Origin of the sequence: Parvibaculum indicum, from assembly GCF_011762095.1 — a bacterium.
Classification (GTDB): domain Bacteria; phylum Pseudomonadota; class Alphaproteobacteria; order Parvibaculales; family Parvibaculaceae; genus Parvibaculum; species Parvibaculum indicum.
This window is the reverse complement of the sequence record NZ_JAASQO010000002.1, coordinates 1-365,358: the sequence shown is the minus strand read 5'-3', so window position 1 is coordinate 365,358 and position 365,358 is coordinate 1. Positions and strand designations below refer to the sequence as shown.

Genomic DNA, 365,358 nt, shown 5'->3' with positions numbered 1-365,358 from the left:
CCATCGCATCCGCAATCCAAGCCTTCACCCCCACCGAGTGTAAAAACTATTTCGCTGCCGCAGGATATGATCAGGAATAATTTGAATCCGCTCTAGTTGGAATAGGTGAGGCCGCAAAGGCCCTGGGCGTAACGCCCCTCACCCTGCGCAGATGGGACGAGAGCGGCAAACTCAAGCCCGCCCGCGTGACCGAGGGCGGCCGGCGCCGCTATGACCTCGCCAAGCTTCAGCCGGAGCTTCATCGGCAGCAGGATGATACCGCCCGACGCACAGTCGCATATGCCCGGGTCTCCTCCCATGACCAGAAGCCGGCCCTGGAGCGCCAGGCGCATCTGCTCGAGGCCTATTGCGCCGGGCAGGGCTGGACCTACGAGGTCGTCACTGATCTCGGCTCCGGCATGAATTATCGCAAGAAAGGCCTCAAGCGACTGCTCGAAGACATCGTCGAGGATCGCGTCGGTCGCCTGGTCATCACCCACAAGGATCGACTGCTGCGTTTCGGCGCCGAGCTCGTCTTCGCGATCTGCGAGGCGAAGGGGGTCGAGGTCGTGATCCTGAACCAAGGCGAAGACACCAGCTTCGAAGAGGATCTCGCGCGCGATGTCCTCGAAATCATCACGGTCTTTAGCGCCCGCCTTTACGGCGCACGCTCCCGAAAGAATGCCAAGCCGATCGCCGAAATCAAGGCCGCGGCCGAAGGAGTCGATGGTGGCGCTTGACGGAGCAATGGTATCTACCCGGATCATGACGGTTCATCGCGTCGCTCTTGATGTGAACAAGACGCAAGACGAGCTGTTCTCCCAATGCGCCGGTATCGCCCGGTTCAGCTGGAACTGGGCCCTCGATCGCTGGAAATCGCAATATTCCGCGCACCGCGCGGACAACGCCCTGCCAAAGCCCAACGAGGCGGCGTTGCGCCGTGAACTCAACGCAATCAAGGGGACCGAATACCCCTGGATGCTGCAAGCGCCCAAGGCAGTTCCGCAACAGGCGATCAAGAATCTTGGGGCAGCATTCAAGGGCTTCTTTGCCGGGCGCGCCCGCTACCCCAACTTCAAAGCCAAGGATCGATGCCGGGAGAGCTTCCGGCCTGACAACGGCCCTGGAACATTCCGTATCGAGGGTCGACGTTTGAAACTGCCGCGCATTGGATGGGTGCGCATGCGTGAAGATCTGCGTTTTGGTCCGGATAGGGAACCAGCCCTGAAATCCGTGACTATCTCTCGAGAGGCTGGGCGGTGGTTCGCGGCTATTGCGGTCGAGATCAATCACAGCTTTACGCCGCGTCCCGACGAGGAGGTTCTCGGGGTCGATCTCGGTGTTACCGACCTGGCAACCCTGAGCGATGGCCGCAAGTTCGCCGGTCCGAAATCTCTGGGCAGAAACCTGAAGCGGCTCGCCAGGCTCCAGAGGTCCCATGCGCGAAAGGCAAAAGGCGGGAAGAACCGCGCGCGTTCTCGCGCCAAGATCGCGAAGCTCCATGCGCGCATCCGCAATATCCGGCAGGATGGGCTGCACAAGCTCACGACCGGGCTGGCCCGCAAGGCCAGCGCTGTGGTCATTGAGGATCTCAATGTTCGCGGCATGATGGCGAACAGGCATCTATCCCGCGCCATCTCGGACATGGGCTTTTACGAATTTCGCCGCCAGCTGAGCTATAAGCTCGAGCGTCTCGGTGGTGCCCTTATGGTCGCCGACAGATTCTATGCTTCCAGCAAGATCTGCTCGGCATGCAATACTAAAGCGGAAACTCTTCCGCTCTCGGTCCGCTCATGGACCTGCGCCAATTGCGGCGCGCAGCATGATCGCGATGTGAATGCAGCGATCAACCTCAAGAATTTGGCCGGTAGCGAGGACTTCGCGGTCCGTCCGGTGACAGCTTGTGGAGCGGAAGGCTCTGGTGACGGAAATGATCCCGTTACGAAACCGGCCGCGTCGAAGCAGGAATTGGGCTCTGATCAGAAAAGATCAAGTCCATGAAAGCGGTGAACCCTCCCACGCTGAGCGGGTGTCGATTTTTTCGCTACCGGCAGGCGTTCATAAAGCCAGCACAAATAAATTTGGGAGCCATTTTTAGACCGTTTTTCTGAATCAGTATTGAAATCGACGAAAAACCAAATGATTTCAATGCCGCCCAAGTCGGGCTGGTATTTTGTGCGGATTTCAGAATTACCGGACAGCGATTCCGCTAAATCCCGGACAGCCGTTTCAGTAATTCCCGGACAGTCCGGGCACGGCTGATTATCTTCCTGCAGTCATGTTTCGGTATGCATCGTTTCGGTGTTTTCAGGGGGGGGTCAAGTTCGTGTTTTGATCTGGCCGCCGCATGCTGTCTCCCTTGAGGTCGACGCGGTGAGCATTGTGGACGATCCGGTCGAGGATGGCGTCCGCGATTGTGGGTTCACCGATCATGTCATGCCAGGCTGAGACGGGGAGCTGAGCGGTGATGATGGTGGATCGCCGCTGATAGCGTTCCTCAAAGAGTTCGAGGAGGTCGAGGCGCTGTTGATTGGTCAGCCCATGGGTCCCCCAGTCGTCGAGAATGAGGAGCTGGACGCGGGCCAGCTTGTCGACCAGCTTGGGGAATCGCCCGTCGAGGCGGGCCATGGCCATGTCCTCGAAGAGCCGCGGCATTCGGACATAGAGGACGGAGTGGTCGAGCCGGGCGGCTTGATGGCCGAAGGCGCAGGCCAGCCAGGTTTTACCCGTTCCGGTCTGGCCGGTGAGGATGATCTGCTCCTTTGCCTTGATCCACTCGCCCTGTGCCAGCGCGAGGATCTGACGGCGGTCGAGGCCGCGGCTTGCGGCGAAGTTGACGTCTTCGATACAGGCGTCGGGGAAGCGCAGCCTGGCGTTGCGCAGCCTGTTGGCGAAGCGTTTGTCGGCCCTTGTCGAGACTTCCCGGTCGAGCATGAGGCCGAGCCATTCATTGCGATCGAGAGCCTGGCCCGGGTCCTGTCCGGCGAGAGCCTTCCAGGCGTCGGCCATGCCTGTCAGGCCAAGCGCGGCCATCTGGTCGAGGGTGGGATGTGTCAGCATGTGTTGATCCTTCTGTGCTGAGGGTTACTGGTAGTAGCCGGCGCCACGGATGTTGTCGTGGACCGGTGTCGCGGTGATCGGCTCTGGCGGTTCCGGGGCCTGGTCGAGCCCGGTGACGAGGATGGAGCGCACCGAGGCATAGGAGATGGTTCCGACCGTCAGGGCGCGATTACAGGCAGCTTCCAATCTGTCTGCCCCGAACTGCCGTTGCAGGCCGAGGACGCCGAGGGCCGATCGATATCCCTGTTCGGGATGCGGCCTGTCGCGCATCAGACGTTCAACGAGCGCGGCCGTGTGATAGCCGGTCCGGGCTGCCCTGCGAATGAGGCTTTCCGGCGTCATGCCACCATGGCGCTGATGGGCCTTGGGCATGTGCTCCTTGATGGTGGTGTGGCCGCCACGCGGCCCGCGGCGGTGATGCAAGGCCACCTGCTGGTTGTTGTGGAAGATCTCGATCATGCGATGTGTCAGGCGCACATCGACCTGCCGGCCGATCAGGCGGTGCGGCACGGAATAGAAGCTGTGGAGCACCTCGATATGATAGTCGGGATGCACCTTGGCCTGCTTCCATTCCGCGTACTCGAACGGTGTGTCGGGCAAGGGTCTCAGCGCGGCGCGTTCGATCTCTTCGAAGAGCTCCTGCCGGGAGCGGCCCACCCGCCGCATGGTCCGGGCATTGAGATCCTCGAGCAACTCGGCAATGGCCACGTTGAGTGCCTCGATGGAAAAGAATTGCCGGTTGCGCAGCCGGGCCAGGATCCAGCGCTCCACGATCAGCACCGCGCCCTCGACCTTGCCCTTGTCGCGGGGCTTGCGCGGCCGCGTGGGCAGCACGGTCGTGTCGTAATGTGTCGCCATGTCGGAGAAGGTCCTGGTCACCGACGGCTCGAACCAGAGCGGCTTGACCACGGCGGCCTTGAGATTATCGCACACGATCGCTTTGGGCGCGCCGCGGAAGAACTGCAACGCCCGAACCTGGGCGTCAATCCAGTCGGGCAGCTTCTGGCTGAGGCTGGCCCAGGCGAAGGTGTAGTTGGATGCGCCAAGCACCGCGACAAAGATCTGGGCGCGGCGCGCCTGACCTGTCGCGGGGTCGATTACCGGGATCGTATGGCCGGCATAGTCGGTCTGCATCACCGCGCCCGCTTCGTGGCGGTTGCGATACCGAGGGCTGATCCGGTTCTCGAACTCCCTGTAGCGTTCGCAGAACCAGGTGTAGCCATAGCCGTCGGGGTGGGCCGCGCGATACTCCTCCCAGAGCAGCAGCAAGGTCACGCCCTTGCGCTTCATCTCGGCCGCCATCTTCGGCCAATCAGGTTCGCTCAGATCCCGGGGCGGCCGCCCGACACGCTGGAACAGAACTTGCCTCAGCGTCGCATCGTCATCTCGACCAGCAGGAAGAGGCCAGCAGTCCAGCCCGGCTTCCCGGGCCCGGTTCAGGTAGGTTGCCACGGTCGTCTTGCTCAGCTTCAGGCGTGCGGCAACCTCGCGCGCCGAAAGCCCCTGGTCATGCGTCAGTCGCAGTATCGTTCGAATGTCTTGCACACTCGTGCGCCTCGCTTGCTTCCGTCTCGGCATGCTCCCTCCCGGCCTTGTTCAAGACCGGCAGAATGCCGTGGCGGCGCAGGCGATGACCAACCCTGCCCAACCCCTCCCGGAACTGTCCGGGAATTAGCGAAATCACTGTCCGGGATTTACCGAAACGCGTGTCCGGGAATTACTGAAATGCTTGTCCGGGAATTACCGAAACCCGCAATTTTGAACCGCCACAGGCCGGATCCCCGGTGAGGAGCGCAGCAGCGGCGCGACCTTCGTGTTGAAAATGTCGGCAAGCGGATCCGGACGACGTTGACCGCGAGGGGCCTTCTTCTGAGATGGCAAAGACGGGTCGGCCTGCAGCCGATAGCCCGTTGCTTGGCTGATCCCGGTCTTCGCTGCGGCCACGGGAGTGGAATGAGTCTGTCTGAGCGTCATGAAAAGCCTCGTTTGTTGGTCGGTGACATGAAGGCCTGGCATGAACGATCTCCTTGCGCAGAAAATCATTCCCTATCCGAGCCGGCCACGACCGTCAGACACACACCCTTTCCGGGCGCAACGCGGGGGTGGAGCCTCTCCAGTGGGGCTACACCCTCCCTGCGAGACCCCACCCCCACGTTCTCATCCTGATTGTCGCCAGCATCTCACCCAGATTGTCGCGCTATAGGAGCTAGGGACGAAGGAAGGCGGCTATCAGAGATCGCAAGTCGGCCTGTGAGCCCAGTCCTCGAGAAACCCAACGACGGAGTCGATGGCGGCGGCGGTCATGTATTTGCGGCCCGTCTTTGTGGCATTGATCTCGCCCAGAACTCTTCTTTCGTAGGCTGGCTGATGTGATTTGACACGGTCCAGCACATTGGGAAGGCGATCTTCGACCTCCGGAAGGCATTCTCTGAGCTCGTCTCCGTGGTGATCGATGACGGCCGCTATGTCGAAGATATCGCGGATCTTCAGGGACGAGGCGCGAAAGAACATCTTCTTGGTCGCGGTCTCCCATGGCGTTTCGATGTCGATCACGCGCCCTGCAAACTCCCATGCTTGGGAAGGTGTGTCCGTCCGGCGCCCGCCCGTGATGAAGGCGATCTCTCCGTACGGGAACCTTAGCTTGAGATAGTTGCCCGGAAGGTTGGTCTTGTTTTCTCCGAGAACGGATTTTGTAATCGCATTGCGTTGCGGAGCAAGGTCTCGCAACGCATCCTGGCTGGGCACAAAGATATCGACGTCATAACTCACCCGGTGCTTGTAGTGGACGGCAAGTGCGGTTCCGCCGCCAAAAAGCCAGGGCGTCGGGGTAGCGCTCGCATCAAGAATCCGGATCGCATCACGGAGCAGGGCCTTCCATTTTGAGGTCGGCCATTTCCTTGATCCAGGGGGCAGCGTTTCCATCCAGCGCCCTCCAAGTGCGTGCTGCGCGATAGAGCGTTTCGAAATCCACGACGCCGGCGAGAACGATGTCATGAATTGCGCCGATAGATATTTCGTCGAAGAAAGCCCTCATATGAGGGATCCATCGCGGATCAGCTTGCTCTGCGTACAAGCAAGAAACCAGGGTTTCCGCATCGATCCACTCCGGCCGCGGCGCATTGAGGGTTCCAAGGATCAGATCGATGTCGGCCCGTGCGGCATCGGCGTGCTCGCGCGCGGAACGCAACCTGGCGGCGCGCGCCTTCACGGCATGAACGCCCCAAGCCGGCAACTGCACCTCGACCCTGCGGATCCCGCGCTCCCGACTTTGGGCGTTCCGATATCGCCGCACTCGTTCGCCTGCTGTTCGATCTTTCGACATGCGGTCACCTCTTGCCTTGGCAAGGCGTAACCGGATTACGGCGGCGTGACAACAGGTATCAACGCAAAAAAGGACGACTTGTTCAAAGCTTGAACCTCAAGGGGGCGCGCACCGTGCGCAAGATAACAGGAACCGTTGGAGTTAACTTAAGAGGTCATATATAACCTTTTTCGATTGAAATTGTAATTAAGGGGACAAAAAATACTCTTATAAGATTCTCATTGAAAAAATACGTAGTGGTCCATATGTTACCCATATAAGCAAAAATCATAGTTTAAGGGGTAACATATGACACACTACGTCATCGGCGAGGCTGTGACTCTGGAAGAGCGTCTCGCGGAGATCGGCGATCGCGTTGCCAAGCTTAGGCTGAGCCGGAATATCACGCAGGCGGACCTGGCAGCCGAGGCTGGGCTTGCCGAGAAAACTGTAAAGCGACTGGAGGCCGGTCGGAACGTGTCGCTTGAAACGATCCTGCGCGTGTTGGAGGTGTTCAATCTGGGAGGCGCCTTGGTGCAGGCGTTGCCGGATCCCGAGGTCCGTCCGGTAGAGCGCGTACGCTTGGGCGGGAGGGAGCGACGTCGCGCGAGCGGCTCGACGCAACCATCTTCCAAGGAAGACTGGGAATGGGGTGACGAATGAGCACCGACGCACAGGTGCGCCTCTGGGGGCGGAATATTGGAGCTGTGAGTTGGGTTGCGGATCGCGGCCTTGGCGTTTTTCAGTATGAGCCCGACTTCACCCAAAGCAATATCCAGCTCTCTCCGATCGTGATGCCGCTACGCGAGTCTCCTTACGAGTTTCCCGGGCTCCCTCGCGATGCGTTTAGAGGGCTACCCGGCTTACTCGCGGACTCGTTGCCGGACAAATTTGGCAACGCCCTGATCAACGCCTGGTTGGCGGCTCGTGGACGCAGCGCTTCCAGTTTCAATCCGGTAGAGCGTCTCTGCTACATCGGCACCCGTGGGATGGGTGCGCTCGAGTTCCACCCGACGATACCGGCCGGTGTGCGCAAATCGCGACGGTTGGATATCGAGGCCTTGGTCTCTCTGGCAAACCAGGTCCTGAACCAACGGGAGGACCTGTCAGGGGTGCTGACAGGAGGCGATGACCACGAGCAGCTGGAAGAGATCCTCCGCGTCGGCACCTCCGCCGGTGGAGCCCGGGCGAAGGCCATTCTTGCCTGGAACGAAGAGACCGGTGAATTCAGATCCGGACAGGTCGAAGCCGGGGAGGGGTTCACCTACTGGCTGATGAAGTTTGACGGAATATCCAACAATCGGGACAGGGAATTCGCGGATCCACAGGGCTTCGGCCGCATCGAATACGGATTTTATATGATGGCTTGTGCTGCCGGTATCGAAATGACCCAGTGTCGCCTGCATGAGGAAGGCGGACGAGCGCACTTCATGACCCGGCGCTTCGATCGCACCGAGAGCGGCGGAAAGCTGCACATGCAGTCCCTGGCAGCGTTGCGTCACTTCGATTTCAACCTTGCCGGCGCGAATTCATATGAGCAGGCCGTAGAGACGATCCGTCTACTGCGCCTGCCCATCAGCGCAATTGAGCAACAGTACCGCCGAGCTGTTCTCAACCTTCTCGCGCGAAACCAGGACGATCACGTCAAGAACGTTGCGTTTCTCATGGATCGAAAGGGGGTATGGAGCCTCTCTCCGGCTTTTGACGTGAGCTATTCCTACAACCCGAATGGGGACTGGACGCATCAGCATCAAATGAGCCTAAACGGCAAACGTGATCACTTCACATATGACGACCTGATCGCCTTCGGAGCGTATTGCGGGTTTAAGGAAAGGAAAGCAGCCGAGATCGTGCGCGAGGTTCGGGAAAGTGTGATGAGGTGGCCTGAGTTTGCATCGCAAGCGGGCGTGGCGAAGCCTGACGCGGACCGGATTTTCAATGTCATGCGAACCGAGGTGGCGCCCCTCTAAAGGGAGGCCCTGTTCCTTGGAAAGTGCGAAGTAAAGCGTTCAACTTTGCCGCGCGACAAACAAGGTGAGAATCCAGCGTCTACCAGGATGAGAACGCGGGGGTGGGCCTTTCAAGTCGGGCTACGCCTCCCTGCGACGCCCCACCCTCGCGTTGCGCCCCAAATGGGTCGGTCTGACGGTCGTGACCGGCTCGGCTAGGGAATGATTTTCTGCGTAAGGAGATCGTTCATGCCGGGCCGTCATGTCACTGACCAAAAAGTGAGGCTCTTCATGACGCTCAGGCAGACCCGCACCGTTTCTGTGGCCGCGGCCAAGGCGGGGATCAGCCAGGCAACTGGCTATCGGTTGCAAGCCGACCCAACCTTACCATCACAGAAGAAGACCTTTTTGAACCCGACACCAGGGCGACTTCATCGAGCGGATTCGCGCATGCCATCGAAAGCATCTTGATAAATGCGTTCGATGCGCTGTGTTTCCTCATTGGTCAGCGCTTCGAACTCACGATCGCGGGCGCGTTTCGAGAACTGCCCTTCATTCTGTTGCAAGAAACGGAACAGAAGGTTGATCAACCGATCCGGCATGTCGATGAAGTCCGTCACCTGCTGCCGGAACTGATCGTAGCGGCGCAGAAAGTCCGTCTCGTATGGTAGGTCTTCTTCGATAGTCTTGCGCACGCAGGTATAGAGAAACTCGGCGTGGGGCGTCGCATCGAAGAACCGGTAAAAATCGCCGGTATCGTTCAAAACATGCACATTGAAATCTTCGGTCGGCTCCCAATCGATCAAAGGCAACAGCCGCGTCGAGTAACTTTCCAGGACACGCCGGTACTCATCGATCTGCTCCAGAATAGCCGCAGAAACTGGGAACACGACACCGGGCGGATTAAATTCGCGCTGCGCCAGCACGTGATGAATAAGGTAGCGGTGAATACGGCCGTTGCCGTCAACAAAGGGGTGGATATAGACAAAACCGAAGGCGAGAATGGTCGCCGCAATCACGGGATCAAGATCGCGCGCAGGTCCCCTATCGAAAGAGACCATGCCGTCGATCAGACTCGGCAGGTCCTCCGGTCTGGCGCTGATATGATCTGGCAAGGGCATGCGCATATCACGCTCATGCTCTCCGATGAATCTCCCCTCGTCACGCAGACCAAGCTTGATAAAGCGAGCATCGCCAATGACGATCCGCTGCAAGCGCAATAGCTCTTCCAGGTCCAATTCGTGCTGACCTGCTTCGCCAATAGCGCGTCCCCATCGCTGGATGCGATCCTGCGGTGCGCGCTCCCCCTCAATCGCATAGCTCGATTTAGAATCTTTGAGCAAGAGAAAGGTGGCGGTACGCGCCAGCAGATCGCGTGAAACATTCGCGACAATTTCTTGCGCGCGCGCCGATAGGTTTGACACAACGAAACGCTCCAGCGTTTCAGTGCGAAAAACCAATGGGCAAAAGTCCGGCGTGCCAGGCAGGTTGTTCTTCACGCGATGCCGAGGCGAAGTCTCCCCGGCCACCGCCCATTGCTGCGCCGGATCGACGACCGGGGCATAACGGCCCGCTTGGGCATCGGGCAAATCGAGCCTTTGACCGATCAACCATTCATAGAGAAACCAGAGGCGGCGCGCGTATGTGCCAGTGGGCGTGTCGCGCACCAAAGCCTCAATGGGAACGGCACCGACTGTCAGGAAAATTCGTTTCAGGACTGCAAGATCGAGCCCCTCATATTTGAGAGCGAAAGTGAGATGGCCCTCCAAAGTCGGATGCGGCGCATGTCGCGGTGTGAGAATGCGCCAGCCGCCTTCCTCCAACACGCGATGGCGCTCGCCAATGGCGGAGAGCGTTCGCGGTAGAGGCACTGCCAGTCCGCAAGCCTCGATCAACGCGCTGTACCCGGCAGGGGTCGCCCGTTCCGGAAGACGCCTCTCCTGAAAAACAGTCACCGGCCCTGCAAAATGAAATTCTGCCCCATTACCCATGAAAAACGATTCTCACTTATGAATTTTGATACCAAAAATACAAATTATATGAAAAATAAGCATGCCTGGCGAAAATAGCTTCACCAAAAGCACATTTCATGAAATATCGTTCCCAAAATAGCGGTTCATGAAAAATCATTCGATGCCTGCCAATCGTTCTTAAAGGATGCGCAGTGGCATTTCCTTCACCGTATCCGCGGTCGATTGTTAACGATTGAGCGACATCGTGGCGGACCGCAAGAGCCCTCAAAAGCATGTCTGGCGAGCGCGAATTGTCGTTCTGAGCGAGCTGGGGGGTGGCACCTGCGGATTTCAGAACTATCGGACAGCGATTACGCTAAATCCCGGAGAGCCACGTCAGTAATTGCCGGACAGGACGGGCGCGGCTGATCGTCTGCCTGCAGTCATGTTTCAGCAGGAGCAAGGCGCTAACGACATCGTCTTCGGCTGTATCGAGGCCCTTTTTCCATCCGACGAACAAAAGACGGCGCTGGTCTCAGTTCTATGGGCGTTTGCGAACGTAAATGTGGGGGTGCGATATCGGAGTAGTATTCGTCGGTGGCCGCGCGCGACGAAAGTTTGGGCTCGACCGGTGCGGGCATCAAGCTCGCCGCGGCGCTCTCTTCAAGCACGCTTTGCGCAGAGAGTAACGAACTGTCGAAACTCTATGCAGCAAGCGCATCCGGAGGCGACATGCCGCCGGCGGTCTCCTGCCACATCCGTACGCCGACCCGCCGCTCTGGGGAACCGGGCATGGATTTCGATCCGCCATGCGGGTCGGTATCGTAGTGCAGAAGTTGATCAACCGACCGCATCCGTATAGGTCGGAAGATCAAAATAATCACGCCAAGCAGAAATTTTACCGTCCCGAACCTCGAAGACGCCGCAGACGGGCAGAGCAACGAGCTTCCCGTCCACCTTCATGCGGTCCACGCGCTCGGTGAAGACGACATGGCCATTGACGGCGATGTTGAGGAGTTCCCAGTCCGGTTCGGTCCAGTTGCCTGCGAACCCCTTGATGAATTCGCGGATGTTGTCGCGACCCTTTACGGGGTCGAGCATCATGTTGTGGTAGATGCCATCCTGGGTGAAAAAATCCGTGAGGTCGTCGACGTCGAGGCGCGACCATGCGGAAACGAAGTTGCGGACGATCTGTTCGTTGGTGCTCACGGCTTTTCCTCCTGCTTCTTGTTCCATGTCGTTTGCCGGAACTTTGCCGCGTCGCGCGGCGGGTCGCAAGAGAGGCGTGAAAAAGGGCGGGTACCGCTAAGTAACCCGCCCTTGCGATGTGAGGTCGTTATCGGGGATCAGAGATCCTTGAAGCCCTTGCCTTCGGCGACGAGCTTTTCGAGCAGGGCGGAGGGCTTGAAGTCGTCACCCATCTGCGACTGGAACTCCTTCATCTTGCCGAGCACCTTGTCGAGGCCGACGGTGTCGCCATAGAACATCGGGCCGCCGCGATAGCGCGGGAAGCCATAGCCGTAGATCCAGACGATATCGATGTCGGAGGCACGGATGGCCTTGCCTTCCTCGAGGATCTTGGCGCCTTCATTGATCATCGGATAGATGCAACGCTCGAGGATTTCATCGTCGGAAATCTGGCGGCGGTTGATGCCCTTCTCGGCGGCATAGTCGAGGATCATCTTCTCGACGACCGGCGAGGGGGTCGCGTTGCGCTCCTCGTCATAGTCGTAATAGCCCGCACCGGTCTTCTGGCCGCGGCGATCCATTTCGCAAAGGCGGTCGCGGAGCGTTTCGCCCTTCGACTTTTCCTTGTTCCAGCCGATATCGAGCCCGGCAAGGTCGGACATGGCGAAGGGCCCCATGGGCAGACCGAAATCATAGAGCACGCGGTCCACATCCCAGGGCATGGCGCCTTCCATGATGAGCTTCTGCGCTTCGCGCTGACGCTGGGCAAGAAGGCGGTTGCCGACAAAGCCCGGGCAGACACCGACCAGGGCTGCGACTTTGCCGATCTTCTTGGCGACCTGCATCGAGGTCGCGATGACCGACTTAGAGGTCTTGTCGGCGCGGACGACTTCCAGGAGCTTCATCACATTGGCGGGTGAGAAGAAGTGGAGGCCGATCACGGCTTCCGGGCGCTTCACCGCCGTCGCAATCTCGTCGATGTTGAGCGCCGAGGTGTTGGTGGCGAGGATGGCGCCGTTCTTGGCGATCTTGTCGAGCTTGCCGAAAACGTCCTTCTTCACATCCATGTTCTCGAAGACGGCTTCGATGATGAGGTCGGCGGTGCCGAGGTCTTCCATCTTCAGCGTGGGCGTGAGCAGCCCCATGCGCTTTTCCACTTCTTCCATGGAGAAGCGGCCCTTCTTCGCGCTGTTCTCATAGTTCTTGCGGATGGTGGCGACGCCCCGGTCCAGCGCTTCCTGCTTCGTCTCCACGATGGTGACGGGGATGCCGGAGTTCAGGAAGTTCATGGCGATGCCGCCGCCCATGGTGCCTGCGCCGATGATGCCGACGCTTTCCACCGGGATGATGGGCGTGTCTTTCGGCACATCCGGAATCTTCCAGACCTGACGTTCGGCGAAGAAGACGTGACGCTGTGCGGCGGACTGGGTGCCCGTCACAAGCTCCCGGAAGAGCTTCTGTTCGACCTTGATGCCTTCTTCGAAGGGCAGGTTTACCGCCGCCTCGATGCACTGGATGTTGTATTCCGGCGCCAGGAAGCCGCGGAACTTGCGAGCATTGGCCTTGCGGAAATTCTCGAATATTTCCGGATGGCCGCGATCGGCTTCGACCTTGTCGTTCTGCTCGCGGATCTTCACCAGCGGGCGGTTTTCGGCCAGCACCTTCTTGGCAAAGGCAATGGCGCCTTCGCGCAGCTTGCCTTCCTCGACGAGTTCGTCGACAAGGCCCATTTCGAGGCACTGCTTCGCGCCGACATGCGTGCCCGCGGTCATCATCTCAAGCGCCTTCTGGGCTCCGACGATGCGCGGCAGACGCTGCGTCCCGCCGGCGCCGGGCAGCAGGCCGAGATTGACTTCCGGCAGGCCGCATTTGGCGGACGGAACGGCAACCCGGTAATGGCAGGTGAGCGCGACCTCGAGGCCGCCGCCGAGCGCGGTGCCGTGGATGGCCGCGATGACGGGCTTGGGCGCATTCTCGATCATGTCCTGCGCGTCGAAGAGGCTGGGCCCCGAAGGCGCCTTGCCGAACTCGGTGATGTCCGCGCCCGCGATGAAGGTGCGACCGTCGCAGATGAGCACGATCGCCTTTACCTTGTCGTCGGCGATGGCCTGCTTGATGCCCTCGTGAATTGCCTCGCGCACGGGCGCGGACAGGGCGTTGACCGGCGGCGAATTGAGGGTCAGGACCCCGATATCGCCTTCTACTGTCAGATCTCCGACGTCATTGATGGCCGTCATCTCGTTTCTCCCTGATATCGCTTCTTTTGAAGTTTGGCGGGGATTATAGCCCTGACAGTCGGGGTGGCCAGTGGTGTGACCGTTCAAAATCAGACGGGGTACCGTGCAACAGTGGTCAGCGAGAGGCCGATGGGGCGTTAGGCGCGGTCCTTTGCCCATGATAATGTGCCGCCAACAAGAAACCGGACTATCGGGAGCAGGGCGTTGAGTTCTTCGGCAAATGATATCGACGAAATCAGATCGGGCTTTGAAAAGAGCGGCTATATCTGCTCCAGCCAGATCGCGACTTCGATCTTCCTGGCACAGCGGCTGCAAAAACCGCTGCTAATCGAAGGCCCGCCCGGCGTGGGCAAGACCGAGCTTGCCAAGGCGACGGCGGAACTCGTCGGCAAGCCGCTCATCCGGCTGCAATGCTATGAGGGGCTCGACGAGGCCAAGGCGCTTTACGAGTGGAAATACGGCAAGCAGCTTCTCTATACGCAGGTGCTGAAGGAGAAGCTCGGCGATCTGATGACCGGCGCGCATGGGCTGAAAGAATCCATGTCGCGTCTGCACGATTTCGACGACACGTTTTTCAGCGAGGAGTTTCTGGAGCCGCGTCCGCTGCTGAAAGCGCTGTGGCAGCCGGGCGGCGCGGTGCTGCTGATCGACGAGATCGACAAGTCGGATGATGAGTTCGAGGCCTTCCTGCTGGAGCTGCTGGCCGACTACCAGATTTCCGTGCCGGAACTCGGCACGATCAAGGCGCGTACGACACCCATCGTGTTCCTGACCTCGAACAATACGCGCGAAATCGGCGATGCGCTGAAGCGGCGCTGCCTGCACCTCTATATTCCGTTCCCGGAAGCCGCGCTCGAAAAGAAGATCATTGCGGCGCGTGTGCCGGAGGCGTCGGAAAAGCTGCGCGAACAGCTCGTTGCGTTCGTGCAGGGGCTTCGCGAGCTCGACCTGAAAAAGAAACCTGCCGTGAGCGAGACCATCGACTGGGCGCGCACGCTTGTGCTTCTCCATGCGCAGGATCTCGATCCTGCCATGGTACGCGAGACGCTCAACGTGCTGCTGAAATTCCAGGACGATATCGACAATGTCGAAGGGGAAGTGAACGCGCTGACGTCGAAGGCGCAGGCCGCGGCGGAGTAAGCGGTCATGAGCGACGTTCTCGGCGATTTCATTCGGGCGCTGCGGGCGGCGGACGTTCGCGTCTCGACGTCGGAAACCATCGATGCGGGCGATGTCATTCAGCTTGTCGGATATGACGACCGGCATGTGCTGAAGGACGCGCTGGGACAGGTGCTGGCCAAGTCGGAGGAGGAGAAGACTTCCTTCGACGAGGTGTTCGACCGCTATTTCTCTTTCGACCAGTTCAAGAACCAGAAAGCGGCCAACGGAAACGCGGAGGCGGAAGCCGAGGGCGGCGAGGGCGATGGCGACGCGGAGAACGGCCAGCAGGCGGACGACCAGCAGGGACAGGGCGGCCAGAGTGGCGAGGGCCAGCAGGGCGAAGGCGGGCCGTCATCCGGCGGCGGCAGCGGCGGCGCGACCGAAGCGGGCGAGGGGGCCGCGGCGGAGCGCGATCTCGTGGCGCTTCTCGAACGCGGCGACCAGACCGAATTGCAGATGGCGCTTGCCGAAGGCGCGCGGGACGCGCAGCTCAACAATATCCGGCTCTTCACGCAGCGTGGGCTCTACACGCGGCGGATCATGGAGGCGATGGGTCTCGACGGGCTGAACGAGGAAATCGACCGTCGACAGGCCTCCGGCAACGAAGAGGGGGCGGAAAATCTGCGCGAGGCGCGCGACGGGCTGCGCGAGCAGGTGCGCGACTATGTCGAGAAGCAGCTCGAAATCTTTACCGCCAATGCGGGCCGCCAGCTTCGCGAGGAAGTGTTGTCCCAGGTGCGTCTCACCAATGTGGACCGCTCCGACATCAAGATCATCCGCCAGCTCGTGCGCAAGATGGCGAAGAAGCTCGTTGCACTGCATTCGCGCCGCCGCAAGGTCACGCAACGTGGCGTCCTCGATGTGCGCCGGACGATCCGAGCCAATATCGAGTTCGACGGTCTGCTCTTCCACACGATCTGGAAGAAGAAGAAAGTGGACCGGCCCAAGGTGATGGCGATTTGCGATGTCTCCGGCTCGGTCGCGCAGGTGTCGCGCTTCCTGCTGATGTTTCTCTATTCCATCCAGGAAGTGTTGCCGGATGTGCGCAGCTTCGCGTTCTCCGGCCGGCTGGGCGAAGTGACGGATCTCTTCAAGACGGAAGACATCGAAATGGCGATGGCCACCGCGCTGCAGGAGCATGGCGGCGGGTCGACCGATTACGGCAAGGCGTTCGAGGATTTCACCGATCTCGCGCTGGACGATATCGATCACCGCACCACGATCCTCATCCTCGGCGATGCGCGCTCCAACTATGGCGATCCGCGCAGTGACCTGCTGCACAAGGTGCATGAGCGCGCGCGCCGGGTGATCTGGCTCAATCCCGAAGGCCGCTCCATGTGGAACAGCGGCGACAGCGAAATGCGGCGCCTCCAGCCCTATTGCGACAAGGCCGTGACATGCGCCTCGCTGAAGGAGCTGGAGCGTGTTGTATCGGAGATACTCCGGCACGCGAGCTGACCCAATCCGGGCTCCTTCCCCCTTCCATCCTTCGTTGCATCGCTCTATGACGCCCTTAGACTGTGTCCCGATACGGGACATCGGCAGGGTTCTCGTTGGGCATGAGCGCTGCATTGATTGAGAGAAAAGCAGGCGTTCGGGCGCGAAAACGTGCCATTGCGGCGCTATGCCGATGGTTTGGTGGTCCCAGGGGGTTGAGTTGAAGCTGGAATTGTCGATGGCTGGCAGGAGGGCGGCGGCGGCATTGCTGTTGGCGGCCATGGCGCTTTTCGCAGTGCCTTTCCCGGCCCATGCCGATCCCATGGCCATAACGCCGAGCCAGCGTCTGTCAGACGCGGCGGTTTCTGCCGGTGGCGGCGTCAGCGAGGCGGCGCTTACCGAAGAGGGGGCCGTGCCCGCGAAGCCGGCGGCGCCCGCGGCGAAACCCGAGCCTGTGGCGCATAAAGGCCCGTACAACCTCGTGGTGCTGGGGGACTCGCTGGGCGACGGGCTCTGGGCGGGTCTCTACCACGTGCTGCGCAAGGACAAGCGGTTCAAGGTCATCAAGAAATCGAAAGTTGCGACGGGGCTCGTCCGGCACGACTATTACAACTGGAACAAGGTCGTTGAGGAGATAGCCGCGGATACGCCTATCGACATTGCCGTCGTGGTGATGGGGACGAATGACCGTCAGGCCATGATCGTGAACGGCAAACGGCATGCACGCTTTTCTCCCGAGTGGAAGAAAATCTATGCCGAGCGGGTGGATGAATTCATCGATACGCTCAAGGCGACCGGCGCACAGATCTACTGGATGGAGCTTCCCGTGATGCGGTCGTCGAGATTCGATGCGGATATGCAGAAGTTCAATCGCATCTTCAGGGAAGAGACGCGCAAGGAAGGCATTCAATTCGTGCGGACGCGGGATCTCGGTACCGATGAGAACGGGGCCTATGAGGCCTATGGTGCGGACAGGTTCGGGCGCAAGCGGCTTTTGCGCGCGGAGGACGGCATCCATTTTTCCATGGCGGGTTATGAGCTTCTGGGAAAGCGCATGGCCGACCGCGTGAAACAGGGCCTCAAGGGAGGCGCGCCGACCTCCATCGCCATGGATAAAGCGACACCGGAACCGCAAACCCGACCGACGAAGGCGGCGCAGGTCGCAGAAAATGCGGCGCCGATGCCCGTTTTGCGTCCAGGGCGAAGCGACGACTGGCGCTGGCTCGGCAGGACCAATTGAGCCTATGGGCCGTTTGCGCATATGGGCGCGGATGGCGGGCTTCGCCACGACAATCCTGTTTATGACGAGCGGTTGCGCTGCGGGTAATGAGGGCGGGTCCGTGCCGGGTCTTGAGAAATTTCATGCTGCCCTTGCCGGTATCGAACACGGCACGCGCGCTCGGCCCGTTTCCATTCTGCATCTGGGCGACAGCCATATCTCGCTCGACCATCTGACGGGCGAAATGCGCAGGCTGTGGAACCGGCGTTACGGCAATGCGGGACGGGGCCTGCAACCGGGTGTGCCCTACCAGTATTACTCGGTTCAGGACTATCGGATTTCGATGAGCGGGGCGTGGGAGGTGAAATCGAGCCTGCCCGCCGATGCGCATGGGGCGTTCGGTATTCAGGGCTTCGTGGCAAGCGCCGCGCGGGCCGATGCGGAAATGGTACTCGATGCGGACGAGCCGTTCGACGGCGTGGAAGTGGAGGTCGCCGGGGCACCCGACACGGGCTATCTCTCTCTCACCATCGACAATGCCGCGCCTTTACGCCTTTCCACCTATCGGGAAACGCCGGGGCTGGTGACGCTCTACGTGCCTGCCGCCGGTGCACACCATCTGCGATTGTCGCCGGTGGGCAATGGCGGGCCGGTGCGGGTGCTGGGCTGGGGTGTCCGGCGCGACGGCGGCGTCCGGTATGATAGTTACGGCGTGGTGGCGGCGCGGCTCGGGATCGTTTCGCACTGGCGGGACGATATCGCCGATGCGCAAATCGAGCGGCGGCGGCCCGATCTCGTCATTCTGGGATACGGCACCAATGAAGGTTTCGATGACGAGCTCGACCTCTCAGCCTACCGGAAACGGCTTGCTGCCTTGATCGAGCGTCTGGAAACGATTGCGCCGCAGGCATCCATTGCCCTGCTCGGCGCCTTTGACGGCGCGCGCGACAGCGGAGCGGGAGAGACGTGCGGCGATGGCTGGGTGACGCCGCCCAAACTTGGCAGGCTGCGCGAGATCCAGCGGGAAGTCGCAGCGGAAAAAGGGGCCTGGTTCTGGGACGGCGAGGCGGCAATGGGCGGACGTTGCACGATCCATCGCTGGGCCACACAGGACCCGCCCCGGGCCTGGCCCGATCATGTGCATTTGCGCCCCGCCGGTGCGCGCGAGATGGGCGAAAAACTCTGGCACGCGCTGATGGCGGGTACGCGTTAGCCCGTGGCCTGCGGCGCCTTGCCTTTCGGATACCGGATACGGAAGAAGAGCGAATAGAGCACCGGCACCGCGGCGAGGGTCAGTATCGTCGCAAAGGCGAGCCCGCCCATGATCGTGACCGCCATATTGGCGAAGAAGGCATCCGTCAGCAGCGGAATCATACCCAGAATGGTCGTGACCGAGGCGAGGAAAACCGGCCTCAGGCGGCTGATGCTCGCATCGATCAGTGCGGCATGCTTCTCCTTGCCGCTGTCGATCTGCTGGTCGATCTCGTCGATCAGAACGATCGCATTCTTCATCAACATGCCCCACAGGCTGATAAAGCCCAGCAGCGCCACGAAGCTGAACGACAGGCCGCTGACAAGCAGGCCGAGCGTGACGCCGCAGATCGACATCGGGATCAGCAGCCAGATGATGAGCGGCTGGCGGATCTTGCCGAACATCAGGATCGATATGATCAGCATGGCGGTAAGGCCGATGGGAAGCTGCGCGGCGAAAGATCCTTGTGCCTCTTTCGAGTTTTCGTATTCGCCGCCCCAGCTAACCGAATAGCCGGGCGGTAGCTCGATGGCCTCGATCTGCTTCAGGACGGCATTCCGGGCTTCGCTGGCCGTTATCTCGCCGCGCGGCTGGGCCTGCACGGTGAGGGTGCGGATACGGTCGCGCCGGCGGATGACCGTGTCCTGCGGCACGAACTCGAAGCGGTCCACGATCTGCGTGACCGGCACATAGGTCGCTTCGCCGGAGCCGGAAACGAGGCGGTCTTCAAGCCGCGAGACATCGAGGCGCTCCTTGCTCGGAGGGCGAACCACGATGGGGATCTGGCGCTCGCCTTCGCGGTAGGTGCCGGCCTTGATGCCATCGGTTGCAAAACGCATGGCGCGCGCAAGGTCGGTGCGCGTAATACCGGCGATCCGTGCGCGCTCCTCGTTGAAGACGGGGCGGATGGTGAGTTCCTTGTTCCGCCAGTTCTGCCGGATGTCGATGATATCGCCGTTCTCTTGAAGGACGGCGATGGCCTTGTCGCCCAGGGCGCGCAGCGTGTCGGGCGAATGGCCGGAGAAACGAATTTCGATCCGGGCGTCCGAGGGCGGTCCGAAGACAATGCGCTTGGTCCGGATTTGCGCATCCGGATAGCGCTCGCCCAGCGTTTTGCGCAGGCTTTGCGCGAGCGCGGGGATGTCGTCCCGATCATCCATACGGACCATGAGCTGGCCGTAGGAGGGATCCGGCTGATGCGGGTCGTAGGTCAGCATGAAGCGCGTGGCGCCACGGCCTGCCAGCGTGGTGACCTGTGCGACGCCCGGCTGCTCTCGGACATAGGATTCGATCTCTAGCAGGTCATGCGCCGTGGTCCGGATGTCGGTGCCTTCGGGCAGCTGGTAGTCGAGATAGAAGATCGGCGTGTTCGCGGCGGCGAAGAAGGATTGCGGTACAAAGCCGAAGAGGCCGATACAGCCGAGCGTAATGCCGATGAAGCCCGCCACGCAGAGCCATCGAGCGCGCACCATGCGGTTCAGCAGGCCGCGATAGGCGTGGGCGGCGGCGTTGTCATAGGGATCGGCTTCGGCATTGCCGCTGCCGGCCTGCAGAAGCATGTAGCCGAACAGGGGCGTGACGGTGACGGCGAGTACCCAGCTCAATGTGAGCGATACCGCAATCACGAAGAAGAGCGAGAACATGAACTCGCCGGTCACATCGTTGGACAGGCCGATGCCGGAAAAGGCGGCGACACCGATGATTGTAGCGCCCAGCAAGGGCCACTGGGTGCGCGTCACGGCCTGCTGGGCGGCAGGCCGTGCCTGCATGCCGCGCTGCATGTTCACCAGCATGCCCTCGGCCACCACGATGGCATTGTCGACCAGCATGCCCATGGCGATGACGAGAGCGCCGAGTGAAATGCGTTCCACCTCGATGCCGAAAAGCCGCATGAAGAGAAAGGTGCCCAGTACGCTGAGAAGCAGCGTGATGCCGACCACAATCCCGACGCGCCAGCCCATGAAAACGCAGAGCACGCCGATCACGATCGAGACGGAGAGAATGAGGTTCAGGATAAAGTTATCGATCGCCTCGTTGACGACCTTGTGCTGTTCGTAGATGGGGTGGAGTTCGACGCCGAGCGGCAACTGCGCCTTGAGATCCTCCAGGCGGTTTTCCACCGCCTCGCCGACATCCACGATGTTGGCGTGTTTCACGCCGGCGATAGCCAGGGTGAAGGCGCGCTGGCCATCGATCCAGATCATGTGATCCGGGATTTCCACCGGCTCGCGGTTGACCCTCGCGACATCGAGCAGACTGATCTGTTCGGTCGACCCTGGCCGGCCAAGCCGCAATGCCTCGATCTGCGAAACCGTATCGAAGCCGGGGTCGGCGGAGACGCGCACACGCCGCCCATCTACCGTGATGGCGCCAGAGGGCACGATACTGTTCTCGGCCTGAAGAGTGCGGATTACCTGATCCAGGGGAATGCCGAGCGAGGCGAGCCGTTCGTTCGTCACTTCGACATAGATCGCCTCGGACGGTTCGCCCGCGGTCTCGACCTTGGCCACATCCGGCACGGTGAGGAGTTCGCGCCGCAGGAAAGTCGCCATGTTGCGGATTTCCCGGTCGCTGAAATCGGGTGCGGTCACGGCATAGAAAAGACCGAATACGTCTCCGAAATCGTCATTCACCTGCGACGGGCCGGCGCTTTGAGGAAGTCCCGACTGGACATCGCGAACCTTGCGGCGCAGTTCGTCCCAGACCTGCGGGATGCTCCGGGCATCGTAGGTGTCCTTCATCTCCACCTTCACCTCGGACATGCCGGGCGTGGATTTGGACGTAACCTCCTTGAGCTGGGGAAGCTGCTGGACCGCCGACTCGATATGTTCGGTAACTTCTTCCTCGACCTCGGCGGCGGTGGCGCCGGGATAGGGCGTGAAGATGATCGCGTTCTTGATGGTGAAGTTGGGGTCTTCCAGACGGGGCACCGTCATCAGGCCCCAAAGCCCGCCGATCACGCAGATGGCGACGATGAGCCATGTGTTGACCGGCTTGTCGATCGAAGCGCCTGCAATATCCATAATCGTCCCCTTTGGCGCGTTCAGAACCGTTCGACGGCGTGGACCCGGGCGCCCTCGCGGAGAAGCCGGGTGCCGGCGGTGACGATGGTTTCGCCCTTTTTCAGCCCCTCGAGGACGACGATACGCTTGGAGCGCACGGGCCCGAGCGTGACGGGCTGCGGGGAAACGGTAGAGTTTTCTTTATCCACCACCCAGACGCGGGGGGCGCCTTTGCTATCCGTATCGACGGCGGATAGCGGTACGGAAACCGCATTGGGCTTGTTCTCGGCAAGCTGGATGCGGACGGAACAGGTCATACCGGGAAGAATGGTCTTTTTCTCCGGGGACGGGGCATTTTCGGGCACCGGTGCACCGAATGTGACCTTATAGGTCTGGGTCACGGCGTCGGGTTCCGTCTCGTGCTCGCGATATTCGAGCGGCAGCTCGAAATCATCGGCAAAGGGAAATGTCGCCACGGCGTTTATGGCGCTTACATTGTCGGTCAGATGGATGAGCTGTTCGGGCACATGGATAGCGACACGGATTTCGGTGACGTTCTGTATCCGGACAATATTCTGCTTGGGCTGGACCGCGCTGAAATTGTCGATCAGGCGGCGCGTCACCAGCGCGCGAAACGGCGCCTTGATCGTCGCATAGTCGAGATTGCGCCGCGCCTGATCCAGCGCGACGTCGCGCAGGCTGAAATCCGCCTGGGCCCGGTCGAAAGCCTGTTGGGAGACATTGTCCCGCTTCAGCAGTTTCCGGTAACGGGCAAGCTCCTTGAGGGCGAGGGAGCGCTGCACCTCGGCCTGACGGACGGCGAGTTCGAAATCGGTCGGGTCGAGAGCGGCGACGAGGTCGCCCTTCGATACGACCTGGCCTTCGCGGACCGGCAGTTGCGCCAGCCTGCCGCCCACCTCGAAAGAAAGGTCGACGGTGCTCACGGCTTCCAGGCGGCCGACGAAATGGCGCGTCGCGGTTCCCGATGCCTCGCCGACGGTCTCGACGCGGACGGGCAGGCCGTCTTCGGGCGCTTCGCCCTCCTCGGGATGGGCGCCGGCGGCGGGCAGAAGGAGGGCGATGACGCAGAGAAGGCTCGTCAGGCGCGAAGTCCTGTGCCGTCGTCCGGCCGGATTCTTCGCAGATTTTCGCTCATCAGCGTGAAATGCCGTCAACGCCGCGCTCCTTTTTCCCACATGGCCTCCCGGCGCGGTTTGCCGCGCGTTATTTTTGACCGTACAGTATGGTACGATACTGAAAACATAGCTTTCTGCGAAGTCATTTATCAATCGGGAAAGCGACAATTCCCTTGAGAATCGGGAACATGGAAACCGGGAAGCCGCAGCAGGCCGACAGTGGCGAGGCGAGGCGAGAACGCAAGCGCCGTCAGATCCTCGATATTGCGAGGGACGTCTTCCTGCGCGACGGTTTTTCGGGTACCTCCATGTCGGAGATTTCGGCGAAAGTAGGCGGGTCCAAGGGGACGCTCTATGCCTATTTCGCGTCCAAGAACGAGCTCTTCCAGGCCGTGCTCGAGGACTTTCTGGCCAGGCATGAGGCAGAGATTTCCGGCACGATCACGGCCGGGGGGCCGCCGGGAGAGGTGCTGCTCGCGTTCAGCGAGCGTTTTCTGGAGGTCTTGCTGAGGCCGGAAAACCTTGCCCTGTTGCGGTTGGTTTATGCCGAGGCCGGGCGCTTTCCCGAGGTGGGGCAGGCGTTCTATGACAGCGGGCCTGCCAATGCCGAACAGCATCTGGCCGAATATATCCGTGGCGCCGTCGAGGGAGGGTTTCTGAAACAGGACACGGAGCCGTATCTCGCCGCCCGGCAGATGATCCTGTTGAGCCAGGGCTGGATCCACAACCGGCGTCTCTGGAACGTGACGCCGGCGCCCAGCGAGGCCGAGATCAAGGAAAACGCTCATGCCGCGGTGCGTACATTTCTGGCCGCTTTCGGCGCCTGACGTCCGCATTTCGGCATTAACCAACAATTAACTCTGTCATTGAGCTTTGCCGCCACGCATTGGATTATGCACCCGATCGTCATGCCCCCCTGATGGTTAACGGTGGCGTAGTGCGCGCGGACGGTGGACCGCGCGTTTGGTTGAGCTGCTTTCGGACGGAAAACCGCCCTCCTGTCTGCGGGAGGCACCTTTCCTGAAAGCAGTCGTGTCAGGGCGGCGGCATGCTTTTTCCGACTCTTGAGTTCGGCATCTTCTTCCTGATCGTTTTTACGGTCAGCTGGTCGCTGCGCTGGACGCCGGGCTTTCGCAAGCTGGCGCTGCTTGCCGCCTCATACGTGTTTTACGGGTGGTGGGACTGGCGTTTCACCGGGCTGCTGTTCGCCGCGACCATGATCGCCTATCTGGCAGGGCTGGGGCTTGAACGTGCCGAGCGTCCGGCGCTTCGCAAATGGATCGTCGGCGTTGCGGTCGCGGGCTCGCTCGTCATTCTCGGCTTCTTCAAATATTACGGCTTCTTCCTGACGTCGCTTGCGACGCTACTCGACGGTTTCGGTCTGGCGCGCGATCTGCCGTTCATGCAAATCATCCTGCCGGTGGGGATTTCCTTCTTCACCTTCCAGGGTATTTCCTATGTGGTCGACGTCTATCGCGGTCATGTACGGGCAGAGCGCTCGCTTGCCGATGTGATGCTCTATATCTCGTTTTTCCCGCAGCTCGTTGCCGGCCCCATCGTGCGCGCGGCGGATTTCCTGCCGCAATTACACGAGACGCCACGCCTCACGCGGGAGCATCTGGGCGTCGGGACGGTGCTGATCCTTTCCGGCCTCTTCAAGAAGATGGTGATCGCGAACTATCTCGCGACGGGGATCGCCGATCCCGTGTTCTTCGATCCGAGCGTGGTGGGAGCGGGCGATCTCCTGATCGGCGTCTATGCCTATGCGGTGCAGATCTATTGCGATTTTTCGGGCTATAGCGACATTGCCATCGGCGTCGCGGCGCTGTTGGGTTATCGCTTTCTCGAAAACTTCAACCAGCCTTACCGCGCGGCGAGCCTGCAGGATTTCTGGCGGCGCTGGCATATCTCACTGTCGAGCTGGCTGCGCGACTATCTCTACATTCCGCTGGGCGGCAGCCGTCATGGCGAGAAGGCGACCTATCGCAATCTCTTTCTGACCATGTTTCTGGGCGGGCTGTGGCACGGCGCGGCCTGGACTTTCGTTTTCTGGGGCACCGCGCATGGTTTGATGCTGGGGCTGGAGCGTTTCGTCAAATCGCGGATCGAGCGTTATGCGCCCGCGCAGGCGGGGCCGCGCGGCGTCGCCGGCATGCTGGGCGACGGAGCGCAGCATATCGTCGGCGTGATGTGGACGTTTCATTTCGTCTGCTTCACCTGGATCTTTTTCAGGGCGGATACCTTCGGCACGGCGTGGACCTATCTCGCGGGCTTCGGCCATTGGGGCGAGCCGCTGCAATATGCGACGCCGTTCCTGACGGGGCTCATCGTGCTGGCGATGATCTTTCAGTTCACGCCGGGCAATCTGGGCCGCTGGCTGGCGCAGGGGATCAAGCATCTGCCGTCGCCGCTGCTGGCATTGCTGCTGGGCGGCGGCATATGGATCATCTGGGCCATCGCGCCGGCAGGTGTGGCGCCGTTCATCTATTTCCAGTTCTAGGACGTGCCGATGCTCGATCTGCTGCAGGATTTCGAAACGGAAGTGGAAGGCGGCTGGGAGGCGGCCTCGAAGGCCGAACTCCATCAGGCGGAGGAAACGCGGCGCGCCGTGGCGCGCTTTACCCGCGTCATGTGGCTGTCGGCCTTTCTTTTGCTGTTTTTCAACAGCGCGCAGCTCGTCACCTATGTGAACGGTTTCGAGGTGGGGCCCGTGCAGGACACTGTGGTGGCGCTCGGGCACACATGGGACGGGCAGATGCGGAAGAACGGCCTGACGGAACCTGTCGCCGCCATCCGTGCTGAGATGGACGAATTGCGGGCGATGGGGTGGGAAGAGCTACGGGCCGAATTCCCTGCAATGGAACGCGCGATCGCCGCTTTTCGCGGGCAGCCGCGTGTCGATGACGATCCGCTGCGGAGCGGGTTGCGCGACACGCAGGGCTAGAGCAACCACCCCAGCAGCCAGAAAAGCGCCATGCCGCCCAGAATGGTGACAAGCGCATTCCGTGTGGCCCATGCGATCAACGTGGCGCCGATGGCGGCCAGCAGGCGCGGATTGTCGAGTGCATAACTCATGGTGCCGTCGGGCAGGCGCAGCACGGCGGGCAGGATGATCGCGGAGAGCACGGCGGCGGGCACGAAACGCAGCGCGCGTATGAAGGGTCGCGGCAGGGCGATCCGGTCGGCGATCTGGATGAAGGACAGCCTGAGCGCGAAGGTGCCGAGCCCGGCTGCCAGCACGATGAGCCAGAGGGTCGAGGTACTCATGCGTTGTCCTCCTCATGCGGGGCGAGCATGACGCTTTCCCAGACATAGCCGGTGGCGATGCCGCACAGCGCGGCGAGGAAGAGCCCGATATTGTTGGGCAGCGGCGCGGCAATGACGGCCATGCCGCCGCTCACACAGGCGGCTGCGACGGTGGCGCTGTCGCGCAGGCCCGGCACCATCAGGGCGATGAAAGCGATGGGCACGCCGAATTCGAGGCCCCATGAGGGCGGAAGACCCGCGCCGAGATAATAGCCAAGCGCCGCCGACGCCATCCAGACCACCCAGAGGGTTATCGCGGTGCCGAGGTAGAAACGGAACTTCTTGTCCAGCGGCCAGTCGGGGTGGAGCGTGAACCGGGCCAGCGCCAGCGCATAGGCCTGATCGGTCAGCAGATAGGCGGCGAGGCTTTTCTTCGCAGCGGACAGGCCGCGCAGATGCAGCGAGAGCGAGGCGCTGTACATGGCAAAGCGAAGGTTGATGAGCAGCACCGTCAGGACGGCCATCACCGGCAGGGCCTTCTCGCCGATGAGCTGGGTCATGGCGATCTGCGATGCGCCGGCAAAGATGATCGCCGACTGGCCGATACCGAGCAGGGCGTCGAAATCGACCTTGGCGGCTGCAAGGCCTGCCATCATGCCGAAAGGCAGCGCGGCGGGCAGCAGCGGAGCAATCGCCCGGATGCCCTCCAGCCAGTCCTGCCATTCCTCATTCTTCCTGTTCCGCATGGACCGATCCTTCTCGTTTGCGGCAGGACATGACACGGGAGGGCTCCCATGTCTTGCCATATCCGGAACTCCTATCTGGCGTGGCCGGAAAAGATTGCAAAGAAAAACCCCGCAGGATCGCTCCCGCGGGGTTTTCGATGTTTCGTATGGAGGGCCGCTAGCGGGGCAGGAGCGACTCTCCCATCAGGTAAAGATCTACTTCGCGGGCGGCCTGGCGGCCTTCGCGAATGGCCCATACCACGAGCGACTGGCCGCGGCGCATGTCGCCGGCGGCGAAGAATTTGCCCTTGCTGGCTTTGTAGGTCGCCGTATCGGCGGCCACGTTGCCGCGCTGGTCCAGCTCTACGCCGATCTCTTCCAGCATGCCTTCATGCACCGGATGCACGAAGCCCATGGCGAGCAGAACGAGATCCGCCTTGATCTCGAATTCGCTGCCTTCGATAGGCTGCATCTTCTCGTCGACGCGGATGCATTCCAGCGCCGTCACATGACCGTTCTCGCCGACAAAACGGCGGGTCATCACGGCGAAATCGCGCGCTGCACCTTCCGCCTGGCTGGAGGAGGTCCGCATCTTCATCGGCCAGTCGGGCCAGGTGAGGAGCTTGTTCTCCTTCTCCGGCGGGGCGGGCATGATTTCGATCTGCGTGACCGACAGCGCACCCTGACGGAAAGACGTGCCGATGCAGTCGGAGCCGGTGTCGCCGCCGCCGATCACCACCACATGCTTGCCATTGGCAAGGATGGGTTCGACCTGGCCGATGGGCTCGTCCGATACGCGGCGGTTCTGCTGGGGCAGGAATTCCATCGCGAAATGCACGCCCGAGAGATCGCGGCCCTCGACAGGCAGGTCGCGGGGCGTTTCGGAGCCGCCGGTCAGCAACACCGCGTCGAATTCGGATTCGAGTTCCGTCGCGGATTTGTCGACGCCGATATTGACGCCGTAATGGAAGGTCACGCCCTCGGCTTCCATCTGTTCGACGCGGCGGTCGATCAGCGTCTTTTCCATCTTGAAGTCGGGAATGCCGTAGCGGAGCAGGCCGCCGGCCTTCGCGTTCTTCTCGAAGAGATGGACGTCATGACCACGGCGGGCAAGCTGCTGCGCGGCGGCGAGCCCGGCAGGGCCGGAGCCGACGACCGCGATCTTCTTGCCGGTCTTTTGCGTCGGCACCTGCGGCACGATCCAGCCTTCCTGCCAGCCGCGGTCGACGATAGAACACTCGATCGTCTTGATGGTCACGGGCTGCTCGGTCAGGTTCAGCGTGCAGCTCGCCTCGCAGGGGGCGGGGCAGATGCGGCCGGTGAACTCCGGGAAGTTGTTCGTCGAATGCAGGTTGCGGCAGGCTTCTTCCCACTCGGCGTGATAGACGAGGTCGTTCCAGTCCGGGATCTGGTTATTCACCGGACAGCCGGTATGGCAGTAGGGAATGCCGCAATCCATGCAGCGCGCAGCCTGGTCGCGGGTTGCGTCCTCGCTCAGCGGAATCACGAATTCCTTGTAGTTGCGGACACGATCCGCCGCGGGCAGGTACTTGCGGTCCTGACGGTCGATTTCCAGAAAGCCGGTAATCTTACCCATGGTTGCTTACTCTCCTGCTGCGGCCATGGCCTGGGCCGCTTCCTGAGATTCCTTCAGTTCGCGCAGGGCGCGGCGGTATTCGACCGGCATCACCTTGCGGAACTTCGGCAGGAAGCTCTCCCAATTTTCAAGGATTTCACGCGCGCGCGCCGAATTGGTGTAGCGCGCATGATTTTCGATCAGCTGATGCAGACGTTCGGCATCGAAGCGGGTCATGTCGGACATGACGTCCACACGGCCATGCGCCTCCAGGTCGGTGGACTGATGACGGAGCTTCTCCATCAGCTCGTGTTCTTCCTTCACGGGCTCCAGATCCACCATGGCGAGGTTGCAGCGACGCTCGAACATGCCGTCCTCGTCCAGCACATAGGCGATACCGCCCGACATGCCGGCCGCGAAGTTGCGGCCCGTTTCGCCGAGGACGACGACAACGCCGCCCGTCATGTATTCGCAGCCATGATCGCCCGTGCCTTCGACGACGGCCACGGCACCGGAGTTGCGGACGGCGAAACGCTCACCGGCCACGCCGCGGAAATAGCATTCGCCGCCGATGGCGCCGTAAAGCACGGTATTGCCGACGATGATGCTCTTTTCCGGCACGATGCCGCTGACGGCAGGCGGATAGACGATCAGGCGCCCGCCCGAAAGACCCTTGCCGACATAGTCGTTGGCTTCGCCTTCAAGCTCCAGCGTGACGCCGGTGGCGACCCAGGCGCCGAAGCTCTGGCCCGCCGTGCCCTTGAACTTCACATGGATCGTTTCGTCGGGCAGGCCGGTATGGCCGTAGCGCCGGGCGATCTCGCCCGACAGCATGGCGCCGGTGGTGCGATCGGTATTGTGGATCGGAAGCTCGATCTGCACCGGCTTCTTCTCTTCGATCGCATCCTTGGAGGCTTCGATGAGCTTGCGGTCGAGGATGTCGTGGATCTTGTGATCCTGCTCCTCGCATTTGAAGATGTTCACGCCCGCCGGTGCGTCCGGCTTGTGGAAGAGCTTGCCGAAATCGAGGCCCTTTGCCTTCCAGTGGTCGACGACCTTGCGCTTGTCGAGCATCTGCATCTGCCCGATCATTTCGTTCACCGTGCGGTAGCCCATTTCAGCCATCAGCTCGCGAACTTCCTCGGCGACGAAGAAGAAGTAGTTGATGACATGCTCGGGCGCACCGACGAAGCGCTTGCGCAGTTCCGGGTCCTGCGTGGCGACGCCGACAGGGCAGGTGTTCAGATGACATTTGCGCATCATGATGCAGCCCGCCGCGATGAGCGGCGCGGTGGCGAAGCCGAACTCGTCCGCGCCCAGCAGCGCGCCGATGACGACATCGCGGCCGGTACGCAGGCCGCCATCGACCTGAACGGTGATGCGGCCGCGCAGGCGGTTCAGCACCAGCGTCTGATGGGTTTCGGCAAGGCCGATTTCCCAGGGGCTGCCCGCATGCTTGATGGAGGTGAGTGGCGAGGCGCCCGTGCCGCCGTCATAGCCGGAGATTGTCACATGGTCGGCACGCGCCTTGGAGACGCCCGCGGCCACCGTGCCGACACCGACCTCGGAGACGAGCTTCACGGAGATGAGCGCCTTGGAGTTGGTGTTCTTCAGGTCGTAGATCAGCTGGGCCAGATCTTCGATCGAATAAATGTCATGGTGCGGGGGCGGAGAGATGAGGCCCACGCCCGGCGTCGAATGGCGCACCTTGGCGATGACCGCGTCGACCTTGTGGCCGGGCAGCTGGCCGCCTTCGCCGGGCTTTGCGCCCTGCGCCATCTTGATCTGGATCATGTCGGAGTTGACGAGATATTCCGTCGTCACGCCGAAACGGCCCGATGCGACCTGCTTGATCGAGGAACGCATGCTGTCGCCATTCGCCATCGGCTTGAAGCGATCCGGCTCCTCGCCGCCTTCGCCCGTGTTGGACCGGCCGCCAAGCCGGTTCATGGCGACCGCCAGCGTCGTATGCGCCTCGCGGCTGATCGAGCCAAAGGACATGGCGCCGGTGGCAAAACGCTTCACGATCTCGGAAGCGGGCTCGACTTCTTCTAGTGGAACAGGCTTGCGGCCCACATCCTCGGCCTTCTTGATGTCGAAGAGGCCGCGCATGGTCAGCAGGCGTTCGTTCTGCTCGTTGATGCTTCTGGCAAAGGCCTTGTACTGGTCCTGGCTGTTGCCGCGCACCGCATGCTGCAGGTCGCGAACGGATTCCGACGTCCATGCATGGTCTTCGCCTCGAATGCGCTGGGCATATTCGCCGCCCACATCGAGCGCATTCTTCAGCACAGGCGCGTCGGAATAGGCGAGGCGGTGCCGCGCGAACGTCTCGCGGGCAATCTCGTCGATGCCGACGCCTTCGATCATGGAGACGGTGCCGGTGAAGTATTTGTCGCAGAACGAGGTGGCGAGGCCGACCGCGTCGAAAATCTGCGCGCCGCAATAGGACTGGTAGGTCGAGATGCCCATCTTGGACATGACCTTCAGGATGCCCTTGTCGACCGCCTTGATGTAGCGCTTCTCGGCTTCCTTCTGCGAGAGGCCCTCATCGAGGTTCGGCAGCAATTCATGCAGCGTCTCGAAGGCGAGATAGGGGTTGATCGCCTCGGCGCCATAGCCGGCCAGGCAGCAGAAGTGATGCACTTCGCGCGCCTCGCCCGTTTCGACGACGATGCCGACCTTGGTGCGCAGGCCCTTGCGGATCAAATGGTGATGCACGGCGGAGGTGGCGAGCAGCGCCGGAATGGCGATGCGCTCCGCCGAGATCAGGCGATCCGACAGGATGATGATGTTGTAGCCCTGATCGACGGCTTCTTCTGCGCGCTGGCAGAGCCGGTCGACCATTTCGGCCATGGCTTCCTCGTTGCGATCGACGGCGAAAGTCATGTCGAGCGTCTGGGTACGGAAATGATTGTCCGCGACCTCGCCGATCATGCGGATCTTTTCCAGATCCTCATTGGTGAGGATGGGCTGGCGCACTTCCAGGCGCTTCACCGAGGACATGCCTTCCAGATCGAGCAGGTTCGGGCGCGGGCCGATGAAGGAGACCAGCGACATGACCAGTTCCTCGCGGATCGGGTCGATGGGCGGGTTCGTCACCTGCGCGAAGTTCTGCTTGAAATAGGTGTAGAGCAGCTTCGACTTGGAAGAGAGCGCGGAGATGGGCGTGTCTGTACCCATCGAGCCGATCGCTTCCTGTCCGTCGGTCGCCATGGGCGACATCAGGAACTTCAGGTCTTCCTGCGTGTAGCCGAAGGCCTGCTGCGTATCGAGCACCGAGCCGTAGCGCGGCGTCTGCATGCGCGCGGACGGGGCGTGCATGTCCTCGAGCTGGATCTGCGTCTCGTTCAGCCACTTCTGATAGGGGTGAAGCGTCGCGAGGTCCGCCTTGATCTCGGCATCGGAAATGATGCGGCCCTGTTCGAGGTCGATCAGCAGCATCTTGCCGGGCTGCAGCCGCCACTTTTCGACGATCTTGTCTTCCGGTGCGGGGAGCACGCCCATTTCGGAGGCCATCATCACATCGCCATCGTCGGTGACGTAATAGCGGGCCGGACGCAGGCCGTTACGGTCCAGCGTCGCGCCGATCTGGCGGCCATCGGTAAAGGCGACCGCGGCGGGGCCGTCCCAGGGCTCCATGAGAGCTGCGTGATATTCGTAGAAGGCGCGGCGTTCTTCATCCATGAGCGGGTTGCCCGCCCAGGCTTCGGGGATGAGCATCATCATCGCATGGGCCAGCGAGTAGCCGCCCATGATGAGAAGTTCGAGCGCATTGTCGAAGCAGGCCGTATCCGACTGTTCCTGAACGGCAATCGGCCAGATCTTCTTGATGTCGTCGCCCAGCAGCTCCGATTCCATGGTGGCATAGCGTGCCGCCATCCAGTTCACATTGCCGCGCTTCGTGTTGATCTCGCCATTGTGGCAGACCATGCGGAAGGGGTGGGCAAGGCTCCAGGTCGGGAAGGTGTTGGTGGAGAAGCGCTGATGCACGAGGGCGAGCGCCGTCACCATGTCCGGATCGGTCAGGTCCTTGTAGTACTGTCCGACCTGGGCTGCGAGCAGCATGCCCTTGTAGACGATGGTCTGCGAGGAAAAGGAGGGAATATAGAGTTCCTCCGGCACATGGCCTTCCTGCTCCAGCAGCGTGTTGAAAATGCGCTTGCGGATGACGAAGAGCTTGCGCTCAAACGCGGCCTGATCGGCGCAGCTGTCGGCGCGCTTCACGAAAACCTGCATGTGGCGGGGCTCGGTCGGGATGACCGACTCGCCGAGATCGGAATTGTCCACCGGCACGTCGCGCCAGCCGAGAAGGGTCTGGCCTTCCTCGGCAACGATCCTGTTCACCAGTTCGACGATCTTCGCGCGCGCGTCGTCCGCCTTGGGCATGAAGAGCATGCCGACGCCGTAATGGCCTTCTTCCGGCAGCTCGATACCAAGCTTGCCGGCTTCCTTGCGGAAAAAGGCGTCCGGCATCTGAATGAGAATGCCCGCGCCGTCGCCCGCCTTGGGGTCGGCGCCGACTGCGCCGCGATGCTCGAGATTTTCGAGGATACGCAGGCCGTCTTCGATGATTTTGTGCGATTTCCGGTTGTGGATGTTCGCGATGAAGCCGATGCCGCAGGCATCATGCTCGTTCCGGGGGTCATAGAGGCCCTGCGCCGCCGGAAGGCCCGCAGCGTAAGCCATGGGCGCAGTGGCGGCGGAAGCTTTCAGCTTCGCCGTGCTTGTCCGCGTCTGGCCGATGTCTGCCCGCATTTCCGTCATTTCTTTCCATCCCTAACCTAGGCCCGGGCCGTGCCGATCCGGACGGAATGTCTTTCCGCTGCCGGACCCCGAACCGGGTCGTCACCTACGCCACTTTCGTCTCTCGCCTCGTCCTTCCGGTTCTGACCGGAGGGCCGGGCATTCCGGCACACCGGACGCCCGAGGGCGGGGGACGCCAGCGGATTACGCCTGATCGCAAGATCCCCGCGCGGTGGGCCCGCAAGCCCGTCATCTAGCACGCTCCACGACCCGGGCCAGCAGCCCGGGGGACATTTCAAGGTCCCGTTTCCTGGCGCGTGCCCCGGCTGCAGTGCCGCGTAGCCGCTCAGCTTTCTGCAGGGTGCTCCTTTTGCCCGGAGCGGGGCCACCTGACAAGTCTTCCGAAGGCCCAAATTACGCTTGACCGGCCGTCCGGAAAGACCCCGGGAAGCGGGGCTTCTCCGGGAGCGCGATACTGCCAGAACGGGGTCTTTTTAGCAAGAAAATATGACAGGACTACTGACCTATAAAATGACTCTTTGAATCAGGCGCTTAGCAGCTCCGGCCCCGGTGGCCGGCGATTGCGGCCGGGCGGCGGGCTTTCGGTCGCCCGCCTTCTCTTTCGCGGGGGAGCCCGTTACGATCCGCCCGGTCAAGCAATGCGGGCGGCGGGACCGGAGAAGGCGGCAATGGACTTTACCAGTGACAATGCGTGGGGCGTGGCGCCTGAAATCATGGCGGCGCTGGCGGAAGCCAATCGGGGCAGTGCCGCTTCCTACGGTGCCGACGATGCCACCGCCCGGCTTCAGGCCGTCATGGCGGATCTGTTCGAGCACGAGGTCGAGGTCTTCCCCGTTGCGACCGGCACGGCCGCCAATGCGCTGGCGCTGGCCTGTCTTACGCCGCCATGGGGCGCGGTCTTCTGCCACGAACTCGCGCATGCCCATATCGACGAATGCGGCGCGCCTGAATTTTTTGCCGACGGCGCCAAATTCGTTCCGATCGCGGGTGAAAACGGAAAGCTCGAACCGGATTCGTTCAAGAGCGCGTTTCGTCTGCTGCCGCTCGGTAATGTCCATAACGTGCAGCCTTCGACGCTGACGCTGACGCAATCCACCGAATGCGGCACGCTTTATTCCCTCGACGAGATCCGGGCGCTTACCGATATCGCCCATTCGCGCGATATCGCAGTTCACATGGATGGCGCGCGTTTTGCCAATGCGGTCGCCGCGCTCGATGTTTCGCCGGCGGAGATCACATGGAAGTCGGGGATCGACGTCATGTCGTTCGGCGCGACCAAGAACGGTGCCATGGCGGCCGAGGCGGTGATCTTTTTCGACAAGCATCTGGCGCGCGATTTCGCCTTCCGGCGAAAACGCGGCGGACACCTCTTTTCGAAGATGCGGTTTCTTTCCGCCCAGCTCGAAGCCTATCTGAAAGACGGATTGTGGCTGCGTCTGGCAGCCCACGCCAATGCGATGGCGCGCGAGCTTGCCGAAGGTCTCGGTGCAATGCCGGGCGTGGATATTCATTTCCCCGTACAGGCGAACGAGATTTTCGTCCGTATGCCGGTCTCCATGTCGAAAGGACTCAAAGAGGCGGGCGCGCGCTTCCATCCCTGGCCGATGGTCGGCGATAACGATCAGGCGCGAACGGTGAGACTGGTTACGTCATTCCAGACGGAAGCCGAAGCCGTGGCGGAATTCCTGGCTCATGCGCGGGCGGCGGCAGGGTGAAGGTCAATCCGATACACGCTGTTTTAAGCTTTAATTAACGCTGATCCGCATAAGGTCTGGATTGTCCGTATTGTATGCCGCTTTTCCTTCAGGTGCTCGAAAACGGAACCATGGCCTCATTCGACGAAAACGGTTCGAGCGAGTATGCGCGCCTGATCGCCAAGGCGGAGGCGGCCGTGGACGCCTTGCGCGACAGCTACAAGGACCAGCTTCGCCAGGATATCGATCAGATGTTTGCTGTGTGGGGAAAGCTGGAAGACGGAGCGGATCGCCGGCAGGTGATGGATGAGATCTACGCCATCGCCCATAATGTGAAGGGGCAGGGCGGTTCTTTCGGTTACGATTTTGTGACCGCGCTTGGCTCGTCGCTATGCCGATTTCTGCGTGCGGCTCCCATCTGCTCCGATGAAGATCTGAACATCGTTCATGCGCATATGGAGGCGCTGGCGCTTGCCGTTTCGGAAGATATGTCCGGCGATGGCGGGGCGAAGGGCCGCAAGATCCTGCACGACCTTTCTGCGATGACGGGATATCCCATCGACGGCAGTGCGATTGAAGGCTGAATTTCCTTTAGCCATTCTTCCTTTGCGTCAGATCAAACCCATGCGGTTTTTCATGTGAAGAAGTGCGCCGCGGCCACTTGTCCGCTCGCGATAAGCGCCGTTCTGTGTTTCCATCCCCTTATGTTCGAGCGCCCCTCTCCTGCTTGAATTCCGCTCCCATATCCGTCGAGGTTCCCATGAGCATCCGAAACCTCCATCAAATGTTTGCGCCGAAATCGGTGGCACTGATCGGTGCCAGCAATCGCGATGGCAGTATCGGCAAGGTTGTTCTGCGGAACTTGCGAAGCGCCGGGTTCGACGGTCCGATATGGGCCGTCAATCCGCAGGGTGGTGTGATTGGCGGGGAGGAGGCCTATAAGGACGTCGCCTCGCTGCCCGAGGCGCCCGACCTTGCCGTGATCGCGACGCCGCCCCACACCGTGCCGGGCATTATCGGCGAACTTGGCGAAAAGGGAACGCGTGCCGCGGTGGTCATCACGGCGGGTTTCGGCGAACTCGGCGAAGAAGGACGGGCGCTCCAGCGCAAGATGCTGGATGCGGCAAAACCCTATCTCCTGCGTATCGTCGGTCCCAATTGCCTCGGCATTCTGGCGCCGGGCAACGGCCTCAATGCCTCTTTCACCCATTTGCCGCCGGTCGACGGCAATGTCGCTTTCGTGTCGCAGTCCGGTGCCATCGTGACGGCCATTCTGGACTGGGCGACGAGCCGCAAGATCGGCTTTTCCCATATCGTCTCGCTGGGCGGGATGTCGGATGTCGATTTCGGCGACATGCTGGATTTCCTCGCGCATGATCCGAAGACGAAAAGCATTCTGCTCTATGTCGAGTCGGTGACCGATGCGCGCAAGTTCATGTCGGCCGGCCGGCAGGCGGCGCGGCTGAAGCCGGTCATGGTCATCAAGGCGGGCCGCCATGAAGAAGGCGCCAAGGCGGCGCGATCGCATACCGGTGCGCTTGCCGGGTCGGATGCGGTCTATCACGCCGCTTTCCGCCGCGCGGGCATGTTGCGTGTGCAGGGCGTGGAAGATCTGTTCGATGCGGTGGAGACGCTTGCCATGCGTTCGGAGCGCAAACCGCTTCTTGGCGACAGGCTGGCCATCCTCACCAATGGCGGCGGCGTCGGCGTTCTGGCAACCGACGATCTGATCGACGAGAGCGGGCATCTTGCCTCGCTGGCGCCGGAAACGATCGAAAGCCTCAACAAGGTGCTGCCTCCGACCTGGAGCCGCGGCAATCCGGTGGACATTATCGGCGATGCCGGCGCGCAGCGCTATGCGGACGCGATCGAAGGTTTGATGGGCGATCCGAATACGGATGCGCTTCTCGTGCTCAACTGCCCCACTGCCGTGGTGGACAATGTCGAGGCCGCGCGGGCGGTCGTCGATGCCGCGGCGAAGAGCCGGAAGCCGCTCTACACGAGCTGGCTCGGCGATCAGGGCGCGCGGGCGGCGCGGCAGGTTTTTCTCGACAACAAGATCGCGACCTATGACACGCCGGGCCAGGCGGTTCATTCCTTCATGCTTCAGGTTCGGTACGATCGGAATCAGCGGTTGCTGATGGAAATACCCCCGGCGGGGCCCGCATGGCCCGAGCGTGATCTGGATGCGGCGCGTGCAATTATCGACAAGGCCGCGGGCGCAGGCCGCGAATGGCTGACCGAACCCGAAGCGAAAGCACTGCTGAAGGCCTATGGCATTCCGGTCGTGGAAACGCGCACGGTGAGTTCCGTCGATGAAGCGGCGGCCTGCGCGGAGGAAATCGGTTATCCGGTGGCGCTGAAAATTCTCTCGGCCGAAATCACCCACAAGACCGATGTCGGCGGTGTCGCGCTCGATCTTGAAGACAAGGATGCCGTGCTGCGGGCGGCGCGGCGTATGCTCGACCGTGTCGCGGAAGCAAAACCCGACGCGAAGATCGACGGGTTTACCGTTCAGCGCATGGCGAGCCGTCCGAGTGCCTTCGAGCTCATTCTCGGCATGATCGACGATGCCACTTTCGGCCCGGTGCTTCTTTTCGGGCAGGGCGGCACGGCGGTGGAAGTCGTGCGCGACCAGGCGATGGCCCTGCCGCCGCTCAATCGGGTGCTGGCCGAAGATCTGATCCGGCGTACGCGCGTCTCGCGGCTTCTCGACGGGTATCGCGGACGCCCCGGCGCCGATTTCGATGCGATTGCGGGGACTCTGATGGCGATCGGGGATCTCTCGGCGGACAATCCGGATATCGCGGAACTCGACATCAATCCCCTCTGGGCGGATGAAGAAGGCGTGCTGGCGCTCGATGCGCGTGTGCGCCTCAAGGCGCCGAAGGGCAGGGGCTCTTCGCGGTTTGCGATCCGGCCCTATCCCGGCTCACTGGAAAGTGCGATTGCCGGACGCGACGGCAAGATTTATCCGATGCGGCCTATCCGGCCCGAAGACGCGCCGCTGACGGACGACCTTCTGGCGCATACCGATCCGGAAGACATCCGGCTGCGCTTCCTGTCGCCGCTCAGAAAGCTGCCGCGTCAGCTCGCCGCGCGCCTGACGCAGATCGACTATGACCGGGAGATGGCCTTTGTCGTGTTCACCGACGAGACGCGCCAGCATCTCGCGGCGGTGGGTCGTCTTTCCGACGACCCGGACCGGGAGCGCACGGAATATGCGATCCTGGTGCGGACCGATTTCCATGGACATGGCCTCGGTTACGGGCTGATGAACAAACTCATCGACTATGCGCGTGCGCGGGGCGTGAAGCAGGTCTTCGGTCACGTGTTGCGCGAGAACAAGCCAATGCTCGATCTGTGTGCCGAACTCGGCTTCACCCGCCATCAATTGCCGGGCGAACCGAGCGTCTTCGAAATGCAGCTCGATCTCTGAACAAAACAGAAAGGCGGGCCGTTTCCGGCCCGCCTCGGTTCATCCGTATAGCGCGGGAAACTCGTCGTTCAGGGCGGGGAGGAAAGCGCCCATCGATAATTTGCATTTGCGCGGCCTGTGTCCATATCGACGCCATGAAGGTTTTTCGGGCCTATAGATTCCGGCTGAAACCGACCGAGGAGCAAGCCGCGCACATGTGGCAGTTCTCCGGCGTGGTGCGGCTTGTCTATAATCTCGCGCTGGAGCAGCGCCGGGACTGGTGGCGCCAATACACGGCCAACACGGGCAAATCTCTTACCTATGTCGCACAGGCCCGCGAGCTCACCGAACTGCGCCAAAGTTTCGACTGGATCGCTGTGGTCTCCCAGACGAGCCAGCAGCAGGCGCTGCGCGACCTCGATCGCGCTTATGCGAATTTCTTCGCCGGACGCGCCGGGTATCCCACACCGCGGCGCCGGGGCGTGAACGATGCGTTCCGTTTTCTGGGGCGCGAATGCCGGATCCGCCGCCTCAATCGGAACTGGGGGATGATCCATCTCCCGAAAATCGGTGAGGTCCGCTTCCGCTGGACCCGGGATATCGCCGGCACCGTGAAGAATGTAACCGTGTCACGTGCCGCGCTTGGCTGGCATGTCAGCATTTCTTGTGAAGTCGAGATCGATAAGACGAAGAAGCTCAACGCTGAGGCTGTCGGAGTCGATCGCGGAGTCGTGCATACATTGGCCTATTCAGACGGTGAATTCGCCGACCTGCCGCTGGAGCGGTTGCGTGTTCTCGATCGCCGGGCGCGCAAGCAGGCACAGGCGCTCGCCCGCTGCCGCCACGGCTCGAAACGCCGGAAGAAGGCAAAAGCGCGTCTGGCCCGGACCAGGGCGAAGGCGGCGCGTATCCGCAAGCACTGGATCCATGAACGGACCGCCCATTTGTCACGCCGTTTCGGCACCGTCGTGATCGAGGATCTGAACCCCTTGGCGACGCAATCCCCTTCGTTCAGGAAGGGGTCAAGGAGCCTTTGGCTTTCGTTGATCCTGGATATATTGCTTCACGACTTCCAGAGGCGCCCCGCCGCATGAAACCGCACAATAGCTGGGAGACCAGAACGCATCGCCCCAGAGCGACCGCGTGACCTCCGGATAGTCCATCTGGCGGATGACACGTGAGCTGGCGCCTTTCAGGCTATTCACCAGTTTGGACAGCTGCACCTTCGGCGGATATTTCACCAGTAGGTGGACGTGATCATCTTCGCCGTCGAACTCGAGGAGATCTGCCTCGAAGTCGCAGCAGATTTTTTCCATGCGGGAGCGAAGGCTTTCCCTAACCCTGGCGGTGATAACGGCGCGGCGGTACTTGGTGACAAAGACCAAGTGCACGTAGAGTTCAAATACAACGTGCCGGCCGGTATTTAGATCTCTTGTTTTTGTCATAGACCAACATATATTTCATCTATGCACGTTAACAAGGCATACCGGTTCCGGATTTATCCGAACAAAGAGCAAGAAGTTTTTTTCGCTCGCGTCGCCGGGTGCTGCCGATTCGTCTATAACCTCGGCCTTGAGCAACGGCGGGTCTTTGGGCGACCGGGACGGGGGTTTACTTACATCACTCAGCAGAACCAGTTACCGGCCCTCAAGAAAGAGGCGGAGTGGTTGGCTGAGGTGCCGTCGCATACGTTGCAGATGGCGCTTCGCGCTCTCGATCGGGCCTTCGTCAACTTCTTTGAGGGGCGAGCCGCCTATCCGCAGCCACGGCGGAAGTTCGAGAATGACAGCTTTACCTTCCCGGACCCCAATCAGATCCGGATCGACTTCGGTCGGTCTCTCCTCATCCTTCCAAAGCTAGGGCGAACCAAACGGGACAATGGCCCCGTCGCTATTCGTCAGCATCGCCGCCTAAAGGGTACTCTGCGATCGGTAACGATCGCGCGGGAGGGTGAGCATTGGTATGCCTCGATCCTCATGCGCGTGCGCGTGAAGGCGCCAACACAGAGAAGGGACAATCCTGTCGGTGTTGATCGTGGCGTCGACGTGCCATTCATGACCTCCGATGCGCTCGCGCTCGGCCAGGAGACCGAGACGAACCGGATGCGGGAGCGCGAGTGCCGGTTGGCCCGTACGGTCAGTCGTCGTAAGAAAGGATCCAGAAACCGGGCGAAGGCCCTCAACGCACTACGCCGGCACAAGTCGAAAATGGTGCGACGCCGCCGGAACGCGACACACAAGGCGACAGCGGCACTTGCCAAGAACCACGGCATCATTGTTGTCGAAGACCTGAAGGTCGCGAACATGACCGCATCTGCAAAAGGATCGGTCGAAACACCTGGTCGCAACGTCAGGCAGAAAGCAGGCCTCAACCGGTCCATCCTGGACAAGGGATGGGGCGAGTTCGTGCGCCAGCTTGAGTACAAGCTTGGCTGGACAGCAGGCGTGCTGATCAAGGTCGATCCGGCCTATACCAGTCAGACCTGCCCTGCTTGTGGCGTTGTCGATCCAGCGAGCCGCATCACGCGAGACTGCTTTGTCTGCCGCTCCTGCGGACATGCAGATCATGCCGACGTGGTCGGTGCCAAGGAAATACTGCGGAGAGGACTGGAGAAGCTCGCCGCACAAGGTATCATTCTCCCCGGCGGAGGACATCCGCTGGCAGCCTGTGGAGAGCTCGGGGTTACCCGCTCGATGAAGCAGGAAGAAACGGCCAATAGGCTGGAAATTCTGGAAGTCGCGGTATGATGCAAAAGCAGAATGCTGCCAATCAGAAGCCCCTTCTTTCAAGGAGGGGAGAAGTCACGCGATGCATCCTTCGGGCCTTCCATCCGCCTTGCGGCCGGCTGGTTTCTGGCCCGTTCCGGACCCGTTTTGGCGTCCGGTCCCCAATAGATGGGGGGTGTTTCGGGCGCTTCAAGTGAGGATATCCGCCACCGTCGTCGCGGCCTGCACGGGTGAACCCGGGCTGAACGGAAGGTCCACGATAGGTTCAGCGAGGTCCCGTCATTCTGCGCCTCAGCAATTGGTTTTCCAGCCGACAGGAGGCAGACATGACGAACACTTTTTTCAAGGCCGCGGCGGCGGCCGGTATTCTGGGCGCAATGGCGATGGCCGCTCCGGCCCAGGCCGGCGCCGGGAATTTCGTGCTGACATTCGGTACCCATCATGCCGGGCCGCAAACGACCGCTCAGACCATCGACTATCGCCGCGGGGCCCCCGCCTGGCGGGCGCATAACGGACGGGTGATGCCGCTCAACCGCGTCGTCCGCCTCGTCGAGAACCGCTCCGGCGGCACGGTGACCGATATTCGTCTTGCCAAGAACCAGCGCGTCTATCGTCTGGAAGGCGTCACGCGCCTCGGCATGATCGTGGACGCGAAGGTGGATGCGCGCACGGGGCGGATCCAGTCGATCGATTTCAAGAAGTTCCGCCCGCGCTACGACCCCAAGGGCATGGACATCAACCGCTTGCTCGCCAAGCTCAAGCGCAAGGGCTTTCACGGGTTCGACGTCGTCAGCCTGAAAGAGGAGCGCGGCGTCTATCGTGTGCGGGCGCTCAACAAGCGCGGTCGCCCGGTGGTCGTGCGGACCAGAGCGCATAACGGTCATATTCTCAATGTCCGCAATGCCGCCAACTATAACGGCCCGGCCTATAAGCGCGGCGGTCGCCACGGGTTCAATCATTGGCGCAAGGGCGTCACCGCGCATGGCTACAACCATTTCGGCAAGCCGACCGATTATGGCGATTACTATGAAGTGAGTGCGCGCAACCGGCATGGCAAGCAGGTGCGGCTCGACATCTGCCCCTATACGGGCAAGGTCCTGCGCGTTCTGTGAAAGATGACCGGCCTGCCGGTTCGCACCGGCAGGCCGGCTCCCCTCCCTTTTCCCGAATTTCCCGGAAATCCGCGTCTGAAGCTGAACGCCGGATGAACGGCCATGCCAGCGCCCGTTCAGCGCGGATGGCCGATCATCGTTTCAGCATCAGGGGGACGATCGAATGACGGAAGGAGCAGGAACGATGAGAAAGGCATTCATTGTTGCCGGTCTTGCGGCCGGCATGGCGTTTTCGGCGCCCCTGGCGGCGCAGGCATCGGCAGGTGTCCTGGGCGTGAACGCGAAGACGACGGCGGCCGCGAAGGTGGAAACGGTCGACTATCGGCGCGGCCCCAAACAGGGCGGTCGCCATGACCGCAACTATCGCGATCATCGACGGCACGACAGATATCACCGGCGTCACGAGCGCCGCCACGACCGGTATGAGCGCCGGAGCCACAGGCGCGGCGGCTATTACCGTCCGGCGCCGAGGCGCCACTACCGGCCTTTCGCCCATTGGCGTCCGCGCTATGAGCGCCGGTACCGCCGCTGGGGCAAGCCGGTCTATTACGCGCATCATCGGCGCTGGGGGGCTGCCTATCGCGTTCGTGCCTATGATGATGCGCGCGACCGGGCCGTGATCCTGTGGATCAGTGCGATCACGGGCGCAATTCTGCTCTCGCAGTACTAACGCGCGGTTTGGGGCACGGAGGGACGAGTTGCGTGAGTGGGGACGACTGGGCTCCGGTGCGTATCGCCGGAGCCCTTTTTATGGACGCATCGTCGCGAGATAAGGCCCCTTCGCGGTTTCGCGGCGGGGCGCGGCCCAGTCCAGCCACTCGCAAAGGCGGGGGCGGGTTTCGCGCGGGTCGATCAGCTCGTGGACGGAAAAACCCTCCGCGCGGGGAAAGGGCGATTGTCCGGCGGCGAGTTTTTCTTCCAGTTCCTGGCGCAGCGCTTCGGGGTCTTCGGCTTCGGCGATCTGGCGGGCGAAGGCGACGGCGACCCCGCCTTCCACGGGAAGCGCGCCCGTTGCCGCGCTCGGCCATGAGAGAACGAAACCGTCCGGTCCGAAATGCGCCGCACCGGCGACCCCGAACACCTTGTGCACGATGACGCTCGCCCAGGGCACGCGGCTTTGCATGACGGCGGCGATGGCCGCTGTGCCGTGGCGGATGGTGGCGGACTGTTCCGATGCCGAGCCGATCATGAAGCCCGGCTCGTCCACGAAGGACAGGACGGGCAGGTTGAAGGTGTTGCACATGTCGACGAAACGGCGGAGCTTCTGTGTCGCCTGCGCCGTCATGGCGCCAGCGTAGAATTTGCAGTCATTGGCGATCACGCCGACGCTTTTGCCGTCGAGGCGTGCCAGCCCGGTGATGAGAGAAGGGCCGTATTTCTTCGTCATCTCGAAGAAGCTGCCCTTGTCCACCACGGCCTTGACGATCTTGCGCATGGCAAACGGCTTGCGCCGCTCCCGCGGGACGATGTCGATCAGGCTTTCCTCCATGCGGCCGGGGTCGTCTTCCGGGGCGATGTCGGGCGGCAATTGCCAGACATTGTCCGGCAGATAGGAGAGGAATTGCGCGATCTGCTTCAGCGCATCCTCTTCGTCGCTTGCCACATTGTCGATGACGCCCGAGCGCGCATGGACTTCGGCGCCGCCGAGTTCTTCCTTGGTGAGGTCTTCGCCGAGCGCGCGGGCGACGACTTTGGGCCCGGCGATCAGAACTTGCGCATTCTCCGCCATGACGGAGAAATGCGACGCGACAAGGCGCGCGGCGGGCATGCCCGCCACGGGGCCGAGCGCGGCGGTGGCGACGGGCACCTCGCCGAGCACCTGGGTGATGGAGCGGAAACGCGGCGTGGAGAAAACGGGATCGCCCATGGGACGACCGCCCTTCTTCGCCGATCCGGCGACGCTGCCGCCGCCCCCTTCATGCAGGCGGATGAGCGGAACCTTGTAGGTGAGGGCCAGCTCCTCGGCATAGACGCTCTTGCGCAGGCCCGCCGGGTTGGGCGAGCCGCCCTTCATGGTGAAATCCTCGCCGCCGACGGCAACGAGCCGGCCGTTCACCTTGGCAAAGCCCAGAATATAGTTGCCGGGCTCGAAGCCGATGAGATTTCCCTCGTCGTCGAAATGCGGCACGCCGGCGCCTTCGCCCAATTCGCGGAAACTCTCACGGTCGGTCAGTTTCTCGATCCGCTCACGGATGGTCAGGCGGCCTTTCTCGTGCTGGCGCCCGACGGCTTCCTCGCCGCCCTGCTCGCGGGCGAGGCTGCGGCGTTTCCTGATTTCCTCGGCTTCCTTTTCCCAGCTCATGGCCTGCTGTATCCTCCGGAAAATTCTCAAGTGCCGCAGACCCTAAAGGAATTCAGGCCTTGAGTTGAGTGTTTCCGGTCCCGTTCAGGGGGCTGCCGGAGGAGAAGGGGGGATTTTCGTGAACAAGCTGGCGGCTGCGCCGCTTATCGAGATCGAGGGCTTTACGGCGCCCGGGGGTGCCGAGGCGTGCTGGCTGGAGGCGACGGACGGGGCGCGGCTGCGCGCCGTCACATGGACGCCGGAAGCGGCGCATATCGAGAATTGCCGGGGAACGGTCTTCCTGTTCGGCGGGCGCACGGAATTCGCCGAGAAATATTTCGAGGTGATCGGCGAACTCATTGCCCGCGGTTTTGCCGTCGCCACGATGGACTGGCGCGGGCAGGGGCTTTCCGCGCGCATGCTGGACGATCCGCGAAAAGGCCATATCGACGACTTCGCGACCTTCGATCGCGATCTCGGGCTCTTCATGGCGGAGATTGCACCCGCTTTCCCCAAGCCGTGGATTGCGATGTCGCACAGCATGGGCGGCAACATCCTGCTGCGCGCCTGTCACGATCATGCCGACTGGTTCAGCGGGGCGGTTTTCTCCGCGCCCATGCTGGGCTTGCGGCTCGGCAATGCGGTCAACGCTTTCGGCGCGGCCATGCTGGCATATGGCGGCAGCGCGCTGGGTTTTGTCGGGCGCTACATTCCCGGCGGCGGGCCCGCGGCGGCGGATGAAGAGGCTTTCGAGGACAATATCGTGACCTCGGACGAGTGGCACCACGCCGTTCATCAGGCGCTGGTGCGCGCCGATCCGGCGCTCGGGCTTGGCGCGGCGACCTTCGGCTGGGTGCGCGCGGCGATCCGGTCCATCTGGATGACGGAGAAAGAGGATTATCTGCGGGAGATACGCCTCCCGGTTCTCATTGCCCAGGCGACAAAAGACCGGCTGATCGATGGCGGTGCCCTTGAGCATGCGGCACAGCACATTCCCGATGCGGAACTCCTTCGGGTGGAGGGCGCCGAGCATGAAATCCTGATGGAGCGGGATGCGTTGCGAGCCGTGTTCTGGCAGGCGTTCGACCGCTTTGCGGCGAAGCTGGCGCCGCGCGGTTCGCTTGACTAGTCGGCCGCCGCGGGCGTCAATATCTCCAGCGCAGCCGCATGCAGTTCCGGCGTGGCGGCGGCGACCACCTGACCGCCCTGTTGCGGGTCCTTGCCGCTCCAGGTCGTGACGATGCCGCCGGCATTCTCGACCACGGGAATGAGGGCCTGAATGTCATAGGGCTGGAGCGAGGATTCGACCACGAGGTCGAGTGTGCCCGCCGCCAGCAGGCAGTAGAAATAACAGTCGCCGCCGAAGCGGCGCAGGCGGACCTTCGAGGAAATCTCGCGGAAGGCCGCTTTCTCGGCATCGACGGTGAACATGCCGGGATCGGTGTTGCCCAGCAATGCGTCCTCCAGCTTCTTGCACCCGCTCACCTTGAGCGGAAGCGCCTTGCCGCCGCGAATGAGTTCCGTGCCGCCGGGCCGGCCGATGAAACGCTCGCCGATATAGGGCTGATCCATCAGGCCGATGACGGGCTTCGTGCCGTCATTGAGACCGATCAGCGTGCCCCAGAGCGGTACGCCGGAGATGAAGGAGCGGGTGCCGTCCACCGGATCGAGGATCCAGGTGAGGTCGCTTGCGCCATCATGATTGCCATGCTCCTCGCCGAGAATGGAATGGTCCGGATAGCGCTCGAGGATGAGTTTGCGGATCGCCGTTTCGCCGTCGCGATCCGCCGCCGTGACGGGGTCGAAGTCGAAATTGCCGCGCTTGTTGTCCACGGCGAGGCCGGAGCGGAAATGCGGCAGGGTGACGGCGGCCGCGGTATCGGCAAGCTCAAGTGCGAAGCTTGCCAGTTCATCGATTTTTTGGGGATCGAGCATTCGGACCTCTCAGCGTTTGGCGCATATTGGTCGCCGTCGCCTGACTAGTCCAGCCGGTAGACCCGTTTTGCGGTGTCGTGGAAAAGCGCGGTCTTTTCGTCCTCGGAGAAATCCTTCGCCATCTTCTTGAAGGTATTCCAGAGCACGCCATAGGAACAGGAGAGCTTGTCCACGGGGAAATTGCTCTCGAACATGCAGCGCATGGGTCCGAAGGCGTCGATGGTGTGGAGATACCAGTCGCGCGTCGCCTCCACGAGTTCGTCGGAGGTCGGCGGCGTGGGGCGCTTGTGCCAGCCGAAGCCGTTCACCGCCATGTTGATGCCGCCGAGCTTCGCCGCGACATTGGGGCAGGAGGCCAGCTCATGGATGTCCTTCTTCCACTGCTCGAAGATCTCCGTGCGTTTCCCCTCATAGGGACCGACGCCGAGCGGCCCGCCGAAATGATCGAGAATGATGGTGGTATTCGGGAAGGCGCGGGCGAGATCGGTGAGTTCCGGAATTTGCGGGTGAAACAGCCAGGCGTCGAAGGTCATTTCCTTCTGTTCCAGCCGGGCGAAGCCTTTGCGGAAGTTGTCATGGCCCAGAAGCCCCTTGGGCGGGCGGGTGTGCGACTCGCGAATGTCGGGGCTGTCGTCATGGGCGTTGGCGTGGCGAATGCCGCGAAAGCGCTCCGGCGCGCGCAGCATGTGCCATTCCAGCACCTCGTCTACCGCATCGCCGAGCGTCAGGTCCGCAAAGCCGACAATGCCGGCTGCGATCCGGGTTTCGCCGAAGCCGCCGCTCGCGGATTTCGCGGCAATGCCGTTCACATATTCGGTTTCGCCGAGCGGGGCCATGGCGGCGGTCGCGCCGGCCTCGTACATGGAGCCGCATTCGACGAAGACGGTGGCGCGGATGTTGTGCCCGCTCCCCGTATCGGCAAGCAGCTCATCCAGCTCGTAGCGTGAGCCGGGATGATCCCAGAGGTGATGATGCGGATCGACGATGGGGCGTTCCGGCTCCAGCGCCTCTTCCGTTACCTGTGCGAGCCATTCCGCATTGCCTGCCATGGGGGTCTCCTCCGTTGCGAGCGGAAAAGACTGGCACCCGGAAGGTTGAGAGGCAATGACTCACTCCGCGTTCCGTGTGAGCGAAGGTTAGCCCGCCCTTGCGTGTTTCTTGCGCTCGTTGGGATCGAGATAGCGCTTCCGCAGCCGAATCGACTCCGGCGTCACCTCCACCAGCTCGTCATCCTCGATATAGGCGATGGCCTGTTCGAGGGTGAGCGGGCGGGGCGGGGTGAGGCGCACGGCCTCGTCCTTCGAGGTGGTGCGGATATTGGTGAGCTGCTTGGCCTTCAAGGGGTTCACGATCAGGTCGTCGGACCGCGAATTCTCGCCGATGACCATGCCCTCATAAACCTTGGCGCCCGGGGCGATGAAGAGCACGCCGCGCTCCTCCAGATACCAGAGCGCGTAAGGCACGGCCTCGCCCGCGCCATTGGCGACGAGGACGCCGTTGCGGCGGCCTTCGACTTCGCCGCGATAGGGACCGTATTCCTGGAAGACGCGGTTCATCACGCCGGTGCCGCGCGTATCGGTCAGGAATTCGCCGTGATAGCCGATGAGGCCGCGCGAGGGGCAGTGGAAGATGATGCGTGTCTTGCCCGCGCCGGTGGGGCGCATGTCGATCATCTCGCCCTTGCGGAGAGAGACCTTCTCGATGACCGTGCCGGTGAATTCGTCATCCACATCGACGGTCACTTCCTCGATGGGTTCGAGGCGGTTGCCGCTGTCGTCCTGGCGATAGAGCACGCGGGGACGGGAGATGCCGAGTTCGAAGCCTTCGCGGCGCATGTTTTCGATGAGCACGCCGAGCTGCAATTCGCCGCGGCCCGCGACCTCGAAGGAATCCTTGGTTTCGCTGTCGGTGACGCGGATGGCGACGTTGCTTTCGGCTTCCTTCATCAGCCGCTCGCGGATGACGCGGGACTGCACCTTCTTGCCTTCGCGCCCGGCGAGCGGCGAGTCGTTGATGGAAACGGTGATGGAAAGCGTCGGCGGGTCGATGGGCAGCGCGTGAATGGCGTCGTCGACCGCCGGATCGCCGATGGTATCGGCCACGGTCGCTTCCTCAAGGCCCGCCACGGCGACGATATCGCCGGCCTTCGCCTCGTCCACCGGCACGCGCTGAATGCCGCGGAAGGCGAGAATGCGCGTCAGGCGGCCCTTTTCGACCTCGGAGACATTGCCTTGCTTGTCGCGGCGCAGTGCATGAACAGGCATGTTCGGCTTCGCCGTGCCCTTTTCGATGCGACCCGTCAGGATGCGGCCCAGATAGGGGTCGGATTCGATGGTCGTCACCAGCATGGCGAAGGGCTCGTCCGCCGAGCCGTCCGTCAGCGCGCCGGGCGCGGGGAAATGGTCGACGATCTTCTCGAAGAGCGGCTGGAGGCCCTGCTCCTGCGCATCGGATGCGGTGAGGTCTTCGCATGCCCAGCCTTCCTTGGCGGAAGCGAAGATGGTGGGGAAGTCGAGCTGCTCGTCATCGGCGCCCAGCGAGGCGAAGAGGTCGAAGGCCTCGACATGCACTTCGTCGGGGCGTGCGTCGCCGCGGTCCACCTTGTTGACGACCACGATGGGCTTCAGCCCCAGCGAGAGCGCCTTGGAGGTCACGAATTTGGTCTGGGGCAGCGGACCTTCGGCCGCGTCCACCAGCAGCACCACGCCGTCCACCATGGAAAGGATGCGCTCCACCTCGCCGCCGAAATCGGCATGGCCGGGCGTGTCGATGATGTTGATGCGGATTTCCTCGCCGGCATGGGGGCCGGTTTCCGGCTTCCAGGCGACGCTGGTGCATTTCGCCAGGATGGTGATGCCGCGCTCGCGTTCGAGGTCGTTGGAATCCATCACCCGTTCCGCAACCTGCTGGTTATCGCGGAAGGTGCCGGACTGGCGGAGCAATTGGTCAACAAGCGTCGTCTTCCCATGGTCGACATGGGCGATGATCGCGATATTCCGGAGCGACATGAGTTCCTGCTGGTCTCTGGGGCATGATCCCGGAAAGAAATAATGGCTTTCGGAGACGATCATGCGACTGAAAAACCGGAGCAGGCTTATCCGCTCCGGGGCGCGCGGGGACCGATGCCGCCAGCGCGCCTTTTTGGGTTGCCGCCTTATATATCGGGGGGGCGCTCTGCTACAAGCGCATAGCGGACATATGAGGGAGAATCGACCGTGAAAGCGATGATTGCCCGGGAACTGGGCGGGCCGGAGGTGCTGAAAGCGCAGGAAATCGCCTCTCCGACACCGGGGCCGGGGCAGATTCTGGTGCGTGTGAAGGCCTGCGGGGTCAATTTCGCCGACAGTCTCGTCCTCAAGGGCAAATATCAGGTCCAGCCGGAGTTGCCCTTTTCGCCCGGGGCGGAGGTGGCGGGCACGGTTCTCGCGCTGGGCGAGGGGGTGAGCGGGCTTGAGATCGGCCAGCGGGTGGCCGGCATGTGCGGCAATGGCGGTTATGCGGAAGAGGCCCTGATGCCCGCGAGCGGCGTCGTGCCGCTGCCCGACGATATGCCGGATGAAGTGGCCGCCGCCTTTCCCATCGCCTATGGCACCAGCCATATCGCGCTGAAGCATCGCGGGCGGCTGAAAGAAGGCGAGACGCTGGTCGTGCATGGCGCGGCGGGGGGCGTGGGGCTCACCGCGGTCGAGATCGGCAAGGCGCTTGGCGCGCGGGTGATCGCGACGGCTTCCACGCCCGAAAAGCTCGAGATCGCGCATGAGCATGGCGCGGACGAGCTGATTAACTCATCGACCGAGGATTTGCGGGAACGGATCAAGGCGCTGACCGACGGCAAGGGCGCCGATGTGATTTACGATCCGGTCGGCGGCGATGTCTTCGACGCCTCGCTTCGCGCCATCGCCTTCGAGGGACGGCTTATCGTGATCGGGTTCGCAGGCGGGCGCATACCGCAGATCCCGGCCAATCATCTGATGGTCAAGAATGTCGATGCGATCGGGTTCAATTTCGGCGCCTATCTGGAAAAGGCCCCGGCGGTGACGCGCGAGGCCTTTTCGGAACTGGCGAACTGGTATGTGGAAGGCCGTATCCGGCCCTACGTTTCCGACCGCTTCACGCTGGAAGAGACGCCCGCCGCAATCACCCATGTGATGGAACGCCGGGCGCGCGGCAAGGCGGTCGTTCTCGTGCCCTGAATGCTACTGCTTGCGGAGCTCGGTGGAGATGGTGATTTCCACCTCATCGCCGATCATGGGCACATAGGTGGTCATGCCGAAATCGGAGCGCTTGATGGTCGTCGTGGCGTTGAAGCCCGCCGCCGTCACGCTCTTGTCCATCGGATAGGCGCCCGCGGCCAGCAAGGTCGTATCGAGCGTTACCGGCTTCGTCACGCCCAGCATGGTGAGGTCGCCCGTCACCTTCGCCGTCTTTTCGCCGGTGCGCTCCACCTTGGTGGATTTGAACGTCATGTCGGGGAATTTCTCGACATTGAAGAAATCGGGCCCGCGCAGATGTTCGTCGCGCTTTTCGTGATTGGTGTCGAGGCTGGCGGTCTTGATGTCCACCTCGACGCTGCTCTTTTCCGGATTGTCCGGGTCGAGGTCGAAGGTGCCGGCGACATTGTTGAAGGTGCCATAGGTGTCGGAGAAGCCGAGATGGCTCACCTTGAAGCCGACATGGGTATGGCCGGTATCGATCGTGTAGGGATCGGACAGGGCCGGGCTTGCCGTGGCGGCGGCGGTGAGGAGGAAGGCGGCAAAGGCCGCGGCGAACCATTTCATGGGGGAGCCTCTTCGTTAGGGGTCGACCCCAGAAAGATAGGGACGCGAGGCTGATTGCGAAAGTGTCGCAGTTGAAACAGTGTGTCCCAGGGTGGGCCCCGGTGGGTTTTCAGGCCATTTCCCCGCGCGCGGTTTCGCAGTCTTCCGCAATCGCCTCTTCCAGCGCCAGATTGGTGATGAACTGGCGGGCGCAGGCTTCCCAGGAAAAGCCGAGCGCGTAGTCGCGGCAGCGCTCGCGCGGGGTGCCGAGCGCGGCGCGGCAGGCCACGGCAAGGTCCTGGTCGAGGCAGCCGACGGGGCTGTCGCCGATCACGTCGGCGGGCCCCTGTACCGGATAGGCCGCAACCGGGGTGCCGGAGGCCAGCGCCTCGATCAGTACGAGGCCGAACGTGTCGGTGCGGCTGGGGAAGACGAAACAATCCGCCGCGGCATAGGCCCTGGCGAGATCGTCGCCGAAAAGCGCCCCGGTAAAGTTTGCTTCCGGATGACGGCGTTTCAGCGTTTCGAGAAGCGGTCCGTCGCCCACCACCATTTTGGTGCCGGGCAGGTCGAGCGCGAGGAAGGCCTCGATATTCTTTTCCACCGCCACGCGGCCGACATTGAGCCAGACCGGCCGTTCGAGCCCCAGATAGTGGTCGCCATGGAGGTCGGGCCTTACCTGGTAGCGGTCGAGATCGACGCCGCGCGACCAGATGACGGGCGTGCCGAAGCCACGTTCTTCCAGCTCGCGCTGGAGGGAGGGGGTTGCCACCATGAGGCCGGTGGCCGGGCGGTGGAACCAGCGCAGGAAACGGTAGCCCCATGAGAGCGGCAGGCCGGTGCGCGCGGTCAGATATTCGGCAAAGCGGGTATGGAAGGAGGTCGAGAAGGGAATGCCCCGATTGACGCAGAAGCTGCGGGCGGCAAGTCCCAGCGGTCCCTCGGTCGCGATATGGATCGCATTGGGGTTCGCGTCCTTGATGAGACGCGCCACCTTGCGCCAGGGAAACACCGCCAGCCGGATTTCCGGGTAGGTCGGCATGGGGATGGTGACGAAATCGTTGGGCGTAATCATCACCACGTCATGGCCCATGCCGGTCAGGCTTTCGCGCAATTGCTGGAGCGTGCGCACGACGCCGTTGACCTGTGGCGGGGCCGCGTCGCTGACGATGACGATCTTCAGTTTTTCGGAAAAGCGCCCGACATCGCGGGGAAGCGGGCGTCCGCGCAGCCGGTTCAGGAGTTTGCGGGCGCGGCGCATTCTTTTGGGGCGCTGCGTAACGGCGTTGACTGACGCCATCAGGCCGCCGTCAGAACCGGGCGCGCGCCGTCTTCGCCGCCGGCTTCGTCGCGTTCCCAGGAAAAGAGCGTCCAGGTGATGAGCCGGAGCTGGCCTTCATCGTCCTCGGCGAGCGCGGTGCAGCTTTCCACCCAGTCGCCGTCATTGCAGTAGAGCACGCCGTCCATCTCGCGGATTTCGGCATGGTGGATATGGCCGCAGATCACACCGTCCACGCCGCGTTCGCGCGCGGAGCGGGCCACCGCTTCCTCGTAGTTCGAGATGTATTCGACGGCGTTCTTGACCTTGTTCTTCAGATAGGAAGAAAGCGACCAATAGGGCATGCCGAAGACGCGGCGGACTTCATGCAGCCAATTGTTGAGTTGCAGCGCGATGTTGTAGGCATAGTCGCCGAGATGGGCGAGCCATTTGGCGTAGCGCACCACGCTGTCGAACTGGTCGCCATGCAGGACGAGGAATTGCCGGCCGTCGGCGGTTTCGTGAATGGCTTCGCCCGTCACGTCGACGCCGCCCAGATTGACGCCCGCATAGTCGCGCAGGGCCTCGTCATGGTTGCCGGGGACGTAAACGACATTGGTGCCCTTGCGGGCCATGCGCAGGATTTCCTGGACGACGGCATTGTGGCCCGCCGACCAGTACCAGGAGCGCTTCAGGCGCCATCCGTCGATGATGTCGCCGACGAGGTAAACGGTCTCGGCTTCGTTGTGGCGCAGAAAGTCCAGCAGAAGATCCGCCTTGCAGCCCGGCGTGCCGAGATGGGTGTCGGAAATGAAAAGCGTGCGGTGGCGCTTCGGGTTCTTCGGGCGCGGACCTGTCAGCCTTTCGTCGAGATTGTTGCGGCGGGAGCGGGAACGTCCGGACCGTGGCGCCGCCGAGGGCGCGTCTTCTTCCGTGCCAGTGCGGGCATTGGCGACAGGGAGCGGTTCGTTCGACTTGCGGGTGGCCAGGGTGCCGAGGCTGTTGAAAGCCGTGTCCAGCAGGGTCATGTAACCATCTGTCTCACAGTTGCGCGACGTCGGCGGACTGTCGGCCTCGATTCGATTTTCGGCCTTGGTTCGCCTACGGATCAATCCGCTCGCTTATCGACTCGTTACGCGATATAAGCGATTCGCCGGATCCGATTGGCGGGATAATCCGTGTACGCGGATACGGTTAGATGACGGGTTTATGACGTTTTTGCGACTTCGGTTTCGTTAGCTGGGGAGGTCCGGTTTGGCGCTACGCCGCTCGGCTCACATCATTTTCAATCCAATGGCGGGCGCCCGGAAAAGGGACCTTCTGGAACGTGTCATCAAACGCCTCAACCAGGCGGGCGTCGAGATCACGCTGGACGAGACCAGGGGGCCGGGCCATGCGACCGAACTTGCAGCCGCCGCGTCGCGCCACGGCATCGCCGATGTGGTCGTGGCCGCGGGCGGCGATGGCACGATCAACGAAGTCGCGCGCGGTCTTCTCGGGCAGAGTACGCCGCTCGGTATCATTCCGCTCGGGACGGCAAATGTCCTGGCCATCGAACTGGGGCTCAAAACCAGCGAGGGGGACATCGCGGACATGCTTCTTTCGGGGCCGGCGCAACTCATCGGCACCGGGCTCGTGGACGACCGCATTTTCCTGCTCATGGTCGGGATCGGTTTCGACGGCGAAGTCGTGCATGACATCGATGCGCGGATGAAGCGCGTCTTCGGCAAGGCGGCATTCGTCTGGTCGGGATTGAAGCTCTGGTTTGCCGGGCCGGCCCGCGACATCGTGCTGCGCGTGGACGGGCAGGAAAAGCGTTGCGCCTGGGCGGTGGTCAGCAATGCGCGGCATTTCGCCGGGCCATACGTACTGGCGCCCGATGCGCATATCGAAGACCCCGGGCTCACGCTGACGCTGTTCAAATCCGGCGGAAGGATGGCCTTTGCGCGCTATTTCGCGGCGCTGGGTCTTGGCCGCGTGGCCCGGCTCAAGGATGTCGAGATCATGCACCCGCGGCGCATCGAAGCCCTCTCGCCGGAGGGGCTGGCGGTCGAAGTGGACGGGGATGCGCGCGGCGCGCTTCCCCAGACCATCGCCATGGGCGCGCATTTCCTCAGGCTCGTTGTGCCTACGCGGTGAAAAACTGCGCGCTGAGCCTCAATCGGCCGCCGTTCCGGCCCGTATGTTCGCATGGTCGAATGTCGGGCGCTCGATGCCGTTCAGCGAATGGACGGAATGGGGTGCGGACCAGCGCTCGTAATATTCCGCAAGCGACACGGACACGCCGCTCGGGCCCATGATGCGGGCCTGCTCGCGGGTGAGTTTGCGCGGTTCGTCGCAACCGCAGCTATGGGCGATCATGCAGACCTCATGCGAGACGCGCTCGGCATAGCGGCGCACCCGCTCCGACTTGTCGGTGACGTCGAGGCCCCGTTGCAGCTTTTTCTTGTGGGTCGCGATGCCCGTGGGGCAGGTGTTCTTGTTGCACTGGAGAGACTGGATGCATCCCAGTGCGAACATGAAACCGCGCGCGGAGGTGACGAAGTCGGCGCCGACGCAAAGCGCCCAGGCGACTTCGGCCGGATTGATGAGCTTGCCGCTGGCAATCACGCGAATGCGTTTCTTCAGGTCGTGGCGGGCGAGAATGTCGCAGAGCATGGGCAGGCTTTCCCAGATGGGCAGGCCCACATAGTCGATGAGCGGCATGGGGGCGGCGCCCGTGCCGCCATCGGCGCTGTCCACGGTGATGAAATCGGGCGCGCGCTCCACGCCGCGGCGCCGGATTTCCTCGCAGAATTCGTCCAGCCAGCCATAGGCGCCGATCACCATCTTGAAGCCGGTCGGTTTGCCGGTCACCTCGCGCACATGCTCCACCATGTCCAGCAGGTCGGCGATGGTGGAGATTTCCGGGTGACGATTGGGGCTGATCGAATCTTCGCCGAGGGGAATGCCGCGTATCGCCGAGACCTCGCGGGAGATCTTTTCCTTGGGCAGCATGCCGCCCTTGCCGGGTTTGGCGCCCTGGCTGAGCTTGATCTCGAACATCTTTACCTGATCGTGCGCGGCGATTTCCGCAAGCCGCGCATCGTTGAGCGCGCCTGTTTCATCGCGGCAGCCATATTTGGCCGTGCCGATCTGGAAAACGATGTCGGCGCCGCCCTCCAGATGATAGGGCGACAGGCCGCCTTCGCCGGTGTTCATCCAGATACCCGCCTTTTTCGCACCCCTGGAGAGCGCGCGGATGGCCGGTTTGGAGATCGCGCCGAAGCTCATGCCGGAGATGTTGAAGATGGACGCGGTGCGATAGGGCGTCCGGCAGAAGGGGCCGACTTCGGCAAAGGCCGTGTCGGCGGCGTTCTGGTCGAGTGTGGGGAAGGGCGTGTTGACGAAATTGATCGTCCCGGCGGGCCGGATGTCGCGGCTGGAGCCGAAGGCGACGGTGGTGTCGACGCCCTTTGCGGCGCGGTAGACCCAGCTTCTCTGCGCCCGGTTGAAAGGCAGTTCCTCGCGGTCCATCGCGAAAAAATATTGCCGGAAATATTCCCCCAGCGCCTCGAAGACATAGCGCAGGCGGCCGATGACCGGATAGTTGCGGCGGATCGCGTGGGTCGTCTGCGTGCGGTCGATGACATAGACCGCGATGACGGCCAGAAAAGCGATCCCGACCGCGACCACGAAAAGCGCGGAGAGAAGATCGACCGTCTTCCAGATGAAATTGTCGTTGTCGGCAAGCGACAGAAAGCCGTTTGCCAGATCGCCCAGTATCTGTCCCGGAACCTGCATTGCCCGTTTCCCCTCCACGCTTCCCATCATCATGGGATGGCGTCCTTTCCCGCGGCCGGTGCGCGCCCGTGCGCACCGCGCCTTCCGGACCCGAGCAGATCATGCCCGGATCACCGTTTCTTCACGGCCGCGACGGAAAAGGCGGATACTGAACCGATTATTGAAGAATGCCTGCGTCTGCGAGCCGTGTAGGTGCCTCCTTGCCCTTGTCGTTCAGGATGGCGGGCGGAGGCGCTTCGGCCATCCGGTCATGCGCAAAGAGGTTCGCGGGCAAAGAAAGCCGCAGAACCGTCGATGCGGGTGCGGAGAGTTCGACCCGGTCGTCGATATCCAGCACCGCGGGGGCGGCGCCGTCCTTCGTTGTCGTTTTCGCCATGGCCGTGTCGGCGGGCGCGGCGATGGCGTCCTTCGCGACAGCGTCCTTGGTGAGGGCGGCCTTCTGCACGGTGGCGACGTCATGGGTCGACGAGGTGTAGAGCGCATCGGCGAGGCGTGCGCGCTCCTTTTTCCAGATGCCGATCACCCGGCGGAAATAGGGACGATGGCGGCTGGGCTCACCGGAATGATAATGCGAAACGGCGTCCGGCCAGGTGCCGAGCCTGCGATGCAGGCGGAGCAGGAATTCGGCCGCATAGGCGATGTTGGTGGCCGGGTCGAAGGCGTCCCGCAAATCCTCGAAGGCATCGGGGTGGTAGCGCAGGTTCACCTGCATGCAGCCCACATCGATGGAGCGGATACCGCTGTTCAGCAGGTTCCGGGTAAAGCGAACGGCCTCGGCCTTGGTGTCGAAATAATAGGGCCGCCCCTGCGCATTGATCGTCCAGGGCCAGGCGCGGCGGGTGCGGGAGGCGCGGTTGTAGCGGCCGGATTCCGCCATGGCGACGGCGGCGACGATGGCACGGGGCAGGCCGTCGGCCAGTTCCCGGCGAATGGCCTCGCGTTCGCAGATATTCCATGGATCGCTGATGGCGCTGGTGGAAATCGGGACGGAAACGCCGCGCAGGCCCAGGGTCTGCCGGTTGTCGGGGTCGGCGGCGGCGCCTTTCGGCATGAGCAGGACGATCAGGCAGGCGGCGATGGCCGCGCCCGTCTTGCCCCTGCTGCGCCATGCCGTTGCTCTGGCGGCCCCGCTCGTTTTCATGCCTGAACCCTTATGGAGGCGCGCCGGATCCGGAAGATCTCCGGGAGCGCGCTGTCGTCAGCCCTTCAAGCCGACAGAATGACCGGGCAGGGTTAAGGAAGCTTTGAGGGGGAATCGTCGGGAAATCCGGGAATGGGGGAAAATAATCTTTTTGCACCGCACCTATTTTCCGGCACCGGGAGCAAAACCCTTTTAAAACAATTGGTTATTTCCCACGGGCCATATGTCGCAGGGCCAAATTTTCTGCAAATCGGGCTTGCTTTGTGTGCAGTGCAATGTCATATTGTGCATCGCGGCATTGGTTGAGCGTAGCTCCCAGGGCCGCAGCCCTTCCTGGGCGTTTCCTCCCTAGACTTGGGCCCTGCTTCGGCAGGGCCCCTTTTTTTGTGTCGAGTGTTTCGGAGAAGGGCTTTCCCGGCCGTTTCCAGGCCGGTCAGACCGGGCCGGCGCGGAAGCGCGGGCCGAGGCCGTTCAGGTCGAGCGTGGCCATTTCCGTGGCGAAGCTCTTCATGTCGCGGCGCAGGCGCTGCAACCCCGGGGCGCGTTCCAGCTTTTCCTCGTTCATATAAAGCGCCCGGTTGATTTCGATCTGGAGCGCATGGAGGCCGTGCTGGGGCTGGCCGTAATGCTCGGTGTTGAAGCCCCCGGCATAAGGATTGTTCCTCGCCACCGAATAGCCGAGCCGGGAGAGGGTCCGTTCCGCCGCCATGGTGATTTCGCGCGCGCAGGAGGTGCCGTAGCGGTCGCCCAACACGATATCGGGCCGGTCGGCGCCCGTGTCGTCGTCGCCGGGGCCGCCCACGGACGGCATGGAATGGCAGTCGATCAGCACCGCGCAGCCGAAGCGCCGCAGCGCGTCGTCCAGATGCTGCCGCAAGGCGTCGTGGAACGGCATGTAGAGCCCACGGATACGCTGTTCGGCTTCCGCGTAGCTTAAGGGCGCCCGATAGATTTCCGCCGTGTCGGAGACGACCCGCGCAATGGTGCCGAGCCCGCCGGCGACGCGGATCGAGCGGGTATTCACATGCGGCGGCAGGGGGCCGTCGAACATGGCCGGATCGAGTTCGTAGGGCTCGCGATTCGCATCCAGATAGGCGCGGGGAAAGCGGGCATGGATAAGCGGGGCGCCCAGACCGGGCACGTCGCCGAATATTTCTTCCACGAAGCTGTCTTCGGAGCGGCGCAGCGCGAGCGGGTCGAGCTGCGAGGCGGCGATGAATTCGCGTGGATAGAGCCGCCCGCTATGGGGCGAGGAAAAGACGAAGGGTAGCGTCAGGTGCGCAGGCCGCTCCACGGCGAAGGGGCGGGCATAGAGTTCGTCGCGCAGTTCGTCATCGCTTGCGACACGGCCTTCGCTCAGCTCTTCCGCCGGAACTTCGTCCGGATTTTTGGAGGATTTGTCGGTTGCGAGATCCATGAGCGGGGTGTTGCGAGGTCGATTGACTGTGACTGCGAAGCGGGGTCGGCAGCCCTTCGGCCCGTCGGCTCGCCTTGCGCCTGCCCGCGAAAGCCGACCATAGCATGTGCGCCGCAGGATGCGACCTTTAGAGAAGCTATGTTCACAGGCTGTTTACCGGGGGCTTCCTATTGTAGGCTGATACCGGGCAAGGCTTTCCATTGGGCAAATGGACAGGCCGAAAGTCGGGATGGGGCCCCGTAGGCAGATTGGCCCCTTGAAAAAGGTGGGTTGGGCTGATGGCACGCATTCTCCTTGCGGAAGACGATGAATCCATGCGCCGCTTTCTGGCGCGGGCGCTGGAAAATGCCGGTCACGAAGTGGCCGCCTATGGCATGGGCGGCGAAGCGCATGACCGGCTCAAGGGCGATATCTTCGATATTCTGCTGACCGATATCGTGATGCCGGAAATGGACGGGATCGAGCTTGCCCGTCATGCCGCCGAACTCGATCCGACGCTCAAGATCATGTTTATCACCGGGTTTGCCGCCGTGGCGCTCAGCCCCGACCAGCCCGCGCCCGACGAGGCGAAAGTCCTCTCCAAGCCGTTCCATCTGCGCGAACTCGTGGCGGAAGTGGACCGGATGATGGCCGCGGCCTGAGACTTCTCTTCCGGAGACTTGTCAGGGCCTCAATTCCTAGATATACGATGCGCCTCTCGACGGATCGGCGCAGAGACAGCCGAAAACCCGTCCCGCCAATGGCAATGGGCGTGTAGCTCAGCGGGAGAGCACTTCGTTGACATCGAAGGGGTCACTGGTTCAATCCCAGTCACGCCCACCATTGCCGCCCGAACCCATCCGAAAACTCAGAAATAGCGCGCCAGGCGAATCTGCAGGAAATCGTCGTCCTTCAGCGTGTAATAGGGATCGCTCGCGGGCTGCCCGGCGAACAGGCGCGCTTCCACGCTGAGCCTGTAGTTCTGGCCGAGGCGCTTTTCGAATTCCGCCGAGAAAAACGTCGCCTGTGTGTCCATATCCACCACGGCGCCCGTCAGCAGGCTGGTATCGGCAATGTCGTTGGCGGTCCAGCGCACGCCTGCGAAGACGTCGTTGGCGAAGGGGTTTTGCGGATTGGCGCCGCGTTCGTCCCAGATATATTCGGCGACGATACCGAGATCGGAGGGCGTGTCGAACAGGCCGTAAAGCGTGTATTCGATGCCGCCCGTACCTTGCAGATAGCGGTCGTTCAGCTCCTTGCGCCATAGCCCCTCGAATTTGTAGAGCCAGGCGCCTTTGGTGGCCTGAATGTCGGTGGAGAGCTGGTCGATCTGGGCGTAGTAGGGAATGAGCACGGGCGATCCGCCGCTGCTCAGCCCCGGTATCAGGATCGGCTTGCGGCCGGTGCCCCGGAAATAGCCGAACCCGACATCCCAGATATCGAAGGTGTTGGCGTAGCGCGCGGCGAAATCGACATGGCGCCGTTTCCGGCCGCTTTCGAATTTCGTCTGGCTCGTGTCGATGGGAATATCCGTCGCGGGTCGCCCATTGGCGCCGGGAAAGAGACGTTCGCGAAACCAGGGGAGCACGTAAAGATCGACGGTGCCCCATCGCTGATAGGTGGACAGCGAGACAAGAGGCTGGCCGAGCTTTTCGCGCTCGCGCACATCTTCCACCATGTCGGTCTGGTTGATGATGTCGACCAGATGAACCGCCTCGGTGACGCCCCAGAAGATCTTGTCGACGCCGGCGCGGAATTCCCAGGCGCCGTCGATATAGGCATATTTGAAGGCGCGCAGATCGACATGGGTCCGTTTGTCGTCATGCATGTCGAGGCGCATGAAGGGGGTGGCGACGAATGACTGGTCGCCATCGTCCCAGAAATATTTCGCGCTGACCTCGCCGGCGAGCGACATGTTGGCGCGAGGTTGTTCGGGCCTCGATGCCTTTTGCAGGAAGAGCTGCAGTTCGGGCTCCACATAGCCGGTGAACTCGAACTCGCCCGCCTGTGCCGGTCCGGCCGCGCATGCAAGCGCGATCGCCGCCCATCCGGCCCAACTCTTTCTCATCTCAATCCCCCCGTCTCGGATGATGGTGGCGGCCCGGCGACACCCTGAGCCGCCGGGCCGCTTTTTTGCCGGTTTAGCGCGCGCGTTTCAGCGCCGTGGTGGAGAAGTCCGCTTCCGTCAGTCCTTCATGGAACTTGTAGTTCTTCCAGGTGAGACGGGTGGCCTTCTTGTTGTTGTGGTTGACCATGTAGAGGTCGTGGGCGCGCCAGAAGTTGTCCTCGTAAAGACGGTAGTCGGAGAGGGTCAGCGTTTTCAGCAGCGCGTCCTTGCGGTCGTAATAATCGATCTTGCGCGGCTGATAGTCGGTCGTGTCGGTCCAGACGACCTGGCGGGTATAGCCGGAATGCTCATAGAGCGGTTTGCGTTCCACGACATGGCAGGTGAGCTCGCCGCAGGGCTCGTCGCGCAGCCATTTGTAGGAATATTTGCCGACTTCGGTGGAGGAGAAATCCTCGAAGGCGAATTCGGAGCCGACAAAGGGACCGGACTTGTTGACCGAGGAAATGCGCTTCACGCGCTTCACCGCCGGGAGATAGAGCCACTGGTCGTCGGGCTCGAGAATCTTCGCATGGGTGAGCAGCGCCGTGCCGTCCACGTCGCGCGGCTTGTTGAAGACGATCAGGCTCCAGTCGCCTTCCTCGGGCGCGGTCCGCTCCAGCGAATAGGAGCGCAGTTCCCGCGTGCTGGTGTCGCCATGCGCATTGGTGAGGACCATCTCCATATCCGCTTCGGCGTCGCCCCATCCCTTGTCGCGATTGTCGGTTTCCTTCGCAATGGCGAGGCCGCGCGCCTCGGGCCGGTCGGTGCCCGGCAGGTCGTCCGCCTGCGCCTGGACGGCGGCGAGCCCCATAAGCGGCAGCGCGACAAGGACTGCATGCGCGGCTCGGCGCAAAGCGGAACTGACGAATGACATTTCTCTCTCCCTGATTTGTGTTCGGTACCGCGGATCGTTCCGATCCCGGCGGGCGATGCGGCTTTTGCTCCCGAGCCCCCGCATATGCGCCCGGCTCCCTCCAGCCCGTTCGCAGAGGCAGGTCGGCGGCAAAACATGCCGTCTCTGTCGCGATTGCCACCTCGTTGCCCAACGCGGCGCGAGCGCCGCATGCGGACGCAGAATGCCAAATCCGGCGGCAAGTAGAAATCGATAAGGCGGAAATTTTGCCGATTGCGCGATTGCAGGCGGCGGGAGGGCGCCGGATCTAGCCGCCGACGGGCTTTTCGGGCCGGGGATAGAGCGGGCTGTCGCCTTTTCGCAGGATGAGGGGGGCGAGCAGGAGGACGAAGAAGGCGCCGAGCCAGGAGCCGATCAGGATGTCGCTCGGAAAGTGGTTGAGCAGCACGACGCGGGAAATGGCGGTAAAGGCGCCGACCGCCAGAAAGAGCTTCCAGTGGCGCGGGAAGGCGATCATCAGCGTCGCCATGAAGACGAAAATGGTCTGCGAATGACCGGAGGGGAAGCTGTCCAGGCGTTCCGCGACGGTGAAGGGGAAGAAGCCCGCCACGCCGTCACGGAAAAAATCGCTCGGGCGGTGACGGCTTGCCGCGAATTTCACCAGATGCAGGACGATGGCCGAGCTGGCCATCGCGGCGAGCATCAGCGCGCAGAAACGCCAGAGCTTTTCGAGATTCCGGCGCGTCGCCCGATAGGCGGCAAGGCGCTTGCCTTTGGGGATGACGAGAAAGGCGAGCGCGGCGGCGGCGATGTAGACCGTGCCGTCGCCCAGATCGGTCACGGCCTGCCAGAAATAATGCATGTTGGGCGTGACGGCGCGTTCCATCAGCCGCGAGACGACGAGGTCGATATGGGGCATCAGGCCGATGGCGAAAGCGAGCAATGGCGACAGTCCCGACCACATCATGCGCCTGATGCGATGGAGCGGCGTCGGTGCCTCCGTCGCCGCCCTCGCGATGGCCGCCAGTTCGGCGGGCGTGCATTGGCGGATCTCGGTTTCTGCCGCCTCGGCCATGTCTGACTTGGTCATGTCGCTTATTCGGCGGCTTTGTAGAGGATCAGGGTCAGGGGATCGCCATTGGTATAGTCGAAGCCGTCCCATTGGCGGATCCGTTCAAGGCGCAGGTTACGTGCCTTTGCCCGGTCGAGAAATGCTTCCGTCTGCTCTCCGGCGACGAGCGCATAGGCGCGGGGCGTGTCGGCTAGATAGTCGGCGGCGGTGGCGCCGGGAACCAGCAGGGTGCCGGTGCCGTTCATGAAGATGAGGCTCGGCTCGGTGAAGCCCGCCGAGGCGAGCGGCGGGCGCTCGTCATGGGGCGGAATTGCCGAGGCGACTTCGCGGGCGATCCACAGTTTGTCGAGGGCGGGGGCGACCGCCGAGCCCAGCCATGGCACGAAAAGCGCCATCATCAGGACGAGTACGGCGATGGCGGGCTCGAAGCGCCGCCGGAAGGCGAGCCAGGCGGCGGGCAGGATGCCGGCGAGCACGATGAGCGCCAGGACGATGCCGCGCCAGTCCACGCCCGGTCCGTATTGCGTGAGCGCGAAGAGCGCCCCGCCTGCGAGAGCAAATCCGACGACAAGCCAGAAGGCCAGATGCAGCCAGAACAGCGCCCGGCCCCAGCCCGGCAGGCGCGGCGGCAGGCCGTTCACCGCGAAAAAGCCGCCGAGCAGCGCCAGCGCCGGATAGGTCGGCAGCACGTAATGCGGCAGCTTGGTCGGCACCGCCTCGAACATGATCCAGGAGGGCAGCGCCCAGCAGACGAGGAATTGCACCGCCGGTTCGCGGCGATAGTGCCAGGCGGTGACAATGCCGGGAATGACGATGAGCGACATCGGCCAGAAGGCGGCGAAGAGGCTCACCAGATAGGTGCCGGGCGGCGCGCCATGGCTTTCCTGCCCGCCCATCAGCTTGGGGATCAGATCTTCCTGCGCGGCGTTGGCGATGAAGGAAAAGGCGCCGGAATGCCACAGCGCGAGCGGCCAGGGGGCGACGATGAGGATGAGGAGCGGGATGCCCCAAAGCGGTTTCAGCCGCCGGAACCAGCTTGCATCCTTGCGCAAGACGCCCCAGGCGATGGCGGTGAAGCCCAGCACGGCCGGACCGATCGGCCCCTTGGTGAGGATGGAAAGGCCGAGCCCGCCCCAGAAGAAGAGGCCGGGGGCGGGGCCCATCTCCGAGGATTCGCCCTTTTGCGGCCCGAGGCCCGCGAGCGTCAGGCCGTACATGCCGGCGAGGATGGTTGCGAGCAATACCGCGTCGGTCTGGGCGATATGCGATTGCCCGACCATGAGCATGGCGCCGCCTAGGAGCAGCCCGCCCATCAGCCCGGTTCGCCGGTCGAAGAGACGGGCGCCGATCAGGAAGGTCAGCAGGACCGAGGCCATGCCGCCCAGAACGGAGGGCAGGCGGTAGGGCCAGATTTCATTGGCGCCCGCGTCCGACAGGGCCGACACGGAGGCGGCCTGTACCCAGTAGATGAAGACGGGTTTCTTGGTGCGCGGCTGGTCCTGGAAATAGGGGACGACGTAATCCCCGGTTTCCAGCATCTGCTTGGTGGCCTGGGCAAAGCGCGACTCGTCGCGGTCCATCGGCGGCAGGCCCGCAAGGCCCGGCAGGAAGACGAGGGCGCAAAAGGCGATCAGGATCGCATAGGGGCGCCAGCCCGCTACCGCCTCTTCCGGAATCGACCGGAGCAGGGGGCCGGCCTTGTGCGCGGCCGGGCTGTGGGATCGGTCGGTCATGCGGTTAACCCTGCTTTCGGAAAATCATGGCGGCGCTTCTTTTCCCCCGGCAGTGTTCGGGGCCGTGGCTTTGGGGGCACTGTCTCGCGCGGGAGCGCATTTTTGACAAGAGAGTTTTGGATTATCTTGCAATCTGCCATATGACAGGCTCGCCTTGCAGGAAAGCGGGGCGGGATGCGCGATGGACCATCAGGGGCCCTTCGAATTGTGGACGGACTATAGCGGAATTTCCCGGCCAGGGGCGGCCCAAAGGCGTCCGGGCCGGGGCGATGGAAGCGAGGGGCTCGCATGACGGGCGAAAATTTCGAGTTGAGCGTCGTTGTGCCGGTGCTCAACGAGGAGGGCAATATCGACCCTCTTCTGGCCGAACTGGAGGCGGTGAGGGCCTCTCTCGATGTGCCGTGTGAATATGTGTTCGTAAATGACGGGAGCACGGACGCGACGCTGGACAAGCTTCGCGACGCGATGCGGGCCATGCCCCATCTCCGGGTGTTCAGTCACGCAAAGCCCTGCGGCAAGTCCGAAGCGCTGCTGACATGCGTTCGGAATGCGCGGGGCCGGCTGATCGTGATGATCGACGGCGACCTGCAAAACGATCCGGCGGATATCCCCCGGCTCTATCAGGTCTATGTCGAGGCGGAAAAGCGCGGCGTGAATATCGGCATCGTCGAGGGGCAACGCACCAAGCGGAAGGATCCTTTCCCGCGCAATCTGGTGTCGCGCATCGCCAACAAGGTTCGCGGCGCGATCCTCAACGATGAGACGAAGGATGCCGGATGCGGTTTCAAGCTGCTGAGCCGGGAGCTGTTTCTGGCACTGCCCTTTTTCACCGGCCTGCACCGTTTTATGCCTGCGTTGGTGAAACGCGAGGGCTTCGAGATCGCGCTGGCGCCGGTCAATCACCGCCCGCGCGTGTCGGGCGTGGCCAAATATAACACCTGGAACCGTCTCTGGGTCGGCATCGGCGATCTGGCGGCGGTCTGGTGGCTGCTGAAACGGCGTCACGACCCTCACGGGGTGACCCATAACCTGCCGGACGGGAAGGACGAGCCATGTTCACCTCTGTAATGACCTGGCTTTCCCAGGCGAGCATCTGGGTCTTTATCGGTTTTCTGGGGCAGGCGCTGTTTTCCGCCCGCTTCCTGCTGCAATGGCTGGCCAGCGAAAAGGCCAAGCGCTCCATCGTGCCGGTGGCCTTCTGGTATTTCTCGATCTGCGGCGGCGCGACATTGTTCGCCTATGCGCTGTGGCGCGAGGACCCGGTCTTCATCATGGGGCAGGGCGCGGGCCTTCTGATCTATGGGCGCAACCTCTACCTCATCTACAAGGAGAGGGCCGCCGGGCGGCATGCGTCCATCGATCCGGAGCAGAACGGCGACGACGTGGCCGCCTGACACCCCTTCCCGCAGGGGAAACGTACAATAAAACGGCAAATTGCCATTTTCCTCATCACCGAAATGACCTATGTCAAGGCAGAGGGGAGAGGGCTCTTACTGTGCGCCCATCCGTACGCAGGGACGAATGGGAGGCGGGTGACCGACCTCCGGGAACAGAGGCCGGAATATGACTTCCTCCAGCGACACACCGCGCGAGAAAGCGGCTGCGCGTATGCCCAGCCGCCCGATGCTGATTGCCATTGCGATCGCCGTTATTCTGCTGGCGGGGTTTGCCTGGATGGCGTTTCAGCGTATGGGCGGGCAGAATCAGGGATGGGCGTCCCCGCCGCCCGCCGTGGAAACGGTGATCGCCGAGGTGCGGCCGGTGCAGGCGGAAGTTTCGGCCATCGGTACGCTTGAGGCCGACCAGTCCATCGTGGTGACGCCGGAAATCTCCGGCATCGTGACCAGCATCGATTTCCAGGACGGGCAACGTCTCGAACAGGACGATCTCATCGTCACGCTGAACGATGAAGATCTGAAAGCGCGCGTCCAGCAGGCCGAAGCGCAACTGACCCTTACAAGGGCGAATTTCGACCGCGCCCGCAAGCTGGTGAGCCGCGGCTCCGGCACGGAGCGGGCACGGGACGAGGCGCTCAATGAGCTGAAATCCGCCGAGGCGCAGCTCGCGCTTGCCAGGGCGGCGCTCGACAAGGGCACGATCAAGGCGGCGTTCTCCGGCATTGTCGGCCTGAGGCAGGTCAGCCTGGGCCAGTATGTGACGCCCGGCCAGCCGATTGCGACGCTTGCGGATGTGGACAATCTACGCATCGATTTCCGCGTGTCCGAAATCTATCTGACCGAGATCGAGAAGGGGCAGACCGTCGGCATCACATTCGACGCGCTGCCCGGCGAGACCTTCAGCGGCACCGTCAGTGCCATCGATCCGGTGATCGATGTCGACGGCCGCGCCATCAAGGTGCGCGCGGTGATCGCCAACAAGGAAGGGCGTTTGCGCCCGGGCCTGTTCGGGCGTGTGAAGATCGTGACGCAGACGCGGGATTCCGTCGTCGTGCCGGAGCAGGCCATCATCTCGACGGCGGGTTCGGATGCGACGGGCGCCAAGGCGGTCTTCGTGGTGGATGAAGAAGGCAACGCCCATATGCGCCCCGTGGAACTCGGCGTGCGCCAGCCGGGCCAGGTGGAGATCCGCTCCGGCGTGGAAGAGGGCGAACGGGTGATCACGGCGGGTCAGATGAAGGTTCGCGACGGGTCGCAGGTGCAGCCCGTCGAGGTGGAAAAGCAGGCGCCCGAGAGCGGGGCCGCGCCGGACGAGGCCGCGCGGTAGGGGGCGCTAATGCATATTTCAGAACTCTTCATCCGCCGCCCTGTCTTTGCGACAGTGGTTGCGCTCATCCTTATCCTTGTCGGGCTCGTTTCCTATGAGCGGCTGACGGTGCGCGAATATCCGGCGATCGACGAGCCGGTGGTGACCGTGACGACGGCCTATCGCGGTGCCAGCGCCTCGGTGATCGAACGCGAGGTGACGCAGCCGCTCGAAGAGGCGATGGCGGGGATCGAGGGCATCGAGATCCTGACCTCGTCCAGCCGTCCGGAAAGCAGCCAGGTGACGGCGCGCTTCACGCTGTCGACGGATCCCGACGTCGCCGCAAGCGATGTGCGCGACCGGGTGGGACGTGCGCGCGGACAGCTTCCCGACGATGTGGACGAGCCGATCATCGCAAAGGTCGAGGCCGATGCGAGCCCGATCATGTATATCGCCTTTGCCTCGTCGCGCATGTCGGGCATGGACATTACCGACTATCTCGACCGTATCGTGAAGAACCAGCTTCAGAACCAGCCGGGCGTCGCGCAGGTGTCGATCTTCGGCGAGCGGCTTTACTCGATGCGGGTCTGGGTGGACCGGCAGCGTCTCGCCGCCTATGGGCTGACGGTGCAGGATGTGGAAAACGCGATCCGCAACCAGAACGCGGAAATTCCCTCCGGTCGTATCGAGAGTACCAAGCGCGAATTCACGGTGCTTTCCAAGACCGCGCTCGAAACGCCGGAAGAATTCTCGAAAATCGTGGTGAAGGATAGCGGCGGTTTCCAGGTGACGCTCGGCCAGGTGGCCAATGTCGAGATCGCGCCGGCCGACGAACGCCGGGCTGCGACCTATAACGGCCAGACCTCGATTTCGGTGGGTATCGTGAAGCAGGCGACGGCCAACCCGCTGGAAGTGGCGGCCGCGGTCCGCGCCAAGCTGAAGCAGATGGAGCCGACGCTGCCGGTCGGGATGGAATATTCCATCGGTTACGACACCTCCATCTTCATCGAGGAATCGATCAAGTCGGTTTACGAGACGATTGTCGAGGCGGTGATCCTCGTCGTGCTGGTGATTTTCGTCTTCCTGCGGACGGTGCGCGCCTCGTTCATCCCGGTGGTGACGATCCCGATTTCGCTGATCGGTACATTCGGCATGATGCTGTTGCTCGGCTTCAGCATCAACACGCTGACGCTGCTTGCCATGGTGCTTGCCATCGGCCTTGTGGTGGACGATGCAATCGTGGTGCTGGAAAACATCTTCCGGCATATCGAGGAAGGTCTGTCGCCCGTTCAGGCGGCGATCAAGGGCTCGCGCGAAATCGCCTTTGCGATCGTGGCCATGACGCTGACGCTCGCCGCCGTCTATGCGCCGGTAGCCTTTGCCGAGGGGCGGACGGGGCGTCTCTTCCTCGAATTCGCGCTGACGCTGGCGGGCGCGGTCGTCGTGTCGGGCGCGATGGCGCTGACGCTGACGCCGATGATGTGCTCGAAACTTTTGCGGCACGATACGGGCGGCGGACGGTTCGACAAACTGCTGGGCGGCTGGCTCGACCGTCTCGACGCCGCCTACAAGAATGCGCTGGACAAGGCGCTGGGCCGCAAGGCGCTGATCGTGGTCGCGGCCGTTATCGTCGGGCTTTCCTGCGTGGGGCTTTTCAAGATGCTCAACCAGGAGCTCGCGCCGACGGAGGATCGTGGCATCCTGCTCATCGCGGGCCGCGCCCCGGAAGGCGCGACGCTCGACTACACGCTGCATTATACCAAGCAGATCGAGCAGATCGTCGCCCGGGTGTCCGAAGTTCAGGGCTATCTGGTGGTCGCCGGTTTTCCGGAAATCACCAATCTCATTTCCTTCTCGCGCCTGAAGCACTGGAGCGAGCGGGACCGCTCGCAGCAGGAGATCGTCAATTCCGTCCAGCCCGCTCTGATGGACATTCCGGGCATTCTCGCTTTCGGTATCAATCCGCCCTCGCTCGGGCAGAGCGGGCGGTCGCAGCCCATTCAGTTCGTGCTCCAGACCTCCGGCACTTACGACGACCTGGCCAATGACATGGACGTGTTCATGGAGAGGCTGCGGGCCAATCCCGGTTTCATCAATGCCGATACGGATCTGAAGCTCGACAAGCCGCAGCTCGACATCCAGGTGAACCGCGAAAAGGTCGTGGATGCGGGGATCGACGTGTCGACCGTGGGGCGCACGCTGGAAACGCTTCTGGGCGGGCGCAAGGTCACGCGCTTCGAGCGTAACGGCAAGCAGTTCGACGTCATCGTGCAGGTGGCCGACGAGGACCGGCGCACGCCGCAGGACATCTCCGACATTTATGTGCGCGGCAAGGACAGCGAGATGGTGCAGCTGTCGAACCTGATCGACGTGAAGGAGACGGTGGCGCCCGCCTCTCTCAACCGCTTCAACCAGCTTCGCGCGGCAACGATCTCGTCCAATCTCGCGCCGGGCTATTCCATGGGCGAGGCGCTGGCCTTCCTGGAACAGACGGCGGCGGAAGTCCTGCCCAAGAACGCGCAGACCGATCTCAACGGCCCCTTGCGCGAGTTCACGAAATCCTCCGGCACGCTGGCCGTTACCTTCGTGCTGGCGCTGATGTTCATTTATCTGGTGCTGGCCGCGCAGTTCGAAAGTTTCATCGAGCCGACGATCATTCTGGTCTCGGTGCCGCTGTCGCTGGCGGGGGCGCTGCTTTTGATGTTCCTCACCAATCTGGTGACGGGCGCGAATATCACGCTCAATATCTACAGCCAGGTGGGTCTTATCACGCTGATCGGCCTTATTACCAAGCACGGCATTCTGATCGTGGAGTTCTCCAACCAGTTGCGCGAACAGGGACGGAATGTCCGCGAGGCGGTGGTGGAGGCGGCGGGGCTCCGGCTGCGTCCGATCCTGATGACGACGGGTGCGATGGTGCTGGGGGCGATGCCGCTGGCGCTGGCCGGCGGGGCGGGCGCGGAAAGCCGCCAGGCCATCGGCATCGTGATCGTCGGCGGCATGAGCTTCGGGACGCTGCTGACGCTCTTCGTGGTTCCGACGGTCTATCTCATCGTCGTGTCGTGGCGGGAGAAGGGCCGCGACACGGAAGGTGGTCAGGCCATCGAGGCCTGACGACGCCTTTCGCGGATGTCGCGAATGACGGGGCCCAGCATTTCCTCATGGAAGCGGTCGCAGCCGATGCAGGGATTCGCGTAAGGCACGCCCTGCGGCGTGGCGGTGCGGGATTCCGCGCGCATGCGGGTTTCGTTCCAGCCCATGCTTTCGCCCATATTCAGCGGATCGCCCTTGTTGAGCGCCTCGAAGACGGGATGACCCTTGAGGCTGTCCAGAATGTCGGTGAGGGGCTCTTCGGTGAGATTGCCGAGCGGCAGTTTCGTCTTCAGGCAGCAGGGATAGACGTCGCCATTGGGTTCGATGGCGACTTCCGAACCGGCAAATCCGTGGTTCAGGAAATTCCTGGCGCCGGACCATCGCGCACAGAAATTGGTTTCCATGCCGGCGGTGGAAAGCCCGTTCTCCCAGGCGCGGCCGCGCGGCCATAATTCCTCGATCCATTGGCCGGGCTGGGCGCCGAAGAACAGGAAGCTGGGGCCTTTCGCTTCGCCGTCTTTCGGGGCGGGCTCGAAGCCGGCGGCGAGGAACATCCCGGTCAGCTTTTCCTGAAAGGCGTCGCGCTTGGCGCCCTCCATGCCGACATGGAAGTCGTCCATGCTGGCGATGGCGACGGTCCCGATATTGTGCTCGCGTAATTCGTCCAGCATTTTCGGCGTCAGGATATCGCCCGTGGTCTGCATGGAAAGACGGACGCCGTCTTTCCCGTATTTCTCCGTCAGCGCGTCGAGCGCGGGATAGAAAAGCGTTTCGCGGACGGGGTCGATCATCACCTCGCCGCCGGAAATGATGATCCGGCCCACCCGTTCCGACGGATTACCTTTGGCATCCGGCCGGGCGGGGTCCTTGTAGATCATGCTGTCGGGCAGGTTGGCGACGATCTTGCGGAAGCTCGTTTCGCCCTCGGCCATGACCGAGGCGAGAGCATCGCGCACATAGGGGCGGAACCGCGTGTCGTAGCAGTGCCTGCAACGGCGATGGCAGGCCCATGTCAGGACATAGTAGATCGATTCCACGGCGCGCCTTCCTTTCGTTTCCCGGAAGAGAATAACGAACCGTCGGGCATGCGCGGATCACATGAGCGTGAGAACGGGCCGGTCTCTCAGACCGGCCGGTCGCCGTTCACGGTCACGCGCTCCATTTCGCGGCGATGGCCATGATAGTCGTTGAGCGCGAAATGCTGCGTGCAGCGATTGTCCCAGAAGGCGAGCGCGCCTTTCGTCCAGCGGAAGCGGCAGGTGAAGGGCTCCTGCGTGCAATGCTCGTAGAGAAACTGCAGCAGCGGCTGGCTCTCGCGCCGCGTCCAGCCGACGAAGCGCTCGGTGAAGGCCGGGTTCACATAGAGGCCCTTGCGGCCCGTTTCCGGATGGGTGCGCACCACCGGGTGCTCATAGCCCGGCACGTCGCCCTCGGCCCGGTTCACCTCCATGCCCTTGCGCTTATGCGCGGAATGGCCTTCGCGGCCATATTCCGCCTTGGCGGTGTGCACGGCCTTCAGGCCTGCAAGCGTCGTCTTCATGCCGTCCGACAGCGTTTCATAGGCGAGATACTGGTTCGCCCAGAGCGTGTCGCCGCCATAGGGCGGCACGTCCTTGGCATAAAGGATGGACCCGAGCGCGGGTTCTTCCAGGAAGGACATGTCGGAATGCCAGCCGCCGCCGAAATTCAGCTTGTCTTCCGGCTCCTTCACGATGCGCATGATTTCCGGATGTCCGTCCATGCCCTTCACGTAAGGGTGGATGTTGAGCGTACCGAAGCGGCGGCCGAATTCCTTGTGCTTTTCGGGCGTGAGGTTCTGTTCGCGAAAGAAGATCACCAGATGATCCAGAAAAGCCTGGTGGATGTCGTCGAACTGCTCGTTGGACAGCGCCGCCGACAGGTCCACGCCCTCGATCTCCGCGCCGAGCGCACCGGCGATGGGTTTCACCTCGATGGTCTTGTAGCTTCTGGCGCTCATGATTTCCTCCTCGCCTCGCCGGTCTTGTGCCGGGGTTTGAGAAGAACAGTCTAGCCGATATGCGTTTTCAGTCGAGGGAGCCGGTGAGGGAGGCGCGCTGGGACATCTCGATCCAGTTGCCGTCGGGATCGCGGATGAAGGAAATGCGCGCCGTTTCGCCCAGCGTGCGCGGCGCCATGCCCTCCGCGCCGCCGCGCGCGAGGATGGCGGCATGTTCCTCGTCGACCTTGAAGACCTGGACCGTGACATAGCGCCAGCCCGGGCCGTCCATGGCGGCGTCGGCGGGGGCGTCCGGGTCTTCTTCCGCCAGGATCATGCTGTCGCCGCAGCGAAAGGCGATGCCGGTTTCGGCGGGAATTTCCTCAAGTTCCAGCACCCGGCCATAGAAATCGCGATGGGCCGCGAGGTCGCGCACGCCGAGGCGAATGCCGATGCGCGTCATGCCGAGCCAGCCTTCCGGCACAAGCGTGACGCGGTTGCCGTCCGGATCGGTCAGCGCTTCCGGTTCGGTGACGCCTTCCCGTGCGATCAGCAATTCGCGATAGCCCGAGGCGCGTGCGTCAGGCAGCGGGTCTCGGGCATGGTTGATCTTGAGAACGGAGCCCGCCAGGTCGTGGCGGTGCTGGCGTTTGCCGCCGCCCAGCGGCAGGACATGATCGAGTTTCAGGCCGACCTTGTTTTGCCAGAAGGCGAGCATGGGTTCGAGATCGTTGGTGAAGAGCCCGACATCGATGCGGGGTTTCGCGAGATGCATGGAGCGCCTCCGTTCCTTTGTTCGTCATTGCGAGCGAAGCGAAGCAATCCAGAGGCGGCAAATGCTGCGCTGGATTGCTTCGTCGCGTTGCTCCTCGCAATGACGCGCGGGTCTTACGGCGCTTCGTTGGAGAAGACGATCGTACCCGACGAGGCGAACATGCCGCCAACGCCATGTGCGATCGAGATTTTCGCATCCGGCACTTGCGCAGGCGCAATGCCGCGCATCTGCCGCACGCTTTCCTGAAGCGCATACATGCCGTACATGCCCGAATGCATGTAGGAGAGGCCGCCGCCATTGGTGTTGAGCGGCAGCTTGCCGCCGGGCGCCGTGTTGCGTTCGCGAATGAAGGCCGCGCCTTCGCCACGCTCGCAGAAGCCGAGATCTTCCAGCCCGTAGATCGGCAGATGCGCGAAGGCATCGTAGATCATCAGGTGATCGACATCGGAATGCGCGATGCCCGCTTCGTCGAACGCCTTCTTGCCGGAAACGCGGAAGGCCTTGGAGGTGGTGAAGTCTTCCATCTGGCTGACCATCGGCGTTTCCACGCTTTCGCCCGTGCCGAGAATGTAGACGGGCTTTTGCGGGAAATCCTTTGCACGCTCGGCACTGGTGAGAATGAGCGCGCCGCCGCCATCGGTGACGAGGCAGCACATCAGCAGGCGGAACGGCCAGGAGATCATGCGCGAGTTCAGCACATCGTCCACGGTGATGAGGTCGCGGAAGCTGGCGCGCGGGTTTTTAGCGGCCCATTCGCGCTGGATCACGGCGACCATGGCCACATCTTCTTCCGTCACGCCATAGGTCTTCATGTAGCGCAGCGCCGGAATGGTGAACATGCTCGGCGGATTGGTGATGCCGTAGGGCACCTCGAACTGGCCCTGCTGGCTCTGCGGATCGCGGCTGAAGCGGCGCGCGCCGACGCGCGAGCGGCCCGATTCCGCATGGGTGATGAGCACCGTGTTGCACAGGCCTTCATTGATGGCCGCCGCGGCGTGGCGGACATGCAGCATGAAGGAGCAACCGCCCACCGAGGTGCCGTCGACCCATGTGGGCGTGATGCCGAGATAATGCGCGGTCTCGACGGGGCTGTCGCCCGCCGTCGCCACGCCGTCGATATCCTTTGCGGTGAGGCCTGCATCGGCCATGGCATTGAGCGCGGCATCGGCATGGAGCGCGAGCTGCGACTGGTTCGGGATCTTGCCCATCTGTGTGGTTTCGGCGGCGCCGACCACGGCGACTGATTTCTGTTTCATCTCTCGTCCCCTTACTTCGCCGGCCGGAATTTGGGCAGGCTGATCTCGTCCGTCGCCTTTTCGAAGGTGACTTCGAGGGGCATGTCGAGTTCGAGCGCTTCAGGCGTTTGCGGGCAGCCCACGATGTTGGTCATCATGCGCGGGCCTTCTTCCAGCTGCACGACGGCGATGGAATGGGGCTCTTCGCCGAAATCGGGACGCGGGCGGTGATTGATGATGTAGCTGTAAAGCGTTGCCTTGCCGCTCGCCTTCACCACTTCCACCTCGCGCGCCGAGCAGGCCGGGCAGAAATCGCGGGGCGGGAAATAGGTGTGATCGCAGCTCTTGCAGCGTTGCAGCCGGATTTCCCCGTCCCGGCACCCGTCCCAGAAATGTTGCGTTTCCGGCGTGGGTTGGGGCAAGGGGCGTTTGTAGTCCGCCATGAGGACCTCCCTGACATATGTGATTCCGGTTCTTTGAATGCCGGAAATTCGAGTGCGGGGAGGATAGCCGCACCGGACGGATTGGCAAGCTGGGGGATCGCACCGGAGTGCGATCCCTCGAATCGATTTTGAACAGGTGACCTTTAGGGAAGGAGCACGGTGTCGATCACATGGATGACGCCGTTCTTCTGGTGGACGTCGGCGATGGTGACCATGGCCTTGTCGCCCTTGGCGTCGATAATTTCGATGCCGCCTTCCGCTTTCTTTGCCGTCAGTTTTTCGCCTGCGACGGTGGGCAGCGTCGCCGTGCCGCCTCCCTGCTCGATGAGCTGCATCAGCTCGGAGGCTGTGATGTCGCCGGGAACAACGTGATAGGTCAGGACTTTCGTCAGCTGGTCCTTGTTCTCCGGCTTCAGCAGCGTGGAGACGGTGCCGTCGGGCAATTTGTCGAAGGCTTCGTTGGTGGGGGCGAAGACGGTGAAGGGACCGGGGCCCTTGAGCGTTTCCACCAGGCCTGCCGCCTTGACCGCGGCGACGAGAGTGGTGTGGTCTTTCGAGTTTACAGCGTTCTCGATGATGTCCTTCGACGGGTACATGGGCGCACCGCCCACCTCGACGGTTTTCTCGTCCGACATTTGGTTATGGGACATGCCGCCATCGTGCATCTCGGCTTGTGCCATCATCTTGCCGGGCATCTCGATGCCGTTCTTGCTTTCCATCGCATTGGCGCTGGTGAGCGCCGTCGTGCCGAGCAATAGAAGGCTGTACGCCGCGGCGCGGGCCGCAGTGTGGAGGGGGGTCATGGCGTTTCTCCTGTTTACGCTTTCATGTCGCATCAGAGCAAAGCTGCTCATGCTTGCGATGTTCTGGGTACGGTAGAAAACAGGGGATGGATTGCCGCAAGGATCGGTCCCGCTCTCACGAATCCGTGAAGAATGGAGCCTGGTTTGTGGGGAAATGTCGACTGGATGGTCGTTTTAGACGTCGCTCACGCAAGGAAACGGCGCAGGGCGGGCGCGTGCCGCCATGCGCGTCCGGTTGGCGGGCCGCTTGATTGCCTGTTTCAGGGACATATATTCAGGTCATGAAAACAATTGTTCCTGTCCTGAGCCTGTCTCTCGCCGTCGCCCTTCTCGGAAGCGTATCGGCGCGGGCTGGCGATGCGATGGCCGCCATCGGTGGTTCATCGATGATCGATCTCGGCGGTCATGTGGTGACGTCGGGCGTGGCGGGCGGTATGGCCGATCCTGTCCCGCTTTTTGCCGGCGCCAACGGCCCTGCGATTTTCGTCCTGAACGTCCCGTCTCTCGACCGGACGGGAAATGGCGGCGCGATGGGAGGCACTCTCGGCTCGAAAGCGATGAAGCCCGCAAACAAGGGCATTTCGCATTCGCCGGGTCGCACTATCGAAGATCTGAAGCGCTGATCAGTCGAAACCGTGAAATGTCGCGAAACTGTCGAGCGGTTCGCGCTCCGCGACGAGCGTGTTCACGGGCTGGCTTTCGTCGGCATAGCCAAGCGACATGCCGGCGATGATGTATTCGTCGTCCGGTACATCCAACACACGGCGGGTGACCGACCAGAAATTGTTCCACGCGCCCTGCGAGCAGGTGTCGAGGCCGCGTGCCTTCGCCGCCAGCATCAGCGTCTGCATGAAGATGCCGATGTCGAGAAAGCTCATCGCATCGAGATCCTTGTCGATGGTGAAGATGAGCCCCACCGGCGCGTCGAAGAATTCATAGTTGCGGCCCCATTGGCGCCAGTTCGCCGCCTTGTCGCCTTTCGGGATACCGAGAAGCCCGTACATCTCCTTGCCGAGCGTGCGCATGCGGCCGGTATAGGGTTCCTTGCGCTTGGAGGTGCGCGGAAATTCCGCCTTGGCGTCATGGGGGTCGTTTTCGCGATGGGCCATCACCTCGGCGACGAGACGATCGCGAACATCGCCGGCCACGACATGCACCTTCCAGGGCTGGATGTTCGTGCCGGAGGGCGCGCGGGAAGCAAGCTCGAGAATTTCCTCCATCAGTTCGCGCGGCACGGGATCGGGCTTGAAGGCACGCACGGATTTGCGCGACCGGATGGTGTCGTCGATATGCATGAAACTGCCTCACTGGATACGGGATTTCGTTTGGCGCAAGTGTAGCGAGGCGGCATAGTCGGTCAAATGGACGGGCTGTTTCGAGGGAGGCCGGGATTTTCAGCAGCACTGCGCCTGAGCGCATCGAACGTAGGATTGTCGGTACATGGGATCAGTGGATTGTCTGGCGGCTGGGCGGACGGCCCGAGGTGGCGGCGGCGACGGTTCCCCTGATCCTGATGGCGAGTTTTTTTCTGCCGGCCTGGCTTCTGGGCAATTTCGAGAGGATGGAACGGGATGTCTGGTCGGAGAGCGTCTTCGGTCTCGATCCTTTTTCCTGGGCGGCCTTCGTCGTGTCCCTGCTCGGCGGATACATGGTCTCGGTTGCGTCCTTTTCGATCCTGAGAGACTGGAAAGACATGGTGCGCCTTCTGCCCATGCTGGACGAAAAGGCCAAAGGCCTTCTCGCCACCTGGCGCTCTTCCGACCGGCCGCAGCTCCAGTATGGTCGTATGGCGGGCTATGCGGGCATGGCGCTGGGTATCTTCGTCATGCTGGTCACGGTGCCGGGGCTCGTCGACGTTCTTCACCTCCGCTTCCTCCTGCCCATGGGACCGGCTCCCATTGAGGGAGCGATAGCGTTCGCGCCGCTCTGGTTTCTCGTCACGGGGCCGGCGCTTTTCTACATTCTCGGTCAGGGGCTTTTCTTCAGCATCTCCGAAGGCGTGTTTCTGCGGCGTTTGCAGCGGCGCTATCTGTGGATCGACCTGCTGGACATAGACAGGCTGGCACCGCTGACGCGGATCGCCATGCGGCGGTCGGTGGTGTGGATTGTCGGCGCGACGCTGGGTTCGCTGTTTTTTCTGAGCGCGGGGATCGAGCGCACGGCGCTCGAGCCGCTTTTCATCGGCATCTGCGTCATTGCGGTCGGTGTGCTGATGCCGCCGCTGATACGGGTTCATCAGCATATCGTTCGTACCAAGAAGGAAGAACTCGATACGCTTCGGACGGCGATCCGGGAGGAGCGCGAGCTGGCATTCAGCCGGGACGAGCGTGGTGCGCAGGCTCTCGCCCGGCTTCCCGGCCTCATCGCCCTGGAGAAGCGTATCGATCAGGTGCGCGAATGGCCGGTCGATTTCGGCACGGCGAGCCGTTTCACACTTTATCTCGGTATCCCGGTTTTCTCATGGGTCGGCGGCGCATTGGTGGAAAGGCTGGTGGATGCGTTTCTATAGTGCGCCGCGCGGGGGGCTCATAATCCGAGCACGGCTTTCGACATGATGTTGCGCTGGATCTCGTTGGAGCCTGCATAGATGGAGCCCGCCCGGTCGTTCAGATATTTGGACGTCACGGGCAGGGCATAATCGGGACCGGCATGCGCCTGGCTTCCTTCCGGCGCTTCATAGCCCGGTACGGGCCCGCCGGGGCAGGTTGCATGGGGCTGGAAGGGAACGGCGTAATGGGCGACCGCCTCCAGCGCGATCTCCGTCAGGCGCTGGCTCAGCTCCGTCCCGCGCGTTTTCAGCATGGAGCTTTCCGCGCCCGGCGCCTCGCCATGGCTAAGTTTCGACATGATGCGGTGCTCGGTGAATTCGAGCGCGGTGATTTCCGACCAGGCCTCGGCGAGCTTTGCCGCGAAGCCCCGATCGTCGATCAGCCTTTCGCCCGTGCCCGACAGTTCCTCGCCTGCGATCATGCGGATGCGTTCGAGCCGCGTATGCAGCCCCGGCGCATAGGCGTGGCCGCCGCGCTCGAACTGCAGAAGGTATTTCGCGACCGTCCAGCCGTCGCCGACCCTGCCGACGACGTTCCGTTTCGGAGCGCGGGCATTGGTGAAGAAGATTTCGTTCTGTACATGCTCGCCCGTCAGCATGATGAGCGGTTTCACCTCGATGCCGGGCGTGTCCATATCCATGAGCAGGAAAGTGATGCCGCGTTGGGGGATGTCCTCCTTCGAGGTCCGCACGAGGCAGAAAATGCGGTTGGCATACTGGCCATGCGTGGTCCAGATCTTCTGGCCGTTGCAGACATAGTCGTCGCCATCCTCCACCGCGCTCATCTGCAGGCTCGCAAGGTCGGAGCCCGAGCCCGGTTCCGAATAGCCCTGACACCAGAAATCCTCGCCGCTCAGAATGCGCGGCAGGTAGAAATCCTTCTGCTCCTGCGTGCCATAGCCGATGAGCACGGGCCCGCACATGCCCACGCCCATGGGCGAAAGCGGCGGCGCGCCGGCGGCGGCGAACTCGCTGGCGAAGATGTAGTGCTGGACGACGGACCAGTCGCAGCCGCCATGCTCCACCGGCCAGGCCGGGGCGACCCAGCCCTTGTCGAACAGCGTTCCATGCCATTCCATTGTGGTTTCGTGGTCGGCGTAAACGCTCGTCATGAGCTTGCCCCGGCGGCGCAGCTCCGGCGTCAGCTTGTCGTCGAGAAAGCTGCGCACCTCGTCGCGGAATTGCGCATCCTCTTTTGCGTAAGCGAGTTCCATCGCCCGATCCTCCCCAAATCCAATGGCGTTTGCGCGAGAGTAGGCGACGGGCCTGGCCATGTGTCAAACGACGCCGGACGAGCGCAGCGCGCCGCTGCGGCAGTTCGGGGAACGAAGATCAACGCCTGTGAAATGTGGAAAGCGCCGCGCCATTGGCGAGGGACGCAAAAAGGCGTAAATGGATGACAAGCGCCCATGTCAAAGAGGCGCTTTGTTGATTCAGAACGGTTGGAAATGTCCGAACTAGAGGAAACGCCGAAGGAGCGGGAAGCCCGGGCTGCGCAGGAAGATGCTGCGCCGGTGGGGCTTGCGGAACGGGCCAAGCAGGCGGCGGGCGCCATTGTCGGCAAGACGACGCCGGAAGAGCGTAAGCGTGCCTTTGTCATCCTTTTCATGTGTCTGCTGGCCGTCGGCATGGGGCAGACGCTCGTCTTTGCCGTGCTGCCGCCGATCACGCGCAAGCTCGGCATGGGCGAGTTCGAGACCACGATGATCTATTCGCTCTCGGCTCTGCTCTGGGTGATGACGAGCGCCTTCTGGGGGCGGCGCAGCGACGTGATGGGCCGCAAGCCCGTCATCCTGATCGGCCTTCTGGGCTTTGCCGTGTCGACCACGCTGTTCGCCTTCGCCGTGCTTTTCGGCCTTTGGGGCATGGTGCCGCTGGCCTTTCTGTTTCCGATGCTGATGGGAACGCGCGCGATCTTCGGCACCTTCGGTTCGGGCACCATGCCCGCCGCCCAGGCCTATGTCGCCGACCGCACGACGCGGGCCGAGCGCGCCTCGGGCGTAGCGGGCATCGGCGCGGCTTTCGGCATTGGCACGGTTGTGGGGCCGGGCGTGGCGGCGGGGTTTTCGGAAATCCACATTCTCGCGCCGTTCTTCGCCGTGGCGGTGCTGGCCTTCCTGTCGGCGCTGATGATCTGGTTCCTGCTGCCGGAGCGCACGGCCCCCAAAAAGACGGTTGCCGAAAAGCGCGCCGGGGTGAAGCTCAACCTGATGGCGCCCAATGTGTTGCCATGGGTCGTCGTGGGCGTGTTGCTGAGCCTTTGCCAGTCCACGACGATGCAGCTTGCCGCGTTCTATTTCATGGATGTGCTGAACCTGGAGGCCGAAGCGGCGACGCAGGCGATTTCGATCGGCCTTCTCGTCATGGCGCTGTCGACCATCATGGCGCAGATCGGCCTTATCCAGCGGTTCAACCTGTCGGTGCAGTTCCTGCTGCGCTGGGGCGCGGTGACAATGATCCTTGCCGCGGCGATGCTCGTCGTCGCCAATTCCCTCGGCGTTCTCGTGATCGGGATGGGGCTGGCGGGTCTTGCCTTCGGGCTCTTGCGGCCGGGGCTTCAGGCGGGCGGGTCGCTCTCCGTCTCACCCAGGGAGCAGGGCGCCATTGCCGGCATTATCGGATCCACCGCTGCGACGGGCCATGTCATCAACCCGTTTGTCGGCATCCCGCTTTATCACTGGCACCATTTCGCGCCCTTTGTCATGTGCGGTGTGCTGATGGTCGTCATTCTCGGCTTTGCCGTCTTCCACCCGCTGATGAAGGGGCTCGATCAGCGGGCGGAAGATTTCGAGGATGAAGAAGAAGGCATCGGCTACCACTAGGGCCGCCGCTTCGCCCTAGCTCAGGGCGCCGTCCGCTTCCCACTGGCCCATCAGGGACGCCACGGCGGCGGCGAAGGCGTGGGGCTGGTCCAGCATGATGTGGTGCTGGGCGCCTGCGATGGTGAAGACGGGGCTGCCGGGACGCAGGCCCCGAATGAAATCCAGCCGGTCCGGCTCGTAATCCTTGCTGTATTGCCCGAAGAAGGACGCTGCCTTGCAGGGCAGGTTGGCGTAAATCTCGGCGTGGTCGTCGCCCATTTCAAGGCCGTTGAAGGCGGGGCCGTCGAACTTCCAGGTCCAGCCCGCCTCGTCGGACGGTGCACGGCCGGGATTGTCGCCCTTCTTCACCTCGCGCAGGCTCAAGGGCGCGATGTAGTCGATGACGAACTGGTTGGCGCAGACCTGAAGCGGCGCGAGGCGGAAGCGGGCGACCGCGCTCTCTAAATCAGGATAGATGCGGGTCGGGCGACGCTTGGGCTGGTCGGGCCGGGTGAACCATTCATGCGCATCCTCTTTCGGGCGCACGGTGAAGTCGGCCAGGATCAGGCCGCCCAGCCTGTCGCCGTAATGCTTGCCCGCGATAAGGGTGACGAAACCGCCGAAGGAATGACCGCAGATGACGGGCTTCGGGCCGAGATTGGCGGCCAGCGCCACCTGCCCGATTTCATGCGCGAAGCTGTCGCGGGAATAGCTCTTGCGCCATTCGCTGTCGCCCATGCCGCCCAGATCCATCGAGGCCACATTGTAACGGTCGGAGATCAGCGGCGCGATGAAGTGGAACCAGTTGGCGTGGGCGCCATTGCCATGGACGAAGAGGACGCCCGGGCGGTTCGGATCGTCATTGCCCCAGCGATAGTAATGGATCTTCGCGCCGTCCACCTCCAGCCAGTGCTCGGTGCGCGGGGCGTCGAGCGCTTCCTTGAACCATTGGGGACGATGGCGAATGATGTCTTCGTCCGGAATATGGGGCGGCTGTGGCCCGCGATTTTCCCATTCTTCCTGAAGCTGCTCTCTGGTTTTCTGCGCTTCTTCCGCCGCGCGCGCCTCTTTGACGGCGCGTTCCGGGGCGGAGCATTCCGCTTCGTCGTAAGCCATGATACCGATCCAATACTGATTTCGCCGCGCAGGGTCCGGAAAGTGACGCCAGCGCCATTTTCGAGTTGGCTCCGGTTTAGCCTGAATCCGCGATGGTGAAAAGGCAGGGCGGGCAGATCGTCCCGAAAGCGGCCGTGAGCCCCGGAAATGCAGGAGGAATAGGGGATTCTTCCGGTTGACAGAGCGGGTCCGCCCCTCTAGTTTCCGCGCCAATTCATCGACAAGGCGGTCCGTGAGCGGGCCATGGGCGGCAGCGGCATAGAGCCAGCGCGGCCCGGGCACCGGCAGACGGCCCCATTTTGAGGTTGAGACATGAAGATTCGCAATTCGCTGCGTTCGCTGCGCAACCGGCACCGCGACAACCGTCTGGTCCGCCGCAAGGGCCGCGTGTACATCATCAACAAGACCAACCGCCGTTTCAAAGCCCGTCAGGGCTGAACTGGGCCGGATGGCCGGGCATGTCGCACGCATGCCGACAACGAGTTACAAGGCCGCGTTTTCGGACGCGGCCTTTTTGTTTGCCCTTTCGGCCTGAAGAGGGAAAGGCGTCATGAGTTCTGTCGATACGGTCGTCTTCGATCTCGGCAATGTGGTTTTCTGCTGGAACCCGCGCCATCTCTACCGGAAGGTTTTCGACGACGAGACGGAGATGGAGACCTTCCTCCATACCGTGTGCACCATGGCGTGGCATCTGGCGCATGACCGGGGGACGAGCTTCCGGGACAATGCGGCGGCGCTGAAAAAGGAATTTCCCGAGCATGGCCCCCTGATCGACATGTGGGGCGAACGCTTTCAGGAAATGATTCCGGGGCGTCTGCCGGGGACGCGGGAGATCATGGAAAGCCTGAAGGCGGGCGGCGTCACGCTCCACGGCATCACCAATATGCCCGCGGAAGTCTATCCGGTGCTTCGGGAGCGTTTCCCGGAATTGCAGCTTCTCGAGGTGACCGTGGTTTCTGGCGATGAGGGCGTCATCAAGCCTCATCGGCGTATTTTCGACATTCTGGCCGAGCGGACGGGACTCGTTCCCGCGCGCACATTGTTCGTCGACGATTCCCGGCTCAATATCGACGCGGCCGAGGAACTCGGTTTCCGGACGCATCATTTCACCGGGGCGGCGGGGCTCGCCGACCATCTCGAAGCCCTCGGGCTTGCGAAGGGAAAGACATGACGCGTCGCGCCGTCATATTCGATATGGGCAATGTGCTGATCGACTGGGATCCGCAGGAAGCCTACCGGCCGCATCTGCCGGATGCGGGCGATCGTGTTGCCTTTCTCAGCCGCTTCTTCCCCAGGATGTACAACGCGGTCCATGACGACCCGCGGTCGATGAGCCTGTGCCTGGCGCCGCTCAAGGACGCGCATCCGGAGATGCGGCATCTGATCGAGGTCTATGAGCTGGAATGGCACCGTTTTCTCGGCGGGCCGATGCCGGATAGCATCGAGATCCTGGATGCGTTGCATGAGAAAGGGGTGCCGCTTTACGGCCTCACCAACTGGCCGCATCAGGTCTGGCCGCCACATGAGATCGAGGGGGTGGAAAACCGCGATGCCTATGGTTTTCTCGGCAAGTTCGAGGACATCGTGGTCTCCGGGCAGGTGCGGCTGCGCAAGCCCGATGCCGCGATCTACCGGTATGCGCTGGAAACATTCGGGCTCAGGGGCGAGGAGGCTGTGTTCGTCGACGATCTGCCGGAAAATGTGGACGCGGCCCGCGAGCTGGGGCTCCACGGTATCCGGTTTACCGATGCCGGTGCCTTGCGAGAGGAACTCACACAGCTCGGCCTTCTTTGACCGGCGGGGTCTGACGGTATAGTGGGAAGAGGCAGTGGCAGGCTGCCGGCACACAGGACGGGACAGGGGAATCCAGATGGCCAAACGCTTCATGATCTATGGCGCCACGGGCTACACGGGGAAGCTTGTCTCCAAGGCCGCGAAACAGGCGGGCATGAACCCCCTGCTGGCGGGCCGCAACGAGGCGCGGCTGAAGGGGATCGCCGCGCAGCACTCTTTCGAGTATCAGGCGATTTCGCTCGACGAGCCCGAAGCGCTGGAAGCCGGGCTGTCGCAGGTGGATGCCGTGCTCAACATCGCCGGGCCGTTCTCCCAGACCTGCCAGCCGATGCTCGATGCCTGTCTCAGGACGGGCACGCATTATTTCGACATTACCGGCGAGATCGACGTTTTCGAATATTGCGCCTCGATGGACGACAAGGCGAAGGAAGCGGGCATCATGGTCATGCCCGGCACCGGTTTCGATGTCGTGCCGTCCGATTGCCTTGCCGCGCACATGAAGGCGCGGATGCCCGATGCGACCGATCTCGTGCTCGGGATTTCCGGTTTCGGCGGCATGTCGCGCGGCACGGCCAAGACCGGCATCGAGAGCATCGGCGAGGGAACGCGCATCCGCAAGGACGGGCGCATCGTGCGGGCCCGGGGCGCGCTCGCCCGCGAGATCGATTTCGGCAAGGGGCTGGTCGAATCGGTTGCCGTGGGCTGGGGCGATGTCGCGACCGCCTATCACTCGACCGGCATTCCCAATATCTCCGTCTATTTCGAGGCCAATGCGCAGATGAAGCAGATGGCCAATATGGGCGGGCTGATGCGCTGGGTTCTCAGCCTCGGGCCGATGCAGCGCATGCTCAAGCGCCGGATCGACCAGGAGCCGGAAGGGCCCGACGAGGAGGCGCGCGAGACGGGGCGCATGGAGCTTTACGGCGAGGCGTCGAACGAAAAAGGTGAGACGGTGTCTTCGCGGCTGACGACGCCGGAAGGCTATCGGCTGACCGCCATGACCTCGCTCGAAATCGTCGCGCGCGTGCTGAACGATGAGGGGGCTGCCGGGTTCCAGACGCCGTCGGAGGTTTTCGGGCCCGATTTCATCCTCGAATTTCCCGATACCTCGCGCCAGGACCTCTGATCGCCGCGCGATCTTCCGATTGGCGGGCAGATGCAAGGCTGCCTATCATGCGGCATGGCCTCATCGCGCAACTCCATTTCCGGTCTTCTGGCCTGCCTTTTCGTTGCGGGCCTCGCTTCGGCGCCGCCTTCTGCCGGGCAAGCGGCCGAGGGCGGGCCTCCAGCCGTCGAACGGCCGGCCGAGCGCCAGTCGCGCGAGCAGGTGCTGGATATGCTTTTCGCACAGTTGAAAGCCGCCAGGAGCCGGGCGGCTGCGGAGGGTCTGGAAGACGCCATCCGGAAAGTGTGGATGGCGTCGGGCAGCGCCAGCATCGGGCTTCTCATGTCGCATGGCCTGGAGGCTCTGGCAGCCAAGGACTACGACGACGCGCTCTATTATTTCGACGAAGTGGTCTCGCTTGCGCCCGGCTATTCGGAAGGCTGGAACAAGCGCTCGGCGGTGCATTTCATCCTTAACGATTATTCCGCCGCGCTGGCCGATCTGGAGCATGTGCTCCGGCTGGAGCCGCGCCATTTCGAGGCGCTGGCGGGGCTCGCCGCCATCCTCGAAGATCTGGGCGACAAGAAAGGCGCGCTTGATGCCTATCGCCGGGCGCTCGAACTCGACCCCTGGCTGAAAGGCGTACCAGCGCGCATCAAGCATCTGGAGCCGGAGGTGGAAGGCCGGGGGATATGAGAAGGAGCCGGAGCCCCGGTGCCGGGCCGATCCGGAACTGGCAGTCGGGCGTATCGTTTTCATGGTGATAGAGATGTTCTTCTATGTGGCGGGGGGCTTCCTCCTTCTCCTTGTCGGTCTTTGGGCCTATTCGGTCTGGACGAGCCGGCGGATCGAGCGGCGCTATCCGCCGGTCGGCGATTTTGTGGAGGTGGCGGGCGTCCGGCTTCACTATCAAAGGCGGGGTGCGTTGCGCGATGGCGTGGCGCCTGTGGTGCTCATCCATGGCGCGAGCGGCAATCTGCGAGACATGATGAATGCGCTGGGCGATAGGCTCGGCCGCGAAACAAGCGTCATCGCCTTCGACCGGCCGGGACATGGTTGGAGCGAACGGGGCTGGAGCGGGCGCGGGGCGGATATGGCAAGCCCTGCCGCTCAGGCGCGGCTCATCCGGCAGGCCGTGCGCGATCTCGGGATCGAGCGGCCCGTCATTCTCGGCCATAGCTGGGGCGGGGCCGTGGCGGCCGCCTATGCGATAGAGTTCGGCGACGAGATTTCCGGTATCGTGCCGCTATCCGGCGCGCTCTATCCATGGCCGGGCGGCAATGCCTGGTATCACGACGTGATAGCGATGCCGGTGATCGGAAGCCTGTTTCTGCGCATCCTGATGACGCCCGCCGCGCAACTGCTTGCGCCCGCCGGTGTCATGGCGACGTTCAGACCCAATGACGCGCCGGCGGGATATGCGGAGGCGATCGGCCTGCCGATGATTTTCCGGGCCGGGGAATTCGGGGCGAACAGCGAGGATGTCCGAAACCTGAAGGAAAATCTCGCGGCGCAGAGTGAACGCTATGACGAGATTTTGGCGCCGGTCATCGTCGTGACCGGCAATGCCGATTTCACGGTGTCGCCGAAAATCCATTCCTATGCCTTTCACAACGCGGTGACAGGCTCCGAACTCGTCAAGCTCAAGGGGGTGGGGCACATGCCTCATTACGAGCGGTGCGAAGTCGTCGCGGACGCGGTGCTGAGGCTTGCGCGCGGGCAGGCGCCGCGCCCCGGCGAGGTGACGGTCTGGCCGGACGACAGCGTCGAAATCCGCGAGGCGGCGGACTGACGGAAACGCCCCGGTCCGGAAGAATTTCAGTTTCAGGCGGAAACAATCAGGGTCATTGCGAGCGATAGCGAAGCAATCCAGAAGCGGCAAGTTCAGTGCTGGATTGCTTCGTCGGCGGTGCCTCCTCGCAATGACGATCGATCGAACGTGAAATGCTCTAGCGATCGACGAAGGCGATCCGCAGCATGTTCGTCGCGCCCGGCGTGCCGAGCGGGACGCCGGCCGTGATGACGATGCGCTCGCCGGGCTGGGCGAGGCTTTCCTCATGCGCGATACCGCAGGCGCGCTCCACCATGTCGTCGAGATCTTTTGCATCCTCGGTCAGCACGCAGTGAAGGCCCCAGACAAGGGTGAGGCGGCGCGCGGTGGCCTGGATGGGGGTCAGGACGAGAATCGGGATCAGGGGCCGTTCGCGCGCCGCGCGCAGGCCCGTGGAGCCTGAATTGGTCCAGCAGGCAATGGCGGCGGCGTTGAGCGTGTCGGCCACGGAGTGCGCGGCGGCGCTGATGGCGTCCGCGCCGGTCGCCTCGGGTTCGGTGCGCTGGGCGTAGATGATGCCGGGATAGGTCGGATCGGCTTCGACGGATTCCGACACGCGGCTCATCATGTGAACGGCCTCGACGGGAAACTGGCCCGCCGCCGATTCCGCCGAGAGCATGATCGCATCCGCGCCCTCGAAGACCGCGGTCGCCACGTCCGACACTTCGGCGCGTGTGGGGGTGGGCGAGGAAATCATCGATTCCAGCATCTGGGTTGCCACCACCACGGGCTTGCCGGCGCGGCGGGCGGCGCGGGTCAGGCGTTTCTGCCAGCCGGGCACCTGCTCCAGCGGCAGTTCCACGCCGAGGTCGCCGCGCGCCACCATGATGGCGTCGGAGATTTCGAGGATTTCTTCCAGATGGTTCAGCGCCTGCGGCTTCTCGATCTTGCCGAGAATGGCCGCGCGTCCCTGAGCGATCTTGCGCGCTTCGGCAATGTCGTCCGGGCGCTGGATGAAGGAAAGCGCGATCCAGTCCACGCCGAGATCCAGCGCGGCGTCGAAATCGCGGCGGTCCTTTTCGGTGAGGGCCTTCAGCGGCAGGACGGTGTCGGGGCAGCTCACGCCCTTGCGGTTGGTGAGGCGGCCGCCGACCAGCACTTCCGTATCGACGAACTCCTTGCTCTTCTTCGTGACGCGCAGCCGGATCTTGCCGTCATCGAGCAGCAGCGCGTCGCCTTCCATCAGCGCATCGAATATTTCGGGATGGGGCATGGGCGCGCGCTCTTGCGTGCCGGGTTCCTCTTTCATGTCGAGGCGGAAGGCGGCGCCGGTTTCCAGCATGGCCGCGCCGTCATGCATTTCGCCGATGCGCAGTTTCGGGCCCTGCAAATCGGCGAGAATGCCGATGGGGCGGCCCACTTCCGCTTCGACCTGCCGGATGGCGCCATGCAGGCGCTTGAGGCCGGGATGATCGAGATGGCTCATATTCAGCCGGAAGACATCCGCGCCGGCTTCCCAGAGCGCCTTGATCATGTCCGGGCTGTCGGAAGAAGGGCCGAGCGTTGCGATGATTTTGACGTTGCGCCTGCGTGTCACTGGGGGCTCCAAGGGTCTTTCATTCCCGAGACGGGAGGGATTCGTCCGGTTCGACAAGGATGACCCGAAAGTCATTCACATTCGTGAACGAAGGGCCGGTTTTCAGGAGGTCGCCTATTCTGGCGAAGAATGTGCCGGAGTCATGCCGGGCGAGGCGATTTTCCGCGTCGAGGCCGGTTTGGGCGGCGCGCGAGAGCGTATCCGGCAGCACAAAGGCGCCTGCCGGGTCGTTTTCATCGCCCGAGCCGCCGTCGATCCCGTCGGTGTCGGCGGCGAGCGCGGCGATGCCCGGTTCGCCCTTGAGGGCGATGGCAAGCGCCAGGGCATATTCCTGGCCGGGGCCGCCCCGGGCTTCCGGTTCGGGGCGCGTGTCGAAGGTGACCGAGACTTCCCCGCCCGACAGGATGGCCGTGCGCACGCTCTCGTGCCGGAGTTTCAGGGCGAGGGCGGCGTGCCTGGCGGCCACCTCGCGCGCCTCGCCTTCCACGGCGTCGCCCAGCAGCAGGGGTTCGTAGCCCCGTTCGCGGGCGAGCTTCGCCGCCGCCTTCAGGGCGGCGTTGCCGCTGGCGACGATGCGGTAGCTGTCTTCCGCGAAGGCGGGGTCGCCGGGCGTGGGCGTTTCGCCGGCCTGCTCCAGCGCGCGAGACAGGCGGGCCATCGTCTCGCCGTCCATGTGCTTTTCGAGGCGGGCGAGGATGGCGCGGGCGTCGTCGAGCGTTGTCGGGTCGGTAACGGTGGGACCGGAGGCGATGGTGCTGGGGTCGTCGCCCGCCACATCGGAAATGGCGAGCGTGACGCAGGGCGCGGGATGGATGGCGGCGGCCAGCCGCCCGCCCTTGATGCGCGAGAGATGCTTGCGCAGGCCATTCATGGCGGTAATGGGCAGGCCCGCTGCGAAGAGGGCGCGGGTGACGGCCTGTTTGTCGGCGAGCGTCAGCCCGTCCGCGGGCAGGGTCGCCAGTGCCGAGCCGCCGCCGGAAAGCAGCACCAGCGCCTGGTCCCGCGGCGTGAGGCTTTCCGCGAGCGCCAGCAATCGGGCGCTGCCCTCCAGCCCCGCTTCGTCGGGAACGGGGTGGGCGGCTTCGATCGCCTCCACATGGTGCGTGGGGCGGGTGTGGCCATAGCGGGTGAGTGCGAGCCCGTGAATATCGGTGCCCGGCCAGTATTCCTCGTACCAGTCTTCCGCAGCGGCAGCCATGGATGCGGCGGCCTTGCCGATGGCGAAAATGACGAGGCGTCCCGGTCGTTCGGGCGGGGCGGGCAGGCAGGGCGGCAGGCACTGCGCAGGCAGCGCCTCGCGCAGACCCGCCTCGTAAAGGGCGGTCAGCTGCTTGCGCCATTCCTCGTTTTGCGCGCGCATCAAGTCTCCTGTATTCGCTGCCGATGCGTTTACGGGCCGATCCGGTATTATGCGCCGCGCCCCGGTTTGTCACGCCAGAGATCGTTTCGAGAGAGGATTTCCGATTGTCCCCGGTTACATCCGACCGCCAGAAAGCGGTGCGTTTCGCGCTCGCCTATCCCTTCGAGAAGCCGCAAGGCTCCTTTGTCTGGGCCGATGGGCGGGTGTTGCCGCTCGACACGCTCGATCTCGGCAATCTGGGCGATACGCGGATTCGCTCGGCGGCGGGAGACGGCGTGCTGGGCGATCTCCTGACCGCGCTTTATCCCGATGAGCGGGCCGGGCGGGAGGAATGGCTGGAAGAGCGCGTGATCGTGCTGGCGCATGGCTCCAACTCCGCGCCGGAGCGGTTGTTGCAGAAATTCCCCGGCGGGGACGGCCTGCCGGAGATCGTGCCCGTACTCAAGGCGCGGATCGACGACTGGGCGGTGGTCTATGCGGCGGCGCTTTCCGGCTATGCCTCCATTCCGGCGACGCTCGAACCCATCGACGGGGCATCGGCGGAGGTGCATGTGACGCTGCTCACGCGGCGGCAGCTCGAGATCATGAATGCGACGGAAGACCTCGGCGTCGAGTACAATCTGCATCGTATCGACTCGTCGCTCCTCTATCTTCAGGACCTGCATGCCTCTTCCGGTCTTGAAGTGGATGCCTATATCTCGTGTCATGGGGCGATGCGGGTGGAAGAAAGCCCGGTGGCGCTTGCCGCCGTGCCCCAGTCCGGCCATGGGTTCCGGGCATTGACCCAGCCCGACATGCAGAAGCGTCTCCACGATATGGCCGCGCCGGAGCTGCCTTTCGAGGATTTCGTGGCGGGCAATATCAAAGGCGAGACAGGCCGTGCGCGCACGCTGGAGGCGATCGCGCGGCATTGTCGGCGCGCATGAAGAACACGCGAAGGAGAAGCGAAATGGACAAGCAGACGGAAACGGAACTCGAAGCCGCGGCCTTTCGCAGGCTGCTTCGGCATCTGCGCGAGCGCCATGACGTGCAGAATATCGACCTGATGATCCAGGCGGGGTTCTGCCGCAACTGTCTGGCGAACTGGTACCAGGACGCGGCGGCGGAAAAGGGCATCGAGCTTTCCAAGGACGAGGCCCGCGAGATTGTTTATGGAGAACCTTTCGCCGACTGGAAGGCGAAATATCAGAAGGAAGCGACGCCGGAACAGCAGGCGGCTTTCGAGGCGGCGAGCAAGGCCCATGGCTGACCGGGCGTGGATCGCGGAGCGCGCATATCGCGGCGCATCCGATATCCACAGTTTTTTGAAATGCATTTCTTGCCGTATGGCAGCGCCGTCCTATATCGTCGCGCCCCTTGATCATCGAAATCGCAAGAAGGCGGGACGGCGCACATGGCGGACGGAAACACACCTGTGGAGACCGATGTGAATACGGGCGTGAATACGGGCGGCGTGGCGCAGGACCAGCTTCGCTCCGTCGTGGAGCGCATCGAGCGGCTGGAAGAAGAAAAGGCCGCCATTGCCAACGACATCAAGGAAGTCTATGCCGAGGCCAAGGCCAACGGCTTCGACACCAAGACGCTGCGCCAGGTCGTGCGCCTGCGCAAGCAGGACAAGGCCGAGCGCCAGGAGCAGGAAGCGGTGCTGGAACTTTACATGCACGCGCTCGGCATGGTCTGAGCCGGTTTTCGGCTGTTTTTGGCTGCGACTGACCATCCGTTTGCGGATTATTACGGATAGGGGTGGCGGCAGCCGCTATGGCCACCGGTTTTCATGGCTCTTTCCTCCATCCTCTAAACTTGGCAATCTGGCGGTGACTGGCGTTTCCGTCAGGGGCAAGTGCCGGGCGTTCGGGGGTGATTGTGGTCGGCAAGGGTGTCGGGAACCGCGACAGCGGGGACGATCCGTTGAAAAATAGGAACGGCGAGGATATGCAGGCGGAGGACATGACGTTCTCCGCGGCGGTCGATGCCGTCTATACCTATGCCTCCGACCCCTATCACTGGGAGGAGATGACGCGCTTCCTCACGCAGATCGAGCTGGGCGAGGAACAGCCGGATGTCGCTGCGTCGGTGGAGAATATCCGGTCGCATCTGGAACGTGCGCAGGAGATCGCAGGGCGGCTTCATAGCGCGCAGTCGGAAGAGGATGCTTCCCGGTCCTATGCCTATCTCGTTTTCGGGCGAAACAGGCGGGTGCTTGCCCGGTCGCGCGGCGCCGAGGCGTTGCTGGCGCCCTATGCGGCGCAGGGGGTGCCGCTTGGCGGGCGGCTTTCCTTTGCATTGCCGGAAAACGAGGCGCGGCTGGACGAGGTGATCGGGCAGCTCAAATCCGCGGCGGATGGATTGCCGCTGCTGTTCCGGCTCTATGACGAGGCGGGAGACGAGGCGGTCGTCGGCTATGCGGTGCCGGAAGCCCATCTCCCGCGCGGCCTGCGCGATACGATTTCCCTGCCGATGGAAGAGCGCGAGGGGGCGATCGCCCTGATTGCGCCCGAACCCGACCCGCCCGCCCGGCGCAATCATGTCTTCCGGCGGGCGCTGGGGCTCAGCCATGCCGAGGCAAGGCTGGCCGCGCATCTTCAGGAAGGGCTGTCGATGAAGGAGGCGGCGGAAGCGCTCGGCGTTACCGTCAATACCGCGCGCAACCAGCTCAAAAGCATCTTCGAGAAGCTCGGCATCAACCGGCAGAGCGATCTCATCCGGCACCTCACGCAGCTTAGCCAGCTTTCCGCCTATATCCGTTTCGGCGCGGAGGAAGAGACGACTGCCGCCGGCGGCGGAACGGCCATTCACGATGTGCCGCACCGCTTCGTCGAGCTGGATGACGGGCGGCGAATTGCCTACCGCGTCTATGGCCGTCTCAACGGAACGCCGGTGGTGCTGATGCAGAGTTCGCTCAGAAGCAGCCTGGTCTGGCACAGGGAGGCGCAATCGGCGGCGGAACTCGGTGTCAGGCTGATCGTGGTGGAGCGGCCGGGCACCGGCTATTCGACCGCCGATCCCGATATGACCTTCGAAAGCGCGGCGCGCGATTTCGAGGCATGGGCGGACAGGATGGGGCTTGAAGCGTTTCCCCTGCTGACGCGGTCGTCCTCGGCGCCGTTCGGGCTCGCGGTCGCCGCGCGCATGGGGCCGCGCATCGAGAAATACATGATGGTGGCGCCGCGTTTCGGGGCGCCCGAGGGCGAGCCCGGACGGCGCGGCATGCTCGGCTATTTCTTCAGCAATCTGCGGCGCTATCCCTGGGTGCTGGATTCCACGCTTTTCATTCTGCGGGCCAAGATGTCCCGGCGGTTCATGCGGCCGCTCGTCTTCAGCTTTTTCGAACAGTCGCCACGCGACATCGCCTATCTGGAGGCCGAGCCGGACCTGGTGGAAGACATGATAGATGCGGCGATGGAGGCGGTGGCGCTGACTTATGGCGGCCTTTTGCGGGAGTCGGCGCTCTTTCTGGAGGGCGTGAAACTCGATCTCACCGGGCTTACCGCGCCGCTTCACATCTGGCATGGCGAGGAAGACCGGATCGTGACGCTGGAGGAGCTCCGGCGGCGGATCGACGAGATGAAGCTCGACCTTGCCGAGTTCCGGACGATCGCGGGCGAGGGCCATGCCGTGGTGTCGCGGTTCCACCGGGAGGTTCTGGAGGCGCTTGTCGGACGGGGAGCCGGTTAGTCGGCCCGGCGGCGCGTCGCGATCCGGCCGGGAAACCGCACCGATTTATGGCCCATTTGCACTATTAAACCGTGTGTCTCAGTCACCTACCAATTGTTCCATGCCGGCGGACGGACATGGGGTGCCGTCCGGGCAATGGAGACGATTGGTCATGAAAAAGATCGCGATTGCAGGATTTGCGGCGGGGCTGGCGGCAATGCTGGCGGGCTGCCAGACAACGGGTCTCGGCGGGGCGAGCACGGCGGCTTCCTATATGGGCGCGGCCAATGCGGCCAGCTCGGCCTATATGGGGGGCGGCAATGCGCCCGCGGGCGCCACCATGGCGGCGTCCCAGGTCGATGACGGCAAGAAGAGCTGCGAGCAGCTCAAGGCCGAAATCGAGGAGACGCAGGCCATCGAACAGGCGGCGAGCTCGGATGCGTCGAGCGCCGGCATGACGTCGACCGTGTCGAATGTGGCGACGTCCTTCGTCGGGTATTTCGGGGGCGTGGGCGCCATGCAGGCCACGAACGCGGCCGGGCAGCTCACCGCGCAGCAGAAAGCCGAGGCCGAGCAGCGCGCGCGCGACGCGGGCGTTCGCCGTCAGGTGCTGATGGGCATTTATCAGGGAAAGAATTGCTGAACGCCGGGACGGCGTCGACGGGATCCGCGGGCTGCCGTCCGGCGTGACACCCGAACGCCCACCCCTGGCGGCATGCGGATGGGAGGGGAAGCAGGGACGCTTCCCCTCTTTCCGTATCAGCGTTCGCGAACCTCGAGCCCGAGATCGCGGACCTTGCGGTAGAGCGTGGAGCGGCCGATGCCCAGACGGCGGGCGACTTCGGTCATGTGGCCGCGGTATTTCTCGATGGCGAGGCGGATCATTTCCGCCTCGATATCCTCGAGCTTGCGCACATTGCCCGCATCGTCGGTGACGGAAATGCCGTCGGCGAAGTTGGAACGGGCGAAATCGGCCAGCGTATGCGTCTGCGGCGCGGGCTGCGGGCGATAGGCCGGCTGTTCGGCGGCGACAGGCGCGGCCATGGGCGCTTCGCTGGCGTAGTCGGGTTGTCTGGCGGGCGTCTGCGGGGCGGACGCCTCGGCATAGCCGCCGACTATGTTGGCGATCTGCGGGAAGTCGTCCACGTTCAGGCTTTCGCCGTCCGCCAGCACGATGGCGCGGAAGACCGTGTTTTCGATCTGGCGCACATTGCCCGGCCAGTCATAGGCACGCAGCATGGCCAGCGCCTGATCGGAGATGCCGATCACCTGTTTGTTTTCTTCCGCGGCGAGGCGCCGGACGAAATGCGCGACGAGTTCGGCAATGTCCTCCTTGCGCTCGCGCAGCGGCGGCACATGGATCGGGAAGACGTTCAGCCGGTAATAGAGATCCTCGCGGAAGCGGCCTTCCTTGACCATTTCCAGCAGGTCGCGGTTCGTCGCGGAGATGAGACGGATATCGACCTTGACCGGCTTCTTGGAGCCGACGGGATCGACTTCGCCCTGTTGCAGGGCGCGCAGCAGTTTTACCTGCATGTCGAGCGGTAGCTCGCCGATTTCGTCGAGGAACAGCGTGCCGCCATTGGCTTCCTGGAATTTGCCGGCATGTTTGTCGGCGGCGCCGGTGAAGGCGCCTTTCTCATGGCCGAACAGAATGCTTTCGACGAGGTTTTCGGGAATGGCGCCGCAGTTCACGGTGACGAAAGGTTTGCCGGCGCGCTCGCTCTCGCCCTGAATGGCTGAGGCGATCAGCTCCTTGCCGACGCCGGATTCGCCCTCGATGAGGATCGGAATATTGGACTGCGCGGCGCGCTTGCCCAGGCGGATGACGTTTTCCATCGCCTGGCTGGAGGCGATGAGATCGTCGAATGTGAGTTTGCCCTGCTGCTTCTTCTGCAGGCGGGAGATTTCGCCCGTCAGCGCGTTGACCTTGAGCGCGTTGCGGATCGACACATGCAGGCGTTCGGGGCTGACGGGTTTCACCACGAAATCCGTCGCGCCGGCGCGCATGACGTTCACCACCGTCTCGATGCCGCCATGCGCGGTCAGCACGATGACCGGCAGGTTGGGCTTCTGGGGGGTAACGCGCTCCAGCACCTCGAGGCCGCCCACGCCCGGCATGACCAGGTCGAGCACCATGAGCGATATTTCCGAGCCCGACGGTCCCTGAAGATAGTCGAGGGCAGCCTCGCCGCTCTCGACGGGAACCGCGCGATAGCCGTCGCGCTTCACCACTTCTTCCAGAATGCGGCGCTGAGCGGGATCGTCATCCACGATCAGAATCGATTGTGTCATTCTCGTCCTCGATTATGGGCAGTCCCGCTATTCGGTTCGGGAAAGGGCCTTGGCTCTGCCTCCATACTGGGTTGCATTGGTAAAAGGCCGCTTAACCCCGGGACAGTAAGTGTCAAAAAGGGGCGATTCCGGCGGCAGGACAGCAATACTGACCTAAAATGGCGCTAATTTAGGCTGAGGTTATGGGATTTGAGCATTGGTTAACCCCTTACTGTGGCCGCCACGGCACGACTGACGCAGAAATGTCATATCAAACGCGATAGCTGTTGAAGGGTCTGGGGATTCCTGCAACGAATTGTCCGAGCGCTTTCCAGAATGGGCCGGTCCTAGGACGGCCTATGCGGGGGCATGTGCGAAATAGTGACGGAGATGGGGATGAAAATCTTTTCCCGGCTGACAGCGTTGGCCTCCCTCCTTGTGTTGGCAGGCTGCGGCACCTGGACGGCCGAATCCTACCTGCATGAGGACATTCAGGGAGATACGTTCAACGCGTGCCTCGCGCGCGAATATCAGGATCGCGCCACGTCCGAGGCTTATGTGGATTGCAACTGGGTGGACACTGCCCAGATCGTGAAGAAGGGCCGCGCCGCCGCGGCCGGCGAGACGGTGATGCCGTACGATCCGGCCACCATGGGCGTCCTGCCGGGCGATCTGCCGGAACTTCAGGATGCGCGTCAGAAGCTGCTCGCAGCTCTCGACGACGGTGGGCGCACGAGCGAACGCGCCTGCGCCTGCGCCAAGGCGCAGCGTTATTATGATGGCTGGGTGGAACAGGCGAGCGACAACAAGCTCGGCGAAAACGGTTCCTGGCTCGGCGGTGAAGGCGGTCCGGTGCAGCCGGGTCGCGTGGAAGCCGAGAAGGCCGCTTTCTGGGAAGCTCTGACCGAGTGCCAGAAGAAGGCCGCCGGCCCCTGGACCATCTATTTCGGTTTCGACAAGTACAACCTGACGCCGGAAGCCCAGGCCGTGATCGACCAGATCGTGTCCGAGACTTCCACGCCGCTGGCTGTGGTGGGTCACACCGATACGTCCGGTTCCAACGCCTACAACCAGGCTCTCGGCCAGCGTCGTGCCGACTCGGTTGCCGGCGCGCTGACCGCTCAGGGCAAGGACCTGTGCGAGAAGGCCTCGAAGGGCGAAACGGACCTCGCCGTGCAGACCGGTGACGGTGTGCGTGAGCCGCTCAACCGCCGCGCGGTTGTGACGACCTGCGAATAATTCCGCGGGTTGTTCCAAAGATCGGGCCCCGGCAGCGATGCCGGGGCCTTTTTTTGTGCGGGGTTCGCTCCTTGGCGCCAGGGCCCGGCGGGGCGCCGTCATTAAATTACCGCGCTTTCGTTGAAGGCTTGTGCCGGGCGCTCAATATAGGATTGAGTGCCCTTGAGGCCTCGCCCGCCGCTGGTGCCTGTCCTGTCCCGCTACCCGGAGCCGCCCGATCATGAGTAATCCCTCCCCCCATGAAGCCGCCGGTCTGCCCAATCCGGCCAATGACGACCTGTCGCTCGGTAAATTGCCGGTCTGGAACCTTGCCGATCTTTATGCCGCGCCCGACGCCCCGGAGGTGTCGCGCGATTTCAGGCGGGCGGAAGAGGCGGCGAAAACCTTCGCCGCCAGTTTCCGCGGTCGGGTGGAGGAGATCGCGTCCGCCCCGGATGGCGGGGATGTGCTGGCCTCGATGATCGAGACCTATGAGACGATCGAGGATCTGCTCGGGCGCCTCATCTCCTATGCGGGGCTCCTCTATGCGGGCAACAATGTCGATCCGGTCAGGGCGAAATTCTATGGCGACACGCAGGAGCGCGTGACCGCGATCTCCACCGAGCTTCTTTTCTTCACGCTGGAACTCAACCGGATCGAGGACAGCGTGATGGCGCGGGCGCTGGAGAGCCCGGCGCTGGCGCATTACGAGCCCTGGCTGCGCGATCTCAGGGCCATGCGCCCCTATCAGCTTTCCGACGAGATCGAGACCTTGCTGCACGAAAAAAGCGTCTCCGGGCATGGCGCATGGAGCCGCCTTTTCGACGAGACGATGGCGCGCATCGGTTTCGAGATCGACGGCGAGAGGCTTCCGCTCGAAGGCGCGTTGCACCGGCTCTCCGACAGGGATCCCGCCATGCGCAAAAGGGCCGCTCATGCGCTGTCGGCCGTCTTCGCAGAGAATGCGAGCCTGTTCACGCTCATCACCAATACGCTGGCCAAGGACAAGGAAATCGAGGACCGCAAGCGCGGCTTCACCGATATCGCCCAGTCCCGCCATATCGCGAATCGGGTTGAGCCCGAGGTGGTGGACGCGCTCACCACTGCCGTGCGCGAAGCGCATCCGCGCCTGTCGCATCGCTATTATGCGATGAAGGCGAAGTGGCTCGGCGTCGAGAAGCTCGAATATTGGGATCGCAATGCGCCGCTGCCGGAAACGGATGACGAGGTCGTTTCATGGGACCGCGCGCGCGACACCGTGCTGGAGGCCTATGGCGGTTTCACGCCGGAGATGGCGCGAATCGCCTCGACCTTTTTCGAGAAGGGCTGGATCGACGCGCCGCTCAGGCCCGGCAAGGCGTCGGGCGCCTTTGCCCATCCGACCGTGCCGAGCGCGCACCCTTACGTGCTGCTCAACTATCAGGGCAAGACGCGCGATGTGATGACACTTGCCCATGAACTCGGCCACGGGGTGCATCAGGTGCTGGCGGCGAAACAGGGCGCGCTGATGGCCGACACGCCGCTGACGCTTGCCGAAACCGCCAGCGTCTTCGGCGAGATGCTGACCTTCCGCAAGCTGCTGGCAGGCGCGAGCGATCCGGCGCGGCGCAAGGCGATGCTGGCGGGCAAGGTCGAGGACATGCTCAACACCGTGGTCCGGCAGATCGCCTTTTATACGTTCGAGCGGCGCGTCCACGAAGCGCGGCGTGCAGGCGAACTCACTTCCGAGGACATCGGTCGTATCTGGATGGACGTGCAGGGCGAAAGCCTGGGCCCCGCCATCCATCTGGGCGAGGGCTATGAGCATTACTGGTGCTACATCTCCCATTTCATTCATTCGCCTTTCTACGTCTATGCCTATGCGTTCGGCGATTGCCTGGTGAACTCGCTCTATGCCGTCTATGAGCGCGCGCCGGAAGGGTTTGCGGAGCGTTACATGCAGATGCTGGCGGCGGGGGGCACGCTGCGCCACAAGGAACTGCTGGCGCCTTTCGGCCTCGATGCGAGCGACCCCGCCTTCTGGCAGCGCGGGCTTTCGGTGATCGAACGCTTCATCGACGAGCTGGAGACGCTTTAATGGCGGATCGCGCGTCCGGCGACGGAGAGGCAGATCGCCCGGCACGGGATGCGGAGGGCAATCGCTTCGGGCGGCGGCTGCAGCGCTATGCGCAGGTCGGCGGCGGCATGAGCGGCGTTGCCGCGCGGCTCGTCGGCAACAGGCTTTTCGGCAACAAGCTCAATGAGAGCACCGCGCGCGAGCTGCGCGAGGCGCTGGGCGGCATGAAGGGGCCGATCATGAAGATCGCCCAGCTTCTGTCCTCCATCCCCGAAGCCGTGCCGAAGGAATTCGCCGAGGAATTGTCGCAGCTTCAGTCGTCCGCCCCGCCCATGGGCTGGCCCTTCGTGAAGCGGCGCATGCGCGCGGAACTCGGGGCCGACTGGCAATCGCATTTCAAATCCTTCGAGCGCGACGCGGCCTTCGCGGCGTCGCTCGGCCAGGTGCATCGCGCCGTCGCGCCGGACGGGCGCGCGGTCGTGTCCAAACTTCAATATCCGGACATGCAGTCCGCGGTGGAGGCCGATCTCAGGCAGCTTCGTATCCTGCTGCAGATCTTCCGCCGCGTGGACAGCGCGATCGACACCAGCGAAATCTATCAGGAGCTGTCCGAAAGACTGCGCGAGGAACTCGACTATGAGCGCGAGGCCGCGCATATGCGGCTTTACGACCGCATCTTCGCGGACGATCCGCGCATCATCGTGCCCGAACCCGTGCCGGCGTTGAGCACGAAGCGGCTGCTGACCATGACGCGGCTCGACGGCGAGCCGATCCTGTCGTTCCGCGATCACCCGCTGGAAGACCGCAACGAGATCGCGCGCTCCATGTTCGCGGCCTGGTGGCATCCCTTTGCGCGTTACGGCGTCATTCATGGCGATCCGCATCTGGGCAATTACACGGTGCGCATGCATGACGACGTGCCGGAAAAGGGCGGGGCCAACAAAAGCGGCGGTTGGGCGATCAACCTGCTCGACTATGGATGCATCCGGATCTTTCCACCGGTCTTCGTGGCGGGCGTGATCGAGCTCTACCACGCCATCGCGACGGAGGATCGCGACCGGGCGGCGGCGGCCTATGAGCGATGGGGCTTTACCGGGCTCAACAATGAGATGATCGACACGCTCAACATCTGGGCGAAATTCATCTACGGGCCGCTGCTGGACGACCGGGTGCGCTCGATTGCCGACGGGGTGAGCCCGGCCGAATACGGCCGCCAGGAAGCCCATCGCGTGCATCAGGCGCTGAAGGAACTCGGGCCGGTAACGCCGCCGCGCGAATTCGTCTTCATGGACCGCGCCGCCATCGGGCTTGGCGCGGTGTTCCTGCACCTCGACGCGGAGCTGAACTTCCACGAAATGTTCATGGAGGCGATCGAGGGCTTCGACGCGGCGGCGCTCGAGGCGCGCCAGCGCGAGGCGCTCGACGCGGCGGGCGTACCGGCCTGACCGCGCGGAGGATGCGTGAACGAAATTGCACAACAGGTTGAAGGGGTTTGGTGAAGCGCAGCCGGTCGATTCGCTTGCCGAGCGGAACACCTTTGCTATAGTCCGCACGCTCTGAAACCGGTACGAGCAGCAATACAGAGGGGCGTTACGCAGATGGAAAACAAGGCTCAAGAGGGCTGGGGCGAGGAAATGGATGCGCAGGAGCATCTCGCCACTTATGAGAGCTTCATTACGTTCTCGAAATACGGCACCGTTGCCGTGGCTCTTTTCGTAATCTTGCTGGCGGTCGTCACGCTCTGACAGCCGAAGATTGTGGGCGGGGACTTGACGTTCGCGCTCATCTGTATATTTACGAATAATTCTAATTCGCGACTGGTTGCCCGCCGGGGAGCCGGTCCCGCTTTGCGGACTCTCGAGTTCGGGTCCGCGTTCCCAGATGGCGGAATGACCCCAAGAGGCGGAAATTCATGAAGCTAGCAATTCCGAAAGAACGGCCCGATGGCGAGACCCGCGTCGCAGCGTCGCCGGAGACCGTGAAGAAGTTTGTCGGCCTCGGCGTCGATGTGGTGATCGAAACGGGCGCGGGCGACGCCGCGGCGCTGCCCGATACGGTTTTCACCGAGGCCGGCGCGAAGATCGGCGCGAGCCTCGAGGAGACGCTCAAGGACGCGGACCTTGTCTTCAAGGTTCGCGGCCCGTCCGACGAAGAGCTGGGGCTGATGAAGCAGGGCGCCGTGCTGGCGGCCACGCTCAACCCCTATGACAACAAGGACCGGCTGAAGACCTACGCGGACAAGGGCATCACGACCTTTGCGATGGAGCTGATGCCGCGCATCACGCGCGCCCAGTCCATGGACATCCTGTCCTCGCAGTCGAACCTGGCGGGCTACAAGGCCGTCGTGAACGCGGCGGCGCATTACAGCCGCGCCTTCCCGATGATGATGACGGCGGCCGGCACGATTGCCGCGGCCCGCTGCTTCGTGATGGGCGTCGGCGTCGCGGGCCTGCAGGCGATTGCGACCGCGCGGCGTCTCGGCGCCGTGGTGAGCGCGACGGATGTGCGCTCGGCGACCAAGGAGCAGGTGGAAAGCCTCGGCGCGTCCTTCGTCATGGTCGAATCGGAAGAATCCGGCGACGCGGCCGGCGGCTATGCCAAGGAAATGAGCGAGGATTATCAGCGCCGTCAGGCCGAACTCGTCGCTTCGCATATCAAGAAGCAGGACGTGGTTATCACCACGGCGCTCATTCCGGGTCGTCCGGCGCCGCGTCTTCTCACCGAAGAGATGGTGAAGACGATGAAGCCCGGCTCCATCATCGTGGATCTCGCCGCCGAGCGCGGCGGCAACTGCGAACTGACGGAGCCCGGCCAGATCGTCCGGAAGCATGGCGTGACCATTATCGGCGAGCTGAACCTCGCCGGTCAGCTCGCGACCGATGCCTCGGCGCTTTACGCCAAGAACCTTTTCAACTTCATCGCCCCCCATCTCGACAAGGAGAGCGGCCAGCTCACCATCGATTGGGAAGATGAGACCGTCACCGGCACGGCGCTGACGCGCGAGGGCCGAGTGATCCATCCCTCATTCACCGAAGGAGGCAACTGATGGAAGCGGCCGTTATCGATCCTTTTGTTTTCCGTCTGGCGATTTTCGTTCTTGCGATTTTCGTCGGCTATTACGTGGTCTGGAGCGTGACCCCGGCATTGCATACGCCGCTCATGTCCGTGACCAATGCCGTCTCTTCGGTGGTGATCGTCGGCGCGTTGATCGCCGTCGGTCTCGACGCGACACAGGCCGGCGATTCCGGCCTCGTCTCCAAGGGCTTCGGCTTCGTCGCCGTCATCCTTGCCGCGGTGAACATCTTCGGTGGCTTCCTCGTCACCGCGCGGATGCTCGCCATGTACAAAAAGAAACAGCGGTAAAGGGGCCTTATAGACATGTCAGCCAATCTCGCGGCACTGCTCTATCTCGCATCGGGCGTGCTCTTCATTCTCGCGCTGCGCGGACTCTCCTCGCCGGAAACGTCCCGGCAGGGCAACATTTACGGCATGGTGGGCATGGCAATCGCCATCGGCACCACGCTGTTCCTGCTTCAGGCGCAGAACACGCTCACCTGGACGCTCATCGTGGTCGGTCTGGCCATCGGCGGCGGCATCGGCGCCATCATCGCGCGGCGTATCGCCATGACGGCGATGCCGCAGCTCGTGGCGGCGTTCCATTCGCTGGTCGGTCTGGCGGCGGTGTTCATCGCCTGGTCGGCCTATCTGGCGCCCGAGGCCTATGGCATCGGCACGCTGGGGGCGATCCATGCCTCCAACCTGATCGAAATGTCGATCGGCGCGGCCATCGGTGCGATCACCTTTTCCGGTTCGCTCATCGCCTTTGCCAAGCTCAACGGTAACATGTCGGGTGCGCCGATCATGCTGCCCGGGCGTCACCTCATCAATATCGTGATCGCGGCGGCCATCGTCGCAGGCGTGATCTGGATCGTGCTGGATCCGGCCAACCAGTCGGTCGAGCTTTTCCTCTTCATCACGCTGGCGGCCTTCCTGATCGGCTTCCTGCTGATCATCCCGATCGGCGGCGCGGACATGCCGGTGGTGGTCTCCATGCTCAACTCCTATTCGGGTTGGGCGGCGGCCGGTATCGGCTTCACGCTCGGCAATCTTGCGCTCATCATCACGGGCGCGCTGGTCGGCTCGTCGGGTGCGATCCTGTCCTACATCATGTGCAAGGGCATGAACCGCTCCTTCATCAGCGTGATCCTGGGCGGCTTCGGTGCGGACGCAGGCGCTGCGGCCGGTGGCGGCCAGCAGGAAACGCGGCCCGTGAAGCAGGGGTCGGCGGACGATGCCGCCTTCATCATGAAGAATGCCAGCTCCGTCATCATCGTGCCCGGTTACGGCATGGCGGTGGCGCAGGCCCAGCATGTGCTGCGTGAAATGTGCGACCTGCTGAAGGCCGAAGGCGTGAAGGTGTCCTATGCCATTCATCCGGTGGCGGGCCGCATGCCCGGCCATATGAATGTGCTGCTGGCCGAAGCGAACGTGCCTTACGACGAAGTGTTCGAGCTGGAAGACATCAACAGCCAGTTCGGCCAGACGGACGTTGCCTTCGTCATCGGCGCGAACGACGTGACCAACCCCTCGGCGAAGTCCGATCCGCAGAGCCCGATCTACGGCATGCCGGTTCTGGACGTCGAAAAGGCGGGCACGGTGCTCTTCGTCAAGCGCGGCATGGGCTCCGGCTATGCGGGCGTGGAAAACGAACTCTTCTTCCGCGACAACACGATGATGCTGTTCGGCGATGCGAAGAAGATGGTCGAAGGCATCATCAAGCAGCTCGACTGATCCGTCGCCTGACGGAATACTGGACGAAAAAGGCGGGCGGTGTTCACATGAGCACCGCCCGTTTTCTATGCGGATATCCAATATCAAGGGGGGAATGACACATGGTCTGGATCGCGCGAATCGCTATTGCGCTGGTGGGGCTCTTTTCGTTGGGAATGGGGCTGATGGCGCTTGCCTCGCCCGTTCAGCTCGGCAACACGCTGGGGATCGACGCGCTGACGCCGCTGGGCCTCAATGCGCTCAGGGCCGATCTCGGGTCCTTCTTCCTGGCCAGCGCCATTGCGAGCGCGCTGGCGCTTTTCGCCGGCCGGGCCAACTGGATGTGGGGCGTGGCGTGTCTCTATGGCCTCGCAGTAGCCGGACGTTTTCTCGGTATCGTCGTCGACGGCGCGCCGGAGGGGATCGCGCAGCCCGTCACGGTGGAACTGGTGCTCGTCGCCCTGTCGGTATTCGGCGCGCGGACGCTGGGGCGGAGCTGACATCCCTTGAAGGAGTGAGCGCATGGACATCTATCATATCTGGTGCGGGCTGAAGCCGGACGTCCGCGACCATGAATTCGTCGACGCTTTTTCAAGCTATATGGAGCTGCTGGAGCGCGAAGGCGTGATCGCGGGCTGGCGGCTCACCCGCAAGAAACTCGGCCTCGCGCCCGCCCATCTCGGCGAATTCCACATCATGATCGAGGTGCAGGACCTGACCCAGCTCGATACCGCCTTCAACTGGGTGGCAAGCCGCGCCGAACCCGTGGAGGGCGAGCATTACGGGCTGAACTCGCTGGTCGAGAATGTCAGCTTCGCCCTCTACCGCGATTTCCCCGATCCCGTCCGGGAATATGGCGAAGAGAGGTTCTGAGGCTTTGAGCGACATCCTTATCCGCAACGCTGTCTTTCCGGCGGACGAGCGGGCGGCGATCGGCCTTCTCGGCGAATTGAACGATGCCGAAGCGCTGATCGAGACCAACCGGGCCGATGCGGGCGCGGCGGCGGCGCATTTCGGTTGGTTGCGGGGCCATGTCGAGCGCCATGATGGTGAATGGCTGGTAGCGGAGCGACAGGGCCGGATCGCGGGGTTCGGCTGCTATATCATTGAGGAAGCGAACGGCGCCTATATCCGCCCGGAATGCCGGCGATATGCCATGATCCTCGATGTGAGCGTGACGCCGGATGCGCGCGGGCAGGGGATCGGACGGCAGCTCATACAGGAAATCGAGGAGCGGGCACGGGAGCGCGGCCTGGGCGAGGTTCGGCTGGGCGTACTCGGCAGCAACTCGAACGCGATCCGCCTCTATGAAAAGCTCGGCTATGGCGATTACGAGCGCGTGATGCGGAAGGCGCTCTAGGGGTTACTCGCTGGCCACGAAATCGAGCGCCTGCCGTGCCGAGCGCAGGGCATGACGGCGCTTCAATGGCGAATGCAGGAACCGGTTCACCGCGGCAAGCATGAGCGGTATATGCGCGCCTTCCGGATCGGCCAGCCATTCGTCTCGCGCCGCCATGAGCGTTTTCAGCAGATGGGCGGCGACGAGTGGATCGCGCTGTCCGTGATCCAGCATGCCCGTCAATTCGCTCTCGAAGAACGCCGCCGGGTTTTCGACGGACCAGCCGGAAACGTCTTGCGTGCCATCGGTGTAAGTTGCGTTCCGGCCGATGAAGCAGGCCATTTGCAATAACCCTTGCGGCCAGAGATCGGGCTGAGCGCCGCATAGCTCGCGCACGGCATGGGCGAAGGTGAGCATGTGGGTGAAGTCCAGCCAGCCGACATTGTCTGTGACGGATTTCTCGGTCTGCTCCTGCCAGTAATTGTCGAAATGCAGGAACTGCCACATGGCGGCTTGGAGCAGAAGCGTATGAAGACGTTGAGGTGGCAGGGCGGATGCCCGCACGGTCAGGTCGAGCGCGCGCCGTATGGACGCTCTCCGGAGGTCTCCGGGGGCGGGGCTTTCTTCGCCCGCGCCGTTCCATCGCGCGAGTGCATTGCCATAGAAGCGGAATTCGGGAATAAGGTCTTCCCGTGTCGCCATAGTCAGCGAACGAATGAGGGGATAGAGGATGGCGGGAGCTGATCTTTCGCCCAACCGTTCGATCAGCGTTCCCGCTTTCTGCACATAGATCGCTGAATGGCCGAAATCGGCATAATGGGCGAGGGCGGCGCGCGCCAGTGCAGGCTGAACGGTCCTGAAGCTCACGGCCGACCTCAGCGCATCGCGGATAAGGGCGATGGCCCCTTCTTCGTCCTCATCCTCTATGGCGGCGACAAGTTCTTCAGCGTCGAAGGGGACGCTGCCGTCCGGGTAGGGAAATTCGTTCTCCCGCAACGTGTCCCAGCTCAGATGCGCCAGGATCTCGAGGAACGGAACGAAAAGATCGGCGTCATCATGCCCGGAACCGGAGAGTGTTTCGCGCAGCCGAAGCCAGTCCGCCGCAGCGGGATGGGCATGCGTCATGCCGAACTCGAAGCGCGGCGCCGCTTCCTCCATCGCAGCCCGGATCGCGTCCATCGGATCGCCGCCCAGCTTGATGAAGCGGGCGAGTTCGCGCGCCATGCGGTCGTACTCGAAACGGTGCGACGCCGCCATGAGGCGCGTCAAAGCTTGCGCCCTGCCATGCTCTGCGGGGGGATCGGATATATCGACCCAGATTTCCTCGCCGCGCAGTTCGGTGGGGTAGATACGAAGATTGTCGCCGCCAAGAAGTGTTCGGCCTGTGGCGAGGTCGAATTTCCAGTTGTGCCAGTTACAGGTGAGCGTGCAGCCGGAAGAGGTCTCCGACAGGCTGCCTTCCGCAAGCGGATAGCCTTCATGCGGGCAGCGATTGTTGCAGGCGAAGATTTTCTCGCCCGACCGGAAGAGCGCGATCTGTTTGCCGTCGTGGCGGAAGATCTTCCGTCCTGTGGTTGCGAGGTCTTCAAGGCGACCCGCCAGAACCATGAGGGGTTTCGTCTCGCTCATAGCCTCCTCCCGGCTATTGTCGGGAGGAGTCTGGGGCGGCAAGCGGGAGGAGGCAAACGAAAATGCGACGGCCTTTCCGCAACAGGGCTTGGCGTTTATGCAGCCCGTTTCGCGATTGCCAGCGCGGCGGCGGCGATTTCCTGCATCAGCGGTTCGGGGTTTTCGGCATGGGGGCGGCCGGGGCCGATCATCAGTCCACTGCCTTCCAGCATGCCGACGATGATTTCGGCGCGGTGGCGAGTTTTCGGCGCGGGCAGGGCGGGGTTCAGCCGGGTGACGGCTTCCGCCAGCAGGTCGAGTTCGGTCCGGTAGAGTTCGGCCATGGCGGTCTTCGCATGCTCGTCATGCGCGGCCAGCGCCCAGAACTCCCAATAGAGGATGGAGCCTTCCGGCTTCCTGATGTCTTCCAGCACATAGCGGATAAGGGCCTCGAATGCGGCTTCGGGGTCTGCGTCCTTTTCCGGCCATGTCTCGACCGCCTGACGGTGGCGCGCGCAGATATGGTCTACAAGCGCCGCCACCAGCGCCGTTTTCGACGGGAAATAATACTGGAGATTGCCGAGCGCGATGCCGCAGCGCTCCGCCAGCCTGCGCATGGTCAGGCCCGCATAGCCTTCCTCGATCATCATCCGCTCCGCCTCGACGAGCAAGTTTTCCATGCGTTCGCGGCCGCGATTCTGGCCGCGATGTTGGGGAGGCAGGGCGTCGGGAGAGGCTGGATCGGTCATGGCGCGAGCATAGCCCGTCTTGACAATTAGGTCGATCAACCTATTTTAGGTCATATGACTTAATATTAGGATCGGTGCGATGTCGGGAACGAGTGTCTATGCGGGCGTGTCGGACAGGATGGAGACGGCAATGTCCCTGCCGCCCACGGCCTTTCTGGACAAGGCGGTGTTCGAGGCGGAGACCGACCGGATTTTCCGGCGGCAATGGATGCCGGTGGCGCGGGTCGAACAGCTCGCCGAAGCGGGCGATTTCCTGACGGTCGATCTCGCAGGCGTGCCGCTTGTCGTGTCGCGCGACGAAGAGGACGCTCTCCATGCGCTGTCGCGCGTCTGCCGCCATCGCGCCATGCCGGTGGCGCAGGGCGAGGGGAACGCGAAGGCCTTTACCTGCCCCTGTCATCTCTGGCGCTACGGGCTCGACGGGCGGCTTCTCTCCGCGCCCGCCATGGAGCAGTCGGACGCCTTCGACAGGGGCAAATGCGGCCTGCCGTCCTTTCCGGTCGATGTCTGGCAGGGCTTCGTCTTCGTCAATCTGGACGAGGGCGCAGCGCCGCTGGCGGAACATATGGCGGGGCTGGATGCGCTGGTGGCGCGGGACGGGCTTGGCGATATGCGCATCGTCAGCTCGCTGACATTTCCCTCGCCCTGGAACTGGAAGGTGCTGGTGGAAAACTTCATCGAGTCCTACCACCATATCGGCCCGCATGCGGAAAGCCTGCAGCACAGCAATCCGGCCTTCGGTACCTATGTGCCGGAGCTGCCCGACGGCACGTCTTTCACGGCGCTCGAAAACCCGCCGGTCGAAGGGGCGGACCCCTTTTCCGTTTATGTGGGCTTTCCCGCCTTCCTGCTGGTCGTGCTGCGCGGCGAAACGGTTTCGGCCGTCTGGTATCGGCTCGATATCCGCGACGAGGCCTCTTTCGACCTCACCATCCATATTCTGATGAAGGAGCCGAAGGCGTCGGACGCGGACCTCGTCACAGGCACCGCGGAGGTGTTGCGCCATATTCATCTGGAAGACATTGCCGTTTGCGACGGGGTGCAGGCGGGGCTTTCGAGCCCGGCGGCGGCGCCCGGACCGCTCAGCCATCTGGAGCGCGGCCTCTGGCATTTCCACCGCTATCTGAAGCGCATGACGGGCGACGGATAAACAAAAACGCCCCCGGAAATCCGGGGGCGTTTTCGACTGACCTTGCGGTCGAATTACTTGCGGCCGATGCCGGCTTCGCGCTGGGCGCGCTTGCGAGCGAGCTTGCGGGCGCGGCGAATGGCTTCCGCCTTTTCACGGGCGCGCTTCTCGGAGGGCTTCTCGTAGAAGTTCCGCAGCTTCATTTCGCGGAAAACACCCTCGCGCTGAAGCTTCTTCTTCAGGGCCTTCATGGCCTGATCGACATTGTTGTCGCGGACGAGTACCTGCACGAGAAAATCCTGCTTATGGTTCAATAAGTTAGTCGCGGACCCGTATTCGGCGCCCGCGACAGGAGGCTTAAGTATCAAAAGAATCGGACTTTGTCCACACTGGCCCGCAAGGCATCGCCGAAAAGCGTCGAAATGCCCGACTTGCCGGAACCGGACGCAGCTTACATATTCGCCCTATGGCCATTCGCAAGATCGCCCGCATGGGCCATCCGGTGCTTGCCCGGACCGCCGAAAAGGTTCCCGATCCGACCTCGGACGAGGTGCGGGCCCTGGTACGCGACATGATCGAGACCATGATCGACGCCAATGGCGCCGGTCTTGCCGCCCCGCAGGTGCATGAGCCCTGGCGGATCGTCGTCTTTCAGGCGCCGCCGGAGCGCGCGCCGGAAGGGGTGGACGAGGCGGAAGAATTCGACCACACAGCGCCGCTGACCGTGCTGGTGAACCCGGAAATAGAGATCATGAGCCCCGGCACCGAGGAAGGCTGGGAGGGATGCCTGTCGGTTCCCGGCCTTCGCGGCCTGGTGCCGCGCGCCGCCCATATCGCCTATCGCGGGGTGACCCCCAAGGGCGAGACGATCGAGCGCGAGGCGCGCGGGTTCCATGCCCGTGTCGTGCAGCATGAATGCGATCATCTGGACGGTATTCTCTATCCTCAGCGGATGGAGGATCTGTCGAAGCTGATCTTCGAAAGCGAGGCGAAGCACTGGCTGGGCCCGGTGCATGAGCGGGAGCCGGACGAGCGGGATGCCTGACAAGATGACCAAAAAAGACAAGAACCGCGCCGCCATATTGAAGGCGGCCCTGCCGCATGTGGCCTTTGACGGGTGGACGCCCGCCGTCATGCGCCATGCGGCGGCGGAGGCCGGGATCGGCCATGAGGCGATGCGCGTGGCCTTTCCCGGCGGCGTGAACGACCTCATCGACTATTTCCTGGCCGATGGCGACCGCCGCATGGCGGAGATGCTGGCCGGGCGCGGCCTCGACAATATGAAGATACGCGAGAAGATTACGCTCGCCGTCAGAACCCGTATCGAGGCGGATGCGGCGTATCGCGAGGCGCTTCGCCGCGCCGTGACCTATGCCGCGCTGCCGGTCGCGGGCACGCTGGGGCCGCGCTCGCTTTATCGCACCGTCGATGCCATCTGGCGGGCGACGGGCGACAGTTCCACGGACTTCAATTTCTATACGAAGCGCGCGACGCTGGCCGCCGTCTATTCGGCAGTGACGTTGCACTGGCTGGGCGACGAAACGGACGGCTTTACCGGCACATGGGCGTTTCTCGACCGCCGCATCGAGGATGTCATGCGGATCGAAAAGGCCAAGGCGGGCCTGCGTGGCCTTGCGGAGAAGCTGCCCGATCCCGTCGGGCTGATGGGGCGCTTGCGCTATCCCGGCCCGCGCGGATGATCCGCCGGGCGGGCCCTAACAGGGCGCGCCGAAACCAAGATCGATCCAGGTGAAATCCGTGATCGCGGTGGCGATGGACGCGCTTTCCGCCGGGCTGCCATAGTCGATCATCTCGCCGGGCGCATGCATGCCGATGATCTTCGGCGTGCCGTCCGGCAGGGGCTTCAGCGGCAGGTAGAGGCTCTGGATCGCGCTGCGCCGCCCGGCGGTGTTCACGTTTTCATAGCGTCCGTAAAAGCCGCAGGGGCGCGTCACCATTTCGGCGAAACTTCGGGCGATGGTGTCGCGGATGGACGGGTCCATCATGTCGTAGAGATTCTGCCCGGTCGGGTCCATGCCCAGACGTTCGCAGGCGCGTGTGCCGACCAGCCGGTAGCGGATATTGAAGGGCCCTTCCACCGTCAGCTTGCTCATATCCGGCATCCAGGGGGCCAGTTTGGAAAGCGGGAGCCGGCTTCCGTCGGGGAGAATGTCTTCCCCGGCGCTCTCGCGCCAGCACTCCATCAGGGTTTGAAAGGCCGGCGTATCGAAGACGGGCGCGGCGGTGCTGCCAGCTTCATAGGGCGCATATTCCGCCATGAAGGCGTTGAAGTCGGCGTCCCTTTTTCCCTTCAAATGGGCATATACCACCGCCCGTCACCCCGCCATTCCTGCGAAACTCGCGCAGGTTGTGCGTGTTTATTGGCATCCCGATCCGGGACCGAAAAACTACATTGGAAAAGCGAGGTTAATTCCGGGTTACCGGAAGTTCCCCGATCGGGAACAGGCGGGTGACGTGGCCCATTTTCCGGCCCGTGCGGATTTCCGTCTTTCCATAAAGGTGGATGGCGCAGCCGGGCTCGGCGGCAAGCGTCGTCCAGTCGGCGGCATCCTCGCCGATGAGGTTCGTCATCACCGCGTCGCTATGGCGCGCGGCGCTGCCCAGCGGCCAGCCGCAAATCGCCCGGACATGCTGCTCGAACTGGCTCACAAGACAGGCATCCATGGTCCAGTGGCCGGAATTATGGACGCGGGGCGCGATCTCGTTGACCAGCAGCCGGTTCTCATTGCCGGCGCTTTCGGGGAGGAGGAAAAGCTCCACGCCCATCACGCCCACATAGTCCAGCTCGCGTACGATGGTCGAGGCGATCTCGATGGCCTCGGCGGCGATCCCGGGCGTCAGCGCGGCCGGGGCAAAGCTCCGGTCCAGAATATGGTTCTTGTGGATGTTCTCCACCGGGTCGTAGGCGGCGATGGCGCCGTCCTGCCCGCGGGCGACGATGACGGAGATTTCCCGCTCGAAGGGCACGAAGCCTTCCAGAATGGCCGGGGCGTTGCCAATCTCGTCGAGGGCGGCTTGCGGCGCGGTATCGGCTTCGATCCGGGTCTGGCCCTTGCCGTCATAGCCGAAACGGCGCGTCTTCAGGATGGCGGGCGTACCGAGATCGGCGATGGCCTGCGCAAGGCCCGCCGCATCGTCCACGGCCCGGAAGGGCGCGGTGCGGATGCCCTGTTCGGCGATGAAGGTCTTTTCCGCCAGCCGGTCCTGCGCGGTCGCCAGCGCCTGCGCGCCGGGGCGCACGGGCGCGTGTTCGGTCAGGATACGGACCGTTTCGGCGGGCACGTTCTCGAACTCGTAGGTCACCGCATCGACATTGTCGGCAAAGCGGGCAAGCGCGTCCGCATCGTCATAGGCGGCGACGGTCTTTTCAGCGGCCACGTCGAAGGCGGGAGAGTTCTCGTCCGGGCAATAGACATGCGCGGTCAGGCCCAGTTCGGCGGCGGCGGTGGCGAGCATGCGGCCGAGCTGGCCGCCGCCCAGAATGCCGATGCAGCCGCCCGGGGCGACCGGTTCTCCTGCCGAAGCGTTGACGGTGCGGTTCATGGCTCAGGCCGGTGCGTCGCCGATGGATGCCGACTGTTTGGCCCGGTAGGCGTCGAGGCGGGCCGCCAGGGCGTCGTCGTTCAGCGCCAGCACGGCGGCGGCCAGCAGGGCGGCGTTCTTCGCGCCCGCATCGCCGATGGCCAGCGTGCCGACGGGAATGCCGCCTGGCATCTGCACGATGGACAGGAGGCTGTCCTGGCCCGACAGCGCGCGGCTTTGCACCGGCACGCCGAAAACGGGCAGCGGCGTGAGTGAGGCCGTCATGCCAGGCAGGTGGGCAGCGCCGCCCGCGCCCGCTATGATGACCTTGAGACCGCGGTCCCGCGCCGTGCGGGCATAGTCGTACATGCGGTCGGGGGTCCGGTGCGCGGAGACGATCCGGGCCTCGTGGGAGATGCCGAGCGCCTCCAGAATGTCGGCGGCGTGTTTCATGGTCGGCCAGTCGGACTGGCTGCCCATGATGATCCCGACAAGGGGGCTTTCGGCCGGATCTTTGTCTGTGGAGCCCGATGCAGCCATTTTCTGTCCGTTGCGCTGGCGGCCGCCGATTGGCCGCGCGGAAAGGCGGGGAGTATAGGCATGGAGACGCCTTTGACAAGATTCGGACCGGGCTGGAGGTTTCACCCCACTGGAATTATGGAAATGTGCGATCAGAAGTGGCATTTTCAGGAGATTGCAGGCCATCATAGGGGCTCGGAGGCACGGCGATGAAACTGGGCGGCATAGGGTCAATCCGGCCGACAACGTCACGCGCGCGCAGCGCCGCTTCGGTCGGAGCGGGCGGCGATGGGCTGGCGGCTTCCGTGCGCCATGTGGAAGACAGCGCCCGGGTGCTGGGCATTCCCGAGGAAGAGCTCACCCCCAATGTGCGCGATGCCCTGATGGGCCTCATGCAGGAAGTCGATCAGCTTCGCCGCAACGTGAAGGAAATCCAGAAGCGCTTGCGCGAGGCGGAACATCTGGCCGATCACGATCCGCTGATCCCGGTGCTGAACCGCCGGGCCTTCGTCCGGGAGATCGGCCGCGTCGTGGCCATGGGCAGGCGCTATGGCGAGACGGCGGGGATCGTCTATCTCGACATCGACCGTTTCAAGGAAATCAACGACATCCATGGCCATGCGGCCGGAGACGGCGTGCTGAAATTCGTGGCCTCGCGGACGGCGGCCCATATCAGGGACACCGACATCATGGGGCGGCTGGGGGGCGACGAGATCGCCGTTCTTCTTGTGCATACGGATGAAAAAAGCACGCAGGCCAAGGCGCGCGAGCTGAAGGAGCTGATCGGCGCGGAGCCCTTCGAATATGAGGGCGTCGCCATTCCGGTATCGGTGTCCGTCGGCGCAACGGCGTTCGGCGGCGAGGACAGTCCGGATACGGCGCTTTCCCGGGCGGACGCGCAGATGTATCGCGACAAGAAGCGGCTGGACGAAACCGGCGAGGGCCGCTGATCCGCCCGTTCGCCGAAGATTTCAGGCGATGATGTCGGGGAAGAGAATGTCGTCGATTTCCTGAATGCGGTCGCGCAGGACGAGTTTGCGCTTTTTCAGCCGCTTGACCTGAAGCTGGTCGGGAAGCGGCAGCGTTTCGAGCGCCAGGATCGCATCGTCGAGGTCGCGATGTTCCATCTTCAGTTGCGCCAGTTCGTTGCGCAGATTTTCTTCATCCTGTTCGGTCATCCGGCCGGCCATGCGAGAGGGGCGACGATTGCAACACGTTTCATACCCCTACATGGTATGAGGGAACAAGCGCGCTTCGCGGGAAGGCCGGACGGAAAACGGAGCATGACGTCATGAACGAGGCAGACCGGTTCCGGCATTTTTCATCGGCCTTTTACGGCCGCCCCGGCGTGGAACATGCCCTTTTGACGCTGCAGGACGAGCACGGGCTGGAGGTCAATCTCGTCCTGTTCTGCCTGTTCGCGGCCGCGCAGGGCTATCCGGCCTTCGACGAGGAGGCGTTCGGGGTCTTCGGGCGCATTGCCGGGCGCTGGTCGCAGGAGGCGGTGTCGCCGCTGCGCCGGGCGCGGCGCGGGCTCAAGACCATGTTGCCGGACGAGGCGGTGGCCGATCTTCGCGAAAAGGTGAAGGCGCTGGAGCTCGAGGCGGAATTCGCCATGCAGGACGCTCTGGAGGCGGCCTTGCGCGAGCAGGGTGCGCCGGCGGGCGGCGCGGCGGGCGGCGCGGCGGGCGCGCGCGGGACGGCGCTGCGCAATCTTCAGGCCTATCTGGCGGATAAGGGCATGGCGCTGGGCGCAACGCGGGAGAGGCTGTTTCAGCTCCTGCTGGATGCCGCCTTCGCGCCGAGGTGAGCGGTCAGGACGGCTTCCTGCCGCGGGATACGGGACGGCGCCTGCCGCCTGTCAGATCCTCGCCCCAGCGTTTGGTCTCGTCGGCTTCCAGGCCGAAAAGATCCAGCACCCGGGCGGCGGACTGGGTAACGATGTCGTCCACCGTTTCGGGATTGGCGTAGAAGGCCGGCACGGGCGGGGCGATGATGGCGCCCATTTCCGAAAGCTGCGTCATGGAGCGCAGATGGCCGGTATGAAGCGGCGTCTCGCGCACCATCAGCACGAGCTTCCGCCGCTCCTTCAGCACCACATCCGCCGAGCGGGTCAGGAGGGAGGAGGTCACGCCCGTTGCGATTTCGGACATGGAGCGGATCGAGCAGGGCGCGACGACCATGCCCATGGTCTTGAAGGAGCCGGAGGAAATGGCCGCGCCCACATCGTCCTGCCGGTAGACAGTATGAGCGAGCTTTTCGACATCCTTCGGGGCGAGGTTCGTTTCATAGCCGATGGTCATTTCGGCCGCCTTCGACATGACGAGATGCGGCTCGACATCGAGCGCGTTCAGCATCTGGAGAAGGCGGATGCCGTAGGCCACGCCGGACGCGCCCGAGATGCCGACGATGAGGCGCCGGGGCGGGCCTTGCGGCGCGGGGCCCGATGTTATGGAGCCCGTTTCTCCGGATTTCGGCTTTCTGCTCATATTTCAAATACTTACGTTAAATCGGCCGGAATAATCCACAGCTTTTTTGCGGCACCGTTCGACAGGGGCGGCAAAAGGAGTCAGAATTTTTGCCCCTCCAGCGTAACGAAAGGTAGGTCGCAATATGGCACTGGATTCTCACATTGCCGAACTTCGTGATCGACACAAGGCCCTGGAAGAGGAGATCAACAGCGAGCTGATGCATTCCAGCAGCGACGATCTCCATATCGCTGAACTCAAGAAGAAAAAGCTCAAACTCAAAGAGGAAATCGAACGATTAGGCACCGAAACGGCCGCCTGATCGTCGGCGCAAACGGATCGATGGGAGCGCCGGGCATGTTGCCCGGCGCTTTTGTATTTCGGGGGTGGCGGATCAGGCCAGAAACGCCGAGGCGCCGTCCCAGAGCAGCTTCAGCCCCACCAGAAACACCAGGATATAGGCCAGCCGGTAGAACGGCTTTTCCGGGATCACATGCAGCGCCTTGATGCCGAGCAGCATGCCGATGGGCGCGAGCGGCAGCAGCACGGCGGAGGTGGCCAGATTGCCGAGCGACAGTTCGCCCAGATAGGCATAGGGCGGCAGTTTGAAGAGGTTCACCAGCCAGAAAAAGAAGACGCTGGTGCCGACATAGATTTTCTTGTCGGGCTTCTGCGGCAGCATATAGATCTGATAGGGCGGGCCGCCCGCATGGGCGATGAAGCTCGTAAAGCCCACCACGCTGCCCCAGAAAGAGCCCTTCAGCGTGTGCCTCGGCTTGGGCGCCTGCAAGGCGCGCCGCCCGATCCAGTGGTCGAGCGTGAAGACGACGGCGATGCCGCCCACCAGCAGCAGGATCACGGCTTCCGACAGATAGCGCGCGGTAAAGGCGGCAATGAGAATGCCCGCGATTGCGCCGGGTACGAGGATCTTCAGATTGTGCCGGTCGAAGCTGTGCCGATAGGCCCAGATGCCGATCACGTCCATCGCACAGAGGATGGGCAGCATGATGCCCGCCGCCTGAAGCGGCGGCACGGCAAGCGCCATGAGCGGCACGCCGAGAATGCCGAGCCCGCCCGCGAACCCTCCCTTGGAGAGACCGACGATCAGGATGGCGGGAATGGCGGCGGCATAGAACCAGGGATCGGTAATCATGGCCGCTGTTCTAGCGGGAATTGGCGGTCGGCGCAGCCGTCCGGCACACTTTTGATTGCCGCCGGGCCGGTATAGGCTCCTTCCAAACGTAACGAGCGCCGTAAAGGCCCATTTTGCCGGGAGTGTCCTCATGAGCAGCTATGCCGAAACCTATCGTAACTGGCAGACCGATCCGGAGGGCTTCTGGCGCGATGCCGCGGGCGAGATCGACTGGTTCACGCCGGTCGGGAAGGTCCGCGAAATGCGCGAGGGCGGGCTTGCGGACTGGTATGCGGGGGCAAGCTGCAACACTTGCTGGAATGCGCTCGATCGGCATGTGGAAGCCGGCCATGGCGACCGTCTCGCGCTCATCTACGATTCCGCGATGATGGGCAAGGTGAAGAAATTCACCTATGCGGAACTGACGGAGAAGGTCGCGACCTTCGCCGGCGTTCTCCAGAGCAAGGGCGTCGGCAAGGGCGACCGCGTCATCGTCTATATGCCCATGGTGCCGCAGGCCGCAGTGGCGATGCTCGCCTGTGCCCGTCTCGGGGCCGTCCATTCCGTGGTGTTCGGCGGCTTCGCGGCGAAGGAGCTGGCGACGCGCATCGACGATGCCAAGCCCAAACTCATCGTCTCCGCCTCCTGCGGGCTCGAGCCGGGCCGCGTCATCGCCTACAAGCCGCTGCTCGACCGCGCCATCGACATGGCGTCGCACAAGCCCGAGGCCTGCATCGTCTTCCAGCGCGAGATGGAAGAGGCCTCCATGGTCGAGGGGCGCGATTTCGACTGGAAGGCGGAGATGGAGAAGGCCGCGGCGGCGGGCAACAAGCCCGATTGCGTGCCGCTCGATGCGACCGATCCGCTCTACGTGCTCTACACCTCGGGCACGACCGGCAAGCCGAAAGGCGTGGTGCGCGACAATGGCGGGCACATGGTCGCGCTCAAATGGACGATGAAAAACGTCTATGGCGTCGATCCGGGCGATGTGTTCTGGGCGGCGTCGGACGTCGGCTGGGTGGTCGGCCATTCCTATATCGTCTATGCGCCGCTGTTGCATGGCGCCACCACCATTCTCTTCGAGGGCAAGCCCGTCGGCACGCCCGATGCGGGCACCTTCTGGCGCGTCATCGCGGATCATGGCGTGAAAGCGCTCTTCACCGCGCCGACCGCCTTCCGCGCGATCAAGAAGGAAGACCCGAAGGGCGAGTTCATCGGCAAATACGATCTTTCCTCGCTCGATACGCTGTTCCTGGCGGGCGAGCGCGCCGATCCCGACACCATTCAGTGGGCGGAGCGTATGCTCAATGTGCCGGTGATCGACCATTGGTGGCAGACGGAAACGGGCTGGCCCATCGCGGCCAATCCCGTCGGGCTCGAAAGGCTGCCCGTCAAATACGGTTCGCCTTCCGTCGCCATGCCGGGCTATGAAATCCATGTGGTGGACGAGGCGAACAAGCAGGTCGCGCCGAACGCGACGGGCGCCATCGTGGTGAAGCTGCCTTTGCCACCTGGATGCCTGCCGACCTTGTGGGAAAACGACGACGGCTTCCGCGAGGCCTATCTCGCAGACTATCCGGGCTACTACAAGACGGCGGATGCGGGCTATCTGGATGAGGACGGCTATCTCTTCGTGATGAGCCGCACCGACGACATCATCAACGTGGCGGGGCACAGGCTTTCCACCGGCGGCATGGAGGAAGTGCTGGCGGAGCTGCCCGATGTCGCCGAATGTGCCGTGATCGGTATTGCCGACGCCACCAAGGGCCAGGTGCCGGTGGGCTTCCTCGTGCTGAATTCGGGGGTAAACCGGCCCGCAGAGGAGGTGGAGAAAGAAGCCGTCGCCATCATTCGCGACCGGATCGGCGCGGTGGCCTCCTTCAAGAAGGCGATGGTGGTGCAGCGCCTGCCCAAGACGCGCTCGGGCAAGGTGCTGCGCGGCACGATGCGCAAGATCGCGGACGGGCAGGACTGGGCCATGCCCGCCACCATCGACGATCCGGCGATTCTGGACGAGATCGCCATGGTGCTTGGCGATGCCGGGTTGAAACAGACCGGCTGAGTTGGCGAAACAATCGGGCGGGAACAGGCCATGACGGCGACCGATATTCTTCTGGACAAGGTTGCGATCGTGACGGGCGGTGCGCGCGGGATCGGCAAGGCCGTCGCGCGGGCATTCGCCGATCAGGGCGCGAAGGTGATGATCGCCGATATCGAGGAAGAAGACGGCGAAGCGGCGGCGGAAGAAATCGTCGGCCGCGGCGGCGAGGCGGCGTTTGCCTATTGCGATGTCGGCGAGCGGCTCGATGTGCGCAACATGGTCTATGCGACGACGGACAGATGGGGCCGCGTCGACATTCTCGTCAACAATGCCGGCATTGCGCTGGGCGGGGACTTCCTGACGCTGGAAGAAGAGAGCTTCGACAAGGTCGTCCGGACCAATCTCAAGGGTGCGTTTCTGGTCGGCCAGACGGTGGCGCAGCAAATGGTGGCGCAGGTGGAAGAGGGCGGCGAGCCCGGCACCATCATCAATATGTCTTCGGTGAACGCGGTCGTCGCCATTCCAAGCCAGGCGGCCTATGCCGCGTCGAAGGGCGGGATCAGGCAACTCACCGAAACCATGGCGATCTCGCTTGCGCCGCACGGCATCCGCGTCAACGCCATCGGGCCGGGCAGTATCCAGACCGACATGCTGGCCAGCGTCAACGACGACAAGCGGGCGAAAGACGTCATCCTGTCGCGTACCCCGCTGGGCCGCATCGGGCAGCCGGACGAGGTGGCGTCGGTCGCCGTTTTCCTCGCCTCGGCGGCGTCGAGCTATGTGACGGGGCAGACGATCTACGCCGATGGCGGGCGTCTGGCTCTCAATTACACGATGGAAGGCACGTCGAAGGCCGACGCGCTGACAGGCAAGAAAAATCCGGGTCCGGAATAGAACGTCGAGTTGGGAAGAGTTGTCTTTCCTCTACCTCCCCCTTGAGGGGAGGTCGGAAATTCGCTGGCGAATTTCCGGGTGGGGGGGAGGCCACGAAAGCCTGACGCAGACGTTCAACGATGTCGCTCCACCCCCTCCCAACCCTCCCCCTTCAAGGGGGAGGAATTCAGATGGACGGGCCGAGGATTATTCTTTGCTCTCGTCTTCGTCCTCGTCGGTCTTCACATCCTTGAGCTTGGCGAAGACGCTGTCGGGGTCGTATTCCCTTTCCTTCTCTTCGTCCTGCTGGGCGGGAACGGGCGGCTCGCCGGCTTCCGCTTCCAGTTCGGCCGGATAGGGATCGGCCGGCCGGCCGGCGGTCTCGCTGGTCGGCAGCAGCGTGGTGTCGTCTTCGCTGAGGCCGAGCTTCTTGCGCTCGCGCTCCAGCTTCTTCGCCGCTTTCTGCACCGCTTCGTCGAGTTCGATCTGCGAGCACAGGCCCAGCGTCACCGGATCGACCGGCTTGATGTTGGCGGAGTTCCAGTGGCTGCGGTCGCGCACGCTCTGAATGGTCGGCTTGGTGGTGCCGACGAGCTTGCCGACCTGCGCATCGGAAAGTTCCGGATGGTAGCGCAGTAGCCAGGCGATCGCGTCCGGGCGGTCCTGACGGCGGGAGACGGGCGTGTAGCGCGGGCCCTTGCGGGCGACGACCGGCGGCAGCTTGTGCTTGCTCTCCGCCGCCTTGAGGCGGGCGTCGGTGTCGTTCTGGCAGCGCTCGATTTCCGCGCGGGTGAGCTGGCCGGCGGCCACGGGGTCCATGCCCTTGATGCCCGCGGCGACGTCGCCATCGGCGATGCCCTTCACTTCGAGCACGTGGAGGCCGCAACATTCCGCGATCTGGTCGAAGGTCAGCGCGGTGTTTTCGACGAGCCAGACGGCGGTCGCCTTCGGCATAAGCGGCTGGGTCATATCATCTCCTCTGGTTCACCCGGGTTTCAGCCGGATGACCCCTTTTCTCCTGATCGAGAATTGAGTGGGTATGCCGCTTATATAATTTCAAACGGCTTCCAATGAAAGCCCGATCCGGGCCTTGCTCACTCCAATGTGAGCATGAGCTTGCCGATATGGGCGCTGGATTCCATGCGTTCATGGGCCTTTGCGGCGTCCCGGAGGGGGAAAGTCGCGTCGATGACGGGTTTTGCCCGGCCCGCCTCCAGCAGCGGCCAGACCTTTTCCCGCAGCGCGGCGGCGATGGCCGCTTTTTCCTCGATGCCCCGGGCGCGCAGCGTGGAGCCCGTCAGCGTCAGCCGTTTCAGCATGATCGGCATGAAGTTCACTTCCGCCGTGGAGCCGTTCAGGAAGGCGATGGAGACGATCCGGCCGTCCTGGGCCGCGGATTTGATATTACGGGGAATATAGTCCCCGCCCACCATGTCGAGGATCACATCGACGCCGCGCCCTCCGGTGAGGGACTTCGTTTCTGCCACGAAATCCTGGGTCTTGTAGTCGATGGCGGCTTCCGCGCCGAGTTTCAGGCAGGCCTCGCATTTTTCGGGCGAGCCCGCCGTGGCGAAGACGCGGGCGCCCATCAGCGAGGCGAGCTGGATGGCGGTGGTGCCGATGCCGCTGGTGCCGCCATGGACGAGGAAGGTTTCGCCCGCCTTCAGCGCACCGCGCTCGAAGACATTGGTCCAGACGGTGAAGAAGGTTTCCGGCAGGGCCGCCGCCTCGGTCAGGCCGAACCCGGCGGGTACGGGCAGGGCGTGGCTTTCATGGGCCAGGCAATATTCGGCATAGCCGCCGCCGCCTACCAGCGCGCAGACGCGATCGCCCGTCTTCCAGGCGGTGACGCCGGGGCCCGTCGCCACCACTTCGCCGGCGACTTCCAGGCCGGGGGTTTCCGGCGCGCCGGGCGGGGCGGGGTAGAAGCCCTGACGCTGGATGACGTCGGGCCGGTTCACGCCGGCCGCGCCGACCCGGATCAGGATTTCGCCATGGCCCGGCTCCGGGCGGTCGATCTCGGCGGGCACCAGCATGTCGGGGCCGCCGGGCTCCTTGATGGCGATGGCGGTCATCCGGGCGGGAAGGGCGTCTGGCATGGGGGGCTCCTGAAGGGGAATGGGTCGGATACCGGACAATCCGCGCGCCCCGCTTGCAGGTCAAGACCGCCGCTTTCACACTGGGCGTGAGACGAGAGATGTCCGGAAATGAGAGGACGAGAACGATGGATGACGACAACGAACCTCGCCGTCAGCGGGCCGCGTCGCTGAGCGCATTTCTGAAAGAGGATCTGAGCCTTCTCGGCATCGAGGAGCTTCAGGAACGAATCACGGCGCTGGAAGGTGAAATCGAGCGTGTGCGCAATTTTCTGGATAGCAAGCGGGGAAGCCGGTCGGAGGCGGAAGCGCTGTTCAAAAAGTAGGCAATGACGTAACTCATTGGAATAAAACGATTTATTTGTCCGTTATCGGGTAAAAATCCGGCTTCCGCCCTTGCGGCAAATTGCCACAAGGGTAAGCTTCTGTTAGTAAGAGGTTGCTAGGGTGACCTTGCGTAAATCCAGCCATCTGGATTTTGAGTGGCTCCTATCCACTCTGTTTGACGCCTCCCTGTTTTAACTTGAGCCGCGGTTCGCCGCGGCTCTTTTTTGTCCAGGCGTCTTTGTCCGGGCGCCTTTTCCGGGTAGGTTTCGGCCTCATCCCCCTGTTTATGGCCCGTTGCGGCACAGCCTGCGCTGGCATGGCTCTTGATGCCTGTCCGTCAGGTTGTTTCGAGATGGACCACCCGACAGGGTGGGAGATGGCAATGACAAGAAATGAAAATCCCGACGAAATCGTTTTCGCAGAGCCCGGCACCGGGCTGGCGGCGACCATGCAGCGCGAGCTCTTCGAGCGGACCTATGAAGAGGGAATGTTGCTGGTGGAACAGACCTCGGCCTATCTGGACGGGGATGGACGGGAGGCGGCGCGCTATCTGAACCGTCATGCCTCGCTTGCCTATGCGACGGAGAGCATGCGCCTGACCACCAGGCTGATGCAGGTGGCCGCCTGGCTCCTGATCCGCAAGGCCGTGGTGAGCGCCGAAGTGTCGCCGGAAGAGGCCGAGGACGAGCGTTACCGGCTCTCGGCCAGGGAACTGGCCGATACGGCCTCCATGAAGGAGACGCCGGGCCTGCCGGAGGCTTTCCTCGAACTCGTCGAGCGGTCCGAGCGGCTTTACGAGCGGGTGGAAAGGCTGGACGATCAGTTGAGGCGGGGCGTGCAGACGCGGTCGCGCGCGGCCAATCCCGTGGCCGATCAGATCCGCCGGGCCGAAGATTTCTTCCAGGAGAACGTGCTGCGCTTTCCGGTTCCCGAATAGGCGCCGCATTCTTCCATCGGACAAAACGAAAGCCCCGCCTTCCATATGGAAAGCGGGGCTTTTTCGCGTCGTTCGGGCGATATCGCCTTACTTGATGAAGTCGAACTTCTTCTTGAAGCGGCTCACACGACCGCCACGGTCGACGAGCTGCGCCGAGCCGCCCGTCCAGGCCGGATGGGTGGTCGGGTCGATATCGAGGGTCATCGTGTCGCCTTCCGCGCCCCAGGTGCTGCGGGTCTGGAAGGTGGTCCCGTCGGTCATGGCCACGTTGATGACGTGGTACTCGGGATGAATGTCTTTCTTCATGGCTCGCGCCTTCCTGAAGGGCTTGAATGTCGCGGATGCCGGCGCGCGACGGCTCATCGCCCGCGCTGCCGGAATGGGGGCTTATAACGAAGAGCCCCGCCCCGTGCAAGGGGTTTGGCACGCCTTTCCGGCGGTTTCCTTACGCATTTGTAATTGCCGGGGGCGGGACATATCGGCGCGGGCGGGCCGCCTCAGATTGTTGGCTGTCCAACGGGTTGATATACAACCTCACCGGAACATGCCGCGGGCCCGCTTTCGGCAGGAAGCCCTTTGCCCGGACCGGCCCTTTTTGCCAACAGTTTCCAGGTCCATCGATGAGCAGGTCAGCCAATACCGTCGCCGAAGCCATTGAGGAAGAGGCCCTGCGCCGCGCGCCGGCGCGCGGTGTGGGACCCATCGGCAAGCTCAGGCCGTTTCTGGGGCGCTACAAGGGCATGCTGCTGATGGCGCTGATCTCCCTGATGGGCGCGACGCTGGCCACGCTCGCCTTTCCGCTGGCCACGGGCCGCATCATCGATCACGGCTTCAATGCCGAGGATGCCTCGCTGATCGACCAGTATTTTCTGGCGCTGATCGGGGTCGCGGCGGTACTGGGGGTGTCGTCGGCCTCGCGTTTCTTCTTCGTGAGCTGGCTCGGCGAGCGCGTGGTGGCCGATATCCGCAGCGCGGTCTATGCGCATGTGCTGCGCCTGTCGCCCGCCTTTTTCGAGATGACGCGGACGGGCGAGGTGCTGTCGCGTCTCACCGCCGACACCACGCTCATCAAGCAGGTGGTGGGATCGTCGGCCTCGGTGGCGCTGCGCAATCTCTTCCTCTTTATCGGCGCAGTGTCGATGATGGTCTATACGAGCCCGCGCCTGTCGCTTTACGTGCTTTTCGCCATCCCCGCGATCATGTTGCCCCTCATCCTGCTGGGGCGCTGGGTCCGGCGGCTTTCGCGCGACAGCCAGGACCGGCTGGCGGATTCGAGCGCCTTCGGCACCGAAAGCCTCAACGCGGTGCAGACCGTGCAGGCCTTCACGCATGAAAAGATCGAGATCGAGCGGTTCTCCGAGACGGTGGAGCGGACCTTCAATGCCGCGCGCGGGCGCATCACGGCGCGGGCCGTGCTGACGGCGCTGATCTTTTTCCTCGGCATGTCGAGCGTGGTGGTGGTGCTCTGGCTCGGCGCCAAGGCCGTGCTGGAAGGCACGATGACGGGCGGCAATCTCGCCGAATTCATCCTCTATGCGCTGTTCGCGGCGACCTCGCTCGCCTCGCTCTCCGAGGTATGGGGCGACATGCAGATGGCGGCGGGCGCGACGGAGCGTCTGGTGGAACTGCTGCATGTGGAGCCTGAAATTCAGGCTCCGGCGAACCCCAGGGCGCTGCCGAGCCGCGTGGCGGGTGCCATCGGCTTCGACAAGGTGACCTTCTCCTATCCGACGCGGCCCGATTTCTCCGCGCTGCACGAATTCTCGTTGGATATAACGCCCGGCGAGACGGTGGCGCTGGTGGGCCCGTCCGGCGCGGGCAAGAGTACCGTCTTCCAGCTCCTCCTGCGTTTCTACGACCCGCAATCGGGCAGGGTGATGCTGGACGGCATCGATCTGGCGGAAGCAGATCCGGAAGAAGTGCGCAAGCATCTGGCCGTGGTGCCGCAGGACACGGTGATGTTCGGCACGACGGTCGCCGAGAACATCCGTTACGGCCGCCCGGAAGCGAGCGACGCGGAAGTGCGCGCGGCGGCGCAGGCGGCCCGGATCGCCGAATTCGCCGAAGCGCTGCCCAAGGGCTACGACACCCATGTGGGCGAGCGGGGCGTGACGCTGTCCGGCGGGCAGCGCCAGCGTATCGCCATTGCGCGCGCCATCCTGCGCGACGCGCCGGTGCTGCTGCTCGACGAGGCGACGAGCGCGCTCGACAGCGAGAGCGAGCATCTCGTGCAGGCCGCCCTTGAAGAGCTGATGCAGAACCGCACGACGCTGGTCATCGCGCACCGGCTCGCCACCGTGCTCAAGGCCGACCGGATTATCGTCATGGAAAACGGCCGGGTGGTCGAAACGGGCACCCACAAGGAACTCGTTTCCAATGGCGGGCTTTACGGGAGGCTCGCCAGGCTGCAATTTGCAGGGGGATCCGTCGAGGCGCTGCAGGCCGCAGCGATCGCGCAATAGAGACCAAACGGACAATGAGACCAACAGGGGAGGGGCGGATGCCCAGATGGCTGGTGTATTCGGGTCTGGCCGTATTCGCGGTGGTGTTTATCGGCAGTGTGCTGACCTGGCGCTTTCTGTCGGCCGCGGGCTATTTCACCGAGATCAAGACGGAAGTCGCCGCCGATTGCCATGAAATCCGCTCCGTGCCGGGGCCGGAAGACATCGCGGTGGATACCGAACGCGGCGTGGCTTTCGTGTCCGCCTATGACCGGCGGGCCGTCATGGCGGGCGGCGAGGGCAGCGATGCCGTGCGCGGCGGGATCTATCTCATCGACCTGAAGGGGCCGCGCGAGGATTGGGGCCTTCGTCCCGCGACGCCTCGCGCGCCGGAGAGTTTCCGTCCTCACGGCATATCGCTCTATGAAGACGCGGCCGGAATACGGCGGCTCTTCGTCGTCAATCATCCGGCCAGCGCGGCCAGCGAAATCCTCATCTACGACATCGGCGACGACAACCAGCTCACGCTTGCGCAGACCGTGCGCAGCTCGCTTCTCGTCTCTCCCAACGATGTGGTCGCGGTCGGCCCCGACAGCTTCTATGCGACCAACGATCACGGGACGTCTTCGCCCACCGGCAAGATGGTGGACGACTTCCTGCTGCTGCGGAACGGCAATGTCGTCTATTACGACGGCAGCGAGATGCGGGTCGCCGCCGGAACGCTGGGCTATCCCAACGGCATCAATGTGAGCCCGGACGGGATGCGGATCTATGTGACGACGACCATGGAGGCGGCGTTGCATGTCTACAAGCGCGAGCCTCAAAGCGGGTCGCTGGAGGCGTTCGATTTCGCCCGGCTCGGAACGGGCACGGACAATATCGACGTCTTGCCGGACGGTACGCTGCTCATCGGCGCGCATCCCGATCTCGTCATGTTCATGGAACATGCCGGCGATCCCGAGGCGCCGTCGCCGGGCCAGGTGGTGCGCGTCGAACCTGCAATGGAAGGCGGCGGCAAGGCCGGAACGATCTATCTCGACAAGGGCGAGCAGATTTCCGGTCTTTCGGTCGCGGCGGGCTACAAGGATCAAATGCTCATCGGCGCGGTATTCGAGCCGAAGATCCTCGCCTGCAAGCAGAACACTGAGATGAAGGCCTATTGAGGTGTTTTATGCTCGTCATTGCGAGCGAAGCGAAGCAATCCAGAGGCGATAGGGTGAAGCGCTGGATTGCGTCGTCGCTTTGCTCCTCGCAATGACACGAGAAGGGTGCCCCGGGCCGCTCACCGTTCCGTCAGCTTGAACTCGATGCGGCGGTTGCGCCGGTCGGCGTCGGGCGAGGTGCCCGTCACCAGCGGCTGGTATTCGCCGAAGCCGGCGGCGACGAGCCGCTTGGGCGGAACGCCTTCGTTTTCCAGCAGGTGGACCACTTCCAGCGCGCGCGCGGCGGAGAGTTCCCAGTTGGAGGGAAATTCCGGCGTGTTGATCGGGTTGGCGTCGGTGTGGCCGTCCACGCGCAGCACCCAGGGGATGTCGGCGGGGATTTCCCTTGCGATCTGCTTCACCGCGTCGGCGATCTGCGTCAGTTCGCGGTTTCCTTCCGGGCTCAGATCGGCCGAACCTGAATCGAAGAAGATTTCCGACTGGATGACGAAGCGGTCGCCCACCACTTCGATGTCTTTCCTGTCGCCGAGAATTTCCCGCAGGCGGCCGAAGAAGTCGGAGCGGTAGCGGGCCAGTTCCTGCACCTTCTGGGCGAGCGCGGCATTGAGGCGTTTGCCGAGATTGGCGATCTGCGCCTGGGATTCCTCGTCCTTTTTCTCCGCTGCGTCGAGCGCGGCCTGAAGCTGGGCCAGCTGGTGGCGCATGGCGGCGATCTGTTCGTTGAGCAGGGCGACCTGCCGGAGCGCGTCGTCGGAGATTTCCTTCTCGGCGTCGAGCCTGTCCTGCAGCGCCGATACCTTGTCGCCGGACCCTTCCGCCTCGGCGAGCCTGCCGGACAGGCGGTCCTTCTCTTCATTGGCGGCGGAGAGAGAGGCCTGCAGCGAGGCGATGGTCGACTGCAAATCGGCCTTTTCGCGTTTCGACACGGCGAGCTGGCTGGTCAGTTCGGCGATCTGGTTCTTCAGATAGTCGAGCGCGGAATCCTTGTTGGAGACGATCTGCGTCAGGAAGAACTGCGTGATCATGAAGATCGTCAGCAGGAAGATGAGGACGAGCAGCAGGCTCGACATGGCGTCGACGAAGCCGGGCCAGTAGTCGGTGCTCGGGGCGCGTCCCCTGATCTTTCTGGAGCCGATGGCCATGCGCTCAGTCCGTCTTGCCGAGTTTCTTCGTCAGCTCTTCGAGAAGGGCCTGTTCCTTGCGCATCTGGTCGGTGAGCGCGGTGACCTGCCCGGCGAGCGCCATCAGCGCCTGCGCGGACGGAGAGCCGTCCTGTTCCAGAAGCTTTTCGATGGCCTCGAGGCGCTCGGCGGCCCCGGCACCGGCCAGCTCGCCGGCATGGGCGATATCGGTGACCGTGGAAAGCCATTCCTCCAGTTCGTTGTAGAACCGGTTCTGCGCCTGGCCCGCCTGCAGGTCGAGAAAGCCCAGCACCAGCGATCCGGACAGGCCGAAAAGCGAGGACGAAAACGCCGTCCCCATGCCCTTCAGCGGGCCTTCCAGACCGGCCTTCAGATTGGTGAAGACGGCGGCGGGGTCGGCGGATTCGACGCTCAGGCTGCCGATGGTGCCCGCCACGGAGGTCACCGTGGTCAGCAGGCCCCAGAAGGTGCCCAAGAGGCCCAGAAAGACGAGCAGGCCGATCATGTAGCGCGAAATCTCGCGCTGCTCTTCCAGGCGCGAGCCCAGCGAATCCAGAATGGAGCGCATGGAGGAGGTGTTGAGCGTCATGCGGCCCTTGCGCTCGCCCAGCATGGTCGCCATCGGGGCGAGGAGCTTCGGCGCGGAGGAAATCGCAAGACCGGGATCGCTGCGGCGGAACTCGTTTACCCATCGTACTTCGTCGGTGAGGCTCATCACCTGCCGGAACGCATAGAGGATGCCGATGACGAGAACGCCGAGGATCAGGCCGTTCAGGCCCGGATTGGACATGAAGGCCGTCTCGATCTGCGGCGCCAGAATGACGACGAGAAAGCCCGCCAGCACGAGAAAGAGCAACATTCGTGTCAGGTAGGGGCCGGGTTTGGACAGTTCGAAACCGCCGCCATCTCTTTTCGCCATGTCCGTTCCTGCTATCTGCCTGCGTAGTTGATGTCGACGCGCTCGGTCGGGCCGTTATCCTCCACGCCTGCGAGCGCGCGCACAAGGATGCGTTCCTTCACGATGCCTTCGCGGATGAGTATGCCGCGCACCTTGCGCGCGCGCTTGAGCGAGATGCGGCGCGCATCGAGGCCCTGGCCGCGCGGCGGACCCGCATGGGCGACGATCATGAGGCGGCCGCTCTTCTTCCGGAAGTCATGCGCGAAAGCGACGATCTGCGTTTCCGCATTTCTGGAAACGGTCGCGTCGCCTTCCGTAAAGGGGATGCGGGCGAGTACCGGCGCGGGCGGCGGAAGGGGCTTTTCGTGCGGCTCGGAAACGGCGGTCATGTCGACCGAGGCGGCCTGCGCGGTCATCGCGCCCGGGGCGAGGCACAACCCCGCCATGAGGCAAAGCACCGCCTTGCTGCTCCGTCCGCCATATCCGAAGGCATTCGATACCACCCGTCCCATGCGCGAAGTCTAGCGCGACGGGGCGGAGGCGAACAGGGGAGATGAGGGCGCGCGCTCAGTATCCATCAAGGCGGATTTCCACATAGTCGCCCGTCCGGCCCTCGGTCGCCGCGGCTTCCGTCACGCGCAGGCGGGAGGGGCCGAGGCCGTTTTGCCGGAGAACGGTTTCCACGGCCAGGGCGCGCTCCAGCCCGAGCTGATCGGTTTCAGGCATATCGCCGGGCGTTTTCTGCGTGGCGCCGACAAGAACCAGATCGCCGATGCGGCGGCTGTAGAGACGGGCGAAATTTGCCAGATCCTGCTTGCCGCTTTCATCGAGCGTGGCGCTGTTCCGCATGAAGTAGACACGCTGCAGCAGGCGTCCGGGGAGAACGGCCTCAAGCGAGGTGTCGGGTGTGCGGCACGGGGCGGTGTCGTCCGCGCGGTCGCAGGGGCGTGGCTGCGCGCTTGTGCGCGGCGGCGTGGATGGAGCGGGCGAGGCGGATCGGCTGGCGCTCGCAGGCGATGACGGCACAGAATTGCGGTCGAGCACCCGGTCGATCGGGCTTTCGCGAACCGTCGGGATTGCGGGCACGCCTTGCCGTGTCGCGCTTTCTCCGTCGCCGGGCGTTCTTGCGAGCGTGCCGTCCAGAACGCCCTCTACCGTGTCGAGCGGCGTCGCCCATAAAGGCGCCGCCGGCGCGATGAGGAGGGCGCTCGCCAGAACGAAGGGGATTTTGTGTGTGACAGATAAAAAGCGTGCGCGCATGGCCGGTATTTCCTCCCGGCAACCATCTCCGCCCAGCTCTATGGCGAGAATAGGGCGGGGCCGGGCGCTGCTTGGCGGCGCGGGCACAAGGCGGGGTCAGCCTTCGCGGCGTGCCTTTTTCAGCAGTTTTTCGAGCTGGCTGCGGAGCTGGTCGTTGCCTGCGATGATGTTGCCCGTGGTCAGCATGCGGTCGGACCCGTCGATGTCGCTGACGAAACCGCCCGCTTCGCGCACCAGCAGAATACCCGCTGCGATGTCCCAGGCGGAAAGGGCGGCCTCCCAATAGGCGTCGAAACGGCCGGCGGCGACGTAAGCCAGGTCCAGCGCCGCGGAGCCGGTGCGGCGAACGCCCGACACTTCGTTCATCACGGCGGAGAGTTCGGTCAGGAAACCTCGATGGCCGGGGCGCCCCAGATGGGGAATGCCGCAGCAGACAACCGACTGTGCAAGATCGCGGCGCGAGGCAACGCGGATACGGCGGTCGTTCAGGAAGGCGCCGCCACCCTTTTCGGCGACGAACATTTCATCCGTGACCGGATTATAGACGAGCGCGGCCACGATCTGTCCGTCGCGCTCCAGCCCGATGGAGATGGCGAACATCGGGATGCCGTGCAGGAAGTTCGTCGTCCCGTCCAGCGGATCGATGATCCAGCGATGCGACTTATCGGGCCCTTCGACGGTGCCGCTTTCCTCCATCAGGAAGCCGTAGCCCGGGCGGGCCTTGGACAGTTCCTCGAACAGGATCTTTTCCGCCTTGCGGTCGGCATTGGAAACGAAATCCCCGGGGCCTTTCAGCGACACCTGAAGATTTTCGACTTCGCCGAAATCGCGCTGGAGACCGCGCGCGGCCTTGCGCGCGGCGGCGATCATGACGGTGAGGGCGGGGCTGTGACGCGACATGTGATTTTCTTTTGCGGGAAATGAAATCAGTCGGCGCGGCGCAGATAGGTGATTTCGTTCGTGTCCACGACGATCTTTTCGCCGGTGGTGACGAAAGGCGGCACCATGCAGCGCACGCCGTTTTCCAGCATGGCAGGCTTGTAGGAGCTGGCCGCCGTCTGGCCCTTCACCGTGGGTTCGGTTTCCACCACTTCCAGCGTCACCTGGTCGGGCAGGGAAATGCCGAGCGGTTTGCCTTCATGGCTTTCCACCGTGACCTTCATGCCGTCCTGCAGGAAGGCGGCGCGTTCGCCGACCCATTCCTTCTGGAGCTCGATCTGCTCGTAGCTCTCGTCGTCCATGAAGGTCAGCATCCCGTCGCTCTCATAGAGATAGGTGTAGTCCTTCTGTTCGAGGCGGACACGCTCGACCGTTTCGGCGGAGCGGAAGCGTTCGTTGAGCTTGCGGCCGTCGACGAGGTTTTTCAGTTCCACCTGCGCAAAGGCGCCGCCCTTGCCGGGCTTCACATGCTGGACCTTCACAGCCGCCCAGAGGCCGCCATCATGCTCGATCACATTGCCGGGACGGATTTCGTTGCCGTTGATCTTCATCGCGATTGAACTTCTCGGTTCTGCGGCCTCCGGGAGGCCGGGGTCTTCAGAATATGAATGCGCGGCGGGCGGGCCGGGGAGGCAGATCATGGTCGCCGCCGGGTCGTCTCGGGCGGCGCCTGCATGACCGGCCTCGCGCTCCAAAGCCGCAATGCGCGCTCTGATAACATCAGGCGGCCTCAAATGACAGGGATATTGCGCGGCCGATTCCCCGAAAAGGAGGGCAGCCGGCGCTTTTCGGGGGCTTTCCGGAGCGGCTTTGCCCGCTATCGGGCCGGTTATCGAGAGGGCACGACCGCGTCGCGGGCGGCCTTCATGTTCTTGTCGAGCTTGTCGATCTGCTCTTTCACCTGCGCCTTGATCTCAGGGGTGATGTCGGGGGCCATGGCGGCACGCAGCGTCTCGTCTTTCTGGCCGTTGCGCTCGGCCAGCGTGAGCCAGAGAAGGGCGGAGACCAGATCGCGTTTCACGCCCTGACCCAGAAAATAGAGCCGGGCCAGCCTGTCCTGCGCCAGCGCATTGCCGCGAATGGCCGCCTCGGTGAACCACTGGGCGGCCTTGGTCTCGTCCTTGGCGATGCCTTCGCCGCTGTAATAGGCGAAGGCCAGCGCCGTCTGGGCCTTGGGCAGGCCGCGCTTGGCGGCCGCGCCGAAGCGCTGCACGGCTTCCGTCTTGTCTTTTTGCGGCACGCCGACGCCGTCCTGCAGCATCAGGCCGTATTGGTAGCTGGCTTCGGGATGTCCCTTGTCGGAAGCCGCCTGGAAATTCGCCGCCGCCATGGCGAGGTCTTTCGTCACGCCTTTGCCCGTCGCATAGAGCACACCGAGATTGTAGTGGCCGGCGGGATCGCCGTTTTTTCCGGCCTCGCGGAATAGCGCCGCCGCGCCCGCCAGATCCTGCGGGCCGCCCGTGCCGGACAGTTTCATCAGGCCGAGTTCGGTCTGGGCAAGGGCGAGGCCGCCCCTGGCCGCGGCGTCGAATTCGGTTCGTGCGCGGGCGAGATCGACCTTGCCGTCGATGCCGCCCATTTCCAGCAGACCGAGCGCGTAATGGGCGCTCGCATTGCCCTGCGCGGCGGCCATGCCGAACCAGCGCTCCGCCTGTTTCGGATCGCGGTCCACGCCCTGACCGTTGTTGTAGATCGCGCCCATCATGAGCTGGGCGTTGACGTTTCCGCCTTCCGCGAGGGGCGCGGCCAGACGGCGCGCCTTTTCGAAATCGGCGGCATTGTAAGCGGCGACGGCCGCGCTCATGGCGCCTCCGGCCTCGGCCTCGGCCGGCTGGGCCGCGCCCTTCGTTTCGGGCCGAAGCGGGGAGAGGTCGGCATGGGCGGCGATGGACGCGCCGAAGACGATGGCCGAAGCGCTCAGCAGCAGGACGGGGAACCGGATCATGAACTCACGCTCTCTTCGCTCATCAAATGGTTGAAGGCGCGCACGGCTGCCGCCGGTCCTTCGGGATGGGTCCAGACGCCTGAGGAGACGGCAAGGAAGTCGGCGCCCGCCCGCACCAGCGGCGCGGCGTTGTCGATCTTGATGCCGCCGATGGCCACGCAGGGGACTTCGAACACTTCCGACCACCAGGCCAGGATTTCAGGGTCGGCGACACTCTTGGCGTTTTTTGTGTCAGTTGGATAAAAGGCGCCGAAAGCCACGTAATCCGCGCCCGCCTCGGCCAGTTCCATGGCCAGGTGGCGGTTGTCATGGCAGGTCACACCGACAATATGGTCCGGGCCCAGCAGCTTGCGGGCCTCGGCATAAGGCATGTCGTCCTGACCGATATGCGTGCCGTCGGCCCCCATCTCGGCGGCGATATCCGGCCGGTCGTTGACCAGAAAGGCGACATCGCGTTCCTGCGCCACGGGCATCAGCGCCTCGACCGCGCGGCGGATCGTGTCGTCGCTTTCCGGCGTTTCGTCCTCGCGCTTCAGGCGAAGTTGCAGGCAGGCGACGTCGCCGCCGTCCAGCGCCATGCGCAGCGTATCGGCAAAGGCGCGCGGCTCAAGCCGGGGCGGCGTGATGAGGTAGAGGCGGCAGCGGTAATTATCTTCTGTGGAGCTCATGCCGCCGGTTTTAACGCGAAGCGGCGGCCCTTGCATCCGTTTTGAGGGCGGGTCAGCCTTTCACGATATCCAGAAGATCGAGCAGGCCATAGACCGCGAAACCCCAGAACACGAGACCGAGAACCATGCCCGGCGCGATATACCAGCCCTCGGGCATTCGACGAGAGACCGGCTTCTTCCGGCCGCGGCCGTTCATTGTGCGGCTCACGCCGCGTATCCATATCCATTGAAGCCCAACCCGATACAAGACAAGTACCCACCAATCTGGATGATGCCAAAGAATCCGGAATATTTGAAGCACTAGACTGCCCATAATGGGTAGCTGGCTATTGGCGACGGTCCGGCGGTCCGTGCCTTTATCTGTCGCAGGCGTAGAAAAGGCGTGTTTTGATATTATGAAGAAGCCCGTGAATTATGAGCCCTATTCCCGATTGATCGCTCACTCCATTGCCGAATTCGTTCTGCGGTGTGCCGAGACGATGGAGGGCAGTTTCAATAACGACTATGAAATGACTCTCCTGTTCCTCGCGATCTCGACGCGCAATGAGCATCATGTGATGAACGATCCGGAACTTCGCGCGCGCTATGCGAGTTTCGACGAGGTGATCCCTTCCTCCCTCTACACGCCGATCAGCCGGCTGGCGCTGTCACGCTCCACCGGCCTGCCGCGCGAGACGGTGCGCCGTAAGGTCGCCGCCATGATCGAGATGGGCGTGGTGGTCGAGGACAAGCGCGGCGGGCTCTGCATCAGGCAGACGATCATCGAGGATTTCGATCCCGACGCGGTTCTGGAGCCGCAATTGAGGAATTTGAGGCGGCTCTTTTCCGTCCTGTCGGAAACCGGCGCGCTGGAATAGGCCGGTCGAGGCCGAAACGGAAAACGCCCCGCTCTCGGTGAGGGCGGGGCGTTTCGTATTCGGCAGGCGAGGCCGGATCAGGCGGCCTTTTCAAGGTCCTTTTTCCAGCCGGCCTGCGTGGCAAGGCCGTTCATCTTGGCGCGGTGCGCGAAGGCGGCCTGGGCCGCGGCCACGTTTTCCGCCTTGCCGCCCCAGGTGGTGAGCGGGGCGTGCTGGAGCGCGCGGCCATAGGAGAAGGACATCTTCCAGGGGAAGCCGCCGATGGCGTTCATCGCGTTCAGATGCGCCGTCGCGTCTTCGTCGGACTGGCCGCCGGAGAGGTAGACGATGCCGGGGATCGCGGCCGGCACGACCTTCTTGAAGCAGGCGATGGTGCGCGCGGCGACTTCCTCGACGGAGGCCTGTTTTGTGCATTTCTTGCCGGAGATCACCATGTTCGGCTTCAGGATGGTGCCTTCGAGGTTTACGCGGTGGGCGGCAAGGCGGGCGAAAACGGTGCGCAGCGCGGCTTCCGTCACTTCATCGCAGCGGTCGATATCGTGGCCGCCATCCATCAGCACTTCCGGCTCGACGATCGGCACGATCTTCTGCTCCTGGCAGAGCGCGGCATAGCGCGCCAGCGCCTCGGCATTGGCTTCGATGCAGCCTTGCGTCGGGATGCCGTCGGCAATGTCGATCACGGCGCGCCATTTCGCGAAGCGGGCGCCGAGGTCATAATATTCGGCCAGGCGCTCGCGCAGGCCGTCGAGGCCTTCGGTGATCTTCTCGCCGGGGAAGCCGGCCATTTCCTTGGCGCCCATATCGACCTTGATGCCGGGAATGGAGCCCGCGGCCTTGATGAGGTCCACGAGCGGCGTGCCGTCCTTGGCCTTCTGGCGGATGGTCTCGTCATAAAGGATGACGCCGGAAATGTTGTTCTTCATCGCCTCTTCGGTGCGGAACAGCATTTCGCGGTAGTCGCGGCGATTGTCTTCGGTCGACTCGAGATTGATCGAGTCGAAACGCTTCTTGATCGTGCCGGAGCTTTCGTCGGCGGCAAGGATGCCCTTGCCCGGCGCGACCATGGCTTCTGCGATGGATTCAAGCGTTTCAGTCATTTTTTCCATTCTCCAGATCGGATACTGCCGCTCAGGCGGCGTTTTCAAGCGCTGCCACGCCGGGCAGTTCCACACCTTCCATCCATTCCAGGAAGGCCCCGCCCGCGGCGGACACATAGGTAAACTCGTCGGCGGCCCCGGCTTCGTTGAGGGCGGCCACCGTGTCGCCGCCGCCCGCGACGGAGATCAGGTTCCCCATCCTGGTGAGCATGGCGGCCTGGCGCGCGGCGGTCATGGTTCCCTCGTCGAAGGGCGGTATCTCGAAGGCGCCGAGAGGGCCATTCCACACCACTGTCTGCGCGGTTTCAAACCGTCCCGACAGATGCGCCAGCGTATCCGGGCCGACATCGAGGATCATCATGTCCTCGGGGACCTCGTTCACGTTGACCGTGCGGGTTTCCACGTTCTTCTTGAGTTCCTTGGCCACCACGGCGTCGGTGGGCAGGAGAATTTCGCAATTGGCGGCGCGCGCATTCGCCATGATGTGGCGGGCGGTATCGAGGAGGTCGAGTTCGCAAAGCGATTTGCCGACCTGTTTGCCCTGCGCGGCCAGGAAGGTATTGGCCATGCCGCCGCCGATGACGAGGCAGTCCACCTTCTTCACCAGATTGCCCAGCAGCGCGATCTTGGTGGACACTTTCGCGCCGCCGACAATGGCGACCACGGGGCGCGCCGGATTGCCGAGCGCGGCGTCGAGCGCCTTCAGCTCCGCTTCCATCGCCCGGCCCGCATAGGAGGGCAGGTGATGCACGATGCCTTCGGTGGAGGCATGGGCGCGATGGGCGCAGGAAAAGGCGTCGTTCACATAGACGTCGCCGATTTCAGCAAGCTGACGGGCGAAATTCGCGTCGTTGTTTTCCTCGCCGGGATGGAAGCGGGTGTTTTCCAGCACGAGGATGCCGCCGTCTTCCATTGCAGCGATCGCACCCGCGGCTTCGCCGCCGATGCAGTCCTGCGCGAAGCCGACCGGCTGGCCCACCCATTCATGCATCGCATCCGCGACGGGCTTGAGGCTCATCTCGGCTATGCGTTTGCCCTTGGGGCGGTCGAAATGCGACAGCACGAGGACTTTCGCCCCATGGGACGCGAGTTCCTTCAGCGTCGGCGCCACGCGCTCCACGCGGGTGGCGTCGGCGATGCGTCCCTCGGCCATCGGCACGTTCAGGTCCGCGCGCACAAGAACGCGCCGGCCCTTGAGGGGGCCGGCGGCAATCAGATCGTCGAGAGTCTTGTAGGACCCCATATCGCTTTCTCCGTATTCGTCAGAGCAGTTTGCCCATGGCGACGGCGGTGTCGCCCATACGGTTGGAGAAGCCCCATTCATTGTCGTACCAGCTCATCACGCGGATGAGATTGCCGTCGACGATCTGGGTCTGGGTCAGATCGAAGGTGGATGAGGCCTTGTTGTGGTTGAAGTCGCTGGAAACGAGCGGCTCCTTGTTGACGCCGAGTACGCCCTTCAGGGCCCCGCGGGAGGCGGCGATCATCGCCTCGTTGATCTCTTCCACCGTAACCTTCTTCTTCGGCGTGAAGACGAGGTCGATCAGCGACACGTTCGGGGTCGGCACGCGGATGGAGGTGCCGTCGAGCTTGCCCTTCAGTTCCGGCAGCACGAGGCCGATGGCCTTGGCGGCGCCGGTGGAGGTCGGGATCATGTTGACGGCGGCGGCGCGGGCGCGGCGCGGATCCTTGTGCAGCGTGTCCACGGTCTGCTGGTCGCCCGTATAGGCGTGGATCGTCGTCATGTAGCCCTGTTTCAGGCCGCACAGATCGTTCAGGACCTTGGCGACGGGCGCCAGGCAGTTCGTCGTGCAGGAGGCGTTGGAGACGACCTTGTGGCTCTTGCGCAGATCCTTGGTGTTCACGCCATAGACGATGGTGGCGTCGGCGTTCTCGGCGGGTGCGGAGACCAGCACCTTCTTGGCGCCGGCGGTCAGATGCGCGGAGGCCTTTTCCTTGGAGGCGAAGATGCCCGTGCATTCCAGCGCGATGTCGACGCCGAGTTCGTCCCAGGGAAGCTGCGCCGGATCGCGCTCGGCCAGCACCTGGATCTTGCCGCGGCCGAGATCCATGGTCGATTTGGTGGTCTTCACCTTACCGGGAAAGGGACCGTGCACGCTGTCGAAACGCAGCAACTGGGCATTGGCCTCGACCGAGCCCAGGTCGTTGATGGCGACCACTTCAATGTCCTTGCGGCCCGATTCTGCGATGGCGCGCAGAACCAGACGCCCGATGCGACCGAAACCGTTAATCGCGACGCGAACAGCCATTCTTTTCTTTCTCCAAATTGCGGTGTCAGGACCGTGCGGCGAGGCACTTTCTCGCGGCTTCCGCCGTGGCCTCAGGGGTAATGTTGAAATGCTTGTACAGGTCCCCGGCAGGGGCGCTGGCGCCAAAACCGTTCATTCCGACGAAATCTCCGTCAGGCGCCACATAGCGGTCCCAACCGTAGCGGATCGCGGCCTCGACCGCGACACGCACCGTGCCGGGGCCGAGAATTTCTTTCTGGTACTGAGCCGGCTGGGCGTCGAAAAGCTCCGCGCAGGGCATGGAGACGACGCGCGTACCGATATTTTCCTTTTCGAGAATGCGCTTTGCGTTCATCGCGATCTCGACTTCCGAGCCGGTGGCGATCAGCGTCACCTTGGCCTCGAGCGCGGTGCCGGACAGCTCATAGGCGCCGCGGGCACAGAGATTGTCGTCCGTGTGCTCGGTGCGCAGCGTCGGCAGGCCCTGGCGCGACAGCGCGAGAATCGACGGCGTGTCCGCCGCTTCCAGCGCGAGCTGCCAGCATTCGGCCGTTTCCACCACGTCGGCGGGGCGGAACACGTTGAGGTTGGGCATGGCGCGCAGGCTGGCCAGATGTTCCACCGGCTGGTGGGTGGGGCCGTCTTCGCCAAGGCCGATGGAATCATGCGTCATCACATAGACGACGCGCTGGCCCATCAGCGCAGAGAGCCGGATCGCCGGGCGGCAATAGTCGGTGAAAACGAGGAAGGTGCCGGAATAGGGGATCAGCCCCTTGTGCAGCGCCATGCCGTTCATGGCCGCGGCCATGCCGTGCTCGCGCACACCGTAATGGATGAAACTGCCGGAGAAATCGTCCGGCGTGACCGCCTTCTGGTCCTTCGAGCGGGTGTTGTTGGAGCCGGTCAGGTCGGCGGAGCCGCCCACGGTTTCCGGCAGCACCGCGTTGATGACGTTGAGCGTCTCCTCGGAGGATTTGCGCGTCGCCCATTTCGGCTTTTCTTCCGAGACCTTGCGCTTGAAGGCGGCGATGGCCTTGGCGAGTTCGGGTTTCAGCTCGCCTTTCAGGCGGCGGTCGAATTCGGCGCGGGTTTCCTTGTCGAGCCCGTTCAGCCGGTCTTCCCAGGCCTTGCGGGCCTTGGCGTTGCGGCAGCCGGCAATGCGCCAGGCGTCCAGCACGTCGCTGGGGATGGAGAAGGGCTCCGCGTCCCAGCCGAGTTCCTGGCGGGTCAGGGCGATTTCCTCTTCGCCGAGGGCGGCGCCATGCGAGGAGGATTTGCCCTGCTTGTTGGGCGAGCCGAAGCCGATCACGGTCCGGCAGGCGATCAGGCTCGGCTTGTCGCTGTTGCGGGCCGCCTCGATCGCGGCTTCGATCTCGGCCGGATTGTGGCCGTCGATTCTCGACGCTTCCCAGCCCGCGGCCTCGAATCGCTTCAGCGCGTCGCCGGTTTCCGACAGGCTCAGCGGTCCGTCGATGGAAATTTCGTTGTCGTCGTAAAGCACGATGAGCTTGGAGAGCTTCAGATGGCCCGCCAGGCTGATCGCCTCATGGCTGATGCCTTCCATGAGATCGCCGTCGGAGGCGATGACATAGGTGTAGTGATTGACGGCGTCGTCGCCGAACTGCGCATTCAGCATCCGTTCGGCAAGCGCCATGCCCACCGAGGTGGCGATGCCCTGGCCGAGCGGGCCGGTGGTCGTTTCCACGCCCGCGGCATGGCCGTATTCGGGATGGCCGGCCGTGATGGAGCCGAGCTGGCGGAAATTCTCGATCTGCTCGATCGTCATGTCCTCATAGCCGAGCAGGTAGTTCAGCGCATAAAGCAGCATGGAACCATGGCCGGCGGAGAGCACGAAGCGGTCGCGGTCGGGCCAATTCGGCGTACGCGGATCGATCTTCAGGAACTTGGTGAAGAGCACGGTCGCGATGTCGGCGGTGCCCATCGGCATGCCGGGATGGCCGGAATTGGCCTTCTGGACGGCGTCCATCGCCAGCGCGCGAATGGCATTGGCCATGCGGTCATGGCTTGCGGTCGCGTTCTCGGAAGACGTCTTTTCGGCGGCGGCGGATTTTTCGGTTGTCGTCATCTGTCACTCGATAGCCGGGCGAACCGGAATACGGTCCGGGCGGCGACATTGGGTTCGCAGAGGGGGATCCCCACCGGAACCCGGCTACATGGCCTGTAAACGGCCGGCAATAACGGCCTTTACGTAGCTCCGGAAATCGACTGAGCAGGCCTGATCGTGTGCTCGGATCGGCCCTTGCCGAGAGCGGCGCCACAATGACCATGGCCTCCCTAGGAGTCAATGCCGGATCGGGCCGAAAGGCGCATTATCGTGCGGTTTCGCGGCGCGAGCGGAATCGCGGGCGAAAAAGCGCGAAGGGGCATTTGTTTTTTCCGCATGGAGACGGCGCGGAGAGGCCCGGCGGTGCGTCAGATTGACCTCGGGAAGCTGGCAAGCCACTCTAAATGCGGTTATGGCTTTGCGCCCGACATGTCGTTGTGGCTGGGCGCCGCCGGCGACGCGGCGTCTTCCCCCTTCCCGGATCTTGAAAAAGATGAGCAAACTTGACGATGCCATTCAGCGTTTCAACGGCTCCCTGGACCGTCTGGAAGCGGCCATCAACAGGCAGAGCCAGCGGCTGGAAGCCGCCCGGAAGCTTCAGGGCGAGATCGACACGCTGCAGGACGACCGCTCGGCAATGGCCGAGGAACTCGACGAACTCAAGTCCGAGGCCAGGCGGCTCAATGAATTGAACGAACGCGCGTCGGAAACGCTTTCCAATGCGATAGAGGGCATTCGCGAGGTTCTGGCGGAAGCCTGAGAACCGATTAGAGGCATCCGGAGGAATTCTGATGGGACAGGTCAAGGTATCGATCAACGACCGCTCTTACGCCGTTTCCTGCGGCGATGGCGAGGAAGACCATGTTCGCGAGCTGGCGGCCTATGTGAACCGGCATGTGGCGGCGCTGGCCGATGAAGTGGGGCAGGTGGGCGAGGCGCGCCTGCTGCTGATGGCCAGCCTGCTGATCGCCGACGAATTGTCCGACTCGATGCAGAAAAACCGGATGCTGGAAGAGGAAATCGAAAAGTTGACCGGCGCCCGCGCCTCGGCGGAGGAGCGCAGTTCCCAGTCGGAAAATGCCATTGCCGAGGTGCTGGACGGCGCGGCGCGGCGCATCGAGGAGCTGTCCAAGCGTATCGAGGCTGCGTGAAAGCGTCTCTCCCTCCTTGCCTTTGCTTGACGCGGAACCCATCTGGGCAGATTAGAATGGATGCGGGTGCTGCCTGGTTCGTGAGAACGAAATTGTCTCGGGGCCTTACGCTTCTGAAGGGAGCTGTCCCTGGGGAGGATTGTGGTCCTCTTCACACGGCGCCCACCTACTTATGTAGGTCTCCGAGGAAGCACAGTTCCACGGCCGAGGCGGCCCCGCTCTTTCTTCTTTTCCCCTGCCGTACCGGCGAGGCCCTGCCATGAGCGGTGCGGAGGATCCGGCCCGTGCCAAGGAGGCCGCCCGGGTGGCCGCGCGCGCCCGGCGCGAGCAGGCGCATCGCGATCTCGGCGCGGCGGCGCCGGGGCTTTTCGCCGAACATTTCTTTCATTCCCTTCCCCTGCCGCGTCATGGCGTGATCGCGGGCTATGTGCCGCTCAATCATGAGGCCGATCCGGGCGAACTGCTGGCGCAGGCCGTGAAACGGGGCTATCGCACCTGTCTGCCGCGCGTGGCGGAAAAGGCCAGCCCGCTCCAGTTCCTGCAATGGGCGCCGGGCGATCCGCTGGCCGGGGGCGCGCATGGCACGAAAGAGCCGATGACGGGGCGGCCCGTGCTCCGGCCCGACATCGTTATCGTGCCGATGCTCGCTTTCGAGCCGGGCGGGATCCGGCTCGGCTATGGCGGCGGGTATTACGACCGGACGCTGGCGGCCTTGCGCGCGGCGGGGCAACAGGTTCTGGCGGTGGGGCTTGCCTATGCCGAGCAGGGCACGGACCATTTGCCGGCAGACCCGCACGATCAGCGTCTCGACTGGCTCGTGACCGAGCGACGTGCAATCTCCTTCGCCAGCCCCTAAAAAGGCGGCAAGACCGAAATCCGAATGCGTAGCCGGGCGGCTTCCGAAGTCCGGCGCGGGAGTTTTCATATGAGACTGTTATTTCTGGGGGATCTGGTCGGCCGGTCGGCGCGCGATGCCGTGGTGTCGCATTTGCCGTCGCTGCGCGAGCGGCTGGCAGCCGATTGCGTCGTGGTGAACGGCGAGAACGCCGCGGGCGGTTTCGGCATTACCGGCACGATCTGCAACGAGCTTTTCGACGCGGGCGCGGATGCGATCACGCTGGGCAATCATGCCTGGGACCAGAAAGAGGCGCTCGTTCACATCGAGCGCGAGGGGCGGCTGATCCGCCCCGCCAATTTCCCGCCGGGCACGCCGGGGCGCGGCGCGGCGTTGATCGAGACGCGCTCGGGCGCGCAGGTGCTGGTGGTCAATGCCATGGGCCGCATCTTCATGGATGCGCTGGACGATCCTTTCGCCGCCGTGGAACGCGAGCTGGGGGCCTGTCCTCTCGGCGTGGCGGCGGATGCCATCCTGGTGGATTTTCACGGCGAGGCGACGTCGGAGAAGATGGCGATGGGCCATTTCTGCGATGGGCGGGCGAGCCTTGTGGTCGGGACGCACAGTCATGTTCCCACGGCGGATGCGCAGATTCTGCCCGGCGGCACAGCCTATCAGACCGATGCGGGCATGTGCGGCGATTACGACTCGGTGATCGGCATGGAAAAGGAAGAGCCGCTCAACCGTTTCACGACGAAAATCCCGAGCGGGCGGTTCCAGCCCGCGCTGGGCCCGGCCACGATCTGCGGCGTGTTGGTGGAGACGGACGGGTCGACCGGGCTTGCCCGACGGGTCGAGCCGGTGCGCCTGGGCGGGCGGCTTCATGCCGCCATGCCGCAATGGGGCGAGGCATGAGGATCGCGCCCATGAAAATCGTCATCGTCGGCAACTACAACGAAAAGAAGGCCGGGGCGAATTTCTATGCGACGGTGCGCAAGCTCACCAACGGTTTCACGCGCAACGGGCATCACGTCATGCCGTTCAGCGACCGCGATGTGGCGCGCGAGGAAAGCGGCTGGGGGATCGGGCGTGCCGGCGGGCGGGGCGCCAACCGGCGTCTCGTCGAACTTGTCGGAAATTTCAAACCCGATCTGCTGATCCTGTTCCATGCCGACAAGATCGCCAATGACACGATCCGCGAGATCCGCGCCGCGCGGCCGGACATGCCGGTGGCGGTGGTCAATCTCGATCCGCTGTTCCTGCCGGAAAATCCGCCGCGCATCCGCCGCTTCGCGGAAGTGGCCGATGTGACCTTCATCACCACGGCGGGCGCCCGGCTTCAGGAATTCGCCACACCGACGCATCGCGTGGCCTTCATTCCCAATCCGGTCGACCCTTCCGTCGAAAGTCTGGAATGTTTCGCGCGGGAGGATCAGGCCAGCGATCTCATCTGCACCATCGGCAGCGAGCAGGGAACGCCCTGGCGGGGCGAGTTCATGCGCGCCCTGCGCGACAAGGTGCCGGGGTGCCGCTATGCCTACTACGGGCTGGACGAGCGGCCGTCGGTTTTCGGCAGCGCCTATTTCGATGCGATCGGCGATGCGCGGATGGGGCTCAATCTCAGCCGGGCCGACGATCATTACCTCTATTCGTCGGACCGTTTCGCGCAATATGCGGGGAACGGGCTTCTGACCTTCCTCGCCCGCGAGACCGGCTATGATGACATCTTCACGGATGAGGAGTTCGTCTTCTATCGGGATATGGAGGATCTGGCGGACCGCCTGCGCTTCTTCCTCGCCCATGACGGGGACCGGCAGCGCGTGGCGCGCAACGGCCATGCCCGCTATCACGCGCTCTTCAATGAAAGGCTCGTCGCCCGCTTCATCGAGCAGGTGGCTGTGAGCGGCGAGGCCGGGGACGGCTTCGCCTGGCCGACGACGGTGCATAAGGGGTAGGGCGCCCGCTTCCCGCATCCGGGAAGGAACAACCCCGCCGCGAGCATCCGAGGTGGGTGGAGGATGCAGGCGACGGGGCGTTTCCATGCCTGTGCGTTCTGCGCAGGCAATGCCGGTTTACGGATTGGGCGGGTCGTAAACCGGACTTTATGTGCCGCCGGGTGTTGGAGTGGTTGGGCATGCACCCCTGGGTGGCAGCGGCAACGATCGGAAGGTAAGTCATCAATTGTTAACTGCACGTTAAAGGGGTGTGCCAAAAAGAAAAGCAACCTATGCGTGTTTTAACTTAATCATTTTCCGTGTGATTTTGTGGCCTATGGATTTCGCCGCCGCTGGCACATATAAAGGCGCCTCGGGCCCGGAACGAAGCGGGGCATCCCCGAAATTTCCAGTCGGATCAGGGTTTTGGAGGCGGCATGGCCGGCCATTCGCAATTCAAGAACATCATGTATCGCAAGGGCGCGCAGGATAAGAAACGCGCCAAATTGTTCGCCAAACTGGCGAAAGAAATCACCGTCGCGGCCAAAATGGGAATGCCCGAGCCGGAGCACAATCCGCGATTGAGGGCGGCGATACAGGCCGCGCGCGCGGAGAACATGCCCAAGGACAATATCGAGCGCGCGATCAAGAAGAGTACCGATCAGGGCGGCGAGAACTATGAAGAGATGCGCTATGAGGGCTTCGGCCCCGGCGGCGTGGGGGTCATCGTCGAGGCGCTGACCGACAATCGCAACCGCACGGCGAGCGCCGTGCGCGCGATCTTCTCCAAGCATGGCGGAAATCTGGGCGAAACCGGCGCCGTTTCCTTCATGTTCGACCAGGTGGGCCAGATCCTCTATCCCGCCGACAAGGGCGAGGCGGAGGCCATGCTGGAAGCCGCTATCGAGGCCGGCGCGGAGGATTGCGTCTCCGGCGAGGACGGCCATGAGTTCGTTTGCGCGCCCGACGACCTGCATGAAGTGGCGCAGGCGCTGGAGGCGACGCTGGGCGAGGCCAATTCCACCCGTATCGTCTGGAAGCCGCAGAACACCATCGAGCTGGACGACGACAAGTCCGAAACCATGATGAAGCTGCTCGATGCTCTGGACGACGATGACGATGTGCAGCAGGTTTATGCGAACTTCGAAATGTCCGATTCGTTCATGGAGAAGCTCTCCGCCTGATCGCGCATGAAGCTGCCACAAGCGGCGCGGGACGGCGTCGCTCAAGCAGCAGAAAGGCTCGTTCCTCCTCATGCCCGCCGCGGTCAGATATCTGGGAATCGATCCGGGACTGCGGTTCACCGGCTGGGGCGTGATCGAGCAATCGGGCTCGGCCCTTCGCCATATCGCCGACGGCACGATCGCCTCCACTTCGTCGCTCAGCCTGGCCGAGCGCCTCGTCGAGATCGAGGCGGGGCTTCAGGCGGTGCTGGCCGCGCACGATCCGGCGCATGTGGCGGTGGAACAGGCTTTCGTCGCGCGCGACGCCTCCGCCGCGCTGAAGCTCGGCCAGGCGCGCGGGATCGCGTTGCTCGTTCCCTCGCGCGCAGGCCTGCCCGTCGCCGAATATGCCCCCAATCACATCAAGAAGGCCGTGGTCGGCGCCGGCCATGCCGACAAGGCGCAGATCCGCCTCATGGTCGGCATGCTGCTGCCGGGCGCGCGGATGAAGAGCGAACATGCCGCCGACGCGCTGGCCATCGCGATCTGCCATGCGCATTCGGGCGCGGGCAATGATCGCCTCGCCGCGGCGCTGCAAAAGGCGGGCGCATGATCGGCAAGCTGAAGGGGCTGGTGGACAGCACGGGCGAGGACTGGGTCGTCATCGACGTCAACGGCGTCGGCTATCACGTCCATTGTTCGTCGCGCACGCTGGCGCATCTGCCCGCGCCGGGCGAGCCGGTGACGCTTTCCATCGAAACCAAGGTGAGCGACGACGCGATCCGGCTGATCGGGTTCGAGAGCGACCGCGAGCGCGACTGGTTCCGCCTGCTTCTGTCGGTGCAGGGCGTGGGCATGCGCGTGGCGCTTGCCATTCTCGGCACGCTGGCGCCTGCCGATCTCGCCCGCGCCATCTCGCTCGACGACAAGAAGGCCATTTCCGCCGCGCCGGGCGTCGGGCCGAAAGTGGCGGGCCGCATCGTTTCCGAACTGAAGGACAAGGCGCCCGCTTCGGAAGATCTCAATGCCGTACTCGATGTCGGGGTTGCCTTGCAGGCCTCCGAAGCGGGGGCGGGCGACCGGGCGATCCGCGATGCGGTGTCGGCGCTCGTCAATCTGGGCTATCAACAGGCGCAAGCCGCGGGCGCGGTGGCGGCCGCGGCAAAGAAGCTCGATGAGGATGCGAGTACCGAGCAACTCATCCGGGTGGGCCTGAAGGAGCTGGCGCGATGAGCGAACGCATTGTGAGCGCGGGCCTTCGCGAAGAGGACGAGCTGGAGCGCGGCCTCCGCCCGCAGGTGCTTGCCGATTTCACCGGCCAGGCGCGGGCGCGCGAGAACCTGTCCGTTTTCATCGAGGCGGCGCGATCGCGCGGCGAGGCGCTCGACCATGTGCTGCTGGCGGGTCCGCCCGGCCTCGGCAAGACGACGCTGGCGCAAATCGTGGCGCGCGAACTCGGCGTGAATTTCAAGGCCACCTCCGGCCCCGTCATTTCCAAGGCGGGCGATCTCGCCGCGCTGCTCACAAATCTGGAAGCCAACGACGTTCTCTTCATCGACGAGATCCATCGGCTGTCGCCGGCGGTGGAGGAAATCCTTTATCCGGCGATGGAGGATTTCCAGCTCGACCTCATCATCGGCGAGGGGCCGGGCGCGCGCTCGGTGCGGATCGAGCTGGCGCCCTTCACGCTGGTGGGCGCGACGACGCGCACGGGCCTTCTCACCACGCCCTTGCGCGACCGCTTCGGTATTCCGGTCCGGCTCAATTTCTATGAGGTCGCCGAACTCGAACTCATCGTCCGGCGCGGCGCGCGCGTGCTGGGGGTGGAGATGACGCAGGACGGCGCGCATGAGATTGCCCGGCGCGCGCGCGGGACGCCGCGTGTCGCGGGACGGCTGTTGCGCCGCGTGCGCGATTTCGCCGCCGTGGAAGGCGCAAGCCCCATCGACGCGGCGGTGGCCGACCGGGCGCTTCAAAAGCTCGAAGTGGACGAACTCGGGCTCGATGCGCTCGATCACCGCTATCTCAGGGCCATCGCGCTCAATTTCGGCGGCGGGCCCGTCGGGATCGAAACCATCGCCGCCTCGCTGTCGGAGCCGCGCGACGCGATCGAGGAAATCATCGAGCCCTATCTGATCCAGCAGGGGCTTGTCGCGCGCACGCCGCGCGGCCGCCTGCTGACGGCGGCGGCCTTTACCCATCTCGGGCTGCCCGCGCCGGTCGCGGATCCGGGGCAGGCACGGCTTTTCGACGAAGGGGGCGAGGATCTATGAGCGACGGCGCGCAGGATCCGGCAGGTCATGGCTGGCCCGACGCATCGGGCCGTCTCGACGGTAATCTCCATCGCCTGGCGATCCGGGTCTATTACGAGGACACGGATTTTTCCGGCGTCGTCTATCACGCGAACTATCTGAAATTCGCCGAGAGGAGCCGGTCCGATTTCCTGCGCCTCATCGGCGTGCATCACACCGATCTCTTCGACGGCGACGATCCGCTGGCCTTTGCGATCCATCGCATGGAGATGGATTTCGTGAAACCGGCGCGAATCGACGATCTGCTCGAGGTCCGCACGCGCTATGTGAAGGCGAGCGGGGCGCGAATCGAGGCGACGCAGGAGATCGTGTGTCTGGTCTCGGCCGGCGGCGCGATGCCGGAGGGCGAGGTGCTGTGGCGGGCGCAGGTCTATGCGGCCTGTATCGACCAGGCGGGCCGTCCCAGGCGTCTTCCGGCGGCTGTCCGCGAGGCCATGGCGCCGCTTGTCGCCAGTTAATCGCTGACATTATGTTGTCTCTTGGCAACATTAGAGGTGTTCCGCCGCGCCGCATCCGCCGCGGCGCGCGTTGCGCCACGCTGTTGACATAATTGGAAGAACAAATCAGCCGCATTTGGGGGGCTTCACAGGTGCCGCTTGGCGCTATGGACAGCTCGTTGCACTCACAACCCCTCAACAGGCTCGAGTACGAGGAGAGGCTGCTGAATGGATCCCGCTACCGCTACCAATGTCATCGCCAATGCCGGTGTAGACGCCGTGCCTGTGGACTTCTCGGTCTGGGGCCTTTTCATGCGCGCCGACGTCATCGTGAAAATCGTGATGCTCGGTCTTCTTTTCGCGTCGGTCTGGTCATGGGCCATCATTTTCGACAAATGGTGGCGCTTCGGCCGGGTGGAACGGCGCGCCGACCAGTTCGAACGGATTTTCTGGTCCGGCCGCTCGCTGGACGATCTCTATCAGGAGATGGGGCACCGTCCCGAACATCCGCTTTCGACGCTTTTCATCGCCGCGATGCGCGAATGGCGCCGCTCCAAGGACATCGCCACCGACAGCTTCGTCGGGCTGAAGGAGCGCGTGGACAAGGTGATGCAGGTCACCATCAACCGGGAGGTTTCCGCGCTTGAAAGCCGGTTGCTGTTCCTGGCGACGGTCGGTTCGGTGGCGCCCTTTGTCGGCCTGTTCGGCACGGTCTGGGGCATCATGAATTCCTTCCAGTCCATCGCGATCAGCCGCGACACGAACCTTGCGGTGGTGGCGCCGGGCATTGCCGAGGCGCTGTTTGCGACCGCGCTGGGCCTTCTGGCCGCGATCCCGGCGGTGGTGGCCTATAACCGCTTTTCCAATCAGGTGGGGCGCATCGCCGGCCGTATGGAGACCTTTGCCGACGAGTTTTCCGCCATCCTGTCCCGACAGCTCGACGAGCGGGGGTAAGGCATGGCTTTCAACGCCCAGAACACGAGAAGGGGATCGCAACGCGGGCGTTATACCCGCGCGCCGATGAGCGAGATCAACGTGACGCCCATGGTGGACGTCATGCTGGTGCTGCTGATCGTCTTCATGGTGGCGGCGCCGCTTCTGACGGTGGGCGTGCCGGTGGATCTGCCCAAGACGCAGGCCGAGCCGCTGACCGGCGACACCGAGCCGCTGACCATCACCATCGGCAAGGATGGAAAGGTGTTCGTGCAGGAGACGGAGGTCGATCCGGACAAGCTGGTCGATCAGCTCCTGGCCATCGGGGAGAACGGATACAAGCAGCGGATCTTCGTGCGGGCGGACAAGGCCGTCACGCATGGCAAGGTCATGGAAATCATGGGACGGATCAGCGCGGCCGGTTTTTCCAAGGTCGGGCTCGTCACGGATACGGATACAAGCCCGCCTTCCGGGGCAGGTAAACGGTAACTCAGGGAATGCGCAGTTCGCTTCTCTATTCCGTCGGGATGCATGTCGCCATCCTCGGCCTGGCAATCGTGGTTCTTCCTTCGCCGGACGAACTGCCGTCCGTGGAGACGCGCGCCTTGCCGGTGGATCTCGTCACGATCGACGAGTTCACCAATATGAAGCGCCAGACGAAGACGGAAAAGAAGGTGGAAAAGCCGAAGGAGACGCCGAAGCCGCCGGCGCCCGAAAGGCCTGAAACCAAGAGCGAACCGAAGCCGGAGCCGACCCCGGCGCCGCCCGCGCCCAAAGCGACGCAGCAGGCGAAAGCCGAGGCCAAGCCGGAACCCAGGGCCGAGCCCTTGCCGACCAAGGAAGCGAAGAAGGAACCGAAGCCCGCGCCGAAGGAGAAACCCAAGCCGAAGCCGAAACCGGAAAAGAAGGCTCAGAAATCCGCCCCGGCGGAAAAGAAGAAGAGCTTCGATCCGAACCGGCTGGCGGCCCTGTTGAACAAGATGCCCGAGGACAATGCACCCAAGCAGCCGCAACAGCAGTCCGAGGCGCAGGTGGATGCGCCCCGGACGGACGATCCGGACCTGCCGCTGACCATGTCGGAACTCGACGCCTTCAAGGTGCAGATGGCCAAATGCTGGACGGTGCCGGCGGGCGCGGCGGGCGCGGAGAAGCTGGTGGTGAAGATCAAGGTCTATCTCAGCCCGGACGGGTCGCTGGCGCAGCCGCCGGAACTGATGGACCGGACGAAACTGATTACGGGCGGGACGACCTATCGCGCGGCTGCGGATGCCGCCTTGCGCGCGATCAGGCTCTGCCAGCCCTTCAAGATGCCGGCGGACAAATACAATAGCTGGCGCGAAATCGATCTGACATTCGATCCAAGACAGATGCTAGGCGGGTAGCAGCATGGGTAAAGGAAGCGTGATGACGATGAAATCGAAGGCTTCGGTCGCGGCGGCAGCCGGGGGGCTCGGCAGGATGCTTGCCGTCTGTCTGGTCGTCCTGTGTGCCGCGATGGCGGCGGCGCCCGCGCGGGCCGCGCTGCAGATCGACATCACGCAGGGCAATGTCGATCCGCTGCCCATCGCCATCACGAATTTCATGGGCGAGACCGAGAACGACAAGTCGGTCGGATCGGATATCGCCTCCGTCGTGTCCAACGATCTGGAGCGGTCGGGCCTTTTCCGGCCTCTGCCGCAGCGCTCCTTCATCCAGCAGATCGGCGCGATCAACGTCCAGCCGCGTTTCGGCGACTGGCGCATCATCAATGCGCAGGCGCTGGTGACCGGCAAGGCGACGACGGAAACGGACGGGCGGCTGCGGGTCGAGTTCCGGCTCTGGGACGTTCTGGGCGAGCAGCAGCTCACCGGGCTTCAGTTCTTCACCAGCCCCGACAATTGGCGGCGCGTGGCGCATCTCATTTCCGATGCGATCTACAAGCGGCTGACGGGCGAGGAAGGCTATTTCGATACGCGGATCGTCTATGTCGCGGAGTCGGGGCCGAAGAACAAGCGCGTGAAGCGGCTCGCCATCATGGACCAGGACGGTCACAATCCGCGGATGCTGACCAATGGCAGCTATATGGTGCTGACGCCGCGCTTCAGCCCGAACTCGCAGGAAATCACCTATCTGTCCTATCGGAACAACAATCCCCGCGTCTTCATCCTCGATATCGAGACCGGCCAGCAGGAGGCGGTGGGCGATTTTCCGGGCATGACCTATGCGCCGCGCTTCTCGCCGGACGGGCAGCGGATCATCATGAGCCTGCAGCGCGGCGGCAATGCCGACATCTACACGATGGATCTGCGCAGCCGACGGGTGACGAAGCTCACCGATACCGCGGCGATCGACACCTCGCCCAGCTATTCGCCGGACGGTAATCAGGTCGTCTTCGAATCCGACCGCGGCGGGTCGCAACAGCTCTACGTGATGAATTCGGACGGTACGAACCAGCGCCGCATCAGCTTCGGCACGGGGCGCTACGCCACGCCGGTCTGGTCGCCGCGCGGCGATCTCATCGCCTTCACCAAAATGGCGTCCGGCCGTTTCGTGATCGGCGTGATGAAGCCCGACGGCTCCGGCGAGCGCGTGCTGACGGAGGGCTATCACAACGAGGCGCCGACATGGTCGCCGAACGGCCGCGTCATCATGTTCTTCCGCGAGACGCGCGGGGCGCAGGGCGGACCCAATCTGTGGTCGGTCGATGTGACCGGCTACAATGAGAGGCCGGTACCGACGACGGGTTTCGGGTCCGACCCGGCCTGGTCGCCCCGGCTTCAATAGCGGGGCGGGAAACGGAATTCGAAATTCATCGCCGCCTTTCCGGCGGGATGAAGGGTTGGTGTAAAAATGTCACTAGGCGGTACCCCGAAGCGACAATCTGAAGGATGTTCCTTGCGGATTAGTCAGGGTGCGGATAATGTTATGTGGCGGTACAGCAACCCACAGCGCCGGTCTCGGGCAAACGGCAGGCCTTGCGGTCCTGCGGCGGGAGCCATAAGAGACGGGCGGATGTCAGAGAAATGTTGCCGGCGAATATTACGGGCCACCGGCAACGGATCGTTCATCGAGGCGCCCGCGAATTCGAGCGCTGAGGCGCCATGGCCGCCAGAGATCACAAGGAGATTACCTCAATGAAGTCCCCCAAAGTTGGCCTGCGGTTCGCTGTTGCGGCCGCCGCTATGCTTATCGTGGCTGCTTGCAGCTCCACGGACGAAGAAGCTGCCCCCGCTCCCTCCACCTCTATCGACAGCGGCGCGGCGAGCACCGTTACGCCCGGCAGCCAGGAAGATCTGGTGACCAATGTCGGCGATCGCGTGTTCTTCGACACCGACAAGTCCACGCTGGATAGCGAAGCCCGTGCGACCCTGCAGCGTCAGGCCGCATGGATGAAGACCTATCCGAACCTGGCCTTCACGGTCGAAGGCCATGCCGACGAACGCGGTACGCGCGACTACAATCTCGGTCTGGGGTCGCGCCGCGCCAATGCGGTGAAAGACTATCTCGTCAGCCTGGGCGTTCCGGCGTCCCGCCTCAGCACCATCTCGTATGGCAAGGAACGTCCGGTCTGCCTCGACAGCACCGAGACCTGCTGGGCGCAGAACCGCCGGTCGGTCACCGTCGTGACGAGCGGCGCCACGAGCTGACCGTTTTTTCGGTCTCGCGACATGCGTGCCCCCTTGCGATCTCTCGCATGGGGGCACGCTGCTTTTCGGACAAGCGGTTTGCACTTGCCGTGAAAACCGCCCAAATTTCGTCTTGTTTGGCGCTAGGATGGCGCTGATCGGATTCGATACCGGTATTGAGGACAATATGCTCAAAGGCACCAAGGCCCCGACCCGGAAAAGGCTCGCGGGGGGCCTTGCAGCAGGCGTTCTTCTGGCCGCGGCGATCGGCGTCGGCGGATTGCATGCGCAGGAAAACAATCCCGACTGGCTGGACTGGCAGAATCAGGGCGGCAACGGGTCCGGCGCAACGGATGGCAGGCCGGGCGGTACGAGCGCGCCGGGCGCGGTGACGACGAGCGATATTGGCGGGTCGAGTGCCGATACCCAGTCCCGCCTCCTGCAGCTCGAAGATCAGGTGCGCCGGCTGACCGGACAGCTCGACGAGATGAGCCACCGCTTGCAGCAGAGCGACCAGCGGCTTCAGCAGCTTCAGCAGAATATGGATCTTCGCCTCAGCAAGCTCGAGGGCGGGGCCGGTTCGGGTGCGTCGGGCGGGGCGGCGGCGCCGATGTCCACGAGCCCCCAAAGTTCCTCGTCCGGAAGCGCCTCCTCCGGGAATTCCTCACCTGGTAATTCCTCTGGCGTCCTGGGCACGATGCCCGCCGGGAACGCTGCCTCGGGCGGCGGGTCTTCGGCATCGGCTTCCGTGTCGCTGCCGGAAGGTACGCCCGAAGTGCAGTATGAATATGCGCGCGGCCTGCTGAAGCAGGGCCGTTACGGCGAAGCGCGTTCCGCCTTCGAGCAATTCCTGAAGGTGCATCCCAACGACACGCTGTCGGGCAATGCGCAATACTGGCTGGGCGAGACCTATTATGCGCAAGGCCAGTACAAGAACGCGGCGGACGCCTTTCTCAACGGCTACACCACCTACAAGGCCAGCCAGAAGGCGCCGGACAGCCTGTTGAAGCTCGGCATGACCATGATCGTGCTCGGGCAGAAGGACGCGGCCTGTTCCGTCTTCGGCGAACTCGGCAACAAGTTCCCCAACGCCTCTCCGGCCATTGTGGCTCGCGCCCAGCGGGAGCGGCAAAAGGCCGGGTGCTGACCGGCGGCATGGCCTCGTCCGGCGAAGGCGCATTGCGCCAGAGCGAATTCGACAAAAGGCTGAATGCGCTCTCGCCGGGCCGGAACATTGCCGTGGCGCTGTCGGGCGGGCCCGACTCGCTGGCGCTTCTCCTTCACGCCGCGCGCTGGGCGAAGCGGCGCAAGGGCGCTTCGGTGCTGGCGCTGACCGTCGATCACGGGCTCCGCGCCGAAGCCGCGAAGGAAGCCGCCCGCGCCGGTGCGCAGGCCCGCGCGCTCGGCGTTTCCCACCGCATTCTGAAATGGCAGGGCAAGAAGCCGTCGCACGGCATTCAGGCGGCGGCGCGCGAGGCGCGCTACGCGCTGATGGCGGCGGCCTGCCGCAAGGCGGGCATCGGCGATCTGCTGCTTGCGCATCATCTGGAAGATCAGGCGGAGACGTTTCTGCTGCGTCTGGCGCGCGGCAGCGGGGTGGACGGGCTCTCGGCCATGGCCGCCGCGCGCGATTATGACGGGCAGGCGCCGCGATTGCGGCTACTCAGGCCGCTGCTCGACGTACCGCGCGCACGGCTTGCCGCCGGCGTGGCGAAGGCGGGGCTCACGCCCGCGCAGGACCCCAGCAATGAGGACGAGCGTTATGAGCGGGTCCGGCTGCGGCGCGCGCTGCCGCAATTGGCCGAGATCGGGCTCGATGCCGCCACGCTTGCCCGCTCCGCCGAGCGCATGGCCCGGGCGCGCGAGGCGCTGGACGGGGAGGCGGCGCGGTTCATGTCGCTCCATGGCCTCCAGACCGACTGGGGCAGCGCGCTGATCGAGCGCGAGGCGTTGGCGGCGGCGCCCGACGAAATCGCACTCAGGGTGCTGGCGCGGCTGGGCCGGACGGTCGGCGGCGGAGCCTTTCCGCCGCGCGACGAGGCGCTGCGGGCGATCCTGGACGCCGTCCGGGCCGGCGGGCTCGGGCGGGGGCGGACGCTGTCGGGCTGCAAATTCGCCGACAAGGGCCGCCATGTCGCGGTGACGCGGGAGCTGGCGGCGGCGCGGGGCGCGGCCCCGCTCGCGCTTTCGCCGGGCGACGAGGGTGTCTGGGACGGGCGTTTCCGCGTTTTTCTGGGCGAGGCGCCGGCCCGGCGCGGCGGATACCGGGTGGATCTGCTGGGGCCCGAAGGGCTCAAAACCCTGCGGGCGGCGGGGGTGGCGCTGCCGGATGTCCCCTCGCAGGTGCTTGCCGCAATGCCGGCACTTTTCGCCGGTAAGCGTCTCATTGCCGCGCCTTTCGGCGAGGCGGCGGTGGGAATTGGCCGGGGGAAGGTGAAATTTCGCGCGATTCCGGTTCGTTAAGCCTGTCTCATAACGTCTTGTTACCGGCTGCGCTGATAGCATTTCACGAGACAATCGACGGTGACGGCTCTTGGTAAACCCTTTCGGGTTCACTATCTTGTCACTAGATTAGAAAAGGTCGAAAAGCCGCCGGCCCGCGCGTTTCGCGCATGGCATGGTGCCTGCACACAGGCTGACATCGTATGCGTTCAGCCGAGGGAAGGTCCGAGAGTTGTCCAATTTCAGGAATTTCGCTCTGTGGGTGATTATTGCGCTGCTTCTGGTGGCGCTGTTCAACCTGTTCCAGAGCCCTGTTCAGCAAACATCCACATCCGAGATCAATTTCTCGCGTCTGCTTTCCGAAGTGGATGCGGGCAATGTGCAGGATGTGACGATTTCAGGCGAAAAGATCACCGGCCATTACACGAACGGGCAGAGTTTCAGCACCTATGCGCCGCAGGATCCGAGCCTGATCGACCGTCTCTACGACAAGGGCGTGCAGATCACCGCCAAGCCGACCGAAGACGATGTGCCGACCATCCTGAGCGTGCTGATCTCCTGGTTCCCGATGCTGCTGCTCATCGCCGTCTGGATTTACGTCATGCGGCAGATGCAGGGCGGCGGCGGCAAGGCGATGGGCTTTGGCAAGTCCAAGGCCAAGCTGCTGACCGAGCGCCATGGCCGCGTCATGTTCGACGATGTGGCCGGTATCGACGAGGCCAAGGAAGACCTGACCGAGATCGTGGATTTCCTGCGCGATCCGCAGAAGTTCCAGCGTCTCGGCGGCCGTATCCCCAAGGGCGTGCTGCTTGTCGGTCCGCCCGGCACGGGTAAGACGCTTCTGGCGCGCGCCATCGCGGGCGAGGCCAATGTGCCCTTCTTCACCATTTCCGGTTCCGACTTCGTCGAAATGTTCGTCGGCGTCGGCGCGAGCCGCGTGCGCGACATGTTCGAGCAGGCGAAAAAGAATGCGCCCTGCATCATCTTCATCGACGAAATCGATGCGGTGGGCCGTCATCGCGGCGCCGGTCTCGGCGGCGGCAATGACGAGCGCGAACAGACGCTCAACCAGTTGCTGGTGGAGATGGACGGCTTCGAGCCCAATGAGGGCATCATCCTGATCGCCGCGACCAACCGTCCCGACGTGCTGGACCCGGCGCTCCTGCGTCCCGGCCGTTTCGACCGCCAGGTCGTGGTGCCGAACCCGGATGTGATGGGCCGCGAAAAGATCCTGAAGGTTCACATGAAGAAGGTGCCGCTGGCGCCGGATGTGGACCCGCGCACGATCGCGCGCGGCACGCCGGGCTTCTCGGGCGCCGATCTGGCCAACCTCGTCAACGAGGCCGCGCTGATGGCCGCGCGCCGCGGCAAGCGCCTCGTCACCATGGCGGAGTTCGAGGATGCCAAGGACAAGGTGATGATGGGCGCGGAACGCCGCTCCATGGTCATGACCGAGGAAGAGAAGAAGCTGACCGCCTATCACGAAGGCGGGCATGCGCTGGTGGCGCTGCATCAGCCGGCTTCCGATCCGATCCACAAGGCGACGATCATCCCGCGCGGTCGCGCGCTGGGTATGGTGATGCGCCTGCCGGAGCGCGATCAGATTTCGATCACGCGCGAAAAGCTCAAGGCCGACCTCGCGGTCGCCATGGGCGGTCGCATCGCCGAGGAAATCATCTTCGGCCATGAAAAGGTGACGTCCGGCGCAAGCTCCGACATCCAGATGGCGACGAACATGGCCAAGTCCATGGTCACGCGCTGGGGCATGAGCGACAAGCTCGGCCCGCTGGCCTATCACGAGAATGAAGACGAGGTGTTCCTCGGCCATTCCGTCGCGCGCCAGCAGAACATGTCGGAAGAGACGCAGCGCATGATCGACTCGGAAGTGCGCCGCATCGTCGATGACGGCTACAACACGGCCAAGCAGATCCTCACCGATCACATCGACGAGCTGCACACCATCGCCAAGGGCCTGCTCGAATATGAAACCCTTTCGGGCGACGAGATCAGCAATCTGCTGAAGGGCGAGCTGCCGATCCGCGACAGCGGCGAGCCGATGCCGCCGACCGACAGCGGGCCTTCGTCCTCCGTGCCGACCACGGGCGGCAAGAAGGGCGACGAGGGCGGCCCGGTGGGCGTGCCCCCGGCACCCCAGGGGACCTGAGCCCTGACGAATTGGAATGATTGAGGGAGGCTCCGGCCTCCCTTTTTCGTGGGCGGGCGGAGCGTCAGCGCCGGAACGGATTCACGATTTCCAGCTCCTTTTCGATCCGCATGCCGTCATGCATGTCTTCCGAATAGAGCGTGTCGCAATCCGTTTCCAGCGCCGCGGCGATAATCAGCGCATCGTAGAAATGGAACTTGTGTCGTTCCGCCACGCCGAGCGCGCGTTCATGCATCCCTATTGTGAGATCTTCGATACGGCAATGGGATCGAATGACGTTTATCGCGTCGCTGATCTTCGGCCAGCCAAGGCCGAATTTCGGCGAGCTGCACAGCGATGCGAATTCGTTGAGCACCTGAACGCTGACCGTGGCGCCGCTTGCCAGAAGTTCAATGGCCCGGTCGCTGCGCGGCTCGTCCTGCGCGAGCGCATAAACGATGATATTGGTGTCGAGAAAGATGCCGCTCATTGAGCTTTTCGGTTGCGCTCGTGAAGGGCGGCCCGGTCGAAACGATGGTTGCGGGGCAATTTCAGGCCGATCCGGCCCCGCAGCGCTTTCAGCTCTTTGAGGGCCGTCTCCCGGCTCATGTCGCGCCGGATCAGGAACCCCTCGCCGTCGCCGACGCGGACTTCCACCTCGTCGCCTTCCTTCAGGTCGAGCGCTGCGACGATGCTGGCGGGCAGGCGTATGGCCAGGCTGTTGCCCCATTTTGCGAGTTTCATGGCTCCGAACTCCATGGATATACAAATTAAATGTATATCCATTCCGCAAGCCGTCAAGTTGGGGCGGACGATTTCGCCGGGCGCTCATGCCCGGCCGATTGGCGTCGGCCGGGACTGTGCTAGAAACCGGGCATGATCAGACGCCCCAAAATTCTCGGCATTCTCAACGTCACGCCGGATTCCTTTTCCGACGGCGGCAGGTATTTCGAGCCCGACGCGGCCATCGCGCATGGGCGGGAGCTGCTTTCGGCGGGGGCGGACCTGCTCGATATCGGGCCGGCCTCGTCCAATCCGGATGCAAAGCCGGTGAGCGCGGAAGAGGAAATCCGCCGGATCGCGCCGGTGCTCGATGCGCTGGGCGAGGCGGGGGCGGAAATCTCCGTCGACAGTTTCCAGCCCGAAACGCAGGTCTACGCGCTGGAGCGCGGCGTGGCCTGGCTCAACGACATTCAGGGCTTTCCCGATGAAAGCCTCTATCCCCGGCTGGCGGATGCCTCTTGCGGCCTCATCGTCATGCATTCGGTGCAGGGGCGGGGAACCGCCGACCGCCGCGCGGCGCCGGAAGGCGACATGATCGAGCATATCTGCCGCTTTTTCGAGGCACGGCTGGAGGCGTTCTCCCGCGCCGGGATCGCGCCCGAGCGCGTGGTGCTCGACCCCGGCATGGGCTTCTTTCTGGGGTCCGCGCCCGAGACCTCCTTTTCGGTGCTGGCGCGGTTCGGAGAGATCAGGGCCCGTTTCGGCCTGCCGGTGCTGATTTCGGTGTCGCGCAAGAGCTTCCTGCGCAAGGTGACGGGCCGGGTGCCGGGCGAGGCGGCGGCGGCGACGCTGGCGGCGGAAGTGCTGGCCGCGCAGGGCGGGGCGGACATGATCCGCACGCATGAGCCCGCGCCGCTGCTGGATGCGCTGAAGGTGCTGGCCGCGCATGAGGCCGGAAAGCCTCCACACTGAAAGAAACGGCAAGAAATCGTTAACTGCGTTGCAGGCCGGCGGCCCTATATTTGCTACGAGAGCGGATGCCGGTCGGGGAATCCTGTTTCGGGATTTCGGCCGACCGGGAAATCCGTTCTCCGCCTTTCGGTCGATCCGTCCGGAGGGGACAGCCCGGGGAGCGGCTTTCAATCGGGACGCCGCCGATTTGTCGCAATGGGCGTGTAACGCAGCCGCATCGAGACGCATCGAGGACCTTCATGTCGCGCAAATATTTCGGAACCGACGGCATCCGCGGAACCGCCAACAGGGGAACGATGACCGCCGAGACCGCGCTGCGCGTGGGCATGGCGGCGGGGCGCGTGTTCCGGCGCGGCGATCACCGCCACCGCGTGGTGATCGGCAAGGATACGCGGCTGTCGGGCTATATGCTGGAGCCGGCGCTGACGGCAGGCTTCACGTCCATGGGCATGGACGTCTTCCTGTTCGGCCCGCTGCCGACGCCCGCCATCGCGATGATGACGCGCTCCCTGCGCGCCGATCTCGGCGTGATGATTTCCGCCTCGCACAATTCCTTCGAGGATAACGGCATCAAGCTTTTCGGACCGGACGGCTTCAAGCTGTCCGACGAGGTGGAACTCGAGATCGAGTACCACATGGATAACGGCCTGAAGGACAATCTGGCCGATGCGCGCGAGCTGGGCCGGGCCAAGCGCATCGACGATGCGCAAGCGCGCTATATCGAGCATGTGAAGCACACCTTCCCGAAGGATCTCACGCTCGAAGGCCTGCGCATCGTGATCGACTGCGCCAATGGCGCCGCCTACAAGGTCGCGCCCGCCGCGCTGTGGGAACTCGGCGCCGAAGTGGTGACGGTCGGGACCGAGCCCAACGGCTTCAACATCAATGACGAATGCGGCTCCACCGCGACCGAGCGCATGTGCGAGGTGGTGCGCGAGCGCCGCGCCGATATCGGCATTGCGCTCGACGGCGATGCGGACCGCGTCATCATCGCCGACGAGACCGGCCGGGTGATCGACGGCGACCAGATCATGGGGCTCGTCGCGCGCCACTGGAAGGAAATGGGCACGCTCTCCGCGCCGGGCGTGGTGGCGACGGTGATGTCCAATCTGGGGCTTGAGCGATTCCTGAAATCCATCGACCTGTCGCTCCATCGCACGCAGGTGGGCGACCGCTATGTGGTCGAATATATGCGCCAGCACGGCTTCAATGTGGGCGGCGAGCAGTCCGGCCATATCGTGCTCAAGGATTTCTCCACCACGGGCGACGGCCTGATTGCCGCGCTGCAGGTGCTGTCCGTGCTGAAGGCGACGGGCAGGCCGCTGAGCGAACTCGCCCATGTCTTCGACCCGGTGCCGCAAATCCTCAGGAATGTGCGCTTCCGGCAGGGCGAACCGCTGAACAAGGCGGAAGTGAAGGAGGCGATCCGGGAAGGCGAGACGCGGCTGGCGAAGAACGGACGGCTGGTGATCCGTAAATCCGGGACGGAGCCGCTCATTCGCGTAATGGGCGAATGCGATGACGAGGGATTGGTGAACGCCGTCGTCAACGATATTGTGTCGGCTATCGAAGCCAACGCCGCTTGAGGGCCGCCTGAGGCCCGAATACGGGCGGTAAACGCCGGAACAGCGATATGACCAATGACGCCAGTGGCGAGCCGAAGGGCCGCGTATTGATCGTGGCCGGTTCGGATTCGGGCGGCGGCGCCGGAATCCAGGCCGACATCAAGGCCGTGACCATGATGGGCGGCTTTGCCATGACGGCGATCACCGCCGTCACCGTGCAGAACACGTTGGGCGTGACCGGCATTCACGAAGTTCCGCCGCAGATCGTGCGCGACCAGATGAAGGCGGTGCTTTCCGACATCGGCGCGGATGCGGTGAAGACCGGCATGTTGCACGGCGTGGAGATCATCGAGGGCACGGCCGCCGAGATCGAGGCGGGCGCGGCGGAGGCGTCGCTGGTGGTGGACCCGGTGATGATCGCCAAGGGCGGGGCGCGTCTGCTGGCGGAAAACGCCGTCGACGCCATGCGCCAGGTCCTCATTCCCATGGCCACGCTGCTTACGCCCAACGTGCCGGAAGCCGAAGTGCTGACGGGCCGCGAGATCAAGACGCTGGACGGCCAGAAGGCGGCGGCCGATGCGCTGCTCGGTCTCGGCGCGGATGCGGTCCTCATCAAGGGCGGCCATCTGGAAGGGGCGATCGTCACCGATGTGCTGGCGACGCAGGAGGCGATCCATACGATGACGAGCCCGCGCATCGACACGCGCCACACCCATGGCACGGGCTGCGCGCTCGCCTCCGCCATCGCGGCGCTGCTGTCGCAGGGCGTGGAAATCGTGCTGGCGGTGGAGGCGGCGCGCGACTATGTGCATGAGGCGATCCGCACCGCGCCGGGCTTCGGCCAGGGGCATGGGCCGCTCAATTTTCTCGCCCTGCCGGATGAGGACGAGACGCCCGAAATGGGCTCGATGCTACGCCACTAGCGGGGTGGAGAGCGGGCCGGTTTCGAGCAGCTCGCGCAGGATGGCGAGACCTTTCGACAATTGATCGCGCGATGCGGGCTGGCCGATTGCCAGCCGGATATGGCGCGAGGTGCGGTCCGTCCGCCCCACCATGAAATCGTCGCCCGCGGCGATGGCGAGGCCCTTGGCGCGGGCCGCTTCCACGAAATGATGCGCGCGCCATATCTCCGGCAGTTCCACCCAGACATAAAGCGAGGCGTCGTGCTGGCGGAGCGTGTAGCCCGCCAGCGCGTCTTTCGTCAGCCGGTGGCGTTCGGCCACTTCCGCGCGCATCGCCCCGCACAGCGTGCGGGCTTCGCCGCTTTCGATGAGCGTCGCGGCGAGGTCCGCCATCAGGGGCGGGACGGTCTGGCCGAAGCCGAATTGAATGGCGCGGGCGCGGTCGAGCATCTGTCGGGGCGGCACCAGAAAGCCGATGCGCAGGCCCGAGCCCAGCGTCTTGGCGAGGCTGGTGCCGAAAAAGCTGATCTCCGGCGCGAAACAGGCGATGGGCAAGGGCCTCTCGGGCAGCAGCGCGCCATAGACATCGTCTTCGATGATGGCGATCTCATGCGCGCGGGCGATCTCCGCTATTTCCCGGCGCCGTGCTTCGCCCATCACCGCGCTGGTCGGGTTTTGCAGATTGGGCACGATGAAGAGCGCGGCGGGGGCGTGTTCCTTCGCGGCGCGGGCCAGCGCCTCCGGCACGATCCCTTCCGCGTCGATTTCCACGCCGACGATGCGCCGTCCCATCAGCGCGGCCTGCTGCGTGATCGCCTGATAGGTCATCTCTTCGGCGAGAATGACATCGCCCGGCGCGGTGGTGGCGAGGATGGCGGTGAGGATGCCCTGCGAGGCGCCGGAACAGACCACGATGTCGTCGGCCTCCGGCGCGAAGTCGCCATGGGCGAGCCATTGCGCCGCCGCCGCGCGATGGCGCGGGCTGCCGCCGGGCGCGAGATAGACGTTGAAGGGTTCTTCCGCCGGGCGCGGTTCGGCCATGGTGGCGGCGAGTGCGCGGGACACGATGTCGGTCTGGCCCACGGTGGGCGCGAAGGCCGCCTTCATGGCGATCTCGGTTCCCTCCGGCAGGGTGACGAAGGCCGCCGAGCCGACGCCCCTGTTGCCGCGCGATTGCGTTTCCGCGCCGGCGATGAAGGTGCCGCGCCCGACCTCGCCCGTCACCTCGCCCCGATTCGCCGCCAGCGCATAGGCGCGCGTCACCGTGCCCACCGTCACGCCGAGCGCATAGGCGAGCCGGCGCATGGGCGGCAGTTGCGCGCCCGGCTCGGCATGGCCCCCGGCGATGGCGTCGCGCAGCGAATCGGCGATGGCGCGGTAGCGCGGACCGGGGCGGGCGGTGATATCGTCGAGGTCGAAACTGTAAATTGTCATGGGTACAATAAATACATTGTCTGCGGATATTGTCCCCATCATATTACTCGAACGGCGCAATTGCACCGAAAATAGCTCTGAAAAAGCCATATATCGCCGGATTGTATCGATACAATCCGGTCAAGGAGTGAGAGATGACGACGCCCCTCTATCAGGTGGATGCCTTTGCCGATCGCGTTTTCGAGGGCAATCCCGCCGCCGTGGTGCCGCTTAAGGAATGGCTGCCCGACGAGGCGATGCAGTCGCTCGCCGCGGAGAACAATCTGGCCGAGACCGCTTTCTTCGTGCCGGAGGGCGAGGGGTTCCATCTGCGCTGGTTCACGCCGACCGTGGAGGCCGAGCTTTGCGGCCATGCGACGCTGGCCACCTCGCATGTGCTCTACACGCATCTGGGCTACGACGCCCCGCGGATTTCCTTCCGGACGCGCAGCGGCGAACTGATCGTGACGCGCGAGGGCGACAAATATGCGATGGATTTTCCGGCGGCGACGCCCAGGCCCATGCCGGAGCCGGCGGGGCTCGCCGATGCGCTGGGCATCAAGCCGCGCATCTATGTCCGCACGCCCAATGTCATGGCGGTTTTCGACAGCGCGGATGAAGTGCGCGCGCTGAAGCCGGATTTCGCGGCGCTGAAACGGATCCTGACGCCCTTCAACGCGGTGCTGATCGTCAGCGCGGAAGCGGAGGAGGGATCGGAGTTCGATTTCGTCTCGCGCGTCTTCGCCCCGGCCCATGGCATCGACGAAGACCCGGTCACCGGCTCGTCCTACTGCACCAGCGTTCCCTACTGGGCGAAGAAACTCGGTAAGCCCGATCTCGTCGCGCGCCAGGTGTCGGCGCGGGGCGGCACGGTCTGGTGCACGGATGCGGGCGAGCGCGTCATCATTCGCGGTCGCTGCGTGGATTATCTCAAGGGCGAATTCTCGCTCTGAGTTTTACGTCGCTTCTCAATCGAAGGCAGGTGTGGTCATGCATGGCGACGCCCTGGCGCTTGCTGCGCTTTTCATCTGTACAATGAGCTTCACGCCGGGCCCGGCCAATCTCAGCATGCTGTCGGTCGGCGCCTCGGTGGGGCTTTCGCGGGCCTTGCCCTATCTCCTCGGCGTCTGGCTCGGCGGGCTTGCCGTCGTCGCGGCGGGCGCGGCGGGGCTCGGGGCGCTTTTCGTGGCCGCGCCGAAGCTCTTTCTGGCGATGAAGATCGTCGGCTTCGTCTATATCTGCTGGCTGGCGTGGAAACTCGCCCGGGCGGGCTTTGGCGGGAGTGCGCATGAGATCGCGCCGTCCTTCTGGGCGGGCGCAGGCCTTCACCCGGTCAATCCGAAAGCCTATGTCCAGGTCGGCATGGTGTTTTCCAGCTTCGTCACGCCGGGCACGGCCTATCTGCCCCAGGCCGCATTGCTCGGCACGCTCTGCTTTGGGACGATGGTGGCGGCTACCTCGCTTTGGGGCATGGGCGGCGACGCCATCCGCCGGTTCACGCATAACGAACGTGCGATGCGCCTTGTCGCGGTCACGGCGTCCCTTCTCATGGTGGTCAGCGTCGGTGCGGCCATCCTGCTCTAGGCGCGACGGCGGCGCCATTCGCTGACCGCGATGCCGACGAGAATGAGCGCAAGCCCGATCAGTGTGCGGAGCGTCAGTTCCTCGTCGAACAGCGCATAGCCCGCCAGCGCGGCGAAGGCGGGCACCAGATAGTTCGACAGCGCCACGAAGGTCGCGCCCGCCCGGTCGACGATCCGGAAAAACACCAGCGCGGCGAGCCCCGTCGACAGAAAGCCGAGCCCCGCCGCGCTCAGCAGCGGCACCGCGCCCGCCTCCATCAGCCGGGCCGGCGGCGTGACGGTGCTTGCGACCAGAAGCCCCGCGACCGCGCCCGCGGTGAGGACGCCGGTCGATTTCGCGATGATCGGCATGTCGGGCGCGCGCCGGGCCAGCACATTGTTGCAGGCAAAGCAGAACGCCCCGGCGAGCACGGCCAGTTCGCCCATCAGTATCGCTCCGTCGCCTGCCAGGCTGGTGAGGGCGCCGGGGCCGATCACGATGACGAGCCCGGCGAACCCGATCGAAAATCCTGCGAATCGGGGCAGCGTGATCCGTTCTTCCGGCACGAAGAAATGCGCCAGCGCGAGCGTGGCCAGCGGCACGAACCCGATCAGGATGCCCGCCAGCGCGGAAGGAACCTGCTGCTGCCCCCAGCTGATGGCGAAAAAGGGGAGGATATTGCCGACAAGGCCGAGCGCGACGAACCATCGCCAGTCCCGCCAGCGGGCGGTCAGCCTGTTATTGCTGAACAGCAGCAGCGCCAGGAGGAGCAGGCCGCCGAACCCGAGGCGCAGCGCCATCACCCATTCGGGCGTCATGCCTCTGAGCGCCAGCTTGGTGAAGGCGAAGGCCGAGCCCCAGCAGAAGACGAGCAGGGCGAGCAGGATCCAGTGAGATAGGGGGCGTGAGGTCATGAAAATTTCGTCGCAGGGGGGAGGGGCGGCTTTTTGGCAGCCTAATGCGGTTTTTTCAGGGAGGCGACCGGGCGGGCGGGATGTTTCACATTTTCGCGGCCCTGTTTCACGCGACATCCATTTGACTTCCTCCGGGCGCAAGCATAGCTATTGCGGCGGGACACCCCTCCCCAACGAGGGGCAAACTATCTGAGAGGATAGCTATATGACCGCTCAAGAGCGTCCGGCCGTGCGTCCGGCTAATCCGCACTTTTCTTCCGGCCCCTGCGCGAAGCGCCCCGGCTGGGCCCTCGAAAATCTCAAATCCGCCGTTCTCGGCCGCAGCCATCGCTCGAAGCCCGGCAAGGCCCGTCTTGCCGACGCCATCGAGAAGACGCGCGCGGTGCTGAACGTGCCCGCCGACTACAAGATCGGCATCGTTCCCGCGTCCGACACGGGCGCCGTCGAGATGGCGCTCTGGTCGCTTCTCGGTGCGCGCGGTGTGGACATGCTCGCCTGGGAAAGTTTCGGGCAGGGCTGGGTCACCGATGTCGCCAAGCAGCTCAAGCTCGAAAACGCCCGCACGCTGAAGGCCGAATACGGTCAGCTTCCCGATCTCGGCGCGGTCGATTTCAAGAACGACGTCGTCTTCACCTGGAACGGCACCACCTCCGGCGTGCGCGTGCCGAACGGCGAGTGGATCGCCGACGACCGCGAAGGCCTGACGATCTGCGATGCGACGTCGGCCGCCTTCGCGCAGGATCTCGCCTGGCCGAAGCTCGATGTCGTCACCTTCTCCTGGCAGAAAGTGCTGGGCGGCGAGGCCGCGCATGGCGTGCTGATCCTCAGCCCTCGCGCGGTGGAACGGCTGGAAAGCTACACGCCCGCATGGCCGCTGCCGAAGATCTTCCGTCTCACCAAGGGTGGCAAGCTCATCGAAGGCATCTTCAAGGGCGAGACGATCAACACGCCCTCCATGCTCTGCGTGGAAGACTATATCGACGCGCTGGACTGGGCCGATTCCATCGGCGGGCTGAAGGCGCTCATCGCGCGCGCCGACGCCAATACCGCGGTGATAGCGGAATGGGTCGAGCGGACGCCGTGGGTCGACTTCCTCGCCGAGAAGGTGGAGACGCGCTCCAACACCTCCGTCTGCCTCAAGGTCGTGGACCCCAAGGTCGCCTCGCTCTCCGAGGACGATCAGGCGGCGTTTGCCAAGAAGATGTCCTCGCTGCTCGAAAGCGAAGGCGTGGCGATGGATGTGAACGGCTATCGCGACGCACCGGCCGGTCTTCGCATCTGGGCGGGCGCCACCATCGAGGTGTCCGACATGCAAGCGCTGATGCCCTGGCTCGACTGGGCCTTCGCCGAAGCGCTCGCCTCGCTCGAAGCGGCCTGAGTTTTCCAGACACAGTTCCCGTCATTGCGAGGTGCTTCGAGACGCGGCTTCGCCGCTCCTCAGCATGAGGAGGCGGAAAAACAGCCCTCATCCTGAGGAGGCCCGAAGGGCCGTCTCGAAGGATGATTGCTCCCGCTCGATGCAGCCGCGCAATGACGATCACTGAATTCAATTGAACCCAGAAGTTCCAGGGAGGCATGAATGCCCAAGGTTCTGATTTCCGACAAGCTTTCCCCCGCCGCCGCGCAGATCTTCAAGGATCGCGGTATCGAGGTCGACGTGAAGCCCGGCCTCGACAAGGAAGAGCTCATCAAGATCATCGGCGAGTATGACGGTCTCGCCATCCGCTCCGCGACCAAGGTGACGCCGCCCGTCATCGAAGCCGCGAAGAAGCTGAAGGTCGTCGGCCGCGCCGGTATCGGCGTCGACAATGTCGATCTTCCCGCCGCGACGGCGGCCGGCGTCATCGTGATGAACACGCCTTTCGGCAATTCCATCACCACCGCCGAGCATGCCATCGCGATGATGCTCTCGCTTGCCCGCCAGATCCCGGATGCCAACGCTTCCACCCATGCGGGCAAGTGGGAAAAGTCGAAATTCATGGGCGTCGAAGTCACCGGCAAGACGCTCGGTGTCATCGGTGCGGGCAATATCGGCTCCATCGTCATCGACCGCGCCAAGGGCCTGCGCATGAAGGTCGTCGCCTTCGACCCCTTCCTGACGCCGGAGCGCGCGGGCGATATGGGGATCGAGAAGGTCGAGCTCGACGAGCTGCTGGGCCGCGCGGACTTCATCACGCTGCACACGCCGCTTACCGACAAGACGCGCAACATCATCGACGGCGCGGCGCTGGCGAAGTGCAAGAAGGGCGTGCGCATCATCAACTGCGCGCGCGGCGGTCTCATCGTCGAGGCCGATCTCAAGGCGGCGCTGGAAAGCGGTCAGGTCGCGGGCGCGGCGCTCGACGTGTTCGAGGAAGAGCCGGCCAAGGACAATGCGCTGTTCGGCATGGAAAACGTCGTCTGCACGCCGCATCTGGGCGCTTCCACTTCCGAAGCGCAGGAAAACGTGGCGCTTCAGGTGGCCGAACAGATTTCGGACTATCTGCTGACGGGCGCGATCGTGAACTCGATCAACGTGCCGGCGGTCTCCGCCGACGAAGCGCCGAAGCTCTCGCCCTTCATCAAGCTTGCCGAACAGCTCGGCTCCTTCGCCGGCCAGGCGACGGAGACCGGCATTTCCGGCGTCAAGATCGAGTATGAAGGCGATGTCGCGGAGATGAACACGCGCGTGCTGACGAACGCGCTGCTTTGCGGTCTGCTGAAGCCGCTGCTGTCGGACGTCAACATGATCTCCGCCCCGGTGATCGCGAAGGAACGCGACATCAAGGTGGAAGAGGTGAAGCGCGAGCAGCAGGGCGCGTATGAAACCTATATCCGCCTCACCGTGAAGACGGAGCGTCAGGAGCGTTCGGTTGCCGGGACGGTCTTCACGGGCGGACTGCCGCGTCTCATTCAGGTGAAGGGCGTGGATATGGAAGCAGCCCTCGGCGAGCACATGCTCTATGTCACCAACAATGACAAGCCGGGCTTCATCGGTTCCATCGGCTCCACGCTGGGCGAAGCGGGCATCAATATCGCCAACTTCAATCTCGGCCGCGAAAAGGAAGGTGGCGGCGCCATCTGCCTCATCGAGGTGGACAGCGAAGTCAAACAGGACGTGCTCGACAAGATCGAGGCCCTGCCGAATGTTGTTTCGGCCAAGAGCATGAACTTCTGAGCCGAATCGGCGTTACGGAATGCGGAAAGGGCGGTCCTCGGGCCGCCCTTTTCCTTTGTCACTGCGAGCGCCCGTCGGGGCGCGCGGCAATCCAGGGCGGCAAATCCCGTGCTGGATTGCGTCGTCGGCCTGGCCTCCCCGCAATGACGGAAGAGGGCGAATCGGCAGGGGATCCGCCGTTTGCAAAGTGCGCTGGCCTTTCATCCCCCCATGCGCTAGAACCTCGAAAAGCCCCGGCCGGCAAGGCGCGGGGCTTTTGGCGTGTCTGGCGATCCGGTTTTTCGGGAATCCGGGCTGCGGAGCGCCGGCCACTGAATTTCAAAGGCTGAGAAGCGATGGCGAATGTAGCGGTTGTCGGCTCCCAATGGGGCGACGAGGGCAAGGGCAAGATTGTGGACTGGCTGTCGGAGCGCGCCGATGTGGTGGTGCGTTTTCAGGGCGGGCACAATGCGGGCCATACGCTGGTGATCGACGGCGTGACCTACAAGCTGTCGCTGCTGCCGTCGGGCGTGGTGCGCGAAGGCAAGCTCTCCGTCATCGGTAATGGCGTCGTGGTCGATCCCTGGGCGCTGCTGGACGAGATCGGCCGGCTGCGGGAGCAGGGCGTGAAGATCGGTCCCGAGCGGCTGCGGATCGCGGAGAATGCGACGCTCATCCTGCCGCTCCACCGCGAACTCGACGAGATCCGCGAAAACTCCAACAGCGGCACCAAGATCGGCACCACCAAGCGCGGCATCGGCCCGGCCTATGAAGACAAGGTGGGCCGCCGCGCGCTGCGCGTGATGGACCTGATGGACCTCGACGCGCTGGCCGACAAGGTGGAAAAGATGCTGGCGCATCACAATGCGCTGCGCCGCGGCCTCGGTCAGGAGCCGGTCGACGGGGAAAAGCTCACCGCGCAGCTCAAGGAGATCGCGCCGGAAATCCTGCCCTACATGGATTCGGTCTGGCGTCTGCTGGACGGGGAGCGCCGCAAGGGTAGCCGCATCCTGTTCGAGGGTGCGCAGGGCACGCTGCTCGACATCGACCACGGCACCTATCCTTACGTGACCTCTTCCAACACGGTCTCCGCGCAGGCGGCGACCGGCTCCGGCATGGGGCCGGCGGCCATCGATACGGTGCTCGGCATCACCAAGGCCTATACGACGCGCGTGGGCGAGGGGCCGTTCCCGACCGAACTCGACGACGAGGTCGGCCAGCGTCTCGGCGAGCGGGGCCGCGAATTCGGCGTGGTGACGGGGCGCAAGCGCCGTTGCGGCTGGTTCGACGCGGTGCTGGTGCGCCAGGCGATCAAGACGAGCGGCATCACCGACGTCGCGCTCACCAAGCTCGACGTGCTGGACGGATTCGACGAGGTGAAGATCTGCACCGGCTACAGGCTCGACGGGCAGGTGCTGGACTATCTGCCCGGCGGCGCGGCGTTGCAGGCGCGCGTGGAACCCGTCTACGAGACGCTGGAAGGCTGGCAGGAAACCACTTTCGGCGCACGCACATGGGGTGAGCTGCCCGCGCAGGCGATCAAATATGTGCGCCATATCGAAGAGCTGATCGAATGCCCGGTCACGCTTCTGTCCACTTCGCCGGAGCGCGAGGACACGATCCTGATGAAGGATCCCTTCGAGGACTGACGGAAGGACGACAGGATGGTGTGGGGTCCCGACAGCACGAGGGCGGCCGTGCCGCCCGCCGAGGCGGCGCTGCCGCCGGACGCCGACGGGGCGCCGGAGGGCGCAGAAGAGGGCGTGCACGGGTTCCGGCTGCGCGATGCGTTCATCATCATCGCCGCCACGCTGGTCGGACAGTTCCTCGGCGTGATCGGCTATGGCGCCGTGCTCTATCTCACGGGGGACGGCACGGTTCAGGACCTTCTCTGGAAGATTCAGCACGATCCCTTCCGCAATCATATGGTCGTGGTGAGCGGCTTCTGCGGCTATCTGGCGATGCTGCTCTGGATCGTCCATCTGCTGCGCGGGCGGCGGATCACGCCGTCGGGGATCGGTCTCGTCCGGGCGGGCGGGGGCTGGTTCGCGCTGGTCCTGCTGCTTTTCTTCGCGCTCAAGGGCCTCAGCGTCTGGCTCATGACCTTTCTCGACGAGGCGACGATCGAGGCAAGCTACCGGACGATGGACGGCCTTGTCGGCAAGGAAACGCTCTGGGCGGCGGGCTCGGCCCTGCTGGTCGTTGCGATTGCGCCCTTTCTGGAGGAAGTGGCCTTTCGCGGCGCGCTTTATCAGGGACTTTCGCGTCACATGCCGCGACTGGTCGCGGCGGGGATCGCCACGCTCGGTTTCGCGGCGATCCATCTACAATATGCGCTGGCCGGCGGCGTCGTTGCCGTGGTGACCACCGCGCAGGTGCTGTTGCTCGGGGCGGCGCTCATGTTCCTCTACATGAAGAGCCGGTCGCTCTGGCCGGGCATTGCGCTTCATGCGCTCAATAACGGCGTGTCGCTCATCTTCCTTTTCGCCGTCGCGCAGCCATGAAAAAGGGCGCCGCGACAAACGCGGCGCCCCCTGGAAGCGATCCGGGCCTTCCCGTCAGAAGGTCACGATTTCATAGAAGATGATCAGATAGCCGATCACCGCGACCGCCCAGGCGATGGTGCGGATGCCGAGAAAGGTGAGCCCGGTCGTGTAGACCAGCGCATGGGCGATGCGCCCGATCAGGAACAGTTCCGCGCCCAGCACGGTCAGGTTCGTATGGATGCCCGTCAGATGCGCCGGAATGACGAGGCAGGCATAGATCAGCAAATTCTCGATCAGGTTCGACGCGGCCCGTTTCGCGCGGGGGCCCGCGCCGGCGGCGGTGGATCCTTCGTCGCGATTGCCGATGCCCCATTGCATGCCCATGGCGGACACATTGGCATTGGCGTAGATCACGATGAGAATGAACAGAAGCGCCGCGCTCCAGACGAGTACGGACAGTTCGAACGGCATTGATGACATCATTCGGCTCTCTCCCCAGCCTTGGTTCATGAAAAGGCTCTGCCACAAGCCCGCCATCCGCCCTTCGGCAGGCGAACGACTCACGGGAGTCTAGGCCGCATCCGTGCAGGGCGCATCCATGATTATGTGTTGTCATGTCGCCCCTTTACCTTGCGCCTTGCCAGAGTCACACTGCGCCTATCACCGAGGGGGGCCGGCGGCAGCCGGCTGAGATGAACCTGATACCGGTTCACCACCCTTACCACCTGATCCGGGTCATGCCGGCGAAGGGACGGGACCTGCCGGGTATCGTGTGGACAGACGTCCGGTCAGCCGCTTTCGCGCCATTTTTCCCGGATTTCCAGGGGCATACGCCCAAGGGAGTCCTGCGATGAACGTCAAGCCGACTATCGAGCATATGGAAGTGACCGCCGGGCCGCTTCCCGCCAGCACCAAAACCCATACCGCGCCGGAGGGCTTTCCCGACATCCGGGTGCCGTTCCGCGAGATCGCGCTGCATCCGAGCGCGGAAGAGCCGCCCTTGCGCGTCTACGACACCTCCGGCCCCTATACGGACCCGCAGGCGATCATCGACGTCGAAGCGGGCCTTCAACGTCCGCGCACGGATTGGGTGACGGCGCGCGGCGGCGTGGAGGCTTATGACGGCCGCGAAGTGAAGCCGGAAGACAATGGCAATGTCGGCGCGTCGCATCTCGCCCGCGAATTTCCTCTGCGCCACCGGCCCCTTCGCGGCAAGCCGGGCGAGATGGTGACGCAGCTCGAATATGCGCGCGCCGGCATCGTCACCGCCGAGATGGCCTATATTGCCGAGCGCGAAAATCTCGGCCGCAAGCAGGCGCTCGCCAATGCCGGGCACAAGATCGCCGAGGGCGAGAGCTTCGGCGCGGACATTCCGGAGTTCATCACGCCGGAATTCGTGCGCAAGGAAGTCGCCGAGGGCCGCGCCATCATCCCGGCCAACATCAACCATCCGGAACTGGAGCCGATGATCATCGGCCGCAACTTCCTGGTGAAGATCAACGCCAATATCGGCAATTCCGCCGTCGCCTCCTCCGTGGCGGAAGAGGTCGACAAGATGGTCTGGGCCATCCGCTGGGGCGCGGACACGGTGATGGACCTCTCCACGGGCCGCAACATTCACAACACGCGCGAATGGATCATCCGCAATTCGCCGGTGCCCATCGGCACGGTGCCGATCTATCAGGCGCTCGAAAAGGTGGACGGCGTCGCCGAGGACCTCACCTGGGAGGTTTTCCGCGACACGCTGATCGAGCAGGCGGAGCAGGGGGTGGACTATTTCACCATCCATGCGGGCGTGCGTCTGGCTTACGTGCCGCTTAGCGCCAAGCGCGTGACGGGCATCGTCTCGCGCGGCGGTTCCATCATGGCGAAATGGTGCCTCGCGCATCACAAGGAGAGTTTCCTCTACGAACACTTCGAGGATATTTGCGACATCATGCGCGCTTACGATGTCTCCTTCTCGCTGGGCGACGGGCTTCGCCCCGGTTCCATCGCGGATGCGAACGACGAGGCGCAGTTCGCCGAGCTCGAAACGCTGGGCGAGCTGACGCAGATCGCCTGGAAGAAGGGCTGTCAGGTGATGATCGAGGGGCCGGGTCATGTGCCGATGCACAAGATCAAGGTCAATATGGACAAGCAGCTGAAACACTGCGGCGGCGCGCCCTTCTACACGCTGGGCCCGCTCACCACGGACATTGCGCCGGGCTACGACCACATCACGAGCGGCATCGGCGCGGCGATGATCGGCTGGTTCGGTTGCGCCATGCTCTGCTATGTGACGCCCAAGGAGCATCTCGGCCTGCCGGACCGGCAGGACGTGAAGGAAGGCGTCATCACCTACAAGATCGCGGCCCATGCCGCCGACCTCGCCAAGGGCCATCCGGCGGCGCAGATCCGCGACGATGCGCTCAGCCGCGCGCGCTTCGAGTTCCGCTGGGAAGACCAGTTCAACATCGCCCTCGACCCGGAACGCGCCAAGGAGTTCCACGACCAGACGCTGCCCAAGGAAGCGCACAAGGTCGCGCATTTCTGTTCCATGTGCGGGCCGAAATTCTGCTCCATGAAGATCACGCAGGAAGTGCGCGACTATGCCGAAAGCGGCATGGCAGAAAAGGCGGGCGAGTTCCGCAATTCCGGTGGCGAGATCTATCTGGAAGAGGCGGACGCCGCGAACAAGCAGGCCAACAAGGCGCTGGGCGGCTCCTGATAAAACGAAGTGTCGCCCCGGGTTTATCCCCGGGGCCTACTCGCCTGTCGGTTTAGCAGGTCGTCGCGATTGCCCCCTTCGACGGCTCCTCTTTCGCGTTTTGTCGCCTGCGAGGAGATGAACAAAGCAGCTTTGCTCCTGCCGATCCGTGATTGGGTCCCGGCAACAAGTGCCGGGACGACACCTGCATTTTAACCTCCTATGTCGCCCCGGGACTTGTTCCCGGGGCCTACTCGCCTATCGGTTCAGCAGGTCGTAGAGATCGTCCCACTCGGGATTGTCCTTCTCGATCTGCCTTATCTTCCACGCGCGCGGCCATTCCTTCATTGTCTTTTCACGCTGGATCGCCCGTTCGATTGCCTCGAAGGGTTCGACATAGACGAGGCGGTGAACCTTGTGCTTCGCGGTAAAGTGCGAACCTTTTCCCTCCCGATGTTCCCAAACACGCCGGGCAAGGTCGTTCGTCACGCCGATGTAAAGCGTACCGTGCTTGCGGCTCGCGAGGATGTAGACGAAATAGCTCATCGCCTGCGGGTCCGAGAGTGGGTCCCGGCAACAAGTGCCGGGACGACATGATATGTTAGATTATAGATGCCGTCCCGCATCTGCTCCCGAAACCCACTCGCTTCAAATCCACGGAACGCCATGACCGATTACGCCCGCGCCATTCCCGTTCTCGCCTCGCTCGACCTCGATCAGTCGCAACGCTTCTATACGGAGAAGCTCGGCTTCGCGGCGGAGCGCTATGGCGATTATCTCATCGTGAAGCGCGACGACATGGAGCTTCATTTCTGGCTCGCCGACGACCGCATCCATCCCGAAAACACCTCCTGCTACATCAGGGGCGGGCAGGTGCCGGCGCTGTATGCGGAATATGCGAAAGCGGGCATCGGGACCGACCCCATCGGCGGCGAGCGCATTTCCGATTTCGAGGTCCGGCCCTGGAACATGAAGGAATTCTATGTCTGGGACCCGCACGGCAACCTCCTGAAATTCGGCTGCGCGCCGGAAGAGATCTGATCCGGCCATGCCGCCGAAACCCGTTCTCCCCGACATGCTGAAGCCGGGCCTCAGGCTCGTCTTCATCGGCACCGCGCCCAGCACGCGTTCGGCGGCGGAGGGCGCCTACTATGCGCATCCACAAAACCGCTTCTGGCGCACGCTGCATGAGGTCGGCCTCACGCCTCGCCGTTTCGCCCCGCAGGAGTTCCGGGAACTGACGAAACTCGGTATCGGCTTTACCGATGTCTCCAAAACCGGCTCCGGCATGGATCATGAAATCGCAGCGCATGATTTCGACGCAGCGGGTCTGCATGAGCGGCTGGCAAAGGCGAGGCCGCAAGCCATCGCCTTCACCAGCAAGAAGGCGGCGAGCTTTTATCTCGGCAAGCCGACGGGCAGGATCGCCTATGGCCGCCAGCCGGACATACCGGGGGAGCCCGTCACTTTCGTGCTCACCTCGCCCTCGGGCGCCGCGACGCGCTACTGGTCGCTAGGGCCGTGGGAGGAGCTGGCGGACTGGTTCGGGTAGAATGAGAATTGACGGGACGTCGTGAAATCCGAAGCGCGGGCAACGAATTCAGTCACGGAAGGGAGAAACAATATTGTCAGAGTACGGTGCAGAAAAACTGAAATGGGCTGCGGCCATTTTCGCGCTGGGCGTTTTCTTCATGCTGGCGAGTGTGCAACTCCATCTGTCGTCGTCGCGCGCCGTGATCGGTATTTGGTTCGTGTTTCCGTTTACCCAACTCGTGATCGTCTATATTGCTTTCTTCGGCGGTCGGGCGATTGTCGAGCCAGGGACGCGTGCCGGAATATTCTGGATGGCGGTGTTCACGCTGATCGTCGGCTTTCCGGTTGCCTTTCTGTGGACGATCATGGGATTCGCGATGAGCGAAGTCCCGATACTTGGCTATGTTCTGACCGGGATTGCGCTCACGGTCGTCGCCATTCCTGCGGCGGTGTTCGCCTATATGTCCTCAAAGGAAACGACTGCGCTTCGGCGAAATATGCTGGTGGTGGCGTATCTGATAACTCCGCCACTCTATGGCTTGCTCGTGATGATACCCTGCAAGGCGGCGGTAAGTCTGGTCGGTTTTTTTGGCTTGTATGCGGCTTTGGCGGCCTTCACCTTCGAGGCGAAATTTCCCAGATCCGCATTCGTGTTCTACGTGGCGGTAGCCGCTACTGTCTGGGGGATTGTCGCCATACGACTTTTCATTGCCGATGAAGCACTTTTTGAAGCTGTGACATGGCCCTTCCGGGCACAGGTTTGGGATCCTGCTGCCTGGACCACCAGCCCGCATCTGCTCAAGATTCGATTCAACCCCTGATCGCTTCCACCAGCGTCACCACGGCGATGATCGTCAGCAGGCTCAGCGCGATGCGGCGGTAGAGCGTTTCATGCGCCTTGCCGAAGAGCCAGTGGCCCGCGACATTGCCGAGGATGAGCGCCGGGCTCAGCATGATGGCGAGCAGGACGATCTTCAGTCCCACAATGCCTGAGACAAGCCCCGTCGCAATCGATCCCACATCGGTGAAGAAGAAGAACATCAGCAGCGAGGAGCGGTTGACCGCCGCCGTCACGGGGCGGGCGAGGAAATAGACCATGACGGGCGGTCCGGGCATGGCCATGCCGCCCGACAGCGCGCCCGCAAGTCCGCCCACGCCCAGCACGGCGGGGACGGGGAGGTGTTCCGGCAGGCGTGCGCCCGTCGCCATCAGCGCCACCGTCGCGAGCAGGATCGCGGCAATGGCGATCCTGAGACTGTCGCCGGGCACCACGCTCAGCGCATAGATGCCGAAGGGGATGCAGACGAAGGCGGCGGGCACGAGCAGTTTCAGCGATTTCCAGTCGGCCTTTTTGCGCGCCATGGGCACGAGCTGCGAGGAGCCGATGAGGTCGAGCATCAGCGCCATGGGCACGGCTTGAGCCGGATGCATGATGAGCGACAGCAGCGGCACCACGGAAAGGCCGAAGCCGAAACCGGCAAAGGCTTTCAGCGTGGTGGAAAACAGCACAGCCGCGAAGGCGAGCGCCAGGTCGGGGCCGGACGGCAGCGCGTCGGCGAAGACGGAAATCAGGAAATCCATGAAACGATATACTCAGGAAGAACGCGGGCCCGAAGGCCCGCGTCCGGAAGGGGTGTTGTTGTTACGTCTTACGCGGTGGCCATCCTTCGAGACGGGCCTTGCGGCCCTCCTCAGGATGAGGGTTTTTTTATGTATGCCTCATGCTGAGGAGCGGCGAAGCCGCGTCTCGAAGCATCGTCCTCTGCTTACGCGGCGGGCGCCGGCTGTTCGCCGCGAATGAGGTGGCCGGGCAGGTTGCCGGTCGGTTCGTCGTTTTCCGACACCGTCACGCCCGACAGGATCGTCGCGCGATAGCCCTTCGCGCCCTGCCAGAGGCGGCGGCCGCCGGCGGGCAGGTCGAAGCGCATCTCCGGGTGGGTGAAAGTGAGGTTCTCGAAGTCGATCACATTCACATCCGCCTTCATGCCGGGCTTCAGCACGCCCCGGTCGAAAAGACCGTATTGCTCCGCCGTGTCCTTCGTCTGGATACGGATGATGTCCTGGATCGGCAGCTTCGCGCCGCGCGAACGGTCGCGCGCCCAATGCGTCAGCATGAAGGTGGGCGTGCCGCCGTCGCAGATCGCGCCGACATGCGCGCCGCCATCGGCGAGGCTGAGGCCCGTCTGCGGGTGGCGCAGCGTTGCCTCGATCGCGGTGTAGTCGTTGGTCGAATAGCCGAAGAGCGGGAAATAGAGCATCGCCTGGCCGTCATTCAGCATCATCGCGTCATAGGCGACTTCCGCCGGCGTCTTGCCCTCGCGTTCCGCGATGGCGGCGATGGAATCTTCCGGCGCGGGCTCGTAGTTTTCCTGCTCGCCCATCGGATACATCTTGTGGAAGCTCGTGGTGATGAAGGTGCCGAAATCGCCGAGCTTGTCGACATTCTTGCCGCCGGTGATTTCCGCGCGCACCGCCGGATCCTTCAGTTTCTCAAGCCGCTCCTTGAAGGGCATCTGCGCATAGGGCCGGTATTCCGGGAAGCCGATGAAGGGATGCACCGAGGTCTGCCAGCCCATCAGCAGGCCGACGGGCCGTCCGGAATGCTGGCCGCGAATATTGGTGACGCCCTGCGCACGCGCCTCGTCCAGATGGTCGAGCATCTTCTTGTAGAGGTCCGGCGCTTCGTCGATCTGCTGGATCTGGAAGGTCACCATGCGGCCGGTGTCCTTCGCCATTTTCAGCATCCAGTCGAATTCCTTTTCCATCTCGCGATGCGTCGCCGCGATCTGGAAGACGCCGCCGCCATAGGCTTTCAGCGCGTCCGCGATGCCGAAGAGTTCGTCGGTCGCCGCCAGCGTGCCGGGCACGGGATCGCCCTGCAGCGTGTTGTGGAGGTCGGTGCGCGAGGTGGAAAAGCCGAGCGCGCCCGCCTTCAGGCTTTCATAGGTGAGGTCGCGCATCTTCGCGATGTCGTCGGGCGTCGCCGGCTCATTGTCGATGCCGCGCTTGCCCATCACATAGACGCGGAGCGAGCAATGCGGCATCTGCGCGCCGATATCGACGGCATAGCTGCGCTTGTCGAGCGCGTCCATATATTCGGGAAAGCTTTCCCATTCCCATTTGATGCCCTCATGCATCGCCGCGCCGGGGATATCTTCCACCGCTTCCATGAGGTCGATGAGTTCGTCGCGCGATTCCGGCTTCACCGGCGCGAAGCCGACGCCGCAATTGCCCATCACCACCGTCGTCACGCCATGCTGCGAGGAGGGGGTGAGATAGGGGTCCCAGGTCGCCTGCGCGTCGTAATGGGTGTGGATATCCACAAAGCCCGGCGTGACCATCAGGCCGGTCGCGTCGATCTCGCGCTTGCTCTTGCCGGTCACTTCGCCGACTTCGCTGATCTTGTCGCCGTCGATGGCGATATCCCCGGTAAAGGGGTCGCCGCCCGTGCCGTCCACGATCGTCCCGCCGCGGATGACCAGATCATGTTCCGTCATTTTATCCTCCCTGGGGATTAGTCCGCCGCTTTCGGCGTCGATGTTTTTTCGGGTGTCAGGAGATCGCGCACCTGTCTTGTCGGGGCTGCGAGAGCCTCTCGCTCAATCTCGCTCGAAACTATGTTCAATCTCGCTTTTGAGGCTCCCCAACCTTGCAGCAGCGCATGCAGTGTGGCGTCGGGCAGCGTCTCCGCCTCGCCCCAGGCCGCGCCGCGCCGCGTCACCTTCAGAAGCTGGATCGTGCCCTGCAGGGCCCCCCAGATCATCAGCGTCCGCTCGCGCGCATCGCCCGGTCCGATGGCGCCCTTATCCTGCGCGTCGGCGATGAATTCGGCCAGCCGCTTCAGGTTTTCGCGCGTCACGTCGAAGACCATGCGCACATCCTGCTCCGGCAGAACGTCCGCCGGATTGCCGAGATAGTGCGTCACGAGGCCGAACTCGGCGGGCGAGGCGAGGGCGAAAAGTTCGTAGGTCTTGGCCGAGCCGATCACCTGCGCCAGTGCAAGGTCCTGTTTCGACAGGTCTTTTTCGCGTGCCCAGTCGTCGATCCGCTCGGCGGTGTCCGCGTTCAGCACGCCGATATGGGTGGCGACCAGCCGTTGCAGCTCACGCACCACCGCCTCCTTGGACGGGTAGTAGCGATAGACGGCGGCGACGGAGCGGCCCATGCGGTCGGCCAGCCCGTGCAGCGTCAGATTGTCGAGCCCGCCTTCCACCGCGAGATCCAGCGCCACGGACAGGATTTCGCGCATCTTGCGCGCCCTGTTCTGCGCCACCGCGGGCGAGAATTCGCCGCTATCGGGAAAAATGTAAATCATGTTCACGGTTTTAGTGGGGCGCGGGCCGCCGTGCAAGCCTTTTGAGTTGGCTCAAGGCGCACTATCTTGCGGGATAAGACGACATCAACACCGTGCGCCCCACAAACGGGCGAGGGAGGTTTTCATGTTCTCCATGCGCAAATCCGCAGAGATGCCCGCCCGCGACGAGGCCCTTCCGGGCCGCGGCGAGGCCATCCCGACCGCCGAAACGCATTTCCTCAATGGCGCGGCCCTCAAGGGGCCTTACCCGGCCGGGGCCGAGAAGGCCATGTTCGGCCTTGGCTGTTTCTGGGGCGCGGAAAAGCGTTTCTGGGATATTCCCGGCGTTTACGTCACTGCCGTCGGTTATGCGGCGGGCTACACGCCCAACCCGACCTACCGGGAAGTCTGCACCGGGCAGACCGGGCACAATGAGGTCGTGCTCGTCGTCTACGACCCGAAAAAGGTGAGTTACGAGCAGCTTTTGAAGGTGTTCTGGGAGAGCCACAACCCGACACAGGGCATGCGTCAGGGGAACGATGTCGGCACGCAATACCGCTCGGGCATCTATGTCTTTTCCGATGCGCAGCGCGACGCGGCGGAAGCGGCGCGGGCGGCCTATCAGGCGGAGCTTTCAAAGCGCGGGATCGGCGAGATCACGACGGAAATCCTCGATGCGCCCGAATTCTATTTCGCCGAGGATTATCACCAGCAATATCTGGCCAAGAATCCCGACGGCTATTGCGGGCTGGGCGGCACCGGCGTGAGCTGTCCGGTCGGCACGGGCGTCGTCGCGGATTGACGCGCGGCCTCACTCCGGCAGCGGCGTATGCGGCCGGGGCGACCCGTCGATGAAATAGCTGATCGGTTTCAGATGCTCCACATGGGCGCAGATGGCATTGGCGATGACGAGGATCGGGACGGCGAGCACCGCGCCGATCACGCCCCATAACCAGCCCCAGAAGACGATCGACACGAACACGATGGCTGCGTTCAGCGTGTGGCGCTTGCCGAGGATGGTCGGCGTCACGATCTGCGACTCGATGGCGTTCCAGAAGAAGTAGATGAGCGGGGCGTAAAAGGCATCGGCGAGATTGCCGAAGGCGATATAGGAGGCAAAGCCGGTGAGCGCCATGCCGGCGATGACGCCCGCATAAGGCACGAAATTGAATAGCGCGGCGAGGGCGCCCCAGAGCAGCGGATCGGGAAGCCCCAGCGCCCACATGCTCAAACCGATGACGGCGCCCAGGCCGATATTGATGAGCGTGATCGACGCCAGATAGTGCGATATTTCGCGCTCGATGGTTCGCAGAATGCGCCGCGCCTTCTCCTTTTCGCCCGCTTTCTCAACCGAGCTCACGATCCGCGAATAGAGAACTTCGATCGACGTGAGCAGAAAATAGAGCAGCACGAAGAAGACGAGGATCGAGGCGCCTTTCTGGCCGGCGACGGCCATCAATTGCTGCAGAAGGCCGGGCTCGCGCACGATGACGGTTTGCGCGGGCTGTTTGCTCCCCATGGAGCGCGCAACCTCTTCCACCGTTTCGGAGGCCTCCTGCATCTGCTGGACCGGTTCGCTGAAGGCGGCCGTGTCGTGGCGCAGCCGGTTCAGAGCCTCGGGGATTTTCTGCGCCCACTCGGAAACCGGGCCGTAGAGGAGGAAGACGCCGAGGCAGAATGTGGCGATCAGTGTGATGACCAGAACGGCTGAAACGAGGGCCGCCGGAAGACGCCGAAAAAGGCGCATACGCAGGATCGGGCTCAGGATGAAGCTTGCCACGACCGATGCCGTAATGGGGGCGATCAGGTTCTGCGCGGCATAAGCCGTATAGAAAATTGCCAGGACGGCGAGGATGGCAAGCGCCGTCTCCGATTTCATGATTCCGCGGAAGGCACGGCCGGTATGACCTTCGCTGTCGGACTGTCCCAAATGCAGGATCTCCCTGTTGCGGGAAGGAGGCGGAAATGAATGACGGCCTGCCCGATGCACAGGCAGGCCGTCATGTTCGGCGTTCCGTTACTGGGTTTCCAGCGCTTCCTTGCGGGCGTCGGCCTGCTCGCGCATGGCGTTCTTCATCGCCTTTTGCAGCTTTTCGAAGGCGCGCACCTCGATCTGGCGCACGCGCTCGCGGCTGATGCCGTATTCCTGGCTCAGCTCTTCCAGCGTGGCCGGCTCGTCCTTCAGGCGGCGCTCGGTGAGGATGTGCATCTCGCGCTCGTTCAGCGACTGCATGGCGGTGGCCAGCATTTCGCGGCGCAGATTCATTTCCTCGCTGTCGCCGAGTTCCGATTCTTGGTCGGGTGCCTCGTCCACCAGCCAGTCCTGCCACTCGCCGCTTTCGCTGTCCTGGCGCAGCGGTGCGTTGAGCGAGTTGTCGGGGCCCGCCATGCGGCGGTTCATGGAGATGACCTCGTCCTCGGTCACGCCGAGGCGGTCGGCGATCTCCGCGACCTGCTCGTGCCGCAGATCGCCATCCTCGATGGCCTGGATCTGGCCCTTCACCTTGCGCAGGTTGAAGAAGAGCTTCTTCTGCGCAGCCGTGGTGCCCATCTTCACGAGCGACCAGGAGCGCAGGATGTATTCCTGAATGGAGGCGCGGATCCACCACATGGCATAGGTGGCGAGCCGGAAGCCTTTTTCCGGCTCGAAGCGCTTCACCGCCTGCATCAGGCCGACATTGCCTTCGGAAATGACTTCGCCGATGGGCAGGCCATAGCCGCGATAGCCCATAGCGATCTTCGCCACGAGGCGCAGATGGCTCGTCACCATCTTGTGGGCGGCTTCCGAATCTTCATGCTCCTTCCAGCGCTTGGCGAGCATGTACTCTTCCTGCGGCTCCAACATCGGAAATTTGCGGATTTCCTGCAGGTAGCGCGACAGGCTGCCTTCCGGGTTAGGCGCCGGGGCGAGTTTCGTAGCCATGAGAACCCCTCAATCTGGATCGCCGGCAGAAGCGCCGGTATCCGCTGACGTTCAAACAAGTCGGTCCGCTTCCCTTGAAAAGGGGCCCTTCGGGCCGCGGCCGGTCTGACAGCCTCCCCAATATGGGGAGGAAACCCGGCGAGAAAAGGACCTTTGTTAGTAATTATACTTGTTCTAATTTACCTATCAAGTCATTAATATCATTAGGTGTAGAGGCTTCAAAACGCATTTTCTCGTGACTGGCGGGGTGCTCGAAGGCGAGCAAATGGGCGTGGAGGGCCTGACGGTCGAGGCGTTCCAGCGCCTTCTGTGCTTCGGGCGGTAGCTTCACTTTCCGGGTCTTCTGGCTGCCGCCGTAAAGCGGATCCCCCAGCAGCGGGTGGCCGATGGAGGTCATGTGAACGCGGATCTGGTGCGTGCGCCCGGTTTCCAGGTGACAGGTCACCAGCGACACGAGCGGCGGTTCGCCCCAGCTTTTCAATGTCTTGTAATGGGTGATCGCCTCCCGAGCGCCGCCGGCGGCCGTGGAGCGCACGGTCGCCATCTTGCGCCGGTTCTGGGGGGAGCGGGCGATGGGGGCGTCCACCGTGCCCGATGCGGGTTCGGGGCGGCCCCAGACAAGCGCGGTATAGGCGCGTTCCAGCTTGCCGTCCCGGCCATGCGCTGCGAATTGCGCGGCAAGGCCCTGATGCGCCCGGTCGCTTTTGGCGACCACCATGACGCCGCTCGTCTCCTTGTCGAGACGGTGGACGATGCCGGGGCGCTTTTCCCCGCCGATCCCCGACAATTGCTCGCCGCAATGCGCGATCAGCGCATTGACGAGCGTCATGTCCGGATTGCCGGGCGCGGGATGCACCACCAGCCCGGCGGGTTTCACGATCACGATGAGATCGTCGTCCTCATAAAGGATATCGAGCGGGATTTCCTGCCCGACGGGCTCGGCAGGGCGGGGCGCGGGCACGGTCACGACGATATGTTCGCCCTCGCGCACCTTGTAGGCCGGATCGGAGACCGGTCGGGCGGCATCGCCGGGCTTCGCGGTCAGCAGAACCTGCCCCGTTTCGAGGAGCTGGCGGATACGCGCGCGCGAAAGCGGCGCGTCGGGCGCCTTCGCCTTGCCTGCGAGGCTCGTGGTAAGATATTTGTCGAGCCGGGTGCCGGTCTCTTCGCCGGTCACGGTGAAACCGTAGCGCGCGCCCGTTTCGTCCGATGCCGTTACCTTGCCGTCCCGAGTGGTATGCTGAGCCGCATCGCTATGAGGCATTTCATTCGAATCTCTGGAGATGTTCATGACCGACGATAACGCCCGGCCGCAAGGTATGGAAACGGCCCGGCAGGGCGATGAGGCACCGGAAGGCCATTCGCCGGACGGCGCAGGCCCGCCGCCCCAGGACATGCGCCTTCTGATGCTGGTCGTCGTCGGTATGGGCGTGGTTCTCGTGATCGGTTTTGCCTTCGTGGTCGGCGTTCTGATCTACCGTTCCTCCGGCGATACGAAGACGGTCGAGCATCCCAAGGGATATTTCGGGACGCATGAGGTGGATATCGCCCGCGGACAGAAGGTTCGGGCGATGAACATGACCGACGACCGGATGGCCGTGCTCGTCGGGTCGGACAGCGCGGAAGAAATCGTCGTCATGTCCACCAAGACCGGCGAAGAGCTTGGTCGTTTCCGTCTCAATCCCGTTTCCGGTCTGGCATCCAGGTAAGGCCGGTTTCCGCCGCCTTCGGCGCAGCTTTCAAACACGTCCCCATGGCAAATCGGGCGTCCGGCGCATGAATGGCGTCGGGCGTGACGGCGCTTTTGCGCGCTCGATCAGATTTTGGGGAAGGGAGGGAGCCGCCAGCGCCGGGGAGGAGGGAGGAGAGGCGCTGGCGGCTTCAAGAAACACGATCGGGGAGGAGGTCGATCACTGTGTTTCGTGAGTTATATATCCCGCACTCGTGACAATCTGTCAACACTCATTCTTGTGCGCCGCAAAATAATTTTGCGGGGTGGAATGAGTTATATGTGCACTTTAACATATTGGAAATAAATAGATTATCTTCTCCGTACGTGAACATCACTACGCAAGCCGGGAGCTGTATGCGGTGGTTTGACGCAGTGCGGAGGAATTGTTTTAGGGTGCAGCCCTAGCTGACGAAGCGGGCAGAGCGAAAATCTTGGTGCAAGGAGGCTCTTCAAGCCGATTGCACTTGATCCGGGACGTCAAACCGTCATATACGAGGCGCCCGTACCGGACCGCGTCCCCTTCGTCTAGTGGTCCAGGACGCCGCCCTCTCACGGCGGAAACAGGGGTTCGAGTCCCCTAGGGGATGCCAGTCTGACGCACACAAAACCCGCCGGTTTCCGGCGGGTTTTTGTTTTCCGGCGGTGCCATTTCGGGGCCGGTTTCGTGGCCCGCGTATCCGCTTTCTTAACTCTGTTCCTGCTTAATTTCCCCTTATCCGTGCGCCACTGTCCCGTGCCGCCGTCAAGGGCTGGAAATGAGCAGATCCTCTCCCGTATCCACCGGTCTTTCCCTGATGCCGAAGGGCGATCAGTCGGCCTTGCATATCAAGGTCGGACAGCGCCTTCTGGCCAAGGGCCTGCTGACGCCGGATACGCTTGCGGCGGCCATGGATGTGCAGGACCGATGGGGCTCCCATCTCGGCCATGTGTTGCTGGGCAAGGGGATGGTCCGGCCCATCGACTATTTCCGTACGCTGGCGGAAGTGCTGCGTCTCCCTTTCGTCAATCTGCAGGTTCACCCGGTCGATCCCAGCCTGTGTTTCTACGGAGACCGGAACGATTATGCGTCCGTGGGGCTCATCCCGTGGCAGCGGGAAAGCGGTCGCGTCATTCTCGCGACGACGGCGGTCACGCCCCGGCAACATGACTGGGCGAGGATGCGTTTCGGGCGCAACGGCTATGCATTCGTCGTTACCTCGCCCTATGACATTTTCTGGCAGACCCAGCTTCTCTTCCGGGACGAGGACAGCGCCCAGGCGCTCGATGCGCTTTACAGCCGGATGCCGGAGCATTCCGCGAAGGTCACTATGACCGTTCCCCAGCGCAACGGCCTGATCGCGCTGGGCATTCTCTATCTGGCGCTCTGCGTGGTGCGCCCCGGCGATATGTTCGTGGGGACGATGGCGGTCCTCACCGTCTTTTATCTCGTGACATTCCTTTTCAAGTTTCTGCTCACCTGGGTGGGAGCGAACCGGAATGTGGACGTGCAGATCGCGGATGGCGATGTCCGCGCGATCCGCGACCAGGACCTGCCCGTCTATACGGTGCTGGTGCCGATGTATCGCGAAGCGAGTGTGTTGCCGCTGCTGGTCAATTCGCTGAAGGGGCTCGACTATCCCGCCTCCAAGCTCGATGTGAAGTTCATCCTCGAGGAGGATGACGAGGAGACGATTGCCGCCGCCAAGGAACTCGGCATGCCGGCCAGTTTCGAAATCGTTCGGGTGCCGCATTCCGAGCCGAAAACGAAACCCAAAGCCTGCAATTATGCGCTCACCTTCGCGCGCGGCGAATTCGCCACCATCTACGACGCGGAGGACATGCCGGAGCCGGACCAGCTGAAAAAGGCGGTTATCGCTTTCCGGCGGTCGGCGGACAGCGTGGCCTGCCTGCAGGCGCGGCTGAATTATTTCAACCGCCAGGACAATTGGCTGACGCGGATGTTCACGCTGGAATATTCGCAATGGTTCGATTTTCTTCTGCCCGGGCTCGACTGGTTGCAGGTTCCCATTCCGCTGGGCGGGACCTCCAATCATTTTCGCGTCTCGGTGTTGCGTCAGGTCGGGGCCTGGGATCCGTACAATGTGACGGAAGATGCCGATCTCGGCGTCCGCTTCGCGCAGGAAGGCTATACGGTCGGCGTGATCAACTCGACGACCTATGAAGAAGCCAATGGCGTTCTGCCGAGCTGGATCAAGCAGCGATCGCGATGGGTGAAAGGCTATATGCAGACATGGCTGGTGCATATGCGCCATCCCTATCATCTGTGGCAGTCCATCGGCCCCAAGGGGTTCTTGAGTTTCCAGCTCTTTGTGGGCGGGCCGCCGCTCGTCATGCTCATCAATCCGTTTTTCTGGCTGGTGACGATCATCGGCCTGACGACGCATTCGGTCCGGCTGGGCGATTTTCTGCCCGAGCCCGTCGCCTTCATTGCCGCGTTCAATCTGATCGTCGGCAATCTCTTCCTCGTCTATTTCGGCATCATCGCCGCCCTCAAGCGACGCTATTACGATCTGGTGCTTCAGGGCATCCTGCAGCCCTTCTATTGGGTTCTGCATTCGGTCGCAGCCTACAAGGCGCTGTGGCAGCTCATTACGATGCCGCACTACTGGGAAAAGACCGAACACGGCACCAGCCTCCAGACCAAGCATGCGCTTGCGCAATTGGGGGAGGTCGCGAATGGCAAATAACCCGGCGCTCCCGGCGCCGCGCAAGGCGACAACGGCATTCATCGTCATCGTGCCGGCGCTGGCTTTCTTCGTTTTCGCGGCCGCGCAATTGCCCACGTTGCATCATCTGGTGCCATCCCTGCAGGGGTTCTGGAGCGACCGGCCGGGCCAGATGGAGGTGGCGCCTCACGCCTGGATATCCCTCTTTGTCGTCGCGGTGCTGCATGCGCTGCCGGGCATGTGGAATTTGCAGGCTTCGCTCGTCATGGTTTCCTCGCTTGGCGCTGCCTTTTCTCTGGGATTGCTTTTCAGGGCGATGCAGAGCGACCGCTGGGCGGTATGGGAATCTGTTTTACTGCTCGCCCTCGTCGCCCTGCAGCCGCTTGTCGTCTATCTGACGGTGAATGCGAATGAATCGATCCCCTTTGCGCTCGCCTTCGGTACGCTCGTCTACGCCGCCAACAGGCTCGACGTGAACGGGGATGTGCAGAGCCAGATGACGTTCGGGCTGTTTCTGCCGTTGCTGGCGCTGGTTCGGCCGGAGGTAGCCGTCTTCATTCCGGTGCTTGCTTTTCTGGTCCCGCTAAGGGATCCGGGGGCGCGGCGCGACATCCGGGCGTTCGCGGCGCTTTTCCTCGTTTCGATCCTGCCGACCTTTCTGGTCCTGTTCAGTCTTTACTGTCTGGTATCGAGCCTCGAGGCGAGCCCGGTCGAGTTCCTGCGGCTCTATCTGGAGCCCGTTTCTTCGCTGGTTGCTGCCCCCGGGGATATGTTCGAGGCGCAGCTTTATCCGATGCTCTATCTGACGCCGCTGGTCGGTTTCATGCTCGGATATGTTCTGTTCGTCGGGCAGGGCAGGCGTCATATGGGCGGTGCGTTCATTGCGCTCGCGCTTCCCGTCATGCTGTGCGGTGCGAATGCCCTGTTCGGCTGGGGTGTGGATTTCCGAATGCCGGCCGCTGTGCTGGTGGCGACGGGGGTGTCCTGGATCGCATCGACCGAACTTCAGGCGAAGGGGCGCAAGGGAGCCATCATTGCGTTGTGCCTCTGCGCGGTGCTGGGCTGGGGCGCGCCCTTGATGCATGGCGCGGATGGGCTCGTCGCGCCCGTCACGCAGCAGCATGAGGTCGAACGGCCGGAAACGGACGGTCTTCTCCGCCTCGCTCCTCAATACTGAATGAAAATCGCGATCAGAAATTGACCCAGATCGCCGCGATGACGGCGCGTTCGGCGGGGGTGCGACTGCCCGCGACCGTCGCGAACCCGCCGAACTGGAAAGAGACCGAATCCGTCAGGCGCCGGACGGCGGAAAGCTGCAGCTTATGCTGCCGTCCCTGATAGGCGAGGTTGGAGCCGTCGCCCGACGAAAAGACATTCAGCGACTGGAGGAGCAGGAGCCAGTTCCTGCTGGCGTGAACGCCCAGCGTCAGATCCGGGCGGATCTCGTCCTTGTAGCCGTTCGTCCGCAGCCGATAGGCCAGTTCGGCGTCGATATAGGAGGGATAGCCGAAAAGCGGAAAGGTATGGCCGTAAAGGGCCCGAATTTCTGCATCCGTGCCTTCCGAGGTCAGAAGGGAACGGCCGGGCAGCAAGGCCGACGCCTGCAGCGAAAAGACCTGATCCTCGTCGCGCCAGATTTCCCGCCGGACACCGATCTCCGTATTGCCGAAGCCGCTCGCGCTCTGGGCTGGCGGCTCGGGGTGGAGGTTGGATACCTCGATTTTCGTGATCAGCGTCGTTTCGTCATCGATACCGAACTCGCCATAGAGTTCGACGCTCTCCTTGCGGAAGCGCGACGTGCCGCGGCTGCTGCCATTGTCGTCGAACTCGTCGGTGGCGCGGCTCACCGTGACGGTGGTGATGGTCTGCGTCTTTCCGGCTTCCTGCGGCCATGCGCCGGCAAGCGCGTGGCCGGTCATGAGGCCCGTGACACAGGAGGCGGCGAAGATGAGGCGCGTCAGACCCGGCATAGAAGCTTCCGCAGGCATTTGGTGGCATCGGTCGTTGCGGGGGCATCCCGCGGGACCGATGACCTTCCGATTCCGGAGGAAGAATAGATAAGGAAGCTCTACGCAAGGTTAACGAGGGGTAACGCTCCCGGGGATATATCCGTGTGATCCGACATGAATGCCAAAAGGCGCGCCCCGGTTTTCGAGGCACGCCTTGGCGTGTTGTCCGATCGCCTTCGGGGCGGGGTTTGGCTTTATATGGCGATACCGGCGAGTGTCATCGCAAGGCCGATCAGTGCGCCGATGATCAGGACCACCGTCGAAAGAATGCCGATGGTGAAGCCGGTGGAGCGTTTCAGCGCTTCCCTGTAATAGCCGCGGGCATAGACGATGCGGCCGAGCGGGTAGAAGAGGCCGACCAGCGCGGCCCATTGGTCGCCGATGGTCAGCGCGAAGAGCCAGAGCGCGGGCAGGAAGAGCGCGAGCCCTTCCGTGGTGTTCCCCTGAACGCGCAGTACCCGGAGAAACTCTTCCGGGCCCTCCATATGCGGGGCGGGGACCTCGAAACGCTGGCGGGCCCTGCCGACCTGCAAGGCCATCCAGAAATACACGACAAGAACGAAAATCGTAACCAGTCCGGTCAATGGGTAGGCGAAAGCCATGGTTTTCCCCTCTGATGGCGTTCATCCGTGTGAGGAGAGCAGGAGGCCGTGCCCCGCGCAATGATTCTTAGCGGGATCAGTGGGGCAGGCCCGCCTCAAGCGCGCGGATACGCTCATCCAGCGGAGAACCCCCCGGTTTTCCGGCGGGTTCGTCGGATGCACGGGGCTCGTCTTCGAGCCCTTCGTCATCCTCACCCTCATCCTTGGTCTCGCCGGCGGAGGCGGGAATGGAGGCGGCCGCGGACGGTCCCCCGGACGCCGGGCCATAGGCGGCCTGTACCCGGTCGGTCAGTTCTTCCAGCGTGTCGGCGACATCCTCGTCGCCGGTTTCGTCCGGCTGTCCGTCCCCGGGCTTTTCCCCGGACCTTTCCGGGGAGTCTTGCCGGTGTTCCTCTCGCGCTTCAGAGCGCGGGGCGATTTCCTCGATGATGTTGTTGAGGTCGTAGGCGAGGCGGGCCGCTCTTTCGCCGATGCTCCGCAGGCTGGCGCGGGATTGCTCCTGGCGGTGGGCATCTTCCGTCAGTGCCGCCTCGAAATCCGCGATGCGCCGGTTCAGGGCAGCGAGCTGGCCGTCCTGCGCCTGCCGCCGCTCGGCCCGGGAGCGGGCAAGCTCCGTCTCCATTTCCGAGAGGCGGGTGCGCAGGCGTTCCGCTTCCCTGGCCGCATCGGCGGCTTCCGCTTCCGCCCGATGCTGTCGTTCGTCCGTCTCGTCCGCGTTGGGCGCGGAGACTTCACTGGCTTCCAGCTTTTCAAGCCGGGTACTCAACTCGCTCAGGCGGGCGTTCCGGTCGTCCAGCAACTCGCGCAGCGCATCATGCTCCTCTCCAGCCGGGTCGATTCCGGCCAGATTGCGGGTAGTGACGGTGACGGCACGCCGCCATATGAACTGACTTGCGATGATGGCGAACAGCGTCGCTATCAGAAAGCCAAGCGCGAAAAGCATCAGGCTTTCGATCATGGACACCTCTTACCGGCAGGCGGACGACAAGCGGCGCCAAACTGCCAGAAAAGAGGGGTCCGTTCCAGTCGATGTGTCCCCAAACAGGACAGTTTCATCGCGGGTGTGTCAGAAGGGCAGCCATTCGCGCTCGCGGCTGTAGTTCAGGTAGCCCACCGAAGCGCCCAGCCGGATCCCGATGCCCGAGCGCATGGGCGCCAGCACGATGTCGCCCCGCTGCTGGTAGTTCACGCCGACACCGCCCACGAGATAGGCGCTGCCTTCCACGCCGGGGAAGCGCTGATAGATTGCGTCGGTATTCGGTAGGTCATAGACGAGGGTGAATACCTTCACCGCGTCGCCGCCGAAATCCCAGCCCGCGCTCGGTCCCTGCCAATAGACCTTGGACCGACCGCCCTGCTTCATCACGAGATCGCCCTGGCCGTAGCGCAGGCCGATGACGAAGGCGCCGCTGGCTTCCTCGCCCTTGATGAAGGCATTGGGCTGGCCATATTGCTCGAACACCCGGTGCACGGCCTTGGCCAGACCTTCCGATACGCCGCCGAAGAAATCGCCTGCCGCGTCAACGACTTCCTGCTCGCTATAGGTCTTTTGAGATTTGCTCTCGACCTTCGGGGCCTGATTGGCGTCGTTCGGTCCGGCCATGGCCGGCAATGAGACGGTCGTGGAGGCGGCTGCAACCAGTCCCGCCATGCAGACACCCTTCAACAAGGTGCGAACCTTGTGCGAGGTCTCGGGGGAACGTGTCGTGATGGCCATTCGGATTTCTCCCATTTTCTAAAGACGTCCGGCGAACCAGGGCGGTTCCCGCTCGGGAATCACTGTCTCTTTCAGGCACTCTAACGCAGGTTTTACAAAGTCGGCGCGACGGAGCGTCGGCTTTCTGCGCCTGATGTCGAGGATAGTGGGTAGCCGGGCCAAATGGTCGCGAGGTGAAGAAAGCTGGTCTTTTTCAAGGCAATTACGGAATTTCGGCCAGTTCGGGGCGGCGCCATGTGCGTTTCATAACGGCACAAATAATCATTGGCACGCGCGTTGCTCTACCAAGGGCAACGGTTTCCCGCCTGGGCCCTTCTGTATTGCGTACTGGCCTGGCGGGGCCGGCGCGAGCCTCCGGCGGTCGGGGGGCCAGTTCCGGGCTCGCGCCGGCCGCAATCTTTCCGTCGAATTGGGGCAGCCTCGACAGCACCGCTCCGGACGAAAAGGGCCCGCCTCGGAAAACGAGGCGGGCCCTGATTTCGTGAGTATAGGGCAGCGGTCAGGCCTGGGCGCCTCTGGCGACGAAAAAGGGATTGTCGAGGCCGCGTTCGGTCTTGCCATAGAGAAGGGGGGTGCCGTCGAGCTGGGTGACGGAGCCGCCCGCGGCTGCCAGCACCGCATGGCCGGCCGCCGTGTCCCATTCCATGGTCCGGCCGTGACGGGGATAGATATCGGCCTCGCCTGCCGCCACCAGGCAGAATTTCAGGGACGAGCCGGCCGCCAGAAATTCCTTTACCTTGTAGAGGCTCAGATATTCGTCCGTCTTCTGGTCGCGATGGGTGCGGCTGGCGACGACGATCATGCCTTCTTCGGAGGGGCGTCGCACCGAAATGCGCCTGGGATCGGCGGCGCCCTCGATCAGCCCTTCCGTATGGGGGGCGAGTTCCTGCTCATAGGCCTGGCCGGGGCCATAGCCGAGAAAAAGCCTGTTCTTGGCGGGCGCATAGACGACGCCCGCGACCGGTACGCGATCCTCGATGAGCGCTATATTGACCGTGAATTCGCCGTTCTTGTTCACGAATTCCTTGGTGCCGTCCAGCGGGTCCACCAGGAAGAAGCGGTGGGAAAATTCCGGGATGTGGCCGGCCGCGGCCTTTTCTTCCGACACGACCGGAATCTCGGGCACGATCTTCGCCAGCTCGTGCAGGATGATATCCTCCGCCTCCTGATCGGCGGCTGTGACCGGACTGTTGTCGTCCTTCTGCTTCACCTCGAAGTCGGTGGCGTAGTGGCGCATGATGGCGGCGCCCGCGATCAGGGCGATACGACGCAATTCCAGAGCGAGGGTTCCTCGGTCTGTTGCGGGAGCAGGGCTGGACGCGGTCACGAAGCGGAATCCTCCGGCTGGCTGTTCGAAGATGCCGGAGAACAGCACCGGACCGATGCAGGGTCAAGCGATGATAGCTCCGCGAAACGAAAGGGCGTCGGGCTGGTTTTGTATGCGTGGCGATGCTATCAGGTTTTGAAGGCTTGGAGCCGATCCGGCTCGACATCGATGAGACGGAACCGTTTTTCATGCAGGCGAATGCGTCCTGAAAAACGGTTCGGGGCTAAACGGGTATTCCACACTTCTCGCGGGGCAAAATGAGTGAAATGACCGAAGTGCCGGCGCTGGAACTGGCAGCGCTGATGTGCAGCCGGGTTTGTCATGACGTCATCAGCCCGGTAGGGGCCATCGTCAACGGGCTCGAAGTCCTGGCCGAGGACGATGATGAGGAGATGCGCGACCACGCGATCAAGCTCATCACCGACAGCGCCGCGCAGGCTTCCGCCAAGCTGCAATTCGCGCGTCTGGCTTTCGGGGCGGCGGGTTCCGCTGGCGCCGAGATCGATCTGGCCGATGCGCGCGCCGTGATCGAGGCGATGACGGCCGGCGAACGCGTCAGGATCGCGTGGGAAGCGCCGGCGGCCAATATGGGCAAGGACTATGTGAAGCTGTTGCTCAACATGGTGCTGATCGGCATGGCCGCGGTACCGCGCGGGGGCGAGGTGGTCGTGAAGGTCGAAGGCGAGATTTCGGCGCCGACCATTCTGGTGCGCTCGAGCGGGAAGACGGCCCGCATCCCCGACGAGACCTCCCGTTTCCTGCACGGTCCCGACACGGAGCGCTTTCTCGACGCCCGCGCCGCGCAGCCCTATTTCACCGGGGCGGTGGCCCGTTCGCTTGGCCTCGATATCGAGGCGCGTATGGAAGGCGAGGATTTCGCGATCGAGGCGAAGCCCGGGGGCTGATCCCCGTTATTTCCGCAAAGCCGGGACGATAGAAAAGGGCGCCTCCCTTAAGGAGACGCCCTTTCTTACTCAAACCTGCGTGACGGGAGATCTCCCCCGGTCTCCCATCAGGCGCTTGCGGTCGCTTTGGCGGGAACGCTGTTCTCCGCCGGGTCCCGCAGCACATAGCCCCGTCCCCACACGGTCTCGATATAGTGGTCGCCGCCGGTAGAGGCCGCGAGCTTCTTGCGCAGCTTGCAGATGAAGACGTCTATGATCTTCAGCTCCGGCTCGTCCATGCCGCCATAGAGATGGTTCAGGAACATCTCCTTGGTGAGCGTGGTGCCCTTGCGCAGCGAAAGGAGTTCCAGCATCTGGTATTCCTTGCCGGTGAGGTGCACGCGATTGCCTTCCACCTCGACCGTCTTGGTGTCCAGATTGACGGTCAGCTTGCCCGTATTGATGACCGACTGCGAATGACCCTTGGAGCGGCGCACCACGGCGTGAATCCGCGCGATCAGCTCGTCCTTGTGGAACGGCTTGGTCATGTAGTCGTCGGCGCCGAAGCCCAGGCCGCGAACCTTGTTTTCGATCCCGGCGAGGCCGGAAAGGATCAGGATCGGGGTGGTGATCTTGCCGACGCGAAGCTGCTTCAGGACCTCGTAACCGCTCATATCGGGCAGGTTCAGGTCGAGAAGAATAATGTCGTAGTCATAGAGTTTGCCGAGATCGACGCCCTCTTCCCCCAGATCGGTCGTATACACATTGAAGCCGTCAGACTTCAGCATCAACTCAATGCTCTGCGCTGTCGCGCTATCGTCTTCTATGAGCAGAACTCGCATGAGTGCCCCCTTTGAGACAAGGCCGGCCATCCACCCGGCACCATCGGCCCAGTTAATCGATGTTAGGGAAGGTAAGTCGATTTGGTTAATAAAGGTTAATCGCGAGCAAAAAAATTCTGCAAATTTTATCTAGTTGGGCCTCTGGCCACCGAAAAACCGTGATTATGCCTTGGGTTTGCCATGAACCGTGAGGTTATGGAACATGGATTTTCAGTTTGGCTCACATCGGGCTTTTTCAAGGTTTACGCCGTCTTAAAGTCTTGCAGTCGATAATGCGCTCCAAACCGGCCGGAGGGGCTTTCCGCCTCGTCGGCAGCTCTCTGCAGGAGCAGGCAAGGTGCGGGCACTGACGGCTGAAATCTCAACGATCCCCGGTATCCGGCATTATGGCCGGGTGGCGAGTATTCAGGGCCTCATGGTGGAGGTGGCCGGGCCGCTGCATGCTATGGGCGTCGGCAGCCGCCTCGGCGTTGCCACGCGCTCGGGCGAGGAGGTCGTCTGCGAGGTGGTGGGCTTTCGCGACGATCATGCGCTTTGCCTTCCCTTTGGCCCCCTGACGGGGATCGGCGTCGGCTGCAAGGCGGAGCTGTGTGCCGAGGAACCGCATGTCTATCCCTCCAGCGCCTGGCTTGGCCGCGTCGTCAATGCCATGGGCGAGCCGATCGACGGCAAGGGACCCATCGCCCAGGGGGCGGAACCGTGCCCGCTCCGTAACGCGCCGCCGCCGGCCCATCTGCGCCAGCGTGTGCGGGGCAAGGTCGATCTCGGCGTGAAGGCGCTCAATACCTTCACCACATGCTGCCGCGGGCAGCGCATGGGGATTTTCGCAGGTTCGGGCGTCGGCAAATCGGTGCTGATGTCGATGCTGGCGCGCAATACCGATTGCGACGTCTCCGTTATCGGCCTCATCGGCGAGCGCGGCCGCGAAGTGCAGGAATTCATCGAGGACGATCTGGGACCGGAAGGCCTTGCGCGATCCGTCGTGGTCGTTGCGACCTCCGACGAGCCGGCGCTGATGCGCCGCCAGGCGGCGCTCATGACGCTGACGCTGGCGGAGTATTTTCGCGACCGGGATCAGGACGTGCTCTGCATGATGGACAGCGTGACCCGTTTCGCCATCGCGCAGCGCGAAATCGGGCTTGCGACCGGCGAGCCGCCGACCAGCAAGGGCTATACGCCGACCGTGTTCGCGGAACTGCCGAAACTTCTGGAGCGCGCGGGACCCGGGACGGGCAAGGGGTCGATCACGGGCCTTTTCACCGTGCTGGTGGATGGCGACGACCATAATGAGCCGGTGGCCGATGCGGTGCGTTCCATTCTCGACGGGCATATCGTGATGGAGCGCTCGATTGCCGAGCGCGGCCGCTATCCGGCGGTCAATGTGCTGAAATCCGTGTCGCGCACCATGCCGGGCTGCAACAGCGAGGAGGAGAATGTCCTCATTCGCCGCGCCCGTAACCTGCTTGCCACATATGACGACATGGAAGAGCTGATCCGGCTTGGCGCCTACCGGCCCGGGGCCGATCCGCAGGTGGACGAGGCCATACATTTCCAGCCGGCGCTCGATCAATTCCTGTCGCAGCGCAAGGACGAGGCCATGACGTTGGAGCAAGGCTATGGGCGTCTTGCGGAAATTCTTGCGGATCATCCGGCGGCGCCGGAGGAGGATGAGTAATGCGAAACCGCGAATCTCTGATCCGGCTCCACAAGTTTCAGGTCGATGAACGCCGCCGCAAGGTCGCGGAGATCGAACTCCTGCTCACCGAGTTCCGAAACAAGGAGCGCGAGCTGGAAGCGCAGGTGCTGGACGAACAGGAAAAAGCGGGTATTTCCGACGAGGCGCATTTCGCCTATCCGATGTTCGCCAAATCGGTGCAGAAGCGCCGGGCGAACATTCTGCAGTCGATTACCGATCTGGAAGTCCAGCTCGGCGCGGCCCAGGACGAACTGACCGCCGCCTTCCGCGAGCTCAAGAAGTATGAGCTCATGGAAGAAAGCCGCAAACGCAAGATCCAGAAGCAGACCCAGCGGATGGAGCAGGCGGAGCTCGACGAAATCGCGCTGCAGATCCACCGCCGCAGCTGAGGGATCCGCCTTTCGGCGGTGAATTTCCATCGGAAGCCAAGAGCGCTAGACTGTCCGCTTCACGAATAACGAGATGCGGACCCAACCTCATGCCTTCTTTCGATATCGTCTCGAAGACCGACCTCGCCGAATTCGACAATGCCGTTTCCAATGTGGAGCGCGAAATTTCGCAGCGCTACGATTTCAAGGGATCGCATTGTACGCTGGAGCGGAACGAGCACGAACTCACCATCAATGCCGATGACGATCTGAAGCTCAAGCAGATGCATGAAATCCTTCAGGGGCATCTGTCCAAGCGCGGAATCGAAACGGGCGTGCTCGACTACAAGACGCCGGAAAAGGCCGCGGGCCAGGCGGTCCGCCAGAAGGTTGTTATCCGCGAGGGGATCGACCGCGACCTGTCGAAAAAGATCGCCAAGGAGATCAAATCCTCAGGGGTCAAGGTGCAGGTTGCCATCCAGGGCGACGAGCTGCGTGTGACGGGCAAGAAGCGCGACGACCTTCAGGCCGCGATCCAGCATGTGAAGGGCCTGAAGCTCGAACAGCCGCTTCAATATGTGAATTTCCGCGACTGATCGTCTTTTGCGGACGTGAAAAGGCCCGGCATCGGGAGATGCCGGGCCTTTGTCGTTCCGTGGACGCGCCGCTCAGCGCTTGAAGAAGAGCCGGCGGACCAGATAGATCAGGCTGATGGCGATGAGATATCCGACGAACCGGATCGCCACGAGTTTCAGGACATCCGGGTTGAGATAGTCCGGCAGCGGGCTCGGCGCATCGGCCAGCACGCGACGGGCGATGTTGATCGCCTCATGGACCAGCGTGGCGCCGATCGCGAAAACGAAAATGCGCTTGTATTGCGTCATCAGGATCGCCGCGATGAGCGCGATGATGAGACCCTGAATGGAATTGACGTTGTCGAAGCCCTGTTGCGCCCAGGCCAGCGCGGTGTTCAGTACGTTCTGTACCGTATCCATGGAATACCCCCTCTTGATGCACTGCCGGGAAACCCCGCCCGGCGAACCGGGTGCCGCCGACGCCACCTGGCAGCGCGCACCTCTCTGACGGGGGCAAGCCTATCCAAAAATGGGACAGCGTCCAGCGCAAAGCTCGTCGCCGGACCGTCCGCATGCGTTGCAAAAACGTCATTGCGCCGGAAAACCGGGGCTTTCCGGCGCAACAGCGTTAATCATAACGCGGGTTAGATCGTGCCGACGGTCCGCAATTTGGCGCGGGGGTGGATTTCGCTCTGCGACATAACGAAGGTCTGCGGGCGAAATCTCTCCACGATGGAGCGTACATAGGGACGAATGCCGGGGCTTGTCAGCAGGACCGGAATCTCGCCGCCCTGCGCGGCATCCTCGAAGCTCGTGCGCATGTTCTGGATGAATTCCTGGAGAAGCGACGGCTGCATGGCGAGCTGCTTTTCCTCGCCCTGGCCGACAAGGGCGTCCGCGAAAGCCTGTTCCCAGTTTGCCGACAGGGTGATGAGCGGCAGGAAACCCTTGTCGTCCATATGGGCGGCGCAGATCTGCCGTCCGAGCCGGGCACGCACATGCTCGGTGATGAGCGTCAGGTTCTGCGTATGGCCGACCGCTTCGGCGATGCCTTCCAGGATCGCAGGCAGGTCGCGAATGGAAATGCGCTCGGTGAGCAGTGTCTGGAGCACACGCTGGATACCGGTGACGGTGATCTGGGACGGCACGAGATCGTCCACCAGCTTCTTGTGCTCTTTCGGCAGTTCGTCGATCAGCTTCTGCACCTCGCCATAGGAGAGGAGGTCGGCCATGTTGTCCTTGATGATCTCGGTCAGATGCGTGGTCAGCACCGTGGGCGGATCGACAACCGTGTAGCCGCGGAAGGAGGCTTCCTCGCGCAGGCCCTCGTCCACCCAGGTCGCGGGCAGGCCGAACGCGGGCTCGGTCGTGTGGAGGCCGGGTAGCTGGATCTGACTGCCCTGCGGGTCCATGACGAGAAGCTGGCCGGCATAGACTTCGCCGCTGCCGGCTTCGACTTCCTTCACACGGAAGACGTAGTCGTTCGAGCCGAGCTGCACGTCGTCGAGAATACGGACCGAGGGCATGACGAAGCCCATATCCTGTGCGATCTGGCGGCGCAGCGCCTTGATCTGGTCGGTAAGTTTGCGGCTGTCCTTGCCGTTGATGAGGGGCAGCAGCGCATAGCCGATTTCGAGACGCAGCTCGTCCATGCGGAGCGCGGAGGTGATCGGCTCTTCGGGGACGGGCTTGTTTTCCTCTTCCTGCTGGGCGGCGAGTTCCTCGGCGGCGGCCGTTTCCTTTCGCGTTTTGGCGAGATACCAGGCCAGTCCGCCGGATGCGCCGGCAAGCAGCAGGAAGGGGAAGGTCGGCATGCCGGGCAGGATCGACATGGTCGCCATCACGAAGGAGGACATGCCAAGCGCTTGCGGATAGCCGGAAAGCTGGTCGAACAGCGCCTCGTCCGCTGCGCCCTCGACACCCGCCTTGGAGACGAGAAGGCCCGCGGCCGTGGAGACGATGAGTGCCGGGATCTGGCTGACGAGGCCGTCGCCGACCGTCAGCAATGTATAGGTATGGGCGGCTTCGCCCATGGTCAGGTCGTTCTGTGCGACGCCGACGATGATGCCGCCGACCACATTGATGAAGGTGATGAGCAGGCCGGCCACGGCATCGCCGCGAACGAATTTCGAGGCGCCGTCCATGGCGCCGAAGAAGGAGCTTTCGTTTTCGAGATCGGTGCGGCGGCGGCGCGCTTCCTTTTCGTCGATCAGTCCGGCGGACAGGTCGGCGTCGATCGCCATCTGCTTGCCCGGCATCGCATCCAGGGTGAAGCGGGCGGCCACTTCCGCGATGCGGCCCGAGCCCTTGGTGATGACGACGAAGTTCACGATGACGAGGATCGAGAAGACGATCACGCCGATCACGAAATTGCCCTGCATCACGAAACTGCCGAAGGCCTGAATGACATGGCCGGCGGCCGAGGTGCCTTCATGGCCATGGCCGAGAATGAGCCGCGTGGAGGCGAGGTTGAGCGCGAGCCGCAGCATGGTCGCGATCAGGAGAACGGTCGGAAAGGCGCTGAATTCCAGCGGCTTCTGGATGAAAAGCGCCGTCATCATCACCAGCACGGAGAAGGTGATGGAGATGGCGAGCGAGAAATCCAGCAGGAAAGCCGGCATCGGCAGGATGAGCACGACGATAATGGTCATCACGCCCAGGGCGAGCGCGAGGTCGCCGCGCTTGGCCATGGCCGTCATGATGCCCATCGGCGTTATGCCGCGCAGGTTGAAGGCCGCTCCCAGCCCGCCTCCCGTTTTCGCCTCGGCCGCACTCGCTTCGCTCATTGCCGGTCTTTCTTCAGAAAGGGGTTTCGTAAATCAGGACTGGATATCCCGGCCGGCCGTATCAGCCGGCATGGGCGCGGAGTTCGCCGGGCTGGGGCACGTGAACGCCTTGCTCGGAATATTCCTTGAGCTTGTTGCGCAGGGTGCGGATGGAAATGCCGAGAATATTCGCGGCATGGGTCCGGTTGCCCAGGCAATGGTCGAGCGTGTCGAGAATGAGGTTCTGTTCCACTTCGGCGACCGTCTTGCCGACGAAGGAGCGTGCCGTTGCGTCCGCCACTTCGGCGGCGCGCTGGGCGACTTCCTGTTGCGGGCTGGCGTCGAGGCGCGAGCCGTCCGGCAGGCGAATGGCGTCGATGCCGATCTCGTCGTCGGTGGCGAGAAGCACGGCCCGGTGCATGGTGTTTTCCAGCTCGCGCACATTGCCCGACCAGTGGTGGCGGGTGAGGAAGCTTTCGGCTTCCGCGCTGAAGGGGCGCTCGGCAACGCCATTGGCCCGGGCGAAATGTGCGATGAAGTGCTGCGACAGCGCCAGAATGTCGGCCGGGCGCTCGCGCAGCGGCGGGAGCTGGAGGTTTACGACATTCAGACGATAGAAGAGGTCTTCGCGGAAATTGCCGTTGCGCGCTTCCGCGGCGAGATCGCGGTTCGATGTCGCAACGATACGGATATTCACCTTGACCGGCGTCTTGCCGCCGACGCGGTCGATTTCGCGTTCCTGGATCGCACGCAGGAGCTTGGCCTGCAGGCGGACATCCATTTCCGAGATTTCGTCGAGCAGCAGCGTGCCGCCGTCGGCTTCCTCGAATTTACCGATCCGGCGGGCCACCGCGCCGGTGAAGGCGCCTTTTTCGTGGCCGAAGAGTTCCGATTCCAGAAGGTTTTCCGGTATGGCCGCGCAGTTAACGGAGATGAAGGGCTTGTCCTTGCGGCTCGAGTGGGCATGGATGTAGCGCGCCATCACTTCCTTGCCGGTTCCGCTTTCGCCCGTGATCAGGATGCTGGCATCCGAGCCCGCCACCTGGTCGGCAAGCTTCACCACCCGGCCCATGCGTTCATCCTTGTAGATGAGCGCGTGCCCGTCATCGGACACGGCGGCCAGCACGGCGGCGATGAGATCGGCGTCGGGCGGCAGAGGGATGTATTCCTTGGCGCCGGCGCGGATGGCACTCACCGCGGCGCGCGCATCGTTCTCGATGCCGCAGGCGACGACCGGCACGCAGATATGTTCTTCGGCGAGCCGTGCGATGAGATTTTCGATATCGAGTTTGACGTCGACCATGACGAGGTCGGCGCCACGGCCGGCGCGTAGCGTTTCGAGCGCCTGGTCGATCGTATCGGTATGCGTCACCTTGGCGCCCTTCGACATGGCGATCTTGGTCGCTGTCGAGAGCTGGCCGTTGAGGGTTCCTGCAATCAGAAGGCGCATCTTGATGTACTCCGGCGTTCCAGAAATCTTGTGTTTGCGGTCAGTTCATGCGGCCGTCAGGCGAGGCCGCCCTTGATGATCTCGGTCATGGTGACGCCCAGCCGGTCCTCGACGAGGACGACCTCGCCGCGCGCGACGAGGCGATCGTTGACATAGATGTCGATGGCTTCGCCGACCTTGCGGTCGAGTTCGACCACCGAGCCGCGGTCCAGCTTCAGCAATTTCGAAACCTCGATATCCGTCTTGCCGAGCACGGCGGAGACGTTGACCGGCACGTCGAAGACGGCCTCGAGGTCGTGGGCCGTGCGGTGTTCCGGCGCGCCGTCCTCTTCCTCTTTGCCGGGCGCGACAGCGGGAAGCTCGTCGGCATGGGTGAGGTCGGGGAGGGACATTTCATCATCCTGGTCGGCCATGGTTTTCTCTCCTCAAAAATCTCGTCAGGCGCCCGGGGCATCGCCATGCGGCGTGCTTCGGGGCGTGTCATCGGGTGCGTCCGGCTCGGGCATTTCGAGCGCATTCGGTTCGGCGGGTGCCGGGGCGATCGTTTCGATGTAGCGGGCAACGGTCGTGTCGATACGGGCGAGCATCGCGTCGTAGTCGCGGGTGACGCCGCCATCGGCCCATTCGACCGTACAGTTGCCTTCCGCCATGCCGGGTTCGCCCAGCAGAATGATGCGTCCGCTCATGCCGCGTTCCATTGCCATGCGGTCGACGGTTTCCTTCAACCGATCCACCATGGAAGGCGCGACACGGAGCAGAATGTGCGGTTCGCGGTTGAGGTGCGACAAGCATTCGCGCAGCACCGCCTCGATTTCGGTTTCCGGGCGGGCGGCGATGGACGCGCCGGCGAGGCGTTTTGCCGTTTCGTGAGCAAGATTGACGGCCTCGGCCTCAAGGCCGGCGGTCTTCGCTTCAAGGGCAGACAGGAGCGACGCAGCACTTGCGGCGAGATTTTGCAGCGTGGCCGCGATCTCTCCGTCGGTACGGGCGGCGGCTTCCTTCTCGCCATCGGCATGGCCTTGCGCGTATCCTTCCGCGCGCGCGGCGGCGATATCCGCCTCGCCATAGGAGGGCAGGGGCGCTTCCGCCGGGGCGGCCTCGGCAGGCTGGCGAACGTCGGCCGGAGCCTCGCCGAATTGCCTGTCGAAGGTGAATTTGACCGCTTGTTTCATTTGCGCGTGCTGCTCTGTGCGTGTTTCCGGTTTGCCGATCAGTAGATCAGCTCGTTTTCTTCGCTGTCGGTGGCCAGCATGATTTCGCCCTTGCTGGCGAGGTCCTTGGCGATGTTGACCATGGTGGTCTGCGCTTCATCGACATCCTTGAGGCGGACGGGCCCCATCAGGTTCATGTCTTCGCGCAGGATCTTGGCGGCACGCTCGGACATGTTGGCGAAGAAGAGATCGCGCAGCGTGTCGGACGAGCCCTTGAGCGCGATGCCGAGCTTGTTCTTGTCCACGGCGCGAAGGAGCGTCTGAATGCCGCCCGGATCGAGCTTGCCGAGGTCCTCGAAGGTGAACATCAGCGCCTTGATCTTTTCGGCGCTGGGCGCGGCGCGCTCTTCGAGCATGGCCAGGAATCGGGTTTCGGTCTGACGGTCGAAATTGTTGAAGATCTCGGCCATCAGCTCATGCGAGTCGCGGCGATTGGTGCGCGACAGGTTCGACATGAACTCCGAACGCAGCGTCTTTTCGACCTTGTCGAGAATTTCCTTCTGCACCGATTCCATGCGCAGCATGCGGGTCACGACTTCGAGCGCGAAGTCTTCCGGCAGGCAGGTCAGCACGCGCGCGGCATGCTCGGTGCGGATTTTCGAGAGGACGACGGCGACGGTTTGCGGGTATTCGTTCTTCAGGTAGCTGGCGAGCACAGTCTCATGCACATTGCCGAGCTTCTCCCACATGGTCCGCCCGGCCGGACCGCGGATTTCGTCCATGACGTTGGTGACGCGATCTTCCGGCAGGAATTTCAGCAACAGGCGTTCGGTCGATTCATACGAGCCCACCAGCGCGCCCGTGCCGGAAATCTTGGAAGCGAATTCGACAAGCAGTTTCTCGACATTGGTGGCCTGGATCGTGCCCAGCGTAGCCATGGTCGTGGAGAGTTCGCGAATTTCATCGTCGTCGAACATCTCCCACAATGAGGCTGCGTCTTCAGCGCCCAGGGCAAGCATGAAGATCGCCGCCTTCTGGGGGCCGGTCAGCTGCTTGTCTTCCTTTATCTTTGCGACGGTCGTGGCCATTCAGCCTACTCCTCAAGCGGGTTCGTGCAGCCAGGTGCGCAGGATCGAGAGCGATTCATCGGGGTGGCTGTTCACCAGCTCGCCGATCTTGCGCACGGAGGATTGCTTGACCTTGCCCGCGACCTGGGCAATGTCGATCATCATGTCTTCGGTCAGGTGTTCGCTGCTCTCGAGCGCGGCGCTCGCGTCTTCGTCGTCCGGGCCCGCAATGGCGGCGACCGGCGCTTCCGTGCCGTCGGCCAGCGCAAGCTGTGCGTCGGCGGAGGAGGGTGCGGCCTTCACAAATCCCAGGCGCGCGATCAGCGGACGCAGTACGAAGAACATGGCGACCAGGGCCAGCAATGCGATCATTGCCATCTCGCCGATACGCATGAAGTCGCCTTTGCCCAGTCCCAGCATGCCGCTTTCGGGTGCCGCCTCGGTGGTGGACGCGGTGCCGGACGTTTCCGGTGCAGCGAATTGCAGGTTCACGACCTCGACCTTGTCGCCGCGCTTCTCGTCGAAGCCGATGGCGGATTTCACCAGCGCGGCGATTTTCGTCAGCTCTTCCTGGGAACGCGGCTGATAGGTCTTCGAGCCGTCGGCGGCGGTCGTATAGATGCCGTCGACCAGGACGGCGACGGAGACGCGCTCCACGCGACCGGGCTCTTTCGTTTCGGTGCGTTGGGTCCGTGAAATCTCGTAATTGACGGTTTCCTCGGTGCGGTTCGCGGCGTCGCGCGAGGTGGTGCCGTTGCCGGCACCCGCCTGGTTGGCGTTCGGCAGGTTGTTGCCCACTGTGACGCCGTCATTCTGCTTGCCGTTCTGGCTGGAGGAGCTGTCTTCCACCGTCTGGGTGGAGCGAATGACCTGGCCCTCGGGGTCGTAGAGGTCGGATGTCTTGACCACGCGCGTCATGTCCATCTGCGCGGCGACTTCCACACGGGCGCCGCCGGCGCCGACCACGCGGCCGACAATGTTTTCGACATGGCCGCGCAACCGGCGTTCATAGGCGATGCGGCGCTCTTCCGCAGTGGCGGTGATCATGGCCTGCCCGTCATCGCCCATCCCGGTCGCGAGCAGGGCGCCGCGCTCATCGACGATGGAGACATGACCGGGTGTCAGACCTTCCACGGCGGAGGAAACCAGATACTGGATCGACTTCACCTGCTGGGAGGAGAGGGCGCGGGTCGCGAGTTTCAGGACGATGGAGGCGGTCGGATCGCGCTTGTCGCGGGAAAAGAGTTCGCGTTCCGGCAGCACGAGATGAACGCGCGCGCTGGAAATACCGTCGATCGAGGCGATGGTGCGCGCCAGCTCGCCTTCGAGCGCGCGCAGGTGATTGATGTTCTGAATGAAGCTGGTGGTACCGAGCGCGTCGGCATTGTCGAAGATTTCATAACCGACCGTGCCGCCCGCGGGCAGGCCCTTTTCGGCCAGTTGCATGCGCAGGCGAAGTACCTGGCTTTCCGGGACATAGATCTTCGTGCCGTCGCCCTTCAGCGTGTAGTCGACCTTCATCTGGTCGAGGGCTTCGACCATCTTGGAGGCGTCGGCGACATTGACGTCGGAAAAGAGAAGCGCTTTGGGTTCGCCGGAATAGTTGAGGGCAATCACGGCGAAGAAGCCGAGCAGAATTGCGCCTACCAAACCGAGGGCGGCAAGACGCGCCGGTCCCAGGGACTTCACGAGATTCTGGAGATTGCTCAAAACCCACCCCATTTGTCAGCATCCGGAACTCTTCCACAATTCTCGGGAAGCCCTCCTTCGCCAGACACAAGACGGACCGCAATTCCTTTGCGCCCTTCAGTCCGCACCCCCGAGTTGCCCAACTCGTTGCCCAGGCGCGGTCTGCCCTTGTCGGTAGGCAATTTTTACCGGGCGCCCTCTAAACAGATGCTTAACGCACACGGCAAAATTTGCCGGGCGGGGAACAAACGCACGAAAAAAGCGCCGGCGGATGATCGCCGGCGCTTCGCAGCAGCAAGTACGCTGTACGGAAAGCTTACTGCCTGTATTGCTGAATGCGGGTTGCGCGCAGGCCGGCGAGACCGTGTCGCTCGATGGAGCGCTGCCAGCTCAGAAATTCCTCGACCGTCAGCGTATAGCGCCGGCAGGCCTCGTCGAGACTGATGAGGCCGCCACGTACCGCCGCCACGACTTCGGCCTTGCGTCGAATGACCCAGCGCTTGGTGTCCGGGGGCGGCAGATCGGCGATCGTGAGCGGGCTCCCGTCGGGGCCGATCACGTAATTCACCTTGGTTGCGTGCTGTTCACTCATTGTCACCCGGATCTCCATGCTCGAAACGTGAACACAGAATAGCGACGCGGCTTTAAAAAACGCCTAAACCCGAGAGAGAAAAATCCTCAAAATCAAGGAGTTAGTTGTTTCAAGGCGGGACAGGATGCAAGTGAATTCTTAACTTCCGCTCGCTTCCGGCTCGGCAATGCCGGTGATCTCGGAATATCTGATCTGGGCGCCGTTGATCGTCAGCAGCGGATCGGTGGTGCTCATGTCGATCGCGGTGACGATGCCCTTGGTCCGCGTATCGGCCGCCACGGCATTGCCCTCGGAATCCTTGGCCGTCACTTTCAGGAAATAGGAGCCGTCCGGATAGGCAGAGCCGTCGCTTCCCGTGCCGTCCCATGCGAAGGTGTTGGACCCCTCCTCACCCTCCATATCCTCGCTATAGACGGTGGCACCTTCCGAGTTCACCACCGAAACGGTGGTGCTCGGCGCATCGGCGGCGAGATCGAAGGTCCAGTCCGCCTGGCCATTCTTCAGCAGCGACGCCGTGCCGGATCCTTCCACCTGCTTGCCGAGCAACGACACGGCGGTATTCGCATTCGCGATCGAGTTGGTGGTGATGAGGGTTTCCAGGTTCCTGTTGGTCTGGATCTGCTGTTCCACGCTCGACATCTGCACCAGTTGCTGGGTGAACTGGTTGCTGTCCATCGGATTGGTGGGGTCCTGGTTTTTCATCTGCGTGATCAGCATCTGCAGAAATGCGTCGAAATTCGCGTTAAGCGCCGCCGAGGCGGAACTCGACTGCGCATTGGTCGAGGACTGAAGCGAGCTGAGCGTTGCGATATCCATGGGAACGGATCCTTAGATGCGGATGTCCACGCCGCCATTGGCGGCGATATTGACGTTGTAGACGGACGCCTGGGCGAGGTCCGCGGCGTCGGCGTCGTCGTCGATGCCGCCGGCGGTTCCGCCATTGCCGTTATTGTCGGCAAAGGCGCCGCCGCTATCAGGGTTCTGGTCGCGCAGGGAGAAGCTCAGGGAGCTGTTGTCGGTGTCGAGACCGGCATTTTGCAACGCCTGCTGGAGCGCGCGCTGATCGCGCTGCAGGAGATCGAGAGTGTCCTGCTTGTCGGCCATCATGTGGGCCGAGACGTGGCCGTCCTTATGGACTTCCATCTTCACGTCGATCCGGCCCATTTCGGGCGGGTCGAGGCGGATTTCAAAGCGGTCCACGCCTTTGTTGAGGTTGCGGGCCATCTGGATGGCGAGCGCGGAGGCGGGAAGCTGCGTCGGCTGGGTCTGGCCGGGCAGGGTGCCGATGCGCATGGTGGGCGAGGAACCGTTGCCGCGCGCCGCCTGCGCGGGGACGCCTGTAACGAGGTCGTTGTTCGCCGGAGCGCCGTTGGAGGGCGTTCCCTGCGCCGGCTGCGGCGCGGCAGCGGCAGGCTGGCCCTTGGCGGAAGCCGCCGCTTTGGCATGGTCGGGACCGGCCTGTCCGGGCGCGGCGGCATTGGCCGTCGGCTGGTTCCTGGCGGCGTCGCCCTTGGTCGCGTCGCTCTTGGCGTCGGCAAGTTTCTGGGCCGCCTCGTGGCCGAGACCCTTTTTGTCCTTTGCCGACACGGCCGGTTCGTCCCCGCTGTCGCCCGCCGCGGATTTGGCGTTTGCCTGCGTTTCGGCATTGGCGAGGGGCTGAGCGGCGGTTTTGTCGGCGGGCTTGCTGTCCGCCGTCTTGTCGTCTGCCGGAGCACTGGCGGCCTTGTCGCCCGCGGTATCGCCCTTTTGCGGCGTTGCATCGGCGGAACCCGCCTTGCCGGCGGCCTGCAAGGCGGCTTTCTTTTCTTCCGGGGTCAGGGGCGCGGCAGCTTTGCCGTCGCCGGCCACGGCTTTCTCCGCCGTGTCGCCCTTTGTCGCCTTCGTCTTCTCAAGCGGGGCCTTGGTTTCGACGGCGGCGGCCTGCGCGGCGCTATCGTCCTGTTTGCCGTTTTCGTCCTCGGCCTTCTGAGCGTTGTCGCGGGATTGGGTTTCGGTCTGTTCGGCAGACGCCGCCTTATCGCCGTCGCCATCCGATTGGGTCGCGTCGGCGGTATCGGCCCTGGTGTCCGCGACACCGCCATCGGCGGGCGCGGAGGCGTCCCGAGGACCGGCCTCGGGATCGCCGGGGCCCGCGGGCTTATCGGTGCGGTCGCTGTCCTTCTTGTGGCTTGCCTGTTGGGCGCGGTTTTCCTCGGCTTCCTCCCGGCGGGCCCGGGCGGTGTCGTGCTCCCTGCGCTGGCCGGGCGTCATGGCATGGGCATCGTCGGCGCGTGCGCGGTCCTTTGCGACGCGGGCCAGATGTTCGGCGAAGATTTCCGCGCCGCTCGGCGGCTTTGCCGCCACGCGCAGGGCACCGGGGCGCAGGGAAAGCGCCTCGCCGGTCGCGCCGCTACGGTTCGCGGAGGAGTTCGCGGAAGAAGATGAATAATCCATGGCCTGCCGGTCCCGTCATATTACCGATTACGGAGCGGAGACGGCATGAGAGCCCTCCGCGCCGGTTAGGTAGCAAGGGCCGGGCCAGCGCCATTTGTCGCGGCGGTTCAGAAAATATGTTGAATTTACAAAGGCTTCGACATCGGCGTGCAGTCTGGCCTGTTGACGGGAGAGGCCGCTGCACCGATATTTCTGCCGGGTGGCGGCAGTTTTTGCCGCCTTTTGATTTGGACGGCCGCGCATGGTGCGCGAGCTGGATAGTGCGATGCGCGCGAGTTTCGACGAAAACACGGGTTTGAACAGCCTCGATCTCCCCGGGCGGCCGGAGGAGACGCGGGTGGTCGTTGCCATGTCGGGCGGGGTGGACAGCTCCGTCACGGCTGCGTTGCTCGCCGAGCAGGGCTATGACGTGGTGGGCATCACCATGCAGCTCTACGATCATGGGCAGGCGGTGCAGAAGAAGGGCGCCTGCTGCGCAGGGCAGGACATTCACGATGCCCGCCGTGTGGCCGAGCAGATCGGCATTCCGCACTATGTGCTCGACTATGAAGACCGGTTCCGCGAGGCGGTGATCGAGGATTTCGCCGATTCCTACGCGGCGGGCGAGACCCCGATCCCCTGCATCCGTTGCAATGAGCGGGTGAAGTTTCGCGATCTGCTGGAAACGGCGCGCGATCTGGGCGCGGCGGCGCTGGCTACTGGACATTATATTGCGACGAAGCCGGGTGCGAACGGACATCGCGAGCTGCACCGGCCCCGCGACGACGATCGCGACCAGAGCTATTTCCTTTTCACCACCACACAGGACCAGCTCGATTATCTGCGGTTTCCGCTGGGCGACCTGACCAAGCCGGAGGCACGGGCGATTGCCGAGCGCATGGGACTGCATGTGGCGGCGAAGCCGGACAGCCAGGACATCTGCTTCGTGCCCACGGGGCGCTATACGACCATCGTCGACCGGCTTCGCCCGAACGCTGCCATGGCAGGCGAGATCGTCCATCTGGACGGGCGCGTACTGGGCCGTCATGAAGGGATTACGCGGTTTACCGTCGGGCAGCGCCGGGGGCTCGGCATCGGTGCGGCGGAGCCCAATACGGAGCCGCTTTTCGTGGTCGGGCTCGACCCGGCCCGCAGCCGCGTCATTGTCGGCCCGCGCGAGGCATTGCTGACGCGCCGGCTGACCCTGCGCGAGGTGAACTGGCTGGGCGATCTGCCGCTGGCCGACCTGCCGGCGGCGGGCCTGGATGTGCTCGCCAAGGTGCGGTCCACCCGGCCGCCCGTGCCGGCGCGCTTCTTTCTCAAGGGCGGCGCGGTAGAGGTCGAGCTCGCAGAGGGCGAAGAGGGCGTGTCGCCCGGTCAGGCTTGCGTTTTCTATGGCATGGAAGATGAAGGCAGCCGGGTGTTGGGCGGCGGGTGGATTGCGAAAGCGGTCAATCCGGTACTCGAAACATTGCAGGTTGCGGAAAACATGGCGCAAACCGCGGCCGCAAGGTAGATTGCCATTGAGACAATAGTGTCATATTGGCTCAATTCCGCCGTAATCGGGTCCTAAATGATGGACGCCGAACGACCGGCAGGTATCAAGGAGAAAGTAAAGTGAACGGAGCCGCCCGCATCGACGAGCAATCGGTTATCAAGGCCTATGCGCGGTGGGCGCCTGTCTATGACTTCTCTTTCGCGCATATCGCGGCTGCCGGACGCAAATCGGCCATCGACATCATCAATCGTCGCGAGGGCACGCTGCTGGAAGTGGGCGTGGGGACGGGCGTGGCGCTGCCGCGCTATGCACCGCATCTGCGTGTGACCGGCATCGACCTGTCGCCGGACATGCTCAAAAAGGCGCGCGAGCGGGTGAAGGACAAGGGCCTTGCCAATGTCCTCGGCCTTTACGAAATGGATGCGAGCGATCTCCGTTTCGAGGACGGTTCTTATGAAACGGTCGTCGCCATGTATGTGATGACGGTCGTGCCCGATCCGGTCAAGGTGATGAAAGAGCTCGAGCGCGTTTGCGCGCCGGGCGGCGAAGTCGTCATCGTCAATCACTTCGCACAGGATCACGGCGTGCGCGGACGGGTGGAACGCTGGATGGCGCCGGCGGCGCGGGCGCTGGGCTGGCATCCTGATTTCCGGATCGAGACCATCGACAGCATCACCGATCTGGAACTGGTGGAGACGCGGGCGATCAATCCGATGAAGCTCTTCACCATGCTCCGTTTCCGCAAGCCGGAATAAGAGGCGGATCAGTCCGCCGCGCGGACGGCTATCTTCCCGCTCTATTGTTTTCGTTCTTCATCGCGGCGTTTCAGTTCGTCCGATGTCATGCGGCTGCCGTCATGCGACCAGCCGGGTGGCGCGACGAAATAGGATAGGCGCTGGCGCAGCGTAAGGCCGCGCTGTGCGATGTCTTTCAGAATACCGACATATTCATGCGTGGCGACGCGCAAGGGGTTGAACGTGCCAAGGTTTTTCACCAGGCCGTATTCGGCGGGCTCTGCGTCGTCTTCCGGGACGAAGCTGCCGAACAGCCTGTCCCAGACGATCAGCGTGCCCGCATAATTCGCATCGAGATATTTCGGGTTGCGCGCATGGTGAACGCGATGATGCGACGGCGTGTTGAATACCGCCTCGAACCAGCGCGGGAAGCGGCCCACGGCTTCGGTATGGATCCAGAACTGATAGACGAGGTTCAGCGCGCCGACAAAAGCCAGCGCACCGGGGTGAAAGCCGATCAGGGCGAGAGGCGTCTGCAACAGGAACATGCCGCTGATACCGCTGAGCCAGGGCTGACGCAGCGCGGTGGAGAGATTGTAGTGCTGGCTGGAATGATGGATCACATGATCGGCCCAGAACCAGCGAATGCGGTGGCTGAAGCGATGCCCCCAGTAAAAGCGCATATCGTCCAGCAGAAAGAGCAGGAAAAGGCTGAGTGGCGTCGTCGGGATGGTCGCAAGACGCATGTCATAGGCACCGAGGAGGCAGAGATAGCCGAGCCCGCCCAGCAACACGCCACCCAATACGCTACCCGTGCCCATAATGAGACTGGTCAACGTATCGCGCGTCTCGTAGTCGCCTTTCAGGCGCCGTCGGTGCACCAGAGTGAGTTCGATCAGTACAAGGACGATGAAGAGAGGGGTTGCCACCTGTGTGGGGTCCGGCAGCGTCGCGGGGTCGAGAAGCGGGCCGAGGAAGTTCATGCTCTTGCCTCCCGCCCCGTCGCCGCGTGTTCGGGCGGGCAGGTGGTGCTTTCCATCGCCTCGATCCAGCGCTCGCATTCACTTTCATTGGCGAGCGCGACGGTGAGCCGGGGCATGGTGTAGTCGGCCAGGATCAGGCGCAGGCGGTTGTCGGAAAGGCGCTTCAGCGTCTTCACGCTGCCCGCCGGCAGGTCGCGCGCTATCCATTTGCTGCCCATTGCATAAAGAAGCCCCGCATCGCCGTTTTCGAGCGTGACGAGGGCGGCGTGCCGGTCAGTGGCCAGGCGGGCCTCGCGCGCCGGCAGGTCCGGGCAGGCGGCCTGAAAGAGACGCAGCGCTTCGCTTTCATCGACGAGGCTCCGGCGGGCGGAGCGGCCGAGCCAATGCGCATAGGCGGCGATACCCGCGCAGGCCGTCAGGCCGACGGCGATGAAGACGGGAAGCGGCATGGGCGTTCCATTTTCCGTTTGCTTTTCTAGCGGGTGATAATAATTCAGTAAAATGACATAATAAGTGAATTATAAGACCTAATTGGTGAGCAGCCCGCCCGCCGGAAGGCCGATTTTCATGGATATACGCCAGATTCGCCATTTCGATGCGCTTTACAGGCTGCGCTCTTTCCGGCTTGCCGCGGAAGAGCAGGGGCTTACCCATTCGGCGCTGACCAAGAGCCTGCAAAGGCTGGAGGCCGATACGGGGCTTAGCCTTTTCGACCGGACGACGCGGCAGGTGGTGCCCACCTCAGCGGGAGAACGCCTGGCCGCGCGGGCCCGCGAGCTACTGCGCGGGATGGGGGATTTCGAGGCCGAGGCCCGCGCTCTCAAGGGCGGCATCGAGGGCGATCTGCGCATCGGCGCCTCGCCCCAGCCGGCGGAGTCGCTGGTTATCGATGCGCTGGCCCGGTTTGCGCCGGCCAATCCGACCGTGCGCGTGGCGATGGAGAGCGCGCTTCAGCCGGACCTGATCGGGGCGCTGATGGCGCGCGAGATCGATTTTGCCGTGCTGGGCTGGATCGCCTTCGAGCCGGTGCATTTCGAGGAGGATGTACTGATCGAACAGCTCGGCGCGGAGCCGTCCGTCATCGTGGCACGGGAGGGGCACCCGCTGGTGCAGGCCGGTGCGCCTTCGGAAGCCTATCTCGACTATCCCTGGGCGGCGGCGCATTTCGCCGAAGACGATTACCGGCACTTTCCGGGCGATTTCGCGGTGGAGATGAAGCGTAGGGGAATTCCGCAGCTGCGGCTCGAAAGCGTTTCGGCCTGTCTGGAGCTTTCGCGCCGAACCGACATTCTGACCGGGGCCGCGCGGTCCATCGGCGAGCGCGCAGTGGAGCGGGGCGGGGTGACGCTGGTGGAATATCCCTTCGAGGTCGAAACCCGTTACGCCATCCTGCGCCGGCGGGACCGGAGCCTTCTGCCCGCGGCAGGCCGTCTGCGCGCGGAAATCGTGGAGATCGCGCGCGAAAGAGGCTGGCGCGGCCGCTAGCTCTCCGCGCGGCACGGCGCTTGCTCCTTTTCTACCCAAATCGCAGCTTTCCCTGCGAACGGCGCCTCGATGATCCAAAATGGGACATGGGGCGGTCTGTCATTGTTGCGGAGTTGAACAGATGAAACAGCTTTTCCTGAAACTGGTCCTGCCGGCGTTTCGCTGGTTCAGCAGCCTGACGCGCTTCGATCGCTGGCTGGCGGCCGGGACGGCCGGCACGGCGGTTACCGGCAGCGCGGCCTTCGTGCTTTCCGCCTTTCTGATGGCCAGCCCGGCGGCGGCCTGCGACAGCGGTGGCGGTGGCTGGTATGGAGGCGACAACTGGAACTGGAATTGGAACGACAACGGCAATTGGAACGAGAATTTCAACTGGAATTCCAATTCCAACGGGAACTGGAACTCCAACTCGAATTCGAACACCAATTCCAACTCGAACGGCGGTAGCTGACGGCTTCGGGCATGGTTGGGCGGGACGCCCCTGCGACATCGCGAAAAAGGCGGTGGCGCGGGGCGTTTTCCCGTGAACGGGTGCGGTTGAGAAGAGTTTTTGCCTCCGCGGCGCGGTCAATGCGCCGAAGGCCGCCGTCCTGCTTGACAGGGCAAGCCGACGCCCCTTATATCCCGGAACTCTCGCGCGACAGGGCCCTTTGCGGCACCCCGAAGCGCCGGATCAGGCCCTCCCCGGGCCACGCCGCGACGGCGCATGGGGCGGAGTAGCTCAGCTGGTTAGAGCAGCGGAATCATAATCCGCGTGTCGGGGGTTCGAGTCCCTCCTCCGCTACCACCGCAAACCCACTATGGCGGGCCTGCGGGAACACCGGGGCCTCCATGAGCGCGGCGAGCTTTCCTTTTACTTCCACGTCGAACGGGCCTTTCGGACCGTCCGGATGCACGGTGACGGTGTGGATGAGGCTTCGCATATCGGCGATCAGCGGGCCTCTGTCTTCCTTCGCAGTGGCGTGATCGGTCAGCGTTTCCGCCAGCCGGTCCACGGTGGCGAGGTACTGGTCGATGGTCGCGGGATGAATCGAGACCACCTTCGGTGCGGCCTCCATGCCCCCCAGCTGCTCTTCCAGTTCCTGCTTTTCCGCATCGAGCTTCGCCGTCATCGGCCCTGCCACGGCGCCCGGCATTTCGCCTTTCGCGATCGCTGTCACAAGCCGGTCGATCTCGCGGGCGATTTCTCCCAGCCGGACCTCCATCTTCATCCTGCGCTGGGCGCGGCCCGATGCGAGGCGGCGGCGCTCTTCATTGTATTTCCGCACATAAATCTCGATCAGGCGCGGATCGCGAAGCTGGGCGCGCATGCCGTCCAGCACCGCAGCTTCCACGTCGCGCAGATAGAGGATGCGCCGGTTGGAGCAGGCCCCACTCTCCCTGACGGCTGAACATCGCACACGGGCCTTGCCTGTCTTGTCATAGTCGTGGATAGAAAGCCCGCTGCCACAGCATCCGCATTTCAGCAGGCCGGAAAGGAGATAGCTTCCCCGTCGCCCCCTTTTGACATGCTCGCCGCCACGCCCGCTTTTGAGTTCGTGGACCTTCGCCCAGGTTTCATCATCGACGATGCGAAGATGCGGCGCGGCGGCCGACTCCCACTGATCTTTCGGGTTGGGGCGGGAAATCTTCCGGCCCGTATCCGGGTGGCGGACCATGCGGACCTTGTTCCAGACGATGCGGCCGACATAAAGCTCGTTGAAGACGATGCCGCTGCCGCGCCTGGCATTGCCGTTGATGGTGGAGGCGTTCCATTGCCGCCCGCGCGGCGGGGCGATGCCCTCGCGGTTCAAATCGCCTGCGATCTCGCGCGGAACGCGGCCCGCGGCATATTCGGCAAAGATGCGCCGCACGATGGCGGCTTCGGCTTCGTCGATTTCCAGTTCTCCGGGCGCGCCTGCCACGGCGCGATAGCCATAGGCGCGCCCGCCTGCGTGGCGGCCGCCGCGCACGACGCCGGACATGCCGCGCCTGATTTTCTTGGCGTTGTCTTCCCGGTAGAGCTGCCCCACAAGCCCGCGCAGGCCGATGGTGACCGTATTGGCCACGCCTTCATGCACGGCGGAAATATCGATCCCCATGAAGCCCAGGCGCTTGTAGAGCCCGGCCAGATCCTCCATGTCGCGGGAGAGGCGGTCCAGCGATTCCACGACGAGGACATCGAACCGTCCGGCCTTGGCCGCCTCCATCATGTCCATCAACCCGTCGCGGCCGAACATGGACCCGCCGGAGCGCGCGCGATCGCTGTAGACGGCAACGACGTCATGCCCGTCGCGCCGGGCATGGGCGCGGCAGAGGGATACCTGATCCTCGATGGAGGATTCCTGCTGCATCTCGGTGGAGAAGCGGGCATAGATGACGGCGCGGGTCATGGGTCAGGCCTAGCCTCGACCTGTATTCCGAGTAGCGGGTCGAACGGCGCATCGTTTGGTCTGTAGACCCAAGAGCACTCGTCAGGAGAAAAGAACATAAGGGCGACCGCAGCGCGGCGTTCCAGCCGCATTAGCCGCACATTTTTTTCGCGTGCTACGATTTCGTCGATCCGTTTATCCAGCCGATCGTTCATTCGGTCGCTCTTTCTCCTCGATTTCCACAGCCCTATGATCGCGCCTGGCCGCCGCGACCGCAAGCGCCTCCACGATCCGGATAAGATCCGGGTCGAGAGGGGGCATGTCGGCCTTGGCGGGGCGGGCGCTGGGCATGGTCAGTGAAGCGCCATCCACGCGACGGCCATGCCAAAAATGACGAAGCCGAGCAGGACGCCGGGCAATATCCACCAGCCGGACGGCGCCTCATGGGGGTCGGGATAGTTGCAGAACGGAACCCGACGATCGATGTGCGCAAGATCGTCGTCGATGAACTGGAACTCGCCGGCCTTGTCCGGCCGCTCGGTGCGGATCTTCTCTGTCATGCCTGTATCCTCCGGATGATTTCCTCGATTTCGCGAGGCACGTCGAAAAAGCCGAGGGCGCCCTTGGCGGCGATGAAGGGGAAGGGGCGCGGGTTCTCGATGACGAGGCCGTAGCGGCCCGTGAACCACTCGCTCGGATGCTCCTCCACGACATCGGTCATGTCGGCGATGCCGATAAAGCCGCCGGTCGGGAAGTCGTCGGGTAGGGGCAGGTCGTGCGGCTTTTCCGTCACCGGGTGGATGCCGCGCCAAAGGCGGCGCATGGCGATCTTGTCCACCTTCTTGCCGGTATGGATGACGAACGCGCCGCGCTGTCGCAGCCCGGCATTCGTCGGCCGCCAGTCGCGGTTTTCGACGGGCTTGATGCCGGCGACGATCAGCCACGCCCAGGGCTGCATGATGGAGAGGGCTTTCATGCGGTGGGCTCTCCCTGTCCATCAGGACTTGTTTGCATTTTTTGCAAAGAAGTCTTCTCCCCCGCGCTCGCGGTGGCGAGCATGGCGGACCAGACTTCTTTCGCGTCCGCAATCACATGCTTGGATGCGGCGTGCGCCTCGAAATAGGCGTCCTCCATCGCGCCACTCACTTCTTCCGGCACCAGCACATATCCGGGGGGAGGGGTACTGGATTTCGCCGGGCGCAGGTTCGATGGCCCGTAGATGTGAAGCATCCCGCCAGCATGTTCCACGACATAGCGCGTTTTCCCTGCCGTTGTTGTCAGCACACCCCGAACTTCTCCTTCAAGCTGATAATCTCCTGTGAATTTCTCCACGAGGTCGCCGATTGAAAAGCACGGCTCAAGCTCTCTCCGCTCATCGGTCATTGGGAACCTTTCGGCATCAACTGCACTGATCTGGACAGGCATTCGTCGAGAAAGCGAAGCTCGTCATCCGATAGAGGGCGGTTGAAGTAGAACACCAGAGACGCAGCGCATTCAGCATCCCTCCCGCAGCCTGTCTTTTCGAGTGGTGGCGATTTGAACTCATGAACATCACCCATCGGCGCTCTCTCCCTGTGCTGCGCGGAGGATGGCGTCGGCTGTGTCACATGACTGCGCGATATTGTCGGCTGCGTCTCGATGCAATTCAGCACGCAAGTGCTTGCCCCACTTTCCCGCAGACGTGCCAGATCTTCCACCGGCACAGTCACCAGCCCGGCAGAGGCGGCGGAGGACGGGTAGTCCCACCATCTTTCGAGCCGCCATTTCCTATTTTCATCCACCTCCACGAATGTGAATGCGCATGTTTCGAGCCGCGCCACCTTCAATTCGGCACCGTCGAAATCCTGGCCTTTCTCGAACCAGTCCTTGATTGCCTCTTCGACCGCGGCTCGCGGGCTGTCGGTATGTGTGATGAAGGGTGGTGCCTCGCCTGTGTCCCACTGCCAGCTACCGTCTGTCACGGCATACCAGCTATGCTGCCGCTCACCCTGTTCAGGTGTTTCCATCACATAGACCCTTCATCAAAAATCAGGCTGGCCTTATAGGGCGCAATAATTTTCGTCACCTTTGCTGCAAACGATTTTCGTTGTTCGATTGTCATGGCCATAAACATGGACACGCATTGCTCGTCCACGGGGCGAGATTTGGCGCGCCGGTCACGCGCTGCCTCTGCTCGACATTCTCGCTCGCTCATGACCCGTCTCCCTGACGGGCGGCAGGGCGGCGAATGTCGAGATCTCGCATCACTTCATCGATTGCACCTCGGCATGAGGGCAGGCCATTTGCTTCCGAGTCATGGAGATCGACGACAAGCCTGCCGAGCATCAGCCTGATGACGTCGTGGTTGACGATCAGCTTCCAGCGGTATGTGGTTCCGTATTTCTTGTTGAGGGCCGCATTCATGCTGTCGAGGAAATCGAGGCGCTTGCCGTCTTTCAGCTCGTTCAATATTGAATCGATGCTGGCAGGGCCGAACAGGGAGCGCAGATAAAGCTGCCCTTTCCGCGTGAGCGTCGATTTGTAGCTTCCGATCTGTGGCTTCCGCACGAGTCCGTGTTTGACGAGGATGCACAGCTGGGTGTGTCCGCTGGTGTATCCAAGGGCATATTTCAGGACGCCTTCATCCACGACGCGCCGCTTGGTCATGTCACCGAAGTTCGCGTAGCCGTGTACGCGTTCGATTTCCTCGTCCGAGACGATCTCTTCGGGCGTTTCAACCATAGTACGGCCTCCAATGCGTCGGGGCGCCTTTGGCGTCCGCCTCGGTCCAGGTGAAGACGATCTTCCCGGCGGCGTCGGTCATCACCCATATGCCCGCGCCGTCCTGCACCAGCGGATTTCGCGACGTGTCGCTCCAGTGCATGGGGCCGTATTCGAAATATTTCATGATCGGGTTCGGCATTCCGGTCTCCCTAATCGTTCCAGTTGGAGAGTTCTTCATCGACCGCGCCTTCGGGGTCGTCCGCGTAGTCACGGATAAAGTCCCCATCCTCGACAAGCGTTCGGACGAGATCGTCGCAACTGCCTTCGGCCAGGTTGAGGCGCTTGCAGTAGTGAGCGGCCGCGCGGCGATGCCATTCTTCATCCGTCAGGGCGGTCGGGCCCGGGAGCGGGGAGTGGTCCGGCTTCGCGGCCTGCTTTGTGCGGATCTTCTTTATGGTCTCCGGGTGGGAGATGCGGGCGAGTTCGGCTTCGCCGGTATTCCGCATGTCGAGCCCGGCGGCGGTGCAGAGGGCGGCGAAGGTGACATTGACGCCGCCCGCTTCCTGATCCGGCTCCCCGACAGGCCGCCCGAAGACGTAATCGACGAGTTGATGCGCTTCGGAGGCCGTGCAGTCGAGGGACTGGACCAGTTCCAGCGCTTCTTCGAGGAAGCGGTGATTGCGCTCGGTCCGGTCGGCGGCGATCTCGCTGCCGAAGCATTTGAGCATCCATTCGTTCACGCGGTGTTGAAACGAACGATGACCGCCACTCGTGTCGCGAAGCGGCGTGGCCGTTGCAACTAGAGCCGAATAAATGGCACGGAGGGTATGTTTAAGAATGCTAGGCCTTTCGCTGTTCATCAGGAATGCCTCACCCATGTCATGTAGTACCTGCTCCTTCGGATCGACAGGTATGACAACGGAGTCTGAGATAGCGTCTTCACTTCTGATCATCTCGACGATCTGTCGAGCTGTCGTATTGATATCGCCCTCTGGGGCATTCACCCCCGCAAGCATTATTTCGGCTGTTTTAAGGACGAGATCGTCATCCCCAATTTTCTGATGAGTGCCGAGTTTCTCCCCGCCATGCTTTTCCACATATTCCGGGGTCGGCATGATACCGGCCTCGGTATAGGCCCGATCCCATTCGCGATCGTCGGTCATGACGCGCCTCCCTCATTTTCGTAGCGGATGAAATTGCGGGCGTCGTTGCGCAGCTCTGGCGGCAGCAGGTTCCAGTTGTTCTTCAGGAAAGACAGGGCCTCGCGGGCGCGGAGGTCCCGTTCTTCCTGGCGGGCGCGGACCAGTCGCGTCCGGCCCATGGCGTATAACGCGCTGTCGAGTGCTTCGACGCGCGCGAGGCGCATCCTATCCTTGGTTTTCATACCCGCGGCGATCTCGCGGGCTTCCAGATCGTCGAGAACCATGACTGTCGGGAAGGCGCGAACGCGCAGGGCTCGCCGGCGCAGCTCCTCGCCCAGATCCTCGTTTTCCTGTTCCAGCCGCGCGACATGGCGCTCCGCCTCGCGTCGGCGCTCCAGCTCGCGATTATTGGCTTCGAGAAGGTCGCGGATGCGGCGCTCCATGGCGCGCAGGAATATCCGCAGGCGCCGGGCGATGCCGTCCTCGACGGTGTCGCTCGCGCGGCGCCTTGGGGCGAGCAGGGGCGGGATCAGGCGGTGGGCTTCCCCGATATCCGCCGTCTGCCCCTCGCGATGCTGGCCGACGCTGAAAAGCAATTCGTCGATGGGTGACGCGCTGGGCGCGGTGACGGATTTATCGGCCGCGCTTCGCCGCCCGGCATCCAGCGCCGCGACGGCGCGTGTCCGGGCTTCCTGGCTGGAATAGGGGATGTCATGGCCGTTGGCGGTTGCCGTATTCATCAGCAAAACTCCCACCTGCGGCGGATGGGAGCGACCTGCCGTTCGGACCATCCCCTGGAAAGCATGATGGCGGCGAGGCGTTTGCCTCCCGCTTCCGTCAGGCAATAGCCCGCGCCGCGCATGCCTTCCTCGTTCCACAGCGTTTGCGCGTAGACGACCATTCCCTTGCGCGCCAGCGCACGAACGACGCGGCGCACTCTGTCGGGGCGGACCGTGGTCCGGCTTGCGACAGCCTTGAACGATATCCCCATATCGACGCCGCCGTTGCGCCATGCGGTAAGGGCCTCCGTTTCGAGATCGGACAGGCGAACCTCGTCTGTGGGGGGATTAGAGTGTCCCAACGGCCCGGTCCTCCAGCTTCCCGCCGTCGGCGAGATGGCGCTCGACGCGCGCCATCATCGCTCCGGCATGTTCCCTGTCCTCGTCGGACGAATCCTTGTCGGCGAGCATGGTTTCGGCCTGACCCTTCAGCTCCGCATAGGTGAAGGCGCATTGCTCGCAGAGCCATTCCCCGTCCCGGCAGACATGCCCGGGATCGCCGGGCAAAAGCGGATCGTTGCATTCGAGGCAGGACCCGAGATGACCCGTCAGTTCGGCCTCCTCCCTCAATGTTTCGACGGCGGTATGGATCGCCGAAAGCGCGGCATTGAAGGGCTTCATCGCCTCGATGATCTGCGCTTCGGCTTCGGCCAGCTCGCGGAAGGCCTTGCGGAATTCGTCGATGCGTTCCTGTGCGCTCATATCGTCGCCATCCTTCCGATCAGGCAGTTGCGCCAGGCGCGGGCCTCGCGGAGCTTGCGGGCATAGGCGCGGAGGATATTGCGGGCGGCGGCCTTCGCCGGGCCGTTGCGGTGATACCAGGCGGTGCCGATCATCTCGACATAGACGCGGATATTCGCGTCCAGCGCGTCCAGCATGGCGCTGGGCGCAACGCCTTCCTCGAGCGCGGCGGCATAGGCGACGTCGAATGTGCGGACATGCTCGGTCATCAGATCCTCATCGGCATGATGACATTGCGGCGGCCTTCATCGCCCGGAACGTCCACGCGGGAAGGGCCGCCCGGGTCCGTGAAACTCATCGTGAGTTCCTTCGCGCCCATGCCGGTGAGGGTGTCGAGTACGTAGCGGTAGTTGAAGCCGATCTCGAAGGGGTCTCCCTCCCACTCGACATCGAGCGTGTCGTTCGCCTCGTATCCGTCCCGGCTGCGGAAGGAAAGCGTCATGATCTCGCCTTCGAGGCGAACTTTCATCGCGTTGCCCTTGTCGTCCTTGGCGACGAGGCAGCGCCTGATTGCCGCCGCGAAAAGGTTGGCATCGACCGTCACCGACCGACCGCCGGGCGGCGGAAGGGCGCGGGTATAGGCCGGATATTTGTTCTCGTTGCGCAGCTTCGAGGCGAACCGGATGAGCGTGGAACCGCGCTCTATCTCGATCTCCACCTTGTTGTCGTCGATGTCGAACGCCACCCGGTCGTCGGAAATGAGAGACTGCATGACTTTCACGGCAGGCAGGGGAATGTTGACGCCCGCATGTTCGACGCCACCCTCCGCCGTCTCGCCTTCTGCCAGCGCCGCCGCGCCGTCCGGCAGGGGAATTTCGGCATAGGCAAAGACGTGCCCGTTCGTCGCCACGGCTGCCAGCGCGCCGTTTTCGATATGGAGGAAAACCCCGTCCAGATAGGCGCGACCATCCGTTTCTCCGGCCGCATAGGAGACCGACAGAAGCCGTTCCGCTTCCACGCCGTGCAGGGAAAACGCCACGGCGCGGCGCGGGCCCTCGAACACGGGAAAGTCGGCCGCCGGCAGCGTCAGCACGTTGAAGCGCGCCCGGGCCGCGCGGACCTGCATGCGGTCGCCGTCCCCCGTCGAACAGCTTATTTCCGCGCCCTCCGGGGCCGTGTCGGCGATGCTTTTCATCTTCGCCGCGGGCGCCGTCACCTCGCCCGGCTCTTCCACGCGGGCCGGCACGGTGACCGACATGCACATATCCATGTTGGAGGCGGTAACCGTCAGGCGGCCATGCTCGCCGCCCTGGTCACCGCCATGCTCCGCGACGAGCTTCAGATTGGAGAGAATGAGCACGTCCGAACGGCCCTTGACGATGCCGGACACATGGTGGCAGGCGCGCAGCAAATTCGCGCGGTCAATCGAGAAGCGCATCGGGGGTCTCCAGCAATTCGGTAATGAGGTCGTAGGCAAGCTGCGAGTCATAGGCTTCGGTGCCGCCCGCCAGCTTTTTCAGGCGAATATCCGCCGCAGTACGCAGCGCCTCGTTGACGGGCCACGGATAGAGCCCGCAAATCAGGTGGACTTTCCGGGTGAGGTATTTTGCGTTGGTCCCGCCGCGCGGCGGGAAGTCCCGCATGCGCCGGGCGGTATCGATGAACTCGTCCTTCTCCGACGCCGGGATCTTCCGCGCCCATGCCCGTGCCTGCCGCCTGAGGGCGTCGCGGCGGGATTCCGGCGCCTGCGCGGCGGCGATGGCGCTGGGCGCGGCGCTCATGAGAAATTCTCCCGGGCGGCCTTCATGTCGATCGGCACCCAGGCGATGGGATGGAGCGGCGTTCCGGTCTCGGCACACACCCAGCCGGCCATGCGGTTGACGCGGCCGTCATCCCATTTCGCCGGGACGGGGTATTCGCAATCGGTAATGACCATGACGACGCGCCCGTCGCGCGGCGCCGTGCCGAGAATGCGCGGCTGGTAGCTCAGCAGGTTTTCGCCGGGGATCTGTGCGAGGTCGAAGCTCAGATCGCGCAACAGGCTGTCGGAATAGACGACCCGGTGAAACCGGGCCTTTTCCACGACCTTTTCGACGATCCGGCGATACATGTTGGCCAGCGCGAAAAGCTCGATATTCGGCCGGTCGCAGAGCGCCCGGTACTGTTCGAGGGTCAGGTCTTTCAGCGCCATCGGTTCGGCGGCGGGCTTGGCGTCGTCGCTCATGACAGCCACCTGTCCCAGGCGAGAGAGCCGAGAAAGACGAGGGCGAAGCCGAGCGTGAAGGCCGCCGCGCGGGACCGGCGCAGATGGGCGGCGATCCGCCGCCGCGCATGGCGGCGCTTGCGCTGGAGATAGAAGCGGCGGCCGTAATCGGCCGGGAGAGGTGCGTGCGGAACGCGCCCTTGCGGCATGTCGGTCATCGATAGAGTACTCCCAGCAGGTCGAGGATGCGCGCGAGCGCGAAGCTCGCGACGATGAGGGCGAGAAACACCCCGATGGCGAAGGTGAAGAAGGAGCGGGGTTCGGCGAGGGGAGAGCGATTCATGACGGCGTCTCCATCCGCTCCAGAAGCGACCGGATTCGCGTTTCTGTCTCGGTCGCCCGGAAGAACACCCGCGCGCTGTCCGCCTCCGTATGTCGTGCCGGATCGATCAGCAGCGACAGGATGTCCTGCGCGGCCTTGAGCTGGGTTTTTGCTTCGGCGAGTACGTCCCCGGCCGTCGATCCGTCATCGGCCGGTTCGGGCGGCCCGCTGCGTTCCCGCGAAAGCTCGGCCAGTATTTTTATGGCTTCGGCATGCGCTTCGCGGATGGTTGGAGGCGTCGTCGGCCCGACAAAAGGGGCGAGAGCATCCTTCAGGCCCAAAAGGGCGCGGACCACATCGGGCAGCATCGCGACCTGATTGAGCATTTGCATGATTTTGTCGCCGCTCTCGTTGCCGTAAACGCCGGCGACGGTGAGCGACACGCTTTCCGGCGCCTGCCGTTCGATGCACAGGCGGGCGCTGTCGTCGTCGCGTTCGACGGTCCATTCCTCGGCTGCGAGCTGGTGGAGATATTCGCTCATCACCGGCACCTCTCGCAGGGGCATTCGTCGCCCATCCGGGCCTGCGTGGCGCGGGGTTGCGCCGCGCGGAGCGCCGCCGCCCGTTTCGCGGCCAGATCGCGCCGGCCCTGTTCTTCGCTGCGGCGGGGCCTGTCGAGCGTGTCGGCGACATGCATGGGGTCAGGCCTCCAGTCCAAGCCGGCGACGACGACGGGCGCGTTCGCGGGTGCCCTGGTGCGGCATGGGGTTGCGCTTGCGGCGGCTTACCGGAACGGGCACGCCACCGACGGAGGAATCGGTAATCCGTGCCGCGACGACGGCCCACATCTGCATTGCGCCTTCGACCGAGTTGCCGTTTTCCAGCCGATGGCGGCTCGTCTCGCGGAAGCCCTTGGTGGGGTGGATCTGGCACATATGGGAGGCGGGTGGAACATCCAGATGGAATTCTTCACTCAGACGGTCGTTCGTCGCCTCGAGCGCCCGGCCCTTGCCGAGGCGGTAAGAGCGAGGGTTGTGGCCGTCTTCATCGACGCGGGCTTGAGTGGACACCGCTTCCTCCTTCGCGCTGGGCGCTTCTTACTGAATGATTTCGCAATTGATGGCGGAGACGCGGCGGATGCCCGCGCGGATGAAATCGACTTCGAGGCGGCCGTCGTTCCGCCCCGGCGCCGGCAGGATCGCCTTCACCTCGCCCTCGCCGAACTGCCGGTGCGAGACGCAGTCGCCTTCGCAGAAGGCGGCGTTGTCCGTGATGACGAAGCCCTGGTCGGGCTCGCCGCCGGCGGGCATCGGGATTTCGGTAGCGTTCAGGAAGCCGGTTTTCATCGTTCTCTCCTTTGGGTGGCATTCCCCGGCGGCTGGGGGGCTTGGGGCAGAGAGCCGCCGGGATTGCCGTTCGGCGGGTGGGGTCACCGCCGATGGAGAGATGAAAGCATGTCTTTCATTGTTTGGCAAGCGAAAGAAAGAATAGCTTTCAATTTTACGGGTGGAATAGGGAACCAGGCGCGGAAAGCCGGGAATTATTCATTCCGGCTTATATCCGTGCGGTGCGTGAAAAATAGCGGTGGGGCCTATTTATCGAAGCTGATTGTATCGATGTTCGCCTGAACAAAACGAGTAAAATCAATAGCTTCCTTCAATCCGACTATTTCTGCGGTCTGGTCGCGATGATAGTCATAGGGCCATTCGTAGCGCCTAGTGGTGACTTCCCGTCCTTTCAGGAGCTGCTCGAAAACGTGGCGGTCAGAAGTGCAGCCGTCAGCACTCGTTGTGAATGGTTTATCTTTATCAATTCTAATTTTAGCTTTCCGATTTGGAAAATCGTGCCCCATCACGCAAGCGTAGGAAAATTTTCCCTTGATATTCAGTCCGATAAAGATGCGTGTTTGATAGTTGTAAAGAGTGCACTTTCGCGTGTCGTCCATTGCATCTGCTTTGCAGTCAACGCGCCATTGTTCCTTACCGCCATTTCTTGGCCTTCCAAAGCTTCCAGAACCATCGGTGTAGTAGTGATAGGGTGCACCGGTTTCCGTCCGGCCCTCTCTCGATCTCAAAATTCCATCTTCGCTGATTGCTCTGGATACATCATCGATTTGATGCACGACTCGCTCGTTCGCCATCCACCCATCACCGGCGAATGATAGCGTTGAAAAAAACGTGCACAGAACTGTTGCGACAATAACTCTGGACATTGCTTCCTCCCGAAACATCTCGGCTTCAGAGTCTACGTGCGAACCAGACGACACGACCGATAATACCCGCTTCGTCTGCCGTAAGCATGTAGGGCTCGTGAAGAGGGTTGTCCGAAATCAGCCTTATGGCGGGCGGATCGCTCTGGGGAACCCGTTCGATGCGCTTCACAACAACGCCGAAGCCGTCCCAGACGGCAAATATGCCGGGTGGGGTAGGGTTGTGATCCGAAATATCGATCATCACTCTGTCACCCGAATGCAGGCCGCCCCCATCCGGCGTTTCCATGCTGTCTCCCTGCACCTCAATGATTCTCATGCGCCCGGCGCGAACCCGAACTTCGGCGAGGTATTCGTCGGGAAAGTGCCACTGGCCCTTGAGCGAATCGGTTTTGATCGTATGGCCGTTTTCCATGGTGAATTGATCGGGTGGGTTATCGCCCCCGAAACCCATGCCGCCCCTCACATCAACCTCGGGTATGGCAGATGAAAGATGATCGGTCGTCGGATCAGGATTGCCGGATCGAGTTGTTCGGCTCTTTTCCCCAGGCCCCTTGCCATTTCCAGTGAGGAGCCACGTTTCGTCGACATTCAGAATTTTGGCGAGCGCATTAAGGTTCCGAGTTGTGAGGCCATATCCGCGCTCCCAGTTGCCCACAGCACCCCTGGAAATCTTGGTTTCCCGACCGGAAGACAAAACTTTTGCCAGCCCTTCCTGAGTGAACCGCTTGGCTTTTCTTGCCTGAGCGATGCGATCTCCGCGAGCCGTATCTGTGCCGAGTTCTTTCATATCGCCGACAATGCCGAAAGGCTCACTTTCCTTCACCGAAAGAAATGCTTGCTTTCAATTGAAAGATTTGCTTTCAATACCGCATGGAGCAGGCTCTGAAAGATGCAAAGGAAAAGGTTGGCGGCGCCGCTGGGTTGGCGGCGGCCATCAATAACAGCACGGGTGAGCGCATAAGTCCGCAGGCGGTAAGCCAATGGAAGGTTGTGCCCGCCACGCGGGTTCTTGCTGTGGAACAGGTAACTGGCATCAGTCGGTACAAGCTTCGCCCTGACATCTATGGGAGCGAGCCTCAGCTGGAGCCCGCCCATGGCTGACCTCGCGCCGCTGGGCGTTTCCATCGGGTCGAAATACGCGGCGGGCTATCGGCTCGACCGCTTTCCCGGTTCCGGCACTCACCTTCCGCCGGTCAGACAGGGTGAGCCGCCGGTGGGCGAGGGGGACGGCACCGCCCCCTCGCCCTTGCTTTCGCATGCGAATTCCCTTTCCACGCCGCGCGAAGATTGCCCAGGGGACCGCGGGCCTCTCGGTCGCGCAAACACAAGTCCGGATGCCGCGCTGGGCGCGGATGTGGATGAGGCATCGACCGGCCAATCCGGACGACCCGCGGGTGAATTCAGGAATGCACAGGGGGTCTCTAACCGTGATGTAAGCACGGATGGAAAGCCATACGCCCCGGACGCTCCGCAGGGCAATCCGGGACCGGCACAGGCCATCGCTGAGCCGGTGACCGTTGAAACCATGGCGCGTGGGCCTGCGGTCCATGAGACCCAATTCACTCGAACCGAAAACACGCCTGCCGAAGCGGGCGATCGTCCTCCTCCCGTGGAGGGGAGGGCGGCGTCCGCGCCGCGCGGGGTTCGTCCCTGCGCGCCGGGCGCCTGCCATCGGACGGGAGAACCCGCCGATGAATGAAATCCACAGAGGTGACGTTATCGCCGGAGCGCGCCCCGTCTGCCAGGACCCTGGCCCGCTCCACATATCCGATGATGGTTTCGATATCCGTCATGGTCTCTCCGATCTCGTTCCCGAAGGACACCCTCTCTGTACGGAAGAAGGTACAGAGCAAGGAGTCCGGGATGCGGGAAAAGTTGTCCGGGGATCGGGAAAATCAGGACGCGAACGAGGAATCGCAAGCGGTGTCTGAAGTTACGGCTGACGATGTGCTGCGGGAAATGCGGCAAATGGTGCGCAACGCCGCCGGTTCGCCGGAAGGCTGGGGCGACAACGTGAAGAGCGCCATCGGGCGCGCGGCGAGCGCGCTGGGGCTTTCATGGAGAGAGGCGAAGGGCTGGTGGTACGGCGAGCGGCGGGAACCGACCGTCGCCTATTACCTGACCGTGAGGAAGCGATACGAGGCGTGGTGCGCGCGCGAGGCCCGCATGAATGCCGCCCGAAAGGAACTACTCGATGCGCGGATCGACGCCGCGCGAGGGATCAAGGCGAACGATGCGGATCATCTTTCTTTATCTGGCGCGGCTCTGCCGGGCGATCGGCAACAGGCACGTTGACCGGGCCGAAATCTGGCGGCGGCGCGCGGATCGGTTCGACCGCCGCGCCAAGCTGCGTGTCCGGTCCGACAACATCGCGACCATAGAGCCCTACGACCCGGAAAGGCATGGCGAGGTGCGGAAATGATTGGCTGGCCCTGGAACGCCCATGTCGGGCAGCGCGTGACGCCGATAAATGCCCGGCGCTGGGCGGAGACGAAATCGGGCGCCGTTATCGACGGGCCCCAGTTCGGCGTCGTCTATGTCATCGCGCAGGTCTCCATCGATGAAGGCACCGGGGAAGTCTATATCGGATTCGACGAGTTCCCCCCTGAACACGGCTTCTTCGCGGAGAGCTTCAGGCCCGTCAAGGACACCTCCGCCCAGGTCGAAGAGCTGAAACGCCTCTGCCTCCCACAGCATAAACCGGAGCCGGTGGCATGAAGCGGGAAGAGCAGAACACCCAGATACAGGTCGTGCGGTTTCTCGACCGGCCGCTGGTGCCGCCGGCCTTCGTGTTCCATGTGCCCAATGGCGGCAAGCGGACGCCCGCGGAGGCTCGAATCCTCAAGGCGATGGGCGTGAAAAGCGGCGTCCCGGATCTCTTCGTCGTCGCGCCGGACCGAACCTTCGTCGCCATCGAGATGAAGGCCAAGGCCGGGAGCGCGGAGAAGGCGCAGAAGGAACGCATGGCCGCGCTGCGGGAATGCGGGGTCTGCACGGCCATCTGCCGGACGCTGGAAGAAGTGGAAGCGGCCGTGCTGGGCGCCGGGGTGCGCCTGCGGGCGAGGGTGGCGGCATGAAGTACATCGCGCCGAAGAAGAAATATCTGACCATCCTCTCGGCTCTGGCGACGGGCTGGCTTCCATGGGGCGTCCAGCGGCGCACGACGGAGCTTGTGCTTCTCGACGGGTCGGATGGCTGGATCGATCCGTTCAGCGCGCGGCGCGTGGGCCGCCGCCCGGCGAGCTTCGGTCTTTGCTGCGGGCACGACCTCTCCCTGAAAGAGGCGGAAGCGTTTGTGGAGGCCGGCCTTCTCGAGCGGTTCGTCCGCGAGGTCGATGGGCGCGAGTGCCTTCGGATCACCGAGAGCGGCAAGCGATGGCTCGCCGACAACTGGATAAGCTGAGGAACCCCGGACATGAACATCGCCGATCTCATCATCGACAGGGTCAGCCGGCGCGCGCCGGATTTCGTCATCGGCAAGCCGGGGTCGGACTACCTTCGGCGCTGGTACGTCATCCCGCGCAATCGCTTCTTCAACATCTATCTGCATGAAGTGCTGCGCGACGACGACGATCGCGCGCTTCATGACCATCCCTGGGTGAACTGCTCCATCGTGCTACGGGGGGGGTATTACGATGTGACCCCGGCGGGCCGTTTCTGGCGCAAGCCCGGTTCCGTCACCTTCCGCCGCGCGACGGCCACGCATCGGCTGGAGCTGCCGAGGGTGAAACCCTCTTCCGTCGGAAAGACGGAGTTCGTCGTGCAGGGCTTCCGCTCGAGCGGCTGCTGGTCGCTTTTTCTCACAGGCCCGAAGATCCGCACATGGGGCTTTCACTGCCCGAAGGGCTTCGTGCCCTGGTACGACTTCGTCGCCCGGGACAATGCCGGGGAAGTCGGCCCCGGATGCGGGGAGTGACGGCATGACCAAGTCTCCCCGGGAAGCGGATAGCGAATTCTACTTTGCGCTGGGCGCGGCGCTGGCCGTGCGCGACGCGGAAGGCGGAAGGCTGACCACGGAGCAACGCATCGATCTCCTCTGCGGGGCGATCCACGCGCTCTCCAGCAACCTTCCCCAGCCGATGAGATCGGCTTTGGTGGTCTATGCCCAGAACCGCCTGAACATGATGGAGCTGGCGAAGCAGATGGACGAGGCCGGTCTGCTCAAGGCCGACCCTCCCGCCGCGCCGAACTTCCCCAACAATGTGACGCCTTTTCCGGGCGGTAAGCCGAACGGAGGTCCAGATGTCTAGAGCGAAGGTCTGGACGGAAGCGCACATCGATGCGCTGCGCAAGATGTGGGCCGACGGCTATAGCTGCTCCCAGATCGCCAAGGCGCTGGGCGACGGGATCACGCGCAATGCGGTCATCGGCAAGGTGCACCGTTTGGGCCTGTCGCGGCGCGGCGAAGGCAAGTGGATGTCGAAATCCGCGCATCCCCGCGCTGCCCGGTGCAAGCCACCCGCCGCGCCGCGCGGACGGGCTGCGCCCCGGAAGGAGGCGAAGGGTCCGAAAATGCCCGGGCGCCGCAAGGCGGCGGAAGAGCCTGTCATTCCTCCGGAGGGGGTGCCGACAGGCGCGCCCGAGGCCGTCATGGCGCTGCGGGGCGATCCGCGCGGCGGCGGGCCAGCGCAATGCCGTTTCCCCATGGGGGAGCCGTCGCATCCCGATTTCCATTTCTGTCCGAACGACCGCGTAGGGGACGGGCCCTATTGCAGCTTCCACAGGGTCAGGACGCTGGAAGCGAACGGGACGCGCATGCGCCGGGCGGCACGGCGGAAGGAAGCCGAAGCGGCCAGGCGGCCCGTATCGAAAGGACCTCAGGAGTTCGTGTGGTGAAGATACTCGTCGGATGTGAGCAATCTGGCATTGTGCGTCGTGCGTTCGCGGCGCTGGGTCACGACGTTTGGTCGGTAGACCTGCTGCCCTCGGAGGATATGAGCAATCGGCACATCATCGGCGATGTGCGCGACTATCTCGACGATGGCTGGGATCTGCTCGCTGTCTTTCATCCTCCGTGTTTTGTCGCCGGTACCCTCGTGTTGACGAAACGGGGGCATATTCCGATTGAGGATGTTGTTGTTGGAGACCTTGTTCTTACGCATCGCGGCCGGTGGCGCCGTGTCACAGAGACGATGAACAAAAGCACCAATGATCTTCTGGCCCTCAAGGCGACTAATGCGCTCCCCATTACGACCACGCCAGAACATCCGTTCTATGCCCGCTTCCGAGCGCCATGCGCGCATGGTTTCCGCTCCCTGAAGGAGCGAGACGGGCCGGCAGAGTTCATTCAAGCTGGAGCCCTTTCGACGCGCCACTTCGTCGGATCGGTCCTGCCACCCACTACGGCCGTTAACATCAGCGACGACGACCTATGGCTGATGGGGCGATACGTGGCTGACGGCCACATGCGTCGCAGCCGCTGGACTGACGGCAAGTGGGAGGAGATGAACCTTGCGGTGGGAGCACATGAGTTTGAGGAATTCAAGCGGGTCTGCCCTCGCAAATGTAGCATTAGGTGGAACGGCACAGCCTACCGAGCGACTTTCTACGGCCATGACGCAATCAAGGATTTTGCGCAATTCGGGCTATACGCACACAAAAAGACTCTTCCTGTATGGGTCATGGAGCTGCCCAAACAGCAGGCCATAGCGTTTCTTCAGGGTTACCTGAGCGGGGATGGCTATATCCGCGAACGGGATACATCCGCAGCGACCGTTTCGCCGCGGTTGGCGCTTGGCATCGCTATTCTCATGCAGCGTGTCTACGACAAATGCCCAAGGTTGGGCATCTTCGAAAGGAATCCTACCGTCGAAATCCAAGGGCGCACGGTACGCCAAAGGCCTTCAATCAGCATCAGCATAGGAAACGCGAATGAGCGTCTAAGAAATTACGTAGATGGAGATTACGCGTGGGGGCACGTCCGATCCGTCATCCATAAGCTTCAGCAGGCCGTCGTTTTTAACCTCTCGGTCGAAGAGGATGAGACCTACACCGCGAACGGCGTGATCGTCCACAACTGTACGAGGCTTTGCAATTCAGGGGTGCGATGGCTGCACGAGCCACCCAAGCGTCTGACGGCCGGGCACTACGGGGCCGACAAGATCGCCGCTTACGCAGCCATGGATCGGGACGAGCGGCTGGCGTTCATGTGGAGCGAGCTTCGGGATGGCGCGGACCTTTTCTCGAAGTGCTGGAACGCTGACATCCCCCGCAAGGGGGTAGAAAACCCGGTCATGCACCGGCACGCAAAGGCGCTGATCGACAACTACTCTGATGATGCGCGACAGACGGTTCAGCCATGGTGGTTCGGGGAACCGGCCTTCAAGGCGACGAACTTCTATCTGGAAGGACTCCCGCGTCTTGTCCCGACGAACAAACTGGAGCCGCCTGCGTCTGGCACGAAGGAACATGCGCAGTGGTCGGGTGTGCACCGCGCCTCGCCGAGCCCGGATCGCTGGAAGGAGCGGAGCAAGACATATCCCGGCATGGCCGCGGCGATTGCATCTCAGTGGGGTGGATATGCCCTGCGGGAGGCCGTGGCATGACCGATATCACCTACGCCAAAGCGGGTGGACCGCCGGAGGATTGGACCAACATCGAGGTTGTGGATATCCAGACCGGAAACGTCATCGACTATGTGGTCGAGGTGGACACAATCGCCGGTTGGCTCCGGAAGTACAAAACCGATGAAAACGGCAAGCTCGCTCTGCTGCCCGACGGAAAAACGCCCCAGATAGAAGCGCTCTGCGGCCGCTTCGCGATCCGGAGGCGCACATGACCCCGGAATATGCCGAATTCCTCGCCTCCAAGGCCCCTGTGGCGCCCATGACGGGCATCGAACCGCCGCCGCTGTCGTCACACCTCATGACGCAGCAGGCCGTCACGGTGGATTTCGCGTTGCGGGCCGGGCGGGCGGGGGCGTTCCTCGATACCGGCCTCGGCAAGACGGGTGTGGAGCTCGAATTCTGCCGGCATGCGGGCGAGGCGACGAACGGGCGATCGCTCATCTGCGCTCCGCTGGCGGTGGCCCCGCAGATCGCGCGGGAGGGCAAGCGGTTCGGCTATGACGCACGGGTCATCCGGAGCGAGGACGATGCGCGCGAGGGCATCAACATCGTCAATTACGACCGCTTGCACCTGATCGATGCGGGGGCCTATGGCGGCACCGCGCTCGACGAGAGCGGCATCATCAAGAATTTCACGGGCAAGACGACGCGGACGCTGATCGACCTATTCGCCCAGACGCGCTTCAAGCTCTCCGCCACCGCGACGCCCGCGCCGAACGACCATATGGAGCTGGGCCAGCATGCCGAGTTCCTGAGTGTGATGCAGTCCAGCGAAATGCTGATGCGCTGGTTCACGGCCGACCAGACGGCGATGGGGCGGTATCGCCTCAAGACGCATGGCGAAAAGCATTTCTGGGACTGGATGGCGTCCTGGAGCCGCATGGCGATGATGCCGTCCGATCTGGGCGGCTCGGATGAGGGCTTCGTCCTGCCGCCGCTGGAGGTCGTGCCGCATTTCGTGGACGATCCCGACGCATCGGCGGCGGGGCTTCTGGGGCTCGAAAAGCTGTCGGCCACCGAGATCCACGCCACCAAACGCCGCACGGCGGCTCTACGCGCCGCGCTGGGCGTCGAACTCGCCATGTCGGATGCCGAGCCCTGCGTCATCTGGGTCGATACGGACTATGAAGCCGACGCGGTGAAGGCGCTCTGCCCGGAAATCGTGGAGGTGCGGGGCAGCCAGCCCGCCGCGGTGAAGGAGCGCAATCTGGAGGCCTTTGCCGACGGCACGGTGACGAAGCTGCTCACCAAGCCCAGCATCGCCGGTTTCGGGCTCAACTGGCAGCACTGCAATCACCCCGTCTATGTCGGCCGCAGCTTCTCCTATGAGGCCTGGTATCAGACCGTGCGGCGCTTCTGGCGCTTCGGGCAGACACGGCCTGTGCGGGCCGACCTCGTCGTCGCCGACGGCGAACGCTCCATCGGGCGGGTTATCGATCGCAAGGCGGGCGATCACCGGCACATGCAGGAAGCCATGGTCGCCGCCATGAAGCGCGCGCTGGGCCGCGCCGCCAGTCTCAAGGTTGCATATGAGCCGCGCCACAGGGCGCCGCTCCCGGAATGGATGAGGGCCGCATGATCGATTGTCTGAATGCCGAAGTCGCGAAGAGCTGGGCCGCCTATCAGGGCGACTGCGTGGATATCGTCGCCCAGATGCCGGACGGGTCCGTGGATTTTTCCGTCTACTCGCCGCCTTTCTCCGGCCTCTACATCTACAATGACAGCATCGCCGATATGGGAAACAGCGCCGACGATGACGAGTTTTTCGAGCATTACCGCTTCCTCGCGCGCGAACTCTACCGCGTCACGCGGCCCGGCCGCCTCGTCGCGGTGCACTGCAAGGATCTGGTGTTCTACAAGTCGCAGCGCGGCACGGCGGGGCTCAGGGACTTTCCGGGAGAGCTGATCCGCGTTCATCAGGAGGCGGGGTTCAACTTCCACTCCCGCGTGACGATCTGGCGCTGCCCCGTTCGGGAGATGACGAAAACCAAGGCGCATGGCCTGCTCTACAAGCAGCTTCGGGCCGACTCGTCCTTCTCCCGGCAGGGGCTTCCCGAATATCTCGTCGTCTTCCGCAAATGGGCGGGGGAAGGCGAGGGGATTGCGCCCGTCACGCATGCCAATCCGGAAAACGCGGAAGAGCTGGCGGCGGAGAGCGCCCGCGCAAGCGAGCGGGCGCTGGGCGCGGGCGTGGAACTGTCGCCGGAGGACGCCCGCCGGATGGCCGGATTTCCGCTCGGGCAATGGCAGGACTATGCGAGCCCGGTATGGATGGACACGCGCGAGACGGACGTGCTGAACGCCCATCGCGAGCCGGACGACGAAAAACACATCTGCCCCATGCCGCTCGATATCACCACGCGGGCGACCATGCTCTGGTCCAACCCCGGAGACGTCGTGCTGTCGCCCTTCATGGGGATCGGGAGCGAGGGCGTGGTGGCGCTGCGGCAGAGACGGCGCTTCATCGGGATCGAACTCAAGGAAAGCTATTGGCGGCAGGCCTGCCGGTATCTGGCCCATGAGGAACAGGAAGCCGCCGCGCCGACGATTTTCGACGTCATCGAGGAGCGGTCATGAGCGCGGCGGTACAACGGAAATCGACGCCTGCGCCGGAGGCGGCGCGCCGGGGCGGACGGAAGCCGATGGTCTGGGAGGTCATCCGCGAAGTGTCGCGGCACTATGACGAGCCGGTGGAGGCCATCCTGGGCGACAGCCGCCGCCGGCGGCTCTGCTTCGTGCGCCATGTCGCCATGTATCTCGCCCATGAGAGCTGCGGCAAGAGCCTGCCGCAGCTCGCCGCGGCGTTTCAGCGGCGGGATCACACGACGGTGATGCATGCGATCCGCCGCGTGGAAGCGGCCATGGAAAGCGACAAGACGGCGCTGGGCGACATGGCGACCCTTCGCGCCCGGTTGCGCGTGAGAATGATGTGGGGGATCAGGTGAACTTTTACGAAAGACATCTTGGCGACTACGCGAAGGACACGGCTCACCTGTCGATGCTTGAGCATGGTGCCTACAGCATCCTGCTGGATCGCTATTACGGGACCGAGGAGGGCATTCCGGAGGCATCCGCCCACCGACTGGCCCGAGCGCGGACGGAGGAAGAAAAGGCCGCTGTCGACGCGGTGCTGGATGAGTTTTTTACGCTGGTCGACGGGGTGTGGATAAACAATCGGGCCGAGGAAGAGATATCGAAAACGAAAGCCCGGATAGAGGCTGCCAAGGTGAATGGCGCGCGCGGCGGGCGCCCGAAGAAGCGTCAGGACGCGAAGGAAAAAGAAACCCGGGAAGAACCCACTGGTTTTAATAACGAAACCCAGAAAAAACCCAGGGGTTTTGAAAACGAAACCCAGCAAGAACCCAAGGGTTTTGAAAACGAAACCCAGCAGGAACCCAGAGGTTCCGAAAACGAAACCCAGCGGAAACCCAGCCCTTCGAAAACAGAAACCCAGACAAAAGCTCACCAGACTCCAGTCCCCATACACCAGAATATTACTGCTGCTGCTGACGCGCGCGCGCGCGACGGAACGCGAATCACGCCGGAAATGGAGGAGCAGCTTTTCGAGGCGGCGGGAAACGCGCTCAACGTGCCCGCCGGGCCCGACCTGCTCTCCATGGCGCGGCCGCTGACATGGCTGGAAAGCGGCGCCGACTGGGAGCTGGACGTGCTTCCGGCGGTGCGCGCCCATGCCGCCAGGGGGCGGCCCCACACCATCCGAAGCTGGTTTTATTTCGACAGCATCATCGCCGACGCCAAGGCGAAGCGGCTGAAACCCATGCCCGAAGGACGCACCGATGACCGATCTTCAAATCGACAGACCGGCGGGACTGGCCGCCGCCGCGCAACCTATGTCGGAATCGCTTCGTCGGGTGATTAGGACGAGCCAGTTCGACAACGTCCACCGGACGGTGACGCTGCCGCGCGGGCTTCGGTCCGAGGACATCATGGGCGTTTCGGCGGCGCTGACCGTGCAGGAACGCGGCATCAAGCCATCGACGACGGAAGAGCGGAAGCTGTGTTTTCTCAAGCTTGCCGCCGTCTATCCGCCGCGCGACGGGGAGGAGGCCGAAGAGCGCACCCGGTTCAACGTCTACCACGATGCGCTGCGCGACATTCCGGCCGATCTCCTCTGGGAGGCCTGCATGGACTGTGTGAAGACGATCAGGTTCTTCCCCCAGCCCTCGGAAATTCGGGGTTTCGCGCTGCCGAAACTTCAGGCGCGACTGGAGGCGGTCGGCCGCCTGCGGGCACTTCGGGACTATCGGGTCGTCGAAACCGAGGACGGGGCGCTGACGGAGGAACAACGCGCTCGCCGGAAGAAACTGGCGGACGAGCTGCGCGGTGCGCTGGCGGGATCGGTCGAGGAAATGGCGTCGGACCCCGACGCGCCGATTGCCACGGTGCGGCTGGACGGCGAGCCCGAGGTGAATTCGATCGCGACGGCCATATTGCGCTCGCGCATGGCGGAATGCGGCGTCGGCGAAGACGGGCTCGCCAACAAGCAGAACATCGACTTCCTGAAGAAGCGCGCCATCGCGGATGCGCGCTTCGTCTGGCCCTGGCTGCGCACACGCGGCTGGAAGGCCCCGGAGGCGGAGGGCGGGGAGACATGAGCCGCGGCGGTGTGAGGTCCATCCTGGGCGGCTTTGTCGGCCCCACGGGCGGCGACCCCAATCTTGTGCTGCGCTATGCGCGGCTTCTCCGGGAGGCGGGTGGCGCGCTGCTTTTGCCTCACCAGTTGAAAAGCCTTTCCGCCGCCGCCCGCGAGGAGATCGAGCGGGAGCAGGACAAGGCATACGGAAAGAAGCGAGGGAAAGATGGCGCGAAGTAAGGCGGCGAAGTCGGAGGCCGTGCAGCGGGTGGCGGCCGAGGAGCAGATGCGGCAGGTGATGGAGGCCGGGCGCAAGCTGTGCGAGGCCGACGGCAATGAAGAGCCGAAGACGGTGGAAATCGTCTGGCGGCTTTTCCGCGAGGCGGCGGACACATATGACCGCCTGCCGGATCGCGAGATGGGATGGATACTCTCGGGCAATCGCATTGCCTGGCCGGATGTCGTCCATGACGCGGCAGACAGGAAGCAGGCGCAGGAACAATATGAGGTGGAGCTGGCGCGGGTTCAGTCCGGACAGGATGCGGTGGAAGCGGTGCGCCTGCGGAAATCGCCGCCGGATCGCGCCGCCATAGGCCGCGCCGATATCGTCGTCGGATGGCGCCGCCTTCTCGCCGGCAACGATCAGGCGCGGGACTGGAAGATCCTCTGGTTGCTGGCGACGGAGAAAGTGAAAGCGCGGATCGTCGCGCGCGAATGCCATTGCTCCGTGCGCACCGTATGGCGCCGTTGGGAGTTCCAGCTGCAGGTGATTGCACAGCGGCTTCCGGCCGGACAGTAAAAAAGCTGTGGAAATCGAAAAATAGGATGGCACACTTGGCACAGTTTTGAGGTAGATTTTTCCTAGGTTAGAGATTTTGCGCCCGGCCGACGGAGACACCGTCGAGCCGGGTTTTTCGTTCAGGTCACGGAGTGACTGGATGATGCGCGAAGCATTTCATCGACTGCGAGCGAGCGGGGGCCAGATGGAGCAGCACCAGATCGTCAAGCACGTCGTCGATGGCGCGGCGGTAGGCGTCACGGCGGGAGTTTGGGCGACCGTGCTGCCCTCGGTCGCGTCCGGGCTCACCGTCGTGTGGATGATTATCCGGATTTACGAGACGAAGACCGTTCAGGACTTCGTTGGCCGCTTCCGCCGCGCATCCATGCCGACGGATGCCGATTAAACGCCCATATTTGCCCGCTGGCGGCCGCCGCTGAAAGGGATGTCCAGTGTCATCCGACACCCTGTTTTCTCACCTGACGCGCTCGCGTGTCCCCTACACCCCATGCCGGGGGCCCCTGAGGGGGGTGCCGCCCGCGGGGGGGCGCGCTTGCCGCGTTGAAACACCAGCCGTGGGGTTCCAAAACAGGGTAACAGGCGGTCTGAGGTAACAATGTGACCCTCGTCACGCAGGCCGAATACGCGAAGCTTCATGGCGTTTCCCGAAAGACGGTAACGAAATGGAAGGACGCGGATTATCTCGTCATTTCAGAGGGTAAGGTCGATGTCGAGGCGACGGACGCGGTTCTGAAAGGCCGTGGACTGGGGCGTTTTGGCAAGGGCACCGGTACTGTTACCTCGGGCGGAAAGGGTAACAGCGAGAAGAACGCCAGGGCGCCGCGCAATGGCTCGCCGAAGGGTGGACAAGCGCCCGTCACCGCGGTTGATCCAGACGGAAAAGAGAAGCCTCTCGATATCCTCATTCAGGATACCGACCAGCTCATCGACGACATTCTTTCCGGGCGGCATCTGCCCTACGCACATGCCGAGCGGATCAAGGAAAACCAGATCGCGCTGAAGCACGTTCTCGATATGCGGGAACGCGCCGGGTCACTGGTCGAACTCGAGGCGTCCGAGAAACTGTTTTTCGAGGTGTCGCGCGCCGCGCGCGATGCATTGATGGATTGGCCGACAAGGGTCGGACCGATCATTGCGGCCGAACTCGATGTCGAGGCCGACAAGGTCGTTGAGCTCCTGACAAAATATGTCCAGTCCATCCTCGAAAAGCTCGGCGGTCAGAATACCGACGCAGCAGGAGAAGCTGGATAGGCTGAGACTGGCCTGGCAGCGCGGCTGGATGCCGCCGCCCCGGATCAGCCTGCCGGACTGGGCCGACAAATACCGCAAGCTGGCGAAGGAAAGCGGAAGCCGGGGCGGCGACTGGGATACTTCCACAGTAGAGGCCGCGCGCGGCCCGATGCTGGCGGTCACCGAACCGGGTGTGCACATCATCACCCTGATGGCATGCACACAGCTCTTGAAGACGGAATTCATCAACAACGTCTTCGGGTTTCACGCTCATCTCGACCCGGCGCCGATGCTTTTCGTGCAGCCGAAAGATGACGCGGCGGAACAGTTCTCGAAGGAGCGGATCATCCCGCTCATCAAGGCCACTCCCGTCCTTCGGCAACTCATCACGCCGAACAGAAAACAGCGCAGGAAAACGAGGGCGGAAAGGGCCCGTGAGGAAGCATCCGGCATCGAGCCGGAAAATACGTTGACCTTTCATCAGTTCCCGGGCGGCTTTCTCGCCCTGGTCGGCGCCGGTAGCCCGGACAACCTTGCTCGTCGCCCGGTGCGCCTCGTTCTCTATGACGAGATCGACAAATACCCGGTCACGCGCGAAGGCGATCCGATATCGCTTGGCGACGAGCGCATGGCGTCCTTCGTCAACTGGCTGTCGATCCGCGTTTGTTCGCCGACGGTCGAAGACGAAAGCCGGATCGAGGAAAGCCACGCCGACGGCGATCAGCGAAAGGCTGCCGTTAGCTGCCCACATTGCGGGCACAGGCAGTTTCTCGATTTCTTTCGCCATGTGGACTGGGACAAGGTCAAGAACGACCGCGGCGAGACCGTCGAACATCTGACGCATACGGCGCGCATCTATTGCGAGGCCTGCGGCGAAGGATGGTCCGAAGGCGCGCGCCTCATGGCGCTGCGCACGATGCGCTACTACCAGACGAGGCCCTTCACCTGCTGCGGACGCACTCACTCTCCGCTCGATGCCTATGAAAAGGCATGGCGCGAGGGTGCGGAAGATCCTGTCGGCAAGATATGGGACTGGTGGGAGGGCCCCAGATGGGCGGTCGGTCGCGCCAAGTGCCCGGATTGCGGGAGCTGGGGCGTCGATAACGAACATGCCAGCTTCCATTCCTCGAAGCTGTTCAGTCCGTGGACGCGAGATCAGCCGAGGAACATTGCCAAGAAATGGATCGACGCCCAGGGGAATGACGAGGCGCTTCAGGCGTGGTGGAACACCCAGCTTGGATTGCCTTACCGGCCGCGCATCGGTCGCGAGGTCAAGCAGGAAAAGCTGCTGGAGCGGCGCGAGGTCTGGGCCGCTCAGGTGCCGGACGGCGTCGCCATCATCACCTGCGGCGTGGATACGCAGGACGACCGGCTGGAGTTCGAGATCGTCGGTTGGGGCCGGGGCGAGGAGTCCTGGTCGCTGGCCTATGGCGTCCTCGAGGGCGACCCGGATCAGGACGATGTCTGGGAGCGTCTGGACGCCATTCTGATGTCCTCCTTCGTGAGGGCGGACGGGCGGCCGTTTACCGTCGCCGCGACCTGCGTCGACTCGGGCGGCCACAGAACGCAATCGGTCTATGCCTTCTGCCGCGCGCGGCGGTTGCGCAAGGTCTGGGCGATCAAGGGCGACAGCGAGACGTCCGGCAACCGGTCGCCGGTCTGGCCGTCCGGACGCGCCACGCGGAAAAGCTCGCGCAAGAGGGACTACAAGCCCTTCATCATCGGCACGAACGCCGCGAAGGACCGCATATCGTCCTGCCTGCAGATCGAGGTGCCGGGCAGGGGATACATGCATTTCCCGGCGGATCGCGATGCCGGGTATTTCGCACAATTGACCGGCGAGAGGCTGGTTACGAAGAAGCGCGCGGGCCGGACCTATCGCATCTGGGAAGGGAAGCGGGACCAGTCGCATGAAGCGCTGGACTGCCGGGTCTATGCCTATGCCGCACTCTGGGGGTTGATCGTGCAACACAAGATCGACATCGACCGCGAAGCCGAGAAGGTCGGCGCAGCTGAGGAAACGCCCGTCGTCAAGGTAGGCACGTCCGAAGCGCAGCGCATCGAGGCGAACAAGCCGCAGCCGCCCGCGCAGGAAAAACCGGACCAGAAGCCGAAGACGAAGAAGCGTAAGGTCGGGCGCTCCAGCTATCTTTCGAGGATTGGCAGGTAATGGGAAATCCAGGTTCCGCAGTGCAGATCGTCTCGCCGGGCATCGGTGAGAATGCGGCCAATGTCGACGATCAGGGCAATCTTGCCACCATCCCGCAGATGGCGACGGGCGGCAACATCGCCGCGCAGACCAATGCGACCGGCACCGACTGGACGGCCTTTGCCGATCGGGCGTGCAAGCAACTGACGCTCGTCAACAATACCGGCACGACCATCGAGTTCCGTCAGGACGGCGACGGCGTCGCGGTGCCCGTGTTCGACCAGACGAATTTCACGATCTTCGGCATCGACAACTGCGACCGGATCGAGATCAGGCGGACCGACGAGAGCGATACGCAGGTTACCGTCGCGGCGAGGTGGGAGGGCTGATGCGGTCGCTTGGGCTCAGAAGTAGTGGAAATCTGAGAAATATCCTTTCTCTCCGCCGCCGCATCAACGGCATCCTCGTCGAGCGCGTGTCGATTGATGGCACATGGCTAACGCTCGACGGAAAGCCCGTCTACATGGAGATTTGATATGGATATCGCCCTCGGCCTGCTGAGTGCCCTGCAAAAAACCGATCCGTTAAAAGTCTGCTTTTCTGCCACAGCGCAGGCGGTATCGCTCAATCAAGATATCCGCGCGACTGTTGATGGCATGCTTCGGAAGTTCGTGTCCGGCGTGGCGGTGGTTCTTCCGGCGCTCACAGCAGGAACCGACTATGCGATTTACGCTTGCTCCGACGGCACGTTGCAGGCTTCGGCCAATTTCAGCGCACCGGCCGGCTACACAAACATTACATCAACACGGATCGGAGGCTTTCACTACGCACCCGGCGGAAATGCGCCGGCCCAGGCTGGTGGCGATACGACCCCCCAGATCAACCCATACAGCTTGTGGGATTTGAAATGGCGTCCGGCCTGTCCTGATCCGCGAGGCATGGCATTCGTCGCGGATCGTTTCTGGTGCGACATCTACCTCACAGGCACAGATGTGGACGTGAACGGCTCATCCAGAAACGGCGTGACGATTGCCGATGGTTCCTCGCCACCGAAAGTGCCGGCCATGTTCGGTGGCAATGGTTCGACCGCCTACGGATCGCTCACATGGTTCGAAGCGCGGGAGCTGCTGAACTCGGTCGGAAAGGATTTGCTCGACTATGGTGAGTTCATGGCTGCCGCCCACGGAACCACAGAGTCAGTCGGACGGGGCAATGATCCGGTGTCCACAGGCCTTGGGAACAGCAACGCAGGTTCGTCGAATGCCGACGAGAAGTTCACTTCAAAGTGGGGGATTGTTCAGGCGACTGGCTGCATGTATGTGTGGGGTCGTGATCTCATCAGCAGGCTGACAGTCGGCGCGACTCCGGTCGACGCCGCCGCTCTTGCAGATGACATAAATGCGTATAGCTGGAAGGACAGCACTGAGGGCCGAGGCAAGCTTTACACACAGACAACGGCCGGAATTGCCGCGTCACGATTCGGGGGCTACTGGGCCAACGGCTCGGACTGCGGTTCGCGCGCGTCGACCTGGAACAACCAGCCCTGGAACTCGAACAGCGTTGTCGGGTCGCGCGGCCGCTGTGACCACCTGTTTAATGTCTAGTCCACGGCGCGAAAGCGCCGGGGCAGCGGCGCGAACGAACATAGAGCGTGACGTCATTGTCTCAAGCGAGGCGATGGCAATCGTGGAAAAGCTGGAGCGTTTAATCGATTACCTCTACCCGATCCTGCAAAATGTTCCACGAAAGCACGGTGTCGCCCGCGATGCTGCACTGACTTCGCTGTTCGGGCAGGTCGAGCTTCTCATTGCTGCGGGAAAGTCGAAGCAGGCTTCCCGTCTTTATTCCGCAGACGCCAATCTGGCGTATCTGCGGTTCTGGCTGCGCTTCATGGCCGCTCCCTCGCGCCGTCTCATCACGCCACACCAACATCGTGTGGCATCGATCCATTTGGCCGAGATCGGCCGAATGCTCGGGGCGTGGATAAAGACTGTGAAGAGTAGGGGTTGAGCGGGGTGAAGTGTGCCGCGTCACTATTCGGGGGCAACTGGAACAACGGCTCGAACTGCGGTTCGCGCGCGTCGAACTGGAACAACCAGCCCTGGAACTCGAACAACAATGTCGGGTCGCGCGGCCGCTGTGACGATCGAATTTCTGCTCTGCGTCGGTCACGGCCGCGCAGGCCGATCACCAATGGTGGTCAGCCCACTCAACCTGCTTCGGCGAATACATTGCGAGGTCCGGCAGAACGGGGAGTAGCCCATCGAAACCCGAGGCTGGCAATTACCATGGCGAAGAAATACCGTAATCTGATCAGCCTCATCCTGGAGGACCGCAATATTCGCCGCGCCTATGCAAGGACATCCCTCGGGCGGCGCGGCACCTATGGCTACCATGAATTCAAGGAGCATGCAGAAGCAAACCTCGCGAGGCTGCGCGAGGACATTTTGTCAGGACGGTTCCAGCCTGACCCTGTGAGGCACTTCATGGTGTTTGAGCCGAAGCCGCGCAATATCGAGGCGCTATCGTTCCGGGACAGGGTGGCGCACCACGCACTTGTTAACGTCATCGGGCCGATATTCGAGGCGACGTTCCTGCCTCGCTCCTTCGCCTGTCGCGCCGGCATGGGATCTCATGCGGGTGTAAAGATGTTGCAGGCCGATCTTCGCCGGAGCGGCGCCACGCACTTTCTCAAGACCGATTTTTCCCGATATTTCGCCAGCATCGACAGGCCCACCCTGCACCGGATGATCCGCCGCAAAATCAGCTGCGCAGGCACCCTCGATCTGATTGAGCGGTTTACTCCGCGAGAAGGCTGCGGGCTGCCTATAGGGGCGCTCACAAGCCAGCTCTTTGCGAATGTCTATGGCAGCGCCGCCGACCGCTTCCTGCACGAGGTTCTCGGCCGCCGCCTGTGGTATCGCTACATGGATGACATCGTGGTCCTGGGAGACGATATCCGAGAATTGCGGGCGGTGAAGGACGCGCTGGAGACGTTCGCCGCCGACGAGCTGCATTTGAGGTTTAGCCACTGGTCCACCGCTCCGATCAGCCGCGGGATAAACTTTCTCGGCTACCGGATATGGCCCACTCACAAGCTGCTGCGGCGCCGAAGCGTGAAGGGGGCCCGCCGTAAGCTGCGGCGCCTTCGCGCCGGAGGCGATCCCGTCGCGCTGCAGGCCTTTGCCGGGTCGTGGCGCGGCCACGCGGAACACGCTGACAGCCACCATCTGCTGCAATCTTTTTCCCTGGAGAAATCATGACCAAGATCATCAATACCCGCGCCGATCTCGACGCCCTGAAAGGCACGCCGGAGTATCTCGATGCGATGCAGGCAATTGCAGGTACCCTCGAAACCACGATGGACACCGCTGTTTATCCGGATGGCTACAATGAGCCCGGCTATTCCGGCGCGGCGGTGGAGCCAGTCTGGACGAGCGTGGAGACGCTCGACACGATCCAGCATCTGGGTTTCTCAACGAGGGCAGAGTTCGAGCAGGAGTATGCGGCAGCGACAGCGGACGGTGAAAACTAGGGTATTTTAACAATACCTCTAGCCAGAGAGATTTGATGGCCTGGACCCAAGACGATATCGACGCGCTGCAAACGGCCATCGGCGCGGGCGTCAAGCGTGTGCGCTATTCCGACGGGTCCGAGACCGAATATCACTCGCTCAAGGAAATGCGCTCGCTGCTTTCCGAAATGAAGGCGAGCCTCGCCACGAAAAAGCCTGTCCGCGCCTTCCGCGGCGCGCCCCGCTCGGGATATTGACGCATGTCGAAACGCAGGATGTCCAGCGCCTCCCAGGGGCGGCCGTCTCTGCTCGTCCCGATCAGGTCCGGCAGTCAACAATATGTCTCGCTCTCCGAGCTGCGGGAGACGATGGAGGCTTTCGGCGTGACGCCTTCTCCGAGCGGCCCCTACAATGGCGCATCGGTCGGTCGGCGCATGGCGGGCTTCCGGCCTTCCGGCAGCGGACCGAACAGCGTCGTGCAGACGAGCGCGCCCGAACTTGTGCGCCGCTCGCGCGACCTGAAGCGCAACAACCCGACAGCGGGTCGCGCGCTCGATCTCATTCCCATCCATACGGTGGGAACGGGTATCAAGCCGCGCTTCCTGTGCAAGCACAAGGCGACGCGCGAGGCGCTGACGCGGCTGTTCGAGGAGTGGACGAAAGTCTCCGATGCGGATGGCGGCCTCGACTTTTACGGCCAGCAGGCCCTGGCGGTTTCGGAGATGGCAGAAGGCGGCGAGTGTTTCGCCCGGCTGCGGTCGAGGCGGCTTTCCGACGGCCTTCCCGTGCCGTTTCAGGTGCAGCTTCTGCCGACGGAGCAGGTGCCGCTGACCTATGATATTCCGTTCGGCGGCAATCCGGTCGCACAGGGGATCGAGCGCAACGGCTTCGGCAGGCGGATCGCCTATTGGGTGTATCGCCAACACCCCGCCGACTATCTGATTAATGCGTCGAATATGGACATGACGCCGCGCCGCGTTCTCGCGAGCGAGATGGTCCATCTCTACAACGTGACGCGCATCGGGCAATTGCGCGGAATACCGTGGATCGCACGGGCGATCACGACCCTTCATCAGCTCGGCAACTACAAGGATGCGGAACTTCTCCGCAAACAGATGGTTGCGAATATCGTCGGCTTCGTGAAGCGCGCGTCCACCGAGAATATGGACGAGGAAGAGCTCGCGAAGCAGTGGGGCGAAGTGCTCGACGGTATCGGCGGAGAAATGCCGGCCGTCGCGATGGAGCCCGGCACGATGCAGTATCTCGATCTTGACGAGAGCGTCGAGTTCAACAATCCGCAGGACGGCACCGGAAACTTCGAGCCCTTCCTGACCCGCAACTATCAGGACGCGGCGGCTTCTCTGGGTGTTCTCTATGAGGAGCTGACCGGCGACTGGAAGAATTCCAACGACCGGACATTCCGCGCCCAGTTCAACACCTGGAAGCGGCAGGTTCAGCAGTGGCAGTGGAATCTGGTGTGTCACCAGTTCAACGAGCCGATCAAGAACCGGTTCATCGCCTATGCCGTCGCTTCCGGCGCAATCAAGGTGCCGAAGAGCGTCACCCAGGCAGATCTCTACCGGACCGAATGGCGGCCCCACCGCTGGGAATATCTCAATCCGAAGCAGGATGTGGAGGCACAGGTCGCGGAAATCGACGGCGGCCTCACCTCGCGTCAGGCAACCGTCGCGGAGCGGGGCGACGATGTCGAGGTTATCGACGAACAGCGCGCGCAGGATCAGGCCCGCGAACGCGATCTCGGTATCGAGAAGAAGGCCGCCGCGCCGAAGCCCCAACAGCAAGGACAGGATTTATGATCGACAGAGGCGATCTTCTGGCGCAGCTGGCATGCGAGCCGATGCTTATCGACAAGCCTTACGGGCTGTCGTTCCTGGCGTCCATGGCGGCGCTTCCCGAAAAGCTCGATTGGGGCAATGAGGACGAGGAGGTCGATCGGTCGCGCTGCTATCCGGTGGTGAACGGCGTCGCGATCATTCCCCTGATCGGAACGCTCTATCATCGCCCGTTCCGTACCTATTGGGGCGGCAGCCGGTCCAATTACATGTCCTATGTCGACATGCTCGAAGACGCGGTGACGGACGAAAATATCCGCGCGGTGCTGGCCGAGGTCGACAGCTATGGCGGCCTCGCCGCCGGCTGTCTGGACGCAGCGGAGGCGATCCGCGAAATGCGCGGTATCAAGCCGATGTGGGCCAGCATCAATCAGGTGAGCTGTTCGGCCGGCTACTCGCTGACCTCTTCCTTCGACCATGTGACGATCGGCAAGAGCGCCAAGGCCGGCTCCATCGGCGTGATGGCGGTGCATTGGGACTACTCCAAGGCGCTGGAGAAATGGGGCGAGAAGGTCACCTATTTCTATGCCGGCGCGCACAAGATCGACGGCGTTCCCTTCGCAGAGCTGACGGAGCAGGCGAAGAAAGCCATTCAGGACTCCATTCAGGCCGAATACGAGCGCATGTGCGAGGTCATCGCCGCCGGGCGCGGCATGGATGCGAAGAAGATCATGGCAACCGAGGCGGCCGTCTATCGCGGCAAGGATGCCGTGGATGCGGGCCTCGCGGACGAGGTCGCCACTTTCGAGGAGACATTGGCGATGATTACCAGAAAGACGGCGCCCGATGGCGCGCGTCTCGGATCGGCTGCGAATCCCGGTCCCGGCGAAGAAGGAGACGAGGATATGAGCGCTACCGAAACCAAGACGCAGGACCGGCCGAACAGCGGTCAGCCTGCCCCCACTGCCGCCGCGCCGACGACCGCGAGTCCGGCACCGACACCCGCGCCGACGGCCACCACGGCGGCGCCTGTCGAGGCGGATGCCGCGGCCATCGCGGAGGCCTGCCACGCGGCGGGCCATCCTGAACTCACCTCCAGCCTCATCAAGGCGAAGCCGACGATGGAGCAGGTGACGGCGCGGATCGACGAGGTGAAGGAGATCGTCACGGCGGCCCAGGGCGTGGGTCTGGAAGGCATGGCGAAGGATCTGATCCAGTCCGGCGTCTCGCTCGAGAGCGCCCGGACGCTGCTCTTCTCCGCCAAGGCAGGCGCGGACGGTCAGGTCACGACCGACACCGCGCATACCAGCATGCATGCGCCGGCGAAGCCCGGCATCGATGTCAAGGCGGCCTATGCCTCCTTCAACGGCGTGAAGGGCTGACTTCGGTCGGCTCTTCGTTCCTTCAACCGAAACAGGGGATACTCCCATGACTGAATTCAGAGAAGGCTTCCATGCGGGGGAACACCTCGTTTCGGAGGCGAACGGCTATCGCTCGCGGTCCGTCGGCACGATCACGGGCGGCAAATACGCCGCCGGCACCATGCTCGGCAAGATCACCGAAGGCGGCACCGTGACCGTATCGGAAGCCACGTTCGAGGGAACCGGCACCGGCGCCCTGACGCTGGCCACGCCCGCTTACAGCGCGGCCGTGCATGAAGGCGACTATCAGGCGATCTGCGTCGATCCTGCGACGGATGGCGGGTTGTTCAATGTGCTTCGGCCCGACGGGACGATGGACGGCGTGGCGAAGGTCGGCGTGGCCTATGACGGCGAGGTGAAGTTCACCATTGCCGACGATACGACCGACTTCGCGGCGGGCGACACATTCACCATTCCCGTCGCCATTGCCGACAATGCGGATCTGAACAAGTACACCCAGCTCGACCCGAGTGCGACCGACGGCAGCCAGCACCTCGCCGCCGTGCTGTATGACGGCGTGGATGCGTCGACCGCCGATGTGGAAGGCACCATTCACGATCGCGATTGCGAGGTGAACGGCCTTGCCGTGACCTGGATCGACGGCATCACGGACAACCAGAAGGCCGCGGCGATTGCCGAGGGGGCCGCCCTGGGCATCATCGTCCGCAACTGACACTGAAATCGGACCGGCGTTCGCGCCGATCTTTCCCATTCCTCCGCCGCGGCTCGCCCGGCGGATTTTTCGTGCGCGAGCAGCGCTAGGAGGCGCATCATGGCCGAACTCACTCTCGACATTTTCGACAACGACGCATTCTCGAATGCGACGATGACGTCGTTCGTCAACCAGCACATTCCCTATGTTCCGGGGCTTCTGGGCAGCCTGGGCATTTTCACCGGCGAGGGTGTCTATACCCGCACCGTGGAATTCGACGACGAGGAGGGTAGCCTCTCGCTGATTTCCACTTCGCCGCCCGGATCGGCGCCGGAGCAGAGCGAGAACCCGAAGGGCGTCATGCGCTCCGCCCGGACGCGCCGCCTCGCCCGCGAAGCGGTGCTCTATGCCGAGCAGATTGCCGGCAAGCGTCAGCTCGGCACGGCCAGCCTGCTGGAGACGGCCGAGCGCCTTGTCTACAAGCGCATCGAGGGCCCGACGGGCCTCAAGGCCGCGCTCGGCTATACGATGGAGCATATGTATCTCGGCGCCATCGACGGCACCGTCTACGACGCGGACGGCACGACGGTCCTCTGGGACTATTTCAGTCACTACGATGTGAGCCGTCCGTCTGCCATCAACTTCCCGTTCAGCACGATGGCGGAGGATACGGGTCTCTTCAAAAAGACCTGCACCAAGCTGAAGCGGCAGATGGTGAAGGCGCTGAACGGCTTTTCGCTCGCCGGGGCCGGTATCGTGGTGCTTTGCGGCGACAATTTCTTCGACGATCTGGACACCAACAAGGAAATGGTGGCCGCCCGCAAGGCCGGTACGACCGGCAATGCGAATGCGCCGAAGATCATCACCGAGAACAAGGCGTTCTCGTCCATCTATGCCGGCGATATCACCTGGGTGAACTATCGCGGGTCGGACGACGGCAAGGTGGCCATCGATCCGGACAAGGCCCGTGCCTTCATGATGGGCGTGCCCGGCCTCTTCAAGACGTTTTTCTCCCCGGCCGATACGTGGGATTTCGTCAATACGGAAGGCCTGCCGTCCTATCTGATCCAGCGCCGCGAGCGGCAGACGGAATCGGCTCGCGTCTTCGAGGTGCAGGCCAACCCGCTTCCCATGTGCCTGCGGCCGCTTTCGCTGGCGCGCCTCACCAAGTCCTGATACCGGGACAATCGACGATGCGAAGGGCCCCGTTCGGGGCCTTTCGCCTTTCTGAGGGGTTGGCATGGATTTTTCGCCGCATCTCCGGACGGTGTTCAAGCTTCGCGGGGCGCCCGCGACCTATACGCCTCCCTCGGGAAGTCAGATTACCTGTCAGGCCATCCGTCAGGGCGGCGGGCAGCCCGTTCGCATAGGCCCGGTGACGGTCACGACCGAACGGGTGTCGTTTCATGTGCTTCGCGCGCTCGTCGCGGCCCCTGTAGCGGGTGCGACGATGCTGTATCGCGGCGAGACCTTCACCGTCGATGCCTGCCAGCCCGTCGAAAACGACGCGGAAGGGCTTCTCTGGTCGCTTGAGGCGAGCTGGGGCGCGGATGTGCTTTACCGCGCGGTGGCGGGCTCCGGCTCGACGCAGAACCCGCCCCAGACCGGGGCGTTGACGCTCGCGGCGGATGCCGGGGCAGGCGACGGCGCCGTCAGCGTCAGATCCACGCTGGCCGTGGGCAAGCTGATCGCCGGCGACAAGCTGACGATCGGCGGGACCGAATACACGGTGACGGCGGATGTGCAGGCGGTGATGAGCCAGTTCGCCGGGGTGCCGATTTCGCCGTCCCTTGCGGGCGATGCCGCGTCGGGTGCGGCGGTGACCCCGACCTACAAGCGGGATATCGCGTTGCGCGCCGCGGTGGCGAGCTATGCCGCGAAGGAATTCATGGGCGGCGTTCAGGCGGGCGACCGGCGGCTTGTCGCGATGCAGTCCGCCCTGTCGGCCCTCGACAGCGAGCCGAAAGCGGGCGACCGGATCGTCATGGGCGGACGGGCGTTCAACGTGCAGAGCGCCATGCCGATCTATCAGGGTGCGCAACCCGTGGCCTGGGATATTCAGGCGAGGGGTTGATGGCGCGGCTGAAGAATTTCAGGGCGGCTGTCGAGCTGACGCGCAGCCAGCTGACGGGCGAGGCGCGGCGACAGCAGCTTATCGACCTGTCGCGCCGTTCCATCGCGGAAGCAGAGGCGATGAACAGGGCCACCATCGGGTACGATGTCGGTAAAACCGTCATCGTGGACGGCCTCCGCGGCGGCGCGATCGAGAACGTCAAACCGGGCGGAACGGTTGTCGCTCTCTTCGCCGTTCATGAGGCGGCAATCGATTTTGCGTGGGAGACGATTGCCACGATGTCGCCTGTCGATATGCGACCGGATGCCGACAATATCGTGTATCGCAAGAACCATCTTCTGATGGTCAATGGCGAAGAAGTCGGGCCGCCGCCGGTCAAGATCGAAGTCGACGACGTGGTGACCTTCGTCAATCTGCTGCCCTATGCGCGCCGCCTTGAAAAGGGCTGGTCGAAGAAGCAGGCGCCGGACGGGATTTACGAAGTCGCGTCGAAGGTCATCCGTGCACGGTATGGAAACGTCGTGCAGGTGAAGTTCGGCTATGGCGCCTTCCTGGGCGAAGATCCTCGTATCCGGGACAATCGCTACCCCTATATCGAACTTTCGCCGAAACGGAGCCGGGTATGAGCAGCGATGCCGTCGCCAGTATCGTCAACGCGACGCTCGACGCCCATTGGAATGCCGCGCTGGCGCGGCGCCGTGAACCGAATACGGATTTCGACCCCGGCGGGCTGCAATGGTTCGAGGTGCGTTTTCCCGGCTCGCACATAGGGCGGGGCGATATTGGCGAGCCGGCCGCGCCACTGAGAGACGAGACCGGGGCGTTCATGGTGGATGTCTATGTGCCGAAGGGGACCGGCGATCAGCTGGCCCGGAACATCGCCGACGCCATCTGGGAAATATTTGCCTTCAAGGATCTGTCCGGGCTGCGCTGCGACGAGCGCATGGCCGGGCAAAGCGGTTGGCGGGAGCCGGAAGGCGTTCCCGGCGTGTGGTGGGGGCTGAGCTACGGCATCGGCTACCGCTACCTGTCCATCTGACCGACCCGAACCGACATTCAATCGAGCCCGCTTCGGCGGGCTTTTTTCATGGGAGATACGACCATGCCGACGACTGCTTATCTGGCGGGCACCGACAGTAACGACCTCGAACTCGCCTATGCGCCCGAGGCGACATGGGGTGTGTCGCCCACGGGGGTGAACTACCAGAAGGTTCGCGTGAACAACGAAAGCCTCGCCGAACAGAAGAACCGGAGCGACCCCCCGGAAATCCGCGACGACTGGCAGTCGGCCGCCGAAACGACGCAGGATGTTCAGGCCAATGGCGGGCTGCAGTTCGGTATTTCCTACCGGAACATGGACGATCTCTATGCCGGTGCGCTGACCGGCGCATGGACCGACGATCTTGCGATCAGCGACGACGGCATCTCTTTCGCGGCGTCGGGCAATACGATTGCCGCAGATACCGTGGGAACCTTTACGGATGTCGTCGTCGGCCAGCATATCAAGGTTGCCGGCACCTCCGACAATGACGGCTTCTATCGCGTCCTGACCAAGGCGGACAGCCAGACGCTGACGGTGGATGCGGATCTGACGGACGAAAGCGCGGGCGCGACCGTCGCCATCACCGGGTCCATGCTGCGCAATGCGAAGATCTTCACCAGCTACACCATGCAGAAGCGCCTCGCCAGCGGCCTGGGCTTTGCCTATCCGGGTACGTTCTGGACCGGCGGCCAGATCAACGCCTCGCGCGGTCAGTTTTTCTCCGGCCAGCTCAACGGCCTCAGCAAATCGGAAGAGAAGGCGGTCGCGGCGCTCGGCACCGGGTTCACCGCCGCGCCCGCCAACCGGGTGATGAACTCCGTCGGCAATTTCAACGGCTTCGTCGTGAACGAAGCGCCTTCCGTCGCCAAGGTCATGAGCCTGAATACGAGTTTCGTGCGGACGGGCGCCAATATGGCTTTCGCCATGGGCAGCGAGGCGGCGCAGGGCGTCGGCAGTGTCGGCAAGCTCAAGGCGACGGGCACGATGCAGATCTTCTTCGAGGATTACGACTATTACGACAAGTACAAGTCGGAAGAAGGCCTCCTCCAGAGCTACCGGGTAACCGATGTGGACGGCAATACCTATGTCGTGACGGTGCCGGAGCTGGTGCTGGGCTCCTCGCGGGTCGTTGTCGGCGGTCCGAACCAGCCCGTGATGGCGGAATTCAACTGGTCCGCCAATCCGAGCGAGGCCTTCGGCTGCACGATCCAGCTGGATCGCATGAGCGGTTCCTGATCGCCCTCGAAATCCGAATAACCCCATCCCCGCTCCGGCGGGGTTTTGTCGCGCGACGCCCGGCCCGGCGTCATGGGGTTCGCCGGGCCGGTTTTAACCCCAATGAGGAAGACAATGATCGACCTAGACGAACTCGCCGTCGACACGAAGCTCTTTGAAGAGGGCAAGAAGGTTGAATTCGGTGAAGACTCCCACATCCGCATCCGCTCCGCGGGCTCCACCCGTGCGCAGAAAATCCGGGAAGAGCTCTGGAAGCCCTATGCGACCTGGACGGATATCCCCAAGGACGTACTCGACAGCCTGAATGCGCAGTGGATTGCCAAGGGGCTGCTGACCGAATTCGTGGGCTTCGCCGCCGACGGCAACCTGCTGACATTCGACCTGTCGAAGGAAGAGGATTGCGAGCGTCTGGGCCTCATCCTCAAGGCGCCCAAATACAAGGCCCTCCGGAACAGGTTCATCCAGATCTCGCTGGACGAGAAGAATTTCCAGCAGGCCAACGACGCGGTGCTGGAAAAAAACTCCGGTCGTTCGCGCACTGGGAGTTCCAGTGGCGCGAACACGCCGAACGAGTAGCGCGGGCCTATATCGAAGACGGGGAGAAAGTTCCGGATCGCTGGGCCAATCCTCCCGTTCTCACCATCTACGCCGCGCGTTTCTGGCGGATATTCAGTGTCCTGAAATTCGACCGTAAATCGCCGCCCATGGGTGGGATAGGGCCTATCCCGTCTTCCCCCATCATCACCTATATGACGCAAGTCGAACGCGAACCCGACGCCCGGGAAATCGACCGGGCGATCCGCTTCGTGCATGCCATAGACGAGGAATTCGTCTCGGTGTGCCGCCAGCGGCAGGGAAGTTCGACCGAGGACCATCCGCATGCCGAAGGAGCTGAACACGCTCGTCAATGAGGTCATCATTGACGACAGCCAGGCCTTGCCGGCGGCGGATCGCGTCATTTCCAAGATGGATGCCATGGCGGCGTCGCAGGACCGCGCCGCCGCGGCATCCGGGCGTCAGGCGTCCGGCTTCGACCTGCTCAATCAGGCAGAAGCGAAGCTGGCGCCGGCGCAGGAAAGCGCGTTGAGGCGTCTCGATTCATGGCGCGCCAAGGCGGACCCCGTGGAGCGCAGCCTTCAGCAGCTCTCCCGCGCGGAACGCGACTGGAACCGCGCCATCTCGCAGGGCCTCGCGACCGAAAACGAAAAGACGCGCAATCTCGACATGCTCTGGGACAAGCTTCTCGGAGCCGCCGAAGCGCAGGAAAAGCTGAACGCGGCAATGCGGGCGCAGGATGCTCAGGCTGCCTACAACGCCCAACTTGGCGTGAAAGACGATTTCAACGCGACGCAGCGCGCGGCCGACGTCGCCGCCTATGGGCAGGAACTGGACCGTCTTCAGCAGCGATATGCGCCGCTTGCCGCCGCACAGGCGAATTTCGAGCGCGAGATCGAACAGATCAATCAGGCGCAGCGCACCGGGGCCATCACGGCACAGGAAGCCGCGACGGCGCTCAAGATGAACGAAGGCGCCTATCGTCATCAGGTGAATGCGATACAGCAGTCGCAGAAGGCGATCATCGGCCATACCGGCGCGGTGAAGCTGCAGAGCTGGCAGGTGGCGCAATTCTGGCAGCAGATGCAAGACATCTTCATTCAGATGCAGATGGGAACGAACCCGTTTACCATTCTTGCGCAGCAGGGCCCTCAGGTGACCACGGCGATGGGCGGTGTGCGGAATTCGCTCGCGCTGGTTCTCAGCGTCATCACGCCGACACGCCTCGCTCTCGCGGCGCTGGCGGGCACCACGGCGCTGGTTCTGACGCGCACTGTGAGCCTGCAAAATGAAGAGCGCGGCATGAGCGCCGCTCTTCGTGCATGGGGCAAGGATGCCGAAATATCCGCCTCCCAGGTTCACAAGCTTGTGGAAGAGATGCGCGATCTCGGTGTCGCGAAGGGCGAGGCCCAGACCGCGCTGAAGGCGGCGTTCGCGATCCCCGGCGCGTCCGGCGCGGCCATCGAAAACGCCGCCGGGCTTGCCCCGGACTTCGCATCCGGCTTCGGCGTGTCGGTGGAGGAGGCCACGCGCAAGATCGTCGAGATGGAGACCAAGGGATATCCGGCTATTCGCAAGCTGGATGAGGCCTATCAGTTCCTGACCGACGATCAGGCGAAACTCATCCGCGATCTCGTCGATCACGGCGAACAGGCGGCGGCGCTGAATATCGCCTATGACGCGCTGACGGTGCGGATCAAGGGTGTGGCCAGCGATGCCATGTCGCCGCTCGGGCGTTCGATCAAAGACACGAAACGAGAGTGGGGCGATCTCCGGGATGCCATTGCGGGTAGCGGCGCCGCGGTCGATCTGGTCGAAAGTCTGAATGGCGGCCTCAGTTCCATCGCCGGGCTGTTCCGCGGCGATCTCACATCCGCATGGGATGGCTGGGTAACGCACGTTACGAATGATCCGGCGTTCAGCCTCATCCAGGGATTTGTCGATGGATGGCTGAAGCTTGGAGAGTGGACCTCCGGGATTTCGAATTCGCCGCCGACAAGCGACACGGGCACGCCATACGACAAGAACTTCGCCCAGTTCCGTCGAGAGATCGGTGCGGATAGCTTCGGTGGCGATCCGGCGATCCGGAATCAGGTGAAGGACCAGATCGACGCTTACGAGCGGGAGATGGATGTCCTGAGTCGATCGTCGGCAATACGGGACGCCTATCGTGCGCAGCAGGAAACATTGATTGCGTGGCGGCGCAAAGGGGCCGAGGAAACGGATGCACAGGCTGTCGCGGAGAAGGCCTATCAGGCTGCGCTGGCGCGGAGCATGACCGCCGTGACCGACAATATTCGTCTACTCGACGAACAGGCGTCCGCGCAGACCGCCATCGCGGCGGCCTATGAGGTGTCCATCAAGGCCGGGAAAGACGAAGAGATCGCCCAGAAGGCCAGGATCGCGACGCTGGGCCTCGGCAAGGATGCCGCGCTGAAGATGGCGGCGGCCGAAAGGGAGCTGGCGGACGCGACCGCGCATACCCAGGCCGTTGTCGATCATGCGAAAGCGGCGATGGACGCGGAGATCGCCGCGCGCAAGGCGCGGGCGGCCATGATCGTCGATCCGACGCTGAAACATGAAGAAGAGCTTGCCATCGAACGGCAGGTGCGCCTGAACGAGGTGACGGAAAAATATCGCGGCAATGTCGACGACATCAATCGGGCCATGGCCGATTTCGACCGGCAGAAAGCCTATGAGGAGCAGGAACGCTTCTGGAACGACGTCGGCGATCAGGCCCGTCAGTACAGCGACGATATCCGCTCCTATCTCCTCGACGGCATCACCAATGCGACCGATGGCGGCAAGGCGGCGTTCGACGATCTCTGGGAGACGGCGCGCGCGGGCCTGAAGCGCTTCCTCGTCAATGCTGCCCTGACGGCCGCCGAGAACGCGATCGTCGTTCCGATCCTGACGGATGTCGTTGGCTCGAATTCCGGCCTGTTCGGCATCGTGGCGCCGTCCGGCGGTGCCGGCGGCGCGGGTGCGGCCGCAAACGCGGCCACCGGCGGCGGGGGCATCGGCGATCTCTTCAGTCTGGGGAATGGCGGCATTCTGTCGGGGTTTGACAGCCTGCTGAGCTATAACAGCACGCTCGGGAACAGCTTTGTCACCGGCTCCGTCGGCCAGTGGCTTGGCCTTTCCACACCCGCGGCGTCGGGCATCGGCCCCGTGTCCGTATCGGGTGCCGGACAGGCGCTGGCGGGCCTCGGCAACATTCTCGGCTCCGGCGGCATCGGCTACGGCGTCGGCAGCCTGTACGGCGCGCTCGGTCTCGGCAATTCCACCGGCTCTTCCATCGGCGGTGCGCTGGGCGGCGCTATCGGTTCGATCATTCCGGGCGTCGGCACGATCATCGGGTCCATTGCCGGCTCGGTCATCGGCGGGTTCTTCGGCAACGATCAGCCCTCCGATATGTTCGCCCAGACATCGTTCGACCTGCGAGCGGGCGAAGTATCCGGCACCTATTACAACCCTGCCGAGTTCTCACAGGCCAATCTGGATGCCTCGGGCAATCTGATCGACTCGTTCAGTCAAATCGCCATGCAGATCGAGGCCTTGACGGGCGGCGTTCTTCCCGAGTCGGCCTTTGCCAAGGTCGGCTCGCGCGACGGCATCGTGGTCGGCGTCGGCGAGGCGGGCATCGGCGTCAATACGCCGCAATTCGGCGACACCGCCAGCTTTGCCAATTCCAAGTCCGGCGCCGAAAAGGCACTCAACTTCATGGTGGAGGCACTGGCGAAGCAGATCACCGATATCGAGGATGCCGATTACAAGCGCATCCTCGAAATGGGCGGGAGCGGGGAAGACATTCTCGCCAATCTCGATGTGGCGGCACAGATCAAGGCGCTCGGGCAGACGGAAAGCGTCAACCAGGCGGAAGAGCAGCTTCAGACGCTGATCGATACGTTCGAGGAGCTTCGGGCGAAGGCCATCGAGCTGCAACTGGCCGTGGAAGACGTCAACGACGCGGAAGCGCAGCAGCTTCGCAATCTCGAGCAGGGCGTCCGCACGAATTTCGCCGCCACGGTGCATGGCTATATCGACCAGTTCCTGACGCCGCTTCAGGCCCTGCAGGAAACGATCAGTACGAGCGGCCAGTCGACCTATGAGAAGTTCCAGGCCGCGCAGTCGCTGTTCCGCGACGTGGCCGCGAAGGCGGCGGACGGCAATGAGGTGGCGCTGGGACTTCTGGACGAGGCCGGAAAGAACTATGCGGACCTCGCGCGGAACCTGACCGGCGCCACGGCGCCGCTGCGCAACTTCCTCGAAAGCCTCAATAGCGGGTCGCTCTCCAATCTGACGCCCCGCGAACAGCTTGCCGCCGCGCAGGGCAGTTTCGACGAATTGAGCGCCCGCGCCCTTGCCGGCGATTCGTCGGTGATGGGCGATCTGGCCCAGGCGGCGCAGGACTATCTGACGCTCGCGCGCGACTATGGCGCATCGGGAAGCGTCTACCAGCAGGCCTATGAGCAGGTGACGGGCTCGCTCAACCAGATCGTGGATGTCGTGGACGGTGCGATCGGCAGCGTCGATCCGACTTCCGTCCTCGACGAAATCAATACGGCGATCTCGCCGTTGATCGACCAACTCGTGGCGTCGGAGGCGGAAATTCTCGCCGGGATCGAGCCGACGCTCGACGATCTCAACGGCAATTTCCTGCTGAATATCGAGACGCTGAAGGACGAGGGCGACCAGACGCGCGAATTGCTGGCGGATATCGCCACGGCGCTGGGCGCGGTGCCGGGGCAGGCGACGGGCGGGCTTGTGACCGGCATGGGCGGCCCGACCTCGGACAGCAATCTGCGCCGCCTGTCGGCGGGCGAATATGTGAACACGGCCAGCGCGGTGACCCGGTTCGGCGTCGGCTTCTTCGACGCGCTCAATTCCGGCTATGTGCCGGCGGTCTCCATGCCGTCGAACGACAATTCCGGCACGACCGCCGCCATCGGCCAGCTTTCGGACATTTCCACGCAGGGCTTCAACGGGCTGGCGCGTGTGTTTCGTGAAGAGCTCGCGGATCTGCGCAGGTCCGTCGACGAACTGGCGAAGGAAACGTCCCGGAACCGCCAATACGCCAGCATCCAGGCAAAGAGGTAGGGCATGACGGCATCGAACTATCTGGAGAGCAAGCTCATCAATCATGTGCTGGGCAAGACGGCCTACACGATGCCGGGCGGCGTCTATGTCGCGCTCTTCACGGCAGATCCGGGCGAGGAGGGCTCTCTCGACGACGAGGTGCCTTCCGGCGTCGGATATGCCCGGCAGCCCGTCACGGCCGACATGACGGCGTCCGTCGACGGGTCGATGTCCGTGAACGGGTCGGACCATGCCTTCGGGCCGTGCGCCAACAGCGACTGGGGCACCCTGACCCATGCCGCCCTGATGGACAGCGGCACCATCGGCGCGGGCAATGTGCTGGCGTCAGTGGCGCTCAACGCCTCGCGCGTCGTGAAAGTGGGCGACGACTACAAGATGCCCGCCGGCGAGATCAAGCTGTCCTTCGAATGATACCCGGCGGCGAGGCGATAGGCGTCGTTCCCTTCGGCGGGGTCCGCGCATCGGTCGCCTATGCGGGCGGGGCGGCCGCCTTTACCGGCGGGGCGGCCTTCGAGGCGATGGGCTATGTGTCGATCCCCGGCGGGGCGGCGTTTTCCGGCGCGTTCGGCTTCGAGGCGGACGGGGTGCTGCTGATCCCCGGCGCCGCGTTCCTGCTGGGCGACCTGACGCTTCAGGCGGGCGGCGACGTCGAGATCGGCAAGTTCCGCCGCCTCATCAACGCCCCGACGGCGCATCGCGTCTATTCGGTAGAGCTCACCGTTCGCAGGTTTCGATAGATGTTGGGATTTCATGCCCTGGGCATCGCGCCGATAGGCGGGTTTCCCGTCGAGCTGGCCGTGGTCTATGAGGAACAGGTCGTCTACGCGGCGACGGAGGGCTTCACGACCGAGCCGGACGACATGCCGGCCAATATCCATTTCGAGGGACGGCTGAAATCGCCGCCCGCGATGGAGCGGTCGATCATCGACAATGCGGGCATCGGCGGCGCGGCCTCCATCGGCTTCGGATCGATGGAACTCGAGAACAGCGACGGTTACTACGACGGCATCGTGTCCAACCACGCCATAGACGGGCGGCGCGTCACGATCCGGCTGGGCGATCCGGACAGCTTTTCCTATCCGGAGTTCGGCACCGTTTTCGACGGCGCGGCGGAGGGATGGCAGCTTACCGAGGCGGGCGTTCTCATCACGCTGCGCGACTGGGGTTACCAGCTCGAAGTGCCGCTCGCGCGGGCCTATTACGGCGGCACGGGCGGCAATGACGGCACGGACGACCTGGCCGGAAAGCCGATCCAGCAATGCTGGGGCGTGTGCGAGAACGTGCCTGCGACGCTTGTCGATCCGCTGAACAATGTCTGGCAGGTCCATGACGGCCCGATGCAGTCCGTCGACGCGGTCTATGTGGACGGGGTGCCGCTGGAGCCGGAATATTACGACGCGGATCTCGACGCGGGCACGATTACGCCTTCCGTGGCGGTGGACGGTCAGGTCACCGCGGATGTGCATGGCGCGAAAATCGGCGGCGTCTATATCGAGACGACGGCGGATATCGTCAAGGCGATGGCGACGGAGAATGGCGGCTGGAGCGATGACCGGCTGGACCTTGCCGCTTTTGCCGCCATGAATGCAATCCAGCCCGCGGCGGTGGGCTATTGCGCGACGGAAGACATCAACATATCGACGGCGATCGGCGAATTGCTGGGCGGTATCGGCGGTTTCCGCTGTTTCACGCGCGACGGCATTCTGCAGGTCGGCATATTCGGCGAGCCGGAAGGCGATCCGGCGGCGACTTTCACCGAACTGGAAATCAAGAGCATCGAACGGCTTCAGCCGCCCTCCGGTTTCTACCCGCCCTGCTGGCGGCGGCGGGTGGGCTACCGGCGAAACTGGACCGTGCAGAAGGGCGGGCTCGCATCGGGCGTTTCCACGGCCCGGCTGGCCTATCTGGCCGAGGAATATCGCTATGGCTCCGCGCAGGACAATACGACGCGGACGGCATTCCTGCTCGCGCAGGACGCCCCGGCGGTGCGGTCGTTCTTCGCGCTGAAATCCGATGCCGACGCCGAAGCGGCGCGCCTGCTGGTCCTCACGCGCGAGCCGCGGGCCTTCTATGAGGTCGTGGCGGATGCCCAGCCCTACACGCTGGACCCCGGCGCCGTGGTGAAGCTGCGATATCCGCGTTTCGACCTCGCGGCGGGCCGGGCGGCCAAGGTGTTGAGCGTGGCCGACAATGCGGCCCAGAACAGGGTGAAGATGACGGTGTTCGTATGAAGACGTTTCTTGCCAGCGAGAACCTGGCCGATGCGGGCTATATCTCCACCGACACGGCCTGGCCGACGCTGCCCGCGACCTATCTGCAACAGGAATGGTTTGCGAAGAAATGGCGCTCGAAAGCCGTGCCGTGCTGGGCACAGGCCAATCTGGCGGGCGCGGCCGATATCAATGTCGTCGCGCTGGGCGGCTTCAACGGGCTTGCCACGACGCAAATGCGGGTGCGGATCGGCGACGATCCGGATTTCGCGTCGTCGGCCTATGACAGCGGCGCGATGACGGGCGTGTGCGATCCGGCGAGCGGGCAGTTCGTTCATATCCTCGAAGAAGCGGTGTCCGGACAATATGTGCGGATCGACATGGCCGACGAGGCGCTTTCCTATGCGCAGGCCGGGCGGATTTTCGTCTCCGGCGGCATGTTCTTCGAGATCAATGACAGCTATGGCCGGGCGAAGGGCTATGCCTCGCTCTCCAGGCGGTCGCAGTCCCTTGGCGGCCAGATCTATATCGACCGCAAGCCGAACTGGCGCCGCTGGAAACTCAGCTTCGACAATCTGAACGCGGACGAATCGCTGATCCTCCAGGAAGTGGACCGGGTCAACGGAACGGAAATCGACCTTCTGATCTCCATCGATGCGCTGGGCGAGCATGTGAGCCGCGACACGATCATCGGCCTCGTACGCGACCCGACCGACATCGTGGCGCGCAATGTCCTGCGCGATTCCAAAACCTATGTGATAGAGGGGCGCCTGTAATGGCTTTCGTTATTGCCGACAATGCGAAGGAAACGACGACGACGTCCGGCACCGGGAATTATACGAGTTCCGGCACCGCCGCCGCGGGATATCTGACCATCGCGGCGGCGATCGGCGAGAGCAACCAGTCCTGCTTCTGCGTCCGCTCCGGCTCCGATGCGGAGATATTCCTCGGCACGGTCGGGGCGGGGAACGCCATCACGCGCGATCTCATCTTGTCGTCCACCAATGGCGGCGACCCGGTCAACTGGCCGGACAGCGAGGCGAAGGACATTTTCTGCACCATGTCGGCGAAGCTGATGGTGTTCCTGGCCGCCGCGCTTCAGGGCGGCGATGCCGGGAAGGGCGTGGTGGTCAATGCGGGCGGCACCGGGTTCGAGCTGGGTGGACCGTTCCTGCCGAAGGCGGGCGGCAAGCTGTCTAACAATCTAGAAATAGAGGTTTATGGCGCAGAGAACGCTTTGATTCTCAATGGCGGTGCGGGCAATGATTCCCTAATCAATTTCCGAATCGGCGGTATCAAAAGGTGGAAATCCGGACGCCGCGCATCCGGTCAAGACTATGTCATTGAGCGCTATAGCGGCGCCGGCGAGTATATCGACACCCCTTTCTTGGTGAATACAACCACCGGCCTCATCACGATTAAGGGCGATCCCACGGAGGCGCTGGGCATCGCGACGAAGCAGTTTGTGGATAGTAAGACAGCCGCGGCGACCACGGCGGCGCTGGGGACGGTCGAGCTTTCGACAGGCGCGGAAGTGACCTCGGAAGCCTCCGGTGTCGTGCCGACGGCCGACCTGCTCAAGTACCATCAGGGCATCGCGAAGGCCTGGGTGAACTATGACGGCACCGGGACCGCGGCCATTCGCGACAGCTACAATGTCAGCTCACTGACCGATAACGGCACCGGCAATCACACGGTGAACCTCGGCATCACCATGGCCAACACGGATTATGCGGTAATCCCCGGCATGAATTCCCCTCTTCACACCATCGGCGTGGAGATAGACAGCACCAGCGCCTTTACTATCAAAACGTACCACCAGAACCAGGTGCTCTGGGATGAGAGCCTGGTCATGGCGGCAGTGTATGGAGACATCTGATGGATAAGGTCATCGTTTACGAAAATGAGAAGGCCGAAGGCGGCATCAGCATCGTCGTGCCGGCAGAGAAATTCCGGGGCCGCATCCTAGTGAAGGAGGAGGTTTCCCGGGACGTCTACTACGAGGTCGAGGTCGCGACTGGAAAAAAAAAGAAGAATGGCGAGCCGGTCATGAAGAAGGAAAAGCGCAAGCGCGCCGAAATCGTTTCGCCGGCTCAATATCGCGACGAAACGGATGACGAGTTGCTTTGCCGTATCGCCGCCAAAGACGTTCCTGATGTGCCCTATCGCATCATGTCGGCCAAAGCCGCCTATGCGGAGCGCAAACAGCGCGCCGAAGGATCGGCAGGCTAATAGTCGGGCTGGCGACAGGCGGCGGCAAGCGCCTCCCTCGACAGATCGACGGGCGAGTATTTGCCATCATGCGTCTCGCCGTATCTCCCGAGAAATGCAGCCAGCGCCACCTTGGCCCTATCCGGCCTCTTGGTAACCTCAGCGAACTCAATGCTTTCGCGGGCCCTCACGACAATAGCGCCGACCACATAAATCGCCGAAAGCGACAGGAAGCCGTATCCGATAGTCGATGCAACGGTGTCCATCTTCTCCTCCCTGAAAAGCATAACCATAGGCATCTCCCTGGATCGATTTCAAGCTATCCCACACAAATGGTGCGGCTGGGGTTCTGGGATGAGGTTGATTTCTTCCGGTGCTGTTTACCGGAGGCACGGAAAGCGCCCGCGGCCAAGGTTGAACTTCGGCCGCGTCACCGTCCCTCACCCTACCACGCCGCCTCAGGGCGGCTTTTTTATTGGACAAGCGAATGATGGATACCGGGAAAGCGCTCGCGGCGCTGCCTGCGCTTTTGCGCGGCCGCCTCGCAAAGGCAATCGGCGGCGGCGCGATCGCGCTCGCCATGGCGACGGTGACATATTTCGAGGGATATGAGCCGACGCCCTATGTCGATCCGGTGGGCATCCCTACCGTCTGCGTCGGCCATACGGGCGGCGTGGAGATGGAGCGGGTCTATTCCGAAGCAGAGTGCGACGCCCTGCTGAAAGGCGATCTGGGCGTTGCCTTCGCCGCGGTCGATAAATATGTCCGGGTGCCCCTGGGCGATGCGACGCGGGCGGCGCTGGCATCCTTCGTGTTCAATGTCGGCGAGGGGGCGTTCCGGAAATCCACGCTGCTTCGCCGCCTGAATGTCGGCGAGGGCGCACCTGCCTGCGCGGAGCTGAAGCGGTGGGTGTGTGTAAAAACAGTCGAGGGGCAAGGCGATATCGAAGGGCCCTGCGCGACACCCAAGCGCAATCGCCGCTCACTACCCGGCCTCGTCAAGCGCCGCGACGTGGAGCATGCGCTCTGCGTGGAAGGCTTCCGGCAGCTCGCAGATCCGGGCAACGACAATGTCCCCCTGCCGATGGTCCGGCCGGAAAGGGACGCGGCATGAGATCGTATCTCCTTCTGGGCGGGTTTCTGGCTCTCATTGCCGCCGGTGTACTTGGTTACCAGAAGGGCCATCATGACGCCGATCAGAGCGCCGAAGTCGAGAGGCTTGAGAAAGAGGTGTCCGACCAGAAGGCGCTGATCGAGCGCGGCAACAAAGAGGCGGAGCGCCTGCGCAAGGTCAATGCGGCGCTCTCGGCTTCCGACAAGCAAAGAACCGAGGAGCTTTCGAATGTTCGTGCCGAGAACGAGCGTCTTCGCGCTGATGTTGATGCTGGCCGCAGGCGGCTGCGCATCGACGGAATATGTCGAGACGAAGAGGGGGGAGGCGGACAAAACGCCGGCGTGGATCATGCAGCGTCCTGCGAACCCTCTCCCGCTGTTCGACAGGATATTTGGGCTCTCCGAGGGCTCTGCGGAGGGCAGTTCGTTCAGCTCAACGCCTGTATCGACCGACTAGAAATACTCGAGGGACGGAAATGACTGCAATCCTGGTGCTGGTAGCCGCCGCCGGCGGCGGTTTTCTCTATCGGGCGCGGGGCCGCAGGGTGACCGATACCCGCGCCGCCCTCATCAAGGACTTCATCGTGGCGTGGCTGGCGATGCCCTTTGCCCTTATTGCCGTGTCGTGGACGGAAAGCCCCTTTCTTTTCGTCGCCATATTCGGGCTTACCTTCGCCGCGCTCCTGACAGGCCACGCCTCGCATATCGATCTCGGGCATGCGGAAGACGGCGCCCCGGCGGACGGGCAAAAGGACGAGTGGTATGCGCGCTGGCTGAGGCGGTTCGACCTTCCGCCGTGGTGGCACGATGTCGCCGCGCTTGCCCTGAACGGCTGCCTGATCGTTTTGCCGCTGCTTCTGGTGGCGCTGGCCACCGGGCGCTGGGAGGCCGCTCTGTGGCTTCTGGCGGCGGGTCTCATGAAGCCGCCGGCCTATTGCCTCGGCTGGGTCGCGCTCGAGGAAGGGTGGACGGACGATCCGCTGAAAGTGGCCGAACCGGCCTTCGGTGCCATGCTGTGGGGTGCACTCGCGCTGGCCACCTGCTGAATCCCGCCGGCAGTCCGGGTAATGGCTGCCAGTCCCTTAGGGACTTTCCTCCCTGAACTGGCCCGCCTCCGGTACGCCGGATGGCGGGCCTCTTTTCTCGTTTCAGGCGTGGGGCGCTTCAAGCCGGCGGATGCTCTAATCGGCTTGCCGGGCGAGGGCCTGGAGGTCGCCTTTCGCCTCTTTGATCGATCGCTCCGCCGCCTCGATCAGATAGACGATCTTGTCGTCATGGCGCGAAACCCCGGCAAGCGAATTGAGGGACGCCTGCAGCTTCTGGTCGATGGAGGCAATAAGAGCGCGGTTTCTCAAGGGCAAATCCTTTCTCAGGCGGCCCGCTTCGGCGTCCGCACTTTCTCCATGGCGGCCTGGATGAGGAAGCCGGACCGGGTGAACCCGTGTTCTTCCGCATAGGCGTCGATTTCCTGCATGGCGTCTTCCGGGGCCGTGATATTGACCCGGATCGCAGTGTGTTTAAATACACATCTCATGATAAGGCGCCGGGCGCGCGATCCGGGCAATACCGTTCGTCATTCGGCCGGGAATTCGGCGAAATAGGCACTGACTATCGATCTCGCATGGTGCAGAAGCCGGTCGTCGCCCTGCGTCAGCACCTCCAGCAGGGCCTGCTTCTCCCTCATATAAACCCTGGCGAAGTCAGGATCGTGGCGGGCGATGGAGCGGGAATTGTCGATCATGTCGGCGAGCTTGATGGTCTGCCCCTCCGGGCTCGCCTTCGCCAGATGCGCGCGATCCATGGCTTTGCGCCGGGTTCGATTTCCGTCTTCCGGCCGGGAAACGTCCGTCACCTCTTCAACGAGTTCCCTTACCCGCAGTCCGAAGGCCGCCTGAACGATATCGGGCGTGACGGCCGTATCCTCCACGACATCGTGAAGAAGAGCCGCGGCGGCGACTTCCTCGGAACAGCCGATATTCAGGACGATCTCCGCGACCGCGATGGGATGTTCGACATAGGGCCTGCCGGTGTATTTCCGGGTCTGGCCGATGGCCGCATGGGCGCCGGCGGCGAAGGCGCGGGCGGCGATATAGAGTTCGCTGGGCATGAAATCCTCCTATGTCAGGCGCGCAGGCGCCCGTTCCGGTCGGAACGAAAGGAAAACAGGGGCTCGGATGTAGTGGGTAATGGCATGTAGCGGACCTCCGCTACCAATCTTCATCCTCACGCTTCGTTCAGAAGCCTCTCGCTGATTTCCCACAGGCGTTCGGCGGCTTCGTCGTTGCAGGCATGGGCGTCGACGCCGCGGAATCTGGCGAAGGGGCTTTCGGGGTCGGTGGGTTGGGCGATGTCGCAATCCTCGCAATAGACGCCGGGTTTGCCCTCCAGCAATGAAGAGGTCGCGGCCCAGGCGGTGGTCGCGCAGCCCTGTTCGGGCGTCTTGAAGCCCTGTTTTGCCAGTTCCGACAATTCGCCGTTCTCGTTCAGCCAGCCGAGAGCGATCATTTCCTCCTGGGCGAGGTGTCGCTGGAGCGGTGTGAAGATGCCGCCCGGATGCACCGAAAAGGCGAGGCCGCCCGTATCGCCGAGGCGGCGCGACAGCGCATTGGCAAAGAGCGCATTCGCGGTCTTTGCCTGCCCATAGGCGACCCATTTGTCATAGGGCGTCTTCCCGAACTGGATGTCGTCCCAAAGCACGTCGGAGCGCTTGTGCCCGGTGGAGGAGAGCGCGACGACGCGCAGTCCCGGCGAGGCCGTGAGAAGCGGCCACAGCGCCCTGGCGAGTGCGAAGTGCCCCATATGGTTCACGCCGAATTGCGCCTCCCAGCCCGGGCCGACCCGTGTTTCGGGGCAGGCCATGATGCCGGCATTGTTGATGAGAAAATCCAGCCGGGGTGCGGTGTCGGTTACTTCCCCGGCGAAGCGGCGCACCGAGGCGAGGTCGCCAAGGTCCATTTCATGGGGGACAATGTCGCCGGCGATCCCGACAAGGCTTTCCCTGGCCTTTTCCGGCGAGCGGACGGGGACGACGATCTTCGCGCCTCTTTCCGCCATGGCGCGCACCAGCTCGAGCCCGATGCCGCTATACCCGCCGGTGACGATTGCCGTTTTGCCGCTCAGTTCGGCACCTTCCAGCACCTCGCCGACCGATGTCTTGCCGTTGAATCCCGAATGGAGCGGCTGTTGATCGCTCGTGCTCATATCGTCCTCCCTGTCGCAGGTCGGCGCCCGGCCGGATATGGCTTCGGGGCATTTTCGCGCCTGCTTTTGAAAAGCATAGCCTGCCGGCATGGGGGTGTAACCGGGCGGTGCGTGCCTTCATCGTTTATGAATGATTTTCGGGAATGATCGGATCGACTTGGGGCGGTTCACCTGTCTGCGAAGGCCAAGTCTGGTGCGCCTTGCCGTAACCCCAAATTTACCCCAGCAGCCGCAAAGCCGCGTTCGTTAAAATTCGAACGATCCCGGTCATCCCCGCTTAAAGGAAGCCTCCACATACTCGGCCATGGCCAGAGTGAAACGGGGCAGCTCCATGACAACCGACGAGGACGCTATTCTTCGGCGTTATCTCCTTAGCTGGGTCGAGTTCCAGGACCGGTTGTTCCTGCTGCGTTTTCCGTATTACCCCCTGCTTATCGGTTATGTCGGATGGGAGGCATGGGGCAACGTGTCGGCCGCGCTGGCATCGGGCCTGGTGCCGGCCATTATCGATCTCGCGGCGCGGGAATGGCGCAAGACGATCAAGCGCGAGATAGAGACGATCGATCTGGGCGTTCATCTGCGCGAACTCGCGATCTATGTCGGCGTCATATATCTGATGCTCCTGCTGCCGCTCATCGCGGCGCTTTTCGCACCTGGTTTCAAGCAGACCTTTCTGGTGGCGTGTCTTGCCGCCACGCAGATTGCGACCATGTGCGCCGATCCGCCCTTGCAGCCCAAACATGCCATTCTTGCCGCGTCCATCGCGCTTGTCGGGTTCGTGATACCGCCCTTTGCCGCGCAGTATCACTGGGCGGCCATCGACTTCGTTTTCTTCGGGCTTCTTGTTGCCGGCGTTATCTCGCTTTCCGTCTCGCAGATGAATATCCGCCACGACCTGTTCCGCAACATCATCGAAAACGAAAAGCATGTCCGCGAAAAGCAGCTTCTGGTTCAGGAATTGTCGCAGGCGAAGGTTGAGGCGGAGCGCCAGCGCGACCGCGCGGAGGAGGCCAATCGCGTCAAATCCTCGTTCCTTGCCATGATGAGCCATGAAATCCGTACACCGATGAATGCGGTCGTCGGATTTTCGGATCTGCTGGCAAGCAGGGGCGAAGACGAAAAGACACGCGAATATGGCGGTTACATTCGCAGCGCCTCGCATAATCTCCTGTCGATCCTGGACGATGTGCTCGACTTCTCGAAGATGGAGGCCGATCGTATCGAGCTTGCGCGCGAGCGGATGCGTCTCGACGATTTCATGGAGAGCATGAGTTTCTGGGCGCGCCGCGCCGGCGACGAGCAGGTCGAATTCGACTGTCATTACGATACGCTGGACGGCGTCACCGTGCTCGGGGATGAGGGCCGCCTGCGGCAAATTCTTTCCAACCTCATTTCCAACGCGGTGAAGTTCACGCCGGAAGGCGGCCGCGTCTCGCTGAACGCTTTCGTTGTATCCTCCGGCAGCAAGCGCGTGACCGTGCGCTTTGAAGTGGCGGATACGGGGATCGGGTTTTCGGATGAGGTCGCCCGGAAGCTTTTCCGGCCCTTCGTTCAGGCCAACAGCTCGGTGTCGAAGAATTTCGGCGGCACGGGGCTCGGTCTCGCCATTTGTTCCAAGCTCGTCGCGCTTATGGATGGCGATATCGGCGCCAGCGGGCGGGACGGCGAGGGGGCTCTCTTCTGGTTCGAGCTACCGTTCGAGCGCGCTGAATGCGGCGGCGCGCACGCGGTGGACGCTGCCTGAGGGTTATCCCTCAGGCAGCTGTCCTGTTCACTCTTCCATCTTGCCGAAGCCCCTGTCGTCGTCGCGCAGCCAGACATAAATGGCCGGGATGACGAGGATCGTCAGCGCGGTGGACGAGGCCAGGCCGAAGACCATCGAAATCGCCAGACCCTGGAAGATCGGGTCCGTCATGATGAAGGCGGCGCCGATCATGGCCGCGCCCGCGGTGAGTACGATGGGCTTGAAGCGGATCGCGCCTGCTTCGAGCAAGGCCTCGCGCAGCACCGAGCCCGCCGCCTGGCGGTGACGGATGAAGTCCACCAGCAGGATCGAGTTTCGCACGATGATGCCGGCCAATGCGATGAAGCCGATCATCGAGGTTGCGGTAAAGGCCGCATTGAAGAGCCAATGGCCGAGCACGATGCCGATCAGCGTCAGCGGCACGGGCACGAGGATAACGAGCGGCAGCTTGAACGAGCCGAACTGGCCGACCACCAGCAGGTAGATGCCGAGGATCGCCACGGCGAAGGCTGCGCCCATATCGCGGAAGGTGATGTAGGTCACTTCCCATTCTCCGTCCCACAGCAGGGTGATGCGGGATTCGTCCAGCGGCTGTCCGTGGAGTGCGATGGCGGGCGGGCCGTCGCTGCCCCAGTCCATTGCGTCGATCCGGTCCTCCACGGCGAACATGCCGTAGATGGGCGCCTCATATTCGCCGGCCACCTCCGCCATCACCATTTCGGCAAAGCGTCCATTGTGGCGGAAGAGCGGATAGGAGCCGCGCTCGGTCTTCAGCGTTACGACGTCGCCCAGCTCGACATTCTTGCCGGTGCGCGCGGTGCCGCCCGCGGGCAGCGGCGTGGAGAGAATGCGTTCGCCCATGAACTGCGCCGATTTCGGTAGTTGCAGCACGATCTCATAAGGCTTTGCGCCGTGGCCACGTTGCGAGAAGCCGATCTGCGTCCCGCCGACAATGGTGGCGATGGTGTCGTAGACCGCCTGCTGTTCGACGCCGTAAAATTCGAGCTTCTCCTGATCGATGATGAAGCGCAGTCGCGGACCGGGTTCATGGAAGGTCGTGTCGATGTCGCGCACGAAGGGGACCTCCCGGAAAGCGCCCAGCACCTTGCGGGCCGCGTCTCGGCGCGCCTGTTCGGTCGGGCCGTAGACCTCGGCCAGCAGCGTTGCCAGAACCGGCGGACCGGGCGGCACTTCCACCACGCGCACATATGTGCCTTCCGGACGGGGGAGATCCGCCAGCCTCTGGCGTATATCGAGCGCGATCTCATGGCTTTCGCGGTCGCGTTCGCCCTTGGGTAGCAGGTTCACCTGCAAATCGCCCTGCTCGGGACGGTCGCGCAGATAGTAGTGGCGCACGAGGCCGTTGAAGTTGAAGGGCGCCGCCGTGCCCGCATAGGCCTGAATGGAGGTGAGTTCCGGCAGATCCTTCAGCTTGTCGGCGGCGGCATGGAGGAAACGGTCCGTCTCTTCCAGCGTGGAACCTTCGGGCAGGTCGACGACAACCTGCAGCTCCGATTTGTTGTCGAAGGGCAGGAGCTTTACCGTCACGTTTTTCGTGACGAACAGGACGCAGACGGCGGCGGTGATGCCCCCGATGACGAGCACGAAGCGTCTGGCCGTCTTGCGCTCGCGCAGAAGGGGGCGGGAGATGCGCAGATAGAGTTTCTCCAGCCTGCCCAGTTCATGATGCGCTTCGACATCCGCCGCTTCCGGGGCGTGGCGCACATGCTCGAAGCGCCTGCCTGCGATCTTCAGCAAGAGCCAGGGTGTGATGATGACCGCCACGAAGAAGGAGAAGATCATCGCCATGGAAGCATTGGCCGGGATCGGGCTCATATAGGGGCCCATCATGCCGCTCACGAACATCATGGGCAGCAGCGCCGCAATGATGGTGAGCGTTGCGATGATGGTCGGGTTACCGACTTCGGCCACGGCTTCGATGGCCGACTGCACCAGCGTCTTCCGGCCGCGCATCTTCCAGTGGCGGATGATGTTTTCCACCACCACGATGGCGTCGTCCACCAGGATGCCGATGGAGAAGATGAGCGCGAAAAGGCTCACGCGGTTGATGGTGTAGCCCATCATCCATGACGCAAAGAGCGTGAGCAGGATGGTCGTCGGGATGATGACGAAGACCACCACGCCTTCGCGCCAGCCGATGGCCAGCGTGATGAGGATCACGATGGAGACGGTGGCAAGCGCAAGGTGGAAGAGAAGTTCATCGGCCTTTTCGGTCGCGGTCTCGCCATAGTCGCGGGTGACATGCACTTCCACATCGCCCGGGATGAGGCGCGTTTGCAGCACCTCCAGCCGCTGCAACAGGTCGTGCGCGACCGTCACGGCATTGGCGCCCTTGCGCTTGGCGAAGGCAAGGGTGACGGCGGGGCGGCTGGTCAGACCCGTTTCGTCGCCTTGGCTGGGCGCGTTCACCGTCAATTGCCAGGCGCGGTGGTCGTTTTCGCTGGAGCCGACCACGATATCGGCCACATCCTTCACATAGACGGGCCGTCCGTCGCGCGAGGTCAGCAGCAGGTTGCCGATATCGGGCACGCCCTGCAGGCTTTCGCCCGCGGTTACCTGCGTGGTGGTGTCGAGCTGGGTGAAGGCGCCCGCATTCATGGTGCGGTTGGCGTTCTGGATCTTGTCGGTGAGCTGGTTGAGCGTGATGCCGTAAAGCGAGAGCCGCTCGGGATCGGGTTCGACGCGAATCTGGTTGGGGCTGCCGCCGACGATGTAGGTGAGGCCGACATTGTCGACCTTCATCAGCTCATGCTGCAGTTCGCGCGCGATCTGGTGCAGGCCGTTATCGGTCCAGCGGTTCGCCGCATCGGGTTTCGGCGTCAGGGTGAGCGTCACGATGGCCACGTCGTTGATGCCGCGGCCGACGATGAACGGCTCGGGAATGCCCTTGGGAAGCCGGTCGATATTGGCGCGGATCTTTTCGTGTACGCGCAGCAGCGCCGTATCCTGATCCGTGCCCACGAGGAAGCGCGCCGTTACCAGCACATTGTCGTCCTGGGTGGTGGAGTAGGTGTGCTCCACCCCGTTGATGCCCTTGACGATGTCTTCCAGCGGCTTGGTGATGAGTTCCACCGCGTCGCGGGCGCGATAGCCGTTTGTGGACACCATGATGTCGATCATCGGTACGCTGATCTGCGGTTCTTCCTCGCGCGGCAGCGAGATGAGCGCGACCGTACCCACCACCAGCGAGGCGATGAGCAGGAGCGGCGTCAGCGGCGACTGAATGAAGGTGCGGGTGAGATTCCCGGAGATGCCGAGCTTCATGAGCGCTCACCCGTCTCGTCATTACCGGCGGAGAGCTGCGGCATCGTCACCTTGTCCCCGGCTTTCAGCCCGGCAAGGATTTCGACTTCCTGTTCGCCCCGTTCGTTGGTCGGGGCGCTGCCGGTGGGCATACCGACCTGCACCACCACTTCCGTGTCGTCGGCCAGCGTTACATAGCTGACGCCGAAGCGGCGATAGACGAAGCGCTCGGGCAGGATGAGAGCCTGCCGCTTGCCGGTAGCGACCCAGACGCGGGTGCGCTCGCCGACGAAGTAATCGCCTAAATCCCTGACCTCGACATCGGCGATCACGCGGCCATCCTGGATTTCGGGGTAGACGAGAGCGACGCGGCCCTCGCGCACATCCTCGCCCGGATCGGGGTCCATGCCGCGCGTCCCGACAAGGATGGTGTCGTCCTGCTTGAGAAAGCGCGCATGACGTTCGGGGAGCTGAAGGCGGAGAAGGTAAGTGTCGACGGCGAGCGTGGCGACGGTTTCGCCGGCCATCACGACGCTGCCGCCCTGTAGAGGCACGGTCAGGACGCGGCCGTCGCCCGGTGCGAGCACGGCGCCTTCCTCGCTCTGCTGCTTCACGACCTCGCGGTCGGAGCGGGCGGCCTCCAGATTGCGTTCGGCAACCCGGAGCGCGGTGCGCGCATTGTCCAGATAGGCCTGGGCCACCGTTCCCGACTGGCGCAACTTGGCTGCGCGCTGATAGTCCAGCCGCGCCTTGGTGAGTTCCGCCTTGCGCGCCTCGATGCGCTGCTCAAGCCCCTGCATCTGAAGGGCGAGCTTTTCATCCGTGACCAGCGCGATTTCGTCGCCCGCCTTGACGAGGTCGCCTTCGCGCACGCTCAGGCTGGCGATGGTGCCGGAAATGCGGGTTCGCGCGACAAGATCGTGCTTGGGTTCCACCGTTGCAATCACCGCCTTGCGGTCGTCCAGCGTCACCTGGCGCACGGTTGCCATGTCAGACGCCGCGTGAGCGGACAGGGCGGCGGCCGAGGCGCAGGCAAGTGCGAACGCCGTCAGAATCGGGCCGAAGCGGGCGGGGCGGCGATGGAGGGGGCTGGTCATGCGGAGTTCTCCCTGGACGAATATCAGTTGACCAATATATAAGTAATACCTAAATTACAAGAGCCAGCCGAGAGTTCGGCGACACGAAAAGCGACATTTGTGAACTAGCTCAATGTTGCTTGGCCAGCGCTGGCATAGATCAAAAATAGCCGTTCCAACGGAGGATTTGGATATGTCGCTCGATCGTGCCGTGATGGCCTTTGCCGGATTTATGGTTCTGCTCAGCCTCGCGCTGGCGCATTTCCACAGCGAATACTGGCTGCTTCTGACCGTCTTTGTCGGCCTCAATCTCATACAAGCCTCTTTCACCGGTTTCTGTCCCGCCGCGCTCGTGCTGAAGCGGCTCGGACTTCGTCCGGGCGTTGCCTTCTCCTGACGTCCGGCCTGGCGGCGGCGTCATCCCCTCGGACGCCGTCGCCACTCGTATTCGTTCGATGACATAACGAGCGGCGTTCAGCCGCCATTGCGGAGGAATTTATTATGAGCCGGATCGTGGTTCTGGGCGCGGGCATTGGCGGTATCGCCATGGCCTATGAGTTGCGCAGCGTCGTCGGCCGCAAAGCCGACATCACCGTCGTTTCAAATACCGAATGGTTTCATTTCGTGCCGTCCAACCCCTGGGTCTCGGTGGGCTGGCGCGAGGCGAAGGACATCAAGGTCCATCTGCCCGAAACGCTCGGCAAATACGGGATCAAGTTCAGCGCCGCGGGCGCGACCAAACTCTTGCCGGCGGAGAACAAGCTGGTTCTCGGCGACGGCAGCGAGATGGAATACGACTATCTCGTCATCGCCACCGGTCCCGATCTCGCCTTCGACGAGATCGAGGGCCTCGGGCCTCAGGGGCACTCTTCCTCCATCTGTCATGTCGATCATGCGGAAGAGATGAACCGGAAATGGGAAGCCTTCTGCGCGGATCCCGGCCCGATGGTGGTCGGCGCAGTGCAGGGCGCTTCCTGTTTCGGCCCGGCCTATGAGTTCGCGCTCATTGCCAATGCGGATCTGCGCAAGCGCAAGGTTCGCGACAAGGTACCGATGACTTTCGTCACGTCGGAGCCCTATATCGGGCATCTCGGTCTTGGCGGCGTGGGCGACACGAAATCGCAGCTCGAATCCCTGATGCGCGACCGCGACATCAAATGGATCACCAATGCGAAGGTGGAGCGCGTTACGGAAGAGGCCGTGGAGGTCGTCGAGTTCAACGAAGATGGGTCGGAGAAGAAGCGGCACACGCTGCCGAGCAAGCTCAACATGTTCATTCCGGGCTTCCGCGGCGTGAACTGCATGATGGATGAGACCGGCAAGGGCATCGAAGGCCTGTGCAATCCGCGCGGCTTTGTGCTGGTGGACGATTACCAGCGCAACCCGACCTTCAAGAACGTCTATGCGGTGGGCGTGTGCGTTGCCATTCCGCCGGTCGAGCAGACGCCGGTGCCGGTGGGCGTACCGAAGACCGGCTATATGATCGAGTCCATGGTGGCCGCGGTCGGCCGCAACATCCTGCACCAGATCGAAGGCCGCGAGCCGACGGACCGGCCGACGCTCAATGCCGTATGTCTGGCGGACTTCGGCGACAGCGGCGTGGCCTTCGTGGCGCTGCCGCAAATCCCGCCGCGCAACGTCAACTGGTCGGGCGAGGGCTATTGGGTGCATCTCGCCAAGGTCGGTTTCGAGAAATATTTCCTGCGCAAGGTGCGGTCGGGCTCCGGCGAGCCGGGTTATGAGCGCGTCGTGCTGAAAGCGCTGGGCATCGAGCGGCTGAAGAACTGACGCTCAGTTCCGCCGTTCGAGGCCGGCGATATGGGTGGCGAGCGTGTCGCGGACGCGCGCCCGGTTTGCGGGCGTGAAATTGACGGCGGCCTGGAGGCCGAGCCCGTCCACGATGCCGGATAAGAGGTCGGCTTCCATTGCCGCGTCCACACCGGGAGCAAGTTCCTCGATGAGGGGAACAAGCGATTTGCGCCAGACGAGGTGGCTTCTGTCGTTTTCCGCCGCAAGCTCCGGCGTGCTGGCCGCGACGGCCCAGAAGGCGATCCAGACCTTCCATTCCCTCAGCCTTCTCTTGTCGAGAGGGGAGGCCTCTTCCAGATGCAGCAGCAGCTTTTCGGCAGGCGGCAGGTCGCTTTTCGCGGCTGCGACCAGGCGCTCTTCCGCCGCGCTGTAGACGGCCCTCAGCGCGGCCAGCAGCAATTCTTCCCGGTTCTCGAAATAATGGGTGATGCGGCCGGTGGTGCACCGGGCCGCCGCCGCCACCTTGCGCATGGTGACGCCTTCCAGCCCCTCATCGGCGATGACCTGCCAGCTCGCTTCCACGAGTTCCCGGCGGCGCAGATCGTGATCTATCAGTTTCGGCATGGCTGAAGAGTAGGGCGCCTCTCTTTTATACGCAACAAATGTTTTGCAAAACGAGATTGCATAACGTATGTTTCGTAAAACACGACGCGGGAGGACTGTCATGCTCGAATTTCTGCAAGGTCTGCTGGCGATCAGGGATGTGGATCAGCTCGGTTTTCTGCTCGCCTTTCTCGGCGCGGAGCTGGCGCTCGCACTGCTGATGGGCCGCAACTATTACAATGCGAAAGACAGTTTCTGCTCGGTGACGATGGGGCTTGCCTATGCGGCCAGCATCGCCCTGTCGGCGGGCATCATGCTGGCGATGCTGTTCTGGGTGCAGCAATTCGCCTTTGTCCGGCTGGACTGGACCTCAAGCGCGGGGCTCATTCTGGCGGCCTATGTGATCGTCGATTTTCTGTTCTATGCCTATCACCGCTTCATTCATGAAGTGCGGCTGGGCTGGGCGGCACATGTGAACCACCATTCCAGCCAGTATCTCAATGGCGGCACGGCGCTTCGCAGCTCCTTCGTGGAAGCCTGGATCGAGCCGTTCTGGCTGATCCCCGCCGTGCTGGTCGGCATTCACCCGGTGGTGGCCGTGGCGTTGCTCTCGCTCAACCATCTCTATCAGTACTGGCTTCATACCCGCTTCATCGGCAAGCTCGGGCTGCTGGAATGGGTGCTCAACACGCCGTCGCATCATCGCGTGCATCATGCGAGCAACATCCAGTATTGCGACCGGAACTATGCGGGCACCTTCATCGTCTGGGACATGCTTTTCGGCACGTTCGAGCGCGAAGAAGAGGAGCCGGTCTTCGGCATCCGTCACCAGCTCGATACCTGGAACCCCATCACCGCGACCTTTCACGAGTGGATCGCGATCGGCCGCGATCTTCTGCGCGCCCGGTCGCTGCGCGAAATAGGCGGCTATCTGTTCCAGCCGCCGGGATGGTCTCCCGATGGCGATGGGGAGACGACGCGGGTCATGCAGGAACGCTACAAGGCCGAGTTGGCCGCGGGGACTGCGGGACGGGCCGCCGCCGAATAGTAAATAAGGGGGAGAGTTCGCCGGTCGGGGATCAGTAATGCGGGGGAGGCGGTTCCTGACCGGCGGGCTTGCCGCTATCGCGTTCGACGGCTTCCATACGCTCATGGAGAAAGCCGAGTGTGCGTTTCAACGCATCGATCTCGCGCCATTGACTGACGATGGTTTCGTTCAGTTCCTCGATCGTCTGTTCCTGATGGCTCAGCCGGATTTCGAGGTCGGCGATGCGCGTTTCCGCGTCGGCCGGGCTTTCTTTTCCGTTTCCGGACATGGGCTGTTTCCCTGATAGGCGTTCTGGCGGGCGAGGTTTCTCTTCGCGTCGGGTGTGAGACGCTTCACCGCATATTCGGCTCGCGAGGCTTCCGAGCGCGTTTCATAGCGCTGCGTCATCAATATGCGCACCGGCCGGTAGGCGCGGGTGAACTTGGCGCCGCGGCCTTCGCGATGGGCACGAAAACGCGCTTCGACATCGACGGTGATGCCTGTGTAGAGGCGGTCGCCGCGACACTCAAGAAGATAGAGAAACCAAGGCTTTGTCATGTCAGCGACTATAGGCCGGCGGCCCGATTCGATGCGAGGCCGGGAGAAAGACCCTATTTTACGCGAGGTTAACCCCGGTCGAGTAGCTTTCGCGCGAGGGAAGGGACCGGGCTATGACACGGCGCAGCACAGATTTATCGGTTGCCGAGCTGAACGCAATCATTGCGGAAGGCGCGGCGGAATGGCCTGACGGCTTCACCATTCACGATGCCGACTACAAGGTGCTGTTCGCCAATTCGCGCTCGGAGAAGGATTTCGCGGCGACATTCGAAGCGCTGGACCGGGGACAGAATTTTCGGGACGCGACGCGGACCGCGGTTCGGTCGATGTTTCCGGACCTGAGCGAGGAAGATTGTCTCGCTACGGCGGACCGGATTTCGGACACGCTCGATCGCGGCGAGGCGATCGAATTGCTGACGCCGGAAGGGCGTGTCATGCAGGTCATGTTCCGGCCCCTTGAAGGCGGACGCAAGGTCGCCGTCGGCGCGGATGTCACCGAGCTGCGCCAGCACGAAAAGGAACTCAAGGCCGCGCGCAAGGCGGCGGAAGCGGCCAGCAAGGCGAAGTCCACTTTCCTCGCCAATATCAGCCATGAAATTCGGACACCGCTCAATGCCATGCTGGGCATGGCGCAGATACTCGGATCGGCGAGACTGGAGGAGGAGCAGCGCGAACAGGTCGCGGCGATCCTCGATTCCGGTCAAGTGCTGATGGCGATGTTGAACGACCTGCTCGATCTGTCGAAGATCGAGGCGGGACGTTTCGAGATCGCGCCGGTGGAAAAGGACATCAATGTCGTCATTCACCGCATGATGCGTATCTGGACGCCGCGCGCGCAGGAGAAGGGGATATCGCTGGCGTCATCCGTCGACGAGAACGTGCCGCTGCGGCTGATGTTCGACCCGATCCGCATTCGCCAATGCGTATCCAACCTTTTGTCCAATGCGATCAAGTTCACAGGCGAGGGCGAGGTGGGCTTGCGGGTTTCCGCGCAGCCCGCGGACGAAAACGGCATGTGGCGGATCGCCGTGGCCGTAAGCGATACCGGCATCGGCATGGACGAGGAAACGATGGGCCGTCTCTTCCAGCCCTTTTCCCAGGCGGATGCCACGATCGGCCAGACCTATGGCGGGACGGGGCTCGGCCTTGCGATTACCAGACAGCTTGCCGAACTGATGGGGGGCGAGGTGACGGTTGTCAGCACCCCCGGAAAGGGTTCGCTCTTTACACTGACATTTGTGGCGGAGGAAGTAACCCTGGCCGAGTATCCGGCGGGCGGCGAGGCGGGGGACGGCGAGCCCGTCGCCGAAAGCGGGTGGCGGGACGGATTGCGGGTCCTCATTGCCGACGACCATCCTCTGAACCGGAAGCTGGTGCGCCTGTTTCTGGAGCCCCATGGCGCCGTCGTGACCGAAATTTCCGACGGCGACGAAGTGCTGGATGTCCTGGGCAAGGACGAGTTCGACATCGTACTGCTCGACGCGCATATGCGCCGGATGGACGGTATCGACGCGGTGCGCAAGATGCGGGACGCCGGGGAAGCGTGGTCGGCCGTTCCGGTCGTCATCCTGACGGCGGATGCCATGACCGGCGACCGTGCCCGTTATATCCATGCGGGGGCGGACGGATATGTGGCCAAGCCCATCGACCAGCGGGAACTGGCCGCGGAAATGAGCCGCGTGCTTTGGCCGGGCAAGGTCCAGGCCGCCGACTGAGTTCATCTCATTCACACGGCAGGCCTCTCGCAGGGGCTCATCCCCTGGATCGAGCCGGCATCCGGCGCGGAAAAGCGGCGGATTTGCGCCAATAATCAATTGCTGACACCGGCGTCATTTTCGTGTATATTTTGCGTATCTTGACTACACATTTGGATAGGCTAACGCAGCGGAGAACTGGCACGAAGCCGGCGGCGCGGCGTTGAGGCACCGGAGGAAAGAATGAGCGAAGCTGCCGTCGATATCAGCACGAGTTCGGCCAATGAAATTGCGCCGGGCGTTCCCGACCCCTATTCGCTGCCGCTTGACCAGATCAATGTGGGGCAGGGCATTCTCTTCAAGCAGGATGCGCACTGGAAATATTTCGAACGACTGCGCGCGGAAGACCCGGTGCATTACTGCGCGGAGAGCGACAACGGTCCCTTCTGGTCGGTGACGAAATATCGCGACATCATGCATGTCGATACGCACCACCAGATCTTTTCGTCGGAAGGCGGCATCACCATTCGCGACCAGGAGGACGATTTCCCCCTCCCCATGTTCATCGCGATGGACCCGCCCAAGCATGACGAACAGCGCAAGGTGGTGAGCCCCATCGTGGCGCCGGACAATCTGGCGAAACTTGAAGGGCTGATCCGCGAGCGCGCGGGCAAGATTCTCGATGAACTGCCGGTGGGCGAGGAATTCAACTGGGTCGACCGCGTGTCGATCGAGTTGACGACCCAGATGCTTGCCACGCTGTTCGACTTCCCGTTCGAGGAACGCCGCAAGCTGACGCGCTGGTCCGATGTGGCCACGGCCGATCTCAACTCCGGTCTCGTCGAGTCGGAAGAAGCCCGTCAGGCGGAGCTTCTGGAATGCGCCGACTACTTCATTGGCCTCTGGAACCAGCGTGTGAACGCCGAGCCGGGCAACGATCTCATCTCCATGCTGGCGCATGGCGAGTCGACGCGGAACATGGACAAGATGGAGTATCTCGGCAATTTGATCCTGCTCATCGTGGGTGGCAACGATACGACCCGAAACTCCATTTCCGGCGGTGTTCTGGCGCTCAACCAGAACCCGGGCGAATACAAGAAGCTGCTGGAGAACCCGGAGCTGATCCCGAACATGGTCTCGGAGATCATCCGCTGGCAGACGCCGCTTGCCCATATGCGCCGCACCGCGCTTGAGGATACCGAGCTTGGCGGCAAGCAGATCAAGAAGGGCGACAAGGTCGTCATGTGGTACGTCTCGGGCAATCGCGACCCGGAAGTCATCGACCGGCCGGACGAGTTCATCATCGACCGTCCGCGGGCGCGCCAGCACATGTCCTTCGGCTACGGCATCCATCGCTGCGTGGGCAACCGCCTGGCGGAGATGCAGCTTCGTATCATCTGGGAAGAAATTCTGAAGCGCTTCAAGAAGGTCGAAGTGGTGGGCGAGCCCACGCGCATCCTGTCGAGCTTCGTGAAGGGTTATGAGACGCTTCCGGTGAAGGTCCACCCGCTTTGATCGCGGTTTTGGACTGACATTACCGTAATGTCCCGAAACGGGCCGGCTGTTGCCGGCCCGTTTTTCGTTGTCTTCCCCGGGGCGCGGCAATCCTGCGGTGACGCGGTGCGATCAAACGTGTTAAACGCCTTGCTGACGTACCTTTAACGGGCGTCGGGTATAACGGCGCAGACATGAAAAAAAGACGCAGCGGAACGCTTCGGGGCCTCGCGCAGGTCGGCACACGGAAGCGGCCGAACGAAAGTACATTCGGAGACATTCTGGCCTCGCTCGGGGACCGCAGTTTCGGCTGGGGTTTCGTCATGGGCGGGCTTTTGAACATGCTCCCGCTGCCGCCGGGCTCGAACCTTTTGCTGGGGCTTCCGCTCGTTTTCGTTTCCGTGCAGATGGCGCTGGGCCGCAAGATCCTCTGGCTGCCGGATTTCATCACCAACCGATCTTTCGGACGCAAAAAGTGGCGGGCCGGGGCTCTCTATGTCTTGCCCATCGCCCGGGTGCTGTCCCGCATGACGCGGCGGCGTATGCTTTGGTTCTTCGAAGGCCCGGCCGAACGTGTCGTCGGCGTGCTTTACGTCATCACCGCGCTCAATCTATGCGTCCCGATCCCGTTCAGCGGGTGGCTGCCTGCGGTCTGCTTCTTCATCGTCGGCGTGGGGCTGGTGGAGCATGACGGGCTGATCGTGGCGGCGGGAACGGTGCTGTGCGTCGTCTCGCTGGCCGTCTCCGCCTCCATGATCCTGGCCATCTTCTTCGGCTTCCACCATTTCCTCATGTAGTCAGCGCCGGGTCCCGAGCGCATAGGGGCCGCCGCGTTCGATTGCTCTTTGATAGGCGTCGCGGGCCTGCATGGCGGCGAGGTAGCGTTTCAGGTTCGGGTAGTTGTCGAGAAGCCCGTTCGCGTCGGCTGCCTCCAGCACGAAAGTGAGCTGCACGTCCGCGCCGGTGAGATCGTCGCCGACGAAGTAGGCGCGTTGTCCGAGCGCGTTTTCCATATAGCTCAGATGATTGTCCATCTCCGAAAAGATGCGCGGCCAGAGAGGCTCGGCCGCCTCGCCCAGACGGCCCGCATACAGTCCCATCAGGAAGGGCAACATGGCGGAACCTTCCGCGAAGTGGAGCCAATGCTCATAGTCGAGGAAGTCCTCGCTGTCCGGCTCGGGCCGAAAGCGGCCATTGCCATGGGTCCGGACGAGATAGTCGATAATGGCGCCCGATTCCGCCACGGTGCGTTCGCCGTCGGTGATGACGGGCGATTTGCCGAGCGGGTGCACGGCCTTCAGCTCCGGCGGCGCAAGCTGCGTTTCGCTGTCGCGCTGGTAGAGCGCAATGTCGTAGTCGAGGCCGAGTTCTTCCAGCAGCCAGAGAATGCGCTGGGAACGGGAATTGTTGAGATGGTGAAGCGTGATCATGGCGTGTCCTTTGTTGCTGGCCGCATCGTGGCGCAGACGGGGTGCGGGCGCCAAACGATTATGAGAGACTTCACGAATGAGTGATCGACCCCTGACGGATGACGAGCTGGCGACGCTGCGGCGGGAGCTTTCCGCCCGGCTGAAGGCGTTGCAGGCAAGCCGCGAAACCTCGGCCGACGACCGCAAGCCGGTTGCGCTCGACCAGCAATCGGTGGGGCGATTGTCGCGTATGGATGCGATGCAGATGCAGGCCATGGCGAAGGCCTCCGAACAGCGCCGCCGCCAGGAAGGTTTGCGCATCGAGGCCGCGATCGAGCGTATCGATGAGGGCGAGTACGGTTATTGCGTGACCTGCGGCGACGGGATTTCGGAAAAGCGGCTGAAGGCCGACCCGACCATCCCGACCTGCATCAATTGTGCGAAGTAGAGCCCGTCAGACCGCGCGAAGGGCGTGGACGCTGAAATAGTTCCGCTCGTCCGTCCATACGCGTTCGGGTTCGTAGCCCGCTTCCCGGGCCAGCGCGCGAAAGCCTTCTATGCGGTATTTATGCGAGCTTTCGGTGTGGATGGTCTCGCCCTTGCGAAAGGCGAAGCGATGTCCGCCGATGGCGACCGTCTGATCCTGCTTCGAGACGAGATGCATTTCGATGCGTTCCAGCTCGGGGTTCCAGCGCGCATCGTGATCGAAGGCTGCGAGGTCGAAATCGGCGCCCAGTTCGCGATTGATCCGTTTCAGAAAATTCAGGTTGAACGCCGCCGTCACGCCTTTTGCGTCGTTATAGGCGGCGCGTAGTGTGTCGATGTCCTTCACCAGGTCGATGCCGATGATCATGGTGGCGTCCCGGCCGAGCAGGCGGCGCGTCAGCGCCAGAAACTTCACCGCTTCGTCGCGGGTGAAATTGCCGATGGTCGAGCCGGGAAAGAAGCCGGCGATATTGGCGGGCGCCTCGCCTTCCAGGGCAGGCAGGGTGAAGGGCTCGGTATAGTCGGCGCAGACAGGGGCGATGCGCAGCGCCGGAAAATCGCTGGCAAGGCTTGCCGAGGCTGCCAGCAAGTGCTCGCGGGAAATTTCCACGGGCATATAGGCTACGGGATCCGTCAGCGCGGAAAGGAGAAGGCGGATCTTGATGCCCGCTCCGGAGCCGAATTCAACGATCTGCGCCCGCGGGCCGATGACGCCAGCAATGTCGGGCGCATGGCTTTCGAGAATGCCGATCTCGGTGCGGGTCGGATAATATTCCGGCAGCTCGCAGATATCGTCGAAGAGATGAGAGCCTTCCTCGTCATAGAGAAACTTGCAGTGAAGGTGCTTTTGCGGTGCGTTCAGCCCCTCGACGACGCTGTCGAGGAAATCGTCGCGCGCAGGTTCCATGTCCTGAAGCTTTTCCAGGAGGGGGACGGTCGAATTCATGTCAGAGATCCTCGGCGAGCCTGAAGCCGCTGAACTGCCAGCGGGCTGAGGCCGGAAAGAAATTGCGATAGGAAATGCGCTGATGGCCGGGCGGTGTGGCGCAGGAGCGTCCGCGCAGCACCATCTGGTTGACCATGAACTTGCCGTTATATTCGCCGACAGCGCCTTTGGCGGGCTTGAACCCGGGATAGGGCAGATAGGCGCTCTCCGTCCACTCCCATACATCCTGGGTAAAGCCGGGTGCGAGCGGACGGGGGTGGATACCGGCTTGCGGGAGAAGCTCGTCCTTCTCGCCATGAAGGCGCGCGCCGACCTCGCGTTCCATTTCGGTGGGCAGGCGTTTTCCCGCCCATGCGGCAAAGGCGTTGGCCTCGTAATAGCTGACATGGGTGACGGGTTCGCATTCGCGCACGGGCTGGAGGCCGTGCAGCGTGTAGGTCATCCAGAGATTGCCGTCCCTGTGCCAGTAGAGCGGCGCTCGCCAGCCTTCGTTCTGCACGGTCGCCCAGCCGTCGGACAGCCAGAATTCGGGCCGCTCGTAGCCGCCATCGGCGATGAAGTCGAGATATTCGCCGGTGCTGACGGGGCGCGAGGCGATGCGCATATCCCGCAGCAGGGTCTCATGCGCGGGCGTCTCATTGTCATAGGCAAACCCTTCGCCTTCATGGCCGATGCTGTAGACGCCGCCTTCGACCTCGAACCAGCCGAGTTTGGGCGCGGCCTTTTCCACGCGATCGGCGTTGCTGTCGGGGGCATAGACGGGAAAAGTCGGATTTTCCGCAAAGGCATGCTTGATGTCGGTGACGATCAGCTCCTGGTGCTGCTCCTCATGGTTGAGGCCGAGCTCGATCAGGGGATAGAGGGCACTGTCGCATGTGGCGATGAAGGCCTGCATCGCGGCGTCCACATGGGCGCGATAGGCGGCGATCTCGGCAATGCCGGGGCGGGTGATCATGCCGCGGCGCGGGCGCGCATGCCGCTCGCCGACCGCTTCGTAATAGGAGTTGAAGAGGAAATTGTAATCGGGATCGAAAACCTCATAGCCCGGCGCATGCGGCACGAGCAGGAAGGTCTCGAAGAACCATGTCGTATGCGCCCTGTGCCATTTGGCCGGGCTGGCATCGGTCATGGACTGGATGGTCTGGTCTTCGGCGGAGAGGGGAGCCGTCAATTCTTCCGTGCGCTGGCGAACACGGGCAAAGGCGTGGCCGAGCGCGGAACTCGTCTCGTCGGTCGCGTCGGGCCGGTGGCGATCCGTAGCGTCGCTGCCGAGCGTTGCCGTTTCGGACATCTGGGCTCCTTCTTCGTCTGCCCTTCGTCTTTTCGTTTCCAGCGCGCCGAATTGCGCTGCGTGTGCGAAGCGGACATAGCCTCGCTTTGGGGCCTGCCGCTGTCAAATATGCGCGAGGAAAAGGCAGGTTTTCCGGTCGCCTTCAGATAGTGTCCCGCGCCGGAATTGCCAGTGGCGACCGGGGCGGACGAGGCGATATGGCGGAAAACGCAGCAAAAAATTGCGTGACGCGGCGATGGAGGCCTTGCGCAAGCCGAAACGACAACGCGCCGCCCGGTGGGGCGGCGCGTCGTGGATCGCGATATCGCGAATCGCCGCTGCGTCAGCTTTCGACGTTCTTTCGCACAAATGTCACAGCGTAGAACAGCTCGCCGTCGAACAGATCCTTGGGCGCATCCATGCCCTCGATCATCTGAAACTTGCGCTGAACGATCTGGCCTTCCATCCGGTAGCCCTTCTCGCTCATGTTGCGGCGGTGAAATTCCATGGCAGCAGGCGTGAAGTCGCGGGCGAGAACGGTAATGCGTTCGGGCAGGTCGGTCTTGGTGTCGTCAGCCATTGTTGTCTCTTGCTCATTCGGTCTACCGGCGGGGTGCCGCGCGAGGCGGCACGGGATCGGGCGCAGTATGGGGCGGGGGGGCTTCATTGTCGATAGGCGCGCCCGGCGCCCGGAAGGCTGCGCTCCGGCGTGGCCCTTATATAAACGGCCTTGCCGGCTCCGTCACGAGGGCGGCCAGCAGGAGGAGGCCGAAGATCAGAATGACGGCGCCGCCGACAAGCATCAGCCCCGCCTCCAGATAGCCGGTCCAGCGGTTGTCCAGGCCGGAGGCAAAGCGCATGGCAAGGCCGCGCGAGGAGACCGCCGCTACGGCAAGCGCGGATACGGTGATGGCGGTACCGAGCGACATGGTGAAGGCCGACAGCGCCCCGGCCAGGAAGGCGCTCTGGGTGAGGGCGAAAAGCAGCACCAGAATGGCGCCGGAACAGGGGCGCAGGCCCACGGCGAGGATCATGCCTGCCATTTCCGCGAGGGATTCCGTTTTCCTGAGATCGGCGGGGGCCGGCATATGGGCATGTCCGCAATCCGCGCATTCCTCGCCGTCATGGCTATGGTCATGATGATGTTCGTGACCGTGGTGAGAATGGGCGTGGTGGTGCCCCTTGCCGCGCAGCCGGGAAATGCCCCGCCAGATGACCCAGAGGCCCATGGCAGCGATCAGGACGAAGCTCGCCCCTTCGACATAGGGGATGGCATCGGCCGTGGCCCGCATGGTGAAGCCCAGCACCAGGGCGAGTATGCCGACCAGCACGATCGCCGTCACCGCCTGCATGAAGGCGGCGAGAAAGGCGAGCAGGACGCCGCGCCTCACATCGCGCTCATCGGCGAGCAGATAGGAGGTGACGACCACCTTGCCGTGGCCCGGCCCCACGGCATGGAAGATGCCGTAGAAGAAGGAGAGGGTGACGAGCGTCCATGTGGCGGCGGCAGAGCCCTGCAGTTTGAAATTGCGCAGCGCGCCGGCGAGCTGGCGATAGTAGACCTGCTGCTGTGCGATGGCCCAGCTTGTGAACCTGCCGAACCAGTCTCCGGTGCCGCTGGCGGCCGGAGCGGCCGGAGCGGCCGGAGCGGCCGATTGGGCCGGTGCGCCGGGCGGTGCCGCGAAAGGGCTTGCGGCCGTTGCGGGGGAGGAAAGCCCGCTTGCGATGAGGCCGGACAGGACAAGCAGGGCCATGGCGAGCTTGCGCATTCGGTTAGGCGTCCTTGCAGGTGAGTGTGGCCGTGGAGGCGAAATGGGCGCCGAAGCCTTCGCCCACCGTGGCGCTGCCGCCGGTGAAGGCGGCTTCGGGCAGGTTCAGCCAGACTTTTTCGACATTGGGCGTGGTGACGGCGATCTCGCAGTTCTCGTGCGGGCCGGCGAGGAATTCGGTGCCGCGGCCTTTTTCCGGATAGTCGATGGAGATGTAGTAGCTCGGATCGTAGATGCGGAACTGAACGGGCGCCGCATGAGGTGTTTCCAGCGGCAGGGTGAAGGTGAGCGTCAGCCGGCCCTGTTTTTCGTTCCAGCTCGATACGGGATCTTTCGCCTTGCCGAGTGCGAGCTTCCGGCCGTCTGCCGAAATCTCGGTGAAGAAATCCACTTCCTTCAGATTGGTCAGGTTGACCTGGGCGAGTTCGTCCAGAACCTTTTGCGGATAGTGGCCGGCTTCGTCCTTCTCGATGCCGTCCAGCGCGAAGGCGGAGTAGAACTCGTCGAAGGTCCAGTGGATACGAAGCGCTTCCAGTTGCCGGTCGGCATTCGTGACGACGCCTACTTTCATGTCGATCCAGACATGGGGATGCGCCCCGGCGGGCGTCGGAGCCCAGAATGCCGTCGCCGAAACCGCCCAAAGGGCCCAAAACCACCTGTGAAAACGCATCTGCCGCCACCTCCAGAGCTTTAAAAAGCCCGGAGAATGGCGGCAGGTCAAGTTACAGCGTGGCCTTGCGACGATCAGAAGCCGTCGAGCGTCGCATAGCGGTCGCGGTGGAAATTGCTGTCGCCCAGCGTGGCGGCGGCCACGCGGGCCCGCTTCATGAAGAGGCCGACATCGAACTGGTCGGTCATCCCCATGCCGCCATGCATCTGAAGGCCTTCATTGGTCATGACGCGGGCCGTGTCCGACAGCCTTGCTTTGGCGAGGCTGGCGATCTGCGGCACGTCGTTGCGGCGTTCCTCCAGCGCGGTGAGCCCCTCGAGCACCACCGAGCGGCAGAGTTCCAGCTCCGAGAAGAGGTGCGCGATGCGATGCTGCAGCGCCTGGAAGGAGCCGATCGGGACGCCGAACTGCTTGCGTTCCTTCAGATATTCGAGCGTCGTGTCGAAGACCTGCTGCACAAGGCCCATCATCTCGGCGGAGAGGCCGATACGGGCAATGTCCAGCACCTGTTCGAGCACGTCATAGCCGCCGTCGAGAGAGCCGAGTACGGCGTCGTCGGAGACTTCCACATTGTCGAACTCGATATTCGCCGCGTTGCGATTGTCCACCATATGGGTGCGGGTGACTTTCACGCCCGGCGCTTTCCGGTCGACGAGGAAGAGGGTGATGCCGTTGGCATCGTTTTCCCCGCCGCTTGTGCGCGCGGCGACGATAAGCTGGTCGGCGACATGGCCGTCCAGCACGAAAGTCTTGCTCCCCGAAATCGCATAGCTGTCGCCACGTGTTTCGGCCTTGGTGGCGATGCGGGTGGGGTTGTGATGCGGCCCTTCCTCCAGCGCCAGCGCCATGACGCGGTCGCCCGCGGCGATGGCGGTGAGAAGTTCCTGCCGCTGGTTGGCGCTGCCCGCGAGCTGGATCGCGCTGCCGCAGAGAAGCACCGTCGAAACGAGAGGGGTTGCCGCCAATACGCGGCCGGCCTGTTCCAGCACGAGACCGAGGCCCACCGGGCCGAATTCGGTGCCGCCGTATTTCTCGGAAATCATGATGCCGGCAAAGCCGAGATCCGCCATTTCCTTCCAGATCGCGCGGTCGAAACCCGTTTCGTCTTTTTCGTCGCGCAGCTTGCGCAGGTTCTGGATACCGACGCGCTCCTGAAAGAACTGTGTTGCCGTGTCGCGGAGCAGTTGCTGCTCCTCGGTGAGTACCAATGCCATTTGTTATCGTCCCCGGGACTGATGTTCTGATTTTTCTTGGGAAAGCCGAATGTCAGCTCGGCAGTCCGAGTACGCGCTTGGACACGACGTTGAGCTGCACTTCGGAGGTGCCGCCCTCGATCGAATTGCCCTTGGAACGCAGCCAGCTTCGCGTGACGCCGAGTTCGTCGGGCGTGAAGCCTTCGCCCTCCCAGCCCAGTCCCTGCGTGCCGAGAACTTCCAGCAGCAGCTCATAGCGGCGCTTGTTCAGCTCCGTGCCGTAATATTTGAAGATCGAGGAGGCGGCGCCGGGACCGTGACCGGCCTTGGCTTCCTCGGCAGAACGCTGGAGGGTAAGCGCGAAGGCGCGTCCGTCCATCTTCTGCTGGGCGATGTGATCGCGCAGGGCGGGGCTTGCCACCTTGCCGTTCTCCTCGCCGAAATATTCCTTGGCCACCTGTTCCAGGCCGCCGAGGCTCGCGCCGGACTGCGAGCCGCCGAGCCCCATGCCGGAAATCATTTCACGCTCGTGCTGCAGCAGGCGCTTGGCGATGGTCCAGCCCTTGTTGAGTTCGCCCACCAGATGGTCCTTGGGCACCTTCACGTCGGTGAAGAAGGTCTCGCAGAAAGGCGAGGCGCCGGAGATCATGGTGATGGGTCGCGCTTCCACGCCCTCCGTCGCCATGTCGATCAGCAGGAAGGAAATGCCTTCATGCTTCTTGGTGCTGTCGGTGCGGACCAGCGCGAAAATCCAGTCGGCCTTGTCGGCATAGGAGGTCCAGATCTTCTGGCCGTTGACGAGGTAATGGTCGCCCTTGTCCTCGCATTTGGTCTGAAGGCCGGCCAGGTCCGACCCCGCGCCCGGTTCCGAATAGCCCTGGCACCAGCGGATTTCGCCGCGCACGATGGGCGGAAGATATTTCTTCTTCTGCTCTTCATTGGCGAATTCGAGAAGCGCCGGGCCAAGCATCCAGATGCCGAAGCTCATTAGCGCGGGACGCGCCTTGATGCGGCGAAGTTCCTGCTGGAGGATCTTGTTCTCGTCCTTGGAGAGGCCGCCGCCGCCATATTCCTTCGGCCAAGTGGGCGCGGTCCAGCCGCGGCTTGCCATATTGTCGAGCCACACCTTGGAATCCGGGTTGGGCCAGCTCGGATTGCGGCCGCCCCAGGGCGACTCCTCTTCCGGCATGGGGGTACGCATCGAGGCAGGGCAGTTTGCCTCGAGCCACTCCCTCACTTCCTGGCGGAATGTTTCGAGCGCTTCCATTAAATCCTCACTGATATTGAGTTTTTATCTGGCCGCTACTTTATCAGCCGGGGGGCAGGCGGCAAATCGTCCGGCCGATGCGAAGCTGTTCAGATTTGCAGCTTCCGTGTCCCGCGCATAACAACGGTTTCGGGTTGGCGGTCAGCCGCCAGCGCATCGAGATTGCGGGCGATGGACTCCCAGCGACGCAGGTCCGCGCCGACCGTGTGCGCAGAGCAGTGCGGTGTCATGATGAGATTGTCCAGCTCGTGAAAGGGAAATCTCGACGGGCGGGGCGAAGGCTCAGGCGTGCCGCCGGGGAGCGGGCGGTTCGGGTAGATGTACCAGGTGTCGATGATGGCGCCGGCGATCTGCCGGTCGGCCAGCGCGGCATAAAGTGCCTCCTCTTCGGCGACCGGCCCGCGCGCGACATTGACGATCACGGCACCGGGTTTCATCTGGGCGAAAGCGGCTGCGTCGAAGGCATGGCGGGTCTCGTCGTTGAGATCGCAGGCAAGCGCGATGTAGTCGCTCTCCGCCAGCAGGCGGGGCATGTCCTCGCGCGTGCCGATCCAGTCCAGATGCTCGGGCGTCGTCTCGCGGGGGGACCGGGCGATGGCGCAGACCTTCATGCCGAAGGCGCTGGCGCGTTTTGCCGTTTCGCGGGAGATGCTGCCATAGCCGAAGAGCCCCAGCGTCTTGCCATAGACCTCGCCATGAAGCGATTCCGGGTCGCGGCTTGCGCCCTGATATTTCCAGGAACCGGCGCGGAAGCTGGCATCCAGCTTGCGGAAGCCGATTTCCCATTCGAGCAGGCTTGCGACGATGAATTCGGCCATGGTCTGTTCATGGCCGAGCGCATTGCAGATATAGCAACCCTCCGGCAGGCTGTCGGGCTTCAGCCAGTCATAGCCCGCAAAAGGGATCTGGAAGAGCCGGAGTTTTTCCGCCCTGGGGATAAGCTGGAAAGCGCCGCCGGAAACGAGCGTGTCCGAGCCGACGACGACGGCGTCTGCGCCGCCCACCAGCGCTTCGCCCTTGTCGAGCGGATCGTCGGGGAGCCAGAGACCGATCTCCCAGTCGCTCGTCAGGCAGGTTTTCAAATGATCGAGATTGTCGGCGCAGGTCTGGCCGAGCAGGGCGAGTTTCATGGGGCAGGCTTCCGGCTAGTCGGAGAGATAGTCGCGCACTTCGGGCTGCTCTTTCAGTTGCCGCGCCCATTTGCGCAACACGCCGCAGACCTTCGGTTCCTCGACGCCCAATTGTACCATGGCGACGCCGCCATTCACGCTTTCGCGGTAATCGGCGATGAGCCCGTCTTTCAGTTGGAAGCGGCTCATCCCGTCGATCACCACCTTGTTGCCCTCATATTCCGGCACGGTGGAAGTGAATTTCGAGAGCGACCAGGCATAGCCGAGATCGCCGTTGCAGACGGGGTCGAACATTTGCCAGTCATAGTCGCGCGCGTCGCGATGGAACAGGTGCGACATCATATGGGCGATGTCTTCGCGGCCCTTGTGATCGCCATAGATGTAGTCGTGATAGACCGCATCCTCGGTGAAGCAGGCCGCGAAGGCCTGCCCGTCGCCGGCCGTCGCGGCGGCGCAGAAACGGGCAAGCAGCTTCGCGAACTCGTCCTGCGTCATCACGCCGGAACGCCCAGTTCGTCCTTGGCGAAGGCGGTAACGGACTTGTAGTCGGCCTTGCCGTTGGGCGCGCGGAAGGGAACGGCATTGCCGACCAGAACGCGCTTGGGCGTCTTGTAGCCCGCCAGATTGCCGCGGACATGAACGCGGATGGCTTCCTCGTCGAACTTTGCGCCTTGCGCAAGGTGGATGACGGCGGTGACGGCCTGTCCCCATTTCTCGTCGGGGATGCCGACAACCAGTGCATCTTCCACGTCGGGGTGGAGCTTCAGCACTTCCTCGACTTCTTCGGGATAGACCTTTTCTCCGGCCGTGTTGATGCAGACGGAGCCGCGGCCCAGCAGCGTCAGCGTGCCGTCCGGTTCCACCAGGCACCAGTCGCCGGGAATGGAATAGCGTTCGCCCCGGACGGTCTTGAAGGTCTTGGCGCTCTTTTCCGGATCCTTGTAGTAGCCGAGCGGAATGGGTTCGCCCAGCGCGATGAAGCCCGGCTTGCCGGAGCCGGGTTCTACCGGCTCGTCGTTTTCGTCGAAGACCTTGCAGCGTTCGCCGATCTGGAAGCTTGCCGTGTTGATTTCGCCGTCCTTCGTCATCAGCGAAGAGCCGAGGCCCACGGCTTCGGAGGCGCCGAAGCTGTCGGTCATGATGGCTTCGGGCATGTATTCCAGCAGGCCCTTCTTGACGTCGCGGCTCCACATCACGCCGGAGGAAACGACGGTCGCGATGGAGGAGAGATCGTAGGCGCCGGGCTTTTCCTGCAGCGCGCGCAACATGGGCTTGGCAAAGGCGTCGCCCACGATGGAGAGCGAGTTCACCTTGTTGCGGTCGACCGCTTCCCACATCTCGTGCGGCTCGAAGGAGGGCGCATCCAGCGTTACCACGCAGCCGCCGCTGACGATGGTGCCGAGCGCGGTCAGAAGGCCGGTGCCATGCATGAGCGGGCAGGCCGGGATCATGATCTGGCCGGGGCCTTCGGTCCGGATGGTCTCGATGAGTTCGGGCATGGTTTCCGGCGCGGGGCCGAGGCGGCGCAGTGCCGAAAGCTGGACTTCGCGCAGCGCGTTATGCGTCCACATCACGCCTTTGGGCATGCCGGTCGTGCCGCCGGTATAGATGAAGAGCATGTCGTCGGGCGAGCGCTCGATATCGAGTTTTTCGCCATTGCCGGCGGTGGCGAGCTTTTCGTAGTTCTCCGCGAAGGAGGCGATCGGCGCATCCGCGCTTTCGGCGATCTCGATGAAGAGCTTCACCTTGGTGAGCTGCGGGCGGATTTCCTCGATGATGTCGCGGAACTCCGAACCATAGACCACCACGGTCGCGTCGGAATTATCGAAGATGTAGAGGACTTCGCCGGCCTTGTAGCGGTAGTTGACGTTCACATGCGTTAGCCGTGCCTTGAAGCAGGCCATCAGCAATTCGCTGTATTCTGGGCGGTTGCGCATATAGAAGGCGCATTTGTCGCCCGGCGCGATATCGCGATCCAGCATGGCGCGGGCCAGATTGTTGGAGCGTTCGGTCGCCTCGCCCCAGGTGATGACACGCTCCCCGTGAATGAGGGCAGGGGCGTCCTGCGGCAGCTCGGGCGAGATTGCGTCGAGAATGTCCCCGAAATTCCAGGCCATTGTTATTCCTCCCAAAGACTTGTTCTTGCCGGGAGCGGAGTTCATGCCCGCTTCCCCGATTTCTTTGGGCGACATGATAACGGGAATCGCGGCGGCGTCATCTCCCTGTTGCTTTACAGGAATGTCAGCAAGGTGCGGTCGCGCGACAAAAAAGGCGGCGCCCGAAAGCGCCGCCTTGTCTTTTGTCGTATGAGCCGGATTTATTCGGCGGCCGTCATCTTGTCGAGAGAGTAGGCGCCGCCCTCCTGGCCGTTCAGCTGCATGAGGTATTTGATGCCTTCCTCGGCGATGTCGTCGCCGATCATCCGGTCGCCCTCGCCATAGAGTTCCTTCATGTCGATGAAGGCGGCATAGTTCATGGAGGTGCGGTCGGTGATGATCCCGGCCTTGAGAAGGGTCTTGATCAGCACCCGGAAGATATTGGTGGATTCCTGCATCTCTTCGCGGATGTTGGCGTCCGTCATGGCTTCCATGAAGGCACCCTGCACCCATTCCCAGTCGAGGCCGACGGCTTCGTAGATGTGCTTCTTCTGCTCGGGCGAGCCGAGATTGAAGAGCAGCACCTGGAAGACTTCCCAGGCCCAGTCCTCGATCGCATTGCGCTGTTCTTCGTCGAGCTTGGGAATGGTGCGGTCGGCCCAGATCTTGCCGAATTTGTGGTGGAAGGCTTCGTCCGTCATGGTCAGCTGCATGAGCTGGACCATCAGCGGGTCGCGGCCGGATTTGTAGAAGGTCGCGAAGGCGCCCATGGCGAGGCCTTCGACCAGCATCTGCATGCCGACGAGCTTCTTCCAGACGAGCGGCGAATTCACGATGTCCGTCAGGATGTTGCCCAGCGCCGGGCCGACGGCCACGGGCTTGCCCCAGCGGGCCTTAATGTAGTTGGAGAAGCCGGCCACATGGCGCGCTTCCTCGCGCGTCTGGTTGGCGGCGTATTCCTGCGCGCCCGGATCCTTCAGGATGTGGCAGAGGCTGGCGGAGAGGGCGAGGGCGCCCGCTTCGCCGTGCAGGATGGAGGAGAGCGACCACTGCGTGTCGAGATTGACGAGCTTGATCTTCTGCTTTTCGTCGAGCTTGTCGCCCACGGCGGTCTTCAGGTCGGCGAAGAGGTCGGGGTCGACGAGATACTCGTTCTCCATATCGAAGGGCTGGGAGAAGTCGACATATTTCGGGTCCTGCGGATCCCAGAAATGGTCGTGGGTCGCGGAAATGATCTTGTCGAAAGCGGTGGAGCGCTTGCCGTAGCGGTCCACTTCCATCATGGCGCCGAAATCGTCGGGGGCGACGGCCTCATAGGCGTCATCGACGGTGATGTTGGTTGTGATCTTGCTGGTCATGGTTCTCCTGCCCTATTGCGGATGCAGGAGGATGCCCGGCGCGAAAGCCGGCTCCTCCCCGCTCGCGTACTGGTCTCGAAAGACACTATAAAGGTAGAGGTTAATGGATGCAAAAAATAGTGACGCATATGTCATTTTTTGTGTCCGGGGCATTTGGGTAGCGGAAGCAAAGGCAGAAAAGGGGCCGGCATGTCTGAAAAATCGGTGGAAACGAGCCATGGGCGCATCGCCTATGCCGAGAGCGGGGGGCAGGGCCCGGCCGTGCTCATGGTGCATGGCAATTCCTCGGCGAAAGAGATTTTCGCCCGCCAGTTCGACAGCGAGCTCGGCGCCACCTACCGCCTCATCGCGATGGATCTGCCGGGGCATGGCGAAAGCGAGGATGCGCGCGACCCTTCCAGAACCTATTCCATTCACGGGTTTGCCGACGCGGCGATGGAGTTTCTCGACAATCTGGGCGTCGGCAAGGCCGTCATTATCGGCTGGTCGCTGGGCGGGCATATCGCGCTGGAAATGGCGGCGCGCTGGCCGGGGACGCAGGGCGCCTGGATTACCGGCACGCCGCCGACGGGTGCCTCGGCGGAGGACATGATGGCGGCTTTTCTACCGTCCGACGAGATGGGCTTCACCTTCAAGCCCGAATTCACGCCCGACGAGGCGCGCCAGCAGGCGCATAACGGCATCGGCACGCATGTGCCGCTGGAAGACTGGATGGTGGGCGCCGCGATCCGGGCCGACGGGCGCTTCCGCCCCATGATGCTGGAAAGCGCCATGGCGGGGCTGGACATGGACCAGAAGGAGATCGTCGCGACCTCGCCGCTGCCGCTGGCGGTCGTCACGGGCGAAAAGGAGCCCTTCGTGAACAACGAGTATCTTGTCGGGCTGACATACGGGAATCTCTGGGACGGCAAGGTGCATGTGCTGGCCGGTCTCGGCCACACGCCCTTCTGGGAAGCGCCGGAGACCGTCAATCCGATGATCGGACGGTTTCTCGACGAGGTGACCGGGTAGCCGCAGCCCGCAACTCGTCGTCGTCCGCCCTGCGAAGCGGCAATGGACGCTTGGGCGGGGGGCCGACATAGCCTTCCCTTGCCAGAACGGTGTGCTCGTCCGTCAGGGCTGCCAGAACGCGCTCGTAGAGCAGTTCGGCGGTGAGCGGTTTGGCCAGATAGTCGGTGACGCCGTCGATGCGCGCCTGCTCGACGGTCGCCGGGCCGAGATGGCCCGAGATCATCAGAATGGGTACGGCCGGTTTCGCATCGGACGGGCTGTGCGCATTACGGATGCGGCGCGTCATTTCATAACCGTTCATCGGGGCCATGGCGCCGTCCGTGATGACGAGATCGGGGGCGTGTTCGGCGAAGGCGGCCAGGCCGGAATGGCCGTCATGCGCCTCCAGCACGTCGCCGACGCCCATGCTCTGCAGGAGCGCCACGACGAGGCGGCGCATTTCGCGGCTGTCTTCGACGACAAGAATTTTCAGATGGCCGAAGAGGTCGGACTCGCTGGTCGGCATCACCCGGCGAGCCTGTTCTGGTTGAGCGTCGCCATGATCAGGTTTTCGAGCGCCCGCAGCGTTTCGGAGGCGAGATTGGGGTCGCTGTCGGGGTTTTTCAGCGCTTCGCGGATCGCTTCCACGTGAAAGCGAATGATGCTGTTTTCCAGCGGCCCGATCTTGTCGTGACCCTCGATATAGGTGCAGAGCAGGTTGGCGAAGCGGCCGACCAGAGGGCGACCGAAGGTGCCGGCAAGGCCGCGAATATCATGGGCGATCGTGTAGAGGTCGGCGGCGGAACGGGCGTCGCCATTCGCTGCCGGGTCGGACAGCTCGATCAGGCGCGTCACCTGTTCGGAAAGGATTTCGGCATATTTCGACTCCAGGCCCTTGATCGTGTCCTGCATCTTTTCAAGGACGCGCGGATCGAGGCGTACCGGATCGGTGACGTCATGGCCCAGCTTGCGTTTTGCGACGGACGGCACCTTCACGATGCGCGCGCCGCCTTTTTGCGATGCTTTGACGGGATCGTTCTCGGGCATGTCCGGCTTTCCTAGAGCAAGGCGACTTGCGGGGCCGCAACCTGCCGCCGGTCTACGCCCTCGAAAGGCGCGTCGCGGCGCCGGCGATCGGGGCCGCGATATGTGTCGGTTTCGATGAAGGCGCGGGGATGGCACACGACTTCGGCAAGCCGCCGGTAAAGCGTTGCCGCGGAGATGGGCTTGGAGAGGAATGCGGTGATGCCGGCATCCCGGGCTTTTTCCACGGAGGCGACGTCGGTGTGGCCGGAGACCATGATAATGGGCGCGGTGCTCAGCTCTTCGCAGTCGATGGCGCGCAGCCGCTTTACCAGATCGAAGCCGTCGCCCGGCTCCATGGCGGCATCGGTGATGACGACATCGGGCATATGGCGCCGATAGAGTTCCAGCCCCTCTTCGCCATTCGCCCCGAGAAAGGTTTTCCCGACTTCGAGCGCGTTCAGCAGCCCGAGCAGCAATTGCCGCATATAGGCGCTGTCATCCACCACCAATACGCTGATTGGCTCAAACAAGGATTGTGCCGTCATACCCCACCCGTGCGATGCCGCATCGCGTTCCGGCGGTTGCCGGTGCCCTCGCGAAAACGTCAGCTTCAACAAGGAGATGATAGACCGGATTGGTTAACAAAGGCCGGACGTAAAGTTACCGCTTCGTTTAAATGTCCCGGTCAGGCGTTCGCGGTGACGAGCCAGACCGATCCGTTCAGGACCACGCCGCGGTCGGTCTTGTGGGCGGTCAGCGCCTTGCGCACGGCGTCCACGGCCTTTTCGCGGGCGGTGTCGTCCAGGTCGGCGAAGAGGCGCGAGAAGGGGCCGATCTCGAGCGACTGATAAAGCGCATCCTCTACCGGGTCGCCGGTTTCGCCGTCGGCCCGTCCCATCGTCATTTCCACATCGAGCCGCTCGATGGAGATGCCGCCGAAGCCGGCGCCTTTCAGGATGGCGTTCACGCGGTCCTTGTCCTGAAAGGCGAAGGGCCCCGGCGTGCCGGGCGCAGGCGGTTCAGGGGCTTCGACATGTTCGAGCGCGGCAAGAAGCGGGACGTGGAACCAGCTGTTCTCGCTCAGGGGACGCCAGCAGGCGAAGGCCAGCCGTCCGCCGGGCTTCATCGCGCCATGAAGATGGGCGAAGGCGGTGTCGGGATCGGCAAAGAACATCACGCCGAAGCGCGAGGCCAGCAGGTCGAAACCGGGACCGTCGAAGGTGTGGCTGGAGGCGTCCGCGAGCAGGAATTCGGCAGGATTGTTTTCCGCCGCCGCCAATGCGCGCGCATGTTCGATCATGGGGCGGGAGACGTCGACGCCGAGCGACAGGCCTTCCTTGCCGGTGCGTTCGGCGATGGCGCGCGTGGTGACGCCGCAGCCGCAGCCGATATCGATGGCGCGTTCGCCGCCAGCGGGCGCGAGGGTATGGATTACGGCTTCCGAGAAAGGCGCGAGAATGAGATCCATGCGGGCCTGGTTGGCGACCCATTTTTCGCCGTTTCGGCCGTTCCAGTATTCGATCTGGTCGTCATTGGAAGGAACTGTCTGCTCGCTCATATCTACGCGCTCCCGATGTGTTTCTTGCGGGCAAGCCTAGTGCGGCGAGCACGGGGAGGCGAGGATAAAACGCTCAGTCCTTTTCGTCGGGATCGGCGGGAGCGGGCATCAGGTCGTCGTCGTTCCCGGCAGCCTCGTCTTGTTGTTGGGCCGCGCGGTCGGCGGCTTCGCTGACGCGCCGGTTCAGCCGCTCCGCCAGGGCCTGCAACTTGTCTTCGACGACGCTCATGTTTTCGTCCATCGCATCGGGCGCGGGCGGCGTTTCGTCCCGGGCGGTCTCGTCGCCTTCGCCGATCGGTACCTCGTCTTCCGGCGTGTCGGCGCCGGTCGGGACATTCGAGTCGATGCGCCGTTCGCCGGCCTCGCAGCGCAGGGTCTCGATCCGTTCGGCGACCAGCGCGGCATGATCGGCCAAACAGGCGGCGGCATTTTCCGTCACATCGCGGGCGCGGTCGATTTCGCACAGGATCATGTCGATTTCTTCGTCGAACTCGAATGCGCTGCGGGGCGGGGACAGGGAAAGGCCTTCAGTCGAGGTCGTGAGGTTCACGATGGGCAGGGCGATGCCGCGCCGTCCTTCCATATCCAGCGTGATTTCAAAACTCGCCGGATGCCGGGGAGAGCGGCGCCCGGCGATCAGGTTGATGCGGTTATGCGAGGCGGAGCCGACAATCGCGTCGATTTCGCTTCTGAGATCGTCATAGCGCCCGGCAAGAAGCGCCCGGCGGCCCGGATCGTCGCTGCGCGCGGCGTCGGAGGCAAGGTCGGCGGCTTCGCGCAGCAGGTCGCTTACCGCGTCGATGGCGAGCACGGCGGTTTCCACGGTGGAAAGCGAGGTTGCGATCCGCTGGCCGAGTTCGGCGGCGGAGACGGACCCGTTGTGGCGCGAGGTCCCGCGCAGCGCGCGTTCCACGGCCTCCCGCGTCGCCCGGGGCGCCGCCTCGACCGGTTCGGTTTCCTGCTGTCGCGCCCTGAAACGCGAGAAAATCTTCATATCGTCAATTGCCCCTGGCTGCGCACCCTCGCAACCCGGCCGCCGTCGGCGGGAAATCGCAGCCGGTAGCCGGCAAAGAGGCTAGCGCGGAGATGGTTGACGAGTGCTAAATGCGCCGCGGCCTTTCTTGGGGTACGCTTTCGCCCATGTCCCGGATCAGGCAATTCGCTTTCAAACGTCTTCTCGGCCCCGCGGCGCGGCTTTACTGGCGGCTGACCCGCCCGCTGACGGCGGGGGTGCGCGCCCTTGTGCGGGATGAGAAAGGGCACGTCCTGCTGGTTCGCCATACCTATCTTGCGGACTGGTATCTGCCCGGCGGCGGGGTGGACCGTTCCGAGACCATGCATGAGGCCGTCCGCCGGGAATTGCGGGAGGAGACGGGCCTTATCCTGCATGGCGAGGCCAGGCTTATGGGTATTTATGCCAATTTCCGGGAATTCAAATCGGACCATGTGGCGCTGTTCGACATCGCAAGCGATGCCTGGGAACGCGGCGACTGGGCGCCCGACCGGGAAATTGCCGAGTGGGATTTCTTCGCGCCGGACCGTTTGCCGGAAGACGTGTCGCCCGGGACGCGGCGGCGGATCGGCGAGGCTCTCGAAGGGGCCAGGCCGGACGAGTTCTGGTGAGTATGCCGTTTTCGTCGCCTATGGAGGGCGGCGAACCTTTCCCCGGCTTCGCCCGTCCGGCGACGCTTTGATGGAAGCGAGGAGGCTGAACATGAAAGTGCTGATCGGTGTTTTTCTGGCGATCGCCGTGTCGGTGTCGGTTCTGGCACCTGCGCCGGCTCTCGCCCAGGACGAGATCGACTGGGCGGTGCTGCCCACCGACAAGGCCGAGCTGGAGGCGCTCGACACGAAACAATTGCGGATGCTTCGGGCCTCGGTGCGCTATTGTGAGGATTTTGCGCGCCAGAACCACCGGAACACGGCCTGCGTCTTTCTCGATCTCGACCGCGCCGTCCGGCAATCGGACGACGCGGCGCTGAAGACCTATCATTTCGGCATGTCGCGCATGGACCGTTATAGCGAGAGCCGCAATCGCGGCGCGGTTGTCGACCGGCTGCTCCTCATGCGCGACAAGGCGCTCGCGGCGGACTAGCTTGCGAAACGGTCGCGGTCGTGCGGTGCCTCAAGGTCGAGAACCGGCCCGACAGGCACGATGCCGGTCGGGTTGATGTGGCGGTGGCTGGCGTAATAATGCCGCTTGATATGGTCGATATTGACCGTCTCCCTCACGCCCGGCACCTGATAGAGGTCGCGCAGATAGTTCGACAGGTTCGGATAGTCGGCAATGCGGCGCAGATTGCATTTGAAATGGCCGACATAGGCAGGGTCGAACCGGACAAGCGTCGGGAAAAGCCGCCAGTCGGCTTCCGTCGGCCGGTCGCCGGTCAGATAGCGCCGATGTGAGAGGCGGGCTTCGAGCCGGTCCAGTTCGTCGAACAGCGCGGTCGCGGCTTCTTCATAGGCCTCCTGCGTGGTGGCGAAACCGGCTTTGTAGACCCCGTTATTGACCTTGTCGTAGATGGCGGCATTCAGCGCGTCGATCTCCTCGCGCAAGGCTTCCGGATAGAAGTCGAGCGCCGCTTCGGCGCCTTCCAGCCCGTCAAAGGCCGAGTTCAGCATGCGGATAATGTCGGCGGATTCATTGCTGACGATGGTGCCGCCTTCCTTGTCCCAGAGCACGGGCACCGTCACGCGGCCCGTATAGGAGGGGTCGGCGAGCTGGTAGACCTCGTAAAGCCGCGTCTTGCCGTTGACCGTGTCGGCCGTGGTGGCGTCGTCGCTGTTCTTCAGCGTCCAGCCTTCATCGAGCATCAGCGGATCGACCACGCTGAGCGAGATCTTGTCGTCGAGCCCTTTCAGCTTGCGAAAAAGAAGCGTGCGATGCGCCCAGGGGCAGGCGAAGGAGACATAGAGGTGATAGCGCCCGGCTTCCGCCCTGAAACCCGGCTTGCCGGTCGGGCCGGCACGGCCGTCCGCCGTCACCCAGTTGCGAAAGGCGGAGGAGGGGCGCTGGAAGCGCCCCCCGCTCGTTTTGGCAATGGTCGTTTCGTTCTTCCATTCGCCGTCTACAAGCTGTCCCATCTTTCTCTCCTCTTCTCCGGTCGGTGGCGTCAGGCGGCGGCCGGTACGTCCACCAGCACGAATTCCGCATCTTCCGCCGCCTTGATGACGAGCCTGTCGACATCGCGTATGGCGGCGCCCGCGCGTTCGGGGACGTCGACGCCGTTCACGCTTACATGGCCTTTCGAGGGCACGAGGTAGAGATAGCGCTCCTTGCCCGTTTCATGGGTCACCTCGTCGCCCGCATCGAGCGTGGCGCCCAGCACCTCGGCGTCCGCCGCGATCCAGAGGGCGTCCGCCGGGGGGTCCGGCTTGCCGCTGGCGAGCCGTGCGAGCTTTCCCTTGCGTGTGCCTTCGGGGAACGCCGCCTGCTCCCAGCGCGGGGCGATGCCGGGGCGGTTGGTCTCGATCCAGATCTGGAAGAGGGTCGTTTCCTCGTCTTCCAGGTTCCATTCCTCGTGCTGCACGCCCTTGCCCGCCGACATGACCTGCACGTCGCCCGCTTTCGTGCGGCCTTCATTGTTCATGTGGTCGCGATGGGTAATCGCGCCTTTGCGCACGAAGGTGACGATCTCCATGTCGCGATGGCCATGGGGCGGGAAGCCCGTCTTCGGCGCGATACGGTCGTCGTTCCAGACGCGAAGCGTGCCCCAGCCCACCCGGTCGGCGTCGCGATACTGGCCGAAGGAAAAATGGTGCCGGGCATCCAGCCAGCCATGGTCGGCATGGCCGAGACTTTCGAAATCGCGAATTTCGATCATGGTTGTCTTCCTTTCTCCGCAAGGCCGCGGGGGAGGGATGAAAGGGAAGCCGCCACACGCCCCGAGACGCAAAGACAGGGGGAACGGAGCGTGTGGCGGGAGCCGCCTCGCGGAAGTGGGGGAGGGGGAGAGCCTTCCGCGGGGCTTCAATTCGTCCGACTGTTCTTTCAGTCGCTTTTCAGCTTTCGGGCGATGGCGGCGATATGCGCGCCCTGCTTTCTCGCCACGGAGAGTTCGCTTTCCGTGGGTTGCCGGGACCCGTCGCCGCCCGCCAGCGTCGAGGCGCCATAGGGCGAGCAGCCGCGCACTTCGGAAATATCGAAGAGTTCGCCCGCCACGGCATAGGGAACGCCTGCGATCACCATGCCGTGATGGATCAGCGTGTTGTGAAACGAGGTGATGGTCGTTTCGTTGCCCGCGCCGGTGCCGGTGGAGGTGAAGACGCTGCCGACCTTGCCGGTGAGCGCACCCTTGGCCCAGAGGCCGCCTGTCTGGTCGAGGAAGCTGCGCATCTGGCCCGTCATGTTGCCGAAGCGGGTGGGTGAGCCGAAGATGATGCCGTCATAGTCGGCAAGCTCGCCGGGCGTCGCCTCGGGCGCGTCCTGATCGACCTTCATGCCCGCATTCCTCATCGCGTCCTCGGGCATGGTTTCGGGAACGCGTTTCAGCGCCACATCGGTGTCGGCCTGGCTTGCGGCGCCTTCGGCCACGGCCTTGGCCATGGTTTCGATATGGCCGTAGGAGCTGTGATAGAGCACCAGAATTTTCGTTTTGTCCGCCATGTCGCTCTCCTTTGATCCCGGTCCGGCCCGGATGGCCGGGGCGGTCGCGTTTGTTCGATGAACGGAATGTATTTGCTTCTTCATGAGTTCCAATCCATCATTTATTCAAAAGATTGTTTCAATGGTGAGAAAATGATATTGGACCTCAATGCCTTCGCCGTTTTTGCGCAGGTGGTGGAGACGGGCAGCTTTACCGGCGCGGCGGAAAGCCTGCATTTTTCCAAAAGCATGGTGAGCCGGCAGGTCGCCGCGCTGGAGGAGGGGCTGGGCGTGCGCCTTCTCAACCGGACGACGCGGCGCCTCAGCGTCACGGAAGCGGGCGCCGTGGTTTACGAGCGGGCGCGGCGCATCGTGGCGGAGGCGGCCGATGCGGAGGCATGCGTCACCCATGTGCAGGGTGCGGTGCAGGGGCGGCTGCGCATCAATGCGCCAATGACCTTCGGCATTCGCCAGCTCTCGCAGGTCATGCCGGAATTTCTCGAACGCTATCCGGACCTCACGGTGGATCTGACGCTCAACGACCGGCGTGTGGACCTCATCGAAGAAGGGTTCGACGTCTCCTTGCGCGTGTCGGAGCTGGAAGATTCAAGCCTGATCGCGCGCCAGCTCGCGCCCGTGCGCCGCTTGCTGGTGGCCGCGCCCGCCTATTTCGAAAAGCATGGCAGGCCGCAAACGCCGGACGAGCTGAAGCGCCATAGCTTCATGTTCTATTCGATCCAGCCCCGGCCCGAGATCATCCGCCTTCGTTCGCCGTCCGGCAAGCGGATCGAGGTGGAGCGGGAAGGCCAGCTCTATTGCAATAACGCCGATGCCATGGTGCCGATGCTGAAGGCGGGAGGTGCCATCGGTTTCTTTCCCGATTTCATCGTCTGGGAGGAGCTGCGGGACGGTACCCTCGAAGCGGTGATGACGGACTGGGAGGACGAGCCGCTCAGGCTCCACGCCATCTATCCGCATACGCATCTCCTGGCGTCCAAGGTCCGCGCCTTCGTCGATTTCGCCGTGGAGAAATTCGGACCGGGCGTCGCGCCGTGGGAGAAAGTATAAAAAAGGCGGGCACTTGGCCCGCCTTTTCCGTTTTCATGTCGGTATCTCTTACACCGGTTCCCAGGTGAAGACCGAGGCGGTCGCGCCGAGATCGGTGTAGCCACCTTCCATGGCCGGGATGCCGTGGGAGAGGATCGTCTCCGGCGTCCAGCCGTCGATGCGGGCGACGCTCTTCACGGGGCGGGGCTGCGAGAACAGCACGATCTCGTTACCGCGCACGGAGAAGATCTGGCCGCTCGTCCTGCATTCCGGGGCTGCGAGCGCGACGGAGAAATTCGCGACCTGCTCGGCGCGCATCGCATTCTTCATGCGTTCCACGCGCTGGGCGGAGGCTTCGTCCTTCACCGGAATGGTGGCGATCATGCGTGTCCAGGCGAAGGGCGCGATGATGTTGGAGCGCACATTCTTCTTCTCGCCTTCCATTGCGATGATGCGCGACAGGCCCGCAATGCCCATCTTGGCGGCGGCGTAGTTCGCCTGGCCGATATTGCCGATCAGGCCGCTCGTCGAGGTGAAGAGGACGAAATTGCCTTCTTCCTGATCGCGGAAATGATTGATGGCCGCGCGGGTGATGTTGTAGCTGCCCTTCAGATGCACTTCGAGAACCGCGTCCCAGTCCTCGTCGGGCATCTTGTGGAACATGCCGTCGCGCAGGATGCCGGCGGGCGAGATGATGGAGTGCAGGCCGCCGAAGGTGTCGAGCGCCTGCGCGATCATGTTTTCTGCGCCGGACTTCACCGCCACGCTGTCGGAATTGGCGACCGCTTCGCCGCCCGCCGCCTTGATCTCGTCCACGGTCTTCTGCGCCGCGCTCGCATTGCCCTCGTCGCCGCCGGACACGCTGCCGCCCAGATCGTTCACCACGACCTTCGCGCCCTGCGCCGCCGCGATCATCGCGCATTCCTTGCCGATGCCGCCTGCGGCACCCGTGACCAGCACTACCTTGCCATCGAGAAGTCCCATCTTTTCCTCCGTGGAAGCCCTGTTCGATTGTCGTTTATATGCCGGGCAAGCTATCCGACGGGATAGGGCAGGGCCAGAGGTTTTGGCCGGTTTCATGCGGGAACTTTACGGGGAGCCCGGCTCGTGCTATCCGCTTGCCCTCTTTCAGGTGGCGGAAGGTTTGGGTCCGCCGCAAGGGATATGGACATTATGGCGCGTTTGGCTGCACAGCGACGACGAATCCGGGCCGGAGGCTATGCCCTCCGATCCGTGCGTGCCCCTGCGCGCCGTCCGAACCGGGCCTGACAGCCGGTTCCGGCGGAGAGGGGCCCGAGCGGCCAATCCTTCCGCCAATGACCGGCCTGTTGCAGAGACCCGCGGCCGATCTGCCTGAGAGACCCTGAATCCCATGTTCGAAATCCTGCACGAGCGGCCTGAACACCGGCCCGACATCGACGCCCTGCTGGACCTTTCCTTCGGCCCCGGCCGTTTTGCCAAGACCGCGCAGCGCCTGCGCGAGGGCAATGAGGCCGTGCCGGACCTCTGCTATGTCGCCTTCTCCGAAGAAGGGGGCGAGCGGCGCATGGTGGGCTCGCTGAGTTTCTGGCCGATCGTGATCGGCGACACGCCCGCCCTGATGCTGGGGCCGCTTGCCGTGGAGCCCGCGCTGCGGGGCAAGGGTGCCGGTCTTCTGCTGATGCGGCGGGGGCTTGAGGATGCGAAGGCGCTGGGCTGGCGGCTCGTCATCCTTGTCGGCGACGAGCCATACTATTCGAAAGTGGGGTTCGGGCCCGTGCCCGCCGGACGCATGACCATGCCGGGGCCGGTGAACCCGCAACGGCTTCTCTACCGGGAACTCGATCTCGGTGCGTTTTCCGGTGTTTCGGGCGCGGTGCGCGTTCTGAAGCCGGAGGAGAGGGTCAGTTCTTCTCCATTGCCGCGACAAGCCTCGGCACATTGACTCGGAACATGTCGAGATAGGTCGGGGCCTCCCCGCCAGGCGGGGAGAGAGCGTCGGAATAGAGTTCGCCGCCCTGTTCGGCGCCGGTTTCGCGCGCAATGGTCTGCATCATGCGCGGGTCGGACATGTTCTCGATGAAGAGCGCCTTGATTTTTTCCTCTTTGATCTGGTCGACCAGACGGGCGAGGTCCCTGGCGTTCACTTCCGCTTCCGTGTTGATGCCCTCCGGCGCGGCGAAGGTCACGCTATAAGCGGCGCCGAAATAGCCGAAGGCGTCATGCGAGGTGATGACCTTGCGCTTGGCCGCCGGCACCTTGTCGATTTCGGCGCGGACCCATTTGTCGAGCGCATTGATCTCGTAAATGTAGTTGCGGGCGGCCGTCGCATAGATGTCGGCATGTTGCGGGTCGGCCTTTTCCAGCGCCGCCTCGATATTGCCGACATAGATCTTGCCGTTGGCAAGGTCCTGCCAGGCGTGAGGGTCGTAGTTGCCATGATGGTGGTCGCCGGCGTCGTGGTGTCCGTCTTCATCGTGCTCGTGCTCGTGTTCATGAGCATGTTCATGTCCGGCGCTTGCGGCGTGATGTTCCATGTGTCCGGGGGTGAAGACGAGCGGGTCCACGCCCTTGCTGGCGACGATGACCGGGCCCTTATACCCGGACGCCTCGGTGAGGCGGTGCATCCAGGTTTCCAGCGCAAGGCCGTTGACGACGACGAGGTCGGCCTCGGCCAGCGCCTTGGCATCGGCCGGGCTCGGCTCGAAGGAATGCGCATCGCCGTTCGGCGGCACGAGCGAGGTCACCGTCGCATTGCCGCCGGTAAGCTGGTGCACCATGTCGGCGAGGATCGAAATGCTCGTCACCACTTTCAGCGGCGCGGCGTGCAGCGGCGAGACGGAAAGAAGAAAGGCGGCGCCGGCGGCGAGCATGAGATGCTTCATTTCACGGATTCCCTGGCATGTGCGTGATCGTTCGGATCGGGCAATGGCCCGACGTCGTGGAAATGCGGTCGATGCATATAGCGGCCGAGCAGGCTCGAATGCCGGCCCGCGATCACGGAGACAATGTAGGCCGTGCCCGCCGTCAGGATGATGGCGGGGCCGGAAGGCAGGCCGAAATGATAGGAGACAAGAAGTCCCGTCACGCCGGAGCCGAAGGCGATGACGATGGCCACGGCGATGAGCGACCAGACCTCGCGCGCCCAAAAGCGGGCGGCGGCGGCGGGCAGCATCATCAGGCCGAGCGCCATCAGCGTGCCGAGCGCCTGAAAGCCTGCGACGAGGTTCAGCACCACCAGTGCCAGAAAGATGAAATGGAAGACGCCCGCGCCGCGCATGGTGGCGGGCAGGAAGATCGGATCGAAACAATCGATCACCAGCGCGCGATAGATGACGGCCAGTACGATGAGCGTCAGCGAGGCGATCCCCGCGACGAGCATCAGCGCGCTGTCGTCGACCGACAGGATCGTTCCGAAAAGCACATGCAGCAGGTCGATGTTCGATCCGCGCGTGGAGACGATCAGCACGCCGAAGGCAAGGCTGATGAGATAGAACCCCGCCAGGCTCGCATCTTCGCGCAGGAGCGTGGTGCGGCTGATGATGCCTGCCAGAAGCGCGACGGAAAGCCCCGCCACGAGACCGCCAATGCTCATCATCCAGATGGAGAGCCCGGCCACGAGAAAGCCGATCGCCGCGCCGGGCAGGATCGCATGGCTGATCGCATCGCCCATCAGGCTCATGCGGCGCAGGACCAGGAAGACGCCGATGGGCGCGCCGCCAAGCGCGAGCGCGAGGCAGGCCACCAGTGCGCGGCGCATGAATGCGTAATCGAAAAAAGGCTGGACCAGCTGCTCGTAGACGATCATGCCGCGCGCCCCCAGCCTTCGGAGATGTAGCGGGCGCGGGCGAGGTTGTCCGTGCCAAGCGTCTCCTCGACCTCTCCCCAGGCGACGGGTTCGCGGGCCAGCAGCAAGGCGTCGTCGAATTCGGTTCGCGCCATGGCAAGGTCGTGCAGCACCGCGATCACAATGCGGCCTTCCTCCCGCCAGCGATGCATGACGGCGAGCAGTTCCCGCACGGTGCGTTCGTCCACCGCGGCGAAGGGTTCGTCGAGCAGGATCGCCCTGGCGTTCTGGATCAGCAGTCGCGCGAAAAGGACGCGTTGAAGCTGGCCGACCGAGAGGTTGGTCACGGGCCGTTCGCCGAAGCCGGGCAGGCCGACCGTTTCGAGCGCCTCATCCACACGGCGCGCGCGGGCCGTGTCGATCCGGCCGAAAAGCCCGAGTTCGTGCCATAGGCCCATGGCCACCACATCGAAAACGGTGATGGGGAAGCTCGTATCGAGATCGGCATGTTGCGGCAGATAGGCGATTTCCCGCCTTGCGAGGCCGGAAAGGCCGATCCGGCCCTCATCGAGCGGCAAAAGGCCGACGAGGCTTTTCAGCAGCGTGCTCTTGCCTGCGCCATTGGGGCCCATCACGGCAGTCAGGCGACCGCCCTGAAAGGTGCCGGAGAGGTGATGCACAGCCGGCATCCGCTCATAGGAGACGGTGAGGTCGTGCAGGCGGATTTCGGCGGGAGCGGTCATGCGATCGCCCACCAGACGCCAAGCCAAACGAGTGCGATGCCCAGCCCGGCCAGCGCCAGCCTTTCGCCGATTCCCGTGCCGAAGGCGGAATGGCGCGCAGGGGCGCGGCGGGAGGCAGGGTCGCTCATCGGTCTGTCCAGTGATGTGATATTATAACGTCTCGGACGTTAGGCCGGATCGGGCGCCGGGGCAAGGGGCGTCGAGGGGGAAGGCGTTAATTGGCCTGCATCCTTCGAGACGGACGCGATGCGTCCTCCTCAGGATGAGGAACAAATTACCACATGAAATCCTCATCCTGAGGAGGGCCGCAAGGCCCGTCTCGAAGGATCGAGGCCCGTGCCTACCGGCCCTCGCGGTGCCAGGCCAATGCGATGCTGCCGAGAATGAGCGCAAGCGCGAGGAAGCCCGTCATCAGGGGCACCTGATGCACCGCATTGACGAGATATTGCTCGTTGCGGCGCAGGCCGAACCAGCCGCTGCCCGCCGCGTCGTGGCCCGCGCGCACCATGCGCAGGGACGGCATGTTGTCCGCCTTGTCGCCGAGCCACCAGAGGCCGCCGCCCGTTTCCGCCGCGAGGTCTTTCAGTTTCGCGTCGGTCGCGCGGACATCGGCGAATTCCTTCGGGTTGAGCGGTCCCGCCGCGGCGACGGCGGAGAGGTCGCCCTGGCGGATGCGATAGAGCCCCAGCTCTTCGGCCGGCAGGGTCGCTTCGAAACGGCCGGGTGCAGTTTCCGTCAGTTTCAGATCCTGCGTCTTGCCGGAGGGCAGCGTGATTTCGGCGGGCGGCGTCTCGTCGGCCATGGTGCGGCGGCGAATGGTCATGACGCCGCCCTTCGTGGAAGCGGAAAGACGTTCCTCCTCCAGATCGGGCTCCTTCATCAGCCAATGGGCGAGGCGGCGCAGAAGCTCCGCATAGGGGCCGCCGCCTTCGAAGCCGCGCGACCAGAGCCAGACCTGATCGGAAAGAAGCTGCGCCACGCGGCCTTCGCCGGCATGGTCGAGGACGATCAGGGGTTTGCCGTCCGGCGTATCCATCACGGTTTCGCCGCTGTCGGTCGTCGTGTCGACGGTCCGGAACCAGCGGCCCCAATCCGCGTCCGCCTGCGCGTCGTCGGCCGAGGCCTCGCCGGGCAGGTTCGCGGTGACGGGGTGCTTGCGGCCCATCTTCGTGATGTCCGGCGTGAAGCCGCCGATGGATACATTGCCGGTGGGGCGGGCGGGCAGGATGCTCGAAAGCGGCGTGCGGTAGATCGAATAGGGCGAGGCGAAGGCCGGGCCCGCCGCCGCGAGGATGGCGCCGCCCTTTTCTACGTAGTCGACGATATTGGACAGATAGGCGAGCGGCAGCACGCCGCGCCGCTTGTAACGGTCGAAGATGATGAGATCGAACTGGTCGAGCTTTTCGGAAAAGAGTTCGCGCGTCGGGAAAGCGATCAGCGACAATTCGCTCACCGGCGTCGCATCCTGTTTTTCCGGCGGGCGCAGAATGGTGAAATGGACGAGGTCGACGGCAGGGTCGGCCTTGAGCAGGTTCCGCCAGGTGCGTTCGCCCGGATGCGGTTCGCCCGAAACCAGCAATACGCGCAGCCGGTCGCGAATGCCGTTGGCGACCACCACGGCGCGATTGTTCAGCATGGTCAGTTCTTCAGGGCCCGGCGCGACATCGACTTCGATGACATTGGGACCGCCATGACTGAGGGAGAGAGTGACTGTCGTGGTCTGGCCGATCGTGGCATTGGCGGTCGTCAGTTTCTCGCCATCGACCGAGATCGTCACCGGCGCGATCCCTTCCGATTGTTCGCCTGTCTCGTCGACCCGGAAAGAGAGCGACAGCGGTTCGTCTACGATGCCGAAGCGCGGCGCCTCGACCACGGTCAGGCGGCGGTCGTGCTCGTTTTTGCGGCCCGTGACGAGGGCGTGAACCGGCGCATCGAAGCCAAGCGCCTCGGCGCTTTTCGGCACGTCATGGACCTGGCCGTCGGTCAGGAGAACGGCGCCCGCGATGCGTTCGCGCGGCACGTCGGTGAGCGCATTTTCGAGCGCGGTGAAAAGTTCCGTGCCGTTCTCCGAGCCGGGGTCGTTCCTGACACGCACGATGCGCGTTTCGATATCGCCCGCTGCGGCGATTTCCTTTTCGAGCTTGCCGAGCGCGGCCTCCGTCTGCGTCGGGCGCTCGCCGATCTGCTGACTCTGGCTTTCATCGACCACGATGGCGGCGACATCCGGCACCGGGGATCTGTCTTCCTGTCTGACGGTCGGGTTCAGCAGCGCCAGCATCAGCAGGGCGAGCGCTCCGGCCCGCCACGGCGCGCCGCGCGCGCGCCGCCAGAAGGAGAAGATCAGCACGATGACGGCCGCGGCGCTCAATGCGGCCAGAAGCGCCGGGGGCAGGGCAGGCTCGAAAACGATGTCCCAGTTCATGGCGCCGACCCCCTATTGCCCGAGCCGCTCGAGCAGAGCGGGGATATGCACCTGATCGGATTTGTAGTTGCCGGTCAGCGCATACATGACGAGGTTGATGCCGACGCGCTCCGCCATTTCGCGCTGGCGTTCGCCGCCGGGCACGACCGCGTAGCGGGCACGTCCATTGCTGCCCACGGCCCATGCGGCGGCATAGTCGTTGGCGCCGACGATGATGGGCGAGACGCCGTCATTGGTGCGGGCGGTCAGGCTGGTCGTGTCCGTCGAGCCGCTATCGCTTGCCGCGACCCATAGCTGTCCGCCAGCCCAGCGGCCGGGGAAATCGTTCAGCAGGTAGAAGCTGCGCGTCAGCACATGATTGGCGGGCACGGGCTCCAGCGCGGGAAGGTCGAGTCCCGACAGCAGGCGTTGCAGCGTCTGCGCGCCCGGGCCGTTGCCGCCTGCGCCGGACAGGGTTTCCTGCCGGTCGCGCGTATCGAACAGGATCATGCCGCCGTTTTTCATATAGGCGTCGATCTTGCCGAGCGTTTCGGGAGAAAGGGGGGGCTGGGTCGGCGTCATCGGCCAGTAGAGCAGCGGGAAGAAGGCGAGTTCGTCCTTTGCGACATCGACGCCCATCGGATCGCCGGGCTCGAACGCGGTCCGCCGCCGCAGGGCACCGGAAAGACCCGTCAGCCCTTCGCGGCTTACCTCATCTACCCGTGCGTCGCCGGTGAGAACATAGGCAAGACGGGTTTCGGTGGAAGCGGCGATATCGAAACCGTCATTGTCGGCGGCGAGGGCTTTCGGCGCGGCGACCAGTACGAGACCGAGAAGGATCAGCGGCAGCAGGTTGCGGCCAAGCCGTCCGCGACGGATCTCCCCCGTCTCGAAAAGGCCGGTGACCCAGAGCGCGGCGATGCCGTCAGCAATCAGCAGCAGCAGGGCAAGTCCCAGCAGCGACGGGCGCAGGCCGAGTTCGGCGCCGGCGGCAAAGCCGCGCCGTTCCGACAGGCCGGGCAGGTCGGCGGCAGGCGTCAGCTTCAGCGCGTCGCTGCCAAGATTGCGCGCGCGGGGTGCATCTTGCGGCCCGTAAAGGCCGGGCGGGTGGCGCGGGTTGTTGTCCATCCGGCCCAGATCCTGCGCGGGAATGGCCGTCACCGTCGGCGAGGGCGCGCCGAGGCGACCGAACCCGTTCAGCGTGGCGACGGGGCTCAGCGCGTCATTGCCGCCCTGGCCGGAGGCGGGCTCGGCGATGTTCTGCGCCTTGGCGACGACACGGCGGAGCATGTCGACAAAGAGGCCGGAGATCGGCAGGTTCGACCAGTCGGTGTTCGCCGTCACATGGAACAGGACGATGCGGCCCTTGCCGCGTTTTGCCGCGGTGACGAGCGGCGTACCGTCGCTGAGGCGCGCCCATGTCTTGTCGCCGAGGTCGAGCGTGGGCTCGGCCAGCACCTGGCGCGAGACATTGACTTCCTCCGGCACGGCGAGGCCTGCAAAGGGGCTGTTCTCGTCGAAGGGCGCGAGATGCTGCGGCTCCGTCCAGGAAAGCGCGCCGCCAAGCGCCCGTCCGCCATGGCGCAGCGGCACGGGGATGAGGCTGTCGCTTTGCGCGGCGAGGTGAGGGCCGGCGAAGCGCACCAGCGTGCCGCCGTTTTCCACCCAGTCCGCGACTTGCTTCTCATCGTCTTGCGTCAGCGTGCCGACATCGGCCAGCACCAGCGCGGACAGCGGGCGGGACAGAAGCTCTGCGACGCTTGAGCTGTCCGTTCCCGTTTTTGCTTCGCGAAGTTCCGCATAAGGAGCGAGCGCCTTTCGAATGTAGTAGAGGTCGGAAAGAAGCGCCTGCGCCTTGTCCGTGCCGGAACCTGAAATGAGGCCGACTGCGCGGCGGCGCCAGCGTTCGTCGAGCAGCGTGACGGCACCGGCGGAGGTCTCGTTCACGATCTGCAGCCGGTCGATCCGGTTGCGCAGTTCGAGAGGCAGTTGAAGCTGCGCGGTCGTTTCCAACGCCTCGTCCTCGAAATCGAAGGACGCGGTGGCGAGCGCATTTCCTTCCGTGCCGATGGCCTGCACCGTCCCGTTGTCGGGATCGGCGGGGCTGGCGCGGCGGATCGTGGAAACCAGCAGGTCGCCATCCGATTCAGGCGGCAGCAGGGCCAATGCGCGTTGGGCGGGCGCGGGTTCGATCAGCGTCACGCCGCCCTTGCCCGCAATCCGTGCGAGCGCTTCGGAGAAGTCCGCCGCCTTGCCATAGTCGAGCCCGTCGCCGATCCAGACGATATGCGGCGCGGCCTTTTTGATGGCAGCGGCTTTTTCGAGCCTGTCGGCCAGCGCCATGCGATCGGGGGCGAAGGGGCGCGGTTCAATGGCCCGGGCGCGGGAGGCGGCATCGTCGGGCGAGGAAAAGTCGATGTCGCCGGGGGTGAGCCGCGGCGCGGTGCCGACCGTCAGCACCGGGCGGTCGTCGCGCCGCGCGGCGGCGATGAGGCCGTTCCGCGCGTTCTGCCGGTCGCTCCATCCCGCGGCCGCCGCCCATCCGTCGTCGATCACGATCAGCAGGGGACCGCCGCCGGACACTTTCGGCGCCGGATTCCAGAGCGGGTCGGCCAGCGCGACGATGACGATGGCGGCGAGCAGCATACGCAGGATCAGCAGCCAGAGCGGCGTGTGGGCGGGCGTTTCCTCTTCATTGGATAGACCTTGCAGCAGGCGGATCGCCGGAAAGCGGATGCGCTTGGGCGAGGGCGGGGAAATCCGCAGCAGCCACCAGATCGCGGGCAGCGCGATCAGGCCGGTGAGTACCCAGGGGGCGGCGAAGGCGAGGGGGCCGAGCGTGAACATCGCCGGTCAGCCTCCCGCGCGGGGCGGCTGCACCGCGTCCAGCGCGCCGGAGAGCGCACCGTAAAGTGCCAGCAGCGCATGATGCGGCGGGCGGTCGGTCCGGTGGGTCGCAAAGGTGAAGTTCAGGCGCTGCGCGGCCTCTTCGATATGGCTGCGATGCGTGGCGAGGCGTTTGTGATAGGCGCTGCGCAGGCTTTCGGCGCGGCCCACCATCAGGCGGGTTTCTTCCTCGATGCCTTCGAATTCGGTGCGCCCTGAAAAGGGCAAATCTTCTTCGGCCGGATCGAGCACCTGGATCACATGTCCCTTGATGCCTTCCGAGGCGTAGCTGCGCAGGCGCGCGGCGATGTCCTCGGCGGGGGAAAGAAAGTCGCCGATCAGCACGATCTGCGCATAGCGCGGCAAATGTTGCGGGGGCGGCAGGCTTTCGAGCGTTGTGTCTTCGCTGCGGTCCAGCATGGCGTGGGCCATGCGGTGAAAGGCGGTGCGGCCCGTCGCGGGCTGGACGCCGCTGCCCAGCGGCGCGATGTTCTCGCCGCCCTGCACAAGGAGCGAGGAGAGTGCCAGCGCCAGCACGGTGGCGCGGTCGCGTTTGCGGCAGGGGGCGAAGTCGGAGGCATAATCCATGGAGGCCGAGCCGTCGCGCCAGATCCAGACGCTTTCGGCGGCTTCCCATTCCTTTTCGCGCACATAGAGGTGGCGTGTGCGGGCGGAGTGACGCCAGTCCACCGAGGAGGCGGTGTCGCCCTCGCGGAAGCGGCGATATTGCCAGAAGGTTTCGCCGGAGCCCGCGCGGCGGCGGCCATGCAGGCCCTGCGCGACGGTGCGCGCGACATGTTCGGCCTCGGTCACCAGAGGCGGCAATGCCTCGGCAAGCGTTTCGGCCTGTTCGCGCAGGCCGATCGCGGGCGCATGGGGCGCATTGTCACTCGGCGGCCGCATGATGCGCGCTCCGGTCAGACGATGGTGCGGCAGAGCCTGTCGATGACGCCGCTGACCGTCACGCCCTCCGCCCGTGCCGAGAAATTGAGTGCCATGCGATGGCGCAGAACGGGGGCGGCCAGCGCCACCACATCCTCCACGGAAGGCGAAAAGCGGCCGTCGATCAGCGCGCGGGCGCGCACGGCCAGCATCAGCGCCTGGCTGGCGCGCGGGCCGGGGCCCCAGGCCACATGGCGTTCCACCTCTTCGGAGGCGCCTTCCTCGGGCCGGGCGGCGCGCACCAGTTCCAGAATGGCGGCGACCACCTTTTCGCCGACCGGCACCCGGCGAACCAGCGCCTGCGCTTCCATCAGGTCTTTCACCGTCATGGATTGCGATACATCGGCCGCCTGTTCGCCCGTGGTGGAAAGCAGCATGCGCTTTTCCGCCTCATAGTCGGGATAGTTCACGTCGATCTGCATCAGGAAACGGTCGAGCTGCGCTTCCGGCAGGGGGTAGGTGCCTTCCTGCTCCAGCGGGTTCTGCGTCGCGAGCACATGGAAGGGGGTGGGCAGTTCGTAGCGTGTGCCGGCCACCGTCACGTGCTTTTCCTGCATGGCCTGCAGCAGGGCGGACTGGGTGCGCGGGCTTGCGCGGTTGATTTCGTCGGCCATCAGGAGCTGGCAGAAGACCGGTCCCTTGATGAAGCGGAAGCTGCGCGCGCCGGAATCGGATTCTTCCAGCACTTCGGAACCCACAATGTCGGCGGGCATCAGGTCGGGCGTGAACTGGATGCGCTTGTCCTCCAGGCCCAGCACCTTGCCCATGGTGTGAACGAGCAGCGTCTTGGCGAGCCCCGGTACGCCGACCAGCAGCGCATGGCCGCCCGCGAGCACGGTGACGAGGGTCTGGTCGATGACCGTTTCCTGCCCGTAAATGATCTCGCCGATGGCCTCGCGCGCGGCGGCGATTTTCGCGCCCGCGGCTTCGATTTCCTCGACGGCGGTGCCGTCGGCTTCACTGACTGTCTGCATTGACCTACATATTGGGTGGTACGGTGCCTTTCTGGCGCCGCACGGGCCTCGTTTCGCTCACGATTGAGCGCCGCATCATAAGCGCTTGGTATCTTGACGATAATATGGCCCGGCATCTGCGCGAAAGGCAGGAATCCGCTCACCCGACGAAAGAAGGGACAAAATGACCGCAAAGCCACAAACGGCGCCCGACACGACGCCGGATGACGCAGCGAAAAAGCGCGAAACCGGCGGCACGATGGGTCTGAAGGGGCTGGCCGAAGCCGAGGCGGCGGGCAAAAAGGCGAAAGGCCTGCCGCCCGTTCATAAATGGAATCCGCCTTTTTGCGGCGATCTCGACATGCGGATCGCCCGCGACGGGAGCTGGTGGTATCTCGGCACGCCCATCGGGCGCGAAAAACTCGTGCGGCTTTTCTCCACCGTTCTGCGTCACGACGAGGACGGCAAATATTATCTCGTCACGCCGGTGGAGAAAATCGGCATCACCGTGGAAGACGCGCCCTTCGTCGCGGTCGCCATGCAGGTGGAAGGCGAGGGCAGGGATCAGGTGCTGACCTTCCGGACCAATGTTGGCGACGAGACCGTGGCCGGGCCCGAGCATCCCATGCGGTTCGAGATCGACAGTGAAACCGGCGAGCCTGCGCCCTATGTGCATGTGCGCGCGCGGCTCGACGCGCTCATCAACCGTGCCGTTTTCTATGATCTCGTGGAGCTCGGCGCGGAAGAGGAGGTCGAGGGGCGTCCATGGTTCGGCGTCTGGTCGTCGGGCGAGTTCTTTCCCTTCATGCCGGCCGATGAAGTCGGCGCCCGTTCCTCCGTCAGCGGATAAGGCGGATTTCGCAGGCCGTTTCTATTTTTCGCCAGGCGCGGTCCGCGGTGAGAGCGGGAATGCCGAACTCTTCTGCCAGAGAAACGCAGGCACGGTCGCCAAGAGACAGGCCCGCGCTTTTTGTTTTGGGCGTAAGCATCCCGGTGGCGACCGCGCGGTCCCGATCCATTGGTTCGATACGAATTCCGAGGCTGTCGATCAGCTCTTCGATGACGTTCCGCGCTATGTTGCGCGAGGCCAGCTTGGAGATCACTTCCGCCAGATTGACGCTGGACATGCAAGCGCCCTCCAGATGATCGGTTGCTTCGTCATTTCCCGGTTCGCTCAGCAATATGGCGAGGAGCGCGGAGGCGTCGAGGACGATTTCACTCATTCTCGTCGGCTTCCTTGCGGCGGTCGGCGATCAACTCGGCGACCAGATCGTCATCTGGGGTAACATGCCGACGGATCAGTTTTTGTGCGCGGCTGAGCGCGAGTTTCTTGCTCACAAGCCGTAGCTCGCCGTCCTCCAGCTTTGCGATAAGTCGGTCGCCCTCCTTCAGTCCCATCGCCTCGCGAAAAGCGGCGGGGATGACGATGCGCCCGCCCGCGCCGAGTTCGACAGGAACGGGCTGATCGGTTTTCGGCCGGGCTGTCGATTGGACGAGTACGTTCCGCACATGCTGGTAACGGATGCCAAGGAACCTCGCGATGTCGGCCCGGCGGAAGCCTGCCGAATCCAGAGCCCTGATCTTGGCCGACTTCGTGGGAAGGCCGGAAGCGATGGCGTTCATTTGTTCCGTGCTAGGCTGCGTCATGGTTCACTTCCGATGCGAAGCGGTGCGATTGTATTGGTTTGTGAATAAAAATATGTCAATTCTTATTGTTGTTGTCAATGAACTATCGTGAGTTGATTTTAGCCCATGTCGATCGCGAGCCGCCTTCGATGGAGGTGATGCTCGGCAGCGAGCCGACCAATGGCGATCATGCGCTGAACCCGGATCCGGACGACTGGCTGGAGCCGGAAGACCGCAAGACGTTGCGCGCCGCCGCCGTGTTGGTGCCCATCGTCGAGCATGAGCATGGCGCCCATATGCTGCTGACGCGGCGCGCGGACCATCTCGGCCAGCATTCCGGCCAGGTCGCCTTTCCCGGCGGCAAGATGGAACCGGGCGAGACGCCGGCGGAGGCCGCGCTGCGCGAGGCGGAGGAAGAGGTCGGGCTCGACCGTTCTTTCGTCGAGGTGGCGGGCTATCTCGATCTTTACGAGACGGGCACGGGCTTTCGCATTCTCCCGGTGGTGGGGTTCGTGCGGCCCGGTTTCGAGCTGACGGTGAACAAGGGCGAGGTGGCGGATGTTTTCGAGGTGCCGCTTTCCTTCCTGATGAACCCGGAGAACCACGAGCGCCACAGCGCCGTCTGGAAGGGCAAGCGGCGGCATTATTACGCCATGCCCTATGGCGGTCAGTATATCTGGGGCGCGACGGCGGGCATGCTCCGCAATATGTATCTCAGGCTTTTCGAGCATCAGCAGGCGAGTGCCTGAGGGCATATGATCCGGCCTTGAAAAAAGTGACGCCCGCGTCATTTATGCTCTGGTCCCGCGCGGCGCGGAATGGCAGTCTGCCCAAAACGATAAAGCGTATGGAGGTCGACCCCGATGAGTGCCGATAAGAAGCTCGCCAACCAGATCTGGCTGAAAGCGGCCGAAACCCGCGCCGTGATGGAGGCGCTGGAAGCCGATGGCGGCACGGCGCGTTTCGTGGGCGGCTGCGTGCGCAATGCGCTGCTGGGCGAGCCGGTGACGGATGTGGATATCGCCACCACCGAGACGCCCGACCGGGCGCAGGCGCTTCTGGAGGCGAAGGGTCTCAAGGTCATTCCCACAGGCATCGAACATGGCACGGTGACGGCGGTGGCCGAGGGCCGTCATTTCGAGATCACCACGCTGCGCGTCGATGTGGCCACGCATGGCCGCCATGCCGATGTCGAATTCACCGGCGACTGGCTGGAAGACGCCAAACGCCGCGACTTCACCATGAACGCGCTTTATGCCGACAAGGACGGCACGCTGCACGACCCGCTGGGCGGGCAGGACGATCTGAAGGCGCGCGTGGTGCGCTTCATCGGCGATCCGCATGAGCGCATTCGCGAGGATTATCTGCGTATCCTGCGTTTCTTCCGCTTCCATGCCTGGTACGGCAAGGGCGAGCCCGACGCGGCCTCGCTCAAGGCCTGTGCGGAAGAAAAGGAAGGGATGAAGCAGCTCTCCGGCGAGCGTATCCGTGTCGAACTCTTCAAGACGCTGACCGCCGACGAGGCGCCCGCCGCCTTCCGCCAGATGGCGGCTTCCGGCGTGCTGAGCGAGGTGCTGCCGGAAGCCTCGAAGCTCGACCGCTTCGAAAATCTGGTGCGGATCGAGCGCGATCAGCTTTTCACCGCCGAGCCCTCGCCCGTGTTGCGTCTGGCCGCGATGCTCGATCTCGACGAGGCGGGCGTGGATGCGCTGGCCGACCGCTTGAAATTCTCCAACAGGGATCGCGAGCGCCTGACGGCCATGCTCACCGATACGACCAAGATCGTCTGCTACCTCTCCATGCGCGAGGTGCGCCGCGCGCTCTACAATATGGGGCTGGAGCTCTTCAAGGATCGCGTCATGCTGGGCTGGGCGGGCGAGCGGCCCGACCACAATGCCTTCCAGTGGCGGGCGATGCTGGCCATGGCCGATAGCTGGGAGAAGCCGCAACTGCCGCTCGACGGCGCGATGATGAAGGCCGCCGGCGTGCCGGAAGGGCCGGAGATGGGCCGCGTCTATCGCGAGGTCGAGGAATGGTGGGTCGACAGCGACTTCACCGATGACGAGTTCTCCATCATCGAGCGGCTGAAGGCCGTGGTGCAGGCGACGATTTACTAATGGTCTCAAGCGCCTGCGCCAAATGTCCCTGCGACATTTGGGCGAATAGGCGGGGAGGCGTGCGCGGTCTAGCGTCGCTTCCATGAGACTCGACCTGATTGAAAAATACGACCTCCGGGTCCCGCGCTACACTTCCTATCCGACTGCGCCGCATTTCGGGCCGTCGGTGGACGGGGACACTTATGCGCGCTGGCTTTCGGAGCTGGAGCCGACCGCGCCGCTGTCGCTCTATCTCCATATCGCCTATTGCGCGGAGATGTGCTGGTTCTGCGGCTGTCACACCAAGGCGACGCATAAATATGCGCCGGTGGCCGACTATCTGGACGCGGTGCAGGCCGAAGCGAAGCTCATCGCCGGCAAGCTTCCGGCGCGGATGAAAGTCGATCACGTGCATTTCGGCGGCGGCAGCCCAACGCTTCTGAAGGCGGACGATTTCGCCCAGACGCTGGCGCAGCTTCGCGAGTTCTACAATGTGACGCTCGACGCCGACATCGCGGTCGAGATGGATCCGCGCACGGCGACCGAGGATTATGTTCGCGCCATGGCGAAGGCGGGCGTGACGCGCGCCTCCATCGGTGTGCAGGATTTCGACGAGCGCGTGCAGAAGGCGATCAACCGCATCCAGCCTTACGATGTGACGGCGCGGGTGATCGGCTGGCTGCGGGACGCAGGCATTTCCGCCATCAATATGGATCTCGTTTACGGGCTTCCCTATCAGACGGTGGAAAGCGTGACCGAGATGGCGCGGCTTGCCGCCGGGCTGGCGCCTGCGCGCATTGCGCTTTTCGGTTATGCGCATGTGCCCTGGATGAAGCCGCATCAGAAGCTCATCCCGGAGGACGCGCTGCCGGATATGGCCGAGCGCTGGGCGCAATATGAAGCCACCGCCGATGCGCTGCTTGAGGCCGGGTACATCCGCGTCGGGCTCGACCATTTCGCGCATCCGGACGACCCGATGGCGAAGGCCGCGAAGGACGGGGCGCTTCACCGCAATTTCCAGGGCTATACGACCGACGAGGCGCCGGTGCTCATCGCGCTGGGCGCGAGCGGCATCGGCTCGCTGCCGCAGGGCTATGTGGCGAACGAGATCGCCATCGAGCGTTACAAGCAGACGGTCAGGGCAGGGGAACTGCCGATCGCGCGCGGCATCGCCGTCAATGGCGACGACAAATTGCGGCGCGAGATCATCGAGAAGCTGATGTGCGACATGAATGTCGATCTTGCCGAGATCGCGGGCCTGCACGGCCTCGACCCGGATGCCTTCGATCCGGAACTCGCCGCGCTGGAGCCGCTGGAGGCTGACGGCATCGTGCTGCGCGACGGCTCGCGCCTCGTCATCACCGAGGAAGGCCGCCCCTTGATGCGCGCCGTCTGCGCCGTCTTCGACCGCTATCTCGGTCAGGGCGGGGCGCAGCACTCCAGGGCAGTGTAGTTTCTTCGTCATTGCGAGGAGCGAAGCGACGAAGCAATCCAACCTGTGCCTTGAGCGCTGGATTGCTTCGCTTTGCTCGCAATGACGTATCTTCTAGGTGTCATCCCGGGTTGTGTGGGGATCCAGTAAGCACCCGGCCTCGCCCTTCGAGACGCGGCTTCGCCGCTCCTCAGGGTGAGGATTGACGTCTGAAATGGTTCCTCATCCTGAGGAGGCCCGAAGGGCCGTCTCGAAGGATGCGGCCTCTGCGCCCCAATCCCTTTTCGTACTAAAGGAAGCCCGGGATGACACCTTCAAGACATCAAGGCCACTTCACCTCGGGCGGCATGGACGACAGGATCGAGTTCACGTTCCCGCCGGTCTTGAGGCCGAACACCGTGCCGCGGTCGTAGAGCAGGTTGAACTCCACATAACGTCCGCGCCGGATGAGCTGCTCTTCGCGCTCGTCCCCCGTCCATCCTTCATTCATGTGGCGGCGGACAAGCTCGGGATAGATCTCGAGAAAGGCCCGGCCCACATCCTGTGTGAAGGCGAAGTCCTTCGCCCAGTCGCCTGTGTTGTGGTGATCGTAGAAGATGCCGCCCGTGCCGCGCGGTTCGTTGCGGTGGGGCAGGAAGAAATACTCGTCGCACCACTGCTTGAAGCGCGGATAGTAGCTCTCGTCGTGCCTGTCGCAGGCGCGCTTGTAGGCGGCGTGGAAGTCCACCGTGTCCGGATGGTCCTCGCGGCGCTGCACGTCCAGCACCGGCGTCAGGTCGCCGCCGCCGCCGAACCAGCTCTTCGTCGTATAGACATGCCGCGTATTCATATGCACGGCGGGGACGCGCGGGTTCTGCATATGAGCGATGAGGGAGATGCCGGAGGCCCAGAAACGCGGGTCGTCCGATGCGCCTTCCATCTGCTTGCGGAACTCCTCGGAAAACTCGCCATGGACGGTCGAGATATGGACGCCGACCTTCTCGAAGACGCGGCCATGCATGACCGACATTTCGCCGCCGCCCTCATCCTTGCTGCCGTCGCCCCGTTTCCAGGGGGTGCGCTCGAAACGGCCCGCCGGGCGGTCGGTGAAGGTGCCGGTCAGTTCGTCCTCGATCTTCTCGAATTCCGCGCAGATGAGGTCGCGAAGCTCGCGGAACCAGGCGGCGGCCTGTTTTTTCCGGTCTTCTATCGTCGCCGCGTTCGTTTCGGCCATCGTCCCGTTCCTCCGTTCAGCTTTCCGCTTCCGGAAAGCCGTTTGTCTGTCTCAGCGCTTCGCCCAGCACCATGGCGCCCGCGAGCGCCACATTGAGCGAGCGGGCCCCCGGCGCCATGGGTATGAGGAGGCGCGCATCCGCCGCCTCATGCACCTCGTCTGGCACGCCCGCGCTCTCCCGGCCCAGAAGCAATATGTCGCCGGGGGCGAAGCTGAAGGCGGTATAGGGCATATCGGCCCCGGTCGTCAGCAGGATGAGGCGGCTTTCGGTCATGGGGGGCGTTTGGCGGGCCTCCTGAAACGCCGCCCAGTCCGCATGGCGGGTGACGGGGGCCAGGGCGGCATAGTCCATTCCCGAGCGCTTCAGCGCCTTGTCCGACCAGACGAAGCCGCAGGGCTCGATGACGTCGAGCCCCACGCCGAGGCAGGCGGCGGTGCGGATCAGTGTGCCGGTGTTCTGGGGAATGTCGGGTTCGAAAAGGGCGAGGCGCATGAGGTGTCGTCGGGTCCGTGTGAGCCCCTTCCGGGGCGAAGAGATGCAAAGTTAGGCTATTCGGAGAGGCTTGGGCGATCCACTTGCGAACGGGTCGCAAAAACGGCGCGAAACCCGCATAAAACGGGGCCCTGCGTCATCCTGCCACAGGGTGTGCGGGACTGGACAAGGGGGCGATTGAATGCCACAAACCCTCCCGCATGGGGGGGCACGCGCGGATTCGTCGCGCCTGCAATCCATGTCATGGGGTTTGCGCCGCGCCACCCAGTTCTATCGTGATCGGGACCCCCGGTTTCGGGTTTCGGTCGGAAGGGTCATCCGCCGGGATGGCAGGGGGCTCGTGGCCTATTTCAACGAGGAGACTGAACCGTGGCAGATACCCACGTGGAAGAGCCGACACGGCGCGATTTCCTGTATGTAGCCACCGGATCGTTCGCAGCCGTCGGCGCAGCCTTCGCTGTGTGGCCGCTGATCGACCAGATGAATCCGGACGCCTCCGTACTGGCGCTCGCTTCCATCGAAGTCGACATCAGTAACGTACCGGTCGGACAGCAGATCACCGCCAAATGGCGCGGCAAGCCGGTCTTCATCCGTCATCGCACGGAAGAGGAAATCAAGGCGGCCGAAAATGTGGACGTTTCGAGCCTTCCCGATCCGCAGACCGATGCGGAGCGCCTCAAGAAGGACCCGGAAGGAACGCTGGAGCGCCCGTGGCTCGTCGTTATCGGCATCTGCACCCATCTGGGTTGCGTGCCGCTCTCCTATGCGGGCGAATATGATGGCTGGTTCTGTCCCTGCCATGGCTCGGTCTACGATACCTCCGGCCGTATCCGCAAAGGCCCGGCACCGCTTAATCTCGAAGTGCCGCCCTACGAGTTTCTTTCCGACACAAAAATCAAGATCGGCTGAGGGGGGCACACAATATGAGTGGCGAAAGCACCTACACGCCGGGCAACGGTTTGACGCGCTGGCTTGACGATCGGCTTCCCGTTCTGCGCCTCGTCAATGACAGCTTCGTCGACTATCCGACGCCCAAGAACCTGAATTACTGGTGGACGTTCGGCGGTATTCTGTCGATGTGCCTGGGCATTCAGATCATCACCGGCATCATTCTCGCCATGCATTACACGCCGAATGTGGACCTGGCCTTCGCCAGCGTCGAACACATCATGCGCGATGTGAACTATGGCTGGCTGCTGCGCTACATTCACGCCAACGGCGCCTCGATGTTCTTTATCGCGGTCTATATCCACATGTTCCGCGGTCTCTATTACGGCTCCTACAAGGCGCCGCGCGAAGTGCTGTGGATTCTCGGCGTGCTGATCTATCTGCTGATGATGGCGACCGCCTTCTTCGGCTATGTGCTTCCCTGGGGCCAGATGAGCTTCTGGGGCGCCACGGTGATCACGAACCTGTTCGGTGCCATCCCGATCGTGGGCGACCCGATCCGCGAATGGCTGTGGGGCGGCTTTTCCGTCGGCAATCCGACGCTGAACCGTTTCTTCTCGCTGCATTACCTGTTCCCGTTCCTGATCGCGGGCGTCACCATTCTCCATGTCTGGGCGCTGCATGTGACGGGGCAGAACAATCCCTCGGGCATCGAGGTCAAGGATCCGGCCAAGGACACGGTGAAGTTCACCCCCTATGCGACCGTCAAGGACGCATTCGGCATGTCGGTCTTCCTGATCCTGTTCGCCTATTTCGTCTTCTACAACCCGAACGGTCTGGGCGAAGCCGCGAACTATGTCGAGGCCAACCCGCTTCAGACGCCGGCGCATATCGTGCCCGAATGGTACCTCCTGCCGTTCTACGCGATCCTTCGCGCCGTGCCGGACAAGCTGGGCGGCGTGCTGCTGATGTTCGCTGCGATCGGCGTGCTGTTCGTGCTGCCCTGGCTCGACACCTCCAAGGTGCGGTCGGCCCGGTTCCGCCCGCTCTATCGCCAGTTCTTCTGGATTCACCTGGTGGTCTGCATCATCCTGGGCTGGTGCGGTGCGCAGCTTCCGAGCAATGTTCTGTTCGGTAGCGACACGCAGATCGGCATCTACGATACGCGCGGCGAAGCGCTGGAAGCCGTGACGACCGCTGCCAAGGAGCAGGGTCTCAGCCCCGAGGACGACTTCAAGGTCGAAGAGCATGTCGAGGACAACAAGCTCGAATTCGTCGCTTCGCGCGTCGACTTCGCCTTCGATGTGACGGACCTCTCGCGGATCCTGACGATCTACTACTTCCTGCACTTCCTGGTGCTGTTCCCGGTTCTGGGGCTTGTGGAGCGTCCGCAATCCCTGCCGTCCAGCATCTCGGAATCGGTACTCGGCAAAAAAGCCGCGACGGCCGAGGCGTAAGAGAGGGAATGGAAAGAATGATGAAAACCATGATCCAGTCCGTTCTTGGCCGCCGCGCGATGGGCGTCGTCATGGCCGGTGCCGTCATTGCCACCGGCTTCGCCTTCGGCGTCCAGCCGGCCAGCGCAGCGTCCGAGGCTCACGAACCCGAAGCGATCGACTGGTCCTTCAACGGTCCTTTCGGCACCTATGACAAGAGCCAGCTTCGCCGCGGCTTCAAGGTGTTCAAGGAAGTCTGCGCCACCTGCCATTCGGCTCATCTGCTCAAGTTCCGCAATCTCGCGGAAGAGGGCGGGCCGGCGTTCTCTGAAGCGCAGGTGAAGGTCATCGCGGCCGAGTACACGATCGAGGAACTGAACGGCGACGGCGACATGGAAGAGCGTCCGCGCCTTCCCAAGGATCCGTTCCCGTCGCCTTACGCGAACCCCGAGCAGGCCGCGGCCGCGCTCGGCGTGGCGCCGCCGGACCTTTCCGTCATGGCGAAGGCCCGCGAAGGCGGTCCCGACTACATCCATGCGCTGCTGATGGGGTATCAGGACCCGCCGGAGGGCCGCGAGATGGCGCCCGGTACCCATTACAACCCGTATTTCCCGGGCGGAGCGATCGCCATGCCGGCGCCGCTCTTTGCCGATCAGGTGGAATATGAGGACGGGACGCCGACCACGCTGGATCAGGAATCGCAGGACGTGACGGCCTTCCTGATGTGGGTCGCCGAGCCGAAGCTGGAACAGCGCCACGAGATGGGCTTCCAGGTGCTGATCTATCTCATCGCGCTGGCCGGCATTCTCTACTTCGCCACGCGCAAGGTCTGGTCCGACGTGCACTGAGCACGGGCCGACCCCCGCAGATCGAAAAGGGCTCCCTTGCGGGGGCCCTTTTTTATGGCGTCGTGATATTGGTCTGTTATATCGGAAATCGAAAAACACCCAGTCGTCACGGCCTGTCCGAAGCCGGGCATGACGAATGAGAGAGGCGGAAATTGGCATGACGAAAACTGTGTTGGGCGTCATCGGCGGCAGCGGCGTCTATGAGTTTCCGGGGCTCGAAAACGAGCGCTGGGAGCGGGTGGAAAGCCCCTGGGGCGAGCCCTCCGACGAGCTGCATTTCGGCGAGCTGCCGCTTTCGGGCGGGCGCCGCCTGGAGATGGTGTTCCTGCCGCGTCACGGGCGGGGGCATCCTCATTCGCCGACCAGCATCAATTACCGCGCCAATATCGATGCGATGAAGCGCGTCGGCGTGACAGACATCGTATCCGTTTCCGCCGTAGGCTCGCTCAAGGAAGAGCTGCCGCCGGGCACTTTCGTCATCGTCGACCAGTTCGTCGACCGTACCTTCCAGCGCGAGAAGAGCTTCTTCGGCGAGGGCTGTGTGGCGCATGTCTCCATGGCGCAGCCGGTCTGCCCGCGGCTTGGCGATCATCTGGAGGCGGCGTGCAAGGCGAACGATATTCCGGTATCGCGCGGCGGCAGCTATCTCGTGATGGAAGGACCGCAATTTTCCACGCTGGCGGAATCGGAGATCTACCGCAGCTGGGGCTGTTCGGTTATCGGCATGACCAACATGCCGGAAGCCAAGCTCGCCCGCGAGGCGGAGATCCCTTACGCCACCGTCGCCATGGTGACGGATTACGATTGCTGGCACCCGCATCATGACGATGTGGATGTATCCGCCGTCATCCAGGTGCTTTCCGGCAATGCCGACAAGTCGCGCGACATGCTGCGCAGCTTTGCCGAAAGTTTCGGGCCGGAGCGCGAGCCGTCGCCCATCGACGAGGCGCTGGAAGCCGCCATCATCACCGCGCCGGACAAGATCGATCCGGCGCTTCTGAAAAAGCTCGACGCCGTGGCCGGCCGCGTTCTCGGCTGATCCGCATTTCACGGTCGCCATAGGGGAGAGATTTCATGGATATCACGCAATTCATTCGCACCATCCCGGACTATCCCAAGGAAGGGATCATGTTTCGCGACATCACCACGCTCCTGCGCGACAGGACGGGGTTTCGCGCGGCGGTGGATTCGCTGGTCCAGCTTCACAAGGGTGCCGCCTTCGACGTGGTGGCGGGGATCGAGGCGCGCGGGTTCATCCTGGGCGGCGCGGTGGCGCATCAGCTCGGCCTCGGCTTCGTGCCCGTGCGCAAGAAGGGCAAGCTGCCCTGGGAAACGATCGGCGAGGAATACGAGCTCGAATACGGCACGGACATGGTGGAAATCCACGCCGATGCCGTGAAGGAAGGCGACAAGGTGCTGCTGGTGGACGATCTCATTGCCACGGGCGGCACGGCGGAAGCGGCGATCAAGCTTTTCCGCCGCGCGGGCGCCAGCGTGCCCGGCGCGAGCTTCGTGGTCGAGTTGCCCGCACTTGGCGGCCGTGAAAAGCTGGAGGCCATGGATATCGAGGTGCTCTCGCTCTGCACCTTCGACGGCGAGTGACCCCGTTTCCCTGACGCTGTCCGTCCCCGGTCTGAAAGGGAATAAGAGATGAAGATCGACGGAACGCATTACCGCACCATCTGGGTCAATGAAGATGGCTGGTCGGTGGAAATCATCGACCAGACGAAACTCCCTTTCAGCTTCGAGACGAAAACGCTGAAGACGGTGGACGATGCCGCCCGCGCCATCAAGGACATGCTGGTGCGCGGCGCGCCGCTCATCGGCGCGACGGCGGCCTATGGCGTCTGCCTTGCGATGCGCGACGATGCGTCGGATGCCGGGCTTGAGGAAGCGATTGCGATGCTGGGCGCGACGCGGCCCACGGCGGTCAATCTTCATTGGGCGCTGGAGCGCATGCGCGCCGCGGTTCATCCGCACGGGCACAATGCGCGGATGGAGGCGGCCTACAAGGAGGCGGCGGCCATTTGCGACGACGATGTGGAGATCTGCCGCCGCATCGGCGAGAACGGGCTGACGCTGATCGAGGCGGCCGCCGGGAAGAATGAAGGCGGCAAGGTCAATATCCTCACCCATTGCAATGCGGGCTGGCTCGCCTGCGTCGACTGGGGCACGGCGCTTGCGCCCATCTATATGGCGCATGACAAGGGGCTCGACGTGCATGTCTGGGTGGACGAGACCCGGCCGCGCAATCAGGGCGCATCGCTCACCGCCTTCGAGCTGGGCCGTCACGGCGTGCCGCATACCATCGTGCCGGACAATGCGGGCGGGCATCTCATGCAGCACGGGCTTGTCGATATGTGTATCGTCGGCACCGACCGCACCACCGCCACGGGCGATGTGGCGAACAAGATCGGCACCTATCTGAAGGCGCTGGCCGCGCATGACAATGACGTACCATTCTATGTCGCGCTGCCCCATACCACGATCGACTGGACGCTCGACGATGGCGTCGCCGGCATTCCGATCGAACAGCGTTCCGCGCATGAAGTGACGCATCTGACCGGTCGGACCGACACAGGCGAGATTGTGACCGTCCAGGTCTCCGCGCCGGAGAGCGGGGCGGCTAATTTCGGGTTCGACGTCACGCCCTCGCGCTATGTGACGGCGCTCGTCACCGAGCGCGGCATCGCGGAGGCCTCGAAAGAGGGGCTCCTCAAGCTCTATCCGGAACGGAAGAATGGCTGAGCGCGACGAGGACTGGCTGCGGCAATGCGTGATCGACGCCGCGCTGGACCTCGCCTATACAGGCCTCTCGCCGCAAATGTCCGGCAATGTCTCGGCGCGCTGCGAGGGCGGGTTTCTCGTCACGCCGTCGGGTGTTGCTTACACCGACCTCGTCCCGGACGATCTCGTAAAGCTCGACCTTGAGGGAAACCTTCTGGACGGCCAGCTGCCGCCGTCGAGCGAATGGCAGATGCATACGGGCATCTATCGCGAGCGGGATGACGTCGGGGGCATCGTGCATGCTCATTCCGACTATGCCGTTTCGCTCGCCGTGATGCACAAGGACATTCCGGCTTTCCACTATATGGTCGCCGTGGCGGGCGGGCGCGACATTCGCTGCGCGCCTTACGCTACCTTTGGCACGGCGGCGCTGGCCGACCATGCACTTTCCGCGCTCGAAGGCCGCAAGGCCTGCCTTCTTGCCCATCACGGACAGATCGCGCTCGGCGAAACGGTGGAAGACGCGCTGCATCTCGCCCATGAGGTGGAGACGCTTTCCGGGCAATATTGGCGCGCCCTCCAGATCGGCGATCCGCCGCTTCTCTCCGATGAGGAAATGGCGGTGAATGTCGAGAAGTTCAGGACCTACGGGCGGCGGAGTTGATGGCCTCGCGATTGCCGTCCGAGGCAATTCAGAAGAGTTGTTTTACAAAAGACTCGGCCGGGATCGGAAGTAGATCCTGTGGGTGGTCTCCTCCGAATGTTGCCCATTTGCTGCTTGCCTTGGAGGTTTCCGAGGCAAGTTTTTCGCCAGTGGTGGCATCATAGACTTCCATCTGGAGCGTGATCTTGTCGGGAATTCCGGACCACTCCGTCGCACGATCTTCCCAGTGGAGAATCTTTGTATTGAAAAGATATCGGAAGTTCCCCTGACGCGCTTTTGCCAGAGCCTCTTCCAGAGGTTCTACGGCGGATGCCTGGAAGGCTCTGTTTGAGTAAGGTGCCAATGCCTGCGATATGGCCTGCGCGGTCATGTAGCCCGATCCGGAATAGACAGTATCCTGGTATCGACCGTCTTCGGGAAGCACTACGTAGAAATCGGCGCCTTGTTCAAGACGAGTGGACGGGCCTTCGTAGGAAATCGGTTTGTATTTGCTTGCACAGCCCGCCAGCAGCAGTGCCGCCGCGGCAAAACCCAGTATTTGACCATTCGCTTTCCCCCCAATCCGTATTCGTATTGAGAGTGATCTGTGAGATGGGGCTATGCAATAACAAAGTGAGCCTTGATTTACGAAGTTGATTTCCCCAACGCCTTTTTCAATGCCGCTTCCACTTCTGGGGCGTTCGGTTTTGTCGTGCTGGCGAACCAGTCCACGAGCTTGCCGTCCTTGCCGATGACGTATTTGTAGAAGTTCCAGCGGGGTTTGGAGAGGAAGCCGCCTTGCTTGGCCAGCCATTGGAAGAGGGGATGAGCGTCGCCGCCCTTCACATGCACTTTTTCGGTGAGCGGGAAGTCGACGCCGAAATTGATCTCGCAAAACTGCGCGATTTCGTCGCCTGAGCCCGGTTCCTGATTGGCAAAGTCGTTCGAGGGCACGCCCAGCACGACGAGGCCGTCATCCTTGTGCCTCTGCCAGACCGCTTCCAGCTCCTTGTATTGGGGCGTGAAGCCGCATTTGGAGGCGGTGTTGACGATCAGGAGCGGGCGGCCCGCAAATTCGCTCAAGGGCATCGGCTTGCCGTTCAGGCTCTCGAACTCGAAGTCATAGGCGGTTTTGTCGGACTTGTTTCCGGACATGGCAGGGCTCCTTCAGGCGGTAGCGCGTCGGGGATTGTTTCCGATAACATAGTGCAATCAATTATATTGTGCACAATTTAATTATCACAAAACTGTGAGCGCGGGAGGCCGCGGTCAGGCGGCGAGATGTGCGCGGAGCTTTTTCAGTTTCCGGCGGAGCGAGATGAGGTCGGAAAGGGGGAGGCCCGCTGCGACGGCGGCTTTTCCCGGGATCCTGGCCGCTTTCCGCTTCAGCGCGCGGCCCTCTCCTGTGAGCCGGATCAGGACCTGCCGCTCATCCACCGCACTGCGCGCGCGGGTGATAAGGCCGGCGGTCTCCAGCCGCTTCAGCAGTGGCGTCAGCGTACCGGAATCGAGATAAAGGCGGCCTCCCAGCGCGTTCACCGTCACGCCGTCCTCCTCCCACAGCGCCAGCATGGCGAGATATTGGGGATAGGTGAGGCCGATCTCGGCCAGCAGCGGCTTGTAGGCCTTGGTCATCAGGAGAGATGTGGAATAGAGGGCGAAGCAAAGCTGGTTGTCGAGCGCCTGTGGGTCTTCGGGTTGCGTCATCTCGGTTCCGCCTTTTGGGGTTGTTTTCCTCAATATGGGCGGAAATAACGATGACGCAATTGAATTGTGGGATGTTGTTAAATAGAGGTGTCGTCCCGGGACTTGTTCCCGGGACCCATTGGCCTTGCGGCAAGTGGATAAGCGAGTGGATCCCGGCAATGAATGCCGGGATGACAGCGGAGGAGGGCGGGGGAAGGCGTCCTCACGACCCGTCGAAGAGCGCGAGCGTGCGTTCGAGTGCCAGGTCGGCGGCGGCCTTGTCGTAATTGTTGCGGCGGTCTGAATTGAAGCCGTGGTCCGCGTCATAGACATAGACCTTCACTTCCGGGTGCTTGGCTTCCACCTCGCGCACCACTTCCATCGGGATCGAGTGATCCTTCTCGCCGAAATGGCAGATGGTCGGGCATTTCGGCATTTCGTCGATGAAGTCCTTGATGGCGCCGCCGTAATAGCAGGAGGCCGCGTCGAGGCCGGTTGCGCGGCAGGCCGCCACCCAGCTTACCGAGCCGCCATAGCAATAGCCGGTGATGAAGACCTTCTCGTTACCCTGTTCGCGCAGCTTGTCGATGCACATCTGCGTATCGAGCACCGTGTTCTCGTAGGAATTTTTGGCACGCAGGTCGAGCGAGGTCTGGATGTCTTCCTGGCTGTAGGTCGCCTTGAAGTCCTTCGACTGGCGGTCGTAAAGCTGGGGCGAGATCACGTCGAAGCCGCGCGCGGCATAGTCGTCGCAGAGATCCTTGATGTGATCGGTCACGCCGAAGATTTCCATGATGAGGACGAGGCCGGCCTTGCTGCCGCCCGGGCGGGTACCTTCCGCCTTCACGCTGTAGCAAAGGATGTCCGCGCCGTCGCCGCTTTTCAGCGTGATCATTTCACCCTTGTGAGCCATGTCCTCTCCTCCCTGGTCGTCTTATGAATGGTCCCGTTTCTGTATGAGGCCCTGGCCGATGAAGCTCATCACCAGCTCGCCATTCTGGTTCACGCCCTTGTTGAGGCTGCGCACGATGCCGAGACCGGGCCTGCTTTTGAGGTCGACCTTCTCGATCACCTCTGTCGAATAGGTCACCCTATCACCCACGCGCACCGGTGTCGGCCATTTGAGGTCGAGAAAGCCGGGGGAGGGGCCGCCGGGCGGACTGCCGTCGTCCGCGCCGTTGCGCGCCTTTTCCGCGATCCGGGTTTTCACCATCAGCTTCATCCAGACCGAGCAGGTGTGCCAGCCGCTGGCGATGAGCCCGCCATAGGCGCTCGCCTTGGCGGCTCCCTCATCGATATGGAAAGGCTGAGGATCGAATTTCGAGGCGAAGGAGATCATGTCGTCCGCCTCGAAGGTGTAGCTGCCGAGGTCGGTTGTCTCGCCGATGGCAATGTCTTCAAACCAGGGCATCAGGCACTCTCCCTGGAGGCGGGGTTGCGCAGGCCGATCATCATCCAGCCGGTCGAGATCATGCAGACCTCGTCCTTCTGGTTCATGACTTCCGACTGGAATTTGACGAGCCCCATTTCCGGGCGGCTTTTCGAGACGCGGGTTTCGAGGCAGGTCTGGCGTACATGCAGAACATCGTCGACATAGACGGGCTTGCGCCAGCGCACTTCATCCAGACCGGGAGAGCCCATGGCGGCGCTTTTCAGCAGGAAACCGTCGCAAAGCATGCGCATCAGCATGGCGCAGCTATGCCAGCCGCTGGCGCAAAGGCCGCCCAGGATGGAGGCTTCGCCCGCTTTCTCGTCGAGATGAAAGGGCTGGGGATCGTAGTCCTTGGCGAAATCGACGATCTCTTCGCGCGTCACGTGCTTTTCGCCGAATTCGCGCGTCGTGCCCGGCTCGAAATCTTCCCAATAGAGTTCCGGCTCGCTCATGCCACCCTCTTAGTTTGCAAAGCGGAAATGCATCACGTCGCCGTCATGCACCACATACTCCTTGCCTTCGAGCCGCATCTTGCCCGCATCCTTCGCGGCCGTCTCGCCGCCTAGCGATACGAAATCATCATAGGCGATGGTTTCCGCACGGATGAAGCCCTTCTCGAAATCCGTATGGATGACGCCCGCCGCCGCCGGGGCCATGGTGCCGCGCGTGATGGTCCAGGCGCGGGTTTCCTTCGGGCCGCAGGTGAAATAGGTGATGAGGTCGAGCAGCGTGTAGCCCGCGCGGATGAGGCGGTCGAGGCCCGCTTCCTCCAGCCCCAGCGTTTCCAGATAGTCGGCGCGCTCCTCATTGGGGAGCTGCGCGATCTCTTCCTCGATGCGGGCGGAGATGACGACGGCTTCCGCGCCTTCAGCCTTGGCGCGTTCCATTACGCGCTCCGAGTGTTCGTTGCCGGTGCCGGCGGCCTCTTCGTCCACATTGCAGACATAGAGCACGGGCTTTGCCGTCAGAAGCTGAAGCATTTCCCAGGCTTTGCGGTCTTCCTCGGAGATTTTGCCGTCGGCCAGCGCGGTGCGGGCGGGGCGGCCGTCGCGCAGATAGCCGAGCGCGATCTCCACGAGGGCGAGGAGTTGCTTGGCTTCCTTGTCGCCGGTCTTGGCTTTCTTTTCGAGCGTGACGGTGCGCTTCTCCAGGCTTTCGAGGTCGGCCAGCATCAGTTCCGTTTCGACGATGTCGGCATCGGCCAGCGGGTCCACGCGGCCTTCGACATGGGTGACGTCGCCGTCTTCAAAGCAGCGCAGCACATAGGCGATTGCGTCTACCTCGCGGATATTGGCGAGGAACTGATTGCCGAGGCCTTCGCCCTTGGACGCGCCCTTCACCAGGCCCGCAATGTCCACGAAGGTGAGGCGGGTGGGGATGATCTCCTTGGACCCCGCCGTCTCGGCGAGTTTCGGCAGGCGCGGATCGGGCACCGCCACTTCGCCGACATTCGGCTCGATGGTGCAGAAGGGATAGTTCGCGGCCTGGGCGGACGCGGTCTGTGTCAGCGCGTTGAAAAGCGTGGACTTGCCCACATTGGGAAGGCCGACAATGCCGCATTTGAAGCCCATGATGAGGTCTCTCTCGTTACTCGTTCGGTTTTGTGTCGTTTGCCGGCCGGGCCTTTTTCGGCGGCTCGGGATGAACCGCCAGATGCACCTTGTTGGCAAAGGTCGCATCCTTGCCTTCCGCCAACAGGGGCGCCGCGTCCGCGATGGCATCCAGCATCGCGTCCAGCCAGTCGGTGTGCTGCGCCTTGGAAAAGTCGCCCAGCACGTAAGGCATCACGGCTTCCTTGCGGCCCGGATGGCCGATGCCGATGCGCACCCGGCGGAACTCCGGTCCGATATGCGAGGTGATGGAGCGGATGCCGTTATGCCCCGCCGCGCCGCCACCCGTCTTTATGCGGATCTTTCCCGGGTCGAGGTCCAGCTCGTCATACATCACCACCACATCGGCAGGCGAGAGCTTGAAGAAGCGCATCGCCTCGCCGACCGCGCGGCCGCTTTCGTTCATATAGGTGGTCGGTTTCATCACCAGCACCTTCTCGCCGGAAAGCACACCCTCCGAGACCATGGCCTGGAAGCGCGCGCGCTCGGGAGAAAAGGAATGGCGGCGGATGATCGCATCCGCCGCCATGAATCCGACATTGTGTCTGTTGCGGGCGTATTTCGCGCCCGGATTGCCAAGGCCGACAAGGAGCAGCATAGCGCCTCGCGCCCCCGGCCGCCGTTACTCTTCCGAGCCGGAAGAGTCTTCGCCGCCTTCTTCCGCCGCAGGCGCTTCTTCCCCGGCTTCGGCTTCTTCGGCCTCTTCCCCGGATTCGGCGGACTGCACGGCCGCGGGCGTTGCGATGGTGGCGATGGTGAAGTCGCGGTCGGCAATGGCCGGTTCCACCTTGGCCGGCAGCTTCACCGACGAAATGTGGATCGAATCGCCCATCTCGTAACCGGCGAGGTCGATTTCGATCGACTCCGGAATGGCGGAGGCGGGGCAGACCAGTTCGACTTCATGACGAACGACGTTCAGCACGCCGCCGGCCTTGAGGCCCGGCGAGGCTTCTTCGTTGATGAAGTGGACCGGGATCGCCACGGTGATGGTGGCGTTCTTGCCGAGACGCAGGAAATCGACGTGGATGATGAAGTCGCGCACCGGCTCCAGCTGCACATCGCGCGGAATGACATGTTCCTTCTTGCCGTCCACCTCGATGTCGAGCGTGTGCGAAAGGAAGGTGCCCGTGTGATAGAGCTTGGAAACCTCTTTGTAGCTGAGGTCGATCAGGATGGGGGACTTCTTGTCGCCGTAAATCACGGCGGGGACCCGGCCTTCGCGGCGGAGAGAACGAACAGCCCCCTTGCTGGTCTTCTCACGCGAACGGGCCTCGAGCTTTGTCGTCTCGGCCATTTCAATTTCTCCAATAAAAACGGGGCCTTAACGGCCCTCGATCAGGTCCGCATATCTCCTCCAGGGGTGTGGAAGTGCGGACAGGCCCGCCTTATAGCGCCGGAGAGCGGAAAACTCAACCAGCAGCGGGCGTTAACGGCGATAAGGGTAATCAGTCGAACAGGCTCGAAACCGAGCGTTCCTCGGCCGTGCGCAGCATCGCCTCGCCGATCAGCGGGGCGATGGAGACGACGCGGATATTGGAGGAGACGCGGACCGCTTCCGTCGCATGGATGGAATCGGTGATGACGAGTTCCTTCAGCGCGGAGGCGGAGACGCGGGCGACCGCGCCGCCCGACAGCACGCCATGCGTAACATAGGCGGAGACCTGCGTCGCGCCCTGGTCCAGCAGCGCCTGCGCGGCGTTGCAGAGCGTCCCGGCGCTGTCCACGATATCGTCGACCAGAATACAGGAGCGGCCCTTCACGTCGCCGATGATGTTCATGACCTCCGACTCGCCGGCGCGCTCGCGGCGCTTGTCCACGATGGCAAGGTCCGCGTCGATCCGCTTGGCGATGGCGCGGGCGCGCACCACGCCGCCGACATCCGGCGAGACGACCATCAGCTTTTCGCCGTCATAATGGCTCTGGATGTCGCTGGTCAGCACCGGCGCGGCAAAGAGATTGTCGGTCGGAATGTCGAAAAAGCCCTGGATCTGCCCGGCATGGAGGTCCAGCGTCAGCACGCGGTCGGCGCCCGCCGTGGTCACCAGATTGGCCACGAGCTTCGCCGAAATCGGCGTGCGGGCCTGCGGTTTGCGGTCCTGGCGGGCATAGCCGAAATAGGGCAGAACCGCCGTGATGCGTTTCGCCGAGGCGCGTTTTAGCGCATCGATGATGATCAGCAGTTCCATCAGATGGTCGTTGGCGGGGTAGGAGGTCGACTGGATGACGAACACATCCTCGCCGCGGACGTTTTCCTGGATTTCCACGAAAACTTCCATATCCGCGAAGCGCCGGACGACCGATTTTGTCAACGGCAGGTTGAGGTAGGCGGCAATCGCCTCGGCGAGCGCCCGGTTCGAGTTCCCAGCGACGAGTTTCATGGCGTTACCCCTGACCGCCGGTCAGGGAGTGTACCCCCGACGCGAGCCCCAACAGAAAATCGCCGCCCGGACACGACGCTTGATGACGTGACGTTCCGATGACGGCGCGAGCGCGTTTTAGCAAGGGGGCCGGAAGGTGTAAACATATGACCGGCCCCGTTTTCCATGCTTTCGTCAGCCCTGAGCGGCCTTTGCGGGCCCGGCGGGCGCCATGAGCTTCAGAATGCCCTCGGCGGCGGCGCGGGCGGCCTGCTCGGCAAGCGGGCCCCAATGCCCGGCAATGGCGGCGGCCGCGACGGCCCGGTTCTGGCGAACCTCGCCCAGCGTCTTGCCTTGCGGGCCCTTCAGTACCCAGCGGATGGAGACGTCGGTTTGCCCGTCATTGCGCGAGGCGGTCACGACTTCCCCCGTCACCTTGTAGGGGCCGTCCGTCATCTCTTCCGGGCGCTCTTTCAGCCGCTCGGCCAGCGCCTTTTCCATGGCGGAGGTCAGCGCCCGGTCGCCATCGCCGGGGGCCGGGGCGACATCGATGCGGAAGGGCGAGGCGGCGGCGAGCCTTTGTCCCGGCCCGCCCTTGCCGTCGGGTGTCGTCACCGGCAGGTCGGGCCTTATGCTGCCGGTTATGAGAGCGTCGTCCCCGGCTTCGTCCCCGGCCGGGGCGTTCGTCGCCACCATGCTGGTGGCGGAACGGGCCGGGGTCTTCCGGTTCGCCGCGTACCATTGCGCCAGCCGGGCCACGCTTTCGGCGGCAAGACGCTCCATATCCTGCTGCCGGACCCGTTCCCAGACGGCGGCGCCTGCGCCCTGTCCGTCATGCGAGGCGGCCTGCGCGGCGGCCGGGCCGGTGGCGCGCGCTTCCGTCACCACGCGATGGAGACGGGTATCCTCTTTTCCGTGGAGGTCGAGAACGGCGATCAGATAGACGCCTTCGAGACCCTGGCCGGCGCCCAGTGCGCCGCGCAGCGTGTAGTCGCCCCGGGCCGTGTCGGCGTCCAGCGGCAGCTTGTCCTGCCGGGCCTCGCGGGCGAGCAGGGTGCCGAATATCTGCGCGGCGGCTTCCGGCGTGTCGCGTACGGCGCGGATACGGATCGGGGCTGCCGGGTTGGCTTGTGCGGTGGCGGCGTTCTGCGGTGTGGGGGAGGCGGCGCCCGCGGGGGCGGCGTTGTCGACACAGGCGACAAAGACCATCAGCGCCAGCGCGCTCGCCATGCTGGCGCGGCGCGTGGCAGGCGAATTGTGCCTGCGCCGCTTGCGGCGGCTCCTGCCGATCCTGCTTCTGCTCGCTGCCGATGCGGCCACGCCGGTCATCCCCTCGATGTGCCGGGTGTCTCCCCTGTTCCCGAAGGAGGCGGCACATTCTTCAATCCGGTTTGAATCTTACCGCGATTCGGGGAAATTTTGCCGTTTGCCGCCTAGTCGGCGGGGCGCAGCATGATCGTCGAGATCTGGCGGCCGTAATCCTTCTCCGCCCGGTGGACCGCGCGGCGATAGGAAAAGAAGCGCTTTTCCTCCTGATAGGTGCAATGGCCGGTCACCGCGACGCCGGCGAGGTCGGCCTTGTGCAGGCGCGCTTCCACATATCCGGGCAGGTCGAACATGAAATGCCCGTTCCGTTCGGAGGGCTGGAACCATTCGGCATTGGCCGGATCGGCGTCCATGAAATTGTCGTGGAACTCCGGCCCCACTTCATAGGCATCGAGCGAGATGCAGGGGCCGACCGCCGCGACGATCCGGTTGCGCTGTGCGCCGCGCTTTTCCATCTCGGCGATCGTCGCTTCCAGCACGCCGGAAAAGGCGCCCTTCCAGCCGGCATGGGCGGCGCCGACGATACGGGCCTGCTTGTCGGCAAAAAGAACCGGCGCGCAATCGGCGGTCAGGATGCCCAATGCGATCCCGGCGCGGTCGGTCACCATGGCATCGGCTTGCGGGGCTTCGCCGGGCGCCCAGGCTTCCTCCACATAGACGCATCTGGCGGAGTGGACCTGATTCAGCGAGATAAGCTTTTCGCTGTCCCCGTGAAGCGAAGTGGCCACACGTTTGCGGTTCGCCGCGACGGCCTCCTTCTTGTCGTCGGAGCCGAAGCCGCAATTGAGCGAGGCATAGATGCCCTTCGACACGCCGCCTTCGCGGGTGAAGAAACCGTGCCGGAGATGCGTCGCCACCTCCATGGCCTTGGCGGTCACGGGGCGGGTTGCAGGCGTCGTTTCGGATGACGTCAAACGAGTGGACATGGGCTTTACTCCATTTGCCACGAAGGCACGCGGGCCGGTTCACGAACCGGTAAATCCAGCCGGCGGTTCCGCGCCGGCCGGGAGCAGTCCCAGCACCTTGAACAAGCTGCCCATCTGGTCCGGCGCGGTCAAGCGCTGGAGTGCCGTTCCGATGTCGCGGATCTGGTCCGGCGAGGCCGTGCGGGCCAGCGCCTCGGCCCGCGCCTGAATGCCGAGTTCGGCGAGAAAACGTCCCTGTTCGACCGGCCCGAAGGTTGCGCAGCCGCCTGCCTTCGCGGCCGCCGCGATGGTTTCGAAATCGACATGCGCCGTAATGTCCGCCTCGCCGGGATTCTCCAGCGGGTCGGCAAAGCCGTGGCCCCGCATGGCCTGGAGCGTGTCGCCCGCCGCGCTTCTGGCATGGCCGTAGTCGATAATGAGCGCGGCGCCGCCCTGGTCGGCGATGCGCGCGGCGATCTCCTGAGCGATGGCGGTGGAGGCGGGGGAGAGTTCGGCGATGCTGCCTTCCGGTGCGCCGCGTGCGCCTTGCGGGATCGCGCTTTCGTCCTTCAGCGGCACGGGCGAGAGCGCGAAGGCGAAACGGGGCGCCTCGGCGCCGGCGCCGTCCGCCAGCGCCACATGCCGTTCGCACCAGCCTTGCGCGGTTTTCACGAATTGCCGGACGGGCAGCGCATCGAAGAACTCGTTGGCGATGAGGAAGGTCGGGCCCTCCGGCACATCCGCGAAGCGGTCATGCCATGACGCATCGGGCACGCGGGCTTCCTGTTCCGCGCGCAGCGCCGGGCTCGTTTCCACGAAATGCACATGCGCGGCGGCGGCCATGCCGGGCACGCTCTTCATGGCGCGCAGCGCGTCGGCCATCAGCGTACCGCGCCCCGGTCCCAGCTCGACGAGGCGAAAGGGAGAGGGCGTCCCCGTATCCGTCCTTTGGCGCATCCAGCAATCGGCAAGCCACAGGCCGATCAGCTCGCCGAACATCTGGCTCACTTCCGGCGCGGTGATGAAGTCGCCTTTCGCGCCGAGCGGGTCGCGCGTCACGTAGTAGCCGTGATCGGGATGACCGAGCGCAGCGCCCATGAATTGCGAGACGGTGATCGGTCCCGTTTCCTCGATCAGCCGGGCGATATGCAAGGCCAGCGGCGTCGGCGCGTCGCTCATTTGGTTTCTTTGGCAGGTTCGGTTTTCTTCGCGCCGCCTTTGCGCCATTCAAGGCCGAAGCCGCCCAGATAGGCAAAGAGCGCCAGCCCCAGCAACACCATCGGGGCGGAAAGCAGCATGCCCATGGTCAGCCAGTTGCCATAGAGGAAGCCCAACTGCTCGTCGGGCTGGCGGAAGAATTCGACGAAGGTGCGCGCCGCGCCATAGCCGACAAGGAACAGGGCGGCGATGGTGCCCGGCTTCTGCAGGGCGTTCGTTTTGTGGGTGAAGAGGCGCAGCAGCAAAAAGAGGAGGAGGCCTTCCAGCGCCGCCTCGTAGAGCTGGCTCGGATGGCGGGGCAGGTCGCCCGCTGGGCAGAAGCCGCCATGCTCGAGCGCGATGCGCTGGTTGCAGAAGATCACGCCCCATGACATTTCGGTCGCGCGGCCCCAGAGTTCGCCATTGATGAAATTGGCGATGCGGCCGAAGAAGAGGCCGATAGGGGCGGCGGCGGTCACCAGGTCCAGCATGGTGAGGGGCTGGATCTTCCGGGAGCGCGAGAAGAGCCACATGGCCACGATCACGCCCATCGTGCCGCCATGGAAGGACATGCCGCCATGCCAGACCTTCAGCGCGTCGAGCGGGTGTTCCCAGTAGAAGGCTGGATTGTAGAACAGCACATAGCCGAGGCGGCCGCCGAGAATGACGCCGAGCGCGGCCCAGAGCAGCGAATCGTCCACCATCTCCCGGTCGAGCGGCGCGGGGCCTTTCCACAGGCCCGGCGTTTCCACCATGGAGACGATGTAGCGCCAGCCCAGAACGAGCCCTGCGATATAGGCCAGCGCATACCAGCGAATGGCGACGGGGCCCCATGAGATCAGCACGGGATCGATATCGGGAAAGACGATGGCGGCGCTGTGCATGGATTTCGGTCCGGCTGGGTGGGGCGGGCGGCGCTAGTTTGACTTCGGGCGTGGCCGAGTCAACCTCGGCTCCCTATCTATGGGGAAGGCGCGTCAAATAGCGGGGTTCGCAGGACGCCGCCTGCAAGTTAGAGTGCCCGCCACCCTGAACGGAGCCAGAGCCATGACGCAGACCCAGAACAAGATTCTCGAAGAGATGAGCCGGTTTTTCACCAATGCCGCGGGCGCCGCTCAGGGAGTGCGCACGGAAGTGGAAACGGTGATCCGGTCCCAGGCCGAACGTCTCATCGCCGATATGGATCTCGTCCATCGCGAGGAGTTCGAGGCGGTGCAGGACATGGCCCGTCTGGCGCGCGAGGAAAACGAGGCGCTGAAGAAGCGGATCGAGGCGCTGGAAAAGGCGGCCAAACCGGCCGCGAAAACGGCGGCGAAGAAGCCTGCCGCCAAAAAGGCCGCCCCGAAGAAGAAACCCGCGGCCAAGACGGCCGAATAAGCGCGGTCTATCCCCAGCTAATTTCACTTGTCCCCAGTCTCCCCGGCTTTTCGACCGGGCGCGGGCTTGCGCCGACTCAAAGCATCGGGCACGGTTAATTTGTGTTTCGGGGCCGGGTCGTCCCCCATATATGGGGTGCCCGCGCCGCAGGGGACTGCGTTCGATGCGGGGACATATATGACGGGCTCTGTGCTTCAAGCCGACGATTTCGACGCCAATCCGCTCGATCTCCTTGAACAGGTAGCCTCCATACGCGACTGGTTTTTCGAGCGTAGTCACGAGGACGAGCTGAATATCTGCGTCGCGGGCGAGTGGCGCGACTATCAGATTTCCCTCAACTGGCGGACCGATCTGGCGGGGCTCCATATCGCCTGCGCCTTGGATGTGCGCGTACCCGCCGACAAGCGGCCTGCCATCCGTCATCTGCTGACCCTCATCAACGAGCAGCTCTGGTCCGGCCATTTCGACATCTGGTCGGAGGACGGGGTGATCCTGTTCCGCAATTCCCTGCTGCTCTGCGGCGGGGCGTCGGCGACACCGGAACAATGCGAAGCGCTGCTGCGTCTCGCGGTAGAGGCCTGCGAGCGCTATTATCCCGCCATCCAGTTCGTGATGTGGGCCGGCAAGACCGCCGAGGAGGCGATTGCCGCGGCCATGTTCGAAACAGAAGGTAATGCCTGAGAAATCGGGCCCAAGCGTCAGAGATAATCGTCATGGCAATCGATCTTGAACGTCCGCTGGTCCTTGTGGGGGCCGGGAAGATGGGCGGCGCGCTGCTCAGCGGTTGGCTCGATGGCGGCGTCGCGCCCGGACTCGTCGCGATCCGCGATCCCCACCTGCCCGACGAAGTCGCCGCGCTGGCGAAGGAACGCGGCGTGCGCCTCGATGCGTCCATCGACGATCTTGCCGCGCTGAAACCGGCCGCCGTGGTGCTGGCGGTAAAGCCCCAGGCCATGCCGGAAGTACTGCCGGCGCTTCGGCCCCTCGTTGCGCCGGAGACGCTGTTCGTTTCCATCGCGGCGGGCGTGGGAGCGGGCAGGCTCGACGAATTGCTCGGCGGCGGCGCGGCCATTGTGCGCGCCATGCCCAATACGCCCGCTTCGGTGGGGCGCGGCATCAGCGGCGCCTTTGCCAATCCGTGTGTGAGCGAGGCGCAAAAAGCGCTTGCCGACGGTCTTCTGGCGGCTGTCGGCGACGCCGTCTGGATCGAGGACGAGGCGCTGATGGACGCCGTCACCGCCATTTCCGGCAGCGGTCCGGCCTATGTCTTCCATATGGTCGAGGCGATGGCCGGGGCGGGCGTTGCGCTGGGCCTGCCGGAAGACACCGCGATGCGGCTTGCCCGCGCCACGGTAAGCGGGGCGGGCGAGATGCTGTACCGCTCCGACCTCGATGCCGGAACGCTGCGCCGGAACGTCACCTCGCCGGGCGGCACCACGGCGGCGGCGCTCGACGTGCTGATGGGCGGCGATGCGCTGAGCGAACTGATGAAGAAAGCCGCTCTGGCCGCGCGCGACCGGGGCCGCGAGCTGGGTAAGTAATCCCCACACCTCGTTTTCCGTTGGCTTCCCGACTATCCTCCTTTGCGGAACGGACAGGAGAGGCATTATGGCGCGTAAACTGACCCCGGAAGAAAAGATCGTGAATGCCGCGCTCCGGCTCGCCGGGAAGCGCGGCTGGACGGATTTGTCGCTCGCCGACATTGCCGGGGAAGCGAAGCTCGGCCTGGGCGAGCTATCCGCGCTGTTTTCCTCAAAGGCGCAGATCCTCGCTGCCTATGCACGGCGCATCGATGCGCAGGTGTTGAAGATGGCGGATGAGGAGGAACTGGCGGACGAGCCCGTCCGCGACCGCCTGTTCGATGTCGTCATGCTGCGCTTCGACGCCATGGCGCAGGACAAGCCCGCGCTGAAGCGTATTACAGAGGATCTGGAGCGCGACCCCGTGGCGGCGCTTGCGCTCATCCCCTCCACGCTCCAGTCCATGGGGTGGATGCTGGAGGCGGCGGGGATCGACAGTTCGGGCTGGCGCGGGCTTATCCGCGTGCGGGGCCTGGCGCTTTTCTGGGCGCGCCTTCTGAAAGTCTGGCTCGACGACGACGAGGATCAGGCGCGCACCATGGCCGCCCTCGACAAGCGGTTGCGGCAGGGCGAGGAGTGGTTCGCCCGCGCGCAGGACTTCATGTCGAAGCGTCCGCGCCCGGCCGCGCGTCGCGGGAAGCCCGAAAATGACGATGCGAAGGATGCGGCATGAGCGGGAAAGCGGCGCCGGAGATTTCCTTCGACGATTTTCTGAAAGTCGATATCCGCATCGGTACGGTGGTGGAAGTCGCCCCTTTCCCGGAAGCGCGCAAGCCCGCCATCAAGCTCCGCATCGATTTCGGCCCGGATATCGGCGTGAAGAAAAGCTCCGCCCAGATCACCGACCACTATACGCCCGAGGCGCTGGTCGGGCGGCGGGTGATGGCGGTGGTGAATTTTCCGCCGCGCCAGATCGGTCCCTTCATGTCGGAGGTGCTGACGCTCGGCTTTCCGGATGAAGAGAGACGGATCGTGCTGGCGGGCGTCGACGGCGACCTGCCGGACGGGGCGCGGCTCGCCTGACCCCTGTCAGAAATGAAACACCCGGCAGGCGGTGATCCTGCCGCCGCGCCACTCCATCGCTTCCATCACGCGCATCGGGCTGGCGTCGTTGCCGTTCAGGATACGCAGGTATTCCACCGCCGCGCGGCCCGTATCGTCGTCGCCTTCCGCGATGACGCTGAGAATATCGGCGCGGAAGCTTTCGAGCGCCCTGGCTGAGGCGGTCGCATAGCCGAGCACTTCGTCGCGTCCGTGCAGGGTCGCATCTTCCTTGCCCAGTCTTTCGCGCACCACGCCGCTCATATGCGTCCCGTCCGGCGCATAAAGCGCGGCCACGGCTTGCGGGTCGAGTGCCTGCCAGGCCGCCTGCCATTTTCGCACCATCAGGGGGAGATCGTTCATACCGGCACGTCCACGATGGCGCGCAAGCCGCCCGCGGGGCTGCGCGAGAGCGTAATGTCGCCGCCATGGCCGCGCGCGATGTCGCGGGCGATGGCAAGGCCGAGGCCTGAGCCGCCTTCATCGAGGTTGCGGCTGTCGTCCAGCCGGTAGAAGGGGCGGAACACTTCCTCGAGCTGATCGTCGGGCAGGCCCGGACCGTCGTCGTCCACCACGATTTCGATATCCGCGCCCGGATCGCTCATATCGCGAAAGCCGGTGATCCAGACATTGTCGCCATATTTGCAGGCATTGCCGACAAGGTTGGCGAGGCAGCGTTTGAAGGCGCTTCGGCGAAGCGGCACATGCAGATCGCCCTGCACGGTAACGGTGACGTTGCAGCCCTTGCGCTGCCAGTCGTTACAGGTTTCGCGCAGCAAATCGCCGAGGTCGGTTTCTTCCGTCGCTTCGCCGCGATGGCCGCGCGCGAATTCCAGATAGTCGTCCAGCATGCGCTGCATCTCGTCGATATCCTTGCGCATCTCCTGGACTTGCGGGTCGTCGCCCATCATGGCGAGTTCGAGACGCATACGGGTGAGCGGCGTTCTCAGGTCGTGGCTCACCCCGGCCAGCATGGCGGTGCGCTGGGCGATCTGGCGTTCGATGCGGTTGCGCATGTCGAGAAAGGCTTCCGCGGCGCGGCGGACTTCCGATGCGCCGCGCGGGCGGAAACTCGGCACGTCCCGCCCCATGCCGAAGCCTTCTGCGGCTTCCGCGAGCCGTTCGATGGGACGGATCTGGTTTCTCAGGAAAAGGATTGCGACCACGACCAGCACGAAGGAGGTGCCGACCATCCAGACCAGAAAGATATGCGAGTTGGTCGCATAGACATGGCTCGCCGGCGAGAGCGTGCGCATGACGCCGCCATTATAGGCGACGCGGATGTCGATATAATCGGTGTATCGGCTGGTATCGATCCAGAAGGGGCGCTGCACCTTTTCGCGCAGATTGGCGCTCAGCGAGCTTTCCAGCAGGCCGCCGGTCGACGCGGGCGTGTCGGGCAGTTTCTCGCCCGGCAGGAAGGCGACGGAAAGCGTCAGCGTTTCGCGCGCTTCCTTCGAGAGCGTCTCGGCGCGTTCCCTTGTCGGCTCGCGCTCATATTCGTTCAGCAGCAGGGCGATCTCGGAAACGGCGCTGGCGGAGAGCCGTTCGGTCACGAGCTGCCAGTGCCGTTCCAGAAACATATAGGTCACGACGATCTGCAAAAGCACCATCGGCGCCACGATGATGATGAGCGATCGGCCGTAAAGGCCTCGCGGCAGCATGTTCTTGATGAAACGGGTCATCGACACTCTATTCGTTCCGCTTCTTCTGTGTGCGCATCAATCCGGCATCAGTACGTAGCCTTCGCCGCGCACGGTCTGCAGGTAAAGCGGATTTCGGGGGTCGTCCTCGACCTTGCGGCGGAGCCGGTTGATCTGGACGTCGATAGAGCGTTCCGCCGCTTCGTTCTCGCAAAGATCGAGGCGCGAAATCGTCTGGCCGGGATGGGCGGCGAAGATGCGCAGGAGCTGCACTTCGCGCGTCGTCAGCCGGACGAGCTGTCCGTCGCGGCGGAGTTCGCCGCGCTGGGGGTTGAATTCGCAGCCGCCGAAAGTCAGCGCGCCGGAGGCCGCGCCGCCGCCTGGGGCGCGTGCCCGGCGCAGAATGGTGCCGACGCGCAGCAGCAGTTCGCGCGGCTCGAAGGGTTTGGCGAGATAGTCGTCCACGCCGCGCTCCAGCCCGTCGATCCGGTCGCTGGCATCGCCGCGCGCGGTCAGCATCAGGATCGGCACGTTGGAGGTTCGCCGCACGGCACTGGCGAAGTCGAAACCGTTTTCGCCCGGCATCATCACATCGAGCACGATGAGGTCGAAGGCGAGCCCTTCGAGCTTTGCCCGCGCATCGGCCGCGTGTTCGGCCACGGTGACGCGATAGCCGTTTTCGCTCAGAAAGCGTTTCAGCAATTCGCGGATGCGCCGGTCGTCGTCCACGATGAGTACATGCGGGGCATCGTCGCCGGGCAGGGGCGCGGCCGCGGTATCGGGCTCTCCGGCGGCGCTCATGGCTTTCGTCCTTTCGGGCGGTCCCGGCCGTCGGCAAGGCGGTCTTCCACCTCCGACCGGTTTTCCTTGTTGAGAAGCGCCAGCATCACCTTGCGCCAGGCATCCTCCGCATTGCCGCCGGCCTCCGCGCCGGCTTCCAGAAGGGCGCGGGCGACGCGCTCGTGCTGCGGGGCGGCCAGCCTGTCGTTCAGGTCGCGCCCCGCCTCGGTGAGGTAGAGCAGGCGCTGGCGGCGGTCCTTGCGGCCGGTCTCCTGCGCCACGAAGCCGCGCTCGATGAGCTGCTTCAGCACACGGGCGAGGCTTTGTTTGGTAATACGGAGAATATCGAGGAGTTCGGCCACCGTAATGCCGGGGTTCCGCCCGACGAAATGGATGACCCGGTGGTGCGCCCGGCCGAAATCATATTCCGCCAGCAGGGCATCCGGATCGGAGATGAAGTCCCGATAGGCGAAGAACAGGAGTTCGATCGCCTCCACGAGGCGCGTCGCATCGTCGGCCTCGACAGCCGGGTCCGCGCCGCTTTCGGCGGGGTCGGTTTCTCGGGCCCTTTGCGGGGCGGGCGTCTCCTTGGTCACGTGCTTTTTCACCGCTGTCGCAATCGGCATGATTTTATGTCAGCCATATTGACATATTTTTTCCGCAGCGCTAGCCTCTCTTCGCTCGCTGGGTTGAGTAAGCGGCCTCCCGAAGGCGGGTGGCATCCTCGATTCTTCCAGACGATAATATAGACAGCCCCATAACACCCAAGCGGGATATGCGGCCGGGCCCGGAAGAGGCTCCACCGGATAGACCGAAAGAGGCAAGAGGCGGCCTGTTGTCTATGGCGAAATCGAGCCCAAGCGAGCCTCACAACATAACGCCAGGGAGCGGAATCATGGCAGATATTCCCTTCGACAAACGCGATGGCTACATCTGGTTCAACGGCGAATTGGTGCCGTGGTCGGACGCCAAGGTGCATGTACTCACGCATGGAATGCACTATGCCAGCAGCGTATTCGAAGGCTGCCGGGCCTATGGCGGCGAGATTTTCAAGCTGCATGAACATTCGCAGCGTCTGGTCGATTCCGCGCGCATTCTCGGCTTCGACATTCCCTATACGGTGGATGAGATCGACGAGGCCTGCCGGGCCGAGCTTGCCGCCCAGAAGCTGGAAGATGCCTATATCCGTCCGGTGGCCTGGCGCGGCAGCGAGATGATGGGCGTCTCCGCGCAGAAGAACCGCATCAATCTGGCGGTCGCGGCGTGGGAATGGCCGTCCTATTTCGATCCGGAACAGCGCAAGAAGGGCATCCGTCTCGATATCGCAGGGTACAAGCGGCCCTCGCCGGAGACGGCGCCGTCCGATGCGAAGGCGGCGGGTCTCTACATGATCTGCACCATCTCCAAGCATGCCGCCGAGGACAAGGGCTATGCCGATGCGCTGATGTACGACTATCGCGGCTATGTGGCCGAGGCGACGGGCGCCAACATCTTCTTCATCAAGGACGGCGTCATCCATACGCCGACCCCCGATTGCTTCCTCGACGGCATCACGCGCCGCACGGTGATCGACCTGGCGAAGGCGCGCGGGCTCGAAGTAATCGAACGCCATATCAAGCCGGAAGAGATGGCAGACTTCTCCGAATGCTTCATCACCGGCACGGCGGCGGAAGTGACGCCGGTGGGCGAGATCGGCCCCTACAGGTTCACGCCGGGTGAGATTTCCGAGAATCTGTACAAGGACTACATGGCCCTTGTGTATGCGCATCAGGACAAGGCGAAAGTCGCCAATGGCTGATACGGGCCAACATGAATGGAAGATGGGGTCGCCTTCGGGCGGCCCTATTTTTTTGTCCAGCGCGCCGCCGCTGTGTCGTCGCTGTCGCGCGCATCCACCCAGTCGCCGCCTTCTGCCGTTTCCTCGCGTTTCCAGAAGGGGGCGCGGGTCTTCAGATAGTCCATCAGGAACTCCGCCGCCTCGAAGGCGGCCTGCCGATGGGCGGAGGCGGTGACGACGAGCACGATATTCTCGCCGGGCAGAAGGCGTCCGACGCGATGCACGACGAGGCTCGCCTCCAGCGGCCAGCGTGCCTGCGCTTCGGCTTCGATGCGCGTGAGTTCCTTCTCCGTCATGCCGGGATAGTGTTCGAGTTCCAGCGCGACGAGGTCGCCGGTCTTGTCGCGCACCGTGCCGGAAAAGGTGACGACCGCGCCGATATCGTGGCGGTCTTTCGAGAGGGCGGCCACTTCGGCGCCGATGTCGAAATCCTCTGTCTGGACGCGGATCATGACGACCTTTGCTTCTTCGGCCTCGCCCTTCGAGACGGATGCTGCGCATCCTCCTCAGGGTGAGGGATCAGTTCTGACTTACGCCTCATCCTGAGGAGGCCCGCAGGGCCGTCTCGAAGGACGAGGCCGAGGTGTGCGCCGCGATTTCGATAAATCCTTCAATTGCCCGAAATCGCCGGCGATAAGGGCTTCTTTCTTGGCGCGGCTCCAGCCCTTCAGTTTTCTCTCTGCGGCGACAGCGTCGGTAATTCGTTCAAAGCTCTCCGAAAAGGCAAGGGTTACCGGTCTTCGATTGAACGTGTAGCTGCGATAGGCGCCTGAATTGTGTTCGAGGATTCGTCTTTCAAGCGATCCGCGCGCAGAGCCGACATAGTAGCTTCCGTCATCGCAGCGAAGAATATAGACGAAAGCATTCACTTGGCAGGCTCCCTGGCCTCGCCCTTCGAGACGGATGCTGCGCATCCTCCTCAGGGTGAGGATTTGGTTCTGACATTGCGCCTCATCCTGAGGAGGCCCGAAGGGCCGTCTCTAAGGACGAGGCCTGTCAACTATCCGCCCGTCACCGGCGGGAAGAAGGCCACTTCCTGCGCGCCTGCGATCGAGGCATCGAGATCGGCGTGTTCCTGATCGATCGCGCAGCGTATGACCTTCAGGTCTTCGAACGCGGCTTCATAGCCTTCGTCGCGCCGGCGCAGCCAGTCTATGAGGCCGGTTACATCTGCGATCCCGGCCGGCAGCGTGACGTCTTCCTCCGCCTTGCCGGTCTTCTGTTTTACCCAGGCGAAGTAGAGAAGTTTCATGGCGCGGCGTCTCCATTGGCCGCGCTCCCGCCTGGGGTCGCGGGAGCGCCGGCGGGGCGTTCCGGCGGGCGCGTATCGTCGATATGCCGTAGCCCGGCGCGGAAATAGTCATAGCCCGTATAAAGGGTCAGGATCGCCGCGGCCCAGAGGAGCGTCAGCCCCAATTCGGTAATGCCCGGCACGATGCGGTCGCCCGCCGGGCCCAGCAGCAGGAAGGCCAGGGCGACCATCTGGATCGCGGTTTTCCATTTTGCCAACTGCGTCACCGGCACGCTGACGCGCAGGCCCGCCAGATATTCGCGCAGCCCCGAAACCAGGATTTCCCGGCACAGGATGATGATCGCCGCCCAGAGCGAATAGCCGGCAATCGTGCCTTGCCATGTGAGCGCCAGCAGCACCACGGCGACGAGCAGCTTGTCGGCGATGGGATCGAGCATCCGGCCCAGATTGGAGGTCTGGTTCCAGGCGCGGGCAAGGTAACCGTCCAGCCAGTCGGTAATGCCTGCCATCGCAAACAGGGCCAGCGCCGTCCAGTTGCCCGCATCCTCTTCCAGATACAGGGCGATCACCACGAGGGGCACCAGAAGGATGCGGAAATATGTCAGCAGGTTGGGAAGATTGGTCGCCATGGTCTCGCGCGCCTGTTCGCCCGATATGAACGGGCATCGTTGCTTTGCCGCGCATTCTATCACCCGGAGCGCATTTGTTGAGGCCGGTCGGCTATTTTCCCGCGGTGTCGCCGCTTTCGCGTCCGGCGTTTCCGTTGAAATGGTCGTAAATGGTGCGGGCCAGGGTTTCGGAAATGCCGTCCACCGCCTCCAGATCGGAAATCCCGGCCCGTGAAACCGCCCGTGCCGACCCGAAATGGCGCAGAAGGGCTCGTTTGCGGCCCGGGCCGACGCCGGGGATTTCGTCCAGCGGATTGGTGCCGATGGCTTTCGAGCGACGCGCGCGGTGGCTGCCGATGGCGAAGCGATGCGCCTCGTCGCGCAGGCGTTGCAGGTAGTAGAGGACCGGGTTTCTCGGCTCCAGCATGAAGTCGGGCTTGCCGCGCATGAAGAAGCGTTCCCGGCCCGCATCGCGCTCCGGCCCCTTGGCGACGCCCACCGCCGTCACGCTGTCGATGCCGAGTTCGTCCAGCACCTCCAGGGCGATTTTGAGCTGGCCCGCGCCGCCGTCGATCAGGATGAGGTCCGGCCATGCGTCGCTGCGGTCCTCGCCTTCCTTTTTCTCGCCTTCCTCCTTCAGAAGCCGGGTGAACCGTCGCGTCAGCACCTCGCGCATCATGGCGTAATCGTCGCCGCCGAATTCGCCGGCCTCCTGGCCCGCCTGCTTGATGTTGAATTTGCGGTACTGGTTTTTCATGAAGCCTTCGGGGCCGGCGACGATCATGCCGCCCACGGCGTTCGCGCCCTGAATATGGCTGTTGTCATAGACCTCGATGCGCTCCGGGGCGTTTTCGAGGCCGAAGATTTCCGCCACGCCTTCCAGCAAGGTGCGCTGGGTGGAGCTTTCGGCGAGCCGCCGTCCCAGCGCCGAGCGGGCATTGGTCATGGCGTGTTCGACAAGCTCGCGCTTTTCGCCACGCTGAGGCACACCGACGGCGACTTTCCGGTCCGCGCGAAGGGTGAGCGCCTGCGCCAGCAGCTCGCGTCCCGGTATGTCGTGGCTCAGCAGCACCATGCGGGGGGGCGGGCGGTTTTCATAGAACTGGGCGAGAAACGCATCGAGCACGTCCTCGGGCCCCATTTCCTTGTCATGACGCGGGAAATAGGCGCGGTTGCCCCAGTTCTGTCCGGCGCGGAAGAAGAAGACCTGAACGCAGGTCTGACCGCCCTCCTGATAGGCCGCGAAGACATCCGCTTCGCCCACGGTTTGCGGATTGATGCCCTGATGCTGCTGGATCTGGGTCAGCGCGCGAATGCGGTCGCGATAGACGGCGGCCGTTTCATAGTCCCTCTCCGCGGCGGCTTCCTCCATCAGCCGGGCCAGTTCGCCTTGCGTCTTGCGGCTGCGTCCGCGCAGGAAGTCGTGCGCCTCCCTCACAAGTTCGGCGTAATCCTCCTTCGAGATTTCGCCGGTGCAGGGTGCGGAGCAGCGCTTGATCTGGAAAAGGAGGCAGGGCCGGGTGCGGCTCTCGAAAACGCTGTCGGAGCAGGAGCGCAGCAAAAACGCCTTCTGGAGCGCGTTGAGCGTGGCATTCACCGCCCCGGCGCTGGCAAAGGGACCGAAATAGTCGCCCTTGCGGGTGCGCGCGCCGCGATGCTTCACCACTTGCGGGAAGTCGTGATCGCCGGTCAGCAGGATGTCGGGGAAGGACTTGTCGTCCCGCAGCAGCACGTTGTAGCGGGGCTTCAGCCGTTTGATCAGGTTCGCTTCGAGCAGCAGTGCTTCGGTTTCCGTCTCCACGGTGATGAATTCCATGGAGGCGGTGGCGAGGATCATGCGGGCGATGCGGTTGGTATGGCCGCCCAGTTTTGCGTAGCTGGAAACGCGCTTCTTGAGCGAGCGCGCCTTGCCGACATAAAGCACCTCTCCCCTGGCGTCGTACATGCGATAGACGCCCGGGCTGTCGGGCAGGCGTTTCACCTGATCGGCGATGACCTCGACGCCGGTTCGGGGTTTCTCGCCGCCGGACGGGGCGCCGGGGCTGCTGTTTTCGGGTTCGTCGGTCATTCTGCGCGCACTCCGTTAATCCCGCAACGAACGCAACAAGTGTTACGCAGTCGCCTGAGAATGGCCTGAGTTGCCATAGAGAGCGCGCAGCATGAAGCCCCGCGCCCCATTAATGTCCCGGTCGACGTATATTTTCCCATCCGTGATGGTTTTCGCGCCGCCGAGGTTTTGAACCACGCTCCCGTCCCATGACCGGGTCTTGCTGGTATAGGCCTCGTTGCCGATGATTAGCCGCTTGCCATATTTGCGGCACATCCATGCAAGGTGTTGCCTGAAGCGGTAATGGCTGAAACCCAGCATCGACCGAACTGTCTTCGTTCGGATCTTGCGCTCCAGCCTCAAGGACATCTGCTTCGTCTCGAAGCGCGGCAGCAAGATGATATCGAACCTCTGGACGAGATCATAAGCCACACGACGATGCAGGTCGTCGACCAGGTTTCGGATCCGGAGGACCAGGCGGTCGATCTTCTTCTGATAGTGCCGTTTCCACTGATCGTGTTTTGCTCTTGCTCGCTGACCGATCAGCTTGTCGATCTGGAGCAGCAAGGGAAATACACGGGATGCGTAGAAGTCTTCTCCATAGGAGGTGGTCTGGTTCATCGAGTATGCGGTGGCAAAGCACCGCACACCGGGGTCGATGGCCACGATCGACCTGGCTTGGATTTCGTCTTGTCCGATCGTGGTGATGTGCTTTTGAGCGCAGATGAACCACTGGCCCCGCTCAAAAACGATGGTCGTGAGTTTGCCGAAAGCCTCCGGAGGCAAGCCCTCGGAAAGAGAGAGCTGTTTGGCGACGAACCCGGCGGAGAGCTTCTGGATGTAGAAGCGCTGACGGGGGTCCTTGAGGCTCCGAAATGCGTAGCCGGCAGATTCGCCATTTTTTCGCTTGCCGATAACGGCCTCGCGGGTTCTGAATGCGGCGAGAACAGCTTCGTCGCACCATGCCGATACGAAAGCCTCATCTCGTTCTGCGCATTCAGCCGCAACGAATTCCCGGATGGTTCGGCGCAGCTCGATCTTGCGAAGATCCGGGTGGTTGTAGTCGACAAACCCCTTGTCGGCCTCGATGAAGCACCCGATGGCAAGGTTGTAGGCCCGTCTTTGCTGACGGATCAGCGCAAAAAAGAAGCTCTCACCCCGAGGGTAGACCCGGATCTTTCTCGTGCCTTTGACTTGCCCTCTTGCCGTGCAAGAAGTTGCAGAAGCAAATGATAGGCACAACGAGATATTTGACGTCGACCGGCTCGGCACGATCGTTTTCTTCCAGAAGTTCGATGCGGCCTCCTGAAAGTTCGAAGATGTGGCCGATGAGCGTGACCCCTGACCGCGTGATCCGACCTGATGTGGCAGCCACCACATGGATTGGCTCTCCGCGCAGCGCGCGTTCCAATAGGGCGTAAAACCCTGATCTCCGGAAATGGAAACCGGATCCAGTGTCACGCACAACTCGCGCGCCCGGGTCGCGGGCGAGGAGGCGGCCTTGCCGGAGGTCGAGAGAAGACCGTTATTCTGCGCTTCAGACACGGAAATAGAGGCCGGTTTCGGAATCGACCCGCACCCAGATACGAAAATCTCCTCCGCGGGGCCGTGCAAATCTTTCAAACCGGCCTCCTTCGATCCGTCGATGCGCGGTCAGGCTGGTGACCTCGTCGCGACGTGCGATTGGCGTTGCCGTCTTTCAACTGGAGAGCATACAAACCCGCATCAGAACATTACAAGAACAAATTGTCACGAGCGGTCCTGCTTCTTCATCATTGTAGCCGGAGACCCCTTTTCGGGACCTTATCTCGTCAACAAGAGCTGTGGATAAGTCTGTGGGTTATTCCTGCAAGTGTGAGGTCAATATCCTGTAATCCTTGGGTTTTGTGACAGAAGCTGTCACACACCGCGAATCGTAAGCTCTTGAAATAGATAAAAGTTTTCGTTTTTTGCAAGGGAGGATGACAAACGCCGGCGATTTATGGCAGCTGCGGAAATGGTTAATGGCGGGCGTCCGCTGCTGTGCAAAATTTATCCGTATGCGTCACCCTGCCGCATCAAGCCGTTGAATCCATTAGCGCTTTTCTGGGCGTTTTAGCGCGTTGGCCGGACATGTGGTTATGGCGAACGCGCATGCGGCGGAAGTCAGGGGCGGGGACGGTGCCGCTCGATCTCCACACCGACGCTGGCAGCCTCCGGAATTACGGCAAGTTTTTCAACACGGACACGCGCCATCTGCACGCGGGCGTCTTCCAGGCAGGCCGCTGCGATCCGCTCGGCGAGGGTTTCCACCAGGTTGAGATGGCCTTCGTCGACAATGGCCTTGATGCGCTCGACCACGGTGGCGTAGCAGACGACATTGTCCAGCGCGTCGCCATGCAGGGCTTCGCGCACCGACAGGTCCACATTCACGCGGATGGGCTGGGCGCTGCCCAGTTCATGCTTGTAGACGCCGATATGGGCGTCCAGCAGCAGGTCGCGCACGAATACATGCCGCAGCGCGCGTTCGGCGTCGGCAATCTTCAGCGGGGTCACATTGTCGGGCTTGTTCATTCGGGTCCAATCCGGTTAGAGGGCGGTCCGCCTCCCCAACGGGCCTCGATCAACTCATTTCGCGATTATTCGTTTATGCCTACGACGTCCGGGGTCTCCCAGGCAAGGTGCTGTCCGCCATCGAGCGCAATCATCTGTCCCGTCATGGCCGGCGAGGCGAGGATAAAATGAAGTGCGGCGCAGATTTCCTCCGGCGAAGTGCCTCGACCGAGGATCGTGCCCTTGATCTGTTTGGCGAAATCCTGGGGCGATTGACGTGCATTGCGCATGGCGGGGCCGGGGCCGATGCCGTTCACGCGAATGCGGGGCGCAAAGGATGTCGCCATGACCCGCGTCATGTCCCACAGCCCCATCTTGCTCACCGTGTAGGAAAAGAAATGCGGCGTCGGGCGCCAGACCCGCTGGTCGACAAGATTGACGATATTGCCTTCCATGCCGTCGGGGAGCTGCATGGCGAAGCTCTGCGCCAGGAAGGCCGGCGCGCGCAGATTGGTATCGAGATGCGCGGTCCAGCTTTCCGCCGTCATTCCCGAGGCGGTGTCGTGCTCGAAAAGCGAGGCATTGTTGACCAGGAGGGTGAGGGGGCCCAGTGCCTCCGCCGCGCGGGGCACCAGCCCGTCCACGTCGCGGGCCGAGGCGAGGTCTCCGGCCAGCGCGGTTGCCCGACCGCCCGCCGAACGGATGTCCTGCACCACGGAGGCGGCTTCATCCGTCGAATGATGGCAATGCACCGCCACGGCATAGCCCCGTTCGGCAAGCGACAACGCCATGGCACGTCCGAGGCGCCGTGCGCCGCCCGTGACCAGCGCCGTACCCTTGTTTCCGTCCTGTCCCGTCACTGTAAGACCGTTGCCCCTGCCTCCGGCATGTCCACAAGGGGAAGCGTCGGTACGCTCCCCACCTCGATCGTCAGCCCCAGATAACCCGCATAGAGCAGAATGAACAAGACGCCTGCCGATCGGGTCACCCGGCCGCGGGTCATCACCATGGGGAAGATGCTGGCGCCGGCGAGGATCATGATCCAGAGATAGTAGTAGAGGAATTCGCGCTCCACCGGCAGCGGCGAGATCAGCGCCGTCACGCCCAGAATGGCAAGAATGTTCATGATGTTGGAGCCGACCACATTGCCGACCACCATGTCGTCGTTCCTGCGGATCGCGGCGACCATGGCCGTGGCGAGTTCGGGAAGCGAGGTGCCGACCGCCACCAGCGACAGGCCGATCACGGCGTCCGACACGCCGAAATAGGAGGCGATTTCGGTCCCGCTGCTGACGATGAGGTTCGCCCCGACAGGCAGGCCGATCACGCCGATGGCGATCATGCCCCAGATGAGGCGGCGCGAGGTCTTGGCAGTGCTGAGTTCGGTATGGGTGACGGCTTCGAGCGTTTCCTCGATCTCGGTCTCGACTTCCTTCACGCCGGTCACCATGCGGTGGACCCGGTCGACCAGTATCGTGCCGCCATTGCGGCGGTGGCTGCGCGCATCCCAGCCGGAAAAAAGCAGATAGGTTGCGAGGAGGGCGATCAGGATCACACCGTCCCATTTGCCCAGGCTGCCGAACAGGCAAAGCAGGATCAGCAGGAAGCTGGCTCCCATCATGATGAGGGCGTTCATCGGGATGGATCGGCCCTGGCAGGCAATCGGGTAGATCAGGGCGGGCAGGCCCAGCACCAGCCAGATATTGGCGATGTTGGAGCCGACCACATTGCCAAGGGCCATGCCTGCCGCGCCTTCCAGCGCGGCCTTGACCGAAACCAGCAGTTCAGGAAGCGAGGTGCCGAGGGCGACGACGGTGAGCGCGATCAGCAAGGGGGAGAGGCCGTAGCGCGCCGCCAGCGCGGTTGCGCCGCGGACCAGGATATCGCCCGAAGCCAGAAGGATCGCGAAGCCGAGCAGGAGAAGGAAATAGGTCATGCCGCTCGACATCCTTTCGGAGCGGGCGTGGACGGCGTTTCGCCGGGACGCATCTGTACCTGGCTTGTGACGATGTCAGAATCCTCCTGCTTCCCGCATTACCCCTGCGCGCCCGATCCGGCGCATGTCCGTCTCATATATGGTGCCGCCGTCCACCGGGCAACAGCGCCGAGGGGCGGATCGCGCCGGATTCCAGCAAAAATCCACGTCGGAAAGGGCCGGGAATGCGTCTGGCCGGTGGCGCAACACGCGCAAGGTTGCGATAGTCCCGGCATGATTGCGGAAAGGGAAGGGTGCCTTGGACGATTTGAGTAGCGCGGCGATAGCCGAGGCGGCGGGGAACATTCATGTGCCGTATATCAGGGAGGTCATCATCTTCCTGATCGCGGCCGTGATGGTGATGCCGCTGTTCCACTATGTCCGGGCGAGCACGGTTCTCGGCTATCTCGTCATCGGCGCCCTGATCGGGCCGCACGGGCTGTCGATCATCGAAAGTTCGGACGGTATTGCCGCGCTGGGCGAGCTGGGCGTCGTTTTCCTGCTTTTCACCATCGGCCTCGAACTCTCATGGACGCGCCTGCGCGCCATGCGCACTCTCGTGCTCGGGCTGGGCGGGGCGCAGGTGATGCTGAGCGGGATCGTACTGACCGGCGTCTTCATGCTGTTCGGCGTGCCGGCGGCGGGCGCGACTGTGATCGGCTTTGCACTTGCGCTGTCCTCCACGGCCATCGTCACGCAATTGCTGATCGAGCGGGGCGAGTTCGCTTCCCGGTCGGGCCAGATCTCCTTTTCGATCCTGCTGATGCAGGACCTTGCCGTCGTACCGCTTCTCGTCATGGTGACGATCCTGGCCGATGTGGCGAAGGGCGAGGATGTGAACATCGTCATGCTGGCGCTGTTTGCGACGCTGAAGGCGGTCGTCGCAGTGGCGCTGATCGTGACGGTGGGGCGCTATGTACTCAGTTCCGCCTATCGCTTCATTACATGGACGCGCAATCCGGAACTCTTTCTCGCGCTGTCCCTTCTTGCCGCCCTGCTGACGGCGGTGGCGACAGGAGCGGCGGGGCTTTCCATGGCGCTGGGTGCCTTTCTCGGCGGGCTCCTGCTTTCCGATACCGAGTTCCGCCATCAGGTCGAAAGCGACATCCAGCCTTTCAAGGGATTGCTGCTGGGGCTCTTCTTCATCTCGGTCGGCGTGGGCATGGATTTCAACGTGCTGGCCGACAATTTCACGCTCGTGTTCGGCATTCTTGGTGCTTTCCTCGTCATCAAGTCTCTTCTGGTCGGCGGTCTGACGCTGGCCTTCGGCCAGTCGCGTATCTGTTCGGTGCGCGCGGCGCTCTTGCTTGCCTCGGGCGGCGAGTTCGCCTTTGTGGTGATTTCGTCGGCCACGGCCGATGGCGTGGTTTCGGCCAGCGTCGCGCAGCCTGTGCAGCTTGCCACCGCCATCTCCATGGCGCTGACGCCGCTCCTTGCCATGGCGGGCGCGCGGCTCGAGGCCTGGCTCGATTCCCAGGCTGGCGAGCGCGAACGCAACGCGGCGGCGCTGGGCGAACTGACGGGCCATGTCATCGTGGCGGGATATGGCCGGGTGGGGCGCACCATCTCGTCCATGCTTGAGGAGCTGCATATTCCCTATGTCGCGCTCGATCTCGATGTCGCGCGTACGCGGCTGGCGCGGCAAACGGGGGCCCATGTCTATTACGGCGATGCGGGGCGGCCTGAGGTGTTGTCGCGTCTGGGCATCGGCCGTGCGGCCGCCATCGTCGTCACGCTGGACGATGTCGCGGCGGCCAATCGCACGGTCGAGGCGATCCGGCATCAGTGGCCCGGTATTGCGATTTTCGCCCGGGCGCGCGACCGGGCGCATATGAAGCAGCTTGTCGCCGCCGGGGCGACCCATGTGGTGCATGAGGCGCTGGAAGTCTCGCTTCAGCTTTCAGGCCATGTCATGCGCGCCATCGGTGCACCGGTGGAAGCATCCTCCCAGATGATCGAGCGCATCCGCTCCGAGATAGGCGTGGATGAGAATGGCGGTTCGGCAGAGGCGCGCCCGGACGCGTCGAGCTCCGAAAAATAGTCCGATCTACCGCGCCGCGTCCCGGAGTTGGACAAGCGTCCATGTCCGGGGCGGCGTTCCTCCCGATTTTTATCGTTCGACCCGGCATTTCCGTCTGGCAGAGAGCTTGCGAGGAGAGAGCAAGCTTACTTGCGCCGTTCCAGAACGGGACGGTTCGGTGCCCGGAAGGGCAAAGCGGAGAGGGAAGAATGAGCAAGCCGAACGAAAGTTCCGCAGGGGCGCTTCAGCCGGGTTTCGGCGCGTCGGCACGCCCGACGCCGCGCCGGGGGGCGCCGGTCGCCGCGGGAATGGCACAGCGCGTCGCGCATGCGTCGGGCATCACCGTCTATTCCAGTTTTGCGCAGGCCGAAAAGGCATGGCGCGAGATGGAAGCCGATGCGGCAGGCACCGCGTTTCAGAGTTTCGACTGGCTGTCGATCTGGCACGAGCATGTGGGAGGGCATGAAGGCGTCGAACCGGCCATCATGCTCGTCTCGCGAGGCGGACATCCCGTCATGCTGGCGCCTTTAGGCATCGAACGTCATCTGGGGCTGAAGCGTCTGGTCTGGATGGGCGGGAAGCTCGCCGACTACAAGGCCCCGCTCATTGCGCGCGATTTCTGGAAGCAGATGCCGGAGGGCGGGTTTCCGGTGCTGTGGAAGCAGATGAAGCGCGCGCTGCCCGCATTCGACTATGTCGTGTTCGAGAACCAGCCGGCCATGCTGGGCGAGTTGCGCAATCCCTTCGCCGTCCTGCCGGGGGCCGAGGCGCCGGACGATGCCTATCTTTTCGATCTGCCCGACAGTTTCGAGGACCTGACGCAACGCTATCGTGCCGAGACGCGGCGTATGGACCGCTCCAAGCTGCGCAAGCTCGAAGCGAAAGGCGAGGTGACGTTCGAAATCGCGCAGTCGCGCGACGAGCTTGTCGAAATGACCGAAGAGATTCTGACGCGCAAGGCGGAGCAGCTTGCCGCGCAGGGGATTTCATCCATTTTCCAGGATCCGGCGCATCGCGCGGCCTGGCGCGCGCTGGCCGACCTTCCCGAAGAGCGGCGCCTGCTGGAAGTGGCGGTGCTGCGTCTCGACGGGGAGTTTCTGTCAGGCTCCATCAGCCATGTCTGGCATGGCCGCTCGACGCTGATGGTGCATACTTATGAGATGGGCGAACATTCGAAACTGTCGCCCGGACGGCTTCATCTGTTGAAGCATCTCCAGTCCAGTATCGACCGTGGACTGACGGTTTACGATCTGTCCGTCGGCTATCTACCCTACAAGGCAAGCTTCTGCGACGAGCCGATGCGCATGGTGAACCATGTCGCCTCCGCCAGCCTTCAGGGTATGGTGCCGGTGCTTGCCATTAATGGCGGGCTCGCCGCCAAGCGGCGGATCAAGCGCAATCCGAAAGTCTTCGGCACGTTGCGCCGGCTGCGCGCGGCGGTGAAGGGCGGGTAGGTCGGGACGAAGTGCCGGGTGGGGTGGCACAGGCCTGCATCCTTCGAGACGCGGCTTCGCCGCTCCTCAGGATGAGGGTTTGGTTCTGAATTTGCTCCTCACCCTGAGGAGGGCCGTCAGGCCCGTCTCGAAGGGTGGGGCCATTTCCTTCACGACGGCCTTTTCTCCCAGGGCTCCAGCGTGCCTGCGATACGGCGCGGGATCGGATCGTCGAGCTGGGCGGCTGCCGCCGCGCTGATTTCGTGGTGATGCAGCCAGCGCGATGTCCCCTCCTCCTCGATCTTGAAGCCGAGGATCACCTGCGCATAGGTGATGTCGGGCTGAGCGGCCAGCGCATGGGCGCGCGTTTCGGCGATCGAGGGCGTTCCGTCCTTGCCAAGCAGGATCGAGCGCGATCCCATGACCTCGACCAGAAGCCCGCCCTGGGCCATCGTCGCGTCGAGCGCGGCGCGGATCAGTTCCGCCCGGGGCCGGATCCAGGTGAGCGCGATGTCATAGGGGCCGTGCTTTTCGATCTCGGTAATGAAACGGGCCGTGTCCTCATAGTCGAGCGCGAGCGGCACCAGCTTTTCGTCCAGCTCCGGTTCGCCATAGAGGAACTCGTCTGCCTTGCGGGAGACGATGACCGCCTTGTCCGCCCGGGCGATCGCTTCGCGGGCCGCTTCGGCCAGCATCCCCGTGGTGCCGATGAGCAGGGCGGTTGTTTTCGTGTCGGACATTTCTTTTCCTATTCTCTTCCGGCGTCGGTCAGGCGGTGTGTCTCGATTTCGATGTCGCGGGCGAGATCGCGCAGCGGCTCCAGCAGTGTCTTTGCCGCTTCCTGCTCGCCGATGACGGAGCGCATGAAGCGCAGGCTGACGGTTGCCAGCACACGGTCGCCCCGCATGACGGGCACGGCCATGCCCGTCACCCGGCGCCGTCCATCCGCCGCGCTTTTCGGGCTGGTGTTTGCGAGCTGGCGGACTTCGTCGCTCGTCAGGGCATAGCCTCTCTTGCGTATGCCGTTCAAGATTCGCATCACATCGTCCGGGTTGCGGGCGAGGCGGTCCGTCGCGGATCTGGACCGGCCCAGCCGCGCGATGATGGCGCGTCTTTCCCAGTCCGGGCAGAAGGCGAGATAGGCCAGCCCCAGCGCACCGAGCAGGAAGGGTGTCGGCGCTTCATAGATGAGCGGGTCGATGGCGACGGGGCTTTCGGCCACCGTGCCGTAACGCACGATCATCCGGTCGCCTTCCGCCACGCCGATGAAAAGCGTCCAGCGATGCTTCTTCGTGAACTCGCGCATCAATGGCTCGGCGACTTCCACCACGGCGTCAGACAGGCGGAAGCCCCATGACAGGCGCTGCACGCGCGAGGTGAGGCGGTAGCCTGCGCTGCGCGAAAGCTTTTCCACATAGCCGGCCTCGACCAGCTGGTCGAGCAGGCGCACCGCGCTCGATTTCGGCAGGGATGCGCGCTCGGCGATCTCGCCCAGATGCAGCGAATGCGCGGCATTCATCGCTTCCAGCACGTTCAACGCCCGCGCCACCGGCGCTCTCGTCGCTTCGCTCATCGGCGGTCTCCTCCCATTCGGCCTGTTCGGCAGCTGTTCCGTTCAACGGAATAATGGGACTTATGACTGACGCTTTCCAGTCCCCCGGGATTAGCCTCGCGGTCAATCGAGGTTCCGAGACGGAGGAAACATCATGGCCAAGGCCCAGATCCGGACCGCCCGCACCGACGAGAAGCGGGACTACAAGACGATCGAAGTGGCGCCGCTGACGCCCGTGCTGGGCGCGGAAGTGGAGGGGCTCGACCTGACGCAGCCGCTCTCCGATGCGCAGCTCATGGAAGTGAAGCAGGCCTTTGCCGATCATTCCGTGCTGGTTTTTCGCGATCAGGAGATTTCGCGCGAGGACCACAAGCGTTTCGCCGGCTATTTCGGCACGCTGCATACGCACCCCTATCACAAGAAGGATGCAAAGCCCGGTCATGCGGGTGAGGAGAGCGACCCCAACATCCTGCCGATCATTGCCGACCAGAATTCGCGCTATGTGGCGGGCGAGGGCTGGCATGCAGACGTCACCTGCGACGAGGAGCCGCCTTTCGGCTCCATGCTCTACATCACCGAGACGCCGGAGATCGGCTGCGGCGGCGATACCTGCTTCATCAGCGCCTATGAGGCCTATGAAACGCTGTCGCCCGCGATGAAGGCTTTCCTCGAAGGGCTCGACGCGGTGCATGACGGCGCCAAGCCCTATTCCGGCAGTTATGGCATCGCCGCGCCGGAGGGCGGTTGGCCGAAGACCAAACATCCCGTGATCACGCGCCACCCGGAAACGGGCCGCAAGCTGCTCTATGTCAATCGCGGCTTCACCACGCATATCGACGGGCTGGCCAAAGCCGAAAGCGATGCGCTGCTGGAAATGCTGTGGCGCCATCTGGAGGTCAATCCGGTGTTCCAGTGCCGTGTGCGCTGGACGCCCAACACGCTCACCTTCTGGGACAATCGCTGCGTACAGCACCATGCGGTGTGGGACTACTACCCCCATTCGCGCCGCGGCGAACGCGTCTCCATTGTCGGCGGACGGCCGTCCCGCTGATTGGGCGCGACAGGCGCAATGACGAAAACGTGATTTGCAGCCATCCGGCTCTCTTCCTCTGATGTGACGCACAATCACGGGCAGGAGAGCGGGATGGCTGATTTCTTTTCGGCGCTGCAGGCAGCGCAGGCTTCGCAGGACGCCTATATCGCGGCGCTGCCCTATTGGGTGCAGCTCTGGATGTACTGGATGATGGGCGTGCTGTTTCTCGGCAGCTTCATTGCGTCCTTCTTCCGCGTGGAAGCGCGCTGGCTCTTTCTGTCCTTCGTGCTCACCATCATCGCCACCATGGCGCTCGGCATGACGGTCGGCTGGAACAAGCTCTGGGGCGCAACGCATCTCGTGCTCTGGACGCCGGTGGTGATCTATTTCTTCAAGCGCTGGCCGCAGGTCGAGAAACGTAGTCTCTACGGCGTCTGGTTCACCCTGGCACTTGCGACGATGATCGTGTCGCTCGTTTTCGATGCGAAGGATGTCGTGGAATATGTGATGGGGGGTTGATCCCTCTATACGGTGTCATCCCGGCGAAAGCGGGTATCCATTGGCATCTGCGGCAAGGAACCGTTGCGAGTGAGACCCGGCCACCTTCTCATGTAAGGAGGGCCGGGGTGACACCGGGATATGGGTTAGCCGTCACGCCTCGTAAATCGCGTAATGCTTCCGCGTTTTCGTCACCACTTCCCAGGTGCCCTTGAAGCCCGCCGGGATGACGAAGGCGTCGCCGGCGCGGACGCGGGTTTCGGTGCCCGCCTCGTCGGCGATCACGCTTTCGCCTTCCAGGATGTGGCAGAACTCGTGCTCGCTATAGTCGATCTCCCATTTGCCGGGCTCGCTCTCCCAGATGCCTGAGAAGAACCTGCCGTCCTCCGAGGCATAAGCGTTCCATGTCCGGTTAACCGGCGTGCCCGCGAGCACGCGGTCGGCGGCGGGCTCTCCCGGTTCGGCGGGCGTGGCAGCGTTCACGGGAATGAGGGCGGTCATGGGCATTTCCTGTGTAAGGGGAGGCGCTTACCGCTTCTTGCCCTTGTTGCGGTATTTGTTCTTGTTGCCGCGTGTGCCGGGTTTGCCTGACGTCGAGCGGCCGGAGACTTTCTTGCCGCCCGCATTCGCCACGCGGTCCTCGATGGCGGATTGCCGCTGCATCGGGTCGTCGGAGATCGCCAGTTCCGTCGCTTCCAGCCGCTTGATCTCGTCGCGCAGGCGGGCGGCCTCCTCGAATTCGAGGTCGGCGGCCGCCGTCTTCATGCGGTTTTCCAGGTCCTCGATATGGGCGCGCAGATTGTGGCCGACCAGCTCCGTGTCGCCGCTCGTGCCGGTGTCCACGCGCACATGGTCGCGCTCATAGACGCTTTCGAGAATGTCGCCGATATTCTTGCGGATCGATTCCGGCGTGATGCCGTGTTCGGTGTTGTAGGCGAGCTGCTTTTCGCGGCGGCGGGTGGTCTCGGCCAGCGCGCGTTCCAGCGAGCCCGTCACTTCGTCCGCGTAAAGGATTACGCGCCCGTCCACGTTGCGCGCCGCGCGGCCGATGGTCTGGATGAGCGATGTTTCCGACCGAAGGAAGCCTTCCTTGTCCGCGTCGAGGATGGCGACCAGCGAACATTCGGGAATGTCGAGGCCCTCGCGTAAGAGGTTGATGCCGATCAGCACGTCGAAGGCGCCGAGGCGCAGATCGCGGATGATCTCGATGCGCTCCAGCGTGTCGATGTCGGAATGCATGTAGCGCACGCGGATGCCTTGCTCATGCATGTATTCCGTCAAATCTTCCGCCATGCGTTTTGTGAGCGTCGTCACCAGCACGCGGCTGCCCTTCGCGGCCACCTCGCGGCATTCGGCGATGAGGTCGTCCACCTGCGTTGCGACGGGACGGATTTCCGTCACCGGGTCGATCAGGCCCGTCGGGCGAATGACCTGTTCCACGAAGACGCCGCCCGTCTGGTCCATCTCCCAGGGGCCGGGCGTCGCCGAAACGAACACCGATTGCGGCCGCATCGCGTTCCATTCCTCGAAGCGCATGGGCCGGTTGTCCACGCAGGAGGGCAGGCGGAAGCCGTATTCCGCCAGCGTCGATTTGCGCCGGTAGTCGCCCCGGAACATGCCGCCGATCTGCGGCACGGTCACATGGCTTTCGTCGGCGAAGACCAGCGCATTGTCGGGCAGGTACTCGAAGAGGGTGGGCGGCGGCTCGCCGGGCTTGCGGCCCGTCAGATAGCGCGAATAGTTCTCGATGCCCGCGCAGCTTCCCGTCGCCTGCATCATCTCGATGTCGAATTGCGTGCGCTGTTCCAGCCGTTGCGCTTCCAGGAGCTTGCCCTGGCCCTTCAGCTCCTGCAGGCGCACCTGAAGGTCGTGCTGGATTTCCTCGATCGCCTGGTTGAGCGTCGGCTTGGGCGTCACGTAATGGCTGTTGGCGTAGAGCTTCACGAGGTCGAGCTTGCCGGTCTTCTGGCCGGTCAGCGGGTCGAACTCGACAATGTCTTCCACCTCGTCGCCGAACAGCGAGACGCGCCAGGCGCGGTCCTCGTAATGCGCCGGGAAGATTTCCACCGTGTCGCCGCGCACGCGGAAGGTGCCGCGCCCGAAGGCCGCGTCGTTGCGCTTGTATTGCAGCGCCACGAGGTCGGCGATGAGCTGGGTGCGGTCGAGCTTTTCGCCCCGCTTGATGGTGAAGGTCATGGCGGAGTAGGTCTCCACCGAGCCGATACCGTAAATGCACGACACCGACGCCACGATGATGACGTCGTCGCGCTCCAGAAGCGCGCGCGTGGCGGAGTGGCGCATCCGGTCGATCTGCTCGTTGATCGAGCTTTCCTTCTCGATATAGGTGTCGGTGCGCGGCACATAGGCTTCCGGCTGGTAGTAGTCGTAATAGGAAACGAAATACTCCACCGCATTGTTCGGAAAGAAGCTCTTGAACTCGCCATAGAGCTGGGCGGCCAGCGTCTTGTTCGGCGCGAGGATGAGGGCGGGGCGCTGCGTGCGCGAGATCACCTGCGCCATGGTGTAGGTCTTGCCGGAGCCGGTGACGCCCAGCAGCACCTGGTCGCGGTCGCCGCCATCCACGCCCGCCACCAGTTCCTTGATGGCTTCCGGCTGGTCGCCCGCGGGCTGATATTCCGAAACGAGGTCGAGCCTGATGCCGCCTTCGGATTTCTCCGGACGGTCGGGGCGGTGCGGCTCGAAAAGCGGCCAGTTCGCCGGATCGCCTTTCAGCGCGCCGGCCCATGAATCGCGGTCGGCCTGCGCCAGCGCCTCGCGGTTTTCAGGCGTAAAACGCCCCGCCGGCCCTTCCGACAGCCCGCCATTCTCCCGCGTCGGAACCGGCTCGGAGCCGCGCCCGAAAGATTTGAAATTACCTCGTGCCATGCCCCCAATATGGCGCGGGCCGGGGCGATTATCCAGAGGGCGCGGGGCTTGACCGGTCCACGCTGGCAGGCAGACTGAACGCCTTGTCTCAGCCTGGGGAATCGGGGGGCGCCAGCGCGTGTCGGCGGAAGAGGAAAACGGGGCCGTAGAAGCCTTTATCGAAAAATGGGCGGCCTCCAGCGGGGCGGAACGGGCGAACTATCAGCTTTTTCTGGTCGATCTGTGCCATCTGCTCGGCGTGGAGGAGCCGCGCCCGGCCGTTCAGGAAAACCGGCTGAACGACTACGTCTTCGAGCGCTCGGTGTCCTTCAAGCATCCGAACGGGACGCAGAGTTCCGGCTTCATCGATCTCTACAAGCGCAATTGCTTCGTGCTGGAAGCCAAGCAGAGCGCCAAGCGCGCCGGCCTTGCCGTCAATCGGGACGATGCGCAGATGGGGCTCCTGCCGGAGGATGCGACGCAGGTGAAAACCGGCACGGCGCGGCGCGGCACCAAGAGCTGGGATGCCGCCCTCGTCAATGCGCGCCGCCAGGCGGAGGATTATGCCAAGGCGCTGCCGCGCGAGCATGGCTGGCCGCCTTTCCTCATCGTGGCCGATGTGGGGCACTGCATCGAGCTTTACGCGGATTTCGCACGGCAGGGAAAGAACTACGCCCAGTTCCCGGACCGGCGCTCCTACCGGATCATGCTGGAGGATCTGCGCGACAAGGATGTGCGCGAGCGCCTGCGTCTCGTCTGGACCGATCCCCTCTCGCTCGACCCGGCGCGCAAATCCGCCGAGGTCACGCGCGACATTGCGGAGCGGCTGGCCAAGGTCGCCAAGACGCTGGAAGCGCGCGGCAACAATGCGGGCTCGGTGGCCGAATTCCTCATGCGCTGCCTCTTCACCATGTTCGCGGAGGATGTGCGCCTGCTGCCGGAAGGGGCCTTCACCAATCTCCTGCAACAGATGAAGGACACGCCGGACAAATTCCGCTTCGCCATGGAAGATCTCTGGAAGGCGATGAATGCGGGCGGCTATACCGGCGTCATCAACGAGGTGGTGAAGCGCTTCAATGGCGGTCTCTTCGCCAATCCCACGGCGCTCGACCTCGATGCGGATGAAATCCACGAGCTCTGGGTCGCCGCCAAGCGCGACTGGAAGGATGTGGAGCCCGCCATTTTCGGCACGCTCTTGGAGCGCGCGCTGGACGACCGGGAACGCCACAAGCTCGGCGCGCATTACACGCCCCGCGCCTATGTGGAGCGGCTGGTGGTCCCCACCATCATCGACCCTCTGACCGACGACTGGAAGAACGCGCAGGCGGAAGCCGAGCAGCTTCTGAATGAGGGCAAGGAAAACGAGGCGCGCGACGCCGTGCGCGGTTTCCATCAGGCGCTTTGCCAGACGCGGGTGCTGGACCCCGCCTGCGGCACGGGGAACTTCCTCTACGTTTCCATGGAGCTGATGAAGCGGCTGGAAGGCGAGGTGCTGGACTATCTGGAAAGTCTGGGTGAGAGCCAGTACCTGCTGGAGCTGTCAGGCCATACCATCGACCCGCACCAGTTCCTCGGGCTGGAGATCAATCCGCGCGCGGTGCAGATCGCCGATCTCGTGCTCTGGATCGGCTTCCTCAAATGGCAGATCCGCACCGGCGGTCAGGCCGCCATTTCAGAGCCCGTGCTGAAGGCATTCAAGAATATCAGGGAACAGGACGCCGTGCTCGCCTATGACGGGCGGGAGCTGCTGCGCGACGAGGACGGCAATCCCGTCACCCGCTGGGACGGGCATACGATGAAGCGGTCTCCCGTCACAGGCGAGGAGGTGCCGGACGAGACGGCGCGCATCGAAACCTATCGCTATTCGAACCCGCGCCCGGCGGACTGGCCGGAAACGGATTTCATCGTCGGCAATCCGCCGTTTCTCGGTGGCAAGGACATCAGGGCGGAAATGGGCAGCGGCTATGCCGAGGCGATCTGGGCTGCGCGGCCGCATATTCCGGGCGGCGCGGATTTCGTCATGCATTTCTGGGATCACGCGGCGGAGCTGGTGCGGTTGGAGAAGGCGCGGCGTTTCGGCCTTATCACCACCAATTCCATCACGCAGACTTTCTCGCGCCGGGTGATCGAGCATCACATGAATGCGAAGAAACCGCTCGCGCTGGCCTTTGCCGTGCCGGATCACCCCTGGCTCAAAAGCGCGGACAAGGCCGCCGTGCGCATCGCCATGACGGTGGGCGTGCCCGGTCCGTCGCAGGGTTATCTCTTCACCTCGATCGCCGAGCATGGGCTGAACACGGATACCCCGACTGTGGAGTTCGATGTACGACAGGGCGTGATCTGGTCGAATTTTACGATAGGTGCGGATTTGGCTTCTGCTACGCCGCTGTTGGCTAATGAAGGGCTTTCTAGTGGATTGATTGGAACGAAAGAGTCCGGTTTGGGATTCCCTTTCGAGCGGTTGCGTGCGAGTCTTGAAGGATGCGCAGTGGCATCTCCTTCA

General features: G+C 63.3%; 380 protein-coding genes, 3 tRNA genes, 1 other RNA gene, 4 pseudogenes and 1 riboswitch. Of the genes and pseudogenes, 194 read left to right on the top strand and 194 right to left on the bottom strand.

What is annotated here, in order from left to right; translation table 11 throughout:
• The first annotated feature begins 101 nt into the window (after positions 1 to 101).
• Together FHS78_RS04385 and FHS78_RS04380 are read left to right on the top strand one after the other, a co-directional pair.
• Positions 102 to 719, top strand: a complete 618-nt coding sequence (locus FHS78_RS04385; protein WP_167090782.1) for an IS607 family transposase — start codon at positions 102 to 104, stop codon at positions 717 to 719.
• Positions 706 to 1,980 carry an RNA-guided endonuclease InsQ/TnpB family protein gene (locus FHS78_RS04380; RefSeq protein WP_205305184.1) on the top strand — a complete coding sequence of 425 codons (1,275 nt, stop codon included), beginning with the start codon at positions 706 to 708 and terminating at the stop codon, positions 1,978 to 1,980. Before FHS78_RS04385 ends, FHS78_RS04380 begins: the two co-directional genes overlap by 14 nt.
• A gap of 306 nt (positions 1,981 to 2,286) precedes the next feature.
• On the opposite strand, the gene istB is transcribed toward FHS78_RS04380, so the two are convergent.
• The 5 genes and pseudogenes from istB to FHS78_RS04355 all read right to left on the bottom strand — a co-directional run bounded on the left by istB (position 2,287) and on the right by FHS78_RS04355 (position 6,361).
• On the bottom strand, positions 2,287 to 3,039 hold the full coding sequence (gene istB, locus FHS78_RS04375; protein WP_167090729.1) for an IS21-like element helper ATPase IstB: 753 nt from the start codon (positions 3,037 to 3,039) through the stop codon (positions 2,287 to 2,289).
• A gap of 24 nt (positions 3,040 to 3,063) precedes the next feature.
• Positions 3,064 to 4,617 (bottom strand): IS21 family transposase, encoded by a 1,554-nt coding sequence (istA, locus tag FHS78_RS04370; RefSeq protein WP_167090725.1) that lies wholly within the window; start codon positions 4,615 to 4,617, stop codon positions 3,064 to 3,066.
• Positions 4,618 to 4,800: 183 nt separating this feature from the next.
• Positions 4,801 to 5,055: pseudogene (locus tag FHS78_RS04365) on the bottom strand (IS21 family transposase); the annotation flags it as partial.
• 213 nt (positions 5,056 to 5,268) lie between these two features.
• On the bottom strand, positions 5,269 to 5,961 hold the full coding sequence (locus tag FHS78_RS04360) for a nucleotidyl transferase AbiEii/AbiGii toxin family protein (protein ID WP_167090719.1): 693 nt from the start codon (positions 5,959 to 5,961) through the stop codon (positions 5,269 to 5,271).
• Positions 5,897 to 6,361 carry a hypothetical protein gene (locus FHS78_RS04355; protein WP_167090716.1) on the bottom strand — a complete coding sequence of 155 codons (465 nt, stop codon included), beginning with the start codon at positions 6,359 to 6,361 and terminating at the stop codon, positions 5,897 to 5,899. Before FHS78_RS04355 ends, FHS78_RS04360 begins: the two co-directional genes overlap by 65 nt.
• 288 nt (positions 6,362 to 6,649) lie before the next feature.
• On the opposite strand from FHS78_RS04355, the gene FHS78_RS04350 reads away from it, so the two are divergent.
• From FHS78_RS04350 to FHS78_RS19320, 3 genes and pseudogenes are all read left to right on the top strand, one after another.
• On the top strand, positions 6,650 to 7,003 hold the full coding sequence (locus FHS78_RS04350) for a helix-turn-helix transcriptional regulator (protein ID WP_167090714.1): 354 nt from the start codon (positions 6,650 to 6,652) through the stop codon (positions 7,001 to 7,003).
• Entirely contained in the window at positions 7,000 to 8,310 is a 1,311-nt protein-coding gene (locus FHS78_RS04345) for a type II toxin-antitoxin system HipA family toxin (RefSeq protein ID WP_167090711.1), read from the top strand. The genes FHS78_RS04350 and FHS78_RS04345 overlap by 4 nt, the downstream gene beginning before the upstream one ends.
• A 228-nt stretch (positions 8,311 to 8,538) precedes the next feature.
• Positions 8,539 to 8,691: pseudogene (locus tag FHS78_RS19320) on the top strand (IS21 family transposase); the annotation flags it as partial.
• A gap of 29 nt (positions 8,692 to 8,720) precedes the next feature.
• On the opposite strand, the gene FHS78_RS04340 reads toward FHS78_RS19320, so the two are convergent.
• From FHS78_RS04340 to FHS78_RS04330, 3 genes are all read right to left on the bottom strand, one after another.
• Positions 8,721 to 10,280 (bottom strand): Fic family protein, encoded by a 1,560-nt coding sequence (locus FHS78_RS04340; RefSeq protein ID WP_167090708.1) that lies wholly within the window; start codon positions 10,278 to 10,280, stop codon positions 8,721 to 8,723.
• An 801-nt stretch (positions 10,281 to 11,081) separates the two neighbouring features.
• Positions 11,082 to 11,450, bottom strand: coding sequence for a limonene-1,2-epoxide hydrolase family protein (locus tag FHS78_RS04335; RefSeq protein ID WP_167090705.1), 369 nt, complete (start codon positions 11,448 to 11,450; stop codon positions 11,082 to 11,084).
• A 137-nt stretch (positions 11,451 to 11,587) separates the two neighbouring features.
• A complete protein-coding gene (locus FHS78_RS04330) occupies positions 11,588 to 13,657 on the bottom strand; it encodes a 3-hydroxyacyl-CoA dehydrogenase NAD-binding domain-containing protein (protein WP_425500288.1) in 2,070 nt (689 codons plus the stop codon).
• 213 nt (positions 13,658 to 13,870) lie between these two features.
• Here FHS78_RS04330 and FHS78_RS04325 point away from each other — a divergent pair, with 213 nt between their 5' ends.
• From FHS78_RS04325 to FHS78_RS04310, 4 genes are all read left to right on the top strand, one after another.
• Positions 13,871 to 14,806: an AAA family ATPase gene (locus FHS78_RS04325; protein ID WP_167090699.1), complete on the top strand. Its 936-nt coding sequence runs from the start codon at positions 13,871 to 13,873 to the stop codon at positions 14,804 to 14,806.
• 6 nt (positions 14,807 to 14,812) lie between these two features.
• Positions 14,813 to 16,285, top strand: coding sequence for a vWA domain-containing protein (locus FHS78_RS04320; RefSeq protein WP_167090696.1), 1,473 nt, complete (start codon positions 14,813 to 14,815; stop codon positions 16,283 to 16,285).
• 217 nt (positions 16,286 to 16,502) lie between these two features.
• Complete coding sequence (locus tag FHS78_RS04315) at positions 16,503 to 17,504, top strand: SGNH/GDSL hydrolase family protein (protein WP_167090693.1); 1,002 nt, start codon at positions 16,503 to 16,505, stop codon at positions 17,502 to 17,504.
• 61 nt (positions 17,505 to 17,565) lie between these two features.
• A complete protein-coding gene (locus FHS78_RS04310) occupies positions 17,566 to 18,696 on the top strand; it encodes a GDSL-type esterase/lipase family protein (protein ID WP_167090690.1) in 1,131 nt (376 codons plus the stop codon).
• Here FHS78_RS04310 and FHS78_RS04305 read toward each other — a convergent pair.
• Positions 18,693 to 21,758, bottom strand: coding sequence for an efflux RND transporter permease subunit (locus FHS78_RS04305; RefSeq protein WP_167090687.1), 3,066 nt, complete (start codon positions 21,756 to 21,758; stop codon positions 18,693 to 18,695). The two genes, FHS78_RS04310 and FHS78_RS04305, sit on opposite strands and share 4 nt — an antisense overlap.
• A 20-nt stretch (positions 21,759 to 21,778) precedes the next feature.
• Positions 21,779 to 22,912, bottom strand: coding sequence for an efflux RND transporter periplasmic adaptor subunit (locus FHS78_RS04300; protein WP_167090684.1), 1,134 nt, complete (start codon positions 22,910 to 22,912; stop codon positions 21,779 to 21,781).
• Between the two features lie 149 nt (positions 22,913 to 23,061).
• Between FHS78_RS04300 and FHS78_RS04295 the strand changes: the two genes are divergently transcribed.
• The 3 genes from FHS78_RS04295 (at position 23,062) to FHS78_RS04285 (ending at position 25,817) form a co-directional block, all read left to right on the top strand.
• The gene (locus tag FHS78_RS04295; protein WP_167090681.1) at positions 23,062 to 23,700 is read left to right on the top strand and encodes a TetR/AcrR family transcriptional regulator; all 639 of its coding nucleotides are present in this window, start codon (positions 23,062 to 23,064) and stop codon (positions 23,698 to 23,700) included.
• 221 nt (positions 23,701 to 23,921) lie between these two features.
• Positions 23,922 to 25,373 (top strand): MBOAT family O-acyltransferase, encoded by a 1,452-nt coding sequence (locus tag FHS78_RS04290; protein ID WP_167090678.1) that lies wholly within the window; start codon positions 23,922 to 23,924, stop codon positions 25,371 to 25,373.
• A gap of 9 nt (positions 25,374 to 25,382) precedes the next feature.
• On the top strand, positions 25,383 to 25,817 hold the full coding sequence (locus FHS78_RS04285) for a hypothetical protein (RefSeq protein WP_167090675.1): 435 nt from the start codon (positions 25,383 to 25,385) through the stop codon (positions 25,815 to 25,817).
• On the opposite strand, the gene FHS78_RS04280 is transcribed toward FHS78_RS04285, so the two are convergent.
• The 4 genes from FHS78_RS04280 to gltB form a co-directional block, all read right to left on the bottom strand.
• A complete protein-coding gene (locus FHS78_RS04280) occupies positions 25,814 to 26,140 on the bottom strand; it encodes an AzlD domain-containing protein (protein ID WP_167090672.1) in 327 nt (108 codons plus the stop codon). The genes FHS78_RS04285 and FHS78_RS04280 overlap by 4 nt on opposite strands.
• A complete protein-coding gene (locus FHS78_RS04275) occupies positions 26,137 to 26,865 on the bottom strand; it encodes an AzlC family ABC transporter permease (RefSeq protein ID WP_167090669.1) in 729 nt (242 codons plus the stop codon). Before FHS78_RS04275 ends, FHS78_RS04280 begins: the two co-directional genes overlap by 4 nt.
• 157 nt (positions 26,866 to 27,022) lie before the next feature.
• Positions 27,023 to 28,441 (bottom strand): glutamate synthase subunit beta, encoded by a 1,419-nt coding sequence (locus FHS78_RS04270; protein ID WP_167090666.1) that lies wholly within the window; start codon positions 28,439 to 28,441, stop codon positions 27,023 to 27,025.
• A gap of 6 nt (positions 28,442 to 28,447) precedes the next feature.
• Positions 28,448 to 33,106 carry a glutamate synthase large subunit gene (gltB, locus tag FHS78_RS04265; RefSeq protein WP_167090776.1) on the bottom strand — a complete coding sequence of 1,553 codons (4,659 nt, stop codon included), beginning with the start codon at positions 33,104 to 33,106 and terminating at the stop codon, positions 28,448 to 28,450.
• Positions 33,107 to 33,852: 746 nt separating this feature from the next.
• Between gltB and FHS78_RS04260 the strand changes: the two genes are divergently transcribed.
• The 4 genes from FHS78_RS04260 to FHS78_RS04245 all read left to right on the top strand — a co-directional run bounded on the left by FHS78_RS04260 (position 33,853) and on the right by FHS78_RS04245 (position 39,390).
• Positions 33,853 to 34,899, top strand: a complete 1,047-nt coding sequence (locus tag FHS78_RS04260) for a threonine aldolase family protein (protein ID WP_167090663.1) — start codon at positions 33,853 to 33,855, stop codon at positions 34,897 to 34,899.
• 110 nt (positions 34,900 to 35,009) lie between these two features.
• The gene (locus FHS78_RS04255; protein ID WP_167090660.1) at positions 35,010 to 35,462 is read left to right on the top strand and encodes an Hpt domain-containing protein; all 453 of its coding nucleotides are present in this window, start codon (positions 35,010 to 35,012) and stop codon (positions 35,460 to 35,462) included.
• A 176-nt stretch (positions 35,463 to 35,638) separates the two neighbouring features.
• Complete coding sequence (locus FHS78_RS04250; RefSeq protein ID WP_167090657.1) at positions 35,639 to 38,317, top strand: bifunctional acetate--CoA ligase family protein/GNAT family N-acetyltransferase; 2,679 nt, start codon at positions 35,639 to 35,641, stop codon at positions 38,315 to 38,317.
• A 134-nt stretch (positions 38,318 to 38,451) separates the two neighbouring features.
• Positions 38,452 to 39,390 carry an RNA-guided endonuclease InsQ/TnpB family protein gene (locus FHS78_RS04245; RefSeq protein ID WP_167090655.1) on the top strand — a complete coding sequence of 313 codons (939 nt, stop codon included), beginning with the start codon at positions 38,452 to 38,454 and terminating at the stop codon, positions 39,388 to 39,390.
• Here the strand turns inward: FHS78_RS04245 and tnpA are convergent.
• Positions 39,319 to 39,741 (bottom strand): IS200/IS605 family transposase, encoded by a 423-nt coding sequence (gene tnpA, locus FHS78_RS04240; protein WP_167090652.1) that lies wholly within the window; start codon positions 39,739 to 39,741, stop codon positions 39,319 to 39,321. The genes FHS78_RS04245 and tnpA overlap by 72 nt on opposite strands.
• 21 nt (positions 39,742 to 39,762) lie before the next feature.
• Here tnpA and FHS78_RS04235 point away from each other — a divergent pair, with 21 nt between their 5' ends.
• From FHS78_RS04235 to FHS78_RS04225, 3 genes are all read left to right on the top strand, one after another.
• A complete protein-coding gene (locus FHS78_RS04235; protein ID WP_167090649.1) occupies positions 39,763 to 41,043 on the top strand; it encodes an RNA-guided endonuclease InsQ/TnpB family protein in 1,281 nt (426 codons plus the stop codon).
• 305 nt (positions 41,044 to 41,348) lie between these two features.
• Positions 41,349 to 42,134, top strand: coding sequence for a PepSY domain-containing protein (locus tag FHS78_RS04230; RefSeq protein WP_167090646.1), 786 nt, complete (start codon positions 41,349 to 41,351; stop codon positions 42,132 to 42,134).
• A gap of 184 nt (positions 42,135 to 42,318) precedes the next feature.
• Positions 42,319 to 42,804 (top strand): hypothetical protein, encoded by a 486-nt coding sequence (locus FHS78_RS04225; RefSeq protein ID WP_167090643.1) that lies wholly within the window; start codon positions 42,319 to 42,321, stop codon positions 42,802 to 42,804.
• Between the two features lie 78 nt (positions 42,805 to 42,882).
• Here FHS78_RS04225 and FHS78_RS04220 read toward each other — a convergent pair whose 3' ends face one another.
• Positions 42,883 to 44,436: an acyl-CoA carboxylase subunit beta gene (locus FHS78_RS04220; RefSeq protein ID WP_167090642.1), complete on the bottom strand. Its 1,554-nt coding sequence runs from the start codon at positions 44,434 to 44,436 to the stop codon at positions 42,883 to 42,885.
• A gap of 118 nt (positions 44,437 to 44,554) precedes the next feature.
• Between FHS78_RS04220 and FHS78_RS04215 the strand changes: the two genes are divergently transcribed.
• Positions 44,555 to 45,544, top strand: a complete 990-nt coding sequence (locus tag FHS78_RS04215) for an alpha/beta fold hydrolase (protein WP_167090640.1) — start codon at positions 44,555 to 44,557, stop codon at positions 45,542 to 45,544.
• On the opposite strand, the gene hisN is transcribed toward FHS78_RS04215, so the two are convergent.
• The 3 genes from hisN to typA all read right to left on the bottom strand — a co-directional run bounded on the left by hisN (position 45,541) and on the right by typA (position 49,358).
• The gene (hisN, locus tag FHS78_RS04210) at positions 45,541 to 46,350 is read right to left on the bottom strand and encodes a histidinol-phosphatase (RefSeq protein ID WP_167090638.1); all 810 of its coding nucleotides are present in this window, start codon (positions 46,348 to 46,350) and stop codon (positions 45,541 to 45,543) included. The two genes, FHS78_RS04215 and hisN, sit on opposite strands and share 4 nt — an antisense overlap.
• Positions 46,351 to 46,394: 44 nt before the next feature.
• Complete coding sequence (locus FHS78_RS04205; protein ID WP_167090636.1) at positions 46,395 to 47,399, bottom strand: amidohydrolase family protein; 1,005 nt, start codon at positions 47,397 to 47,399, stop codon at positions 46,395 to 46,397.
• Positions 47,400 to 47,486: 87 nt separating this feature from the next.
• Positions 47,487 to 49,358, bottom strand: a complete 1,872-nt coding sequence (gene typA, locus FHS78_RS04200; protein WP_167090634.1) for a translational GTPase TypA — start codon at positions 49,356 to 49,358, stop codon at positions 47,487 to 47,489.
• Between the two features lie 216 nt (positions 49,359 to 49,574).
• Between typA and FHS78_RS04195 the strand changes: the two genes are divergently transcribed.
• Positions 49,575 to 50,543, top strand: a complete 969-nt coding sequence (locus FHS78_RS04195; protein WP_205305197.1) for an NADPH:quinone oxidoreductase family protein — start codon at positions 49,575 to 49,577, stop codon at positions 50,541 to 50,543.
• Positions 50,544 to 50,546: 3 nt separating this feature from the next.
• On the opposite strand, the gene FHS78_RS04190 is transcribed toward FHS78_RS04195, so the two are convergent.
• The 3 genes from FHS78_RS04190 to FHS78_RS04180 form a co-directional block, all read right to left on the bottom strand.
• Complete coding sequence (locus tag FHS78_RS04190; RefSeq protein ID WP_167090630.1) at positions 50,547 to 51,128, bottom strand: YceI family protein; 582 nt, start codon at positions 51,126 to 51,128, stop codon at positions 50,547 to 50,549.
• Between the two features lie 109 nt (positions 51,129 to 51,237).
• Positions 51,238 to 52,407: a glycosyltransferase family 4 protein gene (locus FHS78_RS04185; protein ID WP_281356559.1), complete on the bottom strand. Its 1,170-nt coding sequence runs from the start codon at positions 52,405 to 52,407 to the stop codon at positions 51,238 to 51,240.
• The gene (locus FHS78_RS04180) at positions 52,407 to 53,393 is read right to left on the bottom strand and encodes a UDP-2,3-diacylglucosamine diphosphatase (protein ID WP_167090628.1); all 987 of its coding nucleotides are present in this window, start codon (positions 53,391 to 53,393) and stop codon (positions 52,407 to 52,409) included. The genes FHS78_RS04185 and FHS78_RS04180 overlap by 1 nt, the downstream gene beginning before the upstream one ends.
• 226 nt (positions 53,394 to 53,619) lie before the next feature.
• On the opposite strand from FHS78_RS04180, the gene FHS78_RS04175 reads away from it, so the two are divergent.
• Positions 53,620 to 54,504 (top strand): diacylglycerol/lipid kinase family protein, encoded by an 885-nt coding sequence (locus FHS78_RS04175; RefSeq protein ID WP_167090626.1) that lies wholly within the window; start codon positions 53,620 to 53,622, stop codon positions 54,502 to 54,504.
• Positions 54,505 to 54,522: 18 nt separating this feature from the next.
• Here the strand turns inward: FHS78_RS04175 and FHS78_RS04170 are convergent, their stop codons facing one another.
• The 3 genes from FHS78_RS04170 to FHS78_RS04160 all read right to left on the bottom strand — a co-directional run bounded on the left by FHS78_RS04170 (position 54,523) and on the right by FHS78_RS04160 (position 58,706).
• Positions 54,523 to 56,148 (bottom strand): FMN-binding glutamate synthase family protein, encoded by a 1,626-nt coding sequence (locus FHS78_RS04170; RefSeq protein WP_167090624.1) that lies wholly within the window; start codon positions 56,146 to 56,148, stop codon positions 54,523 to 54,525.
• A gap of 157 nt (positions 56,149 to 56,305) precedes the next feature.
• Positions 56,306 to 57,289, bottom strand: a complete 984-nt coding sequence (locus FHS78_RS04165) for a transglycosylase SLT domain-containing protein (protein ID WP_167090622.1) — start codon at positions 57,287 to 57,289, stop codon at positions 56,306 to 56,308.
• A gap of 433 nt (positions 57,290 to 57,722) precedes the next feature.
• Positions 57,723 to 58,706, bottom strand: coding sequence for an N-formylglutamate amidohydrolase (locus FHS78_RS04160; RefSeq protein WP_167090620.1), 984 nt, complete (start codon positions 58,704 to 58,706; stop codon positions 57,723 to 57,725).
• Between the two features lie 278 nt (positions 58,707 to 58,984).
• On the opposite strand from FHS78_RS04160, the gene cpdR reads away from it, so the two are divergent.
• The gene (gene cpdR, locus FHS78_RS04155; RefSeq protein WP_167090618.1) at positions 58,985 to 59,347 is read left to right on the top strand and encodes a cell cycle two-component system response regulator CpdR; all 363 of its coding nucleotides are present in this window, start codon (positions 58,985 to 58,987) and stop codon (positions 59,345 to 59,347) included.
• A gap of 106 nt (positions 59,348 to 59,453) precedes the next feature.
• Positions 59,454 to 59,528, top strand: a tRNA-Val gene (locus FHS78_RS04150).
• A 25-nt stretch (positions 59,529 to 59,553) separates the two neighbouring features.
• On the opposite strand, the gene FHS78_RS04145 is transcribed toward FHS78_RS04150, so the two are convergent.
• The 4 genes from FHS78_RS04145 to FHS78_RS04130 all read right to left on the bottom strand — a co-directional run bounded on the left by FHS78_RS04145 (position 59,554) and on the right by FHS78_RS04130 (position 64,450).
• Positions 59,554 to 60,753: a hypothetical protein gene (locus FHS78_RS04145; protein WP_167090616.1), complete on the bottom strand. Its 1,200-nt coding sequence runs from the start codon at positions 60,751 to 60,753 to the stop codon at positions 59,554 to 59,556.
• Between the two features lie 73 nt (positions 60,754 to 60,826).
• Positions 60,827 to 61,666, bottom strand: coding sequence for an outer membrane lipoprotein-sorting protein (locus FHS78_RS04140; RefSeq protein WP_205305183.1), 840 nt, complete (start codon positions 61,664 to 61,666; stop codon positions 60,827 to 60,829).
• 286 nt (positions 61,667 to 61,952) lie between these two features.
• Complete coding sequence (locus FHS78_RS04135) at positions 61,953 to 62,735, bottom strand: phosphatase PAP2 family protein (RefSeq protein WP_167090614.1); 783 nt, start codon at positions 62,733 to 62,735, stop codon at positions 61,953 to 61,955.
• A 5-nt stretch (positions 62,736 to 62,740) separates the two neighbouring features.
• Positions 62,741 to 64,450, bottom strand: coding sequence for an ArnT family glycosyltransferase (locus FHS78_RS04130; RefSeq protein ID WP_167090612.1), 1,710 nt, complete (start codon positions 64,448 to 64,450; stop codon positions 62,741 to 62,743).
• A gap of 288 nt (positions 64,451 to 64,738) precedes the next feature.
• Here FHS78_RS04130 and FHS78_RS04125 point away from each other — a divergent pair, with 288 nt between their 5' ends.
• The 4 genes from FHS78_RS04125 (at position 64,739) to FHS78_RS04110 (ending at position 70,267) form a co-directional block, all read left to right on the top strand.
• On the top strand, positions 64,739 to 65,518 hold the full coding sequence (locus tag FHS78_RS04125; protein WP_167090610.1) for a glycosyltransferase family 2 protein: 780 nt from the start codon (positions 64,739 to 64,741) through the stop codon (positions 65,516 to 65,518).
• On the top strand, positions 65,503 to 65,844 hold the full coding sequence (locus FHS78_RS04120) for a lipid-A-disaccharide synthase N-terminal domain-containing protein (protein ID WP_205305182.1): 342 nt from the start codon (positions 65,503 to 65,505) through the stop codon (positions 65,842 to 65,844). Before FHS78_RS04125 ends, FHS78_RS04120 begins: the two co-directional genes overlap by 16 nt.
• 169 nt (positions 65,845 to 66,013) lie before the next feature.
• Positions 66,014 to 67,174 (top strand): efflux RND transporter periplasmic adaptor subunit, encoded by a 1,161-nt coding sequence (locus tag FHS78_RS04115; RefSeq protein ID WP_167090608.1) that lies wholly within the window; start codon positions 66,014 to 66,016, stop codon positions 67,172 to 67,174.
• 9 nt (positions 67,175 to 67,183) lie between these two features.
• Complete coding sequence (locus tag FHS78_RS04110; protein WP_167090606.1) at positions 67,184 to 70,267, top strand: efflux RND transporter permease subunit; 3,084 nt, start codon at positions 67,184 to 67,186, stop codon at positions 70,265 to 70,267.
• Here FHS78_RS04110 and FHS78_RS04105 read toward each other — a convergent pair.
• From FHS78_RS04105 to FHS78_RS04080, 6 genes are all read right to left on the bottom strand, one after another.
• Positions 70,249 to 71,283 (bottom strand): SPASM domain-containing protein, encoded by a 1,035-nt coding sequence (locus tag FHS78_RS04105; RefSeq protein WP_167090604.1) that lies wholly within the window; start codon positions 71,281 to 71,283, stop codon positions 70,249 to 70,251. The genes FHS78_RS04110 and FHS78_RS04105 overlap by 19 nt on opposite strands.
• 86 nt (positions 71,284 to 71,369) lie before the next feature.
• Complete coding sequence (locus FHS78_RS04100; RefSeq protein WP_167090602.1) at positions 71,370 to 72,224, bottom strand: TauD/TfdA dioxygenase family protein; 855 nt, start codon at positions 72,222 to 72,224, stop codon at positions 71,370 to 71,372.
• A gap of 67 nt (positions 72,225 to 72,291) precedes the next feature.
• Positions 72,292 to 72,978, bottom strand: coding sequence for a VOC family protein (locus tag FHS78_RS04095; protein WP_167090600.1), 687 nt, complete (start codon positions 72,976 to 72,978; stop codon positions 72,292 to 72,294).
• Positions 72,979 to 73,091: 113 nt separating this feature from the next.
• Entirely contained in the window at positions 73,092 to 74,234 is a 1,143-nt protein-coding gene (locus FHS78_RS04090) for a thiolase C-terminal domain-containing protein (protein WP_167090598.1), read from the bottom strand.
• 11 nt (positions 74,235 to 74,245) lie between these two features.
• Positions 74,246 to 74,656, bottom strand: a complete 411-nt coding sequence (locus FHS78_RS04085) for a Zn-ribbon domain-containing OB-fold protein (RefSeq protein WP_167090596.1) — start codon at positions 74,654 to 74,656, stop codon at positions 74,246 to 74,248.
• A 143-nt stretch (positions 74,657 to 74,799) separates the two neighbouring features.
• On the bottom strand, positions 74,800 to 75,459 hold the full coding sequence (locus tag FHS78_RS04080; protein ID WP_425500284.1) for a fasciclin domain-containing protein: 660 nt from the start codon (positions 75,457 to 75,459) through the stop codon (positions 74,800 to 74,802).
• A 281-nt stretch (positions 75,460 to 75,740) separates the two neighbouring features.
• Between FHS78_RS04080 and FHS78_RS04075 the strand changes: the two genes are divergently transcribed.
• Positions 75,741 to 76,082 (top strand): hypothetical protein, encoded by a 342-nt coding sequence (locus FHS78_RS04075; RefSeq protein WP_167090594.1) that lies wholly within the window; start codon positions 75,741 to 75,743, stop codon positions 76,080 to 76,082.
• Here the strand turns inward: FHS78_RS04075 and FHS78_RS04070 are convergent, their stop codons facing one another.
• Positions 76,083 to 76,754: a nitroreductase gene (locus FHS78_RS04070; RefSeq protein WP_167090592.1), complete on the bottom strand. Its 672-nt coding sequence runs from the start codon at positions 76,752 to 76,754 to the stop codon at positions 76,083 to 76,085.
• Between the two features lie 188 nt (positions 76,755 to 76,942).
• Between FHS78_RS04070 and FHS78_RS04065 the strand changes: the two genes are divergently transcribed.
• Positions 76,943 to 77,968 (top strand): hypothetical protein, encoded by a 1,026-nt coding sequence (locus FHS78_RS04065; RefSeq protein WP_167090590.1) that lies wholly within the window; start codon positions 76,943 to 76,945, stop codon positions 77,966 to 77,968.
• 17 nt (positions 77,969 to 77,985) lie between these two features.
• On the opposite strand, the gene FHS78_RS04060 is transcribed toward FHS78_RS04065, so the two are convergent.
• Positions 77,986 to 79,221 (bottom strand): acyl-CoA dehydrogenase family protein, encoded by a 1,236-nt coding sequence (locus FHS78_RS04060; protein WP_167090588.1) that lies wholly within the window; start codon positions 79,219 to 79,221, stop codon positions 77,986 to 77,988.
• Between the two features lie 234 nt (positions 79,222 to 79,455).
• On the opposite strand from FHS78_RS04060, the gene FHS78_RS04055 reads away from it, so the two are divergent.
• Positions 79,456 to 80,829, top strand: coding sequence for an MFS transporter (locus FHS78_RS04055; protein ID WP_167090586.1), 1,374 nt, complete (start codon positions 79,456 to 79,458; stop codon positions 80,827 to 80,829).
• Positions 80,830 to 80,844: 15 nt separating this feature from the next.
• Here the strand turns inward: FHS78_RS04055 and FHS78_RS04050 are convergent, their stop codons facing one another.
• Positions 80,845 to 81,924: an alpha/beta fold hydrolase gene (locus tag FHS78_RS04050; protein ID WP_167090584.1), complete on the bottom strand. Its 1,080-nt coding sequence runs from the start codon at positions 81,922 to 81,924 to the stop codon at positions 80,845 to 80,847.
• A gap of 312 nt (positions 81,925 to 82,236) precedes the next feature.
• On the opposite strand from FHS78_RS04050, the gene ykgO reads away from it, so the two are divergent.
• From ykgO to FHS78_RS04020, 6 genes are all read left to right on the top strand, one after another.
• Entirely contained in the window at positions 82,237 to 82,362 is a 126-nt protein-coding gene (gene ykgO / locus FHS78_RS04045; RefSeq protein ID WP_012110943.1) for a type B 50S ribosomal protein L36, read from the top strand.
• Positions 82,363 to 82,474: 112 nt separating this feature from the next.
• Positions 82,475 to 83,095, top strand: a complete 621-nt coding sequence (locus FHS78_RS04040; RefSeq protein WP_167090582.1) for an HAD family hydrolase — start codon at positions 82,475 to 82,477, stop codon at positions 83,093 to 83,095.
• Positions 83,092 to 83,718, top strand: a complete 627-nt coding sequence (locus FHS78_RS04035; RefSeq protein WP_167090580.1) for an HAD family hydrolase — start codon at positions 83,092 to 83,094, stop codon at positions 83,716 to 83,718. The genes FHS78_RS04040 and FHS78_RS04035 overlap by 4 nt, the downstream gene beginning before the upstream one ends.
• A gap of 76 nt (positions 83,719 to 83,794) precedes the next feature.
• Positions 83,795 to 84,844: a saccharopine dehydrogenase family protein gene (locus tag FHS78_RS04030; protein WP_167090578.1), complete on the top strand. Its 1,050-nt coding sequence runs from the start codon at positions 83,795 to 83,797 to the stop codon at positions 84,842 to 84,844.
• Positions 84,845 to 84,898: 54 nt separating this feature from the next.
• Positions 84,899 to 85,519: a tetratricopeptide repeat protein gene (locus FHS78_RS04025; protein ID WP_167090576.1), complete on the top strand. Its 621-nt coding sequence runs from the start codon at positions 84,899 to 84,901 to the stop codon at positions 85,517 to 85,519.
• Between the two features lie 61 nt (positions 85,520 to 85,580).
• Positions 85,581 to 86,615: an alpha/beta fold hydrolase gene (locus tag FHS78_RS04020; RefSeq protein WP_167090574.1), complete on the top strand. Its 1,035-nt coding sequence runs from the start codon at positions 85,581 to 85,583 to the stop codon at positions 86,613 to 86,615.
• A gap of 157 nt (positions 86,616 to 86,772) precedes the next feature.
• Here the strand turns inward: FHS78_RS04020 and pyk are convergent, their stop codons facing one another.
• On the bottom strand, positions 86,773 to 88,191 hold the full coding sequence (pyk, locus tag FHS78_RS04015; RefSeq protein ID WP_167090572.1) for a pyruvate kinase: 1,419 nt from the start codon (positions 88,189 to 88,191) through the stop codon (positions 86,773 to 86,775).
• Between the two features lie 19 nt (positions 88,192 to 88,210).
• Entirely contained in the window at positions 88,211 to 89,551 is a 1,341-nt protein-coding gene (locus tag FHS78_RS04010; protein ID WP_167090570.1) for a glycerate kinase type-2 family protein, read from the bottom strand.
• 104 nt (positions 89,552 to 89,655) lie between these two features.
• On the opposite strand from FHS78_RS04010, the gene FHS78_RS04005 reads away from it, so the two are divergent.
• The 5 genes from FHS78_RS04005 (at position 89,656) to FHS78_RS03985 (ending at position 93,848) form a co-directional block, all read left to right on the top strand.
• A complete protein-coding gene (locus FHS78_RS04005; RefSeq protein WP_167090568.1) occupies positions 89,656 to 90,477 on the top strand; it encodes a hypothetical protein in 822 nt (273 codons plus the stop codon).
• A 23-nt stretch (positions 90,478 to 90,500) separates the two neighbouring features.
• Positions 90,501 to 90,800, top strand: coding sequence for a DUF1244 domain-containing protein (locus FHS78_RS04000; protein WP_167090566.1), 300 nt, complete (start codon positions 90,501 to 90,503; stop codon positions 90,798 to 90,800).
• A 144-nt stretch (positions 90,801 to 90,944) separates the two neighbouring features.
• Positions 90,945 to 91,232: a DUF2312 domain-containing protein gene (locus FHS78_RS03995; RefSeq protein WP_167090564.1), complete on the top strand. Its 288-nt coding sequence runs from the start codon at positions 90,945 to 90,947 to the stop codon at positions 91,230 to 91,232.
• A gap of 227 nt (positions 91,233 to 91,459) precedes the next feature.
• Complete coding sequence (locus FHS78_RS03990) at positions 91,460 to 93,226, top strand: bifunctional helix-turn-helix transcriptional regulator/alpha/beta hydrolase (RefSeq protein ID WP_167090563.1); 1,767 nt, start codon at positions 91,460 to 91,462, stop codon at positions 93,224 to 93,226.
• Between the two features lie 151 nt (positions 93,227 to 93,377).
• Positions 93,378 to 93,848: a hypothetical protein gene (locus FHS78_RS03985; protein ID WP_167090561.1), complete on the top strand. Its 471-nt coding sequence runs from the start codon at positions 93,378 to 93,380 to the stop codon at positions 93,846 to 93,848.
• Between the two features lie 116 nt (positions 93,849 to 93,964).
• Here FHS78_RS03985 and FHS78_RS03980 read toward each other — a convergent pair whose 3' ends face one another.
• On the bottom strand, positions 93,965 to 95,500 hold the full coding sequence (locus tag FHS78_RS03980) for a sigma-54-dependent transcriptional regulator (protein WP_167090559.1): 1,536 nt from the start codon (positions 95,498 to 95,500) through the stop codon (positions 93,965 to 93,967).
• Between the two features lie 375 nt (positions 95,501 to 95,875).
• On the opposite strand from FHS78_RS03980, the gene FHS78_RS03975 reads away from it, so the two are divergent.
• The 10 genes and pseudogenes from FHS78_RS03975 (at position 95,876) to FHS78_RS03930 (ending at position 104,883) form a co-directional block, all read left to right on the top strand.
• A complete protein-coding gene (locus FHS78_RS03975) occupies positions 95,876 to 96,718 on the top strand; it encodes an OmpA family protein (RefSeq protein ID WP_205305179.1) in 843 nt (280 codons plus the stop codon).
• Positions 96,719 to 96,938: 220 nt separating this feature from the next.
• Positions 96,939 to 98,774 carry a M3 family oligoendopeptidase gene (locus tag FHS78_RS03970; RefSeq protein ID WP_167090557.1) on the top strand — a complete coding sequence of 612 codons (1,836 nt, stop codon included), beginning with the start codon at positions 96,939 to 96,941 and terminating at the stop codon, positions 98,772 to 98,774.
• Entirely contained in the window at positions 98,774 to 100,198 is a 1,425-nt protein-coding gene (locus FHS78_RS03965; RefSeq protein WP_167090555.1) for an ABC1 kinase family protein, read from the top strand. The genes FHS78_RS03970 and FHS78_RS03965 overlap by 1 nt, the downstream gene beginning before the upstream one ends.
• Before the next feature lie 153 nt (positions 100,199 to 100,351).
• Positions 100,352 to 100,498 (top strand): aa3-type cytochrome c oxidase subunit IV, encoded by a 147-nt coding sequence (locus tag FHS78_RS03960; protein WP_167090553.1) that lies wholly within the window; start codon positions 100,352 to 100,354, stop codon positions 100,496 to 100,498.
• A 167-nt stretch (positions 100,499 to 100,665) separates the two neighbouring features.
• On the top strand, positions 100,666 to 101,799 hold the full coding sequence (locus FHS78_RS03955) for a Re/Si-specific NAD(P)(+) transhydrogenase subunit alpha (RefSeq protein ID WP_167090551.1): 1,134 nt from the start codon (positions 100,666 to 100,668) through the stop codon (positions 101,797 to 101,799).
• Positions 101,800 to 101,813: 14 nt separating this feature from the next.
• Positions 101,814 to 102,116 (top strand): annotated as a pseudogene (locus FHS78_RS03950) (NAD(P) transhydrogenase subunit alpha part 2); the annotation flags it as partial.
• 15 nt (positions 102,117 to 102,131) lie between these two features.
• Entirely contained in the window at positions 102,132 to 103,544 is a 1,413-nt protein-coding gene (locus FHS78_RS03945) for an NAD(P)(+) transhydrogenase (Re/Si-specific) subunit beta (protein ID WP_167090547.1), read from the top strand.
• Positions 103,545 to 103,645: 101 nt separating this feature from the next.
• Entirely contained in the window at positions 103,646 to 104,023 is a 378-nt protein-coding gene (locus tag FHS78_RS03940; RefSeq protein WP_167090545.1) for a DUF4345 family protein, read from the top strand.
• Positions 104,024 to 104,045: 22 nt separating this feature from the next.
• Positions 104,046 to 104,396, top strand: a complete 351-nt coding sequence (locus tag FHS78_RS03935; protein ID WP_167090543.1) for a DUF6614 family protein — start codon at positions 104,046 to 104,048, stop codon at positions 104,394 to 104,396.
• 4 nt (positions 104,397 to 104,400) lie between these two features.
• On the top strand, positions 104,401 to 104,883 hold the full coding sequence (locus tag FHS78_RS03930; protein WP_167090541.1) for a GNAT family N-acetyltransferase: 483 nt from the start codon (positions 104,401 to 104,403) through the stop codon (positions 104,881 to 104,883).
• A gap of 3 nt (positions 104,884 to 104,886) precedes the next feature.
• Here the strand turns inward: FHS78_RS03930 and FHS78_RS03925 are convergent, their stop codons facing one another.
• Positions 104,887 to 106,491 carry a Rieske (2Fe-2S) protein gene (locus FHS78_RS03925; RefSeq protein ID WP_167090539.1) on the bottom strand — a complete coding sequence of 535 codons (1,605 nt, stop codon included), beginning with the start codon at positions 106,489 to 106,491 and terminating at the stop codon, positions 104,887 to 104,889.
• A gap of 95 nt (positions 106,492 to 106,586) precedes the next feature.
• Positions 106,587 to 107,219, bottom strand: coding sequence for a TetR/AcrR family transcriptional regulator (locus tag FHS78_RS03920; protein ID WP_167090537.1), 633 nt, complete (start codon positions 107,217 to 107,219; stop codon positions 106,587 to 106,589).
• A gap of 79 nt (positions 107,220 to 107,298) precedes the next feature.
• On the opposite strand from FHS78_RS03920, the gene FHS78_RS03915 reads away from it, so the two are divergent.
• Positions 107,299 to 108,369 (top strand): aromatic ring-hydroxylating oxygenase subunit alpha, encoded by a 1,071-nt coding sequence (locus FHS78_RS03915; protein WP_167090535.1) that lies wholly within the window; start codon positions 107,299 to 107,301, stop codon positions 108,367 to 108,369.
• Between the two features lie 53 nt (positions 108,370 to 108,422).
• On the opposite strand, the gene rpsU is transcribed toward FHS78_RS03915, so the two are convergent.
• A complete protein-coding gene (gene rpsU / locus FHS78_RS03910) occupies positions 108,423 to 108,638 on the bottom strand; it encodes a 30S ribosomal protein S21 (protein WP_167090533.1) in 216 nt (71 codons plus the stop codon).
• Positions 108,639 to 108,814: 176 nt separating this feature from the next.
• On the opposite strand from rpsU, the gene def reads away from it, so the two are divergent.
• On the top strand, positions 108,815 to 109,393 hold the full coding sequence (def, locus tag FHS78_RS03905; protein ID WP_167090531.1) for a peptide deformylase: 579 nt from the start codon (positions 108,815 to 108,817) through the stop codon (positions 109,391 to 109,393).
• 4 nt (positions 109,394 to 109,397) lie between these two features.
• Positions 109,398 to 110,048, top strand: coding sequence for a COQ9 family protein (locus tag FHS78_RS03900; protein ID WP_167090529.1), 651 nt, complete (start codon positions 109,398 to 109,400; stop codon positions 110,046 to 110,048).
• 15 nt (positions 110,049 to 110,063) lie between these two features.
• On the opposite strand, the gene FHS78_RS03895 is transcribed toward FHS78_RS03900, so the two are convergent.
• From FHS78_RS03895 to purE, 3 genes are all read right to left on the bottom strand, one after another.
• Positions 110,064 to 110,663, bottom strand: coding sequence for a PAS domain-containing protein (locus FHS78_RS03895; RefSeq protein ID WP_167090527.1), 600 nt, complete (start codon positions 110,661 to 110,663; stop codon positions 110,064 to 110,066).
• Between the two features lie 112 nt (positions 110,664 to 110,775).
• Entirely contained in the window at positions 110,776 to 111,912 is a 1,137-nt protein-coding gene (locus FHS78_RS03890; protein WP_167090525.1) for a 5-(carboxyamino)imidazole ribonucleotide synthase, read from the bottom strand.
• A 3-nt stretch (positions 111,913 to 111,915) separates the two neighbouring features.
• Positions 111,916 to 112,431, bottom strand: coding sequence for a 5-(carboxyamino)imidazole ribonucleotide mutase (gene purE, locus FHS78_RS03885; RefSeq protein WP_167090523.1), 516 nt, complete (start codon positions 112,429 to 112,431; stop codon positions 111,916 to 111,918).
• Positions 112,432 to 112,619: 188 nt separating this feature from the next.
• Here purE and FHS78_RS03880 point away from each other — a divergent pair, with 188 nt between their 5' ends.
• Entirely contained in the window at positions 112,620 to 113,360 is a 741-nt protein-coding gene (locus tag FHS78_RS03880) for a GGDEF domain-containing protein (RefSeq protein WP_167090520.1), read from the top strand.
• Positions 113,361 to 113,381: 21 nt separating this feature from the next.
• On the opposite strand, the gene FHS78_RS03875 is transcribed toward FHS78_RS03880, so the two are convergent.
• Entirely contained in the window at positions 113,382 to 113,588 is a 207-nt protein-coding gene (locus FHS78_RS03875) for a YdcH family protein (RefSeq protein ID WP_167090518.1), read from the bottom strand.
• A 113-nt stretch (positions 113,589 to 113,701) separates the two neighbouring features.
• Here FHS78_RS03875 and FHS78_RS03870 point away from each other — a divergent pair, with 113 nt between their 5' ends.
• Entirely contained in the window at positions 113,702 to 114,220 is a 519-nt protein-coding gene (locus tag FHS78_RS03870; protein ID WP_167090516.1) for a TIGR02444 family protein, read from the top strand.
• Between the two features lie 4 nt (positions 114,221 to 114,224).
• Here FHS78_RS03870 and FHS78_RS03865 read toward each other — a convergent pair whose 3' ends face one another.
• Positions 114,225 to 114,899 (bottom strand): UbiX family flavin prenyltransferase, encoded by a 675-nt coding sequence (locus FHS78_RS03865; protein WP_167090514.1) that lies wholly within the window; start codon positions 114,897 to 114,899, stop codon positions 114,225 to 114,227.
• A gap of 124 nt (positions 114,900 to 115,023) precedes the next feature.
• Between FHS78_RS03865 and FHS78_RS03860 the strand changes: the two genes are divergently transcribed.
• Complete coding sequence (locus FHS78_RS03860) at positions 115,024 to 115,200, top strand: DUF465 domain-containing protein (protein WP_167090512.1); 177 nt, start codon at positions 115,024 to 115,026, stop codon at positions 115,198 to 115,200.
• Positions 115,201 to 115,272: 72 nt separating this feature from the next.
• Here FHS78_RS03860 and FHS78_RS03855 read toward each other — a convergent pair whose 3' ends face one another.
• Complete coding sequence (locus tag FHS78_RS03855; RefSeq protein WP_167090510.1) at positions 115,273 to 116,031, bottom strand: sulfite exporter TauE/SafE family protein; 759 nt, start codon at positions 116,029 to 116,031, stop codon at positions 115,273 to 115,275.
• A 130-nt stretch (positions 116,032 to 116,161) separates the two neighbouring features.
• Between FHS78_RS03855 and FHS78_RS03850 the strand changes: the two genes are divergently transcribed.
• Both FHS78_RS03850 and FHS78_RS03845 read left to right on the top strand, forming a co-directional pair.
• Complete coding sequence (locus FHS78_RS03850) at positions 116,162 to 118,072, top strand: propionyl-CoA synthetase (protein WP_167090508.1); 1,911 nt, start codon at positions 116,162 to 116,164, stop codon at positions 118,070 to 118,072.
• A 30-nt stretch (positions 118,073 to 118,102) separates the two neighbouring features.
• On the top strand, positions 118,103 to 118,945 hold the full coding sequence (locus tag FHS78_RS03845; RefSeq protein WP_167090506.1) for an SDR family NAD(P)-dependent oxidoreductase: 843 nt from the start codon (positions 118,103 to 118,105) through the stop codon (positions 118,943 to 118,945).
• Between the two features lie 186 nt (positions 118,946 to 119,131).
• Here FHS78_RS03845 and FHS78_RS03840 read toward each other — a convergent pair whose 3' ends face one another.
• Together FHS78_RS03840 and FHS78_RS03835 are read right to left on the bottom strand one after the other, a co-directional pair.
• The gene (locus FHS78_RS03840; protein ID WP_167090504.1) at positions 119,132 to 119,893 is read right to left on the bottom strand and encodes a DUF1013 domain-containing protein; all 762 of its coding nucleotides are present in this window, start codon (positions 119,891 to 119,893) and stop codon (positions 119,132 to 119,134) included.
• Between the two features lie 125 nt (positions 119,894 to 120,018).
• Positions 120,019 to 121,023 (bottom strand): NAD(P)H-quinone oxidoreductase, encoded by a 1,005-nt coding sequence (locus FHS78_RS03835; protein WP_167090502.1) that lies wholly within the window; start codon positions 121,021 to 121,023, stop codon positions 120,019 to 120,021.
• Positions 121,024 to 121,148: 125 nt separating this feature from the next.
• Between FHS78_RS03835 and FHS78_RS03830 the strand changes: the two genes are divergently transcribed.
• Positions 121,149 to 121,346 carry a DUF1192 domain-containing protein gene (locus FHS78_RS03830; protein WP_167090500.1) on the top strand — a complete coding sequence of 66 codons (198 nt, stop codon included), beginning with the start codon at positions 121,149 to 121,151 and terminating at the stop codon, positions 121,344 to 121,346.
• Between the two features lie 383 nt (positions 121,347 to 121,729).
• Positions 121,730 to 122,284, top strand: coding sequence for a protease adaptor protein RcdA (rcdA, locus tag FHS78_RS03825; protein WP_205305177.1), 555 nt, complete (start codon positions 121,730 to 121,732; stop codon positions 122,282 to 122,284).
• Between the two features lie 87 nt (positions 122,285 to 122,371).
• Here rcdA and rpmE read toward each other — a convergent pair whose 3' ends face one another.
• A complete protein-coding gene (rpmE, locus tag FHS78_RS03820) occupies positions 122,372 to 122,590 on the bottom strand; it encodes a 50S ribosomal protein L31 (RefSeq protein ID WP_167090499.1) in 219 nt (72 codons plus the stop codon).
• 314 nt (positions 122,591 to 122,904) lie between these two features.
• Between rpmE and FHS78_RS03815 the strand changes: the two genes are divergently transcribed.
• Both FHS78_RS03815 and FHS78_RS03810 read left to right on the top strand, forming a co-directional pair.
• Positions 122,905 to 124,746, top strand: a complete 1,842-nt coding sequence (locus FHS78_RS03815) for an ABC transporter transmembrane domain-containing protein (RefSeq protein WP_167090497.1) — start codon at positions 122,905 to 122,907, stop codon at positions 124,744 to 124,746.
• A gap of 38 nt (positions 124,747 to 124,784) precedes the next feature.
• On the top strand, positions 124,785 to 125,888 hold the full coding sequence (locus FHS78_RS03810) for an SMP-30/gluconolactonase/LRE family protein (protein ID WP_167090495.1): 1,104 nt from the start codon (positions 124,785 to 124,787) through the stop codon (positions 125,886 to 125,888).
• A gap of 119 nt (positions 125,889 to 126,007) precedes the next feature.
• Here FHS78_RS03810 and FHS78_RS03805 read toward each other — a convergent pair whose 3' ends face one another.
• The 9 genes from FHS78_RS03805 to FHS78_RS03765 form a co-directional block, all read right to left on the bottom strand.
• A complete protein-coding gene (locus FHS78_RS03805; RefSeq protein WP_167090493.1) occupies positions 126,008 to 127,030 on the bottom strand; it encodes a peptidoglycan -binding protein in 1,023 nt (340 codons plus the stop codon).
• A 4-nt stretch (positions 127,031 to 127,034) separates the two neighbouring features.
• Positions 127,035 to 127,949: a flagellar motor protein MotA gene (locus FHS78_RS03800; protein ID WP_167090491.1), complete on the bottom strand. Its 915-nt coding sequence runs from the start codon at positions 127,947 to 127,949 to the stop codon at positions 127,035 to 127,037.
• 11 nt (positions 127,950 to 127,960) lie between these two features.
• Positions 127,961 to 128,440, bottom strand: a complete 480-nt coding sequence (locus tag FHS78_RS03795) for an OmpA family protein (RefSeq protein WP_167090489.1) — start codon at positions 128,438 to 128,440, stop codon at positions 127,961 to 127,963.
• Between the two features lie 55 nt (positions 128,441 to 128,495).
• The gene (locus tag FHS78_RS03790; protein WP_167090487.1) at positions 128,496 to 129,188 is read right to left on the bottom strand and encodes an OmpA family protein; all 693 of its coding nucleotides are present in this window, start codon (positions 129,186 to 129,188) and stop codon (positions 128,496 to 128,498) included.
• Positions 129,189 to 129,284: 96 nt separating this feature from the next.
• On the bottom strand, positions 129,285 to 130,088 hold the full coding sequence (locus FHS78_RS03785; protein ID WP_167090485.1) for an inositol monophosphatase family protein: 804 nt from the start codon (positions 130,086 to 130,088) through the stop codon (positions 129,285 to 129,287).
• Positions 130,089 to 130,114: 26 nt separating this feature from the next.
• Positions 130,115 to 130,678 carry an elongation factor P gene (gene efp / locus FHS78_RS03780; RefSeq protein ID WP_167090483.1) on the bottom strand — a complete coding sequence of 188 codons (564 nt, stop codon included), beginning with the start codon at positions 130,676 to 130,678 and terminating at the stop codon, positions 130,115 to 130,117.
• A 278-nt stretch (positions 130,679 to 130,956) separates the two neighbouring features.
• Positions 130,957 to 132,072 carry a tetratricopeptide repeat protein gene (locus FHS78_RS03775; protein ID WP_167090481.1) on the bottom strand — a complete coding sequence of 372 codons (1,116 nt, stop codon included), beginning with the start codon at positions 132,070 to 132,072 and terminating at the stop codon, positions 130,957 to 130,959.
• A complete protein-coding gene (gene thiE / locus FHS78_RS03770) occupies positions 132,069 to 132,740 on the bottom strand; it encodes a thiamine phosphate synthase (RefSeq protein WP_167090479.1) in 672 nt (223 codons plus the stop codon). Before thiE ends, FHS78_RS03775 begins: the two co-directional genes overlap by 4 nt.
• Before the next feature lie 52 nt (positions 132,741 to 132,792).
• A complete protein-coding gene (locus FHS78_RS03765; protein WP_167090477.1) occupies positions 132,793 to 132,948 on the bottom strand; it encodes a hypothetical protein in 156 nt (51 codons plus the stop codon).
• 187 nt (positions 132,949 to 133,135) lie between these two features.
• Between FHS78_RS03765 and FHS78_RS03760 the strand changes: the two genes are divergently transcribed.
• Entirely contained in the window at positions 133,136 to 133,597 is a 462-nt protein-coding gene (locus FHS78_RS03760; protein WP_167090475.1) for a hypothetical protein, read from the top strand.
• A gap of 77 nt (positions 133,598 to 133,674) precedes the next feature.
• On the opposite strand, the gene FHS78_RS03755 is transcribed toward FHS78_RS03760, so the two are convergent.
• The 4 genes from FHS78_RS03755 to tkt are packed head-to-tail and all read right to left on the bottom strand — an operon-like array spanning position 133,675 to position 138,957.
• A complete protein-coding gene (locus tag FHS78_RS03755) occupies positions 133,675 to 134,694 on the bottom strand; it encodes a class I fructose-bisphosphate aldolase (RefSeq protein ID WP_167090473.1) in 1,020 nt (339 codons plus the stop codon).
• 31 nt (positions 134,695 to 134,725) lie between these two features.
• On the bottom strand, positions 134,726 to 135,937 hold the full coding sequence (locus FHS78_RS03750) for a phosphoglycerate kinase (RefSeq protein WP_167090471.1): 1,212 nt from the start codon (positions 135,935 to 135,937) through the stop codon (positions 134,726 to 134,728).
• A gap of 19 nt (positions 135,938 to 135,956) precedes the next feature.
• Positions 135,957 to 136,964 (bottom strand): type I glyceraldehyde-3-phosphate dehydrogenase, encoded by a 1,008-nt coding sequence (gene gap, locus FHS78_RS03745; RefSeq protein WP_167090469.1) that lies wholly within the window; start codon positions 136,962 to 136,964, stop codon positions 135,957 to 135,959.
• 25 nt (positions 136,965 to 136,989) lie between these two features.
• Positions 136,990 to 138,957, bottom strand: coding sequence for a transketolase (gene tkt / locus FHS78_RS03740; protein ID WP_246220342.1), 1,968 nt, complete (start codon positions 138,955 to 138,957; stop codon positions 136,990 to 136,992).
• A gap of 291 nt (positions 138,958 to 139,248) precedes the next feature.
• On the opposite strand from tkt, the gene FHS78_RS03735 reads away from it, so the two are divergent.
• The 20 genes from FHS78_RS03735 to ftsH all read left to right on the top strand — a co-directional run bounded on the left by FHS78_RS03735 (position 139,249) and on the right by ftsH (position 155,984).
• The gene (locus FHS78_RS03735; RefSeq protein ID WP_167090465.1) at positions 139,249 to 139,515 is read left to right on the top strand and encodes a hypothetical protein; all 267 of its coding nucleotides are present in this window, start codon (positions 139,249 to 139,251) and stop codon (positions 139,513 to 139,515) included.
• Positions 139,502 to 139,768: a DUF4164 family protein gene (locus FHS78_RS03730; protein WP_167090463.1), complete on the top strand. Its 267-nt coding sequence runs from the start codon at positions 139,502 to 139,504 to the stop codon at positions 139,766 to 139,768. Before FHS78_RS03735 ends, FHS78_RS03730 begins: the two co-directional genes overlap by 14 nt.
• Before the next feature lie 31 nt (positions 139,769 to 139,799).
• A complete protein-coding gene (locus tag FHS78_RS03725) occupies positions 139,800 to 140,159 on the top strand; it encodes a cell division protein ZapA (protein ID WP_167090462.1) in 360 nt (119 codons plus the stop codon).
• 63 nt (positions 140,160 to 140,222) lie between these two features.
• Positions 140,223 to 140,379, top strand: a non-coding RNA gene (ssrS, locus tag FHS78_RS03720) — 6S RNA.
• Between the two features lie 39 nt (positions 140,380 to 140,418).
• Positions 140,419 to 141,015: a 5-formyltetrahydrofolate cyclo-ligase gene (locus FHS78_RS03715; RefSeq protein WP_167090460.1), complete on the top strand. Its 597-nt coding sequence runs from the start codon at positions 140,419 to 140,421 to the stop codon at positions 141,013 to 141,015.
• Positions 141,016 to 141,084: 69 nt separating this feature from the next.
• Positions 141,085 to 141,909 carry a TIGR00282 family metallophosphoesterase gene (locus FHS78_RS03710; protein WP_167090458.1) on the top strand — a complete coding sequence of 275 codons (825 nt, stop codon included), beginning with the start codon at positions 141,085 to 141,087 and terminating at the stop codon, positions 141,907 to 141,909.
• Between the two features lie 11 nt (positions 141,910 to 141,920).
• The gene (locus FHS78_RS03705) at positions 141,921 to 142,949 is read left to right on the top strand and encodes a glycosyltransferase family protein (RefSeq protein ID WP_167090456.1); all 1,029 of its coding nucleotides are present in this window, start codon (positions 141,921 to 141,923) and stop codon (positions 142,947 to 142,949) included.
• A 416-nt stretch (positions 142,950 to 143,365) separates the two neighbouring features.
• Positions 143,366 to 144,112, top strand: coding sequence for a YebC/PmpR family DNA-binding transcriptional regulator (locus FHS78_RS03700; RefSeq protein WP_167090454.1), 747 nt, complete (start codon positions 143,366 to 143,368; stop codon positions 144,110 to 144,112).
• A gap of 70 nt (positions 144,113 to 144,182) precedes the next feature.
• Positions 144,183 to 144,704, top strand: a complete 522-nt coding sequence (gene ruvC, locus FHS78_RS03695; RefSeq protein ID WP_167090452.1) for a crossover junction endodeoxyribonuclease RuvC — start codon at positions 144,183 to 144,185, stop codon at positions 144,702 to 144,704.
• Complete coding sequence (ruvA, locus tag FHS78_RS03690; RefSeq protein WP_167090450.1) at positions 144,701 to 145,324, top strand: Holliday junction branch migration protein RuvA; 624 nt, start codon at positions 144,701 to 144,703, stop codon at positions 145,322 to 145,324. Before ruvC ends, ruvA begins: the two co-directional genes overlap by 4 nt.
• Positions 145,321 to 146,364 carry a Holliday junction branch migration DNA helicase RuvB gene (gene ruvB / locus FHS78_RS03685; RefSeq protein WP_167090448.1) on the top strand — a complete coding sequence of 348 codons (1,044 nt, stop codon included), beginning with the start codon at positions 145,321 to 145,323 and terminating at the stop codon, positions 146,362 to 146,364. The genes ruvA and ruvB overlap by 4 nt, the downstream gene beginning before the upstream one ends.
• Positions 146,361 to 146,861 carry a tol-pal system-associated acyl-CoA thioesterase gene (gene ybgC / locus FHS78_RS03680; protein ID WP_167090446.1) on the top strand — a complete coding sequence of 167 codons (501 nt, stop codon included), beginning with the start codon at positions 146,361 to 146,363 and terminating at the stop codon, positions 146,859 to 146,861. The genes ruvB and ybgC overlap by 4 nt, the downstream gene beginning before the upstream one ends.
• A gap of 207 nt (positions 146,862 to 147,068) precedes the next feature.
• Positions 147,069 to 147,794, top strand: a complete 726-nt coding sequence (gene tolQ, locus FHS78_RS03675; protein ID WP_167090444.1) for a protein TolQ — start codon at positions 147,069 to 147,071, stop codon at positions 147,792 to 147,794.
• A gap of 3 nt (positions 147,795 to 147,797) precedes the next feature.
• Positions 147,798 to 148,262 (top strand): protein TolR, encoded by a 465-nt coding sequence (gene tolR / locus FHS78_RS03670; RefSeq protein ID WP_167090442.1) that lies wholly within the window; start codon positions 147,798 to 147,800, stop codon positions 148,260 to 148,262.
• A gap of 8 nt (positions 148,263 to 148,270) precedes the next feature.
• On the top strand, positions 148,271 to 149,155 hold the full coding sequence (locus tag FHS78_RS03665; RefSeq protein WP_167090440.1) for a cell envelope integrity protein TolA: 885 nt from the start codon (positions 148,271 to 148,273) through the stop codon (positions 149,153 to 149,155).
• Between the two features lie 28 nt (positions 149,156 to 149,183).
• Positions 149,184 to 150,536: a Tol-Pal system beta propeller repeat protein TolB gene (gene tolB, locus FHS78_RS03660; RefSeq protein ID WP_167090438.1), complete on the top strand. Its 1,353-nt coding sequence runs from the start codon at positions 149,184 to 149,186 to the stop codon at positions 150,534 to 150,536.
• 350 nt (positions 150,537 to 150,886) lie between these two features.
• Entirely contained in the window at positions 150,887 to 151,399 is a 513-nt protein-coding gene (pal, locus tag FHS78_RS03655) for a peptidoglycan-associated lipoprotein Pal (RefSeq protein ID WP_167090436.1), read from the top strand.
• A 127-nt stretch (positions 151,400 to 151,526) separates the two neighbouring features.
• Positions 151,527 to 152,525 carry a tol-pal system protein YbgF gene (gene ybgF / locus FHS78_RS03650; RefSeq protein WP_167090434.1) on the top strand — a complete coding sequence of 333 codons (999 nt, stop codon included), beginning with the start codon at positions 151,527 to 151,529 and terminating at the stop codon, positions 152,523 to 152,525.
• The gene (gene tilS, locus FHS78_RS03645; RefSeq protein ID WP_167090432.1) at positions 152,519 to 153,841 is read left to right on the top strand and encodes a tRNA lysidine(34) synthetase TilS; all 1,323 of its coding nucleotides are present in this window, start codon (positions 152,519 to 152,521) and stop codon (positions 153,839 to 153,841) included. Before ybgF ends, tilS begins: the two co-directional genes overlap by 7 nt.
• Positions 153,842 to 154,052: 211 nt before the next feature.
• Positions 154,053 to 155,984: an ATP-dependent zinc metalloprotease FtsH gene (gene ftsH, locus FHS78_RS03640; RefSeq protein WP_246220330.1), complete on the top strand. Its 1,932-nt coding sequence runs from the start codon at positions 154,053 to 154,055 to the stop codon at positions 155,982 to 155,984.
• Between the two features lie 64 nt (positions 155,985 to 156,048).
• Here the strand turns inward: ftsH and FHS78_RS03635 are convergent, their stop codons facing one another.
• Together FHS78_RS03635 and FHS78_RS03630 are read right to left on the bottom strand one after the other, a co-directional pair.
• Positions 156,049 to 156,453: a PIN domain-containing protein gene (locus FHS78_RS03635; protein WP_167090428.1), complete on the bottom strand. Its 405-nt coding sequence runs from the start codon at positions 156,451 to 156,453 to the stop codon at positions 156,049 to 156,051.
• Complete coding sequence (locus tag FHS78_RS03630; protein WP_167090426.1) at positions 156,450 to 156,707, bottom strand: AbrB/MazE/SpoVT family DNA-binding domain-containing protein; 258 nt, start codon at positions 156,705 to 156,707, stop codon at positions 156,450 to 156,452. Before FHS78_RS03630 ends, FHS78_RS03635 begins: the two co-directional genes overlap by 4 nt.
• A gap of 132 nt (positions 156,708 to 156,839) precedes the next feature.
• Here FHS78_RS03630 and folP point away from each other — a divergent pair, with 132 nt between their 5' ends.
• The 3 genes from folP to thiD all read left to right on the top strand — a co-directional run bounded on the left by folP (position 156,840) and on the right by thiD (position 160,146).
• Positions 156,840 to 157,658, top strand: coding sequence for a dihydropteroate synthase (gene folP / locus FHS78_RS03625; RefSeq protein WP_167090424.1), 819 nt, complete (start codon positions 156,840 to 156,842; stop codon positions 157,656 to 157,658).
• A 239-nt stretch (positions 157,659 to 157,897) separates the two neighbouring features.
• Positions 157,898 to 159,244 carry a phosphoglucosamine mutase gene (gene glmM, locus FHS78_RS03620; RefSeq protein WP_167090422.1) on the top strand — a complete coding sequence of 449 codons (1,347 nt, stop codon included), beginning with the start codon at positions 157,898 to 157,900 and terminating at the stop codon, positions 159,242 to 159,244.
• A 47-nt stretch (positions 159,245 to 159,291) separates the two neighbouring features.
• Complete coding sequence (gene thiD, locus FHS78_RS03615) at positions 159,292 to 160,146, top strand: bifunctional hydroxymethylpyrimidine kinase/phosphomethylpyrimidine kinase (protein WP_167090420.1); 855 nt, start codon at positions 159,292 to 159,294, stop codon at positions 160,144 to 160,146.
• On the opposite strand, the gene FHS78_RS03610 is transcribed toward thiD, so the two are convergent.
• Positions 160,135 to 161,559 carry an aminotransferase-like domain-containing protein gene (locus FHS78_RS03610; RefSeq protein ID WP_167090418.1) on the bottom strand — a complete coding sequence of 475 codons (1,425 nt, stop codon included), beginning with the start codon at positions 161,557 to 161,559 and terminating at the stop codon, positions 160,135 to 160,137. The two genes, thiD and FHS78_RS03610, sit on opposite strands and share 12 nt — an antisense overlap.
• A 134-nt stretch (positions 161,560 to 161,693) precedes the next feature.
• Here FHS78_RS03610 and FHS78_RS03605 point away from each other — a divergent pair, with 134 nt between their 5' ends.
• Positions 161,694 to 162,491: a PhzF family phenazine biosynthesis protein gene (locus FHS78_RS03605; protein WP_167090416.1), complete on the top strand. Its 798-nt coding sequence runs from the start codon at positions 161,694 to 161,696 to the stop codon at positions 162,489 to 162,491.
• A 37-nt stretch (positions 162,492 to 162,528) separates the two neighbouring features.
• Positions 162,529 to 163,122: a LysE family translocator gene (locus tag FHS78_RS03600; RefSeq protein ID WP_167090414.1), complete on the top strand. Its 594-nt coding sequence runs from the start codon at positions 162,529 to 162,531 to the stop codon at positions 163,120 to 163,122.
• Here the strand turns inward: FHS78_RS03600 and FHS78_RS03595 are convergent.
• Positions 163,119 to 164,015, bottom strand: a complete 897-nt coding sequence (locus tag FHS78_RS03595; RefSeq protein ID WP_167090412.1) for a DMT family transporter — start codon at positions 164,013 to 164,015, stop codon at positions 163,119 to 163,121. The two genes, FHS78_RS03600 and FHS78_RS03595, sit on opposite strands and share 4 nt — an antisense overlap.
• Before the next feature lie 205 nt (positions 164,016 to 164,220).
• On the opposite strand from FHS78_RS03595, the gene FHS78_RS03590 reads away from it, so the two are divergent.
• The 4 genes from FHS78_RS03590 (at position 164,221) to FHS78_RS03575 (ending at position 169,655) form a co-directional block, all read left to right on the top strand.
• Positions 164,221 to 165,393 (top strand): phosphoserine transaminase, encoded by a 1,173-nt coding sequence (locus FHS78_RS03590; RefSeq protein ID WP_167090410.1) that lies wholly within the window; start codon positions 164,221 to 164,223, stop codon positions 165,391 to 165,393.
• Between the two features lie 201 nt (positions 165,394 to 165,594).
• Positions 165,595 to 167,172: a phosphoglycerate dehydrogenase gene (gene serA / locus FHS78_RS03585; protein WP_167090408.1), complete on the top strand. Its 1,578-nt coding sequence runs from the start codon at positions 165,595 to 165,597 to the stop codon at positions 167,170 to 167,172.
• 335 nt (positions 167,173 to 167,507) lie between these two features.
• Positions 167,508 to 168,800 (top strand): adenylosuccinate synthase, encoded by a 1,293-nt coding sequence (locus FHS78_RS03580; RefSeq protein WP_167090407.1) that lies wholly within the window; start codon positions 167,508 to 167,510, stop codon positions 168,798 to 168,800.
• A 15-nt stretch (positions 168,801 to 168,815) separates the two neighbouring features.
• Entirely contained in the window at positions 168,816 to 169,655 is an 840-nt protein-coding gene (locus tag FHS78_RS03575; protein ID WP_167090405.1) for a CPBP family intramembrane glutamic endopeptidase, read from the top strand.
• 54 nt (positions 169,656 to 169,709) lie between these two features.
• Here the strand turns inward: FHS78_RS03575 and FHS78_RS03570 are convergent, their stop codons facing one another.
• On the bottom strand, positions 169,710 to 170,120 hold the full coding sequence (locus FHS78_RS03570) for an MAPEG family protein (protein ID WP_167090403.1): 411 nt from the start codon (positions 170,118 to 170,120) through the stop codon (positions 169,710 to 169,712).
• A gap of 173 nt (positions 170,121 to 170,293) precedes the next feature.
• A riboswitch (TPP riboswitch) is annotated at positions 170,294 to 170,406 on the top strand.
• 81 nt (positions 170,407 to 170,487) lie between these two features.
• Between FHS78_RS03570 and thiC the strand changes: the two genes are divergently transcribed.
• Positions 170,488 to 172,344 (top strand): phosphomethylpyrimidine synthase ThiC, encoded by a 1,857-nt coding sequence (gene thiC, locus FHS78_RS03565; RefSeq protein WP_167090401.1) that lies wholly within the window; start codon positions 170,488 to 170,490, stop codon positions 172,342 to 172,344.
• Between the two features lie 237 nt (positions 172,345 to 172,581).
• On the opposite strand, the gene FHS78_RS03560 is transcribed toward thiC, so the two are convergent.
• Positions 172,582 to 172,869, bottom strand: a complete 288-nt coding sequence (locus FHS78_RS03560; RefSeq protein ID WP_167090399.1) for a GIY-YIG nuclease family protein — start codon at positions 172,867 to 172,869, stop codon at positions 172,582 to 172,584.
• Between the two features lie 120 nt (positions 172,870 to 172,989).
• Here FHS78_RS03560 and FHS78_RS03555 point away from each other — a divergent pair, with 120 nt between their 5' ends.
• From FHS78_RS03555 to FHS78_RS03545, 3 genes are all read left to right on the top strand, one after another.
• On the top strand, positions 172,990 to 173,364 hold the full coding sequence (locus tag FHS78_RS03555; protein WP_167090397.1) for a bleomycin resistance protein: 375 nt from the start codon (positions 172,990 to 172,992) through the stop codon (positions 173,362 to 173,364).
• A 7-nt stretch (positions 173,365 to 173,371) separates the two neighbouring features.
• The gene (locus FHS78_RS03550; protein WP_167090395.1) at positions 173,372 to 173,875 is read left to right on the top strand and encodes a mismatch-specific DNA-glycosylase; all 504 of its coding nucleotides are present in this window, start codon (positions 173,372 to 173,374) and stop codon (positions 173,873 to 173,875) included.
• A 73-nt stretch (positions 173,876 to 173,948) separates the two neighbouring features.
• Positions 173,949 to 174,677 carry a hypothetical protein gene (locus tag FHS78_RS03545; protein WP_167090393.1) on the top strand — a complete coding sequence of 243 codons (729 nt, stop codon included), beginning with the start codon at positions 173,949 to 173,951 and terminating at the stop codon, positions 174,675 to 174,677.
• On the opposite strand, the gene FHS78_RS03540 is transcribed toward FHS78_RS03545, so the two are convergent.
• The 3 genes from FHS78_RS03540 to FHS78_RS03530 form a co-directional block, all read right to left on the bottom strand.
• A complete protein-coding gene (locus FHS78_RS03540; RefSeq protein ID WP_167090391.1) occupies positions 174,667 to 175,437 on the bottom strand; it encodes a sulfite exporter TauE/SafE family protein in 771 nt (256 codons plus the stop codon). The genes FHS78_RS03545 and FHS78_RS03540 overlap by 11 nt on opposite strands.
• Positions 175,438 to 175,622: 185 nt before the next feature.
• The gene (locus tag FHS78_RS03535) at positions 175,623 to 177,353 is read right to left on the bottom strand and encodes an N-acyl-D-amino-acid deacylase family protein (protein WP_167090389.1); all 1,731 of its coding nucleotides are present in this window, start codon (positions 177,351 to 177,353) and stop codon (positions 175,623 to 175,625) included.
• A gap of 17 nt (positions 177,354 to 177,370) precedes the next feature.
• A complete protein-coding gene (locus tag FHS78_RS03530) occupies positions 177,371 to 178,171 on the bottom strand; it encodes a TetR/AcrR family transcriptional regulator (RefSeq protein WP_167090388.1) in 801 nt (266 codons plus the stop codon).
• 124 nt (positions 178,172 to 178,295) lie between these two features.
• Here FHS78_RS03530 and msrA point away from each other — a divergent pair, with 124 nt between their 5' ends.
• The gene (msrA, locus tag FHS78_RS03525) at positions 178,296 to 178,952 is read left to right on the top strand and encodes a peptide-methionine (S)-S-oxide reductase MsrA (RefSeq protein ID WP_167090386.1); all 657 of its coding nucleotides are present in this window, start codon (positions 178,296 to 178,298) and stop codon (positions 178,950 to 178,952) included.
• Positions 178,953 to 178,961: 9 nt separating this feature from the next.
• Here msrA and FHS78_RS03520 read toward each other — a convergent pair whose 3' ends face one another.
• The 3 genes from FHS78_RS03520 to FHS78_RS03510 form a co-directional block, all read right to left on the bottom strand.
• On the bottom strand, positions 178,962 to 180,029 hold the full coding sequence (locus FHS78_RS03520; protein ID WP_167090384.1) for an AI-2E family transporter: 1,068 nt from the start codon (positions 180,027 to 180,029) through the stop codon (positions 178,962 to 178,964).
• A gap of 138 nt (positions 180,030 to 180,167) precedes the next feature.
• Entirely contained in the window at positions 180,168 to 181,073 is a 906-nt protein-coding gene (rpoH, locus tag FHS78_RS03515; protein WP_167090382.1) for an RNA polymerase sigma factor RpoH, read from the bottom strand.
• A gap of 163 nt (positions 181,074 to 181,236) precedes the next feature.
• Positions 181,237 to 182,337 carry an RluA family pseudouridine synthase gene (locus FHS78_RS03510; protein WP_167090380.1) on the bottom strand — a complete coding sequence of 367 codons (1,101 nt, stop codon included), beginning with the start codon at positions 182,335 to 182,337 and terminating at the stop codon, positions 181,237 to 181,239.
• Between the two features lie 25 nt (positions 182,338 to 182,362).
• On the opposite strand from FHS78_RS03510, the gene FHS78_RS03505 reads away from it, so the two are divergent.
• The 4 genes from FHS78_RS03505 to FHS78_RS03490 all read left to right on the top strand — a co-directional run bounded on the left by FHS78_RS03505 (position 182,363) and on the right by FHS78_RS03490 (position 186,648).
• Positions 182,363 to 182,782 carry a DUF6476 family protein gene (locus FHS78_RS03505; protein ID WP_167090378.1) on the top strand — a complete coding sequence of 140 codons (420 nt, stop codon included), beginning with the start codon at positions 182,363 to 182,365 and terminating at the stop codon, positions 182,780 to 182,782.
• A 537-nt stretch (positions 182,783 to 183,319) separates the two neighbouring features.
• A tRNA-Glu gene (locus tag FHS78_RS03500) sits at positions 183,320 to 183,395 on the top strand.
• A gap of 165 nt (positions 183,396 to 183,560) precedes the next feature.
• Entirely contained in the window at positions 183,561 to 185,492 is a 1,932-nt protein-coding gene (locus FHS78_RS03495; RefSeq protein ID WP_167090376.1) for a glycosyltransferase family 2 protein, read from the top strand.
• A complete protein-coding gene (locus FHS78_RS03490) occupies positions 185,482 to 186,648 on the top strand; it encodes a hypothetical protein (protein ID WP_167090374.1) in 1,167 nt (388 codons plus the stop codon). Before FHS78_RS03495 ends, FHS78_RS03490 begins: the two co-directional genes overlap by 11 nt.
• A 13-nt stretch (positions 186,649 to 186,661) precedes the next feature.
• Here FHS78_RS03490 and FHS78_RS03485 read toward each other — a convergent pair whose 3' ends face one another.
• From FHS78_RS03485 to cysQ, 5 genes are all read right to left on the bottom strand, one after another.
• Positions 186,662 to 187,441: a hypothetical protein gene (locus tag FHS78_RS03485; protein WP_167090372.1), complete on the bottom strand. Its 780-nt coding sequence runs from the start codon at positions 187,439 to 187,441 to the stop codon at positions 186,662 to 186,664.
• A gap of 233 nt (positions 187,442 to 187,674) precedes the next feature.
• Positions 187,675 to 188,082 (bottom strand): MAPEG family protein, encoded by a 408-nt coding sequence (locus tag FHS78_RS03480; RefSeq protein ID WP_167090370.1) that lies wholly within the window; start codon positions 188,080 to 188,082, stop codon positions 187,675 to 187,677.
• 76 nt (positions 188,083 to 188,158) lie between these two features.
• Positions 188,159 to 189,040 carry a hypothetical protein gene (locus tag FHS78_RS03475; RefSeq protein WP_167090368.1) on the bottom strand — a complete coding sequence of 294 codons (882 nt, stop codon included), beginning with the start codon at positions 189,038 to 189,040 and terminating at the stop codon, positions 188,159 to 188,161.
• Positions 189,041 to 189,148: 108 nt separating this feature from the next.
• Positions 189,149 to 189,799 carry a DUF1134 domain-containing protein gene (locus FHS78_RS03470; protein ID WP_167090366.1) on the bottom strand — a complete coding sequence of 217 codons (651 nt, stop codon included), beginning with the start codon at positions 189,797 to 189,799 and terminating at the stop codon, positions 189,149 to 189,151.
• A gap of 499 nt (positions 189,800 to 190,298) precedes the next feature.
• Positions 190,299 to 191,126 carry a 3'(2'),5'-bisphosphate nucleotidase CysQ gene (cysQ, locus tag FHS78_RS03465; RefSeq protein ID WP_343041920.1) on the bottom strand — a complete coding sequence of 276 codons (828 nt, stop codon included), beginning with the start codon at positions 191,124 to 191,126 and terminating at the stop codon, positions 190,299 to 190,301.
• A gap of 257 nt (positions 191,127 to 191,383) precedes the next feature.
• On the opposite strand from cysQ, the gene chpT reads away from it, so the two are divergent.
• Positions 191,384 to 192,031 (top strand): histidine phosphotransferase ChpT, encoded by a 648-nt coding sequence (gene chpT / locus FHS78_RS03460; protein WP_167090364.1) that lies wholly within the window; start codon positions 191,384 to 191,386, stop codon positions 192,029 to 192,031.
• A gap of 107 nt (positions 192,032 to 192,138) precedes the next feature.
• On the opposite strand, the gene ctrA is transcribed toward chpT, so the two are convergent.
• Positions 192,139 to 192,852, bottom strand: a complete 714-nt coding sequence (gene ctrA, locus FHS78_RS03455; RefSeq protein ID WP_167090362.1) for a response regulator transcription factor CtrA — start codon at positions 192,850 to 192,852, stop codon at positions 192,139 to 192,141.
• Positions 192,853 to 193,189: 337 nt separating this feature from the next.
• On the opposite strand from ctrA, the gene fliI reads away from it, so the two are divergent.
• The 3 genes from fliI (at position 193,190) to FHS78_RS03440 (ending at position 195,512) form a co-directional block, all read left to right on the top strand.
• Positions 193,190 to 194,527: a flagellar protein export ATPase FliI gene (gene fliI, locus FHS78_RS03450; RefSeq protein ID WP_167090360.1), complete on the top strand. Its 1,338-nt coding sequence runs from the start codon at positions 193,190 to 193,192 to the stop codon at positions 194,525 to 194,527.
• On the top strand, positions 194,527 to 194,937 hold the full coding sequence (gene fliJ, locus FHS78_RS03445; protein WP_167090358.1) for a flagellar export protein FliJ: 411 nt from the start codon (positions 194,527 to 194,529) through the stop codon (positions 194,935 to 194,937). The genes fliI and fliJ overlap by 1 nt, the downstream gene beginning before the upstream one ends.
• Positions 194,938 to 195,026: 89 nt before the next feature.
• A complete protein-coding gene (locus tag FHS78_RS03440; protein WP_167090356.1) occupies positions 195,027 to 195,512 on the top strand; it encodes a YajQ family cyclic di-GMP-binding protein in 486 nt (161 codons plus the stop codon).
• Between the two features lie 72 nt (positions 195,513 to 195,584).
• Here the strand turns inward: FHS78_RS03440 and FHS78_RS03435 are convergent, their stop codons facing one another.
• The 10 genes from FHS78_RS03435 to FHS78_RS03390 all read right to left on the bottom strand — a co-directional run bounded on the left by FHS78_RS03435 (position 195,585) and on the right by FHS78_RS03390 (position 206,638).
• Positions 195,585 to 195,911 (bottom strand): hypothetical protein, encoded by a 327-nt coding sequence (locus FHS78_RS03435; RefSeq protein ID WP_167090354.1) that lies wholly within the window; start codon positions 195,909 to 195,911, stop codon positions 195,585 to 195,587.
• A 224-nt stretch (positions 195,912 to 196,135) separates the two neighbouring features.
• Positions 196,136 to 198,277 carry a flagellar biosynthesis protein FlhA gene (gene flhA / locus FHS78_RS03430; RefSeq protein WP_167090352.1) on the bottom strand — a complete coding sequence of 714 codons (2,142 nt, stop codon included), beginning with the start codon at positions 198,275 to 198,277 and terminating at the stop codon, positions 196,136 to 196,138.
• Positions 198,278 to 198,338: 61 nt separating this feature from the next.
• Entirely contained in the window at positions 198,339 to 199,706 is a 1,368-nt protein-coding gene (flbD, locus tag FHS78_RS03425; protein WP_167090350.1) for a sigma-54-dependent transcriptional regulator FlbD, read from the bottom strand.
• A gap of 56 nt (positions 199,707 to 199,762) precedes the next feature.
• The gene (gene fliN, locus FHS78_RS03420; protein WP_167090348.1) at positions 199,763 to 200,119 is read right to left on the bottom strand and encodes a flagellar motor switch protein FliN; all 357 of its coding nucleotides are present in this window, start codon (positions 200,117 to 200,119) and stop codon (positions 199,763 to 199,765) included.
• 24 nt (positions 200,120 to 200,143) lie between these two features.
• A complete protein-coding gene (locus FHS78_RS03415; RefSeq protein ID WP_167090346.1) occupies positions 200,144 to 200,878 on the bottom strand; it encodes a FliH/SctL family protein in 735 nt (244 codons plus the stop codon).
• A 38-nt stretch (positions 200,879 to 200,916) separates the two neighbouring features.
• Positions 200,917 to 201,945, bottom strand: a complete 1,029-nt coding sequence (fliG, locus tag FHS78_RS03410; protein ID WP_167090344.1) for a flagellar motor switch protein FliG — start codon at positions 201,943 to 201,945, stop codon at positions 200,917 to 200,919.
• 12 nt (positions 201,946 to 201,957) lie between these two features.
• Positions 201,958 to 203,634, bottom strand: a complete 1,677-nt coding sequence (gene fliF / locus FHS78_RS03405; protein ID WP_205305176.1) for a flagellar basal-body MS-ring/collar protein FliF — start codon at positions 203,632 to 203,634, stop codon at positions 201,958 to 201,960.
• 295 nt (positions 203,635 to 203,929) lie between these two features.
• Positions 203,930 to 204,205, bottom strand: a complete 276-nt coding sequence (gene sciP / locus FHS78_RS03400) for a CtrA inhibitor SciP (RefSeq protein WP_167090340.1) — start codon at positions 204,203 to 204,205, stop codon at positions 203,930 to 203,932.
• Between the two features lie 138 nt (positions 204,206 to 204,343).
• Positions 204,344 to 205,021 carry a flagellar hook assembly protein FlgD gene (locus tag FHS78_RS03395; RefSeq protein WP_167090338.1) on the bottom strand — a complete coding sequence of 226 codons (678 nt, stop codon included), beginning with the start codon at positions 205,019 to 205,021 and terminating at the stop codon, positions 204,344 to 204,346.
• A gap of 12 nt (positions 205,022 to 205,033) precedes the next feature.
• On the bottom strand, positions 205,034 to 206,638 hold the full coding sequence (locus FHS78_RS03390; protein ID WP_167090336.1) for a flagellar hook-length control protein FliK: 1,605 nt from the start codon (positions 206,636 to 206,638) through the stop codon (positions 205,034 to 205,036).
• 241 nt (positions 206,639 to 206,879) lie between these two features.
• Here FHS78_RS03390 and mnmA point away from each other — a divergent pair, with 241 nt between their 5' ends.
• Positions 206,880 to 208,133: a tRNA 2-thiouridine(34) synthase MnmA gene (mnmA, locus tag FHS78_RS03385; protein WP_246220329.1), complete on the top strand. Its 1,254-nt coding sequence runs from the start codon at positions 206,880 to 206,882 to the stop codon at positions 208,131 to 208,133.
• 101 nt (positions 208,134 to 208,234) lie between these two features.
• A complete protein-coding gene (locus FHS78_RS03380) occupies positions 208,235 to 208,870 on the top strand; it encodes a class I SAM-dependent methyltransferase (protein WP_167090334.1) in 636 nt (211 codons plus the stop codon).
• 41 nt (positions 208,871 to 208,911) lie between these two features.
• Here the strand turns inward: FHS78_RS03380 and FHS78_RS03375 are convergent, their stop codons facing one another.
• On the bottom strand, positions 208,912 to 209,832 hold the full coding sequence (locus FHS78_RS03375; protein WP_167090332.1) for a sterol desaturase family protein: 921 nt from the start codon (positions 209,830 to 209,832) through the stop codon (positions 208,912 to 208,914).
• Entirely contained in the window at positions 209,829 to 210,281 is a 453-nt protein-coding gene (locus FHS78_RS03370; protein WP_167090331.1) for a hypothetical protein, read from the bottom strand. The genes FHS78_RS03375 and FHS78_RS03370 overlap by 4 nt, the downstream gene beginning before the upstream one ends.
• Positions 210,282 to 210,399: 118 nt before the next feature.
• On the opposite strand from FHS78_RS03370, the gene FHS78_RS03365 reads away from it, so the two are divergent.
• The 3 genes from FHS78_RS03365 (at position 210,400) to FHS78_RS03355 (ending at position 212,101) form a co-directional block, all read left to right on the top strand.
• Positions 210,400 to 211,317: a LysR family transcriptional regulator gene (locus FHS78_RS03365; RefSeq protein ID WP_167090329.1), complete on the top strand. Its 918-nt coding sequence runs from the start codon at positions 210,400 to 210,402 to the stop codon at positions 211,315 to 211,317.
• 121 nt (positions 211,318 to 211,438) lie between these two features.
• Positions 211,439 to 211,765 (top strand): hypothetical protein, encoded by a 327-nt coding sequence (locus FHS78_RS03360; RefSeq protein ID WP_167090327.1) that lies wholly within the window; start codon positions 211,439 to 211,441, stop codon positions 211,763 to 211,765.
• A gap of 259 nt (positions 211,766 to 212,024) precedes the next feature.
• Positions 212,025 to 212,101: transfer RNA gene (locus FHS78_RS03355), tRNA-Met, on the top strand.
• On the opposite strand, the gene FHS78_RS03350 is transcribed toward FHS78_RS03355, so the two are convergent.
• The 24 genes from FHS78_RS03350 to FHS78_RS03240 form a co-directional block, all read right to left on the bottom strand.
• Entirely contained in the window at positions 212,058 to 213,647 is a 1,590-nt protein-coding gene (locus FHS78_RS03350) for a recombinase family protein (protein WP_246220337.1), read from the bottom strand. The genes FHS78_RS03355 and FHS78_RS03350 overlap by 44 nt on opposite strands.
• 371 nt (positions 213,648 to 214,018) lie before the next feature.
• The gene (locus tag FHS78_RS03345) at positions 214,019 to 214,225 is read right to left on the bottom strand and encodes a hypothetical protein (RefSeq protein ID WP_167090325.1); all 207 of its coding nucleotides are present in this window, start codon (positions 214,223 to 214,225) and stop codon (positions 214,019 to 214,021) included.
• Positions 214,222 to 214,641, bottom strand: coding sequence for an ASCH domain-containing protein (locus FHS78_RS03340; RefSeq protein WP_167090323.1), 420 nt, complete (start codon positions 214,639 to 214,641; stop codon positions 214,222 to 214,224). The genes FHS78_RS03345 and FHS78_RS03340 overlap by 4 nt, the downstream gene beginning before the upstream one ends.
• Positions 214,638 to 215,048 carry a hypothetical protein gene (locus FHS78_RS03335; protein ID WP_167090321.1) on the bottom strand — a complete coding sequence of 137 codons (411 nt, stop codon included), beginning with the start codon at positions 215,046 to 215,048 and terminating at the stop codon, positions 214,638 to 214,640. Before FHS78_RS03335 ends, FHS78_RS03340 begins: the two co-directional genes overlap by 4 nt.
• The gene (locus FHS78_RS03330) at positions 215,045 to 215,671 is read right to left on the bottom strand and encodes a hypothetical protein (protein ID WP_167090319.1); all 627 of its coding nucleotides are present in this window, start codon (positions 215,669 to 215,671) and stop codon (positions 215,045 to 215,047) included. The genes FHS78_RS03335 and FHS78_RS03330 overlap by 4 nt, the downstream gene beginning before the upstream one ends.
• Positions 215,671 to 215,859 carry a hypothetical protein gene (locus tag FHS78_RS03325; RefSeq protein WP_167090317.1) on the bottom strand — a complete coding sequence of 63 codons (189 nt, stop codon included), beginning with the start codon at positions 215,857 to 215,859 and terminating at the stop codon, positions 215,671 to 215,673. Before FHS78_RS03325 ends, FHS78_RS03330 begins: the two co-directional genes overlap by 1 nt.
• Complete coding sequence (locus FHS78_RS03320) at positions 215,856 to 216,386, bottom strand: hypothetical protein (RefSeq protein WP_167090315.1); 531 nt, start codon at positions 216,384 to 216,386, stop codon at positions 215,856 to 215,858. Before FHS78_RS03320 ends, FHS78_RS03325 begins: the two co-directional genes overlap by 4 nt.
• A complete protein-coding gene (locus FHS78_RS03315) occupies positions 216,379 to 216,567 on the bottom strand; it encodes a hypothetical protein (RefSeq protein ID WP_167090313.1) in 189 nt (62 codons plus the stop codon). Before FHS78_RS03315 ends, FHS78_RS03320 begins: the two co-directional genes overlap by 8 nt.
• A 10-nt stretch (positions 216,568 to 216,577) precedes the next feature.
• Positions 216,578 to 217,531: a hypothetical protein gene (locus tag FHS78_RS19210; protein WP_205305174.1), complete on the bottom strand. Its 954-nt coding sequence runs from the start codon at positions 217,529 to 217,531 to the stop codon at positions 216,578 to 216,580.
• Complete coding sequence (locus FHS78_RS03305) at positions 217,528 to 218,250, bottom strand: hypothetical protein (RefSeq protein ID WP_167090311.1); 723 nt, start codon at positions 218,248 to 218,250, stop codon at positions 217,528 to 217,530. The genes FHS78_RS19210 and FHS78_RS03305 overlap by 4 nt, the downstream gene beginning before the upstream one ends.
• Positions 218,250 to 218,591: a hypothetical protein gene (locus FHS78_RS03300; RefSeq protein WP_167090309.1), complete on the bottom strand. Its 342-nt coding sequence runs from the start codon at positions 218,589 to 218,591 to the stop codon at positions 218,250 to 218,252. The genes FHS78_RS03305 and FHS78_RS03300 overlap by 1 nt, the downstream gene beginning before the upstream one ends.
• The gene (locus tag FHS78_RS03295) at positions 218,578 to 218,991 is read right to left on the bottom strand and encodes a hypothetical protein (protein ID WP_167090307.1); all 414 of its coding nucleotides are present in this window, start codon (positions 218,989 to 218,991) and stop codon (positions 218,578 to 218,580) included. The genes FHS78_RS03300 and FHS78_RS03295 overlap by 14 nt, the downstream gene beginning before the upstream one ends.
• Positions 218,988 to 219,239: a hypothetical protein gene (locus tag FHS78_RS03290; RefSeq protein WP_167090305.1), complete on the bottom strand. Its 252-nt coding sequence runs from the start codon at positions 219,237 to 219,239 to the stop codon at positions 218,988 to 218,990. Before FHS78_RS03290 ends, FHS78_RS03295 begins: the two co-directional genes overlap by 4 nt.
• Positions 219,239 to 220,408: a DNA polymerase III subunit beta gene (gene dnaN / locus FHS78_RS03285; RefSeq protein ID WP_167090303.1), complete on the bottom strand. Its 1,170-nt coding sequence runs from the start codon at positions 220,406 to 220,408 to the stop codon at positions 219,239 to 219,241. The genes FHS78_RS03290 and dnaN overlap by 1 nt, the downstream gene beginning before the upstream one ends.
• Positions 220,392 to 220,751 (bottom strand): hypothetical protein, encoded by a 360-nt coding sequence (locus FHS78_RS03280; RefSeq protein WP_167090301.1) that lies wholly within the window; start codon positions 220,749 to 220,751, stop codon positions 220,392 to 220,394. The genes dnaN and FHS78_RS03280 overlap by 17 nt, the downstream gene beginning before the upstream one ends.
• Positions 220,748 to 221,194, bottom strand: coding sequence for a hypothetical protein (locus tag FHS78_RS03275; protein ID WP_167090299.1), 447 nt, complete (start codon positions 221,192 to 221,194; stop codon positions 220,748 to 220,750). Before FHS78_RS03275 ends, FHS78_RS03280 begins: the two co-directional genes overlap by 4 nt.
• Entirely contained in the window at positions 221,191 to 221,391 is a 201-nt protein-coding gene (locus tag FHS78_RS03270; RefSeq protein ID WP_167090297.1) for a hypothetical protein, read from the bottom strand. Before FHS78_RS03270 ends, FHS78_RS03275 begins: the two co-directional genes overlap by 4 nt.
• A complete protein-coding gene (locus FHS78_RS19575) occupies positions 221,388 to 221,516 on the bottom strand; it encodes a hypothetical protein (protein WP_281356553.1) in 129 nt (42 codons plus the stop codon). The genes FHS78_RS03270 and FHS78_RS19575 overlap by 4 nt, the downstream gene beginning before the upstream one ends.
• Complete coding sequence (locus tag FHS78_RS03265) at positions 221,513 to 222,061, bottom strand: hypothetical protein (protein ID WP_167090295.1); 549 nt, start codon at positions 222,059 to 222,061, stop codon at positions 221,513 to 221,515. The genes FHS78_RS19575 and FHS78_RS03265 overlap by 4 nt, the downstream gene beginning before the upstream one ends.
• Positions 222,037 to 222,192: a hypothetical protein gene (locus FHS78_RS03260; RefSeq protein WP_167090293.1), complete on the bottom strand. Its 156-nt coding sequence runs from the start codon at positions 222,190 to 222,192 to the stop codon at positions 222,037 to 222,039. Before FHS78_RS03260 ends, FHS78_RS03265 begins: the two co-directional genes overlap by 25 nt.
• A 4-nt stretch (positions 222,193 to 222,196) precedes the next feature.
• The gene (locus FHS78_RS03255) at positions 222,197 to 222,565 is read right to left on the bottom strand and encodes a hypothetical protein (RefSeq protein WP_167090291.1); all 369 of its coding nucleotides are present in this window, start codon (positions 222,563 to 222,565) and stop codon (positions 222,197 to 222,199) included.
• A 27-nt stretch (positions 222,566 to 222,592) separates the two neighbouring features.
• Entirely contained in the window at positions 222,593 to 222,841 is a 249-nt protein-coding gene (locus FHS78_RS03250) for a hypothetical protein (protein WP_167090289.1), read from the bottom strand.
• 245 nt (positions 222,842 to 223,086) lie between these two features.
• Positions 223,087 to 223,707, bottom strand: a complete 621-nt coding sequence (locus FHS78_RS03245; protein WP_167090287.1) for a hypothetical protein — start codon at positions 223,705 to 223,707, stop codon at positions 223,087 to 223,089.
• Between the two features lie 25 nt (positions 223,708 to 223,732).
• Positions 223,733 to 224,530: a S24 family peptidase gene (locus FHS78_RS03240; RefSeq protein ID WP_167090285.1), complete on the bottom strand. Its 798-nt coding sequence runs from the start codon at positions 224,528 to 224,530 to the stop codon at positions 223,733 to 223,735.
• A gap of 47 nt (positions 224,531 to 224,577) precedes the next feature.
• On the opposite strand from FHS78_RS03240, the gene FHS78_RS03235 reads away from it, so the two are divergent.
• From FHS78_RS03235 to FHS78_RS03025, 44 genes and pseudogenes are all read left to right on the top strand, one after another.
• Complete coding sequence (locus tag FHS78_RS03235) at positions 224,578 to 224,808, top strand: YdaS family helix-turn-helix protein (protein ID WP_167090283.1); 231 nt, start codon at positions 224,578 to 224,580, stop codon at positions 224,806 to 224,808.
• A 594-nt stretch (positions 224,809 to 225,402) separates the two neighbouring features.
• The gene (locus FHS78_RS03230) at positions 225,403 to 226,002 is read left to right on the top strand and encodes a hypothetical protein (protein ID WP_167090281.1); all 600 of its coding nucleotides are present in this window, start codon (positions 225,403 to 225,405) and stop codon (positions 226,000 to 226,002) included.
• A gap of 123 nt (positions 226,003 to 226,125) precedes the next feature.
• Positions 226,126 to 226,425 carry a hypothetical protein gene (locus tag FHS78_RS03225; protein ID WP_167090279.1) on the top strand — a complete coding sequence of 100 codons (300 nt, stop codon included), beginning with the start codon at positions 226,126 to 226,128 and terminating at the stop codon, positions 226,423 to 226,425.
• Positions 226,422 to 226,784, top strand: a complete 363-nt coding sequence (locus FHS78_RS03220) for a VRR-NUC domain-containing protein (RefSeq protein ID WP_167090277.1) — start codon at positions 226,422 to 226,424, stop codon at positions 226,782 to 226,784. Before FHS78_RS03225 ends, FHS78_RS03220 begins: the two co-directional genes overlap by 4 nt.
• A complete protein-coding gene (locus tag FHS78_RS03215) occupies positions 226,781 to 227,110 on the top strand; it encodes a hypothetical protein (protein WP_167090275.1) in 330 nt (109 codons plus the stop codon). Before FHS78_RS03220 ends, FHS78_RS03215 begins: the two co-directional genes overlap by 4 nt.
• A 12-nt stretch (positions 227,111 to 227,122) precedes the next feature.
• Positions 227,123 to 227,623 (top strand): hypothetical protein, encoded by a 501-nt coding sequence (locus FHS78_RS03210; RefSeq protein ID WP_167090273.1) that lies wholly within the window; start codon positions 227,123 to 227,125, stop codon positions 227,621 to 227,623.
• A 4-nt stretch (positions 227,624 to 227,627) separates the two neighbouring features.
• Positions 227,628 to 227,957 (top strand): hypothetical protein, encoded by a 330-nt coding sequence (locus tag FHS78_RS03205; RefSeq protein ID WP_167090271.1) that lies wholly within the window; start codon positions 227,628 to 227,630, stop codon positions 227,955 to 227,957.
• The gene (locus tag FHS78_RS03200) at positions 227,950 to 228,543 is read left to right on the top strand and encodes a GcrA family cell cycle regulator (protein ID WP_167090269.1); all 594 of its coding nucleotides are present in this window, start codon (positions 227,950 to 227,952) and stop codon (positions 228,541 to 228,543) included. Before FHS78_RS03205 ends, FHS78_RS03200 begins: the two co-directional genes overlap by 8 nt.
• A pseudogene (locus tag FHS78_RS19745) lies at positions 228,537 to 228,725 on the top strand (hypothetical protein); the annotation flags it as partial. The gene FHS78_RS03200 and the pseudogene FHS78_RS19745, both read left to right, overlap by 7 nt.
• On the top strand, positions 228,699 to 230,252 hold the full coding sequence (locus FHS78_RS19305; RefSeq protein ID WP_425500287.1) for a Hint domain-containing protein: 1,554 nt from the start codon (positions 228,699 to 228,701) through the stop codon (positions 230,250 to 230,252). The pseudogene FHS78_RS19745 and the gene FHS78_RS19305, both read left to right, overlap by 27 nt.
• Entirely contained in the window at positions 230,249 to 230,485 is a 237-nt protein-coding gene (locus tag FHS78_RS03190; protein WP_167090265.1) for a hypothetical protein, read from the top strand. The genes FHS78_RS19305 and FHS78_RS03190 overlap by 4 nt, the downstream gene beginning before the upstream one ends.
• On the top strand, positions 230,482 to 231,852 hold the full coding sequence (locus tag FHS78_RS03185; protein WP_167090263.1) for a DEAD/DEAH box helicase: 1,371 nt from the start codon (positions 230,482 to 230,484) through the stop codon (positions 231,850 to 231,852). Before FHS78_RS03190 ends, FHS78_RS03185 begins: the two co-directional genes overlap by 4 nt.
• Positions 231,849 to 232,850, top strand: a complete 1,002-nt coding sequence (locus FHS78_RS03180) for a DNA-methyltransferase (RefSeq protein WP_167090261.1) — start codon at positions 231,849 to 231,851, stop codon at positions 232,848 to 232,850. Before FHS78_RS03185 ends, FHS78_RS03180 begins: the two co-directional genes overlap by 4 nt.
• On the top strand, positions 232,847 to 233,218 hold the full coding sequence (locus FHS78_RS03175; RefSeq protein WP_167090259.1) for a helix-turn-helix domain-containing protein: 372 nt from the start codon (positions 232,847 to 232,849) through the stop codon (positions 233,216 to 233,218). The genes FHS78_RS03180 and FHS78_RS03175 overlap by 4 nt, the downstream gene beginning before the upstream one ends.
• Positions 233,215 to 234,153 (top strand): DUF1376 domain-containing protein, encoded by a 939-nt coding sequence (locus FHS78_RS03170; RefSeq protein ID WP_167090257.1) that lies wholly within the window; start codon positions 233,215 to 233,217, stop codon positions 234,151 to 234,153. Before FHS78_RS03175 ends, FHS78_RS03170 begins: the two co-directional genes overlap by 4 nt.
• Positions 234,146 to 234,889: a hypothetical protein gene (locus FHS78_RS03165; RefSeq protein ID WP_167090255.1), complete on the top strand. Its 744-nt coding sequence runs from the start codon at positions 234,146 to 234,148 to the stop codon at positions 234,887 to 234,889. Before FHS78_RS03170 ends, FHS78_RS03165 begins: the two co-directional genes overlap by 8 nt.
• A complete protein-coding gene (locus FHS78_RS03160) occupies positions 234,886 to 235,107 on the top strand; it encodes a hypothetical protein (RefSeq protein ID WP_167090253.1) in 222 nt (73 codons plus the stop codon). The genes FHS78_RS03165 and FHS78_RS03160 overlap by 4 nt, the downstream gene beginning before the upstream one ends.
• Positions 235,094 to 235,666, top strand: coding sequence for a DUF6362 family protein (locus FHS78_RS03155; RefSeq protein WP_167090251.1), 573 nt, complete (start codon positions 235,094 to 235,096; stop codon positions 235,664 to 235,666). Before FHS78_RS03160 ends, FHS78_RS03155 begins: the two co-directional genes overlap by 14 nt.
• Before the next feature lie 139 nt (positions 235,667 to 235,805).
• The gene (locus FHS78_RS03150) at positions 235,806 to 236,051 is read left to right on the top strand and encodes a hypothetical protein (protein WP_167090249.1); all 246 of its coding nucleotides are present in this window, start codon (positions 235,806 to 235,808) and stop codon (positions 236,049 to 236,051) included.
• Positions 236,052 to 236,263: 212 nt separating this feature from the next.
• Entirely contained in the window at positions 236,264 to 236,917 is a 654-nt protein-coding gene (locus FHS78_RS03145) for a hypothetical protein (RefSeq protein ID WP_167090247.1), read from the top strand.
• Positions 236,853 to 239,066, top strand: coding sequence for a phage terminase large subunit family protein (locus tag FHS78_RS03140; protein ID WP_205305173.1), 2,214 nt, complete (start codon positions 236,853 to 236,855; stop codon positions 239,064 to 239,066). The genes FHS78_RS03145 and FHS78_RS03140 overlap by 65 nt, the downstream gene beginning before the upstream one ends.
• The gene (locus FHS78_RS03135; protein WP_167090245.1) at positions 239,066 to 239,434 is read left to right on the top strand and encodes a hypothetical protein; all 369 of its coding nucleotides are present in this window, start codon (positions 239,066 to 239,068) and stop codon (positions 239,432 to 239,434) included. The genes FHS78_RS03140 and FHS78_RS03135 overlap by 1 nt, the downstream gene beginning before the upstream one ends.
• Positions 239,435 to 239,581: 147 nt before the next feature.
• Positions 239,582 to 240,649, top strand: a complete 1,068-nt coding sequence (locus FHS78_RS03130) for a phage major tropism determinant (RefSeq protein WP_167090243.1) — start codon at positions 239,582 to 239,584, stop codon at positions 240,647 to 240,649.
• A gap of 73 nt (positions 240,650 to 240,722) precedes the next feature.
• Positions 240,723 to 241,055 carry a diversity-generating retroelement protein Avd gene (gene avd / locus FHS78_RS03125; RefSeq protein ID WP_246220328.1) on the top strand — a complete coding sequence of 111 codons (333 nt, stop codon included), beginning with the start codon at positions 240,723 to 240,725 and terminating at the stop codon, positions 241,053 to 241,055.
• 278 nt (positions 241,056 to 241,333) lie between these two features.
• On the top strand, positions 241,334 to 242,308 hold the full coding sequence (locus FHS78_RS03120) for a reverse transcriptase/maturase family protein (RefSeq protein ID WP_167090239.1): 975 nt from the start codon (positions 241,334 to 241,336) through the stop codon (positions 242,306 to 242,308).
• Entirely contained in the window at positions 242,305 to 242,580 is a 276-nt protein-coding gene (locus FHS78_RS03115) for a hypothetical protein (RefSeq protein WP_167090237.1), read from the top strand. Before FHS78_RS03120 ends, FHS78_RS03115 begins: the two co-directional genes overlap by 4 nt.
• A gap of 35 nt (positions 242,581 to 242,615) precedes the next feature.
• On the top strand, positions 242,616 to 242,816 hold the full coding sequence (locus FHS78_RS03110) for a phage head-tail joining protein (protein ID WP_167090235.1): 201 nt from the start codon (positions 242,616 to 242,618) through the stop codon (positions 242,814 to 242,816).
• Positions 242,817 to 242,819: 3 nt separating this feature from the next.
• The gene (locus tag FHS78_RS03105; RefSeq protein WP_167090233.1) at positions 242,820 to 244,376 is read left to right on the top strand and encodes a phage portal protein; all 1,557 of its coding nucleotides are present in this window, start codon (positions 242,820 to 242,822) and stop codon (positions 244,374 to 244,376) included.
• Positions 244,373 to 245,734 (top strand): S49 family peptidase, encoded by a 1,362-nt coding sequence (locus FHS78_RS03100; RefSeq protein WP_167090231.1) that lies wholly within the window; start codon positions 244,373 to 244,375, stop codon positions 245,732 to 245,734. The genes FHS78_RS03105 and FHS78_RS03100 overlap by 4 nt, the downstream gene beginning before the upstream one ends.
• Before the next feature lie 46 nt (positions 245,735 to 245,780).
• Positions 245,781 to 246,446, top strand: coding sequence for a head decoration protein (locus tag FHS78_RS03095; RefSeq protein WP_167090229.1), 666 nt, complete (start codon positions 245,781 to 245,783; stop codon positions 246,444 to 246,446).
• A 99-nt stretch (positions 246,447 to 246,545) separates the two neighbouring features.
• Entirely contained in the window at positions 246,546 to 247,601 is a 1,056-nt protein-coding gene (locus FHS78_RS03090) for a major capsid protein (RefSeq protein ID WP_167090227.1), read from the top strand.
• Positions 247,602 to 247,665: 64 nt separating this feature from the next.
• The gene (locus FHS78_RS03085) at positions 247,666 to 248,499 is read left to right on the top strand and encodes a head-tail joining protein (protein WP_167090225.1); all 834 of its coding nucleotides are present in this window, start codon (positions 247,666 to 247,668) and stop codon (positions 248,497 to 248,499) included.
• On the top strand, positions 248,499 to 249,125 hold the full coding sequence (locus tag FHS78_RS03080) for a hypothetical protein (RefSeq protein ID WP_167090223.1): 627 nt from the start codon (positions 248,499 to 248,501) through the stop codon (positions 249,123 to 249,125). The genes FHS78_RS03085 and FHS78_RS03080 overlap by 1 nt, the downstream gene beginning before the upstream one ends.
• Positions 249,122 to 249,538: a phage tail terminator-like protein gene (locus FHS78_RS03075; RefSeq protein WP_167090221.1), complete on the top strand. Its 417-nt coding sequence runs from the start codon at positions 249,122 to 249,124 to the stop codon at positions 249,536 to 249,538. The genes FHS78_RS03080 and FHS78_RS03075 overlap by 4 nt, the downstream gene beginning before the upstream one ends.
• A gap of 63 nt (positions 249,539 to 249,601) precedes the next feature.
• Positions 249,602 to 250,777: a phage tail tube protein gene (locus tag FHS78_RS03070; RefSeq protein WP_167090219.1), complete on the top strand. Its 1,176-nt coding sequence runs from the start codon at positions 249,602 to 249,604 to the stop codon at positions 250,775 to 250,777.
• A 114-nt stretch (positions 250,778 to 250,891) separates the two neighbouring features.
• Entirely contained in the window at positions 250,892 to 251,353 is a 462-nt protein-coding gene (locus FHS78_RS03065) for a hypothetical protein (RefSeq protein ID WP_167090217.1), read from the top strand.
• A gap of 11 nt (positions 251,354 to 251,364) precedes the next feature.
• On the top strand, positions 251,365 to 251,688 hold the full coding sequence (locus FHS78_RS19740) for a phage tail assembly chaperone (RefSeq protein WP_425500286.1): 324 nt from the start codon (positions 251,365 to 251,367) through the stop codon (positions 251,686 to 251,688).
• The gene (locus FHS78_RS03055) at positions 251,657 to 256,432 is read left to right on the top strand and encodes a phage tail length tape measure family protein (RefSeq protein ID WP_167090214.1); all 4,776 of its coding nucleotides are present in this window, start codon (positions 251,657 to 251,659) and stop codon (positions 256,430 to 256,432) included. The genes FHS78_RS19740 and FHS78_RS03055 overlap by 32 nt, the downstream gene beginning before the upstream one ends.
• A gap of 3 nt (positions 256,433 to 256,435) precedes the next feature.
• Positions 256,436 to 256,843, top strand: a complete 408-nt coding sequence (locus FHS78_RS03050) for a phage tail fiber protein (protein ID WP_167090212.1) — start codon at positions 256,436 to 256,438, stop codon at positions 256,841 to 256,843.
• Complete coding sequence (locus FHS78_RS03045) at positions 256,840 to 257,169, top strand: hypothetical protein (protein ID WP_167090210.1); 330 nt, start codon at positions 256,840 to 256,842, stop codon at positions 257,167 to 257,169. The genes FHS78_RS03050 and FHS78_RS03045 overlap by 4 nt, the downstream gene beginning before the upstream one ends.
• On the top strand, positions 257,170 to 258,663 hold the full coding sequence (locus tag FHS78_RS03040) for a hypothetical protein (protein ID WP_167090208.1): 1,494 nt from the start codon (positions 257,170 to 257,172) through the stop codon (positions 258,661 to 258,663).
• Positions 258,660 to 259,418, top strand: coding sequence for a hypothetical protein (locus tag FHS78_RS03035; RefSeq protein ID WP_167090206.1), 759 nt, complete (start codon positions 258,660 to 258,662; stop codon positions 259,416 to 259,418). Before FHS78_RS03040 ends, FHS78_RS03035 begins: the two co-directional genes overlap by 4 nt.
• Entirely contained in the window at positions 259,418 to 260,521 is a 1,104-nt protein-coding gene (locus FHS78_RS03030; RefSeq protein WP_167090204.1) for a hypothetical protein, read from the top strand. Before FHS78_RS03035 ends, FHS78_RS03030 begins: the two co-directional genes overlap by 1 nt.
• Entirely contained in the window at positions 260,521 to 260,874 is a 354-nt protein-coding gene (locus tag FHS78_RS03025) for a hypothetical protein (protein WP_167090202.1), read from the top strand. The genes FHS78_RS03030 and FHS78_RS03025 overlap by 1 nt, the downstream gene beginning before the upstream one ends.
• On the opposite strand, the gene FHS78_RS03020 is transcribed toward FHS78_RS03025, so the two are convergent.
• Entirely contained in the window at positions 260,871 to 261,146 is a 276-nt protein-coding gene (locus tag FHS78_RS03020) for a hypothetical protein (protein WP_167090200.1), read from the bottom strand. The genes FHS78_RS03025 and FHS78_RS03020 overlap by 4 nt on opposite strands.
• Before the next feature lie 194 nt (positions 261,147 to 261,340).
• Between FHS78_RS03020 and FHS78_RS03015 the strand changes: the two genes are divergently transcribed.
• From FHS78_RS03015 to FHS78_RS03005, 3 genes are read left to right on the top strand one after another with little or no spacing between them, the layout of a single operon-like run.
• On the top strand, positions 261,341 to 261,967 hold the full coding sequence (locus FHS78_RS03015; RefSeq protein WP_246220327.1) for a lysozyme: 627 nt from the start codon (positions 261,341 to 261,343) through the stop codon (positions 261,965 to 261,967).
• A complete protein-coding gene (locus FHS78_RS03010) occupies positions 261,964 to 262,446 on the top strand; it encodes a lysis system i-spanin subunit Rz (protein WP_167090198.1) in 483 nt (160 codons plus the stop codon). Before FHS78_RS03015 ends, FHS78_RS03010 begins: the two co-directional genes overlap by 4 nt.
• Positions 262,443 to 263,012, top strand: a complete 570-nt coding sequence (locus FHS78_RS03005) for a hypothetical protein (protein ID WP_167090196.1) — start codon at positions 262,443 to 262,445, stop codon at positions 263,010 to 263,012. The genes FHS78_RS03010 and FHS78_RS03005 overlap by 4 nt, the downstream gene beginning before the upstream one ends.
• 135 nt (positions 263,013 to 263,147) lie before the next feature.
• On the opposite strand, the gene FHS78_RS03000 is transcribed toward FHS78_RS03005, so the two are convergent.
• The 4 genes from FHS78_RS03000 to FHS78_RS02985 all read right to left on the bottom strand — a co-directional run bounded on the left by FHS78_RS03000 (position 263,148) and on the right by FHS78_RS02985 (position 265,167).
• Positions 263,148 to 263,321 (bottom strand): hypothetical protein, encoded by a 174-nt coding sequence (locus FHS78_RS03000; protein ID WP_167090194.1) that lies wholly within the window; start codon positions 263,319 to 263,321, stop codon positions 263,148 to 263,150.
• Between the two features lie 14 nt (positions 263,322 to 263,335).
• On the bottom strand, positions 263,336 to 263,500 hold the full coding sequence (locus FHS78_RS02995; protein ID WP_167090192.1) for a type II toxin-antitoxin system HicB family antitoxin: 165 nt from the start codon (positions 263,498 to 263,500) through the stop codon (positions 263,336 to 263,338).
• 39 nt (positions 263,501 to 263,539) lie between these two features.
• Positions 263,540 to 264,073 carry an HD domain-containing protein gene (locus FHS78_RS02990; protein WP_167090190.1) on the bottom strand — a complete coding sequence of 178 codons (534 nt, stop codon included), beginning with the start codon at positions 264,071 to 264,073 and terminating at the stop codon, positions 263,540 to 263,542.
• A gap of 116 nt (positions 264,074 to 264,189) precedes the next feature.
• The gene (locus FHS78_RS02985; RefSeq protein WP_167090188.1) at positions 264,190 to 265,167 is read right to left on the bottom strand and encodes an oxidoreductase; all 978 of its coding nucleotides are present in this window, start codon (positions 265,165 to 265,167) and stop codon (positions 264,190 to 264,192) included.
• Positions 265,168 to 265,498: 331 nt separating this feature from the next.
• Here FHS78_RS02985 and FHS78_RS02980 point away from each other — a divergent pair, with 331 nt between their 5' ends.
• Positions 265,499 to 266,911 carry a sensor histidine kinase gene (locus FHS78_RS02980; RefSeq protein WP_167090186.1) on the top strand — a complete coding sequence of 471 codons (1,413 nt, stop codon included), beginning with the start codon at positions 265,499 to 265,501 and terminating at the stop codon, positions 266,909 to 266,911.
• Positions 266,912 to 266,938: 27 nt separating this feature from the next.
• Here FHS78_RS02980 and FHS78_RS02975 read toward each other — a convergent pair whose 3' ends face one another.
• Together FHS78_RS02975 and FHS78_RS02970 are read right to left on the bottom strand one after the other, a co-directional pair.
• Positions 266,939 to 270,196, bottom strand: coding sequence for an efflux RND transporter permease subunit (locus tag FHS78_RS02975; protein WP_167090184.1), 3,258 nt, complete (start codon positions 270,194 to 270,196; stop codon positions 266,939 to 266,941).
• Positions 270,193 to 271,272 (bottom strand): efflux RND transporter periplasmic adaptor subunit, encoded by a 1,080-nt coding sequence (locus tag FHS78_RS02970; protein WP_167090182.1) that lies wholly within the window; start codon positions 271,270 to 271,272, stop codon positions 270,193 to 270,195. The genes FHS78_RS02975 and FHS78_RS02970 overlap by 4 nt, the downstream gene beginning before the upstream one ends.
• Before the next feature lie 172 nt (positions 271,273 to 271,444).
• Between FHS78_RS02970 and FHS78_RS02965 the strand changes: the two genes are divergently transcribed.
• Complete coding sequence (locus FHS78_RS02965; RefSeq protein WP_167090179.1) at positions 271,445 to 271,648, top strand: YgaP family membrane protein; 204 nt, start codon at positions 271,445 to 271,447, stop codon at positions 271,646 to 271,648.
• Between the two features lie 104 nt (positions 271,649 to 271,752).
• Complete coding sequence (locus FHS78_RS02960) at positions 271,753 to 273,039, top strand: NAD(P)/FAD-dependent oxidoreductase (RefSeq protein WP_167090177.1); 1,287 nt, start codon at positions 271,753 to 271,755, stop codon at positions 273,037 to 273,039.
• Between the two features lie 3 nt (positions 273,040 to 273,042).
• On the opposite strand, the gene FHS78_RS02955 is transcribed toward FHS78_RS02960, so the two are convergent.
• Positions 273,043 to 273,624: a TetR/AcrR family transcriptional regulator gene (locus tag FHS78_RS02955; protein WP_167090175.1), complete on the bottom strand. Its 582-nt coding sequence runs from the start codon at positions 273,622 to 273,624 to the stop codon at positions 273,043 to 273,045.
• A gap of 100 nt (positions 273,625 to 273,724) precedes the next feature.
• On the opposite strand from FHS78_RS02955, the gene FHS78_RS02950 reads away from it, so the two are divergent.
• The gene (locus tag FHS78_RS02950; RefSeq protein WP_167090173.1) at positions 273,725 to 274,651 is read left to right on the top strand and encodes a sterol desaturase family protein; all 927 of its coding nucleotides are present in this window, start codon (positions 273,725 to 273,727) and stop codon (positions 274,649 to 274,651) included.
• A 31-nt stretch (positions 274,652 to 274,682) separates the two neighbouring features.
• Here FHS78_RS02950 and FHS78_RS02945 read toward each other — a convergent pair whose 3' ends face one another.
• Both FHS78_RS02945 and FHS78_RS02940 read right to left on the bottom strand, forming a co-directional pair.
• Positions 274,683 to 274,919, bottom strand: coding sequence for a SlyX family protein (locus tag FHS78_RS02945; protein WP_167090171.1), 237 nt, complete (start codon positions 274,917 to 274,919; stop codon positions 274,683 to 274,685).
• On the bottom strand, positions 274,850 to 275,188 hold the full coding sequence (locus FHS78_RS02940) for a GIY-YIG nuclease family protein (RefSeq protein ID WP_167090169.1): 339 nt from the start codon (positions 275,186 to 275,188) through the stop codon (positions 274,850 to 274,852). Before FHS78_RS02940 ends, FHS78_RS02945 begins: the two co-directional genes overlap by 70 nt.
• Before the next feature lie 113 nt (positions 275,189 to 275,301).
• Between FHS78_RS02940 and FHS78_RS02935 the strand changes: the two genes are divergently transcribed.
• The 3 genes from FHS78_RS02935 (at position 275,302) to FHS78_RS02925 (ending at position 279,173) form a co-directional block, all read left to right on the top strand.
• Positions 275,302 to 276,903, top strand: a complete 1,602-nt coding sequence (locus FHS78_RS02935) for an ATP-binding protein (RefSeq protein ID WP_167090168.1) — start codon at positions 275,302 to 275,304, stop codon at positions 276,901 to 276,903.
• Positions 276,904 to 277,125: 222 nt separating this feature from the next.
• Entirely contained in the window at positions 277,126 to 278,397 is a 1,272-nt protein-coding gene (locus FHS78_RS02930; protein ID WP_167090166.1) for a cytochrome P450, read from the top strand.
• A gap of 173 nt (positions 278,398 to 278,570) precedes the next feature.
• Complete coding sequence (locus FHS78_RS02925; RefSeq protein ID WP_167090164.1) at positions 278,571 to 279,173, top strand: exopolysaccharide biosynthesis protein; 603 nt, start codon at positions 278,571 to 278,573, stop codon at positions 279,171 to 279,173.
• Here FHS78_RS02925 and FHS78_RS02920 read toward each other — a convergent pair whose 3' ends face one another.
• Positions 279,174 to 279,806, bottom strand: a complete 633-nt coding sequence (locus FHS78_RS02920; protein WP_167090162.1) for a glutathione S-transferase family protein — start codon at positions 279,804 to 279,806, stop codon at positions 279,174 to 279,176.
• A gap of 76 nt (positions 279,807 to 279,882) precedes the next feature.
• On the opposite strand from FHS78_RS02920, the gene FHS78_RS02915 reads away from it, so the two are divergent.
• Positions 279,883 to 280,233, top strand: a complete 351-nt coding sequence (locus FHS78_RS02915) for a TraR/DksA family transcriptional regulator (protein ID WP_167090160.1) — start codon at positions 279,883 to 279,885, stop codon at positions 280,231 to 280,233.
• A 6-nt stretch (positions 280,234 to 280,239) separates the two neighbouring features.
• Here the strand turns inward: FHS78_RS02915 and egtD are convergent, their stop codons facing one another.
• The 11 genes from egtD to FHS78_RS02860 form a co-directional block, all read right to left on the bottom strand.
• Positions 280,240 to 281,217: an L-histidine N(alpha)-methyltransferase gene (gene egtD, locus FHS78_RS02910; RefSeq protein ID WP_167090158.1), complete on the bottom strand. Its 978-nt coding sequence runs from the start codon at positions 281,215 to 281,217 to the stop codon at positions 280,240 to 280,242.
• 1 nt (position 281,218) lies between these two features.
• The gene (gene egtB / locus FHS78_RS02905) at positions 281,219 to 282,508 is read right to left on the bottom strand and encodes an ergothioneine biosynthesis protein EgtB (RefSeq protein ID WP_167090156.1); all 1,290 of its coding nucleotides are present in this window, start codon (positions 282,506 to 282,508) and stop codon (positions 281,219 to 281,221) included.
• A gap of 322 nt (positions 282,509 to 282,830) precedes the next feature.
• On the bottom strand, positions 282,831 to 283,067 hold the full coding sequence (locus tag FHS78_RS02900; protein ID WP_167090154.1) for an AMP nucleosidase: 237 nt from the start codon (positions 283,065 to 283,067) through the stop codon (positions 282,831 to 282,833).
• A 136-nt stretch (positions 283,068 to 283,203) separates the two neighbouring features.
• The gene (locus FHS78_RS02895; RefSeq protein WP_167090152.1) at positions 283,204 to 284,256 is read right to left on the bottom strand and encodes a nickel/cobalt transporter; all 1,053 of its coding nucleotides are present in this window, start codon (positions 284,254 to 284,256) and stop codon (positions 283,204 to 283,206) included.
• A 4-nt stretch (positions 284,257 to 284,260) separates the two neighbouring features.
• Positions 284,261 to 284,926 (bottom strand): DUF1007 family protein, encoded by a 666-nt coding sequence (locus FHS78_RS02890; protein WP_167090150.1) that lies wholly within the window; start codon positions 284,924 to 284,926, stop codon positions 284,261 to 284,263.
• A gap of 74 nt (positions 284,927 to 285,000) precedes the next feature.
• Positions 285,001 to 286,140 carry an acyl-CoA dehydrogenase family protein gene (locus tag FHS78_RS02885; RefSeq protein WP_167090148.1) on the bottom strand — a complete coding sequence of 380 codons (1,140 nt, stop codon included), beginning with the start codon at positions 286,138 to 286,140 and terminating at the stop codon, positions 285,001 to 285,003.
• 52 nt (positions 286,141 to 286,192) lie between these two features.
• On the bottom strand, positions 286,193 to 287,386 hold the full coding sequence (locus FHS78_RS02880; protein WP_167090146.1) for an acyl-CoA dehydrogenase family protein: 1,194 nt from the start codon (positions 287,384 to 287,386) through the stop codon (positions 286,193 to 286,195).
• Between the two features lie 89 nt (positions 287,387 to 287,475).
• Positions 287,476 to 288,516 carry a 2-hydroxyacid dehydrogenase gene (locus FHS78_RS02875; protein WP_167090144.1) on the bottom strand — a complete coding sequence of 347 codons (1,041 nt, stop codon included), beginning with the start codon at positions 288,514 to 288,516 and terminating at the stop codon, positions 287,476 to 287,478.
• A gap of 15 nt (positions 288,517 to 288,531) precedes the next feature.
• Positions 288,532 to 289,011: a nuclear transport factor 2 family protein gene (locus tag FHS78_RS02870; protein ID WP_167090142.1), complete on the bottom strand. Its 480-nt coding sequence runs from the start codon at positions 289,009 to 289,011 to the stop codon at positions 288,532 to 288,534.
• Positions 289,011 to 290,633, bottom strand: coding sequence for an acyl-CoA synthetase (locus FHS78_RS02865; protein ID WP_167090140.1), 1,623 nt, complete (start codon positions 290,631 to 290,633; stop codon positions 289,011 to 289,013). The genes FHS78_RS02870 and FHS78_RS02865 overlap by 1 nt, the downstream gene beginning before the upstream one ends.
• A gap of 200 nt (positions 290,634 to 290,833) precedes the next feature.
• Positions 290,834 to 291,970 (bottom strand): ferritin-like domain-containing protein, encoded by a 1,137-nt coding sequence (locus FHS78_RS02860; RefSeq protein WP_167090138.1) that lies wholly within the window; start codon positions 291,968 to 291,970, stop codon positions 290,834 to 290,836.
• A gap of 189 nt (positions 291,971 to 292,159) precedes the next feature.
• On the opposite strand from FHS78_RS02860, the gene FHS78_RS02855 reads away from it, so the two are divergent.
• A complete protein-coding gene (locus FHS78_RS02855) occupies positions 292,160 to 292,981 on the top strand; it encodes an alpha/beta fold hydrolase (RefSeq protein WP_167090136.1) in 822 nt (273 codons plus the stop codon).
• On the opposite strand, the gene FHS78_RS02850 is transcribed toward FHS78_RS02855, so the two are convergent.
• From FHS78_RS02850 to FHS78_RS02830, 5 genes are all read right to left on the bottom strand, one after another.
• Positions 292,938 to 293,486, bottom strand: a complete 549-nt coding sequence (locus FHS78_RS02850) for a response regulator (RefSeq protein WP_167090134.1) — start codon at positions 293,484 to 293,486, stop codon at positions 292,938 to 292,940. The genes FHS78_RS02855 and FHS78_RS02850 overlap by 44 nt on opposite strands.
• Positions 293,486 to 294,007, bottom strand: coding sequence for a hypothetical protein (locus FHS78_RS02845; RefSeq protein ID WP_167090132.1), 522 nt, complete (start codon positions 294,005 to 294,007; stop codon positions 293,486 to 293,488). Before FHS78_RS02845 ends, FHS78_RS02850 begins: the two co-directional genes overlap by 1 nt.
• Positions 294,008 to 294,018: 11 nt before the next feature.
• Complete coding sequence (locus FHS78_RS02840; RefSeq protein ID WP_167090130.1) at positions 294,019 to 294,516, bottom strand: response regulator; 498 nt, start codon at positions 294,514 to 294,516, stop codon at positions 294,019 to 294,021.
• Positions 294,517 to 294,671: 155 nt separating this feature from the next.
• Positions 294,672 to 295,544 (bottom strand): class I SAM-dependent methyltransferase, encoded by an 873-nt coding sequence (locus FHS78_RS02835; RefSeq protein ID WP_167090128.1) that lies wholly within the window; start codon positions 295,542 to 295,544, stop codon positions 294,672 to 294,674.
• A 73-nt stretch (positions 295,545 to 295,617) separates the two neighbouring features.
• A complete protein-coding gene (locus tag FHS78_RS02830) occupies positions 295,618 to 296,538 on the bottom strand; it encodes a hypothetical protein (protein ID WP_167090126.1) in 921 nt (306 codons plus the stop codon).
• A gap of 146 nt (positions 296,539 to 296,684) precedes the next feature.
• On the opposite strand from FHS78_RS02830, the gene FHS78_RS02825 reads away from it, so the two are divergent.
• Positions 296,685 to 297,167, top strand: coding sequence for an NUDIX domain-containing protein (locus FHS78_RS02825; RefSeq protein WP_167090123.1), 483 nt, complete (start codon positions 296,685 to 296,687; stop codon positions 297,165 to 297,167).
• 91 nt (positions 297,168 to 297,258) lie between these two features.
• Positions 297,259 to 297,639: a hypothetical protein gene (locus FHS78_RS02820; RefSeq protein WP_167090121.1), complete on the top strand. Its 381-nt coding sequence runs from the start codon at positions 297,259 to 297,261 to the stop codon at positions 297,637 to 297,639.
• On the opposite strand, the gene FHS78_RS02815 is transcribed toward FHS78_RS02820, so the two are convergent.
• From FHS78_RS02815 to wrbA, 3 genes are all read right to left on the bottom strand, one after another.
• The gene (locus FHS78_RS02815; RefSeq protein WP_167090119.1) at positions 297,636 to 298,628 is read right to left on the bottom strand and encodes a glutathione S-transferase family protein; all 993 of its coding nucleotides are present in this window, start codon (positions 298,626 to 298,628) and stop codon (positions 297,636 to 297,638) included. The two genes, FHS78_RS02820 and FHS78_RS02815, sit on opposite strands and share 4 nt — an antisense overlap.
• Positions 298,629 to 298,657: 29 nt before the next feature.
• The gene (locus tag FHS78_RS02810; RefSeq protein WP_167090117.1) at positions 298,658 to 299,368 is read right to left on the bottom strand and encodes a pirin family protein; all 711 of its coding nucleotides are present in this window, start codon (positions 299,366 to 299,368) and stop codon (positions 298,658 to 298,660) included.
• A 167-nt stretch (positions 299,369 to 299,535) separates the two neighbouring features.
• Positions 299,536 to 300,150: an NAD(P)H:quinone oxidoreductase gene (gene wrbA, locus FHS78_RS02805; protein ID WP_167090115.1), complete on the bottom strand. Its 615-nt coding sequence runs from the start codon at positions 300,148 to 300,150 to the stop codon at positions 299,536 to 299,538.
• 132 nt (positions 300,151 to 300,282) lie between these two features.
• On the opposite strand from wrbA, the gene FHS78_RS02800 reads away from it, so the two are divergent.
• Complete coding sequence (locus FHS78_RS02800; RefSeq protein ID WP_167090113.1) at positions 300,283 to 301,197, top strand: LysR family transcriptional regulator; 915 nt, start codon at positions 300,283 to 300,285, stop codon at positions 301,195 to 301,197.
• A gap of 48 nt (positions 301,198 to 301,245) precedes the next feature.
• Here FHS78_RS02800 and FHS78_RS02795 read toward each other — a convergent pair whose 3' ends face one another.
• Positions 301,246 to 302,160: an SDR family NAD(P)-dependent oxidoreductase gene (locus tag FHS78_RS02795; protein ID WP_167090111.1), complete on the bottom strand. Its 915-nt coding sequence runs from the start codon at positions 302,158 to 302,160 to the stop codon at positions 301,246 to 301,248.
• A gap of 388 nt (positions 302,161 to 302,548) precedes the next feature.
• Here FHS78_RS02795 and FHS78_RS02790 point away from each other — a divergent pair, with 388 nt between their 5' ends.
• On the top strand, positions 302,549 to 303,100 hold the full coding sequence (locus FHS78_RS02790) for a GNAT family N-acetyltransferase (RefSeq protein ID WP_167090109.1): 552 nt from the start codon (positions 302,549 to 302,551) through the stop codon (positions 303,098 to 303,100).
• Here the strand turns inward: FHS78_RS02790 and FHS78_RS02785 are convergent.
• From FHS78_RS02785 to FHS78_RS02755, 8 genes are all read right to left on the bottom strand, one after another.
• On the bottom strand, positions 303,060 to 304,040 hold the full coding sequence (locus FHS78_RS02785) for a metal ABC transporter substrate-binding protein (RefSeq protein WP_167090107.1): 981 nt from the start codon (positions 304,038 to 304,040) through the stop codon (positions 303,060 to 303,062). The two genes, FHS78_RS02790 and FHS78_RS02785, sit on opposite strands and share 41 nt — an antisense overlap.
• Positions 304,037 to 304,963 (bottom strand): metal ABC transporter permease, encoded by a 927-nt coding sequence (locus FHS78_RS02780; RefSeq protein ID WP_167090105.1) that lies wholly within the window; start codon positions 304,961 to 304,963, stop codon positions 304,037 to 304,039. The genes FHS78_RS02785 and FHS78_RS02780 overlap by 4 nt, the downstream gene beginning before the upstream one ends.
• A complete protein-coding gene (locus FHS78_RS02775; protein ID WP_167090103.1) occupies positions 304,960 to 305,685 on the bottom strand; it encodes a metal ABC transporter ATP-binding protein in 726 nt (241 codons plus the stop codon). Before FHS78_RS02775 ends, FHS78_RS02780 begins: the two co-directional genes overlap by 4 nt.
• The gene (locus tag FHS78_RS19570; RefSeq protein ID WP_281356550.1) at positions 305,682 to 305,813 is read right to left on the bottom strand and encodes a hypothetical protein; all 132 of its coding nucleotides are present in this window, start codon (positions 305,811 to 305,813) and stop codon (positions 305,682 to 305,684) included. Before FHS78_RS19570 ends, FHS78_RS02775 begins: the two co-directional genes overlap by 4 nt.
• A 212-nt stretch (positions 305,814 to 306,025) precedes the next feature.
• Positions 306,026 to 308,107 carry a hypothetical protein gene (locus tag FHS78_RS02770; protein WP_167090101.1) on the bottom strand — a complete coding sequence of 694 codons (2,082 nt, stop codon included), beginning with the start codon at positions 308,105 to 308,107 and terminating at the stop codon, positions 306,026 to 306,028.
• A 12-nt stretch (positions 308,108 to 308,119) separates the two neighbouring features.
• A complete protein-coding gene (locus FHS78_RS02765) occupies positions 308,120 to 310,933 on the bottom strand; it encodes a DUF4159 domain-containing protein (protein ID WP_167090099.1) in 2,814 nt (937 codons plus the stop codon).
• Between the two features lie 6 nt (positions 310,934 to 310,939).
• Entirely contained in the window at positions 310,940 to 311,875 is a 936-nt protein-coding gene (locus FHS78_RS02760) for a DUF58 domain-containing protein (protein ID WP_167090097.1), read from the bottom strand.
• Between the two features lie 14 nt (positions 311,876 to 311,889).
• Positions 311,890 to 312,888, bottom strand: a complete 999-nt coding sequence (locus tag FHS78_RS02755) for an AAA family ATPase (RefSeq protein ID WP_167090095.1) — start codon at positions 312,886 to 312,888, stop codon at positions 311,890 to 311,892.
• Positions 312,889 to 313,051: 163 nt separating this feature from the next.
• On the opposite strand from FHS78_RS02755, the gene FHS78_RS02750 reads away from it, so the two are divergent.
• Positions 313,052 to 313,717 (top strand): DUF1285 domain-containing protein, encoded by a 666-nt coding sequence (locus FHS78_RS02750; RefSeq protein WP_205305172.1) that lies wholly within the window; start codon positions 313,052 to 313,054, stop codon positions 313,715 to 313,717.
• On the opposite strand, the gene FHS78_RS02745 is transcribed toward FHS78_RS02750, so the two are convergent.
• Together FHS78_RS02745 and FHS78_RS02740 are read right to left on the bottom strand one after the other, a co-directional pair.
• On the bottom strand, positions 313,707 to 314,090 hold the full coding sequence (locus tag FHS78_RS02745; protein ID WP_167090092.1) for a type II toxin-antitoxin system VapC family toxin: 384 nt from the start codon (positions 314,088 to 314,090) through the stop codon (positions 313,707 to 313,709). The two genes, FHS78_RS02750 and FHS78_RS02745, sit on opposite strands and share 11 nt — an antisense overlap.
• Positions 314,083 to 314,514 (bottom strand): AbrB/MazE/SpoVT family DNA-binding domain-containing protein, encoded by a 432-nt coding sequence (locus tag FHS78_RS02740; protein ID WP_167090090.1) that lies wholly within the window; start codon positions 314,512 to 314,514, stop codon positions 314,083 to 314,085. The genes FHS78_RS02745 and FHS78_RS02740 overlap by 8 nt, the downstream gene beginning before the upstream one ends.
• Positions 314,515 to 314,606: 92 nt before the next feature.
• Here FHS78_RS02740 and FHS78_RS02735 point away from each other — a divergent pair, with 92 nt between their 5' ends.
• The 3 genes from FHS78_RS02735 (at position 314,607) to hemN (ending at position 318,042) form a co-directional block, all read left to right on the top strand.
• A complete protein-coding gene (locus FHS78_RS02735; protein ID WP_246220326.1) occupies positions 314,607 to 315,242 on the top strand; it encodes a CoA pyrophosphatase in 636 nt (211 codons plus the stop codon).
• A 114-nt stretch (positions 315,243 to 315,356) separates the two neighbouring features.
• The gene (locus FHS78_RS02730; protein WP_167090086.1) at positions 315,357 to 316,610 is read left to right on the top strand and encodes a CCA tRNA nucleotidyltransferase; all 1,254 of its coding nucleotides are present in this window, start codon (positions 315,357 to 315,359) and stop codon (positions 316,608 to 316,610) included.
• Between the two features lie 82 nt (positions 316,611 to 316,692).
• Complete coding sequence (hemN, locus tag FHS78_RS02725) at positions 316,693 to 318,042, top strand: oxygen-independent coproporphyrinogen III oxidase (RefSeq protein WP_167090084.1); 1,350 nt, start codon at positions 316,693 to 316,695, stop codon at positions 318,040 to 318,042.
• Positions 318,043 to 318,343: 301 nt separating this feature from the next.
• On the opposite strand, the gene hemF is transcribed toward hemN, so the two are convergent.
• Both hemF and FHS78_RS02715 read right to left on the bottom strand, forming a co-directional pair.
• Positions 318,344 to 319,234 (bottom strand): oxygen-dependent coproporphyrinogen oxidase, encoded by an 891-nt coding sequence (gene hemF / locus FHS78_RS02720; protein ID WP_167090082.1) that lies wholly within the window; start codon positions 319,232 to 319,234, stop codon positions 318,344 to 318,346.
• Between the two features lie 16 nt (positions 319,235 to 319,250).
• Complete coding sequence (locus FHS78_RS02715) at positions 319,251 to 319,727, bottom strand: tRNA (cytidine(34)-2'-O)-methyltransferase (protein ID WP_167090080.1); 477 nt, start codon at positions 319,725 to 319,727, stop codon at positions 319,251 to 319,253.
• A gap of 369 nt (positions 319,728 to 320,096) precedes the next feature.
• Between FHS78_RS02715 and petA the strand changes: the two genes are divergently transcribed.
• The 7 genes from petA to FHS78_RS02675 all read left to right on the top strand — a co-directional run bounded on the left by petA (position 320,097) and on the right by FHS78_RS02675 (position 326,290).
• Positions 320,097 to 320,636, top strand: coding sequence for a ubiquinol-cytochrome c reductase iron-sulfur subunit (gene petA, locus FHS78_RS02710; protein WP_167090078.1), 540 nt, complete (start codon positions 320,097 to 320,099; stop codon positions 320,634 to 320,636).
• Positions 320,637 to 320,650: 14 nt separating this feature from the next.
• Complete coding sequence (locus FHS78_RS02705; RefSeq protein WP_246220325.1) at positions 320,651 to 322,072, top strand: cytochrome b; 1,422 nt, start codon at positions 320,651 to 320,653, stop codon at positions 322,070 to 322,072.
• 17 nt (positions 322,073 to 322,089) lie between these two features.
• Positions 322,090 to 322,899: a cytochrome c1 gene (locus FHS78_RS02695; protein WP_343041918.1), complete on the top strand. Its 810-nt coding sequence runs from the start codon at positions 322,090 to 322,092 to the stop codon at positions 322,897 to 322,899.
• Between the two features lie 157 nt (positions 322,900 to 323,056).
• Complete coding sequence (locus FHS78_RS02690) at positions 323,057 to 323,938, top strand: S-methyl-5'-thioadenosine phosphorylase (RefSeq protein ID WP_167090076.1); 882 nt, start codon at positions 323,057 to 323,059, stop codon at positions 323,936 to 323,938.
• Between the two features lie 35 nt (positions 323,939 to 323,973).
• The gene (locus FHS78_RS02685; RefSeq protein WP_167090074.1) at positions 323,974 to 324,501 is read left to right on the top strand and encodes an adenine phosphoribosyltransferase; all 528 of its coding nucleotides are present in this window, start codon (positions 323,974 to 323,976) and stop codon (positions 324,499 to 324,501) included.
• A 48-nt stretch (positions 324,502 to 324,549) separates the two neighbouring features.
• Entirely contained in the window at positions 324,550 to 325,647 is a 1,098-nt protein-coding gene (mtnA, locus tag FHS78_RS02680; protein ID WP_167090072.1) for an S-methyl-5-thioribose-1-phosphate isomerase, read from the top strand.
• Positions 325,640 to 326,290: a class II aldolase/adducin family protein gene (locus FHS78_RS02675; protein WP_167090070.1), complete on the top strand. Its 651-nt coding sequence runs from the start codon at positions 325,640 to 325,642 to the stop codon at positions 326,288 to 326,290. Before mtnA ends, FHS78_RS02675 begins: the two co-directional genes overlap by 8 nt.
• Before the next feature lie 28 nt (positions 326,291 to 326,318).
• Here the strand turns inward: FHS78_RS02675 and FHS78_RS02670 are convergent, their stop codons facing one another.
• The 14 genes from FHS78_RS02670 to lgt form a co-directional block, all read right to left on the bottom strand.
• Entirely contained in the window at positions 326,319 to 326,768 is a 450-nt protein-coding gene (locus tag FHS78_RS02670; RefSeq protein ID WP_343041921.1) for a DUF4823 domain-containing protein, read from the bottom strand.
• A 146-nt stretch (positions 326,769 to 326,914) separates the two neighbouring features.
• Complete coding sequence (locus tag FHS78_RS02665; protein WP_167090066.1) at positions 326,915 to 327,424, bottom strand: glutathione peroxidase; 510 nt, start codon at positions 327,422 to 327,424, stop codon at positions 326,915 to 326,917.
• 114 nt (positions 327,425 to 327,538) lie between these two features.
• Positions 327,539 to 327,976 (bottom strand): MarR family winged helix-turn-helix transcriptional regulator, encoded by a 438-nt coding sequence (locus FHS78_RS02660; protein WP_167090064.1) that lies wholly within the window; start codon positions 327,974 to 327,976, stop codon positions 327,539 to 327,541.
• Between the two features lie 202 nt (positions 327,977 to 328,178).
• Positions 328,179 to 328,868: a dienelactone hydrolase family protein gene (locus FHS78_RS02655; protein WP_167090062.1), complete on the bottom strand. Its 690-nt coding sequence runs from the start codon at positions 328,866 to 328,868 to the stop codon at positions 328,179 to 328,181.
• Positions 328,869 to 328,889: 21 nt separating this feature from the next.
• Complete coding sequence (locus tag FHS78_RS02650; RefSeq protein WP_167090060.1) at positions 328,890 to 329,366, bottom strand: MaoC family dehydratase; 477 nt, start codon at positions 329,364 to 329,366, stop codon at positions 328,890 to 328,892.
• The gene (locus FHS78_RS02645) at positions 329,366 to 329,839 is read right to left on the bottom strand and encodes a MaoC family dehydratase (protein ID WP_167090058.1); all 474 of its coding nucleotides are present in this window, start codon (positions 329,837 to 329,839) and stop codon (positions 329,366 to 329,368) included. The genes FHS78_RS02650 and FHS78_RS02645 overlap by 1 nt, the downstream gene beginning before the upstream one ends.
• Before the next feature lie 9 nt (positions 329,840 to 329,848).
• A complete protein-coding gene (gene ychF / locus FHS78_RS02640; RefSeq protein WP_167090056.1) occupies positions 329,849 to 330,958 on the bottom strand; it encodes a redox-regulated ATPase YchF in 1,110 nt (369 codons plus the stop codon).
• Positions 330,959 to 330,974: 16 nt separating this feature from the next.
• Entirely contained in the window at positions 330,975 to 331,595 is a 621-nt protein-coding gene (pth, locus tag FHS78_RS02635) for an aminoacyl-tRNA hydrolase (protein ID WP_167090054.1), read from the bottom strand.
• 24 nt (positions 331,596 to 331,619) lie between these two features.
• The gene (locus tag FHS78_RS02630; protein WP_167090052.1) at positions 331,620 to 332,291 is read right to left on the bottom strand and encodes a 50S ribosomal protein L25/general stress protein Ctc; all 672 of its coding nucleotides are present in this window, start codon (positions 332,289 to 332,291) and stop codon (positions 331,620 to 331,622) included.
• Positions 332,292 to 332,442: 151 nt separating this feature from the next.
• Positions 332,443 to 333,375 (bottom strand): ribose-phosphate pyrophosphokinase, encoded by a 933-nt coding sequence (locus tag FHS78_RS02625; protein WP_167090050.1) that lies wholly within the window; start codon positions 333,373 to 333,375, stop codon positions 332,443 to 332,445.
• A gap of 174 nt (positions 333,376 to 333,549) precedes the next feature.
• Positions 333,550 to 334,674, bottom strand: coding sequence for a hypothetical protein (locus FHS78_RS02620; protein WP_167090048.1), 1,125 nt, complete (start codon positions 334,672 to 334,674; stop codon positions 333,550 to 333,552).
• Positions 334,675 to 334,787: 113 nt separating this feature from the next.
• Positions 334,788 to 335,606: a peptidoglycan editing factor PgeF gene (gene pgeF / locus FHS78_RS02615; RefSeq protein WP_246220324.1), complete on the bottom strand. Its 819-nt coding sequence runs from the start codon at positions 335,604 to 335,606 to the stop codon at positions 334,788 to 334,790.
• 39 nt (positions 335,607 to 335,645) lie between these two features.
• Entirely contained in the window at positions 335,646 to 336,764 is a 1,119-nt protein-coding gene (locus FHS78_RS02610) for a class I SAM-dependent methyltransferase (RefSeq protein WP_167090046.1), read from the bottom strand.
• The gene (lgt, locus tag FHS78_RS02605; RefSeq protein ID WP_167090044.1) at positions 336,761 to 337,666 is read right to left on the bottom strand and encodes a prolipoprotein diacylglyceryl transferase; all 906 of its coding nucleotides are present in this window, start codon (positions 337,664 to 337,666) and stop codon (positions 336,761 to 336,763) included. The genes FHS78_RS02610 and lgt overlap by 4 nt, the downstream gene beginning before the upstream one ends.
• Positions 337,667 to 337,829: 163 nt before the next feature.
• Between lgt and FHS78_RS02600 the strand changes: the two genes are divergently transcribed.
• From FHS78_RS02600 to FHS78_RS02580, 5 genes are all read left to right on the top strand, one after another.
• Complete coding sequence (locus FHS78_RS02600) at positions 337,830 to 338,159, top strand: accessory factor UbiK family protein (protein ID WP_167090042.1); 330 nt, start codon at positions 337,830 to 337,832, stop codon at positions 338,157 to 338,159.
• A 177-nt stretch (positions 338,160 to 338,336) separates the two neighbouring features.
• Entirely contained in the window at positions 338,337 to 338,840 is a 504-nt protein-coding gene (locus tag FHS78_RS02595; RefSeq protein ID WP_167090040.1) for a type III secretion system chaperone family protein, read from the top strand.
• A gap of 32 nt (positions 338,841 to 338,872) precedes the next feature.
• Positions 338,873 to 339,700 (top strand): pyrroline-5-carboxylate reductase, encoded by an 828-nt coding sequence (proC, locus tag FHS78_RS02590; RefSeq protein ID WP_167090038.1) that lies wholly within the window; start codon positions 338,873 to 338,875, stop codon positions 339,698 to 339,700.
• Positions 339,701 to 339,767: 67 nt separating this feature from the next.
• Positions 339,768 to 340,412 (top strand): TetR/AcrR family transcriptional regulator, encoded by a 645-nt coding sequence (locus tag FHS78_RS02585; RefSeq protein ID WP_167090036.1) that lies wholly within the window; start codon positions 339,768 to 339,770, stop codon positions 340,410 to 340,412.
• Positions 340,409 to 340,762 carry a tRNA-binding protein gene (locus FHS78_RS02580; protein ID WP_167090034.1) on the top strand — a complete coding sequence of 118 codons (354 nt, stop codon included), beginning with the start codon at positions 340,409 to 340,411 and terminating at the stop codon, positions 340,760 to 340,762. The genes FHS78_RS02585 and FHS78_RS02580 overlap by 4 nt, the downstream gene beginning before the upstream one ends.
• Positions 340,763 to 340,768: 6 nt before the next feature.
• Here FHS78_RS02580 and FHS78_RS02575 read toward each other — a convergent pair whose 3' ends face one another.
• The 4 genes from FHS78_RS02575 to FHS78_RS02560 are packed head-to-tail and all read right to left on the bottom strand — an operon-like array spanning position 340,769 to position 343,829.
• Positions 340,769 to 341,143 (bottom strand): nuclear transport factor 2 family protein, encoded by a 375-nt coding sequence (locus FHS78_RS02575; protein ID WP_167090032.1) that lies wholly within the window; start codon positions 341,141 to 341,143, stop codon positions 340,769 to 340,771.
• Positions 341,140 to 342,465, bottom strand: a complete 1,326-nt coding sequence (locus FHS78_RS02570; RefSeq protein ID WP_167090020.1) for an ATP-binding protein — start codon at positions 342,463 to 342,465, stop codon at positions 341,140 to 341,142. The genes FHS78_RS02575 and FHS78_RS02570 overlap by 4 nt, the downstream gene beginning before the upstream one ends.
• Before the next feature lie 36 nt (positions 342,466 to 342,501).
• Positions 342,502 to 343,224 carry a response regulator gene (locus FHS78_RS02565; protein WP_167090018.1) on the bottom strand — a complete coding sequence of 241 codons (723 nt, stop codon included), beginning with the start codon at positions 343,222 to 343,224 and terminating at the stop codon, positions 342,502 to 342,504.
• Positions 343,221 to 343,829, bottom strand: coding sequence for a MarR family winged helix-turn-helix transcriptional regulator (locus FHS78_RS02560; protein WP_167090016.1), 609 nt, complete (start codon positions 343,827 to 343,829; stop codon positions 343,221 to 343,223). Before FHS78_RS02560 ends, FHS78_RS02565 begins: the two co-directional genes overlap by 4 nt.
• Positions 343,830 to 344,098: 269 nt before the next feature.
• Between FHS78_RS02560 and FHS78_RS02555 the strand changes: the two genes are divergently transcribed.
• Positions 344,099 to 345,001: a branched-chain amino acid aminotransferase gene (locus tag FHS78_RS02555; RefSeq protein WP_167090014.1), complete on the top strand. Its 903-nt coding sequence runs from the start codon at positions 344,099 to 344,101 to the stop codon at positions 344,999 to 345,001.
• 44 nt (positions 345,002 to 345,045) lie between these two features.
• Here the strand turns inward: FHS78_RS02555 and moaE are convergent, their stop codons facing one another.
• The 9 genes from moaE to FHS78_RS02510 all read right to left on the bottom strand — a co-directional run bounded on the left by moaE (position 345,046) and on the right by FHS78_RS02510 (position 353,415).
• The gene (gene moaE, locus FHS78_RS02550) at positions 345,046 to 345,492 is read right to left on the bottom strand and encodes a molybdopterin synthase catalytic subunit MoaE (protein ID WP_167090012.1); all 447 of its coding nucleotides are present in this window, start codon (positions 345,490 to 345,492) and stop codon (positions 345,046 to 345,048) included.
• 78 nt (positions 345,493 to 345,570) lie between these two features.
• The gene (locus FHS78_RS02545; protein ID WP_167090010.1) at positions 345,571 to 345,909 is read right to left on the bottom strand and encodes a GIY-YIG nuclease family protein; all 339 of its coding nucleotides are present in this window, start codon (positions 345,907 to 345,909) and stop codon (positions 345,571 to 345,573) included.
• Between the two features lie 131 nt (positions 345,910 to 346,040).
• The gene (moaD, locus tag FHS78_RS02540) at positions 346,041 to 346,292 is read right to left on the bottom strand and encodes a molybdopterin converting factor subunit 1 (RefSeq protein WP_167090008.1); all 252 of its coding nucleotides are present in this window, start codon (positions 346,290 to 346,292) and stop codon (positions 346,041 to 346,043) included.
• Positions 346,289 to 346,921 carry a CDP-diacylglycerol--glycerol-3-phosphate 3-phosphatidyltransferase gene (gene pgsA, locus FHS78_RS02535; RefSeq protein WP_167090006.1) on the bottom strand — a complete coding sequence of 211 codons (633 nt, stop codon included), beginning with the start codon at positions 346,919 to 346,921 and terminating at the stop codon, positions 346,289 to 346,291. Before pgsA ends, moaD begins: the two co-directional genes overlap by 4 nt.
• Positions 346,922 to 347,012: 91 nt before the next feature.
• Positions 347,013 to 348,968 (bottom strand): excinuclease ABC subunit UvrC, encoded by a 1,956-nt coding sequence (uvrC, locus tag FHS78_RS02530; protein ID WP_167090005.1) that lies wholly within the window; start codon positions 348,966 to 348,968, stop codon positions 347,013 to 347,015.
• Positions 348,969 to 349,010: 42 nt separating this feature from the next.
• Positions 349,011 to 350,570, bottom strand: a complete 1,560-nt coding sequence (locus FHS78_RS02525) for a zinc ribbon domain-containing protein (protein ID WP_167090003.1) — start codon at positions 350,568 to 350,570, stop codon at positions 349,011 to 349,013.
• A 522-nt stretch (positions 350,571 to 351,092) separates the two neighbouring features.
• Positions 351,093 to 351,500: a dihydroneopterin aldolase gene (folB, locus tag FHS78_RS02520; RefSeq protein WP_167090001.1), complete on the bottom strand. Its 408-nt coding sequence runs from the start codon at positions 351,498 to 351,500 to the stop codon at positions 351,093 to 351,095.
• A 65-nt stretch (positions 351,501 to 351,565) separates the two neighbouring features.
• The gene (locus FHS78_RS02515; protein WP_167089999.1) at positions 351,566 to 352,339 is read right to left on the bottom strand and encodes an SDR family oxidoreductase; all 774 of its coding nucleotides are present in this window, start codon (positions 352,337 to 352,339) and stop codon (positions 351,566 to 351,568) included.
• Positions 352,336 to 353,415, bottom strand: a complete 1,080-nt coding sequence (locus FHS78_RS02510) for a calcium/sodium antiporter (protein ID WP_167089997.1) — start codon at positions 353,413 to 353,415, stop codon at positions 352,336 to 352,338. The genes FHS78_RS02515 and FHS78_RS02510 overlap by 4 nt, the downstream gene beginning before the upstream one ends.
• Positions 353,416 to 353,713: 298 nt before the next feature.
• Here FHS78_RS02510 and FHS78_RS02505 point away from each other — a divergent pair, with 298 nt between their 5' ends.
• The gene (locus tag FHS78_RS02505) at positions 353,714 to 355,495 is read left to right on the top strand and encodes a cation:proton antiporter domain-containing protein (RefSeq protein ID WP_167089995.1); all 1,782 of its coding nucleotides are present in this window, start codon (positions 353,714 to 353,716) and stop codon (positions 355,493 to 355,495) included.
• A 188-nt stretch (positions 355,496 to 355,683) separates the two neighbouring features.
• Complete coding sequence (locus FHS78_RS02500) at positions 355,684 to 356,928, top strand: GNAT family N-acetyltransferase (protein WP_167089993.1); 1,245 nt, start codon at positions 355,684 to 355,686, stop codon at positions 356,926 to 356,928.
• A 149-nt stretch (positions 356,929 to 357,077) separates the two neighbouring features.
• Here FHS78_RS02500 and FHS78_RS02495 read toward each other — a convergent pair whose 3' ends face one another.
• Both FHS78_RS02495 and FHS78_RS02490 read right to left on the bottom strand, forming a co-directional pair.
• Entirely contained in the window at positions 357,078 to 357,647 is a 570-nt protein-coding gene (locus FHS78_RS02495) for a Rossmann-fold NAD(P)-binding domain-containing protein (RefSeq protein WP_167089991.1), read from the bottom strand.
• Between the two features lie 8 nt (positions 357,648 to 357,655).
• Positions 357,656 to 358,480 (bottom strand): helix-turn-helix domain-containing protein, encoded by an 825-nt coding sequence (locus FHS78_RS02490; RefSeq protein WP_167089989.1) that lies wholly within the window; start codon positions 358,478 to 358,480, stop codon positions 357,656 to 357,658.
• Between the two features lie 133 nt (positions 358,481 to 358,613).
• Between FHS78_RS02490 and FHS78_RS02485 the strand changes: the two genes are divergently transcribed.
• Positions 358,614 to 359,510, top strand: coding sequence for a TauD/TfdA dioxygenase family protein (locus FHS78_RS02485; protein ID WP_167089987.1), 897 nt, complete (start codon positions 358,614 to 358,616; stop codon positions 359,508 to 359,510).
• Between the two features lie 93 nt (positions 359,511 to 359,603).
• Positions 359,604 to 360,011: a hypothetical protein gene (locus FHS78_RS02480; RefSeq protein WP_167089985.1), complete on the top strand. Its 408-nt coding sequence runs from the start codon at positions 359,604 to 359,606 to the stop codon at positions 360,009 to 360,011.
• 132 nt (positions 360,012 to 360,143) lie between these two features.
• Here FHS78_RS02480 and FHS78_RS02475 read toward each other — a convergent pair whose 3' ends face one another.
• Together FHS78_RS02475 and uvrB are read right to left on the bottom strand one after the other, a co-directional pair.
• Positions 360,144 to 360,491, bottom strand: coding sequence for a cupin domain-containing protein (locus FHS78_RS02475; protein ID WP_167089983.1), 348 nt, complete (start codon positions 360,489 to 360,491; stop codon positions 360,144 to 360,146).
• A 27-nt stretch (positions 360,492 to 360,518) separates the two neighbouring features.
• The gene (gene uvrB, locus FHS78_RS02470; protein ID WP_167089981.1) at positions 360,519 to 362,876 is read right to left on the bottom strand and encodes an excinuclease ABC subunit UvrB; all 2,358 of its coding nucleotides are present in this window, start codon (positions 362,874 to 362,876) and stop codon (positions 360,519 to 360,521) included.
• Between the two features lie 118 nt (positions 362,877 to 362,994).
• Between uvrB and FHS78_RS02465 the strand changes: the two genes are divergently transcribed.
• The coding region (locus FHS78_RS02465) for a class I SAM-dependent DNA methyltransferase (protein WP_167089979.1) at positions 362,995 to 365,358 on the top strand (2,364 nt) is incomplete at its 3' end.

Coding starts and splice junctions, on each gene's coding strand:
- FHS78_RS03830 (WP_167090500.1), top strand. CDS start 121,149: ATGGATGACGACAACGAACCTCGCCGTCAGCGGGCCGCGTCGCTGAGC.
- FHS78_RS04180 (WP_167090628.1), bottom strand. CDS start 53,393: ATGACCCTGCTGGACACGGCTTTCAACAGCCTCGGCACCCTGGCCACC.
- FHS78_RS04235 (WP_167090649.1), top strand. CDS start 39,763: ATGCACGTTAACAAGGCATACCGGTTCCGGATTTATCCGAACAAAGAG.
- purE (WP_167090523.1), bottom strand. CDS start 112,431: ATGGCTGCATCGGGCTCCACAGACAAAGATCCGGCCGAAAGCCCCCTT.
- FHS78_RS04280 (WP_167090672.1), bottom strand. CDS start 26,140: ATGAGTACCTCGACCCTCTGGCTCATCGTGCTGGCAGCCGGGCTCGGC.
- FHS78_RS02690 (WP_167090076.1), top strand. CDS start 323,057: ATGACGAAAACTGTGTTGGGCGTCATCGGCGGCAGCGGCGTCTATGAG.
- moaD (WP_167090008.1), bottom strand. CDS start 346,292: ATGAAACTTCTCTACTTCGCCTGGGTAAAACAGAAGACCGGCAAGGCG.
- FHS78_RS03485 (WP_167090372.1), bottom strand. CDS start 187,441: ATGCCGGGTCTGACGCGCCTCATCTTCGCCGCCTCCTGTGTCACGGGC.
- FHS78_RS02695 (WP_343041918.1), top strand. CDS start 322,090: ATGATGAAAACCATGATCCAGTCCGTTCTTGGCCGCCGCGCGATGGGC.
- FHS78_RS03435 (WP_167090354.1), bottom strand. CDS start 195,911: ATGGATACGGTACAGAACGTACTGAACACCGCGCTGGCCTGGGCGCAA.
- FHS78_RS03370 (WP_167090331.1), bottom strand. CDS start 210,281: ATGCCGCTTCCCGTCTTCATCGCCGTCGGCCTGACGGCCTGCGCGGGT.
- FHS78_RS03775 (WP_167090481.1), bottom strand. CDS start 132,072: ATGATCCGGTTCCCCGTCCTGCTGCTGAGCGCTTCGGCCATCGTCTTC.
- FHS78_RS02845 (WP_167090132.1), bottom strand. CDS start 294,007: ATGCCCGAGAACGATCCCGTCAAAGCATCGCAAAAAGGCGGCGCGCGC.
- FHS78_RS04040 (WP_167090582.1), top strand. CDS start 82,475: ATGAGTTCTGTCGATACGGTCGTCTTCGATCTCGGCAATGTGGTTTTC.
- FHS78_RS02765 (WP_167090099.1), bottom strand. CDS start 310,933: ATGTTCACGCTCGGCCCCCTCGCCTTCGCCGCCCCCTGGGTACTCACC.
- FHS78_RS03305 (WP_167090311.1), bottom strand. CDS start 218,250: ATGAATACGGCAACCGCCAACGGCCATGACATCCCCTATTCCAGCCAG.
- FHS78_RS04275 (WP_167090669.1), bottom strand. CDS start 26,865: ATGCGGAACAGGAAGAATGAGGAATGGCAGGACTGGCTGGAGGGCATC.
- FHS78_RS03105 (WP_167090233.1), top strand. CDS start 242,820: ATGTCGAAACGCAGGATGTCCAGCGCCTCCCAGGGGCGGCCGTCTCTG.
- FHS78_RS03020 (WP_167090200.1), bottom strand. CDS start 261,146: ATGGTTATGCTTTTCAGGGAGGAGAAGATGGACACCGTTGCATCGACT.
- FHS78_RS02730 (WP_167090086.1), top strand. CDS start 315,357: ATGAGTGCCGATAAGAAGCTCGCCAACCAGATCTGGCTGAAAGCGGCC.
- FHS78_RS03375 (WP_167090332.1), bottom strand. CDS start 209,832: ATGAACTTCCTCGGCCCGCTTCTCGACCCCGCGACGCTGCCGGACCCC.
- FHS78_RS02850 (WP_167090134.1), bottom strand. CDS start 293,486: ATGCCGACCAGCGAGTCCGACCTCTTCGGCCATCTGAAAATTCTTGTC.
- FHS78_RS02495 (WP_167089991.1), bottom strand. CDS start 357,647: ATGTCCGACACGAAAACAACCGCCCTGCTCATCGGCACCACGGGGATG.
- rcdA (WP_205305177.1), top strand. CDS start 121,730: ATGACAAGAAATGAAAATCCCGACGAAATCGTTTTCGCAGAGCCCGGC.
- msrA (WP_167090386.1), top strand. CDS start 178,296: ATGTTCTCCATGCGCAAATCCGCAGAGATGCCCGCCCGCGACGAGGCC.
- FHS78_RS03855 (WP_167090510.1), bottom strand. CDS start 116,031: ATGATTACCGATCCCTGGTTCTATGCCGCCGCCATTCCCGCCATCCTG.
- FHS78_RS03580 (WP_167090407.1), top strand. CDS start 167,508: ATGGCGAATGTAGCGGTTGTCGGCTCCCAATGGGGCGACGAGGGCAAG.
- thiE (WP_167090479.1), bottom strand. CDS start 132,740: ATGAGCTCCACAGAAGATAATTACCGCTGCCGCCTCTACCTCATCACG.
- FHS78_RS03265 (WP_167090295.1), bottom strand. CDS start 222,061: ATGCCCCTGCGAGAGGTGCCGGTGATGAGCGAATATCTCCACCAGCTC.
- FHS78_RS04285 (WP_167090675.1), top strand. CDS start 25,383: ATGCTCGATCTGCTGCAGGATTTCGAAACGGAAGTGGAAGGCGGCTGG.
- FHS78_RS03100 (WP_167090231.1), top strand. CDS start 244,373: ATGATCGACAGAGGCGATCTTCTGGCGCAGCTGGCATGCGAGCCGATG.
- FHS78_RS03015 (WP_246220327.1), top strand. CDS start 261,341: ATGATGGATACCGGGAAAGCGCTCGCGGCGCTGCCTGCGCTTTTGCGC.
- FHS78_RS04000 (WP_167090566.1), top strand. CDS start 90,501: ATGGACAAGCAGACGGAAACGGAACTCGAAGCCGCGGCCTTTCGCAGG.
- FHS78_RS04195 (WP_205305197.1), top strand. CDS start 49,575: ATGATTGCCCGGGAACTGGGCGGGCCGGAGGTGCTGAAAGCGCAGGAA.
- FHS78_RS03095 (WP_167090229.1), top strand. CDS start 245,781: ATGACTGAATTCAGAGAAGGCTTCCATGCGGGGGAACACCTCGTTTCG.
- FHS78_RS04140 (WP_205305183.1), bottom strand. CDS start 61,666: ATGTCATTCGTCAGTTCCGCTTTGCGCCGAGCCGCGCATGCAGTCCTT.
- FHS78_RS03200 (WP_167090269.1), top strand. CDS start 227,950: ATGTCTAGAGCGAAGGTCTGGACGGAAGCGCACATCGATGCGCTGCGC.
- FHS78_RS02485 (WP_167089987.1), top strand. CDS start 358,614: ATGGCCAAGGCCCAGATCCGGACCGCCCGCACCGACGAGAAGCGGGAC.
- FHS78_RS04165 (WP_167090622.1), bottom strand. CDS start 57,289: ATGAAAACGAGCGGGGCCGCCAGAGCAACGGCATGGCGCAGCAGGGGC.
- FHS78_RS02975 (WP_167090184.1), bottom strand. CDS start 270,196: ATGAAGCTCGGCATCTCCGGGAATCTCACCCGCACCTTCATTCAGTCG.
- FHS78_RS04135 (WP_167090614.1), bottom strand. CDS start 62,735: ATGACCAAGTCAGACATGGCCGAGGCGGCAGAAACCGAGATCCGCCAA.
- FHS78_RS03875 (WP_167090518.1), bottom strand. CDS start 113,588: ATGACCGAACAGGATGAAGAAAATCTGCGCAACGAACTGGCGCAACTG.
- FHS78_RS03180 (WP_167090261.1), top strand. CDS start 231,849: ATGATCGATTGTCTGAATGCCGAAGTCGCGAAGAGCTGGGCCGCCTAT.
- FHS78_RS04025 (WP_167090576.1), top strand. CDS start 84,899: ATGGCCTCATCGCGCAACTCCATTTCCGGTCTTCTGGCCTGCCTTTTC.
- FHS78_RS02825 (WP_167090123.1), top strand. CDS start 296,685: ATGTCCCGGATCAGGCAATTCGCTTTCAAACGTCTTCTCGGCCCCGCG.
- FHS78_RS03055 (WP_167090214.1), top strand. CDS start 251,657: ATGCCGAAGGAGCTGAACACGCTCGTCAATGAGGTCATCATTGACGAC.
- FHS78_RS04360 (WP_167090719.1), bottom strand. CDS start 5,961: ATGGAAACGCTGCCCCCTGGATCAAGGAAATGGCCGACCTCAAAATGG.
- FHS78_RS03505 (WP_167090378.1), top strand. CDS start 182,363: ATGACCGACGATAACGCCCGGCCGCAAGGTATGGAAACGGCCCGGCAG.
- FHS78_RS04355 (WP_167090716.1), bottom strand. CDS start 6,361: ATGTCGAAAGATCGAACAGCAGGCGAACGAGTGCGGCGATATCGGAAC.
- FHS78_RS03025 (WP_167090202.1), top strand. CDS start 260,521: ATGGATAAGGTCATCGTTTACGAAAATGAGAAGGCCGAAGGCGGCATC.
- FHS78_RS03815 (WP_167090497.1), top strand. CDS start 122,905: ATGAGCAGGTCAGCCAATACCGTCGCCGAAGCCATTGAGGAAGAGGCC.
- FHS78_RS02510 (WP_167089997.1), bottom strand. CDS start 353,415: ATGACCTATTTCCTTCTCCTGCTCGGCTTCGCGATCCTTCTGGCTTCG.
- FHS78_RS02630 (WP_167090052.1), bottom strand. CDS start 332,291: ATGGCCGAGACGACAAAGCTCGAGGCCCGTTCGCGTGAGAAGACCAGC.
- FHS78_RS03850 (WP_167090508.1), top strand. CDS start 116,162: ATGAGCAGCTATGCCGAAACCTATCGTAACTGGCAGACCGATCCGGAG.
- FHS78_RS19575 (WP_281356553.1), bottom strand. CDS start 221,516: ATGAATCGCTCTCCCCTCGCCGAACCCCGCTCCTTCTTCACCTTCGCC.
- FHS78_RS04250 (WP_167090657.1), top strand. CDS start 35,639: ATGAGCATCCGAAACCTCCATCAAATGTTTGCGCCGAAATCGGTGGCA.
- lgt (WP_167090044.1), bottom strand. CDS start 337,666: ATGCACAGCGCCGCCATCGTCTTTCCCGATATCGATCCCGTGCTGATC.
- FHS78_RS04020 (WP_167090574.1), top strand. CDS start 85,581: ATGGTGATAGAGATGTTCTTCTATGTGGCGGGGGGCTTCCTCCTTCTC.
- FHS78_RS02750 (WP_205305172.1), top strand. CDS start 313,052: ATGACCGCAAAGCCACAAACGGCGCCCGACACGACGCCGGATGACGCA.
- FHS78_RS03605 (WP_167090416.1), top strand. CDS start 161,694: ATGACGACGCCCCTCTATCAGGTGGATGCCTTTGCCGATCGCGTTTTC.
- folP (WP_167090424.1), top strand. CDS start 156,840: ATGATCAGACGCCCCAAAATTCTCGGCATTCTCAACGTCACGCCGGAT.
- FHS78_RS03890 (WP_167090525.1), bottom strand. CDS start 111,912: ATGAACCGCACCGTCAACGCTTCGGCAGGAGAACCGGTCGCCCCGGGC.
- FHS78_RS02770 (WP_167090101.1), bottom strand. CDS start 308,107: ATGAACTGGGACATCGTTTTCGAGCCTGCCCTGCCCCCGGCGCTTCTG.
- FHS78_RS03860 (WP_167090512.1), top strand. CDS start 115,024: ATGGCACTGGATTCTCACATTGCCGAACTTCGTGATCGACACAAGGCC.
- FHS78_RS04190 (WP_167090630.1), bottom strand. CDS start 51,128: ATGAAATGGTTCGCCGCGGCCTTTGCCGCCTTCCTCCTCACCGCCGCC.
- FHS78_RS03085 (WP_167090225.1), top strand. CDS start 247,666: ATGGATTTTTCGCCGCATCTCCGGACGGTGTTCAAGCTTCGCGGGGCG.
- efp (WP_167090483.1), bottom strand. CDS start 130,678: ATGAAGATCAACGGCAACGAAATCCGTCCCGGCAATGTGATCGAGCAT.
- FHS78_RS04100 (WP_167090602.1), bottom strand. CDS start 72,224: ATGAGCGCCAGAAGCTACAAGACCATCGAGGTGAAACCCATCGCCGGT.
- FHS78_RS03090 (WP_167090227.1), top strand. CDS start 246,546: ATGGCCGAACTCACTCTCGACATTTTCGACAACGACGCATTCTCGAAT.
- FHS78_RS03120 (WP_167090239.1), top strand. CDS start 241,334: ATGGCGAAGAAATACCGTAATCTGATCAGCCTCATCCTGGAGGACCGC.
- FHS78_RS03840 (WP_167090504.1), bottom strand. CDS start 119,893: ATGACCCAGCCGCTTATGCCGAAGGCGACCGCCGTCTGGCTCGTCGAA.
- FHS78_RS02875 (WP_167090144.1), bottom strand. CDS start 288,516: ATGAAACTCGCCCTGCTCGGCCAGACCTGCGCCGACAATCTCGATCAT.
- FHS78_RS02830 (WP_167090126.1), bottom strand. CDS start 296,538: ATGAAGATTTTCTCGCGTTTCAGGGCGCGACAGCAGGAAACCGAACCG.
- FHS78_RS03915 (WP_167090535.1), top strand. CDS start 107,299: ATGTCGGGAACGAGTGTCTATGCGGGCGTGTCGGACAGGATGGAGACG.
- FHS78_RS02585 (WP_167090036.1), top strand. CDS start 339,768: ATGGCGCGTAAACTGACCCCGGAAGAAAAGATCGTGAATGCCGCGCTC.
- FHS78_RS04245 (WP_167090655.1), top strand. CDS start 38,452: ATGAAGGTTTTTCGGGCCTATAGATTCCGGCTGAAACCGACCGAGGAG.
- FHS78_RS03290 (WP_167090305.1), bottom strand. CDS start 219,239: ATGACCGAGCATGTCCGCACATTCGACGTCGCCTATGCCGCCGCGCTC.
- FHS78_RS03260 (WP_167090293.1), bottom strand. CDS start 222,192: ATGCATGTCGCCGACACGCTCGACAGGCCCCGCCGCAGCGAAGAACAG.
- FHS78_RS03555 (WP_167090397.1), top strand. CDS start 172,990: ATGACCGATTACGCCCGCGCCATTCCCGTTCTCGCCTCGCTCGACCTC.
- FHS78_RS02820 (WP_167090121.1), top strand. CDS start 297,259: ATGAAAGTGCTGATCGGTGTTTTTCTGGCGATCGCCGTGTCGGTGTCG.
- FHS78_RS04110 (WP_167090606.1), top strand. CDS start 67,184: ATGCATATTTCAGAACTCTTCATCCGCCGCCCTGTCTTTGCGACAGTG.
- pal (WP_167090436.1), top strand. CDS start 150,887: ATGAAGTCCCCCAAAGTTGGCCTGCGGTTCGCTGTTGCGGCCGCCGCT.
- FHS78_RS02740 (WP_167090090.1), bottom strand. CDS start 314,514: ATGACGCAGCCTAGCACGGAACAAATGAACGCCATCGCTTCCGGCCTT.
- mnmA (WP_246220329.1), top strand. CDS start 206,880: ATGGTGCGCGAGCTGGATAGTGCGATGCGCGCGAGTTTCGACGAAAAC.
- FHS78_RS04255 (WP_167090660.1), top strand. CDS start 35,010: ATGGCCTCATTCGACGAAAACGGTTCGAGCGAGTATGCGCGCCTGATC.
- gltB (WP_167090776.1), bottom strand. CDS start 33,106: ATGGCTTACGCTGCGGGCCTTCCGGCGGCGCAGGGCCTCTATGACCCC.
- FHS78_RS03975 (WP_205305179.1), top strand. CDS start 95,876: ATGAAAATCTTTTCCCGGCTGACAGCGTTGGCCTCCCTCCTTGTGTTG.
- FHS78_RS04145 (WP_167090616.1), bottom strand. CDS start 60,753: ATGAGAAAGAGTTGGGCCGGATGGGCGGCGATCGCGCTTGCATGCGCG.
- FHS78_RS04350 (WP_167090714.1), top strand. CDS start 6,650: ATGACACACTACGTCATCGGCGAGGCTGTGACTCTGGAAGAGCGTCTC.
- ruvA (WP_167090450.1), top strand. CDS start 144,701: ATGATCGGCAAGCTGAAGGGGCTGGTGGACAGCACGGGCGAGGACTGG.
- FHS78_RS02990 (WP_167090190.1), bottom strand. CDS start 264,073: ATGCCCAGCGAACTCTATATCGCCGCCCGCGCCTTCGCCGCCGGCGCC.
- FHS78_RS04340 (WP_167090708.1), bottom strand. CDS start 10,280: ATGGGTAATGGGGCAGAATTTCATTTTGCAGGGCCGGTGACTGTTTTT.
- glmM (WP_167090422.1), top strand. CDS start 157,898: ATGTCGCGCAAATATTTCGGAACCGACGGCATCCGCGGAACCGCCAAC.
- FHS78_RS03590 (WP_167090410.1), top strand. CDS start 164,221: ATGACCGCTCAAGAGCGTCCGGCCGTGCGTCCGGCTAATCCGCACTTT.
- FHS78_RS03610 (WP_167090418.1), bottom strand. CDS start 161,559: ATGACAATTTACAGTTTCGACCTCGACGATATCACCGCCCGCCCCGGT.
- FHS78_RS03535 (WP_167090389.1), bottom strand. CDS start 177,353: ATGACGGAACATGATCTGGTCATCCGCGGCGGGACGATCGTGGACGGC.
- FHS78_RS03235 (WP_167090283.1), top strand. CDS start 224,578: ATGGAGCAGGCTCTGAAAGATGCAAAGGAAAAGGTTGGCGGCGCCGCT.
- FHS78_RS03390 (WP_167090336.1), bottom strand. CDS start 206,638: ATGGATTATTCATCTTCTTCCGCGAACTCCTCCGCGAACCGTAGCGGC.
- FHS78_RS02665 (WP_167090066.1), bottom strand. CDS start 327,424: ATGTCCGGAAACAAGTCCGACAAAACCGCCTATGACTTCGAGTTCGAG.
- FHS78_RS04185 (WP_281356559.1), bottom strand. CDS start 52,407: ATGGCGTCAGTCAACGCCGTTACGCAGCGCCCCAAAAGAATGCGCCGC.
- FHS78_RS03005 (WP_167090196.1), top strand. CDS start 262,443: ATGACTGCAATCCTGGTGCTGGTAGCCGCCGCCGGCGGCGGTTTTCTC.
- FHS78_RS04160 (WP_167090620.1), bottom strand. CDS start 58,706: ATGGATCTCGCAACCGACAAATCCTCCAAAAATCCGGACGAAGTTCCG.
- FHS78_RS02860 (WP_167090138.1), bottom strand. CDS start 291,970: ATGACCAGCAAGATCACAACCAACATCACCGTCGATGACGCCTATGAG.
- FHS78_RS03705 (WP_167090456.1), top strand. CDS start 141,921: ATGAAAATCGTCATCGTCGGCAACTACAACGAAAAGAAGGCCGGGGCG.
- serA (WP_167090408.1), top strand. CDS start 165,595: ATGCCCAAGGTTCTGATTTCCGACAAGCTTTCCCCCGCCGCCGCGCAG.
- FHS78_RS02660 (WP_167090064.1), bottom strand. CDS start 327,976: ATGACGCAACCCGAAGACCCACAGGCGCTCGACAACCAGCTTTGCTTC.
- FHS78_RS03325 (WP_167090317.1), bottom strand. CDS start 215,859: ATGAGCGAGCGAGAATGTCGAGCAGAGGCAGCGCGTGACCGGCGCGCC.
- FHS78_RS03040 (WP_167090208.1), top strand. CDS start 257,170: ATGTTGGGATTTCATGCCCTGGGCATCGCGCCGATAGGCGGGTTTCCC.
- FHS78_RS02575 (WP_167090032.1), bottom strand. CDS start 341,143: ATGAACGATCTCCCCCTGATGGTGCGAAAATGGCAGGCGGCCTGGCAG.
- FHS78_RS04220 (WP_167090642.1), bottom strand. CDS start 44,436: ATGAGCTGGGAAAAGGAAGCCGAGGAAATCAGGAAACGCCGCAGCCTC.
- FHS78_RS02835 (WP_167090128.1), bottom strand. CDS start 295,544: ATGAGCGAGCAGACAGTTCCTTCCAATGACGACCAGATCGAATACTGG.
- chpT (WP_167090364.1), top strand. CDS start 191,384: ATGAGTGAAATGACCGAAGTGCCGGCGCTGGAACTGGCAGCGCTGATG.
- FHS78_RS02625 (WP_167090050.1), bottom strand. CDS start 333,375: ATGAAACTCGTCGCTGGGAACTCGAACCGGGCGCTCGCCGAGGCGATT.
- FHS78_RS02600 (WP_167090042.1), top strand. CDS start 337,830: ATGACGCAGACCCAGAACAAGATTCTCGAAGAGATGAGCCGGTTTTTC.
- FHS78_RS02995 (WP_167090192.1), bottom strand. CDS start 263,500: ATGAGATGTGTATTTAAACACACTGCGATCCGGGTCAATATCACGGCC.
- FHS78_RS03940 (WP_167090545.1), top strand. CDS start 103,646: ATGGTCTGGATCGCGCGAATCGCTATTGCGCTGGTGGGGCTCTTTTCG.
- ctrA (WP_167090362.1), bottom strand. CDS start 192,852: ATGCGAGTTCTGCTCATAGAAGACGATAGCGCGACAGCGCAGAGCATT.
- FHS78_RS04315 (WP_167090693.1), top strand. CDS start 16,503: ATGGCTGGCAGGAGGGCGGCGGCGGCATTGCTGTTGGCGGCCATGGCG.
- FHS78_RS04070 (WP_167090592.1), bottom strand. CDS start 76,754: ATGCATATCGACGACACCATCCGGTCGCGCAAATCCGTGCGTGCCTTC.
- tolQ (WP_167090444.1), top strand. CDS start 147,069: ATGGATCCCGCTACCGCTACCAATGTCATCGCCAATGCCGGTGTAGAC.
- FHS78_RS03800 (WP_167090491.1), bottom strand. CDS start 127,949: ATGGCGAAAAGAGATGGCGGCGGTTTCGAACTGTCCAAACCCGGCCCC.
- FHS78_RS02940 (WP_167090169.1), bottom strand. CDS start 275,188: ATGACAAAGCCTTGGTTTCTCTATCTTCTTGAGTGTCGCGGCGACCGC.
- FHS78_RS02490 (WP_167089989.1), bottom strand. CDS start 358,480: ATGAGCGAAGCGACGAGAGCGCCGGTGGCGCGGGCGTTGAACGTGCTG.
- FHS78_RS03880 (WP_167090520.1), top strand. CDS start 112,620: ATGAAACTGGGCGGCATAGGGTCAATCCGGCCGACAACGTCACGCGCG.
- FHS78_RS02895 (WP_167090152.1), bottom strand. CDS start 284,256: ATGCGCAAGCTCGCCATGGCCCTGCTTGTCCTGTCCGGCCTCATCGCA.
- FHS78_RS03315 (WP_167090313.1), bottom strand. CDS start 216,567: ATGCCGAACCCGATCATGAAATATTTCGAATACGGCCCCATGCACTGG.
- FHS78_RS02920 (WP_167090162.1), bottom strand. CDS start 279,806: ATGATCACGCTTCACCATCTCAACAATTCCCGTTCCCAGCGCATTCTC.
- uvrC (WP_167090005.1), bottom strand. CDS start 348,968: ATGACCGACGAACCCGAAAACAGCAGCCCCGGCGCCCCGTCCGGCGGC.
- FHS78_RS04055 (WP_167090586.1), top strand. CDS start 79,456: ATGTCCGAACTAGAGGAAACGCCGAAGGAGCGGGAAGCCCGGGCTGCG.
- FHS78_RS03935 (WP_167090543.1), top strand. CDS start 104,046: ATGGACATCTATCATATCTGGTGCGGGCTGAAGCCGGACGTCCGCGAC.
- FHS78_RS04225 (WP_167090643.1), top strand. CDS start 42,319: ATGAGAAAGGCATTCATTGTTGCCGGTCTTGCGGCCGGCATGGCGTTT.
- FHS78_RS03790 (WP_167090487.1), bottom strand. CDS start 129,188: ATGCGCGCACGCTTTTTATCTGTCACACACAAAATCCCCTTCGTTCTG.
- FHS78_RS04090 (WP_167090598.1), bottom strand. CDS start 74,234: ATGAAACAGAAATCAGTCGCCGTGGTCGGCGCCGCCGAAACCACACAG.
- FHS78_RS03065 (WP_167090217.1), top strand. CDS start 250,892: ATGATCGACCTAGACGAACTCGCCGTCGACACGAAGCTCTTTGAAGAG.
- thiD (WP_167090420.1), top strand. CDS start 159,292: ATGACCAATGACGCCAGTGGCGAGCCGAAGGGCCGCGTATTGATCGTG.
- flhA (WP_167090352.1), bottom strand. CDS start 198,277: ATGAGCGAAGCGAGTGCGGCCGAGGCGAAAACGGGAGGCGGGCTGGGA.
- FHS78_RS02675 (WP_167090070.1), top strand. CDS start 325,640: ATGGCTGAGCGCGACGAGGACTGGCTGCGGCAATGCGTGATCGACGCC.
- FHS78_RS03210 (WP_167090273.1), top strand. CDS start 227,123: ATGAACATCGCCGATCTCATCATCGACAGGGTCAGCCGGCGCGCGCCG.
- FHS78_RS03570 (WP_167090403.1), bottom strand. CDS start 170,120: ATGATGTCATCAATGCCGTTCGAACTGTCCGTACTCGTCTGGAGCGCG.
- FHS78_RS02890 (WP_167090150.1), bottom strand. CDS start 284,926: ATGCGTTTTCACAGGTGGTTTTGGGCCCTTTGGGCGGTTTCGGCGACG.
- FHS78_RS03185 (WP_167090263.1), top strand. CDS start 230,482: ATGACCCCGGAATATGCCGAATTCCTCGCCTCCAAGGCCCCTGTGGCG.
- ybgC (WP_167090446.1), top strand. CDS start 146,361: ATGAGCGACGGCGCGCAGGATCCGGCAGGTCATGGCTGGCCCGACGCA.
- FHS78_RS04130 (WP_167090612.1), bottom strand. CDS start 64,450: ATGACCGACCGATCCCACAGCCCGGCCGCGCACAAGGCCGGCCCCCTG.
- FHS78_RS02475 (WP_167089983.1), bottom strand. CDS start 360,491: ATGACCGCCCTCATTCCCGTGAACGCTGCCACGCCCGCCGAACCGGGA.
- FHS78_RS02790 (WP_167090109.1), top strand. CDS start 302,549: ATGTTCGAAATCCTGCACGAGCGGCCTGAACACCGGCCCGACATCGAC.
- fliG (WP_167090344.1), bottom strand. CDS start 201,945: ATGGCCACGACCGTCGCAAAGATAAAGGAAGACAAGCAGCTGACCGGC.
- FHS78_RS03980 (WP_167090559.1), bottom strand. CDS start 95,500: ATGACACAATCGATTCTGATCGTGGATGACGATCCCGCTCAGCGCCGC.
- FHS78_RS03835 (WP_167090502.1), bottom strand. CDS start 121,023: ATGCCAGACGCCCTTCCCGCCCGGATGACCGCCATCGCCATCAAGGAG.
- FHS78_RS03945 (WP_167090547.1), top strand. CDS start 102,132: ATGTCAGCCAATCTCGCGGCACTGCTCTATCTCGCATCGGGCGTGCTC.
- FHS78_RS04270 (WP_167090666.1), bottom strand. CDS start 28,441: ATGGGTAAGATTACCGGCTTTCTGGAAATCGACCGTCAGGACCGCAAG.
- FHS78_RS02900 (WP_167090154.1), bottom strand. CDS start 283,067: ATGGCTGACGACACCAAGACCGACCTGCCCGAACGCATTACCGTTCTC.
- FHS78_RS02945 (WP_167090171.1), bottom strand. CDS start 274,919: ATGTCCGGAAACGGAAAAGAAAGCCCGGCCGACGCGGAAACGCGCATC.
- FHS78_RS03665 (WP_167090440.1), top strand. CDS start 148,271: ATGCGCAGTTCGCTTCTCTATTCCGTCGGGATGCATGTCGCCATCCTC.
- FHS78_RS02775 (WP_167090103.1), bottom strand. CDS start 305,685: ATGACCGCTCCCGCCGAAATCCGCCTGCACGACCTCACCGTCTCCTAT.
- flbD (WP_167090350.1), bottom strand. CDS start 199,706: ATGCGCCTTCTGATTGCAGGAACCCTCAACGGCCAGCTCTCGACAGCG.
- FHS78_RS03335 (WP_167090321.1), bottom strand. CDS start 215,048: ATGACCGATGAGCGGAGAGAGCTTGAGCCGTGCTTTTCAATCGGCGAC.
- FHS78_RS02705 (WP_246220325.1), top strand. CDS start 320,651: ATGAGTGGCGAAAGCACCTACACGCCGGGCAACGGTTTGACGCGCTGG.
- FHS78_RS04115 (WP_167090608.1), top strand. CDS start 66,014: ATGACTTCCTCCAGCGACACACCGCGCGAGAAAGCGGCTGCGCGTATG.
- FHS78_RS03550 (WP_167090395.1), top strand. CDS start 173,372: ATGCCGCCGAAACCCGTTCTCCCCGACATGCTGAAGCCGGGCCTCAGG.
- tolR (WP_167090442.1), top strand. CDS start 147,798: ATGGCTTTCAACGCCCAGAACACGAGAAGGGGATCGCAACGCGGGCGT.
- FHS78_RS03920 (WP_167090537.1), bottom strand. CDS start 107,219: ATGACCGATCCAGCCTCTCCCGACGCCCTGCCTCCCCAACATCGCGGC.
- FHS78_RS02925 (WP_167090164.1), top strand. CDS start 278,571: ATGAAAAAAAGACGCAGCGGAACGCTTCGGGGCCTCGCGCAGGTCGGC.
- FHS78_RS03160 (WP_167090253.1), top strand. CDS start 234,886: ATGAGCCGCGGCGGTGTGAGGTCCATCCTGGGCGGCTTTGTCGGCCCC.
- FHS78_RS04320 (WP_167090696.1), top strand. CDS start 14,813: ATGAGCGACGTTCTCGGCGATTTCATTCGGGCGCTGCGGGCGGCGGAC.
- FHS78_RS02610 (WP_167090046.1), bottom strand. CDS start 336,764: ATGAGCGACGCGCCGACGCCGCTGGCCTTGCATATCGCCCGGCTGATC.
- uvrB (WP_167089981.1), bottom strand. CDS start 362,876: ATGGCACGAGGTAATTTCAAATCTTTCGGGCGCGGCTCCGAGCCGGTT.
- sciP (WP_167090340.1), bottom strand. CDS start 204,205: ATGAGTGAACAGCACGCAACCAAGGTGAATTACGTGATCGGCCCCGAC.
- FHS78_RS03045 (WP_167090210.1), top strand. CDS start 256,840: ATGATACCCGGCGGCGAGGCGATAGGCGTCGTTCCCTTCGGCGGGGTC.
- FHS78_RS03175 (WP_167090259.1), top strand. CDS start 232,847: ATGAGCGCGGCGGTACAACGGAAATCGACGCCTGCGCCGGAGGCGGCG.
- FHS78_RS03595 (WP_167090412.1), bottom strand. CDS start 164,015: ATGACCTCACGCCCCCTATCTCACTGGATCCTGCTCGCCCTGCTCGTC.
- FHS78_RS03735 (WP_167090465.1), top strand. CDS start 139,249: ATGCCGGATCGGGCCGAAAGGCGCATTATCGTGCGGTTTCGCGGCGCG.
- dnaN (WP_167090303.1), bottom strand. CDS start 220,408: ATGCGCTTCTCGATTGACCGCGCGAATTTGCTGCGCGCCTGCCACCAT.
- FHS78_RS03795 (WP_167090489.1), bottom strand. CDS start 128,440: ATGGGACGGGTGGTATCGAATGCCTTCGGATATGGCGGACGGAGCAGC.
- FHS78_RS02780 (WP_167090105.1), bottom strand. CDS start 304,963: ATGATCGTCTACGAGCAGCTGGTCCAGCCTTTTTTCGATTACGCATTC.
- FHS78_RS02800 (WP_167090113.1), top strand. CDS start 300,283: ATGATATTGGACCTCAATGCCTTCGCCGTTTTTGCGCAGGTGGTGGAG.
- FHS78_RS03135 (WP_167090245.1), top strand. CDS start 239,066: ATGGGAAATCCAGGTTCCGCAGTGCAGATCGTCTCGCCGGGCATCGGT.
- FHS78_RS03230 (WP_167090281.1), top strand. CDS start 225,403: ATGAAATCCACAGAGGTGACGTTATCGCCGGAGCGCGCCCCGTCTGCC.
- FHS78_RS02685 (WP_167090074.1), top strand. CDS start 323,974: ATGGATATCACGCAATTCATTCGCACCATCCCGGACTATCCCAAGGAA.
- fliN (WP_167090348.1), bottom strand. CDS start 200,119: ATGGCCGACCAGGATGATGAAATGTCCCTCCCCGACCTCACCCATGCC.
- FHS78_RS03115 (WP_167090237.1), top strand. CDS start 242,305: ATGACCAAGATCATCAATACCCGCGCCGATCTCGACGCCCTGAAAGGC.
- FHS78_RS03960 (WP_167090553.1), top strand. CDS start 100,352: ATGGAAAACAAGGCTCAAGAGGGCTGGGGCGAGGAAATGGATGCGCAG.
- typA (WP_167090634.1), bottom strand. CDS start 49,358: ATGTCGCTCCGGAATATCGCGATCATCGCCCATGTCGACCATGGGAAG.
- mtnA (WP_167090072.1), top strand. CDS start 324,550: ATGAAGATCGACGGAACGCATTACCGCACCATCTGGGTCAATGAAGAT.
- FHS78_RS04080 (WP_425500284.1), bottom strand. CDS start 75,459: ATGACCCCCCTCCACACTGCGGCCCGCGCCGCGGCGTACAGCCTTCTA.
- FHS78_RS04305 (WP_167090687.1), bottom strand. CDS start 21,758: ATGGATATTGCAGGCGCTTCGATCGACAAGCCGGTCAACACATGGCTC.
- FHS78_RS04035 (WP_167090580.1), top strand. CDS start 83,092: ATGACGCGTCGCGCCGTCATATTCGATATGGGCAATGTGCTGATCGAC.
- ybgF (WP_167090434.1), top strand. CDS start 151,527: ATGGCGCTGATCGGATTCGATACCGGTATTGAGGACAATATGCTCAAA.
- FHS78_RS03730 (WP_167090463.1), top strand. CDS start 139,502: ATGAGCAAACTTGACGATGCCATTCAGCGTTTCAACGGCTCCCTGGAC.
- FHS78_RS02955 (WP_167090175.1), bottom strand. CDS start 273,624: ATGCCGAAACTGATAGATCACGATCTGCGCCGCCGGGAACTCGTGGAA.
- FHS78_RS03810 (WP_167090495.1), top strand. CDS start 124,785: ATGCCCAGATGGCTGGTGTATTCGGGTCTGGCCGTATTCGCGGTGGTG.
- rpmE (WP_167090499.1), bottom strand. CDS start 122,590: ATGAAGAAAGACATTCATCCCGAGTACCACGTCATCAACGTGGCCATG.
- moaE (WP_167090012.1), bottom strand. CDS start 345,492: ATGATCCGCGTCCAGACAGAGGATTTCGACATCGGCGCCGAAGTGGCC.
- FHS78_RS02985 (WP_167090188.1), bottom strand. CDS start 265,167: ATGAGCACGAGCGATCAACAGCCGCTCCATTCGGGATTCAACGGCAAG.
- FHS78_RS03985 (WP_167090561.1), top strand. CDS start 93,378: ATGAAAAAGATCGCGATTGCAGGATTTGCGGCGGGGCTGGCGGCAATG.
- FHS78_RS03495 (WP_167090376.1), top strand. CDS start 183,561: ATGAGCAGATCCTCTCCCGTATCCACCGGTCTTTCCCTGATGCCGAAG.
- FHS78_RS03635 (WP_167090428.1), bottom strand. CDS start 156,453: ATGAGCGGCATCTTTCTCGACACCAATATCATCGTTTATGCGCTCGCG.
- FHS78_RS03520 (WP_167090384.1), bottom strand. CDS start 180,029: ATGAAATCGGAGACGGCGCTTGCCATCCTCGCCGTCCTGGCAATTTTC.
- FHS78_RS03475 (WP_167090368.1), bottom strand. CDS start 189,040: ATGATCGAAAGCCTGATGCTTTTCGCGCTTGGCTTTCTGATAGCGACG.
- FHS78_RS03725 (WP_167090462.1), top strand. CDS start 139,800: ATGGGACAGGTCAAGGTATCGATCAACGACCGCTCTTACGCCGTTTCC.
- FHS78_RS02715 (WP_167090080.1), bottom strand. CDS start 319,727: ATGCGCCTCGCCCTTTTCGAACCCGACATTCCCCAGAACACCGGCACA.
- FHS78_RS03330 (WP_167090319.1), bottom strand. CDS start 215,671: ATGGAAACACCTGAACAGGGTGAGCGGCAGCATAGCTGGTATGCCGTG.
- FHS78_RS03630 (WP_167090426.1), bottom strand. CDS start 156,707: ATGAAACTCGCAAAATGGGGCAACAGCCTGGCCATACGCCTGCCCGCC.
- hemF (WP_167090082.1), bottom strand. CDS start 319,234: ATGGCCGAAACGAACGCGGCGACGATAGAAGACCGGAAAAAACAGGCC.
- FHS78_RS03070 (WP_167090219.1), top strand. CDS start 249,602: ATGCCGACGACTGCTTATCTGGCGGGCACCGACAGTAACGACCTCGAA.
- FHS78_RS04345 (WP_167090711.1), top strand. CDS start 7,000: ATGAGCACCGACGCACAGGTGCGCCTCTGGGGGCGGAATATTGGAGCT.
- FHS78_RS03320 (WP_167090315.1), bottom strand. CDS start 216,386: ATGGTTGAAACGCCCGAAGAGATCGTCTCGGACGAGGAAATCGAACGC.
- FHS78_RS02760 (WP_167090097.1), bottom strand. CDS start 311,875: ATGCGGCCGCCGAGTGACAATGCGCCCCATGCGCCCGCGATCGGCCTG.
- FHS78_RS03155 (WP_167090251.1), top strand. CDS start 235,094: ATGGCGCGAAGTAAGGCGGCGAAGTCGGAGGCCGTGCAGCGGGTGGCG.
- FHS78_RS02810 (WP_167090117.1), bottom strand. CDS start 299,368: ATGATCGAAATTCGCGATTTCGAAAGTCTCGGCCATGCCGACCATGGC.
- egtD (WP_167090158.1), bottom strand. CDS start 281,217: ATGAATTCGACCGTCCCCCTCCTGGAAAAGCTTCAGGACATGGAACCT.
- FHS78_RS03995 (WP_167090564.1), top strand. CDS start 90,945: ATGGCGGACGGAAACACACCTGTGGAGACCGATGTGAATACGGGCGTG.
- FHS78_RS03345 (WP_167090325.1), bottom strand. CDS start 214,225: ATGACAGAGAAGATCCGCACCGAGCGGCCGGACAAGGCCGGCGAGTTC.
- FHS78_RS03470 (WP_167090366.1), bottom strand. CDS start 189,799: ATGGCCATCACGACACGTTCCCCCGAGACCTCGCACAAGGTTCGCACC.
- FHS78_RS02565 (WP_167090018.1), bottom strand. CDS start 343,224: ATGAGCGCCGCCGGAGAGCCCGATACCGCGGCCGCGCCCCTGCCCGGC.
- FHS78_RS04290 (WP_167090678.1), top strand. CDS start 23,922: ATGCTTTTTCCGACTCTTGAGTTCGGCATCTTCTTCCTGATCGTTTTT.
- FHS78_RS02655 (WP_167090062.1), bottom strand. CDS start 328,868: ATGGCTCACAAGGGTGAAATGATCACGCTGAAAAGCGGCGACGGCGCG.
- hisN (WP_167090638.1), bottom strand. CDS start 46,350: ATGCTCGATCCCCAAAAAATCGATGAACTGGCAAGCTTCGCACTTGAG.
- FHS78_RS03560 (WP_167090399.1), bottom strand. CDS start 172,869: ATGAGCTATTTCGTCTACATCCTCGCGAGCCGCAAGCACGGTACGCTT.
- FHS78_RS04010 (WP_167090570.1), bottom strand. CDS start 89,551: ATGCGCGCGCAAAACGAGGAATGGCGCAAGCAGCTGACCGCCCTTTAC.
- FHS78_RS03700 (WP_167090454.1), top strand. CDS start 143,366: ATGGCCGGCCATTCGCAATTCAAGAACATCATGTATCGCAAGGGCGCG.
- FHS78_RS02645 (WP_167090058.1), bottom strand. CDS start 329,839: ATGAGCGAGCCGGAACTCTATTGGGAAGATTTCGAGCCGGGCACGACG.
- FHS78_RS03490 (WP_167090374.1), top strand. CDS start 185,482: ATGGCAAATAACCCGGCGCTCCCGGCGCCGCGCAAGGCGACAACGGCA.
- FHS78_RS02855 (WP_167090136.1), top strand. CDS start 292,160: ATGTCTGAAAAATCGGTGGAAACGAGCCATGGGCGCATCGCCTATGCC.
- FHS78_RS03150 (WP_167090249.1), top strand. CDS start 235,806: ATGATGCGCGAAGCATTTCATCGACTGCGAGCGAGCGGGGGCCAGATG.
- FHS78_RS04205 (WP_167090636.1), bottom strand. CDS start 47,399: ATGGCAGGCAATGCGGAATGGCTCGCACAGGTAACGGAAGAGGCGCTG.
- FHS78_RS03760 (WP_167090475.1), top strand. CDS start 133,136: ATGAAGAAGCCCGTGAATTATGAGCCCTATTCCCGATTGATCGCTCAC.
- FHS78_RS03540 (WP_167090391.1), bottom strand. CDS start 175,437: ATGGATTTCCTGATTTCCGTCTTCGCCGACGCGCTGCCGTCCGGCCCC.
- ykgO (WP_012110943.1), top strand. CDS start 82,237: ATGAAGATTCGCAATTCGCTGCGTTCGCTGCGCAACCGGCACCGCGAC.
- FHS78_RS04085 (WP_167090596.1), bottom strand. CDS start 74,656: ATGGCGGACTACAAACGCCCCTTGCCCCAACCCACGCCGGAAACGCAA.
- FHS78_RS02755 (WP_167090095.1), bottom strand. CDS start 312,888: ATGCAGACAGTCAGTGAAGCCGACGGCACCGCCGTCGAGGAAATCGAA.
- thiC (WP_167090401.1), top strand. CDS start 170,488: ATGAACGTCAAGCCGACTATCGAGCATATGGAAGTGACCGCCGGGCCG.
- istB (WP_167090729.1), bottom strand. CDS start 3,039: ATGCTGACACATCCCACCCTCGACCAGATGGCCGCGCTTGGCCTGACA.
- FHS78_RS03350 (WP_246220337.1), bottom strand. CDS start 213,647: ATGCAGCAGGAATCCTCCATCGAGGATCAGGTATCCCTCTGCCGCGCC.
- FHS78_RS02570 (WP_167090020.1), bottom strand. CDS start 342,465: ATGACCCGTTTCATCAAGAACATGCTGCCGCGAGGCCTTTACGGCCGA.
- FHS78_RS02480 (WP_167089985.1), top strand. CDS start 359,604: ATGGCTGATTTCTTTTCGGCGCTGCAGGCAGCGCAGGCTTCGCAGGAC.
- FHS78_RS02580 (WP_167090034.1), top strand. CDS start 340,409: ATGAGCGGGAAAGCGGCGCCGGAGATTTCCTTCGACGATTTTCTGAAA.
- FHS78_RS04170 (WP_167090624.1), bottom strand. CDS start 56,148: ATGCAGGTTCCGGGACAGATACTGGGCGATCTGGCAAACGGCTTTCTG.
- FHS78_RS03360 (WP_167090327.1), top strand. CDS start 211,439: ATGAAACAGCTTTTCCTGAAACTGGTCCTGCCGGCGTTTCGCTGGTTC.
- FHS78_RS03280 (WP_167090301.1), bottom strand. CDS start 220,751: ATGAGCGCCGCGCCCAGCGCCATCGCCGCCGCGCAGGCGCCGGAATCC.
- FHS78_RS03440 (WP_167090356.1), top strand. CDS start 195,027: ATGCCTTCTTTCGATATCGTCTCGAAGACCGACCTCGCCGAATTCGAC.
- FHS78_RS03215 (WP_167090275.1), top strand. CDS start 226,781: ATGAAGTACATCGCGCCGAAGAAGAAATATCTGACCATCCTCTCGGCT.
- FHS78_RS03340 (WP_167090323.1), bottom strand. CDS start 214,641: ATGAAAGCCCTCTCCATCATGCAGCCCTGGGCGTGGCTGATCGTCGCC.
- FHS78_RS03510 (WP_167090380.1), bottom strand. CDS start 182,337: ATGCCTCATAGCGATGCGGCTCAGCATACCACTCGGGACGGCAAGGTA.
- FHS78_RS03245 (WP_167090287.1), bottom strand. CDS start 223,707: ATGTCCAGAGTTATTGTCGCAACAGTTCTGTGCACGTTTTTTTCAACG.
- FHS78_RS03415 (WP_167090346.1), bottom strand. CDS start 200,878: ATGAAACAAGCGGTCAAATTCACCTTCGACAGGCAATTCGGCGAGGCT.
- FHS78_RS02930 (WP_167090166.1), top strand. CDS start 277,126: ATGAGCGAAGCTGCCGTCGATATCAGCACGAGTTCGGCCAATGAAATT.
- FHS78_RS03190 (WP_167090265.1), top strand. CDS start 230,249: ATGACCGATATCACCTACGCCAAAGCGGGTGGACCGCCGGAGGATTGG.
- egtB (WP_167090156.1), bottom strand. CDS start 282,508: ATGTCCGAAACGGCAACGCTCGGCAGCGACGCTACGGATCGCCACCGG.
- FHS78_RS02980 (WP_167090186.1), top strand. CDS start 265,499: ATGACAACCGACGAGGACGCTATTCTTCGGCGTTATCTCCTTAGCTGG.
- FHS78_RS03785 (WP_167090485.1), bottom strand. CDS start 130,088: ATGTCGCGTCACAGCCCCGCCCTCACCGTCATGATCGCCGCCGCGCGC.
- ychF (WP_167090056.1), bottom strand. CDS start 330,958: ATGGGCTTCAAATGCGGCATTGTCGGCCTTCCCAATGTGGGCAAGTCC.
- FHS78_RS02795 (WP_167090111.1), bottom strand. CDS start 302,160: ATGGGACTTCTCGATGGCAAGGTAGTGCTGGTCACGGGTGCCGCAGGC.
- FHS78_RS02915 (WP_167090160.1), top strand. CDS start 279,883: ATGAGTGATCGACCCCTGACGGATGACGAGCTGGCGACGCTGCGGCGG.
- FHS78_RS03250 (WP_167090289.1), bottom strand. CDS start 222,841: ATGAAAACCGGCTTCCTGAACGCTACCGAAATCCCGATGCCCGCCGGC.
- FHS78_RS19210 (WP_205305174.1), bottom strand. CDS start 217,531: ATGACCGACGATCGCGAATGGGATCGGGCCTATACCGAGGCCGGTATC.
- FHS78_RS02555 (WP_167090014.1), top strand. CDS start 344,099: ATGGCAGATATTCCCTTCGACAAACGCGATGGCTACATCTGGTTCAAC.
- FHS78_RS02650 (WP_167090060.1), bottom strand. CDS start 329,366: ATGCCCTGGTTTGAAGACATTGCCATCGGCGAGACAACCGACCTCGGC.
- pth (WP_167090054.1), bottom strand. CDS start 331,595: ATGCTGCTCCTTGTCGGCCTTGGCAATCCGGGCGCGAAATACGCCCGC.
- fliJ (WP_167090358.1), top strand. CDS start 194,527: ATGCGAAACCGCGAATCTCTGATCCGGCTCCACAAGTTTCAGGTCGAT.
- FHS78_RS02965 (WP_167090179.1), top strand. CDS start 271,445: ATGTCGCTCGATCGTGCCGTGATGGCCTTTGCCGGATTTATGGTTCTG.
- FHS78_RS03275 (WP_167090299.1), bottom strand. CDS start 221,194: ATGAGCGACGACGCCAAGCCCGCCGCCGAACCGATGGCGCTGAAAGAC.
- FHS78_RS04380 (WP_205305184.1), top strand. CDS start 706: ATGGTGGCGCTTGACGGAGCAATGGTATCTACCCGGATCATGACGGTT.
- FHS78_RS04310 (WP_167090690.1), top strand. CDS start 17,566: ATGACGAGCGGTTGCGCTGCGGGTAATGAGGGCGGGTCCGTGCCGGGT.
- FHS78_RS02745 (WP_167090092.1), bottom strand. CDS start 314,090: ATGAGTGAAATCGTCCTCGACGCCTCCGCGCTCCTCGCCATATTGCTG.
- FHS78_RS04030 (WP_167090578.1), top strand. CDS start 83,795: ATGGCCAAACGCTTCATGATCTATGGCGCCACGGGCTACACGGGGAAG.
- FHS78_RS03900 (WP_167090529.1), top strand. CDS start 109,398: ATGACCAAAAAAGACAAGAACCGCGCCGCCATATTGAAGGCGGCCCTG.
- FHS78_RS04230 (WP_167090646.1), top strand. CDS start 41,349: ATGACGAACACTTTTTTCAAGGCCGCGGCGGCGGCCGGTATTCTGGGC.
- FHS78_RS04060 (WP_167090588.1), bottom strand. CDS start 79,221: ATGGAACTCGCTTACGCAAAAGAGGATGCGCAATTCCGCGACGAGGTG.
- FHS78_RS02865 (WP_167090140.1), bottom strand. CDS start 290,633: ATGGCCTGGAATTTCGGGGACATTCTCGACGCAATCTCGCCCGAGCTG.
- FHS78_RS03050 (WP_167090212.1), top strand. CDS start 256,436: ATGACGGCATCGAACTATCTGGAGAGCAAGCTCATCAATCATGTGCTG.
- FHS78_RS03295 (WP_167090307.1), bottom strand. CDS start 218,991: ATGAGCGCACAGGAACGCATCGACGAATTCCGCAAGGCCTTCCGCGAG.
- FHS78_RS03955 (WP_167090551.1), top strand. CDS start 100,666: ATGAAGCTAGCAATTCCGAAAGAACGGCCCGATGGCGAGACCCGCGTC.
- FHS78_RS04095 (WP_167090600.1), bottom strand. CDS start 72,978: ATGCATCTCGCGAAACCCCGCATCGATGTCGGGCTCTTCACCAACGAT.
- FHS78_RS02935 (WP_167090168.1), top strand. CDS start 275,302: ATGACACGGCGCAGCACAGATTTATCGGTTGCCGAGCTGAACGCAATC.
- gap (WP_167090469.1), bottom strand. CDS start 136,964: ATGGCTGTTCGCGTCGCGATTAACGGTTTCGGTCGCATCGGGCGTCTG.
- tnpA (WP_167090652.1), bottom strand. CDS start 39,741: ATGACAAAAACAAGAGATCTAAATACCGGCCGGCACGTTGTATTTGAA.
- proC (WP_167090038.1), top strand. CDS start 338,873: ATGGCAATCGATCTTGAACGTCCGCTGGTCCTTGTGGGGGCCGGGAAG.
- FHS78_RS03035 (WP_167090206.1), top strand. CDS start 258,660: ATGAAGACGTTTCTTGCCAGCGAGAACCTGGCCGATGCGGGCTATATC.
- FHS78_RS02595 (WP_167090040.1), top strand. CDS start 338,337: ATGACGGGCTCTGTGCTTCAAGCCGACGATTTCGACGCCAATCCGCTC.
- FHS78_RS03750 (WP_167090471.1), bottom strand. CDS start 135,937: ATGGGGTCCTACAAGACTCTCGACGATCTGATTGCCGCCGGCCCCCTC.
- FHS78_RS02970 (WP_167090182.1), bottom strand. CDS start 271,272: ATGACCAGCCCCCTCCATCGCCGCCCCGCCCGCTTCGGCCCGATTCTG.
- FHS78_RS03140 (WP_205305173.1), top strand. CDS start 236,853: ATGTCCAGTCCATCCTCGAAAAGCTCGGCGGTCAGAATACCGACGCAG.
- rpoH (WP_167090382.1), bottom strand. CDS start 181,073: ATGGCTACGAAACTCGCCCCGGCGCCTAACCCGGAAGGCAGCCTGTCG.
- FHS78_RS03870 (WP_167090516.1), top strand. CDS start 113,702: ATGAACGAGGCAGACCGGTTCCGGCATTTTTCATCGGCCTTTTACGGC.
- FHS78_RS02880 (WP_167090146.1), bottom strand. CDS start 287,386: ATGGAAGCGCTCGAAACATTCCGCCAGGAAGTGAGGGAGTGGCTCGAG.
- tkt (WP_246220342.1), bottom strand. CDS start 138,957: ATGGCCAATGCCATTCGCGCGCTGGCGATGGACGCCGTCCAGAAGGCC.
- FHS78_RS03395 (WP_167090338.1), bottom strand. CDS start 205,021: ATGGATATCGCAACGCTCAGCTCGCTTCAGTCCTCGACCAATGCGCAG.
- hemN (WP_167090084.1), top strand. CDS start 316,693: ATGAGACTCGACCTGATTGAAAAATACGACCTCCGGGTCCCGCGCTAC.
- tolB (WP_167090438.1), top strand. CDS start 149,184: ATGAAATCGAAGGCTTCGGTCGCGGCGGCAGCCGGGGGGCTCGGCAGG.
- FHS78_RS03965 (WP_167090555.1), top strand. CDS start 98,774: ATGGCGGATCGCGCGTCCGGCGACGGAGAGGCAGATCGCCCGGCACGG.
- FHS78_RS03575 (WP_167090405.1), top strand. CDS start 168,816: ATGGTGTGGGGTCCCGACAGCACGAGGGCGGCCGTGCCGCCCGCCGAG.
- pgeF (WP_246220324.1), bottom strand. CDS start 335,606: ATGTCCACTCGTTTGACGTCATCCGAAACGACGCCTGCAACCCGCCCC.
- FHS78_RS03075 (WP_167090221.1), top strand. CDS start 249,122: ATGAGCAGCGATGCCGTCGCCAGTATCGTCAACGCGACGCTCGACGCC.
- FHS78_RS04050 (WP_167090584.1), bottom strand. CDS start 81,924: ATGGCTTACGACGAAGCGGAATGCTCCGCCCCGGAACGCGCCGTCAAA.
- FHS78_RS03080 (WP_167090223.1), top strand. CDS start 248,499: ATGGCGCGGCTGAAGAATTTCAGGGCGGCTGTCGAGCTGACGCGCAGC.
- FHS78_RS03220 (WP_167090277.1), top strand. CDS start 226,422: ATGAAGCGGGAAGAGCAGAACACCCAGATACAGGTCGTGCGGTTTCTC.
- FHS78_RS03205 (WP_167090271.1), top strand. CDS start 227,628: ATGACCAAGTCTCCCCGGGAAGCGGATAGCGAATTCTACTTTGCGCTG.
- FHS78_RS03225 (WP_167090279.1), top strand. CDS start 226,126: ATGATTGGCTGGCCCTGGAACGCCCATGTCGGGCAGCGCGTGACGCCG.
- FHS78_RS02785 (WP_167090107.1), bottom strand. CDS start 304,040: ATGAAGCATCTCATGCTCGCCGCCGGCGCCGCCTTTCTTCTTTCCGTC.
- istA (WP_167090725.1), bottom strand. CDS start 4,617: ATGCCGAGACGGAAGCAAGCGAGGCGCACGAGTGTGCAAGACATTCGA.
- folB (WP_167090001.1), bottom strand. CDS start 351,500: ATGAACAAGCCCGACAATGTGACCCCGCTGAAGATTGCCGACGCCGAA.
- pgsA (WP_167090006.1), bottom strand. CDS start 346,921: ATGGCGACCAATCTTCCCAACCTGCTGACATATTTCCGCATCCTTCTG.
- FHS78_RS03365 (WP_167090329.1), top strand. CDS start 210,400: ATGGATATACGCCAGATTCGCCATTTCGATGCGCTTTACAGGCTGCGC.
- FHS78_RS02950 (WP_167090173.1), top strand. CDS start 273,725: ATGCTCGAATTTCTGCAAGGTCTGCTGGCGATCAGGGATGTGGATCAG.
- FHS78_RS03270 (WP_167090297.1), bottom strand. CDS start 221,391: ATGACCGACATGCCGCAAGGGCGCGTTCCGCACGCACCTCTCCCGGCC.
- FHS78_RS02960 (WP_167090177.1), top strand. CDS start 271,753: ATGAGCCGGATCGTGGTTCTGGGCGCGGGCATTGGCGGTATCGCCATG.
- FHS78_RS04295 (WP_167090681.1), top strand. CDS start 23,062: ATGGAAACCGGGAAGCCGCAGCAGGCCGACAGTGGCGAGGCGAGGCGA.
- FHS78_RS03755 (WP_167090473.1), bottom strand. CDS start 134,694: ATGACTGAAACGCTTGAATCCATCGCAGAAGCCATGGTCGCGCCGGGC.
- FHS78_RS04075 (WP_167090594.1), top strand. CDS start 75,741: ATGAAAACAATTGTTCCTGTCCTGAGCCTGTCTCTCGCCGTCGCCCTT.
- FHS78_RS04260 (WP_167090663.1), top strand. CDS start 33,853: ATGGACTTTACCAGTGACAATGCGTGGGGCGTGGCGCCTGAAATCATG.
- FHS78_RS02885 (WP_167090148.1), bottom strand. CDS start 286,140: ATGGCATTGGTACTCACCGAGGAGCAGCAACTGCTCCGCGACACGGCA.
- ruvC (WP_167090452.1), top strand. CDS start 144,183: ATGCCCGCCGCGGTCAGATATCTGGGAATCGATCCGGGACTGCGGTTC.
- FHS78_RS03805 (WP_167090493.1), bottom strand. CDS start 127,030: ATGGCCATCGGCTCCAGAAAGATCAGGGGACGCGCCCCGAGCACCGAC.
- FHS78_RS02815 (WP_167090119.1), bottom strand. CDS start 298,628: ATGGGACAGCTTGTAGACGGCGAATGGAAGAACGAAACGACCATTGCC.
- FHS78_RS03925 (WP_167090539.1), bottom strand. CDS start 106,491: ATGAGCGAGACGAAACCCCTCATGGTTCTGGCGGGTCGCCTTGAAGAC.
- cpdR (WP_167090618.1), top strand. CDS start 58,985: ATGGCACGCATTCTCCTTGCGGAAGACGATGAATCCATGCGCCGCTTT.
- FHS78_RS19570 (WP_281356550.1), bottom strand. CDS start 305,813: ATGAGCGACCCTGCCTCCCGCCGCGCCCCTGCGCGCCATTCCGCCTTC.
- ruvB (WP_167090448.1), top strand. CDS start 145,321: ATGAGCGAACGCATTGTGAGCGCGGGCCTTCGCGAAGAGGACGAGCTG.
- FHS78_RS02560 (WP_167090016.1), bottom strand. CDS start 343,829: ATGCCGATTGCGACAGCGGTGAAAAAGCACGTGACCAAGGAGACGCCC.
- FHS78_RS04120 (WP_205305182.1), top strand. CDS start 65,503: ATGTTCACCTCTGTAATGACCTGGCTTTCCCAGGCGAGCATCTGGGTC.
- FHS78_RS03530 (WP_167090388.1), bottom strand. CDS start 178,171: ATGATTTACATTTTTCCCGATAGCGGCGAATTCTCGCCCGCGGTGGCG.
- FHS78_RS03030 (WP_167090204.1), top strand. CDS start 259,418: ATGGCTTTCGTTATTGCCGACAATGCGAAGGAAACGACGACGACGTCC.
- FHS78_RS03710 (WP_167090458.1), top strand. CDS start 141,085: ATGAGACTGTTATTTCTGGGGGATCTGGTCGGCCGGTCGGCGCGCGAT.
- wrbA (WP_167090115.1), bottom strand. CDS start 300,150: ATGGCGGACAAAACGAAAATTCTGGTGCTCTATCACAGCTCCTACGGC.
- avd (WP_246220328.1), top strand. CDS start 240,723: ATGGCAATCGTGGAAAAGCTGGAGCGTTTAATCGATTACCTCTACCCG.
- FHS78_RS03010 (WP_167090198.1), top strand. CDS start 261,964: ATGAGATCGTATCTCCTTCTGGGCGGGTTTCTGGCTCTCATTGCCGCC.
- FHS78_RS03715 (WP_167090460.1), top strand. CDS start 140,419: ATGAGCGGTGCGGAGGATCCGGCCCGTGCCAAGGAGGCCGCCCGGGTG.
- FHS78_RS04125 (WP_167090610.1), top strand. CDS start 64,739: ATGACGGGCGAAAATTTCGAGTTGAGCGTCGTTGTGCCGGTGCTCAAC.
- FHS78_RS02870 (WP_167090142.1), bottom strand. CDS start 289,011: ATGACGCAGGACGAGTTCGCGAAGCTGCTTGCCCGTTTCTGCGCCGCC.
- FHS78_RS02500 (WP_167089993.1), top strand. CDS start 355,684: ATGAGCAAGCCGAACGAAAGTTCCGCAGGGGCGCTTCAGCCGGGTTTC.
- FHS78_RS03845 (WP_167090506.1), top strand. CDS start 118,103: ATGACGGCGACCGATATTCTTCTGGACAAGGTTGCGATCGTGACGGGC.
- FHS78_RS03480 (WP_167090370.1), bottom strand. CDS start 188,082: ATGGCTTTCGCCTACCCATTGACCGGACTGGTTACGATTTTCGTTCTT.
- FHS78_RS03110 (WP_167090235.1), top strand. CDS start 242,616: ATGGCCTGGACCCAAGACGATATCGACGCGCTGCAAACGGCCATCGGC.
- FHS78_RS03600 (WP_167090414.1), top strand. CDS start 162,529: ATGCATGGCGACGCCCTGGCGCTTGCTGCGCTTTTCATCTGTACAATG.
- def (WP_167090531.1), top strand. CDS start 108,815: ATGGCCATTCGCAAGATCGCCCGCATGGGCCATCCGGTGCTTGCCCGG.
- FHS78_RS03865 (WP_167090514.1), bottom strand. CDS start 114,899: ATGAGCAGAAAGCCGAAATCCGGAGAAACGGGCTCCATAACATCGGGC.
- FHS78_RS03970 (WP_167090557.1), top strand. CDS start 96,939: ATGAGTAATCCCTCCCCCCATGAAGCCGCCGGTCTGCCCAATCCGGCC.
- FHS78_RS03130 (WP_167090243.1), top strand. CDS start 239,582: ATGGATATCGCCCTCGGCCTGCTGAGTGCCCTGCAAAAAACCGATCCG.